This window comes from Saccharothrix longispora, from assembly GCF_030852425.1.
Lineage (GTDB): Bacteria > Actinomycetota > Actinomycetes > Mycobacteriales > Pseudonocardiaceae > Actinosynnema > Actinosynnema longispora.
Map to the genome: position 1 here is coordinate 1 of NZ_NSDM01000006.1, position 394,805 is coordinate 394,805.

At 74.0% G+C, this 394,805-nt stretch carries 369 protein-coding genes, 1 rRNA gene and 4 pseudogenes; 172 read left to right on the forward strand and 202 right to left on the reverse strand.

Annotated features, from left to right (window positions below; genetic code table 11):
* On the forward strand, positions 1-301 hold a 301-nt coding region (locus CKY47_RS15225), incomplete at its 5' end, for a hypothetical protein (RefSeq protein WP_306746452.1).
* 52 nt (positions 302-353) lie between these two features.
* On the opposite strand, the gene CKY47_RS15230 is transcribed toward CKY47_RS15225, so the two are convergent.
* Both CKY47_RS15230 and CKY47_RS15235 read right to left on the reverse strand, forming a co-directional pair.
* On the reverse strand, positions 354-1,067 hold the full coding sequence (locus CKY47_RS15230) for a hypothetical protein (protein ID WP_306746453.1): 714 nt from the start codon (positions 1,065-1,067) through the stop codon (positions 354-356).
* 140 nt (positions 1,068-1,207) lie between these two features.
* The gene (locus CKY47_RS15235) at positions 1,208-1,927 is read right to left on the reverse strand and encodes a GAF and ANTAR domain-containing protein (protein ID WP_306746811.1); all 720 of its coding nucleotides are present in this window, start codon (positions 1,925-1,927) and stop codon (positions 1,208-1,210) included.
* Between the two features lie 62 nt (positions 1,928-1,989).
* Between CKY47_RS15235 and CKY47_RS15240 the strand changes: the two genes are divergently transcribed.
* From CKY47_RS15240 to CKY47_RS15250, 3 genes are read left to right on the forward strand one after another with little or no spacing between them, the layout of a single operon-like run.
* Entirely contained in the window at positions 1,990-2,649 is a 660-nt protein-coding gene (locus CKY47_RS15240; RefSeq protein ID WP_306746454.1) for a response regulator transcription factor, read from the forward strand.
* The gene (locus CKY47_RS15245; protein ID WP_306746455.1) at positions 2,650-4,017 is read left to right on the forward strand and encodes a HAMP domain-containing sensor histidine kinase; all 1,368 of its coding nucleotides are present in this window, start codon (positions 2,650-2,652) and stop codon (positions 4,015-4,017) included.
* A complete protein-coding gene (locus tag CKY47_RS15250) occupies positions 4,014-4,922 on the forward strand; it encodes a TAXI family TRAP transporter solute-binding subunit (protein WP_306746456.1) in 909 nt (302 codons plus the stop codon). The genes CKY47_RS15245 and CKY47_RS15250 overlap by 4 nt, the downstream gene beginning before the upstream one ends.
* A 40-nt stretch (positions 4,923-4,962) precedes the next feature.
* Here the strand turns inward: CKY47_RS15250 and CKY47_RS15255 are convergent, their stop codons facing one another.
* From CKY47_RS15255 to CKY47_RS15280, 6 genes are all read right to left on the reverse strand, one after another.
* Entirely contained in the window at positions 4,963-5,928 is a 966-nt protein-coding gene (locus tag CKY47_RS15255) for a VWA domain-containing protein (protein WP_306746457.1), read from the reverse strand.
* Positions 5,928-6,809, reverse strand: coding sequence for a DUF58 domain-containing protein (locus CKY47_RS15260; RefSeq protein ID WP_306746812.1), 882 nt, complete (start codon positions 6,807-6,809; stop codon positions 5,928-5,930). Before CKY47_RS15260 ends, CKY47_RS15255 begins: the two co-directional genes overlap by 1 nt.
* 71 nt (positions 6,810-6,880) lie before the next feature.
* Positions 6,881-7,912: an AAA family ATPase gene (locus CKY47_RS15265; RefSeq protein WP_306746458.1), complete on the reverse strand. Its 1,032-nt coding sequence runs from the start codon at positions 7,910-7,912 to the stop codon at positions 6,881-6,883.
* Between the two features lie 72 nt (positions 7,913-7,984).
* A complete protein-coding gene (gene mobA / locus CKY47_RS15270) occupies positions 7,985-8,524 on the reverse strand; it encodes a molybdenum cofactor guanylyltransferase (protein WP_306746459.1) in 540 nt (179 codons plus the stop codon).
* A gap of 17 nt (positions 8,525-8,541) precedes the next feature.
* Positions 8,542-9,288, reverse strand: coding sequence for an MHYT domain-containing protein (locus tag CKY47_RS15275; RefSeq protein WP_306746460.1), 747 nt, complete (start codon positions 9,286-9,288; stop codon positions 8,542-8,544).
* 180 nt (positions 9,289-9,468) lie between these two features.
* The gene (locus CKY47_RS15280) at positions 9,469-9,720 is read right to left on the reverse strand and encodes a hypothetical protein (RefSeq protein ID WP_306746461.1); all 252 of its coding nucleotides are present in this window, start codon (positions 9,718-9,720) and stop codon (positions 9,469-9,471) included.
* 109 nt (positions 9,721-9,829) lie between these two features.
* Here CKY47_RS15280 and CKY47_RS15285 point away from each other — a divergent pair, with 109 nt between their 5' ends.
* From CKY47_RS15285 to CKY47_RS15295, 3 genes are read left to right on the forward strand one after another with little or no spacing between them, the layout of a single operon-like run.
* Entirely contained in the window at positions 9,830-10,765 is a 936-nt protein-coding gene (locus tag CKY47_RS15285) for an ion transporter (protein WP_306746462.1), read from the forward strand.
* A 48-nt stretch (positions 10,766-10,813) separates the two neighbouring features.
* On the forward strand, positions 10,814-11,650 hold the full coding sequence (locus tag CKY47_RS15290) for an alpha/beta fold hydrolase (RefSeq protein ID WP_306746463.1): 837 nt from the start codon (positions 10,814-10,816) through the stop codon (positions 11,648-11,650).
* Entirely contained in the window at positions 11,643-12,206 is a 564-nt protein-coding gene (locus CKY47_RS15295) for a TetR/AcrR family transcriptional regulator (protein WP_306746464.1), read from the forward strand. The genes CKY47_RS15290 and CKY47_RS15295 overlap by 8 nt, the downstream gene beginning before the upstream one ends.
* A 22-nt stretch (positions 12,207-12,228) precedes the next feature.
* Here CKY47_RS15295 and CKY47_RS15300 read toward each other — a convergent pair whose 3' ends face one another.
* Both CKY47_RS15300 and CKY47_RS15305 read right to left on the reverse strand, forming a co-directional pair.
* Positions 12,229-13,536 (reverse strand): NlpC/P60 family protein, encoded by a 1,308-nt coding sequence (locus tag CKY47_RS15300; protein WP_306746465.1) that lies wholly within the window; start codon positions 13,534-13,536, stop codon positions 12,229-12,231.
* 401 nt (positions 13,537-13,937) lie between these two features.
* Positions 13,938-14,675 carry an SIR2 family NAD-dependent protein deacylase gene (locus tag CKY47_RS15305; RefSeq protein ID WP_306746466.1) on the reverse strand — a complete coding sequence of 246 codons (738 nt, stop codon included), beginning with the start codon at positions 14,673-14,675 and terminating at the stop codon, positions 13,938-13,940.
* A 36-nt stretch (positions 14,676-14,711) separates the two neighbouring features.
* On the opposite strand from CKY47_RS15305, the gene CKY47_RS15310 reads away from it, so the two are divergent.
* Together CKY47_RS15310 and CKY47_RS15315 are read left to right on the forward strand one after the other, a co-directional pair.
* Positions 14,712-15,167: a hypothetical protein gene (locus CKY47_RS15310; RefSeq protein ID WP_306746467.1), complete on the forward strand. Its 456-nt coding sequence runs from the start codon at positions 14,712-14,714 to the stop codon at positions 15,165-15,167.
* On the forward strand, positions 15,164-16,636 hold the full coding sequence (locus CKY47_RS15315) for a proline-rich domain-containing protein (protein ID WP_306746468.1): 1,473 nt from the start codon (positions 15,164-15,166) through the stop codon (positions 16,634-16,636). The genes CKY47_RS15310 and CKY47_RS15315 overlap by 4 nt, the downstream gene beginning before the upstream one ends.
* Before the next feature lie 31 nt (positions 16,637-16,667).
* Here the strand turns inward: CKY47_RS15315 and CKY47_RS15320 are convergent, their stop codons facing one another.
* Together CKY47_RS15320 and CKY47_RS15325 are read right to left on the reverse strand one after the other, a co-directional pair.
* Positions 16,668-17,315, reverse strand: a complete 648-nt coding sequence (locus CKY47_RS15320) for a hypothetical protein (RefSeq protein WP_306746469.1) — start codon at positions 17,313-17,315, stop codon at positions 16,668-16,670.
* Positions 17,312-18,055, reverse strand: coding sequence for an ATP-binding cassette domain-containing protein (locus tag CKY47_RS15325; protein ID WP_306746470.1), 744 nt, complete (start codon positions 18,053-18,055; stop codon positions 17,312-17,314). The genes CKY47_RS15320 and CKY47_RS15325 overlap by 4 nt, the downstream gene beginning before the upstream one ends.
* Positions 18,056-18,233: 178 nt before the next feature.
* Between CKY47_RS15325 and CKY47_RS15330 the strand changes: the two genes are divergently transcribed.
* Complete coding sequence (locus CKY47_RS15330; RefSeq protein WP_306746472.1) at positions 18,234-21,065, forward strand: aconitate hydratase; 2,832 nt, start codon at positions 18,234-18,236, stop codon at positions 21,063-21,065.
* 350 nt (positions 21,066-21,415) lie between these two features.
* Positions 21,416-23,602, forward strand: a complete 2,187-nt coding sequence (locus CKY47_RS15335; RefSeq protein WP_306746473.1) for a pectate lyase family protein — start codon at positions 21,416-21,418, stop codon at positions 23,600-23,602.
* 227 nt (positions 23,603-23,829) lie between these two features.
* Here the strand turns inward: CKY47_RS15335 and CKY47_RS15340 are convergent, their stop codons facing one another.
* Positions 23,830-25,437: an alpha/beta hydrolase gene (locus tag CKY47_RS15340; protein ID WP_306746474.1), complete on the reverse strand. Its 1,608-nt coding sequence runs from the start codon at positions 25,435-25,437 to the stop codon at positions 23,830-23,832.
* A gap of 652 nt (positions 25,438-26,089) precedes the next feature.
* Between CKY47_RS15340 and CKY47_RS15345 the strand changes: the two genes are divergently transcribed.
* Positions 26,090-26,476 carry a DUF4037 domain-containing protein gene (locus CKY47_RS15345; protein ID WP_306746475.1) on the forward strand — a complete coding sequence of 129 codons (387 nt, stop codon included), beginning with the start codon at positions 26,090-26,092 and terminating at the stop codon, positions 26,474-26,476.
* Positions 26,477-26,557: 81 nt separating this feature from the next.
* Here CKY47_RS15345 and egtD read toward each other — a convergent pair whose 3' ends face one another.
* The 5 genes from egtD to CKY47_RS15370 all read right to left on the reverse strand — a co-directional run bounded on the left by egtD (position 26,558) and on the right by CKY47_RS15370 (position 31,745).
* The gene (egtD, locus tag CKY47_RS15350; RefSeq protein ID WP_306746476.1) at positions 26,558-27,532 is read right to left on the reverse strand and encodes an L-histidine N(alpha)-methyltransferase; all 975 of its coding nucleotides are present in this window, start codon (positions 27,530-27,532) and stop codon (positions 26,558-26,560) included.
* Positions 27,529-28,278 carry an ergothioneine biosynthesis protein EgtC gene (egtC, locus tag CKY47_RS15355; protein ID WP_306746477.1) on the reverse strand — a complete coding sequence of 250 codons (750 nt, stop codon included), beginning with the start codon at positions 28,276-28,278 and terminating at the stop codon, positions 27,529-27,531. The genes egtD and egtC overlap by 4 nt, the downstream gene beginning before the upstream one ends.
* 2 nt (positions 28,279-28,280) lie before the next feature.
* Positions 28,281-29,624: an ergothioneine biosynthesis protein EgtB gene (egtB, locus tag CKY47_RS15360; RefSeq protein ID WP_306746478.1), complete on the reverse strand. Its 1,344-nt coding sequence runs from the start codon at positions 29,622-29,624 to the stop codon at positions 28,281-28,283.
* Positions 29,621-30,874: a glutamate-cysteine ligase family protein gene (locus CKY47_RS15365; RefSeq protein WP_306746479.1), complete on the reverse strand. Its 1,254-nt coding sequence runs from the start codon at positions 30,872-30,874 to the stop codon at positions 29,621-29,623. Before CKY47_RS15365 ends, egtB begins: the two co-directional genes overlap by 4 nt.
* Before the next feature lie 283 nt (positions 30,875-31,157).
* Positions 31,158-31,745: a Scr1 family TA system antitoxin-like transcriptional regulator gene (locus tag CKY47_RS15370; RefSeq protein ID WP_306746480.1), complete on the reverse strand. Its 588-nt coding sequence runs from the start codon at positions 31,743-31,745 to the stop codon at positions 31,158-31,160.
* A 128-nt stretch (positions 31,746-31,873) separates the two neighbouring features.
* Between CKY47_RS15370 and CKY47_RS15375 the strand changes: the two genes are divergently transcribed.
* Both CKY47_RS15375 and CKY47_RS15380 read left to right on the forward strand, forming a co-directional pair.
* The gene (locus tag CKY47_RS15375; RefSeq protein WP_306746481.1) at positions 31,874-32,467 is read left to right on the forward strand and encodes a TetR/AcrR family transcriptional regulator; all 594 of its coding nucleotides are present in this window, start codon (positions 31,874-31,876) and stop codon (positions 32,465-32,467) included.
* Positions 32,468-32,540: 73 nt separating this feature from the next.
* The gene (locus CKY47_RS15380; RefSeq protein ID WP_306746482.1) at positions 32,541-33,005 is read left to right on the forward strand and encodes an acyl-CoA thioesterase; all 465 of its coding nucleotides are present in this window, start codon (positions 32,541-32,543) and stop codon (positions 33,003-33,005) included.
* Here the strand turns inward: CKY47_RS15380 and CKY47_RS15385 are convergent.
* Entirely contained in the window at positions 33,002-34,066 is a 1,065-nt protein-coding gene (locus CKY47_RS15385) for a TetR/AcrR family transcriptional regulator (RefSeq protein WP_306746483.1), read from the reverse strand. The genes CKY47_RS15380 and CKY47_RS15385 overlap by 4 nt on opposite strands.
* Positions 34,067-34,159: 93 nt before the next feature.
* Here CKY47_RS15385 and CKY47_RS15390 point away from each other — a divergent pair, with 93 nt between their 5' ends.
* Complete coding sequence (locus CKY47_RS15390) at positions 34,160-35,335, forward strand: cytochrome P450 family protein (RefSeq protein ID WP_306746484.1); 1,176 nt, start codon at positions 34,160-34,162, stop codon at positions 35,333-35,335.
* A gap of 69 nt (positions 35,336-35,404) precedes the next feature.
* A complete protein-coding gene (locus CKY47_RS15395; RefSeq protein ID WP_306746485.1) occupies positions 35,405-36,715 on the forward strand; it encodes a cytochrome P450 in 1,311 nt (436 codons plus the stop codon).
* A 92-nt stretch (positions 36,716-36,807) separates the two neighbouring features.
* Here the strand turns inward: CKY47_RS15395 and CKY47_RS15400 are convergent, their stop codons facing one another.
* From CKY47_RS15400 to CKY47_RS15420, 5 genes are all read right to left on the reverse strand, one after another.
* Positions 36,808-38,283: a peptide MFS transporter gene (locus CKY47_RS15400; protein WP_306746486.1), complete on the reverse strand. Its 1,476-nt coding sequence runs from the start codon at positions 38,281-38,283 to the stop codon at positions 36,808-36,810.
* Positions 38,284-38,422: 139 nt separating this feature from the next.
* Positions 38,423-38,929 carry a DUF4262 domain-containing protein gene (locus CKY47_RS15405; protein WP_306746487.1) on the reverse strand — a complete coding sequence of 169 codons (507 nt, stop codon included), beginning with the start codon at positions 38,927-38,929 and terminating at the stop codon, positions 38,423-38,425.
* A gap of 89 nt (positions 38,930-39,018) precedes the next feature.
* Positions 39,019-39,768 (reverse strand): YebC/PmpR family DNA-binding transcriptional regulator, encoded by a 750-nt coding sequence (locus CKY47_RS15410; protein WP_306746488.1) that lies wholly within the window; start codon positions 39,766-39,768, stop codon positions 39,019-39,021.
* 19 nt (positions 39,769-39,787) lie between these two features.
* Complete coding sequence (gene pdxT, locus CKY47_RS15415) at positions 39,788-40,393, reverse strand: pyridoxal 5'-phosphate synthase glutaminase subunit PdxT (protein WP_306746489.1); 606 nt, start codon at positions 40,391-40,393, stop codon at positions 39,788-39,790.
* A 79-nt stretch (positions 40,394-40,472) separates the two neighbouring features.
* Complete coding sequence (locus CKY47_RS15420; protein ID WP_306746490.1) at positions 40,473-41,693, reverse strand: trans-sulfuration enzyme family protein; 1,221 nt, start codon at positions 41,691-41,693, stop codon at positions 40,473-40,475.
* Positions 41,694-41,767: 74 nt separating this feature from the next.
* Between CKY47_RS15420 and CKY47_RS15425 the strand changes: the two genes are divergently transcribed.
* From CKY47_RS15425 to CKY47_RS15435, 3 genes are all read left to right on the forward strand, one after another.
* A complete protein-coding gene (locus CKY47_RS15425; RefSeq protein ID WP_306746491.1) occupies positions 41,768-42,226 on the forward strand; it encodes an Lrp/AsnC family transcriptional regulator in 459 nt (152 codons plus the stop codon).
* 70 nt (positions 42,227-42,296) lie between these two features.
* On the forward strand, positions 42,297-44,168 hold the full coding sequence (locus tag CKY47_RS15430; RefSeq protein WP_371320674.1) for an acyl-CoA dehydrogenase family protein: 1,872 nt from the start codon (positions 42,297-42,299) through the stop codon (positions 44,166-44,168).
* An 18-nt stretch (positions 44,169-44,186) separates the two neighbouring features.
* Entirely contained in the window at positions 44,187-44,579 is a 393-nt protein-coding gene (locus CKY47_RS15435; protein WP_306746492.1) for a DUF6292 family protein, read from the forward strand.
* Here the strand turns inward: CKY47_RS15435 and CKY47_RS15440 are convergent.
* Positions 44,576-44,884 carry an AzlD domain-containing protein gene (locus CKY47_RS15440; RefSeq protein WP_306746493.1) on the reverse strand — a complete coding sequence of 103 codons (309 nt, stop codon included), beginning with the start codon at positions 44,882-44,884 and terminating at the stop codon, positions 44,576-44,578. The two genes, CKY47_RS15435 and CKY47_RS15440, sit on opposite strands and share 4 nt — an antisense overlap.
* Complete coding sequence (locus CKY47_RS15445) at positions 44,881-45,558, reverse strand: AzlC family ABC transporter permease (RefSeq protein WP_306746494.1); 678 nt, start codon at positions 45,556-45,558, stop codon at positions 44,881-44,883. The genes CKY47_RS15440 and CKY47_RS15445 overlap by 4 nt, the downstream gene beginning before the upstream one ends.
* A gap of 57 nt (positions 45,559-45,615) precedes the next feature.
* Between CKY47_RS15445 and CKY47_RS15450 the strand changes: the two genes are divergently transcribed.
* From CKY47_RS15450 to CKY47_RS15465, 4 genes are all read left to right on the forward strand, one after another.
* Complete coding sequence (locus tag CKY47_RS15450) at positions 45,616-46,173, forward strand: helix-turn-helix domain-containing protein (RefSeq protein ID WP_306746495.1); 558 nt, start codon at positions 45,616-45,618, stop codon at positions 46,171-46,173.
* Positions 46,174-46,323: 150 nt separating this feature from the next.
* On the forward strand, positions 46,324-46,539 hold the full coding sequence (locus CKY47_RS15455) for a hypothetical protein (protein WP_306746496.1): 216 nt from the start codon (positions 46,324-46,326) through the stop codon (positions 46,537-46,539).
* The gene (locus CKY47_RS15460; RefSeq protein ID WP_306746497.1) at positions 46,524-46,778 is read left to right on the forward strand and encodes a PIN domain-containing protein; all 255 of its coding nucleotides are present in this window, start codon (positions 46,524-46,526) and stop codon (positions 46,776-46,778) included. Before CKY47_RS15455 ends, CKY47_RS15460 begins: the two co-directional genes overlap by 16 nt.
* Positions 46,775-46,915 (forward strand): hypothetical protein, encoded by a 141-nt coding sequence (locus CKY47_RS15465; protein ID WP_306746498.1) that lies wholly within the window; start codon positions 46,775-46,777, stop codon positions 46,913-46,915. The genes CKY47_RS15460 and CKY47_RS15465 overlap by 4 nt, the downstream gene beginning before the upstream one ends.
* 59 nt (positions 46,916-46,974) lie before the next feature.
* Here the strand turns inward: CKY47_RS15465 and pdxS are convergent, their stop codons facing one another.
* Entirely contained in the window at positions 46,975-47,883 is a 909-nt protein-coding gene (pdxS, locus tag CKY47_RS15470) for a pyridoxal 5'-phosphate synthase lyase subunit PdxS (protein ID WP_371320675.1), read from the reverse strand.
* A gap of 283 nt (positions 47,884-48,166) precedes the next feature.
* Between pdxS and CKY47_RS15475 the strand changes: the two genes are divergently transcribed.
* Positions 48,167-50,260 (forward strand): elongation factor G-like protein EF-G2, encoded by a 2,094-nt coding sequence (locus CKY47_RS15475; RefSeq protein WP_306746501.1) that lies wholly within the window; start codon positions 48,167-48,169, stop codon positions 50,258-50,260.
* Positions 50,261-50,275: 15 nt separating this feature from the next.
* Here CKY47_RS15475 and CKY47_RS15480 read toward each other — a convergent pair whose 3' ends face one another.
* Entirely contained in the window at positions 50,276-51,796 is a 1,521-nt protein-coding gene (locus CKY47_RS15480; protein WP_371320681.1) for a CoA-acylating methylmalonate-semialdehyde dehydrogenase, read from the reverse strand.
* A gap of 5 nt (positions 51,797-51,801) precedes the next feature.
* Positions 51,802-53,076: an aspartate aminotransferase family protein gene (locus tag CKY47_RS15485; RefSeq protein ID WP_306746503.1), complete on the reverse strand. Its 1,275-nt coding sequence runs from the start codon at positions 53,074-53,076 to the stop codon at positions 51,802-51,804.
* Between the two features lie 115 nt (positions 53,077-53,191).
* Between CKY47_RS15485 and CKY47_RS15490 the strand changes: the two genes are divergently transcribed.
* The gene (locus CKY47_RS15490; protein WP_306746504.1) at positions 53,192-54,859 is read left to right on the forward strand and encodes a PucR family transcriptional regulator; all 1,668 of its coding nucleotides are present in this window, start codon (positions 53,192-53,194) and stop codon (positions 54,857-54,859) included.
* A gap of 4 nt (positions 54,860-54,863) precedes the next feature.
* Here the strand turns inward: CKY47_RS15490 and CKY47_RS15495 are convergent, their stop codons facing one another.
* Positions 54,864-55,322, reverse strand: a complete 459-nt coding sequence (locus CKY47_RS15495) for a hypothetical protein (RefSeq protein ID WP_306746505.1) — start codon at positions 55,320-55,322, stop codon at positions 54,864-54,866.
* Between the two features lie 225 nt (positions 55,323-55,547).
* Here CKY47_RS15495 and CKY47_RS15500 point away from each other — a divergent pair, with 225 nt between their 5' ends.
* Complete coding sequence (locus CKY47_RS15500; protein ID WP_306746506.1) at positions 55,548-56,294, forward strand: thioesterase II family protein; 747 nt, start codon at positions 55,548-55,550, stop codon at positions 56,292-56,294.
* Positions 56,295-56,312: 18 nt separating this feature from the next.
* On the opposite strand, the gene CKY47_RS15505 is transcribed toward CKY47_RS15500, so the two are convergent.
* Positions 56,313-59,072: an ATP-binding protein gene (locus CKY47_RS15505; protein ID WP_306746507.1), complete on the reverse strand. Its 2,760-nt coding sequence runs from the start codon at positions 59,070-59,072 to the stop codon at positions 56,313-56,315.
* Between the two features lie 219 nt (positions 59,073-59,291).
* The gene (locus tag CKY47_RS15510) at positions 59,292-60,278 is read right to left on the reverse strand and encodes a LysR family transcriptional regulator (protein WP_306746508.1); all 987 of its coding nucleotides are present in this window, start codon (positions 60,276-60,278) and stop codon (positions 59,292-59,294) included.
* A gap of 214 nt (positions 60,279-60,492) precedes the next feature.
* Here CKY47_RS15510 and CKY47_RS15515 point away from each other — a divergent pair, with 214 nt between their 5' ends.
* The 4 genes from CKY47_RS15515 to CKY47_RS15530 are packed head-to-tail and all read left to right on the forward strand — an operon-like array spanning position 60,493 to position 65,214.
* Positions 60,493-61,995 carry an NCS1 family nucleobase:cation symporter-1 gene (locus tag CKY47_RS15515; RefSeq protein ID WP_306746510.1) on the forward strand — a complete coding sequence of 501 codons (1,503 nt, stop codon included), beginning with the start codon at positions 60,493-60,495 and terminating at the stop codon, positions 61,993-61,995.
* 53 nt (positions 61,996-62,048) lie between these two features.
* Positions 62,049-62,831: a nitrilase-related carbon-nitrogen hydrolase gene (locus tag CKY47_RS15520; protein ID WP_306746814.1), complete on the forward strand. Its 783-nt coding sequence runs from the start codon at positions 62,049-62,051 to the stop codon at positions 62,829-62,831.
* The gene (gene hydA / locus CKY47_RS15525; RefSeq protein WP_306746511.1) at positions 62,828-64,213 is read left to right on the forward strand and encodes a dihydropyrimidinase; all 1,386 of its coding nucleotides are present in this window, start codon (positions 62,828-62,830) and stop codon (positions 64,211-64,213) included. The genes CKY47_RS15520 and hydA overlap by 4 nt, the downstream gene beginning before the upstream one ends.
* Before the next feature lie 8 nt (positions 64,214-64,221).
* A complete protein-coding gene (locus CKY47_RS15530) occupies positions 64,222-65,214 on the forward strand; it encodes a TIGR03842 family LLM class F420-dependent oxidoreductase (protein WP_306746512.1) in 993 nt (330 codons plus the stop codon).
* Positions 65,215-65,274: 60 nt separating this feature from the next.
* Here the strand turns inward: CKY47_RS15530 and CKY47_RS15535 are convergent, their stop codons facing one another.
* The 3 genes from CKY47_RS15535 to CKY47_RS15545 form a co-directional block, all read right to left on the reverse strand.
* Positions 65,275-65,388 (reverse strand): DUF397 domain-containing protein, encoded by a 114-nt coding sequence (locus CKY47_RS15535; RefSeq protein ID WP_306746513.1) that lies wholly within the window; start codon positions 65,386-65,388, stop codon positions 65,275-65,277.
* Between the two features lie 40 nt (positions 65,389-65,428).
* The gene (locus CKY47_RS15540) at positions 65,429-66,286 is read right to left on the reverse strand and encodes a DUF5753 domain-containing protein (RefSeq protein WP_306746514.1); all 858 of its coding nucleotides are present in this window, start codon (positions 66,284-66,286) and stop codon (positions 65,429-65,431) included.
* A gap of 143 nt (positions 66,287-66,429) precedes the next feature.
* The gene (locus CKY47_RS15545) at positions 66,430-66,897 is read right to left on the reverse strand and encodes a GyrI-like domain-containing protein (RefSeq protein ID WP_306746515.1); all 468 of its coding nucleotides are present in this window, start codon (positions 66,895-66,897) and stop codon (positions 66,430-66,432) included.
* Positions 66,898-66,986: 89 nt separating this feature from the next.
* Here CKY47_RS15545 and CKY47_RS15550 point away from each other — a divergent pair, with 89 nt between their 5' ends.
* Together CKY47_RS15550 and CKY47_RS15555 are read left to right on the forward strand one after the other, a co-directional pair.
* Positions 66,987-67,505, forward strand: coding sequence for a DUF4240 domain-containing protein (locus CKY47_RS15550; RefSeq protein ID WP_306746516.1), 519 nt, complete (start codon positions 66,987-66,989; stop codon positions 67,503-67,505).
* A 17-nt stretch (positions 67,506-67,522) separates the two neighbouring features.
* On the forward strand, positions 67,523-67,897 hold the full coding sequence (locus tag CKY47_RS15555) for a PH domain-containing protein (RefSeq protein WP_306746517.1): 375 nt from the start codon (positions 67,523-67,525) through the stop codon (positions 67,895-67,897).
* 7 nt (positions 67,898-67,904) lie between these two features.
* Here CKY47_RS15555 and CKY47_RS15560 read toward each other — a convergent pair whose 3' ends face one another.
* The 9 genes from CKY47_RS15560 to CKY47_RS15600 all read right to left on the reverse strand — a co-directional run bounded on the left by CKY47_RS15560 (position 67,905) and on the right by CKY47_RS15600 (position 76,987).
* Positions 67,905-68,885, reverse strand: a complete 981-nt coding sequence (locus CKY47_RS15560; protein ID WP_306746518.1) for an NUDIX hydrolase — start codon at positions 68,883-68,885, stop codon at positions 67,905-67,907.
* Positions 68,882-70,003 carry a glycosyltransferase family 4 protein gene (locus tag CKY47_RS15565; RefSeq protein ID WP_306746519.1) on the reverse strand — a complete coding sequence of 374 codons (1,122 nt, stop codon included), beginning with the start codon at positions 70,001-70,003 and terminating at the stop codon, positions 68,882-68,884. Before CKY47_RS15565 ends, CKY47_RS15560 begins: the two co-directional genes overlap by 4 nt.
* Positions 70,000-70,926: a phosphatidylinositol mannoside acyltransferase gene (locus tag CKY47_RS15570; protein ID WP_306746520.1), complete on the reverse strand. Its 927-nt coding sequence runs from the start codon at positions 70,924-70,926 to the stop codon at positions 70,000-70,002. Before CKY47_RS15570 ends, CKY47_RS15565 begins: the two co-directional genes overlap by 4 nt.
* Complete coding sequence (pgsA, locus tag CKY47_RS15575) at positions 70,923-71,549, reverse strand: phosphatidylinositol phosphate synthase (RefSeq protein ID WP_306746521.1); 627 nt, start codon at positions 71,547-71,549, stop codon at positions 70,923-70,925. Before pgsA ends, CKY47_RS15570 begins: the two co-directional genes overlap by 4 nt.
* Before the next feature lie 60 nt (positions 71,550-71,609).
* A complete protein-coding gene (locus tag CKY47_RS15580; protein ID WP_306746522.1) occupies positions 71,610-72,449 on the reverse strand; it encodes a helix-turn-helix domain-containing protein in 840 nt (279 codons plus the stop codon).
* Between the two features lie 225 nt (positions 72,450-72,674).
* A complete protein-coding gene (locus CKY47_RS15585; protein WP_306746523.1) occupies positions 72,675-73,223 on the reverse strand; it encodes an HIT family protein in 549 nt (182 codons plus the stop codon).
* A complete protein-coding gene (thrS, locus tag CKY47_RS15590; RefSeq protein ID WP_306746524.1) occupies positions 73,220-75,235 on the reverse strand; it encodes a threonine--tRNA ligase in 2,016 nt (671 codons plus the stop codon). The genes CKY47_RS15585 and thrS overlap by 4 nt, the downstream gene beginning before the upstream one ends.
* A gap of 83 nt (positions 75,236-75,318) precedes the next feature.
* Entirely contained in the window at positions 75,319-76,464 is a 1,146-nt protein-coding gene (locus tag CKY47_RS15595) for a serine/threonine protein kinase (RefSeq protein ID WP_306746525.1), read from the reverse strand.
* Positions 76,454-76,987 carry a hypothetical protein gene (locus CKY47_RS15600; RefSeq protein ID WP_306746526.1) on the reverse strand — a complete coding sequence of 178 codons (534 nt, stop codon included), beginning with the start codon at positions 76,985-76,987 and terminating at the stop codon, positions 76,454-76,456. The genes CKY47_RS15595 and CKY47_RS15600 overlap by 11 nt, the downstream gene beginning before the upstream one ends.
* A 97-nt stretch (positions 76,988-77,084) precedes the next feature.
* Between CKY47_RS15600 and CKY47_RS15605 the strand changes: the two genes are divergently transcribed.
* Complete coding sequence (locus CKY47_RS15605) at positions 77,085-77,396, forward strand: hypothetical protein (RefSeq protein WP_306746527.1); 312 nt, start codon at positions 77,085-77,087, stop codon at positions 77,394-77,396.
* Positions 77,397-77,428: 32 nt separating this feature from the next.
* Entirely contained in the window at positions 77,429-77,719 is a 291-nt protein-coding gene (locus tag CKY47_RS15610; protein ID WP_306746528.1) for a hypothetical protein, read from the forward strand.
* Positions 77,720-77,846: 127 nt separating this feature from the next.
* On the opposite strand, the gene CKY47_RS15615 is transcribed toward CKY47_RS15610, so the two are convergent.
* Genes CKY47_RS15615 through CKY47_RS15635 form a run of 5 tightly spaced genes read right to left on the reverse strand, consistent with a single transcriptional unit; the run spans position 77,847 to position 82,731 of the window.
* Entirely contained in the window at positions 77,847-78,548 is a 702-nt protein-coding gene (locus tag CKY47_RS15615; protein WP_306746529.1) for a FadR/GntR family transcriptional regulator, read from the reverse strand.
* Positions 78,545-79,312, reverse strand: a complete 768-nt coding sequence (locus tag CKY47_RS15620) for a 3-oxoacyl-ACP reductase (RefSeq protein ID WP_306746530.1) — start codon at positions 79,310-79,312, stop codon at positions 78,545-78,547. Before CKY47_RS15620 ends, CKY47_RS15615 begins: the two co-directional genes overlap by 4 nt.
* Positions 79,313-79,335: 23 nt before the next feature.
* Entirely contained in the window at positions 79,336-80,694 is a 1,359-nt protein-coding gene (locus CKY47_RS15625; protein WP_306746531.1) for an aldehyde dehydrogenase family protein, read from the reverse strand.
* Positions 80,691-81,410, reverse strand: a complete 720-nt coding sequence (locus CKY47_RS15630; protein WP_306746532.1) for a gamma-glutamyl-gamma-aminobutyrate hydrolase family protein — start codon at positions 81,408-81,410, stop codon at positions 80,691-80,693. The genes CKY47_RS15625 and CKY47_RS15630 overlap by 4 nt, the downstream gene beginning before the upstream one ends.
* Entirely contained in the window at positions 81,391-82,731 is a 1,341-nt protein-coding gene (locus CKY47_RS15635) for a glutamine synthetase family protein (RefSeq protein WP_306746533.1), read from the reverse strand. Before CKY47_RS15635 ends, CKY47_RS15630 begins: the two co-directional genes overlap by 20 nt.
* 123 nt (positions 82,732-82,854) lie before the next feature.
* Here CKY47_RS15635 and eat point away from each other — a divergent pair, with 123 nt between their 5' ends.
* Positions 82,855-84,273: an ethanolamine permease gene (gene eat, locus CKY47_RS15640; protein ID WP_306746534.1), complete on the forward strand. Its 1,419-nt coding sequence runs from the start codon at positions 82,855-82,857 to the stop codon at positions 84,271-84,273.
* A 125-nt stretch (positions 84,274-84,398) separates the two neighbouring features.
* The gene (locus tag CKY47_RS15645) at positions 84,399-84,860 is read left to right on the forward strand and encodes a CAP domain-containing protein (RefSeq protein WP_306746535.1); all 462 of its coding nucleotides are present in this window, start codon (positions 84,399-84,401) and stop codon (positions 84,858-84,860) included.
* A gap of 21 nt (positions 84,861-84,881) precedes the next feature.
* Here CKY47_RS15645 and CKY47_RS15650 read toward each other — a convergent pair whose 3' ends face one another.
* Positions 84,882-85,901 (reverse strand): serine hydrolase domain-containing protein, encoded by a 1,020-nt coding sequence (locus CKY47_RS15650; RefSeq protein WP_306746536.1) that lies wholly within the window; start codon positions 85,899-85,901, stop codon positions 84,882-84,884.
* Positions 85,902-86,032: 131 nt separating this feature from the next.
* Between CKY47_RS15650 and CKY47_RS15655 the strand changes: the two genes are divergently transcribed.
* The 3 genes from CKY47_RS15655 to CKY47_RS15665 all read left to right on the forward strand — a co-directional run bounded on the left by CKY47_RS15655 (position 86,033) and on the right by CKY47_RS15665 (position 89,775).
* Positions 86,033-86,896: a 3-hydroxybutyryl-CoA dehydrogenase gene (locus CKY47_RS15655; RefSeq protein WP_306746537.1), complete on the forward strand. Its 864-nt coding sequence runs from the start codon at positions 86,033-86,035 to the stop codon at positions 86,894-86,896.
* Positions 86,897-87,369: 473 nt separating this feature from the next.
* Positions 87,370-88,398 carry a tryptophan dimethylallyltransferase family protein gene (locus CKY47_RS15660; RefSeq protein ID WP_306746538.1) on the forward strand — a complete coding sequence of 343 codons (1,029 nt, stop codon included), beginning with the start codon at positions 87,370-87,372 and terminating at the stop codon, positions 88,396-88,398.
* 18 nt (positions 88,399-88,416) lie between these two features.
* Positions 88,417-89,775, forward strand: a complete 1,359-nt coding sequence (locus tag CKY47_RS15665) for a tryptophanase (RefSeq protein WP_306746815.1) — start codon at positions 88,417-88,419, stop codon at positions 89,773-89,775.
* Positions 89,776-90,217: 442 nt separating this feature from the next.
* Here the strand turns inward: CKY47_RS15665 and CKY47_RS15670 are convergent, their stop codons facing one another.
* The 6 genes from CKY47_RS15670 to CKY47_RS15695 form a co-directional block, all read right to left on the reverse strand.
* The gene (locus CKY47_RS15670) at positions 90,218-90,811 is read right to left on the reverse strand and encodes a GTP-binding protein (protein ID WP_306746539.1); all 594 of its coding nucleotides are present in this window, start codon (positions 90,809-90,811) and stop codon (positions 90,218-90,220) included.
* Entirely contained in the window at positions 90,792-91,163 is a 372-nt protein-coding gene (locus CKY47_RS15675) for a DUF742 domain-containing protein (protein ID WP_306746540.1), read from the reverse strand. Before CKY47_RS15675 ends, CKY47_RS15670 begins: the two co-directional genes overlap by 20 nt.
* A complete protein-coding gene (locus CKY47_RS15680; protein ID WP_306746541.1) occupies positions 91,163-91,600 on the reverse strand; it encodes a roadblock/LC7 domain-containing protein in 438 nt (145 codons plus the stop codon). Before CKY47_RS15680 ends, CKY47_RS15675 begins: the two co-directional genes overlap by 1 nt.
* A 44-nt stretch (positions 91,601-91,644) precedes the next feature.
* Positions 91,645-94,116, reverse strand: coding sequence for a sensor histidine kinase (locus tag CKY47_RS15685; RefSeq protein ID WP_306746542.1), 2,472 nt, complete (start codon positions 94,114-94,116; stop codon positions 91,645-91,647).
* Between the two features lie 225 nt (positions 94,117-94,341).
* Complete coding sequence (locus CKY47_RS15690; protein WP_306746543.1) at positions 94,342-95,262, reverse strand: SMP-30/gluconolactonase/LRE family protein; 921 nt, start codon at positions 95,260-95,262, stop codon at positions 94,342-94,344.
* A 634-nt stretch (positions 95,263-95,896) separates the two neighbouring features.
* Positions 95,897-97,357, reverse strand: coding sequence for a PucR family transcriptional regulator (locus CKY47_RS15695; RefSeq protein WP_306746544.1), 1,461 nt, complete (start codon positions 97,355-97,357; stop codon positions 95,897-95,899).
* Between the two features lie 202 nt (positions 97,358-97,559).
* Between CKY47_RS15695 and CKY47_RS15700 the strand changes: the two genes are divergently transcribed.
* The 5 genes from CKY47_RS15700 to CKY47_RS15720 all read left to right on the forward strand — a co-directional run bounded on the left by CKY47_RS15700 (position 97,560) and on the right by CKY47_RS15720 (position 103,200).
* Entirely contained in the window at positions 97,560-98,432 is an 873-nt protein-coding gene (locus CKY47_RS15700; protein WP_306746545.1) for an FAD binding domain-containing protein, read from the forward strand.
* 1 nt (position 98,433) lies between these two features.
* Positions 98,434-98,895: a (2Fe-2S)-binding protein gene (locus tag CKY47_RS15705; protein WP_306746546.1), complete on the forward strand. Its 462-nt coding sequence runs from the start codon at positions 98,434-98,436 to the stop codon at positions 98,893-98,895.
* A complete protein-coding gene (locus CKY47_RS15710) occupies positions 98,892-100,247 on the forward strand; it encodes an 8-oxoguanine deaminase (RefSeq protein WP_306746547.1) in 1,356 nt (451 codons plus the stop codon). The genes CKY47_RS15705 and CKY47_RS15710 overlap by 4 nt, the downstream gene beginning before the upstream one ends.
* Before the next feature lie 160 nt (positions 100,248-100,407).
* Positions 100,408-102,642, forward strand: coding sequence for a molybdopterin cofactor-binding domain-containing protein (locus tag CKY47_RS15715; protein ID WP_306746548.1), 2,235 nt, complete (start codon positions 100,408-100,410; stop codon positions 102,640-102,642).
* Between the two features lie 75 nt (positions 102,643-102,717).
* A complete protein-coding gene (locus CKY47_RS15720; protein ID WP_306746549.1) occupies positions 102,718-103,200 on the forward strand; it encodes a nucleoside deaminase in 483 nt (160 codons plus the stop codon).
* Between the two features lie 131 nt (positions 103,201-103,331).
* Here CKY47_RS15720 and CKY47_RS15725 read toward each other — a convergent pair whose 3' ends face one another.
* The 6 genes from CKY47_RS15725 to CKY47_RS15750 all read right to left on the reverse strand — a co-directional run bounded on the left by CKY47_RS15725 (position 103,332) and on the right by CKY47_RS15750 (position 107,868).
* Positions 103,332-103,949, reverse strand: coding sequence for a response regulator (locus tag CKY47_RS15725; RefSeq protein ID WP_306746550.1), 618 nt, complete (start codon positions 103,947-103,949; stop codon positions 103,332-103,334).
* The gene (locus CKY47_RS15730) at positions 103,946-105,145 is read right to left on the reverse strand and encodes a sensor histidine kinase (protein ID WP_306746551.1); all 1,200 of its coding nucleotides are present in this window, start codon (positions 105,143-105,145) and stop codon (positions 103,946-103,948) included. The genes CKY47_RS15725 and CKY47_RS15730 overlap by 4 nt, the downstream gene beginning before the upstream one ends.
* A 2-nt stretch (positions 105,146-105,147) precedes the next feature.
* Complete coding sequence (locus CKY47_RS15735) at positions 105,148-105,873, reverse strand: ABC transporter permease (protein WP_306746552.1); 726 nt, start codon at positions 105,871-105,873, stop codon at positions 105,148-105,150.
* Between the two features lie 7 nt (positions 105,874-105,880).
* Complete coding sequence (locus CKY47_RS15740; protein ID WP_306746553.1) at positions 105,881-106,789, reverse strand: ABC transporter ATP-binding protein; 909 nt, start codon at positions 106,787-106,789, stop codon at positions 105,881-105,883.
* A 135-nt stretch (positions 106,790-106,924) separates the two neighbouring features.
* Positions 106,925-107,287, reverse strand: a complete 363-nt coding sequence (locus tag CKY47_RS15745) for an RNA-binding S4 domain-containing protein (RefSeq protein ID WP_371320676.1) — start codon at positions 107,285-107,287, stop codon at positions 106,925-106,927.
* Positions 107,287-107,868: a TetR/AcrR family transcriptional regulator gene (locus tag CKY47_RS15750; RefSeq protein ID WP_306746554.1), complete on the reverse strand. Its 582-nt coding sequence runs from the start codon at positions 107,866-107,868 to the stop codon at positions 107,287-107,289. Before CKY47_RS15750 ends, CKY47_RS15745 begins: the two co-directional genes overlap by 1 nt.
* Positions 107,869-108,022: 154 nt before the next feature.
* Between CKY47_RS15750 and CKY47_RS15755 the strand changes: the two genes are divergently transcribed.
* Complete coding sequence (locus CKY47_RS15755; protein WP_306746555.1) at positions 108,023-108,265, forward strand: antibiotic biosynthesis monooxygenase family protein; 243 nt, start codon at positions 108,023-108,025, stop codon at positions 108,263-108,265.
* Here CKY47_RS15755 and CKY47_RS15760 read toward each other — a convergent pair.
* Entirely contained in the window at positions 108,252-108,875 is a 624-nt protein-coding gene (locus CKY47_RS15760; protein ID WP_306746556.1) for a DUF305 domain-containing protein, read from the reverse strand. The genes CKY47_RS15755 and CKY47_RS15760 overlap by 14 nt on opposite strands.
* 153 nt (positions 108,876-109,028) lie before the next feature.
* On the opposite strand from CKY47_RS15760, the gene CKY47_RS15765 reads away from it, so the two are divergent.
* Positions 109,029-110,534: an LVIVD repeat-containing protein gene (locus CKY47_RS15765; protein WP_371320677.1), complete on the forward strand. Its 1,506-nt coding sequence runs from the start codon at positions 109,029-109,031 to the stop codon at positions 110,532-110,534.
* A gap of 95 nt (positions 110,535-110,629) precedes the next feature.
* On the opposite strand, the gene CKY47_RS15770 is transcribed toward CKY47_RS15765, so the two are convergent.
* Genes CKY47_RS15770 through CKY47_RS15785 form a run of 4 tightly spaced genes read right to left on the reverse strand, consistent with a single transcriptional unit; the run spans position 110,630 to position 114,535 of the window.
* Positions 110,630-111,688: an ABC transporter ATP-binding protein gene (locus CKY47_RS15770; protein ID WP_306746558.1), complete on the reverse strand. Its 1,059-nt coding sequence runs from the start codon at positions 111,686-111,688 to the stop codon at positions 110,630-110,632.
* 1 nt (position 111,689) lies between these two features.
* The gene (locus CKY47_RS15775) at positions 111,690-112,484 is read right to left on the reverse strand and encodes an ABC transporter permease (RefSeq protein ID WP_306746559.1); all 795 of its coding nucleotides are present in this window, start codon (positions 112,482-112,484) and stop codon (positions 111,690-111,692) included.
* A complete protein-coding gene (locus CKY47_RS15780; protein ID WP_306746560.1) occupies positions 112,475-113,401 on the reverse strand; it encodes an ABC transporter permease in 927 nt (308 codons plus the stop codon). The genes CKY47_RS15775 and CKY47_RS15780 overlap by 10 nt, the downstream gene beginning before the upstream one ends.
* Before the next feature lie 3 nt (positions 113,402-113,404).
* Positions 113,405-114,535 carry an ABC transporter substrate-binding protein gene (locus tag CKY47_RS15785; protein ID WP_306746561.1) on the reverse strand — a complete coding sequence of 377 codons (1,131 nt, stop codon included), beginning with the start codon at positions 114,533-114,535 and terminating at the stop codon, positions 113,405-113,407.
* A 481-nt stretch (positions 114,536-115,016) separates the two neighbouring features.
* Between CKY47_RS15785 and CKY47_RS15790 the strand changes: the two genes are divergently transcribed.
* The 3 genes from CKY47_RS15790 to CKY47_RS15800 are packed head-to-tail and all read left to right on the forward strand — an operon-like array spanning position 115,017 to position 118,513.
* Positions 115,017-117,239, forward strand: a complete 2,223-nt coding sequence (locus CKY47_RS15790; protein ID WP_306746562.1) for an NHL repeat-containing protein — start codon at positions 115,017-115,019, stop codon at positions 117,237-117,239.
* Between the two features lie 60 nt (positions 117,240-117,299).
* Positions 117,300-117,920, forward strand: coding sequence for a hypothetical protein (locus CKY47_RS15795; protein ID WP_306746563.1), 621 nt, complete (start codon positions 117,300-117,302; stop codon positions 117,918-117,920).
* Positions 117,921-117,949: 29 nt separating this feature from the next.
* Entirely contained in the window at positions 117,950-118,513 is a 564-nt protein-coding gene (locus tag CKY47_RS15800; RefSeq protein WP_306746564.1) for a superoxide dismutase, read from the forward strand.
* A 33-nt stretch (positions 118,514-118,546) separates the two neighbouring features.
* Here the strand turns inward: CKY47_RS15800 and CKY47_RS15805 are convergent, their stop codons facing one another.
* The 13 genes from CKY47_RS15805 to CKY47_RS15865 all read right to left on the reverse strand — a co-directional run bounded on the left by CKY47_RS15805 (position 118,547) and on the right by CKY47_RS15865 (position 140,677).
* Positions 118,547-119,560 carry a 3-deoxy-7-phosphoheptulonate synthase gene (locus tag CKY47_RS15805; protein ID WP_306746565.1) on the reverse strand — a complete coding sequence of 338 codons (1,014 nt, stop codon included), beginning with the start codon at positions 119,558-119,560 and terminating at the stop codon, positions 118,547-118,549.
* On the reverse strand, positions 119,553-120,959 hold the full coding sequence (locus CKY47_RS15810; RefSeq protein WP_306746566.1) for an MDR family MFS transporter: 1,407 nt from the start codon (positions 120,957-120,959) through the stop codon (positions 119,553-119,555). The genes CKY47_RS15805 and CKY47_RS15810 overlap by 8 nt, the downstream gene beginning before the upstream one ends.
* Positions 120,956-131,275: a non-ribosomal peptide synthetase gene (locus CKY47_RS15815; RefSeq protein WP_306746567.1), complete on the reverse strand. Its 10,320-nt coding sequence runs from the start codon at positions 131,273-131,275 to the stop codon at positions 120,956-120,958. The genes CKY47_RS15810 and CKY47_RS15815 overlap by 4 nt, the downstream gene beginning before the upstream one ends.
* Positions 131,276-131,307: 32 nt before the next feature.
* Positions 131,308-132,084, reverse strand: a complete 777-nt coding sequence (locus CKY47_RS15820; protein ID WP_306746568.1) for an ABC transporter ATP-binding protein — start codon at positions 132,082-132,084, stop codon at positions 131,308-131,310.
* Positions 132,081-133,103 carry a FecCD family ABC transporter permease gene (locus CKY47_RS15825; protein WP_306746569.1) on the reverse strand — a complete coding sequence of 341 codons (1,023 nt, stop codon included), beginning with the start codon at positions 133,101-133,103 and terminating at the stop codon, positions 132,081-132,083. The genes CKY47_RS15820 and CKY47_RS15825 overlap by 4 nt, the downstream gene beginning before the upstream one ends.
* On the reverse strand, positions 133,100-134,026 hold the full coding sequence (locus CKY47_RS15830) for a FecCD family ABC transporter permease (RefSeq protein WP_306746818.1): 927 nt from the start codon (positions 134,024-134,026) through the stop codon (positions 133,100-133,102). The genes CKY47_RS15825 and CKY47_RS15830 overlap by 4 nt, the downstream gene beginning before the upstream one ends.
* Before the next feature lie 68 nt (positions 134,027-134,094).
* On the reverse strand, positions 134,095-135,102 hold the full coding sequence (locus CKY47_RS15835) for an ABC transporter substrate-binding protein (RefSeq protein WP_306746570.1): 1,008 nt from the start codon (positions 135,100-135,102) through the stop codon (positions 134,095-134,097).
* Between the two features lie 34 nt (positions 135,103-135,136).
* Positions 135,137-136,003: a siderophore-interacting protein gene (locus tag CKY47_RS15840; protein WP_306746571.1), complete on the reverse strand. Its 867-nt coding sequence runs from the start codon at positions 136,001-136,003 to the stop codon at positions 135,137-135,139.
* The gene (locus tag CKY47_RS15845) at positions 136,000-136,242 is read right to left on the reverse strand and encodes a phosphopantetheine-binding protein (RefSeq protein WP_306746572.1); all 243 of its coding nucleotides are present in this window, start codon (positions 136,240-136,242) and stop codon (positions 136,000-136,002) included. Before CKY47_RS15845 ends, CKY47_RS15840 begins: the two co-directional genes overlap by 4 nt.
* Entirely contained in the window at positions 136,239-136,916 is a 678-nt protein-coding gene (locus CKY47_RS15850) for an isochorismatase family protein (protein ID WP_306746819.1), read from the reverse strand. The genes CKY47_RS15845 and CKY47_RS15850 overlap by 4 nt, the downstream gene beginning before the upstream one ends.
* Positions 136,917-136,921: 5 nt before the next feature.
* Entirely contained in the window at positions 136,922-138,565 is a 1,644-nt protein-coding gene (locus CKY47_RS15855; protein WP_306746573.1) for a (2,3-dihydroxybenzoyl)adenylate synthase, read from the reverse strand.
* Entirely contained in the window at positions 138,562-139,761 is a 1,200-nt protein-coding gene (locus CKY47_RS15860) for an isochorismate synthase (RefSeq protein WP_306746574.1), read from the reverse strand. The genes CKY47_RS15855 and CKY47_RS15860 overlap by 4 nt, the downstream gene beginning before the upstream one ends.
* A 142-nt stretch (positions 139,762-139,903) precedes the next feature.
* Complete coding sequence (locus CKY47_RS15865) at positions 139,904-140,677, reverse strand: 2,3-dihydro-2,3-dihydroxybenzoate dehydrogenase (protein WP_306746575.1); 774 nt, start codon at positions 140,675-140,677, stop codon at positions 139,904-139,906.
* A 232-nt stretch (positions 140,678-140,909) separates the two neighbouring features.
* On the opposite strand from CKY47_RS15865, the gene CKY47_RS15870 reads away from it, so the two are divergent.
* Genes CKY47_RS15870 through bla form a run of 4 tightly spaced genes read left to right on the forward strand, consistent with a single transcriptional unit; the run spans position 140,910 to position 144,585 of the window.
* Entirely contained in the window at positions 140,910-141,602 is a 693-nt protein-coding gene (locus CKY47_RS15870) for a helix-turn-helix transcriptional regulator (protein ID WP_306746576.1), read from the forward strand.
* On the forward strand, positions 141,599-142,756 hold the full coding sequence (locus CKY47_RS15875; protein ID WP_306746577.1) for an alanine racemase: 1,158 nt from the start codon (positions 141,599-141,601) through the stop codon (positions 142,754-142,756). Before CKY47_RS15870 ends, CKY47_RS15875 begins: the two co-directional genes overlap by 4 nt.
* A 3-nt stretch (positions 142,757-142,759) precedes the next feature.
* Positions 142,760-143,680 carry an ornithine cyclodeaminase family protein gene (locus CKY47_RS15880; protein WP_306746578.1) on the forward strand — a complete coding sequence of 307 codons (921 nt, stop codon included), beginning with the start codon at positions 142,760-142,762 and terminating at the stop codon, positions 143,678-143,680.
* Positions 143,677-144,585, forward strand: a complete 909-nt coding sequence (gene bla / locus CKY47_RS15885; RefSeq protein WP_306746579.1) for a class A beta-lactamase — start codon at positions 143,677-143,679, stop codon at positions 144,583-144,585. The genes CKY47_RS15880 and bla overlap by 4 nt, the downstream gene beginning before the upstream one ends.
* 6 nt (positions 144,586-144,591) lie before the next feature.
* On the opposite strand, the gene CKY47_RS15890 is transcribed toward bla, so the two are convergent.
* The 3 genes from CKY47_RS15890 to CKY47_RS15900 form a co-directional block, all read right to left on the reverse strand.
* Complete coding sequence (locus CKY47_RS15890) at positions 144,592-145,374, reverse strand: DUF899 family protein (RefSeq protein WP_306746580.1); 783 nt, start codon at positions 145,372-145,374, stop codon at positions 144,592-144,594.
* Positions 145,375-145,463: 89 nt separating this feature from the next.
* Positions 145,464-146,108, reverse strand: a complete 645-nt coding sequence (locus tag CKY47_RS15895) for a response regulator (protein WP_306746581.1) — start codon at positions 146,106-146,108, stop codon at positions 145,464-145,466.
* A complete protein-coding gene (locus CKY47_RS15900) occupies positions 146,096-147,268 on the reverse strand; it encodes a sensor histidine kinase (protein ID WP_306746820.1) in 1,173 nt (390 codons plus the stop codon). The genes CKY47_RS15895 and CKY47_RS15900 overlap by 13 nt, the downstream gene beginning before the upstream one ends.
* Positions 147,269-147,383: 115 nt before the next feature.
* Here CKY47_RS15900 and CKY47_RS15905 point away from each other — a divergent pair, with 115 nt between their 5' ends.
* Positions 147,384-148,100, forward strand: coding sequence for an ABC transporter ATP-binding protein (locus CKY47_RS15905; RefSeq protein ID WP_371320682.1), 717 nt, complete (start codon positions 147,384-147,386; stop codon positions 148,098-148,100).
* A complete protein-coding gene (locus CKY47_RS15910; protein ID WP_306746582.1) occupies positions 148,097-150,601 on the forward strand; it encodes an FtsX-like permease family protein in 2,505 nt (834 codons plus the stop codon). The genes CKY47_RS15905 and CKY47_RS15910 overlap by 4 nt, the downstream gene beginning before the upstream one ends.
* A 398-nt stretch (positions 150,602-150,999) precedes the next feature.
* Here CKY47_RS15910 and CKY47_RS15915 read toward each other — a convergent pair whose 3' ends face one another.
* Entirely contained in the window at positions 151,000-151,395 is a 396-nt protein-coding gene (locus CKY47_RS15915; protein WP_306746583.1) for a bacteriophage spanin2 family protein, read from the reverse strand.
* A 310-nt stretch (positions 151,396-151,705) separates the two neighbouring features.
* A complete protein-coding gene (locus CKY47_RS15920) occupies positions 151,706-153,154 on the reverse strand; it encodes a DHA2 family efflux MFS transporter permease subunit (protein ID WP_306746584.1) in 1,449 nt (482 codons plus the stop codon).
* Between the two features lie 233 nt (positions 153,155-153,387).
* Here CKY47_RS15920 and CKY47_RS15925 point away from each other — a divergent pair, with 233 nt between their 5' ends.
* On the forward strand, positions 153,388-154,500 hold the full coding sequence (locus tag CKY47_RS15925) for a glycosyltransferase family protein (protein WP_306746585.1): 1,113 nt from the start codon (positions 153,388-153,390) through the stop codon (positions 154,498-154,500).
* Complete coding sequence (locus tag CKY47_RS15930) at positions 154,497-155,006, forward strand: GNAT family N-acetyltransferase (protein WP_306746586.1); 510 nt, start codon at positions 154,497-154,499, stop codon at positions 155,004-155,006. Before CKY47_RS15925 ends, CKY47_RS15930 begins: the two co-directional genes overlap by 4 nt.
* A 3-nt stretch (positions 155,007-155,009) precedes the next feature.
* Here CKY47_RS15930 and CKY47_RS15935 read toward each other — a convergent pair whose 3' ends face one another.
* On the reverse strand, positions 155,010-155,822 hold the full coding sequence (locus CKY47_RS15935) for a class I SAM-dependent methyltransferase (RefSeq protein ID WP_306746587.1): 813 nt from the start codon (positions 155,820-155,822) through the stop codon (positions 155,010-155,012).
* A 53-nt stretch (positions 155,823-155,875) separates the two neighbouring features.
* Between CKY47_RS15935 and CKY47_RS15940 the strand changes: the two genes are divergently transcribed.
* Complete coding sequence (locus CKY47_RS15940) at positions 155,876-156,472, forward strand: TetR/AcrR family transcriptional regulator (RefSeq protein WP_306746588.1); 597 nt, start codon at positions 155,876-155,878, stop codon at positions 156,470-156,472.
* Positions 156,473-156,566: 94 nt separating this feature from the next.
* Here the strand turns inward: CKY47_RS15940 and CKY47_RS15945 are convergent, their stop codons facing one another.
* Complete coding sequence (locus tag CKY47_RS15945) at positions 156,567-158,207, reverse strand: glucuronyl esterase domain-containing protein (protein WP_306746589.1); 1,641 nt, start codon at positions 158,205-158,207, stop codon at positions 156,567-156,569.
* Between the two features lie 201 nt (positions 158,208-158,408).
* Positions 158,409-158,702 (reverse strand): hypothetical protein, encoded by a 294-nt coding sequence (locus CKY47_RS15950; protein WP_306746590.1) that lies wholly within the window; start codon positions 158,700-158,702, stop codon positions 158,409-158,411.
* 96 nt (positions 158,703-158,798) lie between these two features.
* Here CKY47_RS15950 and CKY47_RS15955 point away from each other — a divergent pair, with 96 nt between their 5' ends.
* Positions 158,799-159,272, forward strand: a complete 474-nt coding sequence (locus CKY47_RS15955) for an RDD family protein (protein ID WP_306746591.1) — start codon at positions 158,799-158,801, stop codon at positions 159,270-159,272.
* On the opposite strand, the gene CKY47_RS15960 is transcribed toward CKY47_RS15955, so the two are convergent.
* From CKY47_RS15960 to CKY47_RS15970, 3 genes are read right to left on the reverse strand one after another with little or no spacing between them, the layout of a single operon-like run.
* Positions 159,265-159,909, reverse strand: coding sequence for a response regulator (locus CKY47_RS15960; RefSeq protein ID WP_306746592.1), 645 nt, complete (start codon positions 159,907-159,909; stop codon positions 159,265-159,267). The two genes, CKY47_RS15955 and CKY47_RS15960, sit on opposite strands and share 8 nt — an antisense overlap.
* The gene (locus tag CKY47_RS15965) at positions 159,909-161,096 is read right to left on the reverse strand and encodes a sensor histidine kinase (RefSeq protein ID WP_306746593.1); all 1,188 of its coding nucleotides are present in this window, start codon (positions 161,094-161,096) and stop codon (positions 159,909-159,911) included. The genes CKY47_RS15960 and CKY47_RS15965 overlap by 1 nt, the downstream gene beginning before the upstream one ends.
* A 32-nt stretch (positions 161,097-161,128) precedes the next feature.
* The gene (locus CKY47_RS15970; RefSeq protein WP_306746594.1) at positions 161,129-161,575 is read right to left on the reverse strand and encodes a hypothetical protein; all 447 of its coding nucleotides are present in this window, start codon (positions 161,573-161,575) and stop codon (positions 161,129-161,131) included.
* A gap of 207 nt (positions 161,576-161,782) precedes the next feature.
* On the opposite strand from CKY47_RS15970, the gene CKY47_RS15975 reads away from it, so the two are divergent.
* Positions 161,783-163,465, forward strand: a complete 1,683-nt coding sequence (locus tag CKY47_RS15975) for an alpha/beta fold hydrolase (RefSeq protein ID WP_306746595.1) — start codon at positions 161,783-161,785, stop codon at positions 163,463-163,465.
* Positions 163,466-163,563: 98 nt separating this feature from the next.
* Here the strand turns inward: CKY47_RS15975 and CKY47_RS15980 are convergent, their stop codons facing one another.
* Entirely contained in the window at positions 163,564-164,466 is a 903-nt protein-coding gene (locus CKY47_RS15980) for an EamA family transporter (RefSeq protein WP_306746596.1), read from the reverse strand.
* A 67-nt stretch (positions 164,467-164,533) separates the two neighbouring features.
* On the opposite strand from CKY47_RS15980, the gene CKY47_RS15985 reads away from it, so the two are divergent.
* The 4 genes from CKY47_RS15985 to CKY47_RS16000 all read left to right on the forward strand — a co-directional run bounded on the left by CKY47_RS15985 (position 164,534) and on the right by CKY47_RS16000 (position 168,132).
* Positions 164,534-165,031: a MarR family winged helix-turn-helix transcriptional regulator gene (locus CKY47_RS15985; RefSeq protein ID WP_306746597.1), complete on the forward strand. Its 498-nt coding sequence runs from the start codon at positions 164,534-164,536 to the stop codon at positions 165,029-165,031.
* A gap of 166 nt (positions 165,032-165,197) precedes the next feature.
* On the forward strand, positions 165,198-165,428 hold the full coding sequence (locus tag CKY47_RS15990) for an acyl carrier protein (protein WP_306746598.1): 231 nt from the start codon (positions 165,198-165,200) through the stop codon (positions 165,426-165,428).
* A 108-nt stretch (positions 165,429-165,536) separates the two neighbouring features.
* Positions 165,537-166,871 (forward strand): condensation domain-containing protein, encoded by a 1,335-nt coding sequence (locus tag CKY47_RS15995; protein ID WP_306746599.1) that lies wholly within the window; start codon positions 165,537-165,539, stop codon positions 166,869-166,871.
* 283 nt (positions 166,872-167,154) lie between these two features.
* A complete protein-coding gene (locus CKY47_RS16000) occupies positions 167,155-168,132 on the forward strand; it encodes a GlxA family transcriptional regulator (RefSeq protein WP_306746600.1) in 978 nt (325 codons plus the stop codon).
* A 61-nt stretch (positions 168,133-168,193) separates the two neighbouring features.
* On the opposite strand, the gene CKY47_RS16005 is transcribed toward CKY47_RS16000, so the two are convergent.
* The 3 genes from CKY47_RS16005 to CKY47_RS16015 form a co-directional block, all read right to left on the reverse strand.
* Positions 168,194-168,754: an EF-hand domain-containing protein gene (locus CKY47_RS16005; RefSeq protein ID WP_306746602.1), complete on the reverse strand. Its 561-nt coding sequence runs from the start codon at positions 168,752-168,754 to the stop codon at positions 168,194-168,196.
* Positions 168,755-168,846: 92 nt separating this feature from the next.
* Positions 168,847-169,311: a hypothetical protein gene (locus tag CKY47_RS16010; protein ID WP_306746603.1), complete on the reverse strand. Its 465-nt coding sequence runs from the start codon at positions 169,309-169,311 to the stop codon at positions 168,847-168,849.
* Between the two features lie 140 nt (positions 169,312-169,451).
* The gene (locus CKY47_RS16015) at positions 169,452-169,934 is read right to left on the reverse strand and encodes a DinB family protein (RefSeq protein WP_306746604.1); all 483 of its coding nucleotides are present in this window, start codon (positions 169,932-169,934) and stop codon (positions 169,452-169,454) included.
* A 317-nt stretch (positions 169,935-170,251) separates the two neighbouring features.
* Here CKY47_RS16015 and CKY47_RS37245 point away from each other — a divergent pair.
* Positions 170,252-171,051 (forward strand): annotated as a pseudogene (locus tag CKY47_RS37245) (isocitrate lyase/PEP mutase family protein).
* On the opposite strand, the gene CKY47_RS16025 reads toward CKY47_RS37245, so the two are convergent.
* The gene (locus tag CKY47_RS16025; protein WP_306746605.1) at positions 171,035-171,331 is read right to left on the reverse strand and encodes a hypothetical protein; all 297 of its coding nucleotides are present in this window, start codon (positions 171,329-171,331) and stop codon (positions 171,035-171,037) included. The pseudogene CKY47_RS37245 and the gene CKY47_RS16025 overlap by 17 nt on opposite strands.
* Before the next feature lie 289 nt (positions 171,332-171,620).
* Here CKY47_RS16025 and CKY47_RS16030 point away from each other — a divergent pair, with 289 nt between their 5' ends.
* The gene (locus CKY47_RS16030; protein ID WP_306746606.1) at positions 171,621-172,397 is read left to right on the forward strand and encodes a DeoR/GlpR family DNA-binding transcription regulator; all 777 of its coding nucleotides are present in this window, start codon (positions 171,621-171,623) and stop codon (positions 172,395-172,397) included.
* A complete protein-coding gene (locus CKY47_RS16035; RefSeq protein ID WP_306746607.1) occupies positions 172,394-173,575 on the forward strand; it encodes an MFS transporter in 1,182 nt (393 codons plus the stop codon). The genes CKY47_RS16030 and CKY47_RS16035 overlap by 4 nt, the downstream gene beginning before the upstream one ends.
* Positions 173,576-173,605: 30 nt before the next feature.
* Here the strand turns inward: CKY47_RS16035 and CKY47_RS16040 are convergent, their stop codons facing one another.
* Both CKY47_RS16040 and CKY47_RS16045 read right to left on the reverse strand, forming a co-directional pair.
* The gene (locus CKY47_RS16040) at positions 173,606-174,517 is read right to left on the reverse strand and encodes a hypothetical protein (protein ID WP_306746608.1); all 912 of its coding nucleotides are present in this window, start codon (positions 174,515-174,517) and stop codon (positions 173,606-173,608) included.
* Between the two features lie 148 nt (positions 174,518-174,665).
* Positions 174,666-175,592 carry an NAD(P)-dependent alcohol dehydrogenase gene (locus tag CKY47_RS16045; RefSeq protein ID WP_306746609.1) on the reverse strand — a complete coding sequence of 309 codons (927 nt, stop codon included), beginning with the start codon at positions 175,590-175,592 and terminating at the stop codon, positions 174,666-174,668.
* A gap of 92 nt (positions 175,593-175,684) precedes the next feature.
* On the opposite strand from CKY47_RS16045, the gene CKY47_RS16050 reads away from it, so the two are divergent.
* Complete coding sequence (locus CKY47_RS16050) at positions 175,685-176,302, forward strand: TetR/AcrR family transcriptional regulator (protein ID WP_306746610.1); 618 nt, start codon at positions 175,685-175,687, stop codon at positions 176,300-176,302.
* 13 nt (positions 176,303-176,315) lie between these two features.
* Here the strand turns inward: CKY47_RS16050 and CKY47_RS16055 are convergent, their stop codons facing one another.
* Entirely contained in the window at positions 176,316-177,119 is an 804-nt protein-coding gene (locus CKY47_RS16055; protein WP_306746612.1) for a siderophore-interacting protein, read from the reverse strand.
* 66 nt (positions 177,120-177,185) lie between these two features.
* Here CKY47_RS16055 and CKY47_RS16060 point away from each other — a divergent pair, with 66 nt between their 5' ends.
* Positions 177,186-179,762, forward strand: a complete 2,577-nt coding sequence (locus tag CKY47_RS16060; protein ID WP_306746613.1) for an AfsR/SARP family transcriptional regulator — start codon at positions 177,186-177,188, stop codon at positions 179,760-179,762.
* Between the two features lie 19 nt (positions 179,763-179,781).
* Here the strand turns inward: CKY47_RS16060 and CKY47_RS16065 are convergent, their stop codons facing one another.
* Complete coding sequence (locus CKY47_RS16065; protein ID WP_306746614.1) at positions 179,782-180,429, reverse strand: TetR/AcrR family transcriptional regulator C-terminal domain-containing protein; 648 nt, start codon at positions 180,427-180,429, stop codon at positions 179,782-179,784.
* A gap of 95 nt (positions 180,430-180,524) precedes the next feature.
* On the opposite strand from CKY47_RS16065, the gene CKY47_RS16070 reads away from it, so the two are divergent.
* On the forward strand, positions 180,525-181,103 hold the full coding sequence (locus tag CKY47_RS16070; RefSeq protein ID WP_306746615.1) for a DUF4386 domain-containing protein: 579 nt from the start codon (positions 180,525-180,527) through the stop codon (positions 181,101-181,103).
* Positions 181,104-181,626: 523 nt separating this feature from the next.
* Here the strand turns inward: CKY47_RS16070 and CKY47_RS36925 are convergent.
* Positions 181,627-181,911: pseudogene (locus CKY47_RS36925) on the reverse strand (alpha/beta hydrolase family protein); the annotation flags it as partial.
* Here CKY47_RS36925 and CKY47_RS16075 point away from each other — a divergent pair.
* Positions 181,852-182,010, forward strand: coding sequence for a hypothetical protein (locus CKY47_RS16075; protein ID WP_306746616.1), 159 nt, complete (start codon positions 181,852-181,854; stop codon positions 182,008-182,010). The pseudogene CKY47_RS36925 and the gene CKY47_RS16075 sit on opposite strands and share 60 nt — an antisense overlap.
* A 59-nt stretch (positions 182,011-182,069) precedes the next feature.
* Here CKY47_RS16075 and CKY47_RS16080 read toward each other — a convergent pair whose 3' ends face one another.
* The gene (locus tag CKY47_RS16080) at positions 182,070-182,879 is read right to left on the reverse strand and encodes a YVTN family beta-propeller repeat protein (protein ID WP_306746617.1); all 810 of its coding nucleotides are present in this window, start codon (positions 182,877-182,879) and stop codon (positions 182,070-182,072) included.
* A gap of 394 nt (positions 182,880-183,273) precedes the next feature.
* On the opposite strand from CKY47_RS16080, the gene CKY47_RS16085 reads away from it, so the two are divergent.
* The 4 genes from CKY47_RS16085 (at position 183,274) to CKY47_RS16100 (ending at position 186,647) form a co-directional block, all read left to right on the forward strand.
* Complete coding sequence (locus CKY47_RS16085; RefSeq protein WP_306746618.1) at positions 183,274-183,897, forward strand: L-threonylcarbamoyladenylate synthase; 624 nt, start codon at positions 183,274-183,276, stop codon at positions 183,895-183,897.
* Between the two features lie 31 nt (positions 183,898-183,928).
* On the forward strand, positions 183,929-184,750 hold the full coding sequence (locus CKY47_RS16090) for an MEDS domain-containing protein (protein WP_306746619.1): 822 nt from the start codon (positions 183,929-183,931) through the stop codon (positions 184,748-184,750).
* Positions 184,747-185,700 (forward strand): anti-sigma factor RsbA family regulatory protein, encoded by a 954-nt coding sequence (locus tag CKY47_RS16095; protein ID WP_306746620.1) that lies wholly within the window; start codon positions 184,747-184,749, stop codon positions 185,698-185,700. The genes CKY47_RS16090 and CKY47_RS16095 overlap by 4 nt, the downstream gene beginning before the upstream one ends.
* Positions 185,701-185,876: 176 nt before the next feature.
* Positions 185,877-186,647, forward strand: coding sequence for a hypothetical protein (locus CKY47_RS16100; protein WP_306746621.1), 771 nt, complete (start codon positions 185,877-185,879; stop codon positions 186,645-186,647).
* On the opposite strand, the gene CKY47_RS16105 is transcribed toward CKY47_RS16100, so the two are convergent.
* Genes CKY47_RS16105 through CKY47_RS16120 form a run of 4 tightly spaced genes read right to left on the reverse strand, consistent with a single transcriptional unit; the run spans position 186,644 to position 190,145 of the window.
* Positions 186,644-187,477, reverse strand: a complete 834-nt coding sequence (locus CKY47_RS16105) for a class I SAM-dependent methyltransferase (RefSeq protein WP_306746622.1) — start codon at positions 187,475-187,477, stop codon at positions 186,644-186,646. The two genes, CKY47_RS16100 and CKY47_RS16105, sit on opposite strands and share 4 nt — an antisense overlap.
* Before the next feature lie 19 nt (positions 187,478-187,496).
* Positions 187,497-188,141: a 3-oxoacid CoA-transferase subunit B gene (locus CKY47_RS16110; RefSeq protein WP_306746623.1), complete on the reverse strand. Its 645-nt coding sequence runs from the start codon at positions 188,139-188,141 to the stop codon at positions 187,497-187,499.
* Positions 188,125-188,931, reverse strand: a complete 807-nt coding sequence (locus CKY47_RS16115; RefSeq protein ID WP_306746624.1) for a CoA transferase subunit A — start codon at positions 188,929-188,931, stop codon at positions 188,125-188,127. Before CKY47_RS16115 ends, CKY47_RS16110 begins: the two co-directional genes overlap by 17 nt.
* The gene (locus CKY47_RS16120; RefSeq protein ID WP_306746625.1) at positions 188,928-190,145 is read right to left on the reverse strand and encodes an acetyl-CoA C-acetyltransferase; all 1,218 of its coding nucleotides are present in this window, start codon (positions 190,143-190,145) and stop codon (positions 188,928-188,930) included. Before CKY47_RS16120 ends, CKY47_RS16115 begins: the two co-directional genes overlap by 4 nt.
* Before the next feature lie 71 nt (positions 190,146-190,216).
* On the opposite strand from CKY47_RS16120, the gene CKY47_RS16125 reads away from it, so the two are divergent.
* From CKY47_RS16125 to lnt, 5 genes are all read left to right on the forward strand, one after another.
* Positions 190,217-191,101: a LysR substrate-binding domain-containing protein gene (locus CKY47_RS16125; RefSeq protein WP_306746626.1), complete on the forward strand. Its 885-nt coding sequence runs from the start codon at positions 190,217-190,219 to the stop codon at positions 191,099-191,101.
* A gap of 292 nt (positions 191,102-191,393) precedes the next feature.
* Positions 191,394-191,609 (forward strand): hypothetical protein, encoded by a 216-nt coding sequence (locus tag CKY47_RS16130; RefSeq protein WP_306746627.1) that lies wholly within the window; start codon positions 191,394-191,396, stop codon positions 191,607-191,609.
* Positions 191,610-191,634: 25 nt separating this feature from the next.
* Positions 191,635-191,931 (forward strand): hypothetical protein, encoded by a 297-nt coding sequence (locus CKY47_RS16135; RefSeq protein WP_306746628.1) that lies wholly within the window; start codon positions 191,635-191,637, stop codon positions 191,929-191,931.
* 59 nt (positions 191,932-191,990) lie between these two features.
* Entirely contained in the window at positions 191,991-193,421 is a 1,431-nt protein-coding gene (gene mptB, locus CKY47_RS16140; protein ID WP_306746629.1) for a polyprenol phosphomannose-dependent alpha 1,6 mannosyltransferase MptB, read from the forward strand.
* On the forward strand, positions 193,414-194,985 hold the full coding sequence (lnt, locus tag CKY47_RS16145; protein WP_306746630.1) for an apolipoprotein N-acyltransferase: 1,572 nt from the start codon (positions 193,414-193,416) through the stop codon (positions 194,983-194,985). Before mptB ends, lnt begins: the two co-directional genes overlap by 8 nt.
* On the opposite strand, the gene CKY47_RS16150 is transcribed toward lnt, so the two are convergent.
* Entirely contained in the window at positions 194,921-196,429 is a 1,509-nt protein-coding gene (locus CKY47_RS16150; RefSeq protein WP_306746631.1) for a chitinase, read from the reverse strand. The genes lnt and CKY47_RS16150 overlap by 65 nt on opposite strands.
* A 141-nt stretch (positions 196,430-196,570) precedes the next feature.
* Between CKY47_RS16150 and CKY47_RS16155 the strand changes: the two genes are divergently transcribed.
* On the forward strand, positions 196,571-196,759 hold the full coding sequence (locus CKY47_RS16155; protein WP_306746632.1) for a DUF3072 domain-containing protein: 189 nt from the start codon (positions 196,571-196,573) through the stop codon (positions 196,757-196,759).
* Between the two features lie 44 nt (positions 196,760-196,803).
* Here CKY47_RS16155 and CKY47_RS16160 read toward each other — a convergent pair whose 3' ends face one another.
* Positions 196,804-197,520, reverse strand: coding sequence for a polyamine aminopropyltransferase (locus CKY47_RS16160; protein ID WP_306746633.1), 717 nt, complete (start codon positions 197,518-197,520; stop codon positions 196,804-196,806).
* A 202-nt stretch (positions 197,521-197,722) separates the two neighbouring features.
* On the opposite strand from CKY47_RS16160, the gene CKY47_RS16165 reads away from it, so the two are divergent.
* Complete coding sequence (locus CKY47_RS16165) at positions 197,723-198,538, forward strand: phytanoyl-CoA dioxygenase family protein (RefSeq protein ID WP_306746634.1); 816 nt, start codon at positions 197,723-197,725, stop codon at positions 198,536-198,538.
* 39 nt (positions 198,539-198,577) lie between these two features.
* Here CKY47_RS16165 and CKY47_RS16170 read toward each other — a convergent pair whose 3' ends face one another.
* A complete protein-coding gene (locus CKY47_RS16170; RefSeq protein WP_306746635.1) occupies positions 198,578-200,080 on the reverse strand; it encodes a S8 family peptidase in 1,503 nt (500 codons plus the stop codon).
* Positions 200,081-200,289: 209 nt separating this feature from the next.
* Here CKY47_RS16170 and dacB point away from each other — a divergent pair, with 209 nt between their 5' ends.
* Positions 200,290-201,837, forward strand: coding sequence for a D-alanyl-D-alanine carboxypeptidase/D-alanyl-D-alanine endopeptidase (dacB, locus tag CKY47_RS16175; RefSeq protein ID WP_306746636.1), 1,548 nt, complete (start codon positions 200,290-200,292; stop codon positions 201,835-201,837).
* Positions 201,838-201,870: 33 nt separating this feature from the next.
* Here dacB and CKY47_RS16180 read toward each other — a convergent pair whose 3' ends face one another.
* Positions 201,871-202,047: a hypothetical protein gene (locus CKY47_RS16180; protein WP_306746637.1), complete on the reverse strand. Its 177-nt coding sequence runs from the start codon at positions 202,045-202,047 to the stop codon at positions 201,871-201,873.
* Positions 202,048-202,213: 166 nt separating this feature from the next.
* On the opposite strand from CKY47_RS16180, the gene CKY47_RS16185 reads away from it, so the two are divergent.
* The 5 genes from CKY47_RS16185 (at position 202,214) to CKY47_RS16205 (ending at position 208,402) form a co-directional block, all read left to right on the forward strand.
* On the forward strand, positions 202,214-204,673 hold the full coding sequence (locus CKY47_RS16185) for an FtsX-like permease family protein (protein WP_306746638.1): 2,460 nt from the start codon (positions 202,214-202,216) through the stop codon (positions 204,671-204,673).
* 52 nt (positions 204,674-204,725) lie between these two features.
* Complete coding sequence (locus CKY47_RS16190) at positions 204,726-205,379, forward strand: ABC transporter ATP-binding protein (RefSeq protein ID WP_306746639.1); 654 nt, start codon at positions 204,726-204,728, stop codon at positions 205,377-205,379.
* Positions 205,376-206,017 carry an ABC transporter ATP-binding protein gene (locus CKY47_RS16195; RefSeq protein ID WP_306746640.1) on the forward strand — a complete coding sequence of 214 codons (642 nt, stop codon included), beginning with the start codon at positions 205,376-205,378 and terminating at the stop codon, positions 206,015-206,017. Before CKY47_RS16190 ends, CKY47_RS16195 begins: the two co-directional genes overlap by 4 nt.
* Positions 206,018-206,034: 17 nt before the next feature.
* Positions 206,035-207,078 (forward strand): GDSL-type esterase/lipase family protein, encoded by a 1,044-nt coding sequence (locus tag CKY47_RS16200; RefSeq protein WP_306746641.1) that lies wholly within the window; start codon positions 206,035-206,037, stop codon positions 207,076-207,078.
* 88 nt (positions 207,079-207,166) lie between these two features.
* Positions 207,167-208,402 (forward strand): MFS transporter, encoded by a 1,236-nt coding sequence (locus CKY47_RS16205; RefSeq protein WP_306746642.1) that lies wholly within the window; start codon positions 207,167-207,169, stop codon positions 208,400-208,402.
* A 3-nt stretch (positions 208,403-208,405) separates the two neighbouring features.
* Here CKY47_RS16205 and CKY47_RS16210 read toward each other — a convergent pair whose 3' ends face one another.
* Positions 208,406-209,017, reverse strand: a complete 612-nt coding sequence (locus tag CKY47_RS16210; protein ID WP_306746643.1) for a histone deacetylase — start codon at positions 209,015-209,017, stop codon at positions 208,406-208,408.
* A gap of 37 nt (positions 209,018-209,054) precedes the next feature.
* Positions 209,055-209,330, reverse strand: a complete 276-nt coding sequence (locus CKY47_RS16215; RefSeq protein WP_306746644.1) for a hypothetical protein — start codon at positions 209,328-209,330, stop codon at positions 209,055-209,057.
* Between the two features lie 175 nt (positions 209,331-209,505).
* On the opposite strand from CKY47_RS16215, the gene CKY47_RS16220 reads away from it, so the two are divergent.
* The gene (locus tag CKY47_RS16220) at positions 209,506-210,000 is read left to right on the forward strand and encodes a pyridoxamine 5'-phosphate oxidase family protein (RefSeq protein WP_306746645.1); all 495 of its coding nucleotides are present in this window, start codon (positions 209,506-209,508) and stop codon (positions 209,998-210,000) included.
* 70 nt (positions 210,001-210,070) lie between these two features.
* Here the strand turns inward: CKY47_RS16220 and CKY47_RS16225 are convergent, their stop codons facing one another.
* The 4 genes from CKY47_RS16225 to CKY47_RS16240 all read right to left on the reverse strand — a co-directional run bounded on the left by CKY47_RS16225 (position 210,071) and on the right by CKY47_RS16240 (position 214,700).
* Complete coding sequence (locus tag CKY47_RS16225; RefSeq protein WP_306746646.1) at positions 210,071-211,300, reverse strand: effector-associated domain 2-containing protein; 1,230 nt, start codon at positions 211,298-211,300, stop codon at positions 210,071-210,073.
* A gap of 76 nt (positions 211,301-211,376) precedes the next feature.
* The gene (locus CKY47_RS16230) at positions 211,377-212,627 is read right to left on the reverse strand and encodes a dihydrolipoamide acetyltransferase family protein (protein ID WP_306746647.1); all 1,251 of its coding nucleotides are present in this window, start codon (positions 212,625-212,627) and stop codon (positions 211,377-211,379) included.
* Entirely contained in the window at positions 212,620-213,615 is a 996-nt protein-coding gene (locus CKY47_RS16235; protein ID WP_306746822.1) for an alpha-ketoacid dehydrogenase subunit beta, read from the reverse strand. Before CKY47_RS16235 ends, CKY47_RS16230 begins: the two co-directional genes overlap by 8 nt.
* 11 nt (positions 213,616-213,626) lie before the next feature.
* A complete protein-coding gene (locus CKY47_RS16240; protein WP_306746648.1) occupies positions 213,627-214,700 on the reverse strand; it encodes a thiamine pyrophosphate-dependent dehydrogenase E1 component subunit alpha in 1,074 nt (357 codons plus the stop codon).
* Between the two features lie 122 nt (positions 214,701-214,822).
* Between CKY47_RS16240 and CKY47_RS16245 the strand changes: the two genes are divergently transcribed.
* The gene (locus tag CKY47_RS16245) at positions 214,823-215,314 is read left to right on the forward strand and encodes an Lrp/AsnC family transcriptional regulator (protein ID WP_306746649.1); all 492 of its coding nucleotides are present in this window, start codon (positions 214,823-214,825) and stop codon (positions 215,312-215,314) included.
* Here CKY47_RS16245 and CKY47_RS16250 read toward each other — a convergent pair.
* The 4 genes from CKY47_RS16250 to CKY47_RS16265 form a co-directional block, all read right to left on the reverse strand.
* A complete protein-coding gene (locus CKY47_RS16250) occupies positions 215,287-216,030 on the reverse strand; it encodes a CAP domain-containing protein (RefSeq protein ID WP_306746650.1) in 744 nt (247 codons plus the stop codon). The genes CKY47_RS16245 and CKY47_RS16250 overlap by 28 nt on opposite strands.
* Positions 216,031-216,358: 328 nt before the next feature.
* Positions 216,359-217,642 carry a sensor histidine kinase gene (locus CKY47_RS16255; RefSeq protein WP_306746651.1) on the reverse strand — a complete coding sequence of 428 codons (1,284 nt, stop codon included), beginning with the start codon at positions 217,640-217,642 and terminating at the stop codon, positions 216,359-216,361.
* Positions 217,639-218,322, reverse strand: a complete 684-nt coding sequence (locus CKY47_RS16260; RefSeq protein WP_306746652.1) for a response regulator transcription factor — start codon at positions 218,320-218,322, stop codon at positions 217,639-217,641. Before CKY47_RS16260 ends, CKY47_RS16255 begins: the two co-directional genes overlap by 4 nt.
* A gap of 26 nt (positions 218,323-218,348) precedes the next feature.
* Positions 218,349-218,762: a hypothetical protein gene (locus tag CKY47_RS16265; RefSeq protein WP_306746653.1), complete on the reverse strand. Its 414-nt coding sequence runs from the start codon at positions 218,760-218,762 to the stop codon at positions 218,349-218,351.
* A 171-nt stretch (positions 218,763-218,933) separates the two neighbouring features.
* On the opposite strand from CKY47_RS16265, the gene CKY47_RS16270 reads away from it, so the two are divergent.
* The 6 genes from CKY47_RS16270 (at position 218,934) to CKY47_RS16295 (ending at position 227,376) form a co-directional block, all read left to right on the forward strand.
* The gene (locus tag CKY47_RS16270) at positions 218,934-219,296 is read left to right on the forward strand and encodes an ArsR/SmtB family transcription factor (protein WP_306746654.1); all 363 of its coding nucleotides are present in this window, start codon (positions 218,934-218,936) and stop codon (positions 219,294-219,296) included.
* A gap of 2 nt (positions 219,297-219,298) precedes the next feature.
* A complete protein-coding gene (locus CKY47_RS16275) occupies positions 219,299-219,853 on the forward strand; it encodes a hypothetical protein (RefSeq protein ID WP_306746655.1) in 555 nt (184 codons plus the stop codon).
* A gap of 115 nt (positions 219,854-219,968) precedes the next feature.
* Positions 219,969-220,682: a VIT1/CCC1 transporter family protein gene (locus tag CKY47_RS16280; protein WP_306746656.1), complete on the forward strand. Its 714-nt coding sequence runs from the start codon at positions 219,969-219,971 to the stop codon at positions 220,680-220,682.
* A 137-nt stretch (positions 220,683-220,819) separates the two neighbouring features.
* Positions 220,820-221,032, forward strand: coding sequence for a hypothetical protein (locus CKY47_RS16285; RefSeq protein WP_306746657.1), 213 nt, complete (start codon positions 220,820-220,822; stop codon positions 221,030-221,032).
* Between the two features lie 394 nt (positions 221,033-221,426).
* Positions 221,427-225,932 carry a glutamate synthase large subunit gene (gene gltB, locus CKY47_RS16290; RefSeq protein ID WP_306746658.1) on the forward strand — a complete coding sequence of 1,502 codons (4,506 nt, stop codon included), beginning with the start codon at positions 221,427-221,429 and terminating at the stop codon, positions 225,930-225,932.
* Positions 225,925-227,376, forward strand: a complete 1,452-nt coding sequence (locus CKY47_RS16295) for a glutamate synthase subunit beta (protein WP_306746660.1) — start codon at positions 225,925-225,927, stop codon at positions 227,374-227,376. The genes gltB and CKY47_RS16295 overlap by 8 nt, the downstream gene beginning before the upstream one ends.
* Before the next feature lie 351 nt (positions 227,377-227,727).
* Here CKY47_RS16295 and CKY47_RS16300 read toward each other — a convergent pair whose 3' ends face one another.
* Complete coding sequence (locus CKY47_RS16300) at positions 227,728-228,246, reverse strand: MarR family winged helix-turn-helix transcriptional regulator (RefSeq protein WP_306746661.1); 519 nt, start codon at positions 228,244-228,246, stop codon at positions 227,728-227,730.
* A 59-nt stretch (positions 228,247-228,305) separates the two neighbouring features.
* Here CKY47_RS16300 and CKY47_RS16305 point away from each other — a divergent pair, with 59 nt between their 5' ends.
* Entirely contained in the window at positions 228,306-229,817 is a 1,512-nt protein-coding gene (locus CKY47_RS16305; RefSeq protein WP_306746662.1) for a GGDEF domain-containing protein, read from the forward strand.
* Positions 229,818-229,886: 69 nt separating this feature from the next.
* Here the strand turns inward: CKY47_RS16305 and CKY47_RS16310 are convergent, their stop codons facing one another.
* Positions 229,887-230,669: an SGNH/GDSL hydrolase family protein gene (locus CKY47_RS16310; protein WP_306746663.1), complete on the reverse strand. Its 783-nt coding sequence runs from the start codon at positions 230,667-230,669 to the stop codon at positions 229,887-229,889.
* A 137-nt stretch (positions 230,670-230,806) separates the two neighbouring features.
* Here CKY47_RS16310 and CKY47_RS16315 point away from each other — a divergent pair, with 137 nt between their 5' ends.
* Positions 230,807-231,373: a TetR/AcrR family transcriptional regulator gene (locus CKY47_RS16315; RefSeq protein ID WP_306746665.1), complete on the forward strand. Its 567-nt coding sequence runs from the start codon at positions 230,807-230,809 to the stop codon at positions 231,371-231,373.
* A gap of 21 nt (positions 231,374-231,394) precedes the next feature.
* Here the strand turns inward: CKY47_RS16315 and CKY47_RS16320 are convergent, their stop codons facing one another.
* The 5 genes from CKY47_RS16320 to CKY47_RS16340 form a co-directional block, all read right to left on the reverse strand.
* Positions 231,395-231,982: a GrpB family protein gene (locus CKY47_RS16320; RefSeq protein WP_306746666.1), complete on the reverse strand. Its 588-nt coding sequence runs from the start codon at positions 231,980-231,982 to the stop codon at positions 231,395-231,397.
* Between the two features lie 24 nt (positions 231,983-232,006).
* Positions 232,007-232,783: a cyclase family protein gene (locus tag CKY47_RS16325; protein ID WP_306746667.1), complete on the reverse strand. Its 777-nt coding sequence runs from the start codon at positions 232,781-232,783 to the stop codon at positions 232,007-232,009.
* Between the two features lie 86 nt (positions 232,784-232,869).
* Positions 232,870-233,970 carry an alcohol dehydrogenase catalytic domain-containing protein gene (locus CKY47_RS16330; protein ID WP_306746668.1) on the reverse strand — a complete coding sequence of 367 codons (1,101 nt, stop codon included), beginning with the start codon at positions 233,968-233,970 and terminating at the stop codon, positions 232,870-232,872.
* Positions 233,967-234,383 (reverse strand): acyl-CoA thioesterase, encoded by a 417-nt coding sequence (locus CKY47_RS16335; protein ID WP_306746669.1) that lies wholly within the window; start codon positions 234,381-234,383, stop codon positions 233,967-233,969. Before CKY47_RS16335 ends, CKY47_RS16330 begins: the two co-directional genes overlap by 4 nt.
* 13 nt (positions 234,384-234,396) lie before the next feature.
* On the reverse strand, positions 234,397-236,862 hold the full coding sequence (locus CKY47_RS16340) for a LuxR C-terminal-related transcriptional regulator (protein WP_306746670.1): 2,466 nt from the start codon (positions 236,860-236,862) through the stop codon (positions 234,397-234,399).
* 170 nt (positions 236,863-237,032) lie between these two features.
* On the opposite strand from CKY47_RS16340, the gene bdeA reads away from it, so the two are divergent.
* From bdeA to CKY47_RS16375, 7 genes are all read left to right on the forward strand, one after another.
* Positions 237,033-237,896, forward strand: coding sequence for a bis(hydroxyethyl) terephthalate hydrolase (gene bdeA, locus CKY47_RS16345; protein WP_306746671.1), 864 nt, complete (start codon positions 237,033-237,035; stop codon positions 237,894-237,896).
* A gap of 499 nt (positions 237,897-238,395) precedes the next feature.
* Positions 238,396-239,802, forward strand: a complete 1,407-nt coding sequence (locus CKY47_RS16350; protein ID WP_306746672.1) for a family 2B encapsulin nanocompartment shell protein — start codon at positions 238,396-238,398, stop codon at positions 239,800-239,802.
* A gap of 39 nt (positions 239,803-239,841) precedes the next feature.
* Positions 239,842-241,251 carry a family 2B encapsulin nanocompartment shell protein gene (locus CKY47_RS16355; protein WP_306746673.1) on the forward strand — a complete coding sequence of 470 codons (1,410 nt, stop codon included), beginning with the start codon at positions 239,842-239,844 and terminating at the stop codon, positions 241,249-241,251.
* A 91-nt stretch (positions 241,252-241,342) separates the two neighbouring features.
* Positions 241,343-242,380 (forward strand): family 2 encapsulin nanocompartment cargo protein polyprenyl transferase, encoded by a 1,038-nt coding sequence (locus CKY47_RS16360; RefSeq protein ID WP_306746674.1) that lies wholly within the window; start codon positions 241,343-241,345, stop codon positions 242,378-242,380.
* Between the two features lie 173 nt (positions 242,381-242,553).
* Positions 242,554-243,477, forward strand: a complete 924-nt coding sequence (gene ispH, locus CKY47_RS16365) for a 4-hydroxy-3-methylbut-2-enyl diphosphate reductase (protein WP_306746675.1) — start codon at positions 242,554-242,556, stop codon at positions 243,475-243,477.
* Positions 243,474-245,207, forward strand: a complete 1,734-nt coding sequence (locus CKY47_RS16370) for a 1-deoxy-D-xylulose-5-phosphate synthase (RefSeq protein ID WP_306746676.1) — start codon at positions 243,474-243,476, stop codon at positions 245,205-245,207. Before ispH ends, CKY47_RS16370 begins: the two co-directional genes overlap by 4 nt.
* A gap of 605 nt (positions 245,208-245,812) precedes the next feature.
* On the forward strand, positions 245,813-246,157 hold the full coding sequence (locus tag CKY47_RS16375) for a DUF742 domain-containing protein (RefSeq protein WP_306746677.1): 345 nt from the start codon (positions 245,813-245,815) through the stop codon (positions 246,155-246,157).
* On the opposite strand, the gene CKY47_RS16380 is transcribed toward CKY47_RS16375, so the two are convergent.
* Genes CKY47_RS16380 through CKY47_RS16390 form a run of 3 tightly spaced genes read right to left on the reverse strand, consistent with a single transcriptional unit; the run spans position 246,110 to position 248,478 of the window.
* Positions 246,110-247,111: an NAD(P)-dependent oxidoreductase gene (locus CKY47_RS16380; RefSeq protein ID WP_306746678.1), complete on the reverse strand. Its 1,002-nt coding sequence runs from the start codon at positions 247,109-247,111 to the stop codon at positions 246,110-246,112. The two genes, CKY47_RS16375 and CKY47_RS16380, sit on opposite strands and share 48 nt — an antisense overlap.
* Before the next feature lie 57 nt (positions 247,112-247,168).
* Positions 247,169-247,909, reverse strand: coding sequence for an anti-sigma factor family protein (locus CKY47_RS16385; RefSeq protein ID WP_306746679.1), 741 nt, complete (start codon positions 247,907-247,909; stop codon positions 247,169-247,171).
* Positions 247,910-247,914: 5 nt separating this feature from the next.
* Positions 247,915-248,478 carry a sigma-70 family RNA polymerase sigma factor gene (locus CKY47_RS16390; protein WP_306746680.1) on the reverse strand — a complete coding sequence of 188 codons (564 nt, stop codon included), beginning with the start codon at positions 248,476-248,478 and terminating at the stop codon, positions 247,915-247,917.
* 177 nt (positions 248,479-248,655) lie between these two features.
* On the opposite strand from CKY47_RS16390, the gene CKY47_RS16395 reads away from it, so the two are divergent.
* The 8 genes from CKY47_RS16395 (at position 248,656) to CKY47_RS16430 (ending at position 256,187) form a co-directional block, all read left to right on the forward strand.
* Positions 248,656-249,234, forward strand: coding sequence for a hypothetical protein (locus tag CKY47_RS16395; protein ID WP_306746681.1), 579 nt, complete (start codon positions 248,656-248,658; stop codon positions 249,232-249,234).
* A gap of 83 nt (positions 249,235-249,317) precedes the next feature.
* Complete coding sequence (locus CKY47_RS16400; protein WP_306746682.1) at positions 249,318-250,085, forward strand: DUF4142 domain-containing protein; 768 nt, start codon at positions 249,318-249,320, stop codon at positions 250,083-250,085.
* A gap of 166 nt (positions 250,086-250,251) precedes the next feature.
* Positions 250,252-251,091 (forward strand): ferric reductase-like transmembrane domain-containing protein, encoded by an 840-nt coding sequence (locus CKY47_RS16405; protein WP_306746683.1) that lies wholly within the window; start codon positions 250,252-250,254, stop codon positions 251,089-251,091.
* A complete protein-coding gene (locus CKY47_RS16410; RefSeq protein WP_306746684.1) occupies positions 251,088-252,980 on the forward strand; it encodes an NAD(P)/FAD-dependent oxidoreductase in 1,893 nt (630 codons plus the stop codon). Before CKY47_RS16405 ends, CKY47_RS16410 begins: the two co-directional genes overlap by 4 nt.
* A 183-nt stretch (positions 252,981-253,163) precedes the next feature.
* On the forward strand, positions 253,164-254,387 hold the full coding sequence (locus tag CKY47_RS16415; protein WP_306746685.1) for a glycosyltransferase family protein: 1,224 nt from the start codon (positions 253,164-253,166) through the stop codon (positions 254,385-254,387).
* A gap of 90 nt (positions 254,388-254,477) precedes the next feature.
* On the forward strand, positions 254,478-254,657 hold the full coding sequence (locus CKY47_RS16420; protein WP_306746686.1) for a hypothetical protein: 180 nt from the start codon (positions 254,478-254,480) through the stop codon (positions 254,655-254,657).
* A gap of 128 nt (positions 254,658-254,785) precedes the next feature.
* Positions 254,786-255,514, forward strand: a complete 729-nt coding sequence (locus CKY47_RS16425; RefSeq protein ID WP_306746687.1) for a D-Ala-D-Ala carboxypeptidase family metallohydrolase — start codon at positions 254,786-254,788, stop codon at positions 255,512-255,514.
* A gap of 190 nt (positions 255,515-255,704) precedes the next feature.
* Positions 255,705-256,187 (forward strand): YkvA family protein, encoded by a 483-nt coding sequence (locus CKY47_RS16430; RefSeq protein WP_306746688.1) that lies wholly within the window; start codon positions 255,705-255,707, stop codon positions 256,185-256,187.
* Between the two features lie 15 nt (positions 256,188-256,202).
* On the opposite strand, the gene CKY47_RS16435 is transcribed toward CKY47_RS16430, so the two are convergent.
* Complete coding sequence (locus tag CKY47_RS16435) at positions 256,203-256,937, reverse strand: lysophospholipid acyltransferase family protein (protein ID WP_306746689.1); 735 nt, start codon at positions 256,935-256,937, stop codon at positions 256,203-256,205.
* A gap of 107 nt (positions 256,938-257,044) precedes the next feature.
* Here CKY47_RS16435 and CKY47_RS16440 point away from each other — a divergent pair, with 107 nt between their 5' ends.
* The 3 genes from CKY47_RS16440 to CKY47_RS16450 are packed head-to-tail and all read left to right on the forward strand — an operon-like array spanning position 257,045 to position 260,130.
* Complete coding sequence (locus tag CKY47_RS16440) at positions 257,045-258,205, forward strand: PP2C family protein-serine/threonine phosphatase (RefSeq protein WP_306746690.1); 1,161 nt, start codon at positions 257,045-257,047, stop codon at positions 258,203-258,205.
* Positions 258,206-259,696, forward strand: a complete 1,491-nt coding sequence (locus CKY47_RS16445; protein WP_306746691.1) for a sensor histidine kinase — start codon at positions 258,206-258,208, stop codon at positions 259,694-259,696.
* Positions 259,693-260,130, forward strand: a complete 438-nt coding sequence (locus tag CKY47_RS16450) for a response regulator (RefSeq protein WP_306746692.1) — start codon at positions 259,693-259,695, stop codon at positions 260,128-260,130. Before CKY47_RS16445 ends, CKY47_RS16450 begins: the two co-directional genes overlap by 4 nt.
* Positions 260,131-260,257: 127 nt before the next feature.
* Here CKY47_RS16450 and CKY47_RS16455 read toward each other — a convergent pair whose 3' ends face one another.
* A complete protein-coding gene (locus CKY47_RS16455) occupies positions 260,258-261,262 on the reverse strand; it encodes an MBL fold metallo-hydrolase (protein WP_306746693.1) in 1,005 nt (334 codons plus the stop codon).
* A 9-nt stretch (positions 261,263-261,271) separates the two neighbouring features.
* On the reverse strand, positions 261,272-261,550 hold the full coding sequence (locus tag CKY47_RS16460) for a GNAT family N-acetyltransferase (protein ID WP_306746694.1): 279 nt from the start codon (positions 261,548-261,550) through the stop codon (positions 261,272-261,274).
* 185 nt (positions 261,551-261,735) lie between these two features.
* On the opposite strand from CKY47_RS16460, the gene CKY47_RS16465 reads away from it, so the two are divergent.
* Positions 261,736-262,830, forward strand: a complete 1,095-nt coding sequence (locus tag CKY47_RS16465; RefSeq protein ID WP_306746695.1) for a VanZ family protein — start codon at positions 261,736-261,738, stop codon at positions 262,828-262,830.
* Between the two features lie 41 nt (positions 262,831-262,871).
* Here CKY47_RS16465 and CKY47_RS16470 read toward each other — a convergent pair whose 3' ends face one another.
* The 4 genes from CKY47_RS16470 to CKY47_RS16485 all read right to left on the reverse strand — a co-directional run bounded on the left by CKY47_RS16470 (position 262,872) and on the right by CKY47_RS16485 (position 267,592).
* Positions 262,872-263,051: a hypothetical protein gene (locus CKY47_RS16470; RefSeq protein WP_306746696.1), complete on the reverse strand. Its 180-nt coding sequence runs from the start codon at positions 263,049-263,051 to the stop codon at positions 262,872-262,874.
* Between the two features lie 48 nt (positions 263,052-263,099).
* Positions 263,100-264,650 (reverse strand): lipase family protein, encoded by a 1,551-nt coding sequence (locus tag CKY47_RS16475; RefSeq protein ID WP_306746697.1) that lies wholly within the window; start codon positions 264,648-264,650, stop codon positions 263,100-263,102.
* A 376-nt stretch (positions 264,651-265,026) separates the two neighbouring features.
* The gene (crtI, locus tag CKY47_RS16480) at positions 265,027-266,490 is read right to left on the reverse strand and encodes a phytoene desaturase family protein (protein ID WP_306746823.1); all 1,464 of its coding nucleotides are present in this window, start codon (positions 266,488-266,490) and stop codon (positions 265,027-265,029) included.
* A gap of 4 nt (positions 266,491-266,494) precedes the next feature.
* Positions 266,495-267,592, reverse strand: coding sequence for a polyprenyl synthetase family protein (locus tag CKY47_RS16485; protein WP_306746698.1), 1,098 nt, complete (start codon positions 267,590-267,592; stop codon positions 266,495-266,497).
* Positions 267,593-267,754: 162 nt separating this feature from the next.
* Between CKY47_RS16485 and CKY47_RS16490 the strand changes: the two genes are divergently transcribed.
* From CKY47_RS16490 to CKY47_RS16500, 3 genes are all read left to right on the forward strand, one after another.
* On the forward strand, positions 267,755-268,678 hold the full coding sequence (locus CKY47_RS16490) for a phytoene/squalene synthase family protein (protein WP_306746699.1): 924 nt from the start codon (positions 267,755-267,757) through the stop codon (positions 268,676-268,678).
* 13 nt (positions 268,679-268,691) lie between these two features.
* Positions 268,692-269,660 (forward strand): Rieske (2Fe-2S) protein, encoded by a 969-nt coding sequence (locus CKY47_RS16495; protein WP_306746700.1) that lies wholly within the window; start codon positions 268,692-268,694, stop codon positions 269,658-269,660.
* A 122-nt stretch (positions 269,661-269,782) separates the two neighbouring features.
* Entirely contained in the window at positions 269,783-270,115 is a 333-nt protein-coding gene (locus tag CKY47_RS16500) for a hypothetical protein (RefSeq protein ID WP_306746701.1), read from the forward strand.
* Positions 270,116-270,146: 31 nt separating this feature from the next.
* On the opposite strand, the gene CKY47_RS16505 is transcribed toward CKY47_RS16500, so the two are convergent.
* Positions 270,147-270,326, reverse strand: a complete 180-nt coding sequence (locus CKY47_RS16505) for a DUF397 domain-containing protein (RefSeq protein WP_306746702.1) — start codon at positions 270,324-270,326, stop codon at positions 270,147-270,149.
* On the reverse strand, positions 270,323-271,162 hold the full coding sequence (locus CKY47_RS16510) for a helix-turn-helix domain-containing protein (RefSeq protein WP_306746703.1): 840 nt from the start codon (positions 271,160-271,162) through the stop codon (positions 270,323-270,325). The genes CKY47_RS16505 and CKY47_RS16510 overlap by 4 nt, the downstream gene beginning before the upstream one ends.
* Before the next feature lie 237 nt (positions 271,163-271,399).
* Between CKY47_RS16510 and CKY47_RS16515 the strand changes: the two genes are divergently transcribed.
* A complete protein-coding gene (locus CKY47_RS16515) occupies positions 271,400-271,531 on the forward strand; it encodes a hypothetical protein (RefSeq protein ID WP_306746704.1) in 132 nt (43 codons plus the stop codon).
* 72 nt (positions 271,532-271,603) lie between these two features.
* On the opposite strand, the gene CKY47_RS16520 is transcribed toward CKY47_RS16515, so the two are convergent.
* Positions 271,604-271,984 (reverse strand): SH3 domain-containing protein, encoded by a 381-nt coding sequence (locus CKY47_RS16520; protein WP_306746705.1) that lies wholly within the window; start codon positions 271,982-271,984, stop codon positions 271,604-271,606.
* 116 nt (positions 271,985-272,100) lie between these two features.
* Here CKY47_RS16520 and CKY47_RS16525 point away from each other — a divergent pair, with 116 nt between their 5' ends.
* Positions 272,101-272,922: an ArsR/SmtB family transcription factor gene (locus CKY47_RS16525; protein WP_306746706.1), complete on the forward strand. Its 822-nt coding sequence runs from the start codon at positions 272,101-272,103 to the stop codon at positions 272,920-272,922.
* Positions 272,923-272,932: 10 nt separating this feature from the next.
* Here CKY47_RS16525 and CKY47_RS16530 read toward each other — a convergent pair.
* A pseudogene (locus tag CKY47_RS16530) lies at positions 272,933-274,529 on the reverse strand (FAD-dependent oxidoreductase).
* Positions 274,445-275,143 (reverse strand): class I SAM-dependent methyltransferase, encoded by a 699-nt coding sequence (locus tag CKY47_RS16535; RefSeq protein WP_306746707.1) that lies wholly within the window; start codon positions 275,141-275,143, stop codon positions 274,445-274,447. The pseudogene CKY47_RS16530 and the gene CKY47_RS16535 overlap by 85 nt, the downstream one beginning before the upstream one ends.
* A gap of 121 nt (positions 275,144-275,264) precedes the next feature.
* Between CKY47_RS16535 and CKY47_RS16540 the strand changes: the two genes are divergently transcribed.
* Complete coding sequence (locus CKY47_RS16540) at positions 275,265-275,654, forward strand: OsmC family protein (protein WP_306746708.1); 390 nt, start codon at positions 275,265-275,267, stop codon at positions 275,652-275,654.
* 15 nt (positions 275,655-275,669) lie between these two features.
* Here the strand turns inward: CKY47_RS16540 and CKY47_RS16545 are convergent, their stop codons facing one another.
* Positions 275,670-277,679: a UvrD-helicase domain-containing protein gene (locus CKY47_RS16545; protein WP_306746709.1), complete on the reverse strand. Its 2,010-nt coding sequence runs from the start codon at positions 277,677-277,679 to the stop codon at positions 275,670-275,672.
* Positions 277,680-277,783: 104 nt separating this feature from the next.
* Between CKY47_RS16545 and CKY47_RS16550 the strand changes: the two genes are divergently transcribed.
* From CKY47_RS16550 to CKY47_RS16560, 3 genes are all read left to right on the forward strand, one after another.
* On the forward strand, positions 277,784-278,611 hold the full coding sequence (locus tag CKY47_RS16550; RefSeq protein WP_306746710.1) for an SDR family NAD(P)-dependent oxidoreductase: 828 nt from the start codon (positions 277,784-277,786) through the stop codon (positions 278,609-278,611).
* A 106-nt stretch (positions 278,612-278,717) separates the two neighbouring features.
* On the forward strand, positions 278,718-279,260 hold the full coding sequence (locus CKY47_RS16555) for a MarR family winged helix-turn-helix transcriptional regulator (RefSeq protein ID WP_306746711.1): 543 nt from the start codon (positions 278,718-278,720) through the stop codon (positions 279,258-279,260).
* Positions 279,257-280,162 carry an NADP-dependent oxidoreductase gene (locus CKY47_RS16560; RefSeq protein ID WP_306746712.1) on the forward strand — a complete coding sequence of 302 codons (906 nt, stop codon included), beginning with the start codon at positions 279,257-279,259 and terminating at the stop codon, positions 280,160-280,162. The genes CKY47_RS16555 and CKY47_RS16560 overlap by 4 nt, the downstream gene beginning before the upstream one ends.
* Positions 280,163-280,240: 78 nt before the next feature.
* Here CKY47_RS16560 and CKY47_RS16565 read toward each other — a convergent pair whose 3' ends face one another.
* Positions 280,241-280,618, reverse strand: coding sequence for a DUF4267 domain-containing protein (locus tag CKY47_RS16565; RefSeq protein ID WP_306746713.1), 378 nt, complete (start codon positions 280,616-280,618; stop codon positions 280,241-280,243).
* A gap of 101 nt (positions 280,619-280,719) precedes the next feature.
* On the opposite strand from CKY47_RS16565, the gene CKY47_RS16570 reads away from it, so the two are divergent.
* The gene (locus CKY47_RS16570; protein WP_306746714.1) at positions 280,720-281,289 is read left to right on the forward strand and encodes a TetR/AcrR family transcriptional regulator; all 570 of its coding nucleotides are present in this window, start codon (positions 280,720-280,722) and stop codon (positions 281,287-281,289) included.
* 136 nt (positions 281,290-281,425) lie between these two features.
* Complete coding sequence (locus tag CKY47_RS16575) at positions 281,426-282,622, forward strand: amidohydrolase family protein (RefSeq protein ID WP_306746715.1); 1,197 nt, start codon at positions 281,426-281,428, stop codon at positions 282,620-282,622.
* On the opposite strand, the gene CKY47_RS16580 is transcribed toward CKY47_RS16575, so the two are convergent.
* Together CKY47_RS16580 and CKY47_RS16585 are read right to left on the reverse strand one after the other, a co-directional pair.
* The gene (locus tag CKY47_RS16580; protein WP_306746716.1) at positions 282,619-283,218 is read right to left on the reverse strand and encodes a hypothetical protein; all 600 of its coding nucleotides are present in this window, start codon (positions 283,216-283,218) and stop codon (positions 282,619-282,621) included. The two genes, CKY47_RS16575 and CKY47_RS16580, sit on opposite strands and share 4 nt — an antisense overlap.
* A complete protein-coding gene (locus CKY47_RS16585; RefSeq protein ID WP_306746717.1) occupies positions 283,218-284,264 on the reverse strand; it encodes a Gfo/Idh/MocA family protein in 1,047 nt (348 codons plus the stop codon). Before CKY47_RS16585 ends, CKY47_RS16580 begins: the two co-directional genes overlap by 1 nt.
* A 207-nt stretch (positions 284,265-284,471) precedes the next feature.
* Between CKY47_RS16585 and CKY47_RS16590 the strand changes: the two genes are divergently transcribed.
* Positions 284,472-285,344 carry an oxygenase MpaB family protein gene (locus tag CKY47_RS16590; protein ID WP_306746718.1) on the forward strand — a complete coding sequence of 291 codons (873 nt, stop codon included), beginning with the start codon at positions 284,472-284,474 and terminating at the stop codon, positions 285,342-285,344.
* 51 nt (positions 285,345-285,395) lie between these two features.
* Here CKY47_RS16590 and CKY47_RS16595 read toward each other — a convergent pair whose 3' ends face one another.
* On the reverse strand, positions 285,396-287,648 hold the full coding sequence (locus CKY47_RS16595) for an Orn/Lys/Arg family decarboxylase (RefSeq protein WP_306746719.1): 2,253 nt from the start codon (positions 287,646-287,648) through the stop codon (positions 285,396-285,398).
* 101 nt (positions 287,649-287,749) lie between these two features.
* Entirely contained in the window at positions 287,750-288,955 is a 1,206-nt protein-coding gene (locus CKY47_RS16600; protein WP_306746720.1) for an amidohydrolase, read from the reverse strand.
* 246 nt (positions 288,956-289,201) lie between these two features.
* On the opposite strand from CKY47_RS16600, the gene CKY47_RS16605 reads away from it, so the two are divergent.
* The 3 genes from CKY47_RS16605 to CKY47_RS16615 all read left to right on the forward strand — a co-directional run bounded on the left by CKY47_RS16605 (position 289,202) and on the right by CKY47_RS16615 (position 292,770).
* Entirely contained in the window at positions 289,202-291,286 is a 2,085-nt protein-coding gene (locus CKY47_RS16605; protein WP_306746721.1) for a cellulase family glycosylhydrolase, read from the forward strand.
* Between the two features lie 10 nt (positions 291,287-291,296).
* Complete coding sequence (locus CKY47_RS16610; RefSeq protein WP_306746722.1) at positions 291,297-292,136, forward strand: class I SAM-dependent methyltransferase; 840 nt, start codon at positions 291,297-291,299, stop codon at positions 292,134-292,136.
* A gap of 163 nt (positions 292,137-292,299) precedes the next feature.
* A complete protein-coding gene (locus CKY47_RS16615; protein WP_306746723.1) occupies positions 292,300-292,770 on the forward strand; it encodes a hypothetical protein in 471 nt (156 codons plus the stop codon).
* A gap of 4 nt (positions 292,771-292,774) precedes the next feature.
* On the opposite strand, the gene CKY47_RS16620 is transcribed toward CKY47_RS16615, so the two are convergent.
* The 4 genes from CKY47_RS16620 to CKY47_RS16635 all read right to left on the reverse strand — a co-directional run bounded on the left by CKY47_RS16620 (position 292,775) and on the right by CKY47_RS16635 (position 296,686).
* Positions 292,775-293,920, reverse strand: coding sequence for a Cmx/CmrA family chloramphenicol efflux MFS transporter (locus CKY47_RS16620; protein WP_306746724.1), 1,146 nt, complete (start codon positions 293,918-293,920; stop codon positions 292,775-292,777).
* 208 nt (positions 293,921-294,128) lie between these two features.
* Positions 294,129-294,869 (reverse strand): class I SAM-dependent methyltransferase, encoded by a 741-nt coding sequence (locus tag CKY47_RS16625; RefSeq protein WP_306746725.1) that lies wholly within the window; start codon positions 294,867-294,869, stop codon positions 294,129-294,131.
* A gap of 225 nt (positions 294,870-295,094) precedes the next feature.
* Positions 295,095-295,298, reverse strand: a complete 204-nt coding sequence (locus tag CKY47_RS16630) for an MbtH family protein (RefSeq protein WP_306746726.1) — start codon at positions 295,296-295,298, stop codon at positions 295,095-295,097.
* A gap of 44 nt (positions 295,299-295,342) precedes the next feature.
* Complete coding sequence (locus CKY47_RS16635; protein ID WP_306746727.1) at positions 295,343-296,686, reverse strand: lysine N(6)-hydroxylase/L-ornithine N(5)-oxygenase family protein; 1,344 nt, start codon at positions 296,684-296,686, stop codon at positions 295,343-295,345.
* Positions 296,687-296,850: 164 nt separating this feature from the next.
* Here CKY47_RS16635 and CKY47_RS16640 point away from each other — a divergent pair, with 164 nt between their 5' ends.
* Positions 296,851-298,488 (forward strand): ABC transporter ATP-binding protein, encoded by a 1,638-nt coding sequence (locus CKY47_RS16640; RefSeq protein WP_306746728.1) that lies wholly within the window; start codon positions 296,851-296,853, stop codon positions 298,486-298,488.
* Positions 298,485-300,212, forward strand: coding sequence for an ABC transporter ATP-binding protein (locus tag CKY47_RS16645; protein ID WP_306746824.1), 1,728 nt, complete (start codon positions 298,485-298,487; stop codon positions 300,210-300,212). The genes CKY47_RS16640 and CKY47_RS16645 overlap by 4 nt, the downstream gene beginning before the upstream one ends.
* Here the strand turns inward: CKY47_RS16645 and CKY47_RS16650 are convergent.
* A complete protein-coding gene (locus CKY47_RS16650; RefSeq protein ID WP_306746825.1) occupies positions 300,209-300,421 on the reverse strand; it encodes a DUF1622 domain-containing protein in 213 nt (70 codons plus the stop codon). The two genes, CKY47_RS16645 and CKY47_RS16650, sit on opposite strands and share 4 nt — an antisense overlap.
* An 18-nt stretch (positions 300,422-300,439) precedes the next feature.
* Positions 300,440-300,652, reverse strand: coding sequence for a hypothetical protein (locus tag CKY47_RS16655; RefSeq protein ID WP_306746729.1), 213 nt, complete (start codon positions 300,650-300,652; stop codon positions 300,440-300,442).
* A gap of 87 nt (positions 300,653-300,739) precedes the next feature.
* Between CKY47_RS16655 and CKY47_RS16660 the strand changes: the two genes are divergently transcribed.
* Positions 300,740-301,375, forward strand: coding sequence for an MBL fold metallo-hydrolase (locus CKY47_RS16660; RefSeq protein WP_306746730.1), 636 nt, complete (start codon positions 300,740-300,742; stop codon positions 301,373-301,375).
* Positions 301,376-301,461: 86 nt separating this feature from the next.
* Here CKY47_RS16660 and CKY47_RS16665 read toward each other — a convergent pair whose 3' ends face one another.
* Positions 301,462-302,448, reverse strand: coding sequence for a LacI family DNA-binding transcriptional regulator (locus CKY47_RS16665; RefSeq protein WP_306746731.1), 987 nt, complete (start codon positions 302,446-302,448; stop codon positions 301,462-301,464).
* A 115-nt stretch (positions 302,449-302,563) separates the two neighbouring features.
* Between CKY47_RS16665 and CKY47_RS16670 the strand changes: the two genes are divergently transcribed.
* The 6 genes from CKY47_RS16670 to CKY47_RS16695 all read left to right on the forward strand — a co-directional run bounded on the left by CKY47_RS16670 (position 302,564) and on the right by CKY47_RS16695 (position 307,785).
* Positions 302,564-303,103: an MOSC domain-containing protein gene (locus tag CKY47_RS16670; protein WP_306746732.1), complete on the forward strand. Its 540-nt coding sequence runs from the start codon at positions 302,564-302,566 to the stop codon at positions 303,101-303,103.
* A 66-nt stretch (positions 303,104-303,169) separates the two neighbouring features.
* On the forward strand, positions 303,170-304,978 hold the full coding sequence (locus CKY47_RS16675) for a LamG-like jellyroll fold domain-containing protein (protein WP_306746733.1): 1,809 nt from the start codon (positions 303,170-303,172) through the stop codon (positions 304,976-304,978).
* A 35-nt stretch (positions 304,979-305,013) separates the two neighbouring features.
* The gene (locus CKY47_RS16680) at positions 305,014-305,721 is read left to right on the forward strand and encodes an SDR family NAD(P)-dependent oxidoreductase (RefSeq protein WP_306746826.1); all 708 of its coding nucleotides are present in this window, start codon (positions 305,014-305,016) and stop codon (positions 305,719-305,721) included.
* Positions 305,722-305,871: 150 nt separating this feature from the next.
* On the forward strand, positions 305,872-306,669 hold the full coding sequence (locus tag CKY47_RS16685; RefSeq protein WP_306746734.1) for a hypothetical protein: 798 nt from the start codon (positions 305,872-305,874) through the stop codon (positions 306,667-306,669).
* Positions 306,656-307,117, forward strand: coding sequence for a phage holin family protein (locus tag CKY47_RS16690; protein ID WP_306746735.1), 462 nt, complete (start codon positions 306,656-306,658; stop codon positions 307,115-307,117). Before CKY47_RS16685 ends, CKY47_RS16690 begins: the two co-directional genes overlap by 14 nt.
* A complete protein-coding gene (locus CKY47_RS16695; protein ID WP_306746736.1) occupies positions 307,093-307,785 on the forward strand; it encodes a DUF3618 domain-containing protein in 693 nt (230 codons plus the stop codon). The genes CKY47_RS16690 and CKY47_RS16695 overlap by 25 nt, the downstream gene beginning before the upstream one ends.
* A gap of 43 nt (positions 307,786-307,828) precedes the next feature.
* On the opposite strand, the gene pcaC is transcribed toward CKY47_RS16695, so the two are convergent.
* The 6 genes from pcaC to CKY47_RS16725 form a co-directional block, all read right to left on the reverse strand.
* A complete protein-coding gene (gene pcaC / locus CKY47_RS16700; protein ID WP_306746737.1) occupies positions 307,829-308,245 on the reverse strand; it encodes a 4-carboxymuconolactone decarboxylase in 417 nt (138 codons plus the stop codon).
* Positions 308,242-308,991: a 3-oxoadipate enol-lactonase gene (pcaD, locus tag CKY47_RS16705; RefSeq protein WP_306746738.1), complete on the reverse strand. Its 750-nt coding sequence runs from the start codon at positions 308,989-308,991 to the stop codon at positions 308,242-308,244. The genes pcaC and pcaD overlap by 4 nt, the downstream gene beginning before the upstream one ends.
* Positions 308,988-310,349 carry a 3-carboxy-cis,cis-muconate cycloisomerase gene (gene pcaB / locus CKY47_RS16710; RefSeq protein ID WP_306746739.1) on the reverse strand — a complete coding sequence of 454 codons (1,362 nt, stop codon included), beginning with the start codon at positions 310,347-310,349 and terminating at the stop codon, positions 308,988-308,990. Before pcaB ends, pcaD begins: the two co-directional genes overlap by 4 nt.
* Entirely contained in the window at positions 310,324-310,887 is a 564-nt protein-coding gene (pcaG, locus tag CKY47_RS16715) for a protocatechuate 3,4-dioxygenase subunit alpha (protein WP_306746740.1), read from the reverse strand. Before pcaG ends, pcaB begins: the two co-directional genes overlap by 26 nt.
* Positions 310,880-311,608, reverse strand: coding sequence for a protocatechuate 3,4-dioxygenase subunit beta (gene pcaH / locus CKY47_RS16720; RefSeq protein WP_306746741.1), 729 nt, complete (start codon positions 311,606-311,608; stop codon positions 310,880-310,882). The genes pcaG and pcaH overlap by 8 nt, the downstream gene beginning before the upstream one ends.
* 184 nt (positions 311,609-311,792) lie before the next feature.
* A complete protein-coding gene (locus CKY47_RS16725) occupies positions 311,793-313,181 on the reverse strand; it encodes a PP2C family protein-serine/threonine phosphatase (protein WP_306746742.1) in 1,389 nt (462 codons plus the stop codon).
* Between the two features lie 95 nt (positions 313,182-313,276).
* Here CKY47_RS16725 and CKY47_RS16730 point away from each other — a divergent pair, with 95 nt between their 5' ends.
* Positions 313,277-317,734, forward strand: coding sequence for a HAMP domain-containing protein (locus tag CKY47_RS16730; RefSeq protein WP_371320678.1), 4,458 nt, complete (start codon positions 313,277-313,279; stop codon positions 317,732-317,734).
* Between the two features lie 38 nt (positions 317,735-317,772).
* Here CKY47_RS16730 and CKY47_RS16735 read toward each other — a convergent pair whose 3' ends face one another.
* A complete protein-coding gene (locus CKY47_RS16735) occupies positions 317,773-318,084 on the reverse strand; it encodes an STAS domain-containing protein (protein WP_306746743.1) in 312 nt (103 codons plus the stop codon).
* A gap of 149 nt (positions 318,085-318,233) precedes the next feature.
* Here CKY47_RS16735 and CKY47_RS16740 point away from each other — a divergent pair, with 149 nt between their 5' ends.
* Both CKY47_RS16740 and CKY47_RS16745 read left to right on the forward strand, forming a co-directional pair.
* Positions 318,234-318,620, forward strand: coding sequence for an ATP-binding protein (locus tag CKY47_RS16740; RefSeq protein ID WP_306746744.1), 387 nt, complete (start codon positions 318,234-318,236; stop codon positions 318,618-318,620).
* Positions 318,621-318,703: 83 nt separating this feature from the next.
* The gene (locus CKY47_RS16745) at positions 318,704-318,931 is read left to right on the forward strand and encodes a hypothetical protein (RefSeq protein WP_306746745.1); all 228 of its coding nucleotides are present in this window, start codon (positions 318,704-318,706) and stop codon (positions 318,929-318,931) included.
* A 110-nt stretch (positions 318,932-319,041) separates the two neighbouring features.
* Here CKY47_RS16745 and CKY47_RS16750 read toward each other — a convergent pair whose 3' ends face one another.
* Complete coding sequence (locus CKY47_RS16750; protein ID WP_306746746.1) at positions 319,042-319,242, reverse strand: antitoxin; 201 nt, start codon at positions 319,240-319,242, stop codon at positions 319,042-319,044.
* A gap of 308 nt (positions 319,243-319,550) precedes the next feature.
* Between CKY47_RS16750 and CKY47_RS16755 the strand changes: the two genes are divergently transcribed.
* Positions 319,551-322,361, forward strand: a complete 2,811-nt coding sequence (locus tag CKY47_RS16755) for an AfsR/SARP family transcriptional regulator (RefSeq protein ID WP_306746747.1) — start codon at positions 319,551-319,553, stop codon at positions 322,359-322,361.
* Positions 322,362-322,713: 352 nt separating this feature from the next.
* Here CKY47_RS16755 and CKY47_RS16760 read toward each other — a convergent pair whose 3' ends face one another.
* From CKY47_RS16760 to CKY47_RS16780, 5 genes are all read right to left on the reverse strand, one after another.
* The gene (locus tag CKY47_RS16760; protein WP_306746748.1) at positions 322,714-324,333 is read right to left on the reverse strand and encodes a S8 family peptidase; all 1,620 of its coding nucleotides are present in this window, start codon (positions 324,331-324,333) and stop codon (positions 322,714-322,716) included.
* 68 nt (positions 324,334-324,401) lie between these two features.
* A complete protein-coding gene (locus CKY47_RS16765; protein WP_306746749.1) occupies positions 324,402-325,019 on the reverse strand; it encodes a hypothetical protein in 618 nt (205 codons plus the stop codon).
* Positions 325,012-325,452 (reverse strand): DUF4383 domain-containing protein, encoded by a 441-nt coding sequence (locus CKY47_RS16770; protein ID WP_306746750.1) that lies wholly within the window; start codon positions 325,450-325,452, stop codon positions 325,012-325,014. The genes CKY47_RS16765 and CKY47_RS16770 overlap by 8 nt, the downstream gene beginning before the upstream one ends.
* Positions 325,453-325,468: 16 nt before the next feature.
* Positions 325,469-325,879: an STAS domain-containing protein gene (locus CKY47_RS16775; RefSeq protein ID WP_306746751.1), complete on the reverse strand. Its 411-nt coding sequence runs from the start codon at positions 325,877-325,879 to the stop codon at positions 325,469-325,471.
* Positions 325,876-326,802, reverse strand: a complete 927-nt coding sequence (locus CKY47_RS16780) for a Ppx/GppA family phosphatase (RefSeq protein ID WP_306746752.1) — start codon at positions 326,800-326,802, stop codon at positions 325,876-325,878. Before CKY47_RS16780 ends, CKY47_RS16775 begins: the two co-directional genes overlap by 4 nt.
* Before the next feature lie 98 nt (positions 326,803-326,900).
* On the opposite strand from CKY47_RS16780, the gene CKY47_RS16785 reads away from it, so the two are divergent.
* Positions 326,901-327,704, forward strand: a complete 804-nt coding sequence (locus CKY47_RS16785) for an SDR family NAD(P)-dependent oxidoreductase (protein WP_306746753.1) — start codon at positions 326,901-326,903, stop codon at positions 327,702-327,704.
* A 155-nt stretch (positions 327,705-327,859) separates the two neighbouring features.
* Here the strand turns inward: CKY47_RS16785 and CKY47_RS16790 are convergent, their stop codons facing one another.
* Complete coding sequence (locus tag CKY47_RS16790; protein WP_306746754.1) at positions 327,860-327,982, reverse strand: hypothetical protein; 123 nt, start codon at positions 327,980-327,982, stop codon at positions 327,860-327,862.
* Between the two features lie 51 nt (positions 327,983-328,033).
* Between CKY47_RS16790 and CKY47_RS16795 the strand changes: the two genes are divergently transcribed.
* The 6 genes from CKY47_RS16795 to CKY47_RS16820 all read left to right on the forward strand — a co-directional run bounded on the left by CKY47_RS16795 (position 328,034) and on the right by CKY47_RS16820 (position 332,400).
* Positions 328,034-328,417 (forward strand): SRPBCC family protein, encoded by a 384-nt coding sequence (locus CKY47_RS16795; RefSeq protein ID WP_306746755.1) that lies wholly within the window; start codon positions 328,034-328,036, stop codon positions 328,415-328,417.
* Between the two features lie 10 nt (positions 328,418-328,427).
* Positions 328,428-328,928 carry a GNAT family N-acetyltransferase gene (locus CKY47_RS16800; protein WP_306746756.1) on the forward strand — a complete coding sequence of 167 codons (501 nt, stop codon included), beginning with the start codon at positions 328,428-328,430 and terminating at the stop codon, positions 328,926-328,928.
* Positions 328,929-328,967: 39 nt separating this feature from the next.
* Entirely contained in the window at positions 328,968-329,891 is a 924-nt protein-coding gene (locus tag CKY47_RS16805; RefSeq protein WP_306746757.1) for an anti-sigma factor RsbA family regulatory protein, read from the forward strand.
* Between the two features lie 82 nt (positions 329,892-329,973).
* Positions 329,974-330,705, forward strand: a complete 732-nt coding sequence (locus CKY47_RS16810) for an alpha/beta fold hydrolase (protein ID WP_306746758.1) — start codon at positions 329,974-329,976, stop codon at positions 330,703-330,705.
* 82 nt (positions 330,706-330,787) lie between these two features.
* Positions 330,788-331,435, forward strand: coding sequence for an HAD family hydrolase (locus CKY47_RS16815; RefSeq protein ID WP_306746759.1), 648 nt, complete (start codon positions 330,788-330,790; stop codon positions 331,433-331,435).
* 8 nt (positions 331,436-331,443) lie between these two features.
* Positions 331,444-332,400, forward strand: a complete 957-nt coding sequence (locus CKY47_RS16820) for an LLM class F420-dependent oxidoreductase (RefSeq protein WP_306746760.1) — start codon at positions 331,444-331,446, stop codon at positions 332,398-332,400.
* A 16-nt stretch (positions 332,401-332,416) separates the two neighbouring features.
* Here the strand turns inward: CKY47_RS16820 and CKY47_RS16825 are convergent, their stop codons facing one another.
* Both CKY47_RS16825 and CKY47_RS16830 read right to left on the reverse strand, forming a co-directional pair.
* On the reverse strand, positions 332,417-333,799 hold the full coding sequence (locus CKY47_RS16825) for a serine/threonine-protein kinase (protein ID WP_306746761.1): 1,383 nt from the start codon (positions 333,797-333,799) through the stop codon (positions 332,417-332,419).
* Between the two features lie 435 nt (positions 333,800-334,234).
* Entirely contained in the window at positions 334,235-335,479 is a 1,245-nt protein-coding gene (locus CKY47_RS16830; RefSeq protein WP_306746762.1) for a PucR family transcriptional regulator, read from the reverse strand.
* A gap of 71 nt (positions 335,480-335,550) precedes the next feature.
* On the opposite strand from CKY47_RS16830, the gene gabT reads away from it, so the two are divergent.
* The 5 genes from gabT (at position 335,551) to fxsT (ending at position 345,503) form a co-directional block, all read left to right on the forward strand.
* Positions 335,551-336,807 (forward strand): 4-aminobutyrate--2-oxoglutarate transaminase, encoded by a 1,257-nt coding sequence (gabT, locus tag CKY47_RS16835; protein ID WP_306746763.1) that lies wholly within the window; start codon positions 335,551-335,553, stop codon positions 336,805-336,807.
* Positions 336,804-338,240: an aldehyde dehydrogenase family protein gene (locus CKY47_RS16840; protein ID WP_306746765.1), complete on the forward strand. Its 1,437-nt coding sequence runs from the start codon at positions 336,804-336,806 to the stop codon at positions 338,238-338,240. The genes gabT and CKY47_RS16840 overlap by 4 nt, the downstream gene beginning before the upstream one ends.
* A gap of 437 nt (positions 338,241-338,677) precedes the next feature.
* Positions 338,678-340,180 carry a VMAP-C domain-containing protein gene (locus tag CKY47_RS16845; protein WP_306746766.1) on the forward strand — a complete coding sequence of 501 codons (1,503 nt, stop codon included), beginning with the start codon at positions 338,678-338,680 and terminating at the stop codon, positions 340,178-340,180.
* Entirely contained in the window at positions 340,177-341,172 is a 996-nt protein-coding gene (locus CKY47_RS16850; protein ID WP_306746767.1) for an AAA family ATPase, read from the forward strand. The genes CKY47_RS16845 and CKY47_RS16850 overlap by 4 nt, the downstream gene beginning before the upstream one ends.
* The gene (gene fxsT, locus CKY47_RS16855) at positions 341,169-345,503 is read left to right on the forward strand and encodes an FxSxx-COOH system tetratricopeptide repeat protein (protein ID WP_306746768.1); all 4,335 of its coding nucleotides are present in this window, start codon (positions 341,169-341,171) and stop codon (positions 345,501-345,503) included. The genes CKY47_RS16850 and fxsT overlap by 4 nt, the downstream gene beginning before the upstream one ends.
* Before the next feature lie 7 nt (positions 345,504-345,510).
* Here the strand turns inward: fxsT and CKY47_RS16860 are convergent, their stop codons facing one another.
* Both CKY47_RS16860 and CKY47_RS16865 read right to left on the reverse strand, forming a co-directional pair.
* Complete coding sequence (locus CKY47_RS16860; protein ID WP_306746769.1) at positions 345,511-347,121, reverse strand: aKG-HExxH-type peptide beta-hydroxylase; 1,611 nt, start codon at positions 347,119-347,121, stop codon at positions 345,511-345,513.
* Between the two features lie 132 nt (positions 347,122-347,253).
* Positions 347,254-347,433: an FxSxx-COOH-like cyclophane-containing RiPP peptide gene (locus CKY47_RS16865; protein ID WP_306746770.1), complete on the reverse strand. Its 180-nt coding sequence runs from the start codon at positions 347,431-347,433 to the stop codon at positions 347,254-347,256.
* A 219-nt stretch (positions 347,434-347,652) separates the two neighbouring features.
* On the opposite strand from CKY47_RS16865, the gene CKY47_RS16870 reads away from it, so the two are divergent.
* On the forward strand, positions 347,653-348,294 hold the full coding sequence (locus CKY47_RS16870) for a hypothetical protein (protein ID WP_306746771.1): 642 nt from the start codon (positions 347,653-347,655) through the stop codon (positions 348,292-348,294).
* Between the two features lie 13 nt (positions 348,295-348,307).
* Here CKY47_RS16870 and CKY47_RS16875 read toward each other — a convergent pair whose 3' ends face one another.
* A complete protein-coding gene (locus CKY47_RS16875) occupies positions 348,308-349,018 on the reverse strand; it encodes a class I SAM-dependent methyltransferase (protein WP_306746772.1) in 711 nt (236 codons plus the stop codon).
* A gap of 457 nt (positions 349,019-349,475) precedes the next feature.
* On the opposite strand from CKY47_RS16875, the pseudogene CKY47_RS36930 reads away from it, so the two are divergent.
* From CKY47_RS36930 to CKY47_RS16885, 3 genes and pseudogenes are all read left to right on the forward strand, one after another.
* Positions 349,476-349,608, forward strand: a pseudogene (locus CKY47_RS36930) (IS982 family transposase); the annotation flags it as partial.
* Positions 349,609-349,835: 227 nt separating this feature from the next.
* Positions 349,836-350,351 carry a lytic polysaccharide monooxygenase auxiliary activity family 9 protein gene (locus tag CKY47_RS16880; protein WP_306746773.1) on the forward strand — a complete coding sequence of 172 codons (516 nt, stop codon included), beginning with the start codon at positions 349,836-349,838 and terminating at the stop codon, positions 350,349-350,351.
* A 217-nt stretch (positions 350,352-350,568) separates the two neighbouring features.
* The gene (locus CKY47_RS16885) at positions 350,569-351,222 is read left to right on the forward strand and encodes an effector-associated domain 2-containing protein (RefSeq protein ID WP_306746774.1); all 654 of its coding nucleotides are present in this window, start codon (positions 350,569-350,571) and stop codon (positions 351,220-351,222) included.
* A 698-nt stretch (positions 351,223-351,920) separates the two neighbouring features.
* Here CKY47_RS16885 and CKY47_RS16890 read toward each other — a convergent pair.
* Positions 351,921-352,550, reverse strand: coding sequence for a UdgX family uracil-DNA binding protein (locus CKY47_RS16890; protein WP_306746775.1), 630 nt, complete (start codon positions 352,548-352,550; stop codon positions 351,921-351,923).
* Positions 352,551-352,553: 3 nt separating this feature from the next.
* Positions 352,554-352,736: a CsbD family protein gene (locus tag CKY47_RS16895; RefSeq protein ID WP_306746776.1), complete on the reverse strand. Its 183-nt coding sequence runs from the start codon at positions 352,734-352,736 to the stop codon at positions 352,554-352,556.
* Between the two features lie 369 nt (positions 352,737-353,105).
* Between CKY47_RS16895 and CKY47_RS16900 the strand changes: the two genes are divergently transcribed.
* Positions 353,106-353,597, forward strand: coding sequence for an ANTAR domain-containing protein (locus CKY47_RS16900; RefSeq protein ID WP_306746777.1), 492 nt, complete (start codon positions 353,106-353,108; stop codon positions 353,595-353,597).
* Here the strand turns inward: CKY47_RS16900 and treZ are convergent.
* The 6 genes from treZ to CKY47_RS16930 form a co-directional block, all read right to left on the reverse strand.
* Positions 353,566-355,299, reverse strand: coding sequence for a malto-oligosyltrehalose trehalohydrolase (treZ, locus tag CKY47_RS16905; protein WP_306746778.1), 1,734 nt, complete (start codon positions 355,297-355,299; stop codon positions 353,566-353,568). The two genes, CKY47_RS16900 and treZ, sit on opposite strands and share 32 nt — an antisense overlap.
* Positions 355,296-357,491 (reverse strand): malto-oligosyltrehalose synthase, encoded by a 2,196-nt coding sequence (gene treY / locus CKY47_RS16910; protein WP_306746779.1) that lies wholly within the window; start codon positions 357,489-357,491, stop codon positions 355,296-355,298. The genes treZ and treY overlap by 4 nt, the downstream gene beginning before the upstream one ends.
* Positions 357,488-359,611, reverse strand: a complete 2,124-nt coding sequence (gene glgX / locus CKY47_RS16915; protein WP_306746780.1) for a glycogen debranching protein GlgX — start codon at positions 359,609-359,611, stop codon at positions 357,488-357,490. The genes treY and glgX overlap by 4 nt, the downstream gene beginning before the upstream one ends.
* A 51-nt stretch (positions 359,612-359,662) precedes the next feature.
* Positions 359,663-360,007 (reverse strand): hypothetical protein, encoded by a 345-nt coding sequence (locus tag CKY47_RS16920; RefSeq protein WP_306746781.1) that lies wholly within the window; start codon positions 360,005-360,007, stop codon positions 359,663-359,665.
* A gap of 86 nt (positions 360,008-360,093) precedes the next feature.
* Positions 360,094-361,962 carry a 4-alpha-glucanotransferase gene (locus tag CKY47_RS16925; RefSeq protein WP_306746782.1) on the reverse strand — a complete coding sequence of 623 codons (1,869 nt, stop codon included), beginning with the start codon at positions 361,960-361,962 and terminating at the stop codon, positions 360,094-360,096.
* A gap of 176 nt (positions 361,963-362,138) precedes the next feature.
* Positions 362,139-363,080, reverse strand: coding sequence for a LacI family DNA-binding transcriptional regulator (locus CKY47_RS16930; protein ID WP_306746828.1), 942 nt, complete (start codon positions 363,078-363,080; stop codon positions 362,139-362,141).
* Positions 363,081-363,201: 121 nt separating this feature from the next.
* Here CKY47_RS16930 and CKY47_RS16935 point away from each other — a divergent pair, with 121 nt between their 5' ends.
* Positions 363,202-363,660, forward strand: a complete 459-nt coding sequence (locus tag CKY47_RS16935) for a peroxiredoxin (protein ID WP_306746783.1) — start codon at positions 363,202-363,204, stop codon at positions 363,658-363,660.
* Between the two features lie 49 nt (positions 363,661-363,709).
* Here CKY47_RS16935 and CKY47_RS16940 read toward each other — a convergent pair whose 3' ends face one another.
* From CKY47_RS16940 to shbA, 6 genes are all read right to left on the reverse strand, one after another.
* On the reverse strand, positions 363,710-364,291 hold the full coding sequence (locus tag CKY47_RS16940; RefSeq protein ID WP_306746784.1) for a TetR/AcrR family transcriptional regulator: 582 nt from the start codon (positions 364,289-364,291) through the stop codon (positions 363,710-363,712).
* Between the two features lie 4 nt (positions 364,292-364,295).
* On the reverse strand, positions 364,296-365,246 hold the full coding sequence (locus tag CKY47_RS16945) for an LLM class F420-dependent oxidoreductase (protein WP_306746785.1): 951 nt from the start codon (positions 365,244-365,246) through the stop codon (positions 364,296-364,298).
* Positions 365,247-365,350: 104 nt separating this feature from the next.
* A complete protein-coding gene (locus CKY47_RS16950; RefSeq protein ID WP_306746786.1) occupies positions 365,351-366,145 on the reverse strand; it encodes a M23 family metallopeptidase in 795 nt (264 codons plus the stop codon).
* A gap of 544 nt (positions 366,146-366,689) precedes the next feature.
* Positions 366,690-368,753, reverse strand: a complete 2,064-nt coding sequence (locus CKY47_RS16955; protein ID WP_306746787.1) for a transglycosylase domain-containing protein — start codon at positions 368,751-368,753, stop codon at positions 366,690-366,692.
* Between the two features lie 331 nt (positions 368,754-369,084).
* A complete protein-coding gene (locus tag CKY47_RS16960; protein ID WP_306746789.1) occupies positions 369,085-370,140 on the reverse strand; it encodes a PfkB family carbohydrate kinase in 1,056 nt (351 codons plus the stop codon).
* A 22-nt stretch (positions 370,141-370,162) separates the two neighbouring features.
* Entirely contained in the window at positions 370,163-370,840 is a 678-nt protein-coding gene (shbA, locus tag CKY47_RS16965; RefSeq protein ID WP_306746790.1) for an RNA polymerase sigma factor ShbA, read from the reverse strand.
* Between the two features lie 291 nt (positions 370,841-371,131).
* Between shbA and CKY47_RS16970 the strand changes: the two genes are divergently transcribed.
* The 3 genes from CKY47_RS16970 to CKY47_RS16980 are packed head-to-tail and all read left to right on the forward strand — an operon-like array spanning position 371,132 to position 372,848.
* Positions 371,132-371,965, forward strand: a complete 834-nt coding sequence (locus tag CKY47_RS16970) for an alpha/beta fold hydrolase (protein ID WP_306746791.1) — start codon at positions 371,132-371,134, stop codon at positions 371,963-371,965.
* 33 nt (positions 371,966-371,998) lie between these two features.
* The gene (locus CKY47_RS16975; RefSeq protein ID WP_371320679.1) at positions 371,999-372,184 is read left to right on the forward strand and encodes a helix-turn-helix domain-containing protein; all 186 of its coding nucleotides are present in this window, start codon (positions 371,999-372,001) and stop codon (positions 372,182-372,184) included.
* Between the two features lie 4 nt (positions 372,185-372,188).
* Entirely contained in the window at positions 372,189-372,848 is a 660-nt protein-coding gene (locus CKY47_RS16980; RefSeq protein ID WP_306746792.1) for a nucleotidyltransferase family protein, read from the forward strand.
* Here the strand turns inward: CKY47_RS16980 and CKY47_RS16985 are convergent.
* Positions 372,808-373,389, reverse strand: a complete 582-nt coding sequence (locus CKY47_RS16985; RefSeq protein ID WP_306746793.1) for a DivIVA domain-containing protein — start codon at positions 373,387-373,389, stop codon at positions 372,808-372,810. The genes CKY47_RS16980 and CKY47_RS16985 overlap by 41 nt on opposite strands.
* 52 nt (positions 373,390-373,441) lie before the next feature.
* The gene (locus CKY47_RS16990) at positions 373,442-374,299 is read right to left on the reverse strand and encodes a lysozyme (RefSeq protein ID WP_306746794.1); all 858 of its coding nucleotides are present in this window, start codon (positions 374,297-374,299) and stop codon (positions 373,442-373,444) included.
* Positions 374,300-374,562: 263 nt separating this feature from the next.
* Between CKY47_RS16990 and CKY47_RS16995 the strand changes: the two genes are divergently transcribed.
* From CKY47_RS16995 to CKY47_RS17010, 4 genes are all read left to right on the forward strand, one after another.
* Positions 374,563-375,057: a hypothetical protein gene (locus tag CKY47_RS16995; protein ID WP_306746795.1), complete on the forward strand. Its 495-nt coding sequence runs from the start codon at positions 374,563-374,565 to the stop codon at positions 375,055-375,057.
* 105 nt (positions 375,058-375,162) lie between these two features.
* Positions 375,163-377,295, forward strand: a complete 2,133-nt coding sequence (locus CKY47_RS17000; protein ID WP_306746796.1) for a transglycosylase domain-containing protein — start codon at positions 375,163-375,165, stop codon at positions 377,293-377,295.
* Between the two features lie 94 nt (positions 377,296-377,389).
* Positions 377,390-378,130: an SIS domain-containing protein gene (locus tag CKY47_RS17005; protein ID WP_306746797.1), complete on the forward strand. Its 741-nt coding sequence runs from the start codon at positions 377,390-377,392 to the stop codon at positions 378,128-378,130.
* 69 nt (positions 378,131-378,199) lie between these two features.
* Positions 378,200-379,789 (forward strand): penicillin-binding transpeptidase domain-containing protein, encoded by a 1,590-nt coding sequence (locus CKY47_RS17010; protein WP_306746798.1) that lies wholly within the window; start codon positions 378,200-378,202, stop codon positions 379,787-379,789.
* On the opposite strand, the gene CKY47_RS17015 is transcribed toward CKY47_RS17010, so the two are convergent.
* From CKY47_RS17015 to CKY47_RS17030, 4 genes are all read right to left on the reverse strand, one after another.
* Complete coding sequence (locus tag CKY47_RS17015) at positions 379,693-381,660, reverse strand: ABC transporter ATP-binding protein (RefSeq protein WP_371320680.1); 1,968 nt, start codon at positions 381,658-381,660, stop codon at positions 379,693-379,695. The genes CKY47_RS17010 and CKY47_RS17015 overlap by 97 nt on opposite strands.
* A 456-nt stretch (positions 381,661-382,116) precedes the next feature.
* Positions 382,117-382,929, reverse strand: coding sequence for an enoyl-CoA hydratase/isomerase family protein (locus CKY47_RS17020; RefSeq protein WP_306746800.1), 813 nt, complete (start codon positions 382,927-382,929; stop codon positions 382,117-382,119).
* A 66-nt stretch (positions 382,930-382,995) separates the two neighbouring features.
* Positions 382,996-383,205: a helix-turn-helix domain-containing protein gene (locus tag CKY47_RS17025; RefSeq protein WP_015103570.1), complete on the reverse strand. Its 210-nt coding sequence runs from the start codon at positions 383,203-383,205 to the stop codon at positions 382,996-382,998.
* 177 nt (positions 383,206-383,382) lie between these two features.
* Positions 383,383-385,011, reverse strand: a complete 1,629-nt coding sequence (locus CKY47_RS17030) for an ABC-F family ATP-binding cassette domain-containing protein (protein WP_306746829.1) — start codon at positions 385,009-385,011, stop codon at positions 383,383-383,385.
* Positions 385,012-385,155: 144 nt separating this feature from the next.
* On the opposite strand from CKY47_RS17030, the gene CKY47_RS17035 reads away from it, so the two are divergent.
* On the forward strand, positions 385,156-385,929 hold the full coding sequence (locus CKY47_RS17035; protein WP_306746802.1) for an SDR family oxidoreductase: 774 nt from the start codon (positions 385,156-385,158) through the stop codon (positions 385,927-385,929).
* A gap of 110 nt (positions 385,930-386,039) precedes the next feature.
* Here CKY47_RS17035 and CKY47_RS17040 read toward each other — a convergent pair whose 3' ends face one another.
* The 5 genes from CKY47_RS17040 to CKY47_RS17060 all read right to left on the reverse strand — a co-directional run bounded on the left by CKY47_RS17040 (position 386,040) and on the right by CKY47_RS17060 (position 388,794).
* Positions 386,040-386,543, reverse strand: a complete 504-nt coding sequence (locus CKY47_RS17040; protein ID WP_306746803.1) for a hypothetical protein — start codon at positions 386,541-386,543, stop codon at positions 386,040-386,042.
* On the reverse strand, positions 386,536-387,051 hold the full coding sequence (locus CKY47_RS17045) for a SigE family RNA polymerase sigma factor (RefSeq protein WP_306746804.1): 516 nt from the start codon (positions 387,049-387,051) through the stop codon (positions 386,536-386,538). Before CKY47_RS17045 ends, CKY47_RS17040 begins: the two co-directional genes overlap by 8 nt.
* A 4-nt stretch (positions 387,052-387,055) precedes the next feature.
* Entirely contained in the window at positions 387,056-387,460 is a 405-nt protein-coding gene (locus tag CKY47_RS17050; RefSeq protein WP_306746805.1) for a hypothetical protein, read from the reverse strand.
* An 81-nt stretch (positions 387,461-387,541) separates the two neighbouring features.
* The gene (locus tag CKY47_RS17055) at positions 387,542-388,222 is read right to left on the reverse strand and encodes an acVLRF1 family peptidyl-tRNA hydrolase (RefSeq protein WP_306746806.1); all 681 of its coding nucleotides are present in this window, start codon (positions 388,220-388,222) and stop codon (positions 387,542-387,544) included.
* On the reverse strand, positions 388,219-388,794 hold the full coding sequence (locus CKY47_RS17060) for a hypothetical protein (RefSeq protein ID WP_306746807.1): 576 nt from the start codon (positions 388,792-388,794) through the stop codon (positions 388,219-388,221). Before CKY47_RS17060 ends, CKY47_RS17055 begins: the two co-directional genes overlap by 4 nt.
* Positions 388,795-389,105: 311 nt before the next feature.
* Here CKY47_RS17060 and CKY47_RS17065 point away from each other — a divergent pair, with 311 nt between their 5' ends.
* On the forward strand, positions 389,106-390,083 hold the full coding sequence (locus CKY47_RS17065) for a helix-turn-helix domain-containing protein (RefSeq protein ID WP_306746808.1): 978 nt from the start codon (positions 389,106-389,108) through the stop codon (positions 390,081-390,083).
* A gap of 70 nt (positions 390,084-390,153) precedes the next feature.
* Here CKY47_RS17065 and CKY47_RS17070 read toward each other — a convergent pair whose 3' ends face one another.
* The 3 genes from CKY47_RS17070 to rrf all read right to left on the reverse strand — a co-directional run.
* Positions 390,154-392,952, reverse strand: coding sequence for a S8 family serine peptidase (locus CKY47_RS17070; protein WP_306746809.1), 2,799 nt, complete (start codon positions 392,950-392,952; stop codon positions 390,154-390,156).
* A gap of 144 nt (positions 392,953-393,096) precedes the next feature.
* Positions 393,097-394,668, reverse strand: a complete 1,572-nt coding sequence (locus CKY47_RS17075) for a deoxyguanosinetriphosphate triphosphohydrolase family protein (RefSeq protein WP_306746810.1) — start codon at positions 394,666-394,668, stop codon at positions 393,097-393,099.
* A gap of 65 nt (positions 394,669-394,733) precedes the next feature.
* Positions 394,734-394,805, reverse strand: a 5S ribosomal RNA gene (gene rrf / locus CKY47_RS37215); the annotation flags it as partial.

A 394,805-nucleotide genomic window follows, 5' to 3' on the forward strand; every position in this document is an offset into this window, starting at 1 on the left:
GCCGACGACCACCACCACGACCACCACGACGTCGGGCGTCACCACGACGACCACCGGTGGGGCGACGACCACCACGTCGCCGACCACCACCACCGACCCGACGACCACCACCACGTCGCCGACCAGCAGCACCACGACCACGACGACCGAGCCGGTCGCACCCCCGCCCGCGCCGGGCGGCGGCGGCAAGCTCGCCTACACCGGCACGTCGGTCCGCGGACCCCTGGTCCTCGGCGGCGGCCTGCTCGCCCTGGGCGCGGGCGCCCTGCTCCACCTGCGCCACACGCGCCGCCGCACCTGATCCGGACGCGCGGAGGGGCCGGTCCGCGGACCGGCCCCTCCGCGCGGGTCCGCTAACCGGACAGGGACGGCAACTCGCCGATCTGCTCCGGCGTGGGCGGCGTGATGTCGACCGGCGCGCCCCAGTCGCGGTAGTCCGCCACGACGTTCACCGCGTTCCCACCCTCGACCGGCGTGCTCACCTCGGTCCTCACCGGCAGGTCGTGGTCGTCCACCCACAGCGTGAGCACCGAGGCGCGGCCGTCGACGGTCACGTGGGCGGTGTACCGGACGGTCTTCCTGCCGGACACCTCCTCCTCCGCCTTCGCCACGATCTCCGCGCCCTCCGGCAGCGCCTTGCGGATGTCGGCGGTGTCGCGGATGTGCACGGCCACGCCCGCCATCGCCTGCCCCAGCGCGTTGTCCGGGTCGTCCGGGTCGAGCTTGAGCCACGGCTTGTCCGGCTGCGGCGCCCGGCCCTCCGGGATGCGCACGAAGATGCCCTCCGGCACCATCACGTACGCGACCTCCTCGGCGTCCGCGATGGAGATCCGGCAGGAGGCCGCGAAGTCGTCGGTGCGCAGCCCGCAACTGCCCCTGCCGTTGGTGGCGAGGTCCAGGTCGACGGTGACCCAGCCCTTGGCCTCGGCGGCGACCTTGCTGGCCTCGCCCAGCGCCTGCGGCGTGTCGAACGTCCTCATCGTGGGCGTCGGCTCACCGGTGCACGCGGAAAGCGCGGCGGTGGCCACGGCGGCGCAACCCACCAGGGCGACACGGTTCTTGCGCATGCTCCTCCTCGGGCCGGCAATGGGCGAAAACGCCTTTCCGCAGACACTGTAACCAGCACGAGAAGATCATGAAACGCCCGATTCACGGCTGTTGTCGAAAACCGAAAAGCGCATTGTCCTTTTGTCAGCCGCGTGACAAATCAGGGGCGGCGCACGGACGCCAGCAGGTTGCGGGCGACGTCGCGCAGCTTGGTGTTGTGCCGCTGCGACTCGGCGACGAGCCGGGCGAACGCCTCGCTGTCGCCGATGCCGTGCGCGGCCATGAGCACGCCCTTGGCCTGGTCGATCTCGGCGCGCGACCCCAGCGCCGTCTGGAGGTGCCGGATGAGCGCGCGCGACCGGTCGTAGCGGCGGAAGCCGGTGATGGTGGTGGACGCGGCGGTGGTGAACAACCGGAGCAGGGCCTCGTCGAACGGGTCGAAGGCGCTCTCCCTCGAACTGTAGAGGTTGAGCGAGCCGATCACGTCGTCGTCGATGACGAGCGGTGCGGACAGGTAGGCGCACACGTCGGCACGCTCCGCGGCTCGGGCGAACTCCGGCCACCTCCGCCGACCGTCCTCGCGGGTGGCCCGCACGGGTCTGCGGGTGCGCGCGGCCTCCAGGCACGGCCCGTTGCCCGCCGCGTACTGGTCGGTGTCGATCGCGACGACCCTCTCGTCGGTCGCCGCGGCCGTGGACGCGCCCTCGGGGGTCACCACGGTCACCGAGACGTCCTCCGCGTCCGGGATGACGCGGGACACCGACTCGGCCAACTGCCGGAGCGCGTCCTCCATCGACTGGTCGTCGGCCAGCACACCGGCCAACTCCTCCAGCGCCTCGGTCGCCTCGTCCAGTTGGCCGGCCGGGACGTGCTCCTGCATGCTCACGTCCCATTTTTTACACCCGGCGGACCATAATCGCCGCAACCGAAGGAGGTGACGCGGTGCGCGTGCTGCTCGTCGAGGACGACGACGGGGTCGCCGGGGCGCTCGTGGCGGCCTTGGTGGACAACGGGCACCGCCCCAGCCGGGTGGCGCGGGGCGCGGACGCCCTGCTCGCCCACCGGGGTTTCGACCTGCTGCTGCTCGACCTCGGCCTGCCCGACGTGGACGGCCTGGAGGTGCTGCGCAAGGTGCGCCGGATCTCACCGGTGCCCGTGCTGGTGCTCACCGCGCGCGGCGACGAGCGGTCGATCGTGCGCGGCCTGCGCCTGGGCGCGGACGACTACCTGGTCAAGCCGGTGCGCCTGGGCGAGCTGCTGGCCCGGATGGACGCGGTGGCGCGGCGCAGCGCGGCGCGCACCGGTCCCGGGGACCGCGCGGTGCGGGTGGGCGACGTGGAGGTGGACCTGGAGGCCAGGCGGGTGGTGGTCGGCGGCGTCGAGGTCGCGCTGACCACGAAGGAGTTCGACGTGCTGGCCGCACTGGCCGGGCGGGCGGGCACGGCGGTGAGCCGCCAGCAGGTCATGGACGAGGTGTGGGGTGACGCGTACCTGGCCGTGTCGCGGTCGCTGGACGTGCACGTGGCGGGCTTGCGGGCGAAGCTGGCCCGCCCCGGCCTGCTGACCACGATCCGCGGCTTCGGCTACCGGTTGGGCGAGTAGGTGCGCCGCCGCCTGCTGCTGGTGCTGCTGCTGTTCTCGGCCGCCGCCGTAGCCGGGTTCGCGGTGCCCCTGCTGACCACCACGTCCGCCGAGCGCACGCAGCGGTTCGTGCTCAGCCGCACCGCCGACCTGGACCGGTTCGCCGTGCTCGCCCAGCACGCGGCGACGACCGGCGACGACGCGGCGCTGGAGGACGAGGTGCGGGCGTACGTCGCGCTGTACGGCGAGCCCGTGGTGGTGGTCGACGCGGGGCGCCGACCGGTCGCGCAAGCCGGGACGTCGGCCGGGGACCCGCTGTTCGCGCAGGCCCTGGACGCGGCGCTGCGCAACCAGCCCGCGCCGTCCGTGCCGACGCTGACGCCCTGGTCGTCCGGGCACGTGGTGTTCGCGCGCCCCGTCGGCACCGGCACGAGGGTGGCGGGCGCGGTCGTGCTGCGGGCGTCCGTGGACCGCGCGGCGGCGGACGTGACGACGCGGTGGCTGTGGGTGCTCGGCGGCGCGCTGGCCGCGGCGGTCGTGTCGGTCCTGCTGGTGCAGGTGGTGGCGCGGTGGCTGCTCAAGCCGATGGCGGAGTTGGCGGTCGGGGTGCGCGCGGTGGCCGCGGGCGAGCGGCGGGCGCACGTGCCGGGCAGCAGCGGGCCGCCGGAGGTGCGGGAGCTGTCGGAGTCGTTCAACCGGATGTCCGACGCGGTCACCGAGGCCGCCGACCAGCAGCGCAGGCTCGTCGCGGACGCCTCGCACCAACTGCGCAACCCGATGGCGGCGCTGCGGCTGCGGATGGACGCGCTGGGCGGCCAGGTGCGGCCGGGCGGCGTGGACGCCTACACCGCGAGCGTCACCGAGATCGAGCGGCTGGAGTCGCTGCTGGGCGGCCTGCTCGCGCTGGCCGCGGCGGAGAGCACGGCGACGGAGGTGGCGGCGGGCGGGCGCGAGCCGGAACTGGCCGACGTGGGCGCGGTGGCGGTGGACCGGGCCGGGTTCTGGCAGGTGCCGGTGCCCTCGACACCCGCGCTGCCGGTGCTGGTGCGCTGCCCGGAGTCCGACCTGGCGCAGGTGCTGGACGTGCTGCTGGACAACGCGGTGAAGTACGGGGGCGGGGTACGGGTGTCGCTGGGCGCGGACCGCGCCGCCGGGACGGGGTGGGTCGAGGTGCGCGACGACGGGCCGGGGATGACGCCGGAGGAGCTGGTGCTGGCCACCGGGCGGTTCTGGCGCGGCCCGTCCGACCAGCCCGGCACGGGGTTGGGCCTGGCGATCGCCGACCAGCTGGTGCGGGCCCGGGGCGGTGTGCTGGCGCTGTCGTCGGGCGACGGCGGCGCGACCGGCCTCACCGCCCGGGTGACCCTGCCGCTGGAGCCGGCGCTGTGACGGCCGGGGTGGGCCGGCGGGCGTTCCTGCTGGGTCTGCTCGCGGCCGGCGGCGCGGCCGGGTGCACGGGGGGCGCGCCGTCCCCGGAGGTGGTGATCGCCGGCGGCGAGCGCGGCGGCATGTACTTCGACTTCGCCACGCTGCTCGTCGCCCAGCTGACCGGGGTGCGCGGCCGGGTGCTGGAGACCGAGGGCAGCCTGGCGAACCTGGACCTGCTCGCGGACGGCCGGGCGCGGGTGGCGCTGACCCTGGCCGACGCCGCCCACGTCGCCGACCCGGCCCTGGAGCTGCGCGCGCTCGGCCGCGTCTACGAGAACTACCTCCAGCTGGTGGTGCGGGAGGACGACCCGGCGCGGGTCGCCGCGGACCTCGCCGGGCGGACCGTGTCACTGGGCGCGGCGGGCTCCGGCGCGTCGCTGACGGGCTGGCGGATGCTCGACGCCCTGGGCCTGCGCGGGTCGGTGCGGGTGGTGCACCACAGGTTGGGCGACGCGGCGGAGGCGCTGGCCGACGGGCGGATCGACGCGGTGCTGTGGTCGGGCGGCGTGCCCACGCCCCGGCTCCGGGACCTGTCCCGCATCCGGCTGCTGCCGCTGGCCGAACTGGTGCCGGGCCTGCGGGAGGCGCACGGCTCGGTGTACGACCAGGTGCCGGTCCCGGTGGGCGTGTACGGCGCGGCGCGCGAGGTGCCCACGATCGGGGTGGCGAACCTGTTGGTGTGCCGGGCGCCGCTGGACGACGTGGTGGCCGCCGCGATCACCCGCACCCTCGTCTCGCGCGCCGCCGCCCTGGTGCCGGAGCAGACGCTGGGCACCCAGTTCCTCGACGCGCGCAGCCTCATCGGCACGGTCGGCGTGCCCCTGCACCCCGGCGCGGCGGCCGTCTACCGGGACCTGCACGGCTGACGCGGCGCGGGGGCGTGCCGGGCGGCACGCCCCCGCGCGGTCAGGGCAGCCGCTGACCGAAGACCAGGGCGCCCGCCACGGCCAGCAGGCCCAGCACGGTGCCCAGCGCGACCCACGGCCGGGACGCGTCGGTCTGCTTCTTCTCGTAGCCGATCTGCTCGCCGAGCGTCTCGTAGACGCGCCGCAGCTCCTCGGCGCTGGCCGCCTTGAAGAACTCGCCGCCGGAGAGCTTCGCGATCTCCTTCATGGAGTCGTCGTCCACCGGCACGTCCTGGCGCCGCCCCTCGATCTCGACGACGCCCTCCTCGGTGCCGAACGAGATGGTGGAGATGGGGATGCCCACCTTCTTGGCGTCCTCGGCCGCGTCGAACGCCTTGCGCGTGCCGACGGTCTCCTTGCCGTCGGTCATCAGCACGACGCGCGCCGGCGGTGGGCCGTCCGCGCCGCCGACGACCTTGCCGAACGAGTCGATCGCCGCGAGGGCCGCCACGATGGCGTCACCGGTGGCGGTCGACTGGGCGAGCTTGAGCCCGTCGATGCTGGACGTGACCGCGCTCCGGTCGGTGGTCGGCGCGACCAGCACGGTGGCCGACCCGGCGAACGAGATCAGGCCCAGGTTGATGCCGGGGGTGAGGCCGTCGGCGAACGACTTGGCCGCCACCTGCGCGGCCTCCAGGCGGGACGGCTTGACGTCGGTGGCCTTCATCGACAGCGAGGTGTCGATGACCAGCATCACGGTGGCGCGGTTGCGCGGCACCTTCTGCTCGGCGGTCGGCCCGGCCAGCGCCACGGTCAGCAGGATGAACGCGACCAGCAGCAGCGCGGGCGGTACGTGCTTGTACCAGCCCTGCCGCTTCGGGGCGACCTTCTCCAGCATCGGCAGGTTGGCGAAGCGCAGCGTCCGCTTGCGCAGCACGCGCTGGAGCACGACGTACAGCGCGGCGACCGCGGCGACCGCGATCAGCAGCAGGAACCACCACGGCGCGGCGAACCCGGTCAGGCTCATCAGGCCACCCCTCCCGACCAGCGCCGCTTGCGGGCGACCACGAAGCGCACGGTGTCGGCGATCCAGTCGGAGTCGGTGCGCAGCACGAGGTGGCCCGCGCCCGCCTGGCGCAGGGCGGCGGCGACCCCGGCGCGGTGCTCGGCCGCCGCGGCGGCGAACTCGCGGCGCAGCAGCGGCGAGGCGACGACCTCGCGCTGGCGGCCCGACTCGGGGTCGGCCAGCACGACCGTGCCCACCTCGGGCAGGTCGACGTCGCGGGGGTCGACGACCTCGATGGCGACCAGGTCGTGCCGGGCGGACAGCGCCTTGAGGGGACGCTGCCACTCGTGGCCGCCGAGGAAGTCGGAGATCACCACGACCAGGCCGCGGCGGCGGGGCGGGCGGCGCAGCTGCTCGACCACCTCGGCCAGCGAGCCGCGGGTGCCCTCGGGGGCGCGCGGGGTCTCGGCGACCTTGCGGATGAGGCCGCGCGAGTGCGCGAGGCCGCCGCGGGCGGGCACCCGGACCAGCTGTTCGCCGGTGGACACCAGCGCGCCGATCCGGTTGCCGCCGCCGCGCGTGAGGTGCGCCACGGCGGCGGTGGCGGCGACCACCAGGTCGCGCTTCTCGCACACCGCCGTGCCGAAGTCGAGGCTGGGCGAGAGGTCGATCGCGAGCCACGTCTCCAGCTCGCGGTCGGCCACGGTCTCCCGGATGTGCGGCACGGTGGTGCGGGCGGTGACCGCCCAGTCCATCCGCCGCACGTCGTCTCCGGGCTGGTAGGGCCGCGCCTCGCCGGGCTCGGAGCCCGGTCCGGGGACCAGGCCCAGGTGGTTGCCCTGGAGCAGGCCGTCGAGCCTGCGGCGGACCTCCAGTTCGAGCGTGCGCAGCGCCGCCTCCATGCGGCCGCCGTGCAGGACCGGCGGCGCCCAGCTCGGGCGGTCGCCGGCGGTGTCGTCGCCGGTGGTCTCGGTCACGGCCTGCCCGCGGGCTGCGGCGCCGACGGGCGGGCGGAGACCTGCGGCAGCGGCACGGTCTGGAGCACGCGCGTGATGATGTGGTCCAGCGGCACGCCGTCGGCCAGCGCGTCGTAGGACAGCACGAGGCGGTGGCGCAGCACGTCGGGCACGACGTCCACGACGTCCTGCGGCAGCACGTAGTCGCGGCCGCGCACCAGCGCGAGGGCGCGGGCGGCGGCGATGATGCCGAGGCTGGCGCGCGGCGAGGCGCCGTAGGCGACCCACCCGGCCACGTCGGTGAGCTGGTGCTCCTTGGGCGCGCGGGTGGCGATGACGAGCCGCACGACGTAGTCGACCAGCGCGTGGTGCACGAACACGCGGGAGGCCACGCCCTGGAGTCGGACCAGCTCGTCCGGGCCGAGGACCTGGGCGGGCACCGGCGGCTCGACGCCCATCCGGTAGACGATCTCCCGCTCCTCCTCGGCCGTCGGGTACTCGACCTGGATCTTGAAAAGGAACCGGTCGCGCTGGGCCTCGGGCAGCGGGTAGACGCCCTCGTTCTCGATCGGGTTCTGGGTGGCCAGCACGAGGAACGGGGTGGGCATCGGGAACGTCTTGCCGCCGATGGACACGTGCCGCTCGGCCATGACCTCCAGCATCGCGGACTGCACCTTGGCCGGCGCGCGGTTGATCTCGTCGGCGAGCACGAAGTTCGCCACGACCGGACCCAGTTCGACGTCGAAGGTCTCGCTGCCCTGGCGGTAGATGCGGGTGCCGAGGATGTCGGCGGGCACCAGGTCGGGGGTGAACTGGACGCGCGAGAACGAGCCGCCGACGACGTTGGCGAAGGTCTCCACGGCCAGCGTCTTGGCCACGCCGGGCACGCCCTCCAGCAGCAGGTGGCCCTTGGCGAGCAGGCCGACGAGCATCCGCTCGACCAGCCGGTCCTGACCGACGATCACCCTCTTGACCTCGAACACGGTGCGTTCGAGCAACTGGGCGTCACGAGCCGGCGTGTGGGGCGCCTCGGCGGCGGGCTCGGACAAAGGTCCTCCTCGAACAGGGTTGTGCGACTGTTCCCAGTCTCCCCTGCCGGCGGTATGGACCTTGTAAAGGGTCTACAGGTCGGCGGGCGTGTCCACGTCGCGCGCCTCGCCGGGCAGCGCGGGGACGCGGACGGGGTCCAGCCGGTCGAGCGCGGAGCGCATCGAGGCGCCGTGCGGGTCGGTGGGCAGGGCCGCGCGCAGCAGGTCCGCGCGCCACGCGCCGGTGAGCCACTGCGCCCGACCGGCGCCGTCGACGAGGACCGCGCCGGCGCCGGCGTCCACGGCGGACCTGAGCCGGTCCACTGTGGAGCGGGTGAGGCCGGGCTGGTCGACCGCGAGCACGACCACGACGTCCGAGGTGACGCGCGCCAGGCCCGCGGCGAGGCCGGCCAGCGGTCCGCCGCCGGGTGGTTCCTCGCGCGCCCACCGCACGCCCGAGAGGTCCAGGCCGGGGACGTCCCGGGGCGGTCCGACGACCACGGTCTCCGCGGCGCCCGCCACGGCGTCGAGCACGTGGCCGAGCAGCGGGCGGCCGTCGACCACGACCGACGCCTTGTCGACGCCGCCGAGCCTGCTGCCCCGCCCACCCGCGAGCACCACCGCCGACCACACGGGCCCCACGGTACCGGTCAGGCGGGCTCGCCCACGGCCTCCTCGGAGGAGGTGAACAGCATCCACAGCAGCGCGGCCACGATCAGGCCGCTGATCACGAACACCGGGAACACCAGGTCGAACACGGTGGTGCCCTGCGGCGCGGGCAGGGCCGGGTCGCTGGTGACGCTCACCGCGGCCATGCCGGTGTAGTGCATGCCGGTGACCGCGACGCCCATGATCAGGCCGGCCGCGGCGGTGGCCTGCGTGGTCTTGACGACGAGGGTGAACCAGAACGCGGCGGTCGCCGCGACGACGGCGATCGCGCAGGAGGCGGCGACCAGCGCCGGGTCGTAGCCGATCTCGCCCTTGAAGCGGATGGCCGACATGCCGAGGTAGTGCATGCCCGCCACGCCGAGGCCGGCCAGGGCACCCGCGAGGAGCAGCCGCATCCGGGTGAAGCGGACCAGCGTGACCAGTGACAGCCCGAGGCCGACCACGGCGACGGCCACGACGGCGGACAGCGCGGTCAGCGGTGCGGAGTACTTGACGGTGGCGCCGGGCACGTCGAAGCCGAGCATCGCGATGAAGTGCATGAGCCAGATGCCGATGCCGCCGATGGCGAGGGCGCCGAACACCGTCCAGCGGACCTTGGCCGACCGCTGGGTCTCGGCGCGGGCGCGGGCCATGCAGGCCAGGCCGATCAGGGAGCCGATGACGGCGACGACGTAGGCGATGACGAGCGTGGAGACGTCACCGGAGGAGTGCATGAGTTCGTGGTTCACGGGAGCGGCACCGATCCAAGGTCGAGGTACCCCTTACTAACCCGCTGTCACCGCATTCTCCATAGCCTGCCGATCGAGTTCACCGATTCGACACTATTTCACCTCTGTTTTCTACTGTGAGTAGTATTTTCTGTGACATTTGGCCTAACGAGACCTCATGCAGGTGACCCACTTACTCCGTTACGACGCGTGGTCGACCGGGCGCGCCCCGGCGTGGTGCGGGACGGGTGACGCCCACCGGCCCACGACCCGGTTGCACGCGTGCGGCCTCGCCAGGCCGGTCAGCACATCGGCGTCGGGCCTGCCCAGCCCGGTGGCCGTCTCCGCCCAGCCGGTGACGTCGAGCGCGGCCACCACCAGCCCGCCGACGTCCGGGTCGTCGCCGAGGTCGCGGACGACCGGGTCGCCCCGCCGGTGCGCCGAACCCTCCACGGGTACCGCGCAGGCGCGCCGGGACGCCCACCGCGGAGGCTCGTGGACGCCCGGGCCACGCAGTGTCCCGACAGGACTGTCCTCGGTGGACGAATTCAGACCCGACCGGGTGAGCCGACTCAAGCGGGACCACCGGTACGCCGATGTGGCCGACATCCCCTGGTGCGCGAAGGGGTCCGGCATGGTGCTGCGCGACCGCGTCCGCGACGTCGTGGAGGGCAAGCGCTTCCAGCGCTTCGTCATCGGCGTCATCGTGGTGAACGCGATCACCCTCGGCTGCGAGACGTCGTCCGCCGCGGTCGCGGCGTTCGGCGGGTTGCTGTCCGCTGTGGACAACGTCGCGCCGGCGATCTTCGTCGTCGAACTGGCCGCCCGGCTCTACGCGCACCGCCTGGCGTTCTTCCGCGACCCGTGGAACTGCTTCGACCTGGTCGTCGTCGGCGTCTCGCCGCTACCCGCCGCGGGTCCGCTGTCCGTGGTGCGGTCGCTGCGCATCCTGCGCGCCCTGCGGCTGGTCTCGATGGTTCCCAGCATGCGGCGCGTGGTGAGCGCGCTGGTGAGGTCGATCCCGGGCCTGCTGTCGCTGACGGGCCTGCTGCTGCTCGTGCTGTACGCGGGCAGCGTGGTCGCCATCAACCTGTTCCGCTCCAGCGGTGACGCGCGCTTCGCGGACCTGGGCTCGACCGTGCTCACCCTGTTCCAGATCACCACGGGCGACGGCTGGTCGGACATGATGCGCGACCTGATGGTCACCCAACCGCTGGCGTGGTTGTTCTTCGTGGTCTACCTGCTGGTCGGCACGTTCACCATGCTGAACCTGTTCATCGCCGTGGTGTGCAGCGCGATGGAGCCCGAACCCTCCGCACCCGCCCCCCTCCGCACCCGATCCCTCCGCACCCGCCCCCCTCCGTGCCGGACCGCGACGCGGCGCCGGCCGACGAGATCAGGGCGCTGCGCGAGGAGGTCCGCGCCCTGCGCCTGGAGCCCGCCGACCGCTGATCCCCACCCCCGTCCCACCGCGAGCCGGTTTGACACAGTCGGCTAATGCCATTAGCTTTCAGGCTATCAACATTAGCTGACCGAAGGGGTCGACATGACCGAGTTCCTGGAGCTCGACGGAGGACGGCTCGCCTACGACGTGGTCGGCGAGGGGCCGCTGGTCGTGCTGGCCCACGGCATGGGCGACAACCGCGCCGCCTACCGCGAGGTCGCCGCCCGACTGGCCGACAACGGGTACCGCGCGGCCTCGGTGGACCAGCGGGGCCACGGCGAGTCCAGCACCGGCTGGGCCTCCTACACCCGCACCGACTCGGCGACCGACCTGCTCGCCGTCGTCCGGCACCTGGGCGGCCCGGCGGTCCTCGTCGGCCACTCGTTCACCGGCGGCTCGGTCGCCATCGCGGCGGCGGTGGACCCCGGGGCGGTCAGCGCCGTCGTCCAGATCAGCCCGTTCACCCGCGCGCAGGAGGTGGACTTCCGCGGCCTGCTGACCGACGCCCGCTACCGCAAGGGCATGGCGCTGCTCATGGGCGCCGGGGTGTTCCGCAGCGCGGGGCTGTGGAAGCGCTACCTCGACCACGCCTACCCCGGCGCCCGGCCCGCCGGCTTCGCCGAGCACGTCGCCGCGCTGGACGCCGACCTGCGCAGGCCCGGCCGGATGGCGGTGCTCGGCCGCATGGGCATGTCCCCGCCCACCGACGCGGGCGCCCGGCTGGGCGACATCCGCTGCCCCGCGCTGGTCGTCGAGGGCTCGCTCGACCCCGACTGGACCGACCCCCGGGCCGAGGGCGAGGGCGTCGTGGCGGCCATGCCACCGGGGCTGGGCCGGGTCGAGGTGGTCGAGGGGGCGGGGCACTACCCGCACGTGCAGTTCCCGACCGAGGTGACCTCGTTGGTCCTGGCCTTCCTCAAGGCGGGTGCCCGTGGCTAGGGCGGCGCTGTCCGCGGACGCCCTGGTCGACGTCGCGCTGCGCCTGGTCGACGAGGAGGGGCCCGCCGCGGCGACCCTGGCGGCGGTGGCGTCCCGCGCGGGCGTGGCCACGCCGTCGCTCTACAAGCACGTCCGCAACCTGGCCGAGCTGCGCGCGCTCATGTCGGTGCGGATCATGGACGAACTGGCCGAGCGGATCGGCGCGGCGGTGCTCGGCCGGTCCGCCGACGAGGCGGTCCGCGCGCTCATGCTGGCCTGGCGCGAGTACGCCGTGGCGCACCCGCACCGCTACTCGGCGCTCGTCCAGGCCCCCGAACCGGTCGTGGCGCGGGCCGGCGAGCGACTGGTCGCCGTCATGCTGGCCGCCCTGCGCGCGTACGGCATGGAGGATTCCGCGACCGTCCACGCGGTCCGCTGCCTGCGGGCGGCGGTGCACGGTTTCGCCCTGTTGGAGGCGGCGAACGCGTTCCAGCTGCCCGAGGACCTGGACGAGACCTACGAACTGCTGGTGCACATGGTGGTCAGCGGGCTGCGGACGCCCCTCCCCCGCACCTGATCCCGCCGGGCGCGGCGCCGGGTCAGAGCAGGCGCGTGGCGAACGGCATGATGCCGCCGTAGCGGACCGGGGCGACGCGGACGACCGACCCGGAGTACGGGGCCTCGACCATCATGCCGCCGCCGAGGTAGAGCGCCACGTGCGTACCGCCGCCCGGTCCCCAGAACAGCATGTCACCGCGCCGCGCCTGGGACAGCGGCACCTTGCGGCCCGCGTTGTACTGGTATCCGCTGTAGTGCGGCAGGTAGACGCCGACGCCCGCGAACGCGTACATCATCAGGCCGGAGCAGTCGAAGCCGACGCTGTAGTAGTCGCCGTGCGAGTCGCCGACACCCCAGTCCCGGATGCCGACCGTGGGGCCGTCGTAGTTTCCGCCGCCCCACGAGTAGCGCACGCCCAGGTGCCGCATCGCCCGCGCCACGACGGTTTCCACGCCGCCGCCGACGGGCGCGGTCACGACGGGTTGCGGCCGGACCGCCGGGGCCTGCGGCGGCGGCGCGGCGGCCAGCGCCGCCCGGCGGGCGGCCTCCTCGTCCTCGCGGCGCTTGTCGTCGAGCCACCGGTCGTACCGTTCGCGCTGCCCCTCCAGGCCCTCCACGGCGCCGAGCGCCTGGTCCAGCTCGCCCTGGACGCGCGTGCGGTCGTCCTGGATGGCCTGCGCGGCGGCGGCCTGGCCCTGCTGCGCCCGCACGGCGGTGGCGCGGGCGTCGTCGGCGTCGCGCTCGGCCCGGGCGGCGTCGGCCTGCTTCCGGTCGGCCAGGTCGAGCGCGGCGCGGGCGGCGGAGTCCTTGTTGCCCTTCTCGGCGCGGGCGCGCTCGACGTCGTCCAGCGCGTCGAGGCCCGACGCGCCGACGGCCTCCAGCAACTGGGCGCGGGCGAGCAGGTCCTCGGGGCTCGTCGCGCCGAAGTACGCCGAGACGGAGCCGACGGTGCTGCCCTGGAAGTAGCTGGCGGCGGCGAACTCGTCGAGCGCGGCGCGGGCGTCCTCGACCGCCCGGGCGGCGGCGTCGGCCTCGACGCGCGCCGCGTCCGCCTCCCGCCGGGCCTCGTCCGCCTCGGTGCGCGCGGCCTCCAGGTCGACGCGCGCCTTGTTCGCCAGCTCCATGGCGTGCGCGACGTCGTCGTCCAGCTGCCGGAGCCTGGCCTCCGCGTGGGCGAGCCGACCCGTCAGCTCGCCCACGCGGGCCGCTTTGGCGTCGGCGTCGCGGCGGCTCGCGCTGATCTCGGCGTCACTGGGGTTGGGTGGGGGCGGCGGCACGGCCACCGCCGCCCCGGCCAGGCCGACGACGGAGGCCAGCGCGAGCACAACAGGGACCAGCCACCGAGTCACGACACCCGCCTTCCGCCGTCCGACCCATCGCGTTGCGCCGTTCGGCGGTGCGCGATCACGTGACGGAACGATGCCACCACCCGGGCGGTGTCACCACTCGGCCCGGGCGCACCATCAGCCACACGGGTCACACGGGGTTTGACCGGCCGGGGCCCAGTCGACCCCGCGGCTCCGGTCCGCCCGCCAGGGCGCGCGCAGCGCGAACTCCCGCACCTCGCCGGTCGCGGTGCGCGGGACGGCCTCGGTGACCTCCGGTTGCCCTCGACAGCGTGCGGGCGCGCTCCTCCGGGTCGAGGTCGTCATCACCCGGTCGGGTGCGGTTGAACGTGGGCAGGGGCGGCTCCTCGCCGTCCCGGTCCCGGACGGCGTCGAGGACCGCGTTCCACACCGCCGGCGGCACCTCACCAGGTGCTCGGGTCGCCCCACGTGCGCACCGGCCCGCTCGCGGTGACCGGCACGGCCACCAGTTCCGGCAGCGCCTCCTCCGCCGGGGCGCGCACCACGGCCGCCGCCACCCCGTCGTACGGCGTGGGGCCGGGGTTCACCACCACCACGGCCGCACCCGCCCGCACCGCCAGCCCGACGAGGTCCGAGGCGGGCGACACGGTCAGCGACGTCCCGACCGCGAGCAGCGCGTCGCAGTCCAGCACGGCGGTCCGGGCCTCGCGCAGCACCGGCTCGGGCACGGGTTCGCCGAACGCCACCACCGCGGGCCGCCGCACGCCGCCGCAGCCCGCGCACACCGGGTACGGGGCTCCGGCGCGCACCTGCGCCAGGGCGTCGGCCACCGGCGCGGCGGCGCCGCACGACGCGCAGACCACGCGCGCCATCGACCCGTGCAGTTCCACGACCGCGGTCGAGCCGGCCCGCTGGTGCAGCCCGTCGACGTTCTGCGTCAGCAGCGACCGCACCCGCCCGGTGCGCTCCAACTCCGCCAGGGCGGTGTGCGCGGCGTTGGGTTCCGCGCTCCACATCGGATCGTCCAGCCAGGACCGCCACGCCGAGCGCCGCGCCGCCGCGGAGGCGAGGTACGGCGAGGCGGCGAACGCGAACCGCGCCACGCCCGACGGGAACGACACCCCCGCGCCGGTGAGCACGGTGATCCGCCGTGCGACGGCCATCACGTCCCGTGCGCCCATGCCACCACGGTGCCACACGCCTGCGAGCATGTCGCGGTGCGCAGGACGTGGACGGGTGTCGGGCTCGGATCTGTCGGTTTGGTCACAGCCGTGGTGGGGACTTTCCTGCCCTGGCTGCGCTCCGGGACGGTCCGCAGGACCAGTTACGAGGTGCTCGCGCTCCGTGGTTTCGCGGGGTTGGACGGCGTGCCGGGTGAGCTCGTGCGGGGTCTGTGGGTGGGGCTGATCCCCTTGGCGGTGTGCGCGATGGCCCTCTGGGTGATGCGCTTTCCCCGAATCGGTGCCTGCCTCGCGCTGATTTTTGGCACGATCACGGGAACGGTGGCGGCTCTTGCCGCCGTCCAAGGGGGCGACGGGGCGGCACTGATCGGCATCAGCACGACCGGACCGGTGGTGACCCTCGGTGGTGCCGTGCTGGGGGTCGCAGGGGCGATCACCGTGCTCACCGCGAAAACCCGCACAGCGAACAGCAGTCCAGGAGGATCTCCGTGACCCACCCAGGTGGCGGCGGCGAGTGGCCGCCGCAGAACAACCCCTACGGCCAGCCCCAGCAGCCCGGGTACCAGCAGGGCGGCTACCCGCAGCAGCAGCCCGGCTACCAGCAGGCGGGTCCCCAGTTCCAGCAGGGCGGCTACCCGCAGACCGGCCCGCAGGGCTTCCCGCAGCAGGGTTTCCCCCAGCAGGGCTTCCCGCAGCAGGGCTACGGCCAGCCGCCGGTCGGCTACGGCGGCGAGCCGCCGAAGAAGAAGCGCACCGGCCTGGTCGTGACCGCGGTCGTCGCCGTCCTCGTGCTCGCCGCGGGCACGGTCGGCACGGTGTGGGCGCTGCGCAGCTCCGACGACGTCGCGGCGGGCTCGGAGAACCCCTCCACCGCGGCGAACAACCTGCTCAGCGCACTGGGCAGCGGTGACGTGCTGGGCATCATGAACGGCCTGGCGCCCGCCGAGGCGGCGTTGAGCAAGGACTACACCGAGGCCACCGTCAGCGAGGCCAAGCGGCTGGAGATCCTGAAGAAGGACGCCGACCCGAACAAGCTCACCGGCGTCGAGATCAAGAGCGAGGGCATCAAGTTCGACGAGGCCGCCGCGGAGAAGGTCAACGACCACCTGACGATCAACAAGGTGGTCGAGGGCAAGATCACGATCACCTCGGACGTCAAGCAGATCCCGTTGACGGACAAGCTGGTCGACGCGCTGGGCGCGGAGCTGGACCGGGCCGCGCCGCAGACCGAGACGCTGGACTTCGCCAAGGTGAAGGACGAGCGCAAGGGCAAGCCGATCGGCATCGCGACCATCAAGGTCGGCGACGAGTGGTACCCGAGCCTCTTCTACACGATCGCGCACGCCGCGCTGGAGGAAGAGGGCCTGAAGTGGCCCGCCCAGGGCATCGCGCCCGCCGGCGCGGGTTCGGCGGGCGACGCCGCGAAGCAGTTCGTGGAGAAGGCGCTCGACGCCGACGTCGAGGGTGTCATCGCGCTGCTGCCGCCGGACGAGATGGGCGTGCTCCAGGACCTCGGCCCGGTCATCCTCGACCAGGTCGGCAAGACGGCCGCGAGCGGCGCGAAGCTCGTCGAGCTGGAGACGGACACCAGGGACGTCACCGGCGGCGTGCAGGTGACCGTCCGCAGGCTCGTGCTGGAGGTCAAGGGCGAGCGTGGCGAGATCACCCGTGACGGCGACTGCTACACGGCCAAGGCCGAGGGCCAGACGCAGCGGCTGTGCGCGGACGAGATCACGCAGCTGGTGGAGCAGCAGGCCGGGCGCAACGTCCCGGCGGCGGCGATCGACGTCATCGGGCGGGTGGGCGCGCAGGTGCTCAAGGACGGCGTCGGCGTGGTCGCCACCGAGGTGGACGGCAAGTGGTACGTCAGCCCGTTCCGCACCTACAGCGAGATCTTCCTGACGCTGATGCGCGGTCTGGAGCCCAAGGACCTGGACGAGCTGCTGAAGGCGGTCAAGTAGCACCGCACCGCCTCCCGGCCCCCGTCGCGGATCACCCGCGGCGGGGGCCGAGTGCCGTCCCGAGCCGGGTGGCGGCCACCACGAACAGCACGGCGAGCGCGCCGGAGAGCGCGAGCGCGCCGGTGACGCCGTCCTGGTGGGACAGCGACCACAGCACGTTGCCCACGGGCGGGGTGCGCCCGACGAGGAGCACGAGCACGAGGAGGGCGGCGGACGCGAGCACCGACCAGCCGGCCCGGGTGATCACCGGCCGCCCGCACAGCACGCCCACGCCGACCCCGACCAGCGCGCACACCGCGAGCGCGGCGAAGCCCTCCAGGACGGTCGCCGGCGGGTAGGGGCGCGGCTGCGTCAGCACGGGCACCAGCGCGGCCACCGCGGCGAGCGCCACGGCGGCGAGGGACGCCAGCACCGCCACGGCGGCCTGCACGCGACCCCAGCCGCCGGCCGCGACGACGGTGACCGAGCGCCGCACCGGGTCCTCGGCGGTCGCGATGACAGCGGTGAGCCACGCCGACACCGGGTAGACCAGCACGCACGTCCCGGCGTACGCGGGCAGCGGCGGGCCGGCGTCGGAGGCGTAGAGCATCCCGAGCACGGCCGCGAACAGCAGCAGCGGGGGCAGCCAGCGCTGGGTCCGCAGCACGTCGGCGAGCAGGTACCGCACCAGCGCGGTCACGACCGCACGCTCCGCACCGAGCAGCCCAGTCGCAGCGCCTCGGCGAGCACGCCGTCGCTGTAGCCGGACCGCACCTCGACGCGCGCGCCGCCACCGACCGCCCGCGCCTCCGACACCCCCTCCAGGCCGCTGATCAGCGGGAACGATTCGCCGACCCGGTCGAGTTCGATCACCACGCCGCCCGCGCGCACCGAGCCGAGCACCACCTCGCGCATGCCGGGCACGTCGTGCCCGTGGTGGTCGGTGAGCACGACGGCCGCCCCGGAGGCCGCCACCAGCTCCACCAGCACCGCGCCGGCCGCCGCGTCGAGGCCGGACCACGGCTCGTCGAGGACCAGCAGGTCGGTGGCGTGCAGGGCCTGGACCAGCGCGACCTTCTGCGCGTTGCCCTTGGACAGGGTGGCCAGCGGCGCGTCCGGGTCGCCGACGAAACCGAGGTCGTCGAGCAGCTCCCGGCGCACGGGCACGCCGCGCACGGCGGCCAGGTGGCGCAGGTAGTCGTGCGCGGACAGCCCCACCCCGGTCGGGAAGCGCTCGGGCACGTACCCGACCGACGGGCCGCGCTCGACGCGCCCGGACGACGGGGCGGTGACCCCGGCCGCGACGCGCAGCGCGGTGGACTTGCCCGACCCGTTGCCGCCGCGCAGCGCCACCACCTCGCCGGGGCCGACGTCGAGCGTGAAGTCGCGCAGCACCCACGGCCCGCGGCCGTAGCGCTTGCCGATTCGATCAAGGCGCACCACGGGTGTGATGATGCCCGGACGGGGGTGGGGCCGGGTTGAAGCCGCATACAGGACAAGCGTACTGTTTGGGGTAGGAGGGCACCGTGCCGACAGGTGCGGAAGACTCGGCAGCAGATCCGACCAAGAGTTCCCAACCGACTTTGCGCGTCACCAGATGTCACCAGATGGAGTTCCCGTGACTGCACCAGCGAGCAAGGACAGCTTCGGCGCCCGCGGCACGCTCACCGTCGGCGACGCCTCGTACGAGGTGTTCCGGCTGAGCGCGGTCGACGGCGCGGAGCGCCTGCCGTACAGCTTGAAGATCCTGCTGGAGAACCTGCTCCGCACCGAGGACGGCGCGAACATCACCGCCGACCACGTGCGGGCCCTCGCCGGCTGGGACCCGTCGGCCGAGCCGGACACGGAGATCCAGTTCACCCCGGGCCGCGTGGTGATGCAGGACTTCACCGGCGTGCCCTGCGTGGTCGACCTGGCCACCATGCGCGAGGCCGTCACCCAGCTGGGCGGCGACCCGACGAAGGTCAACCCGCTGGCCCCGGCCGAGCTGGTCATCGACCACTCGGTGATCGCCGACATCTTCGGCCGCCCGGACGCGTTCGAGCTGAACGTGGACCTGGAGTACGAGCGCAACAGGGAGCGCTACCAGTTCCTGCGCTGGGGGCAGACCGCGTTCGACGAGTTCAAGGTCGTCCCGCCGGGCACCGGCATCGTGCACCAGGTGAACATCGAGCACCTGGCCCGCGTCGTCATGGTCCGCAACGGCCAGGCGTACCCGGACACCCTGGTGGGCACCGACAGCCACACCACCATGGTCAACGGCATCGGCGTGCTCGGCTGGGGCGTCGGCGGCATCGAGGCCGAGGCCGCGATGCTCGGCCAGCCCGTGTCGATGCTGATCCCGCGCGTCGTCGGCTTCAAGCTGCACGGCGAGCTGCCCGCGGGCGCCACCGCCACCGACCTGGTGCTGACGATCACCGAGATGCTGCGCCGGCACGGCGTCGTCGGCAAGTTCGTCGAGTTCTACGGCTCGGGCGTCGGCGCGGTGCCGCTGGCCAACCGCGCCACCATCGGCAACATGAGCCCCGAGTTCGGCTCGACCTGCGCGATCTTCCCGATCGACGGCGAGACCATCGACTACCTCAAGCTGACCGGCCGCTCGGCCGAGCAGCTGGCGCTGGTCGAGGCGTACGCCAAGGAGCAGGGCCTGTGGCACGACCCGTCGGTCGAGCCGGTGTACTCCGAGTCGCTGGAGCTGGACCTGTCGACGGTCGTCCCGTCGATCGCCGGCCCGAAGCGCCCCCAGGACCGCATCGAGCTGACCGCCGCCAAGTCGGCGTTCCGGCAGGCGCTCGGCGCGTACGTGTCGGACACCGAGGAGACCTCCGAGTCCAGCGTGGACGAGGCCGTCGAGGAGACGTTCCCGGCCAGCGACCCGATCGCGCCCGCCGACGGCGACGCCGGCGGCGCGCCGCGCATCGTCCACACCGCCGCCGAGGGCGCCCAGGGCCGCCCGTCCAACCCGGTGAGGGTGAGCCTGGACGGCGCCGAGTTCGAGCTGGACCACGGCGCGGTCGCGATCGCCGCGATCACCTCGTGCACCAACACCTCGAACCCGTCGGTGATGATCGGCGCGGCGCTGCTCGCGAAGAAGGCCGTGGAGAAGGGCCTGGAGCGCAAGCCGTGGGTGAAGACCACCCTGGCGCCGGGCTCCAAGGTCGTCATGGACTACTACGAGCGCGCCGGCCTCATGCCCTACCTGGAGAAGCTGGGCTTCCACCTGGTCGGCTACGGCTGCACCACGTGCATCGGCAACTCCGGCCCGCTCCAGGACGAGATCTCGGCGGGCATCGCCCACGGCGACCTCGCCGCGGTGTCGGTGCTGTCGGGCAACCGGAACTTCGAGGGCCGGATCAACCCGGACATCAAGATGAACTACCTGGCGTCCCCGCCGCTCGTGGTGGCGTACGCGCTGGCCGGTTCGATGGACAAGGACATCACCACCGAGCCGCTGGGCACCGACCAGAACGGCGAGCCGGTGTACCTGGCCGACATCTGGCCGTCGCCGCAGGAGATCTCCGAGGTCGTCGCCGCGTCGATCTCGCCGGAGGGCTTCACCAAGGGCTACGCCGACGTGTTCGCCGGCGACCAGCGCTGGCAGTCGCTGCCCACGCCGACCGGCAAGACGTTCGAGTGGGCGGAGGACTCCACCTACGTGCGGAAGCCCCCGTACTTCGAGGGCATGGAGATGGAGCCGGCCCCGGTGACCGAGATCGGCGGCGCGCGCGTGCTGGCGCTGCTGGGCGACTCGGTGACCACCGACCACATCTCCCCGGCCGGCGCGATCAAGGTCGACTCGCCCGCGGGCGAGTACCTCACCGAGCACGGCGTCGAGCGCAAGGACTTCAACTCCTACGGCTCGCGACGCGGCAACCACGAGGTCATGATCCGCGGCACGTTCGCCAACATCCGGCTGCGCAACCTGCTGCTCGCCGACGAGAACAACGGGCAGGGCGTGCAGGGCGGCTTCACCCGCAACTTCCTGGAGGAGGGCGCGCCGCAGACCACGATCTACGACGCGTCGGTGGCCTACGCCGAGGCCGGCGTGCCGCTGGTGGTGCTGGCGGGCAAGGAGTACGGCTCCGGCTCGTCGCGCGACTGGGCCGCGAAGGGCACCTCGCTGCTGGGCGTGCGCGCCGTCATCGCCGAGTCGTTCGAGCGCATCCACCGCTCCAACCTGATCGGCATGGGCGTCCTCCCGCTCCAGTTCCCGAACGGCGAGACCGCGTCGTCGCTCGGCCTGGACGGCACCGAGACGTTCGACTTCACCGGCGTCACCGCGCTGAACGACGGCGACACGCCGCGCACGGTGCACGTGACCGCCGCGAAGGGCGACGGCTCGAAGGTGGAGTTCGACGCGGTGGTCCGCATCGACACCCCCGGTGAGGCCGACTACTACCGCAACGGCGGCATCATGCAGTACGTGCTCCGCAAGATGGTCCGCAGCTAGTCGACCGACCGGTCAGGGGCCGTCCACCTCCGGGTGGGCGGCCCCTGCCGCGTGTCAGCGGTCCGGCGGCACGGGCCCATCGGCCCCGCGCCGTGCGCACAAGACGCCGGGTGAATGCCCGTGACCATTCCGCGGTTATTTTCCAGACGACCTGGAATCAATTCCTCACACATACGTGAAACGGTGTCGAATAAACCGTCGAAATCTGTCGAATCTGTCGAACAGGTGCACGGTTGTGAAATTCGTTGACATTCGCGAACCGACCCCTTGAAAGTGGCGACATCGCCGCCAGGTGCTCAATCCGCGTACTGCCGACGACGAGGTCGGCACCGGTCCAATGGAGGACTCTCGTGAGGAGAACAACCGCGTTGGCGATCGCCGCGACGCTCATCGGCGGGGTCACCACGGCCATCACCGCGACCACACCCGCCGCCGCCGCGGAGGCGTCCCCGATCGGCTTCGCGTCGGTGAACGCGCTCGGGCAGAACGGGACCACCGGCGGCGCGGGCGGCGCGACCGTGACGGTCTCCACCGCGTCGGCGTTCATCACCGCCGTGAAGAGCAGCGCGCCGATGACCATCCGCGTCAACGGCACGATCCCGTTGAGCGGCATGCAGGACGTCGCCTCGAACAAGACGATCACCGGGGTCGGCACCGCCGGCCGGATCACCGGTGGCGGACTGGACGTCGACGGCACCAGCAACGTGATCATCCGCAACCTGACCTTCACCGGCGCGGGCGACGACGCCATCAACATCACCGACGGCGCGCACCACGTGTGGGTCGACCACAACGACATCTCGGGCGCCTCGGACGGCGCGCTCGACGTGAAGCGCGGCTCGGACTACGTCACCGTGTCCTGGAACAGGTTCCACGACCAGACGAAGAACTCGCTCGTCGGCCACTCCGACGGCAACGGCGGCCAGGACCGCGGCAAGCTGCGCATCACCTACCACCACAACCTCTTCGACGGCACGGCCGAGCGCAACCCGCGCGTGCGGTTCGCCGACCCGGTGCACGTGTTCAACAACTACTACCGGAACATCCGGGGCACCGACTCCTACGGCGCGGCGACCGCCATGGACGCGGGCGTGCTCGTCGAGGGCAACTACTTCGACAACGTCGCCGCGCCGACGAAGATCCAGATCTTCGAGTCGGACCCCGGCCGCCTGGTGCAGCGCAACAACGTGTTCGTGAACTCCGGCGCACCCGAGTCGGACGGCACGGTCGTCGAGCCGCGCACCTACTACCAGTACTCGGTGGACGACCCGAACACCGTGCCCGCCTCCGTCAGCGCCGGCGCGGGCGTCGGCAAGCTCGGCAACCCGACCCCCGACACCACCGCGCCCAGCGCCCCGAGCGGCCTGCGCGCCACGGCGTCCACGTCGTCCAGCATCACCCTCGGCTGGACCGCCTCCACGGACGACGTCGGCGTCACCGGCTACACGGTGCACCGGCAGGGCGGCGCGCAGGTCGGCACGTCGAGCACGCCGGGCTTCACCGCCACCGGCCTGGCCGCGAACACCGACCACACGTTCTACGTCGTGGCCCGCGACGCGGCCGGCAACACCTCACCCGCGTCCGGCACGGTCACCGCGCGCACGACCGACGGCCCCGTCCCGCCGACCGGCGGACCGGTGGGCTTCGCGTCGGTGGACGCGCTCGGCCAGAACGGCACCACCGGCGGCGCGGGCGGTCCCGAGGTCACCGTCACCAACGCCACCGACTTCATCGCCAACATCAAGGCCGACGGGCCGCGCGTGGTCCGCGTGCAGGGCCTCATCACCCTGCCGGCCGGCATGTACGACGTGTCGTCCGACAAGACGATCATCGGCGTGGGCTCCGCGTCGGGCATCACCGGCGGCGGGCTGAACGTCGGCCTGCCGGTGTCGAACGCGACCTCTCCCCCGGCGGACGCCGTGCACAACGTGATCATCCGCAACATGGTGTTCCGGGGCGCGAACGACGACTCGATCAACGTCCAGATGTTCAGCCACCACATCTGGATCGACCACAACGACCTGTCGGCGGGCAAGGACGGCCTGATCGACATCAAGCGCGGGTCGAGCTACGTGACCGTGTCGTGGAACCACACGCACAACCACACCAAGAACATGCTGCTGGGCCACGACGACGGCAACGGCGCCCAGGACATCGGCTACCTGAAGGTCACCTACCACCACAACTGGTTCGACAAGACCCCGCAGCGCAACCCGCGCGTGCGGTTCGGCAACCCGGTCCACGTGTTCAACAACTACTTCTTCGACAACAGCGACGTCGGCGTGGCGTGCCAGGCGCAGGCGGGCTGCTGGGTGGAGGGCAACCACTTCGACGACGTCGAGGAGCCCATGACCACCAGCTACGCGGGCCCCAAGGGCAACATCGTGCAGAAGGACAACCTGTTCACCGGTGAGTCCGGGAACCCGGTGGTGGGCGGTTCCGTCCAGGACCCGCGCACCTACTACCAGTACACGACCGACCCGGCGGCGAACGTGAAGGCGCTCGTCACCGCGGGCGCGGGCACCGGCAGGATCTGACCGCCGCGCACGACCCGGGGGCCGTCCACGACGAGGTGGGCGGCCCCCGACCCGTTCACAGGTCGTGGTCGCCGTCGTTGACGCCGGCCACCGCCGCCCCCGCGTCCGGCCGCAGGTCACCGGTCTCCAGAGGAGTGCACGGAGTATTCCGGTGCTCGCCTCCCGCCCAACGCCGTGCCCTCCATCGGGTGCGGCCGTCGCGTTCACGACGACCGCACCCGACCGGTTCAGAACGGTTGGGCGTTGGGCTGGAAGACCTGGCCGTCGGCCGGGGCCTTGAGGTTGACCAGGTAGTCGGTCACCAGGGTGTCGACGCCCGCGCTGTCGCCGAGGATGCAGTGCCCGAACGCGTCCACGCTGACGAGCCGCGCGTTGCCGAGCTGCGCGGTCATCCGCTTGGAGAACTCGTACTGCGTGGCCGGGTCGTAGTAGTTGCCCACCACGACGACCGGGTTCGGCGTGCGCTTGTTCCACGGGCCCGCCCAGCGGTCCGGGCGCGGCACCGGCCAGGTCGGGCAGGTCAGCAGGTCCGACGCGGCCTGGTAGCGGCCGAACGTGGGCGACTCGCGCTCCCACTTCGCGGCCAGCACCGGGAACAGCTGCGGCACGCGCAGGAACGGCTTGTCGGTGCAGTTCACGCCGTAGTACGAGTCGTCGTACTCGTACGGGGTGTCGGCGGTGATCCCGGCGCGGATGTCGGCCAGGCCGCGCCTGTTGTTCAGCGGCGGCAGCAGGGCTGCCTGCTCCTGCGCGGAGAACGTCGCCGCACCGGGGTGCAGCACCGCGTAGACGCTCTGGAGCCACGCGGCGAGCGCCTTGAAGCGGGTCGGCGCGTACAGGTCGCTCGCGACGCGGCCGACGTAGCCGGACAGCGTCACGACCTCACCCGAGGGCAGCGCGACCGGTTCGGTGCGCAGGTGGTCGCGGACCTCGTCGAACTTGGCGCGCGGGTCGCCCTCGCTGTAGGCGCACTTGTCGCCCTCGGCGTCGCAGCGGTCGAGGAACGCGTCGAGCGCCAGCTCGAAGCCGCCCTTGGCTCGCTGCCGGTCGTACTCCGGGCCGTTGGTGGTGCGCAGCTTCGGGTCGACGTTGCCGTCCAGCACCAGGGCGCGGGACTTCGACGGGAAGATGTTGGCGTAGGTCGCGCCGAGCAGCGTGCCGTAGGAGAAGCCGACGAAGGTCAGCTGCCGGTCGCCCACGCCCTGCCGGAACAGGTCGAGGTCGCGCGCGACGGCCTCGGTGGACATGTGCTGGAGCAGCGGACCGGCGTTGCGGGCGCACGCGTCGGTGTAGTCGACGGTGGCGGCCATCGTGTCGCGGATCTCGGTGCGGGTGATCGGGATGGCCGACATGCGGCCGAACACCTCGTCGGCCTCTTCCAGGGTCTGGAAGCAGCGCAGCGGCGTGCTGCGGCCGACACCGCGCGGGTCGAAGCCGATGAGGTCGAACCGCTTCATGACCTCGGGCTGGAAGAACGAGCCGCCGTAGGCGGAGTAGATCAGGCCCGCGCCACCCGGACCGCCCGGGTTGATGAACAGCGAGCCGATCCGGTTGGCCTGGTCCTCGGCCGGGCGCTTCATCAGCGCGACCGTGATCTTGGGCCCGCGCGGCCTGGCGTGGTCGAGCGGCACGGGGTGGTTGGCGCAGCTGACCTTGGCGCGCTCGGCCGCGGGGATCTCGGCGAGCACGTCGTCGGCGCAGGTCGACCACTGGATGGGGGTCGCGCCCTGGGCGTGCTGGGCGTCTTGCGCGGTGGCGGAACCGGTTGCGACCAGGCCGGAGAGGGCGGTGCCCGCGGCCACGGTCAGAGCCAGTGCTCTGAATCTGAGTTGCATGGGGTGGTGCTCCCTCGCTTCACTCGGCGTCGCCCCTCAGTGACTCCGCGACGCCACCGCGCGAGGCTTTCACTGGTTCGTGGTGAGCAACACCCGCAGAACGGAGGATTCGTGTCCGGCAAACGGTTCCTCCCCGGCCTCGAACTGTCCCGGCGCTTCTACCGCGAGGCGGTCGAACCGCTGGTCAGGGCGCACTTCGGGGAGGTTCCGCACAGCGCGGCGCTGATCGGTCCCGGGTCGGAGGTGCTGGGCTTCGACACCGAGCGCTCCGCCGACCACGAGTGGGGTCCGCGCCTCCGGCTGTTCCTCGACCCGGACGACCCGCGCGCCGGGGACGTCCGGGCGGCGTTGTCGGAGCACCTGCCGACGGTGTTCCTGGGCTACCCGACGCACTTCGCCGGCGGTGACGGCGAGGGCGCGAGCGCGGTGCCGGCGCACACCGACGGCCCGGTGGCGCACCGCGTGGAGGTGACGGACCTGGGCACCTGGTTCGACCGGCGGCTCGGGTTCGACCCGCGCGCGGGCGTCACCACGGCGGACTGCTGGCCGCGCCGACGCAGCGGCTGGCGGAGACCACCGGGGGCGGGGTGTTCCACGACGGGCTGGGCAGCCGGCGGCGGCGCGCGACGCACTGGCCTGGTACCCGGACGACGTGGGGCGGCACGTGCTGGCCTGCCAGTGGCTGCGCGTGTCGCAGGAGGAGGGCGTTCGTGGGCCGCTGCGCGAGGTGGGCGACGAGTTGGGCTCGGCCGTGGTCGCCGCCCGGCTGGTGCGGGACCTGATGCGGCCGCGGTTGCTGCTGGACCGCCGCTACCCGCCGCACTCGAAGTGGCCGGGCATCGCGTTCGCCCGGTACGCCGACCCCGAGGTGGCGGCGCTGCCGCTCGTCGGTGCCGTCGACCAGCACGTCGACAGCACCGACGTGCTCTCCCACCCGACCCGCCCGGCCGCCCTCCGCCTCCCCCGACCCGCGCGAGTCGTACCCCCAGCCCCCGGGAGTCGTACGTCCAAGCCCCCTGAGTTCTACACTCGCGAGTAAAGAACTCAGAGGTCCGGGCGTACGACTCCCGGGGCGCGAACGTACGACTCGCGCGGGTCGGGGGTACGACTCGCGGGTGGGTCAGGCGGCGGCGCGGGCCAGGGAGAGCGCGAACCGGCCCTCGGCGTCGGTCCACCAGCGGTGGAGCTCGAACCCGGCGGCGCCCAGCTCGCGCTCCACGCCCTCGCGCCGGAACTTCGCCGACACCTCGGTGCGCAGCTCCTCGCCCTCGGCGAACGTCACGTCGAGGTCGAGCGCGGCCACGTGCGCCTCGACGGGCCGCACGGCCCGGAGCCGCATCTCGATCCACTCCTCCTCGGCGTTCCACAGCGCGACGTGCGCGAAGTCGTCCGGGTCGAAGTCGGCGTCCAGCTCGCGGTCGAGGACGCGCAGCACGTTCCGGTTGAACTCCGCCGTCACGCCCCGGGCGTCGTCGTAGGCGCGGACCAGCACGTCCGGGTCCTTGACGAGGTCGGTGCCCAGCAGCAGCCACTCCCCTTCGTCGAGGACGTCGCGCACCGAGGAGAGGAACTTGGCGCGCTCCTCGGGGATCAGGTTGCCGATGGTGCCGCCGAGGAACGCCACCAGGCGCGGCGACGTGCCGGGCAGCAGGTCGAGGTGCTCGGTGAAGTCACCGACCACGCCGTGCACGTGCAGGCCCGGGTAGTCGGCGAGGATCGCCCGCGCCGCCTCGACCAGCGCCGACGACGACACGTCCAGGGGCACGAACTCGCGCAGCGAGCCCTGGTCGCGCAGCGCGCTGAGCAGCAGCCGCGTCTTCTCCGACGAACCGGACCCCAGCTCGACGAGGGCGTGCGCGCCGGTCGTCGCCGCGACCTCCGCCGCCCGCTCCAGCAGGATCTCCCGCTCCGCGCGGGTCGGGTAGTACTCGGGCAGTCGGGTGATCTCCTCGAACAGCCGGCTGCCGACCGCGTCGTAGAACCACTTGGGTGACACCCACTTGGGGTACGCGGTCAGCCCGGCCCTCGCCTCGGCGCGCAGCGCGACCGCGGCGTCCTCGGGCGTCAGGTGCACGTCCAGCACAGGCTCGGTCATCCTCGTCCAATCGGTTGAACGTCCACTGTAGACACATCAGCCGCGACGACGCACCCGTCGGGGACCTCGCGCCAGCGCGGGTCGTCGTCGAGCGGCTCGGAGGCGAGCGTCACCGCGCCGCCACCCGCGCGCACCCACAGGGAGTGGGTCCACGTGGTGCCGACGAGCGCGGTCCCGTCGGTGAGCAGCAGGTTGAGCCGGGAGTCGGGTGCGGCGGCGGCCACGTCGGACACCACGCCGGCCAGCGCGGCGGCGGGGCCCTCGCCCGCCGCCAGCCGGGACCGCACCAGCGCCCACAGCAGCGCCGAGTCGGTCGGCGCGTCCAGCGTCAGCAGCGCGGCCGTGGGCAGCGCCCGCGCGAGGTCCACGACGGACTCCGGCCAGTCGGCGACGCGGCCGTTGTGGCTGAACAGCCACCGGCCGTCGGTGAACGGCGCGCACGCGGTGTCGGCCACCGGCATGCCCACCGTCGCCGACCGCACGGCGGCCAGCACCGCGCCCGACACCGTCACCCGGCACAGCTGCGCCAGGTTCTCGTCCGACCAGATCGTGCCCGCCCGGCGGTAGCGCACCGCCGGACCGCCCGGCGCGGGGTACCAGCCCACGCCGTAGCCGTCCACGTTGACCGTGCCGCCGCCGCGCATGTCCCCCGGCGCGTACGACTGCCGCACCAGCGAGTGCGGCGGGTCGTGCACCAGGGCGGACACGGGCACGGCGGGACCCAGGTAACCCAGGTGGCGGCACACCGTCAGGTCAGCTCGTCCCGCTCCGCGTCCCGCGCGCAGCGGAACCCGGCGAAGATCTGCCGCCGGATCGGGTAGTCCCAGTTGCGGAACGTCGAGCGCACCGCCGACGCGTCGCTCCCGAACGACCCGCCGCGCAGCACCTTGTGATCCGGTCCGAAGAACACCTGCGAGTACTCGGCGTACGGGAACACCTCGAAGCCGGCGTAGCCGCGGAAGTCCGAGCTGGTCCACTCCCACACGTCGCCGATGAGCTGGTGCACGCCCAGCGCCGACGCGCCCGCCGGGTACGCGCCGACCGGCGCCGGCGACAGGTGCCGCTGACCGAGGTTGGCGTGCGCCTCCGTCGGCTCCCCGTCACCCCACGGGTAGCGGCGCGACCGGCCGGTGGCGGGGTCGAAGCGGGCCGCCTTCTCCCACTCGATCTCGGTGGGCAGCCGCTTGCCCGCCCACCTCGCGTACGCCTCGGCCTCGTGGAAGCAGACGTGCACCACCGGCTGGTCGGGGTCGACCGGCGCGGTGACCCCGAACGCCGTGCGGAGCCACCGGTCGCCCTGGCGCTCCCAGAAGCGGGGCGCGTGCAGGGACGCCTGCCGGGCGTGCGCCCAGCCCGCCTCGCTCCACCAGCGCGGGTCCCGGTAGCCGCCGTCGGCGATGAAGTCGGCGTACGCGCCGTTCGTGACGGGCGCGGTGTCGATGAAGAACGGGTCCGTGACGACCCGGTGCGCGGGCCGTTCGTTGTCCAGCGCCCACGCCTCGGTCGAGGTGCCCATCGTGAACGGGCCGCCGGGCACCAGCACCTCGGCCGGTCCGACGGGGCCGCCGCGCGGCGGTGGCGGGGCGTCCAGCACCGGGTCGCCGACGCGCAACTGGTGCGTGGCCAGCATCGTCTCGGCGTGCTGCTGCTCGTGCTGCACGATCATGCCGAACGCGAACCCGCCGTCGAGCAGCCTGCGCCCCTCCAGCGGGCTGCTCTCCAGCACGTCGAACACCTTGTCGCGGACCTCGCCGACGTACCGGCGCGCCTCGGCGGGGCCGAGCAGCGGCAGCTCCGGGCGGGCCGAGCGGGCGTGCTTGAACGCGTCGTACAGCTCGTCGATGTCCTGGCGGACCGGTTCGCGCCCTCCCACGTCGCGCACCAGCCAGAGCTCCTCCTGGTTGCCGATGTGCGCGAGGTCCCACACCAGCGGCGACATCAGCTTCGAGTGCTGGCGCACGAGGTCGTGGTCGTCGACGGCGTCGGTGAGGAGCCTGCTGCGGTCGCGCGCCCTGGTGAGCTGGGCCGCGACGTGGTCGCGCAGGGCCCCGGTGGTCGTGGTGCCCGGTCCGGTCGTCTCCCGTGCGGTCATGAACGGCCCCCTCCGGTCTCGTCCTCGCCGGTCTTGTCGTCGATCGTGCGGTGCAGTTCGGCGGCGATGGCCGCCGTCTGCTCGTCGGTCAGGTCGGTGTGGCACAGCGCGGCGCAGCCCAGGTCGACGACATCGCGCGCGGCACGGGCCAGCACCGGGTCCCGCAGGCCGTAGCGCGCGGCGGCGAGCCAGCGGCCCGCGGCGGTCTCGGTGGCCGCGAGCACGCCGTCCACCGTGTCGGGCGTGCTGAACAGCGCGGCCATCAGCACCACCGGCGGCAACCACCCGCCGTCCGGCGGGGTGTCGAGGTAGCGGACCTCCAGGTAACCGCGCGGCCGGACCGGCGGGAACTGGAGCGTCAGGTGGTAGTCGAGGTCGTCGCGGGTGGCCGGCCGGTCCAGTGCGCCGGCGACCCAGTCGGCGAAGGTCAGCGGGTGCGGCGGTGCCCAGTCCGGCCCGGGTCTGCGGATGGCGATGACGGGCGTGTCGAGGACGCGCCTCGCCCAGGCACGCGCCGGGTCCGCGCACACCGCGGCGGGGCGGGTGCGCACGGGATCCGTGGCGTAGAGCGTGCGCATCCGTGCGCTGGCCCAGTCCGTGCGGCGGCCGTTGACGCCCGGCGAGTTGGCGAACAGGGCGTTGAGGACGGGACCCAGCGCGTGGACGGCGGCCCAGCGCTTGGGGAGGTCCTCGGCGTGGCCGAAGTCCAGGCACACCTGGAGGCCGGCCGTGCTGCACATCATCGTGATGCCCTCGGGCCCGAGGGGGGCGAAGGCGCGTTCCATCGCGGCGTAGCGGGGTACCCGGAGCATGCGACGGGGTGGGCGGAACGGGTCGGCGCCCCGTTGCCCGAGGCGCAGTCCGGCGGGTTCCAGCAGCTCCCGGAGGTGGGTGACGTCCTCGGCGACGACGGTGAGGAGGTCGGTCAACGACTCGCGGGGCGGGGTGGAGATCTCGACCTGTCCGCCGGGCTCCACGGTCAGCGGGGTGCCGGACGGCAACGGTCGCTGGGGGCTGTCGGGGACCAGGGTCGGCGGGGCGTGCTTGCCGAGTGCCGACGCGAGGGTCCTGGCGTCGAGCGGTCGGGCCGGGTCGTCGGCGTGGTGGACGGTGAACTCCAGTTCCACTCCGAGCAGTCTCGGAGGCCCGTGCTTGAAGCAGACCGAGGCGACGTAGGCCTCGGCCTCGGCGCGGTCCCGGAACACCGCGGGCGCGGGACCGGGGGCCGGTGTGTTTCGGACAGCAGTCAACGGCGTCACTCCCCGTGATCTTCGTCGTCCGTTCGACGCTACACGGGGGGACTGACACACGCAGGAGGCCGAAACCCTTGCGGATCAATGACATGTCGGTGCGCGAGGCGCACCCGGTCGGGCGAAACGGAATTGTCGGACTCGGGCGGGAGGACGGACACCGGGGGTTCCCCGGCGCGTCACCCGCCGTCGAGGCCGCAGCCCGCCACCGGCAACCTCGCCGGGCCGGCCGCCGGTGGCCGGCCTGCCGGGCGCACTTCGGCTTCCGCGCGGGCGCGTGCGCTCACGTGCGCCCACGGGCGGCGGTGTCCGCAGGACCTCCCCGTGCCCGGTAGGACCCGGCTCGGACGCGGAAGGCGTCGATCGACGCCGGCACGTCCAGCGCTATCCGCTCCAGCAGCCCACCCCTCGGCCCGCCCCACGGCTCGGTGAACGAGGAGCGCAGCCTCCCCCCGTGCCCCGCCCGGAACGGCACGAGGCGCACCGCCGCCTCCCGCGCCGCCTCGGCCAGGGCCTCGCACTGCCCGGCCATCACGTCCGCGTCGCCGACCTCGGCGTGCAGCGCCGCCTCGTGCACGAAGTACCGGACCGCCGTCCGCTGCCCGTCGCCGGCGTCGCCGTCACCCAGCGCCAGCGCGTACGCGGCCGTGCGCAGTGGTCCCGGCACGCACAGGGTCTCGAACACGACCACCCCGGCACCGGCTTCCCGCACGCCTTCGGCGGTCGGCGCCGGCCCGGCGCCGACCAGCCGGATCAGGTCGATCAGGTCGGGCCCGCGGCGGAAGCGGTCCGCGGTGGACGGTCCGCCCCCCGCCCGGCCGAGGCCCGCCACCAGGCGCAACGACGGTCGGACTTCCTCACCAGCGGTCACGGTGGGTCACCGTAGCGAGGACGACTCCGGTGGTCCGAGCCCGACGCGGCAAATGCACACCAAAGGGGACATGCCCAAGCCGTACGTACTGATTGGATTTCACAGTGCGGTACTGGCAACATCGACCGGTGCCCAGGGTGAGCCAGGACCACCTCGATGCCCGTCGCCGCCAGATCCTCGACGGCGCGCGTGCGTGTTTCGCGCGCTTCGGCTACGAAGGCGCGACCGTCCGCCGCCTGGAGGAGGCTACCGGCCTGTCCAGGGGTGCCATCTTCCACCACTTCCGGGACAAGGAGTCGCTGTTCCTCGCGCTCGCCGAGGACGACGCCCTGCGGATGGCGGAGGTGGTGGCCGAGCAGGGGTTGGTGCAGGTGATGCGCGACCTGCTGTCGGCGCCCGGCCCCAGCGACGCCGAGCACCCGGCCGACTGGTTGGGCACCCGCCTGGAGGTGTCGCGCCGGCTGCGCACGGACCCGGAGTTCCGGGCCCGGTGGGCGGAGCGGTCGCGGCAGTTGACCGACGCGACGCGGCAGCGGCTGGCCCGCCAGCGCGAGGCGGGCAACCTGCGCGACGACGTGGACGTCGACGTGCTGACCTCGTTCCTGGAGCTGGTGCTGGAGGGCCTGGTGTCGCACCTGGCCATGGGCCTGCCGGCGGACGACCTGGAGCCGGTGCTGGACCTGGTCGAGGAGAGCGTCCGCAGGCACCGCCGGACCGGCTGACGGGCGGCGTCACTCGGAGCAGTCACCGTTGGGCCGGGGTCGCACGGGCGCGCGACGCCCTAGTATCGCGCGCATGGCTGACCCGCGTCCTGCCCACGTGCACCGGGTGCGGGTGCGCCCGGTCGACTGCGACCGCCAGGGGATCGTCCACGCCTCCCGCTACGCCGTGTTCTTCGAGGCGGCGATGGTGGAGACGCTGCGGTCGCTGCTCGGCTCCTACCGGGAGCTGGAGCGGCACGGCGTGGACTTCGTGGTGGCCGAGACGTCGATCCGCTACCTGAACCCGGCGCGGTTCGACGACCTGCTGCGGATCGGGGTGCGCGTCCGCACGCTGGGCACGACGACGCTGACCATGGGGTTCGACGCGGACGTGGACGGCACGCCGGTGGCGACGGGCTGGAACCGGTACGTCTCGTTCGGCACGCCGGAGCTGCGCAGCACGCCGATCCCGGAGGACTTCCGCAAGGTCCTGGAACGCCGCCCGGCGGCCGGCCGCACGGCGCGCGCCACCAGGTCCGTGCCCACGCCCCGGGGCTAGGTCCGTGCCCGCACCCCGGGGGTGAGCGCGGCGCGGACCGCGTGTCCCGCGCCCGCGCCCTCGGCACGCGCGACCACCCGCCCCGCCTCGACGCGCACGGCGACCTCGGTCTCGTCGCTCACCGCGGGCACGCCGGCCGCGCGGGCGAGGGCCGAGGTCTCGTCGCAGACCACCGCGACGCGGGGCCAGGCGGCGGCGGGGAACGCCTGCCGCAGGCACGAGGTGAGCTGCGTGACGGTGAAGCGGGCCAACGGCGCCAGCTCCCCCGGCTCGCCGGTCACCACCGCCACGGTGACCGGTCCGCCGCCCCGCGCCGCGTCCTCGGCCGCGGCGAGGCGGTTGAGCCCCAGCACGACGACCACGCCGTCGGGTCCGGGCGTCACGGGCGCGTCGCGCACGAGGTCGACGCCGACCGGCGGGTCCCACGGCGCGTCGAACGTGGTCACCGGCGGTCCGGCGGGGGGCACCCACCAGTCGGTGAGGTCCAGCCCGGCGAGCTGCTCGCACGCGCTGACCACGTCGAACGGTTCGCCGAAGCCGGGGGCGGCGCCGGCGAGCTGGGACGCGCCGTGCAGGGTCGTCAGCACCGCCTGGGCGTCGCGGGACAGGCGGTGGTGCGGCGCGCCCGGCGTGCGGGTGACGGGGTCGAGGGCCTCCATGGCGAGGGCGAGCAGCAGGGCGTCGAGCGCGAGCAGCTGGGCGAACGGTCGTCGCGTGACCTCGTCGGCGGTCACCTCGGGCAGGAAGTCGCGGTGCAGCGGGTCGTGGGCGAGGGAGGTGACCCAGGCCCGGGCCAGCGAGCCGAGTGAGCCGCGCAGGTCCTCGCCCGCGCGGGCGGACGGCGGGGCGGCGGCCCGTGCGGCGAGGTCGGCGAGCACCGCGAAGTAGAGGGCGCGCTTGCCGGGGAAGTTCGAGTACACCGCGCCCCTGGTGAGGTCGGCGCGCTGGGCGATGGTGTCGATCTTGGCGTCGCGGAACCCGCGCTCGGCGAACTCCTCCCGTGCCGCCGCGAGCACCCGTGCCCGGTTGCGCTCCTGCGTCTCGGCCCTGCTCAGCCGCACCGCCGCACCCCCTCGTTGCCCCGCGTCGTCGGCTCACGATACCGTCGACATCCAGATGACAAGAACATCTGATTTGAACATCCGGAGGATGCGTTGACCGTTCCCGAGATCGACCCCGCCGACCCCGGCGTGCTGCTCGACCCGTTCACCGCCTACGGCGCGGCGCGCGAGGACTCCCCCGTGGCGCGGATGCCCGTGCCCGGCCTGGGTTCGCTGTGGATCGTCACCCGGCACGGCGACGCCCGCGCGATGCTCACCGACCCGCGCTTCGCGATGGACGCCAAGAGCTACCTGCGCCCGCCCGGCATCCCCGAGCACTGCCTCCGGTACATGCGCACGATGTCCGAGCTGGACGGCCCCGAGCACACGCGGCTGCGCAGGCTCGCCTCCCCCGCGTTCACCGCCCGGCGCGCCGACGCCTTCCGGCCCCGCTTCGAGCGGATCGTGGACGGGCTGCTCGACGCGCTGCCCGGGGGAGAGGTGGACCTGCACGCCCACCTCTCCCGCCCGCTGCCGATGGAGGCGATCTGCGAGCTCGTCGGCATCCCCGACGCCGACCGCACCCGGTGGCGGGAACTGGGCGCCGCGGTCGCCGCGGGCTACGGCGACGGCACGGCGTTCACGAAGGCCGTCCCGGAGATCGTGGAAGGCGCGCGGGCCGCCGTGGCGCGGTGCCGGGCCGAACCGGGCGACGACCTCCTCTCCGAGCTGCTGCGCACCCGGGCCGAGGACGGTGACCGGTTCACCGACACCGAACTGGTCGCCCTCGTGTGGCACCTGGTGCTGGCCGGGCAGACGCCGACGAACCTCGTCACCAACGCCCTGCACGCGCTGCTCGCGCACCCCGACCAGCTCGCCGCGCTGCGCGCCGACCCCGACCTGCTGCCCGGCGCCGTGGAGGAGCTGACCCGGTGGGTGGGGCCGCAGCTGCTCACCACGCCCCGGTACACGACGGAGGAGGTGGTGATCGGGGACGTCGTGATCGGCGCGGGCGAGGCGGTGACGGCGTCGATCGTGTCGGCCAACCGCGACCCCCGCGTGTTCGACTCGCCCGACGAGCTGGACGTCACGCGCGCGCCGGGCGCCGGTCACCTCGCCTACTCCCACGGCCCGCACTTCTGCCTGGGCGCGGCGTTCGCGCGGGTCCAGACCGAGGTGGCGCTGGGCGCGGTGCTGCGGCGGTTCCCGGACCTGGTCCTGGCCGAGGAGCCCCGACCGATCCCGGACGGCGGCACGTGGCGGCTCGCGTCGCTGGTGGTCACCCGCTGACGGGAACCCGGGCACCCGTTCCCGTCCCGCGTCCTTGATCCTTCGCGGCCTCTGCGACACCGTGGGCGCATGCCGTCCACCGTGAAGAACGCAACGCTGCTGTTACTGGGGCGCGCCGCCGTCCGCGCCCACGCCCTGCTCGGCGACCCGGCCGCCCGGGTCGTCGGGATGGGTTCGGCCCACGACCCGTACGCCGAGTACGAACGGGTGCGCCGCGCCGGCGTGCTGGTCCGGAGCCGGCTGGGCCTCTACCTCACCGCGTCGCACGAGGTGTGCTCGTCGCTGCTGCGCGACCCGGGCTTCGGCGTGCTGCCGCCGAACGCGCTGGCGCCCGTGGACTCCACGGCCCACGCGGGCGGGCGACGGCTGGTGAACCCGGTCGAGGAGTCGTTCCTGGCGCGCAACCCGCCCGACCACACGCGGCTGCGGCGGCTGGTGACGCCGTGGTTCACGCCGCGCGGGCTGCGGGCGCAGGCCGCGACCGTCGAGCGCGTCGTCCACGCCCACCTCGACGAGGTCGCCGCGCGCGGGACCTTCGACCTGGTCGGCGACTTCGCGGCGCGCGTGCCGATCCAGGTGATCACGGAACTGCTCGGCGTGCCGAACGCGGACCACGCGTCGTTCGCCCGGTGGGGCAGCGCGCTGGTCAACGCGATCGACGGCGTGCGGGACATGGGCGAGATGCGCGCCCTGCACACCGCGCTGCGCGAGTTCGACGCGTTCCTGGACGACCTGATCGCCTTCCGCAGGCGCGAACCCGGCGACGACGCCGTCTCGGCGCTGGTGTCCCGCGAGGACCTGAGCCGCGAGGACCTGGTCGCCACCACCGGGCTGCTGCTGGTCGCGGGGTTCGAGACGACGGTCAACCTCATCGGCAACGCGGTGCTGGCCGTGCTCGGCGACCCCGCCGTCCGCGAACGCCTCGTCGCCGACCCGTCGCACGCGGACGCCGTGGTCGAGGAGACCCTGCGCACGGACCCGCCGGTGCAGTACACGGTGCGCGTGCCGGCCGAGTCCACCGTGATCGCCGGGACGAGGGTGCCCTCGGGCACGCCGGTGATGCTGCTGCTCGCGGGGGCCAACCGCGACCCGGCCGTCTTCGCCGACCCGCACCGCTTCGACCCCGACCGCGCGGACGTGCGCGAGCACCTCGCGTTCTCCTCGGGCATCCACTACTGCCTGGGCGCGGGCCTGGCGCGGATGGAGGCCGCCGCGGCGCTGCGCGGGCTGTTCACCCGCTTCCCGGACCTGCGACCCGCGGGCCGCGTGCGCCGCCGTCCGTCCCGCGTCATCCGCGGCGCCGCCCACTTCCCCGTCACGACGGGCACCGTTCCGGCGCACGCGACACATCGCCACCCGATGGTGGAAATCACCGGCTGAACCACGGGTCGTGGTGCAGACTGGGACCGGCGAGCAGACCCGCCGCACCGCCGCCGCGGCGGGTCCTCGCCTCTCCGCTCCGGCGCGGGACCTCAGTCCACGCCCCGCATCAGGCGGTGGATGGACTTGGTCGACGCGACCAGCGCCACGCCCAGCAGGATCGCCACGCCGCCGAGCACGCCGAAGTAGGTCACGGCCGTCTCGTCGCTGTAGAACCGCACCACGATCGCGCCCACGCCCTGGCCGGCCGCCGCCGCGAGGAACCACAGGCCCATGGTCTGCGAGGCGAACGCGCGCGGCGCCAGCTTGGTGGTCACCGAGAGGCCCACCGGGGACAGCAGCAGCTCGCCGCAGGTCATCACCAGGTACATGAGCACCAGCCACAGGAAGCTCACGCGGACCGACGGGTCGCCCTGGCTGACGATCATCATCAGCAGGAACGACAGGCCGACCAGCAGCAGCGCGTAGCCGAACTTGCGCGGCGTCACCGGCTGGCGCTTGCCCAGCTTCACCCACAGCAGCGCGAACAGCGGCGCGATCGCGATGATCATCACCGGGTTGATCGACTGGATGAACGACGGCGGGAACGTCAGGCCCAGGAAGGAGTTGTCCACGCGGGTGTCGGCGAACGCGGCGATCACCGTGGCGCTCTGCTCGAACAGCAGCCAGAACATGGCCGCCGCGATGAACAGCGGGATGTAGGCGATGACGCGCGAGCGCTCGTCCGACGTGGTGCGCGGGCTGCGGATCATCACCACGAAGTAGCCGATCGGCAGCAGCACGGAGAACAGGCTGATCAGGTTGATCACGCCCTCCGCGCCCAGCACGCCGAGCACCACGAGCAGCGCCACCACGGCCACCGCGCCGAGGGTGACGGCGGCGATGCGGCCGATCACGCGGACGCGGTCGCCCTCGGGCAGCGGGTTCGTCGGCGCGGCGGCGGAGTCGCCCAGGCCGCGCCTCCCCAGCCGGTAGACGACCAGGCCGAGCGCCATGCCGACGGCGGCGGCGCCGAAGCCGAGGTGCCAGTCGTAGTTCTCGCCCAGGAAACCGCACACCAGCGGCGCGAGGAAGCCGCCGAGGTTGATGCCCATGTAGAAGATCGTGAAGCCGGCGTCGCGGCGCGGGTCGTCCTTGGCGTACAGGCCGCCGACGACCGTGGAGATGTTCGGCTTGAGCAGGCCGGTGCCCAGCACGATCAGGATCAGGCCGGTGTAGACGCCCGCCAGACCGATCGGCAGCGCCAGCGCGACGTGCCCGAGCATGATCAGCACGCCGCCGTAGAAGACGGCCCGCTGGCCGCCCAGCACGCGGTCGGCGAGCCAGCCGCCCGCGACGCCGGACATGTAGACGGCGGCGCCGTAGATGGCGACGAGCGAGAGCGCGAAGCTCTTGTCGAGCCCGAGAGCGCCTTCGGCCGTGGAGCGGTACAGGTAGTAGGCGAGGATCGCCTTCATCCCGTAGTAGGAGAAGCGCTCCCACAGCTCCGTGAAGAACAGCGTGGACAATCCTCGTGGGTGGCCGAAGAAGCCCCGCTGCGGGGTGGAGACGGCGCTCGTGGCGCTCACTGGGTCCTCCTGATGTCAACGATGTCACCCGCGGCGTTCGGCTCACGTTACGCCGGATGGGCGTACGGTGGAAAACCGACGACCCGCCGAGTGGTCCAGTGCACACGTCCGACGCGCACACCGGACGCACGCGCCGGGGTCACGGGCCGTTGACGCCCGGCTCCCAGCTCTCCGGCCGGCCCGACTCGGTCAGCAGCAGCTGCCAGTCGCCGAACCCCACGGGCGCGTCGTGGTGCCACGGGAACCTGCCCTCCGCGGTGGGCAGGACGATCTGGAGCGCCGCGAAGTCGCCCTTGCCGTAGAGCAGGAACGCGCTGCCGAAGAACTCCGGGTAGAAGCCCTTGAAGACGCGTTCGAACGTGATGGGCACGCCGTCGAAGAAGTCCCGGTACAGCTTGCCGGGCACGAACCGCTCACCCTGCCGGGCGCGGTCGACGTAGGCGCGGATGAGCACCTGCGCGTGCTCCGGCGGCAGGCCCAGGACGACGGCCTCGGCGATGCCGAACCGGCGCCACGCGCCGACGGAGAACGAGTAGCCCGCGCCCTCGGCGTCCTCGGGCACGGTGACGACGGCGTGGCCGTGCAGCTCGGCCTGCTCCAGCAGCCAGTCGCGGAGGTCCAGTTCCTGGGGGGTGGGGGCGGTCACCACCCCATTGTGCCCGGTGTCGCGCGGGCGCGGGACGTGCCGCGACCCCCGAGCCGGTCCGGCACGGGGGTCGCGCGGACGGGGAGCGGTCAGCCGACCTCGGCCATGACCTCGTCCGACACGTCGAAGTTGGCGTAGACGTTCTGCACGTCGTCGCAGTCCTCCAGCGCGTCGATCAGCTTGAAGATCTTCCGCGCGCCCTCGGCCTCCAGCTGCACCGTCACCGACGGCAGGAAGTTGGCCTCGGCCGACTCGTAGTCGTAGCCCGCGTCCTGGAGCGCCTTGCGCACCGCCACCAGGTCACCGGCCTCGGACACGACCTCGTAGCTCTCGCCCAGGTCGTTGACCTCCTCGGCGCCCGCGTCGAGGACCGCCATGAGGACGTCGTCCTCGGCCAGCTCGCCCTTCGGCACGATCACGACGCCCTTGCGGCTGAACATGTACGACACCGAGCCCGGGTCGGCCATCGAGCCGCCGTTGCGGGTCATCGCGACGCGCACCTCGGTGGCCGCCCGGTTGCGGTTGTCGGTGAGGCACTCGACCAGGACCGCCACGCCGTTGGGGCCGTAGCCCTCGTACATGATGGTCTGCCAGTCGGCGCCGCCGGCCTCCTCGCCGCCGCCGCGCTTGCGGGCGCGCTCGATGTTGTCCAGCGGCACGGAGTTCTTCCGCGCCTTCTGGATGGCGTCGTACAGCGTCGGGTTGCCGTCCGGGTCACCGCCGCCGGTGCGGGCCGCCACCTCGATGTTCTTGATCAGCCGCGCGAAGAGCTTGCCGCGCTTGGCATCGATTGCGGCCTTCTTGTGCTTGGTGGTCGCCCACTTTGAGTGGCCGCTCATTTCTCCTCCGTCGAATCACTCAGCCCGCGGCACGGACCATGTCCACGAAAAGGCGGTGCACGCGCCCGTCACCGGTCAGCTCCGGGTGGAACGAGGTGGCGAGCACGTGCCCCTGCCGAACCGCGACGATCCTACCGGCGGCCTCGCCCGCGTCCTCGGATTCGGGCACCCGGGCGAGTACCTCCACGTCGTCGCCCGCGGACTCGACCCACGGCGCGCGGATGAACACGGCGTGCACACCGCCCACGCCGGTGAAGTCGAGGTCGGCCTCGAAGGAGTCCACCTGGCGGCCGAAGGCGTTGCGCCGCACCACGATGTCGAGGCCGCCGAGCTGGTGCTGGTCGGGCCGCCCGTCGAGCACGGTGTCGGCGAGCAGGATCATCCCGGCGCACGAGCCGTAGGCGGGCATGCCCTCCTTGATGCGCGCGCGCAGGGGTTCGAGCAGGTCGAACGTCGCGAGCAGCCGGCTGATGGCGGTCGACTCGCCGCCGGGCAGGACCACGCCGTCGACCTCGGCCAGTTCCTCCGGCCGGCGGATCGGGCGGGCGAGCGCGTCGGCCTCGGCCAGCGCGACCAGGTGCTCACGGACGTCGCCCTGGAGGGCGAGGACACCGACGACGGACACCGGACTTCCTCCTCGTGCAGATCCCCACCAGCCTAGGCGACCCGGTCGACCGCTCGCGCCCGTCCGTGGTGGCCGGACGCTAGTGGATCTCCGCCAACTCCCGGGCACCGCGGGGGGACGGGGTGCGGCGCTTCGCGCGAGGACCGGAAAGGGCCTGGTCGAGGTCGTCCCACAGGTCCTCGACGTCCTCCAGGCCCACGCTGAGGCGCAGCAGGTTCGCCGGGACGCCGGACGCCTCGCGCGCCTCGCCGGGCACGAGCCGGTGGGTGAGCGCGGCGGGGTGCTCGATGAGCGTGTCGACCGATCCGAGGCTCACCGCGGGGGTGACCAGGGCGAGTCGGCGGACGACGGCGACGGGGTCCTCGCGGGTGGCGAGGGCGAGCACCGCGCCGGGGCCGCGCATCTGCGTGCCGACGAGGCCGGCGGGGTCGGCGCCGGGCAGGCTGGGGTGCCGGACGAACTCGACGCCGGGGTGGCCGGCGAGCCTGCGGGCGAGTTCCACGGCGCCGCGCTGGGCTGCCTCGACGCGCAGCGGCAGGGTGGCCAGGCCGCGGTGCATGAGGTAGCCGCCCAGGGGGTGCAGGACGGCGCCGGTGACGATGCGGACCTGGCGCAGCGGTCCGGCGTGCTCCTCGGCGCACGCCACGACGCCGCCGAGCACGTCGCCGTGCCCGCCCAGGTACTTGGTGCCGGAGTGCAGCACGTAGGCGGCGCCGAGCGCGGCCGGGTTCTGGAGCACGGGGGTGGCGAAGGTGTTGTCCACGACGACCGGCACGTCGCCGGCCCGCGCCACGACGGCGGCGACGTCGAGCAGGTCGAGGTTGGGGTTGGCGGGCGTCTCGACGACCACGAGCCCCGTGTCGGGGGTGACGGCGTCGGCGACCCGGTCGGCGGTGGTGTACGTGGTGCGCACGCCGAGCAGGCCGGAGGACAGCAGGTGGTCGGTGCCGCCGTAGAGCGGGCGCACGGCCACCACGTGCGGTTTGCCGGTGAGCACGCAGGCGGCCTGCACGACGGCCGTGACGGCGGCCATGCCGCTGCCGAACGCGACCGCGGCGGAGGTGCCCTCCAGCGCGGCCAGCGCGCGTTCGAACCGGGCGACGGTGGGGTTGTGCAGCCGCGCGTAGACCGGTGAGCCGGCGTGGGCGGCGCCGTCCGCGAAGGCTTGCAGCGCGTGGCCGCCCTCGGCCTGGTCCGGTACCGGGTAGGTGGTGGACAGGTCGATCGGGAGGGCGTGCACGCCGAGGTCGGCGAGGTCGTCGCGCCCGCCGTGCACCGCCGTCGTTCGCAAGCGTGTCATGGCCCGATCGTGGACTTCTCGTCACCGTTCGGGGGAAACTTCCGCAGGCTGTTCGGCGGACAAGGGAGTTCGGCGTGCTGGATTCGGTGGACGTGGCGATCGTCCAGGAGCTCCAGAAGGACGCTCGGTTGCCCAACAAGGACCTGGCGGACCGGGTGAACGTGGCGGCGTCCACCTGCGTGGTGCGGCACCGGGCGCTGCGCGACCGCGGGGTGATCACCGGCTACCACGCGGAGGTGGACCTGACGGCCGTCGGGCGGCCGGTGCAGGCGATGATCGCCGTCCGTGTGCGGCCGCACACGCGGGCGATCGTGGAGCCGTTCATGGAGTACGTGCTGTCCCTGCCCGAGGTGCTGGCGATGTCGCACGTGGCGGGCCCGGAGGACTTCCTGGTGCACGTCGCCGTGGCGGACACCGCGCACCTCCAGCGGCTCGTGCTGGACCGCTTCACGACCCGGCGCGAGGTCAGCGAGGTGCAGACGAACCTGCTGTTCGAGCACGTCCGCAAGCACACCGTTCCGCCGATCGGGTGATGGAGACCACTCGTCAACGAGGTTACCGGCGGGTATACCAGGTGTCCTGAGGCAGAACGGGGGTCACGTCGTGGTGAACCGGACGGAAGCGCTGCGGGAGCTGCTCGACGGCCACTGGGCCGAGCTGCGCCGCGGCTCGCTGGACCTGCTCGGCAAGCTGGAGCCGGTGCACGACCTGCCGCGCGAGGAGCACCGGGCGTGGGTGCTGGAGCAGATGGGCGTGCTGGCGGAGGGCGGGCACCCGCTGACCGGCTTCCCGGTCGCGCAGGGCGGGCACGGCGACGTGGGCGGCTCGGTGGTGTCGTTCGAGGTCCTGGGCTTCGGCGACCTGTCGCTCATGGTCAAGGCGGGCGTGCAGTGGGGCCTGTTCGGCGGGGCCGTGCAGGCGCTGGGCACCGGGGAGCACCACGCCCGCTACCTGCCGGGGATCATGTCGATGGAGCTGCCCGGCTGCTTCGCGATGACCGAGACCGGACACGGGTCGGACGTGCAGCACCTGCGCACCACCGCCACCTACGACCCGGCGTCCGGCGAGTTCGTGGTGCACACACCGGACCGGGACGCGCGCAAGGACTACATCGGCAACGCGGCCCGCGACGGCCGGTTGGCCGTGGTGTTCGCGCAGCTGGTGACCGGCGGCGAGCAGCACGGCGTGCACGCGGTCCTCGTGCCGATCCGGGACGAGGGCGGCAACCCGCTGCCCGGCGTGACCATCGAGGACTGCGGGCCCAAGGCGGGGCTCAACGGCGTGGACAACGGCAGGCTGTCGTTCGACCACGTGCGCGTGCCGCGCGCGAACCTGCTCGACCGGTACGGCGCAGTCGCGCCGGACGGCACGTACTCCAGCCCGGTCGAGGGCGCGAACCGCCGGTTCTTCACCATGCTCGGCACGCTGGTGCGCGGGCGGATCAGCGTCGCGGGCGCGGCGGGCAGCGCCACCAAGAAGGCGCTCGCCCTGGCGATCCGGTACGCGGAGAAGCGGCGGCAGTTCACCCGGCCCGGCACCGGTGACGAGGTCGTGGTGCTGGACTACCTGACGCACCAGCGGCGCCTGCTGCCCGCGCTGGCCCACTCGTACGCCCTGCACTTCGCGCAGGAGGAGCTGGTGCACGCCCTGCACGAGGCGCACGGCGGGGAGCAGGACGACCGGCGGCAGCGGGAGCTGGAGTCGCGGGCGGCGGGCCTGAAGGCGGTGTCCACGTGGCACGCCACGCACACCATCCAGACGTGTCGCGAGGCGTGCGGCGGCGCCGGTTACCTGGGTGAGAACCTGATCGCCGGGCTCAAGGCCGACACCGACGTGTTCACCACGTTCGAGGGCGACAACACCGTCCTGCTGCAACTGGTCGCGAAAGGACTGCTGACGAGCTACCGGGACCACGTGGGCGACCTGGACCCGTGGGGCATGGCGCGGTTCGTGGCCGACCAGGCGGTGGGCGTGGTGATCGAGCGGACGGCGGCGCGGGCGATCATCGACCGGCTCGTGTCGGGCAGCTCCGACGCGCTGCTGGACCGGGGCTGGCAGCTGCGGCAGTTCGAGGACCGCGAGCGGCACGTGCTGGAGGGGCTGGCGCGGCGGTTGCGGCGGGCGTCGGAGGACGACGCGTTCGACGTGTTCAACGCCGCGCAGGACCACGTGCTGCACGCGGCCCGCGCGCACGTGGACAGGGTGGTGCTGGAGGCGTTCGTGGCGGCCGTCGACCGGTGCGCCGACGCGTCGGCGCGCGAGCTGCTGGACCGCGTGTGCGACCTGTACGCGCTGAGCACGATCGAGGCGGACCGGGCGTGGTTCCTGGAGCACGGGCGGCTCACCCCGCAGCGCTCCAAGGCGGTGTCGCAGGCGGTGAACGAGCTGTGCGGCGCCCTGCGGCCCGACGCGCGGGAGCTGGTGGACGCGTTCGGCATCCCGGAGGGCTGGCTCGCCGCGCCGATCACGGCCTAGGCGGGCAGGATGTGGGGCGTGGACGATGCCGAGCTGTTGGCGCTCGGGCTCGCCGGCTACGTGCGGGCGGTCGCCGAGGAGGTGGGCGTGCCGCCGGAGGGCACCGAGTTCGAGGTGGCCGACACCACCACGGCCTACCTGGCGCTCCCCGAGCGGCCGGGACCGGACCTGATGCTGCTGTGGAGCGGTGGGCACGGCTGGTCGGTGGCGGTCGAGACGCGCCCCTCGGAGCCGCCGGTGACGGTGGCGCACCTGGGCACGCCGCTCGTGCCGCCGCCGGAGGTCGTGGCGCGGTTCGTGGCCGACGTGCTGGCGGGCGGGCCGGGGCTGCCCGAGCCGTCCGTGCCCGAGCCGTCCGTGCCCGAAGACCGGCGGGCGCTGGCCCGTGAGCTGGGCGGCTACGCGCCCTAGCCGACCCCGGCCAGCCGCAGCACCGCGGTGGTGGCGGCGGCCAGCACGACGACGACCACGAACGGGGCCCCGCGCCACGCGGCGACACCGCCGACGAGCACGCCGACCGGCAGGGCGAGGCCGGCGAAGTCCTGGCCCTTGGTCAGCGTCGACGTGGCGACCAGGGCGAACAGCAGGACCGTGGCCGAGGTGGACATGAGCGCCTTGACGCGGTCGGACAGCGTGAGCCGGTCGCGCAGCAGCGGTCCCGCGAGGCGGAACGCGTAGGTCCCGGCGGCGAGGACGAGGACGGCGGTCAGCGTCACGGCGCGGGCTCCCGGCGTGCGGTGGCGAGCAGTCCGCCGAGCGCGAGCAGCACCGGCACGCCCGCGGGCAGGAACGGCGTGGTGGCGAGCGCGACGGCCGCGCCGAGCAGGGCGGCGTTCAGCGTGACCCGGTCCTTGAGGGCGGGCAGCAGCAGTGCGACGAGCGCGGCGGGGAAGGCGGCGTCCAGGCCGAACGCGCCGGGGTCGCCGATGTTCCGGCCGACGAGCGCGCCCGCGACCACGGCGACGTTCCACGCGCCGAACAGCGCGACGCCGCACGCCCAGTAAGCGGCCCTGGCCCGTTCCGGGTCGCGCTGGGCGAGGGCGAACGCGGTGCTCTCGTCGATCAGCAGGTGGGCGCCGACGAGCCGCCGGCCCCAGCCCTTGCCGAACACGTCGCCGACCGCCAGCCCGAACGGCAGGTGGCGGGCGTTGAGCACGAGCCCGGCCAGCACGGCCGCCGCCGGGCTGCCGCCCGCCGCCACCACACCCACGGCCATGAACTGCGAGCCGCCGGCGAAGACGAGGACGGACATCGCCACCGGCAGCCACCACGGCAGGCCGGTGGCCGTCGAGATCGCGCCGAAGCTCGCGCCGCTGACCGCGGCGCCGGCCGCCACCGCGGAGACGTCGCGCAGCAGCTTCGGGTCAAGGGTTCGCCATGTCGAACGCATCGTCTTCTACGATGAACAGCGATGGAGGCGTTCGTCAAGCCGAACGATGGGACTGTCATGTCGAACACAGCTGCGCCGTTGGAGGTCATCGCCGCCTCGCTGCGCCGCGAGCGCGAGCGCGTCGGCCTGTCGTTGAGCGAACTGGCCAAGCGGGCGGGCATCGCCAAGTCGACCTTGTCCCAGCTCGAATCGGCCAGTGGGAACCCCAGCGTGGAGACCCTGTGGGCGCTCGGCGTGGCGCTGGACGTCCCGTTCTCGCGGCTCGTGGACCCGCCCGCGCCGAGGGTCAGGGTGATCCGGGCGGGCGAGGGGCCGGCGATCTACTCGGAGAAGGCCCGCTACACGGCGACCCTGCTGGCCTCGTGCCCGCCGGGCGCGCGTCGCGACATCTACACCCTGGGCCTCGAACCGGGCGCGGCACGCGAGTCGGAGCCCCACATGCCGGGCACGGTCGAGCACATGGTCGTCTCCACCGGCCGGGTCCTGGCGGGCCCGCGGTCCGCCCCGGTCGAGCTGGGCCCCGGCGACTACCTGCTCTACCCGGGCGACGTGCCGCACACGGCGCAGGCCCTCGAAGCGGGCTCGGTGGTGGTGCTGGTGATGGAGCACATCTGAGCCGGTCCACCCGGCCGTGAGGGCAGGTACCACTGGTCCGGAGTGGCGGGTAGCACACGCGTTCGAGCGATCGAGCTCGCTGCCGACATCGCCGGTGACCGCACCATGTCCACACCCGACGAACACCTGCCCGGCACTGGCCTGGGCCCCATGGCGAACGGGGTGAACCGGCAGCTCGGGGGTTTCGACCTGCGGGCCGACCTCCACCGCCGGCCGGCCGACCTCACCGCGCGGCACACCATGTCCGAGGTCCTCGGGGATCTGGACGGGTTCCGCGACGAATCCACCCCGAGCACCCTCGCGGCGCTCCACGCGGCCCGCGCCGAAGAGGAAGCGGAGACGGACGCGCGATGGCCACGGTGGTGATCGACGCTTCCGCGCTGCTGGAGGTGCTGATCGGCGCGGAGCCGGACACGCGGTTGCGGCACCGGGTGGGGACCAGCGGACTGGTCGCACCGGAGGTGATCACGACGGAGGTGCTCGGCGTGCTCAGGCGCCGGCTCCGTTCAGGGCACCTGCGTCCCGAGCGGGCCGCGTGGTGGATGTCCTGCGCACCCATCGCGACCGTCGGGCACCGTCTCTGGCGAACCGGGTCCGGGACATGAGGCACAGCGTGACCGTGCCCGACGCTTCCCACCCGCCCCTGGCCGAGCAGCCCGGCGTCCCGGTGATCACCTGCGACGGCAAGCTCGCCGGGTCGAACGGGCACGACGTCGACATCGAGGTCCACCCGGTCTCCTGACGCGCGGAGGGCGACCCGCCGGGGTGCGCACCGGCGAGCCGCTCCACGACGCGGAACCCCTACCAGCCGCGCTCGGCCAGGCGGTGCGGCTGCGGGATCTCGTCGACGTTGATGCCGACCATGGCCTCGCCCAGGCCGCGCGACACCTTGGCCAGCACGTCCGGGTCGTCGTGGAACGTGGTGGCCTTGACGATGGCCTCGGCCCGCTGCGCCGGGTTGCCCGACTTGAAGATGCCGGAACCCACGAAGACGCCCTCGGCGCCGAGCTGCATCATCATCGCCGCGTCCGCCGGGGTGGCGATGCCGCCCGCGGTGAACAGCACGACGGGGAGCTTGCCGGCCTCGGCGACCTCGCGGACCAGCTCGTAGGGGGCCTGGAGCTCCTTGGCCGCGACGTACAGCTCGTCGGCGGGCAGGTTCTGCAACCGCAGGATCTCCGCGCGGATCCTGCGCATGTGGGTGGTGGCGTTGGAGACGTCACCCGTGCCCGCCTCGCCCTTGGAGCGGATCATCGCCGCGCCCTCGGTGATGCGGCGCAGCGCCTCGCCCAGGTTGGTCGCGCCGCACACGAACGGCACGGTGAACTGCCACTTGTCGATGTGGTTGGCGTAGTCGGCGGGGGTCAGCACCTCGGACTCGTCGACGTAGTCCACGCCGAGGGCCTGGAGGACCTGGGCCTCGACGAAGTGGCCGATGCGGGCCTTGGCCATCACCGGGATGGACACCGCCTCGATGATGCCGTCGATCATGTCCGGGTCGCTCATCCGGGACACGCCGCCCTGCGCGCGGATGTCGGCGGGCACGCGCTCCAGCGCCATGACGGCCACGGCGCCCGCGTCCTCGGCGATCTTGGCCTGCTCCGGGGTGACCACGTCCATGATCACGCCGCCCTTGAGCATCTCCGCCATGCCCCGCTTGACGCGGGAAGTACCGGTGACCTGGGTGCCGGCGTCGGGTGAAGTGGTCACGGCCAACCTTTCGGAGTAGTGGGGAGGACGCCACCGATGGTAAGGGCCACGTGGACCGCCGAAACAGGCCAATCCAGCCCTTTCTCGGCAGGCCACTCCACCTTCCCCCGCAGGTAGTGGCGTTCGCCACCTCCGACGACCGCGGAAGGCCTGGGACCGTGCCCGATCACGCCGCGCGACGACCCCCGGATTCCTCCTGCCGGGTCGAACCGGTCCGCTTGGGTTGTCCCCGGCGGCACACGGGTGTGAGATCGGACACCAAAGACTTGTGGAGGGCGGTCCCATGGGCAACAAGAACCCCGACAACGGCCCCTCGGCAGGCGCGGTCGCTGTGGACGACCCGGCCAAGGTCCGCAACGTCGTGCTGGTCGGCCCCTCCGGCTCCGGCAAGACGACGCTCACCGAGGCCCTGCTCGCCGGCACCGGCGTCCTGCCCCGCGCGGGATCGGTCACCGAGGGCAACACCGTGTGCGACCACGACCCGGCCGCGGTGCGCCAGCAGCGGTCGGTCGGCCTCTCCGTCGCCCCCGTCCGGCACGGCGACGTCAAGATCAACCTGATCGACACCCCCGGTTACGCCGACTTCGTGGGCGAGCTGCGCGCCGGGCTGCGCGCCGCCGACGCGGCGCTGTTCGTGGTGAGCGCGGCGGAGGGCGTGGACGCCTCCACCACGGCCCTGTGGGAGGAGTGCGCGGCCGTCGGGATGCCGCGTGCCGTGGTCGTCGCGCGGTGCGACCACCAGCGGGCCGACGTGGTCGACGAGATCGCCTCCTGCCAGGCCGCGTTCGGCGCGGGCGTGGTGCCGCTGTACCTGCCCGGAGCGGACGGGGACGGAGCGGACGGGGACGGAGCGGGTGGGGGCGGTCTGGTCAACCTGCTCACCACCGACGACCCCGCCTACGAGGAGCAGCGCAACGCGCTCATCGAGGGGATCATCGCGGAGAGCGAGGACGAGACCCTGATGGACCGCTACCTCGCCGGCGAGGAGGTCGACCAGGCGACGCTGATCTCCGACCTGGAGACCGCGGTGGCGCGCGGCTCGTTCCACCCGGTGGTGCCGGTGTGCTCGCTGTCGGGCCTGGGGCTGCCCGAGCTGCTCGACGGCATCACCCGTGCCTTCCCCTCGCCGCTGGAGCGCCCGCTGCCCGCCGTGACCGGCGTGGACGGCGTCCCCCACCCCCGCGTCGAGGCCGACCCGGACGGGCCGCTGGTCGCGGAGGTCGTGCGCACCGCCGTCGACCCCTACGTGGGCCGGGTGTCGCTGGTGCGCGTGTTCTCCGGGACGCTGCGCCCCGAACGCCCGGTGCACGTGTCCGGGCACGGCATGGCCGACCGCGGGCACGAGGACCACGACGCGGACGAGCGCGTGGCGCACGTGTACTCGCCGCTGGGGGCGACCCTGCGCGAGGTGCCGTACTGCGTGGCGGGCGACCTGTGCGCGCTGACCAAGATCGGCTCGGCCGAGACCGGGGACACGGTGTCCTCACCGGAGCGGCCGCTGCTGGTGGCGCCGTGGGAGGTGCCGGAACCGCTGCTGCCCGTGGCGATCGTGCCTCGCAGCCGCAGCGACGAGGACAACCTGGCCCGCAACCTGGGCAAGCTGGTGGCGGGCGACCCGACGCTGCGGCTGGAGCGCAACGCGGAGACCCACCAGCTGGTGCTGTGGTGCATGGGCGAGGCGCACGCGGACGTCGTGCTCGCGCGGCTGCGCGCCGGTGGCGCGGAGGTCGACACCGAGCCGGTGCGGGTGGCGCTGCGCGAGACGTTCGCCGCGCGGGCCGAGGGGCACGGGCGGCACGTGAAGCAGTCCGGCGGGCACGGCCAGTACGCGGTGTGCGACATCGTCGTGGAACCGCTGCCGCGCGGGGCGGGCTTCGAGTTCGCGGACCGGACCGTCGGCGGCGCGGTGCCCCACCAGTTCGTCCCGAGCGTGGAGAAGGGCGTGCGGGCGCAGCTGGCGCGCGGGTTGCAGGGCGGGCACCCGGTGGTCGACGTCCGCGTCACGCTGGTGGACGGCAAGGCGCACTCGGTGGACTCCTCCGACGCCGCGTTCCAGACGGCGGGGTCGCTGGCGCTCAAGGACGCCGCCGCGAACGGCGGCACGTGCCTGCTGGAACCGCTGGACGAGGTGGTCGTGCGGCTGCCCGACGAGCACCTGGGCACCGTGCTGGGCGACCTGTCCGGCCGGCGCGGCCGGGTGCTGGGCACCGAGGCGGACAGCGCCGGGTACAGCGTGATCAGGGCGGAGGTGCCGGCGACCGGGCTGCTGCGCTACGCCGTGGAGCTGCGCTCGCTGACCTCCGGCACCGGCACGTACACCCGTCGGTTCAGCCGCTACGACCCGCTGCCGCAGGCGTTGGCGGCCCAGGTGAGGTGACCGGCCCGGTCGGGGTCACGTGTTCTGCGGGAACCCGAGGTTCACCCCACCGTGCGCCGGGTCGGGCCACCGGCCGGTCACGACCTTCGTCCGGGTGAAGAAGTGCACGCCCTCCGGGCCGTAGGCGTGCGAGTCGCCGAACAGCGAGTCCTTCCACCCGCCGAACGAGTAGTACGCCACCGGCACCGGGATCGGCACGTTGACGCCGACCATGCCGACCTCGACCTCGTGCTGGAACCGCCGCGCCGCGCCGCCGTCGTGGGTGAAGATCGCCGTGCCGTTGCCGTAGGGGTTGGCGTTGACCACCTCCAGCGCGTCGTCGTAGGTCGCCACCCGCACCACCGACAGCACCGGCCCGAAGATCTCGTCCCGGTACAGCGCCGTGTCCACGCCCACGTGGTCGAACAGCGTCGGCCCGAGCCAGAACCCGTCCGCCTCGCCGTCGATCGCGTGCGACCGGCCGTCCACGACCAGGGACGCACCCTCCGCCCGCCCGTTGTCCACGTAGGACAGCACGCGGTCGCGGTGCGCGCCGGTGACGAGCGGCCCCATCTCGCAGCCCGGCCGGCGGCCGTCGCCGACGTGGAGGTCCCGCACGCGGTCCACGATCTTCGCGACCAGTTCGTCGCCCACCGGCTCGACGGCGACGACGACCGAGATCGCCATGCACCGCTCCCCCGCCGAGCCGAACCCGGCGGACACCGCCGCGTCCGCCGCCAGGTCGAGGTCGGCGTCGGGCAGCACGACCATGTGGTTCTTGGCCCCGCCCAGCGCCTGCACCCGCTTGCCGTGCCGCGTGCCGGTCTCGTAGACGTACTTCGCGATCGGCGTGGACCCGACGAACGAGATCGCCTTCACGTCGGGGTGCTCCAGCAACCGGTCCACGGCGGGCTTGTCGCCGTGCACCACGTTCAGCACGCCGTCGGGCAGGCCGGCCTCGGCGAACAGCCCCGCGATGAAGTTCGCCGCCGACGGGTCCTTCTCCGACGGCTTGAGCACCACGGTGTTGCCGCACGCGATGGCGTTGGGCACGAACCACAGCGGCACCATGGCCGGGAAGTTGAACGGGGAGACGACGCCCACCACGCCCAGCGGCTGCTGGATCGACCACACGTCCACCTTGGTGGAGGCGTTCTCGCTGAACCCGCCCTTGAGCAGGTGCGGGATGCCGCAGGCGAACTCCACCGCCTCCAGCGCGCGCTGCACCTCGCCCGCCGCGTCGGACAGCACCTTGCCGTGCTCGGCGGTGACGATCGCGGTCAACTCGCCCTTGCGGGCGTTGAGCAGCTCGCGGAACGCGAACATGACGTTCGCCCGCTGCGCCAGCGACGCGCCGCGCCACCGCGTGAACGCCTCACCGGCGCTCGCCACCGCCTCGTCCACGACGGCCGCGTCGGCGAGGTCGACGCGGCCGGCCACCCGCCCGGTCGCCGGGTCGAACACGTCGCCCGACCGCGCGCCCTCGCCCTGCCACGGCTTGCCGCCGATCCAGTGCCCGATCCTCTTGGGCTCGATCCTCTCGGGCTCGATCCGCACGGTGCTCACAGCACGTCCTCCAGGATGCCCAGCGCTTCTTCGACCTCGTCCTCGGTCACCGTCATCGGCGGCGCGAGGCGGATCACGTTGCCGTACAGGCCGCCCTTGCCGACCAGCAGACCGCCCTCCCGCGCGCCCTCCAGCACGGCCGCGGCCTTCGCGGGGTCCGGCTCGCCCGCCGGGCCCACCAGTTCGACGCCCACCATGAGCCCCTTGCCGCGCACGTCGCCGACGGCGGGGCGGTCCTCCGCGATGCGACGCAGCCCGTCGACCAGCCGCTCCCCCAACTTGGCGGCGTTGGCCTGGAGGTCGTGGTCGAGCAGGTAGTCGAGCGTGGCCAGCGCGCCCGCCGTGGAGATCGGGTTGCCGCCGAACGTGGAGATCGAGTTGGCCGTGAAGGAGTCCATCAGGTCGCCGCGCGCGACCACGCCGCCGATCGCCAGACCGTTGCCCAGGCCCTTGGCGAACGTCATCGCGTCCGGCACCACGCCGTGCGCCTGGATGCCCCAGAAGTGCTCGCCGGTGCGGCCCCAACCGGTCTGCACCTCGTCCGAGACCAGCAGGATGCCGTACTCGTCGAGCACCTCCTTGAACGCGGCGAACAACCCGTCCGGGGGCAGCGAGAACCCGCCGACGCCCTGGATCGGCTCGACGACCATGCACGCCACGTCGCCGGCGGTGGACGTCTCCAGCACCTCGCGCAGGTCCGCCACGCACGCCGCGACGTAGTCCGCGTCCGACAGGTCCTTGAAGGGGCTGCGGAACCGGTAGCCGCCGTGCACCCAGCTCACCTTGACGGGGCTGAGCGAGGACGTCGACCAGCCGCGGTTGCCGGTGATCGCGACGGTGCCGAACGCCCGGCCGTGGTAGGAGTTGCGCAGGGCGAGGACCTGGTCGCTGCGCCGGTACCCGGTGGCCAGCATGAGCGCCGTCTCGTTGGCCTCGGTGCCGGAGTTGGTGAAGAAGACCTTGGCGTCCGGGATGCCGGACAGCTCCGCGATCCGCTCGGCCAGCTCCACCTGCGACCGGATCAGGTAGAGCGTGGAGCTGTGCAGCACGCCGGTGTCGAGCTGGGACCGGATGGCGTCGGAGATCTCGGGGACGTCGTAGCCGATCGCGTTGGTCAGGATGCCCGCGAAGAAGTCCAGGTAGGTGCGGCCCTCGCGGTCGGTGACGCGCCGACCGGACGCGCTCGCCAGCTCGATCGGCCGCTCGTAGTAGAGGGCCATCCAGGCGGGCATCACGGCGCGGTGCCGGGCCAGCAGCTCCTCGTGGGCCATCGCGTCCTCCGGTCGTCGGTCACAGCAGTCCCTGCCCGCGAGTCTGCTGGGCGCGTGCGGGGGCCGCCATGCACAACCTGTACCGCTTTGCCGGTGCTGCCATTACGTTGTGTCCATGTACCCCACGGTCGCCGAGGCGCTCGCCCTGCGGGTGGTCCGCCGAGGCCGCCCGGTGGTGGTCGCGGGCGCCGCCGGGGTGGGCCGGCGGGTGCGCTGGGTGCACGCGGCGGAGATCGCCGACATCGCGCACCTGCTGCGCGGCGGCGAGCTGGTGCTGACCACCGGCATCGCGCTGCCCGAGGACGCGGCGGGGCTCACCCGGTACGTGGACGACCTGGCGGCGGTGGGCGTGTCGGGGCTGGTCGTGGAGCTGGTGCGGCGGTGGAGCGACGAGGTGCCGGGCGCGCTGGTCGCCGCTGCCGAGCGGCACGGGCTGCCGCTGGTCACGTTGGCGCGCGAGACGCGGTTCGTGTCCGTGACCGAGGCCGTGGTGTCGCTGATCGTGGACGCCCAGCTCGCGGAGCTCCGGGCCTCCGAGCAGGTGCACGAGACGTTCACCGCGCTCACCGTGGCGGGCGCGGAGCCGGCCGAGGTGCTGCGGGAGGTGGCGCGCACGTCCGGGCTGCCCGTGGTGCTGGAGACCCTGGGGCACGAGGTGCTGGCCTACGACGCGGCCGGGCAGGACCCCGCGGCGCTGCTCGCCGACTGGGGCGACCGGTCGCGGGCGGTCAGCGTGCCCGAGCGGACCGCGTACCACGAGCGGGCGGGGTGGTTGGTGACCGTGGTCGGCGCGCGGGGCGCCGACTGGGGGCGGCTGGTGCTGGTCACGCCCGAACCGCCGCCGCACCGGCAGGTCGTGGTCGCCGAACGGGCCGCGTCGGCGCTGGCCGTGCACCGGCTCGTGGCGCGGGACCGGGAGTCCCTGGAGCGGCAGACGCACCGGACGCTGCTCACCCAGCTGCTCGGGCAGCCGCCGCACGACCTGCCGGCGCGGGCGGCGGCGCTGGGCGTGCCGCTGGACCGGCGGCAGCTCGTGGGGGTGGCGATCAGGCCGGGCGCGGCGCCCGCGCCCGCGCAGGCGCTGGCGACGCAGGAGGTGCTGAGGGACCTCGCCGAGGCGACGGCGTTGGCGGCTCGGCGAGTGACGGTGCCCGCGCTGGTCGGGGTGGTGGACGACACGAGCGTGCGGGCGTTGCTCTCGGTGCCGCCGCAGACGGCGCTGGACGGCGTGCTGCGGCGGCTGGCGTGCGAGGTGCACCGGACGGCGGCGGCGACGCAGCACGCGCTGCCCGTCGTGGTCGCCGTGGGGACGACCGTGACCGGGGCGGCGGACGTGCGGCGTTCGTTGGGCGAGGCCGCGCACGTGGCCGGCGCGGCGCTGCGCTCACCGGGGTCGAAGCTGTACCACCGGCTCGACGACGTGCGGTTGCGCGGGCTGCTGCACCTGCTGCGCGAGGACGAGCGGGTGCGGGCGTTCGCGGACCGCGAGCTGGGGCCGCTGCTGTCGCGCGACGGCAACCAGGGCAGCCGCCTGGTGGAGCTGCTGCGGCGCTTCTGCGAGAACGGCGGCAACAAGTCCGCCGCCGCGGCCGCCGCGCACCTCTCGCGCACCGCGTACTACCAGCAGTTGGCGCGCATCGAGCAGGTGCTGGGCGTGTCGCTGGAGGACCCGGAGTCGGTGCTCTCGCTGTACGTCGCCCTGCTCGTCCACGAGTCGGGCGACGTGCCGGGAGCGGGCGGGCGCGACCCTCAGCCGCCGCACCCGCCCGGGGCGTCCCGCTAGTCCGCTAGGGCAGTCCGGGCGCCTGGACCGGCAGCGCGCCGAGGTCCGGGATGTGCTGCGCGGTGCCGGACTGCACCAGCCGCAGCTCCGGCGCGAGCGGCGCGGCGGGGGCGGGCATGGTGCGGGCGTGCGGCGCGAGGGCGTCGGCGGCGAGCGCCTCCGCGTTGGCCGGGACGTTCGGCGCGGACGGCACCTGGAGGCCGGCGGGCGCGGCGATGTGCGGCGCCTTCACCTCGGGCAGCGCGGCGGGCGCCGAGGCGGGCAGCATCACGGCCCGACCGCTGAGCAGGTCGGTGGCCGGCTTCGCGACGTCGAGGCCGACGGAGGGCGCGTGGCCCGCGGTGTCGTCGACGACGTCGAGGGGGGCTTCGGCGGCGTTCGCGGCGGAGGCGAGCAGCGGCGAGGCGCCGGCGGCGAGCAGGGCTGCGGCACGCAGGAGTCCGCGCGTGCGGTTTCCGGACACGGTGTTCCTAACCTGGTTGGGGACCTGCAACGATGACCTCACCACCATCGGCTGCCGGCAAACCCGCACTGAACCGCTCGATCAGGTGACTGACCCTCCGTACTCGCACTTATCTCGATCGGGTGATCCACTAGTAGCCCGTAGGGGTTGTCGCGCAACCGGCCGCGCCGGCAGCGTCGGGCGGTGGACGCCCGGGGCAACCCGCCCGCCGTCGAAGGGAATGCCGTGAGCAGTACCGCCGCCGACCGGTGGACGCGCCGCTTCCACCCCGTGCCCGACGCACCGCACCGGGTGGTGTGCCTGCCGCACGCGGGTGGTTCCGCCAGCTCCTTCTTCGCCGTCTCCCGGGCGTTGTCCCAGCGCTCGGTGGACGTGGTGGCCGTGCAGTACCCGGGCAGGCAGGACCGCAGGCACGAGCCGTGCGTGGAGTCCCTGGTCGAGCTGGCCGACCTGCTGGTGGACGTGGTGCTGCCGCTGGCGGACCGCCCGCTGGCGCTGTTCGGGCACAGCTACGGCGCGAGCGTGGCGTTCGAGCTGGCGGTCCGCCTGGAGGCGCGCGGCGTGGCCGTGCACGGGCTGTTCGCCTCGGGTCGCCGCGCGCCCGGCGTCCACCGCGACGAGCAGGCTCACCAGCTGCCCGACGACGAGCTGCTGGCCGAGATCCGGAAGCTGAACGGCACCGACAGCGGCGTGCTCCAGGACGACGAGATCCTGCGCATGGTGCTGCCCGCCATCCGCGCCGACTACAAGGCCGCGGAGACCTACCGGTGGGAGTCGGGGCCGAAGGTGCGCGCGCCGCTGCGGGCGTTCATCGGGGACAGCGACCCGAAGGTCACCGAGGCCGAGGCGCGTCGGTGGGCCGAGCACACCGAGGGGGACTTCGACCTGGAGGTCTTCCCCGGCGGGCACTTCTACCTCACCGCGCACGCCGACGCCGTCGTCGAGCGCATCGCGCGCCACTGCGGTCGATGACGGCGCCGGCGTGCGCGGCTACTTCTGCCCGGCCACGAGCCGGCGCGGCAGGCGCACGGGCAGCTCGGTCCGCCTGGTGACGTTGAGCTTGCGGTAGACCTTGGTCAGGTGCTGCTCCACGGTGCTCACCGAGATGTAGAGCTTGACCCCGATCTCCCGGTTGGTGTGGCCGAGCGCGGCGAGCACGGCGACCCGCCGCTCCGCCTCGCTGAGCGACGCCATGCCCGCGTGCTCGACCCGTTCGTCCCACTGCTCGGCCGGGTCGAGGTCGCGGACCGGCCGGAGGCGCAGGGTCAGCGGCTCGGCCTGGCAGCCCTTGGCCATCTGCGCGGCGCGGCGGGCGACCGTGCGGGCGGTCTCGCACTCGCCGACGGCGTTGTGCGCGTTGCTCAGCTCCAGCAGGGCGCGGGCCAGCTCGAACTTGTCGCCGCCCGCCTGGAGCAGCTCCACCGACTCGCGCAGGATCGGCACCTGCCGCTGGGCCGGGACGGTGGCGGCGAGCACCCGCAGCGCGACGCCCCGGCCGCGGTCGCCGCCGAGCGCCGGGTGCTCCAGCTGCTGGCGGGCCAGGGCGTGCGCGGCCTCCCGGTCGTCCAGCGCCAGGTGCGCCTGCGCCGCGCCCACCCGCCACGGCACGGGGGCGGGCAGGTCGACGTGCCACACCTCGGCCAGCTCGCGGCAGCGGTCGAAGTCGGCGAGCGCGGCCAGCGCCCGGTCGGTGGCCAGCAGGTGCTGGCCCCGCGCGTACAGGTAGAGCAGGCCGAGCTGGGTGCGGAACACCGCTTCCGGCACGGGGGTGCGCAGCAGCGCGGCGGCCTCGTCGTGCCGGCCCATGGCGGTGTGCGCGGCGATGCCGACCGCCAGCGGGATGACGATGGCGATGCCCCAGCTCTGCGGCGCGAGCGCCTCGTAGGCGGCGCGGGCCTGGCGGGTGGCCTCGGCCAGGTCGCCCTGCCGGAACAGCGCTTCCGCGCGCAGCGCGCCGACGACCGCGGCCCGGGTGTCGGCCAGGTCGGAGTCGGCCAGCAGCGTCTCGAACCACTGGCCGGCCCGGTCGACGTGGTCGAAGTAGACCAGGGCGGCCAGCGCGGCGGCCTGCGTGCCGAACGTGTAGCCGCCGACCCGTCCGCTCTGCAGGACGCGTTCGGCGGTGGCCGCCAGGTCGGCGGGCCGCAGGCCGACCGTCGTGGGCAGGTCGCGGCCCGCGCCGCCGGGTCCCGCCTGGGCGGGGAGCGCCGTCGGGTGCAGGAACGACAGCGAGCCGACCCGCGCGCCGGCGTGGTCGGCCTCCGCCGCGCCGGTCCCGGCGGGGGCGGGCGCCACGTCGGCGAGCGTCGCGGTCAGCTGGTCGATGTGGCCGTACCAGAAGAGGAACTCCGACAGGTGCAGGAGGTTGCGCCGGGACAGGGCGCCGCGGTCGCGGGCGGCGAGCAGCGGCGCGAGGTGCGCCGCGGCGGCCGACGGGTTGCGGACCCACTCGACGCGCAGCAGCAGCGTGGTGATGTCCGCGCGCTCGGCGTCGTCGGTGGTGCAGCGCAGCGCCAGCTCCAGCCTCCGCACGGCCTGGTCGAGCCGGCCGGTGGCCAGGTCGTCCTGCGCGGCCCTGCGCAGCACGTCGGCGCCCCACCGGTCCACCGTGCCGCCGCCCAGCGCGTCGGCTTCGGTCAGGTGGCCGGCCAGCTCGGCGGGCCCGGCGCCGTCGAGGTGCAGCAGCCCGGCGGCCTTGAGGTGCAGCCCGGCCCGCTCGGCCGGGGCGAGGCTCGCCAGCACGGCGCCGCGCGCCACGGGGTGGCGGAACCGGCCGCCGTCGAGCAGGCCGGCCTGCTCCAGCACCTCGACCACCTGGGCGGCCGCGTCGGCGGTGGTGTCCAGCAGCTTGCCGAGCAGGGCCGGGCTCCGGCCCTCGCCCAGCACGGCCAGGGCGCGCGCCACCTGGAGCACGGGCGGTCCCCAGCGGTGCAGGCAGGCCAGCACGCCCTGGCCGAACTCGCGGCCCGCGGTGACCCCGTCGAGCGGGCGTCCCGCCCGGACGGCCGCGCGGTGGTCCTCGACGAGCGCGGTGACCAGCAGCGGGTTGCCGCCGCTGATGGCGTGGTGGACCGGCGCGAGCGCGGCGGCCGTGCGCGGGTCGAGGTGGGTGGCGAGGAGTTCGGCGACCCCCTCGCGGGACAGCGGGTCGAGCACGAGCCTGGTGGTGTTGGGCTGGCGGGTCAGCTCCGCGTGGAAGGCGGCCCGGCTCGGCCGGGGCACGGCACACTCGGTGAGGACGACCAGGGTCCGGGTGAAGCGCATCCGGCGCTGGAGGTAGAGCAGCGCCTGGAGCGAGGCGTCGTCGACGAACTGGACGTCGTCGACGAGGAGCACCACGGTCCGCTCGGCGGCCGGCGCCAGCAGGACGGTGCACACCTCGTCGAGCAGCCGGGCGTTCGCGGCGCCGATGGTGGACGCGCCGCCGGTGGACGGGTCCGCCGCGGTGTCGTCCTCGCCGGCCGCGCGCAGCAGGTCGAGCAGCCGTCGCGCCGCCGGTCCGGGCAGCGCGGTGCCGTGGGCGAGCTGGCCCAGGACGCCGAACGCCACGTCCCGCTCCGCGCGCGACCCGGTGGCGGACAGCAGCACCGCGCCCCGCTGCACCACCTGTTCGGCGAAGGCGTGCAGCAGTTCGGTCTTCCCGCTCGCCACCCCGCCGCTGATCACGACGGCCTGTGCGCGTCCCCTGGCGCACTCCTCGTGGAGCCGGCCGAGTGCGGCCAGCTCCACCTCCCGCTCGACAAGTGTCATTCGCATCCTCACCCCAGTGACGCGGGACGCACCTGTTGTGTGCGCCCGCAGAACGCACGCTCCGCAACCACGTCGTCGGCTTGCTCGGCGGGCCGAATGTATCCGCGAACCCAGTCGAGTGGAAGCTGTCCGAAGTGCGCCGCGACCGGACCTCACGAGCCTTTCGGGGGCACGCGAGTGGGCCGTTCGCACCACAGGGGGCGTCGTGGTGCCGGTCCGTCACGGGGCGGTCGGGACCGCGGCGCGGTGCGGCACGGCGCCGTACTCGGGGTGGTCGGGCAGCCAGGCGGTGTAGCGCGGGTTGCGCTCGGCGACCTCCCGGTACGCCTCGGCCGCGTGCCGCAGCACGTCGGGCCCGAAGCCGGCGGCCGGGCCCTCCGGGTCCCAGCCGACGAGGTGCCGCCAGCGCAGCGGCACGCCGGCGATCGGCATCGCGGCCAGGCCGGGAGTGCGGCGGAACGTCGGCTGGCACAGCGCCACCGCGTCACCGGCGGAGGCCAGGTCGATGCAGCTGCCGATGTCCACCTCGTACATGGTGCGCGGGGTGAACCCGGCCCGGCTGCACGCCGCCACGAAGCAGTCGCCGAAGCACCCGTCCCCCGGCGTGACGGCCCACTGCACGTCCTTGAGCGCACCCAGCTCGACCTCGTCGCGCGACGTGAGCGGGTGGTCCTCGGGCAGCAGCACGAACACCGGGTCGACCGCGACCACGTTCCAGGTCAGGCCGTGCTCCGACGGGGGCGGCGCGTCGCCGCACACGCCGACCAGCACGTAGTCCAGCCGTCCGGCGGCCACCATCGCGGCCAGCTCGTCACCGGACCACGACACCTGGGTGGACACGTGCGCGCCGGGGCGGGCCTCGGTGAGCCGGTGCACGAGCCCGCCGAGCATCGGCCCGTTGACCGCGCCCACGCGGTACCGCTCGGCGGGCGCGTCGTCGTCGACCAGGCGCAGCGCGTCCTCCTGGAGCCGGGAGAACGCGGGCAGCAGCACGCGGGCCCGTTCGAGCACCAGCTCGCCCAGCGGGGTGGGGCGGGCGCCCCGGTGGTCGCGGTCGAACAGCCTGCCGCCCAGCAGCGCCTCGATCCGGTGCAGCTGCGCGGTCAGGGCGGGTTGGGCGAGGCCCAGCAGCGAGGACGCCTTCGACAGGCTGCCCGCCTCGGCGATGGCGCAGACGACCCTCAGGTGCCGCAGTTCGAGCTTCACCCGATCGACGGTAGGTGACCGCTCGCGGCCCGTCGAGGGTCGGAGTCCTGACCGGAGGTCGCGGTGGCAATGGGCAGAGTGTGCCCTGATCATGGCAAGCGTGGACACTATGACACTGCCGGGGCGCGGGGGCCGACCGGAGGATTCCGGGATGGAAATCGCGCCGAACCGCCCGCGTGGAGGGTGTTCCACGAGCGTAACAGGGGTGTGACGGATGGCCCTCGACCCCGCGACCCAGGTCACGACGGACGCCGACGGCCGGGTCGGGCTGAGCGACCACCGGGCCATCGCGGACAGCCCCCACTACAACCCGGAACTGGCCCCGGTGCCGCTGGAGCGGCGCACCTGGACCACCTACAACTTCTTCGCGCTGTGGATGGGCATGGCGCACAACATCCCCAGCTACACGCTCGCCGCGTCCCTGGTGGCGCTCGGGATGGACTGGGTGCAGGCGTTCCTGACGATCACCCTGGGCAACCTGATCGTGCTGGTCCCGATGCTGCTCAACAGCCACGCGGGCACCAAGTACGGCATCCCGTTCCCGGTGTTCGCCCGCGCGTTCTACGGGGTGCGCGGCGCGAACCTGGTGGCGCTGCTGCGGGCGTTCATCGCGTGCGCGTGGTTCGGCATCCAGACCTGGGTCGGCGGCAAGGCGCTGCACGTCATCGTCGGGCGGCTCGCGGGCGACGGGTGGGTGGACGCCCCCGTCGTGCTCGGCCAGGTGTGGACGCTGTGGCTGTGCTTCCTGGGTTTCTGGGTGGTGCAGATGCTGATCATCTGGCGCGGCATGGAGGCGATCCGCAAGTTCGAGAACTGGACCGCGCCGCTGGTCAGCGTCGGTTTCCTGGTGCTGCTCGGGTACGTGGCGGTCAAGGCGGGCGGGTTCGGCCCGATCCTGTCGGAGCCGTCGAAGCTCGGCTGGGGCGCGGACTTCTGGAAGGTGTTCTTCCCGGCGCTGATGGGCATGATCGCGTTCTGGTCGACGCTGTCGCTGAACATGCCGGACTTCACCCGGTTCGGCGGCAGCCAGCGCAAGCAGGCGGTCGGCCAGGTGCTCGGCCTGCCGACGACGATGTCGTTCATCGCGATCGTGGCCATCCTGACCACGTCCGGCGCGATGGCGCTGTACGGCGAGGCGATCTGGGACCCGGCGGAGCTGGCGAGCCGGTTCGACTCGACGGCCGTGGTGCTGGTCGCCCTGGTGGCGCTCGTGCTCGCGACGATCTCGGCGAACCTCGCGGCGAACGTGGTGAGCCCGTCCTACGACTTCTCCAACGCGTTCCCGAAGAAGATCAGCTTCGCGGTCGGCGGCCTGATCACCGGCGTGATCGGCATCGTGATCCAGCCGTGGCGGCTGATCTCGGACCCGTCCATCTACATCTTCGCCTGGCTCGGGTTCTACGGCGGCCTGCTGGCGTCGGTGGCGGGCGTGTTCGTCGCCGGGTACTGGGTCCTGGCGAAGACCCGGCTGGAGCTGGCCGACCTGTACCTGTCGGGGCGCGGGACGTACTGGTTCACGGCCGGCTGGAACTGGCGAGCCGTCGCGGCGACCCTGGTGGGCTCGGTGCTGGCGGTGGGCGGCGCGTACGGCGGCCCGTTCCCGGCCGACGGCCTGATCCCGTTCCTGAAACCGCTCTACGACTACAACTGGGTCGTCGGCCTGGCCGGCGGTCTGCTCGTCTACCTGGCGCTGGCGCCACGGAGGGAGAACGCGTGAGCACCGTCCGAGCGGGTCTGGTCCAGCAGAGGTGGACCGGCGACAAGGATTCGATGATCGCGAACGCGGTCGAGGCGGTCCGGTCGGCGGCGTCGCGGGGGGCGCAGGTCGTGTGCCTCCAGGAGCTGTTCTACGGGCCGTACTTCTGCCAGGTGCAGGACGCGGACTACTACTCCTACACCGAGGGCATCCCCGACGGGCCGACCACCGAGCTGATGTGCCAGGTGGCCGAGCAGAACGGCGTGGTGCTCGTCGTGCCGATGTACGAGGAGGAGCAGCCGGGCGTCTACTACAACACCGCCGCGGTGATCGACGCCGACGGCACGTACCTGGGCAAGCACCGCAAGAACCACATCCCGCAGGTCAAGGGGTTCTGGGAGAAGTTCTACTTCAAGCCCGGCAACCTCGGCTACCCGGTGTTCGACACGGCCGTGGGCAAGGTGGGCGTCTACATCTGCTACGAGCGGCACTTCCCCGAGGGCTGGCGGATGCTCGGCCTGAACGGCGCGCAGATCGTGTTCAACCCGTCGGCGACGAGCCGGGGCCTGTCCGAGTACCTGTGGCGGCTGGAGCAGACGTCGGCGGCCGTGGCCAACGAGTACTTCGTCGGCACCATCAACCGGGTGGGCGTCGAGCCGTTGGGGGACAACGACTTCTACGGCCAGTCGTACTTCGCCGACCCGCGCGGCCAACTGGTGGGCGACGCGGCGTCCGACACGGAGGAGGAGGTCGTCGTCCGCGACCTGGACATGGACCTGCTGGCCGAGGTGCGCGACCTGTGGGCGTTCTACCGGGACCGGCGCCCCGACACGTACGGGGGGCTGGTGCAGCCGTGAGACTGTTGATCAAGGGCGGGACGGTCGTCAACGCGACCGGCGCCGTGCGCGCCGACGTGCTGGTGGAGGGCGAGACGATCGCGGCGCTGCTCTCCCCCACGTTCACCGTGCACGCGGACGAGGTGGTCGACGCGACCGGCCGGTACGTCATCCCCGGCGGCATCGACGCGCACACGCACATGGAGATGCCGTTCGGCGGCACGTCCTCCGCGGACACCTTCGAGACCGGCACGATCGCGGCGGCGTGGGGCGGCACCACCACGATCATCGACTTCGCCGTGCAGGCCAAGGGCACCTCGCTGCTGTCCACACTGGACAAGTGGCACCGCAGGGCGGACGGGAACTGCGCCGTCGACTACGGGTTCCACATGATCGTCTCCGACGTGGACGACACGTCGTTGAAGGAGATGGAGTCCTGCGTCGACGCGGGCGTGAACACGTTCAAGATGTTCATGGCCTACCCCGGTGTCTTCTACGCCACCGACGGCGAGATCCTGCGCGCCATGCAGAAGGCCCGCGAGACCGGGTCCACGATCATGATGCACGCCGAGAACGGCATCGCGATCGACCAGCTCGTCGCGCAGGCGCTCGCGCAGGGCCGCACGGACCCCGTGGAGCACGGCCTGACCCGGCCGCCCGAGCTGGAGGGCGAGGCCACGTCGCGCGCCATCACGCTGGCCAAGGTCACCGGCGCGCCGCTCTACATCGTGCACCTGTCCGCCGCGCAGGCGCTGGACGCGGTGACGAAGGCGCGCGACACCGGGCAGAACGTGTTCGCCGAGACGTGCCCGCAGTACCTGTACCTGTCGCTGGAGGACCTGGCCAAGCCGGGCTTCGAGGGGTCCAAGTACGTCGCCTCCCCGCCGCTGCGGCCCAAGGAGCACCAGTCGGAGCTGTGGCGCGGGCTGCGCACCAACGACCTGTCGGTGGTGTCGACCGACCACTGCCCGTTCTGCTTCAAGGACCAGAAGGAGCTGGGGCGCGGCGACTTCTCCAAGATCCCCAACGGGATGCCGGGCGTGGAGCACCGGATCGACCTGCTGCACCAGGGCGTGGTGGCCGGCGAGATCAGCCTGGAGCGGTGGGTGGAGATCTGCTCCACCACGCCCGCCAGGATGTTCGGCCTGCACCCGCGCAAGGGTGTCGTGGCGCCCGGCGCGGACGCCGACCTCGTGGTGTACGACCCGGCCGCGCGGCAGGTCATCTCGGCGGAGACGCACCACATGAACGTCGACTACTCGGCGTACGAGGGCATGGAGATCACCGGGAAGGTGGAGACCGTGCTGTCGCGCGGCCGGGTCGTCGTCGACGGCTCCGGGTTCCGCGGCTCCACCGGGCACGGCCGGTTCCTGTCCCGCGAGCTGAACCAGTACCTGGTCTAGGAGGCGCTGTGGACTTCGGTGTGGTGCTCCAGACCGACCCGCCCGCGCGGGACGTCGTGGCCGGCCTGCGGGCGGCGGAGGACAACGGGTTCCGGTACGGCTGGACGTTCGATTCATGCGTGCTGTGGCAGGAGCCGTTCGTCATCTACTCGCAGGTGCTGGCGGCGACGAAGTCGCTGGTGGTCGGCCCGATGGTGACGAACCCGAGCACGCGGGACTGGTCGGTGACCGCGTCGCTGTTCGCCACGCTGAACGACATGTTCGGCAACCGCACGGTGTGCGGCATCGGGCGCGGCGACTCGGCGCGGCGGGTGATCGGGCAGGAGCCGGCGTCGCTGGCCACCCTCGGGCGGGCCATGACGGTGATCAAGGAGCTGGCCGAGGGGCGCGAGGTCGAGCACCACGGCACGCCGGTGCGCATCCCGTGGGTGCGCGACGGCAGGCTGGAGGTGTGGATGGCCGCGTACGGACCGAAGGCGCTCAGGATGGTCGGCGAGCAGGCCGACGGGTTCATCCTCCAGACGGCGGACCCGGACATCGCCCGCTGGACCATCGGGTCGGTGCGCGAGGCGGCGGTGGCGGCGGGGCGCGACCCGTCGGCGATCACGATGTGCGTGGCCGCGCCCGCGTACGTCGGCGACGACCTGCCGCACCAGCGCGAGCAGCTGCGCTGGTTCGGCGGCATGGTCGGCAACCACGTGGCCGACCTGGTCGCCCGCTACGGCGACTCGGGCGCGGTGCCGGCGGCGTTGACCGACTACATCAAGGACCGCGAGGGCTACGACTACGCCCACCACGGCCGCGCGGGCAACCGGTCGACCGACTTCGTGCCGGACCCGATCGTGGACCGGTTCTGCCTCCTCGGGCCGGCGTCGGCGCACGTGGAGCGGTTGCGGGAGCTCAAGGAGATCGGCGTGGACAACTTCGCGCTGTACCTGATGCACGACGAGAAGGACAAGACCCTGGCCGCGTACGGGGAGCAGGTGATCGGCGCGGTGTGAGCCGCGGTGCCGGTCCCCGGGCCACGTCCGGGGACCGGCACGCTTGCTCGGCGCGGCGGGTCAGCGCTCCTTCACCCCTCCGAGGAAGGCGTGCCACGCGGTGGGGCTGAAGGCCAGGCGCGGAGCGGCGTCCTTGGAGTCCCGCACGCCGACGGCCCCCGGTGCGAACGCCACTTCCACGCACTCCGTATTCCCGCCACCGCTGTAACTGCTCCTACGCCACTGCCCCTCCTCCAGCCCCACGCCGTTCCTCCCGCAGTCGGTCGTAGCGGTCCGCCCACGCGGCGAACACCGACCACGATTGTTCCTCACCCAGCGCCACCCGGTCGAGGTCGTCGCACGCCTGCCGGAACCGCTCGGTGGTCTCGGCCTCGTCCGAGAGCAGCGACACCGGACCGGCCTCGACGTACGAGACGGGCGGGTGCTCGGCGAAGGTCATGAAGGTGAAGGCGGAGGTCAGCGACGCGGGCAGTTGATCCGCGAAGGGCACCACCCGCACCCCGCCGCGGAACAGCAGTCGCAGCACCTGCTCGTACATCACCTGCGGACCGCCCACCACGTGGTGCAGCGCCGGTTCGAGGATGAAGAAACGCCCCTCGGGCGGCCGGAGCCGCTCGAAGATCCCCTGCCGGGCCATGCGCTCGGCCACGCCGTGCTCGAAGTTCTCCGGACCTATCATCGCGCGGGCGTAGTCCGCGGTCTGGAGCAGTCCGGGGATGTCGATGACCCGGTACGACCAGATGACCTCGGCGGTCTGCTCGTGCAGGAGGAGCGCGCGCAGGTTGTCGGGCATCGCGATCTCGTGCGACCGGACGACGTGGCCGGTGTTCTGCGCCTGGGCCAGGGACATGATGTGGTCGTAGGTGGGTTGGTCGGCGTGGAGCCGGCCGACGTAGCGGGCGATGTCCGGCAGGCTCGTGCCACGCGTCCCGTGTTCCAGTTTCGATATCTTCGCGACCGACCAGCCCAACTCCTCGACGAGGACCCCGACCTTGACGGCGGACCGGCGGCGGGCTCGGCGAAGGGCGTCACCCAGTTCACGGCTGAGCGCGCTGGACACGCGTGGCTCCATACCGCCACGCTAGGGCCGCCCGGTCGGGCGCTCCAAGCCGAAGCCCGTCCTGTCAGCCCAGGGGGTCACCGGTGTACCGCGGGCAACCGCCGACCCGATCGGGTGCCCGACGGAGGTCGTGACGGGTGGCGGCTCGCGGGCCGTCACCCGTCCCGGAGGCGGATGTCCAGGCGCACCCGCCACTTCGTCTTCATCCGCTCGGTGCGCGGATCGGTCAGGTACATCTCGTACCGGCAGCCGAACGCGTCCCCCTCCGGCGTGTCCGCCCGGTCCGGGACGAGGCCGGTCCCCGCGATCCACTCGACGAGCGCCCGGTTGGCCCGGCGGGCGTGGTCGACATGGGTGAGGCTCGCGTAGCGCCCGGCGGGCAGCGTGCCGGGCCCGACCCGGTCGTCGCCCCCGTGGGCGGTGGGCGTGGTGACGCCGACCTCCACGTCCATCACGCCCGCCATGTCCACGACGTGGAGGCGGAAGAACGCGGCGCCGTGCTCGACACCGCGCCCGGTCAGCCACTCGTGCAGCTCCGCCAGGAGCGCGTCGCGCACGGCCAGCATGCCGCGGAACGGCGTCCTGACGCGGATGCCGAGCGTGTGCCGGGCGTCCCTCTCCACGATCGCGGGTCCTTCGACGACAGCCACGACCCCCCTTCCCCGACCTCCGGGCACCGGGATTGTCGGACCCCGACGCTACCTTTCGCCCCATGATCCTCCCCACCGCCGCCGACGAGGCCCGTTTCTGGACGATGCTGGAGAACGCCTGGGTCGGGCTCGGTCCCGAGGCGAACGACCTGCGTCGTGCCCTGGCGAAGCGCGACACGTCCACCGAGGCGTTCGACGAGGCCGCCCAGCTCGAAGAGCACCTCGACCGGGTGCTGGTCGCCCTGCGCGAGGCCGCCGCCGACCTGTCCTCCGCCGAGCTGACCGCCCTGGACCGCGTGGTCGAGCGCAAGCTGCACGACATCGACCGGCGGGACGTGCACGAGGTCACCGACGGCTCCGACGACGGCTTCCTCTACGCCCGCGGCTTCGTCGTCGCCCTCGGGCAGGAGTTCTACGAGGCCGTGGCGCGCGACCCCCGGATCGCCGTGGAGGACGCGTCGGCCGAGTCGTTCTGCTACCTGTTCGCCCACCTGCACTCGGAGAAGTTCGGGGTCTTCCCGGAGACGGGATCGGGGATCACCCGGGAATCGTTCGCCAACCCGGCGGGGTGGCGCGACTAGCGGGTACCGTCGAACGCGTGATCGACTTCGAGAAGCAGTCCGTCTTCAAGCTCGCGCCGTGCCGGCCGGAGGACATCGCGTCGCAGGTCTCGCCCATCCTGATCCAGGGCGAGCAGATCGTGTCGTGCTTCAAGACCGTCCGCGACTTCGTGGTGTTCACGAACAAGCGGATCGTCGCGGTCAACGTCCAGGGCATGACCGGCCGCAAGAAGGACTTCACGACCCTGCCCTACAGCCGCGTCCAGGTGTTCTCCATCGAGACCGCCGGGACGTTCGACATGGACTCGGAACTGGACCTGTGGTTCTCCGGCCTGGGCAAGGTGCGGCTGGAGTTCAAGGGCCACGCCGACGTGAAGCTGCTGGGGCAGATCATCGCCACGTACGTGCTCTGACACCGGGTCACCGCACCGACCGGGTCGTGCCGTCCCAGCCACCCAGCACGTCGGGCAGCACCTCGGGGAGCTGCACCGGGTACACGGTGGCGTCGACCGAGGCCAGGTCGTCGGCCGACCACCAGCGGTGGCGGCGGATGGTGCGCTGCTCGACGTCGTCGAAGCGGGACGTGTCGACCTCGACGCCGGTGGGCACGCGGGCCACGAAGAACCACTCCACGGCCGCGTACCCCAGGCCGTCGAACGAGAACACGGCGTGCCGCTTCCACACCGGGCCGACCAGGTCGGCCGCGGCCAGCCGCAGGCCGGTCTCCTCGAACAGCTCGCGCACGGCCGCGTCCCGCAGCTCCTCGCCGGGCTCGACGCCGCCGCCGACGGTGAACCAGAACAGCTCGTCCGGCCGCACGGGGTCGAAGCCCTCGAACATCAGCACCCGGTCGGCCGGGTCGAGCAGCACGACGCGCGCCGACACCCGCTGGGTCAGCGTGGACGGCTCGTCGTCGACGCCGGGTTCGGCGATCTCGAAGTACGACGGCGTGGGCGCGGTGCCCGCGAGCCGCAGCCAGCGCACCGACCGGCGCCGGCGCAGCGCGAGGGTGTCGCGCACGGCGTCGTTGTGCACCCGCCGCGCCAGCACGACGCGCTGCTCGGCGTCGGACAGCTCGGCGGCCAGCGCGGGCTCCAACCGGCTCCGGTCCAGGTCCTCCAGCAGCGCGGACAGCCGGTTCTCGGCCGCTTCGCGCTCCGGGCGCGGCGCCCGTTCGGCCTCGTCCGCGGCGGCCCGCACCTCCGGCTGCCCGCACACCACCGCCACCGCCCTGGTCACCACGGCGCGGCGCGCGAGGGCCGCGTCGAGGGCCAGCCACGCCGAGTCGGTGCGCACGTGCAACCGGTCGAGCCGGTTGGCCGTGCCGAGGGTCCACGGCCCGACGAGCACCGCCAGCGCCAACAGGACCAGGAACGCCGTCGCGACACCCGAGCTGGTCACGCCTCCCCCACCCGCCGCGGGTCGGCCGCCGTCGCGCTCTCGTAGACGCGCAGCACCTGGTTGGCCACCACGGACCAGTCGAACGCCATCACCCGCTGCCGCGCCGCGTCCGCGTAGCGGGCACGCCGGTCGGGGTCGGTCAGCAGGTCGCGCAGCGCCGAGGCCAGCGCGGCCGGGTCGCCGACCGGGGTCAGCACCCCCGCCTTGCCGTCGTCGAGCACGCGCCGGAACGCGTCGAGGTCGCTCGCCGCGACCACCGCGCCCGCCGACATCGCCTCGGTGAGGATGATCCCGAAGCTCTCGCCGCCGGTGTTGGGCGCGCAGTAGACGTCGACGCTGCGCAGCGCGCGCGCCTTCGTCTCGTCGTCGACCATGCCGAGGAACACCATCCGCGAGGCCAGCTCCGGGCCGGCCTGCTTGCGCAGCTCGTCCTCCTCGCCGCGCCCCACCACGAGCAGCCGCACGTCCGGCAGGTCGAGCGCGCGGAACGCCTCCAGGAGCACCGGCATGCCCTTGCGCGGCTCGGTGAACCGGCCGACGAACCCGATCGTGCCGCCGGGGCGCGGGTAGCCGTCCAGCGGGGGCGCGTCGGCGAAGAACCCGACGTCCACGCCGTTGGGGATCTCCACCGCGTCACCGCCCAGGTGCTCCACCTGCACGCGCCTGGCCAGCGCGGACACCGCGATCCGGGCGGTGATCTTCTCCAGGAACGGCTGGAGCACCGCCTGGAACGCGGACAGCATCTTCGACCGGGGCGTGGAGGTGTGGAAGGTGGCCACGATCGGCCCCTCGGCGACCATCAGCGCGAGCATCGACAGCGACGGCGCGGTGGGTTCGTGCAGGTGCAGGACGTCGAACTCGTGCTCGGCGATCCACCGCCGGACCCGGCTGAACGACACGGGGCCGAACGACAGCCGCGCCACCGACCCGTTGTAGGGGATGCCGACGGAGCGCCCGGCGGGTGTCACGAACTCCGGCACGGGCGTGTCGTCGTCGGCCGGGGCCAGCACCTCGACCTCGTGGCCGAGGCCGCGCAGGGCACGTGCCAGGTCCACCACGTGCGCCTGCACCCCGCCGGGGACCTCGAACGAGTACGGGCAGACGATGCCGACCCTCACTCCGGGGCCTCCCTGCGCGCGAGCGCCCTGGCCAGCGCCCGCTGCCTGCTCTCGGGCAGGTCGGCGAGCCACAGCGGCTGCATCATGTGCCAGTCCGCGGGGTGCGCGGCGATGTCGGCGGCGAACACGTCCGCCAGCGACTGGGTCGCCGACGCCACGTCGGCGACGCCCTGGACCCGGACGGGCGGGTGGATGCGGAACGTCCAGCCGCTGCCGGTGAACCAGACGCCCACCGGCAGCAGCGCGGCGCCCGTCGTGGCGGCGAGGTGCGCGGGGCCGGCGGGCATCATCGTGCGCTCGCCGAAGAACGTCACCGGCACGCCGCCCGCGGTCAGGTCGCGGTCGGCGAGCAGGCACACCACCCGGTTGGCGCGCAGCCGCTCGGCCAGCACGACCGCCGGGTTGTGCTCGCCGCCGGTCAGCGGTACCACCTCGAAGCCCAGCGTCTCGCGGAAGGCGATGAACCGCCGGTACAGCGACTCGGGCTTGAGCCGCTCGGCGACCGTGGTGAACGTGCCGGAGTGCCCGACGAGCCACACCCCCGCCATGTCCCAGTTGCCGCTGTGCGGGAGCGCGGCCACCGCGCCCCGCCCCTCGGCGAGCGCCGCGTCCAGGTTCTCCACGCCGGTGATCGACCGGTCCAGCTCGGCGAAGACGGCCTCCAGGTCCATCGACGGCAGCCGGAACGCCTCGCGCCAGTACCGCAGGTAGGAGCGCATGGAGGAGCGCACCAGCTCGTCCATCTCGGCTTCGCCGGCCTGCGGCACGACGCGCTTCAGGTTGGCCCGCAACTGCGCCGGGCCCCCCTTGCGGGCGGTCCAGTCGGCGATGCGGTCGAACAGCGCGACCGCCGGTCTCTCCGGCAGCAGCCGCACCAGCCGCCACCCGGCCGCGTAGCCGAGGTCGGCCAGCCGTTCCTTCACGTTGGGATGTCCTCCTCGTCCCGGTCGTCCCTCGCGGCGCGGCTCACGGCCAGCACCCGCTGCACGACGGTGATGGTGACCAGCGCGGCCAGCAGGTACAGCGCGATCGGCAGGACGTGGGGCACCCCGAGGCCGTGCAGGCCGACGCCGAGCAGGGAGATGATGAACCGCTCGGCGCGTTCCGCGAGGCCGCCGTCCGCGGACAGCCCGGACGCCTCGGCGCGCGCCTTCACGTAGGACGTGACCTGCGCGCCGACCAGCGACACCAGGGTCGCCGCGGCGAGGCCCCGCTCCCCCGCGTCGAATGCCCACCACGCGACGGCCGCGAACAGCGCGCCGTCGGCGATGCGGTCGCAGCTCGCGTCGAGCACGGCCCCGAACCTCGTGCCGCCTCCCCGGGCGCGCGCCATCGCCCCGTCGAGGAGGTCGAACAGCACGAACGCGGCGACGACCGCCGCGCCCGCGAACAGCTCCCCGCGCGGGATGAACCACAGGGACGCGGCGACGGAGCCGACGGTGCCCAGCACGGTGACGGCGTTCGGGGTGAGGCCGCGGCGCAGCAGCCACGCCCCGATCGGATCGGTGACGCGCGAGACCGACGCGCGGGCGAAGATGTTCAGCATGGGGTGGTGCGGCACCTACCGACGGGGACGACGTGGTCCCCGGCAGCGTAACGACCCAGCTCAGCCGAGCTTGCGGTGGTCCCTGGAGATGTTCTCCAGCAGGTCCTCCAGCGCCTCCCCGCGCACCGCGAGCCGCTCCAGCCGGCCGAACAGGGCCAGGTACTCGCGCACGTCGTGCGGGTCGGTGATGGTGGCGTTGCCGGTCAGCACGCTCAGCGTCACCACGCGCTCGTCGTAGACCTGGAAGCCGTGCAGCGCGACCATGTTCGCGTCCACGGTCCACGGCACCACGCCGAGCTGCACGTTGGACCTGCGCATGGTCTGCACCAGGTGGTCGATCTGCTCGCACATCAGGTCCGCCGAGCCCATCCGCCAGCGCAGCGCGCTCTCCGCGAGGAGGAACACGAACCGCTTGCCCAGGTCGTCCATGCGCGCCCGGCGGTTGCGCAGGGTGGCGATGGCGGTGTCCTGCTCGTGCGACGGCGTGGTGTTCAGCACCACCCGCAGGTAGTTCTCGCTCTGCAGCAGCGCGGGCACACCCGCGTTCTGGAAGAAGCGGCTGGTGGTGGCCCTGGCCTCGATGCGGGCGACGGTCTGCTGGTGGCGGTGCGCGCCCCGGTGCAGCACCACGCGGCGGGTCTCGGCCTCGGCGTGCAGCTGCCGGGCCAGCTCCACCAGCTCCAGCCTGGTCTCCCTGGTCGCCGACAACTCGGCCACCAGTCTCTCCACGTCGGTCACGGACGGGAGGAGCATGCCGTTCTCGATCTTCGACAGCTTCGACTGGCTCATCCCGGTTGCGCGCGCCGTGGCCGTGCCGGTCATCTTGGCCTCGGTGCGCAGCCGCCGTAACTCGCGCGAGAGCCGTTCTCGGGCCAGCCGCGAACGCTCTGGTGCGGTCATGGAACGCACCGTATCGATGCGCACCCCTCTTGACGATCGGCCAGCAAGGTGTCCGGGGCCCCTTCACACGTCACGCAGCAGTGATCTGCGGCACGCAGTCGGCGTGCAGGGGCCGATGCACGTGCAGCGGGCCGTGCACCTGCGTTTGCACAGGTCGCGGGGTGCGGATCGATGCAGTGGGGCGCTCGGCGCGACACTGCGGCACCCCGGAGCGCGTTCACCCTGTCAGGTCGGGTCCCCCCACGCGTCGGACAGCAACCGGCGGGTCTCCCCCAGCAGCTGCGGCAGCACCTTCGTCTGGCCGATCACGGGCATGAAGTTCGCGTCGCCGCCCCACCGGGGCACGACGTGCTGGTGCAGGTGGGCCGCGATGCCCGCGCCCGCCACCACACCCTGGTTCATCCCGATGTTGAAGCCGTGCGGGCTCGCCACCCGCCGCATCACGCGCATGGCGCGCTGCGTGAACGCGGCGAACTCGGCCGTCTCCGCGACCGTCAGGTCGGTGTAGTCGGGCACGTGCCGGTAGGGCAGCACCATCAGGTGACCCGGGTTGTACGGGTAGAGGTTGAGCACCGCGAAGACCAGTTCGCCGCGGGCCAGGATCAGGCCGTCGGCGTCGTCGAGGTCGGTGACCCGGCAGAACGGGCACCCCTCGGGTTCGTCGCCGACGGCCTTGCCCTCGCCGCGCACGTACGACAGGCGGTGCGGGGTCCACAGGCGCTGCAGCGCGTCGTGGACCCCGACCCCGTCCTGCTCCTCGAAGTCCGTCGTCACTGGACGAGGTCCGCCGTGGGCGAGGCGTTCTCGCGGCGGGCGACCCAGTCGACGACCTTCTCGACCGCCTGGTCGACCGGCACGCCGTTGACCTGCGTCCCGTCGCGGAACCGGAACGACACCGCGCCCTGCTCCACGTCCTTGCCACCCGCGAGCAGCATGAACGGCACCTTCTGCGTGGTGTGGGTGCGGATCTTCTTCTGCATGCGGTCGTCCGAGGTGTCCACCTCGACGCGGACGCCCTTCGCCTTGAGCCGCTTCGCCACCTCGAACAGGTGGTCGGCGTGCTCGTCGGCGATCGGGATGCCCACGACCTGCACCGGCGCCAGCCACGCCGGGAACGCGCCCGCGTAGTGCTCGGTCAGCACGCCGAAGAACCGCTCGATCGAGCCGAACAGGGCGCGGTGGATCATGATCGGCCGCTGCCGCGAGCCGTCCGCCGCGGTGTACTCCAGCTCGAACCGCTTGGGCTGGTTGAAGTCCAGCTGGATGGTGGACATCTGCCACGACCGGCCGATGGCGTCCTTGGCCTGCACCGAGATCTTCGGCCCGTAGTACGCGGCGCCGCCCGGGTCGGGCACCAGTTCCAGGCCGGAGTCGAGCGCCGCCCGGCGCAGCGTCTCGGTCGCCTCTTCCCACTCCTCCGGGTCGCCGATGAACTTGGGCGAGTCGTCCCGGGTGGACAGCTCCAGGTAGAAGTCGCTCAGGCCGTAGTCGGCGAGCAGGTCGAGCACGAACTTGAGCAGCGACCGGAGCTCGCCCGGCATCTGCTCCTTGGTGCAGTAGATGTGGGAGTCGTCCATGGTCAGGCCGCGGACCCGGGTGAGGCCGTGCACGACGCCGGACTTCTCGTACCGGTAGACCGTGCCGAACTCGAACAGCCGCAGCGGCAGCTCCCGGTAGGACCGCCCGCGCGACCTGAAGACCAGGTTGTGCATCGGGCAGTTCATGGCCTTGAGGTAGTAGTCCTCGCCCTCGAACTCGATGGGCGGGAACATCGTGTCCGCGTAGTACGGCAGGTGGCCGGAGGTGTGGAACAGCCCGCTCTTGCTGATGTGCGGGGTGTTGACGAACTCGTACTCCGCCTCCTCGTGCCGGCGGCGCGCGTAGTCCTCCAGCTCGCGGCGGATGATGCCGCCCCTGGGGTGGAACACCGGCAGGCCGGAGCCCAGCTCGTCCGGGAAGCTGAACAGGTCCAGCTCCGCGCCCAGCTTGCGGTGGTCGCGCCGCTCGGCCTCGGCGATGCGCTCCAGGTGGGCGTCGAGGGCCTCCTGCGACTCCCACGCCGTGCCGTAGATGCGCTGGAGCTGCGGGTTCTTCTCGTTGCCGCGCCAGTAGGCGGCGGCGACCCTGGTCAGCTTGAACGCCGGGATGTGCTTGGTCGTCGGCACGTGCGGGCCGCGGCACAGGTCGCCCCAGACGCGGTCGCCGGAGCGCGGGTCGAGGTTGTCGTAGACGGTCAGCTCGCCGCCGCCCACCTCCATGACCTCGGCGGTGTCCACGTCGCTCTTGAGGTCGACCAGTTCGAGCTTGAACGGCTCGTCGGCCAGTTCGGCCTTGGCGGCGTCGACCGACTCGACGACGCGGCGGTCGAACCGCTGCGCGCCCTTGACGATCGCCTTCATGCGCTTCTCCAGCGCCTGGAGGTCCTCGGGGGTGAACGGCTTGTCCACCTGGAAGTCGTAGTAGAAGCCGTCCCGGATCGGCGGGCCGATGCCGAGCTTGGCCTCCGGGAACTGCTGCTGCACGGCCTGCGCCAGCACGTGGGCGGCGGAGTGCCGGATCACGCCGCGGCCGTCCTCGGTGTCGGCGGCGACCGCCTCCACCTCGACCTCCACCCGAGGCGCCCACGACAGGTCGCGCAGGTTGCCCTCGGGGTCGCGGACGACCACGACGGCGTCGGGGCCCTTGCCCGGCAGACCGGCCTCGCGGACCGCGGTGCCCGCCGTGGTCCCCGCCGGCACCACCACGCGAGGTGGGTCGAAAGCGGCCGCGGGACGTGGCTCGGACACGGTGACTCCTAGGGGTGGCACGACGATGCTGACCCACCGATGTTATCGGTGCTCACCTAACGGGTTGCGCGCGGCGGTGGGCGTCAGCAGGTGGTGGCGAGGTAGTCGACCAGGGCCCAGCCGGTGCGACCGCCCGGCAGCGCCACCCGCACCCACGGCCCGTCCCGCTCGCCGTCGAGGTGGACCGGCTCGCCGCGTCGCAGGGTGACCACCACGTCGCGGCTGCGGGGCGCGTCCCGCACCATGACGGTTTCCGCGCAGACGACGCGGTCCTCGGCCCCGCCGTCCCGGTGGGCGAGCGTCCACAGCACCGCCGCGACCGCCGCGACGACCACCGCCACCACCAGCGCGGCGACCCGGGTGGCGCGGCGGGAGGGCCGCCGCGGTGGCCGCCCGGACGCCGCGGCGCGCACCGCCGCGGCGAACGCGCCCGCGTCCGCGTACCGGCGGTCGGGGTCCTTGTCCATCGCGGTCGCGACGACGTGGTCCAGGCCGGGGTGCGCGCCGGTCCGCGGGGGCGGGGCCATCGCGACGGCGAAGGCCAGCTCGGGCAGCGACCGGTGCTCGAAGGGGCGCCTGCCGGTGAGCGCGGCGTGCAGGACGCACCCCAGCGCGTACACGTCGCACCGCCGGTCGCCGGGCTCACCGCGCCACTGCTCGGGCGCCATGTAGGCGTAGGTGCCGGGAGCGGCCTCGGCGCCGGCGCCGGTGGCCGTGCCCGCCCACTCCGACCCCCCGGTGAGGTCCGCGGCCCCGGCGGTCGCGGTGCGGGCGACGCCGAAGTCGGTGACCACAGGCCGGTCGCCGCGCAGCAGGATGTTCGAGGGCTTGAGGTCGCGGTGCACCACGCCCGCCGCGTGCACGGCGGCCACCGCGTCGGCGATGTCGGCGACGAGCCCGGCGGCGCGTGCCGGGGGCAGCGGACCGTCCTCGTCCAGCAGCCGCTGGAGGTCGGGTCCCGGCACCAGGTCCATGACGAGCCACGCGGCCGTGCCGCCGCCGACCTCGTGCACCCGCACCACGCCGGGGTGGTCCACGTCCGCGGCGCGGCGCGCTTCGCGGTGCACCCGGCGCAGGTCGTCGCCGTCCCGGCCGCGCAGCACCTTCACCGCGACCTCGACGCCGTCGGCGATCCGGGTCGCGCGGAAGACCTCGCCGGTCGCCCCCGCGCCGATCCGCTCCGCGAGCCGGTAGCCGGGCACGTCCACGATCCGCACACTAACCGGCACCCGAGGCCACCTCCACGTTCTCGTCGGAAAGCCGAACCACGTCCCGAACCCCGTCCAGCGCGCGCAGGACGCCCTCGCGGAGGTCGTCCACGTCACCGCCCAGCGGGGCCAGCAGCTCCCGCACGGCCCGGCCCAGCGCGTCCTCCTCGGCCGCGGCGACGAGCGGCAGCAGCTCGCGCACCTCGGCGGCCGCCTTGGACAACAACTGCGGCCGGGCCGGCTCCTCCAGCACGAGAGCGGCGAGCCGCAGCACCCGGCGGCACGCCCGCAGCGCGGTGGCCGGCTCCAGCGGGCGGGTCCCGCCGTCCGCGGACCGGCGGCCCACGCGGTCGATCCACGGCTCGACGGTCTCCCCGCGCCAGATGGGCCCCGAGGACAGCTCGGCGTCCGGCTCGGGCATCGCGTGACTGCGCCGGCGACGCCAGACCGTCACCAGCTGCCTGCTCAGGCCGAGCGCGTCGGCGATCTCCGCGATGCCGTAGAAAGCGCGCCTGACCTGCACGGGATGTCGCTGTTCCACCACCGCACCAGTGTAGCCGCAGAGGACACGGCTTGCTATCTGCGATAACGGCATCTACCGTCTGACATGTCATCCAAGATGACAACACAGGAGGTTTGAGATGACACGGCGACAGAGGTTGGTCCTGAGCACGGCGGTGGTGGGAGCCGCGCTGGCGATGACCGCGCCGGCGGCGAGCGCGGACCCGGTGACCCCGGACCACGCGATCATCGTGTGCCAGGACGCCACCTTCTACGACAACGTGCCGTCCTCGGGCGGTCAGCCGGTGCGGGTGCTCGGCTACGGCGACAAGGTCGGCCACACCCGCGGCGCGCACCCCGTCTACAGCGGCTGGGCCGCCACCTTCGACTTCGGCCCCAACGACTGGGGTTACGTCCGCTACGAGTGCCTGGGCGGCTGGGGCTCGTGGTGACCGGGCACGCTCACCGACCGAAGGAGAACGCCATGTCCCCGTTCCGCTCCGCCCGCGCCGCGATCGGCGTCGGCGCGCTCGCCGCGGCGCTGTTCACCGGCGTCGCCGCGCCCGCCCAGGCCGACGACGTGGCGGCACAGGCCCGCGAGACCGTGTGCGCGGCCGACCTGTACGTGCGCACCGACCCGAACGGCGCGTTCCTCGGCACGCTGTACCGCGGGGAGAGCTTCGACGTCCAGCGCACCTCCGGCAACTGGGCGTACGGCTTCGCCTACGGCGCGGTCAACCGGCACGGCTGGGTCCAGCTCGGCTGGTTCTGCTGACGCACCCGCCCTTCGGGGCACCCCGGCGCGCGGGATCGGTCCGGCCGACCCGCGCGCCGGCGCGGCGGGGTTCGGCGGATGGACGGCGGCGGAGCAGTCCGCCGTCACGCGGCAGCCGGCCCTGCCGCTACGCCAGGAACCCGCGCAGCAGCAGGGCCGTCCCGTCCAGGTGCTCGGCCATCGCCCGGCGGGCCGCCTCGGCGTCACCGGCCAGGATCCGGGTCACGATCACCTCGTGCTGCTCGTTGGAGTGCGCGAGGTTGGGCGGCAGCAGCGGGATGCGGTCCAGCAGCTCGTTGACGCGCATCCGGACGTCCGCGACCGCCGCCGTGAGCGACGCCGACCCGGTCGCCTCCGCGATGGCCAGGTGCAGCCGCGAGTCCTTGCGCCGGTACTCGTCCACCTCGGCGTCCCCGCACTCGGCCAGCCGCGCCAGCAGGTCGCGCCGGTCCACGGCGCCCAGCGCGCGCCCCGCCGCGCACTCCGCCGCACCGGTCTCCAGCACCGACCGCAGCGTCACGACGTCCAGCAGCTCACCCGCGGGCACGTGCCCCCCGGCCGGCGAGACCGGCACGGACGCGGTGACGAACGTGCCGCCGTACCGCCCGCGCCGCGACTCGACGAACCCCTCGTCCTGCAACGACCGGATCGCCTCGCGCAACGTCACCCGGCTCACGCCGAGCCGCCGCGCCAACTCCCGCTCGGCGGGCAGGCGCTCCCCCGGCCCCACCGCGCCGAGCCGGATCGCCCGCATGAGCCGTTCCACGGTCTCCTCGAACGCGTTGCCCACCCGCACGGGGCGGAACAACGCGTCCGCCAGCGGGGTCACAGCGGGGTCACGTAGGCACCGGCGATACCGCCGTCCACGAGGAAGTTCGACGCGGTGATGAACGACGAGTCGTCACTGGCCAGGAACGCCACCGCGGCGGCGATCTCCTCGGGTTCGGCGAACCGCCCGAGCGGCACGTGCACCAGCCGCCGCGCGGCCCGCTCCGGGTCCTTGGCGAACAGCTCGCGCAGCAGCGGGGTGTTCACCGGTCCCGGCGAGAGGGCGTTGACGCGCACCCCCTGCCGGGCGAACTGCACGCCCAGCTCCCGGCTCATCGCGAGCACGCCGCCCTTGGAGGCGGTGTAGGAGATCTGCGACGTCGCCGCGCCCATCGTGGCCACGAACGACGCGGTGTTGATCACCGACCCCCGGCCCCGCTCGAGCATGTGCGGGATGGCGTGCTTGCAGCACAGGTACACCGAGGTCAGGTTGACCTTCTGCACCCGGTCCCACGCCTCGATGCCGGTGGTGAGGATGGAGTCGTCGTCGGGCGGCGAGATGCCCGCGTTGTTGAACGCGATGTCGAGCGACCCGTAGGTGTCCACGGCGGTCCGGAACAGACCGCGCACCTGCTCCTCATCGGTCACGTCGACCTGCGCGAACAAGCCGGACACCTCGTCCGCGGCGGCCTTGCCCGCGTCGCCGTCGACGTCGGCGACGACCACCCGCGCGCCCTCCGACGCGAGCCGCCGGACCGAGGCCAGCCCGATCCCGCTGCCGCCGCCGGTGACGACCGCGACCCGGCCCTCAAGTCGCTGAACCATGTGCTCTCCAGGGTTTCCGAAGCTCAGTGCGCGATGAAGACGTTCTTGGTCTCGGTGAACGAGTCGAGGGCGTCCGGCCCCAGCTCACGGCCCAGCCCGGACTGCTTGAACCCGCCGAACGGGGTCCAGTACCGCACGGACGAGTGGGAGTTCACCGAGAGGTTGCCGGCCTCGACGGCGCGCGAGACGCGCAGCGCGCGGCCCACGTCGCGGGTCCAGATCGAGCCGGACAGGCCGAAGTCGCTGTCGTTGGCCAGCCGCACGGCGTCCTCCTCGTCGGTGAACGGCAGCACGGCCACCACGGGGCCGAACACCTCCTCGCGGGCCACCGGGTCGGTGGGCGCGACCGGCGCGAGGACGGTGGGGGGGAACCAGAAGCCCGGTCCGGACGGCGCCGTGCCCCGGAACGCCACGGGCGCGTCGGACGGCACGTAGGAGGCGACCTTGTCGCGGTGCGCGGCGGAGATCAGGGGCCCCATCTCGGTGGCCTCGTCACGGGGGTCGCCGACCACGACGCCCTTGACGGCGGGTTCGAGCAGCTCCATGAACCGGTCGTGGACCGACGCCTGCACGAGGATGCGGGACCGGGCGCAGCAGTCCTGGCCCGCGTTGTCGAACACCCCGTGCGGCGCGGTCGCGGCGGCCCGTTCCAGGTCGGCGTCGTCGAACACGATGTTCGCGGACTTGCCGCCCAGCTCCAGCGTCACCCGCTTGACCTGCGCGGCGCACCCGGCCATGACCTGCTTGCCGACCCGGGTGGAGCCGGTGAACACGACCTTGCGCACGGCCGGGTGCGTGACGAACCGCTGCCCCACCACCGCTCCCGAGCCCGGCAGCACCTGGAACACGTCCTCGGGGATGCCCGCGTCGCGGGCCAGCTCGGCCAGCCGCAGCGCGGTGAGCGGGGTCAGCTCGGCCGGCTTGAGCACGACGGTGTTGCCGGCGGCGAGGGCGGGCGCGAAGCCCCACCCGGCGATGGGCATGGGGAAGTTCCACGGCACGATCACGCCGACGACGCCCAGCGGCTCGTGGAAGGTCACGTCCAGGCCGCCGGGCACCGGGATCTGCTTGCCGAACAGGCGTTCCGGCGCGGCCGAGTAGTAGTGCAGGACGTCGCGGACGTTGCCCGCCTCCCACCGCGCGTTGCCGATGGTGTGCCCGGAGTTGAGCACCTCCAGCGCGGCCAGCTCCTCGACCGCGCCGTCGACCGCCTCGGCGAAGCGGCGCAGCAGCCGGGCCCGGTCGCCCGGCGCGACGGCGCGCCACGCGGGCAGCGCCCTCGCCGCCCGGTCGATCGCCGCGTCGGTCTCCTCCGGTGACGTCGGCGGCACCTGGCGGACCAGTTCCCCGGTGGCCGGGTTGATCACGTCGAACGCGGTCATCTCACTCCTCCGTCACGGGCGTGCGCGGGCCGGCGGGCCGCCACCAGGGCGGCGAACAGCCGGTCGTCCTCGCGGTCGGCCTCCGGGTGCGACTGCACGCCGAGCGCGAACCGGGCGCCGGGCAGCTCGACGGCCTCCGGGGTGCCGTCGGGCGCGGTCGCGGTGACGAGCAGCCCGTCGCCGAGGACGTCCAGCGCCTGGTGGTGGTGGCAGTGCACGGTCGTGGCCCGGCCGACGACGGAGGAGAGCACCGAGCCGGCCGCGACGGTGATGCCGGTGTGCTCGAACACGCCGGGCGCGGCGCAGTGGCCGTCGACGTGCTGCACCAGCGTGCCGCCGAGCGCGACGTTGAGCACCTGCATGCCCCGGCACACGGCCAGCAGCGGCAGGTCCAGCTCGAGCGCGGCACGGGCCAGGTCCAGTTCGGCGGCGTCGCGCTCGGGGCGCGGCGGTCCGGTGCGCGGGTCGCGCGGTCGGCCGTACCGCGCCGGGTCGACGTCCGCGCCGCCGGCGAGCACCAGGCCGTCGAGGAAGCCGATGGAGTCGGCGTCCCAGTGCCCGACGGGCGGCAGCAGCACGGGGTTGCCGCCCGCGCGCACCACCGAGTCGAGGTAGTCGCGGTGCAGGACGGCCGCCTCCGCGTCCCAGATGCCGAACGCCGCGCGTTCGAGGTACGTGCTGACGCCGATCAGCGGCCTAGAGCCGTTCGAAGCCACGGATGCGCTCCCAGTCGGTCACGGCGGAGTCGAACGCGGCCAGCTCCACCCTGGCCGCGTTGAGGTAGTGGTCCACCACGTCCTGCCCGAACGCCTCGCGCGCGATCTCGCTGCGGCGCAGCAGGGACGCGGCGTCGCGCAGCGTGGACGGCACCGTGGGGCGGTCGGAGGCGTAGGCGTTGCCGGTGAACTCCGCCTCCAGCGGCAGTTCGTTGTCCACGCCGTGCAGGCCGGCCGCGATCAGCGCGGCCACCGCGAGGTACGGGTTGACGTCGGCGCCCGGCACCCGGTTCTCGAACCGCAGCCCGTGGCCGTGCCCGACCACGCGCAGCGAGCACGTCCGGTTGTCCCTGCCCCACGCCACGGCGGTCGGCGCGAAGCTGCCGCGCGCGAACCGCTTGTAGGAGTTGATGTTCGGGGCCAGGAAGCAGGTCAGCTCGCGCAGGCCGGCGAGCTGGCCCGCCATGAAGTGCTCCATGAGCCGCGACATGCCGCGCCCCTCGGCGAACACCGGCCGGCCGTCGGCGTCGCGCAGGCTGAGGTGGATGTGGCACGAGCTGCCCTCGCGCTCGTTGTACTTGGCCATGAACGTGAGCGACTTGCCGTGCTGCGCCGCGATCTCCTTGGCGCCGGTCTTGTAGATGCCGTGGTTGTCACAGGTCGCCAGGGCCTCGGCGTAGCGGAACGCGATCTCGTGCTGGCCGGGGTTGCACTCGCCCTTGGCGGACTCCACGACCATGCCCGCGCCCGCCATGTGGTTGCGGATGGCGCGCAGCAGCGGCTCGATGCGCCCGGTGCCCAGCAGCGAGTAGTCCACGTTGTACTGGTTGGCCGGGACCAGGTCGCGGTAGCCGCTGTTCCAGGCGTCCTCGTAGGTGGTGTCGAAGACGATGAACTCCAGCTCGGTGCCCACGAACGCGGTCCAGCCGCGCTCGGCGAGCCGGTCGAGCTGCTTCCGGAGGATCTGCCGGGGCGAGACCGCGACGGGGTCGCCGTCCTCCGTCACGATGTCGCACATGACCAGGGCGGTGCCCTCGTGCCACGGCACGCGGCGCAGCGTGGACAGGTCGGGGCGCATGACGAGGTCGCCGTAGCCGCTGTCCCAGGAGGACGAGGCGTAGCCCTCGACGGTGTTCATCTCGACGTCCACGGCGAGCAGGTAGTCGCAGCCCTCGGCGGTGCGCTCCATCACCTCGTCGACGAAGTAGCGCGCCGCGCAGCGCTTGCCCTGGAGGCGGCCCTGCATGTCGACGACGGCGACCAGCACCGTGTCGACCTCTCCGCTGTCCACGAGCACGCGCAACTCCTCGACGGAGAGCATCGGCAGTACCTCCAAAGGTATGGCAGCGAACCATTGGACGCGCCAATCTTGACACCATCGAGTGGCCCACGCCACCCTCGATTCCCCTTCAAAGGAACGCGACTGACCCATTAGGGAGCGTCGATGGCCAAGCACGTCGAATACGAGAAGGTGGGCAGCGACTACCTGGAGCAACGCCAGTTGAAGCGGGGCGCGGCGGGCTGGGTGCTGCTCGCGGGCCTGGGTGTCTCCTACGTCATCTCCGGCGACTTCGCCGGCTGGAACTTCGGTCTCGCCCAGGGCGGTTGGGGCGGGCTGCTCATCGCGACGGCCCTGATGGGCCTCATGTACACGTGCATGGTGTTCGGCCTGGCGGAGATGGCGTCGGCGCTGCCCGTGGCGGGCGGCGGGTACGGCTTCGCGCGCCGCGCCCTCGGACCGCTCGGCGGGTTCGCCACCGGCGTCGCCATCCTCATCGAGTACGCCATGGCGCCGGCGGCCATCGCGGTGTTCATCGGCGGGTACGTGGAGACGCTCGGGCTGTTCGGGCTCACCAACTCGTGGCCGGTGTACCTGGTGTGCTTCCTGGTGTTCATCGGCGTGCACCTGTACGGCGTGGGCGAGGCGCTGCGGCTGATGTTCGCGATCACCGCCGTCGCGGTGGTGGCGCTCGTGGTGTTCGTGGTCGGCATGGTGCCGAAGTTCGACCCGGCGAAGCTGTTCGACCTGGCCGAGGGCGACTCGTTCCTGCCGTTCGGCGTCACCGGCGTGCTGGCCGCGCTGGTGTTCGGCATCTGGTTCTTCCTCGGCGTGGAGGGCGTGCCGGTGGCCGCGGAGGAGGCGCGCGACCCGCGGCGGGACATGCCGCGCGGCATCATCGCGGCGATGGTCGTGCTGCTGGTGTTCGCCGCGGCCATCCTGGTGTTCGCGGCGGGCGGGGCCGGGTCGGAGGCGCTGAAGGCGTCGGACAACCCGCTGCCGGCGGCGGTGCGCGCGGCCTACGGCGGGGACAACGCGCTCGCCCAGGTCGTGAACTACGTGGGCCTGGCCGGCCTGGTGGCGAGCTTCTTCTCGCTGATCTTCGCCTACTCGCGGCAGCTGTTCGCGCTGTCGCGGGCCGGGTACCTGCCGCGCTGGCTGTCGCGCACCGGCCGGCGCAAGACGCCGTACCTGGCGCTGGTCGTGCCGGGTGCGATCGGGTTCGCGCTGGCGGCGATCACGCGGAACGGCGCGGTGCTCATCAACATCGCGGTGTTCGGCGCGGCGCTGTCCTACGTGCTGATGACGTTGTCGCACATCGTGCTGCGGGTGCGCGAGCCGGACCTGGAGCGGCCCTACCGGACGCCGGGCGGCGCGGTCACCACCGGCGTGGCGCTGGTGCTGGCGGTGGCGGCGGTCGTGGCCACGTTCTTCGTCGACGAGGTGGCCGCCGGGATCACCGCGGGCATCGTCGTGGTGGCGCTGGCCTACTTCTGGTTCTACAGCCGCCACCACCTGGTCGCGTCCGCGCCGGAGGAGGAGTTCGCGGCCATCGCGCAGGCCGAGGGGGAGTTGAAGGACTGACCGGGCCGTCGGGTGGCGGTTCCCCTCGTACCGCCACCCGACTCCACTCGAAGGTGGACTTTCGCTCACCCACCGCGATGGGAACCCCGTGTCCAACGGGTGCCACCGGGTGAGGAGGTAGGGCCATGACCGCCAGGACGTTCGCCACCGGGATCGCCGTCGCGGCACTGCTCGTGACCACGGGCACGGCGACCGCGGCGCCGAGTTCCGAGGAGCGGGTGCTGTCGCTGACCAACGGGGAGCGGGCCGCGGCCGGCTGTCCGGCGCTGACCGCCGACGCGCGGCTCGACTCGGCCGCCAAGCGGCACAACGACGAGATGGCGCGCACCGGGAACTTCAGCCACACGGGTGTCGACGGCAGCACGCCGGCGCAGCGCGTGGCCGAGGCAGGCTACACCTACCGCGTCACGGCGGAGAACATCGCGATGGGCCAGGGCACGGCCGAGGAGGTCGTGAGCTCGTGGATGGCCAGCGAGGGCCACCGCGCCAACATCCTGAACTGCGACCTGCGCGACCTGGGCGTCGCGTTCGCCACCGACGCCGGCGGGCGCACGTACTGGACGCAGGAGTTCGGCCTGCACCAGTGACCCGGTGCGCGGTCACCGAGGTCAGCAGTAGACCTCCGCGAACAGCCCGATGACGGCTTCGGCGGGCACCCCGGCGGGCAGCGGGTTGTAGGACAGGGTCGCCCGCCTGCCGTCGTCCGAGCGGACGGCGTAGGTGAGGTAGCCGACCAGCTCGCCGCCGTGCCCCCAGACGGAGCGGCCGCACGGCAGGTCGTACCGCTGCAAGCCCAGGCCGTAGGCGAAGATCGTGCCGGTGGCCGTGGTCTCCCGCATGGCCGCGAGGGAGGCCGCGCTGGTGAGCCGGCCGCCGAGCAGGGCGTCGAGGAACCGGTTGGGGTCGTCGGCGGTGGAGATCATCTCCCCGGCCGCCCAGTCCAGCGACGGGTTCATCAGGGTCGCGTCGACCGGCCGCCCGTCGACCTCGGTCCAGCCGCGGGCGTGCGGGTGCGGCAGTCCGGGCCGGTGGCCGGGCACGCTCGTGCGCGTGAGGCCGAGCGGCCGGAGGACGCGGCCGCGGACCTCCGCGCCGTAGGGCCGACCGGTCACCCGCTCGACGAGCACCCCGGCGACGACGTAGTTGGTGTTCGAGTAGCGCCAGCCCGTGCCGGGCTCGAAGTTCGACGGGTGGCGGAACGCCTCGTCCAGCAGCTCCTGCGGCCGGTAGCCCCGGAACCGGTCGGCACCGCGCCACCGGTTGGTCGACCAGCCCTCGCCGTGCGCGTAGTCGTAGAGCCCGCTGGTGTGGTTGAGCACCTGGCGCACGGTGATCAGGTCGCCCTTCGGCACGCCGGCGACGTACCGGCCCACGGGGTCGTCCAGCCGCACCCTGCCCTCGTCCACGAGCTGCAGGACGACCGTGGCGGCGAAGGTCTCGGTGACGCTGCCGATGCGGAGGTACCCGTCGGTCCGCGCCTCGCCGGCGGCGTCCGCGCGCGGGCCGGCGGTGTCCTCGACGGCGAGCAGGGCACTCGCCGCCCACCCCTGCTCGACCCACTCGTCCAGAGCGGGGAAGGTGCTGGTCAGCGCCGGCACGGCACCGACGGCCGCGGTTCTGATCATCATGTCGGCGACGCCGGGGAAGGCCGCGACGGCCGACCATGGTGAGCGCCGCATGATCGGCTGCGGAAAACCCCGCCCCCGCGTCCCGGCATCGCGCCCATGCCCCTCCGCGGACGCCCTGGCAGGATCGGGGCGTGAGTGACATTCAACGTGTTGGAGTGGTGGGCTCGGGCCTGATGGGTTCCGGCATCGCCGAGGTCTGCGCCCGCGCCGGCCTCGACGTGCTGGTGGCCGAGGTCAGCCCGGACGCCACGGAGGCCGCGCGCGGGCGGATCGCCTCGTCGCTGGGCCGAGGGGTGCGCAGCGGGAAGCTGTCCACCGAGGACCGGGACGCCGCACTGGAGCGCCTGCGGTTCACCACCGACCTCGCCGACTTCGCCGACCGGAACCTGGTCGTGGAGGCCGTCGCGGAGAACGAGCAGGTCAAGACCGAGGTCTTCGCGGCGGTGGACGAGGTCGTCACCGACCGGGACGCGATCTTCGCGTCGAACACCTCGTCGATCCCGATCATGAAGCTGGGCATGGCCACCAGCCGGCCCGAGCAGGTCATCGGCGTGCACTTCTTCAACCCGGTGCCGGTGCTGAAGCTGGTGGAACTGGTGCCGTCGCTGCTGACGGGCGAGCAGACCAAGGCCCGCGCGGAGGCGTTCGTCACCGACGTCCTGCACAAGGAGGTCATCCGCTCGCAGGACCGGGCCGGGTTCGTGGTGAACGCGCTGCTCATCCCGTACCTGTTGTCGTCGATCCGGATGCTGGAGTCCGGGTTCGCCAGCGCGGAGGACATCGACAACGGCATGGTGCTGGGCTGCGCGCACCCGATGGGCCCGCTGCGCCTGACCGACCTGATCGGCCTGGACACGACCAAGGCCATCGCCGAGTCGATGTACGAGGAGTTCAAGGAGCCGCTCTACTCGCCGCCGCCGCTGCTGCTGCGCATGGTGGACGCGGGCCTGCTGGGCAAGAAGAGCGGGCGCGGGTTCCACAACTACGCGTCCTGACCCGCCCGACCCCGACGGGGCCGTCGATCCACGCGGATCGGCGGCCCCGTTCGCGCGCCGGGGTCGCGGCGCGGCGGGCGGGCGCCGCCGGAACAATTAACAGAAGTGTCTCGAATGGGTCGGACAATCCGGCCGGACGCTCGACCGTACCCCACGCCGAAGTGGGCACAAAATACCACGATGCGTCATCGGCGATCGTCCGCACATTGGTGCGAAAGTATGACAGTGGTCTAGTCAATAGGCCGTTCGGAGCAGTCTTGATTACCGTTCCCTGCGGACGGCACCCTGATCGACAGCGGCCCTGACGTGCCTTTAGAGTGCCCTACGTCACGCTAGGGCCGACCGGTGGACAAGATTGGTTCGCCTAGCGTAACTTTCGGTTCGCACCCCACGAGGAGAACCCCGCCTTGGACCCTCACAACGTTTCCGTACGCGATTTCACAGGCCGCCAGCTGAGCGCGATCCTGCATTCTGTGGGCATTACCGGAAACACCGTCAAGTCCGTCGGCCTGCTCGCGGAGACCCTGGGTCCCGGGGGTCTGCACCCGATTTCCGAGAACCCCGCCTGGCCCTCCGGCGTGGCCGACGACCACTCCCCCGTCGAGTTCTCCGCGGCCTTCGAGGCGGACCGGCCGCCGACCGTCCGCGCGATCGTGGAGACCAGCGCCACCAGGCCGTCCAGGTCGGCCAACGTCTCGGCCGCGCTCGCCGCGCTCGACCGGCTCCGACGCCGGGAGTCCCTCGACACGACGCGCTTCGACGCCGTCCGCGACCTGTTCCTCCCGGCACGCCTGGAACACGATTTCGCGTTCTGGTACTCGCTGGTCTTCCGGGCCGGCGCGGCACCCGCCGTGAAGGTGTACTTCAACCCCGAAGTGCGCGGTCCGGAAGCGGCCGGCGGATTGGTCCGGGAAGCGCTCGGCCGAACCGGTTTCGCCGCCGGTTTCCCGGTCCTGCGCGACCACGCGGTGACCCGTCCCGGGCTCGACACGTATTCCTTCTTCGCGCTCGACCTGCTCGACCCGCGGCAGGCCCGGGTCAAGGTGTACGTCTCGCACCAGAGCGCCGGGGTAACCGAAGTCACGCGCGCGGCCAAAGCCGCCCACGGCGTCGACGTGGACAGGGTGCCCGACTTCTGCCTGCTCACCGGCGGCCGCACGGAGGCGTTCGACGGGCGCCCGCTGATTTCCAGCTACACGTTCCTGGACGGCGACGTCGCCGCCCCCAGCGGGTATTCCCTGTACGTGCCCATCAGGGACTACGTCGCGGACGACGAGGAAGCCCGCAGGCGCGTGCTCCAGGTCATGGCGAAGTACGGCCTCGACCCCGCCCAGTTCGACAACGCCCTGCGCGCCGTCGCCAGGCGCCCGCTCGACGAGGGCGTCGGCCTGATCGCGCACGTGTCGCTGCGCATGGGCAGGCCGCGCCCCGGCATCACCGTGTACCTGTCGTCCGAGGCGTACGACGTGGCGTCCCCGCGCCCGGTCAGCCTGGTTGTCTAGGAGTTCGCAGTGCCCATCATGGAGCCGTACCGCATCAAGGTCGTGGAGCCGATCCCGATCACCACGCGAGAGCACCGCGAACGGGCGCTCGCCGCCGCCGGGTACAACCCGTTCAACCTCGCCGCCGCCGACGTGACGATCGACCTGCTCAGCGACTCGGGCACCGGCGCCCTGTCGGCGGAGCAGCAGTCCGCCGGGCTGCGCGGTGACGAGACCTACGCGGGCGCGCGCTCCTACTACCGGTTCCGCGACGTGGTGGAGGACCTGACCGGCTACCCGCACCTGTGGCCCGTGCACCAGGGTCGCGCGGCCGAGCGCATCCTGTTCACCGCGTTGCTCGAGCCCGGCCAGGTCTGCGTCAGCAACACCCACTTCGACACCACGCGCGCGAACGTCGAGATCCTCGGCGGCCAGGCCGTCGACCTGCCGTGCCAGGCCGCCAAGGACCTCGACAGCGACGCGCCGTTCAAGGGCGACATCGACCTGGACGCGCTGGAGGCCGTGCTCTCCGGTCCCCAGGACGTCGCCCTGGTGCTCATGACCATCACCAACAACGGCGGCGGCGGCCAGCCGGTGTCGATGGGGAACCTCAAGGCCGCGGCGGCCATCGCCCGGCGGCACGGCGTGCCGTTCTTCCTCGACGCCGCGCGCTTCGCCGAGAACGCCTGGCTCGTCACCCAGCGGGAGCCCGGCTACACCGACCGCACGCCGCGCGAGGTGGCCGAGGAGGCGTTCCGGATCTCCGACGGCTGCGTGGCGAGCCTGAAGAAGGACGCGATCGTCCACATCGGAGGGTTGCTGGCGGTCAAGGACCCCGAGCTGGCGCAGAAGTGCGAGCTGCTGCTCATCGCCACCGAGGGGTTCCGCACCTACGGCGGGCTCGCCGGGCGCGACCTGGAGATGCTGGCCCAGGGCCTGCTGGAGGTCACCGAGCCGTCGTACCTGCGGGCCCGCGCGGAAGCGACGGCGTACGTGGCGGACCTCGCCGCCGCCGCCGGCGTGGACAGCGTCCGGCCGACCGGCGTGCACGCCGTGTACCTCAACGCCGGCCGGCTGCTGCCGCACCTCCCGCCGGCGCGGTTCCCGGGGTTCGCCCTGGCGACCGAGCTGTACCTGGCGGGCGGCATCCGGTGCGCCGAACTGGGCTCGCTCTACCTGGGCGAGCTGGACGACGGGGGGAACCTGCTCAAGGCCGCGCCGTACGAGCTGGTCCGCCTGGCCATCCCGCGCCGCGTCTACACCCAGAGCCACCTGGAGTACGTCGGCGAGGTCCTGGCCGGGATCGCGCAGGACCCGGAGCGGGTCCCCGGCTACCGGCTGACCCACGCCCCGCCCCTGCTGCGCCACTTCAACTGCCGCCTGGAACCCGTGTCCTGAGCGGACGGGGCCTCCGCGCCCCCGCCACGCGGGAACGTCAGGCGGGCCGGTCGCCGATCGTGCCGCGGTCCGGTCGGACGCCGCCGTCCGACCGGACCAGCACGGCGGCGTCGGGCACGGCCGACCGGGTCCCGACGAGCGGCGCGAGGGTGGACGAGGTCGGCCTGGGGACCGCGGGCGACCGCGCTTCCCAGGAGTCGGCCTGCTCCAGGACCGGCAGCGCCGGCGCGCCACCGCGTGTCGGGGCGAGGTCGTCGAGCCGCGCCGGCAGGGCGTCCCGGACGTACCGCTCGGCGCATTCCGGGGCCGGGAATCGTCGGACCCCGTCGGTAGGATCGAGAACAGGGGTCCCCTGGGCGGGGACCCCTGCGGAGCGTTCACCCGACCGGCGCGTTCCTGGGCGGTAGTGTCCCGGGTCGGCGTCCCGTCAGGCCGGCACGGCTCAGGCCATCGCGTCGAGCCGGTCCATCGTGTGCTGGATCAGGCTGATCAGCACCGACTTCGCCGACTCGCGATCCCGCGCGTCGCACAGCACGAGCGGGATCGCGGCGTCCACGTCGAGGGCCCGGCGGACCTCCTCGACCTCGTAGTTGTGGGCTCCCTCGAAGCAGTTCACGGCGATGATGAACGGGATGCCGCGACGCTCGAAGAAGTCGATCGACGGGAAGCTGCTGTCCAGCCGCCGGGTGTCGACGAGGATGACCGCGCCGATCGCCCCGAAGGCGAGCTCGTCCCACATGAACCAGAAGCGGTTCTGGCCGGGGGTGCCGAACAGGTACAGCACCACCTCCGGGTTGATGGTGATGCGACCGAAGTCCAGGGCGACCGTGGTGGTCTCCTTGTTCTCCAGCCCGACCACGTCATCGACGCCGACACCGGCCTCGGTGAGCAGCTCCTCGGTGTGCAGCGGGGGGATCTCGCTGACCGAGTTGACCATCGTCGTCTTGCCGGTGCCGAACCCCCCGGCGATGACGATCTTGACTGGGGTGGGGACCAGCAGTTCCCCACCCGGCCGCTCAGATTCCACGGACACCATCCAGCACAGCCTGCAGCAGGTTCCGGTCCGGCACTTGCGGGACTCGGGCGGGATCTCGGATCACGACGTCACCTCGCTGGATGAGGTCGCTCAACAGGACCTTGACGACCACCAGGGGGACGTCGAGGTAGGCGGCGACCTCGGCCACGGACAACGGGCGCCGGCAGAGCTCCATGATCTCCAGGTGCTCGACCGACAGCGCGTCGGGGTCCGACGGCGAGGGCATCGCGCGCACCTGGGTGACCAGGTGCAGTTCGGGGCGCAGCGGACGGGTCCGGCCGCGCACCATGGCGTAGGGCCGGACGAGGGGGCCCGCCGCCTCGTCGTACCACCAGTCCTCGCGGGGCGGCATCAGGAAGACCTTCGGGCGGTCGGCAGGCTCGCGGCGGCTGTCCCGCGCGGCGCCGACGACAGGTAGGTCCCGACCCGCTTGACCAGCATGTTCATCTCGTAGGCGATCATGCCCATGTCCGAGTCCTCTTCGCCCAGCACGGCCAGGCACGCGCCGTGGCCTGCCGCGGTGACGAAGAGGTAGGCGTGCTCCATCTCCACGATGGTCTGCCGCACGGCGCCACCGCCGAAGTGCCGGCCGGTGCCGCGGGCCAGGCTCTGGAACGCGGAGGCCATCGCCGACAGGTGGTCCGAGTCGTCCTTCGACAGTCCTGGTGAACGGCCCAGCAGCAGACCGTCCGCGGAGAGGACCACGGCGTGGCGCGCTCCGACCACCCGGCCGACCAGGTCCTCCAACAACCAGTTCAGCTCGTTGTGCTGGCTGCTCATGTCGTTCATCGGGTTGCCTTTCCGGTTTCCAGTCGTCCGGCCACTGCTGCTGGTCAGGGTTCGAGGTCGTCGCCGGAGGTCCGGCGGGCGTCGCGGGTGCCCCGTTGGAACGCCGACAGCCCCTTGCGGACCTTCTCGGCGGACTGCTCGGGATCGACCTCGGTGAGCGGTTCGGGCGAAGGGTGGAAATCGTTGCGCACCAGTTGGGGCGCCAGGTTCTGCTGGCGGCGCCTGCGTGGCAGTTCGGGTCGACCGCCGGGGCCGGTGCCACCGGCGGCCGGTTCGCCGTTGTTCGCGGGCCGCTCCTCGGGGGCCCGCTTGCGCTGCGGCAGTTCCAGCTCGCCGCTGCGCTGCGACAGGTCCAGGGTGCCGCTGCGCTTCGGCAGGTCGAGCCCGCCGCTCAGTCGCTCGACCTCTGGAAGGGGATTCGGGTCGGCTTCGGCGTTGGCTGCCGCCTCGGCCTGGGCCCAGAAGCCCTCCAGGTCGCGGGAGTTGTCGGGAAACCTGGCGTCTCGCACTGAGTCGTCGCCCTGCTCCGGGATCTCGTGGTAGGTGCGGCGCGGCAGCTGCCGCGTCTCGGCGGGTTCCGTCGCCGTGGTGGGGCCCGCGACGATCGAGGACGGGATCAGCACGAGGGCCAGCGTGCCGCCGTAGGGCGACTCGCGCAGCTCGACGTGGATGCCCCGGCGGGCGGCCAGACGTGCGACGACGAACAGGCCGAGGCGTGATTCGCCGCGCAGGCGCATCGCGTCGAACTCCGGCGGGTCGGCGAGCATGGCGTTGTGCTGCTCGCGGTCCTCCGGGTTGATGCCGAGGCCGTGGTCCTCGATCTCCACCACGATGCCCTGGGGGACCTCGCTCGCGTGGACCTGCACCTGGGAGCGCGGCGAGGAGAACGCGGTGGCGTTGTCGACCAGTTCGGCGACGAGGTGGATGGTGTCGGCGACGGCCGCGCCGACCAGCGCGGTGTCGGGGATCGGGTTGACCTTCACCCGCACGTACTGCTCGGTCTCGGCGACGGCGGCGCGCAGCACGTCCTGGAGCCGGACGGGCTTGCGCCACTGCCGCCCGGGCTGCTCGCCGGCCAGGATGATCAGGTTCTCGGCGTTGCGGCGGGCGCGGGTGGCGAGGTGGTCGAGCTGGAACAGCGCGTCGAGCTGCTCGGGGTTCTCCTCCTCGCGCTCCAGCTTGTCGAGGATCTTGAGCTGGCGGTGCACGAGCCCCTGGTTGCGGTGGGCGATGTCGAGGAAGACCCGGTTGACGCCTTCGCGGGCCTGGCTCTCCTTCACGGCCGCGGCGACGGCGGTGTACTGGGCGGCGTTGAACGCGTCGGCCACCTGGCCGATCTCGTCGCTGCCGTAGTCCAGCGGCGGGACCTCGACCTCGACGTCGACGTGCTTGCCCTCGCGCAGCCGGTCGACGATGTCGGGCAGGCGCTCGTGGGCCAGGGCGAGCGAGTCCTTCTTCAGCGCCGCGAGGCGGGTGATCAGGGCGCGGTTGACCAGGCGGTTCGACGTGCGCACCGCGATCAGGATGCCGATGATCACGGCGAGCAGGGCGATGAGGGAGCCGATGAGCACGGTGCGGAACTTGCTCTCGCCGCGGGCCATGGTGACCTCGACGGCGTCGGACGCCTGCTCGTCCACCAGGGCGGTCAGCTCGGCCGAGATGGGTCCGCTGAGGTTCTGCCAGTCCTGGAGCGTGCCGGCCCGGGCCGGGTCGTCGCCGTTCTGGACCAGCCTGTTCTCGAACTCGATCAGCCGCTTCCACGGGTCGCCGTCGACCATGAACTGGTAGTGCTCGCGCGTCCGCTGGAGGGCGTAGGGGGCGATCGAGTCGTAGGACGAGTGGTAGGCGCCGACCAGGCTCGCGAACTCGACGTGCTCCTCGGGGGTGAACTCGCCCGCGGCCAGCGCGCCCGAGGCCAGCGAGGTGGCGCGGGACATCCAGTCGGAGGCCTTGAAGTAGTCGGCCGCGGTGATGGCGTTCTGCACCGACTGGTGGTCGGGCACGATGCGGGCCTGCACGTTGAACAGCGCGTTGCCCGCGTCGAGGACGCTGTTGTAGTACGTGTAGATCTCGGTCTTGGAGGCGCGGCCGGACTCCAGCGCGGACCGGCGCTGCGGCAGTTGGTCGAGCAGCGCGTTCAGCGCGTTGATCCGGTCGACGATCTCCTGCGGCGCGGAGGACGCCAGTTCCTCGAACGCGGCGCGCATCTCGGTGACCGAGCGGTCGGTGGCCTGCTGCTGGGCCTCCAGGTCGCTGGTGCCGCGGTCCGGCTGGCTCAGCGCCGTCATGCTCAGCTCGCGCTCCTTCTGGATCGCGGCGAAGGACTGGACGGCCGGGATGGAGGCGTCCTTGACGCCGGAGGCGACGGCGCGCAGGTAGAAGCCGTCGAAGACGGTGTAGGAGGAGAACAGGGCCCACATGATGAGCAGGACGATGCTGGGGACGACGACGACGACACCCGTGAGCCGTGAACGGATGGTCTTGTAGTTCGTCTCCGTGGTGCTCTTCTGCTTCACAGCGCTCCGCAGCCTCGTCCTCGTTGGCAGGTCAGACGCAGCGCTAGGACCACTGCCTCTTCTTCACCCGATCGGCCACGGAACGGTAACACCAGAAGATCATTATTACGAAGAGACAGCGATCACTTGCGCGACGCGACGATGAGGTTACCCAGTCGAGTGATGCCACGAACAGGGGGCCGATGTGAACTTCTGAACACCGACCCCCCGACTTTCCCGTTCGGTTCACGCCCGGGGAACGGAAACCGCGTCGTACGTCGTCGTGGGCGTGGGCGGGGTGGTGAAGCGCGCGTTCGGCAGGTACAGCCGGTGACCGAACGAGGCGACCGTCGTGGGCACGTCGAACCGCGGGTCGGTGATCCTGGTCACCGACCTCCCGCCGCTCCCGTCCCTGGTGAGGCCGAACACCGCCACGGTGTTCAGCCTGTTCTGCACCACGTGGAGGGTCCGCCCCTCGACGAGGAGGCCGTCACCGTTCGTCAGCACCTCGCCGCCCAGGTCGACGAGATCGGTCACGCCGGTCCTCTTGTCCACCCGGTGCAGTTGGCCGGTGTTGCTCTGGACGATCAGCAGCGCTTTGCCGTCCGGGGTCTCCGCGATCCCGTTCGCGTTGTTCACGCCGGGGGTGAGCACGAAGTCGCCGGTGAGCGGAATCGGGGTGTGCGACTCGGGCAGGGCGCCGAACCGGCCGAAAGGGATCTTGTACAGCACGGACTTGCGCGAGTCGGTGAAGTAGGCGGCCTCGTCGGTGATCACCACGTCGTTGACGAACGTGTCGCTCCCGGCGAAGTGGTAACTCCTGAGGATCTCTCCTGTTCTCGCGTCGACCACCCGGCCGTCGCCCCCGGCGCCACCCGCCACGAACAGCCGCTCGCGCCGATCGACCTTCAAACCGACCGACGCCGTGCCGGGCCCCTGGCTGAACACCTCGCCCCGCCCGGTGCGGAGGTCGACCCGGAACAGGTCGCCGTCGGCCCGCGACCCGAAGTACGCGGTGGGCGCGTCCCCGATCGCGATGCCCTCCGGCAGGAACCCGTCGGGGAGGGGGAACCCGGAGGGGAACGCGTGCGCTGCGGTGGCGGGCGCGGCGGTGACGAGGGAGACCCCCAGCACCACGGCGGCCAGCGCACCGAGTGTGCGAGACATGACCACTCCTTCACGGTTGAGTCCGCCGCGAGTCTTCCGCGACGGGCGGCGCGGGGAGAAGGCCCTACAGGAAAGCGACAGGAAGGACGGCCGCCGCGACCGCCTTCGTCCAGGGTCGACGCACCACGTGCGCGTACCCGCGCCGCGCGGGGCGACGTGCGGGTGGCCGGCCGGCGATGTCCGAGGAGGCCGCGGACCGCCTGGTGGGGTGCGTGGGCACCGGCCGCCGGTGCGGGGAGTGGGCGCCGTGCTCCCACGAGCGGCCAGGGCTGGTCGCGGAACACCTGGTCGCGGTAGGGCTGGAACCCGTGCCAGGCGGCGGGTCCCCTCCCGAGGCCGAGGATCGCGGCGAGCGCGCCGTCACCGCCGCCGCGCACGTGCGGCGCGATCGCCTCGACCGGGTCGTGGTGGCCGATGTCCACCTCGATGCCCCGGCCCTCGCCGGTCGGCACGCCCCGGACGGGATCGTTCAGGTCGATGCCCCGCTCGGCCGCGCGCAGGCCGTCGTGCACGGTGGTGAGCGGTCCGATCGGGGGGCAGGTCGTCGACGGGCAGGTCGTCGACGGACCGCAGGTCCTCGGACAACGGGTACGGCATGACGTCCCGGCTCGGCCGCGCGGTGTGCCGGCCTGCGTCAGCCCGCCTGGAGTGCCAGGTAGAGGTCGACGCGTTCGGCGAAGTTCGACAGGTCCGCGCCGAGCAGGTCCTCCACCCGGCCGATGCGGTAGCGCAGGGTGTTCACGTGGACGTGCAGGCGACCGGCGGCGGTGGTCCACGAGCCCGAGCAGTCGAGGAAGACACGCAGGCTGCCCAGCAGGTCCGAGCCGTGCTCGGCGTCGTAGTCGATGACCGGACCCAGCAGGCGGCGGCGCAGGGAGCCCCTCAGCTCCTCCGGGACGCCGGCCAGCAGCAGCTGGTGGAACGCGATCTCCTCGCCCGCCACGACCTGGGTCCGGCCGGCTCGCCGCTCCCCCAGCCTGCGCGCGTGCGACGCCTCCTCCGCCGCGCCGCGCAGACCGGTGTGGCCCACCGGGGACGAGATGCCGACCAGGAAGCGGGTGGCGCCCAGGCCCGGTTCCAGGACGCGCAGCGCCGACCGCACGTCGTCCACCCACGGGCCGGCGGGGGCCAGCGCGTAGACCTCGTCGCCGATCCCGGCCACCAGGGACCGGGGCGCGACCGCCGCCAGCACCTCTTCGAGCAGGGCGGCGGCGCCGGCGGTGGTCGCGGCCCTGCCGCCGGACAACGAGGCCGCCACGACGCGCAGCGGGGCGTCGGGGTCCCAGCCGACGGCGGCCACGCGGGCGGACAGGTCACCGCCCGCCAGCACCTGGCGCAGCAGGGGGCCCGCAGCGCGGTTCTCGATCTCCCGCCCCTGCACGACGCGCGCCCGTTCGACCCCCACCAGGCTGGCCAGTTCGGCGGCGACCTCGTCGCGGGTGCGGTCGCCGGAGACGACGAGGACCCACGACGTCAGCCTCGGCCCGCCGCGCGCGGCCACCGGCAGCAGCGTCACCCCGCGCACCACTCGCGGGAGCCGGTCGGCCAGCAGGAACTCGCGGACCAGGAAGGCCGGGTCGTCCGGCTCCGGTCCCGCCACGACGTGACCGGTGCACGCGAGCACCAGGCAGGGCGCGCCCAGCTCGGCCGCGCCCGCGGCGATCAGCTCCGCCAGGTCGCCGCCGTCGGCGACCACGGTCAGCAACCGCCGGTGCCGGTCCAGCTGGGCGCCCGCCGCGCCGACCCGTTCGGCGGCCAGCTCCAGCACGACGTGCTCGGTGATCGTCGCGAACGACAGGTCCACCGGCACCTCCAGCAGCGGCACGCCGTGTCGTTCGCACGCCTCCACCAGGGCCGGGGGCAACGCGCCCGCCTCGGGTGGGCCGGCCGCCAGCGCCGCCACGCCGGAGGCGGCCAGCGACGCCACGAACGTGTCGCAGTCGGCGTCCGTGCGGTGCCACAGCAGGCCGGACAGCACCAGCTCGCCGCCCGACAGGTAGCGCGCGGGGTCGGGCAGCTCGGTGCCGTAGAGCCCGGTCACCGGGCGGTCGAGCAGGTCCGCGCCGACGACCGGTCGGAGTCGGAGCTCGGGCATCCCCACCAGGCTGCGAACCAGCAACACGCACGTCCCCTCCGCGTCACCCGGCGCGTCTAGCCTCGTCCGATCGTGTTCGTAGGAAAGCACGAATCCACTCCCGGTAGCAGGCTGGGATTCATGCGCCACCGCCGTAGCCGACCACCCCCGCCACTCTGTGTACTGGCCCACACACCGCAGCACCCACCCTCCGAGGTAGCCGATGGACTTCCTTCGCCCCGACAGCCTCGCCGAAGCACTGGCCCTGAAGGCGCAGCGGCCGGACGCCGTGCCGATCGCGGGCGGCACGGACGTGATGGTCGAGCTGAACTTCGACCACCGCAGGCCGGCCGCGCTGCTCGACCTGACCCGCGTCGAGGACCTGCGCACCTGGGACGTCGACGGCGGCTCGGTGCGCGTCGGGGCGGGCGTGACGTACACCCGGATCATCGAGGAGCTGGGCGACCGCCTGCCGGGGCTGGCGATGGCGTCGCGCACCGTCGGCTCGCCGCAGATCCGCAACCGGGGCACGGTCGGCGGCAACCTCGGCGCGGCCTCCCCCGCGGGCGACGCGCACCCGGTGCTGCTGGTCGCGGACGCCGTCGTCGAGGTCGCGTCGACCCGCGGCACGCGCCGCATCGCCGCCGCCGACTTCTACCTGGGCGTGAAGCGCAACGCGCTGGAGCCCGACGAGCTGATCACCTCCGTGCGCCTGCCCGCCGCCCGGGCGCCCCAGCAGTTCGCCAAGGTCGGCACCCGCAACGCCATGGTCATCGCGGTGTGCTCGTTCGCCGTGGCCCTGCACCCCGAGCAGCGGCGGGTCGGCGCGGCCGTCGGGTCGGCCGCGCCCACGCCCCGGCGCGCGTCGGCGGCCGAGGAGTTCCTGTCCGCCGAACTGACCGCCACCGGGCAGTGGGAGTCGCCGAGACCCCTGCCCGACTCGGTGAAGCGCCGGTTCGGCGAGCTGGTCGCCGAGGCCGCGAGCCCCATCGACGACGTGCGCGGCAGCGCCGCGTACCGCAAGCACGCCCTCTCCGTGCTCGCCCGCCGCACGCTCGGCTGGGCGTGGCAGGACTACCCCGGGAAGGTCGCCTGACATGCGCGTGGACGTGACGGTGAACGGCGAGCGGCGGGTCGCCGACGACGTGTGGGAGGGCGAGAGCCTGCTGTTCCTGCTGCGCGAGCGGCTGGGCCTGCCCGGCTCCAAGAACGCCTGCGAGCAGGGCGAGTGCGGCTCCTGCACGGTGTACCTGGACGGGGTGCCGGTCTGCTCGTGCCTCGTCGCCGCGGGCCAGGCCCACGACCGCGAGGTGCGCACGGTGGAGGGGCTCGCCGACGGGGAGCGGCTCGACCCGGTGCAGGAGGCGTTCATCGAGGCGGGCGCCGTGCAGTGCGGGTTCTGCACCCCCGGCCTCGTGGTCGCCGCGCACGACCTGCTCGCCCGCGTGCCGCACCCCGGTGACCCGGAGATCCGCGAGGCGCTGGCGGGCAACCTGTGCCGCTGCACCGGGTACGAGAAGATCCTCGACGCGGTGCGGCTGGCGGCGTCGAAGCGATGACGTCCACCATCGTCGACGGCGCGTCCATCGCGACGGTGGACGCCGCCGGCACCGAGATCGCCTCCGGCCACGTCGTGGTCGAGGACGGCCGCGTCACCGCGGTCGGCCCCGGACAGGCCCCGAGGCCCGCGGGCCCGCACACCTGGGTCGACGGCACCGGCTGCCTCGTCACGCCCGGTCTGGTCAACACGCACCACCACCTCTACCAGTGGGCCACGCGCGGCATCGCCCAGGACGCCACCCTGTTCGAGTGGCTGACCACGCTCTACCCGGTGTGGGGCGGCCTCGACGCGGGGATCACCCACGCCGCCGCCTCGGCGGGCCTCGCCCGGCTCGCCACCACCGGCTGCACCACGGCCGCCGACCACCACTACGTCTTCCCGCGCGAGGGCGGCGACCAGTTCGAGGCCCTGGTGGGTGCGGGCAGGCGCGTCGGCATCCGCCTGCACGCCGTGCGCGGCTCGATGGACCGGGGCCGGTCCCGGGGCGGGCTGCCGCCGGACAACCTCGTCGAGGAGACCGAGGCCGCGCTCATCGCCACCGAGCAGGCCGTCAACGACCACCACGACCCGGCCGCGGACGCCCTCGTGCGCGTCGCCGTCGGCCCGTGCTCGCCCTTCTCGGTGAGCCGGGAGCTGATGACCGGCGCCGCCGAACTGGCCCGCGCCAAGGGCGTGCGGCTGCACACCCACCTCGCCGAGACCGTCGACGAGGAGGAGCAGTGCCGGGCCGAGTACGGCTGCACGCCCACCGAGTACGCCGAGCGGGTCGGCTGGCTCGGCGAGGACGTGTGGCTCGCCCACACCGTGCACCTCGCCCCGGACGCGGTGACGCGGCTCGGCGCCACCGGCACCGGCTCGGCGCACTGCCCCACGTCCAACGGCCGGCTCGGCACGGGCATCGCCCCGGTCCGCGACCTGCTCGACGCGGGCGCGCCGGTCGGCCTCGGCGTGGACGGCGCGGCGTCCAACGAGTCGTGCGGCATGGTCGAGGAACTGCACCAGGCCGTGCTCCAGGCCCGCCAGCGCGGCGGCCCCAAGGCGCTCGACGTGCGCCAGGCGCTGTGGCTGGGCACCATGGGCGGCGCGCGCTGCCTCGGCCGGGACGCCGAACTCGGCTCGATCGAGCCCGGCAAGCTGGCCGACCTCGCCGTGTGGCGGCTCGACGGCCTCGACCACGCGGGCATCGACGACCCGGTCGCCGCGCTCGTCCTCGGTCCGCTGCCGACGTTGAAGCTGCTGCTGGTCGGCGGCCGGACCGTCGTGGTCGACGGGGAGCTGCGCACCGCCTCGGAGACCGATCTCGCGCGCGAGCTGCGCGCCGCCGCCACCCGGCTGAAGGGGTCCGCATGACCACGCCACGCCGCGACGCCGGCGGGGCGGTGAGCAGGGCGGGGTCGGCGGGCAGGGCCACGACCAGCCACCTCCCGCCGTCCCGCGCGTCCGGGGCGCCACCGCGGACGACACCGACCTCGACGACACCCGCCTCGACGACACCGACCTTGGGGACGCGATGAGCCTGACCCCCGCTGGACTGACCTCTTCGGTGTCGGGCGGGATCGGCTCCAGCCCGCAGCGACCCGACGGCAACCTCAAGGTGCGCGGCGAGTTCGCCTACGCCTCGGACCTGTGGCACGAGGACATGATCTGGGGCGCGACCCTGCGCAGCCCGCACCCGTACGCGCGGATCGTGTCGGTGGACCTCACCGAGGCGCTGAAGGTGCCCGGTGTGCACGCCGTGCTCACGCACCGGGACGTCACCGGGCTCAACCGCTACGGCCTGGAGCACAAGGACCAGCCGGTGCTCGCCGAGGACGTCGTGCGCTACCAGGGCGAGCCCGTCGCCCTCGTCGGCGCCGACCACCCCGAGACGGCCACGCGCGCCATGAAGCGCGTCAGGGTCGAGTACGAGGTGCTCACCCCGGTCGTGGACATGGAGACCGCGGCCGACGACACGCCGCTGCACCCCGGTGGCAACCTCGTGCGGCACGTGCCGATCCGGCGCGGCGACCAGGACGCCACCGCCGAGGTGGTCGTCACCGGCCGGTACGAGGTCGGCATGCAGGACCAGGCGTTCCTCGGACCCGAGTCGGGGCTCGCGGTGCCCGCCGAGGACGGTGGCGTCGACCTCTACGTCGCCACGCAGTGGCTGCACGTCGACCAGGCGCAGGTGGCGGCGGCGCTCGGACTGCCGCTGGAGAAGGTGCGGCTGACGCTCTCCGGGGTCGGCGGCGCGTTCGGCGGGCGCGAGGACCTGTCGATGCAGGTGCACGCCTGCCTGCTCGCGCTGCACACCGGCAAGCCCACGAAGATGGTCTACAACCGCGAGGAGTCGTTCTACGGGCACGTGCACCGCCACCCCGCGGTGCTGCACTACGAGCACGGCGCGGACCGCACGGGCAGGCTCGTCTACGTCAGGGCGCGGATCTTCCTCGACGGCGGCGCGTACGCCTCCAGCACGGGCGCCGTGGTGGCGAACGCGGCCACGCTCGGCATCGGCCCCTACGACGTGCCCAACGCGACCGTCGACTGCTGGGGCGTCTACACCAACAACCCGCCGTGCGGCGCGATGCGCGGGTTCGGCGCCGTGCAGGCCGGTTTCGCCTACGAGTCCCAGATGGACAAGCTGGCGCACGCGCTGGGCATGGACCCGGTGGACGTGCGGATCGCCAACGCCATGGCGGAGGGCTCGGTCATGCCGACCGGCCAGGTCGTCGACTCCGCCGCGCCCGTCGCGCGGTTGCTGGAACTGGTCCGCGACAAGCCCATGCCGCCGGTCCCGGCCGAGGTGGACCTGAGGGACATGCCCGGTGGCGTCTCCAACACCACCCACGGCGAGGGGGTCGTGCGCGGGGTCGGCTACGCGGTCGGCATCAAGAACATCTGCTTCTCCGAGGGCTACGACGACTACTCCACCGCCCGCGTGCGGGTGCAGGTCATCAACGGCGAGGCGGTCGCGCTGGCGCACACCGCCGCGGCGGAGGTCGGGCAGGGCCTGGTGACGATCGTGCAGCAGATCGTGCGCACCGAGCTGGGCGTGCAACGGGTGACCATCCTGCCGATGGACACCACCATCGGCAACGGCGGCTCCACCTCGGCCTCCCGGCAGACCTACGTCACCGGCGGGGCGGTCAAGGCGGCGTGCGCGGCGGTGCGGGCGGAGCTGGCGAAGCTCGCGGGTGGCCGGGACCCCGCCGACCTCGACCCCGCCGACCTCGCCGACCTGCTCGGTGACGGGGTCGTCGACGAGACCGTCGAGTGGCGACACCGGGCCACCGAGCCGCTCGACCCGGTGACCGGGCAGGGCAACGCCCACGTGCAGTACGGTTTCGCCGCGCACCGCGCCGTGGTCGACGTGGACACCGAGCTGGGCCTGGTGAAGGTCGTGGAGCTGGGCTGCGCGCAGGACGTCGGCAAGGCGCTCAACCCCCAGGCGGTGATCGGCCAGATCCAGGGCGGCTCGGCGCAGGGCCTGGGCCTCGCGGTGATGGAGGAGATCCAGACCGCGGGCGGGGTCGTGCGCAACCCGTCCTTCACCGACTACCTGATCCCGACCGTGCTGGACATGCCGCCGATGAGCATCGACGTGCTGGAGCTGGCCGATCCGAACGCGCCCTACGGCGTGCGGGGCGTGGGCGAGCCACCTACGATTTCCGCCACCCCGGCCATCGTCGCGGCCATCCGCGACGCCACCGGCCGCGCGCTGACCCGCGTGCCGGTGCGGCCGGAGCACATCACCGGCACCTGACCAGGACCACCGCGCCGCACACCGGAGCCGGGCGAACAGCCGCGGCACGGACCGGCACGCCCCGAGGAGCACCCCATGACCACCTCCCTCTCCCCCGACCACGCCTGGCTGCGCGAGTCGGTCGACCTGGCGACGCGCAACGTCGCCGAGGGCGGCGGCCCGTTCGGCGCGGTGGTCGTGCGCGACGGGGTCGTCGTCGCCACCGGCACCAACCAGGTCACCTCGGCGCTCGACCCGACGGCGCACGCCGAGGTGGTGGCGATCCGCGCGGCCTGCCGGGCGCTGGGGGACTTCCGGCTCACCGGTTGCGCGCTGGTCTCCTCCTGCGAGCCGTGCCCGCTGTGCCTCTCGGCGGCGCTGTGGGCGCGGGTGGACCGGGTCCTCTACGCCGCCGACCGGGACGACGCCGCCGCGGCCGGGTTCGACGACCGCGAGTTCCACGAGCTGTTCGGGAGGCCGCGCGAGACGTGGAGCATGCCGGTCGAGCGGATCTCGACCGGTCGGGACGCCGCGCCGTTCACGGCGTGGCTCGCCCGGGAGGACCGGGTCGACTACTGAGGCGGCGGGACGCGGGCGGGCCGCCGCGGCGCGGGAGGGGGAGTCGCTGCTCATGGGACCAGGCTGCGCCGGTCCGCCGAGGACGGCGACACATTACCCGTCGGTTGTGGACAACTCCCGAACGGGTGACCTCAGGTCCCCAGGAGTCCCCGGTCGTAGGCGACGGCGACCGCGGCGGCGCGGTCCTTCACACCCAGCTTGGCGTAGACGTGCACCAGGTGCGTCTTCACGGTCGCCTCGCTGATGAACAGCCTCGCCGCAGCCTCGCGGTTCGTGCAGCCGCGGGCGATGAGGCCCAGCACCTCCACCTCGCGGTCGCTCAACGGCTCGGCCGCGGGCCGGCGGACCTGGCCCACCAGGCGCGTGGCCACCGAGGGCGACAGCACCGCCTCCCCCCGGGCCGCCGAGCGCACCGCGCGGAACAGCTCGTCGCGCGGCGTGTCCTTGAGCAGGTAGCCGGTGGCGCCCGCCTTGATCGCGGGCAGGACGTCGCTGTCGGTGTCGTAGGTGGTCAGCACCAGAACGCGGGTCGGGAAGCCGCGCAGCCGCCCGATGGCGGTGACGCCGTCGACGCCGGGCATCCGCAGGTCCATGAGCACCACGTCCGGGGACACCGCGCGCACCACGGCCACCGCCTCGGCGCCGTCGGCCGCCTCGCCCACGACCTCCACGTCCCCGGCGGAGGCGAGCATGCCGCGCAGGCCGTCGCGCACCACCGGGTGGTCGTCCACGATCACCACGCGGATCACCGCGCCACCTCCGCCGGGATGGCGGGCACCGACGCGGACACGGCCGTGCCGCCGCCCGGCTCGGACTCCACCACCAGGGCGCCCGCCAGGCGCGACACCCGCTGGCGCATCCCGACCAGGCCGAACCCGTCGGTCGCCGTGCCCGGGTCGAACCCCGCGCCGTCGTCGCGCACGTCCAGCGTCACCACGTCCTCCATGTACGACAGGGTCAGGCCGACGCGGGACGCCGCCGCGTGCTTGGCCACGTTGGACAGCGCCTCCTGCGCGGCCCGCAGCAGCGCCACCTCCACCTCGGGGTGCAGGGGCCGCGCCGCGCCGGTGGTGGCGACCGACGCGGGCACGCCCGTCTGGTCGGTCCACCCGGCGGCGACCTCGGACAGCGCGTCCGGCAGGTTCGAGTCCTCCAGCGCCGGCGGCCGCAGGGCGTGCACCGAACGGCGTGCCTCGGCCAGGTTCTCCCGGGCCAGCCGCAGGGCCGTCTCGACGTGGCGCGGCGGGTGGTCGTCGACCTGGAGCTGGGTGATGATGCCGGTGAACCCCTGGGCGAGGGTGTCGTGGATCTCCCGCGCCAGCCGCTGGCGCTCGTCCAGCACGCCCGCCTCGCGGGCCTGGATGAGCAGCTGGGCGTGCAGGCCCGCGTTCTCCTCGATCATCGCGGCCATGTCCGCCACCATCTCCTTGCGGCGCAACGACTGCTCGTGGGTGTAGTGGCCGAACAGGGTGAACGTGCACGCCACCGCCACGACGATGAGCACCATGACCGCGTACAGGCCGATCGCCGCCGGTTCGGGCACGGGCAGGCCCCCGTGCATCGAGGTGGCGGCGAGGACCGCGGTGGCCGTCACCCCGGCGAGCTTCCAGCGCCCCGGCAGGAACTCGGTCGCGTAGATGTACCCGGCGAACGAGTAGAACCCGAACATGGGGTGCCGCAGCCCGAGCACGCCGTAGAACACCAGGACACCGAGGAAGAACACGACCATCGGTCCGGTCCGGTCGTGCCACCGCGGGTGCAGCTCCACCCACCAGAGCATCCACAGCACCGCGGCGACCGCGATGCCGAGGTTGGTCCACCGGACCGGCCACGGCTCCGCGGAGACCATCAGGTACGAGGCGGTGGACAGGACCAGCACGAAGTACGGGATCGCCTGTCCCGCCACGTGCAACCGGCGCTCCCAGACGTCGAGCCTGTCCGTCATGCCTACTCCCAGCGGAAGGATTTCGCCGCGACGGTACCCGCCACCAGCGTGACCAGGGCGAGGACGCCCAGGTGGACCGGGTCGGGCGCGGCGCCGAGCCACGACGCCTGGAGGGCGCCGACGCCGGGCGGCAGGTGGTCGCCGATGGTGTTGAGGAGATCCGGCAGCAGCATCCTCGGCAGGTAGGCCCCGCCGAAGAACATGATCAGCATGAACACCACGGTCGCCCAGCCGCCGGCGGCGCGCGCGTTCGGCGCCCACGCCGCCACCAGCAGCCCCAGCGCGGACAGCGACAGCATGCCGAGCAGGCAGGTCACCAGGAACCCGAGGGGGTGGTGGGGCAGGTCGATGCCGAACACGAGCTTGCACACGGCCATGAGCAGCACGACGGAGACCGCGCCCGCGGCCACGTTGACCACGACCTGGGCGACGAGCAGCTTCGCCGGGTGCACCGGGGTGGTGGAGAACCGGCGCAGCACGCCCTTCTCCCGGTAGGTGGCGACGGTCTGGGGCAGCTTGTTCAGCCCCAGGAACGCGAACGAGATGACGACCAGCGTGCCCACGTAGTGGTCGATGAACCGCAGGTCGCCGAACTCGGGGTCGGGGGTGCGCAGGGCGGGGATCGCGCCGAGCACCAGCAGCAGGACGGTCGGGAACGCGATGGCGAACGCCACCATGACCGGCTCCCGCAGGAACAGCTTCCACTCGATCCCGACGATCTTCAGCATGATCGGGTCACTCCGTGAGCGCGCGGCCGGTGAGGTGGATGAAGGCGTCGTCCAGGCCGGCCCGCTCGATGCGCAGGTCGGCGGCGACCACGTGGTTGCGGGCGAGGCAGGACGTGACGGCGTGCAGCAGGTTGCCCTTGCCGGTCACGACGACCTGCGGCCCGTGCCGCTCGACGGATCCGACCTCCGGGAGGTCCGCCAGCAGGGCGAGGTCGAGCGGCGCGGTCGGCCGGAACCGGACGCGCTGCTCGCCGTCCAGCCGGGAGACCAGGCCCGCCGGGCTGTCGACGGCGACCAGCTTGCCGGCGTCGATCAGGGCGAGCCGGTCGCACAGCCGCTCGGCCTCCTCCATGAAGTGGGTGACCAGCACGACCGTGACGCCGGAGTCGCGGACCTGCTCGACCAGCGCCCACGTGTCGCGGCGCGCCTGCGGGTCCAGGCCGGTGGTCAGCTCGTCGAGCACGGCGATCCGGGGCTTGCCGATCAGGGCGAGCGCGATGGACACGCGCTGCTTCTGGCCGCCGGACAGCTTGCGGTACGGGGTCTTCGCGCGGTCGCCGAGGCCGAGCCGGTCGAGCAGCTCGCGCCAGTCGGCCGGGTCCCGGTGGAACGACGCGTACAGGTCGAGCGCCTCGCCGACCCGGATGTGGTCGGGCAGTTCGCTCTGCTGGAGCTGCACGCCCAGCCGGGAGCGCAGTCCGGCTCGGTCGCGGCGCGGGTCGAGCCCGTCCACCCGGATGGTGCCGCCGTCCGGCGAGCGCAACCCCTCGACGCACTCGACGGTCGTGGTCTTCCCGGCCCCGTTGGGACCGAGGATGCCGAAGATCTCCCCCTCGTCGACGGTGAACGAGACCCCGTCCACCGCGACCTTCCGGTCGTACCTCTTCACGAGGTCGACCACTTCGATGATCGCCATGCCCCCAGACTCGTCGGCGGGGCGGTGGAAGTGATCACCTGCGCGGTCGTACCCGAGGTCAACCGATCGGTTGACCTCCCCTGGACCGCCTCCGGGTGATCCCCGAGCGCGGTCGGGGATCACCCGGAGGCGGGGTCAGGGCTGCCCGGTGCGGAACCTGTCGAGCACGCGGCGCTCGCGCTTGGTGGGACGGCCCGCGCCGCGTTCGCGCCGCGCCACGGGCACCGCCTCCAGCGGGGGCGGCGGCGGGGTGCGGTCGATGAAGCAGGTGGCGGCGTCGGCCGCGCCCACCCTCTTCCGGATCACGCGGACCACCTCGACGACCTTGACCACGTCGCCCACGCGGGCGCGCACCTCGTCGCCGGGGACGACGACGGACGAGGGCTTGGCCGGTTGGTCGTTGATGCGCACGTGGCCCCCGCGGCACGCCGCCGCGGCGTCGGGCCTGGTCCTGGTCAGCCGCACGGCCCACAGCCAGCTGTCGATCCGGTCGGCCATCAGCGGACCACCCCGTGCAGGACCTGGGCGACCAGGGCCGCGACCACGGTCTCGTTGTGCCCGGCGTCGCCGGGGCGCAGGGTGCGCGCGGCGGCCTCGACGGCGCCGTGGACGAGCAGCGCGCGCAGTCCGGGATCGGGCACGCGGGCCTCGGCCAGCACGTCCACCAGCGGGGCGAGCAGCTTCTCGTGCTCGGCGCGGATCCGGGTGCGGGCGGCCTCGGGCAGGGCGTGGGCGGACAGCGCGACGACGGCGCCGTGGCTGCCGTCGGCGATGATCTCCAGCTCGGTGCGCAGGTACGCCTCGACCTTCGCGGGCACGCCCTCCACCGCCCGGACCGCGTCGGCGAGCCTGCGCGCCCGGTCCGGCAGCTCGTCGGACACGATCGCGGCGACCAGCTCCTCGCGCGACCGGAAGTACTCGTACAGGCTCGGGCGCGACAGCCCGACGCGCCGGGCCAGGGACGCGAGGGTCAGCGCGTCGGCGCCCTCCTCGGCGACGATGTCGCGGCCCGCGTCGAGCAGGGCGCGCAGCCGGTTCGCACGGTGCTGCGCGAGGGTGTCGGCGCTGATCCGGGGCACCCGCCAGATCCTAGCCCTTGCTTTCCCGACGCGCCGTTGGAACAGTTCCCCACACCCCGTCGGGAACCCCGGAGGTGCACGTGTTCGTCGCGACCAACCGCCTGCTCGTGCCCGCGGACCGCGCCGAGGAGTTCGAGCCCGCTTCCGGGACGGCATGCGCACCCACCTGCCCGGCGTCCGGGGCCTGCGCCGGAGCACGCTGCTGCGCCCCACGCGCCCGGATCAGCCGTACGTGTCGGTGAACGAGTTCGACACCGAGGACGACTTCCGCGCGTGGGTCGCCTCCGACTCGTTCAAGGAGGCGCACCGGCGCGACCCCGGCATCGCCCGCCACGTGACGGGCAACGCGGTGGAGACCTTCCACTCCTCGGAGGACCTGCTGCTCACGGGATCGTGATCGCCCTCATCCGGGCGATCTCGTCGCTCTGCGAGGCGACCACGTCGTTGGCCATCTCCTCGACCCGCACGTCGGACCCGTTCGACAGCAGGTCGACGGCCATCCGCAGGGCGCCCTCGTGGTGGGCGATCATCAACTGGAGGAAGAGGCGGTCGAACTCGGCGCCGGTGGCGGCCTCCAACGCCGCCATCTGCGCGTCGGTGGCCATGCCGGGCATCGAGGCGTGGTCCACCTCGGGCAACGAGCCGCTGTGGCCGTGCGCGGGCGCGTTCTCGGCGTACTGGCGCCGCCACTGCTCCATCGCGCCGATCTCGGGGCCCTGGGTGTCGTGGATGCGCGAGGCCAGGCCCTTGACGGTCTCGTGCTGCGCGCGCTCCGGCGCGAGCGCCGCCATGTCCAGCGCCTGCCGGTGGTGCAGGATCATCTTCGCCACGTAGGTCACGTCCGCCTCGCTGGGCGCGACCCAGCGGTCGGTGCCCACCTCATCGGGCGACACGGTCTCGGCCTGCTCGCCGGGGCCCTTCGGCGCGAGGATCGGCGCCTCGTCCACCGGCTGCGACGTGCAGCCCGCCAGCACGGCCAGCAGCACCGCGACGAACACGACTCGCATCCCGAACCCCCTCCTGCACCCGGACGGCGTCAACGTACCCGCCGTTCCGGTAACCGGAAAGTCATCGGCAACCGACGATCGGGTCTGGTACTTAGCCTTGCGAACGGGCGATACTGCGGTTCCTGCACTGTAGGGTTGGAAGGGGAACCTGAAGTGGAAGCACGCGTTTCTACCCGAGGTCGGCGCAGAGCGCCGATCGCGGTCCTGGGGGCGTTCGCGCTCGTCCTGTCGGCGGTCGCCATGGCCCCGCAGGCGATCGCGGCTCCGGACGACGCCGACCTGGCCGGCCTGTCCGAGACCCAGCTGTCCAGCCAGGAGCAGCCGGCCACCGGCATCCCGGGCGTGGACGAGATCCGCAACTCGCGCAACGTCAAGCACCTGGCGAACCTGCCCAAGCCGGCCCCGTTCACCTCGTCGTCGACCTGGTCCGACCTGGCCTTCCAGGGCAACTACGCGTTCAACGGCAACTACGACGGCTTCGTGATCTACGACGTGCGCAACCCGCGCGCCCCGAAGGTCGTGAGCTCCGTGCTGTGCCCGGGCTCGCAGAACGACATCTCGGTCAAGGACAACCTGCTGTTCCTGTCGACCGACTCGTCGCGCAGCGACGACTCGTGCGCCAGCACCCCGCTCCCCGCGACCAACAAGGACGCGTGGGAGGGCATCAAGATCTTCGACATCAGCGACAAGAAGAACCCGAAGTACATCAAGTCGGTCGAGACCAAGTGCGGCTCGCACACGCACACCCTCGTCCCGGACAAGCGCGGCAAGGACGTCTACGTCTACGTCTCGTCGTACAGCCCGAACGCGGCGTTCCCGGACTGCCAGCCCCCGCACGACCTGATCTCCATCGTCAAGGTCCCGCTGAAGGACCCGACCTCGGCGTCGCTGCTGTCCGAGACCGTCCTGTTCCCGGACGGCGGCAACACCGGCCGACCGGGCACCGTCCCGACCGGTTACGTGACGGCCACCTCCGGCTGCCACGACATCACCGTGTACCCGTCGAAGGACCTCGCGGCCGGCGCCTGCATGGGTGACGGCGTGCTGTGGGACATCTCCGACCGGACGAAGCCCCGCGAGATCAGCCGCGTGCAGGACGACGTGAACTTCGCGTTCTGGCACTCGGCCACCTTCAACAACGCCGGCACCAAGGTGGTCTTCACCGACGAGCTCGGCGGCGGCGGCGCGGCGACGTGCAACGAGACCATCGGCAAGACCCGCGGCGCGGACGGCATCTACGACATCACCGGGCGCGGCGACGCCCGCAAGCTGGAGTTCCGCTCGTACTACAAGATCTCCCGCACCCAGGCCGACACCGAGAACTGCGTGGCCCACAACGGCTCGCTGATCCCGGTGCAGGGTCGGGACATCATGGTGCAGTCCTGGTACCAGGGCGGCATCTCGATCTGGGACTTCACCGACTCCCGCAACCCCAAGGAGATCGGCTGGTTCGAGCGCGGCCCGCTGCCCAACGGCTCCGGCGGCGGCACGTGGTCGGCGTACTACTACAACGGCTACATCTACTCGTCCGACATGGCCAAGGGCTTGGACGTGCTGGACATCCGCGACCCGCGGACCGTCACCGGCAAGCTCGTGCGCGTGGACGAGCTGAACGTGCAGTCGCAGGGCTCCTACCGGGACCTGTTCCCGCGTCGGTGACCTCGTGAGGACCTAGCACGGCACAGCGCACCGGAGGGGCCCGCCGCACCGGCGGCGGGCCCCTCCGCCGTGCCGGCCCGCGGACCGGCGGGGCGTCACGCCTCGACCACCATCAGCCTCCCGGCGTCGAGGGCGAGCGCGACGGTCGTGCCGGGCGGGAAGTCGGTCGCGCGGCCGGAGGGCTGGTCGACGCGCACCACCTGGCCACCGCCGCCGAGCCGCACCGACAGCCTGGTCACGGGGCCCAGGAAGCTCTGCGCCAGCACGTCGCCCACCAGCACGTCCCCCGTCGGGGCGTCGTCGTCCCCGCCGCCGTGCCGGGTGATCGCGATGTCCTCCGGCCGGACGATCACCTTCACGTCGCCGTGCAGCCCGTCGGCCGCGTCGGTGGCCAACCGGAACGCGCCCAGCCGCACCCCGCCCGGCTCGGCGGTGCCGAACACCGCGTTCGTGACGCCGACGAACTCCGCCACGAACGCCGACGCGGGCTCCCGGTACACGCGGGCCGGGGTGTCCAGCTGCTCCAGCCGACCGTGCGACATCACGCCCACCCGGTCGGAGACGGCCAGCGCCTCCTCCTGGTCGTGCGTGACGAACAGCGTCGTCGTGCCCGACTCGGTCTGGATGCGCCGGACCTCGTCGCGCAGTCCCACCCGCACCTTGGCGTCCAGGGCGGACAGCGGTTCGTCGAGCAGCAGCACGCGCGGCCGGATCGCCAGCGCCCGCGCCAGGGCCACCCGCTGCTGCTGGCCGCCGGACATCTGGTGCGGGTAGCGCTTGCCCAGGTGCGCCAGGCCGACCAGCTCCAGCAGCTCGCCGACCCGGGCGCCGCGGTCGGGCGCCCGGCGCAGCCGCAGGCCGAACGCGATGTTCTCCGCCGCGGTCATGTTCGGGAACAGGCTGTAGGCCTGGAACACCATGCCCATGTCCCGCTTGTTGGCGGGCACCCCGGTGACGTCCTCGCCGGCCACGGTGACGCGACCCGCGTCGGCGGTCTCGAACCCGGCCACGATCCGCAGCGCGGTGGTCTTGCCGCAACCGCTGGGCCCGAGCAGGCTGACCAGCTCGCCCTCGGCCAGCTCCAGGTCGAGCCCGGCGAGTGCCGTCTGGCCGCCGAACGACTTGCGCAGCCCGTCGAGTCGCAGGTAACCCATCTCAGCCTTCCTCCGGAGAACCGTTCGCGGGGGAGGCGTCCCGCCGCCTGCCGACGAACGAGAGCAGGAACAGCAGCGCGAACGCGAACAGCAGGCTCAGCAGCGACACCGCGATGGACACGCCCGCGGCGCGCTTGCCGAGCAGGTTGACCCGCACCTGCACCGTGTCGAAGTTCAGCAGCGAGGCGATGGTGAACTCGCCGAGCACCAGCGCCACCGACAGCAGGGACGCGCCGATCAGGGCGCTGCGGATGTTCGGCACCACGACCCGCAGCAGCACCGTCCCCCAGGACGCGCCGAGACCGCGCGCCGCCTCCGCGAGCGTCCTCAGGTCGATCGCGGACAGGCCGGCGTCGATCGCCCGGTAGGCGAACGGCAGCACCAGCACCGCGTAGGCGAAGGTCAGCGTCAGCGGCGAGTCGCCGAGGAAGTGGTCGACCCACGCGTACAGCGGGGCCAGGCCGACGACGAGCACGATCGCCGGGATCGCCACCGGCAGCAGGCACAGGAACTCCACGAGCCGGCGCAGCCCCGGCAGCCGGAGCCTGATCCACGCCATGGTCGGCACGAGCAGCACCAGCACCAGCACCGAGCTGGTCACGGCCAGCTGCACCGACACCAGGATCGCGTCGACCAGGTCGGGGTCGTCGACGATGCCCGACCACGACTCCAGGCTGCGCGTGCCGTTCGCACCCCGGGTGGAGAACTCGGCCATGGCGACCAGCGGCAGCAGGAAGTACGCGCCGAGCACCAGCAGGACCGCGGACCGCGTGATCCCCCTCTTGGTCACTGCCACCGGGTGAACCTCCGCTGGAGCAGGGCGTACAGGCCCATCGCGACGGCGACGACCACGATCATGCCGAAGCCGAGCGCCTTGCCCAGGTTCTCCTGCCCGAGCAGCACCTCACCGGTCAGCGCGCCCCGGATCCGGAGCGGCACGATCGGGCTGCCCTGGGACACCAGCGCGGCGGCCGTGGCGTAGGCGGAGAACGCGTTGGCGAACAGCAGCAGCAGCGAGCCGAGGAACGCGGGCAGCAGGATCGGGCCGCCGACGTGCCGCCAGTAGGTCCACGACGAGCCGCCGAGGCTGTCCACCGCCTCCCGCCACTGGGGGCGCAGGCCGTCCAGGGCGGGCAGGAACACGATGACCATCAGCGGGATCTGGAAGAACGTGTAGACCAGGGTCAGGCCGGGCAGCTCGAACAGCCAGGCGCCCGTGGCGAACAGGTCCACGCCGAACGCGTCGCGCAGGAACGTCGTGACGAAGCCCTGGAAGCCGACGGTGGCGAGGAACGCGAACGCCAGCGGCACGCCGCCGAACTGGGCCAGCACCCCCGCCCCGGCGATCACGACGCGGCGCAGCGCCCCCTCGCGGCGGCCGGTGGCGACGGCCCAGGACAGCAGCGCGCCGAACACCGCGCCGAGCAGCGCGGTGAGCGCGGACAGCTCGATGCTGCGCAGGAACGCCTGGAGGTGGACGCCCCGGGTCAGCTCGGCGAGGTTGGCCAGGGTGAACGCACCGTCCCCGTCCTGGAACGCCCCGGCCAGCACGAGTGCCGTCGGGTAGAGCAGGAACGTGCCCGCGTAGGCCAGGAACGGCACGACGACCAGCCACGCCGCCCAGGGCGCGCGGGACGGACCGCTGTCGGTCCTCCTCCGGCGGGGCCCGGGCGAAGGGCCCTTCCCGGCCGCCGTCGTGACGGGTGCGACCACCGGTCAGCCCACCGCCCGCGCCCACGACGCGGACAGCACCTGCTTGGCCTTGTCCGACTGCTCCTGGGTCAGGAACACCTGTTCGCCGCCGGTGTCGGGCAGCTTGGCCGCGGCGGCGGCGTCGAGCGTGCCCGCCTTCGCCATCGCGTCCATGCGCACCGGCCGCGAGAGCCCTCCGAGGTACAGGTTCTGCCCCTCGTCGGAGTACAGGAACTCCTGCCACAGGCGGGCGGCGGCCGGGTGCGGAGCGTCCTTGTTGACCGCCTGGTTGTAGTACGCGCCGACCTGGGCGTCCCGCGGGACGACGACCTTCCAGTCGACCTTGCCCGCGAGCTTCGCGGTCTGCGCGGCGTTGGTGTAGTCCCAGTCGATCACGACCGGCGTCTGGCCTGACTCGATGGTCGCGGGCGACGGGTCGACCGGCAGGAAGTTGCCCGCGGCCTTGAGCCGGGCGAAGAACTCGACGCCGGGCGCGATGTCGTCGGCCGAACCGCCGTTGCCGAGCGAGGCCATCACGACGCCGGAGAACGCGGCGCCGGCCTGCGTCGGGTCGCCGTTGAGCGCGACCTTGCCCTGGTACTCGGGCTTGAGCAGGTCCTTCACCGAGGTCGGCGCGGGCACCTTCGAGGCGTCGTAGCCGATCGACATGAAGCCGCCGTAGTCGCCGTAGTGGAGGCCCGAGGGCTCCTTCAGCTCGTCGGGGATGTCCGCCCAGGTCTCCACCTGGTAGGGCGCGAACACGTCGGTGTTGGCGAGGGCGACGTTGAGGCCCAGGTCGAACACGTCGGGGGCGCGGTCGCCGCCCTTGAGCTGCTTGGCCGCGTTGATCTCGTCCTGGCTGGAGGCGTCGGGCTGCGCGGAGTCGACCTCGATGCCGTACTTCGCCTCGAACGCGGAGATGATCGCGCCGTAGTTGGCCCAGTCCGGGGGCAGCGCGATGACGTTGAGCCTGCCCTCCGCCTTCGCGGCCTCGACGAGCTCCTCCAGGCCGCCGAACTCGGCGGCGGACTTCGCGGTGGCCGCGGGCGTGCCGCTCGCGGCGCCCTCCTTGGGCGGAGGCGTGCCGCAGGCCGCGACGAGCGCCAGCGCCGCGGCGCCGGCGCCGACCAACCGCAGGACTCGGGTGTGGGTCACGGGTCGAACCTTCCTGGAGGTGGCACAGGGCTTGGCAGCGTGATCGCGTCCGGGACGTGCGGAGGATTCGCGAATTGCGCTCGCCTTGTCAAGCGGCGCGTTGTGCCAAGTCTCGATTCAGCGCACCGGACGAATTCCCCGGGCTGTTCCGGTGGACGGCGGGTTAACCGAGCGTCGTCCGGTCACACAGCCGTGACCAGCGCGAAATCCCCGGATCGGCCCAGTGCGCTGGGCCGGTCGTCGGCCGCGAAAGGCCTCCGCCGTCACCCGCCGGAATGCGCGTTGGGCCACCTGAACGGTCCACCGCCGGCAAAGGGGTGACCGGTGCACCCCATTTCTGCCGAAAGCCCACCGGTGTTTCCCGACCGCGGTAACGCGCCTCGCGGGGAGCCCGACTCCGTGGTGTCACGTGACGGGAATGCCCAGTTCTCCCCACCCCCAGAAGGGCAGATCCATGCGTCATCCACGAAGATCAGTCGCCGTGGCGGCCGTCGGGGCGCTGCTGCTCCCGGTCGGCCTCCCCGCGACGGCGTCGGCGGCCCCGGTCGCCGGCGAGGACGTGCTCTACACGCTCGACGCCGACTTCGACCAGGGCGTGCTCCAGGACGTGAACCACGACGCGCCGAACGGCGACCAGCTCCAGCTCGACCGGCGCACCACCTTCTTCCCCTACGTCAACGTCGCCGCCTCCGCGCGCGGCACGATGGTGCGCATCGACGTGGACACCGGCGAGATCCTCGGTGAATGGCTGTCCGCGCCGGACGGCCAGGGCCGCAACCCCTCCCGCACCACCGTCGACAAGCTCGGCAACACCTGGCTGTCCAACCGGAACGAGGCGGGCGGCGGGCAGGGTTCGGTGACCCGCGTCGGCGTCATCCGGGGCGGCACGCGCGTGAACGGCGACGGCACGCCGAACCCGACCGGCGACCACCTGGTCGGCCCGTTCTCGTACAACACCTGCGAGGACCGCGACCAGGACGGCCTGTTCGCCACCTCGCGGGGACTGGGCGACATCCGGCCGTGGACCAACGCGGGCGGGGTCGACACCGACGGCGGGGTCGAGACCGCCGCCGACGAGTGCCTGATCACCTACAGCAGGGTCGCGGGCACGAACACCCGCACGGTCGCCGTGGACGCCGACAACAACCTGTGGACCGGCGGGTCCAACACGCGGCACCAGCTGATCTCCGGGGCGGACGGCAGCCCGCTGACGGCGCCGGTCGACCTCGGCTGCGGCGGGTACGGCGGCCTGGTGGACCAGGCGGGCACGCTCTGGTCGGCCCGGTACGGGGCCAACCTGCTGCGCTACGAGCCGGGCACCGGCACGGGCGCGTGCCTCGACACCTCCCACGGCGACTACGGCCTGGGCATGGACCCGAACACCGGCGAGATCTGGCACACCGGTGTCGCCACCGGCCGCACGGTGAAGATGGACGCGGCGGGCAACGTGCTCGGCTCGTTCCCGCACGGCCACCCGCGCGCCCAGGGCGTGGCGGTCGACGTGGACGGCAACGTGTGGGTCGCCCACGCGCTGGACAACGGCACGAACACGGTCGGGCACCTGCGCACCGACGGCACGTTCGTCGGCAACGTGGTGCTGCCCGGCGGCAACGGGCCCACCGGTGTCGCGGTGGACAGCAACGGCAAGGTGTGGGTCACCAACATCAACTCGAACAACGCGCAGCGCATCGACCCGGACGCCGGCCCGGTGGGCGGCGGCGGGTTCCCGGTGGGCGCGGTCGACCTGACCGTGGACCTCGGCGCGGGCGCCGGGCCGTACAACTACAGCGACATGACCGGTTCGGTGCTGGGCGAGATCACCGCGCCGATCGGCACGTGGTCGGTGGTGCAGGACGGCGGTGTCGCGGGCCAGACGTGGGGCACGGTCACCTGGAACACCGAGGCGCAGGGCAGCGTGCCGCCGGGCACCTCGATCACGGTGGAGGCGCGCGCGTCCGACACCGAGGCCGGGTTGGCGGGCGAGGCGTTCGCGCCGGTGTCCAACGGGGTGGAGTTCGCCCTGGTCGGGCGGTACGTCGAGGTGCGCGCGACGTTGACCGCGTCGCCGTCGGGCGTGAGCCCGGTGCTGTCGGACCTGCGGATCACCACATCCGAGCGGACCGGCGTGTTCTCCTGCCAGGCCACCGCGCTGAACCTCGCCGGGGTGGTCGTGGCGCGGGCGAACCCGCCGGACGTGCCGTGCGTGGACGACGCCGTGACCGTGGCGGACGTGAACCTGCCCGCGGGCATCCTGAACGTCAGGGCGACCGCGTTGACCGCGCGCACCGACCAGACGCCGGACGACCTGCTCGCGCTGCCGCCGGCACCCGGCGACGGCGCGGTGTCCACGGCGCGCGTGGAGACCACCCGGATCACGACCCTGCTGGTGACGATCGAGGTGGGCGTGATCCGGGCGACCGCCTCGGTGACGTGCGACGCGGGGCTGAACCCGGTGTTCGCCGGCTCCTCGCAGATTGCGAGCCTGCGGATCAACGGGGTGGACATCGCGGTGGGCAGCGCGCCCCTGACGATCCCCCTGGTCATCGGCTCGCTGCGGCTCAACGGCACGACGACGACCTCGTCCAGCCTGGTGCAGCAGGCGTTCGCGCTCGACACCGCGCTGACCGACGTGGTGCTCGGCGAGGCGCGGGTGAACCTGGAGGCGTTGCCGGGTGAGCCCGGCGGCAGCCCCTGCCGGGTCTGAGCCACCCACCCCACCAGTAGCCGTACTATATGTAGTACGGCTACTAGTGGGGGTTCGCCGATGAGTCGGAAACTGCTGGTCTGGGCGCACGTCGTGTCGTCCACCGGGTGGATGTTCATGGCGCTGGCGTTGTTCGTGGTGGTCGACTACGCGCTGTCCGCGCCCGGTCGGCTCGCCGCGTTCGACGCGGCGCTGCTGCTCGACGTCGAGGTGCTCCAGTTCATGGCCACCACGTCGGCGTTCAGCGGGCTGATGCTGTCCGGCCTCACGCCGTGGGGCTACTTCCGGCACTGGTGGGTACTGCTGAAGACGGTCGTCACGTTCACCCAGCTCTACGTCGGGATCTTCGTGCTCAGCCCCAACCTGCACCCCGGCGGGTCGCCGCTGATGATGCGGGTCGGGTCGCTGCTGATGGCCTCGGCGCTGGCGTGCCAGGTGTGGCTGTCGGTGGCGAAGCCGCTCCGGCGCACGCCGTGGGCCGGGGCGGCCAAGCCGAGGACGGCGCCCGGCTGGGCGTTCGCGCTGTGCCTGGCCGTGCCGGCGGCGGACTACGCGCTGGGCGAGCTCGTGCTGGGGCGGTCGACGCCGGTGCTCGCCCTGGCGATCGTGGTGATCTTCCCGGTCGTGCGCGCCGTTCGACGACCGGCGCGTAGTCGGGTGGTAACTTCCGGTGACCGATGACGGCCGCCGAGACCCGGAAGGCACGAGACGTGAAACGCCCTGTCGCCCTGTTCGCCGGTGCCCTGCTGGCATCCCTGGTGACCGCTCCGCCGGCCGAGGCCGCACCCGTCACCGGCGGTGTGGCCGTGACCGTGGCCCGCTTCGCCGCACCGGGTGCCGCGACCCGCGCCTACACCTACGACACCGCCCTGATCGCGCCCGGCGCGGTCGTCGTGGTCGTCGCCACGCCGACGCGCGGCGGCACCAGGGCGCTGCTGAGCGTCCGCGGCCTGCTGCCGGACCGCACGTACGGCGCGCACGCCCACCAGCACCCGTGCGGGGCGCTGCCCACCGACGCCGGGGCCCACCACCAGCACGAGGTGGACCCGGCCCAGCCGTCGGTCGACCCGGCGTACGCCAACCCCGCCAACGAGATCTGGCTGGACTTCACCACCGACCACCGGGGCCGCGCCACCGTCGCCACGACCGTCGGCTGGCGCTTCGCCGACCGCCGCGCGGGCTCGGTCGTGGTGCACGCCCAGCGCACCGCCACGGAACCGGGCAAGGCGGGCACCGCGGGTCCGCGCCTGGGGTGCGCGACGGTGGACTTCTAGCCCCGGCGGACTTCCGGACGCGGGCCCGGCTCCCTACCGCCGTGCCCGCGTCCGCGCGGCGGCGGCCAGGGTGCGGAGCAGGGGCAGGGTGTTGTCCCAGCCCAGGCAGGCGTCCGTCACGCTCAGGTCCGGGCGCAGCCGGCCCGCCGCCAGGTCCTGCCTGCCGTCCGCCAGGTAGGACTCGACCATGACGCCGACCAGGGCGCGGTTGCCGTCCTCGACCTGCGCCGCCAGGTCGGCGACCACGCCCGGTTGCCTGCGGTGGTCCTTGCCGCTGTTGCCGTGCGAGGCGTCGACCACCACGCGGGGCGGGAGGCCGGCCCCGGCCAGGGTGGCGAGGGCGTCCGCCACGTGCGCGGCGCCGTAGTTGGGGGTCGGGCCGCCCCGCAGGACCAGGTGGGCGTCCGCGTTGCCGGTGCTGCGCAGGGTGGTGAGCCTCCCGTCGGCGGCCACCCCCGGGAAGGCGTGGGGCAGGCCGGCGGCGCGGATGGCGTCCACCGCCGTGTCCAGACGGCCGGAGACGCAGTTCTTCATGCCGATCGGCATGGGCAGCCACGACGCCAGGTGCCGGTGCGGTTGGCTGGCCACGGTGCGCGCGCCCACCGCGCCCCACGTCACGACGTCGGCCACGTAGTGCGCCAGCATCGGGTCGACGAACTCGTAGGCCAGGGGCAGGCCGGTCGCCGCGGCCTCGGCCAGGAACGACCGGCCCTGCCGGACGCCGGTCGCGATGTCGCCCTTGCCGTCGAGCGTCGGGTCGGGGAGCAGGCCGGTCCACCCCGCGACGGTGCGCGGCTTCTCCAGGTAGGCGCGCATGACCACGACCAGGTCGTCGGCGAACCGGTCGGCGGCGTCCTTGAGCAGGCCCGCGTAGTCCAGCGTCGCCGCCGGGTCGTGCACGGAGCAGGGGCCGACCACGACGAGCAGCCTCGGGTCGCGCCCGCCGAGGACGTCGGCGACGGTCCCCCGGTGCCGGGCCACCGCCTCCGCCACCGAGCGGTCCGCGCCCACCTCGGCCGGTGTGGGGAGGGTGTCCTGGTCAGGCATCTGCGTGGCCCTTCTCGTGAACGGGACGGGGCAACCTGGTCGCACCCAGCGCGGCCACCAGCGCGAAGCCGAGCACCCACCAGAAGGTGTCGGCGAACGCGGCGGGCGTGTCGGGTCCGCGAGCCGTCAACCTGGTGCTCAGCACGACCGCGAGGACGGCGGTGCCGACGGAGCCGCCGACCGTGTTGAGCAGGTTGAGCGCGCCGGCGGCCCCGGGCAGCCGCGCGGGTTCGATCCGGCTGTAGACGATGTTCATCACCGGTGCGCCGATCATGGCCGCGCCCGCGCCGCGCACGAGCAGCGACAGCGCGATGACGACGTCCGGCAGGTCGTGGTGGAGCTGCGTGAACGGGGCCGTGCCGACGGCCACCAGCGCGATGCCGGTCAGCACCAGCGTGCGCGGCGCGACGGTGTCCACCGCGCGGGTGACCAGGACGGACCCGATCGCCGCGCCCACCCCCTGCGGCGCGAGCAGCAGGCCGGTCTCCCAGGCCGAGAGCCCGCCGCCGGTCTGGAGGAACAGCGGCAGCAGGAACATCGTGCCGAACACGGAGGCGCCGAGGACGACCAGCGCCAGCGCGGCCACGCCGAACGGGGGCCGGGCGAACAGGCGCGGGTCGATCAGCGGGGTGCCGCGGGTGCGCAGGCCGTGCACGACGAACCCGGCCAGCATCGCCAGGCCCGCGGCGATCGACGCGGCGACCACCGCCGGCGGGACGGCCTGGTCCACGGCGGTGAGGCCGAAGACGAGCACGGCGAGACCCGGCGACAGCAGCAGCGCGCCGCGCACGTCGAACGGCGTGCGCCCACCGGCGGCCGGCACGGCGGGCACGGTGCGGCGGGCGAGCAGGATGGCCACCGCGCCGACCGGCAGGTTGACGTAGAACAGCCACGGCCAGTCCGCCACGGCCAGGATCGACCCGCCGGCCAGCGGGCCGAGCACCGGCGACAGCAGGGGCACCACCGAGACGACGCCCAGCACGCGGCCGATCCGCTCCCGCCCGGCGGCCCGCGCGAGCAGGGCCTGGCCGGTCGCCGGCAGCAGCCCGCCGGCCAGGCCCTGGAGCACCCGGAACGCCACCAGGGCCGGCAGCGACCAGGCCAGCGCGCACAGCACCGAGGCCAGCAGGAACACCGCCACGGCGGTGATCCACACGCGCCGGCCGCCGAAGCGGTCCGCGAGCCAGCCCGACGCGGGCACGGCGGTGACCACCGCGAGCAGGTAGGCCGTGGTGACCCACTGGATGTCGGTGACCCGCGCGTCGAACCGGTCGGCCAGGGCGTCGATGCCGACGAGGACGATCGTGCTGTCCAACGTCGCCATGAACGTGCCGAGCACCAGCGTGAACGCCGTGCGCCACAGCGCCGCGTCCACCTTCACCCCCGTCGCCCCGCTCACGGCCGCGCCCCGATCAGGGCGGTGACGTCGCCGTCCAGGTGCGCGGGCAGGTCCCGCAGCACGCGCAGCAGGTCGGCGGCCAGCGCCTCGACCTCGTCCCGCTCGAACACCCCGGCCTGGTGGCCGAGGACGCCCGTCCAGCCGTCGTCCCCCGGCACGACGGTCAGCGTCACCGGGTGGTGCGTCCGCTCGCGGAACCGGGTGCCGGTGACGGTGAGGCCGGGGGCCGGTTCGCGCAGCCGCGCCGGGTCCACCGGGTAGTTCTCGAACACCACGAGGCTGTCGAACAGCCGGTCGCGGCCGGTCAGCCGCTCCAGCTCGGGCAGGCCGACGTGGTCGTGCTCCGCCATCGCCTGCCGGCGGGCCTGCGCGTCGACCAGCGACGCCGCCACCGTCCCGGTGAACCGGACGCGCACCGGCACCGTGCCGGCCAGCAGCCCGATGATCTCCTCGACGCCGTCCACGTCGGCGGCCCGGTTGGCGACCATCGCGCCGAAGCACACGTCCCGCCGTCCCGAGCGGGCCGCGAGCACCACCGCCCACGCGCCCTGGAGGACCGCGTTCGGCGTCAGGCCGCGCCGCGCCGCCTCCCGCGTCAGCGCCGCCACCAGCGGGGCGTCCACCCGGAACAGCACCGGCTCCGCCGCGCCGACGACGAGGTCCCGGCCCCGGGTCAGGTAGTCGCCCTCGGGCAGGTCCGCCAGTTCCGCGCCCCACGCCCGCAGGTGCCCCTCGCGGTCCGCGGTGGACAGGTGGCGCAGGTAGCGGCTGAACGGGACGGGTTCGGGCAGCGCGCGGCCGGCGTAGAGCGCGAACAGCTCGGTGAGGATGCGCGGGGCGGACCACCCGTCCGACAGCACGTGGTGGCTGGTCAGGACGAGCACGTGCCGCCCGGGCGCGGACCGCAGCACGGTCAACCGCAGCGGCGGCCCGACGGCCAGGTCGAACGGCTCCGCCAGGTCCTCGTCGAGCGCGCGTTCCGCGTCGTCCACGTCGCGGAGCCGGAACCCGGGGCGCGGGTCGCGCGGGATCACCTGCACGGCGGGCGACTCCGGGAACAGCGCGCCGAGGTTGGGGTGCCGCCGCAGCAGGGCCTCGCCCGCCGCGCGCAGGGCCCCGACGTCGAGCGGGCCGGACAGCGAGAACGCCGCCTGCACGGTGTACGGGTCGGTCGCGTGCGCCCGCGCGTGCCGCAGCATCACCTGCTGCAACGGGGTCGGCGGCAGCACGTCGGCCACCGGCCCCCTCGCCTCCAGGGCGTCGATCTGCCGCTGGTCGAGCCGGACCAGCGGCAGGTCGGAGGGGGTGAGCCCGGCCCCCGCCGACACGTCGGGGTCGCCCGCGAGGCGGGTCAGGGCGTCCACCAGGCGCCGCGCGAGGTCACCGATCTCCACGTCGTCGAACAGGGCGGCGGGCCAGGTGAACCGGATGCCGAGCGCCTCGCCGTCACCGTCGTCGCGCGCCAGGGCGTTGATCATCAGCGCGTGCGGCAGCGGCAGGTCGTCACCGCCGCCCGAACCGAGCGGGTCGGCGTCCGCCGGGGCCTGCCACGGGGTGTCCGCGCCGGTCCGGGCGGGGAAGCGGCCGAGGTAGTTCCAGCTGATCTCCGGCGCGCACGGCGGCGCCTCGTCGCCGAGGATGCCGTAGCCGAGGCCGTCACCCGCGGCGTTCAACTGCTCCTTGACCGCCTTCAGCGCCCCGGCCGCTCCGGTGTCCGGCACCCGCACGCGCGCCGGGTGCACGGCGGTGAGCCAGCCGACGGTCTGGGACAGCTCGACCGGCCCCGAGTGGTCGGGGGCGTGCGGCGGGCGGCCGTGGCCCTCCAGGGCCACCAGCAGGTCCGGCTCGGTGCCGCGCCACTCCCCCACGGCTCGGGCGAGGGCGGTGAGCAGGACGGTGTCCGGGGTGGTGCGGTACGCGGCGGGCAGGGTGGTGAGGACGGTCCGCGTCGTGGCGGGGTCGAGGTGGACGACGTGGTGGACGGCGGTGGCCGCGGTGTCCCGGACGGGGTCCGGCGTGACGCGGGCCGGTGGCGCGGCGGCCACGTGCCGCCAGTGCGGGAGTTCCGCGCGGCGGTGCGGCACGGCGTCGCGCAGCGCCTTCGCCCAGCCGAGGAACGACTGGCCGTGCCGGGCCGGCGGGCGGCCGGTGTCGTGGACGTGGGCGATGTCGTCGAGCAGCACGCGCCAGGACACGGCGTCCACGACGGCGTGGTGCGCGACCAGGGCGAGCCGGCCGGGACGCGTCGGCCCGGCGTCGACCCACACGGCGCGCAGCAGCGGTCCCGCGCGCAGGTCCATGCGGTCGCGGGCGTCGGCGACGTGCCGGTCGACGAGCGCGCGCGGGTCGTCGGTCCGGGGAACGCGGGTCAGCACGTCCGCACCGGTCACCGCGCCGACGGCGGGGATGCGCAGGACGTCGCCGGCCAGGTGGGCGCGCAGCACGTCGTGCCTGGCCAGCACGGCGTCGAACACGGCGTGCCAGGTCGCGAGGTCGCCGCCCGCGGGGACGACCACCTCGACCCACTGGCAGAACCCGTCGGCCGCCGGGCCGGAGCGCCGCACCAGGTCCCGCATGACCGGGAGCAGCGGGGCGTCACCGGTCGCGGGGGCCTCCTCGGAACGCCCGACGGCACCGCAGCGCGCGGCGATCCCGGCCACGGTGCGCCCCTCGAAGACGTCCCGCGCGGTCAGGGACAGTCCCTCGCGGCGCGCCCGGGAGACGACCCGCAGCGACACGATGCTGTCGCCGCCGACGTCGAGGAACGCGTCGTCCGGGCCGACCTCGTCGGTGCCCAGCACCTCGCGGAACACGGCCAGCAGCACGGCTTCCGCGTGCGTGGCCGGTTCCCGGGCCGGCGCGGTGGCGCCCGAGCCCGGCGCGGGCAGCGCGGCCCGGTCGAGCTTGCCGCTGGGGCCGAGCGGCAGCCGGTCGAGCAGCACGAACGCGCCCGGCACCATGTGGTCGGGCAGCTCCGCGGACAGGTGCCCGCGCAGCGCCTCGACGTCGGGGGCGGCGTCGTCGGCGGGGATCACGTAGCCGACGAGCCTGCGGTCGCCGGGCCGGTCCTCGCGGACGACCACGGCGCACGCCCGCACGTCGGGGTGCCGGGTCAGCACGGTCTCGATCTCGGACAGCTCGATGCGGAAGCCGCGCACCTTGACCTGGTGGTCGGCGCGGCCCAGGAACACCAGCTGCCCGTCCGGTCGCCACCGCACCAGGTCGCCGGTGCGGTACATGCGCTCACCCGGCCGGGCGCCGAGGGAACCGGCGAACGGGTCCGCCACGAACCGCTCGGCGGTCAGGGCGGGTCGGTTGAGGTAGCCGCGGGCCAGCTTCGGCCCGGCCAGGTACAGCTCGCCGGTCACGCCGACGCCGACCGGCTGGAGGCCGCCGTCGAGCACGTAGGCGCGCACCTCGGGGTCCGGGCGGCCGATCGGCAGCGGTCCGTCGTCGTCGGGCTCGTACTTCCAGGTCACCGAGTTGATCGTGACCTCGGTGGGGCCGTAGGCGTTGAACAGCGCGCGCCGCCCGGTGCCCCAGCGGCGGGCCAGTTCGGGGTCGAGGCGCTCCGCGCCGACGACGAAGAACACGTCCGGGTCGACCTCGCGGTCGTCGGGCACGGCGGCCAGGAACGACGGCAGCAGGTTCACGCCGGTGCACCGGTGCTCGGCGATGTAGTCCAGGAGCTCGTCACCGGGCACCCGCACCTCCTCCGGCGCGATGACCGACGTGCCGCCGGACAGCAGCGGCAGCATGAACTGCCAGAACGCCACGTCGAAGCTGGTCGAGGCGAAGTGCAGGTACCGCTCGCCGCGCCCGATGCCGACGACGTCCTCCTGGAGCGCGACCAGGCTGGGCACGCCGCGGTGCGGCACGGCGACGCCCTTGGGCCTGCCGGTCGTGCCGGAGGTGTAGATGACGTAGGCCAGCGAGTCCTCGGTGAGGTCGCGGCGCGCGTCGACGGGATCGGCGTCCCAGCCGTCCGGGCCGTCCGAAGTGGATGGGTCGGCGAGGTCCAGCACGGGCAGGCCGGACAGCACGACCGGCGTGCCGCCGGACGTCACGGCGGCGGCGGGCGCGGCGTCGCGGAGCATGTGCGCCAGCCGCTCCGCCGGGTAGTCCGGGTCCATGGGCACGTACACCGCGCCCGCCTTGAGCACGCCGAACAGCGCCACGACCATCTCCACGTCGCGGCCGAGCAGCACGGCGACGGTGTCCTGCGGGCGCACGCCGCGGGCCAGCAGGGCGTGCGCGAGCCGGTTGGCCCGCCGGTCCAGCTCCGCGTAGCCCAGCGACCGGTCGCGGCACACCACGGCCTCCGCGTCCGGCGTGCGGTCGACCCACGCGCCGAACTCCGCCAGGCAGCCGCCGCGCTCGCGGACGGGTTCCGCGCCGAGGCCCAGGCGCAGCAGGCGGTCGCGCTCCCCGTCGTCCACGGCGCGCAGCCGCTCCACCGGCCGGTCCGGGTCGTCGACGATCTCGTGCAGCAGGGTGCGCAGCCGCCGGCCGCAGTCGCGGACGGTCTCCTCGTCGAAGGCGTGCGGCTGGTAGCCGAGGCCGACGACGATCTCGTCCTCCGGGATGACGATCACGGTCAGCGGGTAGTGCGTGGCGTCGGTGATGTCCACGCCCACCAGCTCCAGGCCGGGTGCGAGCGGGGCGCGACGCCGGCTGGAGAGCGGGAAGTTCTCCATCACCAGCATCGTGTCGAACAGCTCGCCGACGCCGACGGCCCGCTGCACGTCCGACAGCCCGACGTGGTGGTGCTCGGCGAGCGCGACGCTCTCCTCGTGCACGCGGTCCAGCAGCGCCGCGGCGGTCTCGCCGGACGCGTGCCGCACCCGCACCGGGACGGTGCCGCCGAGCTGGCCGATCATGGCCTCGACACCGTCGACCTCGGCGGGCCGGCCGGACACGGGGCAGCCGAAGACGACGTCGCGACGCCCGGTGAGCCTGCCCAGCAGCACGCCCCACGCGGTCTGGAACACGGTGGTCGGCGTGACGCCGCGATCGCGGGCGAACGCGCGCAGCCGGTCGCTGAACTCCACGCCCAGGCCGATCGCCACCCGCTCCGGGCGGTCCACGGTGGACGCCGCGCCGGCGGGGGCGAGGCGTGTGCCCCCGTCGACGCCGGCCAGCGCCTCGCGCCACGCGTCCAGCGCGGCGTCGTGGTCGCGCCCGGCCAGCCAGCGGTGGTACTCGGCGAGCGACGGCGCGACGGGCGCGGCCGGGCCGCCGCCGAGCTCGGCGTAGATCGCCGGCAGCGTGCGGCCGACCAGCGGCATGGACCAGCCGTCGAGCAGGGCGTGGTGGTTGGTGATGACCAGCCGGTGCTCGGCCGGGCCCAGCGTGCACAGCAGGAAGCGGATCAGCGGCGGCGCGGTCGGGGTGAAGGGGCGCTCCAGCTCGGCGCGGCAGTGCTCGGCGAGCAGGGCGTCGCGCCCGGCGTGGTCCGACGGGTCCGCGTGGTCCGACAGGTCCACGTGCCGCCAGTCCAGGGTGACGTCGGCGGGCACGACCTGGACGACGTCGCCGGCGGCCGTGGTGTGCAGGTGCACGCGCAGCGCGGGGTGGCGGCGCAGCAGCTCCGCGGCCGCCGCCCGCATCCGGTCCGCGTCCAGTTCGCCGCGCAGCAGCGTCATCGCCTGCACGACGTACACGTCGGCGTCGCCGTCGCCGCGCACCAGGCTGTGGAAGGACAGCCCGACCTGCAACGGGGTGGCGGGCAGCACGTCGGCGACCCGGCCGCCGGCCTCGATGGCGTCGACGGCGGCCTGGTCGAGGACAACCAGCGGCAGGTCGGACGGGGTGAGGCCGCCGCCGTCGGGTCCGATGCGGTCGGCGTGCGCGGCCAGCGCGCCCAGCGCGGTCGCCCACGCCTCCTGGAGGCCGGCGACGGCGGCGGGCGGCAGCACCAGCCCGGCCGCGGTCCACTCGACCGCGATGCGCGGCCCCCCGTCCCCGTCCTCGTGCACGAAGCAGTTGAGCGCCAGCACCTGTTCGAGGGCCTTGCCCGCGGGCTCGACCACGGCGAACGGGTCGTGCTCGGGCAGCCGCCACCCGGTGCCGGGCAGCGGGGCGAACCGCCCCAGGTAGTTCAGCAGCAGGTCGGGTGGCCCGGCGGCGGCGAACTCGTCGCGCGTCACCGGGTCCAGGTGCCGCAGCACGCCGTGGCCGATGCCGCCGTCGGGCGCGGCGCGCCGGGCCTCCTTGGCCGCCTTCAGCAGCCGCCCGGCCGCGTCGCCGCCCGCCAGCGCGTCGGCCAGGTCCGCCTCGGCGCGCACGGCGTCGGCCGGCACCCGCACCGGGTGCTCGGAGGTGAACCAGCCGACCGTGCGGGACAGGTCCGTGCCGGGCGCCAGTTCCTCCCGGCCGTGCCCCTCCACGGTCACCGCCACCGCGTCGCGGGCCTCGCGCCGCCACACCCGCACGGCCAGCACCAGCGCGGCCAGCAGCACCTCGTCCACGCCGGCGCGGTAGGCCGCGGGCAGGGCGTCCAGCAGCGCGGCGGTCACCCCCGGGGACGCGGTCGTGGTGGTCCGGTCCGCGGTGGCCACCACGTCCACGGCCTGGTCCAGCGCGCGGGAGCCCAGGCGCGCGTGGTCGACCGCGCCGCGCCAGTGCGCCAGCTCGCCGCGCCGCGCGCCGGTCTCCCCCTGCTCCGCGAGCAGTGCCGCGTGCCTGCGCCACGACGTGCCGACGGGCTGGAGCGCGCCGCCGGTGGACGCGGTGCGCAGGTCGGGCAGCAGCACGCGCCAGGACACGCCGTCCACGACGAGGTGGTGCACCACCACGACGACCCGGTCCGGCACGTCCGACGGGGTGCGCACCAGGGCCACCTTCACCAGGTCGCCCGTCCTCGGGTCCAGGGACGCGGCCAGCCTCCCGGCCAGCCGGACGACCTCGTCCTCCCCCGCGAGGACCTCCTCCGCGGACGCGGGCACGGCGCCGCGCGGGCGCACGACCAGGCCGTCGTCGGTCACCAGCAGGCGCAGGGCGTCGTGCGCGTCCAGCACCGCGGCCAGGCCCGCCGCCAGGTCGTCCAGGGCGAGGGGTTCGTCGACCCGCACCGCGGTCCACTGCGCGTACCCGGCCACGGCGGCCGGGTCGGGGTTCGCGTCGAGCAGGGCGCGCACGATCGGCGGCGCGGGCACGGGACCCGTCGGGTCGTCGGTCACCGGGGCGGGTCCGCCGCCGACCTCGCGGCCCGCCGCGGCGAGCGACGCGAGGGAGCGGCGGGCCAGCAGGTCCCGCGGCCGCAGTTCCAGGCCGTGCGCGCGCAGCCGGCTGCTGACGCCGATCGCGGTGATGCTGTCGCCGCCCAGGGCGAAGAAGTCGTCGTCCACGCCGACGTGCTCGGCGCCCATCACCTCGGCGACGGTCGCGCACAGCAGCCGTTCGCGCTCGGTGGTGGGCGCGCGGCCGCCGCCGGTGGCGCGGGGCGCGGGCAGCGCGGCGCGGTCCAGCTTGCCGTTGACCGTGACCGGCAGCTCGTCCAGCACCACGACCGCGGCGGGCACGAGGTGGTCGGGCACCCGGTCGGCGAGGTGGTGCCGCACGGACTCGGGCGTGACGGCCGCGCCGGCCTCGGGCACGACGTAGCCGACCAGCCGGGCCGGCCCGGAGTCGGTGCGGACCGCGGCGGCCGCCGCGCTCACACCGGGCACCGCGCCCAACGCGGCCTCGACCTCGCCGACCTCCACCCGGTGACCGCGGATCTTGACCTGGCCGTCGTGCCTGCCCACGTACTCCAGCCCCCGGCCCGGCACCCAGCGGGCCTGGTCGCCGGTGCGGTACATCCGGTCGCCCGGCCCGCCGAACGGGTCGGCGACGAACCGCTCGGCGGTGAGCCCGGGCCGCCCCAGGTAGCCGCGGGCCAGGTGCGGCCCGGCCAGGTACAGCTCGCCGCGCTCGCCGTGCGGCACGGGGTGCAGGGCGTTGTCCAGCAGGTAGGCGCGGGTGCCGGGGAGCGGCACGCCGATGGTGGGCACGTCGCCGTCGAGGCGGGCGCTGGTGCTGTCCACCGCGGCCTCGGTGGGGCCGTACATGTTGCGCGCGGGGACGCCGGACGCGACGACGCGCTTCCACAGCCCCGGCGGAGTGGCCTCGCCGCCCAGCACGAGCAGCGCGGGCCGGTGGTCGCCGTGCAGCAGGCCTCCGTCGACCAGTGGCGCGGCCATCGACGGGGTGGTGTCCACGACGTCGATCCGGTCGCGTCGGTAGGCGGCCAGCAGCGCGTCCGCGTCCCGGGTCAGGTCGGCGTCGTAGAGGTGCAGCTCGTGCCCGCACAGCAGCCACGACAGCTGGTCCAGCGCCGAGTCGAAGGCGAACGAGTAGGTGTGCGCGACGCGCAGCCGCCTGCCCGCGGCGCGCTCCGCCTCGGCGACGGTGGTGGACCGGTGGTGGTGCAGCAGCCCCAGCAGCCCGCCGAGCCGGCCGAGCACGCCCTTGGGGCGGCCCGTCGACCCGGAGGTGTGGATGACGTACGCCAGGCGCTCCGGGTCGCGGTCCGCGGTGGACGCTTCGTCGACGGTCGGTCCGGCGGTGTCCGGGGAGAGCCGCGCGACGCCGTCCGGGACGACGTCGGCCGTCCCGGGGGCGCACAGCACGAGCACCGCGCCGGTGTCGGTGATCAGCTCGCGGAGCCGCTCGGCCGGGTGCTCGACGTCGAGCGGCTGGAAGGCCGCGCCGGCGTCCAGCACCGCGAGCAGGGACACCACGAGGTCCACCGAACGCGGCAGGGCGAGGGCCACCACGTCGTCCGGCCCGACCCCCGCGGCGCGCAACGCGCCCGACAGGCGGCGCACCCGTGCCACGAGTTCGTCCCCGGTGAGCCGTTCGTCGCCGTGGACCAGCGCGGTCGTCCCCGAGGCGAGGTCGTCCAGCAGGGCAGGCACGTCGCGCGGGACGCCCGGCAGCGCGGGCGTCGCCCACTCCGCCAGCAGCGCGGCCCGCTCCTCCGCGCCCACCAGCGCGACCGCGCCGATCGAGGGCGCGTCGGCACGGGCGAGCAGGGTGCGGAAGGCGGTGAGCTTGCGCTCCACGGCCGCCTGGTCGTGCGTGCGGGCGTCGACCTCGAAGCCCAGCAGCAGGCCGCCGTCACGGGTGGGCAGCACGCTGAGCCCCATGTCCTCCGGCGGGCCGCCCGCGACGTTGCGCATGACGCCGGTGGCGCCCGCGAAGTCCAGCGCCAGGTCGAACGCCTTGAGGTTGACGCCCCGGCCGTGCAGCAGCGCGCCCGCGCCGGGCGCCGCCAGGTCGCGCGGCAGGTCCTCGCCCCGGTAGCGCTGGTGGGCGCGCATCTCGCGCATCACGCCCGCGACCCGCCGGCCCAGCACGCCCAGGTCGTCGTCGCCGCGCACCTCGACCCGCAGCGGCAGCACGTTGACCGCCATCGCGGGGGTGCGCAGCCCGACGCCGGAGCGGCACATCAGCGGCAGGGCGAACACGACGTCCGTGCGGCCCAGCACCCGGTGCAGGAACGCGGCGTAGCAGGCGATCAGCGCCTCGCCCCAGGTGATGCCCGCACCGTCGGCGAACTCCCGCAGCCGGGTCACCTCGTCGGCGGGCACCACCGCGCGGGCGGTGACCGTGCGGTCGGGCGGACCGGACGCCGCGGCGTCGTCCTGGTCGAACTCGGGCAGCGGCGTGAGCCGGTCGAGCCAGTAGGCCCGGTCGCGCTCGAACTGCTCGCCCTCCCGGTAGGCGCGGTCGGCGGCGACGAGGTCGGCGAACCGGCCGAACGTCGACTTCGGCGCGGGCGCCCCGGCGACCAGCGCCGTGTGGTGCGCGGCGGTGCGGCGGGCGAGCATGGCCGCGGTGTAGCCGTCGAACACGAGGTGGTGGCCCAGCTGGGTGTACCAGACCTCGTGGTCGGACAACCGGATCACGGTGCAGGAGAACAGCTCCCGGTCCACCATGCCCCGGCACGCCTCGGCGACGCGGGCCCGTTCGGCCTCGACGAACGCCTGGGCCGCGGCCCTCGGGTCGGCCTCACCGCCCAGGTCGACGACCTCCGGGAGCGCGACGGGCTCGTCGGACACGACCTGGCGCGGCCCCGACGGCGTGTCGAACACGCGCAGCCGCAGGCTCTCCGCCTCCTCGAACGCGGCCCGCACGGCGCGCGCGACCAGTCCCGCGTCGACCGGGTGCTCCCCCGAGACCTCGACGACGTCGCCGACGACGTAGTAGGGCGAGTCCGGTTCCAGCCGCTGCGCGTGCCAGATGCCCAGTTGGGCGCCGGTCAGGTCGAGGACCCCGTCGGCCGGTGTCACGTCCGCGGTCGTCGGGCGCTGGGCGTGGGCAGTGCTCAACTCGTGCTCCTGGGATCGTGGGTGTGCCGCGCTCAGAGCGACGGCACGACCATGGGCGTGCCGGTCACCGGGTCGGGCACGACGATGCTGGGCAGGTCGAAGACCTCCTTGACCAGCGCGGCGTCGACGATGTCGGCGGCGGCGCCCTGGGCGACGACGCGGCCTTCCTTCATGGCGACCAGGTGGTCGGCGTACCGGCACGCCTGGTTGATGTCGTGCAGCACCGCGATGACGGTGCGGCCCTCGTCGCGCAGTCGGGCCAGCAGGGCCAGCAGCTGGTACTGGTGGGCGATGTCGAGGAACGACGTGGGCTCGTCGAGCAGCAGGTACGGCGTCCGCTGGGCCAGCACGACGGCCACCCACACGCGTTGCCGCTGCCCGCCGGACAGCTCCTGCACGGGCCGGTCGGCGAGCCCCGTGACGCCCGCGGCGTCCATCGCCCCGGCGACGGCGGCCTCGTCCTGCTCCGACCACGTGGACAGCAGCGACTGGTGCGGGAAGCGGCCCCGCGCGACCAGCTGCCGCACCCGGATGTCGTCGGGCGCGACCGGGTCCTGCGGCAGGAAGCCGAGTTCCCGGGCCAGCGCCTTGCCCGGGTACGAGCCGACCTCGCGCCCGTCGAACAGCACGTGCCCGTCGGACGGGCGCAGCAGCCGCACGAAGGCGCGCAGCAGGGTGGACTTGCCGCAGGCGTTGGGGCCGACGATGGCGGTGAAGGCGCCGTCGGGGACGTCCAGCTCCAGTCGCGTGGACACCACCCGATCGCCGTAGCGCAGCGTCAGGTCCCTGGCGGTCAGGCGCGTGGTCACGCTCGCCGCACCTCCTTGGTGAGCAGCCAGATCAGGTAGCAGCCGCCGATGGCCGTGCTGACCACGCCGACGGGCAGGGCGACGGGCGCCAACAGCATCTGCGCGACCAGGTCGGCGCCCTGGAGCAGCACCGCGCCGGTCAGGGCGGCGGGCAGCAGCGGCACGCCGGGGGCGCGGGCCAGCCGCCTGCCGATCTGCGGCGCGGCCAGCGCGATGAACGCGATGGGGCCGGCGACGGCGGTGACGGTGGCCGTGCAGCCGACGCCGATGAGCACGAGGTGCAGGCGCAGCCGGTCCACGCGGACGCCGGTGGTGACGGCGAGGGCCGTGCCCAGCGCGTCCTGGTGCAGCGCCGGGGACCGGAGGACCAGCAGGACCAGCAGCACGCCGATGACGGCGAACGGGATGCGCACGTCCTCCCAGTCGACGCCGTTGAGGGAGCCCGCGCTCCACCCCACGGCAGCGATGGCGACCTCCAGCTCCGCCCGCAGCACGATCCACGAGTTCACCGCGGTCAGCACCGCGTTGACCGCGATGCCGATGACGACCAGCCGCAGCCCGGACAGCCCGCCGCCGGACGAGAGCAGGTAGACGGCCGCGGCGGCGAGCACGCCGCCCACCAGCGAGCCGGCGGTCAGCTGCGCGGGCGTGCCGGACAGCACGGTGATCGCGACCAGCGCGCCGGTGTAGGCGCCCGCGTCGAGGCCGATGACGTCGGGGCTGCCCATGGGGTTGCGGGTGACGTTCTGGAAGACCGCCCCGGCCACGCCGAGCGCCGCGCCGAACACCAGGCAGGAGAGCACGCGCGGCAGCCGCCACTCGCGGATCACCACGCCCGACCCGCCGCCCGACCCGGTGAGCGCGGCGAACACCTTCGCCGGGTCCGCCCACGTCGCGCCGTAGGACAGGCCGAGGAAGCCGAGGCCGAGGACGACCAGGGTCATCGCCGCGACCAGGACCAGCGTCCGCCGCTCGACCCGGAGCGAGACCGGGCCGCGGCGCAGCACGACCGCGCTCACAGCGCCCCCGCCCCGTACCGCCGGACCGCCCAGATCAGCACCGGGCCGCCGAGGAACGCGGTCACGATCGCGACCGGCACCTCGCCGGTCGGCAGCAGGACGCGCGAGCCGATGTCGGACAGCAGCAGCAGGACCGGGCCGAGCACGGCGGCGTAGCCCACGAGCCAGGGCACCGAGCTGCCCGCCATCCGCCGCGCCAGGTGCGGCACGATCAGGCCGACGAACAGGACGGGCCCGGCCACCGCGGTCGCCGCGCCGGCCAGCACGGTGGTCAGCACCAGCGTGGCGACCCGGACGCGGGCGACGTCGGCGCCCAGCACGTGCGCGACGGTGTCGCCGAGCGCGACCGCGTTGAGCTGCCTGCTCAGCAGCAGCGCCCCGACCACCGCGGCGGCGATCACCAGCAGCGGCAGCGTCGTCGGGGACTGCTCGCGACCGGCCAGCGACCCGACGGACCAGAAGCGGTAGCGGTCGAACACGTCCGGCAGCACCAGCCTCAACCCCAGGGACACGCCCGCCAGCACGGAGCTGAGGGCGACGCCGGTGAGCACGAGCCGCAGCGGCGACCGGCGGCCCACCGAGTACACGAGCACGGCGGCGACCACCGCGCCGACGACGGCGAGGGCCAGTTCCCCCGCCGCCGAGACGGCGACGCCCAGCGCCGAGCCGACGGTGATCGCGAACCCGGCGCCCGCGGTGACGCCGAGGACGCCGGGCTCCGCCAGCGGGTTCCTCGACAGCACCTGGATCAGCACGCCCGCCACGGCGAGCGCGGCGCCCGCGCCGACGGCCAGGACGGCGCGGGGCACCCGGATCTCCCGGACCACGATGTGGTCGCTCGACCCGTCGTAGTCCACCAGTGCCCGCACGACCTCGGCCGGGGCGACGGCGTGGGCGCCGATCCCGACGCTGATCACCGCCATCCCGACCAGCAGGGCCAGTGCGGCCAGCAGCAGCACGACCCGCGCACCCGGCAGCCGGCGCGTGGCGGTCACTTGGTCAGCAGCGGCGCGAACGCCTCGTCGACCGCGTCCAGCGTCTTCATCGCGGAGCGGTAGGTGGCCGCCTCGGTGTAGCGGAGCGGGAAGGTCCTGCCGGCCTTGACGGCGGGCAGCTCCTTCCACAGCGGCGAGTCCATGACGTACTGGACGGCGGCCGGGACCTTGCCGTCCGCGGCGACCGAGTAGGTGATGGCGTCGGCGTCGGCGAACGCCGCGGTCAGCTCCTCGATGGACGGGTACTCGCTGACGTCCTTGGAGCCGCCGCCCTTCACCTTGACCTGGCCGTAGTAGGTCGCGCCCACGTCCTGGGCGACGTTGGTGCCCCAGGAGCCGTTGAACTCGCGCTGGAAGTTGCCCTTGGCGACCTCGCCGTACGCGCCCACGTGGCCGAGCTCGAGCGTCGGCAGCACGGAGGCGTACTTGTCCTTGAGCCCCTTGGCCTTCTGGTCGTACTCGGACTTCACGGCGTCGAACGCGGACAGCGCGCCCGCCGCGTCGGCCTGCTTGCGGGACAGGTCGCGCCACGCCGAGGGCAGCGACGGGCCGATGGCCACGACCGGCGCGATGGCCTCCAGGCGCTTGAGGTCGATGTCGGCCAGCACCGGCTTGGGCACGCCGATGACGATCAGGTCCGGCTCGGCCTGCGCGATGGCCTCGTAGTTGGTCTCGGCGGCCGACTCGCCCGCGACCTTGGTCAGCTCCCGGTACTTCTTCAGGTCCTCCTCGGTCATCAGCGGCTCGCCCCGCTTCCACGAGGAGATCCCGACGAGGGGCGCGTCCGCCTCCAGCAGGGCGGGCACGGCGTACCCGGTGGCCACCACCCGCTTGGGCGAGACAGGGATCGTGATGTCGCCGTTGTCGGCGGTGAAGACCCTGGTCGTGGGTTCGGCGGCGCCCGTCTCGCCGGTGGCGGTGTTCTCGGCCGAGCCGCAGCCCGCGGCGGCGACGAGGGTGAGCGCCAGCGCGGCGGCGAGGCGGGGGGTTCTGGCGATGGACATCGGGTTTTCCTCGGGGGATTCGGTATTGCGGGGGTCAGTGGTCGTGGTCGTCGTCGAAGTCGGCGACGCCGCGCTTCCAGTAGCCGGTGATGTCGTGGTCGGCCTTGGCCAGGCCGAGCTCGTCGCGGACCCAGCGGCGCAGCGGTTTGATCGAGCCCGCCTCGCCCGCGACCCAGGCGTAGAGGCGTTCGCCCTCGGGCACCCGGATCGCGCGCACGGCGTCCGCCAGCAGCGTGCCGGTGCCCGCCGGGGCGTCGCCGCGGTGCAGCCAGCGCACCTCGACGTCCTCGGGCGCGGACAGCGCGATCTCCTCGTCGGCGTTCGCGACCTCGATGAACGCCCAGCCCGCGGCGGTGCGGGGCAGCTCCTCCAGCCACCGGGCGATGGCGGGCAGGGCGGTGAGGTCGCCGGCGAGCAGGTAGCGGTCGTAGTCGTGCGGCACGATCAGGCCGCCGGGCGGGCCGGCGACGTGCACGACCGCGCCGGGTTCGACCGAGCGCGCCCAGTCCGAGCCGAGGCCGCCGCCGTGCAGCGCCACGTCGAGGTCCAGCTCGCCGGTCACCGGGTCGTAGCGGCGCACGGTGTACTCGCGCGACGTCGGCGAGGGACGGGGCCAGCGCAGCATGTTCCCGTTCGGCTCGGGCAGCCGCAGCGTGCCGTCCTCCTCGGGGAAGAGCAGCTTCACGTGCTCGTCCGGCGAGTGCGCCTCGAAGCCCTCGGTGCCCGGCCCGCCCAGCGTCACGCGCAGCAGGCCGGCGCCGACCATCGTGGTCCGCACGACCTCGGCCGCGCGGACGCGGATGGGGTAGCCGACCTTCTCCGCGCCGCGTCCCTCGCCACCGCCGGCGCGCACCTCGGCGATGCGCTCCAGGTGCCGGTCGCGGTGGTCGACGCGGCTCACGCGGACGCCCCGGCGACCAGCTCGGTCCAGCGCGCCAGCCGGGGGTCCTCGGCGAGGTCGGCGAACTCCAGGCCGGTGGCGCCGGCGGCGCGCCAGCGCTCGACGAGGCTCATGATCCGCATCGAGTCCAGTCCGAGGTCGAGCAGGTCGGCGTCCGCGCCCACCTCGGCGGGCTCGACGCCGAGCAGGTCGGCGACGTCGGCGCGGACGCGGTCGGCGGTCGGGGTTTCGGTGGTCATCGCGGTGCTCCAGCGGGGATCTGTTCCGTGGTGGTGGTCAGCGCGGCCAGCGCGTCGGCGGTGGTGGTGACGACCCCGCAGCGCTGGGCGACGTACTCGCACGCCTGGTCGTGCCGCTCCCGGGAGAAGTCGGCGACGGCGTCGTTGACGAGGAACGGCCGGACGTCGCGCATGAACGCCTCCACGGCCGTGGCCTGGCAGCCGATGTGCGCGTACACGCCGGTGATCAGCAGCTGGTCGCGGCCGGCCTCGGCGAGCCGGTCGGCGAACGCGCTGCGCTGGAACGCGCTGTAGCGCCACTTGGTCAGCACGGTGTCGCCCGGCTCGGGCGCCAGCTCGGGGATGATGTCGGCGGCGCGCGGGTCGTCGTCGATGACCCCGCCGATGCCCGCTCCCCAGAACTCGGTGAGCAGGCCGCGGTCTGCGGCGTCCTGTCGGCCGGGCTGCGCGGTGTAGAACACCGGCACGCCCCGCTCGCGCGCCACCGCGACCAGCGCGGCGATGTTCGCCGTCATCTCCGGGACCGGCGCCCCCGCGTACGGCGCCAGGAAGTAGCGCTGCACGTCGTGCACCAGCAGCGCCGCGCGGAACGCGTCGGGCCGCCAGGACACCCGGCCGATCGGTACCTCGTCCGCCGTGGGCAGCGGGTAGGGCTGGATCTTCGGCAGGGACACGGGGGTCACCCCTTCTTCTCGGCCAGGGCGGCCAGTGCCGCCCGCAGCTCGCGCTTGCTGGTCTTGCCGACCCCGGTCACCGGGAACTCCCCGACGACCTGGACCAGGTCGGGCACCTTGAACGCCGCGACGCCGCGTTCGCGCACGAACCGGCGCAGCTCGGCCCCGGTCGGGGCGGCGCCGGCGGCGGGCACGACGTAGGCGCACGTCCGCTCGCCCAGGTAGGCGTCGGGCACCGCGACCACCGCGGCGTCGAGCACGTCGGGGTGGGCCATCAGGTGGTTCTCCACCTCTTCGGCGGCCACCTTCTCCCCGCCCCGGTTGATCTGCTCCTTGGCCCGGCCGACGACCTCCAGGTGCCCGGTCGGGGTGCGCCGCACGAGGTCCCCGGTCCGGTAGAAGCCGTCCGGGGTGAACGCGGTCGCGTTGTGCGCCGCGGCCCGGAAGTAGCCGCGGATCGTGTACGGGCCGCGGGTGAGCAGCGCACCGGTCGCGCCGTCGGGCACGACGGCGTCCGAGGGCGCGGCGGGGTCGTCCGGGTCGACGACGCGGATCTCGTCGTCGAGCGAGATCGGGCGGCCCTGCGTGCCCAGCACGACCTCGTCCGGGTCGTCGAGCCGGGTGTAGCAGACCAGGCCCTCGGCCATGCCGAACACCTGCTGCAACCGGCAGCCCAGGGCGGGGCCGATCCGCTCGGCGAGTTCGCGCCCGCACTTGGCGCCGCCGACCAGCAGGACCTCCAGCGAGGACAGGTCGTGCCCGGTGCGCGCGGCGGCCTGCACCCAGGCGGCGGCGAGCGGCGGCACCACCCCGCTGATGGTCACGCGCTCGGCCTCGATCAGCCGGAACGCGGTGTCCGCGTCGGGGCGCGGCGCCAGCACGGTCGCCGCGCCCGCGTGCAGCGCGCCGAGGACGCCCGGCGAGCTGAGCGGGTAGTTGTGCGCGACCGGCAGCGCGGCCAGGTAGACGCTGTCCGGGCGCAGCGCGCAGATGCGGGCGCTCTCCCGGACGCTGTAGAGGTAGTCGTCGTGGGTCCGCGGGATCAGCTTCGGCAACCCGGTGCTGCCGCCGGAGAGCTGGAGGAACGCCACGCCGGACGGGTCGGGGTCCGGGAGGTCGCGCGGCGCGGTGGCGGCGAGGTCGGCGAACTCCGCCGAGCCGACCACGAGCACGTCGCGCACCGACGGCACGTCGGCCGCCACCTGCCGCGCGGTGCCCGCGTGGTCGTGCCGCTCGTGCCGGTCCACGGTGATGACCGCGACGGCCTCGGCCTGCTCGGCGAAGTGCCGCAGCTCGCTGTGCCGGTGGGCGGGCAGCGCGAACACCGGCCACGCGCCGGCGCGCCACAGCCCGAAGACGACCGGCAGGAACTCGGGCACGTTCGGCAGTTGCACCACGACCCGGTCGCCGGGCCGGACGCCGGAGTCGACCAGCCCGGCGGCGATCCGGTGCGCCCGCTCGTCGAGTCCGGCGAACGTCCAGCGCGACGTCACGCCGTCCCGCTCCCCCACCACGGCGGTCCGCCCGGAGTGGGCGGCGGCCAGCGCGGTGAGCCACGCGCCGAACGTCTGCCCGCGCCAGTGCCCGGACGCCCGGTAGCGGGCCGCGACGTCGGCGGGCCAGGCGACGTGGTCCACGCCCGCGCTCACGCCGCGCCCTCCAGGCCCAGCGCGCGCAGCAGCGTGCGGAACTTGGCGCTGGTCTCGGCCAGCTCGGCGGCCGGGTCGGAGCCCGCGACGACGCCGGCGCCGGCGAACAGCCGCACCGTCCGGTCGCACACCTCCGCGCTGCGGATGGTGACGACCCACTCGCCGTCGCCCTCCAGGCCGGTCCAGCCGACCAGGCCCGAGTAGTAGCCGCGGTCCTCCGGCTCCAGCCCGGCGATCGCGTCGCGGGCGCGCCCGACCGGCACGCCGCACACGGCGGGGGTCGGGTGCAGCGCCTCGGCCAGCGCGAGGGACGAGGAGCCGGGGTCGGTCGGGTCGGCGAGCCGCCCGGTGATCCGGGTGGACAGGTGCCACATCGTGGGCGTGCCGATCACCACCGGTTCGGCGGGCACGTCGAGGTCGGCGCAGAACCCGCCCAGCACCTCGGCGACCTGCGCGGCGACGTGCGCGTGCTCGTGCCGGTCCTTCTCGGAGGCCAGCAGCTCGGCGACGCGCCTGCGGTTCTCCGCCTCGTCGGCGACGCGCGGGCGCGACCCGGCCAGCGGGTTGGACGTGACCACCGCACCGCGGCGCGACAGCAGCAGCTCCGGGCTCGCGCCGACCAGGGTGCGCGGCGCGGGGTCGCCCGGCGCGCTGACGTCGACGGCGAAGGCGTGCGCGGCCGGGTCGGCGCGCACCAGCCGGGCCAGCAGCGACGGCACGGACACCGGGTCGCCGGCGACGAGTTCGAGGCAGCGGGCCAGCACGACCTTGGCCAGCCGGCCGCCGCCGATCAGCTCCAGCGCCTCGCGCACGCCGTCGGCGTAGACCTCCGGCTCGGGCCGGGGCGTGATGGACCACCTGGTGGAGCCGAACGGCGTGGCCGGCACGTCGACGGCCGTGTTGGCGCCCGCCCGGCGCACCAGGGCGGGCACGACCAGGCTCGCCTCGGCGTCGGGCCGGAACCCGATCGCGCCGACCACCAGCGGTTCGTCGACCCCGCCCACCGCCGCCGCGTCGAGCACCTCGGCCGCCGCGCGCGCCCGCGCGCCGTGCCCGGCCCGGACGGTCGTGTGCACGCCGTCGGCGAGCAGCGACCCGCGTGCCGAGGCGAAGTAGAACGACCCCGGCAGGTAGGCGGCCAGCAGGTCGGCTGCCCGGTGCACGGGCCGGGGGCGGACCAGAGCGGGTGGGGGCACGTCGTGTTTCCCTTTCGGTGACAGCGCGACAGCGCTGACCGGTCAGTGTCGGCCGAGCACGCGGAAGGTCGCGGTCCCGGCGACACCGGGAGCGCAACTTTGGTTAGCCTAACCTAAGTTTTGTTGTGACGAAAGGCCCTCGTCACGCGCGCAGCGTCGCCCCGCCGTCCACGAACAGGTTCTGCATCGTGATGTGACGGGCCCGGTCGGAGGCCAGGAAGAGGACCGCGTCGGCGATGTCCGCCGGGTCCGCGATGCGCCCCAGCGGGATGCCCACCCGGAACTGGTCCGGAGCCCCCGAGATCACCGCCTCCGCGCCGTTCCCGTCCGTCCACAGCAGACGTTGCATGTCGGTGTCCGTCGAGCCGGGCGACACCACGTTGCACCGGATGCCCGACCCGGCCAGCTCCAGGCCGAGGCAGCGGGTCAGCATCGTGGCCGCCGCCTTGGACGCGGCGTAGGCGCCCATGCCGGTGCGGGGCACGCCGGAGGCGTTCGACCCGACGGTCACCAGCACCCCGGCGCCGCGCGGCACCATCCTGCGCGCCACCGCCCGCAGCACGTGGAACACGCCGGTCGCGTTGACGGTGAACGTGGCCGACCAGTCCTCGTCGGTGGTGTCGCACACCGCGGCGGGCCGCAGCACGCCCGCCACGGACACCCCGATGCCGATCGGGCCGAGGGTCCGCTCCACGTCGTCCACGACGCGCGCGACCGCCGCGGGGTCGCCGACGTCGGCGGTGAAGGGCGTGACCCGCTCGACCGAGCGGAGGTGGACGTCGGGGTCGACGTCGACCGCGGCGACCGTCGCGCCGGCGCGGACCAGACCGTCCACCACCGCCGCCCCGATGCCGCGGGCCGCGCCGGTCACCAGCGCGACCCTGCCCTCGATGCCCGCACCCCAGCGCTCAGACACAACACCCTCCACGACGAGAACTTCGCTTAGGCTTGCCTAAGCTCGTCGCCGTGTCCAGCCCCCCGAACGGCCCATCGGCGTGATCTGGATCTCCAGCCGCCCTTCCAGTCCACTGTGGACAACCGTGGCCGCGCTCCGTCCGCCGCCCGTCGCCACTCCACCACCTCCTGGACTATCCATCCAGACACTGGACGTATAGTCTCGAGTCAACCGCCGGAAGGAGGAGGTGTCCGTGCCGAACGGATCAGGGGACGCGCTGCTGGCCGCGCTGCGGCCGGTCGTCGAGGGGTTGGCCGCGACGTTCGGCCCGGCGTGCGAGGTCGTCCTGCACGACTACCGCCGGGGCGAGAACTCCGTGGTCGCGGTCGCCGGGAACGTGACCGGCCGGCGGGTCGGCGGCGCGCTCAGCGAGATCGGCCTGTCCGTGCTGGCCCGGGGCGACGACGCGGCCAACGACCTGAACTACGTCACGCACGCGCCGAACGGGCGGGTCGTCAAGTCCTCGACCATGCCGCTGCGGGATGCCGACGGCGCGCTGATCGGCGCGCTGTGCGTGAACCTGGACGTGACCGCGCTGCGCCAAGCGGGCGACCTCCTCGCCGCGATGACCGGCGCAGCGCCCCCGGCGCTGCCGACCACCACCTTCACCAACGACTTCGACGAGGTCGTCGACGCCGTGGTGCGCGCCGGGGAACTGGCGTGCGGCAAGCCGGTCGACGGCCTGAACCGCGCCGAGCGGCTCGTCCTGCTGCGCGCACTCGACGACCGGGGCGTCTTCGCCGTGCGCAACGCGGTCACCCGCGTCGCGGCGCGGCTGGGCGTGTCCCGCTCCGGCCTGTACGCCGACCTCGCCGACAGCCGCAGGACCGACAGCCGCAGGACCGACAGCCGCGAGTCCGACAGCCGCGAGGACACGCGCCGATGAGAGGGGCGAGCATGGGGCACGAGGCCCTGGACCGGGTGGCGACACCGTTCCTGGCACTGGACCGGCCGGTGGTGGAGGCCAACGCAGCCCGCCTCCGCGCACACCTGGACGGCCTGGGCGCGGTGCTGCGCCCGCACGTCAAGACGGCGAAGTCCGTCGAGGTCGCGCGACTGCTGTTCGACGGCGGGGTCGGCCCGATCACCGTCTCCACGCTCGCCGAGGCCGAGGCGTTCGCCGACGCCGGGTTCACCGACGTCGTCTACGCGGTCGGCATCGCGCCGGACAAGCTCGACCGGGTGATCGCCCTGCGCCGGCGCGGCGTGGACCTCGTCGTGCTGCTGGACAGCACGGCCCAGGCCGTCGAGGTGGCCCGTGCGGCGCGGGAGCACGGCGTGCCGGTCCCGGCGCTGGTCGAGGTGGACTGCGACGGCCACCGCGGCGGCGTGCTCCCCGGCGACCCGGCCGTGCTCGCCATCGCCGAGGCCCTCGTGTCGGGCGGCGCGGAACTGCGCGGCGTGCTGACCCACGCGGGCGAGTCGTACTTCGCGTACACGCCGGAGGCGCTGGCCGCCGCCGCGGAGGCCGAGCGCCTCGCCGCGGTGCGCGTCGCGGAGGACCTGCGCGCGGCGGGCCACGAGGTGCCCGTGGTGAGCGTCGGGTCCACGCCGACCGCCCACGCCGTCACCGACCTGACCGGCGTCACCGAGGTCCGGGCGGGCAACTACGTGTTCTTCGACCTGGTGATGGCCGGCATCGGCGTGTGCCGGGTGGACGACCTGGCCCTGTCGGTGGTGACCACCGTCATCGGGCACCGCCCGGACAAGGGCTGGATCATGACCGACGGCGGGTGGATGGCGACCTCGCGCGACCGGGGCACCGCCCGCCAGCCGGTGGACCAGGGCTACGGCCTCGTCGCCGACCTGGACGGCACGCCGTACCCGGACCTGCTGATGACCGACGCCAGCCAGGAGCACGGCACGCTGTCCGTGCGGCCGGGCAGCGCCGCCGCGCTGCCGGACCTGCCCGTGGGGACACGGGTGCGCGTCCTGCCGAACCACGCGTGCGCGACCGCCGCGCAGCACGACCGGTACCACGTGACCTCCCCCGGTTCCCGGGCCGTCGAGGCCGTGTGGCCGCGCGTGCGGGGCTGGTGAGCCGTGCGCTTCCTCTCCGAGGCCGAGTCCGCGGCCCTGATCGACGAACAGCTCGCCTACGACGCCGTCCGCGCCGCGTTCCTCGCCGCCGCCGGCTCCGCGTCCTTCCCCACCGTGCACGGGCACGGGTCCGACCCGGCCAACCGCTTCACGGTCAAGTCCGCCTCGTCCGCCGACCTGGCGGGCGTCAAGGTCGGCAGCTACTGGCCCGGCAACGACGCCGCGGGCCTGCCGCGCCACAACTCGACCGTGCTGCTGGTCGACCAGGGGACGGGCCGGATCGGTGCGGTGGTCGAGGCCGGGAAGGTCAACGCCTACCGCACCGCCGCGGCGGACGCGGTGGCGGCCGACGCCCTGGCCCGGCCCGACGCGACCACGCTGGCGGTCTTCGGCACCGGGCACCAGGCGCTGTACGAGTGCGCCGCGCTGGCCCGCGTCCGTCCACTGGAGACGGTCCACGTGGTCGCCCGGTCGGTGGAGCGCGGCGAGCGCTTCACCGCCGCGCTGGCCGCCCGCGGCCTGCCCGCCCGGCTCACGCCCGCCCGCGAGGCGTGCCGCGCCGACCTCGTCGTCACCGCGACCACGGCCACCGCCCCGCTGTTCGACGCGGACTGGATCGCACCCGGCACCCACGTGGCGAGCATGGGTTCCGACGCGCGGGGCAAGCAGGAGCTGCCGCCGGACCTCCTCGCGCGGGCGCGGCTGTTCTGCGACCTGCCGGCGCAGGCGGTCGCCATCGGCGAGTTCCAGCACGTGGCCGACCGGGTCGCGGACGGCTCGCTGCGCGTGACCGCCGTGGGCGACGTGCTGGCCGGGCGCGCCGAGGGGCGGCTCTCCCCCGACGACATCACGGTCTTCGACAGCTCCGGCCTGGCGCTCCAGGACCTGCACGTGGCCGCGGCGCTGCTGGCGGTGGCGCCGTGAAGCGGACCGCCGGCGCCGTCCTCGCGCTCGCCGTGCTCACCGGGTGCGCGAGCGGGCCGGCCCAGGTCCCGCCGCCGCCCGCGGCGACCACCACGGCAGCGACCGCGAGCACCGCCACCGCGGTCCCGGACGGCGCGTTCGCCCGGCTGGAGGAGGAGTTCGGCGCCACGCTCGGCGTGTACGCCCTGGACACCGGCACGGGCCACGAGATCGCCTACCGCGCCGACCACCGGTTCGCCCACGCCTCGACGATCAAGGCCCTCGCCGTGGGGGCCCTGCTGCGGCGCGAGCCGGTCGAGGCGCTCGACGAGGTGGTCACCTACTCGCGGGCCGACGTGGTCCCCCACTCACCGGTCACCGGGGAGCGGGTGGACACCGGCGTCACGCTGCGCGAGGCGGCCGACGCGGCCGTCCGCCTGAGCGACAACACGGCGGCGAACCTCCTGTTCCGCGCGCTGGGCGGCCCGGAGGGCCTGGGTGCGGTGCTGCGCGGGATCGGCGACACCACCACGCACGTGGACCGCGTGGAGACCGGGCTGAACGAGGCGACGCCGGGCGACGTCCGCGACACCAGCACGCCCCGCGCACTGGCGACCGGCCTGCGCGCCTTCGCGCTCGACGACGCCCTGCCGCCGGACCGGCGGGAGTTGCTCGTGGACCTGCTGCGCCGCAACACCACCGGTGACGACCTGATCCGCGCCGGCCTGCCCGCCGACTGGGTCGTCGGGGACAAGACGGGGGCAGGCGGCTACGGGACGCGCAACGACATCGCCGTCGCCTGGCCGCCCGGTGGCGCGGCCCCCGTCGTGCTCGCGGTCATGTCGACCCGCGGCACGCCGGACGCCGAGCACGACGACGCGCTGATCGCCCGCGCGGCCGGGGTGGTGGCCGACCACCTCCGGTGAGCGCGGTCAGTGGCAGCGGTCGTCGCGGACCAGCGTCTCCACGGGGGTCGCGCCGGGGCGGGTCCACTGCGGCACGGGGCGGCTGGTCGGACCCCAGGTGGCGTTCCCGTCGGCGTCGGTGCGCCAGTACCAGCACGAGCGCTGTCCCTCGGGCCACCCCTCCGGCTTGTCCTCCCACGCCTCACCGCGGCCGTACGGCGTCATGTCGAGCAGGGCGAAGGAGCCGCTGAACGCCTCGTTGCCGCGCGACGTCGTGGAGTAGGTGAGGAACGTGCGGTCGCCGTCGCGCAGGAAGCAGGTGAGGTACCCCATCTCACCGCCGACCGGCTCCGGCACGTCGCGCACCGAGTACCAGGGCGTGGTGTAGCCCATGAACTCGACGTAGGGGGCCACCTCGTCCCACCGGCCCGTGGTCAGGACGGCCGACGCGATGCCCCGGGCGTCGAGGTAGACGGCGTCCTTCAGGTGCCAGGCGGCGTTGGTGCAGCCCTCGCACTGCCCCTGGTGCGGCGCGCCGTCGTGCCACATGTGCTTGTACACCACGAGTTCCTCCCGGCCGCGGAACAGGTCCAGGAACGGGACCGGGCCGTCGGCCCCGACGACCTCGACCGTCCCGTCGAACTCCACCATCGGCAGCCGGCGGCGGGCCGCGGCGATGGCGTCGCCCTCGCGGGTGTGGGCCTTCTCGCGCACCAGCAGCTCGTCGCGGGCGGCCTGCCAGGTGGCGAGGTCCGCGACGGGCGGTCGGCCGGGCAGCGCGGTGGTCGGTTCGCCGGGCGTGGTCGTCATGGTGTCTCCGGTGTCTCGTGCCGGGCAGTGTCGCACGAGGTCCTACCAGAGGGGTCCGACACGAACCGGCCGGCGCGGGGCCGCCGTCGTCACGAGCGCAGGTACGCGAGCACCGCCAGCACGCGCCGGTGGCCGACGTCGTCCGGCGGCAGGTCGAGCTTGGCGAAGATGTTGCGGATGTGCTTGCTCACCGCCGTCTCGGTGACCACGAGCAGCTCGGCGATGGTCTGGTTGGCGCGGCCCTCGGCCATCAGCCCCAGCACCTCGCGCTCGCGCGGGGTCAGCGAGCCGATCGGGTCGCCGGTGCGGCGGCGCACCATCAGCTGCGACACCACCTCCGGGTCCAGCACGGTGCCGCCCGCGACCACCCGGTCCAGCGCGTCCAGGAACGCCGACACCTTGCCCACCCGTTCCTTGAGCAGGTACCCGACGCCCTCGGCGCCGCGGGCCAGCAGGTCGCCCGCGTAGCTGTCCTCCACGTACGCCGACAGCACCAGGATCGGCAGGCCCGGCACGCGGCGACGTGCCTCCACGGCGGCGCGCAACCCCTCGTCGGTGAACGTCGGCGGCAGCCGCACGTCGAGCACGGCGACGTCCGGCCGGTGCTCGTCGACCGCCGCGAGCAGGTCGTCCGGGTTGTCCACGGCGGCCACCACGTCGATGCCCTCGCTGCCCAGCAGCAGGACCAGGCCCTCGCGCAGCAGCGCGTCGTCCTCGGCGATCACGACCCGCACGGCAGCTCCACGCGCAGCAGCGTAGGGCCACCGGGTGGGCTGGTGAGCAGCGCGGTCCCGTCGAACGCCTCGACGCGGCGGCGGATGCCCGCGAGCCCGCTGCCCGCGCCCTCGTCGGCGCCGCCCCTGCCGTCGTCGCGGACCTCGACCACGAGCGTCGAGTCGCATGCCAGGTGCACCGAGGCGTGCGACGCGCCGCTGTGCTTGGCCACGTTGGTCAGCGCCTCGGCGATCACGAAGTAGGCCGCCGACTCGACGGCGGTGGGCGCGCGCCGCAGGGCGCTCGCGGTCAGCGTGCACGGCACCGGGCAGGCGGCGACGAGGCCGGCCACCGCGCCGTCGAGACCGCGTTCGGCGAGCACCGGCGGGTAGATGGCGCGCACCACCTCGCGCAGGCCGGCGAGCGCGTCGGTGGCGGCGTCCTGGGCGCGCAGCACGAGCGGCAGGGCGGACGCGGGGTCGCGGCGCAGCGCGCGTTCCACGATGCCCAGGTGCATCGCCACCGCGACGAGCCGGTTCTGCGTGCCGTCGTGCAGGTCGCGTTCGATGCGGCGCAGTTCCGCGCCGTGCGCCTCCAGCGCGGCGGCCCGGCTGGCGGTCAGCTCGGCGACCCGCTGCTCCAGGCCGGTGGCGCCCGGCGGGGTCAGCAGGCGGCGGCCGGTCGCGGCCTGCCACCGCGCCGCCGGCGGCACGAGCAGCAGCGCGAGCAGCAGGTAGCCGACGGCCAGCAGCGGCGACGTCAGCGCGAGGGCCCACGACGTGATCGGGTACAGCGTCACCACCGGCTCGTCGCCGGGCACCGCCCACCAGTAGAGCGGCACGACGGCCGCGCTGAGCGCGGCGAGCGGCAGCAGGACCGCGACGACGCCGAGCACGAACCCGGTGCCCGCGTGCCGCGCCAGCCAGCGCCACTCGCCGGGGGTCGTGTCGTCCTTCGGCTCCGTCACCGGGTGGAGGACCTCCTCCCCGGTGAACCGGGTGATCCGCCGCCGCTCCCGGTCGGCCCAGCGGCGCAGCACCCGCGCGGCCCGGTCGGGGCCGGCGACCGAGGCGACGACCGGGCCCAGGGCCGCCACGGCGCCCACCGCGCCCGCCCCGGTGAACGCGGCGTCCCGCAGGAGCCGCCGGAGCGCCGCCGCGGCCGCGGGGAAGGGGTCCATCACGGTGGGCAGGGTATAGCGGGCTCCACCACGAACCGTGGTCCCCGGGGGATCGTGCGCGGACGTGGCCGGACCTAGCGTCGGTGCCGTGATCGAAACGACAACAGCGCCGGCCATCAGGCTGTCCTCGGTGTCCAAGGTGCACGGGACGGGCGACGGGGCGGTGACCGCGCTGGACCGGGTCACCGTCGACCTGCCGCGCGGCACGTTCACCGCCGTGATGGGGCCCTCCGGGTCGGGCAAGAGCACGTTCCTGCACTGCGCGGCGGGGCTGGAGAAGCCGACGTCCGGCTCCGTGCTGCTGGGCGGCACGGAATTGTCCACCATGGACGAGAACGCGCTGACGGCCGTGCGGCGCGAGCGCATCGGCTTCGTCTTCCAGTCCTACAACCTGGTGCCCGCGCTGACCGTGGAGCAGAACATCGCCCTGCCGCTGCTGCTCGGCGCGGCGGAGGCCGACCCGGAGTGGCTGCGGCACGTCGTGGAGCGCGTCGGCCTCGCCGACCGGCTGCACCACCGCCCGCACCAGCTCTCCGGCGGCCAGCAGCAGCGGGTGGCCATCGCCCGCGCGCTGGTCACCCGGCCGGACGCGGTGCTCGCCGACGAGCCGACCGGCGCGCTGGACAGCCGGACCGGCCGGCAGGTGCTCGACCTGCTGCGCGGCGTCGTCGACGGCTTCGGGCAGACCGTGCTGATGGTGACGCACGACCCGGTGGCCGCGTCCTGCGCCGACCAGGTCCTGTTCCTCACCGACGGCAGGCTCGCCGGTTCGCTGCACCGCCCCTCCCCCGAGGCCATCGCGGAGCGCATGACGCAGTTGGGCGAGTGGTGACGGTGCGGCTGTTGGCGATGGCGTCGATCCGGTACCGGCGGGGCGGGTTCGCCGGGGTGTTCGTCGCGGTGCTGTGCGCCTCGGCGCTGCTCACCGCGCTCGGCGTGCTGTTCGAGTCCGGCCTGCGCGCGGGCGTGGAGCCGCAGCGGTACGCGGGCGCGACGGTGGTGGTGGCGGCGCGGCAGGCGCTGCCGGTGGCGGGCGACCTGGACGTGCCGCTGGCCGAGCGGGTGCCGCTGCCCGCCGACGCGGTGGCGCGCGTGGCGGCCGTGCCCGGCGTGGACCGGGCCGTGGGCGAGGTGTCCGCGCCGGTCGTGCTGCCGGGTGAGCCGGCCGCGCGGGCGTACGGCTGGGGCTCGGCCGCGCTGGCGCCGCTGGAGGTCCGCGAGGGCGTCGCACCGGCCCGCCCGCGTGACGCCGTGCTCGACGCCGCCCTGGCCGACCGGCTCGGCGTGCGCGTCGGCGACCGGCTCCCGGTGGCCCTGGGCGGCGAGCCGCGCGAGTACACGGTGACGGGCGTCGCGGCGGGCCCGGGCGACACCGGTCGGCAGGCCGCGCTGTACGTCACCGACGAGGAGGCGCGGGCGCTGTCCGGTCGCCCGGACCAGGTGGACGTGATCGGCGTGCTCGCCGGCGGCGGCGTCGACGGGCTGGCCGCGCGGATCGGGGCGGCGCTGCCCGACCTCGACGTGGAGGTCCACACCGGGGACCGGCGCGCCGACGCGGAGTTCCTGGACGTGGGCCGGGTCCGCGCGGAGCTGGTGGTGCTGTCGCTGTCGTTCGCGGGCACCACGTTGATGATCTCGGTGCTGGTGGTGGCGGGCACGCTGGGCCTGTCGGTCCAGCAGCGCCGCCGGGAGCTGGCGCTGCTGCGCGCGATCGTCGCGACGCCGAGGCAGGTGCACCGCCTGGTCGGGGCGGAGGTCCTGCTGGTGGCCGGCACGGCGGCGGTCCTGGGCGCGCTGCCGGGCATCGGCGTGGCGCACCTGATGCGCGACGCGTTCGCGTCGGCGGGCATGCTGCCGCCGGACTTCGGGCTCGTGACCGGCCCGGTGCCGCCGGTCGCCGCGGTGCTGCTGGTGCTGGTCACGGCACGGGTCGCCGCGTGGGTCGCGGTCCGCCGGGCCGCCTCGGCTCCCCCGGTCGAGGCGTTGCGCGACGCGGCCGTCGAACCGCCCCGGCTGGGTGCGGTCCGCGCGGTGTCCGGGTGGGTGTTCGCCGCGCTGGGCGCGGGCGCGGCCCTGGTGCCGCTGTTCCTGCCCGGCGAGCAGGCGCTGGCGGGCGCGGGCGCGTCGGTGATCTGCCTGGTGGTGGCCGCCGGGCTGCTCGGGCCGCGCCTGGTGACCGGGGCGACCCGGCTGGTGGCCGGTCCGCTGCGGCGGCTGTCCCCGGTCGGCGGCCACCTCGCGGTGGAGGGCGTGCTGTCGAACGCCCGCCGGCTGGCGGCGGTCGTGACGCCGATGGTGCTGGCCGTGGCGATGGCGTCGGTGCAGCTGTTCACGCAGACCACGGTGCGCGCGGCGGCGGAGGAGCAGGCGTCGGGCGGTGTGGTCGCTGACGTGGTGGTGACCGGCCCGGCCGGGTTGGCCCCGGGCGTCACCGAGGCGATCCGGCGGGTGCCCGGCGTCGAGGCGGTGACGCCGGTCGTGCGCGGGCAGGCGTTCGTGCGGCACCTGGCGCTGGGCGAGGAGCAGGTGTCCGCGTACGCCGTGCAGGGCCTGGTCGCCGACGGCCTGGACCGCACGCTGGACCTGCGCACGACGGCGGGTGATCTCGCGCGGTTGACCGGGGACGCGGTGGCCCTGAGCGAGCAGGCGGCCGGGGCGCTCGGGCTGGGTGTCGGCGACCGGGTGGACCTGGTGCTCGGCGACGGCGCGGCCGCGCGGCCGGAGGTCGTCGCGATCTACGGCCGCGGCCTGGGCTTCGGCGACGTGGCGCTGCCGCGCGACGTGCTGGCCGCGCACACCCCGACCGGTTTCGACCACTCGGTGCTCGTGCGCACGGACGGCTCGGGCGCACTGGCCGCCGCGGTGGCCGAGCGCTTCCCCGGCGTCGTCGTGCAGGACCGCGCGGCCCTCGACGCCGCCGGGCAGGAGCAGCGCGACACCCAGTCGTGGATCAGCCTGATCGCCCTGCTGGTGGTGCTCGGCTACCTGGCCATCTCGGTGGTCAACACGCTGGTCATGGCCACCGCCGAGCGGTCGCGCGAGTTCGCGCTGCTGCGCCTGGTCGGCACGAGGCGCCGCCAGGTGGTCCGGATGACCCGCGTGGAGGCCCTGCTGGTGGTCGGCATCGCGATCGTCGTGGGCACCGCCGCGGCCCTGCCGGCGCTGGTCGGGGTGAGCATCGGCCTGACCGGTTCCCCGGTGCCCTCCGCCCCGCCGCTGCTGTACCTGGCGATCACCGGCACCGTGGCGGTCCTGGGCCTGGCGGCGATCGGCGTGCCGACCCGGGTGGCCCTGCGCGCCCGCCCGGTGGACGCGATCGGCGCGCGGGACTGAGCCGCGCGGCGGGTGGCGGCGCGCACGGGCCCAGGACGGTCGCGGGGCGAAGTCGTGCCGGACCTCCGGCCGCGGCGGGCCGCCCCGGCTCGCCGTCCGGCCCGTCCACGCGGTCAGGTGCGTCCAGTGTGAACGCGCCGAGCCCGGCCACGGCCTCCACCACGTACTGGTCGCCGGTCGCGGTCAGCCCGTCGGTCACCGGCTCCGTGCCGCCCGCGACGCCGACCACCGCCGGTTCGGCCCGCTCCCGCAGGACCGGGTCGATGGCGACCACCGGACCCGTCCGACGAGGAGCACCCGGTCGCCACCACCAGGGCCACCAGGACCGGTGCGGAACCGCGCTCGAACGTCACGCGGCCGCGGTTTCCGCTCGTGCGGACCGGCGAACCAGCCCGAGGTCAGGGGGTGCAGGCGGTCGTCAGCGCGGCGACCTGCTGGGCCTTGGTCTCCAGCCACACGGCGGGCCGCACGACCAGGTCGTCCAACGTCACGCCGCTCAACGTGCCGGCGAGCGCGGTGATGGCCTGGTTGACCGTGGTGTCTGCGGCCCGCGACGCCAGGTCGCCGAGCGACGCGGCGGTCTCGTGCGCCTGGTCCACGGCCCGCTCGGGCGACGAGGTGTCGAACGAGGTCGTGGCCCGGGACAGCGCGTCGGCGCAGACCTGGACGGTGTTCGCGGTGTTCGCGACGGCGTTGGCGGTGTCGGCGGCCTCCTGCACCGCGCCGCAGGCGGTGAGCGCGGCGACGGCGACGAGACCGGTGACGGCGGTGACGAGGCGGGTGGAGGTGCGCATGATCCGTCCTTCCAGGACGTGAGGAGGGGGTTGTCGCTGCGGTGACACCGGCGAACAGGCGGGTCTGGCCGAGAACGACCATGCGCGCACCTCCGGTTCTCGAACGAACCAGAGGTCTCCCCGACCACCGCGGGCGGTGGCGCCGTGACCGAACCGCCATCGGGCGGTCGTAATGACGATCACGGGCTGGGCGGGTACTCCCCTCCGCACCTCCAGGATGGCGAAACCCCACCCCCGCTGTCAAAGAGCGCCCCGTCACACGACGGGGCGCTCCTGACAGCGGGGGTGGGGTCCGGCGACCGGCGCGACGTCAGACGTGCGTCTCGGGCTTGCCGCCCTTGATCACCAGGGAACCGGCCACCGCCACCAGCGACAGGACCGCCGCGAGCAGGAACGCGCTGTGCATGCCGCCCATCTGGGCGGCGACCTCCCCCTCGCCGGACGCGGCCAGCTCGGCGGCGCCCGCGCTCATCACGCTCACCAGCAGCGCCACGCCGGCCGCGGCGGCCAACTGCTGGGTGGTGCTGAAGACGGCGCTGCCGTGCGAGTAGAGCCGGGACGGCAGCGCGCCCAGGCCCGCGGAGAACAGCGGCGTGAAGGAGAACGCCAGGCCGAAGCTCAGCGCGAGGTGGAACACCAGGACCATGGCGGGGGCCGTGGCGGCGTCGAACCCGGTCGCGAACCACAGGGACCCGCTGGTCGCGATCGTGCCGACGACGAGCAGGACGCGCGCCCCCACCCGGTCGTAGAGCCGGCCGACGAACGGCGACAGCAGGCCCATCAGCAGACCGCCGGGCAGCAGCAGGAGGCCCGTGGTCAGCGGGCTCAGCAGCAGCACGTTCTGCATGTAGATCGGCAGCACCGTGACGACGCCCAGCAGCAGGCCCATCATCACCATCATCAGGGCGCTGCTCACGGTGAACGTGCGGAACGTGAACGTCCGCAGGTCCAGCAGGGCGCGTTCGCGGCGCTGGAGCGAGACCTGGCGCAGCACGAACGCCGTGACGCCGAGCACGCCCACCGCGAGCGAACCCCACAGCACGGTGGAGGAGCCCTCGCCGGAGTGGCCGATGCTGGACAGGCCGTAGACCAGGCCGCCGAACCCGAACACGGACAGCACGACCGACAGCACGTCCATCGGCGCGTCGCTCGACTCGCCGATCGGCGTCACCCGGCGCAGGCCCAGGACCAGCGTCGCCACCGCGATCGGCAGCACCACCCAGAACATCGCGCGCCAGCCGGAGAGGTTCAGCACCACGCCGCCCACGGTGGGGCCGATCGCGGGCGCCACGGAGATGACGATCGAGATGTTGCCCATCACGGCGCCGCGGCGGGCCGGCGGCACGAGCGTCATGACGGTCGTCATCAGCAGCGGCAGCATGATCGCGGTGCCGAACGCCTGCACGACGCGCGCCGCCATCAGCACCTCGAAGCCGGGGGCGAGGGCGGCGATCAGCGTGCCCGCGCTGAACAGGCTCATCGCCACGCCGAACAGCACGCGCGTGGGCACCCGCTGGATCAGGTAGCCCGTGATCGGGATGACCACGGCCATGGTGAGCAGGAACCCCGCGGTGAGCCACTGGCCCACCGCGGCGGTCACGTCCAGCTCGACCAGCAGCACGGGCAGCGCCACGCCCATGATCGTCTCGTTGAGGATGACGACGAACGTGGCGACGAGCAGCACGGCGATCACGACGCGGTCGCCGCGGCTGAGCGCGGGCGGTGACGCCACGACGTCGGACACACCTGCTGAAGTCATGCGAGATCCCCCAGAACGGATTGCGGGCGCGGAGAAGGGCTGCGGCGCCCCGAACATGGGCAACCCTACCGCCGCGCGTCCTATTCCAGGCCGCCATTTCCGGCACCGGCCGAACGACCCCGGCACGGGCGACCCCGGCACGGGCGACCCCGGCACGGGCGACCGGGGTGATCCCGCTGCCGGGCGCGGGAAATCCGGGTGACCGCCCGCGTCGATCGCGGCATCATCGCCGCGTGCCCGCCTCGATCCTCGTGAACTTCGTCTACTGCCACCCCGTGGGGCACGCCGTGGAGGCGCTGCACCGCGTCCACGGGTACCGCGCGGCCAACCCCGACGCCCGCCTCGGCGTGGTGCTCAACGCGCACACGCCGGTGGAGCTGACCCGGCTCGCCCCGTTCGTGGACGAGGTGCACTCCGTCCCGGTCGACGTGTTCGACGCCACCGCCGACCACTCGGCCGCGCTGGCCGCCATCCCCGCGGACTGGGACCACGTGCAGGACGACCTGCGGTCGAAGCTGCCCGACCAGATGGCCCTCTTCCCCGGCCTGAACGCCTACTACGAGGCGTCGCGGGCGCACTTCGCAAGCAGCGCGCCCGGCGTGGCCGGGTACGGGCCGGTGCCCTACGCGCGCGGCACGCACTGGACGTTCACCGTGCCCGACGTGCCGCGCCCGGCCGTCCCCCGCATCGCGCTGCTGCCCGGCGGGAGCGCGCCGCGCGCCCTGTACCCGTCGGTGCGGTCGTGGCGCCTGGTCGTGGCGGCGCTGCTGGAACGACATCCCGACGCCGAGTTCGTGCTGTTCGGGAAGGTGCGGGCGGACGACCGCACGGCGACCACGTTCACCCGCGCCGAGCTGGACGCGATCGCCTCCGCCGCGCCGCGCGTCGTCGACGCGGTGGACCTGCCGCTGCTGGAGCAGCTCGCCGCGATCCGGGCCTGCGACGTGCTGGTGTCGCCGCACTCCGGGTTCGGCATGGCGGCGCTGGCGGCCGGCACGCCGTGGCTGGTGATCGGCGGCAACCGGTGGCCGGAGTACTTCTTCAACGGGGTGCCGTTCCACAGCGTGCTGCCCGACGTGGCCCGCTTCCCGGCGTACGCGCTGTCGGGGCCGGACCCCGACCCGGTGGAGGACGAGGGGCCGCGGTCGCCGAGCATGTCGTACGAGCGGCTCACCGCGGACCTCGACGAGATCGTGGAGTTCACCTCGAAGCTGATCGCGGGCGAGGTGGCGTTCGAGGACGCGCTGCGCCGCCAGGTGCGGGGGATGCTGCGGCTGCGCGGCGGCGACCCGACGTCGCTGTGGTCGCTGGACGACGTGCACCTGGACGTCCTGGCGGCGCCGTGACCCCGACCGAGCGGACGACGTCCCGGCTGCGCCTGCGGCGCGTGGTGGCGGACGACCTGGCGGCGTTCGTCGCGCTGGAAACGGCCCTGCGCGCCCGGGAGACCCCGCCGCGCGACCCGCCGGACCCGGCGGAGTCCGCCCGCTACCTCACCGCGTTCACGTCGGTGTGGGACCGCGGGGAGCTGGGCTACTGGGCGATCGGGTTCCGGGACGCCCGGTCCGGGGACGGCGTCGTCGGGTTCGGCGGCGTGCAGCCGAAGTCCTGGCGGGGCCTGCGCTGCTGGAACCTGTACTACCGCGTCCACCCCGACCTGTGGGGCCTGGGCGTGGCGACCGAGACCGCGCGCGAGGCCGTCGCCGCCGCGCGGGAGGCGCACCCGTCGTGGCCGGTCGTGGTGGAGACCCGCCCGGGCAACGCCGCCGCCGTCGCGGTGGCCGAACGGGTCGGGCTCACCCCGCGCGAACCCGACGGCGGCTGGGCCGTGCTCGTCCTCGACCCGGCCTGACGGTCAGGCGGTCCGCGTCGCCGTGACCACGACGGCGGCGTAGCCCATCGTGAAGGTGCCGCCCAGCGCGTCGAGTGCCTCACCGGTCCCCGCCACCAGTGCGGCGAACGCGTCCGGCGGGACCAGGCCGGCGACGCCCGCGGTGGGCATCTGGTCGAGCCACTCGTCGCGCCGGTAGTGCCTCTCCCAGTCGAACCGCCACCGCTCCGGCTCGTCGAACGCGCCCGTGCCCCGCACCCCGTCCGCCGCCTTGTCGAACAGCAGCGAGTAGCCGGGCAGGGCGGGCGCGGCCCACGGGTTGTGCGGCGAGTCGGGCAGGACCCGGCGGTGCACCTCGTCGAAGGCCGCCGCGACCTCGGGCGGCGGCTGGAAGACGTTCCAGAACAGGGCCAGCCGGCCGCCGGGGCGCAGCACCGCCGCCGCCTTGGCCGCGCCGGCGGCCGGGTCCACCCAGTGCCAGGTCTGACCGGCGACGACGGCGTCGAACGAGCGCCCGGCGGGGTCCCAGTCCTCGAAGGCCGCCACCTCGACGGCCGATCCGTCCCGGCGGGCGAACGCGGCCATCCGCGGGTCGACGTCGACCCCGAGCACCCGGCAGCCGGCCGCCCGGAACTGCCGCGACGCGATGCCGGTGCCGCAGCCGACGTCGAGCACGTCGGGACCGGGGCTCGCGGCGACGACGGCCTCCACCAGCGCGTCGGGGTACCCGGGCCGGGTCCGGTCGTAGCGCTCGGCGTCCGCGCCGAAGGACTCGGCGGCCTCCCGGGCCCGGTGCGGTTCGAGGGCGGGCGACTGCACGAACGGCGAAGTGGGCATGTGCCCACCAATAGTGGGCACATGCCCATTCGTCAACCTGTGAGGATGGTGGGGTGCCTACCGGAGTGGCCCTGCGCGACGTGCGGGAGCAACTGTTCGACGCGGCCGAGCGCATCCTGCTCGACGGCGGCCCCAGCGCGCTGACCAGCCGCGCGGTCACCGCCGAGGCGGGGGTCGCGAAGGGCGTGCTGCACCGGCACTTCGCCGACTTCGACGACTTCCTCGCGGACTTCGTGCTCGACCGCGTCGACCGGTTCGCGCCCCGGGCCGCCGCCCTGCGCGACTCCGCCGGGACCGGTGACGTCGCCGACAACGTCACCGCCGCCCTGACCGACCTGTTCGGGTCGGTCGCGGTCGCCGTGGTCGCGCTCGTGACCTTCCGCGACGGCCTGCGCGAGCGGTTGCGGCGGGCCTGGCCGGCCGGCGTCCCGGTGCTGACCGAGGCGGCGACGACGATCGGCGCCTACCTCGCCGCCGAACGGGATCTGGGGCGCCTCGCACCCGAGTCCGATGTGGACGTGCTCGCGGCCGTGCTCATCGGCACCGCGCACCTGCTGCACGCCGACCGGGGCAGCGCCCCGCCGACCACCGAGGCCGTGCACCGGGTCGTGGCGACCGTGCTGGCGGGCCGCACCCGCCGCCCGGGGTGACCTCCGCCGTGCACTGTGGACGGTCACGCGGTCGCGGTCGCGACGCGGTCCCGGCGCGGGACTTGCCGACCCCCGCACCGGGACCGCGCGCCGGTCACCTCGCGGTGCAGGTGGGCGACATGCCCGCGCCGGAACCGGTGGCCTGGTAGCCGAACTCGGTCGACTGCCCCGCGGCGATGGAGCCGTTGAAGCTCACGTTGGTGAAGTCGACCGCACCGCTGTTGCCGCTGCGGTTGGCGTTCCACGCGTTGGTGATGGTGGCGCCCGAGGGCAGCGTCATCGCGACCGTCCACCCGTTGACCGGCGAAGCGCCGGCCGTGACCCGCACCGTGGCGACGAAACCGCCCGTCCACTGGTTGAGCGACACCGACGCCGTGCACCCGGCGCCACCCGGCGGCGTGGTCGTGGTCGTCGTGGTCGTCGTGGTCGTGGTGGTCGTGGTGGTGGTGTCGGTGGTGGTGGTTGTGGGGTTGTCGGTGAGGGTGGGGGTGGTCCAGTCACGCCATTGGGTGAGGTTGGCGGTGGCTTTGGGGTGCATGGTGATGCCGCCGGTGAAGGTGCCGGTGTTGTGGAGGAATGTGGCGATGGCGTGTTGGAGGGGGGTGCGCCATTCGGTGCGGTTGGCGCAGTGGGTGCCGTCGGTGATGTTGGAGTGGTAGAGGAGGTTGTCGGGGGCGCCGAGGGCTTTGTAGACCTCGGCGCCGGCGAGGGCGGCGACGGCGGCGGAGCGGGGGCCGAGGTTGGTGATGTGGGGGTTGTCCATGACGAGCAGGCCGCGGGGGGCGATCATGGCGACGAGGGAGTGGGTGTCGATGGGCAGTGTGTCGGGTTTGGTGGTGTAGGGGGCGAAGGCGTCGCCGAACCAGGGTTGTTCGCCGTAGGCGCTGGAGAGGGTCTGGCCGCCTTCGGCGTTGACGCCGCGGTAGACGGGCAGGCCGGCGGTGCCGGATTCGATGGGCATGGTGAGGTCGACGCGTTGGTCGAGGACGCCGATGGAGAAGGCGGCTTTGCCGTAGCGGGAGCAGCCGGTGACGCCGAAGGCGTCGCGGCGCAGGACGGTGCCGGTGGATTGTTCGACGACGTCGATGATGCGGCTGGCGCCCCAGGCCCAGGCGGCGAGCAGGCCGGTGGTGCTGGTGTTGCCGTGCAGGGTGTAGAAGGCGCCTTGTTTGTTGGCGCGTCCGGTGCCTTCGCGGCCCACGGTGGTGGGGTCGTAGGTGATGACGGCGGCGCCGGCGGCGCGGATGGTGGCGGTGTCGGCGCCGAAGCCGCCCACGACGAGCACGGCGGGGAAGGGGCCGGTGCCGGTGGGGAGTTGGACGCCGGCGGTGAAGCTCGCGGTGCGGCCGTTGTGGGTGGCGTTGACGGTGACGGCGGTGGTGGTGACGGTGCCGGTGACGGTGGCGGGTCTGGCGGGTTTGTCGCCGTGGACGTGGCGTTCGGTGGCTTCGCGGATCTCGGCGCGGCGGCAGCGCCAGTCGGCCTTGGTGGTGATGCGTTGGCCGTTGAAGCGGGTGAAGGGGTCGGGCAGGCGTGGGGTGGGGGGGAAGGTGGCGGGGAGGGTGACGGGGCAGTCGGCGCCGTCGTCCTCCACCGCGGTGGTGCCGATGTCGTGGGCGGCGCGGGCGGTGGTGGTGGCGGTGGTGAGGGTGGCCGTGCCGAGGACGGTGAGGGCGGCTATCGCGAGCATGGCGATCGCCGGGCGTGTCTTCGCGCGGCCGGTATCGATGATCACCGGTGATCTCCTCCGGGGCGTGGGTGGGGAAGGGGGTCGGCGGTCGGCGGCCCGCGCATCGACGGCCTAAAGTTTCGTGGAGCGTTCCGAAACATGTCAATGCCGCCATTCCCTGCCCGATCTCACATGGCCCTCACCCCAGGTGGGCAGGTGTGGGCCACCCGTCTCAGGTGGCCGGGAACGATCTTCGACAGGCGAGTCCTACGGGCGCGGACGCACGCGCGTCCACCGGCGCCCGCCCCGCTCGGCCCTCGGCGTGGTGGCGGCGACGCAGCGCGGGCACAGCGCCACGACCTGCTCGGCGGTCTGCGACAACCACACGGCGTCCGCCCACGGGACGTGCCGGAAGCGGCCGAGCCGGCTGCGGCTGAGCGCCAGCCCGCACAGGGTCTGGTTGGTGCCCGGCGTCCAGGCGTGCACGTCGCCCGACGGCTGCCGGACACCGTCCTCGTCCACCCACTGGCTGGACGCGGCGACACACGGCTGGGAACTCACCCCGGCGGTGTACCCGCCAGGACGCGGACGACACCGCGTGGAGCCTGGTCCCGGCCCCCGTCCCGTCGCGGAACGGCCGCGCGGCACACTACCGGGGTGACGAAGCCCGCGGTCGACGTCGCCGACACCCGGTCGACCGTCCTGCGCCGCTACTGGCAGCACGTCGTCGAGTTCGCCCTGCTGACGCTCGCCGTGCTGCTGGCGGTGGTGCTGGGCGCGCTCGCGGCGGTCCCGCTGATCAAGCTCGGCGTGCCGCCGGAGGCGTTCACCGTGCTGCCCATGTCGGCGGCGGTGGCGGTGGCGTTCCTGGGGACGCTGTGGGTCGAGATCTGGTACCCGCACCGGCACGGCGGCTCGACGCCGGCGATGCGGTGGCTGGGCCTGCGGATCGTCACCCTGCGCGGCGGCACGCCGTCAGTCCGGGACTACTTCGTGCGCTGGCTGCTGATGGCGGTGGACGGGATGCTGCTGGGGCTGGTCGGCGCGGTGCTGATCGCGGTGACGCCCCGGCACCAGCGGCTCGGGGACGTGGTGGCGCGCACCGTCGTGGTGCGGCGCGCGGTCACCTGACGAGCTGGTTGCGCCAGGCCCAGACGGCGATCTCGGTGCGGTTGCGGGCGTCGATCTTGCCCTGCACGTTGGCCAGGTGCGACTTCACCGTGGACAGCGAGATCCGCAGCCCGCGCGCGATCTCCGCGTTCGTCCTGCCGCGCGCCACCGCGAGCACCACGTCCAGCTCCCGCGCGGTCAGCGGCACGTCCGGCGCGGCGCGGGACGTGCCGGCGGTGAAGTGCTCCAGCAGCCGCACCGTCACCGAGGGCGAGACCATCGCCTCGCCCTTGGCGGCGGCGTGCACCGCCTCCACCAGCAGCCTCGGCCGCACGTCCTTGAGCAGGAACCCGCAGGCGCCGGCCAGCAGTGCGGCGTAGACGTTCTCGTCCACGTCGTAGGTCGTCACCACGACCACGCGCAGCGGGTCCTCGACCCCCGGCCCGGCCAGCAGCCCGGTGGCGCGCAACCCGTCGAGCTTGGGCATGCGGATGTCCATCAGCGTGACGTCGGGGCGCAGCCGCCGCGCCAGCCGCACGGCCGCCTCGCCGTCGGCGGCCTCGCTGATCACCTCGATGCCCGGGTCCGCGTCGAGGATCAACCGGAAGCCGGTGCGGACGAGCGCCTGGTCGTCGGCGACGAGCACGCGGATCGCCATCAGATCCCCCTCGGCAGGCGGTCGAACGGGTCGTCGGCCGGCCCCAGCGGCACCCTGGCGGTGACCAGCCACCGGCCCCCGGGTCGGGGACCGGCCTCCAGCGCGCCGCCCAACGCCGCCACGCGCTCCGCCATCCCGGTGAGGCCGTAGCCGCCGCCGCGCGGACCGGCGGGCACACCGTCGTTGGCCACCTCCACGACCAGGTCGCCGTCCTCGGCGCGGGCGGCGACCCGCACGTCGGCGGCGCGCGGCGCGTGCCGCCGCACGTTGGTCAACGCCTCCAGCACCACGCGGTGCAGGGCGCCGGCCACCGACGGTGGCAGCGGCAGGCCCTCCACGTCGTCCGCGACGTGCGCGGACGCCCGGTCGCCCGCCGCCGTGCGCAGCACGTCCCCCAGCGCGCCGCCGGGCGCGGGCGACGGGTCGTCGCTGCGCAGCACGCCGACGAGTCGGCGCGTCGCGGTCAACGCCTCCGCCGCCGCCTCCTCGATCTCGCCGTAGACCTCCAGCGGGTCCTGCGCGGGCGCGGGCGGGTCGCCGGCCAACGCCCGCGCCGCCCGGGTCCGCACCACGATGCCGGTCACGTGGTGCGCCACCAGGTCGTGCAGCTCGCGGGCCAGCCGCAGCCGGTCGTCCGCGCGGGTCCGCTCCAGCTCGCGGCGGTGGCGGGCGTCGGCGTCGCGCAGGATCAGGCCGAGCGCCAGGGCCGCGCCCCACGTCAACGCGGCGGCCACGGCGAACAGCGCCGCCGGGCCGTCCGGGCCGTGGCGCACGACCGGCGCGAGCACCACGGCCGCGCCGGCGGCGACCGCGAGCACCGCCGCCCGCACCGGGGGCAGCCGGCGGCACCCGGCGGCGACCAGCAGCACGGCGGCCACGACCTCGGTCACCACCGGGTGCGCCGACGCCCGCTCGGTGACCGCGCTGCCCGCCGTGCTGAGCAGGGAGAACCCGACGACCGCGCCGGCCAGCGACTCGATCCGGCGCGGGAACCTGCGGCGCAGCACCGCCAGGACGGCCACCGCACCGCCCACGGACGGCAGGACCGTCTCCAGCACGGGGGTGAGCGGCCCGCGCGGAGCGTCGCCGCGGAGCGCCTGCACCGCGTCCGCGGCCATCGCCACGAGCAGCACGACGACCTCGGCCACGAACACACCGCGCCGCGCCGGCGGTCCGACCGGGGTCATGCGGCCATTCTCCGGGTCGCCGACCGCGCCGCTCAGCCGGCCCGCTCGACCGAGGCCACGTAGGCGTTGGAGGCGGGCAGGTAGGCCAGCACCACGGCCACCGCGGCGGCGGCGACGCTGACGTAGCCGACGACGTTGCCCTGACCGGTGATCAGGGAGGCCGCCTGGACGAGGGTGAACAGGGTCAGCACGACGCGCGCCCGGTTGCGGCCCGCCTTGAGCTTGAACGACAGCCACAGGTGGACGAGGGCGACGAGCAGCGCGATGCCCACCGCCACGCCCAGCGTGACCGTGGTGGCGAACTCGGCTTCCTCCCGGCTCATCGACGGCGACCCGGACCGCACGGCGTCGAGCGCCTCCTGGCGCGCGCCGAGCAGGAGCAGGCCGGTGGCCAACGCGGTGGCGCCGGAGACGAGGAAGCCGAAGAACGCGGCGACGATGGTGGGCGGCGGGGTGCTCTTGCCCGTTGCGGTGGTCATGATCCGCAGCGTAGGGCGGCCCGGAAACGCTTGCAGCGCAACGGGAAGCGGTCTAGTACTTTCGGCCGGGGCGGGCGCGGCGGGCGGGGCGGCGCCTCGGCCGGAAGTACCAGGCGCGGGTGTCGACTCCCGTCGTGCGGCGGTGGTGGCGGTCGGCGCGGCGGCGCGAGCATGGCCCCGTCCCCCACCACTCCCGGAAGGAGCGCCGTGCGCCGTTCCACCGCAAGCGCCGTCCCCGCCCTGGTCGTCGCCCTCGTGCTCGGCGGCGTGCCCGCGGTCGCCGGGGCGGACGACCCGTTCACCGACCACGAGCGGCAGCAGGTGGCCTGGGGCCCGTGCCCGTTCCCGCTCGCGGAGGGCGCGCGGCCTGCCGAGTGCGCGCTCGTCACCGTCCCCCGGGACTGGGCCGCGCCACGAGAGGGGGTGGACCTGCGCGTCTCCGTCAGCCGGGTCGCGGCCACCGGCGCGCGGACCGGCGCGATCCTGGTCAACCCCGGCGGTCCCGGCGGGCAGGGGACGTCGCTGGCCGGCGTGCTCGCCGGGCTGCACCCCGCCCTCGGCGAGCGCTACGACGTGATCGGCATGGACCCGCGCGGCACAGGTCGGGAGGGTGGCGTCGAACCCGCGCTGGTGTGCGAGGTCCCGACCGGGCGGCTGTCGGCGCGGACCGACCTGGACGCCCGGGACCGCTCGGCGGACAGCGTCGCCGAGCACCTGAAGGCGCCCCGCGCGATCGCCGAGGCGTGCCAGGGCGACGCGCTCACCCCGTACACCACCACGTGGCAGACCGCGCACGACATGGAACTGGTGCGGCGGTTGCTCGGCGAGCCCAGGCTGAACTACCTCGGCTACTCCTACGGCACGTGGCTCGGCGCGAAGTACGCCTCGCTGTTCCCGGACGGCGCGGGCAAGCTGGTGCTGGACTCCAGCGTCGACTGGCAGGGCAGGTTGCAGGCCGCGTTCGAGGCGTTCCCGCCGATCAACCAGCGCCACTTCGACCGGGTGTTCCTGCCGTGGGTGAGCCGGCAGTTCCCCGAACTGGGCGCCTCCGCCGCCGAGGTGCGGGCGACCTGGGAACGGGTCCGCGACTTCTACGCCGCCGAGGGGCTGCTCGCGCCGGACGCCTACGACGGGGTGTTCGTCGGCATGGGCAGCGAGATCCGGTGGGTGTTCGCCGTGCTGCTCCTCTCGCTCGGGGCCGCCGAGCTGGACGGCGCGGAACCGGCGGGACGGCCGTGGCTGGACGACGCGGCCCGCGCCCGGTTCGGCGTGCCGGTGGCCGGGCTGACCCCGGCCGCGGTCCTCTCGGCCCTGCGCGCCGACGACTACACCCGCGTGGCGGGCACGAGGTACGCCGTGGCGTGCGGCGACCAGCCGACGAGGTCGGCGGCGTGGTACCGGCGGCTGAGCGACCGGCAGGGGCCGCAGAACCCGCTGTTCGGCTGGGCGTACGGGCTGTCCGAGCCGTGCGGCCACTGGTCCGACGCCCCGCGCCAGGTGCTGCCGGCGCTGCCCGCCGGGGTCGCCGGGCGGGTCCTGGTCGTGCAGGCCGAGTTCGACCCGCAGACCGGCCACGAGCAGGCGCGGGCGGCCGTGCGCGGAGCGCCGGGCGTCTCGCTGGTCGAGGTCGACGACTCGCCGTTCCACGGGCAGTACGCGGTGGGCGGCAACCCGTGCGTGGACGGCCTGGTCGACGTGTTCCTGCTGGCGAACTCCCGGCCGGGACACGTGGTGTGCCCCGGCGTGCCGCTGCCCGGCGAGGACGAGGTGCACCCGGTCGCCGGTCCGGTGGACCGCGCGCCGACCGCGGTGGCGGCGCAGTCCGCCCCGGCCCCGTCGGCGGCGCGTGACGGGGCACGGGACCGGATCGCGACGCTGAACGCGCCGTAGGTCCTCGGTGGACGGTGGTGCCGCTGTGGACGGTGGTGCCGCTGTCCTCCGGCGAGGTGGCCGGCGCCCCGGGGCGTCCACGACGAGGTCGTCCGGGGCTACCCGGTGGCGGCCGGCGCGCTCCCGCGCCGGCCGTCCCGGACGCGGTGGTCCGCACCGCCGCCCCTTCCCCCGGTCTGCGCCGCGACGAGCGCGGCGAGCACGACCGCGGCGCCGACGAGCTGGGCCGCCGTCAGCTCCTGGTCCAGCGCGAGCCACCCCACCGCCGCGGCCACCACGGGGCTGAGCAGCGTCAGGAACGTGACCTCGGTGGCGGGCAGCAGGCGGATGCCGCGGAACCACAGGGCGTAGGCCAGTACCGCGCCGACGAGGGCGAGGTAGGCGTAGCCCGCGACGTTCTCCCCCGTCACGCGCGGGGGCACCCCCTCGACGGCGAGCGTCACCGGCAGCAGCAGCACGCCACCCGCCGCCAGCTGCCACCCGGTGGTCGCGAGCACCGGCGCGGGCGGGGTCCAGCGCTTGCCCAGGACGGTGCCGAGCGCCATCACCACCGCGCCGCCCAGCGCCGCCGCGACGCCGAGCCAGTCGAGCGCGGCGTTCGCCCGCAGCACGAGCAGGCTCACCCCCGCCACGCCCGCGACCCCGGCCAGGGCGACGCGCGCGGTCGAGCGCTGCCCGAGGAACAGCGCCGCGAACCCGGCCACCACCAGCGGTTGGACCGCGCCCACGGTGGCCGCCACGCCGCCCGGCAGCCGGTAGGCGGCCACGTACAGCAGCGGCAGGAACGCGGCCATGTTCAACGCGCCGAGCAGCAGCGACCGCCACCACCAGATGCCGACCGGCAGCCGCCGCGTGACGGCGAGCAGCAGCAGGCCGGCGGGCAGCGACCGCAGCAGGGCGGCCAGCAGCGGCCGGTCCGGGGGCAGGTGCTCGGTGGTGACGAAGTAGGTCGTGCCCCAGATCGCCGGCCCCAGCGCCGTCACCACTCGGTTGCTTAGCACTAAGACAAAGTAACTCACCGCTAAGGTATCGACTCGGTGATCTACCTCACCGCTAAGGTAAGCAGGCGTGGCGGATCACGTGGACCTCGTGCTGGACCAGTGGCGCGCGCAGCGCCCCGACCTCGACGTGTCCCCGATGGCGGTGATCGGGCGGTTGTCGCGGCTGGCCCGACTGGTCGACGGCCGACTGGGCGCCACGTTCGCCGCGCACGGCCTGGACCGCGCGTCGTTCGACGTGCTGGCCACCCTGCGGCGCAGCGGACCGCCGCACCGCCTCACCCCCACCGGGTTGATGCGCGCGTCCATGGTCACCTCGGGGGCGATCACCCAGCGCCTGGACCGCCTGGAGGCGCGCGGCCTGGTCGCCCGGGGGCCCAGCGAGGTCGACGGCCGGGGCGTCGTCGTGGAACTGACCCCGGAGGGGCTGCGCCTGGTGGACGACACCCTGCCCGACCACCTCGCGACGGAGCACGACCTGCTCGGCGCCCTGTCCGCGCGGGAGCGGGAGGAGTTGGCGGCGGCGCTGCGGACGGTCCTGGAGTCGCTGGGCGACCTGCGGCCGTGAGCCGCTTGTCGGAAATGCCGTTCCACTCCTCAATACAGCACGATAGAGCGCAATAAACCACTCGTTCGTGTCTATTTTTCACCCTTTCAATACACTCCATCACGATCAATGACCTCGGTGGTACCGTTCCGCGCTCGAACAGCGTCCCCTCCCCGAGGAGAATCCCTTGCTCGACGAATTGATCGTCATCCTCACCGACACCGTCGGCGTTCCCGCCGAGGACATCGGTCCCGACACGACACCGGAACAGGTCGAACTGGACTCGCTGGCGCTGGTGGAGCTGTCCGTGGCGCTGGAGGAAAAACTGGGCGTCGCCATCACGGAGCGGGAATTGAAGGACCTGCCGACCGTGGGGGCCATCGCCGAACTCGTCGCGGACCGGACCGGTCGGGCCTGACCTCCTCCCCGACCCCCTCCGACCCCACCCCGGTGAACCCACGTGAAAACGACGGAACTGTCCGATTACCCCATTCCCGCCGGCCGACTGCGGGAATGGCGGCCACACGTGCCCGACCTGCCGACCGCGTCGGCACTGGCCCACGACCCGACTCCGCCGTCCTACAACCAGGAGCGGCACCTCCGGGTCGTCACCGCGCTGCGGCGCGGGGACACCGGTTTCCCGACCTGGATAGGCATCGCCTTCGACGTGGCGGGCGCGCTGGACGTCGAGGCGTTCCGCAGCGCCCTCCGGACGTGGATAGGGCGGCACGAGACGCTCCGGAGCGGCTTCCACGCGTGGGGCGGCGATTTCCGCCGGTTCACGCTCGACCGCGACACCGTGTCCGTCGTCGACACCGTGCTGGGCGACTTCGCCCCGACCGACGACGTGGCGGCGTACCTCGTGGACCGGCTCACGCCCGCCACCGACGCCACCCGCTGGCCCAGCTACGTCGTGGAGACCGTCGAGCGGGCGGCCTCGACCACGGTCATCGCCGCGTTCGACCACTCCAACGTGGACGGCTACTCGATCTTCGCGGTCATCCGGGAGCTGCACGACCTCTACGACGCGGCCGTGCACGGGCGGGCGGACGTCCCGGCCGACACCGGCAGCTACGTGGACTTCAGCCGCGTGGAGCGGATCGCCGCGCACCGGGTCGACCGGCACCACCCGGCCGCGGTGCGGTGGGCGGCGTTCCTCGACGCCTGCGGCGGCGGGCTGCCGACGTTCCCCCTCGACCTGGGGGTCGAGGACGGGGTGTGCGTGCCGCAGGGGCTGACGACCGAGCACCTCCTGGACGCGTCGGAGTCCGCCGCGTTCGAGGCGGCGTGCCGGGCCGGGCGCAGCAGCGTCCTCGCGGGCGTGCTCGCCGCGACCGCCATCTCGTGCCACGCGCTCCGGCGGCAGCCGGTCCACCGGTTCATCACCCCGCTGCACACGCGGGTCGCGCCGGAGTGGTCGAGGTCCATGGGTTGGTACGTCGGCGCCGGGCCGGTGGAGATCGCGCTGGACGGGGCGGCGGACTTCCGCGACCTCCTGCCCCGCGCGCAGAAGGCCGCCAGGACCGCCAACCGGGTGGCCCAGACGCCGCTGGTGAAGGTGCTCGAAGTCCTCGACGTGCGGCTGCGCCACTCCCACGACATGTTCTCGTTCGTCTCGTTCCTCGACCTGCGCGACGTCCCCGGCGCCGAGCGGTGGGTCGAGTGGAACGCCCGGTCCCTGGTCGGGAAGTCCCACAACGGCAAGGCGAGCTTCTGGGTGAACCGCACCCGCGAGGACCTGCACGTCACCGCCCGCTACCCCGACACGGCGACCGCCCGCGAGAGCGTCGGCCACTTCCTCTGCCGGCTCAAGGCCGTCGTGCGCTCGGTGGCCGAGACCGGCAACCACTCCCTGCCCTGAGGGCGCCGGCGCCCCGTCCCGAGTGGACGGTTCGTGGAACGGCCCGGTCCGACCCCGGCCCGAGCGGACCGGCGACCCCGGCCCACCCGCGGGGGCCTCGGACCGCGGACGCGGCGCGCGGCCCGTTCCACCGTCGACCGCGCGCCGCGTCCGTCCCCCACCGGCCCCCCGGAGGACATCCTGGCCACGATCCGAGCCCGGCGGACCGCGCGCGGCGCACCCCGTCCGGTTTCCGGGGATTCCTGTCCGTCCCGGCGGTGTCGGCCGGTCGTACAGTGGCGGGGTGGACGATCGCCTCGTCATCGTGGTCGGGTACGACGGGATCGAGCTGATCGACCTCGCGTGCGTGACGAGCGGGTTCGAGCACGCGAACCGGCAGGGCGCCCGACCCCCGTACCGCGTGGTGTTCACGACGCCGGCGGGCAGGCCGGTGCGCAGCGACACCGGGTTGGAGGTGCGCGGCCAGGCCGGGCTCGACCGGGTGGACGGCCGCGTCGACACGCTCGTCGTCTCCGGCGGGCTGGGCCACGAGGCCGCCTCCCGCGACCCGCGCCTGGTCGGCCAGGTCCGGCGCGTCGCCGCCGTGTCGCGGCGCGTCGCCTCGGTGTGCACGGGCGCGACGGTCCTCGCCGCCGCGGGCCTGCTCGACGGTCGCCGCGCCACCACGCACTGGCACTACGCCGACGCCCTCGCCGACCGCTTCCCCCGGGTCCACGTCGACCCCGCGCCGGTCTACGTGCGCGACGGCGTCGTGTCGACCTCCGGCGGCGTCACCGCGGCGCTCGACCTCACCCTGGCGTTCGTGGAGGAGGACCACGGCGCCGAGACCGCGCGCCGCGTGGCGATGGGCATGGTGACCTACCTGCAGCGCCCCGGCGACCAGGCGCAGGTGAGCCAGTTCACCGGTGTCCCGCGGCCGGAGCAGCTGCTGCTCCGGCGGGTGGTGGACCACGTGGTCGGTCACCTCGACGACGACCTGGGCGCCGCCCGGCTGGCCGCGCTGGTCGACGTGAGCGAACGGCACCTGAGCCGGCTGTTCGCGCGGCACGTGGGCCGATCGCCCGCGCGGTACGTGCGCGACGCGCGCCTGGAGGCGGCCTCGCGGATGCTGGTCGCGACGTCCGAGCCGCTGACCGCCGTCGCCCGCCGGTGCGGGTTCGCCTCGGCCGAGTCGCTGCGCCAGGCGTTCGTGGCGCGGTTCGGCCTCACCCCGTCCCGGTTCCGCGCCGAGCACACGCCCGGCCGCGCGGCCGGGCGGTGAACGAGGCGGTGCGCGGCGGGACCGCTGCTCCCGGTGCGGCGGCTCCCGGTGCGGCGGGCGGTCAGGCCGGGTGTCGGCCCGCCCACCAGTTGCCGGGCGCGTCCGGGTCGTTGCTCGACCAGAAGGCGACGCTCGCGCCGACGAACTCCTCGGTCGTGAGGTACCCGTCGCCGTCCGCGTCGAGGTGCCGGAAGGCCTCCGCCGCCTCGTCCTCGGACAGGCCGGGGAAGTGCCCGCGCTGGAACACGAGGAATTCGGCGGGGCTCACCCGGCCGTCCTCGTCGGTGTCGGCGACGGTCAGGAACGCCTCGGCCACCGCGCCCACGGTGGCCCGCGCGGCGTCCGGGTCGTCGGCGAGCGAGCCGGTGGAGGCGAGGAACTGCTCGCGCGAGATGGTCGTGCCCCCGCCGGGGACGTGCGGCAGGTGCAGGTCGTGCCAGATCCGCAGGTAGGCGTCGACGACGCGCTGCTCCTGGGACGAGCCGGACGCGTGCCCGAGGGACTCGGCGACCCTCCGGCCCATGAGGACGTGGTCGTGCTCGGTGAGCAACCCGTCCCCGTCGACGTCGAGGTGGTCGAAACCGTGGTTGATCTTGGCCTTGAGCAGGTCGCTGACGGGCACGGTGCTCCTCCGGACGCGGGCGGTCGACGCGGGCGGCACCCAGCATCGAGCCGTTCGCAGCAACCGGGCAAGGCCCGAACGGGGGTGGGTGATCACCCGGTCGGCTGATGTCGGACCGGACGTGCCCCGCACGCCGGCCGGGGCACGCGGTGCACGGCGCGGGCGGCGGCGGCGAGCCTCGCCGAGACCTCCTGCTCCTGCCACACCACCACGTCGAACGTGCCCAGGTCGCGCAGCGCGGTGAACCCGTGGTCGGCCGAGGCCACCACGAACGAGCGGCAGCCTCGGTCGTGGGCGTAGCGGGCGTGGGCTAACAGCACCTTCTCGGCCGCGTCGGTGCCGGGCGGCACGACCCACGTGCACACGCCCATCTCGGCGAGCACGCTCACCACGCGGTCCCCTGCGGGGTCCTGGCGGCTGTAGCCCGCCATGGCGTGGTGCACCGGCCCCGCGGCGGCCAGGAGGGCGCCGATGCGCGAGCGCACCAGGCCGGGGCTCGGGTTCACCGGCCCGACCACGTTCTCCACGTCGATCAGCAGCACCTTCGTCTCGCTCACCTCCCGATCTTCGACCTGGGACGGCGTGCGCGGTGGGACCACAACCCCATCAGGTGACCGGATGCGCGCCGCACCCACGCGGTCGGGGAACCGGGCGCGCGGCCCGGCCGGCGTCGGGGCCGACGACGGGGTCCGGGGACTCACCGCACGGCGGCCCGGAGGAGGCGCAGCTGGCCGATCTCGGTCACGTTCTTCATCAGCTCGGCGTTCACCCACGCCACCACGTGCCCGACCGTCCGGTCCGGCCACGGGAACGTGGACGGCGCGGTCAGGTCGAGCGTCGGCAGCAGCGTCGACCACTCGTCGCGCATGGCGCGCAACCAGTCCACCACCCGCTCGGGACCGGGCCACACCACCTCCGCGCGGTCGCGGGGTCGACGACCCGCCGCGTGGTCGATCGCGACGGACCACCACCACCCGATGTGCCAGGACACCCACGCGATGGTGGGCACCGGCACGGGGTCGGGTTCCGACTCCGCCCAGTCCGGCACGCCGTCCCGGATCGTCCACACCAGGTCCGCCGGCTCCCACAGGTGGTCCCCGGGCACCAGCCGTTCCAGGTGGTACTCGAACAACCCCCAGGTGAGGTCGAACTGCCAGTGCAGGAGCTCGCGATCGGCCACCCCCCAATCCTGCCGGCGGCCGGCGGTCGCCGGCTCGACGACCGCCGTGAACCACACCGCACCGACAGGAGCCCGGCGACCGGACGGCCCGGGGCGGCACGACGCCGGCCGCCGCTTCACGGGACCGGACCACCCGCCTGTGGTACACCGACCACGACGAGGTGATCAGCTCGTCCGCGCCGCGTCGACGCGAGGACGTCCGGACGGGGCCGGGAGCGGTCCCTGCCGGACCTGCCGCGCGGGGAGGCGTGCCGGGGGTGGAGGGGGAGCACGTGGACGTGGACCGGTGGACGTCGACGGCAGCCGACAGGGCGGCGCTGAGGGCCCGCGCGGACCGGCTCCGCGCACTGCACCGCGGTGAGGTGCTGGTGCTGCCCAACGTCTGGGACGCGGCCAGTGCGGCGATCGTGGCCGGCGCGGGTTTCCCCGCCGTGGCCACCGCCGGCGCCGCGGTCTCGGCGGCGCTCGGCCACCCCGACGGCGAGGGCGCGTCGTGGCAGGAGATGTTCGCCGCCGCCGGACGGGTCGTCCGGGCGGTGCGGGTCCCGGTCACGGTGGACGCCGAGGCGGGGTACGGCCTGTCGCCGCGCGAGCTGGTGCACCGGCTGCTGGAGATCGGCGCGGTCGGCTGCAACCTGGAGGACACCGACCACCGGCGGGCGGTCTGGCGGACGCCGGCGCGCACGCCCGGTGGCTGGCGGAGGTGCGCGAGGCGGCGGACGACGCCGGGGTCCCGATCGTGGTCAACGCCCGCGTGGACGTGTTCCTGCCCGACGCGGGGGTGCCCGGACCGGACCGGCTCGCGGAGGCCGTGCGGCGGGGGCGGCTGTACCTGGAGGCCGGCGCCGACTGCGTCTACCCGATCGGCGTGCGGCGCGAGGCCGACATCGCCGCGCTGGTCGCCGAGCTGCCCGGCCCGGTCAACGGCAACACCGGCGACGAGCTGGACCTGGGGACGCTGCGGGCGGTGGGTGTGGCGCGGGTGTCGTACGGCCCGCGCTTCCACCGCGCCGCCATGGCCGGTCTGAAGGCCGCGGTGGAGGAGCTGCGCCAGGTCGGCCCCGTGGTCGCCCCGCCGGACGGCGACGGCGGCCGGGGTGTCAGGCCGGACCGGTGAGCCGCAGGCGGAACCGGGTGCGGGTCTCCTCGACCCGGTGCCCCTCGCCGCACGTCAGGGGCGCGTCCTCGGCGGCGTCGGCGAAGCGGTAGACGGACGCCGGGCACGGGGGTTCCGGGCAGCGCCCGAGGTAGGTGCTGTGGCCCGCGGTGGCCCGCGAGTTGCCGGGCGCCCCCACGCCCCAGTCCGCCACGCCGGCCGCCGTGCCCAGCGGCACCGGACTGATCACCGGCGTGGTCGCCGTCGTCGTGCCGGACCCGGTCGTCGGTTCAGCGCCCATGCACTCCCCCTAAACGATCCAACTGAGTTCGAACACCCTAAGGCAAGCGACGTCACAACGGTAACCGAAAGCGATCAGTGCAGGTGGAAACGTCGCACCCCTTGACTCAAGGTAATCAGAGGATGCCTCACTCCCGCTTCCGGTCGTGAAAGAACCGATCCAAGTCCTGTCGACAGACATCCTGATCCGATCACCCCGGATCGAGCCCCACCTCGTTGGTGCCGGTACCGGGATGACCGGAACAACATTTTTCTTGTTCGAACGCACATCTTTTGCGACGATCGCTCACGTGAAGCTCCCGGACCGGCACCGCGTGATCGTCGGCCGGCTCCGCTCCGACACCCGGGTGTCGGTCGCGGAGCTGGCGGCGGCCACCGGGGCCTCGGAGATGACGATCCGCCGCGACCTCGACCTGCTCGCGGCGGCCGGCGTGCTGCGGCGCGTGCACGGCGGGGCGGTCCTGACCAGCCCGGCGGGCGTCGAGCCGCCGTTCACCGCGCGCACGGCGACCGCCGCCGACGCCAAGCGCGCCATCGCGGCCGCCGCCGTCGACCTCGTCCGCGACGGCGAGACGATCGTGCTGGACAGCGGCACGACCGCGCTGGAGGTCGCGAAGCTGCTGCGGGACCGGAAGGTCACCGTGATGCCGCTGTCCCTGCACGCGGTGCGCGAACTGCTCGACGCGCCCGACGTGCGGCTGCTGCTGCCCGGCGGCGAACCCCGACCGGGCGAGCTGGCGCTGGTCGGCCCGCTGGCGCTGGCGTCGCTGCGGGCGCTGCGCTTCGACGTGGCCGTGCTGTCGCCGTGCGCGCTCGGCCTGGACAGCGGCCTGACCGCGCACACCCTGGCCGACGCGGAGGTCAAGCAGCAGGCCATGGCGGTGTCCTCGCGCACCGTCGTGCTGGCCGACGGCTCGAAGTTCGACCGCACCGCGCTCGCCCACGTCTGCACCGTCGACCGCCCCGACGTGCTGGTCACCGATTCCGGAGCCCCCGAGGAGGTGCGGCGCGAACTGGCCGCGCGCGGGGTGCTCGTGCACGTAGCCGAACCACTGGAGACCCCGTGACGACCCCCCTGCCGCGCGCCGCCCGCGTCGCGACCTGGATCTACTTCACCCTCAACGGGTTCGCCATGGGCCTGTGGGTGGTGCACATCCCCGTCGTGGAGGACGCCGCCGACATCTCGCACAGCACCCTGGGCGGGCTGCTGCTCGTGCTCGGCGCGGCGGCGTTCGCCGGCATGCAGGTCGCCGGTCCGCTGGCCGACCGGGTCGGGCAGCGGAAGCTCCTGCCCGCGGCGGGCGTGCTGCTCGGCGTCGCGCTGTTCTTCCCGGGCCTGGCGGACTCGTGGTGGACGTTGGGGTTGGCGCTGGTGTGCTTCGGCTTCGGCAACGGCACCATCGACGTGGCGATGAACTCGCACGCCGTGGTCGTCGAACGCGCCTACCCTCGGCCGATCATGGCCTCGTTCCACGCGATGTGGTCGATCGGCGGCGCGTTCGCGGCGCTGGTCGGCGCGGTCACCCTCGGCGCGGACGTGCCCACCGCGGTGACGCTGAGCGCGTGCGGCGCGTTCACGATCGTGGTGTCGCTGCTGACCGGCCGGTTCCTGGTGGACGGGCGCCCCGAGCCCGGGGAGGCCGCGTCGGCGGCGACCCCGACGGCCAAGCCGACGACGAAGCTGGTCTGGCTGCTGGGCGCGATCGCGTTCGCGATGATGCTCGCCGAGGGCGTGGCCAACGACTGGGCCGCCCTGCACGCCGAGGACGTCCTGGGCACGTCGACCAGCACGGCGGCGTTCGCGTACGGCTCGTTCGCGGTGGCCATGACCGTGGGCCGCTTCGCCACCGACCGGGTGTCCGCGCTGGTCGGGCCGGTCGCGATCGTGCGCCACGGCGCGGCGCTGGCGACATTCGGCCTGGCGCTGGTGGTGGTCGTCCCGTGGTTGCCGGTGGCGCTGCTGGGCTGGGCCCTGTTCGGCCTGGGCCTGTCCGGCAGCGTGCCGCAGCTCTTCAGCGCCGCGGGCAACCTGGACCAGCGCTCGTCCGGCGCGCTGATGGCCCGCGTGGTGGGCCTCGGCTACGTGGGCCTGCTGGCCGGTCCGGCGCTGATCGGCGGCCTGGCGCACTGGATTCCGCTGAACGTGGCGTTCATCGTGCCGGTGGCGCTGTGCCTGGTGGCGGTGGTGTTCGCGGGTGTCCTCGCGCCGCGGGCGGTCGAGGCGGAGGTGCCCGTCGGCCGGTAGCCGCGGCCGCTTCCGCTTCTCGCGGCCGACCTACTTCTCGCAGCCGACGCCGTCCCCGTCCGAGTCCAGGCCGTACACGTCGGGGCCGATGACGGTGATCGGGCCGGTCACGTACGCCGGGCCGTTGCCGCTGCCGGGCTTGCAGTCGACGTCGCTCGCGATGGGCACGCACGGCGTGTAGCCGGCGTGGCAGCCCTGGACGGGCGCCGGAGCGGGGGCGGGCGGCGCCGGCTGCGGGTTCGGCCGCGGCTGGGGCTGCGGGTTCGGCTGGGGTTCGGGCTGGGCGGGCGGCGGCGGGGCGGTCGTCGTGGTCGTCGTGCTGGTGGTGGTCGTGGGCGTGCTGGTGGTGGTCGTGGGCGTGGTGGTCGTCGTGCGGGCGGCGGTGGTGATGTCGGCGGCGGTGTTGGCGGTGGACGGCGACTCCTTGTCCGCCAGCGCCCCGATGAGGACGAACACGAACACCACGGCCGCCGCCGCGATCCACACGGGCCGGCGCGACGGCCGTGCCGCCGGGGCGGGTGCCGGCAGGGGCGGCGGCGCGAACACGGCGGTCGGCTCCTGCCGCAACGGCACGACGCCGCTCGTGTCGCGCGGCAGGCGGAGCACGACCTCCAGCCCACGCACACCGGCCCGCACCGCGGCCTCGCACCCCGGCCGCGCGCCCCGCCCGGTCACCTGCGCGACCAGTCCCGCGTAGCGCTGCGACATCAGGTGCGTCAGCTCGCCGACCCGCCGGCCGTCCAGCCGCACCTCGACGGCCCGCTCCCCCTGGTGCCTGCCGGACGCGATGGTGCACCAGGCCAGTTCGACGGCCACCCGCCGCTCCCGCCCCGGCGCGACGGCGTAGGGGGCCAACGCGTCCTGGTGGTGCTCCTCGCGGGTCACCGTCACGGTCACCTCGGCCTGGAGCACGACCAGGCCGGCCGACGAGTTCTCGATCACTGTGCGCTCCAGGGTGGACTGAACGGGTGTTAGGCCGTTCATCGCAATGCGCGACACCGCGTTACGGTCGGACACACAGCGCAGTGGATCACTCACCTAAGGGCGATCTGCATCACTCACCTATAGGTGACCGGTCCGGCGAGGGAGGTCAACGCACCCGGAGCACGTGCTTGCCGCGCCCGCCGCCGGTCTCCAGCGCCCGGTGCGCGGTCGCGGCGCCGGAGAGCGGGTGGACGGTGTCCACGAGCGGCTCGACCGAGCCGTCCTCCACCAGCGCGGTCAGGTCGGCGAACAGGTCGGTCCTCGGGTTGCCGCTGAAGAACCGCGCGCGGCGGGGGCCGAGGGCGGTCGAGGCGAGCAGGTAGCCGACGTCGGCCGCCGAGCGGAACGCGATGGCGACCATGCGGCCTCCCGGCCGGAGCAGGCGGCGGTAGGCGCGGAGGTCGCTGCCGTGCGTGTCCAGGACCACGTCGAACGTGCCCAGGTCCGCCGGGTCGGTGCGGTAGTCGACGGCCTCGTCGGCGCCCAGCGAGCGGGCGAGGTCCAGGTTGGCCGCGGACGCCAGGGCGGTGACGTGCGCGCCGTACGCGCGCCCCAACTGGACGGCGACGTGGCCCACGCCGCCGGTGGCGCCGCGCACGAGGAGGCGTTCCCCGGGGCGCAGTCGGGCCTTGTCGCGCAACGCCGTGACGGCCGTGGTGCCGACGCCGGGCAGGGCGGCGGCCCGCACGAGGTCCAGGCCGGCGGGGGCGGTCGCCACCTGGCGGGGGTGGACGGCGACGTACTCGGCCGCGCTGCCGAACGTGCCCCTGGGCAGCGCTCCCCAGACGGGCGTGCCGGGCGCGAAGCCCGGACCGGACACGACCTCGCCGGCGAAGTCCACGCCCGTGCGCTTGGGGAAGCGCGGCCCCAGCACGAGCTTCAACCCGCCGGCGCGGGCGGTCGGCTCGCCGCCGTTGACGCTGGCCGCGTGCACCCGCACCAGCAGGTGACCGGGTTTCACCACCGGGTCGGGCACGGTGCCCTCGTACAGGACCTCCGGCGGTCCGTACCGGTCGAACAGCACTGCCCTCATCACGGCCCTCCGGGCGAAGTGGAACGCACCTTCCACTTCGACGCTAACACGGTAACCGGAGAGCCCACTCCACTTGCCGTAAAGTGAGGGACATGGCTGGTGGGACCACCCGGTTGCGCGCGGACGCGCAGCACAACCGCGACCGCGTCGTGGCCGCCGCGCGGGAGGCGTTCGCGGAGCACGGCCTGACCGCGTCCATGTCCGGCATCGCCCGCCGCGCCGGCGTGGGCGTGGCGACGCTCTACCGGCGCTTCCCCACCAGGCAGGCCCTGGTCACGGAGGTGTTCACCGACCAGCTGCACCACTGCACGTCCGTGGTGCACGAGGCGCTGGACGACCCCGACCCGTGGCACGGGTTCTGCCGGGTGGTCACCGTGCTGTGCGAGATGCAGGCGCGGGACCGGGGGTTCAGCGCGGCGTTCCTCAGCGCGTTCCCCGACGCCGTGCCGGTGGACGAGCGGCGCGCGCGTGCCGTGGAGGCGTTCACCGCGCTGGCGGCCAGGGCCAAGGAGGCGGGCAGGTTGCGCCCCGACTTCGCGCTCGACGACCTCACCCTCGTGCTGATGGCCAACAACGGCCTGGTCACCGACTCGGTGGAGGCGGCGGTGGCGGCGTCGCGCCGCCTGGTCGCCTTCTTCCTCCAGGCGTTCCAGGCGAACGACCCGCTCCCGCCGCCGACCCCGCTGGGCCTGCTCGACGTGCTGGGCTGACCCGCCCCCCCGATCAGCCCTGCTCCTGCTCGACCTGCCGGTTCCACTCGCCCTTGGACGACTGCCAGCCGTCCTCGTCCGCGCCGAGCCGCCAGTACCCGGAGATCGACATCCGCTCCCGGGCCACGCCGCGCTCCAGCTTCAGGTGCCCGCGCAGCTCCTTGACCATGGTCGCCTCGCCGTGCACGAAGACCTGCACCCCGTCGGCCGGGAAATCCAGCCCGCGCACCGCGTCCACGACCAGCCGCCCGCGCGTCCCGCCGGCGCGGTGCAGCCACCGCAGGTCCACCTCGCCCGCGCTGCGCACGACCTGCTCGTCGGCCGGCCCCTCGACCTCGACGAGCACCGTCGCGCGCGCACCCGCCGGCAACGCCTCCACGGCCGCCGCGATGGCCGGCCACGCGCTCTCGTCCCCCGCGAGCAGGTGCCAGGACGCCTCGGCGGACGGCGCGTACCCGCCGCCCGGACCGGCGAAGTGCAGCACGTCCCCGGGCTGCGCCTTGGCGGCCCACGGACCGGCGATCCCGTCGTCGCCGTGCACGACGAAGTCGATGGTCAGCTCCCGGGCCGCCGGGTCCCACGACCGCACGGTGTACGTGCGGGTCCTCGGCCACCGCTCGCGCGGGAACGACGCGCGCACCTCGCGCAGGTCGAACGGCTCGGGGTAGACCACGTCGGGCAGCGGGAAGACGAGCTTCACGTAGCTGTCGGTGAACGGACCGGTCTCGAACCCGGCCAACCCCTCGCCGCCGAGGACCACGCGGACCATCTCCCGCGTGAGCCGTTCGGTCCGCGCGACCCGTCCGTACAACGCCATGACCCGTGCTCCGCTCGTCCATTCGGTCGGTCGTCCCCCACCGTACGCGTGACTAGGATCAATTCGATGGCTACGGAATTCCGCGTGCTCGGCCCGCTGGAGGTGCGGCGCGGCGGCGAGCCGGTCGTGGTGCCCGCCGGGAAGGCCCGGGTGCTGCTGGCGACGCTGCTGCTGCGCGCCGGCCGGGTGGTCGCGGTCGACGAGCTGGTGGACCGGCTGTGGGACGACGCGCCGGCCAACCCGCGCGCGGCGCTGCACATGGTGGTCACCAGGCTGCGGCAGTCGCTCGGACCGGTGGACGCGGTGCGCACCGCTCCCGGCGGGTACGTCGCCGAGGTCGACGAACTGGACCTGCACCGCTTCCGCTCCCTGGTCGGGGAGGGCCACCACGCCGCGGCGCTGGAGCTGTGGCGCGGCGAGCCGCTGTCGGACGTGCGCTCGGACGTGCTGCACCGCGAGGACGTCGCGCCGCTGGTGGAGGAGCGGCTGACCGCGGTCGAACGGCGCGTCGAGGCCGACCTGGCGGCCGGGCGCGCGGACTCGGTCGTCGCCGAACTGCGGGCGCTGACCCGCGAGCACCCGTTCGACGAGCGGTTCTGGGGCCTGCTGGTGCGGGCGCTGCACGCCTCCGGGCGGCAGGCGGAGGCGTTGGCGGCCTACCGGTCGGTGCGCGCGCTGCTGGCCGACGAACTGGGCGTCGACCCCGGGCCGCGACTCCAGGAGCTGCACCGGGGAATCCTGGCCGATACCGGCGACGCCTCGCCCCCGCCGCGCCAGGTGCCGGTGCACGCGCCGCTGTTCGTGGGGCGCGACGAGGAGCTGCACGGGCTCGCGAAGGGGCTGGACGACGGGGAGTTCACCACCGCCGCGATCACCGGTCCGGCAGGCGTCGGCAAGACGGCGCTGGCCGTCAGGTGGGCGCAGCAGGTGGCCGAGCGGTTCCCGGACGGGCAGCTGTACGTCAACCTGCGCGGGTTCGACCCGACCGGGGTGCCGCTGGAGCCGGACGAGGCGGTGCTGGGGTTCCTGCACGCGCTGGGCGTGCCGCCGGAACGGGTGCCGGCCACGCCCGCCGCGCGCGTCGCCCTGTACCGGGGCGTGCTGGCGGGGCGGAAGGTGCTGGTGCTGCTGGACAACGCGCGCGACAGCGAGCAGGTCCGCCCGCTGCTGCCGGGCGTGCCGGGGTGCCTGGCGGTGGTGACCAGCCGGGACGCGCTGACCGGCCTGGTGGCCCGCGAGGGCGCGGTGCCGCTGGTGCTGGGCGTGCTGGAGGAGGACGCCGCCGGGGAGCTGCTGCGCCGTCGGATCGGCGCGGACCGGGTGGCCGCCGAACCGGGGGCGGTGCGGGACCTGGTCGCGCACTGCGCCGGGCTGCCGCTGGCGCTGGCCGTGGTCGCCGCGCGGGCCGCCGTGCAGCCGTCGTTCCCGCTGCGAGCGCTGGCCGGCGAGCTCGCCGAGGCCCGCCTGGAGGCCCTGGACAGCGGCGACGCGTCGACCAGCGTGCGGACCGTGTTCTCCTGGTCGCACGAGCGGCTGGGCGCGGAGGCCGCCCGCATGTTCGACCTGCTGGGCGCGCACCCCGGTCCGGAGGTGTCGGTGCGGGCGGCGGCGAGCCTGGCGGCCGTGCCACCGCGCGCCGCGCGCGCCGCCCTGGCCGAGCTGGGCCGGGTGAACCTGCTCGTGGAGCACGCCCCGAGCCGGTACTCGTTCCACGACCTGGTGCACGAGTACGCGGGCGACCGGGCCGGGCTGCTGGACGCGGCCGAGGCGCAGGCCGCCGTGCACCGCCTGCTGGACCACTACCTGCACGGCGCGCTGGCGGGCAACCGGGCCGTCTTCCCGCACCGCCCCACCGACACCACCGCTCCCCTGCCCGGCGTCGTCACACCCCCGATCGCCACCCGCGAGGACGCCCTGGCGTGGTTCGACGCCGAACGCGCGACGCTGTTCGCGACGATCCCCCGGGCGGCGCTCCACGGCTTCGACCACGCGTGGCGGATACCGCAGGCGATCATGGTGTTCTGCCGCTCCGCCGGGTACTGGGAGGAGGTGCGCGGAGCGCCGGCCGTGGCGGGCGACCTCGCGCGCGTCGAGTCCTACCTGCACCGCGCCCTGGACCTGGTGGACGACCCGCGCGGCCGGGCCGCGGTGCACCGCAACCTGGCCGCGGTCGCCGAAGCGGCGTCCCGCTACCCGGAAGCGTTGGCGCGCATGCGTTCCGCGCTGTCCGAACTGGACCAACTCGGGCCTTCCACGGACCTGGCGTCGGCCCTGAACGCGGTCGGCTGGTTCCACCTGGCGCTCGGCGAGGCCGGTCCGGCGCTGGAGCCGTGCGGGCGCGCGCTGGCGATGTTCACCGACCTGGGCGACGTCCTGGGCCGGGCGGTCACCTCGGACAGCCTCGGCCTGGCCCATCACCGCCTCGGCGACCACGACCGCGCGGTGCGGCACTTCCGCGAGGCGCTGCCGCTGTACCGGTCGCTCGGCGAGCGCTACGAGGAGGCCGCCACCCTGGACCGCCTGGGCGACGCGCACCGCGCGGCGGGCGACCCGGACGCGGCGCGCGCGGCGTGGCACGAGTCCCTGGCCGTCCTCGGCGACCTCGGGCACCCCGAGGCGGCGCGGGTGCGGGCCAAGCTCTGACCGGTCGGGCGCCGACGGGTCACCGGAGCCACCCGGCGATGGCGTCGAGGACCGCGTCGAGCCCGAACCCGAACTCGTCGCCGAAGTCGTAGCCCGGCAGCAGCACGTGCCCGGTCGCCATCTCCACGAGGTGCGGGTAGTCGCCGGGCGAGAACCCCTCCATGATCCGCCCGGTCACGTCGGCCGCGCCGTCGTCGCCCCGGAAGGGCAGCGCGGCCTCCTGGACGACGAACCCGTACACGTAGCTGTCGAGCAGCGCGAACGCGTGGGCGGTCAGGTCCACCGGGAAACCGGCCCGGCGCAGGGTGCCGACGACCGCGTCGTGGTGCCGCAGCGTGGCGGGGCCGGGGGCGGTGCGCGACACCAGCAGCCCCACCGCCCACGGGTGGCGCCCGAGGACCCGACGGGCGGAGGTGGACCGGCGGTGCAGCTCGTGCCGCCAGTCGCCGTCGGGTGAGGGCAGGTCGATCAGGCCGAAGACGAGGTCGACGATCCCGTCCAGGATCTCGTCCTTGTTCGCGACGTGGTGGTAGAGCGACATGGGCTTGACGTCGAGCTCCCGGGCGAGGGAGCGCATCGTCAACGTCCCGAGGCCGCCCGCGTCGGCGATGGCGACGGCGGCGCGCAGCACCCGTTCCCGGCTGAGCGGGGCGCGGTTCCCCGGCATGTGACCTCCCCGACTGCGCGGTGACAACGACTTACTTAGTACGTTACCGTCCACCTTACTAAGTAAGGTCAGTGACCTGCTGGAAGGCGGGAGCCATGTCACCGAGAACCACCGGACGGGCCGTCGGGGCCCTGTTCCTGCTGGCGTTCTTCGCGTACGGCGGGGGCACCGCCCTGGTCGGGGCCGGATCGGTCCCGGCGGGCGCGCTGCTGATGCTCGTCAACTCCGCCGTGGTCGTCGGCATCGGCGTGCTGGCGCTGCCCGTGCTCAGGCCGCACGACGAACTCACCGCGCACGCCTACCTGACCGGCCGCGCGGTCGAGGCGGTGCTGCTGGCCGTCGGGATCGTCTTCCTGCTCGGGACGTCCGCGAACGAGGGCGACCACTACGCGTACCAACTCGCGATGATCTTCGCGGGCGCCGTCGGCGTGCTGTTCTGCCGCACCCTGCTCCGCGCCCGGCTCGTGCCGCGCGCCCTGGCGGTGTGGGGCGCGGTCGGCTACGCGGTGTTCCTGCTCGGGGCCGTGCTGGAGGTGCTCGGGCACCGGGTCGGCGTGGCGCTGTCCGTGCCGGGCGGCCTGTTCGAGGTGGCGCTGGGCGTGCTGCTGCTCGTGAAGGGCTTCCCCGCGGTCCCGGTCCACGACCCCGTCGTGCGGCGGACCGTTCAGGCGTGACCGGTGATCCAGTCGACCAGCGCCTCCCGGTAGCCGGGGCCGGACCGCCGTCGACCCGCACGCGGTGGTCGGCGCCCGGGAAGACGCGCACGGTCAGGGTCGCGCCGGGCAACCGGTCGGGGTGGGTCGCGGCGGCGGCGAGGAGGTGCGCGCTGCCGGCGACCGGCACCACCGCGTCCGCGCCGCCGAACACCGCCAGGAGCGGGCAGCGCAGGGCCACCACGTCGGGCGCGGGGTCGTGGTCCTGCTTGCGGCACAGGAAGCCCCAGAGGCGTTCGTCCACGCCCTCCGTGTAGGCGGTGACGGCCGGCGGCAGCCGCGAGGAGCGGACCAGGCGGTCGCCTCGGCGAAGTCCGCGCCGTGCCTGCCCGCCTCGACGAGGCGGTCGTGGAGGTCCAGCGCGGCCGTCACGTCGTCCGGGGACAGGTCGCGGCGCAGCTCGTTCTCCAGGCCGTAGCGGTCCTGGAGGGCGGGCGTCATGGGGGCACCCGTTCACCACGACCCACGGCACGTCGTCCCGCGCGGTCGCGGCGCGCAGCACGACCCAGCCACCCTCGCTGTGGCCGAACAGCCCGGCGCTCGCGACACCGGGCCGCGCGCGCAGGAAGTCCAGCGCGGCGGCGGCGTCGGCCGCCAGGTCGTCCAGCGTCCCGTCCAGCCAGTTCCCCGAAGACCCGCCCACGCCGCGCTTGTCGTAGGACAGCACCGCGATCCCGGCGTCCACCAGGTGCCGGCGGATCGGCGGGAAGTGGACGTCGTTGTGGCGGTCGGACGGCCCGGAGCCTCCGACCAGGACCACGCCGGGCACCGGCCCGCCACGTTCCGGCACGTCCAGCGCACCGGCCAGCTCGACGCCCGGACCGGCGAACACCACGTCACCCACGCGCACCACCTCCACGAACAGTGAACCGGTCGGCGCGGGCGGGCGTGGCGCTTCCGCGACATCGCCGCCGCGCCCGTCGGGGATCACGACGTGACGGCGAGGCCCTCCGGCTGCTCGCCCACGGGCACGGTGGCCACGACGCTCCCCGACACGGGGTCCAGCAGGGACATCAGGCCCGCCCCGGTGTTGGTCAGGTACACGCGGCTGCCGTCGGGGTCGGCCGACGCGCCCTCGGGCAGGTGGGCCACGGGGACCGCCGGGCCGACCGGGTCGCCTGCCGGGGTCAGGACGGACACGGTGTCGGCGCCCGTGTTGGCCACGTGCACCTGGCCGCGCGGGGTGACCGCGACGCCCAGCGGGGCCTTCCCGACCGGGGTGGTCCTGGCCGGGCGGTCGTCGTCGGCGTCGATGACGGTCACCGAGTTCGACCCGGTGTTGGCCACGTGCACCCGTGCGCCGTCCGGGCTGACGGCGACGCCCGCCGGGTACAGGCCGACGGGGATCGTGGCCACCGGCTTGTGGCTGCCGGCGTCCAGGACGGTGACGGTGCGGTCGCCGTTGTTGGTCACGTAGACGCGCCTGCCGTCCGGGCTCACGGCGGCGGAGTGGGGGAAGCGACCCACCGGGACGTCGAGGACCGGCTTGTCGGTGGCCACGTCCACGACGGTGACCGTGTCCGAGCCGAAGTTGGCCACGTAGGCGTGGGTCGGGGTGACGGCCACGCCGTACGGGTTGCGGCCGACCGGCACCGTGGCCACCACCTCGGCCAGGCGCGTGTCGTAGACCGTCACCGAGTCGGAGCCGCTGTTGGCGACGAAGACCTTCACCCGGGAGGGGTAGAAGTCGGCCGACGCCGGCGAGAGTGTCAACAGCGCGGCGACGACGACGAGCACTACCCCCGATCGGGCGGACAGGAATGGACGAACGACCAACCGCGAATAGGAATCGATCTCGGACGACACCCTGGTCATGACTTTCCTCATCCTGGGGACGTGTGGCGATCAGCGCCGCGACGTAGCGCGAAGAACCTCCGCGAGCCGGGCTTGCGGCCCTCGCTCGCGAACGTCGGCGTCCGCGCCCTTCCAGGGGCCGCACCACTGCCGACCGGACACCTGACATCAATGGCCCGGTGGTCGGTTCCGCAGGGTGAGGACCACCTGATTCGCCTCGTCGGGTGGCAAACCCCGCTAACAGGTCGAGCGGAGGGAATCGCCGATCACAGGTGTGGACCGGCCCGCGGCGGGGGTGTCCGCGCGCGCCGCGGGGCGACGCGCATAGGCTCCCCGCATGGCGAGGTACTTCGACGTGCACCCGGTGAACCCTCAGCGCAGGGCCATCGACCAGGCGGTCGCGCTGATCAAGGCGGACGGGCTGATCGCCTACCCGACGGACTCCTGCTACGCGCTGGGGTGCCGCCTGGGCAACAAGGACGCCCTGGACCGCATCCGCCGGATCCGCCACCTCGACGACCGCCACCACTTCACGCTGATGTGCCGCGACTTCGCCCAGCTGGGCCAGTTCGTGCACGTGGACAACTCGGTGTTCCGGGCGATCAAGGCGGCCACGCCGGGCAGCTACACGTTCATCCTCCCGGCCACCACCGAGGTGCCGCGCCGGCTGATGCACCCGAAGAAGAAGACCGTGGGCGCCCGCATCCCCGACCACCCCGTGGCGCAGGCCCTGCTGGCCGAACTGGGCGAGCCGCTGCTGTCGAGCACGCTGCTGCTGCCCGACCAGGAGGAGCCGCTGGTGCAGGGCTGGGAGATCAAGGAGCGCCTGGACCACCTCGTGGACGCGGTGCTGGACTCCGGCGACTGCGGCACCGAACCCACCACGGTGGTCGACTTCTCGCAGGGCGAGCCCGAGGTGGTCCGCGTGGGCGCGGGCGACCCGTCGCGCTTCGACGCCTGACCCCGGCGACCCGGTGGCATAGGATCGTCCGATGCAGTCGCCCGCGCCGCCGGACCCGCTCCACCGGTGCCACCGCTTCGAGGACCGGGCCCAGTTCGAGGTCCACGCCGCGGAGTTCCTGGCCGAGGGCCTCGCCAAGGGGGAACGCGTCCAGTACGTGGCCCCCGGCGACCCGGGCGGCGTCACCCGGCGGCTGCGCGCCACCGGCGTCCTCGACGAGGACCTGCGGCGCGGCGCCGTGCGGGTCGCCCCGCCCGAGGCCGCCTACCCCTCCGGCGCGGTGATCGACCCGCGGGAGCAGGTGCGCGCCTACGCGGCGGCCACCGAGGAGGCGCTGGGGGACGGGTTCACCGGCCTCCGCGTCGCCGCCGACGCCACGTCGCTGGTGCGCACCCCCGACCGACTCGACGCGTTCGCGCGCTACGAACACCTGGCGGACCGCTACATGGCCACCCACCCGATGTCCGCGATGTGCGCCTACGACCGGACCGAACTGGGGGACGACGCCATCGCGCAGCTCGCCTGCCTGCACCCGCCGGCCGACGACGCCACCGCGCCGTTCCACCTGCACGCGCGCGACGGCGCGTCCGCCGCGCTGGCCGGGCGGCTGGACGCGGAGGCGCGCGAGCTGTGGCCACTCGCGCTGGAACGCGCGGAACTGCCGGCCACCGACGGCGAGGTGGTCGTCGACGCGGCCGGGCTGGAGTTCGTCGACCACCGCAACCTGCTCGCCCTGGCCGGGCACGCCGAGCGGCGCGGGACGACGGTGGTGCTGCGGACGCCGCTGTCGCACCCCGGGCACCTCCTCCGCCTGCTGGGCGTGGCCCGGGTCCGCGTGGAGCAGGTGCGATGAGGACCGACGCCCACGGCCGGGGTTACGACCACTCCGCCGCCTACTACGCCTCCGACGAGGACCTGCTGTCCGTCGTGGTGCCGTTCCTGCTCGACGGGCTGGAGGCGGGCGAGCCGACGGTGGTGTCGCTGACGCCGGAGCGGTCGGAACTGGTGCGCTCGGCGCTCCCCCGGTCGGCCGGGGTGGTGTTCACCGCCAACGACGACGTCTACGCACGCCCCGCCTCCGCGATCCGGTCCTACCGGGAGATGATGGCCGGGTTCGTGGCCGACGGCGCGCGCGGCATCCGCATCGCCGGCGAGGTCCCGAAGGCGGCGCTGACCACCTCGTGGGACTGGTGGGCCCGCTACGAGTCCGCGGTCAACCACGCCTACGACGACTTCCCGCTGCGGAGCATGTGCCTCTACGACACCCGCGACACCCCGCGGCACGTGCTCGACGACGTGGCCCGCACGCACCCGTTCGCCCTCACCGCCGGCGGCGGGCGCCGGACCGTCGGCGACTACGTGCCGCCGCCCGCGTTCCTCGCCGAACCGCGACCGGCGGCGCCCCTCCCCATCGAGTCCACGCCACCGCTGGCCGACGTGGTCGTCCGCACGTCCGCCGAGGCCCGCCGGGCGGTCGCGGACGCGAACCGGGCCCGGTTGCCCGCGGCGGAGTTCGAGGACCTGCTGCTGTCGGTCAGCGAGGTGGCGACCAACGCGGTGCGGCACGGTTCGCCGCCGGTCCGGCTCAGGGTGTGGGCCGACCGCGACCGGGTGGTCGTCGAGGTCCACGACACCGGCGCCGGGCCCACCGACCCGTTCGCCGGCCTGCTGCCCGCCCCGGACCGCGACCTCGGCGGCCTGGGCCTGTGGCTGGTGCACCAGCTGTGCGCGCACGTCGCGCTGCGCCGCGACGAGAGCGGCTTCGCCGTCCGCCTGGTCGCGGGCGACCTCCCCCGGGCCTGATCCCCGGGCCTGATCCCCCAGGCCTGATCCCCCGGGCCCGACCCCACCGGGCCCGACCCCACCGGACCCGACCCGACGCGTCGGAGATCAACCCCGATGCCGCCGGTCAGGGGTATGGGAGCGTTCCCAGAGCGGCTAGCTTGCCTTCTGCCCCCTCAGCGCAGAAGGAGCCCCCCGTGCGGAAGCGGTTGTCGTCGGCGGTTCTCGCCGCCCTGTTCTCGGTCGTCGCCCTCCCGGTCGCCGCGGCCGGCCCCGCCGACCACCGGCCCGGCACGTGCGACCGGCCCGGCCTGCTGTTCTGCGAGGACTTCCAGCGCGTCCCCACCGGCGCGGGCACCAGCCTGCGGTGGGGCGTGGACACGAAGAACGGCTCGCTGGAGGTCGAGCGCGACCGGCGCGGGCAGAAGGTGCTGCACGTGCGGGCCGAGGGCAACGGCCGCGCGTTCCTCAAGGTCGACGACTTCAGCGCGCCCGGCAACAGCTTCTGGGGCCGGGTGCGGGTCAAGGTCGCCGGGTTCCCGGCGCAGCCCGACTGGGCGCACTACACGCTGGTCGAGGCCACCGGCGACGGGCCGGAGGTCGTGCGCCCGCTCGGCGGCCAGTACGTGCCCACGCTCGACCGGGCGCTGTGGGGCGTGGGCGCGGACGGCGGCCCGACCGGCGACTGGACGAACTGGCGCGAGTCGGCGCCCTCCGAGGCCGGTCGCTGGCAGTGCGTCGAGTGGCGCATGGACGCGACCGACAACCGGATCGAGCTGTGGTTCGACGGCGAGCCGCGCCCCGACCTCACCGTCTCCACCCGCGAGCACGGCGGCAACCAGGTCGACTTCCTGTTCCCGCGCTTCGACACGGTGAAGATCGGCTGGCAGCTGTACCAGCCGAACGAGGGCGCCTACGACCTCTGGTACGACGACATCGCGCTGGGTTCCCGCCGGATCGGCTGCTAGCCGGGCCTGCGCCAGGTCATGACCTCGGTGGGCGGCACGTGCTCGGCGAAGCCGTCCGCCGAGGTCCGGCGCAGCAGCGCGCGCAGGTCGCGCTCGAAGTCGCCCAGCCGGTCGCCGAACAGGTGCGGGGCGGAGGAGGAGCGGGAGAACACCCACGACACGACGTCGTCCTCGGTCCGCTCGACCACCTGCCCGGCCGGCACGACGAGCCGCCCGAAGCCCTCGAACCCCGCGCGGGCCAGGACGAGGTCCTCACGGCCCGGAGTGCCGTGCGGGAGCGTGCCCTGCCCGGCGCGGCGCACCGGGCCGAGGTGACGGCGCACCAGCTCGCCGATCGCCTCGTACGGCGGGACGGGCAGCGGCAGCGGGTTCGCTCCTGCGAGCGGCTCCTCGAGGTCGCCGACGTGGACGAACGCGCCTCCCGGCGCGAGCATCCCGAACACGGCGGCGGCGACGCGGTCGCGGTCCGTCCAGTGGAAGGACTGGGCGAACACCACCGCCCGGAACTCCCCCAGACCGGCCGGCAGGTCCTCGGCGCGGCCGGTCACCCAGCGCACGCCGGAGACCCCGAGGCGGTCGGCCCGCCGCCCGGCCTCGGCCAGCATGTCCTCGTCCGGGTCGAGGCCGATCGCCTCGGTGAAGAACGGGGTCAGGTCGAGCGTCACCGTGCCCGGCCCGCAGCCGACGTCGAGGACCCGGCCCCGGCCGTCCCACCCGAGCGCCCGGGCCACCGCGCCGGCGAAGCCCGGCGCGTAGGGCAGCCGGCCGCGCTCGTAGTGCGCCGCGCTCCCCCGGAACAGCGTGCCGTCCCACTGCCACCCCTCGGGCACGTTCCACCACCCCCGGCGGTCATCCTGCCGCAGTGGCGTCCTCCACGGGCGCGTCGGTCCGGTCGGCGACCTCGTCGAGGGTCACGCCGGGCGCCAGCGCCACCACCCGGAAGGCGCCGCCGGCGACGTCCAGCACGGCCAGGTCGGTGATCACCCGCGAGACCACGCCGCGGCCGGTCAGGGGCAGCGTGCACGAGCCCAGCAGCCTCGGTTCGCCGCGCCGCGTGGTGTGCTCCATCAGCACGATCACCCGGCCGGCGCCGGAGACGAGGTCCATGGCGCCGCCCATGCCCTTGACCATCGAGCCGGGCACCACCCAGTTGGCCAGGTCGCCGGCGGCGGAGACCTGCATGCCGCCCAGGACGGCGGTGTCGACGTGCCCGCCGCGGATCATCGCGAAGCTGGTGGAGGAGTCGAAGTAGGACGCGCCGGGCAGCACGGTGACGGTCTGCTTGCCCGCGTTGACCAGGTCGGGGTCGACCTCGTCCTCGTAGGGGAAGGGGCCGACGCCGAGGATGCCGTTCTCCGCGTGCAGGGTGACCGCCGACCCGGCGGGCAGGTGGTCGGGGATCAGCGTGGGCAGGCCGATGCCGAGGTTGACGTACTCGGCGTCGGCCAGCTCGCCGGCGGCGCGGGCCGCCATCTCGTCACGCGTCCAGGGCACGTCGGACCTCCTCGCCCGCGTCGGGGCGCTCGCCCCGCGTGGTCCGCTGCTCGATGCCCTTGCGCGCCGCCTGCTCCGGGGTGAGCGGCACGACGCGCTGGACGAACACGCCGGGCAGGTGCACCTCGTCCGGGCCGATCCCCCCGACCTCCACGACGCGCTCGGCCTCCACGACGGTGAGCCGGCCGGCCATCGCCGCCGCCGGGTTGAAGTTGCGGGCCGCCGCGTGGAACACGCAGTTGCCCGCCCGGTCGGCGACCGCGGCGCGCACCAGCGCGACGTCGGTGACGATCGACTCCTCCAGCACCATCTCCCGGCCGTGGAAGGAGCGCACCTCCTTCGGCGGCGAGGCGACGGCGACCGTGCCGTCCGGGTGGTGGCGCCACGGCAGGCCGCCCTCCGCGACGAGCGTGCCGACCCCGGTGGGGGTGTAGAACGCGCCGATGCCCGCGCCGCCCGCCCGCAGCCGCTCGGCGAGCGTGCCCTGCGGGGTCAGCTCCACGGTCAGCTCGCCGGAGAGGTACTGCCGGGCGAACTCCTTGTTCTCCCCCACGTAGGAGGCGACGACCCGGCTGATCCGCCGCCGCTCCAGCAGCAGGCCGAGCCCGGCGCCGTCCACGCCGCAGTTGTTCGACACGACGGTGAGGTCGCCCGCGCCCTGCTCCAGCAGCGCCTCGATGAGGAACCACGGGATGCCCGCGAGGCCGAAGCCGCCGACCGCCACGCTCGACCCGGCGGCGACGTCGGCGACCGCCTCGGCCGCGGTGGCGACCACCTTGTCGCGGCTCACGGGGCGACCCGCTCGAAGACCGCGGCGAGCCCCTGGCCGCCACCGATGCACATCGTCTCCAGGGCGTAGCGGGCCTCGCGCCGCCGCACCTCGTGCGCCATCGTGGCCAGGACGCGCGCGCCGGTCGCGCCCAGCGGGTGCCCGAGCGAGATGCCGGACCCGTTGGGGTTGAGCCGGTCGTCCTCCGGGTCGAGCCCCCACTCGCGCAGGCAGGCCAGCACCTGCGCGGCGAACGCCTCGTTCAGCTCGATCACGTCGACGTCGGCGAGGGTGATCCCGGCGCGGGCGAGCGCGGCCTCCGTCGCGGGCACCGGGCCGAGGCCCATCACCTCCGGTCCGACGCCCGCCACCGCCCACGACCGCAGCGCGAGCAGCGGGCGCAGCCCTCGCCGCCCGGCCTCGTCCCGGGTGGTGACGACGCACGCGGCGGCGCCGTCGTTCTGCCCGCTCGCGTTGCCCGCGGTGACGGTGGCTTCCGGGTCGAGCGCGAGCCGCACCGGCGTGAGCGCGGCCAGCCCTTCCGCCGTGGTCCCGGGGCGCGGGTGCTCGTCGCGGTCCACCACCGCGCCGGGCGCGCCGCGCCGGCCGGGGACGGTGACCGGCACCAGCTCGTCGGCGAACCGGCCGGCCTCGTGGGCGGCGACGGCCCGCCGGTGGGAGCGGGCGGCCAGCTCGTCCTGCTCCTCGCGCGCGATGCCGTACTCGCGCCGCAGGTTCTCGGCGGTCTCCACCATCCCGCCGGGCACCGGGTGGCTCCGACCGCCGGCCGTCACCCGTGCGCGGTCGAGGCGGTCCACGAGCTGCACGCCGCCCTGCTTCACGCCGGTGCGCAGGTCCAGCGCGTAGTGCTCCACCCGGGACATCGACTCCACTCCCCCGGCGACGACCAGCCGGGCCGCGCCGGTCGCGACCTGCCCCGCGGCGTACAGGACGGCCTGGAGGCCGGAGCCGCAGCGACGGTCGACCTGGAGGCCGGGCACCGCCGTGCCGAGGCCCGCGTCGAGCGCGGCGACCCGGCCGACGGCGGGCGACTCGCCGTTCGGGTGGCACTGGCCGAGCACGACGTCGTCCACGTCGCCCTCGCCGAGCCCCGTGCGGCGCACCAGTTCCGCCAGCACGGTCGTGGCCAGGTCGGTGGCGTCGAGCGCGGCGAGCGCCCCGCCGAACCGGCCGACCGGGGTGCGGATCGGCTCGCAGATCACGACATCGCTCATGCCACCGACCGTAGGCGACGAGCACTGATACGCGGAAATACTCGTCTCGTCGCTTCTGAGACGCTGTGGGTATGACCGAGCTGCGCCACCTGCGCTACTTCCTCGCCGTCGCCGAGGAGCGCCACTTCACCCGCGCCGCCGCCCGGCTGCACATGGCCCAACCGCCGCTGTCCCAGCAGATCCGGCGGCTGGAGGAGGAGCTGGGCGTGCGGCTGTTCGACCGGAGCAGGCGGCGGGTCGAGCTGACCGACGCCGGCGCCGCCTACCTGCGGCGGGTGCGGGCGATCCTGGCGGAGGTGGACGACGCGGCGGACGAGGCGCGCCGCGTGGCGTCCGGCGTGCAGGGGCGGCTCGTGGTCGGCTGCGTCGGGTCGGCGACCTACAGCCTGCTGCCCGCCTTCGCCCGCGCGCTGCGCGAGGACTTCCCCGGCATCGACGTCGCGTTCCGCGGCGAGATGCTCGTGCCCGCCCAGGTGGCGGCGCTGCTCGGGCACGAGATCGACCTGGCGCTGCTGCGCCCGCCGGTGGACGAGCCGGCCCTGCGGCTGGAGACCCTGCGCACCGACCGGTTGATCGTGGTGCTGCCCGATCGGCACCCCCTGGCCGCGCGCAAGCGGTTGCGGGTGGCGGACCTGCGCGGCGAGGACCTGGTCGTGCACGCGTCCGGCGGGTCGGTGATGCACGGGACCGTGCTCGCGCTGTGCCGGGACGAGGGCTTCGCGCCGCGCGTGCGCCACGAGGTCGCCGAGACCTCCACCCTGGTCACGTTCGTCGCCGCCGGCCTGGGGATCGCCGTGGTGCCCGAACCGGTGGCCCGGCTGGGGGTGCCGGGCGTCGCCCACCGGCCCTTGTCCGGCGGCGCGGCGCGCATCGACCTCGTGGCCGCCGTCCGGGCCGACGACCAGGCCCCCGCGCCGGCCCACGCCGTCGCGGTGCTCCGGGGCCTGGTCCGCTGACGGCTGCCGCTGTGCGGCAGGTCTGCCACGACGTCCCCGGCGGCGTCGAACGCCACCACTCGCTCGGTGACCGGTCCCGCTCGCGCAGGTCCGGCGACGCGATCACCAGGGTGCCGCCGGCGAGCACGGCCGGCAGGTCGGGCGCGTCCCGCCGACGCAGCACGACCGAGGCGACCGCGTCCCGGTCCACCAGGCCGACCAGGGCCACCCGGTCGCCGCGGTCGTCGACGAAGTCGCGCACCGGGCCGTGCCGCGGCCCGAAGTCGTGCACGTACGGCTCACCGCCGGTCAGGTGGCAGAGCAGCAGGTCCCCGTAGCGGCCCGGTTGGACGGACTCGCCGCCGGTCGGCGCGGCGTGCGCGCCGGGTTCCCGGCAGGACGGGTCCACGGCCGGCCGCACGTCGACCCGCGCCAGGGCGAGCGCCAGGCGGCGGCCGGCCTCGGACTCGCGGTCGCCCGCCGGGAGGGGCCGGTCGACCACGCCCTCGGCGCGCGGCGGCCGGCGTGACGCCGTCGGCGGGGAGGTCCGGGGCGTGCTCGGCGACGAGCGCCGGCGCACGCGGTTCGGCGGCGCGGACGCGGCGCAGCAGGTCCTCGGCGAGCGTGCGGAGCTGCTCGGCGTCGGGGCGCTCGGGCAGGGGGACGACGGGCATTCCGACCCCCTGGGCACCTGCGGTCCGCTGCTCAGGGCACCGGGAGGCGGCTTCGTGGTGGTGCGCGTGCGGAAGCCGGGGGTGGACTCCGCCCTTCCCGCGGGCCCGGAGGCGCTCCCCGCGCCGGTCCCCACCGCACACGAGCGCGGGCGGCCCGGGGTCGTCCTGCGGTCGTAGGCGGTGTGCGACCGCAGTGCGATCCGTGATGATCCACCCACCCAGCACGATCGTCCGCGATGGACCCGCACACACCTCTCGTGCCACCGGACCGGCTGCGCTGGACCGGGTTCGGCGGCGTCGCGCTGCTGACCGCGGCCGCCTGGGTCGGCGTGGTCGCCTCGTCGTCCGGCGTGGTCGCGTCGGCGTTGGCGGCCGGCGCCGCCGGGATCGGCCTGCTGGTGCTGTCGTGGGCGTTGCTCGGCCGCGCCCCCCTGCCGTCCCCGTCGTGGCTGCTGCGGACGCTCGCCCTGTGGTGCGGGCCGCTGCTGGTCGCGCCACCCCTGTTCAGCGGGGACGTGTTCAGCTACCTGGCGCAGGGCGAGATCGCCGCGCGCGGCCTGGACCCGAACGCCGTCGGCCCCGCGACGGGGCTGGGCGCGGCGTCGGAGGTCGTCGGGCGGGTGGGGTCGTACTGGCGCGACACGCCGTCGCCCTACGGCCCGCTGTTCGGCGCGGTCGAACGGGTGGTCGCCGAGGTCTCGGCCGGCGACCCGGTGGCGGGCGTGCTGCTGCACCGCCTGGTCTGCCTGCTGGGGCTGGTGCTGATCGGGTGGGCGGTCCCCCGGCTCGCCGCGGTCGCCGGCGCGTCGCGGCGCACCGCCCTGTGGCTGGGCGTGCTGAACCCGCTGGTGCTCTGGCACCTCGTGGGCGGCGCGCACAACGACTCGGTGATGCTGGGCCTGATGCTCGCCGGCACGGCGGTGGCGCTGGAGGGGCTGCGGGAGCGCGTCGAGTGGTGGCCGGTGGGCGCCGGTGTCGTGCTCATCTGCTCGGCCGCGCTGGTGAAGCTGCCCGCGCTGGCCGCGCTGGCGGTGGTCGGGACGGCGCTCGCCCGCCGCCGCGGCGGCTCCCTCTGCGACTTCCTGCTCGCCGGGCTGGGCATGGTGCTGGCGTTCGCGGTGGTGTCCGCCTCGGTCTCAATGTCGACCGGGCTCGGGTTCGGCTGGGTGCGTGCGCTGGGCACGCCCGGCCGGGTGAACAGCTGGCTGGCGCCGACGAACTGGTTCGGCTTCCTGACCGGCGGGCTGTTCGGGGCGCGGGCCACGCAGGCGATGATCGGCGTCGGCAAGGCGATCGGGTTCGCGATGACGCTGTGCGGGGTGGGGGCCGTGCTGGTCGGGCAGTTGCGCGGGCGGGTCGGCGCGGTGGCGTCCACGGGGGCGGTGCTGGGCCTCGTCGTGGTCCTCGGGCCGGTGGTGCAGCCCTGGTACGCGCTGTGGGCGGTGGTCCCCCTGGCCGCGAGCCGGTTGCCGGGGCGCGCGGTGCCGTGGTCGGTGGCGTCGGTCGCCGTCTTCGCCGTGGTCGTGCCCCCCTCGGCGGGGGACTTCACCGGACGGGTCGGGTCGCTCGTCGCGGGCTACGCGATCGGGGCGGTCGTGGTCTGGGCGGCGTTCCTGCTGCTGACGAGGCCGGCGGCGGTCCGCGTGGCGGTGCCGGCGCGTGCCTGACCTGCTGTGGCGCGGTGCCGCGGCCGCGGCGGCCGGGGTGCTGCTGCACGTCGCGTTCCCGCCCCGCGTGCTGTGGTGGGCGGCGGTGGTCGCGTTCGCCGTGCTGTGGTCCGCGCTGCGCGCGGCGGGCGCCCGCCGGTCGGCGGCACCGGGCTTCGTGTTCGGCCTGGCGTTCTTCCTGTGCCACCTGAGGTGGATCGACGACTTCCTGGGGCGCGACTTCGGTCCCGCGCCGTGGCTCGGCCTGTCGGCGCTGATGGCCCTGTTCACCGCCGGGGCGTGCGCGCTGGTGCCGCTCGTGGCGCGGTTGCCCGGCGCGCCGGTGTGGGCGGCGCTGCTGTTCGTGCTCCAGGAGGCGGTGCGCGGCCGGGTGCCGTTCGGTGGTTTCCCGTGGGGGCGCGTGGCGTTCGGCCAGGTCGAGGGCCCGTACCTGCCGCTGGCGGCGGTCGGTGGCGCGCCGCTGGTGTCGTTCGCGGTGGTGGCGACGGGGTTCGGCGCGGCGGCCTGGCTCGTCCGGCCGCGCGACCCCCGTCGGGCGTGGCCGGTGCTGCCGCTGGTCGCGACACTGGCCGTGACGCCGCTGGTCGGCGTGGACGCGCAGGACGGCGAGCGCGTGGTGGCCCTCGTGCAGGGCAACGCGCCGGACGTCGGCCTGGGGCTGCTCGACGAGCGCAGGACGCTGCGCCGCAACCACCTGGACGCCACGGCGGACCTCGCGGAGGCGGTCCGCGCGGGCGAGGTGCCCGCGCCCGACCTCGTGGTGTGGCCGGAGAGCGCGACCGCCACCGGGGACCGCGACCCGGTGCTGGACCGGGCCGTGGCGGACCTCGGCGTGCCCGCCCTGATCGGCGTGCTGCGGCGCGTCGACGGGGTGGAGGAGAACGCGGTCGTCGCGTGGGACCCGCGGACCGGCGCGGGCGCGTCGTACGCGAAGCGGGAGCTGGTGCCGTTCGCCGAACGCGTCCCGCTGCGCCCCCTGGCGAGCCTGGTCACCCCGTTCGCCGACGCGCCCGACCTGCGCGCGGGGACCGCGCCGGGCGTCCTGGACGTCGCGGGGACCAGGGTGGGCGTGGGGATCTGCTACGAGGTGGCCCACGACGCGGTGCTGCGCGACGGCGCCGCCCGGGGGGCGCGGCTGTTCGTGGTGCCGACGAACAACGCCTGGTACGGGCGCGGCGAGATGAGCCACCAGCAGTTGGCCATGGCCAGGCTGCGCGCGGTGGAGCACGGCCGCGCCGTGGTCGTGGCGGCGGTCAGCGGGGTGAGCGCGGTCGTGCGGCCGGACGGGGGTGTGGCGCGGTCCACCGGCCTGTTCGCCGCCGGGACGCTGGTCGACGCGGTGCCGCTGCGGTCGGGCACCACTCCCGCGACCCGGTGGGGCGGTCTCCTGGAACTCCTGTTCGTGCTCGGCGCGCTCGCCGCGTGCGCGGGCGGGAGGTGCGCGGGCGGTCCCGGTGGACGGCCCCACCGCGCGGGGGCCGTCCACCGGGCCGTCCGCCCTAGCGGGGCAGGTACGCCCGGTGCGAGCGCGAGAACTCGAAACCGTTGTGCCGGTCCCAGTTGATCGACCACGTCATCAGGCCGCGCAGGCCCGGGTAGACCGCCTTCGGCTTGTACGTGCCGCAGTCCGTCCCCTTCGTCAGGCAGTCGAACGACTTCCGCACCTCGGCGACGGAGGTGAACCCGTTGCCCGCGTTGATGCTCGCGGGCAGCCCGATCGCCACCTGGTCCTGCCGCAGGCCGGGGAACACCTTCGTCGCGTCACCGCGCACGGGGAACCCCGCCAGGACCATGTCGGCCATGCTGACGTGGAAGTCGTGGCCGCCCATGAAGTGGTACTGGTTGTCCAGGCCCATGATCGGGCCGGAGTTGTAGTGCTGGACGTGCAGCAGCGTCAGGTCGTCGCGCAGGGCGTGGATGACGGGCAGGTACGCCCCGGCCCGCGGGTCCGCGCCGCCCGCGCCGCCGTAGAACTGGTAGCCGACCTGCACGAAGAACGTCTCCGGCGCCATCGTGAGCACGAACCGGGCCCCGTAGCGGGCTTTCAGCGCCTTGAGCGCGGAGATCAGGTTGACGACGACCGGCGTGGTCGGCGACCGGAAGTCGGTGTCGTTCGCGGCGAGCGACAGCGAGTGCCCCTCGAAGTCGACGTCGAGCCCGTCCAGGCCGTACCGGTCGATGATGGCGGAGGCGCTGCGGACGAACGCGTCCCGCGCCGCCGTCGTGGACAGCTGCACCTGGCCGTTCGCGCCGCCGATGGAGATCAGCACCTTCTTGCCCTTGGCCTGCTTCTCGCGGATGCCCGCGATGAACTCGGCCTCGGACTCGACGTTCGGGCACTCGGCCACGGGGCACTGCGCGAACCGCAGGTCGCCGGACGTGGCGGAGGTGGGTTCGGCGAAGGAGAGGTTGATGACGTCCCACTCGTCGGGGACGTCCTTCATCCGGATGTAGCCGGAGCCGTTGGCGAAGCCGGCGTGCAGGTAGCCGACCAGCACCTTCTTCGGCAACCCGGTGACCGGCGGCGGCGGCGTCGTTGTGGTGGTGGTCGTCGTGGTGGTGGTGGTGGTGGTCGTCGTCGTGGTGGTCGTGGTGGTGGTGGTCGTGGGCGCCCCGGCGCACGGCGCGCCGTTGATCCGGCAGGCGGCCGGGCTCGCGGTCCCGGAGGCGTTGAACCCGAACGTCACCGTGGCGCCGGGCGCGACGGTCCCGTTGTACTCGCGGTGGGTGAACGAGTAGCGCCCGCCCGAGTTGGTCTGGAGGGCGTCCCAGTAGGCGCCGACCGACGTCCCGGCGGGCAGGTCGAACTCGACCTTCCACCCGGAGATCGCCGCGCTGGTGTCGTTGCGGATGGAGAACTGGGCCGTGTACCCGCTCTCCCAGCTCGACGTCTTGGCGAACGTGGCCGTCACCGACGCGGCGTAGGCGGGGGTCAACCCGACCGCCGCGGCGCCGGCCACGAGGGCCACCACCGCCGCCACCCGGGCGAACAGGACTCTGCGCGACATCGGACCTCCCAGTGGTGGCGGCCTCCAGGTGGAAAGAATTGGACTAGACCACAGCGTCACTGTCAAGACCACCCGGCGGGGTGGTTGACCCGCCGCCCCGGCGGGTACCTCGCACGCGCGTTCGAGGAAGAGGAGAAGCACGTGGACCGCAACCCCGAGAAGGACCCCGCCGACTGGACCACCGGTGACGAGCCGATGACCGGACCGCAGGAGTCCTACCTGAACACGCTGGCCCAGGAGGCCGGCGAAGAGGTGCCGGACGGGCTGACCAAGGTCGAGGCGTCGCAGCTGATCGACCGACTCCAGGAGGAGACCGGACGCGGCAAGTAGCCGGACGAGGCGCGCGGGCGGGGCCGACCGGCCCCGCCCGTCACTCAGCCGGCCTTCGTCGCCAGGTAGACGGTGCTGGTCGCGTCCCGCTGCTGGAGGGGGTTGTGGAAGCGGACCACCTCGGGCCTGACCTCGACGAAGACGTCCGCCAGCGCCGCCGCGTAGTCGTCGTCCGGCGGCTCGTTCGACCACAGCGCGAACACCCCGCCGGGGTGCAGCCGCCCGGCCACGCGCGCGATGCCGGCGGGCTCGTAGAAGTCGGCGTTGCCGGGGTGCAGCAGGTGGCGCGGCGAGTGGTCGATGTCGACCACGATCGCGTGGAACAGCCGGTCGGGCGCCGCCGGGTCGAACCCGCCGCCGGCGCGCGACATCGCGAAGAAGTCGCCGTGGAGCAGGGTGCAGCGGGGGTCGGCGGCCAGTTCCCGACCTCCCGGCAGGAGCCCCTGGCGGTGCCAGTCGATGACCTCGCCCAGGGCGTCGACGACCAGCAGCGAGCGGACGGCCCGGTTCTCCAGCACGGTGCGCGCGGTGTAGCCGAGGCCGAGGCCGCCGACCACCACGTCCAGGGGCGCGGACCCGCCCTCCAGCGCCAGGCGCGCCAACTCGACCTCGGACACGGTGAACAGGCTCGACATCAGGAACTCGTCGTTGAGCTTGATCTCGTGGACCTCGCGGTCGAACACCGGGTCCCAGCGGCGGCGCAGGACCAGTTCGCCGAGGGGCGTCCGCCGCCAGTCGAGTTCTCGGAAACGCGCGCTCATGGGGATTGCCTCCGGATCGGTTCACGCCCCGGCCGCGGTCGGCTGCCACAGCGGCATCGGCGCACGTCGGACGATCCCCGATGATCGCAGCAGGCTTGAGCACCGGCCGAAGAGGCACCACCGGATGCTTTTACAACGTTGAAATAGCGGCCGGCCGCGATTACGTTCGGGCTGAGGCCGACCGTCACCGGAAGGGGTCGTCATGACCGGCACCGACGTGGACACCGCCGTCCGCGGACTGCACACCGACGGGATCGCCGCATTGCGCGGCGCCTTCGAGCCCGAGTGGGCCGACCGCCTGCGCGAGGACGTCGAGGCGCTGTTCCGGGAGGCGATGGCCCGCCCCGACGGCGCGATCGGCCGCGGGCCGAACCGGTACTACGTCGAGGTCCACCCCGAGCGGATCGGCGGGTTCCTCGACCTGGTGACCCACCCGTGGGTGGACGCCGTCGCCCGGGCGGTGCTGGGACCGGACTACCGGGTCGTCGAGATCGGCTTCGACGTGCCGCTGCCGGGGGCGGTCGCGCAGCCGTGGCACCGCGACTTCCCGGCGCCGCGCGAGACCGTCGAGGAGCGCCGCCTCACCTCGCTGGCGTTCAACGTGACGACGGTGGACACGGTCCCCGAGATGGGCCCGTTCGAGATCGCCCACGGCACCCAGTGGGACGACGGGGCGGACTTCGACCACGGGATGTTCCCGCCGAAGTCCGCCTACCCGCGCTACGAGGGCCTCGCCCGGCGCAAGTTGCCCCGGCGCGGCGACGTCTCCGTGCGCTCGGCGCTGACGATCCACCGCGGCACGGCCAACCGGTCCGACTCCTCGCGCCCCGTGCTGGTGCTCGGCCTGGTCGCCGCGGGCGTGGAGAACGACCGCAACGACCTGGTGGTCAGCCGCGCCTACCACGAGCGGCTGCCCGCCGAGGTCCGCGCGCACCTCGGGTGCCGGGTCGTCGACGAGCTGGAACCGCTGGTGCAGAAGCACACCATCGAGGGCCTGGTGATGGGCGCGACCGACTAGCGCCCCGCCGGGGGCCGACCCCGGCGGGGCGTGCGGGGGTCAGCCGAGGAAGTAGCCGAGGCCGCCCTCGGTGATCTGGCCCTCGCAGTTCGGGTCGGGGGACTCCATGTGGTCGCCGGTGCCGCGCACGAGGCAGCGGTAGATCGCGTGCGCGCCCGCGGTCGGGGCGTCGTGGGCGTAGCCGAGCAGGCCGACGCGGGCCTGGCCCTCGCAGTTCGGGTCGTACGAGGTGAAGTTGTCCCAGCCGCCCACCAGGCAGCGGTACAGCGGGTGGGTGCCGGGGGCCTGGGCGGTGAGCAGCCTGCCCAGCGCGCCCTCCGTCGCGTACCCGGGCGCGCCCGTGGTCGAGGTCAGGTGGTCGGCCCCGCGCAGGTAGCGCACCGCGACCACGGTGGACGGGCCGCCGGTGGTCGTGCCGGTGTGGAGCAGGCGGTTCGGCGAACCCGCGCCCGGGTCGGTGACCTTGCCCGGCGTGGCGGCGTCCACCAGCGCCGCCTGGACGGCCGCGGGCGCGTCGCCGGGGCGTGCCGCCAGGTGCAGGGCGGCGGCACCGGCCACGTGCGGAGTGGCCATCGACGTGCCGCTGATGGTGTTCGCGGCCGCGTCGCCGGTGTGCCAGGAGGAGGTGATGCTCTGGCCGGGGGCGTACAGGTCGGTGCACCTGCCGTGGTTGGAGAACGAGGCGCGCGCGTCGCCGCTGGTGGAGGCGTTGACCGTGATCGCCTCGCCGACCAGCGCGGGGCTGTAGCCGCAGGCGTCGGCGTTGGAGTTGCCCGACGCCACGGCGTAGGTGACGCCCGAGGCGATGGAGTTGCGGATGGCGGCTTCCAGCGGTGCGGTGGCGGCGGACGCCGCCGCACCGAGGCTCATGTTGGCCACGGCCGGCTTGACGGCGTTCGCCGTCACCCAGTCGACGCCGCTGATGACCTGGGCGAACGTGCCGGAACCGGCGCAGTTGAGCACGCGCACGGCGACCAGCCGCACGCCCTTGGCGACGCCGTACTGGCTGCCGCCGATCGTGCCCGCGACGTGCGTGCCGTGGCCGTTGCAGTCGGTGTTGGTGCCGTCGACGGCGTCGTGGCCCCACGTCGCGCGACCGCCGAACGTGGTGTGCGTGGTGCGGATGCCCGTGTCGAGGACGTACGCGCGCACGTTCTCGGCGGTCGTGCCGTAGGTGTACGAGGAGTCCAGCGGCAGGTCGCGCTGGTCGATCCGGTCGAGCCCCCACGACGGCGGGTTGGGCTGCACGTCGACGGCGCGCACCAGGCCGTCCTCGCTCACCGACGCCACGGCGGGGTCGGCGGCGAGGCGCCTGGCCTCGGACGCGCTCGCGTCGACCGCGAACCCGCGCAGCGCGTGCCGCCACGTGGCGGTGACCGTGCCGCCGTGCTTCGAGGTCAGGTCGGACGCCCGCACGACCACGTCGTCCTTGAGCACCACCACGTACCGACCGGGCACGGCGGTGCCGGCGGCGGCGACGGCGATGTCCGCCTCGGCCGCGCCCGCCTGCGGCGCGGTCACCACCAGGCCGACCGCGAGCACGGCGGCACCCGTTAAGCCCTTCGCACCAACGACTCTGCGCTTCACCAAACCTCCAGCGTCGGGTTCCGGCCACCGAGCGTGGCAGTGCCCGGCACGGGGTGTGCTGCGGCAGCCCGAACCCGGTCGACCGGGTTCGTCAAATCTTCACAGGCCCTCCGGATGCGTGGAGAATCCCTGCCGTCCGCTCCCCGCGCCCGTCAGGAGTCCCGATGCGCAGACCACGGTCGTTCGCCCTCGCGCTGACCGCCGCGCTGCTGGCCGCGGTCCCGGCCGCCGACCTCGCCACGACCGCCGCCGCGCGGGAGGACCCGCTGGCCCGGGACCTCGGCGCGATCCTCGCCGACCCGGGGTTCAGGGGCGCGGACGTGGGGTTGGTCGTCCGCCGGGCCGACACCGGCGAGCCGGTGTTCGGCAGCGGCGGCGCGCGGCGCGGGCAGCCCGCGTCCAACGGGAAGCTGCTCAGCTCCGCCGCGGTGCTCGACGTGCTCGGCCCGGACCACCGATTCAGCACGACCGTGTCGGCGAGCGGCGCCCTGCGCGGCGGGGTGCTGGCGGGCGACCTGCACCTGCGCGGCACCGGCGACCCGACCGTGCTCGCCGCCGACTACGACGCGCTGGCCGCGAAGGTGGCGGGCAGCGGGGTCAGGCTGGTGCTCGGCCGGCTCGTGGGCGACGACACCTGGTTCGACTCCGTGCGCCTGGGCACGGGGTGGGCCTGGGACGACGAGCCGTACTACTACAACGCCCAGATCTCGGCGCTGACCGTCTCCCCCGACACGGACTACGACGCCGGGACGGTCGTCGTGCGGGTCGCGCCCGGCGCGGCCGGCGCGCCGGCGACCGTGACCACCGAACCCCCGACGGACCACGTCACGATCGACAGCACCGCCGTGACCGGTCCGGCCGGGTCGGCGTCGAACGTGTCCGTCGAGCGGCGGCGCGGCACCAACGTGATCAGCGTGCGCGGCAGCGTGCCGGCGGGCGGCGGCGCCGAGAGCGAGTGGAGCACCGTCGAGGACCCCGCGGGCCTGGTCACGTCCCTGTTCCGCGACGCGCTGTCCCGGCACGGGGTGCGGGTCCTCGGCGGCACGTCGACCGGCGCGACCCCGGCGGGCGCCCGGCCGCTCGGCGAGCACCTGTCGATGCCGCTGTCGCGGCTGCTGGTGCCGTTCATGAAGCTGAGCAACAACATGCACGCCGAGATCCTGGTGAAGTCCGCCGGGCGGGCCGCGTTCGGCGAGGGCAGCTGGGACGCGGGGCTGCGCGCGGTCTCGGCGAAGCTGGGCGGGCTCGGGGTCGACGCGGCGGCGCTGTCGCTGTGGGACGGCTCGGGGTTGTCGCGGATGAACCAGGTATCACCCGACCAGGTGGCCTCGCTGCTGCTCGCGGCGCGGGGCAGGCCGTGGTTCCCGGTCTGGTACGACTCGCTGCCGGTGGCCGGGGCGAGCGACCGGATGGTCGGCGGCACGCTGCGCAACCGGATGCGCGGCACGCCGGCCGAGGGCAACGCGCACGCCAAGACGGGCAGCCTGACCGGGGTCAGCGCGCTGTCCGGCTACGTGACCACGGCGGCGGGCACCCCGCTGGTGTTCTCGATGATCAGCAACAACACCCTCACGTCGGCGAGGCCGCTGGAGGACGCCGTCGTGGTGCGGCTGGCGGGCGACCGCGACGGCCAGGCCCCGCCGCCCACCACCGCGACCGCGCGGACCGAGGAACCGGTCGACGTGGAGTGCAGCTGGGTCAAGGCCTGCTGAACCCCGCGGGGGTCCCCCGACCGCCGTCGGGCCTCAGTTGTCGCCCTCCTGGTCGTCGCCGTCCTGCTCGTCACCCTGGTCGCCGTCGTTCTGCTCGACGCCCGGGTTGCCGTCGTCGCCGCCACCGCCCCCGTTCTCGCACCCGGCCCCGAGGGACAGGAACAGGGCGGCGGCGGCGATCAGCGCGGCGAAGGGCTTCTTCACGGTCATGCCCGTCCGGTACCCGCCCGACCACCGGACAAAACGGACCGCCCGTTGTCCGGATCACCGCGGGTGCCCCGGACAACACGACGCGTTGTCAGGTTGTTGTCCGGAACTGCGAAGGGGGTGGACCGAAGTCCTCCGCCGGGGCCGGTCACCGGGTTACCGTCCGCTGGTGCAGATCCCGTGGAGAGCCGCCCCCCGCGCTGCGCTGTCGAGCCCGCTGACCCTGCTGGTCAGCGTGGTCACGGCGCTGCTGCTCGGTTTCGTCGTCGCCGCCGCCGTCCTGCACTCGGCCGCGTCCGGCAGCGCCGCGATCGCCCACCAGGAGGAGCACCTGTGCCGGGACGCGCTGCACCCGTCACTGGAGACGAAGCTCCCGCACGAGCTGGTCGCGCCGTTCGCCGAGCACGTCGGCACGACCGTCCAGGGGCAGCCGCAGCTGCTCGCCGCCTACACCACGGAGAAGCGCGCGGACTTCGGCGGACCGCAGACCTACGCGAAGTTCGGCTACCGGCCGGGCGCGACCGAGCACCTCACGGTGCTGGAGGGCGGCGCGAAGGACGGGCTGTGGGTGCCCAGGAGCGTCGCCGACACCACCGGCGTCCGGGTCGGCGGGCGCGGCATGGGCGGTCGGCTGCCCCCGGTGACCGCGATCTACGAGGACCTCCGCGACCCGCTGCCGGACTGGTGGTGCTCGGAGCGGCACCACGTCGTGCCCAACGCGCTCGACCGCGACGAACTGGCCTCGGCCGTGGTGTGGATGCCCACGTTCGAGTCGTTCACCGCGCTCCCCCGGGAGCTGGCCACGGCGACCGACGTGACGGTGCGCTTCCCCGCCGACGTGCCGGCGACGGTGGCCGAGGCCGAGGCCCTGCTGACCGCCGGCGCGGAACGCCTGCGGCCGTTCGCCGACGTGGAGCAGGTGCGGACCGAGTCGCCGCTCGTGCTGCCGGTGGAGAACGCCCGGCAGACCGCGGTGAACGTGCGCTCGGCGATCCTCCCGCTCACCCTGATCAGCCTGCTCATCGGACTGGCGGGCGTCGCCACGGTGACCGCGCAGTGGGCGCAGCGCCGGCACGGCGAGCTGCGGCTGCTGTGGGTGCGCGGCGCCGGGCCGTTCGCGCTCGGCGGGCGCGCCGCGCTGGAACTGGGGCTGCCGCTGGTGGTCGGCGGCGCGGCCGGGCTGGGCGTGGCGCACCTGCTGCTGCCCCTCTACTCCCCCTCGGACGCGCTGCCGCCGGGTACCGGCACGACGGCGGCGTGGGCCGTGCTCGTCGCGGTGGCGCTGAGCCTGGTGGTCGCGTTCGCCACGGCGGCGCTGCGGGCGCACCGGGCGTTCCAGGTGGCCCTGCGCGGCAACCGGCTGCGCCGGGTGCTGACCGCGCTGCCCTGGGAGCTGGCCACCGCGGGCCTCGCGGTGTTCGCCTGGACCCGGGTCAGCGACAGCGGCCTGGCGACCACGGAGAAGATCGGCGGGCTGCCCCGCATCGACGCGACCGCGCTGGCGTTCCCGCTGCTCGTCGTGCTGACCGCGGCGCTGCTCGCGGCGCGGGTCGCACGCTGGGGGCTGGCCGCCTCGCACCGGGCCCGGTTCTGGTCGCGGCCCGCCGCGCAGCTGGCCGTGCGCAGGCTGGCCGCCGCGGCCGGCCCGGTCACCGGGGTGCTGCTGGTCGGCGTGCTGGCCATCGGCACCATCGCGGTGGGCACCGCCATCTCCGGCTCGCAGCGGACCGCCCTGGACACCAAGTCCGGCATGTACGCGGGCGCGAACAGCACCGCGCAGGTCAAGTCGGACCTGACCGAGCTGCCGGCGGCGCTGCGCGGCAACTCCACCATCGTCGGGTTCGTCAAGCTGAACGACCGCAGCGCGCTGGTGGTGGACCCCGCGACGTTCCGCGACGGCGCGCACCCGGTGGACGTCGACCCGGCGCTGCTGTCCGCGCCGCTGCGGGTGGGCGACGCGCCGCGCCGCGAGGTGGCGCTGCCGGGGCTGCCGCCGCTCAACCCGTCGGCGTGGGTGCCGTCGTTCCCCAAGCTGGGCACGTCGGGCTGGGTCGTGCCGGTGGACGCCGTCGCCGACCGCGGCGACGTCGGCTCCTGGTACGTGTGGTCGTCCAAGCCGCTGGGCGAGCTGACGGCGGCGCTGGCCGAGGCGGGCGTGAAGCCCCGCAACCTCGGCGAGAAGGCCAAGGCTGTGCAGGGCCTGCCGTTCCTGACGATCCAGTGGACGTTCGGGTTCGTCACGGCGCTCGGCGCGGTGCTCGCCGTGGTCGCCGCCATCGCGCTGCTGCTGGCGGTCGAGGTCCGGCGGCGGCAGAACGCGCTGTCCGGCGCGTTCAGCACCCGGATGGGACTGCGGCCCGCCGAGCTGCTGGGCAGCCACCTGCTCGAACTGGGCGCGGTGGCCGCGGCGGCGCTGGCGGCCGGGTTGACGGCGAGCGCGGTGAGCAGCGGGTTCACCGTGCCGAGGCTGGACCCCGCGCCCCGGCTCACGCCGGTGCCGGAGGTCCCGGACGTGCTGCCGGTGCTCGTGACGACCGTCGCGGGCAGCGTGCTGGTGGTGGCGGTGGCGGCGTGGGTCGCGGTGCGCTCGGTGCGCTCGGCGAAGGTGGGGGAGCTGATCCGTGGCTGAACGCGATGGGGTTGGACGCGATGGGACCGGGAGTGGCGGGACCGGGCAGGTCGTGCTCCGGTTGACCGGGGTGGGCGTGGAGTACCGCACGCCCGGCGGCTCGGTGACGGCGGTGTCGGACGTGTCGCTGGAGGTGCCCGCGACGGGCATCACGGTGCTGGCCGGGCCGTCCGGATCGGGCAAGTCGACGCTGCTGCGGGTGCTGAGCCTGGTGGAGCGGCCCACGTCCGGCGGCGTGGAGCTGCGCGGCCGGGGCACCGCCCGGCTGTCGAACCGGGCGCGGCGGGCGTTGCGGCGGCGCGAGGTGGCGCTGGTGTTCCAGCACCCGGGCGACAACCTGGTCGGCCACCTCGACGTGGGCGACAACCTGCGCGCGGCGGCCCAGGCGTCCGGGCACGACGTGGACGTCGACGGGCTGCTGGAGCAGCTGGGCCTGCCCGGCACCGCGCGCTGGAAGGTGCCCGCGCTGTCCGGCGGGCAGCAGCAGCGGCTGGCGTTCGGGTGCGCGCTGGCGCGGCGGGCGGGCGTGGTGCTGGCCGACGAGCCGACCTCGCAGCTGGACGCCGCGTCCGCGGACCTGGTGCTGGAGACGCTGGCCGACCTGGCGCGGCGCGGGGTGCCGGTCGTGGTGGCCTCGCACGACCCGCGGCTGATCGCGCTCGCCGACGTGCGCTACGAGCTGCGGAACGGGGTGCTGGCGGCATGACGGCGTTGCGCGCGACGGGGGTGGAGCGGACGTTCCCGCACCAGGGCGGAGCGGTGCACGTGCTGCGCGGCGTGGACCTGGAAGTGGCGGCCGGTGAGCTGGTGACGCTGTCCGGGCCGTCCGGGTCGGGCAAGAGCGCGCTGCTGGCCGTGCTCGGCGGGTTCGACCGGGCCGACGCGGGAACCGTGGAGCTGGCGGGCGAGGTGCTGACGGGGACGCCGCCGTGGGAGGTGTGCGCGGTGCTGCCGCAGGCGCTGGGCCTGGCGACCGAGCTGACGCTGGCCGAGAACGTCGCCCTGCCGATCAGGCTGGGGCGCACCGGCCGGTCGCTCGACCGGGTGACCGAGCTGCTGGAGGAACTGGGCGTCGGGGCGCTGGCCGACCGCTACCCCGACGAGGTGTCGTTCGGGCAGCAGCAGCGGGCCGCGCTGGCCCGCGCGGTGATCGGCTCGCCCGCGGTGCTGCTGGCCGACGAGCCCACCGCGCACCTGGACAAGGTCAGCGCGCCGGTCGCGGTGGGCGTGCTGCGCCGGGCCGCCGACGCGGGCGCCGCCGTGCTCGTCGCCACGCACCACGACGAGGTGCACCGGGCCGCGGACCGCACGATCGTCCTCGCCGGTGGCCGCGTGTCCGGTTGACCGTAGGATGGGTGCCGATGTCGCGCCGAGCCGTTGCCGTTGTCCTGGTGTTCCCGCTGCTCGCCCTGCTGCTGGTGGTCAGCGACTCCCCGTACCCGTCGCGGCCCGGGCCGCCGCGCGACGCCCCGCGCGCGCTCGTGGCGATGGGCGACAGCACCATGTCCGGCGAGGGCGCGGGCAACTACGAGCCGGGCACGAACGGCGAGAACGACAACTGGTGCCACCGCTCGCGGGACGCGTCGGTGTGGAAGACGCGCGTCGCGGGCGTCGGCATGGCGTTCAACCTGGCGTGCTCGGGCGCGAACTCGGAACAGGTCGGCATCACCGACCAGGTCCGCAACACCGAGGGCTCGCAGGCCCGGCAGCTGGCCGAGATCGCCCGGCGGTACCGCGTGTCGGTGGTCGTGGTGGCGGTCGGCGCGAACGACGACCCGCGGTTCGCCGACGTGCTGGGCACGTGCCTGCGGGCGTGGATCGAGCGCCGCGCCGACTGCTCGAAGAGCATGGCCGACGAGTGGCGGGCCCGCGTCGACCGCATGGTGCCCAAGGTGGAGCGGGCGCTGCGCGACGTCCGCCGGGTCCTGCAGGACGTGGGCTACACGCCCCGCTCCTACACGCTGGTGCTCCAGTCCTACGCCGCCCCGGTCAGCCCGGACCTGCCGCTCGACCTCCAGAACCTTGCCGGCTGCCCGTTGCGCACCGGCGACCTGAGCTGGGTGGGCGAGCGGGCGGTGCCCGAGCTGTCGGCGGGCCTGCGCGAGGCTGCCTCGGCCGCGGGCGCGCGCTTCCTGGACCTGGCGGACGCGGGTCGCGGGCGTGAGGCGTGCGCGGGCGGGAAGAAGCCCGAGGAGGAGTGGTTCACCCGCCTGACGGTGGACTTCGACGGCCTGCGCGACGAGGCCCGGGCCCGCCACGCGCTCCAGGAGTCGTTCCACCCGAACGCCCGGGGCCACGAGCAGTTCGCCCGCTGCATGACGGACTTCCTCGCCACGACCGCCCGTTCGGCGGCCTGCCGGGCCGACGGCGAGGGCAACCTGCGCGCCGTCACCGACCGCGACTAGGGACGAGCCGCCGGCCGGGCCGGGCCGGATGGGTGGTCGCGGGTAAAGGGGAGGACGCCGGGACCGCGCCACCACCAGGATCGTGCGCATGGGGAGAGCACCGCTGGCGCCGCTGCGCGAGAAACCGTTCAGGATCTACTTCGCCGGTCGGCTGGTCTCGACGCTGGGCGGCACGGTCGCGCCGATCGCACTGGCGTTCGCGGTGCTGGACCTGTCCGGCTCGGCCACCGACCTCGGGCTCGTGCTGGCCGCCGGCGTCGTGCCGCAACTGCTGTTCCTGCTGGTCGGCGGGGTGGTGGCGGACCGCCTGCCGCGCGGCCGGGTGCTGGTGCTCGGCAACGCGGTGTCCGGGCTCGTCCAGGCCGGGACGGCGGCGGCCCTGCTGACCGGGCACGCGCCGCTGTGGCTGCTGATCGCGCTGCACGCGGTGCTCGGCACGGCGGGCGCGTTCCTGCACCCGGCCGCGCAGGGCATCGTGCCGCAGCTGGTGGGCGTGGCGCAGCTGCACCAGGCGAACGCGCTGCTGCGCGTCTCGTCGAACGCCCTGCGCGTGCTCGGCCCGGCGGTCGGCGGCGTCGCGGTCGCCCTGGTCGGCCCGGCGTGGGCCATCGCGTGGGACGCCGCCACCTACCTCGCCGCCGCGGTCGTGCTCGGCCGGCTGCGCGTGCCGCTGCCGCCGAAGCGGTCGGCGGACTTCCTCGCCGACCTGCGCGAGGGGTGGTCGGAGTTCTGGTCGCGCACCTGGCTGTGGGCGATCGTGCTCCAGTTCTCGGTCGTCAACGCCGTGTGGGTGGGCGGGTTCAGCCTGCTCGGGCCGGTCGTCGCCGACCGGGAGCTGGGCGGCGCGGCGAGCTGGGGCGTGATCGGCGCGGGGCTCGCGGTGGGGCTGGTGGCGGGCGGTGTGCTCGTGGTGTGGTGGCGGCCCCGCCGTCCGCTGCTGGTCGGGACGCTGGGCGTGCTGCTCGACGTCGTGCCGCTGCTGGCGCTGGCGTGGTCGGACTCGGTCGTGCTGCTCACCGCGGCGGCGGCGGTCGCGGGGGTGGGGGTCGAGGTGTTCTCGGTCTGCTGGAGCACCGCGTTGCAGGAGCGGGTGCCGGGTGACCGGCTCAGCCGCGTGTCGTCCTACGACATGCTGTTCAGCTTCATGTTCATGCCGCTCGGCTACCTGCTGGCGGGCCCGGTCGCCGAACGGGTGGGCACCGCGCCGACGCTGGTGGCGTGCTCGGCGGTGGTGGTGGTCGCCACGCTCGCGGTGCTGCTGTCGCGGGACGTGCGCACGATGCGGGGCGCCACCGACGTGGCACCGGAGACCGCCGTCACCTGAGGGCTACCCGTCGCACAGCCGCGCGATCTCGCGGGCGTCCCAGAAGGGCGTGGCGGCGGCCAGGTAGGCCACGACCCGGTCGGCCGACCAGCCGTGGGTCTCGCGCAGGCCGTCGGCCAGCACGGCCAGGTAGGCCGCCGACGGCGCGGTGTGCGCCACCTCGTGCGCGCCCCACGGCGCGGTGAACGTGAGCGCCGGGTGGCCGTCGTGCTCGCCGAGGTGCACGAGCGTCTCGTAGCGCCCCTCCCCCAGCACGTGCCGCCGCGCGGACAGCACCCCGCCCAGGTCGAGGTCGACGCCCGGGTCGCGGTACATCTCCTGCGCCGCGACGTCCGAGAACTGGCCGGTGGTGATCAGGTGCGCGCGCACCGCGGCCGTGCCGGGCAGGTCGGGGTCGTAGAACGCCCGGCCGCCCAGCCACACCGGGGACCACGTGGCGAAGTAGATCCCGCCCGGCACCTCCAGTCCGCGCGACCGCGCGGCCGGGCTCGCGTCGCGGCACCCCGGGTGGTCGCGCGCGGCCCCGGCCGGTCTCCCGCCGCGCAGGTAGCAGGCGAACCGGTCGGCGTGCATGTTCGAGCCGTAGCTGACGTACCAGACCAGGCGCGGCGACATCCGCCGATCATGCCCGGCCGGGGGCGGCGGTGTCGGCCTACGAGCCGTCCCCGCCGTCGGGGTGGAGGCAGAGCCGGCAGGGGCGGGCCGTCGCGTGCTCGGCTTCCAGCTCGGCGCGGGTGCCGACGACCTTGACGTAGCTGCCCACCCAGGTGGCGCCGCGCGCGGGCGTGCCGTTGATGGTGCGGCAGCCGGCCCGGTGCAGCACAAGGTTTGCCGGGTTCAGGCTCCGCTCCGCGTTGATGACGTACTGGTCCTGGTTGTCCGCCAACCAGTGCTCGTAGGCGCCGCTGTCCACCACGTACGTGTGCATCGCGCCATCATCCGCCGGTCGGGCCCGGGTGGTGTTCCACCATCCGGTGCCACTCCTCCGGCACGGGCGGGCGGCGCGCGGGGCGACCCGCGAGCCGTGACGGGGTGTGCGGGGTGTGCGAGGTGCGACGCCGGGTACACGACACCCGTCCCCTCGTCGTCCCCCCGGAGGAACCATGACGGAGCAGCCGAGCCACGCCGACCAGGTCCGCAGGGTCGCCGACCTGGCCAAGGACGTCCGGGTGGGCATGTTGACCACCCGTGACGCGGACGGTCGCCTGGTGGCGAGGCCGATGGCGCAGCAGGAGGTCGGGTTCGACGGCGACCTGTGGTTCTTCGCCGAGCGCGACTCGCGCAAGGTCGCCCACCTGCGGGCCGACCCGGCGGTGGGCGTCACGCTGACCTCGTCCGACAGCTGGGTGTCGATCCACGGCACGGCCGAGGTGGTGGAGGACCGGGCGAAGGCGCGCGAGCTGTGGAACCCGTGGGTCGAGGCGTGGCTGCCGCAGGGGCCCGAGGACCCGTCGGTGGTGCTGGTCAAGGTCACCGCGCGCGGCGCCGAGTACTGGGACACGCCGGGCGGTCGGATCGCGTCGGTGGTCAGCTTCGTGAAGGCCAAGGTGACCGGTGAGCGCTACGACGGCGGCGAGCACGGCACCACCGACATGTGAGGCCCGGGTGGCCCGGGCGCGGTGGTCCGGCGTACCGCGGGGTCACGCGGGAGTCCTCCGAGGAGCGCGGTCAGGCGGGCGGCGTGCCGTTCTCGTGGACGCGCAGCCAGACGATGCGGTCGTCGTCGTCCAGGCGGCGGTAGTCGGCGTGGTGGGGCACGTAGCCGTGCCGGATCACATCGCGGTAGACGACATCGGACACGACCACCACGGCGTGCGCGTGCTCGGCTTCCCTGAGGGCGATCTTGACGCGACCGCTGTTGACGATGCGGAACGCGGTCGTCAGGGCGTCACCGACCCAACCGTGCTCGTCGACGTGCACGAAGCCGTGGTGGACTCCGATGCGCAATCGCACCCGGTGCTCCGGCGCGGCCTGCGCGTTGTGGCGGAGCAGCTCCAGCAGCAGGTCGTCGGTGAACGGGTCGAACAGGTCGAACACCTGGGCGTCCACGACGAGCATCGCCCCGTCACCCCGGTCCTCGACGACGCACTGCTCGTCGGACCAGCCGGAGGCGGCTATCGCCGTGTAGAGCATGCGGTAGAACTCCTGGCGGAGCTCCAACTGCTCGAGGTTCGTGCGCCTGCTGGAATCCTCGACGTCCACGACGAGGAACGACCGGCTCACCGGTCGGCGTGCCCGGCTCGCGGTCCGCCGCAACCGCACGGCTTCCGCGTGCAGCGTGACGCGGAGGGCGGAGAGCTCTTCCGAGAAGCCCATCTCGGCTGCCTGCGCGTCGTTCCACTCGCGCAGGCCGCTCGCCACCTCGGTACCCACGCGCATCGCGATGTGCTCGACGAAGACCAGTGGCCGCGGTACACCGTCCGGGCCGGCGTTCAGCGTTTCCAGAACCCGGAAGACCTCGTAATAGGTCGCCGGTCCGAACAGGCCGGGCGCGGTGGGGCCGGCGACGGCGCGGTAGATGTCCGCCATGTCGGGCACCACGACACCGGCCAGCAGTGTGAACAGTCGTGCCCGCTCGGTCGTCGGGAACAAGTCCAAGGGGGTGAGCTCGGCGACCAGGTGGCGCAATTCCACCAACGCACGTGAGTCGGACTCGAACTTGGCCACGACCCGCACGAGCGCGGCCAGCCGTTCGGGGGTCCGATGGCACACCTCGGCCAGGCTGAACAGGCGCCCGATCGCCGTCGGGTGGTCCTCCACCGACAGCGCTTCCCGCAACTCCGCGGACATCATGCGGACGACCAGGTCGAGCCCGGCGCGGTCGGCCAGCACGGGCACGCGGCTCAACGCGTCGACCAGGGAAATGAGCAGGCCCCGGCCGGATTCGTCATCGCTCATCGGTCTCCCGCCACCACGTCGCGCCCGTGTGGGGGCCCACTCTATTGCCGGCGCGACGTGGTGCCGCGACCACCTCCTACAGGTCTGCCAACGCGGTGATCGGGGACTCCACGCAGTCGGCCACGAACCTCAGGAAACCGCCCGCCGTGCCGCCGTCGCACACCCGGTGGTCGAAGGCGAGGGTCAACTGGGTCACCTTGCGCACCGCCAGTTCCCCGTTCACCGCCCACGGCCGGTCGATGATGCGGCCGATGCCGAGGATCGCCGCCTCCGGGTGGTTGATGATGGCGGCCGAGCCGTCCACGCCGAACACGCCGTAGTTGTTGACCGTGAAGGTGCCGCCGGTCATCGCCGCCGGGCCCAGCCTGCCCTCGCGGGCCGCCGTGGCGTGCCCGGTGATCGCGGTGGCCAGTTCCGCCGTGGTGAGGGTGTGGGCGCCGTGCACGACCGGCACGACGAGGCCCCGGTCGGTCTGGGCGGCGAAGCCCAGGTTGACCTCGTCCAGCACGACGACCTCGTCGCCCTCCACGCGTGAGTTCAGCTCGGGGAACTTCTTCAGGCCCAGTACCGCGAAGCGGGACAGCAGCGCGAGCAGCGAGACGGACGGCAGCGCGGCGCGGGCGGCCAGGAAGTCGGTCGCGTCCACGTCCACCCACACGGTGGCCTCGGGGATCTCCCGCCGCGAGGTGGCCAGCTTCCGCGCCACGGCCCCGCGCAGGCCCTTGAGCGGAATCCGACGGCCGGTGGAACCGGTGGAGCCGGACGGGCCGGAGGACGAGGCGCGGGCGGCCAGGGCCCGTTCCACGTCGGCCCGCCGGATGACGCCGTTCGGGCCGGTGGCCTCGACCCGGTGCAGCGGCAGGCCGTTCTCGCGCGCCAACTGCCGCACGATCGGCGAGATCACCGCGGGAGCGGTCGGGGTGGCCGGGGCGGCCACCGCCGGCCCGGGAGCGGTGCGCGCCGCCGGGATGCTCGCCGTGCGGGGCGTGCGACGGCGTCGGCGCGGCGAGTCGGACGTGCCGTAGCCGATCAGCACGTTGCCCGAGTACTCGGACGACCCGGGCTCCTCCGACGGGGTGGGCGGGGACGCCGACGGCGTGCCCACGGACAGCAGCACGGAGCCGACGGCCAGCTTCTCCCCCGGCTCGCCGAACCGGGCGCTGACCACGCCCTCGAACGGGCACGGCACCTCGACGACGGCTTTCGCGGTCTCGACCTCCACCACGGGCTGGTCCACCGCCACGTGGTCGCCCACGGACACCAGCCAGGTGACGATCTCGCCCTCGGTCAGCCCCTCGCCGAGGTCGGGCAGGCGGAAGTCAGGCACGGGCGCTCCCCACGACCTCGTCGTCCCACTGCAACCGGGCGATCGCGTCCAGGACGCGGTCGACCGACGGCAGGTGGTGCTCCTCCAGCTTCGGCGGCGGGTAGGGGGTGTCGAACCCGGTCACCCGCAGCACGGGCGCGTGCAGGTGGTGGAAGCAGCGCTCGGTGACCCGCGCGACGACCTCCGCGCCGTACCCGCCGAACCCGGACGCCTCGTGCACCACCACGGCCCGGCCGGTCCGCCGCACCGACGCGCACACCGTCTCGTCGTCGAACGGCGCCAGCGACCTCAGGTCGACGACCTCGACGTCCCAGCCCTCCTCCGCGGCGGCCTCGGCGGTCTCCAGCGCGGTGGCGACCATCGGCCCGTAGGCGATCAGCGTGACGTCGCGGCCCGCCCGCCGCACGAGCGCCCGGTCGAACCCCGGTCCGGGGGAAGCGGAACCGGACGACGTCACCTCGCCCTTGGCCCAGTAGCGCCGCTTGGGCTCCAGGAAGATCACCGGGTCGGGGCAGTCGATCGCGTCGCGCAGCAGCCGGTAGGCGTCGTCGGGCGTGCCGGGCGTGACGACCCGCAGGCCGGGCGTGTGCGTGTAGTACGCCTCGGACGAGTCGCAGTGGTGCTCGACCCCGCCGATGCCGCCGCCGTAGGGCACGCGGATCACGACGGGCAGCCCCACCCGGCCCCGGGTGCGGTTGCGCATCTTCGCCAGGTGGCTGGTGATCTGCTCGAACGCCGGGTAGGCGAACGCGTCGAACTGCATCTCCACCACGGGCCGCAGCCCGTTCATGGCCATGCCGATGGCGGTGCCGACGATGCCGGACTCGGCCAGCGGGGTGTCGAACACGCGCGCGTCGCCGAACCGCGCGGCCAGCCCGTCGGTCACCCGGAACACGCCGCCGAGCGCGCCGACGTCCTCGCCGAACACCAGCACACCGGGGTCGGCCTCCAGGGCGTCGGCGAGCGCCTTGTTCAACGCGCCGGCCATCGAGAGCGTGCTCACGCCAGTTCCTCCCGCAGCGCGGCGGCCTGCTCGCGCAGGTGCGCGGGCGTGGTCGCGTAGACGTGCTCGAACAGCTCCGCCGGGTCGGGTTCGACGTCGGCGTTCATCACCGCGCGGGTGTGCGCGGCGAACTCCTCGGCCTCGGCGGCGACGGCCTCGCGGCGCGCGGCGTCGAGCAGGCCCCGCGAGGTCAGGTACGCCTCGATCCGGTCGACCGGGTCGCGGGCGAGCCATGCGGCGACCTCGGCGGAGTCGCGGTAGCGGGACGCGTCGTCGGCGTTGGTGTGCGCCTCGATCCGGTAGGTCAGGGCCTCGATCAGCACGGGCCCGCCGGACGCGACGGCGTCGCGCACCACGGCGTGCACGGCGGCCACGTCGTTGCCGTCGACCAGCACGGACGGCACGCCGTACCCGATGCCCTTGTGCGCCAGCGACGGGGCCGCGTTCTGCTTGGACATCGGCACGCTGATCGCGTAGCCGTTGTTCTGCACCAGGAAGACCACGGGCGCGCGCCACACGCCGGCGAAGTTCAGCGCCTCGTGCGTGTCGCCCTCGCTGGTGGCGCCGTCGCCGAGCAGCACCAGCGCGGCGGTGTCCTCGCCCTTCACCCGGGCGGCGTGCGCGAAGCCCACGGCGTGCAGCGTGTTGGTGGCCAGCGGCGTGCACTGGGGACCCACGCGGTGCTCGTACGGGTCGTAGCCGAGGTGCCAGCCGCCCTGGAGCAGGGTGAGCGTGCCCAGCGGGCTGACACCCCGGGTGACCAGCGCGACCGAGTCGCGGTAGGTGGGGAACAGCCAGTCCTGCTCGCGCAGGGCCAGCACGGCGCCGACCTCGCACGCCTCCTGCCCGCGCGACGACGGGTACACGGCCAACCGGCCCTGCCTGGTCAGCGCGGTGGCCTGGGTGTCGAAGCGGCGGCCGATCACCATCCGCCGGTGCAGTTCCACGAGCACGTCGTCGTCGGGCATCGCCAGCGGCGAGTCCTCGACCGGCGAGCCGTCCTCGCGCAGCAGCGACAGCGGTTCCTCGCTGGGCAGCAACGTCAGCTCGGGCGCGCGGGTGCGGGCCATGGGCTCCTCCGGTGTCTCGTGTGGCGAGATGGAGGGCATGGTCCGCGTCACAGCGGCCAATGATCCAGGTCCGGTCGGTTTTCCTGGACGAACGGCCGCGCGGCCGGGTTATCGTCGACCGCATGACGGCCAGGGCTGGACATTCGGCACCGCTCGACGCGCTCGACCGGCGCATCGTGGAGGTGCTGCGCGCGGACGGGCGGATCTCGATGCGGGCGCTGGCCGAGAAGCTGCACATCTCGCGGGCCAGCGCGTACTCGCGGGTGGAGCGGCTGCACCGCGACGGCGTCGTGACCGGGTACGCGGCGGTGGTCGACCCGGAGCGCTACGGCTTCGGCATCTCGGCCTACGTCTACCTCAAGATCAGCCAGCACTCGTGGAAGGCCGTGCGGCAGCGGGTGATGGAGATCCCCGAGGTGTGGCACGGCGCGCTGGTGTCGGGCGACTACGACCTGGTGCTGCTGGTGCGCGCCCCGGACGCGCACAGCCTGCGCGACCTGGTGCTGTCACGCCTCCAGACGATGCCGGACGTGACGTCGAGCCACACCGTGCTGGTGCTGGACGAGCTGCCCGCCGGGGGAGACGGTCACCAGCCGAAGTTCTGGGTCCAGTAGATGCCGTAGGAGCCGCCGCGCGCCATGCCCGCGCCGAGGGTCTTGAGCTTGCAGTTGAGGATGTTCGCGCGGTGGCCCGGCGACTCCATCCAGCCCTTGACGACGGCCTCGGCGGTGCGCTGGCCGGCGGCGATGTTCTCCGCGCCGGGGCTCGGGTGGCCGGCGGCCTTGACCCGGTCGACGAACGAGCGGCCGTCGAGCGAGGTGTGCGAGAAGTAGTTCCGGGCGGCCATGTCGGCGCTGTGCGCGCGGGCGGCCCTGCCCAGCCGTTCGTCGGCGGCCAGGGCGGGGCAGCCGTTGGCGGCGCGCTCGGCGTTGGTCAACTCGACGACCTTCGCCTCGGCCGCGTCGACCTCGCTCGCGGCGGGCGCGGGCACGGGGGCCTGCGGCTGCTGGGGCTGCGGCTCGGGCTTGGGGGCCTGCGGCTCGGGCTGCGGCTCGGGCTGCGGGGACCGCTCGGGTGCCGACTGCCCGGCCGTGGTGGTGCTGGTGGTCTCGGCGGTGGTGCCGGTGGTCGTCGTCGCGGGTGCCTCCGACGACGCGGAGGACGTCGGCGCGGAGGGCGGGGCGAAGCCGTCGGTCGGCGTGGCGGTGGTGCGCACGCCGGTGGTGGCGCTCGCCGCGACCAATGCCAGCCCGTCCGGGTGCTCGCACCCGGTCAGGCTCAACCCGACGACGACGGCGAGCAGGGGCAGCACACGGCTCTTGTGCGACACGAGAGACCTCGATCTGCATTCGACGGCATTTCGGGCGCGACGACCGCATGAACGCTTTTCGCAGGGTAGCGCCCTGCGGTCGTCGCACCGAACGGGGAATCGAGTGGAACCAGGCAGGTTGGGAGCGCTGCGGTCGACCTCAATTCCAAAATAACCCTATCGAGTTCTCAGGAATTGTCAACGAATGATTTTTTAAGGAACATTTAAACCTCGCACAAGGTGCGCACAAGCCGGGGTGGCGCACACTGCGGTGTCCGGCGCACCGGTCGGGGCGTCGCGGACCGGTCCCGGGCGGGGGCGGTGCGGGGATCGCACCCTCCGGACCCGGTCAGCCCTCGTCGACCCGCCCCAGGCGCAGTTGGACGCGGGTGCCGCCGAGCGGACCCCGGTCCACGACCAAGGAGCCCCCGGTGGACTCGGCGGCCCGGCGGGCGATGTCCAGGCCCAGGCCGGTGGAGCCCGCGCCGCTGCTGCCGCGCCGCAGGGCCGACTCCAGGTCCTCGATGCCGGGTCCGGCGTCCTCGATGACGATCACCACGCGGTCGGTCCGGTGGAACAGGGCGACGACGAACCCGGCGCCCTCGGGGGTGTGCCGGAAGACGTTGCCCAGCACGGCGTCCATGGCCGCGGCGAGGTCGCTGCGGGTGAGCGGGACCAGGGCGCTGCGCTCGGTGCCGCGCAGGTTCCACAGCCGCTGCTGGTCGTCGGCCAGCGCCGACCAGAACACCAGGCGGTCGTGCACGACCTGCGCGGCGTCGCAGTGGCTCCCGCCGGGGTCGTCCAGTTCCCGCCGGGCGGCCCGGATGAGTTCGTTGACCTCGCGTTCGAGGGCGTGCACGGCCTGGCGCACGCGGTTGGCGTTGCTGTCCGCGCCGAGGGTCTCGGAGTCCAGCCGCAGCGCGGTGAGGGGAGTGCGCAGCCGGTGCGACAGGTCGGCGAGGACCTCGCGCTCCCCCGCGACGAGCTGGCCGATGCGGTCGGCCATGCGGTTGAACGCGGCGCCCGCGTCGTGCAGCTCGGGCGGCCCGCTGGGCGTGACGCGGGTGGCGAGGTCGCCCTGCCCCATGGAGCGGGCGCCCTCGGCGAGCGCCGTGGCCGCCTTGACGACCCGCGCGCCCAGGCGGTCGGCCACCAGCACGGACGCCAGCACGAGGCACACGGCCACGCCGCTGAGCGCGAGCAGCGCCTGGTCGACGCCGCGGGACAGCTCGGCCCGGGGCACGAACGCCTCGACGACGGCGACGCGGTCGTCGTCCAGCAGCACCGGTTGCAGGTGCACGAGCCCCGACGGGATGGCCTCCGTGGACGCCCGGCCCTGCCCCCGCGCGGAGGTGAGCTGCTCGTCGCCGGCCACCGGCACGCCGACCACCTCGCCGGACGGCAGGTGCACCGCGACCCGGCCGCCGGTGCCGGTGCTGGCCAGCGCCTGCCCCACCGCCACCGGGTCGACCGTGATCACCAGCACGGGGGTCAGCGCGCCGGCCTGCCGCTCGGCCTCGGCCATCGCCCGGTCCTCGGCCAGCTGCCGCACGACCAGGGCCAGCGGGATGAGGAAGGCCAGCGCCACCATCGACGTGACCGCCAACGAGACCAGCGCGAGGGACTTCCTCATCCGGCCGCCGCCGTGAGCTTGAACCCGACGCCGCGCACCGTGTGCAGGTAGCGCGGCTGCGCGGCGCGCTCCCCGAGCTTGCGGCGCAACCACGACAGGTGCACGTCGAGCGTCTGGTCGTCGTGCCGGCCGGGGAGGTTCCACAGGTTCGCGAGCAGCTCGGCGCGCGGCACCACCTTGCCCTCGCGGGCGGCGAGGTAGGCGAGCAGGTCGAACTCCTTGCGGGTCAGGTTCAACTCCCGCCCGCCCAGCCGCGCCTCGCGCCGGTCGAGGTCGACGCTGAGGTCGCCGATGCGCAGCGGTTCGGGCGCGACGTCCTTGCGGGTGCGGCGCAGCACGGCGGCCAGCCGCGCGGCGAGGTGCTCGCTGGAGAACGGCTTGACGAGGTAGTCGTCCGCGCCCGCGTTGAGCAGCCGCACGATCTCGCCCTCGTCGTCGCGCGCGGTGGCCACGATGACCGGCACGTCGCACACGCCGCGCATCATCCTCAGCACGTCCGCGCCGTCCATGTCGGGCAGGCCGAGGTCGAGCACGACGAGGTCGAACGACGAGCCGGTGATCTCGCGCAACGCCCCCAGGGCCGTGCCCACCGGGAGCACCGCGTGCCCGAGCCCGGTCAGGGCACGGCTCACCGCCGACCGCACGACCGGGTCGTCCTCGACGAGCAGCACCGAGACCATGGCGCGCACGGTATAACGCGCCGGGTTCAGCCGACCGACCGCAGCCAGGCGCCCGGGACGGCGAAGTCGGCGTCGGCCAGGCCCCGGCGCGGGTCGACGCGGTGCGGCAGCGCGGGTCCGGTGTGGTGGGTGGCCGCCCACGCCCGGTCGGCGTCGGTGATCCCGTCGTCGATCCAGGCGAACGCCCGCCCTGCCGCGCGGGCGACGAGGGCGCGGGTCTTCCGGTGCGTGCCCGGCGGATCGTCGGTGTCGGTGTCGGTGTCGGTGTCGGTGTCGGTGTCGGTGTCGGTGTCGGTGTCGGTGTCGGTGTCGGTGTCGGTGTCGGGGAAGTCGACCACCGGCAGCGGGTGGGCGTGGTCGTCGGGCGGGAAGGTCGGGTGGTCGGTCCCGCCGAACGGGACGAGCGGTCCGTCGACGTCGGGGAAGAGCGGTGGCGCCACCCGCCCGGTGTCGCCGAGCCGGTGGCACGCGCTCGGTCCCGGCGCGGGCCGCCGCGCCGGGAACCCTCGGCGACGGCCGGGGTCGAGCGCTGTCGTCCGGTTCCACGACCGCGGACAACCCATCCGCGCAGAAACGACGTTCGCAAACGATCGAACAACTAGACTGCGGTGGTGCGCCACACCGACTTCAACCCCGACGTCGACCGGTTGTGCCTGACCGACGTCCTCGCGGCGCTCAGCGATCCCCTCCGAGTGGGCCTCGTGCGCCTGCTGGCCGACGGCGAGGAGCGCAACTTCGGCGAGTTCGCCGTCCCCGTCGCCAAGTCCACGCTCAGCCACCACCTCAAGGTGCTCAACACCGCCGGCCTCACCTGGCGTCGGGAGGAGGGCACCCGCTGCTACGTGCGGCTGCGCCGCGACGACGTCGACGCCCGCTTCCCGCACCTGCTCGACACGGTCCTCGCCGCCGCCGACCGGGACGACGTCGGCCACCACGTCACCGGTGGCGCGCGGTCGATCGCAGGCGGGGGCTGATCGTGCGCCGGGGCCTCCAGTACCTCGCCGCGTGGTCGGCCTCGACCGCCGTCGCGGTGGCGCTGTCCTGGCTCGGCATCCGCTTCGTGCTCGACGCCGGCGTGCCCGAGCGGCCGCGCGTCGTCGCGGGCCCCGTCCAGCAGTCGACGCAGCTCACCACCACGACGACGACCGCGGTCGCCGCCACCACCACGACCGCGACGACCACCGAGGCCGCGCCCGTCGTCACCGCGCGGCCCACCACCACGACCACCGCGCAGACGACCACCACCACGGCGCAGCAACCACAACTGCCCTCCGAGGAGGGCACGTGGACCGAGCAGGACGGCCACCCCGTGTACCTGCGCAGCTTCCCGCTCCAGGGCGGTGTCGCGGCCGTCCGCTTCTCCGCGCGCGACATCGACCCACTCTCCGCCACCCCGCGCCAGGGCTTCTCCGCCACCGTCGAGCAGCCCGCCGACGCCGTGGTCGTCGAGTTCGCCGGCAACGGCCACCGCTCCCGCCTGGAGGCCACCTGGGTCGGCGGACCCCAGTGGCGCATCATCGAATCCGGCTGACCGCCCCGACCGCGCGACACCCACATTCGTCAGGGCGGAACGGCCCGCGCCGCCGCGCCGCCGCCGCGGTCCACCCCTTCACCCGTTCGCGGACCGCACACCACCCGGTGGTTCGATGGCAGCCATGACGCACGCGGACGAACCGCACCACGACTCGCTCGCCGGCCGCCTCAACTGGCTGCGCGCCGGCGTGCTCGGCGCCAACGACGGGATCGTGTCCACCGCGGGCCTGGTGGTCGGCGTCGCCGGCGCCGGCGCCGGCCGCACCGCACTCCTCGCCGCGGGCGTCGCGGGCCTGGTCGCCGGTTCGCTGTCGATGGCGGGCGGCGAGTACGTGTCCGTCAGCACCCAGCGCGACACCGAGCGCGCCGCGCTGCGCCTGGAGGCCCGCGAGCTGCGCGAGATGCCCGAGGAGGAGGAGCGCGAGCTCGCCGACATCTACCGGGACAAGGGGCTGTCCGAGGAGCTGGCCGCGAAGGTCGCCCACGAGCTGACCGAGCGGGACGCCCTGCGCGCGCACGCCGAGGCCGAACTCCGGATCGACCCGGACGAGCTGACCAACCCGTGGCACGCGGCGTGGGCCTCGTTCGCGGCGTTCGCGGTGGGCGCCCTGCTCCCGCTGGTGGCGGTCGTGCTGCCGCCCACGGCGTGGCGCGTGTGGACGTGCGCCGCCGCCGTGCTGGTCGGCCTGGCGCTGACGGGTGTCCTCAGCGCCCGGCTGGGCGCGAGCCGAGTGGGTCCGGCGGTGCGCCGCAACGTCATCGTGGGGTCACTGACGATGATCGTCACCTACTACGTGGGTGTCCTGTTCGGAGTAACCGTCGGCTGACGCCGTCACGCTGCGCAACCACGCCGCCGAGTCGTCCACAAAGTCTCCACACCATGGTGTGAAGTACGCAAAGTGCGGGTACACGACCGCGACTTGCCGCGACCCGGTGCGGCAGGACCCGACTGGAGGTGCTCGCCGTGACCCACCCGCCCACTCCCCTCCTGGTGCCGCGCGGCGAGAGGTCCGAGCGCAGGCTGTGGACCCTGCTGGCCGCCCTGTTCACACTGGTCGCCGGGGTGAACGTGCTCCTCGCCGTCGACGAGGCCGCCTGGTGGCAGGCCGGCGTCGGGGGCCTGCTCCTGCTCGGCGCCGGCGCGTGCCTGAGGGCCGCCCGCCGCACCCGGGTGTGATCTCGCACCGCACTGAAGCGACGAACACGAAGGATTTCCTGGTCCGACCGGGTGTACCCCGCTGGTAGGAATGGCGTCAAGTGGGGGTGGGATTCACCACGACGCCCTGTCGGACTAGCGCCATAACCGCGAATTCACACTATCGTCACAAGACCCCGGCAACCCCGGTGCACCGCCCAGCGCGACCCCAGCGGCCACATCCGGCCACTGGACGCGCGCACAAGGAAGTGCAGTCTTCCGCACAACGGAGTGCGGTCCCACGCCGACGATCTCCCGGTGTGGTCCCCCAGCCAGTACATGCAGGCCGAACTGTCCGCGTAAAGCCGCGCGCGGGTGATCGGCCGTCTCCGTCTGCCCGAAATCAGGGCCGACTGACGCCACGGGAGGGCCCGTTGTGACCCACCACCACCAGCAGCCGCGAAGCGGCCTCTACGACCCGCAGCACGAGCACGACGCCTGTGGCGTCGCCTTCGTCGCAGACCTGGCCGGGCGCAGGAACCACGCCATCGTGCGCCAGGCCCTCGTGGCGCTGCGCAACCTCGAACACCGGGGTGCCCGCGGCGCCGAGCCCGAAACCGGTGACGGCGCGGGAATCCTGATCCAGGTGCCCGACGCCTTCTACCGCGAGGTCGTCGGCTTCGCGCTGCCCGAGCCGGGGACCTACGCCGTCGGCACCGCGTTCCTCCCGCACGAGGGCCGGGACGACGTCCGCGCCGAGGTCGAGCGCATCGCCGCCGAGGAGGGCGCCACCGTCCTCGGCTGGCGCGACCTGCCGGTGGACACCGACCACGTCGGGCCGACCGCCAGGACCACCATGCCCGCGTTCAGCCAACTCTTCCTCGCCGGTCCGGGCGGGGTCGGCGGGCTGGAGCTGGAGCGGCTGGCCTTCGTGGTGCGCAAGCGCGCGGAGCACGCCACCGACGTGTACTTCCCCAGCCTGTCGGGCCGCACCGTCGTGTACAAGGGCATGCTCACCGAGCCCCAGGTCGAGCGGTTCTTCCCCGACCTGACCGACGAGCGGGTCACCAGCTCCATCGGCCTGGTGCACTCCCGGTTCTCCACCAACACGTTCCCGTCGTGGCCGCTGGCCCACCCGTACCGGTACGTGGCGCACAACGGCGAGATCAACACCCTGCGCGGCAACCGCAACTGGATGGACGCCCGCGAGTCCGTCCTCGCCACCGACCTGATCCCCGGCGACCTGTCCCGGGTCTTCCCGGTGATCACCCGCGGCGCGAGCGACTCGGCGACCTTCGACGAGGTGCTGGAGCTGCTGCACCTGGGCGGGCGCAGCCTGCCGCACGCGGTGCTCATGATGATCCCCGAGGCGTGGGAGAACCACACCGAGATGGACGCCGCGCGGCGCGCGTTCTACGAGTTCCACTCCACGCTCATGGAGCCGTGGGACGGCCCGGCGCTCGTGTCGTTCACCGACGGCACCCTCATCGGCGTCGTGCTCGACCGCAACGGCCTGCGCCCCGCCCGGTACTGGGTCACCGAGGACGGCCTGGTCGTGCTCGGCAGCGAGGCGGGCGTGCTGGAGTTCGACCCCGCCACCATCGTGCGCAAGGGCCGGCTGGAGCCCGGGCGCATGTTCCTCGTCGACACCGCCCAGGGACGGATCATCGACGACGAGGAGATCAAGGGGCAGCTCGCCGCCGAGCACCCGTACGAGCAGTGGGTCGCCGACGGCGTCCTGCACCTGTCGGACCTGCCCGCCCGGGAGCGCGAGGTGCCCACGCACTCCTCGCTCGTGCGGCGGCAGCAGGCGTTCGGCTACACCGAGGAAGAGCTGGCGCTCCTGCTGGAGCCCATGGCCCGCTCCGGCGCCGAACCGATCGGCTCGATGGGCAACGACGCCCCGTTCGCGCCGCTGTCGGACAGGCCGCGCCTGCTGTTCGACTACTTCACGCAGCTGTTCGCGCAGGTCACCAACCCGCCGCTGGACGCGATCCGCGAGGAGCTGGTGACCTCGCTGCACGCCACCCTCGGCGCGGAGCCGAACCTGCTGGCCGCCGACGCCGCGTCGTGCCGCCGCATCTCGCTGCCGTTCCCGGTGCTGGACGACGACGAGCTGGCCAAGCTCGTGCACGTCGACGACGACGGCACCCTGCCCGAGTTCCGCACGGTCACCGTGCGCGGCCTCTTCGAGGTCGCGGGCGGCGGCGCGGCGCTCGTGCGGCGGCTCGACGAGATCAAGGACGAGGTGTCCCGGGCCATCGAGGACGGCGCGCGGCTCGTCGTGCTGTCCGACCGGGGTGTCGACGCCGACCACGCGCCCATCCCGTCGCTGCTGCTCACCGGCGCGGTGCACCACCACCTGGTGCGCGGGAAGACCCGCACCCAGGTGGACCTGATCGTGGAGGCGGGCGACGCCCGCGAGGTGCACCACATCGCGCTGCTCATCGGTTACGGCGCCAAGGCCGTCAACCCGTACCTGGCGATGGCGTCGGTCGAGGAGCTGCCCGCCCTCGACCCGAGGGTCGCCACCCGCAACCTGATCAAGGCGCTGGGCAAGGGCGTGCGCAAGACGATGTCCAAGATGGGCGTCTCCACCGTCGCCTCCTACACCGGCGCGCAGATCTTCGAGGCCATCGGCCTCGGCCCCGAGGTGGTCGACTCGTGCTTCACCGGCACCACCTCGCGGCTGGGCGGCGTCGGCTTCGACGTGCTCGCCGAGGAGGCGGCCCGGCGGCACCGCACCGCGTTCCCCGCCGACGGCGTCCGGGCGCACCACCGCGAGCTGCCCACCGGCGGCGACTACCAGTGGCGCCGCGAGGGCGAGGCGCACCTGTTCAACCCCACCACGGTGTTCAAGCTCCAGCACTCCACACGTTCCGGCCGTTACGACATCTTCAAGGAGTACACGCGGGCGGTCGACGAGCAGGCCAAGCGGCTGATGACGCTGCGCGGGCTCTTCGCGTTCAAGGAGGGCGTGCGCGAACCCGTGCCGCTCGACGAGGTCGAGCCGGTCTCGTCCATCGTGAAGCGGTTCGCCACCGGCGCCATCTCCTACGGGTCGATCTCGCAGGAGATGCACGAGGTGCTCGCCGTCGCCATGAACCGGCTGGGCGCCAAGTCCAACACCGGCGAGGGCGGCGAGGACCCGGAGCGGTTCGTGGCGGACCCGAACGGCGACTCGCGGCGCTCGGCGATCAAGCAGGTCGCGTCCGGCCGGTTCGGCGTCACCTCCGAGTACCTGGTCAACGCCGACGACATCCAGATCAAGATGGCGCAGGGCGCGAAGCCCGGCGAGGGCGGCCAGCTGCCCGGCGCCAAGGTGTACCCGTGGATCGCCAAGACCCGGCACTCCACGCCCGGCGTGGGCCTCATCTCGCCGCCGCCGCACCACGACATCTACTCGATCGAGGACCTCGCCCAGCTCATCCACGACCTGAAGAACGCCAACCCGGCGGCGCGCATCCACGTGAAGCTCGTCTCCGAGGTCGGCGTCGGCACGGTCGCGGCGGGCGTGTCCAAGGCGCACGCCGACGTCGTGCTCATCTCCGGCCACGACGGCGGCACCGGCGCGTCGCCCCTGTCGTCCATCAAGCACGCGGGCGGCCCGTGGGAGCTGGGGCTCGCCGAGACGCAGCAGACGCTGCTGCTCAACCGGTTGCGCGACCGGATCGTCGTGCAGACCGACGGCCAGCTCAAGACCGGCCGGGACGTGGTGATCGCCGCACTGCTCGGCGCCGAGGAGTTCGGCTTCGCCACCGCGCCCCTCGTCGTGTCCGGCTGCGTCATGATGCGCGTCTGCCACCTCGACACCTGCCCGGTGGGCGTCGCGACGCAGAACCCCGTGCTGCGGGCCAAGTTCGCGGGCAAGGCCGAGCACGTGGTGAACTTCTTCGAGTTCGTCGCGCAGGAGGTGCGCGAACTGCTGGCGTCACTGGGTTTCCGGACCCTGGCCGAGGCCGTCGGCCACGCCGACCTGCTCGACACGCGCGCCGCCGTGGACCACTGGAAGGCGGCCGGGCTCGACCTGTCTCCGATCTTCCACGTGCCGACGCTGGCGGAGGGCGCGGCGCGGCACCGGGTCGTGGCCCAGGACCACGGGCTGGAGAAGGCGCTGGACAACACGCTCATCCAGCTCGCCGAGGGCGCCATCGCCTCCGGTGACCGGGTGCGGCTGGAACTGCCGGTGCGCAACGTCAACCGCACCGTCGGCACCATGCTCGGCTCCGAGGTGACGCGGAAGTGGGGCGGGGCCGGTCTGCCCGACGACACGATCGACGTCACGTTCACCGGCACCGCCGGGCAGTCGTTCGGCGCGTTCCTGCCACGCGGCATCACCCTGCGGCTCGTCGGCGACGGCAACGACTACGTCGCCAAGGGCCTGTCCGGCGGGCGCATCACCATCCGACCGGTGCCCGACGCGCAGTTCGCCGCCGAGCAGCAGGTGATCGCGGGCAACGTCATCGCCTACGGCGCGACCGGCGGCGAGGTGTTCATCCGCGGCCGGGTCGGCGAGCGGTTCTGCGTGCGCAACTCCGGCGCGCTGGCCGTCGTCGAGGGCGTCGGCGACCACGGGTGCGAGTACATGACCGGCGGCCGGGTGGTGGTCCTCGGGCCCACCGGGCGCAACTTCGCGGCCGGCATGTCCGGCGGCATCGCCTACGTGCTCGACGCCGCCCTCGGGCGGGTCAACGGGGAGATGGTCGACCTCGACCCGCTGGACGACGCCGACCGGGCGTTCCTGCGGACCGCCGTGGAGAAGCACTACGCGGAGACCGAGTCGGCGGTGGCGCACGCGCTGCTCGCCGACTGGGACCTCGCCGTCGAGCGGTTCACCAAGGTCATGCCCAAGGACTACAAGCGGGTGCTGGCGGCACAGGCCCGCGCCGAGCTGGAGGGCCGCGACGTCGACGCGGCGATCATGGAGGCGTCTCATGGCTGACCCACGCGGGTTCCTCACCACGGAGCGCGAGACGCCGCGCAGCCGTCCGGTGTTCCTGCGCCTGCGCGACTGGCGCGAGGTGTACGAGGAGTTCGAGCGGCCCAGGCTGGAGAAGCAGGCCGGGCGCTGCATGGACTGCGGCATCCCGTTCTGCCACCAGGGTTGTCCCCTGGGGAACCTGATCCCCGAGTGGAACAACCTGGTGTGGAAGGAGGACTGGCGCGCGGCGGCCGAGCGGCTGCACGCCACGAACAACTTCCCCGAGTTCACCGGGACGCTGTGCCCGGCGCCGTGCGAGGCGGCGTGCGTGGTCGGGATCAACGGCGATCCCGTCACCATCAAGCGCGTGGAGATCTCCATCGTCGACCGGGCGTGGGACGAGGGCTGGGTGACGCCCCGGCCGCCGGCCACGCGGACCGGTCGCACGGTGGCGGTGGTCGGTTCGGGCCCGGCGGGCCTGGCCGCGGCGCAGCAGCTGACCCGGGCCGGGCACTCGGTGACCGTGCTGGAGCGGGCCGACGCCATCGGCGGGCTGCTGCGGTACGGCATCCCCGAGTTCAAGATGGAGAAGTGGCGGCTGGACCGGCGGCTGGAGCAGATGCGGGCCGAGGGCACCGAGTTCCGGACGAACGTGGACGTGGGCGTCGACGTCACCGTTTCCGAGCTCCGCTCGTCCTACGACGCGGTGGTGCTGGCGGGCGGCGCGACGGCGTGGCGCGACCTGCCGGTGCCGGGGCGCTCGCTGGCGGGCGTGCACCAGGCGATGGAGTACCTGCCGGGCGCGAACCGCGTGGCGGCGGGTGCCCGGGCCGAGCCGCCCATCACGGCCGAGGGCAAGCACGTCGTCGTGATCGGCGGCGGTGACACGGGCGCGGACTGCGTGGGCACCGCCCACCGCCAGGGCGCGCTGTCGGTCACCCAGCTGGAGATCATGCCGAGGCCGCCGGAGCAGCGGGCCGAGGCCCACCCGTGGCCGACCTACCCGATGCTGTACCGGGTGACGTCGGCCCACGAGGAGGGCGGCGAGCGCCTGTACTCGGTGTCCACCGTGGAGTTCACGGGCGACGCCGACGGCGCGGTGCGGTCGCTGCGCCTGGTGGAGGTCGAGGCGTCGGGCGGCAGGTTCGAGCCGGTGCCGGGCACGGAGCGCGAGATCCCGGCCCAGCTGGTGACCCTGGCCATGGGTTTCGTGGGCCCGGAGAAGGACGGCCTGCTGACCGACCTGGGCGTGGCCCTCGACCCGCGCGGCAACGTGGCGCGCGACGACTCGTACGCCACCTCGGTGGACGGCGTGTTCGTGGCGGGCGACATGGGCCGGGGCCAGTCGCTCATCGTATGGGCCATCGCCGAAGGCCGCTCCGCCGCGGCGGGCGTGGACGCCTACCTGACCGGCCGCGCCGTCCTGCCGCGCCCGATCGACCCGACGGACCGCCCGCTCACCTGAGCCCCGCCGGACCCGTCCCCGGCGCCGGACAACGCGGTCCGGCACCGGGGACCCCCGTTCAGCGCACCGGACGGCGTGGTCCGGTGCGCCCCCTTCCCGCGTGCCCGGACAGCGTGGTCCGGGCACGCGGGTTCCACCGGCCCGCTGTCCACCGCACGGGTGGTGGACGACGGCGGCGATCTCGGTGGCGTCCGTCGCCTGCCAGTCGTCGCTGATCGACCCGGTGCTCCGGGCCGGTGGCCCCGCGCTCCGGGTGGGCGAACCCGCGGTCGGCGCGGGTGGACGCGCGGGGGCGCCGCGCGAGCGGGTGCGCGGGCGCGGGAGGACGCGGGACGAGGGGCGGCCGGGTGGTCAGTCCGGGCGGGCGGCCACCACCCTGCGGATCAGCTCGACCATCTGCGCGCGCTCCGCCGGGGTCAGCGCCTCGAACCAGCGGGCCTCGCGGGCGTTCTGCACCGGGAACGTGGACGACACCGCGTCGCGCCCCTCGTCGGTGAGCGCGACGAACACCACCCGGCGGTCCTGCCCGTCCCTGGTCCGCTCGACCAGCCCGGCCCGCTCCAGCGTGTTGATGAGGTTCGACATCGCCGACCGGGTCGTGCCGGACAGCTCGGCCAGCCGCGCGGGCTGGGTGGGGCCGAGTATCCAGAGCTTGAACATCAGCCGGAAGCCCGGCATGGTCCAGCCCTGCTCGCGGTGCACGAGGGCCTCGTAGTCGGTGATCATCACGTACGCCAGGTGGAGCACGTTGTAGGAGAGGCCGAACGCGTCGGCGTCGCCGCCCGACTCGGCGATCCGGTGCCGTGCGAAGCGCTCGTAGTCCTGCTCCGTCACCACGTCTTCGGCGACGGGAACCTGCTGCTCTGCCACACGCCGATCCTTCCAGGGCCACCCGGTCGGTGGAACGGGAATGCGGCACACTGGGTCGCGTGCTCGGGACGAGGCGGTTCGGCGCCACCGCGGCCGTGGTGCTGGCGCTGGCCGCCGCCGCGTCCGCGGCCGCGAGCGTGGGACTGGTGCACGGTGACGCGGCGGTGGCCGTGGACGACCTCGCCCAGCTCGCCGCGGGTCTGTTCGCGACGGGCTGCTGCTGGTGGACGGCGCGGCGCACGAGCGGGCCGGACCGGAGCTGGCGGGTGGCCGCGGGGCTCGGCGCGTTGTCGTGGTCGGTGGGCATGGCGCTGTGGACGTGGTTCCAGCTCGTGGAGCGGCGGGCCGTGCCGTCGCCGTCCGCGGCGGACGCCGGGTACCTGGGGATCGTGCCGTTCGCGTTCGTCGCGCTGCTGGTGATCGGGAACTTCCGCCGCTCGGGGACGCCCGACGCGCTGCTGGACCGGCGCACGGCGTCGGCGCGGCTGGTGCTGCTGCTCGACGGGGTGATCGTGGTGGGTTCGCTGTTCGTGCTCACGTGGGCGATCGCGCTGGGCAGGCTGGTGGAGGCGGGCAACCCGGGCGCGCCCGCGTTCCTGGTGGCCGTGGCCTACCCGATCACGGACCTGGTGCTGCTGGTGATCGTGGTGGTGCTGAGCGCGGACCGGACGGTGGTGCTGCGGCCGCAGTTGCGGTTGCTCGGGCTCGGGTTGACCGGCCTGGCGGTGTCGGACCTCGCGTTCGCCTACCTGGTGAGCGTGCGGGCGCCGGAGGTGCCGCCGCTGGCGAACGCCGGGTTCGTGGTGGGGCCGGCGCTGATCGGCCTCGCCGCGCTGGCGCCGGTGCCGCCGGCGACCGCGGGGCGCGGTCGCGCCCGGCGGTCGTGGCAGTGGGGTTACCTGCTGATGCCGTACCTGCCGCTGCTGATCACCTCGGCGCTGGTGCTGTGCGGCACGATGGCGGGCGGACTGGGCACGGTGGACGCGGTGGAGGTCGCGTGCGCGTTCACGGTGTTCGTGGCGGTGATCCTGCGGCAGCTGGTGACCTTGGTGGACAACACGGAACTGGTGCTGCTGCTGCGGGAGTCCGAGCGCACGCTGTCGCACCAGGCGCACCACGACCCGTTGACGGGGCTGGCGAACCGGGCGCTGTTCGAGCGCAGGCTGGACGAGGCGATGGCCGCGCACCAGCGGGACGGCTCGCCGTTCGGGCTGCTGTTCGTGGACCTGGACGACTTCAAAGCGGTCAACGACGTGTCGGGGCACGCGCACGGGGACGCGTTGCTGGAGCGGGTGGCCCAGCGGTTGCTGCGGTGCGTGCGGGACACGGACGTGGTCGCCCGGTTGGGTGGTGACGAGTTCGGCGTGCTGGTGGAGGGCGTGGAGGAGCCGGAGAAGGTGGCGTTCCGGGTCCTCGACTCGCTGGGCGGGGAGATCAGCGCCTCGGTGGGCGTGGTGATCTGCGCGGATCAGGACCCCGAGGCGACGGCGCAGTCGGTGCTGCGGCGCGCGGACAAGGCGATGTACGAGGCGAAGCGCGAGGGCGGCCACGGGCTGGTCATCCACCCGTGAGGTCGCGCCCGACCCCCACCGGGGTCGGGCGCGGCAGGGGTCGGGCGCGGCGAGCGGTGTCGGAGGGCGTCAGCCGACCGCGGAGTCGAGCAGCGGCAGGTAGCCCTGGGCGTAGCCGGCGGCGTTGGGGTGGAAGGACTCCACGAGCCGCAGCAGGGAGAAGGAGTTGATCCACGGCGATCGGCCGCAGGCGCCGTGGCCCGCGAAGTGCGCCCGGGCGTCGACGTAGCGGACGCCGGCCGCGGCGGCGCGGGCGGCGATGACCTCGTGCAGGACGTCGGCGCCGTTGTTGAGGGCGGTGCGCTTGGTGGCGTTCAGGCAGGTGCCGGCGGGTTCGACGAGGCGCGGGTAGCCGAGGACGACGACGGTGGCGCCGGGGGCGCGGGAGCGGATGGTGGCGTAGGTGCGGTCGAGCTTGGCGGGCAGCGCGGTCCGGGCCTGCTGGACGCCCTTGTCCACCGCGTTGAGGCAGGAGCTGTCGCTGCCGGTGACGCAGGTGATCATGGTGGAGGCGAACCCGATGTCGTTGCCGCCGATGGTGATGGACACCAGGTCGGTGCCCGCGTCGAGGGAGTCGAACTGGCCGGTCATGCTGTCGGTGGTGGCGCCACCGCAGGCGGCGTACTTGAACGACGACACCTCGTGGGTGTCCGCCCACAGCTGGGCGTAGCCGCGCGGGCTGCGGAAGCACGTGCCGCCGGTGTAGGGCGGCGCGCCGGTGCCGGAGGAGTACGAGTCGCCGAGGGCGACGTAGTCGACGGGGGCCGCGGCGTGGGCCGCGGGGGTGGTGAGCACGACCGCCAGGGCGGCGGGCAGCACCGCACACACGACCCTGAGAAGACGTTTGCGCACGTCCAGTCCTTCCTCGAAGACGCCAGCCGTGAAGGCGCGTGATCACCGACGTTACGAAGGCGTTCCGAGGCATCACAGACGGTGCTATTCTCATTACTTCCGGGTAACATCTCCTGCTCGCCCGCCGGGATGCCGACGTGCCCCTGCCCCGCTCACCGCTCCGCGCGCCGCACCGCAGCGACGCCCGCCGCAACCGGGCGGCGATCATGCGCGCGGCCGGGGAGCAGGTGGCGCTGGGCAGGCCGATGCCGTCGCTGCGGCAGCTGGCGGACGCGACCGGGTTGGGCCAGGCCACGGTGTACCGGCACTTCTCGGACCGCCGGGCGCTGCTGCTGGCGGTGACGCGGGAGCAGGTGGCGGTGCTGCGCCGGGTGGCGGAGCGGGACGCGGACGACCCGGCGGCGTTCCGGGCGCTGCTGCGCGGGGTGCTCGTCCACCAGGTGTCGATGCGGCCGCTGGTCGACGAGCTGCGCAGGCTGCCGCGCCCCGACCAGCTCGGCCAGGTCCGGGGCCTGCTGGACGCGCTGCGGGCCCCGTTCGCCCGGTCGCAGGCGGCGGGCCACCTCAAGGGCGACGTCGTGCTGGACGACCTGCCGATCGTGTTCACGATGCTCCAGGCGGCGGTCGACTCGGCGCCGGACCCGGGCACGGCCCGGCGCGCGATCCCCGTGCTGCTCGACGGCCTGTTCCACGCCCGCCCCTGAACCGGCCCCCTGGGCCGGCGGCTACAGCATCCCGGCCGCCCGGAACAGCCGGTCGTAGATCTCGCGGATCACGTCCTGCTTGCGCGCGTTGTAGTCCATGACGTGACCGCCGCCGGGCACCGCCGCCCGCTTGGCCGCCTCGTAGCGCTCGCGGTCCTCGGGGTGTCCGCGCAGCCAGTCGCGGAACATGCGCAGCCGGATCGGCTCCGGGCAGTCCGGGCCGTACACGTGCAGGTTGACCCGGGGGTCGGCCAGCCGCAGCATGCGGTGCTCGTGGAACGACGGCTCGCGGATGGTGAGGACGTAGCCGATGCCCTCCAGGGCGGGCACGTAGGCGTCCTCGTCGCGCGGGTCGGCGACGGTGAGGGAGATGTCGACGACGTCCTTGGCGGCCAGGCCGGGCACGGACGTGGAGCCGACGTGCTCGACGTCGAGCACCGCGTCGCCGAGGGCGGCGCGGATGGCGGCGGCGAGGCGTTCGTAGCGCGCGGGCCAGCCCGGGTCGTACGGGGCGATGCGGATCGCCTCGGGCACGGGGGGCCCCAGCACCCAGGGGTCCTCGTCGGGGTCGGGGTCGTGGTGGCGGGTGATCTCCTCGGTAGTGGGCACCCACCGGAAGCTAACAGCCCCGGCTCACCTCTTCGGCACGAACGCGTAGACGCTCGCCGGCGAACCGGAGCCGCGCCGGTTGACCACGCCGCCGACCAGGACGTGCCCGCCCTGCTCGGGCAGCTCGGCCAGGTTCGCCAGGACCTCCAGGCTGATCCGGTGCTCCCGGTAGAGCAGCTTGGAGACCGCGTACTCGACGTCCACGGCCGGTTCCGGGCTGAACGTGTCGGTGCCCAGGGCGCCCCGGCGGCCGAGCCGGCCGGTCTTCACCAGCCACTGCACGGCGGCCAGCGAGAAGCCGGGCTGGTGCATCTGCCCGGCGTCGTCGAAGTTGTAGAACGCGTCGGTGCCCCAGCGGTCCTCCCAGCCGGTCCACAGCACCACGGCCGCCTCCCGCGGGATGCGGCCGTGGCGCTTCTCCCAGCGCTGGAGGTCGGCGACGGTCACCTCGTAGTCGGCGTCGCGCCGCGCCTGCTCCCGCACGTCGACCTTCACGGCGGGCAGGAACAGGTCCTCGGCGTCGAGCTCGTCGGCGTGCGGCTGGTCGGCGTTGAAGTGCGCGGGCGCGCCCCAGTGCGTGCCGGTGTGCTCGCCCTGCTGCACGTACTGGAGGTAGAAGCCGTGCTCCGGCACCGTGGCGACGGTGGAGAGGGTGAACGCCGGGTCGCCCGGGTAGACCTTCGTCCGGTCCGGGTCGTTGACGTGCGCGAGGTTCACCAGCCGGTAGTCCCGCAACCCGAGGGGGCCGGCCGCGTTCGCCGACCCGCCGCCGGCGATCACGCCGCCCACCGCCGAAGCCACACCCGCGAGCATCGACCGTCTGCGCACCGCGGACCACTCCCCTGCCTAGCCGTCACCCGATCCGGGCAACCGTACAGGTCCGCGGATCACGGTACGACGACCTGCCGGACGGCTTCCCCTGACGCCAAACGGGCGAACCCGGCGTTCACGTCGTCGAGCGCGAGGGTCCCCGACAGCAGTTCGTGCACGGGGAGTCGGCCGGCGCGGTACAGGTCGACGAACCGGGGCACGTCGCGGCGGGGCACGCAGGAGCCGAGGTAGCTGCCCTTGAGGGTGCGCTCCTCGGCGACCAGGCTCAGCGCGGGCAGCGTCACCGTCCGCTCGGGGTGCGGCAGGCCGACCGTGACGGTGGTGCCGCCCGCGGAGGTGGCCAGGTAGGCCTGCTCCAGGACGGCCGCGACGCCGGTGGTGTCGATGACCTTGTCCGCGCCGCCGCCGGTCAGGTCGCGCACGGCGGCCACCGCGTCCGCGCCGCCCGCCACGTCGTGGGTGGCGCCGAGCCTGCGGGCCAGGGCGCGCTTGTGCGCGACGACGTCCACGGCGACGATCTGCGACGCGCCGGCCGCGCGGGCGGCGAGCAGGGCGGCCAGGCCGACGCCCCCGAGCCCGAACACCGCGACCCGGTCGCCGGGCCGCACGGCGGCGCTGTGGAACGCGGCGCCCGCGCCGGTGAGCACGGCGCACCCGAACAGGGCGGCCACCTCGGGCGCGAGGTCGTCGGGCACGCGGGTCGCGGACTTCTCGGAGACCACGGCGTACTCGGCGAACCCGGACACGCCCAGGTGGTGGTGCGGGCGGGTGCCGTCGGGCAGCCGCAGCCGCCTGCCGCCGCCGAGCAGGCTGCCCTCGCGGTTGGCGGCCGCACCCGGTTCGCACAGCGCCTGCCGCCCGGACGCGCACCGCCGGCACGAGCCGCAGGCGGGCACGAACGACAGCACGACCCGGTCGCCGACGGCGAAGTCGGACGCGCCGGGCCCGGTCTCCACGACCTCGCCCGCGGCCTCGTGGCCGAGCACCATCGGCAGCGGCCTGACGCGGGAGCCGTCGATGACGGACAGGTCGGAGTGGCACAGCCCGGTGGCGCCCACCTTCACCAGCACCTCGCCGGGACCGGGCGGGTCCAGTTCCAGGTCGAGCACCTCCAGCGGTCCGCCCACGGCGGTCAGCACCGCGCCCCGGGTCCTCACGCGACCACCAGCCCCTCCATCGCGGCGCGCAGCCCGGCGGGGACCTCCACCGGCTTGCGCGTGTCCCGGTCGGTGAACACGTGCACGAAGTGCCCCTCGGCGACGACGTCGTCACGACCCTCCGGGTAGAAGCCGACCTCCCAGCGCACGCTGGAGCGGCCGAGGTGGCCGACGCGCAGGCCCGCGTCGACCGCCTCGGGGAAGGCGACGGAGGCCCGGTAGTTGCAGTGGGACTCCACGCACAGCCCGATCGCCGGGCCGCGGTGGATGTCCAGCCCGCCCTCGGTGATCAGCCACGTGTTGATGAGCGTGTCCATCCACGCGTAGTGCACGACGTTGTTGACGTGGCCGTACACGTCGTTGTCGTGCCACCGGGTCGGTATCCGCTGCCAGTGCCGGTAGTCCTGTCGCAAGCGACCCTCCTCGTCAGTCGAGCACCCTGGTCAGCTCGACCCTGGACCGCACCTCGAGCCTGGCGAAGATGTTGCGCAGGTGGTGCTCGACGGTGCGGTGGCTCAGGAACAGCCGGGCGGCGACCTCCCGGTTGGTCGCGCCCTCGGCGACCAGGCGGGCGATCTGCGCCTGCTGCGGGGTGAGCGAGGCGACCCGGTCGCCGGTGGGCGGCGCGTCGGCGGGCCCGGTGACGGTCTCGCCGGCGGCGCGCAGCTCGGCCCGGGCGCGGGCGACCCAGCGGTCGGCCTCGTAGCGCTGGAAGATCTTGACGGCGTCGCGCAGCACGTCGCGCGCCGCCCGGGGTTTGCGGCCGCGGCGCAGCCGGTGCCCGTAGAACAGCTCGGTCTTGGCCAGCTCCATGGCGGTGCCGCTGGCCCGGTGCAGCCGGATGGCCTCGCGGAAGTGCTCGTCGCCGGCCGCGCCGTCGTCCAGCATGGCCCGGCAGCGGTGGGACAGGGCCAGCCGGGCGGGGCTGTTGGTGGCGCCCACCCACTTCTCGTAGCGGCCCAGCGCGCGGTCGGCGGTGGAGCGGCGGCCGCAGCCGACGGCGGCCTCCACGACGTGCGGGGCGGCCATGACCTTGATGCCGGCGTGCACGCCGCCGGCACCGGCGGTCATCAGGCGCAGCCGGTCGAGGGCGTCGGCCGGGCGGTCGAGGGCGAGGTCGACGCACGCCGACGCCCACGCGCCGAACGTGCCCGAGCGGCCGAGGCCGCGCTGGGCGATCTGCTCGGCGGCGGTCTCGACGCGGTGCACGGCGGTGTCGGTGTCCCCGCGCAGCGCGGCGAGCAGGGCGAGGATCGTGAGGTGGTCGACGACGGCGTTGTGCTGGCTGATCGCGGTGGCCGCGTGCACGCCCTCGAACGCCGCCGACAGCGCCACCGAGTGCTGGTCGAGCAGCAGCGCGGACAGCGCCCGGTACACCAGGGCCCACGGCACGAGGGAGGTCAGGCCCTGCTCGTGGGCGGCGGTGACCGCGCTGGTGGCCAGCTCGTGCGCCCTGGTCGCGTCGCCCAGGGTGTAGGCGGCCTGGCCGCCCCAGATCTTGGCCTGCGGGTGCGGGACGCGTTCGGCCAGCTCCACGACGGAGCGCAGCGCGGGCAGCGCCTCGGTGTGCCGCCCGGCGAACGTGGCGGCCATGCCGGCGAGGTGGTCGAGGGTGATGCGGGTGCGGTCGGGTTCGTCGGGGCGGCGCAGCCGGGCGGCGAACGCGGCGGTCTCGGCGTACCGGGCGTGGTCGCCCGCGATGCTGGCCGCCTCGCCCGCGAAGCCGAGGGCGGTGATGGCGAGCGCGCGGTGGGTGTGGACGAGTTCGCCGGCGGCGTGCAGGAGGCGGCGCACGGCGACGTCGGGCATGCCGTGGCCCAGGTCGATGCCGCCCTTGACCAGTTCGGCGCGGGCGCGCAGCTCGTCGCTGTCGGTGAGCCGGGCGGCGGTGCGCAGGGCGACGCGGGCGCGGCGGGGCGCGCCGTGGGCCCAGTGGTCGGTGGCGGCGGCGATGAGGTGGCGGGCGCGGGCGTCCGGTCCGGACGCCAGGGTGGCGGCGCGGTCGTGGTCGCGGGCGGCGGCCGGGTAGTCGCCGCAGCGGCGGGCGCGGCCGGCGGAGTCCGCGAGCCGGTCGGCGAACGCGTCGCGGTTGCCGGGCGCGCGGGCGGCCTCGTGCCAGGTGCGGCGGGGTCCCGGGGGCAGCGCCCCGGCCAGCGCGGCGTGCGCGGCGAAGCGCAGCGGGAGCGGCAGGGCGTCGCGGAGCGCGGAGCGCACCAGGGGACCGCCGTCGAGCAGGGCGCGGGCGTCCTCGACGGCGTCCAGGTCCAGGTCGGGCATGCGGGCGAGGGTGTCGTCGTCGACCTCGTCGTCCACGACGCGCAGCGCGGCGGCGAACCGGGCCTGCGCGGGCAGGGCGTGGAAGCGGGCGGTGAAGCGGGCGCGCAGCGAGCTGTCGGCGGGCAGGCCGTCCGGCGGGGGCGCGGTGCCGCCGATCTGCTCGGAGGTGAGCGCGCGGGTCAGTTCGACCAGGGCGAGCGGGTTGCCGCGGGCGAGGTCGGCGACCTCGTCGGCGAGGCCGGGTGGCAGGCCGGGGCGCAGGTCGCGCAGCACGCGCAGGCTGTCGGCGTGGTCGAGCGGGTCGAGTCGCACCCACGGCAGGCCGCGCGCGTCTCCCTCGGTGGCGATGAGCAGGGCGACCGGTTCGTCGGCGAGGTCGGCGACCAGGTCGTCGAGCCAGGCGGTGTCGTCGAGCAGGTGGGCGTCGTCCACGCACAGCAGGACCTCGCGCCCCCCGGTCGCGCGCTCGGCGGCGGCGCGGCGGGCGGCGTCGAGCAGTGCCGACTTGCCCGACCCGGGTCCGCCGCGCAGGACCAGGACCCCGCCCCGCCCGGCTCGGGCACGGTCGAGCAACGCGTCGACGGCGACGCGCTGCCGGTGGCGTCCGCGCAGCATGGGGCCAGTCTCGCGGTCACCCGACCGCCGGCGGAAGGGGTCGCGGAGAAATTTTCTACCAGTGTTAGTTTTCGGGTGGGACCGGTGGTTGCACCGATGCGGGACGGTTACCGAGTGGCGCAGGGTCATCGCTGTCCGCAGTTTCCCTGCCAAGCGAGGTGTACACCGACGTGCAACTCCGCAAACTGATCCCCGCGCTCGTCCCGGCGCTGGCCCTGGCGCTGGTCGCCCCCTCGGCCGAGGCGGCCGAGACCGAGTACCGCCGCGGTCCCGCGCCCAGCAACTCCAGCATCGAGGCCGTGCGCGGCCCGTTCGCAACCTCCCAGACCACGGTCTCCTCCCTGTCGGTGAGCGGCTTCGGCGGCGGCACCATCTACTACCCCACCAGCACGGCCGAGGGCACGTTCGGCGCCATCGCCATCTCCCCGGGCTTCACCGGCACGCAGTCGACCATCTCCTGGCTCGGCCCGCGCATCGCCTCCCAGGGCTTCGTGGTGTTCACCATCGACACCAACACCACGCTCGACCAGCCCGACAGCCGGGCGTCGCAGCTGCTGTCGGCGCTGGACTACCTGACCCAGCGCAGCTCGGTGCGCACGCGCATCGACGCCTCCCGGCTGGGGCTGATGGGCCACTCGATGGGCGGCGGCGGCACCCTGCGCGCCGCCGAGCAGCGGCCGGCCCTCCAGGCCGCGATCCCGCTGACCGGCTGGCACACCGACAAGTCCTGGGGCGGCGTCCGGGTGCCGACCCTGGTCGTCGGCGCCGAGAACGACTCGGTGGCGGCGGTGTCGTCGCACTCCATCCCGTTCTACAACTCGCTGCCGTCCACCCTGGACAAGGCGTACCTGGAGCTGAACGGCGCGAGCCACTTCGCGCCCAACACCTCCAACACGACGATCGCGAAGTACAGCATCGCGTGGCTCAAGCGGTTCATCGACAACGACACCCGCTACGAGCAGTTCCTGTGCCCGGCCCCCGGCCGCAGCACGCAGATCTCCGACTACCGCGACACCTGCCCGCACAGCACCTGATCGACGTGCGGGGCCGGGCGCGCTCCGCCGGCCCCGCACCCGTTTCACCCATTCGGACACCGCGATCCCGGACCACCGGGGTCGCGGTGTCCGTCGTATGAGGACTTCTCGTCTTCGATCGGGCGAACACTGAGACGATCTTCCTGCCGAAATACGGACTCCACCGCCCGAACGAGCTACCCACGCAAGACTGAACTTTCGGGCGCACTCGTGCAAAATGACCTCACAGCCGACCATCCCTGCCCAGGTCAACACCACGTTCGAAGGAAGAATGCTACGACGATCGAGTTAAACATTCCCCGCCAGGGCGAATAGAGTCCTACATGCCGGACAAATTCACTCGTTATTACCCGTCGCGGGAAAAACGCGCACTGACCGTGCGCGGACACCGCCGAACGACCCCGCAGGGGGTCCCCACATCAGCCGCTTCCCGTACTGCATTCGTGCTCACTACCGTCGGTCCGGCCCAATGAAGGAATTCCGATTGGCGGTGTACGTGGTGACTGTGACCGATTCGGACTCGGACGTCGAGCGCCCCAGGTCGAGCCTCGGCACGGCGGCGGCGCGCAACCTCGCGACGACGACCAAGTCCGTGCCCCAGATGCAGGGCATCACCTCGCGGTGGCTGCTGAAGATCCTGCCCTGGGTGGAGGCGAAGGGTGGCGCCTTCCGGGTCAACCGCAGGCTCAGCTACGCCGTCGGGGACGGCAGGCTGACCTTCACCAACGCCGGCGCCGACGTCCGGGTCGTCCCGCAGGAGCTGACCGAGCTGCCGCTGCTGCGCGACTTCGACGACGTCGCCGCGCTCACCGCCCTCGCCGACCGGTTCGAGCAGCACGAGTACCAGCCCGGCGACGTCATCGTCGAGGAGGGTCGCCCGCAGGACGCGGTGATCCTCATCGCGCACGGCAAGGTCAACAAGATCGGCCGCGGCGAGTACGGCGACCAGACCGTGCTCGGCGTGCACGCCGGCGGCGAGCACTTCGGCGACCAGGTCCTCGCCGGTCCGCAGGGCGAGTGGGGCTTCACCGTCAAGGCCGTCACGCCGGTCATCGCGCTCGCGCTGCCGTGGGACGTCTTCGAGCGTCTCAACGGCGAGGCGGGCGGGCTGCGCGCGCACATCCAGCGCGCCTTCGCCGCCGGCAGCGGCCGGCAGAACGCGCACGGCGAGGCCGAGATCGACATCGCCTCGGGCCACGAGGGCGAGCCCGACCTGCCCGGCACGTACGTCGACTACGAGCTGGCGCCGCGCGAGCTGGAGCTGAGCGTCGCGCAGACCGTGCTGCGGGTGCACAGCCGCGTCGCCGACCTCTACAACCACCCGATGGACCAGGTCGAGCAGCAGCTGCGGCTGACCATCGAGGCGCTGCGCGAGCGCCAGGAGCACGAGATGGTCAACAACCGCGACTTCGGCCTGCTGCACAGCGCCGACCTCAAGCAGCGCATCCACACCCGCACCGGCCCGCCCACCCCCGACGACATGGACGAGCTGCTGGGCACGGTGTGGAAGGAGCCCACGGCGTTCCTGGCCCACCCCCGGGTCATCGCCGCGTTCGGCCGCGAGTGCAGCAAGCGCGGCATCTACCCGGCCACCGCCGACCTCAACGGCCACCACGTGCCCGCCTGGCGCGGCGTGCCGGTCCTGCCGTGCAGCAAGATCGCGGTCTCCAAGACCCGCACCAGCTCGATCGTGCTGCTGCGCGCCGGCGAGGAGAACCAGGGCGTCATCGGCCTGCACCAGACGGGCCTGCCCGACGAGTACCAGCCGGGCCTCAACGTGCGGTTCATGGGCATCGACGAGAAGGCGATCATCTCCTACCTCGTCAGCGCCTACTACTCCACCGCGATCCTCGTGCCGGACGCCGTCGGCGTGCTGGAGCACGTCGAGATCGGCCGCGAGGACTAGTCCTCCCCTGCCAGCCCCCGACGAGATCGGACTTCCCACGTGACCGCGACCGACCCCGGCCTCGCCCCCGAGGAGGCCGAGCACCGGCGGCAGAGCCTGGGCACCGCCGCCGCCCGGAACCTCGCCAGCACCACCAAGTCCACCCCGCAGATGCAGGGCATCTCGCCCCGCTGGCTGCTGCGGAAGCTGCCCTGGGTGAGCACCCAGGCCGGTACCTACCGGGTCAACCGCCGCCTCAGCTACGCCCTCGGCGACGGGCGGGTGACGTTCACCAGCACCGGCGCCGACGTCCGCGTCATCCCGCAGGAGCTGCGCGAGCTGCCGCTGCTGCGCGACTTCGACGACGAGTCGGTGCTGGCCGCGCTGGCCGACCGGTTCGAGCAGCGCGAGTACCGGCCCGGCGACGTCGTCGTCGAGTCCGGCGGCCGGGCCGACGAGGTGTTCCTCATCGCGCACGGCAAGGTCAACCGGATCGGCCGGGGCGAGTACGGCGACCAGACCGTGCTCGACACGATGGCCGACGGCGACCACTTCGGCGACGAGGCGCTCACCGGCGCCGAGGCCCGGTGGGAGTTCACCGTCAAGGCCGTCACGCCGGTGATCGCCCTGGTGCTGACGCAGAGCCGGTTGCGGCAGCTCGACGGGCGTGCCGACGCGCTGCGCGAGCACGTCGAGCAGGTCGCGCGGCGGGGCGGCAGGCCGCAGAACAAGCACGGCGAGGCGGAGATCGACATCGCCTCGGGCCACGAGGGCGAACCGGAACTGCCGGCGACGTTCGTGGACTACGAGCCGGCGCCCCGGGAGTACGAGCTGGAGGTGGCCCAGACCGTGCTGCGCGTGCACAGCCGCGTCGCCGACCTCTACAACCACCCGATGAACCAGACCGAGCAGCAGCTGCGGCTCACCATCGAGGCCCTGCGCGAGCGCCAGGAGCACGAGATGGTCAACAACCGGCGCATCGGGCTGCTGCACAACGTGGACCTCGGGCAGCGCATCCACACCCGCACCGGCCCGCCCACCCCGGACGACCTGGACGAGCTGCTGTCGCGGCGGCGCAAGACCGCGTTCATGCTGGCCCACCCGCGCACCATCGCGGCGTTCGGCCGGGAGCTGAACAAGCGCGGCCTCTACCCCGGCTCGGCCGACGTGGACGGCACGCGGGTCACGACGTGGCGCGGCGTCCCCATCCTGCCGTCGGACAAGATCCCGATCTCCGAGCGCCAGACCAGCTCGATCATCGCGATGCGGGTGGGCGAGCAGGACAACGGCGTGATCGGCCTGCACCAGCCCGGCATCCCGGACGAGGTGCAGCCGAGCCTCAACGCCCGGTTCATGGGCGTCAACGAGAAGGCGATCGTGTCGTACCTGGTCAGCGCCTACTTCTCGGTGGCGGTGCTGGTGCCGGACGCGCTGGGCGTGCTGGAGCACGTGGAACTCGGCCGCTCGTAGCACGCGGGGGTGCCGCCGGCCGGGACCGCCCGGCGGCGCCCGACCTCCCCCGCCCGCGCCGCGGGCGTTCCCCCGAACAGGAGTTGTGCCCATGACCGACCTGGACGTGAGCCCCGCGCGGACCGCGCGCGAGGTGTTGAGCTGGAGCCGCGGCGAGGTGGACCCGGCGCTGCGGGCCGCGGTGGACCGGTTGCCCGAGTCGATGCGGGTGATCGCGGGCTACCACTTCGGCTGGCGGGACGAGCACGGCGGACCCGCCTCGGCGGACCCCGGCAAGGCGATCCGGCCCGCGTTGGCGCTGCTGGCCGCGCAGGCCGTGGGCGGTTCGGCGGAGGGCGCGGTGCCCGCCGCGGTGGCCGCGGAGCTGGTGCACAACTTCTCGCTGCTGCACGACGACGTGATGGACGGCGACGTGACCCGGCGGCACCGGCCCACCGCGTGGAGCGTGTTCGGGATCAACGCGGCGATCCTCGCGGGCGACTCGCTGCTGACGCTGGCGCTCGACGTGCTGGCGGCCGGCGGGCACCCGGCGGCTACGCGGGCGATCCGGGAGCTGTCGGTCGCCGTGCAGGAGCTGCTGGCGGGGCAGAGCGCCGACCTGGCGTTCGAGGAGCGCGCGGACGTGGGGCTCGCCGAGTGCGTGCGGATGGCCGAGGGCAAGACCGGCGCGCTGCTGGGCGCGTCGTGCGCGGTGGGCGCCATGTTCGGCGGCGGCACGGCCGAGCAGGTCGAGCACCTGCGGGCGTTCGGCGCGAAGCTGGGGCTGGCGTTCCAGTTCGTCGACGACCTGCTCGGCATCTGGGGCGACCCGGCGGTGACCGGTAAACCGGTGTACTCCGACCTCCAGAACCGCAAGAAGTCGCTGCCCGTGGTGGCCGCCCTGACCTCCGACACCCCCGCCGCCCGCGAGCTGGACGCGCTGTACCGCGCGGACCGGCAGCTGACCGGAGTCGACCTGGCCCGGGCCGCCCACCTGGTGGAGGTGTGCGGCGCGCGGGCGTGGAGCCAGGGGCGTGCCGACGACCTGCTGGCCCGTGCCCGCGTGCACCTGCGCGCGGCGCGGCCCGCCGACCGGGCGTCGCGCGAACTGGACGCCGTGGCCCGCCTGGCCACCCACCGAACCCACTAGCCCGACCCGAACGCAGAACTCACCCGACCCGAACGCACGACTCGCCGGTGTGCCGACCGTTCACCCGCGAGTCGTACGTCCGGGCCGCGCGAGTCGTACGTCCGGGACCGGCGAGTTCTCCGTTCGGGACCTGGTGGTCCGCCGGTAGTCGCCCTACACGAGGAGTCGTGCGCATGGCCGTTCCCGTTGTGCTGCTCGCGTCGCCGCGGTCGTTCTGCGCCGGGGTCGAGCGGGCCATCGACATCGTCGACCGCCTCCTCGACCTGCACCGCGGTCCGGTCCACGTGCGCAAGCAGATCGTGCACAACACGCACGTGGTGGCCGAGTTGGAGGCGCGCGGCGCGGTGTTCGTCGACGAGCTCGACGCCGTGCCGGACGGCGCCACGGTGGTGTTCTCCGCGCACGGGGTGTCGCCCGCGGTGCGGGAGGAGGCCGAGCGCCGCGGCCTCGACGTGGTGGACGCGACGTGCCCCCTGGTGACGAAGGTGCACGCCGAGGCCAGGCGGTACGCCGCGCGCGGTGACACGGTGGTGCTCGTCGGGCACGCCGGGCACGAGGAGGTCGAGGGCACGCTCGGCGAGGCACCGGACCGGATGGTGCTGGTGGGGACCGTCGCCGACGTGGCGGCGCTGGAAGTGCCCGACCCGGCCCGGGTGTCGTACCTGACGCAGACCACGCTCGCCGCGGACGAGACGGCCGAGGTGCTCGACGCGCTGCGGGCCAGGTTCCCGGCGCTGAGGGGACCGTCGTCGGCCGACATCTGCTACGCCACGACGAACCGGCAGGACGCGGTGCGCGAGGTGGCGCGGGACGCGGACCTGGTGCTGGTGGTCGGGTCGGCGAACTCGTCCAACTCGGTGCGGCTGGTCGAGCTGGCCCGTCGCGGCGGCGTCCCCGCGCACCTGGTCGACGACGTGTCCGACATCGACCCGGCGTGGCTGGAGGGCGTGCGGGTGGTGGGCCTGAGCGCGGGCGCCTCGGCACCGCCCCGCCTGGTGGACGAGGTGGTCGAGGCGCTGGGCGCGCGGGACGTCGAGGTGCGCGAGACCACGGCCGAGACGATCCGGTTCACGCTGCCGGCGGCGGTGCGGCGGTGACGGCGCTGCTGGAGGGCATCACCGGCCCGGCGGACGTCCGGGCGCTGCCCGCCGACGCCCTGCCCGACCTGGCGGAGGAGATCCGCGTCCACCTCGTCCGGCACGTGACGCGCGCGGGCGGCCACCTGGGACCGAACCTGGGCGCGGTGGAGCTGACCATCGCCCTGCACCGCGTGTTCGACTCGCCGCACGACGTGCTGCTGTTCGACACCGGCCACCAGGCGTACGTGCACAAGGTGCTGACCGGGCGGGCGGGCGACTTCGGGACGCTGCGCCGCGCGGGCGGTCTGTCCGGCTACCCGTCGGCGGCCGAGTCGCCGCACGACGTCATCGAGAACTCGCACGCCTCCACCGCGCTGTCCTACGCGGACGGCGTGGCGAAGGCGATGCGGCTCAAGGGCTCCGCGCGCCGGGTGGTGGCGGTCGTCGGCGACGGCGCGCTGACCGGCGGCATGGCGTGGGAGGCGCTGAACAACCTCGCGGGCACGCGGCACCCGGTCGTGGTGCTGCTCAACGACAACGGCCGCTCCTACGCGCCGACGACCGGCGGCCTGGCCGCGCACCTCGCGGAGCTGCGCCGGGGACGGCGGCCGACGCTGTTCGAGGACCTGGGCCTGGCCTACGTCGGGCCGGTCGACGGGCACGACGTGCTCGCCGTGGAACGCGCGCTGCGCCAGGGCGCGCGGCTGGGCCGCCCGGTCGTGGTGCACTGCCTGACCCGCAAGGGCGAGGGCCACCGGCCCGCCGAGCAGGACCTGGCCGACCACCTCCACACCGTGTCGCCCGGCGGGTCGGGGACGGTCCCGACGTGGACGGACGTGTTCGGCGCGGAGATCACCCGCATCGGCGAGGACCGCGCGGACGTGGTGTGCCTGACCGCCGCGATGCGCGGCCCGACGGGGCTGGACGGGTTCGCCCACCGGTTCCCGGAGCGGACCTTCGACGTGGGCATCGCCGAGCAGCACGCGGTGACCTCGGCGGCCGGGCTGGCGCTGGGCGGGATGCACCCGGTGGTCGCGGTGTACGCGACGTTCCTGTCCCGCGCGTTCGACCAGGTGCTGCTGGACGTGGCGCTGCACCGGCTGCCGGTGACGTTCGTGCTCGACCGGGCGGGGGTGACCGGGCCGGACGGGCCGAGCCACCACGGCATGTGGGACGCGTCCGTGCTGCCGGTCGTGCCGGGCCTGCGGCTGGCGGCTCCCCGGGACCCGGCGCGGCTGCGCGAGGCGCTGCGGGAGGCGGTGGACGTCCACGACGGCCCGACCGCGGTCCGCTACCCGAAGGCGAAGGTGGCGGGCGACATCCCGGCGGTGCGCCGCACGGGCCGCTACGACGTGCTGCGCGAGGAGCCCGGCGCGGCCGGGCTGCTGGTCGCGGTCGGCCCCATGGCGGGCCCGTGCCTGGAGGCGGCCGAGGAGCTGGCCGCGCACGGCGTGCGGGTCGCCGTGGTCGACCCGCGCTGGATCGCGCCGCTGGACCCGGAGCTGGTCAAGCTCGTCGCCGCGCACCGGCTGGTGATGGCCGTGGAGGACACCACGACCACCGGCGCGCTGGGTGGTCGGCTGGCGCAGGCGATGGCCGTGCTCGGCGCGCCCACCCGCGTCGGCACGTTCGCGCTGCCCGCGAACTTCCTCCCGCACGGCTCGCGCGAGGAGGTCCTGCGGGCGCACGGCCTGGACGCGGCGGGCATCGCCACGACCGTCCTGAAACGCCTGGAGGAGTGCGGTTGACCGCTGATCCCGTCGCCGACACCCACTGCCGGCCGGGGTGCGCGCCCGCCGCCGTCGACGCCCGGTGCGCGGCGCGGTGGTCCGGGCGGTGCCCGGGTCCGGGATCGTGGAGGCCCTGCCGGAGGAGGCGCTGGAGCCGGGGACGAGCGGGTCGGGCAGCGGGCCGCCGAACCTCAAACCTTGGTCAACAACCGTTGTGAGAGCGCTCCACCCGTCACTAGCGTCGATTCCGGCCACAAGCCGCTCGGTGGTGGGCTCATCACCAGGACACATCCCCCACGTGTTCTGCGAGGTCAAGTGTGATCGCGAATCCGACACCAATCGGGTAACCCCCGACGGACGCCTGGGGCGCACCCCGTCCCAGGCGGGCCGCGGGTGGCCGCCGGGCGGTCGAGCCGGGGCGACCGGGCCGATCATCCGATGCGTGCGGATGGGTTCAGAAACGGCCGGCGCACAGCCCGGCACGCACCGTCGCAGCGGTCCGCGATTCCTCCCACATGCCGGGAAAACCGAGACAGGAGGCGTGACGCGCCCTAGGGTCTAGCGTCGTCAGCGACCCTGACCGCGCGCGACCGTGATCAACGAACGACCGTCGAGGAGCTGGTGTGTCGACCCTCCGGGTGCGCCCCTACACCAGGACCGGCGGCCGTACGCGGTCCGCGACGACGCTGGCCATCGAGACCATCGTGACGACGAACGAGCGGGCCGGCCGGGACGCCCTGACGTCGACCGCGGAGCACCGGATCATCAGCGACCTGTGCCGCCTGCCGCACTCCGTGGCGGAGGTGGCGGCGACGCTGCGGTTGCCGCTCGGCGTGGTGCGCGTGCTGCTGGCGGACATGTCCGACATGAGCCTGATCAACGTGCACGCCGAGGAGGCGGTCGACGACAAGGGCCGGCCGTCACTCGACCTGATGGAGCGCGTCCTCGCGGGCCTGCGCCAGATGTGAGCGCCCCGGGCGCGGCGGCGCCTGGTCGGGGGCTCCCGAGCGCTCGCCGATCGCGTGCACGACCGCGGCCATGTCGTCGGCGCCGTGCCCCAGCTCGACGGTCCGGGTGAACAGCGCCAGGCACACGTCCAGCAGCGGCGAGGCGATCCCGGCGGACCGGGCGGCGGCGGCGATCAGCTCGTTGTTCATCAGCACGTCCCGCGCGGCGGCCTGGGCGGTGAAGTCGGCGGTGAGGAGCTTCGCCGTCTTGGCGCGCGACACCGTGCTCGCCATCGGCCCGGAGTCCAGCACCGAGGTGAACACGTCGAGGTCCAGGCCGCGGCGCTCGGCGAAGTGGAAGGCCTCGGCCAGCCCGGTGGTCATGGTGATCAGGAACAGGTTGACGGCCAGCTTCATCACCAGCGCCCGCGGCGCCGCGCCGCACTCGACGACCTGCGCGCACATCGGCGCGACGACCTCCCGCACCCGCGCGACCGCGTCGGGCTCCCCCGCGAGCATGGCGATCAGCTCGCCGGCCTCCGCGGGTCCGCGCGACCCGGACACCGGGGCCTCGACGTACCGCCCGCCCGCGGCCCGGACGTCCCGCTCCAGGGCGTGCGAGTACTCGGGCGAGGTGGTGCCCATGTGCACGACGGTGCGCCCCGCGACGAGCCCGGCCCACCCGGCGCCGTCCCGCCCGAGCGCGGCGTCGATCGCGGCCTCGCCGGCGAGCATGAGGACGACCACCTCGGACCGCTCGAACACCTCCGCCACCGAGCCCGCGACCTCCGCCCCGGCCTCGCGCAGCGGCTCGCAGCGGTGCGGCGAGCGGTTCCACACCACGAGCGGCGTCCCGGCGCGGGCCAGGTTGAGGGCCATCGGCTGCCCCATGATCCCGAGCCCGACGAATCCGACCTGCACCACGACCTCCTCGCACGCGCGGCGGCACGGCGCCGCCTCCCGCTCGGGAGTCAACGCCGCGACGGTGCGCCGGGTCTAGAACGGTGGTGCGGCCACCGCTTCGCGGACGGGTCAGGAGGTCGGGAGGCGGACCAGGGTCGCACCCTCCCGGGTGTCGCGCACCGAGAACTCGGTGATCTCGTGCCACCGCAGGCCGACGGCGGCCTGGAGCCGCACGGGCTGGGTCTCCGGGCTCGTCGCGCCGACCGCCCAGGAGCCGAGGACCAGGGTCTCGCCGGTCCGGGACTTGGCGACCAGTTCGCACCGGGTCGGGCCCTTCGCGCCCTTCACCTCCAGTTCGAGGGAGGTGCCCCACTGCTCGGGGACCGCGGTGATCTTCGCGGCGACGCCGGTGGCCGCGTCGGTGCGGGCGAGGGTGCCGGCGGGGTCCGGGGCGGGGACGTCCTTCGCCGCGTTGGACGGCGCAGGCGCCCGGGAGGACGTGGAGGAGCCGGCCACCGAGTCGGACGGCGAGGCGACGTTCACCGACACGACGGCGGTCAGCACCACGAGCAACACGGCAGCGGCGGCGGCCATCAGTGCCACGTTGCGGCGCTTGCGCGCCCGTTGTTCCGAGACCTCGTCGATCATCGCGCGCACCGAGCGGCCGTCGGGCCGCTCCCCCGTGTTGGAGCGCAGCATGCCGTTGGCGTCGGCCTCGTCGATCAGGTCGGGCAGCTCGGCGAAATCGCGCAGGTCGAGCGCACATCGACGGCACTGGGCGAGGTGGTTCTCGAAGGCGTCGACCTCGTCCTCGTCGAGGATGCCGAGGACGTACGCCGCCACGTCGATGTGGTCCGTAGGCGAGTTCACCCGCGTCAGCCCCGATCCTGCAACGCACGCCGCAGGGCGCGGAGCGCGTAGTACACCCTGGACTTCACCGTGCCGGGCGGTACCCCGAGCACCGCTGCGGCTTCCCCGACAGTGCGATCCCTCAAGTACGTTTCGAGAATAGCCTCCCGGTGCTCCTCCGTCAGTCCGTTCATCGCTTCGGCTACGACTATCGCCGCCAGGGTGCGGTCCGCCTCGTCCCGCACCGGGGCCTCATCGGACGGCGTCAACTCGGACTCCTGCGGTCGGACGCTCCGCTTTCGACGGTCGTCGATGACCAGTCGCCGGGCGACGGTGAACAGCCAGGAGCGGAGCAGGACGGGGTCCCGCTCCAGCTTCTCGGCGTTGCGCCACGCCCGCACGAGCGTCTCCTGGACGATGTCCTCTGCCCACTGCCGGTCGCTGCCGGTCAGCCTCATGGCGTGTCCGAGCAGCGCACTGCCGAACTCCTGGTAGAGCCTGCGGATCAACTCGTCTTCCAGGCTCAGTTCGGCCCAGGGCTGATCTCTTTGGGGGGAAGTGCTGCGTCTGTGCCGCGCCACGCCGTGCATCCAAGCGCGCCGGGTGGCGCCGCGTCGAGGGTTTGACGGCAAAAAAAGTGGTCGATCTGTTCGTGAACCGTGTCCGCATCGTGTCCGTACTTCTCGGTATCCGCTCCGACGGCCAGGACCCGCACACCCGGTCCCTAGTCCTTCCGGCGGACCCGCCAGCAGGAGAAAGGACCAACGATGCGCAGTCGACGTACCCGAAAGGCGTTGCTGCCGATCCCGGCCGCGGCGGCGTTGCTGCTGGTCAGCGCTTGTGGCGCGACCGGTTTCGGCGCTTCCGGCGGCCAGGGCGGCGCGACTGGCGCCAACTCCGGCACGACGACTCTCCAGCAGACGCCGGACTTCGGCAAGGAGCCGCACCAGATGCTGTCGGCCACCGAGTCGCGGCAGGTCGGCTGGTTCGTCGCGGACGCGGCGGGTTTCGCGCTGTACCGCTTCGACAAGGACACCGCGAAGCCGTCGAAGTCCAATTGCGACGCGGCGTGCCTGGAGATGTGGCCCCCCGTGCTGGTCGGCGAGCACACCATGACCTCCGGTGTGGACCCGACGCTGGTGGGTTCCGTGGAGCGCGCCAACGGCAGGAAGCAGGTGACCCTCGCGGGCTGGCCCCTCTACCGGTACGCGGGTGACAAGAAGGCGGGCGACCTGACCGGTCAGGGCAAGGGCGGCACGTGGTTCGCGGTGACCCCCGAGGGCAGGAAGGCGCAGGCCGACGACGGCGCCGCCCCCGCGCAGCCGGGCACCGGCGACGGCTACTGAGTCCACTCCACAGCGACCACTCCACAGCGACCACTCCACAGCGACCACCCGACGGCGACCACCCACCCCAGGACGAGAAACCCATGTCAGCCAAGCGAATCGCGGCGGTCGTGCTGGCCCTGCACCTGCTGTTCCTCCCGGCGTTCACCGGGGTGTCGCTCGCCGACGACCCGGCGGACCCCGGCCCTGTGGAGCAGACCCCGCTCGGCCCGATCACCGCGCTGGACAAGGACCTGCTGGTCAAGGTGCGGCTCGCCGGCCTGTGGGAGATGCCCATGGGCGAGGAGGCGCAGGAGCGCGCCGGCAGCACCCGGGTCAAGGAGGTGGGCGCCCAGTTGATGAGCGACCACGAGTTCCTCGACGAGCGCGTGGTGCGCCTGGCGTCCCAGATGGGCGTCGAACTGCCGGACGAGGCCAACGCCGACCAGCAGTCGTGGATGGCGGAGATGCGCTCGCGCACCGGCCCGGCGTTCGACGACTCGTTCGCCAACCGGTTGCGGGCCGCGCACGGTTCGATCTTCCCGGTGATCGGCACGGTGCGCGCGAACACCCGCAACGAGGCGATCCGGCAGTTCGCCCAGGTGTGCAACCAGATCGTGCTCAAGCACATGACCCTGTTGGAGAGCACCAACATGGTCACCGACGCGGGTCTGTCCAAACCGGTCGCCGCCGGCGCGCGCAACGCCCAGAACCCGAACGGGGCGGCCGTGGACGCCGACCCGGTGCGCGCCGCGCAGGTGACCGCCCGGACCGGGCCGGACGCGCTGACCGTGCTCCTCATCTGCCTGGTGGGCGTGGCGGTGACCATCGCGATCCTGCGCCTGCTGCGGCCCCGCGGCAACGTCACGTGAGAGGAGGTGGTGGCCCGACCCCGGACACCGCTGACGCGAACCACCCGCGGAGCACTTCCACGACCTCGCCCCCGCCCGGCGGACGCGACCGCTCCCGCACGGCCGCCCGGCGGGGCCGACCCCACCACCTGCGAGTTCTTTCCCGCCATCTCGGAGGTAACGTCCCGTGTTCTCCCAGGTTCCGCTGCTGATCGCCCAGGCGACCGGCGGCGACCACGACGCCGGGGTGCGCCACGTCGCGCAGATCTCGGCGCGCCTGGCCTACGCGTTCATGTGCGCCACCCTGTGCTGGGGCGTGCTGATCGCGACGGGCTGGGCCAACAAGATCACCGGCAGACAGGGGCTGCGCAACAGCCACATGGTGCTGGCGACGCTGGCCCTGGCGTTCGGCTCCCTGCACGCCTTCGCGTTCACGCTGCTCCAGCTGGGTGCGTTCTCCTTCGTCACGATCGCGCTGCCGTTCGTCGACGGCGGCCTGCTCCGGCACGCCCTGGGCATCGTCGGCCTGGAGCTGATGCTGGCCATCGCGTTCACCGCGGGCCTGCGCAAGAAGGTCTACTACCGCAAGTGGTTGCGGCTGCACCAGGTCGCCTACGCCGCGGTCACGATCACCGTGGTCCACTCCTGGTTCGGCGCCATCGCGAACGGCAACCTCGCCGTGCTGTGGCTGGCCGGCCTCACGATCCTCATCCCCACGGCGACCATCGCCACCGCCCGCTTCCTCCCGCCGGACCTGCTGGTGAAGCTGGGCATGCTGGAACCCGAGCCGGGCTTCGAACCCGAACCCGACGGCGCGGGCGGCAGCGCGCTCGACATCAGCGTCGACAACGAGCGCTGCCACCGCTACGGCATCTGCCAGGCCGAGGCGCCCGGCCTGTTCCAACTCCTCGACGACGAGCGCCTGCGCTACGAGCGCAGGCCCCCGCCCGAGCTGTTCGCCAAGGCGCGGGCCGCCGCGCGGGCCTGCCCCATGCGCGCGATCGAGCTGCGGGAGCGTGTCCGGTGAAGAACGAGGAACGCGTGGTCGTCGCGGGCGGCGGCCTGGCCGGCCTGCGGGCGGGCGAGCGGCTGCGGGAGCTGGGCTTCCGCGGCGAGATCGTCATCGTGAGCGCCGAGCGGCACCTCCCCTACCACCGGCCGGCGCTGTCCAAGGAGGCCGTCAACGGCGAGCTGAACGCCACCGACCTGCGGTTGACGATCAGCCGCGAGCTGAACGCCGTGTGGCGGCTGAACACGGCGGCGACCCACCTGGAGCCGGACCGGCACGTGGTGGGCCTGCCCGGCGGCGAGGAGTTGAAGTACGACGGGCTGGTCATCGCGACCGGCGTCGAGCCGCGCCACCTCGCGGGCGCGCCGCGCCAGGACGCGCGCATCCACGTGCTGCGCACGGTGGACGACGCGATCGCGATCAAGCAGGCGATCAACTCCACGCAGGGGCTGGTCGTGGTCGTCGGCGGCGGCCTCATCGGCTGCGAGATGGCCGCCTCGGTGAAGACGATGGGCCGTGACGTGGCCATCGTCAGCAGGTCGTCCACGCTGCTGGGCAGCGCGGTCGGGAAGAACATCGCCGACACCGTCACCGAGGCGCACCGCGTCCGGGGCGTGCGGATGGCGATGGGCGTGAAGATCCGGCACTGGGTGCGCCAGGCGGGCGGGGTGGCGATCCACCTCTCCGACGGGCAGGTGTTCTTCGCCGCGGTCGTGGTGATCGCGGTGGGGGCGTCCCCGTCGATCCACTGGCTGCGCGGGTCGGGTCTGGTGCTGGAGGACGGGGTGCTGTGCGACCCCACGTGCCACGTGGTCGGCGCGGCCGACATCGTGGCCGCGGGTGACGTCGCGCGGTGGCCCAACCTCCGGTTCGGAGGCCAACCGCGTCGGGTCGAGCACTGGCTCAACGCGGTGGAGATGGGGCGGGCGGCCGCGGAGAACCTGTTGGCGGGCAGGCAGAACTCGCGGCCGTTCACCCCCGTCCCCCGTTTCTGGACCGAGCAGTACGGCATGCGCATCCAGGGGTCCGGGCTGCCCTCGATGGGCAAGGACACCACGACGCTGGCCGGGTCCCAGAAGGACCACCGGACGATCACCGGGTTCGTCGACGACGGGCGCCTGGTCGGCATGGTCGGGTTGGACGCGCCCACGGCGATGATCAAGCTGTCGACCGAGCTGTGGCGGCAGAACCGGGTCGCGGCGCCGGGTCCGCAGCGCCGGTCGCCGCAGCACCTCGTGCCGCCGGGGCAGCTGACCGAGCCCGGCCGGGAGCCGCCGCCGGGCCGGTACGAGGAGCGGCCGACGCGGTTCGAGGAACCCGCGCGGGCCGCGGTGCCCGCCCCTCCCCCGCCACCCGGTCCCCCACAGGCCGGTCCGGCTCCCGCGCACCCGGCTCCGGCGCAGGTGGAGTGGCTGCGGTACGAGTCGGACCGGGTCGGCGCGGGGCCGGCGGGCACCGCGCCCCCGCCACCGTCCTACGAGGACGTGGCGACGGCCTACGAGACGGCCCGGTGGGAGGCCGCCCGGATGGAGGGCGCGCTGCTGGAGGTGGCCCGGCGGGAAGGCGCCCGGGTGGACGGGACGCGGTTCGCCGGGGCCGCCGGGTACGACACCCGCGCGCACGAGGAGGCCGGGTACGAGCGCGGCTCCTACGAGCGGTCGCGGCACGAGGCCGAGCCCACCCGGTTCGAGCGGCCGGCGGGGCTGCTGGAGCCCGACCCGAGGTTCGGCCGGGACCCGCGCTCCGAACCGGACCCCCGGCCGGAGCCGCCGGAGCACGGGGCGGGCGTGCCCCGCCGGCAGCAGGAGTCCCAGCCGCTCCCGGTGCCCCCGCACGCGCCGGTCGTGCGCACCAGGTCGAACGTGCGCCCGCTGGTCCGCACCGGACGGCGGGCCAGACCGCGTTGACCCCAGCACCGGGTGTCACCCGTCCCGGTGGACCCGCTGGTGGCACCCGGCCGGGGCACGCGCCTTGTCCACGCGTGTCCCGGCCCCGTCGTGCCCGCCGACGCCGTTTCCACGGCAAACCCCGGGTGATCTGTTACGCCGTCGCCGTGTTCCCGTAACCCTGGCCGCCAAGCATTCGGTCCCATGGCGAACCGGAGTCAAGTCACCGTCGTCGGGCTCCCCGCCCGCGACGAGGCGCGCACCGTCGGCGCGGTGGCGCAGGCCGCCGACGCGGGTCTGCACGCGGCGTTCCCGGAGGGGACCAACGTCGTGGTGCTCGCCGAGAACGGCAGCACCGACGGCACCGTGCAGCGCTTCGCGGAGACGCCCCTCAGAGCGCGCAAGGTCGTCGCCAGCTCCGGCGGCGAGGGCACGGGCAAGGGCACCAACGTGTTCGCGATCGTGGACCGGGCGCTGGAGCTGGACGCCGACCGGTTGCTGCTGCTCGACACCGACGTGCGGTCCACGGAGCCCCGGTGGATCGCCGCGCTGGCCGACGCGGTCGAGGGCGACGAACCGGTGCTGGCCGTGCCCGCGTACCGGCGCAACCGGTTCGAGGCGAACACCACCAACCACCTGGCCAGCCCGCTGCTGGCCGCCGTGTTCGGCGTGCACGTGCAGCAGCCCATCGGCGGCGAGTTCGCGTTCAACCGGGCGTTCCTGGAGCGGACCGGGGCGTGGCCGCGCCCGGACAGCGCCTACCTGTACGGCATCGACGTGTGGCTGACCGCGAACGCGCTGCGCGAGCGCGTTCGGGTGGTGGAGGTGCCGCTGGGGCGCAAGCTGCACAACTCGCCGTTCCCGAAGATCCTGCGGCTGCCGCAGCAGGTGCTGGACTCGCTGTTCCACGTCGTGCTGCGCACCGACGGCGTGCGGGAGCCCGCGCCCGCGCCGGCCTCGGCGCGGGCCGCGGTGGACGGCGCGGCGGTGCCCCAGGACCCGGCCGTGGTGTCGCGGGTGTCCGAGTCGGTCGCCCGCTACCTGGACGCGCACCGGGGCGACGTGCGGTCGCTGTTCCCGTCGGCGGGGTCGGCGCCGGCCGCGCCGTGGGGGCTGCGGGTCACCACGGAGGACTGGCCGCACGTGCTGGCCGACGCCCTGGCCGCGGTGGCGGGCGGGCGGTTCGAGGCGGCGCGCGACCACCTGGTCGCGCTCTACGTCAACCGGGTGATGACGTTCTGGGACGAGATCGAGGGTCTGGGCGACGACGAGGTCGACGACCTGCTCGACCGGCAGGCGGCGTGGACCGTCGAGGCGGTGCGGGACAGGCGCATCGCGCTGGGCGGGCGCACCGGGCCGGCCGGGTTCGACGTGCGGCACTGGGCCGGGTTCAACGAGGTGTCGCCCGCCTGGAGCGTGCCCGCCTGACCGTCGTCGCGGGGTAACGCCTGGCCGGGTGGGGTGTGCGCGCGGATACCCGCACGTAACATCCGGTCGGGCGTGGACGCTGTTGGGGTCATGAGGACGCGGGGCGCACGGGCGCTGGTGGTGTTGGCGACCGTCTTCCTGGCCGTGGCGCTGTGGAACGGCGTGCTGGCCCTGGAGGACCAGGTGGCCTGGCGGAGCGCCGCGGCCGGGGTGTGCGCCGCGGCGTCCGCCGGGCTGCTGCGGGCGGCGGTCTGCGGACCGCGGCGGTGACCCGCCGTTCACAAACTATTCGTCTTGTGTGAAATATTCAGACATCGGAGACAGATTGACGTAAGTTTTCCACTACCGGCAGGCTTCCGGACCTCCGCTCGATTTGTCGATCCTGCCTGGAGGTCCCTGTGCTCCGACGTGTCCTGTCCTGCCTGGCGGCGCTGTCACTGGTCGCCGTCGTACTCGTGGTCGGCGGTGGTGGCTCGGCGCAGGCCGACGGCTGCTACACCTGGAACCGGACCCTGTCCCAGGGCGCGTCCGGCGAGGACGTGCGGCAGTTGCAGATCCGCCTGTCGGGCTACCCCGGCAGCGGCGCCGTCCTCGGGTTGGACGGCCAGTTCGGCCCCGCCACCAGGTCCGCCCTGATCCGCTTCCAGCAGGCGTACGGGCTGGGCGCGGACGGCGTGGCCGGCAACGCCACGTACTCGAAGATCTACGCGTTGCAGGACGACGACTGCACGCCGGTGAACTTCACGTACGCCGAGCTCAACAACTGCAACTCCACCTGGGCCGGGGGCAACGTCTCGGCCGCGCAGGCGAAGGCCAACGCCCTCGTGTCGATGTGGAAGCTCCAGGCCCTGCGGCACGCGCTGGGCGACCAGCCGATCCGCGTGACCAGCGGCTTCCGCAGCGTGGCGTGCAACAACGCCGTGGGCGGGGCGTCGAACTCGCGCCACCTCTACGGTGACGCCGTCGACCTGGGCGCCGGCCCGCACAGCCTGTGCCGCCTGGCGCAGCAGGCCCGCAACCACGGCTTCAACGGCATCCTCGGCCCGGGCTACGCGGGCCACAACGACCACACCCACGTGGACCACCGGCCCAGCCGCTTCTGGTCCGCGCCGTCCTGCGGCATCTGACCCACCCGCTCCACCCCGGGACCCCGCGACCGCCCCGCGCGTCGCGGGGTCCCGTCGCTTCGCCAACCCGAACCCGCGGACCGGGCCGTCCACATCGGACGCTGCCCTGCCGGGGGCGCGTTCGGCCGAACGGCCCCGGGGTGTTCTCCGGGCATTCGCCGGACCACGCGCGAGGCGTGCCGCCACTAGCATGGGGACCGTGATCGCCCTCGCCGTGGTGCTGACCCTGATCGGCCTCGGGACGCTGTTCTGGCGCGACGCCGACGTCCTCGGCCTGCCGCCGGTGGCGGCCGGGGTCGGGGCGCTGGTGCTCGGCGTCGCCGCCGGTGCCGCCTGGGTGCTGCGCAGGCGACGCCGGTGGGAGCGCGACGGCGAGCGGCGGCCGGTCGGGAACGTCGTGCAGCGCGCCAAGGCGCTGCCGAGGCTGCTGCGGGAGCGCAAGGCGTACGGGCTGCCGACCACCACCCTGGCCACGTGGGCGTTCGGCGTGCTCTACCTGGTGTCGCCGGTCGACCTGCTGCCGGAGCTGCTGCCGCTGATCGGTGTGACCGACGACGCGGGCGTGGCGGTGTGGCTGCTCACCAGCGTGTCGACCGTGGCCGGGCAGTTCATCAACTGGGAGCGCTCGGGACGGCGTCCCCTGCCGTCGGACGAGGGGCGCCGCGAGCCCTAGCGCGACGCCGGCGCGTCACGCCCTCCCGGGGGGCGGGAGTTCCCGGATGCCGACGAGCAGGGTCGTGATCGCGCCCATGATCCGCGCCGTGGCCTCGTCCAGCACCGCCTTGGTCGGCTCCAGCCCGTACAGGTCGGACAGGTCCACCTCGGCGCCCGCCGCCACCGTCACCCTCCGCCACGGCCTGGGCACGAACGCTCCGGGCGGCAGCAGCTCGCGGACGCCCCACTGCGCCACCGGCAGCACGGGCGTGCGGGTGGCCAGCGCGAGCCGCGCCACGCCGTTCTTGCCGCGCATCGGCCAGCCGTCGGGGTCGTCGGTGAACCCGCCCTCCGGGTAGACGATGACGCACTCCCCCGCCTCCAGGGCCACCCTGGCACCGTCGAGGGCCAGTCCCGCGCGCGCCGTGCCGCGGTCCACCGGGATGTGCCGCCCGGACGACATCACCCACCCGATGACGGGCGCCTTCCACAGGCTCGCCTTCGCCAGGTAGCGGGGCACCCGGCCGGCGGCGAGCGCGAACGCCGTCAGCGTCACCGGGTCCGCGTTGGACAGGTGGTTCGAGGCGAGCAACACGCCACCCCGTCGGGGGACGTTCGACCGGCCCGCCATGCTCATCCGGACGAACAGGACGACCAGCGGCCACAGCAGGTCGATGGCCACGGAGTACCAGAAACCCCTGCCGCGGCGGGGCAGGCGGGCGGTCAGCGCCACCATCCGGGAGAACGTCACACCGGGATCTTCGGTCATGAGCCGCGCACCGCTCACCGCGCCCCACCGCACCGCCGTCGCCCGGTGCTGATCGCGTTCGACTAATCTCCTCCCCCGTGGCAGGGCTATCCACACCGCGGACCGCGGTGGACCGCATCAGCGTGCTGCTCGTCGAGGACGACGAGGGCGACGCCGTGCTGGTCGAAGCACTGCTGGACGAGGTCGAGGCGGACGTCTCGCTGCACCGGGCGCGCACCCTGCGCGAGGCCGAGCGGCTGCTGCCCAACGCCGACTGCGTGCTGCTGGACCTGGGCCTGCCCGACACCACGGGCCTGGACGGCCTGACCCGCCTGCTCGGCCACCCGGCACCGGTGGCCATCATCGTGCTGACCGGTCTGAACGACGAGCACCAGGGCACCAGGGCGGTCGCCGCGGGCGCGGAGGACTACCTGGTCAAGGGCCAGGTGGACGGCGTGGGCCTGGCGCGCAGCATCCGCTACGCCGTCGGCCGCAAGCGGGCCGAGGAGACGCACCGGCAACTGCGCGAGGAGCAGTTGCTGGCGGCCGAGAAGACCCGCCTGGAACGCGGCCTGCTGCCGTCCCCGATCCTGCACGGCGAGGACCTGGAGGTGAAGTTCCGCTACCGGCCCGGCGGCAGCCGGATGCTCCTCGGCGGTGACTTCTTCGACGCGGTGCGCGCCTCCGACGGCACGCTCCAGGTGATCATCGGCGACGTGTGCGGGCACGGCCCGGACGAGGCGGCGCTGGGCGTGTTCCTGCGCATCGCGTGGCGGGCGCTGGTGCTGGCCGGTCAGGAGCCGTCGCGGGTGCTGCGCACGCTGCACGAGATCCTGGAGCACGAGCGGCACCAGCCGGGCCTGTTCACCACGGCGTGCATGGTGACGATCTCCCCCGACCGCCGCTGGGCGCGGGTGTACCTGGCCGGGCACCCCGAGCCGATGCTGCTCGTCGGCGACCGCGTGGTGGAACTGCCGCGCGACCGCGCGGGCCTGCCCCTGGGTGTGCTGCCGGACAGCACGTGGAGCGGCCTGGACGTGCCGCTGCCGCCCGGCTGGTCGATGCTGCTCTACACCGACGGCCTGGTCGAGGGCAGGGTGCTGGGCGACGTGGAGCGGTTGGGCTCCGAGCGCCTCATCGAGCTGATCGGCGACATCACCGGGGAGCGACCCGACTGGGCGCGGGAGCCGTCTGCGCTGCTGGACGACCTCATCTCCAGGGTTAAGGAGCTCAACGGCGGGGAACTGGACGACGACATGGCCGTACTGCTCATCACGGACCGGGACTGAATGGACTACCGCACCCGCTGGCCCGCCGCCCGGCTCCTCGTGGCGTCCGTCACGATCCTCGTCATCGTGTGCGCCGGCGCGATCGGCGGCCTGGCCATCGGCCTGCTCAAGCTGACCGAGGCGCGCGCCCAGCTGATCGACCGCATCCAACCCGCCCGCTCCCTGGTCCAGCAGGCCGACACGGCGGTGATCAACCAGGAGACCGGCGTGCGCGGGTACGTGCTCACCGCGAACCTGGACTTCCTGGCCCCCTACAACGACGGGCAGGACCACGAGGCCGAGTCCCTGGACGAGGCGAGGCGGCTGCTGGAGCCCTTGCGCCCCGACCTGGCGGCCCGGATCGACGAGGTCCGCGTGCTGTCGGCCGACTGGAGGCAGAGCTACGCCGAACCGCTGATCATCAGCGTGGGCTCGGCCAACCGGCCGCCGTCGGAGCTGGCCGACGCCGAGCGCGGCAAGGGACTGTTCGACCGGCTGCGCGGCGCGATCGACTCGCTCGGCGACGAGCTGACCCGCGAGTCCGACGTCGCCCGCCGGAACCTCGACGAGGCCGCCCAGGAGGTGCTGTACCTGCTCATCGGCCTGGGTGTGCTGCTGGTGCTGGTCATCGCCGGGATCGCGGTGGTGCTGTACCGCATCCTGATCGCGCCGCTGCGGGACCTGGCCGACGACGTGCGGCACGTGTCGTCGGGAGACTTCACGCACAAGGTCGAGGTGGGCGGCCCGCGCGAGACGGTGATGCTCGGCGAGGACGTCGAGGCGATGCGGTCGCGCATCCTGGCCGACCTGGCGGAGCTGAAGCGGTCGAACGCCGAGCTGGAGCAGTTCGCCTACGTCGCCTCGCACGACCTCCAGGAGCCGCTGCGCAAGGTCGCCTCGTTCTGCCAGCTGCTGGAGCGCCGCTACTCCGGGGAGCTGGACGAGCGCGGTGAGCAGTACCTGCGGTTCGCGGTGGACGGCGCCAAGCGGATGCAGGTGCTGATCAACGACCTGCTGGCGTTCTCCCGGGTCGGGCGCATCAGCCGCGAGCAGGTGCTGGTGGACTGCGACGAGCTGGTCGTGCAGGTGCTGGACAACTACTCCGAGGTCATCGAGCGCACCGGCGCCACGATCGAGGTGGCCGAGCTGCCGACGGTGCGCGGCGAGGCGTCGCTGCTCGGCGGCGTGTTCGGCAACCTGGTCAGCAACGCCCTGAAGTTCCACGGCGAGGACCCACCTCACGTGAGGGTCGACGTGGAGCGGACGGGCGAGTTCTGGGAGTTCACCATCAGCGACAACGGCATCGGCATCGACACCGAGTACGCTGAGCGCATCTTCGTCATCTTCCAACGTCTGCACCACAAGGACGACTACCCGGGGACGGGGATCGGCTTGGCGATGTGCCGGAAGATCATCGAGTACCACGGTGGCACCATTTGGTTGGACACCACCCGCGAGACCGGCACGGCCTTCAGGTTCACCATCCCGGCAGTAGAGGACGACGAGCAATGAGCAGCCCGCTGAACGTGATCGACGTCCTGTTGGTCGAGGACGACCCGGGCGACGCGCTGATGACGCAGGAGGCGTTCGAGCACCACAAGATCCGCAACCAGCTGCACGTGGTGCGCGACGGCGTGGAGGCACTGGAGTTCCTGCGCCGCGAGGGCCAGTACGAGGACGCGCCCCGGCCGGGCCTGATCCTGCTGGACCTGAACCTGCCGAAGATGGACGGCCGCGAGGTGCTCGGCGAGATCAAGGCCGACGCGTCGCTGCGGACGATCCCGGTGGTCGTGCTGACCACGTCGGAGGCGGAGGAGGACATCCTGCGCAGCTACAACCTGCACGCCAACGCCTACGTGACGAAGCCGGTGGACTTCGACCGCTTCATCGAGGTCGTCCGCCAGATCGACGACTTCTTCGTCACCGTGGTCAAGCTCCCCCGCTGACCGCGAGTCGTAACCCCAGCCCGCGCGAGTCGTAACCCCAGCCCGCGCGAGTCGTAGGTTCGGGCTGGGGTTACGACTCGCGCGGGCTGGGGTTACGACTCGCGGGGGCTGGGGTTACGACTCGCGGTCAGGCGGGGGTGTAGAGGCGGGGGTGGGGCGCGGGGGCGGTGGCCGTCAGCAGGCCCCGGTGGACCAGGACGTCCAGGTGGGCGGCGGTCTCGCCGATGGCCAGGACCTGGTTGAAGAGGTCCAGGTCGGCGAAGCGGCGGGCACGCCGGGTCCAGCCGAGCTTCGCGGCCGTCTCGAACGCGGTGCCCGTGCCGGTGCCCACGGCGGCCAGGGTGGCCTCCAGCCGATCCTCGTGGTGGGCGATCAACTCGTCCACGCGGGCGTGGGCGGAGTCGGTCACCGGGCCGTGCGCCGGGAGCAGGCGCAGGTCGGGGTAAGTGCGGACCAGGCGGAGCGAGTCGAGGTAGTCACCCAGCGGCAGGGCGGGCCTGGCCGGTTCGAACCCGATCGACGGCGTGATGTGCGGCAGCACGTGGTCGCCCGCGAACAGCAGTGACGACTCGACGTCCACGAACACCACGTGCCCCCGCGTGTGACCGGGCGTCGGCACGACCCGCAGCACGCGCTTGGCCAGGCCCACCTCCACCTCGCCGAGCCACTCGTCGGGTTCCTCGTAGTCGCGCAGCGCGCCCTCGCCGGTGGCCTCCATGACGGCGCGCCACTTCTCGGCCAGGTGCGGCGCGCCCCACTCGCGCAGGCTCGTCGCCTGCCCGTCGCGCGCACGGGCGAGGATGCGCGCCATCGACGGCTGCTCCCCCGCGCCGAGCGCGACGCGCGTGCCGAACCGGCGGCGCAGGTTCACCGCCATCGTGTAGTGGTCGCGGTGCAGGTGGGTGACGAGGAACCGGTGGACGTCCTCGACGCCGTACCCGAGCGTCCCCAGGGCCTCGACGAGGGCGCGTTCCCCCTCGTCGAGCGACCAGCCGGAATCGATCAGCACCAGGCCGTCGCCGTCCTCGACCGCGTACACGTTGACCGTGTGCAGCCCGTCGTTCGGCAGGGGCAGGGGGATGCGGTGCACGCCTGGCGCGACCTCGAAGACCCCGGGTTCGGTCCACTCCATCCCCGGATACTACTCGCCGGTAACCTCGGCCAGTTCGGGGTGCTTCTCCAGGTACCCGCGCACGAACGAGCACTGCGGCACCACGCGGAGCCCGCGCTCCCGGACGTCGAGCAGCGCGTGCTTCACCAGCGCGCCGCCCAGGCCCTTGCCCTCGACGGCGACCTCGGTGTGGGTGAACGTGACGACGTCGCCGTCCAGCACGTACTCGGCGAACCCGCCCAGCTCGCCGTCCAGGCGCACCTCGAAGCGGGACTGCTCGGCGTTGTCGGACACGGACACTGCGGTCACGGTCGCTCCCTGCGGTCGGTCACGGGCGTTCGGTCGTCTGCCACGGTAGTGCCGCGCGGACGACGGCGGACGACGGCACGCGCGCGTCCGAACGGCGGTGCCGGGTTTGAGTTCCGCGCCGATCGGCTAAGGAGTGGTCACCACGTCGCGGACCCCCTGCGCTGACCCTGCCCGGAGCGGTGGACATGTTGAGTTCGTACCTGGAGCCCGCGCGCGCGGGGTTCCTGACCTTCATCGGCGTCGGCGCGCTGATCCTGGTGCCGCTCGTGGCGCTGCACTACTGGCGGTTCGGGCGGGTCGAGCCGCGACGCGCGTTCGTCCTGTACGGCCTGCTGGCCTACGGGCTGGTGGCGCTGGCGCTGATCTTCCTGCCGTTCCCGGACCCGGGGGCGGTGTGCCGGGGCGAGACGATGCTGTCGACGAGGCCGTTCCAGTGGGTCACGGACATGCGCAACAACATGGCCGCCAACGGCCGTTCGGGCCTCCAGGCGATGGCGACGTCGCAGGCGTTCGTCCAGCAGGCGTTCAACGTCGCCCTGTTCGTGCCGCTGGGCATCGTACTGCGCCGCGCCTACCGCCGCGGGCCGCTCGCGGCGGTCGCCATCGGGCTCGGCGTGTCCCTGGCCGTGGAGGTCGTGCAGTACACCGGGAACCTGGGCATCTTCCCGTGCCCGTACCGGATCGCGGACGTCGACGACCTCATCTCCAACACCGCCGGATCGCTGGTCGGTTGGATGGTCGCGCCGGTCGCGCTCGTCGTGCCGGCCGTGCCCGCCGCGGAGGACTCGGCGGCGCTGCCCGGCGCGGTGGGCGTGCCGCGCCGGGTCGCCGGGCTGGCGGTGGACCTGCTCGCGGTGGTGCTGGTGGCGAAGTTCCTGCTGCCGCCGGACCTGGTGTGGTCCCTGGCGTTCACCGCGGTGCTGCGGGTGGTGCTGCCGGCGGTGACCGGCGGCTGGACGCCCGGCGGGTGGCTGATGCGCTACCGGTTGCGCCGCGCCGACGGCTCGTGGGGCAACCCGCTGCGCCTGGCGGGGCGCGAACTGCTCGGCGTGACGGGCCTGTTCGCCTACGCGGTGTTCCTCTCGCCGCGCTGGGACACGTGGTGGCAGTTCGGCCTGGACGTTCTCGTGATCGCGGTGGTGCTCGTCGGCACGTTCGTGGTGCCGGTGTTCCGCCGCGACCAGCTGGGTTGGCACGACTGGATCGCGGGCACCCGCCCGGTGGCCGTCCTGCGCTCCCCCGCGCGCGGTCCCGAGGACCGCGCGTCGGTGGGCGTCTGAGGGCCACCCGGCGCTCTGGGGGCTACCGGCACCCCGAGTGCTCACCCGGCGCGGCGGGCGTTCCGCACGCTCCTCACCGCGAGCACGACCGCGCCGACGACCAGCAGGACGCCGATGAGCTGGAGGCCGGGCGAGTCGTCGGCCCCGCCGAGGACGACGGTGGTGACGCCGAGCGCCGCCAGGAGGACCGTGCCCGCGATGGCGGGCATGAGCTGCTTCATGCGATCGAGTATCGCTTATATCCTATCGATATTCAATAGGGTCGAAGGTCAGAGCCGGCCGAACAGCCAGTGGCCGGGTTTGCCGGGCGCGGGATCGAGGCAGAAGTCCCGGACCACGGCGACCACCTCGGCGGTCGAGACGGTGCCGCCACCGTCGTGGTCGAACACCGCCGGCACGTCGGCCGCACGGTCCGGGGGCAGTCCGCACGCGGTGAGCAGGCGGGTGAACTCGGCGGTCGTGGTGGTGCCGTCGCCGTCGTCCGCCAGGGCGAGCACGGCCTCGGCGAGCGGGCGCACGGCGTGCTCGAAACCGCTGCGGCTCCCCTCGTCGAGCCAGCGCAGGAACTCCTCCCGGCCGACCTGCCCGTCGAGGTCGGTGTCGGAGCGCTCGGCGACGCCGCGCCACAGCGCCCGGTAGCCGCGCCGGACGGCCAGCGCCCTCGGCGAGCCCGGCGGTTCGCCGAACGCCTGCACCAGGCGCAGCGCGAACACCTCGTAGTCGTCCGCGGTGAGCCGGCCGTCCCCGTCCGCGTCGAACAGGGTGAAGCGGGGCGGCACGGGATCGGGCACGCGGGTCGGCAGGGCGTCGGCCCACGCCACGAGGTCGGCGTGACCGGCCGCCAGCACGTCGGCGTGCGTCGCGCCCTCGTGGCGGTCGAAGCGCAGGTCGGTGCCCGCGCGGGCGAGGTCGGCGGCGAACCGCTCGACCACCGCCGGCGGCACGACCTCGTCGGCCGTGCCCGCGGTGAGGTAGACGGGCCGGTCCATCCGCGACACGGGCACGCGGCACGCGCGCAGCACCGGGGCCACGCCGGACCGGGCGGGCAGGCCGGTGGTGCCGCCGTCGTCGTTGGTCAGCCGGGCGACCGCGCGGAACATGTCGACGAGCGTGGCCGACGTGGCCACGTCCAGCAGCCGGGCGCCGGCGGCGGTGAGCAGCGGGCGGGCGTCGAAGTCGGGGTGCGAGGCACGCACGCCCGCCAGCAGGAACGGCAGCAGCACCGGCAGCGGGCGCGCGCCGTCGGCGGTGACCAGGTCGACCAGCATCGGCAGGTGCACCGGCGGGGCGAGGGCGATCGTGCCGCGGAAGTCCAGCTCCGGGGCGTACCCGGTGGCCACGAGACCCGTGAACAGGGCCGCGTGCCCGCCCTGCGAGAAGCCCACGACGACCCACGTCCGGCCGACCCGGGGGTCGACGCGACGGGCGGCGCGCACGGCGTCCACCACGTCGTCGGCGACCGCCTCGCCGTTGAAGTACGGGTGCGGGCCGGGCGTGGCCAGGCCCTCGTAGTCGGTGGCGGTCACCGCGTACCCGGCGGCCAGCCAGCGGCCGACGTGCTCGCGCTCCAGCCTGCTCAGGCCCACCAGGGACGGCGCGCAGTGGTCGGACAGGCCGGTGGTGCCGTGGGCGTAGGCGACGACCGGCCAGCCGCCGGGCGGCGCGTCGACCGACGGCAGGAACACCGTGCCGCTGACCTCGCGCCCCGACCCGTCGTAGCCCAGCCCCTGGTAGACGATCCGCAGGGCGGCCGACGCGGCGTCGGGCCACAGGTGCGCGGGCAGCGGACTGCGGTCGAGCACGGCACCCGGCACGCGCATGTGCCCCTCCCCCCGGTCGCGGCGGGTGCGACGGTATCCGCCACCGGGCCGACCGCGGTCCCCCGTTCACCCGGTGGTGACGCCGTGATCACCCGCCTGCCGCAGTGCCGGCGCGGCGCCGTCACCCGGGTGTCTGAACGCCGCGGTGATCGGGTAGCCCACCACCCAGGAGGTAGACATGGTGCAGCCAGAACCCCCGGACCGCCCGTTGCCGCCGACCCCGGGCCCGGTCCCCCTGCCACCGAAACCGCCCCACCGGCACCCGGACCCCGACCCCGCGCCCGGCACCGAGCCGCCGATCCCCCCGACGCCGGAGCCCCCCACGCCCAGTTGACGCGGTCGGGCCGACCCGACCCGGTCGGGTCGGCCCGCTCGCTCACGCGCGGAGGCGTTCGGCGGCCAACCGGCCCGAGATGAGCACCGGCGGGATGCCCACACCCGGCGTGGTGCCACTGCCCGCCAACACCACGTTGCCGCGCCGCGAGGGCAGGTTCCCCGCCCTGAACGGGCCGGTCTGGGCGAACGTGTGCGCCGCCGAGAACGGCGTCCCCGCCGCCTGCCCGGACCGCGCCCAGTCGTCCGGCGTGGTCAGCGACAACCTGGTGACGTCGTCGGCGAGGAGCTTCCGGTCGACCAGCTCCGCCACGACCCGGTCGGCGTACTCGTCCCCGAACCGGTCCCAGTCGAACGGCCCGGCGTCGAGGTTCGGGCACGGCGCCAGCACGTAGTGCAGGTGCCGGTCGGCGGGCGCCAGCGCCGCATCGGTCGCCGACGGCGTGGTGAGCAGCAGCGACGGGTCGCTCATCAGCTCGCCGCGGTCCACGATCTCGTCGAACGTCCCCTCCCACGCGTCCCCGAACGAGATGGTGTGGTGCGCGACGTCCCGCTCGCGCGGCCCGCTCAGGTGCACCACCACCGCCGACGGGGACCACCGGGTCGGCACCGGGCGGCGGCGGGCCCGCGCGCCCAGCAGCCGGGCCGTCTGCGCGGGGCCGGCCGCCAGCACGACCGCGTCGCACGGCAACCGCTCGTCCGGCGTGACCACCGCCCGCGCCCGGTCCCCGGCGAACTCCAGCCGCGTGACCTCGGTCCCGTAGCGGAACCGCACGCCCGCGTCGGCCGCCGCGTCCGCCAGGGCCCGCGGCACGGCGCGCATGCCCCCTCGCGGGAACCACACGCCCGCCACGGTGTCCATGTAGGCGATCACCGCGTACGCCGCGAGCGCGCTCCCCGGCGCGACCCCCGCGTACAGCGCCTGGAACGTGAACACCCGGCGCAGCCTCGGGTCGCGCAGGAACCGACCCACCGCCCGGTCCAGGGTGCCGAACCCGCCCAGCGCCGCCAACGACGCCAGGTCGCGGCCCAGCAGGTCCAGCGGGCTGTCGAAGTTCGCCCCGATGAACCGGTCGCGCTGCACCTCGTGCAGCCTCGTCAGCCACGCCCGCAGGTCGCGGTACCCGGCGGCCTCGCGGTCGCCGGCGAACTCGCGCACGGCGGCCTCCATCGCCTCGGCGCCGGTGTGCACGTCGAGCGCGCTCCCGTCGGCGAAGCACGCCCGGTAGGCCGGGTGCAGCGGCAGCAGCTCGACCCGGTCTGCCAGCCGTTGGCCGACCGCGCCCAGCGCCTCGTCCAGCAGCTCCGGCATGGTGAGGACGGTCGGCCCGGTGTCGATCGAGTGCCCGGCGACGTCCAGCCGCCCGGCCAGCCCGCCGGGGTGGGCGAGCCGTTCCACGACGGTCACCTCGTGCCCCGCCCCGCGCAGGTGCAGGGCCGCCGACAGCCCGGCCAGCCCCGCGCCCACCACGACCACCGAATCGGTGCGACCACGCACGACGCGCACCACGTCACCTCCTCCGATCGGTCGCGGTGGCGGCCAGGGCGCCCAGCGCGGCGCTCACCGGCTCGTCCAGCTCGACCTGGTCGAGGGCCTGGAGCGCGAGGCCGGTGAGCGAGCCGATCCGCTCCTCCACCGCGTCGACCGCGCCCAGCTCCCACAGCAGCGCGCGCACCTCCAGCACGGTCCCGTCGGTCACCTCGTGCCCCTCCAGGCAGTCCCGCAGCACGCGGGCCGCGTCCGGGCGGCCGGCGCTGCGGGCCAGGCCCAGCGCGAGCGCCATCAACGCGGTCCGCTTGCCGTCGCGCAGGTCGTCGCCGGCGGGCTTGCCGGTGACGGCCGGGTCGCCGAACACGCCGAGCAGGTCGTCGCGCAGCTGGAACGCCACGCCGACGTCCCGGCCGTACGAGCGCAGCGCGTCCACCAGGTGCGCGGGCGCGCCGGCCATCGCCGCGCCCAGGTGCAGCGGCCGTTCGACGGTGTAGGCGGCGGTCTTGAGCCTGGCCACGGTGAGCGCCTTCTCCAGCGACTCCTCGCGCCGCGCGCCCGCGAGCAGGTCGAGGTGCTGACCGGCGATCATCTCGGTGCGCATCGCCTGCCACGGCACCCACGCCCGCGCCAGCGCCGCGCCGTCCAGCCCGGCGGTGACGAGCGCGTCGTCGGCCCACGCCAGCGCCAGGTCGCCGACCAGGACTGCGGCGCTGTCGCCGTAGTGCCGGGAGTCGCCCGCCCACCGGCCCCGGTGGTGGCGCGCGGCGAACGCGACGTGCGCGGTCGGCCGGCCGCGCCGGGTCGCCGACCGGTCCATCACGTCGTCGTGCACCAGCGCGCAGCCCTGGAGCAGCTCCAGCGCGATCAGCGCGCGCACCGCCACGTCGGCCCGCGATCCGTCGACCGGGCCGCCCGCGGCGCGCCACCCCCACCACGCGAACGTCGGGCGCACCCGCTTGCCGCCGGAGAGCAGCAGCCGGGCGAGCGCGTCGGTCAGGTCGGGCGCCAGGTCGGGCGCGCGCGCGAGAAAAGCTTCCAGCTCCCCGTGCAGCCGGGGCAGGAGACCGTCGTCGAACGCCGGCCTCGTGCCGGGACGTGCCCTGGAAACCAACGTCATCGTGCCCCTCCCGACGCCTGCGATCACCGATCGAGCTAATCAGCACGCTGAACGTTCTGCACGATGGAACGGCGGCCGGTGATCGACCCGGCCCGGCGCCACCCGTTGTGCGGAGCGCGCCGGGTGGTCCTAGCGTGGTCGCGAACCCTGCGGAAGGACGCCATGTCGGTCGATCGGGAACTCGACGCCGCCGCCATAACGGACCCCGGGCTGCGGCTGGCCTACCAGCGCTGCCGCGCGCTCAACGCCGAGCACGGCCGCACCTACTACCTGGCCACCCGGCTGCTGCCCCGCGAGCGCCGGCCGGCGATCCACGCGCTGTACGGCTTCGCCCGGTGGGCGGACGACGTCGTGGACGAGGTGCACGACGGCCGCACGCCCGCCGAGCGCGCCGCCCAACTGTCCACTGTGGAGGAGAAGCTGGCGGTCGGCCTGGCCGAGGGCCGCAGCGACGACCCGGTGGTCGCCGCCGTGGTGGACACCGCCCGCCGCTACGACATCGACCCCTCCCTGTTCGAGGACTTCATGACCTCGATGCGGATGGACCTCACGGTCACCTCCTACGGGACGTACGCCGACCTGGCGCGGTACGTGCACGGGTCGGCGGCGGTGATCGGGTTGCAGGTGCTGCCGGTGCTGGGCACGTCCGTGCCGCGCGCGGAGGCCGAGCCGGCGGCGGCGGCGCTGGGCGTGGCGTTCCAGCTGACGAACTTCCTGCGCGACGTGGGCGAGGACCTCGACCGGGGCCGGGTGTACCTGCCGACCGAGGAGCTGGCGTCGTTCGACGTGGACCGGGAGCTGCTGCTGTGGGCGCGCCGCACCGGGCGCACCGACCCGAGGATCAAGCGGGCACTGGCGTTCCAGGTCGAGCGGACGCGGTCGATCTACCGCGACGCCGCACCGGGCATCCCGATGCTCTCCCCCGCGTCCCGGCCGTGCGTGGCCACCGCGTACCGGCTGTACGGGCGCATCCTGGACCTCGTCGAGCGCGCCGACTACGACGTGCTGTCCCGCCGGGTCACCGTGTCCAACGGCAGGCGGCTGGCGATCGCCCTGCCCGCCCTGGCCCGCGCCGTCCTCGCCTGATCTGGAGAACCGCATGTCCATGCCGCTGCGCCGCTTCGCCGCCAAGCCGTGGCCGGAGCAGGAACCCACCTGGCGGGACGCGAAGCCCGCGCTGATCGAGGCCGCGCTGAAGCGCGCCACGGCCAGGCCGTCGGGCAACTGGTTCGTGCTGGCGGCCAGCCGCGAGGTCACCGCGGACGAGCCGTTCGGCCGCACGATCGCCGGCGTCGAGGTGGTGGCGTGGCGGTCGGGCCCGTCGGTGCTGGCCGGACCGGGCTCGTGCCCGCACCTGGGCGCGCCGCTGTGCGACGGGGCCGTGCACCGGGGCGAGCTGGTGTGCCGGTGGCACGGGTTGGCGCTGGGGTCGCGCAAGTTCGGCGCGTGGAGCCCGTACCCGGCGCACGACGACGGCGTGCTGGTGTGGGTGCGGCTGGACGACGTGGGCGGCGAGGAGCCGTTGCCGCTGCCCGTGCTGCCGGAGCGCCCGCCCGCCGGGTCGCTGGACGCGGTGGCCACCGTGATCGGCCGGTGCGAGCCGGAGGACGTCGTGGCCAACCGGCTCGACCCGTGGCACGGCGCCTGGTTCCACCCCTACTCGTTCGCCGACCTCACCGTGCTGGAGACGCCGACCGAGGAGGACGACCGCTTCCTCGTCGAGGTGACGTTCAAGCTCGTCGGGAAGATCGGCGTACCCGTGGTGGCCGCCTTCACCTGCCCCGAGCCGCGCACGATCGTCATGCACATCGTGCAGGGCGAGGGCGCGGGCAGCGTCGTGGAGACGCACGCGACGCCACTGGCCCCGGCCGCGGACGGTTCCGCGCGGACGGCGGTCGTCGAGGCCACCATCGCCTACTCGGACCGGCCCGGCTTCACCAAGGCCCTCCCGGTCGCCCCGGCCATCCGCCCGTTGATGAAGTGGGCGGCGGCGCGCCTGTGGAAGGACGACCTGGCCTACGCCGAACGCCGGTACCGGTTGCGCACGACGGGCCGCTTCCCCGGCTGACGCGTTCCGGCGCCCCATTCCCCGCGCCCATTCCCCGCGACGTGGACCGCACTGTTCCGAACGGGTTGCGGGTCGCGGTCGGGGATTCTGCCCGGCCGGTCCATCTGGCACGGTCGTTCGTCATGGCACAGCAGACCGTCTCGGCCGAGCTCGCGGCGGACCACGCGCTGCCCGGCCTCCTGGGCATCACCAAGGACCGCGGGCGCGTCGTGGTCCGGCTGGACCTGCCGCGGAGCATCGACCACCTGCCCAAGAGCCTGCTGCCGGGCGTGGAGGCGCTCGTCGTGGGCTACCTGGTGCGGCTGCACCGGAGGTCGCGGCCGAAGGAGCGCGAGCAGGTCACCGTCACCGCCGACCACCTGACCGCCCGGCTGCACAAGGACGACCTGCCCCACTTCCTGGTCGGGCTGTCGGCGCTGCTGGAGGGGGCGGTGTACTGGTCGCGGGTGCGCTGAGGACGAGGCGCTGAGGACGAGGCGCCGAGGGTCAGGACCCGGGGGCCACGGCGGCGCGGAACGCGGCCCAGGACCGGTCCGGGACGGTGACGACGCCGACGGCCGGCTGCTTGCTGTCCCGCAGGAGCACGCCGCCGGTCGTGCGGGCGACCTCCACGCAGTTGCCGGTGGCCGTGCTGTGGCTGCTCCTGCGCCAGGACCCGGTGTTCATCGCAGCTCCTCGATCAGGTCGTCGATGAGGTCCAGTGACGCGCGCGGCGGCAGGGCGCGGCTCTGCACCGAGGCGATCGCGTGCAGGTAGCTGCGAATGACACCGCTGCGCTCGTGCACCGTCCAGGATGTCACGCCGTCGACGTACACGGCTTGCGGATCGGCCTCGTCGGGCCACTGGATGATCACGAACGACTCGCCGAGCGCGGCGTGGGCACCGGCGCTGAACGGCACGACCTGCACCGTCACATCCCGCCCGCGGATCACCTCGACGATGTGGCGCAGTTGGTCGCGCAGCACGTCAGGACCGCCGACCTGCTGCCGGATGGCGGCCTCGCCGATGATGGCGGTCAGCCTCGGCCCCTGGCCGAGCCGCTCCCGCCGCCGCATGCGCAGTTCCAGGTAGCGGTCGATGTCGGCGGCCCTCATGTGCGGCGCACCGGCCGCGATGACCTGCTCGGCGTAGTCGCGGGTCTGCAACAGGCCGGGGATGACCTCTCCCTCGTACGTGCGAATCCAGGAGGCGTCGGCCTCCAGCTCGATGAGCATCTGCACGGCCTCGGAGAGGATGTCGCCGTAGTCCTGCCACCAGCCCGCCTCGTCGGCCTTGCGGCGCAGTTCGGTCAGCTGGGCGGCGACGTCGCCGGGGATGCCCAGTTCCTCCACCGCCCTGGCGAGGACGGCCGGCGACGCCTTGGCCTTGCCCGACTCCACCTTCGACCAGGTGGCCTGGTGGATGCCGAGCCGCGCGGCCAGCTCGGTGCCCGACAGGCCGCTGCCCCTCCGGTAGGTCCCCAGCTTGCCGCCCAGCCTCCGGCTGCGCACGGTCGGTCGCACCGACGGTCCTCCGCTCCTCGCCCTGCCTTCGACATCGTCCCGGCGGGCGAACTTCACGATCACCCGATCGTGCAGCGTCCGGCTACGCGGAAATGCGCGGCATTATGCCTAGCATCCGGCGGCATGGATTCTTACGACGAGTTCGTGGCGGAGCCGGTCTCCGACGACGTGCCCCGGCTGTTCGCCGTGGTGCGCTAGTACGGCGACCGCGAGGACGCCGACGTCGCCGCGTGGGGCATGGCGTTCCCCGACCGGGCCGAGGTCGTCGGCGTGGAGCGGCGGGTGCGGATGAGCCTGCGCGACCCGGAGCGCGCCGCGAGGTTGTTCGCGCGCGGTGACGGGGCACGGGCCCGGCTGGTGTGGTGCTGAGCCGGCAGTGGTGCCGAGCCGGCGGGGCACCCCTCGTGACCGGTCCGAGGGGCGCCCCGCCGACGTGGTGGGTCAGAAGCCGCAGTGCACGGTGCTGCCGCCGTCCGACAGCAGGTCGTCCCGCGTCCAGCCGACCACGCCGGTCCTGGTGTTGCGCAGGAACGTCCAGGTCATGCCGTCGTTGCCCACGGTGTAGCAGTAGTAGTCGAGGCCGTCCGACGGCTGGCTCGACCCCCGGCTCGTACAGCCCGTGTCCGAGCCGGTGCGGAGGCGCGCGCCCGACGTGGCTCCCGAGCTGTTCCTGGAGTCCAGGTTCGGGCCGTTGGTGCCGCAGGACGCGTGCCGCTCGGTCGACGCGCCGTCGACGGGCGCGGCCTGCGCCGGCGCCGCCAGGAGTGCGACGGGCATCGCCGCCGCGGCCGCGGTCAGCGCCAGTGTCGTGATCGCCTTCATGTCTCCCCCTCTGTGGTGCGGTGTTCGAACGGGACAGAGCATGCCTCGAACGGCCCAACCTCGGCACCCTTTTGCGGTACAGCGGAAACGTGCGTTCGGCCCCTGCCGATAACAAGGTGGAGACCGAGGTTCGGGGGGACGTCGTGCTGCGGATCTTCTTCGACAAGGACGACCTCGCGCGCGTGTCGGTGGCATCGGCCGCCGACCCGCTGTGGGAGGTGGCGCTGGCCGGTCGGCGGCTGCGGGACCGACCGCCGCCGTTCCGGCGGTGGGAGCGGGTGGTGCGCGGCGACCTGGCCCGCCTCGGCGGGCCCGCCGCCGCCCTGGTGCGCCTGCTGGCGGACGGCCCGTGCCCGGTGGCCCCGTCCGTGCCAGCCGAGGTGGTGACCACCCTGCACGGCGTGCTCGTCGCGCCGTGGGCGGCGGCGGTGCGGGAGAGCGTGGACGCCGACCGGGCGCGCCGCGCCCACGACCTGCTCGACGGCGGCGTGCACGGCCTGCTGTCCGGGTTCCTCCCGCACGCCCGCTGGGAGCCGCCGGTGCTGGTGGTGGACTGCGCGCCGGGCGGCGAGCTGCACCTGCGCGGGCGCGGGCTGCGGCTGCTGCCGTCCTACTTCTGCCACGGCCGGGCCGTGGTGCGGGACGACCCGGCGCCGGTGCTGGTGTACCCGGTCGAGCGGCTGAACGCCGTGACCGCGGTCCGCGGCGACTGCCTGGACGCGCTGCTGGGGCCGACGCGCGGGGCCGTGCTGCGCGGCGTGCGCAGCGGCGCGGGCACCACCGAGCTGGCCCGCCGGCTCGGCACGTCGGCCGCGTCGGTCAGCAGGCACACCGGGGTGCTGCGCGCGGCGGGGCTGGTGCGCACGGCCCGCCTCGGCCGCAAGACCGTGCACTCGCTGACGGCGCTGGGCGAGTCGCTGGTGGGCCGGCGGGCGTGACGGCCCCGCCTCAGGCGACCGGGGCCCGGCCGAACCGGCGGGCGAGGGTGCGCAGGACCGGGCCCCGCCCCGCGGTCGGCACGGTCCGCAGGTCGGTGCCCGCCACGCCCCAGTCCGACAGCAGGTGGTTGGCGGCGGCGAACCCGGTGGTCGCCGCGCGTTCCATCAGGGCGACCGGGAGGTCCACGCGGACCAGGTCGCCCGCCGGCACCAGGCCCGGTTCCGGGGTGCGCACGGCCGGCCGGGTCGGCCGGCCGCCCGGCGGGAACAGGGGGCAGTCGGCGCGCAGCTCGTGGCGCTCGTCGACGACGCGCGCCGCCCGGGTCTCCGGGTAGACCTCGTGCAGCTGGGCCAGGAGGCGGGCGCGGGCCTCCTGCCCGGTGACGCCGTCGGGCAGCGAGTAGCCGTGCAGCTCGACCACGGCGCCGCCGGTGCGGGCCGCCCAGGCGCGGGCCTCGTGCTCGTAGGCGTCCAGCACGGTGAGGTTGTCCAGCAGGTCGTAGCCGCTGGTGCCGAGGAACCCCGGCCGGTCGCGCCGCACCGGGCGGTCGAGCCAGTAGCGGGAGACCAGGAACGGCGGGGCGGTGTCCAGGGCCTTGACGTCCGCCCGCCACTCCGGCGTGGCCAGGTCCGAGTCCTCCACGAGGTCGCGCAGGCCGTTCACGTCGGCGGCCAGCACCACGGCGTCGGCGGTCAGCGCGTCGTCGTCCAGCTCGACGGTGAAGCCGCGGGAGACGCGCCGCACGGGCGTGCCGGTGCGCACGGTGACGCCGCGCCCGGTCAGGTAGCGGGCCAGCGGGTCCCACAGGGAGTGCGGGAACGGGTCGGCCGCCGCGTCGAACAGCAGGCCCTCGTTGGAGCCCAGGAAGTAGATGTGGAACATGGTCGCCAGCTCGGCGGCCGACATGCGGCTCGGGTGGGCGAAGAAGCTGCGCGAGAAGACCTCGAAGGCCAGCGCGTGGGCGGCCTCGGGGAAGCGGATGCGGCGCAGGTCGCCGGCGGCGTCGAGGGCGTCCAGCTCGTCGTAGGCGCGGGGCACGGAGACGTCGAGCAGCGGCAGGGCGGCGCGGGCGTCCACCGAGGCCAGGTCGCGCGGCCGGAACGTCGGGCTGCGCAGCAGGAAGCCCAGGACGTTCCAGGGCGCGGTGCGCGGCAGGCCGGCGAAGCCCTCGCGGTGCCCCCCCGGCGTGCCACAGCGGGTAGTCGGGCATGGCCGTCAGGGCGTCACCCGTCGGGTCGACGCGGCGCAGCAGTGACCGCAGGTTGTAGTACTGCCGGAAGAACGCGTGGAACCCCCGCGTCATCGTGACGCGACTGCCGTCGGCCAGGACCGTCTCCCAGCCGCCCACCCGCCCGCCCGGGTGGTCCTCCCGTTCGCACAGCACCACGTGCGCGCCGCGCTCGGCCAGGACCGTCGCCGCGGCCAGCCCCGCGATGCCGCCGCCGACGACCACGGCCCGCTTCCCGTCGCACGACGCCCGCCCGGTCGGCCCCGGAACGCGGACGGCCTTCCGGTCGCGTATCAAGCCTTGCCCACGAACGTGTGAACGATGCCGCGCTGCCACCCGGCCGCGGGCAGCGCGCGGACGCCGGTGAACCCGACGCACCGCAGGCGGTCGCGCAGGGCGGACGCGCCGTCGAAGTCCACCACGCTGCGCCACAGGTACGTGTAGAGCTTCGGCGACCGGGTGACCAGCGCCCCGCTCGGGATGATCACCGCCCAGCAGACGAACGTCCACAGCGCCGTCGCCGCCCACGAGTCGCGCACCGAGTACTCGTGCGCCACGAACCGGCCGCCGGGCTTGAGCAGGCCGCGCACCGCGTCGAGCACCGGGTCCGGCTGCTCCAGGTTGCGCACCAGGTAGGCGGCGAACACCCCGTCGAACGGCCCGCGCACGGCCAGGTCCTCGGCGCGGGCGTGCACGAACGTCACCGTGTCCGGCCACGGCTTGCGCCGCGCCCGGTCGAGCATCCCGGCGGACGCGTCGACCGCGACCACCTCCGCGTGCGGGGCCGCCGCCAGCAGGGCCGCCGTGGACGCGCCCGTGCCGCAGCCCAGGTCCAGGAACCGCTGCCCGCGCCCGCCGTCGCGCACGCCCAGCGCGGTCGCGGAGCGCCGCAGCTCCCGGTGGTAGTCCGGGTTCGCGCCGACCAGCAGGTCGTAGCCCGACGCCGCCTCGTCGAACGCCCCGGGCACCGCGCCGACCGCCAACCTCGCCATCCCGCCACCTTCCGCTCGTCCCGCCGGCCCCCAGGTCCGTGATCACGGTAGGACCGGCGTCATCCGTTCGCATGACGGCGGTCCGGGTGCAATCCCCGTGGAGCGGGGTACTCACCCGCCCGTGACGACTGCGACGAACCTGTACTCCACCACCGCCGTGTCCGGACCGGGCGCGGTGCGGGTCGACGACTCCGAACTGCCCGTGGCCGCCCCGCCGGAGCTGGGCGGCCCGGGCGGCGGCTGGAACTCCGAACAGCTCTACGCCGCCGCGCTGGCCACGTGCCTGCACCAGAGCATCGTGCTGATCGCGTCCTCCGGCGGCGACGACACCTCCGGCTGCACCGTGTCGGCCGGCGTGACCCTGCGCCACGAGGGCGCGGAGAAGTACGACGTGGAGGCGCGGCTGAAGGTGGAGCTGCCCAACGTGCCGGAGGCGAGGCGCCAGGACCTGGTGGACCTGGCCGTCTCGCACGCGCCCCTGATCGGCGGCTGGCCGGTGGGCGTGGCATGAGCGGCTCGGTGCGCATCACCGCCTGACGACGGGGTCGCGGACCACCACCAGGCGTCGGGTCGCCCTGGTCAGGGCGACGTAGCGCTCCGCCGGCGCCATGCGCTCCGGGTCGAGCACGACGACCACGTCGAACTCCAGGCCCTTGGCCGCGCGCGGGGTCAGGGGACCGTCCACGCCGATCACCGCGAACGTGCCCGTCGACGGCCGGAACGTCCCCGGGTCCGCGCCGGCGACCTCCAGCGGCGGTTCGCCGGAGCGGATGGAGGTCGGGGCGGTCGCCGCGGGGTCGGCCTCGGCCAGGGCCCGCGCGGCGAAGTCCATGATCTCCGCCGGGGTGCGGTAGTTGACCGTGAGGCGGCGGTAGCGCCAGCGGTTCGGCACGTAGCGGTCCAGGACCCGGCCCCACGCCCGGACGCCCGCCTCGGCCTGGCGCTGCGCCAGGTCGCCGACGATCGTCATGGAGCGGTTCGGGCTGCGGCGGGCCAGCACGCGCCAGTCCATCTCGGACAGCTCCTGCGCCTCGTCGACCACCACGTGGCCGTAGGTCCACTCCCGGTCGGCGGCGGCGCGGTCGGCGAGCACGCGGTGGTCCACCTCGGTGTGCCGGTCGGCCAGCCACTCGGCGTCGACCAGGTCCACGGCGCGCAGCTCGTCCTCGTGCATCGCCGCGTCGGTGTCCACGACCTCCAGCACGCCCCGCGCGTACTCCACCTCGGCGCGGCGGGCGCGTTCGGCGGCCCGCTCGGCGCGGCCGTCGTCGCCCAGCTGCTCGGCCGCCTCGTCCAGCAGCGGCACGTCCGACACCGTCCACGCCGCCGGGTCGGCGCGCAGCAGTCCCGGGTGGCCCAGCGCGGCGCACCGGCCCGCGTACAGGTCGGCCAGCAGCTCCTGCGGCGTGAGCACCGGCCACAGGGCCGAAGCCGCGCGGCGCAGGTCGGGATGCCGTGCCAGCTCGCGCCGCACGTCGTCCGCCAGTTCCGGCCAGTCCTCGCCGATCAGCGAGAGCGCGGGCGCGACCAGGCCGTCCACCAGGGCGCGGTGGAACACCGGCCCCGCCTCGTTGTGCTTGAGCCCGGACGCGCGGGCGACGTCGCGGGCTGCGGCGGCGATCGGCGCGGTCAGCTCCACCACCACGTCCTCGAGTTCCACCGGCACCGGTTCGGCGGGCAGCTCCTCGCGGTCGGCGATGGCCTCCCGCACCAGGTCGACGGCCCCGAGACCGCCCTTGAGCGCCTGGAGGGCCGGGGTGTCCTCGCGGTCGGTCCGCACGCCGGGGAACAGCTCGCCGGGCGTCGCGAACACCACGTCCGTCTCGCCCAGCGACGGCAGCACCCGCGAGATGTGGCGCAGGAAGCCCGCGTTCGGGCCGACCACCAGCACGCCCTGCCGGGACAGCCGCTCGCGCCGGGTGTAGAGCAGGTAGGCGACGCGGTGCAGGGCCACGGCCGTCTTGCCGGTGCCCGGCCCGCCCTCGATGACCAGCACGCCCTCGTGCGGCAGGCGGATCACCTCGTCCTGCTCGGCCTGGATGGTGGCCGCGATGTCGCGCATCACCTCCGCGCGGGGTGCGTTCACGGCGGCCAGCAGCGCCGCCGACGTCATGTCCAGCTCGTCGTCGTGGAAACTCTCCAGGAATCGCCCCTTCGTGTGGAAGTGGCGGCGCAGGACCACGCCTTCGGGGCGGGCGGCGGTCGCCGTGTAGAACGGCCGGGCGGCGGGTGCGCGCCAATCCGTGAGCAGCGGCGCCCAGTCCTCCTCCTCGTCGAACAAACCGACCCGGCCGACGTAGGTGCGCTCGCCGTCCGCGGTGTCGATGCGGCCGAAGCACAGCCCCTCGTCCGCCACCTTCAACCGGCTGACCTGCTCGGACAGCGTCCGCACGGTCACCTCGCGGTGCCAGCGCTGCTCGTGCGGGTCGCGCAGCGCCGCGTCCAGCCCGGCCTGTGCGGCGGCGCGCTCCCGGTCGAGCCGGTCGTGCAGGAAAGCGATGCGGCGTCGTTCCGCGGACAATTCCCCTGTTGTCACGCTTGCTCCCCGTGTTATACTGAGGTGTCTGCATTCCGCTCTTTCGAGCGAATACAACCTTTATTCCTACCACGCCTCACCCCTGTGCGCGCGAGAATCACCTCATGGGGATTCTCGACGGCAAGGCCGTGGTGGTGACCGGCGCGGGCCGGGGTCTGGGCGAGGCGTACGCGCGGCACGCGGCGGCCGAGGGCGCGCGGGTCGTGGTCAACGACGTTGCGGGCGCCGAGGAGGTCGCGGGGGCGATCCGGGCGGCGGGCGGCGAGGCCGTCGCCCACGAGGGGTCGGTGGCCGACCCGGAGCGGGCCGCCTCGCTCGTGCGGCTCTGCGCGGACACCTACGGCGGGCTCGACGGCCTGGTGAACAACGCGGGCGTCACGCACTTCGCGCACCCCTGGGACGACGACCCCGCGGTGCTGCGGCGGGTCGTCGAGGTCAACGTGCTGGGCACGCTGTACTGCGGCACCGAGGCCGCGCGGGTCATGCGCGGCGGGTCGATCGTGAACGTGGTGTCCGGCGCGATGCTGGGCCGGGCGGACGCGGCGGCCTACTCGGCGTCCAAGGGCGCGGTGGCGTCGCTGACGCTGTCCTGGGCGGGCGCGCTCGCCGAGCGGGAGGTCCGGGTGAACGGCGTCGCGCCGCTGGCGTGGACGCCGATGATGGAGCTCGACCCGCGCCGCGACGGCATCAGCTCGCCCGGGCAGACGCCGGACCTGATGGCACCGCTCGTCACCTACCTGCTCAGCGACCTCTCCCGGGCCGTCACCGGCCACCTCGTGCGGTTCCTGCCGGACAAGCTGCACCTCATCGCCCAGTACGCGGTCAAGCAGCCCGTGCTGGAGCGGGGGGTGTGGGACGTGCCGGCGATCGCGGAGGCGTTCGCGGGCGCGCTGGAGGCCGAGCCGCCCGGCGCGACCAGGTGGCGGGTGTGATCACGCGTCGGCATCCTGTTCCGCGGGTCCGAGCGGGTGACGCCGCCACCATGTGGCCGGCCACATTTCGGCGTACGGTGGGTTCCGGGACCACCGAGGGGGCCGGATGACCGAGCAACCGGGCGACGCGCGGCCAAGCGGCGCACAGCCAGGCGACCCGCAGTCGGGCGATGCGCAGCCGGGCGACGCGTGCCCTGGTGCCGCCGCGAACGGCAGGTTGAGCTACGCGATCGTCACCCTCGCCAGGGCGCACCGCGGCTTCGCCGCCGCGCTGCTGCGCGACCTGGGCCTGCACCCCGGTCAGGAACTGCTGCTCATGCGGCTGTTCGACCGGGACGGCCAGACCCAGTCGGAACTGCTGGACGCCGTCGGCCTGGACCACTCGACGGTGTCGAAGTCGTTGCGGCGCATGCAGGACGCCGGGTTGCTGACCCGGACGCCCGACGAGCGCGACCGGCGCGTGCAGCACGTGCACCTGACCGACGCGGGGCAGGCGCTGCGCACCCCCCTGGCGGCCCTGTGGTCCGAACTCGACCGCGTCACCGCCCACACCCTGGGCGCGGACCAGGTCGAGTCGTTCATCACCACCGCGTCGGCCATCGAACGGGCCGTCGCGCACCACCGCACCACGCAGGAGGAACCACGATGAAAGCCGTTGTGCTGGAGGAGTTCGGCGGGCCCGAGGTGCTGCGGGTGGCCGAGGTCGACGCCCCCGAGCCCGGTCCCGGTCAGGTCCGGGTGCGGGCGCGCGCGATCGGCGTGAACCCGCTCGACGGCAAGATCCGGTCCGGTGCGATGCGGGACGTGTTCCCGGTGTCGCTGCCCGCCGTGCTGGGCGCGGAGGTGGCGGGCGAGGTCGACGCGGTCGGCCCGGACGTGACCGGGGTGTCGGTGGGCGACGCCGTGTTCGGGTTCAGCGACGGCGGCGCGTACGCCGAGCAGGCGCTCACCTCGTCGTTCGCGCACAAGCCCGCGGAGCTGTCGTGGGAGCGGGCGGTGGCGCTGCCGGTGGCCGTGGAGACCAGCGACCGGGTGCTGCGGCTGCTCGGCGTGAAGTCGGGCGAGACGTTGCTGGTGCACGGCGCGGCGGGTGCGGTCGGCGCCCTGGCCGTGCAGATCGCGCTGGCGTCGGGCATCCGCGTGATCGGCACGGCGGGTGCCGGCAACCAGGAGCGCCTGGCCGCGTTGGGCGCGGTGCCGACGACCTACGGCGACGGGCTCGTGGACCGGGTGCGGGCGCTGGCGCCGGACGGCGTGGACGCGGTGTTCGACGTGGCGGGCCGGGGCGCGCTGGCCGATTCGGTCGAGCTGCGGGGTGGCGCCACCGACCGGATCGTGACGATCGCCGACCCCGGTGCGGCCGAGCACGGCGTGGTGTTCAGCGGCGCGTCCGAACGCGACCCGGCCCGACTGGCCGAGGTGGCCGAACTGGTGGCGCGCGACTCGTTCACCGTGGACATCGGCGCGACCTTCCCCCTGGCCGACGCCCCCGAGGCGCATCGCACGACCGAGTCCGGCCACAGCCAGGGCAAGATCGTCCTCCTCCCCTGACCCCACCCGGGAGTCCAACCCCCAAGCGCGGTGAGTTCTACGTCCAGGTCGCGCGACCTGGGGGTTGGACTCCCGGGGTCAGGAGAGCAGGAGGAGTGCGCCGACGGCCAGCATCACGGCGGCGGTGGCGCCGTGGATGCCGTAGGCGGCCGCCTTGGGACCGTTGCCGCGCAGCACGATCAGCGCGTCGCCGACGGGGATGCCGGCGGCGGCCAGCATGAACCAGCCCAGCACCCGGGGCGTCGCCGCGACCACCAGGACGAAGACGAAAACCCCGGACGCGATGTCCCGCACGCCCTTGACGGACAGCCAGGCCTGGAAGACGCGGTCCTCGGTCGGCGTGTCGGGGATGCCGAAACCGACCGCGGCGCGCGGTGCCCAGAAGACGCGCGCGCCGATGACGATGATGCCCGCGCCGATCAGCCCGGCGAGCACGGTGGCGATGGTGGTGAGCACGGATTCCCCCTTGGCGGAGCGCTGACGAGCTAGCGCCGCTAGCAGTTATAGTGACGCTAGCTTGTCGACGACAGGATGTCTAGCGTTGCTAACATGACGCCATGTCCGCCACCAGCGAGCGCCGCGAGCGCGAACGCGCCCACCGCCACCAGCTGATCGTCGCGGCCGCGCGCGAACTCGCGGAGACCGAGGGCTGGGAGGCGGTGACGACCCGGCGGCTGGCCGAACGCGTCGAGTACAGCCAGCCGGTGCTCTACAGCCACTTCGAGGGCAAGGACGCCATCGTGACCGCCGTCGCCCTGGACGGGTTCGGCGAGCTCGCCGCCCACCTGCGCCGCGCGCGCCCGGCCGCGCCCGGACCCGACCGGGCCCTGCACGCCGTCGGCCGCGCCTACCTGGGGTTCGCGGCCGAACGCCCCGCCCTGTACCAGGCGATGTTCACCCTGCCCACCGGCCTGAGGTTCGCGAGCGCCGGGACACCACCGCCGCTGCGGGCCTGCTTCGACGAGTTCGTCGGCTGCTTCCCCCCGTCCGACGAGCGGCGCGAGCTGTTCGCCGAGGTCACCTGGAGCGCGTTGCACGGCATGGCCGTCCTGTCCGACAGCGGCCGCATCCCCCCGGAGGGCCAGGAGGAACGGCTCGACTTCCTCGTCACCCGGATGACCCGGTGACGGGACGGGACCACGCCACACCGAGCGGGCGACGGGGCTCCGACGTGCGGCCGACCACCGGCGCCAGGACGATGACCGCAGGCGCCGGCACGGACGGGTGGGCTCGCGGGGCCGGCGGACGACGTGGAGGCGGAACGTGACCCGGATCGACGGCGACGTGGTGCTGCTGGAGGGCGCGGCGCTGGCCGACGGACGCTCGGACTCGCTGCGGCGCGGGGTGTCGCTGCTGGTGGAGCACGGCGTGGTCACCGGACTGTGGGAGGGCGACCGGCCGGCGGCACCGGCGGGCGCGCGGGTGGTCGACGCGTCCGGGGCGACGCTCGTGCCCGGCATGGTCGACTCCCACGCCCACCTCAGCATGCCCGGCGGCGCGCAGTGGGTGCAGCGCGGTTTCGACCCGAGCGAGGAGCTGCTCGCCGTCGCCGAGGAGAACGGCGAGCTGATGGTGCGCGCGGGCATCCGGTGGGCGCGCGACGTCGGCGCGCCCCGCAGGCCGGACCCCGCCACGGGCGGTGAGCGGGCGCTGAGCCTGCGGCTGCGCGACGCGTGGGCGGGCCGCGCGGACCGGCCGTACCTGCGGGCCGCCGGCACGTGGATCGCGCGCACCGGGGCGCTGCCGCACGGCCTGGCGGTCGAGGTGGCGCACGGCGCGGACCTGCTCGACGCGGCGCGGGTGCAGCTCGACGACGGCGCGGACCTGGTCAAGCTCTACCTCGACGGCCCGGACCGCGACACGCCGCCGTTCAGCGCGGACGAGGTGTCGGCGCTGGTGCGCGAGGCGCACGCGCGCGGTGCGAAGGTGGCGGCGCACGCGGGCGCGCTGCACGGTGCGCGGGTGGGGGCGGCGGCGGGGGTGGACAGCATCGAGCACGGGTTCGAGCTGGACCGCGACGCGGCCGGGGCGATGGCCGCCGCCGGCACGACCCTGGTGTCCACGCTGGGGGTGCTGCACTCGTGGTTGACGTTCACCTCGACGTCCGCGGTGGACCGGTTCACCGCACCGGACTCGCGGGCAGGCATCGGCGCGCGGCTGGAGGCCGCCGAAGAGGGCGTGCGGCTGGCGCACGCCGCCGGGGTCGCCGTCGCGGGCGGCTCGGACTTCGGCGGCGGGTCGCTGCGCGCGAACCAGCTGGCGTGGGAGGCGGAGTCGCTCGTCCGGGCCGGCCTGCCGCCGCACGAGGCGCTGGCGGCGCTCACCTGGCGCGGCGGCGACCTGCTCGGCGACCCGGCGGCGGGCCGGCTGGTCGTCGGCGGACCCGCGCACTTCAGCCTGGTGCACGGCGACCCGCTGTCCGACCCGGCGTGCCTGTGGCGGGTCTGGTTGACGCGCTAGGCCGGCGTGGGGTCGCCGCACAGGAACGCGTAGAGGGCGTCCCCGGCGGGCACGGGCGCGTCCTGCGGGTGCCGGACCAGCCACAGCTTCAGGTCGTCGGCCACGCCGTAGGAGTCGAAGTCCTCGCCCTGCGCGACGACCAGCAGGCAGTCCCCCGCGCGCCACACCGCGTGGTGCCACGCCTCGTCGTGCGTGCCGGTGGCGACCGGTTCGCCCAGCCGCGCGGCCACCCGCTCGACCCCGGCGCGGAACAGCGCGTCGAACGCGTCGCGCCCGGCGTCCGCGTCGATGGCCCACTGCGGGCCGAAGTGGTCGAAGAAGTCCTCCTCGCCCACGACGTCCTCCAGGAACACCGCGAACGCGACGGCGAAGGCGGTCACCCGGTCGGGGTCGAACCCCATGCCGACGACGAACGCCCGGTCGCCCGCGTCGAGCCGGTAGTCCATCTCCTCGTGGACCTGCCACGCCACGGGCGTCGCCGGCAGTCCGGCCGCCACCCAGGAGGCGTCCAGGTCGTCGCGCTCCCACGACGCGCCGGCCAGGGAGAGCAGCGCGTCCGCGGTGGCGTCGTCGAGCGGGTGCGAGGCAAGGGGCATCAGGACCAGGGCTCCTCGGTGACGGTGGTGGTGCGGTCGTGGTCGGCGGCTTCCTCGACGGCCAGCGCGACGCGGTGGTCGTGGACGCCGTCGGCCAGCGGGTACGGGGGCTCGCCGGCGTCCTCGACCCAGCGCGCGGTGTCCCGCAGCAGGGTGGCGATGGCGATCTCCTCGTCGTTCCACCGCTGTCCCTGGAAGGGGTTGCGGTACAGGACGGTCGGGCCGTGGCTGATGTGGTCGGTGTCGTAGCCGTCCAGGTCGAGGTCGTAGCCGGTCTGGCGGCGCACGAGCGGGGTGCGCGTGATGGTGCGGTCGCCGGCGAGGTGCACGACCTCCTGGTCGCGGACCTCGCCGAGCGTGCCCCGCACCAGCAGGCGGCGCGTCAGCAGCTGGTTGTGCCACTGGTTGTCGGTGAAGTCGTAGACGCCGAGGCCACCGCCCTCGAAGGAGAGCGTCGCGATGGTCGTGGTGGCGGGTGCGACGCGTGGCTCGGCGATCCAGCCGGACCGGTCGATCGGGTCGAGCAGGGGCGCGGTGGACCGGGTGGCGCGCACGGTGACGGGTCCGCGCCCGACGCCGAGGTAGGCCCGGATCAGCGACACGGCGTGGTACTGGTGCGTGGAGGACACGTCCGCCCGCGTGGGGTCGCCGATCGTGCCGGACCGCACCAGGGCGAGCCGGGCGGCGTGCGCGGGCATGCGGGTGTACTGCTCGGCGACCTGCACCAGCCCGCTCGCCCCGACCGCCGCCCACAGCCGCCGCAGCCCGTCGAGGTCGGGCGCGGGCGGCGTCTCGGCCAGCACCGGCACGCCGCGCTCCGCGAGTTCGACGACGAGGCCCGGTGTGACCCGCCACGGCGTGGCGGTGACGACGAAGTCGGGCTTCGCGCGGGCCAGGCACTCGTCCAGCGAGGTGAACACGGGCACCGGCAGGTCCTTGGGGCCGCGGGACACGACCCCGGCGCAGACCGGGTCCCCGAGGGCGGTGGCGAGGCGCCAGAAGTACTCGGCCCGCCAGCCGGAGCCGACGATCGCGAAGCTCGTCACCTCCCCATCCAACAACAGCGCGCCCGGGGGACTCCCACAACCCCGGCAGCGCGACCCCGGCAGCGCGACCCCGGCGGCGCGAGCACCGCGCCGGGCACGGCGCCGGCCGGTCCGCGGACCCGTTCCCGCCCGGACCGGGCAGCCACCGCCGCCGAACTGACCCATACTCGGTGGTAGTCACTCGTTCGTGAACTACCGGAGGTCGCCGTGGACACCACCGTGGACACCGCCGTCGACGCCTTGCGCGCACGCCTGGGCGCCGCCGTGTTCAGCCGCGTGGCGGGCCCGGACGGCCCGGCGACGCGCGACCGCATCCACCTCGGCCCGGGACCGCGCTGGTTCGCCCCCGACCGCCCGATCCGGCGGGTGCACGGTGACGCGGCCATGTTCATCGGCGGCCTGCGCGCCCTGCTGCTCCAGTCGCTGCACCCGGTCGCGATGGCGGCGGTGGCGGGCCACTCCGACTACCGCGAGGACCCGTGGGGCCGCCTCCAGCGCACCAGCCGGTTCCTCGCGGTGACCACGTTCGGCACCGAGGCGGACGCCGAGGCGGCCGTGGCCAGGGTGCGCGGCATCCACCGCCGCGTGCGCGGCACCGCGCCCGACGGCACGCCGTACCGGGCGGACGACCCGCACCTGCTCGACTGGGTGCACGTCGCCGAGGTCGACAGCTTCCTGCGCTGCCACCAGCGCTACGGCTCGGACCGCCTGACGCCCGCCGAGCAGGACGGCTACGTGGCCGACACGGCGCGCGTGGCCCGTGCGCTGGGCGTCCTCGACCCGCCGACCACGGTGGCCGCGCTGGACGCCCGCCTGGCCTCGTTCCGGCCGGAGCTGCGCGGCACGCCGCAGGCCCGCGAGGCAGCCCGATTCCTGCTGCTCACGCCGCCGCTGCCGGTCCCGGCGCGGGTCCCGTACGCGGCCATCGCCGCCGCCGCGGCGGCCTCCCTGCCGCTGTGGACGCGCCTGCCCCTGCGCCTGCCGTTCCTGCCGCTGACCGAGGCCACCGCGGTCCGCCTGGCGGGCCACGGCATCACCGGGGCGATCCGCTGGCTCCTCCCCCCGCCGGCCTCTGCCTGATCCGGCGGGTCACCCCCGCGGACTGACCTCCGGCGCGGCGGCGACCGCGCCTCACCGCTCGACGACGCAGCAGATCCAGTACCGACCGCCCTCGTGGCGCACCCCGTGCGTCTCGCTCGCGAAACCCGGGAACCGGCGGTCGAAGTCCTCCAGCACGCGCAGGTAGCGGACCAGCGCGCTGTCCGACGCCCCGACCCGCTCCCCCGGCACCAGCACCGGGATGCCCGGCGGTGTGGTGGTGACCTGCGTGGCCACCACCCGACCGGCGAGGGCGTCCAGCGGCACCAGTTCGGTCTCGCCGCGCACGAACCGCTGGTACGCCTCCGCCGGCGTCATCGCGGCGGTCGGCGGCTCGGCGCCGGTGAACGCCTCGTTGAGCAGCGCGACGACCTCGCCGTCCACGAGCCGCTCGTGCACCTCGCGGCACAGCTGCGGCAGCGTCGTGCCCGCGTACCGGGCGGGGTGGGCGCGCACCAGGTCCGGCAGCACCTCGGTGAGCGGCGCGTCGTGGTCGTGCAGGTGCTTGAAGTCGGTGAGGGCGTCGAGCAGCGTGCCCCACTTGCCCTTGGTGATGCCCATGGAGAACAGCACGAGGAACGTGTAGACGTCGGTCTTCTCCACGACGATGCGCCGCGTCTCCAGGTAGGCGGTGACCACGCGGGCGGGCACGCCGGACGCGGCCACGTTCCCGCGCGCGTCCACACCGGGGCAGGTGACGGTGACCTTCACCGGGTCCAGCAGGCAGAACCCCCCGTCGAGGTCGGGGAAGCCGTGCCAGTCGGCGCCGGGGTCGAGGGTCCAGCACGCGGGGTCGGACAGCAGCAGGTCGAGCGGCGCGTCGGCGACCTCCGGCGGCTGCCAGACGCCGAAGAACCACGGCGGCCGGTCGCCCGCGTCGGCCAGCCGCCGCCCCAGCCGGACGACCGCCTGCCGGAACCGCACCGCCTCGGTGATCGCCTCGGTGTTGAGCCACCGCCCGGCGGGGCCGTCCATCATGCCCGCCGCCACGTCGCAGCTCGCGATCATCGGGTACAGCGGCGAGGTGGTGCCGTGCATCATGTACGTCTCGTCGAACCGGGACCGGTCGAACGGCGCCCTGCCGCCGGACTTCACGTGGATCATCGCCGCCTGGGACAGCGCCGCCAGCAGCTTGTGCGAGGAGTGGGTGGCGAACACGGTCGGCAGCCGGGACTCCGGGTCCTCCACCGCCATGCCGTAGCGCCGGGCGTAGAGCGGGTGGAACCGGGCGTGGGCGAACCACGCCTCGTCGAAGTGCAGCACGCGGGTGGACTCGCCGAGCAGGTCCGCGACGCGGACCGCGTCGTAGCACAGGCCGTCGTAGGTGGAGTTCGTGATCACCGCGTACACCGGTTCCCCGCCGGCCGCGATCGGGGTCCGGTCGACCCGGGCGCGCACCGCGTCGGCGGTGAGCCTGCCCGGCGGGACCGGCCCGGTGATGCCGTAGCCGTTGCGGGTGGGCACGAGGTAGACCGGTCGCGCGCCGGCCAGCACCACGCCGTGGTTGATCGCCTTGTGGCAGTTGCGGTCCAGCAGCACGACCTCGTCGCGGGCGACGGTGCCGTGGACGATCATGCGGTTGGACGTCGACGTGCCGTGCAGCACGAAGTACGTCACGTCGGCGCCGAACACGCGGGCGGCGTTGCGCTCCGCGTCGCCGACCGGCCCGGTGTGCTCGAACAGCGAGCCCAGCTCGCCGACGGACACCGACACGTCCGTGCGGAACAGGCGCTCGCCGTAGTACTCGTAGAACGCCCGCCCCACCGGCGACTTGAGGAACGCGATGCCGCCCGCGTGCGCGGGGGTGTGCCACGAGTAAGGGTGGGTGTCGTCGAACCGGCGCAGTTCCCGGAAGAACGGCGGCAGCACGTGGTCGAGGTACTGGCGGGCGGCGAAGTCGATGCGGCCCGCGATGAAGTCGGGGGTGTCCTCCAGCAGCCAGATCCACCCGTTGACGACCTCGGAGATCCACAGCGGCGCGTCGGCGTCGTAGTCGCCGGAGGTCAGCAGGAACACCGGCAGGCGCGTGGAGAACCGGTCGAGCAGCACCCGCAGCACGCCGCCGGTGGACCGGCACTCGTCGCCGACCAGTTCCCAGCTGATGACGGCGGCGGCGATGTCGGCCTCGGCGGTGACCACCGACACCGCGTCGGACGCCGAGTGGACGAGCACCACCTCGTGCCCGGCCTCGTGCAGCCAGGCGCGGACCTGCTCGACCTTCGCCGCCGGGACGGCGCTGTCGCCACCCGGCCGCTCGGTGGCGATGAGGACCGTGGACCTTGCCATGGGGGCTCCTTCCCGCGGCGGCGAGCGTGGCACGCCGGCACGGGAACGACCGCGAGAAACGCCTGACCGAGGACCGTCTTCACCCGGTCGTGGCGGGTCGGTCAGCCGCGCGGGGGCAGCCAGGCGCGGGTGGCGGCGGTGAGGGCGGCGACGCCCAGGTCGAGGGTGGGATCGACCACGGGCGCGAACAGGGGCGAGTGGTTGGCGGGCTGGGCGGCCACCCTGGCGCGGATGTCGTCGAGCGACGTGGCGCCCTCGAACGCCGCCGGGTCGGCGCCGCCGAGCAGCCAGTAGACCAGGGGCGCGCCGGCGGCGGTGGCGAGGACGCCGACGTCCTCGCTGCCGGTGACCGGTCCCGGGTCCACCACGACCGGCACGGCCGAGGCGAGGGCGGCGCGGGTCCGCTCGACCGCGTCCGGGTCGTTGACCACGGCCGGGAAGCCCGTCTCGACCACCACCCCGGGCGGTGTCGGGGCGCCCGAGGCGGCGGCCTCCGCCCGCACGATGCGCTCCACGGCGGCGAGCGCGCGGGCCCGGACGTCCGGGTCGTAGGTGCGGATGCTCAGCAGCAGCTCGGCGTCGTCGGGGATGATGTTGGCGACCGTGCCCGCGTGGATCGCGCCGACGGTGACCACGACCGTGTCGGTGGCGGCGGTCTCGCGGGACGCGATGGTCTGCAACCGCAGGACGACCGAGGCGGCCATCACGACCGGGTCCACGGCGGCCTCCGGGCGCGAGCCGTGCCCGCCCCGGCCGTGCAGGGTCACCCGGACGCTGTCGGCGGCGGCGAACGCCGGGCCCGGCCGCACGCCCAGCACGCCCGCCGGGATGGGCGCCACGTGCTGCCCCAGCACCACGTCCGGCGTGCCGAAGCGCTCGAACAGGCCGTCGGCGACCATCGCCTCGGCCCCGCCGCCGACCTCCTCGGCGGGCTGGAACACCGCCAGCACCGTGCCCGACCAGGAGGCGCGGTCGGCCGACAGCTCCCGCGCCGCCCCGACCAGGCACGTCACGTGCACGTCGTGCCCGCACGCGTGGGCCACCGGCGTCCCGTCGACCACGACCCCGCTGGCGTAGGGCAGGCCGGTCTTCTCCTCGACCGGCAGCGCGTCCATGTCGGCCCGCAGCAGCGCGGTGGGCCCGTCGCCGTTGCGCAGCACGCCGACCACGCCGGTGCCGCCGACGCCCTCGGTCACCTCGAACCCGGCGGCCCGCAGCTCCCGGGCCGCGACGCCGGCGGTGCGCGTCTCGGCGAACCCCAGCTCGGGGTTCCGGTGCAGGTCGCGGTACAGGTCGGCGAGGTCCATGGTGATCACTATCGCACCGGCGCGGCCCGGAGCAACCCGACCTCGGCGCGGCGGCCGGACCCGCCCTCGCGGCGGACCGCGCGTCGAATGGTGTCGAACAATTGTCGAACGGGCCGTTCATATCTTCGAACGACACTTTCACCCAAGGCCGTGAGCTGCTGTTTTCATTTCCCGCTGTCGAAACTGTTGCGCCGCCGACGGGTCACCGGGAAGCATCGTGCCGGGCGATTTGTGCAAAGGAGCGAAATGGCCGGTCCGCGAGGCAACTCAAGAATGGCTCGGTGGTGGGTCGGACTGCTGGCGAGCGCCGTCGCCACCGTCCTGGCCGGTTTCGGCGTCGTCGCCGCGACCAACGCCCAGGCGGCGTCCGGCTGCCGCGTGGCGTACGCGGTGCCGAGCCAGTGGCAGGGCGGTTTCTCCGCCAACGTCGAGATCACCAACCTCGGCGACCCGATCTCCGGGTGGCGGCTGACGTGGGCGTTCCCGTCGGGGCAGGCGGTCACGCAGGCGTGGGGCGCCTCGGTCACCGCGTCGGGCGGGCAGGTCACGGCGGCGAACGCGGGCTGGAACGGCTCGATCCCCACCAACGGCAAGGTGTCGTTCGGCTTCAACGGCACGTGGACGGGCAGCAACACCGCGCCGACGTCGTTCGCGCTCAACGGCGTCGCGTGCACCGGGAGCACCGACCCGACGACCACGACCACCACCACGACGACGACCACGACGAACCCGCCCGCGGGTGACGCGATGGCGGCCGTCGCGGCGATGCAGCCCGGCTGGAACCTCGGCAACTCGCTCGACGCCACCGGCGCGGACGAGACCTCGTGGGGCAACCCGCGGATCACCGAGGCGCTGCTGGACAACGTGCGCGCGCAGGGCTTCAAGAGCATCCGCATCCCGGTCACGTGGGGTCAGCACCAGGGCGCCGCGCCGTCCTACACGATCGAGCCGGCCTACCTGGCGCGGGTGAAGGAGGTCGTCGGCTGGGCGCTGGCGGACGGCTTCTACGTGATGGTGAACATCCACCACGACTCGTGGCAGTGGATCTCGAACATGCCCGGCGACCGCGCGAACGTGCTGGCCCGCTACAACGCGACGTGGACGCAGCTGGCGAGCGCGTTCCGCGACTCGTCGAACAAGCTCGTCCTGGAGAGCGTGAACGAGCCGCAGTTCACCGGCAGCTCCGGTGACGCGCAGAACGCGCAGCTGCTCAACGAGCTGAACACCTCGTTCCACCGGATCGTGCGCGCCTCGGGCGGCGGCAACGCCACCCGCCTGCTGGTCCTGCCGTCCCTGCACACCTCGGCCGACCAGGCGCACCTGGACAACCTGAACGCCACGTTCACCGCGTTGGACGACCGCAACCTGATCGCGACGATCCACTACTACGGCTACTGGCCGTTCAGCGTGAACATCGCGGGCGGGTACCGGTTCGACGCGACCGCGCAGAAGGACCTGACGGACGCGTTCGACCGCGTCCACAACACGTTCATCGCGCGCGGCATCCCGGTGATCCTCGGCGAGTACGGCCTGCTGGGCTTCGACCGCCACACCGGCACCATCCAGCAGGGCGAGAAGCTGAAGTTCTTCGAGTTCTTCGGCCACCACGCGAAGACCCGCAAGATCACCACGATGCTGTGGGACAACGGCCAGCACTTCGGCCGCACCTCGTTCCAGTGGAGCGACCCTGAGCTGATCGCGCAGATCAAGTCGAGCTGGACGACCCGGTCCGGCACGGCGTCCACCGACCAGGTGTTCAACCCGAAGTCGACGGCGGTGAGCGCGAAGACGATCACGCTGAACCTCAACGGGACGACGTTCTCGGGCCTGCGGCACGGCGGCACCGACCTGGTGCGCGGCACGGACTACACCGTGTCGGGCGACCAGCTCACGCTGTCCGCGCCGCTGCTGACCCGGTTGCTCGGGTCGCGGGCGTACGGCGTGAACGCGACGCTGTCGGCGCGCTTCTCGGCCGGCGTGCCGTGGCGGATCGACCTGGTCACCTACGACCCGCCGGTGCTCCAGGCGGCGGCCGGCACGACCGCGTCGTTCGCGATCCCGACCGCGTTCCGCGGCGACAAGCTGGCCACCATGGAGGCGAAGTACGCCGACGGCTCCAACGCCGGGCCGCAGAACTGGACGTCGTTCAAGGAGTACGACTACACCTTCGCGCCGGACTACGCGGCGGGCACGACGCTGCTCAAGCCGGAGTTCTTCGCGGAGGTGAACGACGGGGCCAGGGTCACGCTGACGTTCCACTACTGGAGCGGCACGACGGTCACCTACCACGTCACGAGGTCCGGCTCGTCCGTGACGGGCGCGGTGGCGTGATACTGGTCGGGTGACGATCAGGGAGGCGCTGGACGCGCTGGCCGCGGGTGACCTGGCACGGGCGCGGGAGGCGGTGCGCGAGCCCGCTTCCCCGCTCGCCGCGGCGCTGGCGACGCACCTCGACGGCGCGGCGGGCGGGTCGGTGTACGACCGGCCCGCCGCGTTCGAGGCGTTCGTCCGCGGCGGCGGCAACGTGGCGTTGTACGAGGCGGTCGTGGACGCGCTGGGGGCGCTGTACGAGCGCGTGCGGCCGGTGACGCTGCTCGACGTCGGCTGCGGTGACGGTCGGGCGCTGCGGCCCGCGCTCGACCGTCCGCACGCGCCGACCGGGGTGACGGTGGTGGAACCGTCGCGGGCGCTGCTCGACGCGCTGCGGCTGCCCGGCGCGACCGCGTTCCCGGGGCGGGTGCAGGACTTCCTGGCCACCACGGCCACGGCGTACGACGTGGTGCAGTCGACGTTCGCCCTGCACACCGTCCCGCACGGCGAGCGGGACGGCGTGCTGGCCGACCTGGTGGCGCGCGCCGGGGTGCTGGCGCTCGTCGAGTTCGACGTGCCGGACGTGCCGCACGCGGGTCCCGGGCACCGCGCGTTCCTGGCCGAGACCTACGAGCGCGGTCTGGCCGAGTACGGCGAGGACCGCGACCTCGTCGCGCAGGGCTTCCTGATGCCGGTGCTGACCGGGCAGCTGGTGCCGGGCGCGGTGCGGTCGACGTGGGAGCAGCCGGCGGCGCGGTGGGCGGAGCAGGTGGCGCGGGCCGGCTTCGACGACGTCGTCGTCACGCCGCTGCACGACTACTGGTCGTCCCCCGCGTTCCTGCTGACCGCCACCGGGTCGACGGGCGCGTGACCGGGGCGGACGGCTGGGTGCGCGACCCGGTCCACCCGGACGACGGCGTGCGGTGGGCGGCCCTCGACCGGCACCGGACCGCGGTCCGGCGAGCGCGGCGGGCGTTGGTGCGGGCGCACACCAGGATCGACCCGGCCGTCACGAGGAGCTTCGACCCGGCCCTGTGGGCTGCCTACGAGGTCGAGCCGGCCGGCAGCGCGTTCGGCGCGTCGACCTGGACGACCCGGGGCTGGACACCCTGTTCCTGGAGTGGGAGAGCGCGTACCAGGAGGAGTGGCGCTCCCCCGACTCGTACATCACCTCCCAGTACACCCGCAAGTGCGGCATCCTCCACCGGTTCACCCGGCGGGGCTTCCCGGCCGGGCTGCGGCACCGCGTGCTGGAGCTGCTGCTGACCGCCGTCCAGCGCCCCTACCGCTGCCACGACTGGTACTACCCGGGCCTCGTGCGCCACCTGGGCGACACCCCGCTGCGCGCGCGGGCCGCCGACCTGCTCGACGCCGACGACCCGCTGACCCGCCTGCGCGCCGCCTTCCTGCTGCACCTCGCCGACCACCCGCCACGGCGGATCACCCGGCGGACGTGGCGGCAGTGGCTGACCGACCCGGACCTCGCGCCGCTGCCGGTGCGGTGACCGGTCAGGGGGCCTCGCGCACCTCCTCCCCGGCGGTGACGGCGAGGGCGACGACCGCCGCGGCGGCCAGGGCGGCGCTGGTCCACGCGGCGTCGCGGTAGTCGTGCGTGGCACCGGTCACGGCGGCGGCCAGGAGGGGACCGGCGAACGCGCCGACGTTCAGGGCGGCGGTGGCGAACGCGCCGCCCAGGGTGGGCGCCCGGTCGGCGACGTGCAGGACGCGGGCCACGAGGGTCGACCCGACGCCGAACGACAGGCCGCCCTGCACGACCGACAGGACGATCAGCGGGACGGGGGCGGCGGCGGTCAGGGCCAGTGCCGCCCATCCCGCCGGGAGGGCGCACAGCACCGGCACCAGGCCCGGTCGGAGTCGTCCGTCGGCCAGGCGGCCGGCGGCGGTCACGCCGGCGAAGGCTCCCGCGCCGAACCCGGCGAGCAGGGCGGGGACCGCGGTGGTGGGCAGGTGCGCCACCTCGGTGGCGAGGACGGCGAGGTAGGCGAAGGTCGCGAAGGTCGCGCCGTTGACGAGGGAGGCGAGGAGCAGCGCCGAGCGCACGCGGCGGCCGCGCAGCACGCGTGCCTCCCGCCCGACCGAGACCGCGGGGGCGTCGGCGGGCGTGGTGGGCGCGTCGCGGAACACCAGGGTCAGGGCGGGCAGGCACAGCGCCGCGACCGCCCAGAACGCCGACCGCCACCCGGCCCACTCGCCCAGCAGCGCGCCCGCCGGCACGCCGACGACGCAGGACAGCGTCACCCCCGACACCAGGGTGGCGGCGGCCCGCGCCGGGGGAGCCAGGCTCGTCGCGACGGACATCGCCACCGCGAGGAACCCCGCGTTGACGACCGCGGCGACGACGCGGGTCGTGAACAGCACGGCGAAGTCCGCCGTGAGCGCGCCCACGACGTGCACCGCGACGAACGCGGCGAGGAAGCCGGCCAGCGCCACGCGGCGGGGCCGGTGGGCGGCCGCCACAGCCATGAGCGGTGCGCCCAGCACCATGCCCGCGGCGTAGGCGGACGTCAGGCTCGCGGCGGCGCCCACCGACACGGACAGGTCGCCGGCGATGCCCGGCACCAGGCCGGACAGCATGAACTCGGACGTGCCCTGCGCGAACACGGCAAGGCCGAGGACGTAGACGAAGAAGGGCAACGGATCACTCCGGATCGACGTGCGGACGGGGGAATCCGCGCGTCGGTCGTCGGGGTCACCACCTCGGGGAGGTGCGAGCCGACACGCGGAACGTCGTCCGGTCGCCGGGAACGGGGTCGGGAAGCCGGCCGGTGGCCGTCAGCCGATGCGCCGCCGGGCGACCGGCGGCTCCGCTCTGTCCGATTCGGGGCTCGTCACACCCGACACCCTACCCACGCCCGCGGTGGGCCAGGACGAGGAACTCGCCGTCCGGCGCGCCGATCGGCTCACGACCCCAGCCGCCGTGGATGGCGTCCACGGTGAACCCCGCGTCGGCGAGGGTCGTGCGGAGTTCGCCCTCCTCGCGGAAGCGCATGGTGGCGGAGCCGAGCAGGTGGTCGCCGTCGGGGAACTCGTAGTGGTGCGTGAAGGAGACCAGGCCGCCCACGACCGCGGTGACCTCGGTCCACTCCACCACCTCGACCTCGCCCAGCCGCACGGTGCGGCGCGTGTCGGCCGGGTTCCACGCCTCCCACGCCCGGGCGGCCGGGTCACGGGTGTCGAACACGAGCCTCCCACCGGGCACCAGGGCGCGGTGGAGGTCGGCGAGGAGGCGGGCCCAGGCGTCGTCCCCGACGACGAACTGCGCGACGTGCGCGGTCATCAGGGCCGCGTCGAACGCCCCCGACGGCGCCACCTCCGCGCCGCCCTCCAGCCACGTCACGCGGTCCGCGCCCGGCTTGGCGCGGGCCACGTCCAGCGACGCGCGGGCCGGGTCGACGCCGGTGACGCGGTGGCCCGCGGCGGCCAGGCCGAGGGTCACGCGGCCGGTGCCGCAGCCCACGTCCAGGACCCGGGCCGCGGGCGTCCCGCCGATCACCGACACGAAGAAGTCGTCGTCGCGGCCCCACCCGTACTTGGCGTCGTAGAGCGGCACGAGGCGGGGGTCGCGGAACTCGCCGTGGTCCATGCCCCGGCACGCAACCACGGCGCGCCGGGGCCGTCCACCGGTTTACGCGGCGTCGAGGGGGATCGCGTTCTCGGCCTCCTCCACCGGCTCCTCCGACGCCGGACCGCCCGGGTTCTCCGCGCGGTGGCCCGCGTCGGCGACATCAGCGCCTTCCGCGCGCCGACGTCCCGGTGGTCGACGAGCTGTTCGAGCCGGGCAGGGCGTCCCCGCTCGACGACCTCGCGCTCAGGTCCGGTCGCGCAGGCTGAGCGGGCGCAGGTCGGTCCAGTTGTCCTCCACGTACGCGCCGCACGCCTCGCGGGTGTCCGGGCCGAACACCGCGTCCCAGCCCGCCGGGACGTCGGCGAACGACGGCCACAGCGAGTGCTGGCCCTCGTCGTTCACCAGCACGCGGAAGCGGCCTTCGGGGTCGTCGAACGGGTTGGTCACGGGAAGGTCCTCCGGTCGGGTCGGTGGTGGCGCGTCGGGGGAGGTCAGCTGACGGGTGAGGCGGTCACGGCGTACCGGGGCTGCGCGGGAACGGCGGCCGTGCCGCCGACGAGCCCCTTGCGGTCGAGCACGGACCGGAGGATCTCGCCCACCCGCACGGAGGTGTTGGACAGCAGCGAGGACGAGATGCCGTGCGTGTGCTCGGTCCCGCCCTGGAGGTACAGGCCCGCGAGCACGTCGTCGTCGGTGTCCAGCCGGTAGTCGCGGCCGACGACGAGCCGGCCGCGCGCGTCCCGGGCGCAGCGGGCGGCGAGGTCGCCGAGCAGCGCGGTCGGGTCGGCCTCGAGGTAGCCGGTGGCGTAGACGACCGCGTCCGCGTCGAGCACCTCGCGCTCGCCGGTGGCCAGCGACTCGACGGTGACGCGCAGCCCGTCCACGCCGTCGTCCAGCCCGGCGACGCGGGACAGGTTGAGCAGGCGCAGGCGTCGCGCGCCCAGCACCTTCTCCCGGTAGACGCGGCGGTACAGCTCGGCGATCAGGTCGTTGTCGACCACCGCGTAGTTGGTGTTGGCGTGGTAGTCCATGAGCTGCCGCTTGACCTGCTCGGGCGCGCCGAAGTAGTCGTCGACCGCGTCGGGGTCGAAGATCCGGTTGGCGAACGGGCTGTCGTCGGCGGGGCTGTAGCCGTAGCGCGCGAACACCGCGCACACCTCGGCGGCCGGGAAGTGCTCGTGCAGGAACGCGGTGACCTCGGCGCCGCTCTGCCCGGCGCCGACCACGACCAGCCGCTTCGGGTCGTGCAGCGAGCGCACGCGGTGCAGGAAGTCGCGGTTGTGCCAGACCCGCTCGGACTGCGGCACGCCGTCGGGCAGGCTCGCCCGGAGACCGGTGGCCAGCACCAGGTTGCGGGCGCGCAGCACCTCGACGCCGCCCGCCGCGGTGCGGGAGGTGACGTCGAAGTGCGTGGTCACGCCGTCCTCGACGACGGGTCGCACGTCCACCACGTCGTGGCCGTAGGACACCAGGTCGTCGACGCGGCCGGCGGCCCACTCGAAGTAGTCGTGGAACTCGACCCGCAGCGGGAACAGGCTCTTGTGGTTGATGAAGTCGACCAGCCTGCCCTGGGCGTGCAGGTAGCTGAGGAAGGTGAAGGTGCTGTTGGGGTTGCGCAGCGTCACCAGGTCCTTGAGGAACGACACCTGCATGGTGGCGTCGTCGATCAGCATGCCCCGGTGCCACCCGAACGTCGCCTGGCGCTCCACGAAGTGGGCGGTCACCACGTCTTCGGCCGCCGCGGCGGCGTTGTGCTCCGTGACGGCGATGGCGAGGGCCAGGTTCGAGGGCCCGAAGCCGACGCCGAGGACGTCGAAGACCGGTGGCTGTGGCATGGGTGTCCCATCGGTGCGACAACAGGGAAGATCGAACTTTGGTTACCCTAACCTAAGTTGGCACGCAACGGGAGTGATCCAGCCCTCCTCATATCCTTAGGGTAGCCTCACCTGACAGCTCGTGGAAGGCGGACATCGGGGTGAAAGCGGTTCTCCGGGAAGCCGTGACCGGGCAGTGGAAACCCGTCACCCTGGCATCACTGCTCGGTGCGGCCCACCAGGCGGGCGAAGCCGCCGTGCCGCTGCTGATCGGCGTGGTCGTCGACGAGGCCGTGCGCACCGGCGCGGGCGGGCGGCTGGCGTTCTGGATCGGCGTGCTCGCGGTCGTGTTCCTCGTGCTGTCGGTGAGCTTCCGGTTCTCCCTGCGGTGCGCCGAACGCGCCGCCAACCTCGCCGCGCACGAGGTGCGCACCCGCCTGGCGGCCCGCGTGCTGTCGCCCGACGGCGGGGGCGGGCACGGCCGGCTGTCCGGCGAACTGGCCGACATCGCCACCAGCGACGCCCAGCGCGTGGGCCAGGTCAACCTGGCGCTGCCCACCGCGTTCGCCGCCGTCGCGGGCCTGCTGGTGGGCGCCGTGGCGCTGCTGCGGGTCTCCGTCGCGCTCGGCCTGCTGGTCCTGGTGGCCGCGCCCGTGCTGCTGCTGGCCGCGCACCTGCTGGGCAAACCGCTCGAACGGCGCAGCGACGCCGAGCAGGACCGGGCCGCGCTGGCCTCCGGCGTCGCCGCCGACCTGGTCGCCGGGCTGCGGGCGCTCAAGGGCATCGGCGCGGAGGCGACGGCGGCGCGGCGGTACCGGGCGACCAGCAGGTCGTCCATGGAGGCGGCGGTCCGGGCCGCCCGGTCCCGCGCCTGGCTCGACGGCTGGATGATCGCCCTGACCGGGGTGTTCCTGGCGGTCGTGGCCCTGGTCGGCGGACGCCTGGCGTCGTCCGGCGCGATCACGGTCGGCGAACTCGTCGCCGCGGTCGGCCTGGCGCAGTTCCTGCTGTGGCCGCTGTCCGTCTTCTCCTGGGTGAACGGCCTGCTCGCGCAGGGCCGCGCGTCGGCCGCGCGGGTGGCCGAGGTGCTCGCCGCGCCCCCGGCCGTGCCGCCGGGGTCCGCTCCCCTGCCGTCCGTCGCGGGCCGGGTCGAGCTGACCGACGTGGTGTCGGGGACGCTGCGCGGCGTCACGCTGTCCGCCGCGCCGGGCGAACTGCTCGGCGTGGTGGCGCGGGACGCCGCGGATGCGGTGTCGCTGCTGGCCGTGCTGGCGCGGGACGTGGACCCGGTGTCGGGCTCGGTGGCGCTCGACGGCGTCGCGCTGTCCTCCGTGGAGGGTTCGGCGCTGCGGTCGGCGCTGCTGGTGGCCGCCCACGACGCGGAGCTGTTCGAGGGGACGGTGCGGGAGAACGTCACCGCCGCGTCCGGCGGGCGTGCCGACGAGGCGATGGCGGCGGCGGGCGTGGACGACGTCGCCCGCGCCCTGCCCGACGGGCTGGACACTCCGGTGTCCGCGCGCGGCCGGTCGTTGTCCGGCGGGCAGCGGCAGCGGGTCGCGCTGGCCCGGGCGCTGGCCGCCGACCCGCCCGTGCTGGTGGTGCACGACCCGACGACCGCCGTGGACGCGGTGACCGAGGTGGCGCTGGCGGACGGGATCAGGCGGGTCCGGGCGGGCCGCACGACGATCGTGGTGGCCACCAGCCCCGCCCTGCTGGCCGCGGCCGACCGGGTGGTGTTCCTGGCCGGCGGCGAGGTCGCCGCCTCCGGCGCGCACGCCGACCTGGTCGCCGCCGAGGACTACCGACTGGTGGTGCTGAGCTGATGCGGGAACTGCTGGCGACGGCGTCCGCCGCCCGCACGTGGGCCGCCGTCGGCGAACTCGTCCGGCCCCGGCGCGGGCTCGCGTGGGCCGCGTTCCTGGTGCTGTTCGCGGGCACCGCGGTCGGCCTGCTCACCGCGCCCGTGCTCGGCCGGGTCGTGGACGTCGTGGCCACCGGGTCCGCCGACATCACCTGGCTCGTCGTCGTGCTCGCGCTGGTGGCCGCGGCGCAGGGCACGTCCACCGCGTTCGGCACGTCGCTCGTCGCGCGTCTGGGCGAGGGCGCGCTGGCCGACCTGCGGGAGAGGTTCGTCGAACGCGCCCTGCACCTGCCGCTGGAGCGGGTCGAGGAGGCGGGCGCGGGCGACCTGACCTCGCGGGTCACCCGGGACGTGCAGGTGATCGCCGACGCCGTGCGCACCGCGCTGCCGGTGATGGCGCGCTCGGCGCTGACCATCGGGCTGACCGTCGTCGGCATCGCCGTCCTCGACTGGCGGTTCCTGGTCCCCGTGCTGCTCGCGCTGCCGGTCCACGTGCACACCGTGCGCTGGTACGGCGGGCGGGCCGTGCGGCTGTACGCGGCGCAGCGGGTCGCGGTGGGCGTGCAGCAGCAGCAACTGCTGGACTCGATCGGCGGCGCGACGACCGTGCGGGCGTTCGGGCTGGCCGACGAGCACGTGGCCCGCGTCGGGGCCCGGTCGCGCGCGGCGGTGGACCTGGCGCTGCGCGGCATCCGGCTGCTGACCTCGTTCTACGGGCGGCTCAACCTGGCCGAGTTCATCGGCCTCGCCGGCGTGCTGGTGACCGGTTTCCTGCTGGTGGGCGACGGTTCCGCGTCGATCGGCACGGCCACCGCCGCCGCCCTGTACTTCCACGGCCTGTTCAACCCGGTCAACGCTGCGCTGGCGCTGGCCGACGACGCTCAGGCCGCCACCGCGTCGCTGTCCCGCCTGGTGGGCGTGGCGGACGAGCCCCTGCCGCCGACCGGGGACCGGGTGCGGCCGGCGGACAGCGCGGTGAAGCTGGCGGGCGTCGGCCACGCCTACGCGCCCGGGCACCCGGTGCTGCGGGACGTGGACCTGGAGCTGTCCGCCGGGGAGCGGGTGGCGCTGGTCGGCGCGTCCGGTGCGGGCAAGACGACGCTGGCGAAGCTCGTCGCGGGCGTGCACGAACCCACCTCCGGCGGCATCAGCGTGGGCGGCGTCGACCTGGGCTCGGTGGTCCGCTCGGTCGCGCTGATCACCCAGGAGGTGCACGTGTTCGCCGGTCCGCTGGCCGACGACCTGCGCCTGGCCCGGCCGTCTGCCACCGACGAGCAGCTGGCCGACGCCCTCGACCGGGTGGGCGCGCTGGGCTGGGCCACCGCGCTGCCCCGCGGCCTGGGCACCGTCGTCGGCGAGGGCGGGCACCGGCTCACCGTGGCGCAGGCGCAGCAGCTCGCGCTGGCCAGGCTCGTCCTGGCCGACCCGCCGGTGGCGATCCTCGACGAGGCCACCGCGGACGCGGGCAGCGCGGGCGCGCGCGAACTGGAGGCCGCCGCGGCACGTGCCCTGGACGGCCGCACGGGCCTGCTCGTCGCCCACCGGCTCACGCAGGCGGCGACGGCGGACCGGGTGGTCGTGCTGGAGGCGGGGCGGGTCGTGGAGACCGGCACGCACGACGAGCTGCTCGCGGCGGGCGGGCGCTACGCCGAGCTGTGGGCGGCGTGGTCGGGCATGAGGTCCTAGCCGGCCGCCGGGCGGAGGTCGGCCCCGTCAGGGGGGCGGCGGCGGGGCGTCCCGTGCCACGGGCTCGTCGTCACGGGTCCGGCGGCCCCGACCCGGGCCTGCTCCTCGGCGATCTCCTTGTCGAGGAAGTAGTTCAGCGCGGTGCGGGCGGCGGCGATCGCGGCGAGCCGGCCGATGTCCTCGAAGCTGGGCGACACCGCCGTGCGCAGGACGTCACCCGCAGGACGTCACCCGCCGACTGGAACTCCGACCCCCGGCACGAGGAACCTGCCCGGGGACAACCCGATCGGCGTGGACACCGACGTGTTCCGGTGCCGCGCGCCCTCCACCACCATCCGGACCAGCGCCCGCAGGGCGTCCGCGACGACGATCCCCGCGCCCGCCGCCTCGACCACGCGGACCAGCACGCCGATGACCTCGCGGAGCGTTCCCTCGTCCACGGCCGCACCTCCTCGGGGTCTCCCACCCGGCGTCAGCCCACGGCGAAACCACCCCGGCGGACCGCCCGGGGTGCCTAGCGTGGCGCCGTGGAGATCACCGAGGTGGTGCCGGGCCTGCGGATGCTCACGTTCCCGGTCGGTCAGGCGTACGCGTGGCAGGACGGCGACGGGCTGACCGTCGTCGACACCGGCACGGCGGGGCACGCCGAGCGGATCGCCGCGCTGGGGCGGGTGGACCGGATCGTCCTCACCCACTTCCACGCCGACCACACCGGCTCGGCCGCCGCGCTGCGCGGGCTCACCGGCGCGCCCGTGGTCGCGCACCGCGCGGAGGCGCCCGTGGTCCGGGGCGACGTGCCCGGCCCGCCGCCCGTGGTCCCGCCGGAGGAGCGCGAGCTGTTCGACCGCGTCACGCCCGGTGTCCCGCCCGCGCCGCCCTGCCCGGTCGACGTCGAGGTGGACGAGGGCGACGTGCTGGACTTCGGCGGCGGGGCGCGCGTGCTGTCCGTCCCCGGCCACACGGACGGCAGCATCGCCATCCACCTGCCCGCGCACGGCGTGCTGTTCACCGGGGACACCGTCGCCACCCTGGAGGGTCGGGCCATCCCGGGCGTGTTCAACCTCGACCGGCCTCGGCTGCTGCGCTCGGTGGACCGGTTGCTGGGCCTGGCACCGCGCGTGCTGTGCGTCGGCCACGGCTCCCCGCTGGTGTCGCGGCGCTGACGCACGCCGCCGCCCGGGCGAGACCGGCGCGCGCGGCGCGCTGCTCCTGCTGTTCGCGCTGATGCCCCTGTGCGCCCGCCTGCCGCTCAGCCGGAACGGCGGACGACCAGCTCCGTGGGCAGCACCACGGGCTCCACGGCCGGCGCGGCGCCCTCCAGGCGGGCCAGCAGCAGGCGCGCGGCGGCCTCGCCCATCGCCCGCATCGGCTGGCGCACGGTGGTCAGCTCGGCGTGGCCCGCGATGGGTATGTCGTCGAAGCCCACGACGGCCACGTCGCCCGGCGCGGTGCGGCCCGCGGCGCCCAGGGCGCGGATCACGCCGAGGGCCGACAGGTCGTTGTGCGCGAACACGGCGTCGAACGGCAGGCCCGTGGCCATCAGCTTCTCCGCCGCCCCGGCGCCCCGGTCGGTGGAGAAGTCGCCCTCCACCACCAACCTGGGGTCCACGTGGTGGCCCGCCTCGCCCAGGGCGTCGAGGAAGCCGTCGAGGCGTTCCCGCACGCAGCCGAAGTTCGCGGGACCGGTCACGACGGCGCAGTGCCGCCGCCCGGCCGCCACCAGGTGCTGCGCCGCCGCACGCGCGCCCTCGCGGTTGGTGGTGGTCACCGACGGGAACCCGGGGCGGCTGCCGCGGTCGTCGATCATCACCACGGGGAGGCCCTGGTCGTGCAGGGTCTCGATGTAGCTCAGCGTGTCCGGCGGCTCGATCACCAGCAGCCCGTCGAACGCCTTGGCCGATACGTGGCTCGCGAACTGCGCCAGCGACTCCGCGCCCCGGTTGACGGTGTAGAGCAGCAGGCCGTAGCCCTCCGCCTCCAGCTCGTCCACCGCGCCCTGAACGACCTCACCGGTCCACGGCCAGGTCAACGACGGCACGAGCATGCCGACGGTGCGGGCCCGGCCGCGCGCCAGCCCGACCGCCCGCGCGCTGGGCACGTACCCGACGTCGGCGATCACCTGCCGGACGCGGGCCGCCGTGGCCGCGTCCACGTCCGGTTTGCCGTTGAGCACCCGGGACACCGTCGCCTTGCTCACCTGGGCGCGCTGCGCGACTTCGGCGATCGTGACCCGCACGGTGCCCCTCCTCGTCGAGGTGATCGGAACCGGTACCGAAACCGGTTACGGTCACGCAGTCAACCGCTGTGCGCACGCAGCGTCAAGGGTGGGTTCGTGGGCTAGGGTCGGGCGCATGGGGATCGTCACCGCCGTGAGCCGCAGCGTGGAGTACACCTTCACCAAGCCCGTCCGCGACGCCGTGACGCTGGTCGCCGGGCTCGGCGTGGAGGGGGACGTGCACAGCGGCGTGACGGTCAAGCACCGCTCGCGCGTGCGGCGCGACCCGACGCGGCCGAACCTGCGCCAGGTGCACCTGATGCACGCCGAGCTGCACGACGAGCTGGCCGGGCTGGGCTTCGAGGTCGCCGCCGGGCAGCTCGGCGAGAACGTGACCACGCGCGGCGTCGACCTGCTCGGCCTGCCGACCGGCACGCGCCTGCGCCTCGGGCCTGACGCGGTGGTCGAGGTGACCGGGCTGCGCAACCCGTGCCCGCAGATCGAGGCGTTCCGGACCGGGCTGCTCAAGCGGGTCGTGGGACGCGACGAGAACGGCGACGTGGTGCGCCGGGCGGGCGTGATGTCGATCGTGCTGGTCGGCGGCGTCGTCCGCCCCGGTGACGCGATCCTGGTCGAGCTGCCCGCGGAGCCGCACACCGCGCTCCAGCCCGTCTGACGCGGTTCAGCCGCCGTTCGCCCGCGGTTCGGCCCCCCGGAAGGCCCGGCCAGCAGGCTGCTCGCCATGACCCGAGTCGGACGCCGCGCCCTCCTGCACGCCGCCGTGGCCGTACCCGCCGCCGCCGCGCTCACGCCCGCGCTCGCCCCGGCGGTCGCGGGCGCGACCCCCGCGGTGGACCACGACGCCGACCGCTTCACGATCGCGGTGCTGCCCGACACCCAGTACCTGCTCGACGAGGGCGGTTCGGACCCGGAGCCGGTGCGCGCGGCCCTGCGCGCGGTCGCCCGCGACCGCGACGCGAACGTGGTGTTCCTGGCGCACCTGGGCGACGTCACCGAGCACGGCACCGAGGCGGAGATGCGGCTGGCCGACTCGGTGTTCACCGGCGGCGTGCCCTACAGCGTCCTGGCCGGCAACCACGACGTGCCCTCGGGCACCGACGACCGGCGCGGCCCCACCCCGCACTCGCGCACGTTCGGCCCGGAGCGCTTCCGGCGCATGCCGACCTTCGGCGGTTTCGCGCCCGACGGCTACAACAGCTACCACGTGCTGCGCGCCGGCGGTCGCGAGTGGCTGGTGCTGGCCCTGGACTGGCGGGTGTCCGAGCAGGGCGCGCGCTGGGCGCAGGGCGTGCTGGACGAGCACCGGTCGCTGCCCGCGATCCTCACCACGCACGACCTGGTGGCGGGCAGCCCGCGCGCCGAGCTGTCCGCGCACGGCAGGTTCCTGTGGGACACCCTGATCCGCCGCAACGACCAGGTCTTCCTGACCCTCAACGGCCACTACTGGCCGTCCGGCCGCACGACGCTGGTCAACGACCACGGCCACGACGTGCACCTGCACCTGACCAACTACCAGGACCGCTACTACGGCGGCGCGGGCATGGTCCGCTTCTACACCTTCGACCTGGCGCGCGGCGTGATCGACGTGGAGACGTTCTCGCCGTGGCTGCTGTCGCGCGACCCGGACACCCCGCCGGAGGCGGAGACCGCGCGGCTGAGCGGTGACGCGGACCGGTTCACCGTGGAGATCGACTTCCGGGAGCGGTTCGCCGGGTTCGCGCCGCCCGCGGTGCCGCCGTCGCGCCCGGCCGGCGCGGTGGTCACCCGGGACACGGTGGCGTACTGGCGCTTCGACGCCGCCGGCTTCCCCGCGGCGGCGGGCCCGGTGGCCGCGGGCGCGGTGGCCCGCGACCTGACCGGGCGCGGCAACGACCTGACCGCGCAGCGCCTGCACGCGAGCGGCCCGGACGTGCTGACGTGGTCCGACGAGCACCACGACGGCCAGCCGGGCCACGCGAGCCTGCGGTTCGACGGGGGCAGGAACCCGGACCGGGGCGCGGTGCTGCGCACCTCCGACACCGCGCCGCTCAACGGGATGCGCTTCGAGTCCGGCTACACCATCGAGACGTTCTTCAAGCTGCCCGACCCGTTCGTCGGCGACCACGCGTGGATGGGCCTGCTCAGCTGGGAGGGCCGCGCGGGCGACGCCGGCAAGTCCGCGGGCTGGTCGGACGACGAGCCGACGTGCAGCCTGAACCTGTCCGGCGAGCGGTTCCTCCAGTTCGTGGTCTACCCGGTGCCGGGGGACGCCGACCCCACGTCGTGGAGCCACGCCGTCCCGGTCGGGCGGTGGACGCACGTCGCCGTGGTCAACGACGGCCGTCGCACCACGATGTACGTGGACGGCGCGAGGATCGCCCGCAACGCCGCCGAGGAGTCGCGCGGCATCTCCACGCTGGGGAGGCCGTTCGCGCTGGGCGGCACCCAGTTCGCGCTGCGCTACGGCCAGGGCTTCCACGGCTGGATCGGCGACACCCGGATCACCGCCCGCGCCCTGCGGCCCGCGCAGTTCCTCACCGGCACGAGGTAGGGCGGGCCACGCTACCGTCCGTCCCCACGGGACTCCTGGACGGGACGGTCGCCCTGGTCACCGGCGGCAGCGGGCACATCGGGCGCGGCGTGGTGCGGCGGTTCGCGGCGGCCGGGGCGTCGGTGGTGGTGCACGGGTTCACCGGAGACGTGGCCGGCGGGGTGCTCGGGGTCCGGGGCGACCTGCGGGACGAGGAGGCGTGCCGGCGGGTGGTGCGCGCGGCGTCCGGGTGGGGCGGGCGGTTGGACGCCGTGGTCGACTGCGCGGGGACGCAACCGGTCCGCGAGCCGGCCGGGATGTCCGCCGACGAGTGGCGCTCCGTCGTGGACGCGAACCTCACCGTCGCGTTCTCCTGCACCCAGGCGGCGGTGGAGGTGCTGGGGCGCGGCGGGTCGATCACGCACATCGCCTCCGTCGAGGGAACGCGCCCTGCCCGCGGTCACGCCCACTACAGCGCGGCCAAGGCGGCGCTGATCATGCACGCCCGGTCGGCCGCACTGGAGTACGGGGAGCGCGGGATCAGGGTCAACACGGTCTCGCCCGGCCTGGTCGGCCGGCCGGGGATCGGGGACGAGTGGCCGGAGGGCGTCGCGCGGTGGACGGCGGCGGCGCCGCTGACCCGCCTGGGCACGCCCGAGGACGTCGGTGACGCGTGCGTGTTCCCGGCCTCGTCGATGGCCTCGTGGGTCACCGGGCACGACCTCGTGGTGGACGGCGGGGTCGGCGCGCGGCCCACCTGGTGACCACGGATTGTGACATAAATTCGGTTTGAGGGACAAAACACGACAGCAGGACACCCGAACGGCGGTGTCGGTCACGAAGAAGGTGATTGGGCTCGGCTCAGGCGGGTAGCTCCCATGTCGAGAGAGCACGCCGACCGTGAGGAGTCAGTCGTGGCCGAGAACCAGGCGGGTGCGGTCCGCGAGACCGCCCGCGAGGAAGGCACCGCCGTGGCGCAGCACGCCGGGCAGGCCGCCGGCGAGGTGGCCTCCACCGCGCGTGAGCAGGCGGGTCACGTCGTCGGAGAGGCCAAGACCCAGGCCAAGCACGTGGTGACCGACGTGCGCCAGCGCATCGCCGGAGAGGCCGAGCAGCAGGCGCAGCGGGTGTCCCAGCAGATCAACCGCATCGCCGACGAGCTGACCTCGATGGCCGACGGCTCGGGCCCGGACACCATGTCCGCCGGCGCGCTGCGCCAGGTCGCGGACACCGGCCGCCAAGCGGCCAGGTTCCTCGACGAGCGGGGCGCGCGCGGGCTGCTCGACGGCGCCCAGGACTTCGCCCGGCGCAAGCCGGGGACGTTCCTCATCGGCGCCGCCGTGGCCGGTTTCCTGGTCGCGCGGGTCGCCAAGAGCGCGAGCGCAGCGTCGAGCCAGCCGCAGGGCGGCCTGGGTCAGGGCGGCCAGGGTCAGGTCGGTCAGTACCCCGGTGGCCGGCACGTGAGCGGCGAGCTGCCGCGCGACGTCCCGGCCCACCAGTACCCGCAGCAGCGGCAGCAGTCGCCCCAGTGGACCGCCCAGCAGCCGCCCGCGGTGCCCGGCACGTCCACGCCGCCCACCACCCCGCTGGCGCCGACGACGCCGGAGTTCGGCGCGCCCGAGCCGGAGCACGGCTCGCTGGCCCCGCAGATCCCGGGCGGCTACCAGCCGCAGCCCGGTCAGCCGGGGGGTGCGCCGTATGTCCAGCGCTGAGACCGGCCTCCCCTACCCCCGGGTGGACGTCACGCCGGAGCCCCACGCCCAGGCGCAGGCGCAGGGCCAGGAGGAGGCGTCCCTCGGGCAGCTGGTGGGTGAGCTGACCGAGGACCTGTCGCGCCTGATGCGCCAGGAGCTGGAGCTGGCCAAGGCCGAGATCCGGCAGGAGGCGTCCAAGGCGGGCAAGGCCGCCGGGATGCTGGGCGCCGCCGGGTTCGCCGGCTACATGGCCGTGATCCTGCTGAGCTTCGCCCTCGTCTTCGCCCTGGGCGCCGTCATGCCCCTGGGCTGGGCCGCGCTGATCGTCGGCGCGCTGTGGGGCATCGGCGGGTTCGCCCTGTACTCGACCGGCCGCAAGCAGCTCAAGACCGTGTCGCCCAAGCCGGAGCGCACCATCGAAACCCTCAAGGAGGACGCGGAATGGGCCCGTCACCCGACCAAATAAGGCAGGACATCGACCGGACGCGCGCCGAGCTCGTCGCGGACGCCAACCGGATCGTCGACCACACGAGGCCCGCCAACATCGCGCAGCGCCGGGTGACCAAGGTCCGGCGCGGCATCACCACCTTGAGGGAGAGGGTCATGGGCACCATGCCGGACACCACGACGGTGCAGCAGCACGCCTCGCACGTGGGCGACCGGGCCTCCGAGACCGCCTCGACCGTCGCCTCGACGGTGGGCGACAAGGCGCAGCAGGTCGCGCACGGCGTGGCCGACACGGCGCAGCACGCCGCCCAGGCGGTGCAGAACGCGCCGCAGCAGGCGCGTCAACAGGCGCGCGGCAACCCGCTGGCGGCGGGCCTGATCGCGTTCGGCGCGGGTGCCCTGGTGGCCGCGCTGATCCCGGCGACCCGGGCCGAGCAGGACGCCGTGCGGCAGCTCGGCGACCGCGCCGGTGACGTCATGGAGCCGGTGAAGGAAGCGCTCGCCGAGTCCGCGCAGACCCTCAAGGAGGGCGCCACCTCCGCCGTGAGCGACGCCGCGGCCGAGGTGAAGCAGACGGCCCAGGAGGCCGCGCAGACCACCGCGGAACAGGCCAAGGGCTCGGCCCAGGACGTCGGGCAGCACGCCCGCGAGTCGGGGCAGCAGGTCAAGCACGAGGCACGCGGCTAGCACGAGGACCGGGTCGGGGCGGCGCCGAGCGCCGCCCCGCCGGTCAGCCCGCGGTTCCCGCGCCGTCGTCCCCGATCTCCGCGATGATCGGCTGGGCGACGGCGAACGCCCGGTTGGCGGCGGGCACGCCCGCGTACACGCCGACCTGCAACAGCACTTCCTTGATCTCGTCCGGCGCCAGCCCGTTGCGCAGCGCCGCCCGCACGTGCATCGCCAGCTCCCGCTCGTGCCCGAGCGCGGCGAGCACCGCCAGCGTGACGCACGACCTCGCCCGCCGCTCCAGGCCCGGCCTGGTCCACACCTCGCCCCACGCGTACCGCGTGATGAAGTCCTGGAAGTCGGCGGTGAACGCGTCGGCACCGGCCGCGGCGCGGTCCACGTGGTCGTCGCCCAGCACCTCCCGCCGCACCCGCGCCCCCGCTTCGCGACGCGACTCGCGCTCCGCCGGACCGCCGCTCACAGGTGCTCCCCCAGGATCGCCGACACCGCGTCCGCCGCCTCCACGTTCGCCAGGTGCGCGCCCTCCACGAGGTGGAAGGAGGCACCGGGGACCGCGTCGGCGATCGCCCGTCCCCACGACGGCGGCGTGGCCTCGTCGTGGACGCCCGCGACGACCGCGGTGGGCGCCTCGATCGCGGGCAGCACGGACCGCAGGTCCAGTGACGCCAGGGCCTCGCAGCAGGCCGCGTAGCCCTCGTCGTCCACGGCGGCCAGGCCTGCCTCGAACGCGGGTGCCACGTCCGGGTGCGCCTCGCGGAACGCGGGGGTGAACCAGCGGCCCACCACGGAGGGCGCGATGGAGCCGGTGCCGGCGGCCCGCACGGCCGCCGCCCGGTCCAGCCACGACCCCGGGGCGGTGAACGACGCCGTCGTGCAGCACAGCACCAGCCGCTCGACCCGCTCGGGCGCGTGCCCGGCCAGCCACATGCCGACCATGCCGCCGAGCGACACGCCGCAGTAGGACACGCGGGGCAGGTCGAGCACGTCGAGCAGGTCGAGCACGTCGCCGGCGAGGTCGTCGATCCGGCGCGGTCCCGGCGCGGAGGGGCTTCCGCCGTGGCCGCGGTGGTCGTAGCGCAGCACCCGGAACCGGGACTCCAGCGCGGCCAGCTGCGGCTCCCACAGCGCGGTGGTGGTGCCCAGCGACGGGCCGAGCACGACCACCGGCGCGTCCGGCGGTCCGCTCAGCACGTGGTGGAGCGTCACGGCCTCCCCCTCTCCCGGTGCGCCGCGAGGGCGCGGTCGACGAACTCGCCCGCGCAGCCCAGGTACCCGGCGGGGTCGAGCGCGTCGTCGACCTCCTTCTCCGACAGGCCGATCCGCAGGTCGGCCAGCAGCGCCTCGCGCAGCGGCAGGCCGGCCGCGGCGGCGGTGCGGCACACCTCGGCCACCAGGTCCTGCGCCTCGGACCGGCCGACCCGGGCGGCCAGCCGCACGGCCACGTTCTCCGCCATCAGCAGGCCGCCGGTCAGCTCCAGGTTGCGGCGCATCCGCTCCGGGTCGACGCGCAGCCCGGACAGCAGCTCGCGGGTGCCGCGCACCGCGCCGCCGACGAGGCTCAGCAGCTCGGAGACGGTGTGCCACTCGCTGTGCCACGCGCCCGCGGCCCGCTCGTGCTCCTGCGGCATCGCGGACAGCGCGGAGGCCACCAGGCCGGGCACCCGCCGCGCGCACGCGGTCACCAGCACCGAGCGCACGGGGTTGTGCTTGTGCGGCATGGCGGACGACGTGCCGCCGGCGCCCTCGGTCACCTCGCCGACCTCGGTCTGCGCCAGCAGCACGACGTCCTGCGCGATCTTGCCCAGCACGCCGGACACCTCCCCCAGCGCGCACGCCAACTCGGCCACCCGCGTCCGGTCCGTGTGCCAGGGGACGATCGGCGCGACCAGGCCCAGCTCGGCGGCCAGCTGGTCGACGAGGGCGCCGCGCGGGTCCGCCACGGCGGCCAGGGTGCCCGCCGCGCCGCCGAACTGCACGGCCAGCCTCGTGCCGCGCACCCGGTCCAGCGCGTCACCCGCCTCGTCGACCGCGACGAGCCACCCGGCGCACTTGAGCCCGAACGTGGTCGGGAGGGCGTGCTGGGCGAGGGTGCGGCCGGCGATCAGGGTGTCCCGGTGCCGGGCCGCGAGCCGCGCGCACTCGTCGGCGACGCCCCGCAGCCCGGACAGCAGCGGCCCGAGGGCGCGGTGCGCCACCAGCGACATCGCGGTGTCCAGCACGTCCTGGCTGGTCGCGCCGTTGTGCACGGCGGCCCGCCCCTCGGCGGTGACGTGCGCGCCGATCGCGCGGACGAGCGGCACCACGGGCGTGCCGGAGGTCAGGGCGCCTTCGCCGATGGCGACCGGGTCGTAGCGGCCGACGTCGATGGCGGTCACCACCATCCGGGCCGCCTCCTCGGACACCAGGCCGGCCCTGGCCTGCACGATGGCCAGGGCGCGCTCGAAGTCCAGCATGGCGCGCAGCCACGCCCGGTCGCAGACCTCCGCCTCGACGTCGGGGTCGGTGAACAGGTTCCCCCACAGCGAGCGGGTGGCGTGGTCAGAGGTCGAAGAAGACGGTTTCATGCTCCCCTTGCAGGTGGATGTCGAAGCGGTAGCCGCCGGGGACGCCCGCGGCGACGAGCGTGGCCCGCGCGGCGGGGTCGTCGATCGAGGTGAGCACCGGGTCGGCGGCGTTGGCCTCCTCGTCGGGGAAGTAGGCGCGGGTGACCAGCCGCACCAGCATGCCCCGGCAGAACACCGACACGTCGAGGTGGGGTGCCTCCGTCGCGCCGTCGCCGGTCGGGAGCGGCCCCGGCTTCACGGTGAAGACCCGGAAGCGGCCCTCGGGGTCGGTGGCGCTGCGGGCGAAGCCGCGGAAGCCCGGCCGGGCCACCGCGCCGCGCGGGTCGTCGGGGTGGTCGAACCGGCCGTCCGGGTCGGCCTGCCAGGTCTCCACGACCGCGTCCGGCACCGGGGCTCCCGCGCCGTCGAACACCGCGCCGGTCACCCAGAACCCGCCGGGCGTGCCCTCCGGCACCGCGTACGGGCCGTCCTCCCACAGCAGGCCGTGGCGGAAGAACGGGCCGACGGTCTGCGACGGCGTCGTCCACGACTCACTCATCGTCGTCCTCATCCTCCAGCGGAGTGGGGTTCTTGCCGCGCAGCACGATGTCCCACCGGTAGCCCAGCGCCCACTCGGGCACGGTCGTGCCGAGGTCGAAGCGGGCCACCATGGCCTCGCGGGCCCTCGGGTCGCGCACCGAGTTGTAGATGGGGTCCTGCGCGAACAGCGGGTCGCCCGGGAAGTACATCTGGGTGATCAGCCGCTGCGTGAACGCGGTGCCGAACAGCGAGAAGTGGATGTGCGCGGGCCGCCAGGCGTTGTCGTGGTTGCGCCACGGGTAGGCGCCGGGCTGGATCGTGGTGAACGAGTAGCGGCCCCCGGCGTCGGTGACCGTGCGGCCGACGCCGGTGAAGTTCGGGTCCAGCGGCGCGGGGTGGCGGTCGCCGTCGTGCCGGTACCGGCCGCCCGCGTTGGCCTGCCACACCTCCAGCAGGGTGCCCGCGACGGGTCGGCCGTCGCCGTCGAGGACGCGCCCGGACACGATGATCCGCTGGCCCTGCGGCTCGTCGGCGTGCCCGGCGGTGAGGTCGTCGTCGTGCGCGCCGACCCGCTCCTCGCCGAGCAGCGGGCCGGTGATCTCGGTCAGCCGCTGCGGCAGCAGCACGAGCGGCCGGTGCGGGACGCGCAGCACGTTCGACCGGTACCCGGGGAAGTCCAGCGGCGGGTGGGACGGCGCGTCCCGGCGGTAGGTGTGCGGCAGGCGGGTGGGGTTCGGCACCGCGCTCTCCTTCGTCGTCGCGCCGGGGGTGTCCGACCGCGGGTCGGCTCGCGGCGGAACGCTATTCAGCGGGTTCGACGGGGGTCAACGGGACCTTCCACTGACCGGAAGCCCGGGCCCCGTGCCCGGGACCGCCCGCGCGGAAGTCCGGAGTGGACCGGGCGCGGCGCGGGCGATCGGGTCCCTAGTCCTCGGCCTGGAGCACCAGCAGGGTCAGGTCGTCGTGCTCCGCCTCGCCCAGCCACCCGAACACCACGCGGCGCAGGCGCTCGGCCACCGCCTCGGCCGGCAGGCCCGCGCAGTCGGCCAGCGCGTCCTTCAACCGGGCGTCGCCGAACAGCTCCTGCCGGTCCCCGGCCTTGCGCGCCTCGGTCACGCCGTCGCTGAACAGCAGCAGCGTCTCCCCCGGCGCGAGCAGCACGGTCGTCTGCTGGAACCGCACCTCGGGCAGCACGCCGACGATCCCGCCGTGCACGGCGATCTCCTCGACCCGCCCGTTCCCGCGCAGCACGAGGGGCGCCGGGTGGCCGCCCGCCGCGAGGTTCAACCGCAGCCCGCCCGCCTGCACGGGCAGCATGGTGCCGACCACGACGGTCGTGAACAGCCGGCTGCCGGCCGCGCGCAGGGCGGCGTTGAGCAGGTGCAGCAGCCGCGCGGGCCGCTGCTCGACGAGCAGCAGCGTGTGCAGGCTCTGCCGCACCCGGCCGCTGTGCACGGCGGCCTCCAGGCCGTTGCCCGCCACGTCGCCGAGCGCGAACGCCGCGCTGCCGTCCTCGCGCGGGTGCACGTCGTAGAAGTCGCCGCCGATCATCGCGGTCCGGTGGGCGGGCTCGAACACCCGCGCCAGCCGCACGCCCGGCACGTCCGGCAGCGGCGCGGGCAGCAGGTTCGCCCGCAGCACCTCCACGGTCCGCTCCCGGTCGGCGAACCGCGTGCTCACCTCCACGGCCGACGACGCGCGGTCGGCGAACCGCCGGAGCAGCTCCAGGTCCCGCCCGCCGAAGCACACGAGCGCGCCGCCGTCGGTCAGCCGCACGGCCACGCCCTCACCCGACCCGCCCCACGGGCCGTCATCCGAACAGGTGATGTCGGCGTGCTCGACCAGTCCGTCCAGGACCGCGTCCAGCCCCGCCGCGCCGGCGACGACCTGCCGCGTGGTGCGGACCACGACGACGTCGCCGGCGGGAGTCCGCCGCCACCACTCCAGCCTGCCCCGCCGGCCCGGCAGCACGACCGCGGTGTGCTCGGCGGGCGCCATCTCGACGACGGCGCGCAGCGCGTCGGCCCGGTCGGTGAGCACGGAGAACCGGCGCACGGCCCGTTCCAGGTAGTCCTCGGACCTCTCGTACCAGGCGGTCCAGCCCCCGCCGAGGTCCTGGCCGCGGCCGCGGGGCGCGGGCAGCACCGACCCCGGCCGCGCCTCGGGGAAGAGCACGGCCGCGAGGGGGTTGACCAGCCGGACGACGCCGTCGGGGTCGAGCACGACCACGGCTTCGCGGAAGCCGTCGACGAGACGGCGCCACGCGTCGAGGTCGAGGCCCGTGTCGGCGCCTTGCCGGTAGCCCTGGGCCATCACGGCTCCTGTGTGTCGGGTCGACCCAACCTATCGGACAAGCCGCCACCAACAGTGGCAGGCTTGGCGCAGTTCCGCTGACATCGGAGGCACGAGTGACGACCGCCCAGGACGACACCGACGTGACCCTGGCCCGCCTGCTCACCGCGATGCGGGAGATGAGGGACGGCAACTTCCGCCGTCGCCTCGTCGTGCCCGCGGCGGACGGGCACCGCAACGGCGTGGGAGCCGAGCTGGCCGAGGTCTTCAACGAGATCGCGGAGCGCAACCAGTGGCTGGTCGGCGAGCTGGTGCGGGTGCGCCAGTCCGTCGGCCAGGAGGGCAGGCTGAGCGAGCGGCTCGCGCCGAGCACCGGCACGGTCGGCTGGGAGATGGCCGCCGACGCGGTGAACGGCCTGATCGACGACCTGACCCGGCCGACCGCCGAGCTGAGCCGCGTGCTCGCCGCGGTCGCCGAGGGCGACCTGTCGCAGGAGATCGTGGTCGACGCGCGCGGCGACGTGGCCACGCTGGTGGAGAGCTTCAACTCGATGACCGACACGCTGCGCACGTTCGCGGGCGAGGTGACGCGCGTGGCGCGCGAGGTCGGCACCGACGGCCGGCTCGGCGGCCAGGCCCAGGTGCCGGGCGTGGGCGGCACCTGGCGCGACCTCACCGACTCGGTCAACTTCATGGCCGACAACCTGACCAAGCAGGTGCGGTCGATCGCACAGGTCACCACGGCCGTCGCCCAGGGCGACCTGACCCAGAAGATCACCGTGACGGCCGCGGGCGAGATGCTGGAGCTGAAGGAGACCGTCAACACGATGGTCGACCAGCTGTCGTCGTTCGCCGACGAGGTCACCCGCGTCGCCCGCGAGGTCGGCACCGACGGCCGGCTCGGCGGCCAGGCCCAGGTCACCGGCGTCGCCGGCACCTGGCGCGACCTCACCGACAACGTGAACTCGATGGCGAACAACCTGACCAACCAGGTCCGCAACATCGCCCAGGTGGCGACCGCCGTGGCGCAGGGCGACCTGACCCAGAAGATCACCGTGGACGCGCGCGGCGAGATCCTCCAGCTGAAGTCGACCATCAACACCATGGTCGACCAGCTCTCCTCGTTCGCCGACGAGGTCACCCGCGTCGCCCGCGAGGTCGGCACCGACGGCCGGCTCGGCGGCCAGGCCCAGGTGCCGGGCGTGGGCGGCACCTGGCGCGACCTCACCGACTCCGTCAACTTCATGGCGGGCAACCTCACCGACCAGGTCCGCAACATCGCCCAGGTCACCACCGCCGTGGCGCAGGGCGACCTGTCGCAGAAGATCGACGTGGACGCGCGCGGCGAGATCCTCCAGCTCAAGACGACGATCAACACCATGGTCGACCAGCTGTCGTCGTTCGCGGCCGAGGTGACGCGCGTGGCGCGCGAGGTGGGCAGCGACGGGCGGCTGGGCGGTCAGGCGCAGGTGCCGGGCGTGGCGGGCACGTGGCGCGACCTCACCGACTCGGTCAACTTCATGGCGGGCAACCTCACCGACCAGGTCCGCAACATCGCCCAGGTGGCCACGGCGGTGGCGCGGGGCGACCTGACCCAGAAGATCACGGTCAACGCGCGGGGCGAGATCCTGGAGCTGAAGTCGACCATCAACACGATGGTCGACCAGCTCTCCTCGTTCGCCGACGAGGTCACCCGCGTCGCCCGCGAGGTCGGCACCGACGGGCGGCTCGGCGGCCAGGCCCAGGTCACCGGCGTCGCCGGCACCTGGCGCGACCTCACCGACTCCGTCAACTTCATGGCGAACAACCTGACCGCGCAGGTCCGGTCGATCGCCCAGGTCACCACCGCCGTGGCCCGCGGCGACCTGTCGCAGAAGATCACCGTGGACGCGCGGGGCGAGATCCTCGAGCTGAAGTCGACCATCAACACGATGGTCGACCAGCTCTCCTCGTTCGCCGACGAGGTCACCCGCGTCGCCCGCGAGGTCGGCACCGACGGCCGGCTCGGCGGCCAGGCGCGGGTGCCGGGCGTGGCGGGCACCTGGAAGGGCCTGACCGACAACGTCAACGTCATGGCGGACAACCTGTCCACGCAGGTGCGGTCGATCGCCGACGTGGCCACGGCGGTGGCGCGCGGCGACCTGTCGCAGAAGATCACCGTCGAGGCCAAGGGCGAGGTCGCCGCGCTCGCGGACACCCTCAACGGCATGGTCGACACGCTGCGCGCGTTCGCCGACGAGGTCACCCGCGTGGCCCGCGAGGTCGGCACCGAGGGCATCCTCGGCGGCCAGGCGCGCGTGCCGAACGTGGCCGGCACGTGGAAGGACCTGACCGACAACGTCAACTCGATGGCGAACAACCTGACCAACCAGGTGCGCAACATCGCCCAGGTCACCACCGCCGTCGCGCTCGGCGACCTGTCCAAGAAGATCGACGTCGACGCCCGCGGCGAGATCCTGGAGCTCAAGACCACCATCAACACCATGGTCAACCAGCTGTCGTCGTTCGCCGACGAGGTCACCCGCGTCGCCCGCGAGGTCGGCACCGAGGGCAAGCTCGGCGGCCAGGCCGAGGTCGAGGGCGTCTCCGGCACCTGGAAGCGGTTGACGGAGAACGTCAACGAACTGGCCGGCAACCTGACCCGGCAGGTGCGCGCCATCGCCGTCGTCGCCACCGCGGTCACGGCGGGCGACCTGACCCGCCAGATCACCGTGGACGCGTCCGGCGAGGTCGCCGACCTCAAGGACAACATCAACCGGATGATCGGCAACCTGAAGGCGTCCACCCGCGCCAACCAGGAGCAGGATTGGCTCAAGACCAACCTGGCCCGGCTGTCCGGCCAGATGCAGGGCCACCGCGACCTCAAGGCGATGGCGTCGCTGGTGATGAGCGAGCTGACGCCGCTGGTGTCCGCGCAGCACGGCGCGTTCTTCCTGGTGGACGGCGAGTCCGAGGTGCTGGAGCTGACCGCCGCCTACGGCTGGTCACCGCGGGGAGGGCGGCCCGCGCGGTTCGCCCGCGGCGAGTCGCTGGTCGGCCAGGTCGCCGTGGAGAAGAAGACGGTGCTGGTCACCGACGTGCCACCGGGGTACCTGGAGGTGAGGTCGGGCCTGGGGTCCGCGCCGCCGTCGAACCTGGTGATCCTGCCGATCGTGTTCCAGGGCGAGACGCTGGGCGTGATCGAACTGGGGTCGTTCGGCGAGTTCACCGAGGTCCACCTGGACCTGCTGGACCAGCTGAAGGAGAGCATCGGCGTCAACCTCAACACGATGCTCGCCAACGCCCGCACCGACAGCCTGCTGGCCGAGTCGCAGCGCCTGACCGAGGAGCTGCGGGCGGGCTCGGTGGAGTTGGAGGCGCGGGCGCGGCAGCTGTCGTCGGCGTCGAAGTACAAGTCGGAGTTCATGGCGAACATGTCGCACGAGCTGCGCACGCCGTTGAACAGCCTGCTGATCCTGGCCAAGCTGCTCGCCGACAACCTCGACGGCAACCTCAACCCCAAGCAGGTCGAGTTCGCCCGCACCATCCACTCCTCCGGCACGGACCTGCTCCAGCTGATCGACGACATCCTGGACCTGACCAAGGTCGAGGCCGGGCACATGCAGGTGCAGACCGACCCGATGCGGGTGTCCGACATCGTGTCCTACGTGGAGGCGCTGACCTCACCGCTGGCGGTGGAGAAGGGCCTGGACTTCGAGATCGTGGTCGACCCCGACGTGCCGACCACGCTCCACACCGACGAGCACCGGCTCCAGCAGATCCTGCGCAACCTGCTGTCCAACGCGGTGAAGTTCACCCACACCGGCGAGATCAAGCTGCGCATCCGCCTGTTCGAGGGCTCGGTGGCGTTCGACGTGCAGGACACCGGCATCGGCATCCCGGCGGAGAAGCTGTCGGTGATCTTCGAGGCGTTCCAGCAGGCCGACGGCACGACGTCGCGCAAGTACGGCGGCACGGGCCTGGGCCTGTCGATCAGCCGCGAACTGGCGACCCTGCTGGACGGTCGGCTGGACGTCCGCTCCGAACCCGGCGTGGGCTCGACGTTCACCCTCTACCTGCCGCTGGGCGAGCAGGGCTCGGTGCCGCCGGTGGTCGTCGAGCCGGAGTCCCTGCCCGAGCTGCTGAGCCCGGTCGAGCCGACGCCGGAGTCGCTGGTCGCCCCGACCGAGCTGCCCCCGCCGCCGATGCGCTTCCACGGCGAGAAGGTGCTGATCGTCGACGACGACCTGCGCAACGTCTTCGCCCTCACCAGCGTGCTGGAGCTGCACGGGCTCCAGGTCATCTACGCCGACAACGGCATCACCGGCGTGCGCGCCCTGGAGCAGTACGACGACGTCACGTTGGTGCTGATGGACATCATGATGCCGGAGCTGGACGGCAACGCGACGATGGCCGCGATCCGCGCCATGTCCCGCTACGCCGACCTGCCGGTCATCGCGGTGACCGCGAAGGCCATGAAGGGCGACCGCGAGAAGTCGTTGGCCTCGGGCGCGACGGACTACGTGACCAAGCCCGTGGACACCGAGCACCTGCTGCGGCTGATCGCGTTCTACCTCGGCGTCGAGCAGGACTGACGCCGCTCCGGGCGGGCGCGGGCGGGAACACCCCGGGGTCAGGCGGTCGCGGACTCCACGGTGTCGTGGATGTGCATGACCTCGGTCAGCTCGGTGAGGCGGAACAGCTTGTGCACCGCCGGCTGCAACGCCGCCATCCGGAACTCCCCGCCCGTGCCGTCCAGGCGCCGGTGCCAGTCGAGCATCAGCGACAGGCCGGTGGTGTCCATGAACGGCACGCCGCTCAGGTCGACCACCACCTGGTCGGCCGTGCTCTCCTCCAGGAGGTCGGACAGGGTCGGGACGCTGTCCGCGTCGAGCTCGCCCGACACCGCGACGACCGTCCAGCCATCGCGTACCTCACTGCGCACCTGCAACTCCATGGGGCCCGAGCCTAGGCCACCCGACCGCGCCGGCGGTGCGGCCGATGGTGCGGCGCGTCGTCACTCCTCCCGACCAGTGGGTGATCCGGGCGGTAGGTGTGCGACGATGCGGTGACGGCCGATCAACGGGAGCGGATGTGCGCAACGAGCCAACGGCGCCGGTGGCCGTGACGCTGCCCGCCTCCGCGGCGTCGTCGGCGCACGCCCGGCAGGTGGTGGCCGACGCCGCGAAGGCGTGGGAGCTGTCCGAGGACGTGGCGGAGGACGCCGCGCTGGTGGTGACCGAGCTGGTCTCGAACTCGGTGGACCACGCGATCGGTCCGGTGGACCTGACCGTCTCGCGCACGGCGACCGGCCTGCGCGTCGAGGTGGGCGACCGGTCCCCGGCTCAGCCCCGACCGCAGCCGGTCCGGGTCGACTCCTCCCGGGGACGGGGCCTGATCATCGTGGCCGCCCTGAGCACGGCGTGGGGCACCGAGCCGACGCCGACCGGCAAGGTCGTCTGGGCCGAGCTGTCCGACTGACCCACCGCGCCGCTTCGGGCCGAAGGCGTTCCGCGTCCGGTCGGCGGGTTACCCGACAAGGTGACACCGAGCGAGGAGGTCACGTGTCCACCAGCGAAGCCGGTCAAGTGACCGGCACCCAGGACAAGGACTACAACATCATCTGGTTCGTCGAGGCGTGCCTGAGCGACGCGCTGCGCCTGGAGGGCTGCATCGCCGACGCCGAGCGCACGGGCGACAGCGAGTTGGCCGACTTCTTCCGCCGCGCGCAGACCGAGAGCCGCAAGGACGCCGAGCAGGGCAAGCAGCTGCTGGCCTCGCGCCTGTCGTAGGGACGCGCGGGGATCACGTGGAGGAGGGCCGTCCCGTGCGGGGCGGCCCTCCTCCACGTCACCCGGACCTCGTGGGTCACCGGACCTCGTGGCTCACCGGGCGGCGCGGCTCACCGGTCCTCGGCGAAGCGGTCGAGGCCCTCCTTGGCCTTGTCCGTGCCCTGCTGGACGTGCTCCGAGTGCCGGCCACCGGTCTTCTCGTCGATGAACTGCCCGGCCTTGTCGACGCCCTGGTCCGCCTTGTCGCCGTGCTGGCCCAGCGCGTCCTTGGCCTTGTCCTTCAGCTCGTCGAACCTGTCCCCGATACCCATGTCCGCTCGAACCTCCTCGCCGGCGCGTCCCGGGTGGACACCCCGCACCGGGGTACCCGCGTCGACGCCGCGGACCTCCGACTCACCCGAACGAGTGAGGCCGGAGGTCGGGCGTTCCCCGGTCGGCGGCCCGTCGGCCGCGAGCGCGTCTGTGGAAGGCTGGGGTGAGGCGACCCGCTCCCCCACGCTGACGGGTCGCCTCGACGTGAACTGTGCACGAGCGATCGTGTGAACCGCTTGCACCTTCCTGCAACGCGCAGATGGGGGGCGGGCGCAGGTGGGCTGGGGTCCGGAGCGCAGGGGGTGTTGTGGCGGTCGAGATCGGCCTGCTCGGCGAGGTGGCGGCACGCGTGGACGGCCGTGCGGTGGACCTCGGACCGGCGCGGCAGCGGTGCGTGCTGGCCGCGCTGGCCGTCGACGTCGACCAGGTGGTGTCCGCGGACCGCCTGGTGGAGCGGGTGTGGGGCGCCGACCCGCCGAGGCGGGCGCAGGCGACGCTGTCGAGCTACGTGTCGCGGCTGCGGCAGGTGCTGGGCGGGACCGTGAGCCTGGTGCGCCGGTCCGGCGGCTACGCGCTGGTCGCCGAGCGGACCGCCGTGGACCTGCACCGGTTCCGGGACCTGAGGTCCCGGGCGATGACCGCCGCCGGTGACGACGCGCGGGCGCACGAGCTGCTGGCCGCCGCCGCGGGCGTGTGGCGGGGCGAGGCGCTGACCGGGCTGGGCAGCGCGTGGGCCGCCGCCGAGCGCGACCGGCTGCACCAGGAGCGGTTCGTCGTGGAGTGCGACCTGACCGACGTGCGGCTGCGGCTGGGGCAGGGCGAGCAGCTGGTGGCGGAGCTGTCGCTGCGGGCCGCCGAGCACCCCCTGGACGAGCGGGTCGCCGGGCAGTACCTGCTCGCCCTGTACCGGGGGCGTCGCGCGGCCGACGCGCTGGAGCACTACCAGCGGTTCCGCGTGCGCCTGGTCTCCGAGCTGGGCGCGGACCCCGGCCCGGCGCTGCGGGAGCTGCACCGGCGCATCCTCAACGCCGACCCCGCGCTGCTGCCCGCCCCGCCCCGCCCCGCGCCGACCGCCGCGCCCCCCGCGCCCGTCCTGCCCGTCGTGACGCCGCGCCAGCTGCCGGCCGCGCCGACGTCGTTCGTGGGCAGGCACGACGAGCTGGCCGCGCTGGACGAGAACCTGGACCGGTCGTCGCGGACGGTGGTCATCTCGGCCATCGCCGGGTCGGGCGGCATCGGCAAGACGTGGCTCGCGCTGCACTGGGCCCACCGCTACGCCTCACGCTTCCCGGACGGCCAGCTGTTCGTGGACCTGCGCGGGTTCGGCCCGGACCGGCAGCCGATGGACCCGTCCGTCGCGATCAGGGGCTTCCTGGACGCGCTGGGCGTGGAACCCGGCCGCGTCCCGGTGGCTCCGCACGCGCAGGGCGCGCTGTTCCGGTCGCTGGTGGCGGACCGGCGGCTGCTGATCGTGCTGGACAACGCCGTGGACACCGCGCAGGTCGCCCCCCTGCTGCCGGGCACCGACTCGTGCCTGGTGCTGGTGACGAGCCGCAACCAGCTCAGCGGCCTGATCTCCGGGCACGGCGCGGAGCACGTGGCGCTCGACGTGCTCGGCGACGACGAGGCGCGGCGGCTGCTGGCCACCCGGCTGGGCCCGGCCCGGACGGCGGCCGAGGCGAGCGCGGTGGACGAGCTGGTCCGGCTGTGCGGCGGCCTGCCGCTGGCGCTGAGCGTCATCGCGGCGCGGGCGCGGATGAAGCCGGACGTCCCGCTGGGCGCGCTCGCCGCCGAACTGCGCGACCTGGGCCTCCGGGCGCTGGACGACGACCCGGCGGCCGGCATCACCACCGTGCTGTCCTGGTCGCACCGCGCGCTGACCGCCGAGCAGGCGACCGCGTTCGGGCTGCTGGGCCTCGCCCCCGGGCCGGACATCGACCAGCACGCCGCGGCGAACCTCACCGGCCTGGAGCCGTGCCGCGCGCTGGCCGTGCTTCGCGACCTGGAGCAGGCGTCGCTGGTGGCCCGTGACGCGCGCGGCCGGTACCGGATGCACGACCTGGTGCGCCGCTACGCCGCCGAAACGGCGCGGCGCGACCTCGACCCGGCCGACCTCGACGCCGCGCTGCACCGGGTCGTGGACTTCTACCTGCACACCGCGCACACCGGGCACCGGGCGCTCGACCCCGCCGCGACACCGGTGGACGTGGCACCGCCCGCGCCGGGCTGCCACCCGCTGCCGCTGGCGGACGACCTGGCCGCGGTGGCCTGGTTCGACGCCGAGCACGGCTGCCTGCTGGCCGTGCAGGACACGGCCGCCGCGCTCGGCCGGTGGACGGTGGTGTGGCAGCTGGCGATGGTGATGACGTCGTTCCACGTGCGCCGCGGCCACCTGCACGACAACCTGCGGCTGTGGCGGGGCGCGCTGGCCGCGGCCGACCGGGACCCCGACCCGGCGACCCGCGTCCTGGTGCACCGCAACGTCGGCTTCGCCCACGCCAAGGTGCACCGGCACGAGGAGGCGATGCGCCACCTGGACCGGGCCGTCGCGCTGGCCGGGGCCACCGGTGACGGGTTCCTGCTGGCGCACACGCACATCGCGCTGGCGTGGGCGTGGGAGCTGCACGACGACGTGCCGCGGGCACTGGAGCACAGCCTCAAGGCGCTCGACGTGCTGCGGGCAGGCGACAACCGGGCGCGGGAGGCGGTCGCGCTGAACATGGTGGGCTGGTACTACGCGCTGCTCGACGTGCCGGACCGGGCGTCCGAGCACTGCCGGGCGGCGCTGGCCCTGCACCGGGCGCACGGCGACCGCAACGGCGTCGCGGCCACGCTGGACAGCCTCGGCTACATCGCCCGGAGCGCCGGTCGGCACGAGCAGGCCCTGGAGTGCTACCAGGAGGCGCTCGGCCTGTTCCGCGAACTGGACCACACCTACGGCGCGGCCGAGGCCCTGGAGGGCATCGGCCACCCGCTGGCCGCCCTGGGCAGGCCCGACGAGGCGCGCGCTGCCTGGGTGGAGGCGGCGGGGCTGTTCCGCTCCCAGCGGCGCGACGTCCTGGCGGCCCGGGTGGAAAGCCGACTCGCCCGACTCGACCACCTGCCCCAGCAGGTCTGACCCCCCTCCCGCGAGTCGTACGTCCAGACCGCGCGAGTCGTACGTTCAGGTCGCGCGAGTCGTACGTTCAGGACTGCCGAGTCGTACGTTCAGGACTGCCGAGTTCTACGTTCAGGCTCGTTGCCTACTCGCGGGTGAAGAACTCAGGCGTCCTGAGCGTAGGACTCATCGGACCTGGACGTACGACTCGCGCGACCTGGACGTACGACTCGCGCGGTCCGGACGTACGACTCGCGGCGGGTGTTGAGCAGTTGCTCGGTGAGCCCGGGCCCGGGTCCCGCACGACGTCGGTGGTGGACAGGTGGAGGACCACCGGTCGGCGCGACATCGGTTCCTCCGCGGGGGCGGGCACTCAGAAGCTGATCGACCAGCCCTCGATGACGCCGGTGTCGTAGGTGTGGACGTCCTTCACCCGCAGCTTCCACGTGCCATTGCGCTCCTCCGCCGAGGTGTCCGCGGTGAACGTCTCGTGGATGCCGTCGGACGAGTTGGGCCCGCCCGCCCCCCGCAGGGGGAACACCGCGCCGCTCGGCCCCACCAGGTCGACGGCCAGGTCCGCCGTGTACGGGTGCGCGATGTCGACCTCGACCGGCGTCGACGCCGTGCCGCGCCCGGCGCAGGCCGAGATCGTGATCGACGACGTCACCGCCTCGCCCGCGTCCGGGATCGCCACGTCCTCGGTGTTGGCACCGCCCTCGCACGCGGGGTCGTCGCCACCGCCGATGAACGCGGTGTTGAGCAGCTTGTTCGGCGACCCCGAGCCGGGGCCCCGCACGACACCGGCGCTGGCGTTGTCGGTCAGCGCCTTGACGACCGCGGCGGGCGTCGCCGAGGCGGCCGAGGGGTTGGCCGACAGGTACAGCGCCGCCGCGCCCGCCACGTGCGGCGTGGCCATCGAGGTGCCGCTGATCGCCCGGGTGCCGCCGTTGTTCCACGTCGAGGTGACGCCCGTGCCCGGCGCGAAGATGTCCGTGCACGAGCCGTAGTTGGAGAACTCGGAGCGGTCGTCCGAGCTGTCCGTCGCGTTGACGGTGATCGCCTCGGGCGTGCGCGCCGGGGACGAGGAGCAGGCGTCGCGGTTGTCGTTGCCCGACGCCACGACGGTGGTCACGCCCGCGGCGACGAGGCGCTTGACCGCGCTGTCCACAGTGGAGTCGGCGGCGCCGCCGAGGCTCAGGTTGGCCACCACGGGCCCGGACGCGTCGCGCGCCACCCAGTCCACGCCGGCGATGATCTGCGACCACTGCCCGGAACCCTGGCAGTCGAGCACCCGCACACCGACCAGCTTCACGCCCTTGGCCACGCCGTAGGTGGCCGATCCGATGGTGCCCGCGACGTGCGTGCCGTGGCCGTTGCAGTCCTGGGCGGTGGAGTCGTCGTCGATGAAGTCGTAGCCGTCGACGGCCCGGCCGCCGAAGTCGGCGTGCGCCTTGTGGACGCCGGTGTCGATGACGTACGCGGTCACGTCCGGCGCGGTGTTCGGGTAGGTGTACTTCGAGTCCAGCGGCAGCTTCTCCTGGTCGACGCGGTCGAGGCCCCACGTCGGGTCGTCCTGCGTGCCGGTGGCGCGCGCGACGGCGTCCTGCTCGACGTACTCGACCGCCGGGTCGGCGGCCAGGAGGCGGGCCCGCTCCTCGGGCATGGTGACGGAGAAGCCGCGGACGGTCGCGGTGTACGTGTACCGGACCTCGCCGTCGTAGCGGACGCCGAGCTGCCCGGACAGGAACTGGGTCTGCTGCGCGGTGGCCGCGTCGTCGCGCAGCACGACGATGTAGCTGTCCTTCACCGCGCCGGGCTTGCCGATGCCCAGCACGGTGCCCTCGGGTTGCCCGGTGCCCTCGGACTGCCCGGTGCCGCGGCCCGCGCCCGCGAGGAGCAGGGCTCCCGCCGCGAGGCAGGCGGTGAGGACCCGGGTCGAGCGGGCCCGTGCCCGGCGGGGTCCGGGGCGTGGTTCGCGACGGGTCCTCGTCATGCACCACGTCTACCCGGGCATGGGGCCCGCCACGCTCCTGGAAGGGTCGCCTGATCAGGGTAAACAGCTCACTCGATCAGGGCACCGCGCCCGCTCCTGCTCCCCCGGTACGCCCAGTCGCGCAGACGCGCGAGCGCGGCCGGCGCGAGCTCGACGCCCGCGGGCAGGTTGTGCACCGGGTCGAACGCCGGGGGGCCGACGGCCTCGGTGCAGGGGCGCACGACCAGCGTGCCGACCGGCCGCCACGGGCCGCTCACCTCCAGCCCGAACCGCAGCGCGTCGGGCATCGCGTCGAGGTCGGCCGCCCCGGTCTGCCCCGGCTCGGGAACGGCCGCGAGCCACACGACCCGGCCGTTCGAGCGGAACGGCGTGACGCTGCCGTAGCGGGCACTCGACCAGGTGCGGGCGGGCCTGGGCACGACGCGGGCGGACGACGTGGACAGCAGCACGTCCCACGGGCCGGGCAGCTGGAACGCCATCCCGAGCACGTCGGGCAGCCCACCGGGGGTGCCCGCGCCCTTGGAGAGTCGCACGGCCACCTCGGTGGCCCCCTCGGGCAGTGGCAGGGCCGGGTCGAACGTGGCGGTCAGGGTGCCCGCGCACCACCGCCCACGCGGGTGGAAGGCGCGTGCGCCGCCGCGGGCCCGGGCCACCGCGCGGAACGCCGACGCGAACCGCTCACGCACTGCGGGCCACCGGACTGCTCTTGAGGCCGAGGCCGAGCGCGACCATGCCCACGCCGAGCCCGAGGTGCAACCAGTCGTCGGCGGCGTTGAGCGGGACGAAGTCGGCGGCGCTGCCCTTGTCCACGACCAGCCCGTAGAACCACAGCACCAGGTACACCGCGCCGCCGCCGATCAGGAAGCCGCGCGCGCCGGGCACGGTGCGCGCCGCCAGCAGGCCGACCGCGCCGAACAGCAGGTGCACCAGGTTGTGCAGCACGGACACGTGGAACACGCCCAGCAGGTGCGCCCCCGAGTCCGGTCCGGCGAACGCGATCCGGTCCAGGTGGGCGGTGATCCCCGGGACGAACCCGAGCACCCCCACGAGCAGGAACACGACCGACACCGCGATCGCCGCCGCGCGCACCGGGTGCGGCACGTGCGTGGTGGTGCTCATGCGCAAGCCTCCTGGGTCACCTCGCCTGGGACGGTGGTCCCGGCTCGGCTACCCGCGCCGGCGGCGGCGAAACGGCACGACCGGTGGCCGCCGACCCCACGTCCGGGTAGCGCGGGAACAGCCGGTCGAGGTCGGTGCGCTCGAACACGCGCCGCACGTGCGGCGGCACGGCGGCCAGCCGCAGCCAGCCGCCGGCGCGCTGCGCCCTGGCCCGCGTGCGCACCAGCGCGCTCATCGCCTGGGCGCCGCAGAACGCGACACCGGACATGTCGAGCACGATCCGGTCCCGCCCCTCGGTGACCAGGCGGTCCAGCTTGTCGAGCACCCGGCGCGCTCCGGCCAGGTCCAGCTCCCCGGTCGCCACCACCACCGCGCACCCCGTCCGATGGGCCTCGACCGACAGCGCCAGCATCGCCGTTCCCCTCATGCCACCCGGCTGTACTCGTCATCGGCCTGCGCGCCCAGTTCGAGCAGCAGCCCCTCCCTGGTGGACCAGGGGCAGATCTCCACCACGTCGTGGTCGGTGGCCACCATCAGCGCCTCGGCCACCAGCGCCCCGGCCAGCGACTGCTCGGCGCGGTGCCGCGAGATGCCCGGCAGCCGGGCGCGCTTCGGCGCGGGCACCCGGGCCAGCCTCGGCACCCAGTGGCGCAGGTCGTCCAGGCGCAGCGAGCGCGGCACGTACGGCCCCTCGTGCTGGGGGCGCGCGCCGGTGAGGCGGGCCAACTGCTGGAACACCTTCGAGCAGGCCACCGCCCGGTGGTCCGCCGGGGACACGTCGACGACCACGTCGTCCAGGGCGGCGCGAACCCGCTCCAGGACCTCGTCGCGGTCGACGACGAGCCGGCGGGTCAGCGTGCGGGCGCCCAGCGGCAGCGACCGGGTCAACGTCGGCGTGCCGCCATCGCCCGCGGCGACCTCGACCGTGCCGCCGCCGACGTCGAGCACCAGCAGCGGGCCGGCGCCCCAGCCGAACCAGTGGCGCGCGGCCACGTACGCCAGGCGGGCCTCCTCGTGGCCGGGCAGCACGCGCAGCACCGTGCCGGTGCGGCGGGCGACCTCGGCGATCACCTCGTCGGCGTTGGGGGCGTCGCGGATCACGGAGGTCGCGAACGGCACCACGTCGGTGACGCCCTCGCGCTCGGCGATGACGCGGACCGCGCGCACGGCGGCCACCACCTTGTCCACGCCTTCGGGGACCACCCGGTTGTGCCGGTCGAGGAGCCGGTCGAGCCTGAGTCGGGTCTTGTGCGAGAGGACCGGCCGCGAGGGCGAACCGTCCACCACCACGAGATGAGCGCTGAAACACCCGACGTCGAGCACACCCACCTGGGCTCGTCTTCCGGGCATCCGTCACCGCCTATCGCTTCTGAGTGGCAGTGGGGGGTGCCCACTGTGAGTACGAGTGAAACCGGATTGGGTGACTTGACTCAGGGTAATCGTGCTTCATGGGTACCACGGAGAACCGACCGCTGGCAGTGGTGACGGGCGCGTCGAGCGGCATCGGGCTGGAGTTGGCGAGGGTGTTCGCGGCCGAGGGCTTCGACCTCGTCGTGGCGGCGGAGAACCCGGCCGTCGAAGAGGTGGCGCGGAAGCTGTCGACCGACGGGGCGCGGGTGGAGGCGGTGCGCGCCGACCTGGCCTCGTACGACGGCAACGAGGACCTGGTGGCGGTGGTCGAGCACCTCGGGCGGCCGGTGGACGCGCTCGCCGTGAACGCGGGTGTCGGCGTCGGGGGCGACTTCGTCGACGACAGCGACCTGCGCGCGCACCTGCGGGTGGTGGACCTGAACATCGCCTCGGCCGTGCACCTGGCCAAGCGGCTCGTGCCGCCGATGGTGGAGCGCGGTACCGGACGGGTGCTGTTCACCTCATCGGTGGCGGCGACCGGGCCCGGTCCGTTCCACTCCGTGTACGCGGCGTCGAAGGCGTTCGTGGCGTCGTTCGCGCAGTCGCTGCGCGAGGAGCTGCGCGACAGCGGCGTCACGGTGACCGCGCTGATGCCGGGTCCGACGGACACGGACTTCTTCCGCCGCGCGGGGATGGAGGACACCAAGATCGCGACCGGTCCGAAGGACGACCCGGCGGACGTGGCGCGCGAGGGCTTCGACGCGCTGATGGCGGGCAAGGACCACGTGGTGGCCGGCTCCCTGCGCAACAAGGTCCAGGCCGCGACGAGCCGCGCCCTCCCCGACCCGCTCAAGGCCCGCGCGATGCGCACCCTGACCGAACCGGGCAGCGCCACTCCCTGACCCGAGTGTCCGACGTCCGGTCCCGAGAGTCCAACGTCCAGGACATCCGGGTTCTACGTCCAGGAACATCGCGTCACCGCCGATCCGACCTGGGTGTGGAACTCCCTGAGCCCGGACGTCGGACTCTCGGGGCCCGGGGGGTTTGGACTCTCGGGTCAGGAGGGGGCCGGGTCGTCGCCGATCGCCTCCCGGTACTCGTCCACCTCCTGGGGCGTGGGGTCGATGGGCGCCTCTTCGGCCAGTTCGTCCGGGTCCACCGGCTCCTCGGCTGTCGTCATGGCGCCCGGTTACCCGGTGTGCGGCGCGCCGAACGGGGTAACCGACAGGTCGTGACCATCCACGCCCGACGAGACGTCCCCGCCCTGCCCGACCTGGTCTTCAACGCCGCCGCCGACCCCTCGCGGCTGGCGTCGTGGCTGCCCGGCCCCCACGAGGTGGTCGGGCGCTCCGACGACGTGCTGATCCTGCGCGGGGGCGGGAGCGTGGACGAGGGGCAGCGCCAGGTGCAGTTGGCCGCCGACTACGACCGGCTGCTGCTGACCTGGGAACCGCTGGCCGACGAGGGCTGCCGGGGCGAGCTGCGGGTGTCGCTGGCGGGTGCGGCGGGCAGCGTGGCCGAGCTGACCGTGGACGGCTGCCCCGACGAGCAGTTCGCCGCCCGCTTCCTGGAAGCCCTCGCGAACGAGGTTGAGCAGAACCTGACCGCCGGCTGATCATCCCGGGGTGGACATCCGCCCCGCCCGCCCGGACGAACTGCCGCTGCTGCCCGAGGTCGAACGCGCCTCCGGCGAACCCTTCCGCGACCACGGCATGCCGGAGGTCGCCGACGACGACCCGATGCCGCTGAGCACCCTGGAGCACCTGCGCGTGTGGGTCGCGGTCGACCCGCACCCGGTCGCCTGGGTCGCCGTGGCGGAAGTCGAGGGCGCCGCGCACGTGGAGCAGGTCAGCGTCTACCCGGGCCACGCCCGGCGCGGCATCGGCGCGGCCCTGCTCGACGAGGTCGGGCGGTGGGCCGCCGAACGAGGCCTCACCGCGCTCACCCTCACCACCTTCCGGGACATCCCGTGGAACGCGCCCTACTACCGGCGGCTCGGGTTCCGCGAGGTCACCGACCCGTCTCCCGGTCTGCGCGCGGTCGTGGCGGCGGAAGCGGCACGCGGGCTCGACCCGGACACGCGGGTCTGCCTGCACCGTCCGCTCGGCCGGGATCACCGGGGGTGATACTGGACGGGTTGACCCACACCGTCCGGAGGTTGCCCGGTGGTCGATTTCGCGCACGAGGCGCTGCTGTACCGCGACGACGAGCAGTACCTCGCGGGAGCGGTGCCGTTCGTGCGCGACGGCCTGAACGCGGGCGAGCCCGTGCTGGTCGCCGTGCCGAAGCGGGGCATCGCGCTGCTGCGGGGCGCGCTGGGCGCGGAGGCCGACCGCGTCGAGTTCCTCGACATGAAGCAGGCGGGGCGCAACCCCGGCCGCATCCTGCCCGGCGTGCTGGCGGCGTTCGCCGACAACTCGTCGGCCGCGCGGGTGCGGATCGTCGGCGAGGCGGTCTGGCCGGAGCGCACGGAGCTGGAGTACCCGGCGTGCGTGCAGCACGAGGCCATGGTCAACACGGCGTTCGAGGACCGCCCGGCCTGGATGCTGTGCCCCTACGACGCGACCGCCCTGGCCCCGCACGTCGTGCGCGAGGTCGAGACCACCCACCTGACGGTGGTGGAGGACGGGCGGCGCAGGTCGAGCACCGGGTACCGGGAGCCGTTCCTCACCGCCGAGGAGTTCAACCGGCCGCTGCCCGAGCCGCCCGCGGACGCCACCGCGCGCCGGTTCGACCTGGACTCGCTGGCCGACGCGCGGCGGCTGGTCGCCGGGTTCGCCAACGCGACCGGGCTGTCCGCCGACCAGGTCGAGGACCTGGTGCTCGCGGTGAACGAGCTGACCACGAACAGCGTGGTCCACGCGGGCGGCTCGGGCACGTTGCTGGTGTGGCGGGAGGGCGGCGTGGTGGTGTGCGAGGTCCGCGACGCGGGCAGGTTGACCGACCCGATGGTCGGCCGGAACAACCCGGGCGCCCACACGCCCGGCGGTTACGGCGTGATGCTGGTCAACCTGCTGTGCGACCTCGTCCGGGTGCACACGGGCGGCAGCGGCACGGCCATCCGCGTGTACGTCGGCCCACCGGCCTGAGGCCGCGGCCGGACCGGCCGCGGAGCGCGCTCCGCGCGCGGGTGTGGGCGCTACGTCATCGGCGCCCGGCACAATCGACCGGGTGACTCCCGCACTCCTCCTCGCCCACGGTGCCGGCGGTACCGTCCGGGCCAACTTCAGCCCGCTCATCCCGATGCTGTCCCGCAAGCGCAAGGTCCACGCGGTGGACTTCCCCGGTTCCGGGACGACCCCGCGCGCGACCGGCCCGCTGCGGCTCGACGACCTGGCCGACCGGCTCGTCGTCGCGGCCGACGGCGAGGAGCGGTTCGCGGTGGTCGGGTTCTCGATGGGCTGCGCGGTGGCGGTGAACCTCGCCCTGCGGTACCCCGAACGGGTGAGCGCCCTGGTGCTCACAGCGGGGTTCGCGCGCATCGACGACGAGACCCGGGTCCGGATGCGGGAGTGGCGGCGCCTGCTGGCCGGCGACCGGGCCGACCTCGCCCGCTTCCTCGTGCCGGCCGCCGTGGGCGAGCCCACGCGGCGGCGGATGACCGCCGAGCAGCTCGACGGGTTCCTGGAGCTGGTCGCGCTGACCGTCCCGCCCGGTTCGGCCGAGCAGGTGGACCTGGTGGAGCGGATCGACCTGACCGGCGAGCTGCCGGCGCTGGACGTGCCGACGCTGGTCATCGGCACCAAGCACGACCGGATGATCACGCCCGCCACCACGCGCCGGCTGGCCGACCTCGTCCCGGGCGCCCGGTGGGCCGAGCTGGACAGCGGCCACGCCCCGGCCGTGGAGGCGCCCGCCGCCTGGGCCCGGTTGATCGAGGACTTCCTGGACGACGTCGGCTGACCCGGGGAGACCGACCCGAGGCCGATCCGGGGAGGCCGACCGGGGCGGTTTGCCCGTGCTCCGGTCGGGTTAACCCGGGTCAATGACCAACACGCTGGTCCTCGACGTCGACGGGACGTTGGTGGACACCAACTTCCACCACGCGGTCGCCTGGTTCCGCGCCTTCCGCCGCTTCGACATCACGATCCCCACGTGGCGGCTGCACCGCGCCATCGGGATGGGCGGGGACAAGCTGGTCGCCGCCGTCGCCGGCGAGCACGTGGAGCGCGAGCGCGGCGACGACCTGCGGGCGGCGTGGGAGGCCGAGTTCGAGCCGATGCTGGACGAGGTCCGCCCGCTGGAGGGCGCGCACCGCCTGGTCTCCGCCGCCCTGGAGCAGGACTTCGCCGTGGTGCTGGCCAGCTCGGGCAAGCGCGGGCACGTCGACCGCTACGTGAAGCTGATCGACGCGCCCGACGTGGTGTCCACGTCCTCCGACGACGTCGAGGCGAGCAAGCCCGCGCCCGACCTGATCGAGGTGGCCCTCGGCCGGGTCGGTGGCGACGGGCGGGCCGTGGTGATCGGCGACTCGGTGTGGGACTGCGAGGCCGCCCGGCGGGCCGGGTTGCCCGTGGTGTGCGTGCGCACGGGTGGTTTCGGCGAGGCCGAGTTGCGGGAGGCCGGCGCGTCGGCAGTCTACGAGGAACTCGACCGGTTGCGGGCGGACCTCACCGACCTGCCCATGGCGTAGGAGGAACCGTGCGGATCGGCTACACCCTCATGACCGAGCAGGCCGGGCCCCGTGACCTGGTCCGGCACGCCGCGCTGGCCGAGCAGGCCGGCTTCGACTTCGAGGTGATGAGCGACCACTACTCGCCCTGGCTGGACGAGCAGGGGCACGCGCCGTACGCGTGGAGCGTGCTGGGCGCGGTCACCCAGGCCACCCGGCGGGTCGAGCTGATGACGTACGTGACGTGCCCGACGATGCGCTACCACCCGGCCGTGGTGGCGCAGAAGGCCGCGACCGTGCAACTGCTGTCGGACAACCGGTTCACCCTCGGCCTGGGCGCGGGCGAGAACCTCAACGAGCACGTCGTGAGCCGCGGCTGGCCTCCGGTGAACGTGCGGCACGAGCTGCTGCGCGAGGCCGTGGAGATCATCTCGATGCTGTTCGACGGCGGGTACGTCAACTACTCGGGTGACCACTTCCGGGTGGACTCGGCGAAGCTGTGGGACCTGCCCGACCAGCGCGTGCCCATCGCGGTGGCGGTGTCGGGCTCGCAGTCGGTGCGCACGTTCGCACCGATTGCGGACGCGATGGTGTCCACCGAGCCGAACCCCGAGCTGGGCAAGGAGTGGGACGTCTTCCAGAGCAGGGGGTCGCGCAAGATCGGGCAGCTGCCGATCTGCTGGGACCCCGACCGGGACCGGGCGGTGGCGCGGGCGCACGACCAGTTCCGCTGGTTCGCGGGCGGCTGGAAGGTCAACGCCGAGCTGCCGGGCCCGGCCGGGTTCGCGGGCGCGACGCAGTTCGTGCGACCGGAGGACGTGGCGGGGCAGATCCCGTGCGGGCCGGACGTCGAGCCGATCGTCGAGGCGGTGGCGGAGTTCCGCGAGGCCGGGTTCACCGACCTGGCGCTGGTGCAGATCGGCGGCGACCACCAGCAGGAGTTCCTGGACTTCGCCAAGGGCGAACTGCTGCCCGCCCTGCGCTGATCCGGCCGGCGCCGGTTCACCCCTGGCTGTTCTCGTTGCCCCTGCTCCTGCCCGGCGGGACCACCGGGGAGCTCGGGTTGGCCGTCCGCTCCGCCCTGCCCGTGGGCGGCGCCCCGGTCTGCGGGGCCCCCTGCGCGGCCGGCGTGGTGGGCACCGCTCCCACGACCGTCGTGGGAGGCGACCCGGGCGCGGGCGCCGACGGGGTGGCGCCGGTACCGGCCGGGTCGTCGGCGCCCGCGGGGTCGTCGGCGCCCGCGGGGTCGTCGGCACCGGTCGGGTCCTGGGCGCGGGCCGGGTCCTGGGCGCGGGCCGGGTCGCCGTCGTCGGGCGTGGTGCCGTCGGTGGCGGGCGGGACCACGGCGACCTCGCGCACGCTCGTGGGGGCCACTCCCCCGCCGGGGTGGCCGACCTCCCCCTCGGGTCCGGTCGTGCCCAGCAGGTTCACCGCGGTCAGCGCCACCAGGGCCGCCGCGGCCGCCGCCGCACCGCCCAGCAGCACCCGGTTGGCCGGTCGGCGCAGGCGGTGCGCGGCGGGGCCGGACTTGGGCCGCGCGCCCCCGGCGCCGGGGGCGGTCAGCGGCGGGACGCCGTCGCTGCCGCGCTCGGCCAGGGTGAGCAGGCGTTCGCACTCGGCGGCGGTGGGCCGGTCGGCCGGTTCGGGCGCGGTCATGGCGGTGAGCACCGCCGGCCACGGGTCGGGCAGGTCCGCCGGGACGCGCGGCGAGCGGTGCAGCCGGGCCAACGCGGCCTCGGTGTCGCCGCCGGGGTACTCGGGGCGGCCGGTCAGGCACTCCAGCAGCACGAGGCCGAGCGCGTAGACGTCGGAGGCGGGCGACACGTCGGCACCGCGCACCTGCTCGGGCGCGAGGTAGCCGGCGGTGCCGACCAGGACCCCGGAGCGGGTCACCCGGGTCACCTGCGCCTGGAGCGCGAGGCCGAAGTCCGCGAGGTACGCGCGCCGCCCGGTCGGGTCGAGCAGGATGTTCGACGGCTTCACGTCGCGGTGCACGACACCGTGGTCGTGCACGTGGGCCAGCACTCCCGCGACCTGCGCGCCGACGTGGGCCACGACCGCGGGCGCGAGGGGTTCGCGCATCCGGCGGCGCAGCGTGCCGCCCTCGACCGGCTGCATGACGAAGTACGGCCGGTCGCGGTGCACGCCCGTGTCGTAGACCTCGACCAGGCCGGGGCAGCTCAGCTCGCCCAGCACCCGCGCCTCGCGGTCGAGGCGGATGCGGTCCTCGTCGGCCGCCTGGCCCAGGAAGAACTTGACCGCGACCTTGCGGTCGAGTTCCACGTCCCTCGCCCGGTACACCTCGGCCATGCCGCCGGAGCCGTACAGGGTGCCCAGGGCGTACCTGCCGCCGATCACCTCGCCGGTCAGGTCACCGTCCCACATCCGGTCGATCCTCCACCGCGTCGACGCCGACCCTCGGAACGGCGGAAGTTACCGCGCCCCGCCCGGACCGGCCACCACATTCACCGCTTCGAGACCGCGTACCCGTCTCGAAGCGCTTCCAAATCACCCGTTGGTTCGGCAAACCGATCGGGAAGAACCTTACGTAAACACCCGTCCGGGTGACATCGAGTCGGTCGGACCCATACCGGAAACCACACGTTCGAGTGGTTCGGCACAGATCGTCCTTCAGGGTGCCGGGGGCGAGCGGGGACTGGTCGGCGGTGTGGTGGTGCCGGTCGGCGGCAGGGTGGCGGTGGGCACGTCCACGCGGCGGCGAACAGGGCGGCGGAGGCGGTCAGGACGGCGGCGACGAAGGTCGCGGGACGCGGGCGCGCCGAGGTGATCCCCCGGGTAGGACGGTCGCGGGGCCGGGGCCTACTGCGCGGCGTGCAGTGCCAGCCAGAGCTCGGCCCGGGTACCGGCCGCGTCCAGCGGGCGCCCGAGCAGCCGCTCGGCGCGGCGCACGCGGTTGCGCACGGTGTGCCGGTGCACGCCCAGCCGGGCGGCGGCGGGATCGGCCTGGCCGTGGCAGGACAGCCACACCCGCAGCGTCTCGCGCAGCACGTCGTCCAGCGGCGCGAGCAGCGCCTCCGCGTGGGCCGCCGCGCCGGGCGCCAGCAGCCCGGCCGCGGCCACGTCCTCGAACCGGTCCACGCCCTCCTCCAGCGCGCGCAGCGCCTCCCGGTAGCCGCGGGCCACCTCGGTGGGCCCGACCGGGCGCGACGCGGCGGCCGGCACGTCCACCTCGTGCGCCAGCACGACCGTGCGCCCGTCCACCTCGGCCCGGAACCCCGGGGGCTCGGCGGGCGCGCCGCGCAGCACGAACACGCGGAACGGCGGCTCGGGCAGCCCGTCCACCACGACACCGGCCAGCAGCAGCCGGAACCCCAACTCCCGGCGCACCGCCTCGACCTCGGCCGCCCGCGCGAGCACCGGCGCGAGCAACGACGCGGCGACGTTGACCACGCCCGCGTCCAGGACCGGGGCCGCCACCGCCAGGTGCCCGCGCCCGGCCAGCGCCTGCACGCCGACCTGCCGCTCCCCCTCCCACCAGGTCGCGCTCGCCGGACCGCCCGCCCCGCGCACCACCCCGCCCAGGTCCGGCGGGTCGCCCACCACGTGCACGCGCTCGCCGACCGCGTCGAGCAGCACGACCGCGCCGCCGACGAGCCGGGCCAGCGCCTCGACCACCCCGGCGGCCCCCGTCTCGACGGCAGCCCTGGTCAGCACCCGCTGCGCCCGGTCGACCCGGGCGACCGCCGCGTACGCCGACCTCGCCACGGCCTTGCCGATCGCGATGAACGGCGTGGCGCGCGGCACCTCCAGCAGCGCCAGCCCGGCCCCGGCAGCGGCGCGCACCAGGCCGGCGGGCACCTCCTCGTGGCTCAGCCCGGTGCCGAAGCCCAGGCCCGACACCCCCGCCGCGACGAGCCGGCGCACGTACTCGTCGTGCGGTCCCGGCGCGAGCCCCGTGGTGAGCAGCAGCTCGCCGCCCTCCAGGAACGGCGCCGGGTCGGCCAGTTCTGTGCTGTGCACCCAGGTGACCTCGCGGTCCAGCCCCGCGTCCACCAGCACGGTCAACCCGACCTCGCGGGCCAGCGCGCCCACCGTCAACGACATCGACACTGTGTACACCCCACTGTCCCGGGTGGCCAGTGGCCAGGGAGTCCCGGCGGGGCGATGCTGGTGGCGTGGCACGACTGCGCACCGAGATCCCCGGCCCCCGCTCCCGCGAGCTGGGCGAGCGCCGCAAGGGCGCCGTGGCGGCGGGCGTGGGCTCGACGCTGCCGGTGTTCGTGGACCACGCCGAGCCGGGGCTGCTGGTCGACGTGGACGGCAACCGGCTGATCGACCTGGCGTCCGGCATCGCGGTGACCGGGGTCGGCAACCCCGCCCCGCGCGTCGCGGCGGCCGTGCACGAGCAGGTGGACCGGTTCACCCACACCTGCTTCACGGTCACGCCCTACGAGGGCTACGTGGAGGTGTGCGAGCGGCTGGCGGAGCTGACGCCGGGCGCGCACGAGAAGCGGTCCGTGCTGCTCAACTCGGGCGCGGAGGCCGTGGAGAACGCGGTGAAGATCGCCCGGCACGCGACCGGGCGGCCGGGTGTGGTGGTGTTCGACCACGCCTACCACGGCCGCACGAACCTCGCGATGGCGCTGACCGCCAAGGAGGTGCCCTACAAGCAGGGGTTCGGGCCGTTCGCGCCGGGCGTGCGGCGGGTGCCCGGCTCCTACCCGCTGCACGACGGCCTGCCGGGTCCGGGGGCGGCGCGCCGGGCGGTGGCGGCGGTGGAGCGTCCCGACGAGGTGGCGTGCGTGGTGGTCGAGCCGATCCAGGGCGAGGGCGGGTTCGTGGTGCCCGCGCCGGGGTTCCTGGGCGAGCTGGCCGCGTGGTGCCGCGAGCACGGCGCGCTGCTGGTCGCCGACGAGGTCCAGACGGGGTTCTGCCGCACCGGGTCGTGGTTCGCGTGCGACCACGAGGACGTGGTGCCGGACCTGGTGGCCACGGCGAAGGGCATCGCGGGCGGCCTGCCGCTGGCCGCCGTGACCGGCCGCGCCGAGGTGCTGGACGCGGTGCACGCCGGCGGGCTCGGCGGCACCTACGGCGGCAACCCGATCGCGTGCGCCGCCGCCCTGGGCGCGATCGACACCATGCGCGAACTGGACCTGAACGCCGCCGCCCGGCGGATCGAGGCGACCGTCCTGCCCCGCCTGCGCACCCTGCCGGGCGTCGTCGAGGCGCGCGGCCGGGGCGCGATGCTGGCGGTGGAGCTGGTCTCCGCCGAGGCCGCCGCCCGGGTCGCGGCGCGCTGCCACGCGGCGGGCGTCGTCGTGCTGACCTGCGGCACGCGCGGCGACGTGGTGCGCCTGCTGCCCCCGTTGACCATCCCGGACGAGGTGCTGGCCGAGGGCCTCGACGTGCTCGAAGGAGCGATGCAGCCGTGACGACGCCGTACTGGGTGGCCGGTTCCCCCTCGACGGGCGAGGACCGGGTCGAGGTCCGCACGCCGCACGACGGCGCCCTCGCGGGCGTCACGTCGAACGCGACGGCGGCGGACGTGGAGCGGGCGGTCGCCGCCGCGCACGCCGCGGCGGCCGGGTTCGCCGCGCTGCCCGCGCACGCGCGCGCCGCCGCGCTGGACCACGTGTCCCGGCGGTTGGCGGAGCGGGCGGACGAGGTGGCGTCGCTGATCACCGCCGAGTCCGGCAAGCCGGTGAAGTGGTCGCGCGTCGAGGTGACGCGGGCGGTGTCCACGTTCCGGTGGGCGGCGGAGGAGGCGCGGCGGTTCTCCGGCGAGCTCCAGCGCCTCGACACCGATCCGGCGGCGAACGGCAGGCTGGCGCTGGTCCGGCGGGTGCCGCGCGGCCCCGTCCTGGGCATCGCGCCGTTCAACTTCCCGCTGAACCTGGTGGCCCACAAGGTCGCCCCGGCGCTCGCGGTCGGCGCGCCGATCGTCGTCAAGCCCGCCCCGACCACTCCGCTGGTGGCCCTGCTGCTGGGCTCGCTGCTGGCGGAGACCGACCTGCCCGCCGGGTCGTGGTCGGTGCTGCCGCTGCCGAACGAGGCCGCCGGCCGGCTGACCGAGGACCCGCGCCTGCCGGTGGTGTCGTTCACCGGATCGGGCCCGGTCGGCTACTCGATCCTGGACCGCGTGCCGCGCAAGCACGTCGTGCTGGAGCTGGGCGGCAACGCGGCGGCCGTGGTGTGCCCGGACTGGGCGGACGCCGCGGACCTCGACTTCGCCGCGTCGCGGATCGCCACGTTCGCCATGTACCAGGGCGGGCAGTCGTGCATCTCCGTGCAGCGGGTGTACGCCCACGCCGACGTGTACGAGGCGCTGGAGGGTGCCGTGGTGGCGCGCGTGCGGGGACTGGGCACGGGCGTGCCCACCGACCCGGCCACCGACGTCGGTCCGCTGATCGACGAGGCCGCCGCCGCGCGGGTCGGGTCCTGGGTGGCCGAGGCGGTGGCGGCGGGCGCGCGCGTCCTCACCGGCGGCACCCGCGCCGGGGCCCACCACGCGCCCACCGTGCTGGCGGACGTCCCCCGGGGCTGCCGGGTGGTGGACGAGGAGGTCTTCGGCCCGGTGGTCGTGCTGGAGCGGGTGCGCGACGTCGACGAGGCGTTCGACCGGGTGAACGACTCCCGCTTCGGCCTCCAGGCGGGCGTGTTCACCCACGACGTCCGCCTGGCGTTCCGCGCCTCGGCCCGCCTGGCGGTCGGCGGGGTGGTCGTGGGCGACGTCCCGTCGTTCCGGGCGGACCAGATGCCCTACGGCGGCGTGAAGGAGTCGGGCACCGGGCGCGAGGGCGTGCGGGCGGCGATGGACGACCTGACCGAGCAGCGGGTCCTGGTGCTCACCGGGCTGGAGCTGTAGGCACTCACCCGACCGGTGGAGCGCGGTCACCACCCCACAACACAGGACTGTGATTTAGATCACTGCAATTATCGCGTCAACCCACGCAATCCCGTAACGGAACGTCGCGCGGTCGAGGCCGTCGCCGACGCCGTCTGACCCATCCGTGTCGAATAGCCGTCTCATCGGGGCGACACTGAGACACCATCACCCGGTTGATGCGACACGAACGGGAATCCGTAGTGCCGGCGCCCGACGGTTCCCGCCCTCCACTACGTTATTCCCCGTCCACGGGACACGGGATCGCATGTCGAAGTCGCACTCGACCACTCCTACGCTAGAAGCACGACAACATGGAGCGAACCGCGAACCGCGAACCGCAACGAGAAGAGCGCGAGCACCGACCACCCGGACAGGAGGCCGACCTGCGCACGGAACGCTCGACCGGGGGACCTTCCATGGTCCACGCTGACGACAACGGCGGCCGGGGCCTGCTCATCCCCCTGGTCGACGCGTTGAGCCGCGTGCCCACCCTGGCCGACCGCGCCGGTCGCAACCTGGTCGTCCGCATGATGTCCGCAGAATTGCGGGAAACATTGTCGGTGGAGGAGCACCCGACGGCCACAGGGCACCTGTTCAGCCTGGCCGAGGTGTGCCAGCAGAGCCCCGAGCGGCTCGCCGCGCTCGTGCGGGTCGTGGCCAAGTTCGAGTCCGACTCGCACGCGATGGTGGAATTGCGCCACCTGGTCGCCGAACTCACCCCCTTGGACTTGTTCCCGACCACCGAGCGGGCACGACTGTTCACACTGCTGGCCGGTGTCGTGGTGCCCGACATAGCGGACATCTACCGCGCCGTCGCCGGCCCCACCGCGCCCGGCCTGTTCGGACCGACGACCTATTACGAGGTCTTCCGAGTTCTGGAAACATTGAATGCCAGGCCGGATGGAATACCGCGGCCGTTGGTATTCGTGGAGCACATCGCGGCGAAGGTCCGGACCGAACTCGCGATCGAACTGCACCGCTGGAACGAGGCGCGGGCACGCGCCATGGACCTGCTCGACGAGCTGCTGCTGATCCGCGAAGGGCTGCGCCCGGACACCGCCGAACCGCTCACCCCGCCCGTCGGCGCACCCGCGTACCTGGTGGTGCGGATCAGCCGCGAGGGCCCGACCGGCGACCACTACCGGGTGTCCCACTGGCGGCAGCTCGACGGCGACCAGCGCACGTGGTCCCCGCTGCACGGCGAGGACGTCGTCGGGCCGCTGGAGGCGGTCAAGCGCGCGGTGGCGGCGCTGGTCGAGAAGGTCGAGGACGACTGGGCGCAGTACAGCCCGGACATCCGGATCGAGTTCGTGCTGGACTACGAGAACCTCAACCTCGACGTGGACCAGTGGCCGTGGGAGAACGACCCGTTCCTGGCCCAGCCGATGGGGTGCCGCTACCCGGTGGTGGTGCGGAGCCTGGAGCGGATGACGACGAGGCGGTACCACCGTGAGTGGCGGCAGCGGTGGGACGAGCTGGTCCACCGGCTGACCCGGTCCGGGAGCCTGCCGCCCGGCGCGACGTGCCGCGGGCTGTCGTGCACCCCGGACGGCCTGCGCGAGTTGCAGTCGAGGTTCAACCGGGAGCGCGGTCTGGTGTCGCTGGTGCTGTCGGAACCACCGCGGCGGGGGGCGATCGGGCGGGACGAGGTCGCCGTCGGGGTGAAGGCGGGGGTGCCGCTGATCCTGTGGCACCGCGACGACTGCGGCTCGACCGACTTCACCGGGTTGGTCGAGTCGCTGCTCCACGACCAGGACGAGCACCACCTGCTCGAACGGGTCCGGTTGGCCCGGACCACGGCGTTCGCGGAAGGCCCCGCGCGGCGCCACGTCGGCCAGGCGCTGACGGTCCTCTACGACGACCCCACCCGGCTCGTCGTGCCCAGTCAACCGGGGCCCCCGGAGGGGGTTGCGGGATGAACGACGGACTCGTCTACCAGGGCACGGGCGGGGTCGCGCGGACCTCGATCACCGACCTGCCCCCGCCCCCGCCGTGGCGCGCGTTCACGGGCACCGGCACCACCTCGCGGCCCACCGACGACGGCGGCGAGGGCGACCGCCGCGTCGGCGCCGTGCGCAGCGTCCCCCGCACCCCGCAGCCCGACGAGGTCGCGATGGTCAACGCCGCCATCCGCCTGCGCAGGCCCCTGCTCGTGACCGGCGCGCCGGGCACCGGCAAGTCGTCCCTGGCCTACCTGGTCGCCCGGGAGCTGGGCCTGGGCCCGGTGCTGCGCTGGCCGGTGACCAGCAAGACCACCCTCAAGGAGGGGCTGTACCTCTACGACGCGATCGGGCGCGTGCAGGCCGTCGGCGCGGGGGACCCCGACTCGGGCATCGGCGACTACATCCACCTCGGGCCGCTGGGCACCGCCCTGCTCCCCCACGACCTGCCGCGCGTGCTGCTGATCGACGAACTCGACAAGGGCGACATCGACCTGCCCAACGACCTCCTCAACGTCTTCGAGGAGGGCGAGTACGAGATCCCGGAGCTCGTCCGCCACGCCAAGCACCGCGCCGAGGTCGACGTGCTCACCGCCGACCGGGGCCACGCCGCGACGGTGCGGCACGGCCTGGTGCGCTGCCGCGAGTTCCCGATCGTGATCATCACCAGCAACGGCGAGCGCGAGTTCCCGCCCGCCTTCCTCCGCCGCTGCCTCAGGTTGCACGTCGCGCAGCCCGGCCGCGAGCAACTCGGCCAGATGGTCGCCGTGCACTTCGGCGACGCCCACGGCGTGGACCTCGGCCGCCTGATCGGCGACTTCCTGCACCACCGCGAGGACGTCGGCACCGTCTCCGCCGACCAGTTGCTCAACGCCGTGCACCTCGCGACCTCGGGCGCCTACCAGCAGGACGAGGACTGGACCGACCTGCTCAAGGCGATCTGGCACCCGCTGTCCGCGGAGGCCGGATGAGCGAACCGCACGGCGAGCCACCGGTCCGCGAGGTGCTGCTCCAGCACCTCGACGCCACCGACAGCCGCGTCGAGAAGCTGCGCACCGCCGACCTCACCCTGCGCGAGGTCCGCGACTCGTTGTGGCTCGTCCGCACCACCCCGACCCTGCCGCGGCTGCCGGCTGCGGGCGCACGACCGACCGCGCCGCCCCGCGGGCGACCCGCCGAGGACCCGGCACCGCCCGAGCCCCCCGCACCGGCCGACGGACCGCCGGACGAGCCGCTCACCAGCGAACCGACCGGTGCCGAGCCCGGGCCGGACCCCGACCGCACCGGTCTGCAGCGCTGGACGCCCACGCCCACCACGATGGCCCGTGCCGACCCGGTGATCACCCTCAACGGCGCGGTCAGCGCCGTCTCGGCGTGGCCGACCGTGCCCGCGCTGCCCGAGCGCCGCCAGATCAGCCGCGCCCTGCGCCCGCTGGGGCGCCGCCACCTCTCGTCCCGCGTGCAGGTGCTCGACGAGGAGGCCACCGCCGTACGCGCCGCCCGGGACCGCCTCTGGCTGCCCGAGTGGCGCGACGCGCCGTGGCGGCGCTTCGAGGTCGCCCTGGTCGTGGACACCACGGTGGCCGCCGAGATCTGGCGGCAGACCGTGCGCGAGTTCCGCGTCCTGCTCGAACGCCAGGGCGCGTTCCGCGACGTCCGCACCTACGAACTCGACTCCACCGGCTCCGACCCCGAGCAGGTCGCCCTGCGCTCCGAGGGCGGCGCCACGCACGACTGGCAGTACCTCGCCGACCCGGCGGGGAACCGCATCGTGCTCGTGCTGACCGACACCATCGGCCGCGCCTGGCACAGCGGCGCGGTCGGCCACGTCCTGCACCACTGGGGTCGCCACGTCCCGGTGGCCGTGGTGCAGACCCTCGCGCAACGGCTGTGGTCCTGGGGCGGCCTGCCGACCCGGCGCATGAAGCTCTCCGCGCCCGCCCCCGGCGTGCCCAACCACCGGCTGCGCGTCGCGGGCGCGGACACCCCCGCCACCGCCGTGCCGGTCCTGGGCCTGTCCGCCGAGTGGATGACCCAGTGGGCCAGGCTCCTCACCTCCGGCACGGAGTGGGTCGAGACCACCGCGGCCCTCGTCGTCCCCCGGACCGAACCCGCGCCCGTGCCCCTGGCCGAGGAGCAGCTGTCCGCCGCCGAGAGCGTGCTGCGCTTCCGCACCTACGCCTCCGTGGACGGCTTCCACCTGGCCGGTCTGCTCGCCGCCACCCCGCTCAGCCCGCAGCTCATGGGCCTGGTCCAGCGGGTCCTGCTGCCCGGCTCCGACCTGTCCGCGTTGGCCGAGGTGATGCTCGGCGGCCTCATGACGCGGCTGCCCGGCACCGACGGCGACACCGACGCCGTCGCCTACGACTTCAACACCGGGGTGCGCGAGGAACTCCTCGCCACCTCGCGCCGATCCGACACCGCCCGCGTCGCCCGCGTGCTCGACCAGTACGCCGGCGACGGCAACGAGGCGCTGCGCAACTACCGCCTGGCGCTCGACGAACCCGACCAGACCGAGGCCCTCGCACCCTCGGCGGAGAACCTCCCCTACCTGAAGGTCCAGGAAGCGGTCTTCAGGGCGCTGTCCGGACCGTACGCGCGGAGATCCCAGCGCATCGGTGCCTCGATCCGCCCTCCGCGCCACCGGCCGGAGGCCGGTGGCGCGGACGGGGAGAACAGTTCAACCAGTGCGGAGCACCACTTGACGAGTACGGATGTCCAGCCGATCGCGCGCACGGCCGGCCCCCAGCCGTCCGAAGGAGAAGACATGACCTCTCCCGGAACGCCACTGTTCACCGGCGAACGGCTGCCCGGCGCCACACAGCCGCAGGTGTGGGGTCACGTCCCGCTGCGCAACCCCGACTTCGTCGGGCGCGGCGAACTGCTCGAACAACTGCGGCTGCGACTGAGCGAGGCGGGCCCCACCGCGGTGCTGCCGGAGGCGCTGCACGGCATGGGCGGCGTCGGCAAGTCCCAGACCGTGGTGGAGTACATCCACCGGCACGCGAGCGAGTACGAGGTCGTGTGGTGGATCTCCGCGGAGCGGGACGCGCAGATCAAGGCCAGCTTCGTGGAACTGGCCAACAAACTGGGCGTGGCGGCCGCGAGCGCCGCCGACACGGCGGTCCCGGCAGTGCTGGAGGCGCTGCGCCTCGGCACGCCGTTCGGCAAGTGGATGCTCGTCTTCGACAACGCCGACCGCCCGCAGGACGTCCGGCGCTACTTCCCCGCCGGCACCGGACACATCGTCGTCACCTCCCGCAACAGCGAGTGGGGCGGTTTCGCGCGCGCGGTCGAGGTCGACCTGTTCACCCGCGAGGAGAGCGTCGAACTCCTGCACCGCCGCGGCGGCGACCTGGACGACGCCGAGGCCGACGCCCTGGCCGACGCCCTGGGCGACCTCCCGCTGGCCGTGGAGCAGGCCGCCGCGTGGCGCGCCCAAACCGGCATGCAGGTGTCCGAATACCTGGAGCTGCTGGCCCAGAACCGCACGGAACTCCTGGAGTCGGGCACCTCCAGCGAGGACCAGCTCCCGGTCGCGGCGGCGTGGAACGTCCCGCTCAACCGCCTCAAGCACGACCACCGCGCCGCCCTGGAACTGCTCCAGGTGTGCGCCTTCTTCGGCCCGGAACCCATCTCCCAACAGCTGTTCCGCGGCGTGCGCGACGCACCCGTGCCCGACTCGCTGGGCGACGCGCTGCGCGACCCCATCAAGCTCAGCCGCGCCGTGCGCGAGATCAGCCGCTACAGCCTCGCCAAGATCGACCACCGCGCCAACGCCCTGCAACTGCACCGCTTGGTGCAGACGGTCCTCAAGAACCAGCTCGACGAGAGCGAGCAGAACGCGATGCGGCACGCCGTGCACGTGCTGCTGGTCAACGGCGACCCGCTGGACCCGGAGTCGGCCGACAACTGGCCCCGCTACGCCGAACTCCTGCCGCACGCGCTGGTGTCGCGCGCGGTCGACTGCCCGGACCGCTGGGTGCGCGGACTCGTCATCAACCTCGTGCGCTACCTGCTCAGCGCGGGCGACTTCGACGGGGCCCGGGAGCTGGCCGCCCAGGCCATGGAGTCCTGGCGCACCTCGTTGGGGGAGCGCGAGTTCGACACGCTGGAGATCACCCGCCGCTACGGCATCTCGCTGCGCCGGCTGGGTCGCCTCGCGGAGGCCCAGCAGCTCAACGAGCGCACGCACCAACTGTTCCGCGAGGTCGTCGGCGACAACCACGAGAGCATGCTGCTCATGCTCGACACCATCGCCCTCGACCGGCGGGCGCAGGGCCAGTTCGCCGAGGAGCTGGACATGCGCCAACAGGTCTACGACCGCGCCGTGCAGATCCTCGGCGTCGACGACCCCATGACGTTGACCTACGCCAACAACCTGGCCAGCTCGTTCCGCCTCATGGGCGACTACCGGCAGGCGTTGACGATCGACGAGCTGAACCTGCTCCGCCGGACCGCCGCCCTGGGGCCGACCCACCACTCCACCCTGGCCAGCGGCAACAGCATCTACATGGACATGCGCGAGCTGGGCGAGTACGTCGAGGCGGCGAGGCTCCAGGACGAGGCGCTGGTGGTTCAGCGCGAGCTGTTCGGGGACGACCACCCGCGGGTCATCGGCGCGACCCGCAGCCTGTCTGTCGCCCTGCGGAAGGCCGGTGAGCACGAGCGGGCGAAGGGGCTGTCCGAGGACTGCCTGATCCGGTACCGGCGCCGGCACGGCGAGCAGCACACCGACACGATCACGGCGCGGATGAACCTGGCCACGGACCTGCGGCACCTGGGCGACCTCGACGGCTCGCTCCTCGAGGCACGGCGCAGCTACGAGGCGTTCCAGCGCTTCCAGGGCGGCTCCCACCCCTACACGCTGATCGCGGGGTTGAACCTGGCGGTGACGCTGCGCCTGCGCGGCGAGGTCGCCGAGGCGCTGGCGGTCGACCGGGAGATGCACACCAAGCTGATCGGGGTGTTCGACGCCGATCACCCGTTCGCCCTCGTGGCCGCCACCAACCTGGCGAGCGACCTGGCCGCGACCGGTGACCACACCGCCGCCAGGGAGATGGACGAGGACACGCTGGAGCGGTCGACCCGCGTGCTGGGCGCCGAGCACCCGTCGACCCTCGCGGTGGCGCTGAACCTCGCGATCGACCTCGACGCGCTCGGCGAGGAGAACGAGTCGGCGGTGCTGCACGCCCGCACGGTCGCGTCGTTCCGCAAGGTGCTCGGCGACGAGCACCCGGCGACGGTCGCGGCGACCCAGTACGTGCGGGCGAACTGCGACACGGACACGATGCAGTTCTGATCACCGGTCACCTGGTGGCCCGGTCGAACCAGGCCACCAGGGCCACCGGGTCGGGTGCGGCCGCGGCGCGCGCGGCGACGCCGCGATGGACGGCGCACACGACCTCGGGCATCACGCGCACGGTCGGCGAACGGAGCGCCAAGCCCAGCCCGGCCCAGGAGGCGCTGTCGTGCGGCGCGCCGAGCAGCCGCGCGGCGAAGCCCCGCACGGCCCCGACCCGGTCGTCCCGGAGGTAGTCGTGCTCGGGGGTGCGGCGGTACGACAGCCGGGCGAACTCGTCGGGGTCGAGGGCGCGCAGCCTGAGCAGCGCGGTGAGCGCGGAGTCCCCTGCCGCGGCGGACGGGACGACACGACCACCGCGCGGGTCGACGACCGGGGCGGGGCGCCGGTCGAGCCACGCGGTGACCGCCGCGTCGACCGCACCGGGGTCCGGGCGGACGTGCCGCAGTCGCCAGGTCGTCGCGTGCAGCGCCGTGATCTCGTCCACGGCGGTCGCGACGTCCGGCCACAGGTCGTCGGGCGCGCACGCGGCGAGGCGCACCGCCACCCCCGCCACGAACCGGCGGCCGAGGTCGGTGAGCTCCACCAGGCCGCGCATGCCGTCGACCGCCGCCCCCACCTGGCGGGCGCGGTGCCCCAGGTTGAACTGCGCGCGGCGGGCCAGGGACGCGGGCACGTGCCCGCGCTGCGCGTGCCAGTACTCCGCCACGCTGACGAAGGCGTAGACGCCGTGCAGCAGCCCTTCGAGCGACCGGGGGTCGTCGCGCCACGGTGCGTAGTGCACGGGCTCGTCGTCGCCGGTGTGCAGGTCGACCAGGTCGAGCAGTGCGTTGACCTTGGAGTGCTGGATCTCGTGCACGAGCGCTTCGCCGAACTCGACCGCGGAGCGCTTGGGCGACAGGGCGATGGCCCCGAACGCGGCCGACGAGGACGCGGCGAACACGTCGCGCCGGGTGTCGAGCGGGACGACCGCCGCCAGTCCCGCCGCGAGCTCCTCGGCCTGCGGCCGGTGGTGCTCGGCGAGCAGTTCCCAGGTCTCGCCCAGCAGCTTGCGCCACTCGTCCCACGTCGCGTCGTCGAGAGGGCCGGGCGGCACCGGTCCGGTGAACTCGCGGTAGGGCTCCAGGTCGTCGACCAGCACGTCGAAGCCGTACCCGCGAGCGGAGCCGCGCAGCCTCTTGGCCTTCGCCCAGCCGACGGACGTGTCGACGCCCGGCACCTCGACCGACAGGCCGGCGGCGGAGTTGACCACCCTGGCCTGTCCCACCGGGAAGCGCCGTGAGAGCCGGAAGGCGCCCACCGAGGGGATCGTCACGGTGCCGTGCACCACGGGCACGGTCACGTCGCACGGCAGGTCGGCCCGCACCGCCGCGGCGGCGGCGACGGCGTGGAACCAACCGACCTCCGACCACAGCGGCGTCGCGTCCGCCGCCGTGCCGAGCACCTGCCGCAGCGCGCGGCCGAGCCACACGCCGACGGAGTGGTGCATCAGCACGCTCTCCACGACTTCCGGCGCGGTCCGCTCGGCGGACGCCAACAATGCCCAGGCTCCGTCCAGGTCGGCGAACGGCCCCAACCTCTCACCGATCGGGCGCGCTGCTTCCAGGAATGCGCGCAAGCGGAGCCTGCGAACGCTGTGCTGCGTTCTCCGCAAAATTGCCATTCCATCGACCGACACGGCTCCCGAGCAGATCTCGTCGAACACGAACCGCGGTAAGCGGTGGGTGTCGAGCTCCCGGAAGTCCACGCCCTACCCGTTGATCTGGGCCTGCTCCTGGACCGAATCGCCGAAGTCACCGGACCGGAACCGGTCCAGCGTGCGGCGAACGGCCCGGTCCAGCGCGGGGTCGCGCAGGGATCTCATCTCGGACAACGACGTCGAAGTCAGGTCCAACAACTCCGAGGACAGTTCCGGTGTTTCCACCGTCACGTCGACCACCTCCCCGATGCCCGCCCGATTCCATCATGCACGACCACGCACGCGCGCGGCAGCGTCCAGCCGGATATTCCACCGAGGCCGACAGGCGCATTCCACGCGCGAGACCACCGCCCACCTGGCGAACTCGGCAATCCGGTGCCGGTCCACGTGGACGGCGGCGAACCCGCCCCGAAGCCGTTCGCGACCGCCGCGCGGGTACGGTCGCCGATCATGGAGGCGGTGCGGGTCGTGTCGGGGGCGGAACTGGGCGGTGCGGGGCTGCCGTCCGGGCGGCCGGTTCTGGTGCTGGTCGGTGGCGCCGACGGCGTGCCGGCCGACGACGTGGACCGGCTGGAGCGGGTGCTGCGCGACCTGGTCCCGCTGCTGGAGCGGCACCGCGCGGTGGTGGTCGACGGTGGCACGGACGTGGGCGTGATGCGGGCCGTCGGTCGGGCTCGGGCGGCGGCCGGGGGCCGGTTCCCGCTGGTCGGGGTGATCGTGGAGGCGCTCGCCGGGCAGGCCGGGACCGAGCCGAACCACACGCACCTGGTGCTCGTGCCCGGTTCCGCCTGGGGGGACGAGGTGGCGTGGCTGGCGGAGGTGGCCGCGGTGGTGGCGGGGCCGCGGCCGTCGTTGACGGTGCTCGCCAACGGCGGGCCCGTCGCGTTCGACGACGCCGAGCAGAGCCTGCGGCTGGACCGGCCGCTGGTGGTGCTGCGCGGCACCGGGCGCACGGCGGACGCCATCGCGGGCGGCGCGGACGAGCGCTCGGCCACCCTCGCCGGGTCGCCGCTGACCGCGGTGCTGGACGCGGAGGAGTTGCGCGCGCACGTCGAAGGGGTGTTCTCGGCTCGACCGGGAAGGTCGGGGTGACCTGCTCGCGGGGTCAGCGGCACACGGACGCGAGCAGACCGACCGCGGGGAGCGTGCCGGCGGCGGTGCGGCGTTCCTCGGCCCGGCGGACGGCGTCGAGGGCGTCGGGAACGCGGGTGGCCGGTTCGGCCCAGGCACCGCCCCGGCCGTCGAGCAGGCGCCACAGCACGGCCGTGGGCACCGCGACCGGGTCGGAACCGACGCGGCCCAGCGCGTCGAGCATGGCGGAGCCCCGGTGGAGGGACTCGTGGCCGGTGACCCAGGCGTCGAGCAGGTCGTCGGACGGGGTCTCACCGGTGAGCAGCCCGGCGGCGGTCGGCAGCGCGCGGTTGTCGTAGGGGAAGTCGGCGGCCGCGTGGTCCACCCGCTCCCAGGCGAACTCCTCGACGACGACCCGCCCACCTGGGGCGAGCAGCGCGGCGGCGTGGGCGAGGACGCCGTCCAGGTCCTCGGCGTGGTGCAGGGAACGGGTGAACAGCACGACGTCGTACTCACCGGAGACGGTGAGGACGTCGGCGTGGACGACGCGCACGCCGCGTTCGCGGGCCGCGGCGGCCATCCCGGCATCGCGGTCCACCCCGGTGACCTCGTAGCCCAGGCGGGCGAGGGCGGCGGCCAGGGCGCCACGGCCGCAGCCGACCTCCAGGACGCGAGCCGGGGGTGCCGGCAGCAGCGGCTTCAGGTGGGTGAGGGTGTGGGGCACGGCGACGGTGCTCAGGTCCATCCGGGCAACCCTAGGACCGGGGTCGCGGAGCGGGCGACGGGTTTCCGGTGGTTTCCCGACCGCCGGCGGTCGGTCGTGGTCCCGTCCGCTCCGGTCCGGCGGATGGGCGAGCGGTGCGCCTGCGGTCCGCTACTCGGCTCCGAACAGCGGGCGGATCGAGTTGGTCGGCCCCTGGTGGCGGATCTCGGGTCCTCCGTGCGGCACGGGTGGCCCCGGCTGTCGACTGGAGCGGCCCAGTCGGCTCGCAGTGCTCGGACGAAGAGGAAGACCGGTCTGGTGTTGAGCACGTCGGACGACCCTGGCGTGACGTCCGGGGCCGCTTCTGGTCGCGGCTCGTCGACGACGTCGACCACGAACCCCGCCCGCCGCAGTTCCCCGAAGATCGCAGACAGTGGTCGACGGAACAGCTCGGCGGTCACCACCCGTCCGCCCAGGGCCCAGGTCCCGCTGACCTGGACAGCACGGCGGGCGCACCGTCGAGGGCGTCGGAGTCCGCATCGCACGACGACTCCTGGCCCTGACCGCCGCCACCCGGCACAACCGCGCCGCCGGTCAACCCGTCACCCGGTCCCCTGACCGCCTACGACCACCGACCGACTTGCGCGTTACCCGTCCGGGTCCGGACACCGACGACCCCAGCGGGACACGGCAGTCGTGACTGGTCTGGACCCTTCAGCTGTTGTCACGACTCAATCACACAGAGTATGGTCTAGACCTGCCGCCGCGTTTGGGTGAACGTCGTCTCCAGCCACCCAGCGCACCTCGGGTCGGCGTTCGCCCAAGCGTCTTCGCCCATCCGACAAGAGGAGTTCCACACATGTCACTCCGTCGAAGGATCGCCGCCGTGGCGGCGGGCGTGCTGGCCGCACCGCTCGTGACCGTCGTGCTGCCGAGCGCGCCCGCGTTCGCGCACGGCTACATCTCGTCCCCCGCCAGCCGCCAGGCCCAGTGCGCCCGCAACCTCGTCCCGTGCGGCGACATCAAGTGGGAGCCGCAGAGCGTGGAGGGCCCCAAGGGCCTGCGCAGCTGCAACGGCGGCGTCGCCCGGTTCGCCGAGCTGAACGACAACAACAAGGGCTGGCGGGTCGCCTCGACCGGCCGGACGGTCACGTTCAACTGGACCTTCACCGCCCGGCACGCCACGGCCAACTACGAGTACTACGTGAACGGCCAGCGGGTGGGCAACTTCAGCGGCAACAACCAGCAGCCGCCGGCCACCGTGTCGCACACGGTGACCCTGCCCTCCTCCGGTCGCCAGACGGTGCTCGCCATCTGGAACATCAGCGACACCGCGAACGCGTTCTACTCCTGCGTCGACGTGAACGCGGGCTGATCCCGGGTCGGGGCGTGCCGTTTCGGCGGCACGCCCCGACTCCCGCGCACAATGGAATTCCGGCCCAACCGGAATCGCACTCCCGTATCCCACCAACGAATTCCCTCACGACGAACGACCGGAACCGGTCTTCGACCACGGAGGGGCACAGGTGGTATGGGCACCACGTGGCGCGGAATCGGTCCCGGCGGACCGCGATGAGGAACACGTCCCGTTGATGCCGCTGGTCGAGGCCTTGCGGCGGATACCGGCGGTGGCCGACCACAGCGGTCGCGCACTGGTCGTGCGGATGCCGGCCGAGGAACTGCGCGGACACCTGCCGGTCGAGGACCACGAGTACCCGGTGGGCCACCTGTTCAGCATCGCCGGGGTGTGCAGCAGAAGACCGGAAAGGCTGACCGCACTGTTACGGGTCGTCGAATCCGTGGAACGGGGTTCGCGCCCCACGGCCGCCCGGCGCGACCTCGTGCGCGGCATGACGACGCTGGAGCTGTGGTCCCCGGAAACGCGCGCCGAGCTGTTCGCGCTCCTGTCGGGCGTCGTGGTCCCCGACATCGAGCACGTCCACCTCGTGGTGGGCGGCTCCCCCGCGGCGCGCGTGCGTACCGAACTGGCCGTGCGGCTGCACCGGCGGGCGGACCGGCAGGCGGCGGCGCCGGGCTGTCGGCCGAGCTGCACGAGGCGCACCGGGAGATCCGGTCGGGCGCCGCGCCCACCGCGCACCGGTCGATCGCCTGCGCGGTGTTCCAGCTCAGGCGCGAGGGGTTGGCGGGTGACGCGTACCGGTTGTGGCACTGGCGCCGGCTCGACCAGTCGAGCGGTTGGCACCCGGTGCGCGGCGCGGACGTCGTCGGCGACCTGGACGCGGTGAAGCGGCACGTGGCCGAACGGGTCGAGGACTTCGGGGTCGACCGGGGCAGCTCCACACCCGACGTGCACGTCCGGTCGTGCTGCCCGCCGAGATCCTCGACGTCGCCCCAGTGGCCCTGGGAGACCGACGCGGCGCCCCGCGCCACACCGGCGATGGTCCGCCCGATCGCCTCGACCAGCGCGGGTGTTCGCGACACGCCGAGTTCGGCGAGGGGGACACCGGTCAAGTCGAGCAGCGCCGACGTGGGACCGGGGACTCGCCGTCGACTTCGCCTGCCTCCCGCGCTCACGACGCCCGTCCGCGATCACCCCGGCAGCGCCTCCGTGAGGGCGACCGGTCGACTTCAACAGGAACCACGCGGGCGACCGCTCAGTGAACACAGGTGCGGTGTGACGCGGCTCCGGTCGGAGCGCAAATCACGTTGCACGGTCCCGCGGACCTCGCATAGGTTCGTGGTACACGAGGAAGGAGGTGGTCCGAAGTTGTATAGCTGCAGGACTCGACGTGAGGTGGCTGTCCGCTAGGACCGGCCTTTCCCAAGGTGGTCTGGGCGAATCCCAGGCAGCCACCCGGCCCCCGTGACCCCGAGCCCAGTCCAGCTCGGCCCGCACCCCGGTGCGGGAAGCGGTCAGGGGGCCGTTTCACGTTCCGCGGTCGTCACGGAACGCGGAACGCACGAGCGAACACACGAACGAGTGTCACGTAGACGCGTACAGGTGGTCGTGCACGACGCGGAGGTCGGCCACGAAACCCCGGTACGCCTCGTCGCGGTCGGGTGCCCGCAGGATCGCGGACGGGTGGACGGTCGCGATGACCGCCTGCTCGCCGACGTGCTGGAGCCGCCCGCGCTGCTCGGTGACCTTGGACGACGTCCCCAGGACCGCCTTCGCGGCCGTCGCGCCCAGGCAGACGACCAGGTCCGGCTCCACCTGCGCCAGTTCGGCCTCCAGCCACGGCAGGCAGGCGACGACCTCGCCCCTCGCGGGTGACTTGTGGATGCGGCGCTTGCCGCGCTCCTCGAACTTGAAGTGCTTGACCGCGTTGGTCAGGTACACGCCCGCGCGGTCCAGGCCGGTCTCGGCCAGCGCCTTGTCGAGCAGGCGGCCCGCCGGGCCCACGAACGGCTCGCCCTCGCGGTCCTCGACGTCGCCGGGCTGCTCGCCCACCAGCACCAGCCGCGCGTCGGGCGGTCCGGCGCCGAACACCGTCTGCGTCGCGGGGGCGTGGAGGTGGCAGCCCTCGCAGGAGGCGGCCGCGCGGCGCAGCGCCGCCAGGTCCGCGCCCTCCGGCACGAACGAGGCGGCGCTGCCGGCCTTCTTGCCCGTCATGGCCTACTTGTCACCGGCGCGGAAGGCGTCCTTGACCTTCTCGGCCGCCTGCTTGAGGGAGCCCTTGGCCTGCTCGGCGCGGCCCTCGGCCTGCCACTGCTCGTTGTCGGTGGCGTCACCGACCGCCGCCTTGGCCTTGCCCTTGAGCTCCTCGGCCTTGTTGTCGAACTTCTCGCCGGCGCCCATGCCGCATCCCTTCGCTCGACTCCCCTGCTGCGCCGGGGATACCCGCCACCCCGGCGGGGAAACCCCGGGCGCGCTGGCCACACCACCGGGGGCCGGGACGTAACCACAGGTCAGGGCCTTGCCGTACGGCGCACGCGGGGGCTCGACCGCGACGGAGAGGGCAGTCCAGTTGCACCCGGCCGGCCCCCCTCTACTACGGTGATCGTCTACGCGGTTGAAAAGCCAGCCGCAAGCCACCCCCGGGGGCCCGCGAGGGCACGAGGGTCAGCGAGAGCTGTGGGCTTGCCGGTGCTGGCACCCGCGTGTCCGCAGTTCTCGCACCGCTGGCCTGGCTACCGGTTTGCCGACGTGCGAGAGAGGAGCCCGACCGTGGTCGGGGACAACGGCCGAGACGATTCGCTGACCGCGCGGATCGCCAGCCTCGAGGCCGAGGTGGTGGGGCTGCGCAAGGCCGTGCAGACGCGCACGGTCATCGGTCAGGCCACCGGCCTGATCTCCGCCGTCCAGGGGTGCACGCCCCAGGAGGGCTTCCAGCTGCTCGTGCGCATGTCGCAGCACCACAACGTGAAACTGCACACGATCGCCCTGAAGCTGCTCGACCTGTCCGTCGAGCTCGGGCCGCGCCAGGCCGTGCGCGCGGTGCACCACTCGGGCGAGCCCAACGGCCGGGTCGCCGCGTCCGAGTGGCCGGGCGTGGACGTGGTGCACGCGGCGCGGCAGCTCGTCGCCGCGTACGACGCCGCGCGACAGTCCGGCGACGAACGGCCCGAGGTGCGAAGACAGCTGGCCGACCAGGTCACGCTGGCCGGCCAGCTGCTCGCGGAGAAGCTCACCGAGGTCGGCTGGCTGCCCGAGGCGTGACGACGGCGAAGGAGTCGGCGGGCAGGCGCACGGCCCGCCCGACCAGCTCCACCCCGTCGGAGGCCAGCAGCAGCTCCCCCGGTTCGACGTCGAGGTCGACCACGGCCTCCTGCCCCGGGTTGGCCACGACCCGCAGGTCGCCCCGGTGCAGGACCAGCGCCGAGCCCTCCTCGCGCACCTCGAACCGGTCGAGCCCCGGGTCGGCCAGCTCGGGCCGCGACCGCCGCAGGCGGATCAGCTCCCGGTACACGCGGTGCAGCTCCCGGTGGCCGGCCTCGGCCAGCTCGTCCCACTCCAGGGTGGACCGGCGCACGGTCTCCGGGTCCATCGGGTCGGGCACCTCGGACTCGCCCCACCCGTGCCGGCCGAACTCGCGCCGCCGCCCGGTGCGCACCGCCTCGGCCAGCTCCGGGTCGGGGAACGAGGCGAAGAACTGCCACGGCGTGCTCGCCGCCCACTCCTCGCCCATGAAGATCATCGGCGTGTACGGCGAGCACAGCACGATCGCCGCGCCCACCGCGAGCCGCTGCCACGGCACGGTCGCCGACAGCCGGTCGCCGGTGGCCCGGTTGCCGACCTGGTCGTGGTTCTGGAGGTAGGCCAGGAACCGGTAGCCGGGCAGCCGGGGGTCGACCGGGCGGCCGTGCCGGCGGCCCCGGAACGAGGACCACGTTCCCGCGTGCAGGAACGTCCCGCGCAGCGTCCGGCCCAGCTGCCCCTCGAAGTCGGGGTAGTAGCCGGCGGTCTCGCCGCTCAGCGCCACGTGCAGCGCGTGGTGCAGGTCGTCGGCCCACTGGGCGTGCAGCCCGTACCCGCCGGCCTCGCGCGCGGTGACCAGGCGGGGGTCGTTGAGGTCGGACTCGGCGATCAGGGTCAGCGGCCTGGCCAGGCCCGCCGACAGCGCGTCCACCTCGACGGCCAGCTGTTCGAGCAGGTGCACCGCGCTGCGGTCCACGAGCGCGTGCACGGCGTCCAGCCGCAGCCCGTCGACGTGGAAGTCGCGCAGCCAGCCCAGCGCGTTGTCGACCACGTACCGGCGCACCTCGTCGGCGCCCTCGCCGTCGAGGTTGAGGCCGGGCCCCCAGTCGTTGCTGCCCGCGAAGTACGGCCCGAACCGGTCCAGGTAGGCACCGGACGGCCCGAGGTGGTTGTAGACCACGTCGAGCAGCACGGCGAGACCGCGCGCGTGGCAGGCGTCGACGAACCGCTTGAACCCGTCGGGCCCGCCGTAGGGTTCGTGCACCGCGCCCCACAGCACGCCGTCGTAGCCCCAGCCGGCGGTGCCGTCGAACGAGTTCACCGGCATGACCTCGACGTGGGTGACGCCGAGGTCCACGAGGTGGTCGAGCCGCTCGACGGCCGCGTCGAACGTGCCGCCGGGCGTGAACGTGCCGATGTGCAGCTCGTAGACGATTGCGCCGGGCAGGGCGCGCCCGGTCCACGCCGCGTCGGTCCACGCGAACGCCGAGTGGTCGTAGACGCGGGACGGGCCGTGGACGCCGTCGGGCTGCCACGCCGAGCGCGGGTCGGGCAGGGCCTCGTCGGAGCCGTCCAGCACGAACGCGTAGTCCGTGCCGCGCGCCTCCCCGCCGGGGACGTCGGCGTGCCACCACCCTCCCGCGCCGGCGGTCATCTCGTGGTCACGGCCGTCGACGCGGACCTGGACGCGGTCGCGCGACGGCGCCCACACCGAGAAAGTCACTGGTCTCCTCGCACGAGCAGGGCCACCGGGTAGCGGTCCAGCAGGTCGGCCAGCGGGGGCGCGCCCGCGAGCCCGGAGCGGGAGGTGAGCACGTCGGTCCACTCCCCCGGCGGCAGCGGCAGCACGGTCCCGCCCCAGCCGCCCGCCGCGGCCAGGCCCACGGGCAGCCGGGTGGCGACGGCGACCAGGCCCGTCCTCTCGAACGCGACCGCGTGCGGCGCGGCCGGTCCGGCGGCGGGCAGCGGCCGGTAGCCGCGGAACAGCTCCGGCCGTTCGCGCCGCAGCCGCAGCGCGTGGCGCACGACGTGCAGCTTGGCCGCGCCGGAGTCGTCCACGTCGGGCAGCCAGCCCTCGTCGAGCCGGGCCAGCAACCGCCGCCGCACCTCGTAGTCGACCGGCCGCCGGTTGTCCGGGTCGACCAGCGACAGGTCCCACAGCTCGGTGCCCTGGTAGACGTCGGGCACGCCCGGTGCGGTGAGCTGCACGAGCTTCTGCCCGAGCGCGTTGGACCAGCCCGCCTCCACGACGCGGTCGACGAACGAGGCGACCTCGGCGGCCACCGGCCCGTCCAGCACCTCGTCGGGCCACGCCGCGACGGCCGCCTCGAACTCCTCGTCGTGGTCGGTCCAGGTGGTGCGGACCTTGGCCTCCTTGGCGGCCTTGTCCAGGTAGGCGCGCATCCGGTCGGCGGTGATGGGCCACGCGCCGACCAGGGACTGCCAGGCCAGCGCGTTCAGCGACGGCTCGTCGATCGGGTGCGCGGCGGTCCACCGGCGCACGTGCTCGGCGAACTCGTCGGGGATCTCGGAGAGCACCGCGAGCCGGGCCCGCACATCCTCGGACCGCTTGGTGTCGTGCGTCGACAGCGCGGTCATGGCGTGCGGGTGGGCGGCCTCGCGGGCCGCGGCCCGCCGGTGGAACTCCTCGACGGGCACGCCGAACCGGTCGGGGGCGCCGCCGACCTCGTTGAGCGCCACGAACCGGGTGAACCGGTAGAACGCGGTGTCCTCGGTGCCCTTGGCGACGACCATGCCGGACGTCTGCTGGATGCGGGTGGACAGCTCGCCGCCCGGGTCGGCGCGGACCTGCTCGTCCAGCGCGCGGGCCGCGGGCGACGTGGCCGAGGCGACCGCCGCCTGCCACGCGTCGAGCCCTTCGGGCAGGTAGGAGCGGTAGACGGGGAAGCCGGCCATGACCTCGGCGACGGCGCGCTCGGCGGCGTCGCGGTCGGGGTGGTCGACCAGCGCCGCGATGCGCCGCACCTCGGCGCGCAGGATCGTGCGGGTCACCAGGTCCCGGCACTCCCGCTCGACGGCGTGGAAGTCCGTCGGCACGCCCAGCTCCTCGGCCAGGGCGGTGAACCCGGCCTCGCCGGCCGGGTCGACGAACAGCCCGCACACCTCGCGCAGCGCGTCGTAGCCCGTCGTGCCCTCCGCGGGCCAGCCGACGGGCAGCGGCTCGTCGGCGCCGAGGATCTTCTCCACGACCACCCACGCGCCGGAGCGCTCCTTGAGCCGCCGCACGTACCCGCCGGGGTCGGCCAGGCCGTCGGGGTGGTCGACGCGCAGGCCGGTGACCTCGCCCGCCGCCACCCAGCGCAGCACCTCGTCGTGGGTGGCGTCGAACACCTCGGGGTCCTCGACGCGGACCGCGGCGAGCGTGGTGATGTCGAAGAACCTGCGGTAGTTCAGCTCGGTGTTGCCGCGCCGCCAGAACACCAGGTCGTAGTGCTCGTGGTGCTCCTCGGAGGCCTCGTCGCCGGCGAACGGCAGCTTCAGCGGCCCGGAGTCCCAGTCGACGTCGAAGTACTTCGCGTACCGCGACGACCGCCCGTGCTGGAGGACGTCCCACCACCACGGGTTGACCTGCCCGTTCTCCACGGCCATGTGGTTGGGCACGACGTCCACCACGAACCCGAGGCCGGCCCGCTTGACGGCCTTGCTCAGCGCGACCCGCCCGGCCTCGCCGCCGAAGTCCTCGCGGGCCTTCGTCGGGTCGGTCACGTCGTAGCCGTGCGTGGAGCCGGGCACGGCCTCCAGCAGCGGTGACGCGTACAGCGCGCCCGCGCCCAGCGCGTCGAGGTAGTCGACGACCGCCTCCGCGTCGGCGAAGGTGAAGTCGGGCGTGAACTGGAGGCGGTACGTGGAGGCCGGTGCCCCGGGACCGGGCGGCGTCATCCCCTGCCCGCTCATTCCTGCCCCGTCCGCTGGAGCACGACCAGGGACCGCGCGGTGAGCGTGACCGTGCCGCCGGCGGGCACCGGTTCGCCCAGCTCGGGGCTGGTCACGGTGCCGGTGGCGGTGTCCACCACGGGCGTCCACTGCGCGCCGTAGCCCTCCTCGGGCAGCGTCACCTCGATGTCCTCGTGGTGGGCGTTGAACGCGAGCAGGAACGAGTCGTCGAGCACCCGCATGCCGCGCTGGTCGAGGTCCGGGATGCCCTCGCCGTTGAGGAACACGACGATGCACTTGCCGAAGCCGTCGTCCCAGTTCTGCTCCTGCATTTCTTCACCCGATGGTGTGAACCAGGCGATGTCGCGCAGTTCGTCGCCCTTGCGGATGGGCTTGCCGGCGAAGAACCGGCGGCGCCGCAGCACGGGGTGCTGCTTGCGGAATTCGGTGAGCGCCGCGGTGAAGTCGACCAGCTCGCGGTTCTTCTCGACCAGCGTCCAGTCCACCCACGACAGTTCCGTGTCCTGGCAGTAGGCGTTGTTGTTGCCCTGCTGGGTGCGGCCCAGCTCGTCGCCGTGCAGCAGCATGGGCACGCCCTGCGACAGCAGCAGCGTGGCCAGCATGTTCCGCTGCTGGCGGACCCGCAGCCCGTTGACCTCGGGGTCGTCGGTGGGGCCCTCGACGCCGCAGTTCCACGACCGGTTGTCGTCGGCGCCGTCGCGGCCGTCCTCGCCGTTGGCCTCGTTGTGCTTGTCGTTGTAGGACACGAGGTCGTTGAGGGTGAAGCCGTCGTGCGCGGTGACGAAGTTGACCGACGCGTACGGTCGCCGGCCGTCGTCCTTGTAGAGGTCCGACGAACCGGTGATGCGGGAGGCGAACTCACCGAGCGTGGCCGGCTCGCCGCGCCAGAAGTCGCGCACCGTGTCGCGGTACTTGCCGTTCCACTCGGTCCACAGCGGCGGGAAGTTGCCGACCTGGTAGCCGCCGGGGCCGACGTCCCACGGCTCCGCGATGAGCTTGACCTGGCTGACCACCGGGTCCTGCTGCACGAGGTCGAAGAACGTGGACAGCCGGTCCACGTCGTAGAACTCGCGGGCCAGGGTGGCGGCGAGGTCGAAGCGGAACCCGTCGACCCGCATCTCCGTCACCCAGTAGCGCAGCGAGTCCATGATCAGCTGGAGCGTGTGCGGGCTGCGCACGTTCAGCGAGTTCCCGGTGCCGGTGTAGTCCATGTAGAACTTCTGGTCGTCCTCGACCAGCCGGTAGTACGCCTGGTTGTCGATGCCGCGCATGGACAGCGTCGGCCCCAGGTGGTTGCCCTCGGCGGTGTGGTTGTAGACCACGTCGAGGATGACCTCGATGCCCGCCTCGTGCAGGGCGCGGACCATGCCCTTGAACTCCTGCACCTGGCCCGCGTTGTCCCTCAGCGCCGAGTAGTCCTCGTGCGGCGCGAAGAAGCCGATGGTGTTGTAGCCCCAGTAGTTGCGCAGCCCCTTCTCCTGGAGGCCGTGGTCGGTGACGAACTGGTGCACGGGCATCAGCTCGATCGCCGTCACGCCGAGGCTCTTGAGGTGGTCGACGATGACCGGGTGCGCCAGTCCCGCGTAGGTGCCGCGCAGGCTCTGCGGGATCTCCGGGTGCTGCATGGTCAGGCCCTTGACGTGGGCCTCGTAGATCACCGTCTCGTTGTACGGGGTGTTCGGCGGGCGGTCGTTCGCCCAGTCGAAGAACGGGTTGACCACGACCGACAGGGGCACGTGGCCCGCCGAGTCCTGGTCGTTGCGCTCGTCCGGCGACCCGAACGGGTAGCCGAACAGCGACTCGTGCCACTCCAGCTCGCCCGTGATCGCCTTGGCGTACGGGTCGATGAGCAGCTTGTTCGGGTTGCACCGCAGACCCCGTTCCGGGGCGTACGGGCCGTGCACCCGGTAGCCGTAGCGCTGACCGGGGGCGACGCCGAGCAGGTAGCCGTGGTGGACGAAGCCGTCCACCTCGGGCAGCCGCACGCGCGTCTCGGTCCCGTCGTCGTCGAACAGGCACAGTTCGACGTAGTCCGCGACCTCCGAGAAGAGGGTGAAGTTCGTGCCGACGCCGTCGTAGGTCGCGCCGAGCGGGTAGGGAGTACCGGGCCAGGGCCGCACAGGGTTTTTCCTCCGGACGAGCTGAGACTTACCGACCCCTACCGTTTTCGGTCACGGTCGGGCGGCGTGGGACCTGGTGAGCTGCCCGCGTGCCGCGACCAGCAGCAGGCGGGCTTCCTGGAGCTCCAGGTAGCGCAGGTGCTCGGCGGCCGCCTCGGCGCAGGCCACCGCCTGGCGGAGGGCCGCGTCGGCGCCGGCGTCGGTGCGGCGCAGGGCGTCCCGCAGGGACTCCTCCGCGTGGTGGGCGCCCGACCGGGCATCCGCGGGGTCGGACGGCCGCACCGCCGCGAGGACCCTCTCGACGGCGACTTCGAGCGCGTCGCCGGGGGCCGACGGGATCATCTGCTCGGGCAACTCGGGCAACAGCCCGGTGCGGGACACCAGCTCGGTGTTCACGGGTGAACGCCACCTCCAACCATGACGGGTGACTGCCAGACCATACTCCGCAGGTGGGCGACCCGCGGTGACGCGCTCGTCGCGGATCACCGGCCACGCCCCGCCGCGAGCGCCGCCGCTACCCGACGCACACCAGGGTCCTCGAACAACCCGTCGAGCGCGACCGGGAGCGGGATGCGCCAGTTGGGGTACTGGTCCGTGGTCCCCGGCAGGTTCGGCTGCCGGGTCTCCCCCAGCGCATCCTGGGGTGACGTCAGCACCAGCACCGAACGGGCCTTCGCGAGGAGGGCGTGGAAAGCGGCAACCAGGTCATCGGCGGGCACACCCTCTTGTCCGAGCAGTTCGACCAACTCCGCGCGCTCGCGCGCGGCTGCCTCGTATTCCCCGTCCACGGACCCTTCAAACTGCCCCAGTTCGGCCCGCACCCGAACGTGTTCCGCGGTCAGGAAACCGGCGGCCGTGGGCAGGTCGTGCGTGGAGATGCTCGCCATGGTCGAGGCGGTCCACTTCCCCGGCGGGATGAGCGGGTGGCCGGGCAGCTCCCACTCGCGCTGGAACCACAGCACCGCGGAGCTGAGCATGCCGTTGCGGTGCAGCGCCTCGGTGACCTTCGGCTCGACCGTGCCCAGGTCCTCCCCCACCACGACCGCGTTCGCCCGGCTCGCCTCGACCTTGAGCACGGCGAGCATCGCGTCCGCGTCGTAGTGCACGTACGTTCCGCGCGTGGGCGGCTCGCCCGGCGGGATCCACCACAGGCGCCACAGGCCGGCCACGTGGTCGATGCGGATGCCGTCGGCGTGCCGCAGCACGCTGCGCACCACCTGGCGGAACGGCTCGTAGCCCTGCTCGGCGAGCCGGTCGGGCCGCCACGGCGGCAGGTTCCAGTCCTGGCCGAGCTGGCTGAACGCGTCGGGCGGCGCGCCCACCGTGACGTCGGCGGCGAACGCGTCGCGCACCGCCCACGTGTCCGCGCCGCCGGGGTGCACGCCCACCGGCAGGTCGTGCACGACGCCGACCGCCATGCCCGCGTCGCGGGCGGCCCGGCGCGCGTCGTCGAGCTGCCGCTCGCACAGCTCCTGGAGCCACGCGTGGAACGCCACCCGCTCCGGGTCGGGGGTCGCGGTGGCGGGGTCGCGCTGCTCCTCGGGCCACTCGCGCCAGTCCGGGCCGTGCACCTCGGCCAGCGCGCAGAACCGGGCGAAACCCTCCAGCTCGCCCTCGGGCGCCCGGTGCTCGACCCGCTGCCAGAGCAGCTCCAGCGCGCGGGCCTTGGCGGTCCACACGGCGTCGTAGTCGATCAGCTCGGTGTCGTTGCCGGGGTTGAGGGCGTCGATCTCGGCGCGCAGCTCCGGCGGGGCGTCGCGGTAGGCCGGGACGTCCGCCACCCGCAGGTAGAGGGGGTTGGCGTAGCGGCGGCTGGCCGGTGAGTACGGCGAGCGCTCGACCGGCGTGGTCGGGCTGACCGCCTGCACCGGGTTGACCAGCAGCACGCCCGCGCCCAACTCCTCGGCGCTGCGCCGGGCCAGGGTGGCGAGGTCGGCGAAGTCGCCCATGCCCCACGACCCGGTCGAGCGGGCCGCGTACAGCTGGAGCATCCAGCCCCACGCGCGCGGCACCGGGTCGAGGCGTGCGGGGGCGACGATGACGGTGCGGTCGCCCGCCCGGTGGTAGCCCACGGGCAGCGCGGCGGGCAGCTCGCGCGTGCCGCCGTCCTCCAACCGGACCGTCCCGGGCCCGTCCAGGACCTCGCCCTCGGTGAGCACCACGGTGCGCGGCGGCCGCTTCGGCGCGTCGAGGGCGCGCCGGACCGCCTCGGGTGTGGAGGCGTCCACGTCGAGTTGGGCGAGGACGGCCACCACGACGTCGGCGTCGACGTCCGCGCGGCGCTGCCCGGCGTCCTCGTAGTGGGTGGCCACGCCGTGGGCCTCGGCCAGTGCCGCGAGCTCGTCGTCCACGCTGGACAGCTTCGTCTCCTCTGCCGGTGCGCGGCCAGGCCGGTAGGGCCTGGTCACCCGATGGTTGCAGGAAGTTCCCCGTGGTTAATGGCCCGGTTGCGCCACCGTCAAACCAGCTCCGCCGAACCAGCCCTGTCGGACCGGCCCTGTCGGACCGGATCGGCGCCCCGGCGGCTTCACCCGGCGGGGTCGTGGGACAGGGGGCCGGTGGAGTCCCGCTCGACCAGCCGCGGCCCCGGTCCGCGCTGCTCCGCGTCCTCCTCGCCGCGCAGGGCGGCGAGGAGGACGCGGACGGCGTGCTCACCGCGCTCCCGCCAGGCGCCCTCGACGGCGGTGATGCCCATCGCCCGGGTCAGGTCGGCGCCCTCCAGGCTGAGGACCGACACGTCGCCCGGCACGGCCCGGCCGTCGCGGCGCAACCGCAGCAGGGCACCCAGCGCCACCTCGCCGCTGGCGCTGATCACCGCTGTCGGCAGGCGTTCACCGTCCAGCAGCACCTCGGCCACCTGCTCGCCGCCGGGGACCGTCGGCGACGACCACAGCGTCCACTCGGGACGCACCCGCAGCCCCTCGGCGACCAGGGCGGCCTCGTGCGCCTCGTCGACGTCCTCGCCGAGCACCAGGGCCACGTCGTGGTGCCCGAGGCCGGCCAGGTGGCGGGCGGCCAGGCCCAGCGCCTCGCGCAGGTCGTCGGGGCCGACCGCGACCACCGGCACGGCGAGCGCGGCGAGCGCGGCGTCCTCGGTGGCGGTGAGGCCCACGCTCAGGGCGAGCACGCCGTCCACGCGCCTGCCGAGCGGGAGCAGCTCGTCCTCGAAGAACCTGGTCCGCGCCGCGTCGTCGCGCAGCCCGTAGAGCAGCACGTCGTAGCCGGCCTGCCGCAGCGCGCCCTCCGCGCCGGCGAGCAGGTCGCCGCGCGCCACGTCGGCGGTCAGCACGGCCACCGCGTACCGCCTGCCGCCCGCGAGGCTCGACGCGTCCCGGGCGATCGCGTACCGCATGCGCTTGGCGACCTCGGTCACGTACCGGCGGGTGGCCTCGGACACCCCGGGCTCGCCGCGCAGCGCCCGCGACACCGTGGCGGCGGACACCCCCGCGGCGCGCGCGACGTCGGACATGCTCGTCAATTCGACACCTCCCGACCTGGTACGAGCCTAGCGAGAACCGTACGGTTGACCCCGCGCGACGTGATCGACACCCGTTCGACCCCTCCCGACCGACCTGTGGAAGGACGCCGCGATGAAGCCCGGCGACGTGGTCCCCGATTTCACCCTCCCCGACCAGGACGGCACGCCGCGTTCCCTGTCGTCGCTGCTGGCGGACGGCCCGGTGGTGCTGTTCTTCTACCCGGCTGCGATGACGGCCGGCTGCACGGCGGAGAGCTGCCACTTCCGCGACCTGGCGGCCGAGTTCGCCGAGGTCGGCGCGCAGCGGGTGGGGATCAGCACGGACGCGGTGGAGCGGCAGAAGGAGTTCGCCACCCGGCACGCCTTCGACTACCCGCTGCTGTCCGACGCGGACGGCGGCGTCGCGGCGGGGTTCGGCGTCAAGCGCCGCTTCGGCCCGCTGCCGGTGAAGCGGCACACGTTCGTGATCGACACCGACCGGACCCTGGTCGAGGTGATCAGGTCGGAGTTCGCCATGAACGCCCACGCGGACAAGGCCTTGGCCGTCCTGCGCGACCGCGACCGGCGCTGACCGCCCGCCCCCGGGCGGCCGGGGGCCGGGTGGTCGAGGGCCCGGCCGGTCAGGGGCGCAGGCCGGCCAGGACGAAGTCCGCGATCTCGGTCCCCAGCCCGGCGGGCGACTTGGGGCCGTCCGGCCGGTACCAGGTCGGCAGCTGGTTGACCACGCCCAGCGCGATGAGCACGACGGTGTCGGCGGGGACGCGGTCGCCGAACACGCCGCCGCGCTGCCCGCGCTCCACCACCTCGCGGAACGTCTCGTGGTAGCGCCGCCGCTCCGCCCGGAACTCGGCCATCCGCTCCGCGTCGAGGCGGTGCATCTCGCGCACGAACACGGCGGTCTCGTCGACGCTCTCCGCGGTGGTCTCCACCAGGCTGACCAGGATGCGCCGGACCGCCGCCCCCGCGTCCAGCCCCTGGGCGACGATCGCGTCCAGCTCCGCCATCTGGCGGCCGATCAGGGACCGGTAGATCTCCAGGAGCAGGTCGTCCTTCGACCCGAAGTAGTGGTAGAGCGCGCCCTTGGTGACCGACGCCGCCTCCACCACCTCCTGCACGGTCGTCGCGTCGAACCCCTTCGCCGCGAACAGCCGCACGGCCGCGCCGACGATGCGCTCCGGCGTGGCCCTGGTCCCGCGTGCCACCGCGTCAGACCCCCGGTGCCAGGGCACGCACCAGGTCGCGCTGGTCGGCGCCCGTGGGCAGCAGGGCGATGACCGGCGTGTCGACCCCGTTGGCGGCGTACCGCGCGACGTGCGCGCGGCACTCGTCGACGCTGCCGTGCACGACCAGCTGGTCGACCACCTCGTCGGGCACGAGCGCGCCGGCGCCGCGCCGGTCGCCCGACGCCCACGCCTCGTTCATGGGGCGCAGCGCCTCGCCCCGGCCCAGCCACTCGTGGAAGGCCGCGTAGGCGGGCACGGTGAGGTACGTGCTGATCAGCATGCGCCCCAGCGCGCGCGCCGCGTCCGCGTCCTCGGTCGGGCAGACGAAGATCCGCGCGGCCAGCTCGCCCCGGCCCAGCTCCTCGCGGACCCTGGGCACGTCGTCCGCGCCGAGCCAGTTGGTGATGGCGCCGTCGGCCTCGCGCCCGGCCAGCCGCAGCATGCCCGGCCGCAGCGCCGCCAGCATGATCGGCACGGGTCGCTCGGGCGCGCGCTCCAGCTTGAAGCCGCGCACGGCGAACGTGTCGTACTCCCGCGTCACCTTCTCACCGGCCAGCGCGGCCTTGAGGAAGCGCAGCGTGTCCCGGGTCCGCTTGAACGGCTCGGCGAACTCCACGCCGTTCCACCGCTGCACGATGGCGGGCGACGACGACCCGATGCCCAGCACGAACCGCCCGCCGGACACCTCGGCGAGGGTGGCGGCCGTCATGGCGAGCGTCGCGGGCCCGCGCGTGTAGACGGGGGCGATCGCGGTGCCGAGCCGGAGCGTCGGCGCCCACTGCGCGGCCAGGGCCAGCGGTGTGAACGCGTCCGTGCCGGCGGTCTCGGCCGACCACACGTCGGTGTAGCCCAGGTCGGCCAGTTCGGCGACCGACTCCCGGTGGTCGAGCACGGGCACCCCGGTCAACGGCAGCGTGATTCCCCAACGGCCCACTGTTCGCCTCCTCAGCTCCCGGCCACCGTACCGCAGGTACCGACCAGTCGGTATGCCGGAGCGGACTCGACGGGGGTCGCCGAGCCCGCTCCGGTGCGGAGGTGTCAGAGGGCGATGCCGCGCTCGCCGAGCCACCCGATCGGGTCGATCTTCTGCGAGCCGCCGATCCACACCTCGAAGTGCAGGTGGGGGCCGGTGGACTGGCCGCGGTTGCCCATGGTGGCGATCTGGTCGCCGGCGGCGACCCGCCGGCCCTGCGGCACGAGGATCTCGTTCACGTGGCCGTAGATCGTGATGGTGCCGTCGTCGTGCTGGACGCGCACCCACAGGCCGAAGCCGGAGGCGGCTCCCGCCTCGACCACCACGCCGTCCTGGACGGAGAGGATCGGGGTGCCGATGGCGTTGGCGATGTCCACCCCGTAGTGGGTGGTGCCCCACCGCGCGCCGAAGCCGGACGTGAACGCGCCCTGGGCCGGCTTGACGGCCTTCGGGCGCGCCGCGACGGCGGCAGCGGCCTGCTCGGTGGCGATCCGCGCGTTCTCGGCGTCCTGCGCGTCCTTCACGGCCTGCGCGTCCGCCGCCGCCTGGGCGTCCTTCGCGGCCTGCTCGTCCTGCTGCCGCTTCAGCTCGGCCTGGCGGGCGGTGTAGCCGTCGGACGCCTGCTTGATCGCCCGGTCCACGTGCTGCCGCGCGTAGAGCGCCTCGGACCGCATGAGCTTCGCGGCCTCCAGTCCGGGCTCGATGGTGTGAACCGTCGCGACCGGGGTAGCCCGGGGTGCGGAGCCGTGGACGAGGGCGGCGGCCAGTTCGGGGCCGGCGCCGAGGGGGATGAACCGGGTGTCGCCGGAGTCGGAGCCGAAACCGCCGGCCGCGCCGACACCGGTGGTCAACGTGCCCACCGCGACGACCGCGGCCGCGACGCGACCGGTGACGGGGAGCCTGTCGCAATCCGCGCGGTGAGCGCCGGATCGGCCGGTGGTCCTCGGGGGAGCCGCGAACGCGCGGCGACCACTGGCCTTCGAATGCCGAGCCAAGGTTGTGCCTTCCTGCATCGGGGAGCCCGGTCCGGGGACGCCTGGCGGGGGAACCAGGGGGAGCCGCTTTCGGGGAGCGGCTCCGTGTCCCTTTGGTGACCGAACCGTGACATGCGGCAGGGAACGTAACCGGAGGTAACCGGGAGAGGCAAGCTTCGGCGCAACTCCTGGGCATTGTTCGTGAGATACCCCACTTATGACTACTCTTCGTGTTCAGATACGCGCAGGTTCCGCAACGTGCCGTTATGGAACGCGGTGATCGGGTCGGGAGAAGTGCAGGTCGGGGGCCGCGTAGCACGGGTTCCTGTGAGACGGCGGGCGCGAACGCGACAGGACCCGCGCCACGAGCGGCGCGGGTCCTGTCGACGATCTCGGTCCCGGCGTGGTGGACAGCCGGTGACCAGCGGTTCTAGCGGTAGCGGGGGTCCACCGGCGGGAGCTGCTCGACGGGCTTGCCGTCGTGGATCACCCGCATCGCGTTGAACCAGGTCGGCGCCGCCACCTGGCCGCCGAAGACGCCGCCCGCGTCGTTGGTGCCGCACAGGCGGGGCGGACTGCCGCTGCAGATGACCTGCGGCGCGACGCCGTCGGTGAAGGTCATGACCGCGCCGGCGTACTGCGGGGTCGCGCCCATGAACGCCACCGACCAGTGGTTCTCGGTCGTGCCGGTCTTGCCGATCATCGGGCGGTCCCAGCCGGCCGCTGCGGCGGCGGCCGTGCCACCGGGCTTCGTGTCCGCGCTCATGCCGTTGGCCAGGGCATTCGCCACCTCGGGCGCCACGGCCTGGTCGCACGCGGCTTCCTTGAGCTGCACGGGCTTGCCGTTGCGGTCCGTGACCTGCTCGACCGGCGTCGGCGGGCACCACTTGCCGCCGCTCATGATCGTCGCGGCCACGTTCGACAGCTCCAGGATGCTGGTCGGACCGGCGCCCAGGGTGAACGAGCCGCTGTTGTCGCGCTTGTAGACGTCGCCCTGCGACGGGCCGTTGGAGCCGTCCGCCTTGAGCGGGTCGCCGGCGTTGTTCACGCCCTGCATCGACTCGCGCAGGCCGAGCCGGTGGGCCATGTCCACGACGTTGTTCAGGCCGGCCTTCTCCTCCAGGATGATGAACCCGGTGTTCGGCGACTGCGCGAGCGCCTGGGTCAGGCTCATCTTCTCCGGGTACTTGCCGGAGTTCTTGACCGTGTAACCCTTGTTGCCGTCCTTGTAGACCCGGGACGTGTAGGTCTCCGGCACGTCGATCTGCCGGTCGATGCCGGTCACGCCCCGCTCCAGCGCGGCGGCCGCGGTGAACACCTTGTAGATCGAGCCCGCGCCGAACTTCGTCACCTCGGCGGGGATGGAGTAGGCGCTCTGCCCGGCCTCGGCGTTGTTGCCGAAGTCGCGGTTGGCCGCCAGCGCCCGCACCCGGTGCTTGTCCGCGCCCGGCTGCACGACGGCCATCGCGTTGGCCACGCCCGGCTGGGTCTTGGGCACCTGGGACTCGGCGGCTTCCTTCGCGGCGCGCGTCGCGATCGGGTCCATGGTGCTGTGGATGGTGTAGCCGCCGCGCAGGATCTCGTCCACGGGCAGGCCCGACCGGTCGAGGTAGTCCACCAGGTAGCGGCAGAAGAAGCCGTAGACCGGGCCGTCGCCCGCGCCGACGCAGCCGTTGGGCAGCAGCCTCAGGTTGGGCACGACGCCGATGTCGGCGGCCTTGGCCTCGTCGGCCTTCTCCTTGGCGGCCTTCTCGTCCGAGCCGAACGCGCCGTTCTCCAGCATCTTGTCGATCACGGTGTTGCGCCGCTTGATCGCCGGGTCGGGGTCGGCGCCCGGGTTGAGCCGGCTCGGCTCGTTGACCAGTCCGGCCAGCATCGCGGCCTGCGGCACGGTCAGCTTGTCGGGCGTGGTGTCGAAGTACGTGCGGGCCGCCGCGCCGACGCCGTAGGTGCCGTTGCCGAACGGGACGACGTTGAGGTACGCGGTGAGGATCTCGTCCTTCGTCATCTTCTGCTCGAGCTGCGTGGCGATGCGCGCCTCGCTGATCTTGCGGCCGATCGTCGCCTCGGTGGCCTTCTCGTAGGCCTCCTCGGAGCCCTTGCCGACGACGAACGCCAGGTAGTTCTTCACGTACTGCTGGGTCAGCGTCGAGGCGCCCTGGGACGTCTCGCCGTCCACGCCCGCCTTGGCGGCGGCGCGGGCGATGCCCTGCCAGTCGACGCCCGCGTGGTCGAAGAACCGCTTGTCCTCGATCGCGATGATCGCGGCCTTCATCGTGTCGGCGATGCCCTCGGACGGCACGGGGATGCGGTACTGGTCGTACAGGTACGCGATGGGCTGGCCGTTCATGTCCAGCACGGTGGACACGAGCGGCAGCTCCGCCTCGGTCAGCTCGGCAGAGGTCTGGTCGACGGTGTCGGCCGCCCGGTTGGAGGCCAGCCCGAGGCCGCCCACCACGGGGAAGAGCAGCGCCGCGAGGAGCACCCCCGCCATGAGGCACAACCCCGCCAACTTGACCAGACCTGTCGCGCGCGCGGCGAACACTGAACCAGCAACCCCTTCCACAACCCCGCGGGATACCCCCGTTGACTAAGTCGCACGACGACCACCGCAGGTTGCTCGCGGGCGAGGAGGAAAATCACGGGGTCGATCTTCGACGACAGTCGTCGAAGTTACTCCTGCCCGATCCGGGCCGGTCCGAAACCCCGCCGTGCCCGGACGGACGAGCCGCCCGGGCACGGCGGGTGACCGACCTCACCTCGCGCGGCGGCACCGGACACCGCCCCCGGTGTCGAACACGCGTTCGAGGGACGCGGGGTGGCGATCAGGTGGAGCGGAGCCGTATCGTCGCGCTCGCCCGCCGCACCTCGGCGCCCGCGCCGTGCGGCAGCACGTCCTCCAGGAACCCGTACGGGCGCAGCTCCGGCTCGCCGCGCCGCGACACGGTCCGCCACCAGGCGGCGATGTCGCCCCACCCCGGCGCCGACAGCGAGCCGCCGAAGTGCTGGACCGACAGCGCGGCGCACAGGTTCGCGAACCGCACCCGGTGCTCCAGCGGCCACCCGGCGAGCGTGCCGAGCACGAACCCGGCGCCGAACACGTCGCCGGCACCGGTGGAGTCCAGCGCGGCCACGTTGAGCCCCGGCACGTCCACCTGCTCGCCGGTGGACGAGTCGACCGCGACGGCTCCCCCGCCGCCGCGCGTCACCACCACGACGGGCACCTGCTCGGCCAGCGCGGCGGCGGCCCGCTCCGGCGTGTCGCTCCTGGTGTAGTGCTGCGCCTCCACGTCGTTGGGCAGGAACACGTCGTAGCCGTCGAGCCGCCGCAGCAGTTCGGGCGCCCACACCCCGGTGCGGTCCCAGCCGATGTCGGCGAACAGCAGCGCCCCCCGCTCCTTGGCCGCCCACACCCACCGCTCGTCGTCCGCGCCGACGTGCACGAACGCGGCGCGGGTGCACGGCGGCGGGTCGAGCATCTCGTCGGCGGACACGGGCGGCCGGTGGCCGTGGGTGACCATGGACCGGTCGCGGTCCATCGCCATGGACACGGTGACCGGCGAGTGCCAGCCGTAGAACCGGCGGCAGTGGCCCAGGTCGACACCCTCCTGATCGGCGAGGACCTCCCAGCAGAAGTCGCCGTAGGCGTCCTCGCCGAACGCGGCGGACAGCGCGGTGCGCAGCTGGAGCCGGCTCAGCGCAACGGCGAGGTTGGCGATGCCCCCGGGGCACGAGCCCAACCCTTCGGCCCACACCTCCGTGCCCGGTGCGGGCGGCCGGGGCAGGCCGGTGAAGATGATGTCCAGGAACACCGTCCCGGACAGCAGCACGTCGAACTCGGGCTCGGGCAGGGGCGGGTGCGGTGGCGACGGCGGTGCCATGCCCACACGATGCCAGGCGCGTTCAGCCGTCGACAGCCGCGAACATCTCGCGCATTCGGGCCAGGGCCCGGTGCTGGGCGACCCGCACGGCGCCGGGCGTGGAGCCGACGGCGGCGGCGGTCTCCTCGGCGGACAGGCCCACGGCGACCCGCAGCACGAGGATCTCCCGCTGTCTATCGGGCAGCTTCCGCAGCAGCTGCGTGATGTGGCCGATCATCTCGCCGTTCACGGCCCGCTGCTCGGGGCCGTCCTCCGGCGCGGGGGTGTCGGGCAGTTCGGGCACGACCTCGGAGCGGCTGCGCACCGCACGTCTTCGGGCGTCGGCGACCTTGTGCGCGGCGATGCCGTAGACGAACGCCAGGAACGAGCCGGGCTCGTACTTGTACTTGCCCAGCGCCGACACCACGGCCAGGCACACCTCCTGGGCGATGTCCTCGGCGGACACGAGCGTGCGCTCGCGGGAGCCCACGCGGGCGCGGCAGTAGCGCAGCACGAGCGGCTGGATGCGCGCCAGCAGCTGCCCCGTGGCGCGCGGGTCGCCCGAGAGGGCCTCGTCCACCAGTTCGGCCAGCTCGGCCTCGGCCAACCACTGGGCCGTCACCCGGTCGGTCCCCCCTCCGGCCACCAACCTCACCCCGGGACGGCCGGGGGCCCCGACACCGACCTCGACGTCAGCTCGCACGGATGCGTGTTGCACCATCCGGCGACCTCCTCCACGTTCGCATGCCTTCCGGCCCACCCCGGCTCACTGATGAGGAGCACGAACGGGCACTCCTGATACGAAATCCGCCAAAGCTGACCACGATCGTGGTCCGCATGGTGGGAACAGCACCCGACCGAGGGAGGATATGAGCCGTTCGGCTCAATGCCGAGGACCGTTGCCTCACCCTGCCGAACCGCGTGCCGCCCGGGTGGCCCAGGCGTGACCCCGCTGCGGAGCACGGGAGGATGTCCGGACGAGCGACCGGCCGACGGAGGGGACTGGACCACGGTGATCGAGCAGCTGGGTGTGGAGACCGACGAGGGCGTGTTCGACGCGATCGCCGCGGGCCCGGAGGACGGCCGCCCGGTGCTGTTCCTGCACGGCTTCCCGGAGGCGGCGGTCGAGTGGGAGCACCAGGTGGCGGCGCTGGGCCGCGAGGGGTTCCGGGCGGTGGCGTTCGACCAGCGCGGCTACTCGCCGGGCGTGCGGCCGGAGCGGCCCGCCGACTACGGGATCGAGGCGCTGGTCGGGGACGTGCTCGCGGTGGCCGACTCGCTCGGCTGGTCGACCTTCGACCTGGTGGGGCACGACTGGGGCGGCGCGGTGGCGTGGTGGGTCGCGGAGGGGCACCCGGAGCGGCTGCGCACGCTGGCCGTGGTGTCGACGCCGCACCCCGGCGCGCTGGCCGAGGCGCTGCGCACCGACGAGGACCAGCACCTGCGGTCCGGCTACATGACCGAGTGGCGCAACTCGAACACCGAGCGGCGGATGCTCGCCGACGACGCCGCCGCGCTGCGGCAGATGTTCGAGTGGCGGGTGCCACCGAGCCGCGTCGACGAGTACGTGCGGCGGCTGTCCGAGCCGGGCGCGCTGACCGCGGCCCTCAACTGGTACCGGGCCGGGCGGCCCGGCGGGAGGGCCGGGAAGGTCCCGGTGCCGACGCTGTACGCGTGGAGCACGGAGGACGTGGCGTTCGGCTCGACGGCGGCGCTGGCGACCGGCGACTGGGTGACCGGGCCGTACCGGTTCGAGATGCTGGAGGACGTGTCGCACTGGGTGCCGGAGCAGGTCCCGGAGCTGCTCGCGTCACTCCTCCGGGAGCATCTCTCCTCGTGGATTTGAACCGCTGACGGTGCGCTGCCCGTGTTCCCGGGTATGACGGAGTTGACCTACTCGGAGCGCAGGGTCGCGACCCTCGCCGCGTGTGGCCACAGCAACCGGGCGATCGCCATGCGGTTGCACATCACCGTGAGCACGGTGGAGCAGCACCTCACCAGGGTCTACCGGAAGCTGGCCGTGGCCAGCCGCAACGAGCTGAAGGGGCACCAGGCCCTAGTGTGACCCCGTGCGGGTCGTGGGGTTGCTGCTCGCCGCGGGCGCCGGGCGGCGCTTCGGCGCGCCCAAGGCGCTGGTGTCGTCGGACGGCGTGCCGTGGGTCGACCGGACCTGCGCCGTGCTCGACGCCGCGGGCTGCGCCCCCGTCGTCGTGGTGCTCGGCGCGTCCGCGCCCGAGGTGCGGGAACGGGCGTCGCTGGCGCGCCGCGTCGTCGTGGACAACCCCGACTGGGCCACCGGCATGGGCTCGTCGCTGCGGGCGGGCCTGGCCGTGCTGCCCGGGCTGGGCGCGGACGCCGTCGTCGTGCTGCCGGTGGACACGCCCGGGGTCACCGCGGCGGCCGTCGCGCGGCTCGTGGCCCTCGCGTCACGGACCGCGCTGGCGCGCGCCTCCTACGGCGGCGCGCCGGGCCACCCCGTGCTGATCGGCGCCGACCACTGGGCGGGTGCGGCGGCGTCGGCGACCGGCGACGCGGGCGCGCGCGACTACCTGCGCGCGCACCGCGCCCTCGACGTGCCGTGCGGTGACGTGGCGGACGGCGCGGACGTGGACCGGCCCGAGGACCTGCCCACCGCTCCCGACCTCCCGCAATCCGACCTCCTGCGGCCAGGTCCCCGCGGCCCGGGGTTCAGTCCTCGGGCCGCACCACCGGCAGCGGACCCGAGGTGACGCGGGGTCCCGGCAGGTCGAGCGGCCGGTCGATGGCGGTGGGCGCGGTGTCGGCGGTCCACCGGTCGGGCACGTCGGGGCGCCCGGCGCCGGCCAGCAGGGCCTGCGCCTCGGCCGTGGCGGCCCGCACGATCTCCCGCGCCCGCTCCTCGGCCTCGGCGAGGCGGCGCTGCGTTTCCTGCTCGGTCTGGTCGAGCAGCACCACCTGCCGCCGGGCGACCTCCTCGGCGCGCTTGAGCATCTGCTCGCTGCGCTCGCGGGCGTCGGTCTCGAACGCGTCGGCCTTCTGCCGTGCCACGTGCATCAGGTAGCGGATGCACCCGGACACCGCGTTGTCCTTGGCGTAGCCGGCGTGCAGCACGCGGTACTCGCCCAGCTCGCTGCGGGCCTCCTCCAGCTCGCGGGTCAGGTCGTCGACGGTGGCGCAGGCCGCGTCCCGGTCGATCCGCAGCACCTCCAGCTCCTGGCGCAACCGCTCCAGCTCGGCGTTCACCTCGCCCCGGTCGTAGCCGCGCCACCGGGTGGGGAAGGACGTGCTCACGGGGAACTCGTCGATGTGCATGGCGTGCCGCCGTTCCGGCCGAGGCCGCGGGTCAACCCCTGGCCAGTGCCAGGAGGTCGTCCGGCGTGCCGTTGAACAGGTTCTGGTCGATCGGGGTGGACGAGTGCTGCCAGATGGCGTGCGCCGCCCACGGGTGCGGCAGCGGGCCGACGCTGTCCGCGTACCGCGCCACCCACACCGGGCTGGCGCTGAAGTCGCCGGCCCGACCGGTGCACCGGTCCCACCACAGCGTGGACGTGTAGATCATCGGGGCGCGGCCGGTCCGCGCCCGGTAGGTGTCGGTGAACTGCCTGATCCAGGTCACCATGGCATCCGGCGCGAGGCCGTAGCAGGTGTCGTCGCCGTAGGGGTCGTACTCGATGTCCAGCGCGCCGGGCAGCGTCGCCCCGTCGGCGGTCCAGCCGCCGCCGTGGTCGACGAAGTAGTTCGCCTGGGTGACGCCGTCGGACCGGTCGGGCAGCGCGAAGTGGTAGGCGCCGCGGCGCATGCCGACCCGGTGGGAACCGTGGAACTGCTGGTCGTAGTACGGGTTGCGGTACCCGGTGCCCTCGGTGGCCTTGACGTAGGCGAACCGCTTGCCCTGGGCCCACCAGTGGTCCCAGTCCACGTCGCCCTGGTGGCTGCTGACGTCCATGCCGGCGACGGTCGGGCCGGTGGTCGTCAACGCCGTCACGCCGGCCATGACGCCCTCGTGCAGGGCGATCTGCGAGCCGGCCGCGTGGTCCTCGCCCTCCTCGGCCTGCCGTGCGGCAGGCCGGGGGACCTGCTGCCGGTCCACCACCCCGGCGCGGTCGGCCCCCGCGTGGCCGGCCCCGGCGGGCTGTCCAGTGAGACCGACCGCCGTGAGGCAGAGCAGGACGAGCGCGGTCACCCATCTGTGCCTTTGCATCGGACGTTCCTCCCTGGGACGCGGACTTCTCCCCCGCGGCACGCCTGCTCGCCGTGCCGTGGTGCTCGGTCCCGGCTACCACCGGCCGACTCGGCTGCAACGCGAAAACAGTTTTGCCACCCGTCCGAATGACACCTTCAGCATTTCCGGCGCACCGGTGGTCACCACTCGCGTCGGTCAATTCCACGTGGCGGTGAACATCGGTGTGCGGAACTCTGTTTGTGGGCACTCACCGGATGCGCAACGCACGAGAGGTGAGTGCCATGAGCCGAGTCGACTGGGAGCCGTTCATCGAGTCGCTGCACGAGGCCGCCGGGGTGTGGGACCGGACGCTGGCGTGCCGGGCCGACTTCGGCGTCGCGCTGGGCGACGAGGACCCGCCGCGCGTCGTGCCGATCACCGAGGAGCAGGCGGAACGCCTGATGAGGGCGGTGGCGTTCCTGGCGCGGCGGCTCGGCGCGGCCGCCGAGAGCGTGGTCTACGCGACGGCCGAGCGCCGGTTGGCGGGCGACGACCGCGACCCCGGTGTCGAGGCGGACGCGCTGTCGCTGACCGCCCTGCACGCCGCCGCGATGCGCCACGCGGCCGACCTGGCGAGCGCCGCGTCCACCCGCGCGGAACCGCGCCGCGACGCGCCGGAGGTCATTCCGGACGCGCCCGCGAGCGTTTCCGGGATCGTGCCGGAGATCATTCCGGAGATCGTTCCCGAGGTCGTTCCGGCGGACGCTCCCGCCGGCACCCGGTCCGACGCAGCGTGACGTTCCGCGCCCGCGCTGACGATTTCCACCCGGGGGTGTCGCTGATTGCGGTGAACCCGTTCCGACCGGGGTTTTCCCTCCCGGGACGCGGCCGACCCCCGGGCCATGCGCACCGCGGACAGCATCGCCAAGCTCGCCGGTCTCTGCCTCGTGGCGGGCCTGTTGGTCGCCGGGATGGCGCTGCCGGTCGTGGGCGGCGCGGGCCTCGCGTCCAACCGCGTCAGCGACCAGGTCGCCGCCACCTCGGTCCGGCTGCTCGACCAGCCGCCGCCGCTGATGACGACGGTGACCGACGAGGACGGCGTGCCGTTCGCCTACCTCTACGACCAGTACCGGGTGCTCACCCCGTCCGACCGGGTGGCGCAGGTGATGAAGGACGCGCTGATCTCGGCCGAGGACCGCCGGTTCTACGAGCACGCCGGGGTCGACTGGCTGGCCACGGTCCGGGCGGCGATGCGCAACCAGTCGGAGGGCCAGGTCACCCAGGGCGCGTCCTCGATCACCCAGCAGTACGTGAAGAACTACCTGGTGCACGTGCTGGAGCGGGAGGACAAGGGCGGGCAGGCCGAGGCGCAGGAGCAGACGATCACGCGCAAGCTGCGCGAGGCGCGGATCGCGATGCACGTGGAAGCGGAGCTGACCAAGGACGAGATCCTCACCCGCTACCTGGACGTGGTGCCGTTCGGCGGCACGATCTACGGCATCGCGGCGGCGTCGCAGGCGTACTTCGAGACGACGCCCGACAGGCTGACCGTGCCGCAGGCGGCGCTGCTCGCGGGCCTGGTCAACAGCCCGACGTTCCTCGACCCGGAGGCCCGCCCGGACAAGGCGGTCGAGCGGCGCAACACGATCATCGACCTGATGGCGGACAACGCGAAGCTGTCGCGCGAGCAGGCCGAGGTCGCCAAGCGCGCGCCGCTGGGCCTGGCCGACCCGGTGCGCCCGCTGCCCACCGGCTGCGTCGGCTCGGGGCCCGAGGTCGGGTTCTTCTGCTCGTACGTGGTGAACTACCTGACCACCAACGGGTTCGACCTGGAGCAGCTGAAGGTCGGCGGCTACACGGTGCGCACGACGCTGGACCGGTCGTTGACGCAGCAGGCGAAGCAGGCCGCCGAGGCGCAGGTGCCGAAGACGACGCCGGGCATCGCGAACACCGCGGCGATCGTGCGCCCCGGGCGCGACCGGCACGAGGTCGTGGCGCTGGTCGCGAACCGCGACTACGGGCTGAAGAAGGAGGAGTTCCAGACCCAGTTCGACCTGCCGAGCGCGGTGGAGAACAAGTTCGGGGCCGGGTCGGTCTACAAGGTGTTCACCGCGGCGGCGGCGCTCGACAAGGGCATGGGCATCGAGACCGTGATCGAGACGCCCAACAGCCACGTGTCGCGGGTGTTCCGGGGCGGCGCGCCGTCCTGCCCGTCGACCGGCGAGCAGGCCACCTACTGGTACTGCCTGTCCAACCACGACAGCTCCTACCCGCCGCGGATGACGCTGAAGCAGGCGCTCGCGACCTCGCCCAACACGGGGTTCGTGATCCTGGAGGAGAAGGTCGGCCTGGCCGCGGTGATCGACATGGCGCGGCGGCTGGGGATGCGCGAGACGCTGTCGACGAACATCGCGGGCGTGCCGCCGAACCCGGAGGCGGAGCGGCAGGACCTGCGCGTCTCGCAGGCGGAGTTCTACGAGTCGGCGGGCAACGCCTCGTTCACGCTGGGCCCCGCGCCGACGAACACCCTGGAGCTGGCGAACGTCGCCGCCACCATCGCCTCCGGCGGCCGGTGGTGCCGGCCGACGCCGATCCTGCGGGTGACCGACCGGTACGGCCGGGAGGTGCCGGTGACCGAGCCGCCGTGCGAGCAGGCCGTCCCGGAGGCGCTGGCGAACGCCCTGGCCGTGGGCCTGTCGGAGGACGACCAGGAGCGCGGCACGGCCGCCGCGGCGGCGAAGCAGTACAACTGGACCAGGCCGGCGCTGGGCAAGACCGGCACGACCGAGGAGTACAAGTCGGCGGCGTTCATCGGGGCGACCCCGGACTTCGCGGGCGCCGTGCAGGTCTTCAACGACGGCGTCACGCCGCGCGGCATCTGCGTCGAGGGCGGCCCGCCCCGGCTGTGCGCGGAGGGCGACATCTACGGCGGCACGCTGCCCGCGCGGACCTGGTTCGACTTCATGACCAAGGCGCACGAGGGCCTGCCGGAGAAGCCCCTGCCGCAGGTGGAGCCCCGTTACCTGCGGCCCTGAGCCGCCGCGTCGGCCGCACCCCCTGGCGGGGGCGTGGGACGATCCGGTAGGACTGCGACCGACACAGTTGGTACAGACCACCGGAGGCGACCGCATGACGACCGAGACGGTGACCGGGTCGGACTACGGGGACGTCGTGCGCACCCACCTGACCAGGGTGGAGCAGCAGAACGCGGCGGCCCTGGACGACGTGGCCGAGCTGGTGCTGGCCAGCGTGCGGGCGGACGGCATGGTGCTGGCGGCGGGCGCGGGCCACTCGCTGGCCGCGGTGGCCGAGACGTTCTACCGGGCGGGCGGGCTGGCGTGCGTGCGCCCCGTCTACCACCCGGAGCTGCTGCCGATGCACGGCGCGGTGAGCAGCACGTCCGCCGAGCGCCGCTCGGGCCTGGCCGCCGAGGTGCTGCGCGAGACGCGGCCGGCCGCGCACGACGTGCTGTTCGTGTTCTCCACCTCCGGCGTGAACCCCTACCCGGTGGAGCTGGCCGGGCTGGCCGCGGACGCCGGGTGCCCGGTGGTGGCGGTGACGTCGGTCGCGGCGAGCGCGCTGGCGCCCCGCCGGGCGGGCACGACGCTGGCCGAGAACGCGACCGTCGTGCTGGACAACATGGTGCCGCCCGGCGACGCGACCTACCCGCCCGCGAACCCGGTGACGGCGGCGGTGTCGACGCTGGCCACCACGTTCCTGTGGAACCTGGTCATGGTGCGGCTGTTCGACAAGGCCGGCGAGGCCGGCGTGAGCCTGCCGCTGTGGCGCAGCGCCAACGTCGAGGGCGGCGACCAGGCCAACGCCGACCTGCTGCGCAAGTACCAGACCAGGGTGCCGCAGCTGGGGTGAACGTCCGCCGGATCTTCGCGAATTCCCCACACGAACCGGTTAATCTCCGGCGGGACAGGGGGGTTCGACATGAAGACGGGGACGAAGCGCTGGGTGCTGGCAGGCGGGGGCACGGCCGCGGTCGCGGCGGTCGTGGTGGGCGCGCTGCTGGTGTGGTCGGGCGGCGAACCCGCGGCCGGACCCGCGCGGGGGACGGCGGAACGACCGGAACGGGTGAGCCCGGCAGAGGTCGCGCGGCAGTTCATGACCGCCGTGGCCACCGGCCAGGCGGCACAGGCGGCGGCGCTCACCGACGCGGCCGACGCGGCGGGCGCGGCCATCACGAGGACGACGCAGGGCATGCCGGGCATCGGGTTCCACGCCCGCCTCGCCCCGGGGCCCGCCGTGCCCGCCGGCGGGACCGGCACCTCGATCGACGCCGACGTGACGTGGACGCTGCCCGGCGGCGCCCCGCTCGCCTACCGCACGACGGTGGACCTGCGGCTGGTCGACGACACGTGGCGCGTCGCGTGGTCGCCGACCCTGCTGCACCCGCGGCTGACCGAGGGGCAGAGCCTCGCCTACGGCGCGCTCCCCGGTGACGGGGCGCTGCTCGACCGCACCGGCGCACCGGTCGCCGAGGGCTTCGCGCCGGTCGTCATGGGGTCGGTGCGCCGGGCCGTCGGCCCGCTGACCGGCACACCCGGCTGGCGGGTCACCGCCGTCGACGCCGCGGGCGCCCCCGCCGCCGTGCTGCACGAGCAGCAACCGCAGGTCGCCCCGTCGGTGACGGTGACGCTCGACCCGGCCACGCAGGCCGCCGCGCAGGCCGCCGTCGACGGCGTCGGGCAGGCGGCCGTGCTGGTCGCGGTCCAGCCGTCGACCGGCGAACTGCTGGCCGTGGCGCAGAACGCGGTCGCCGACGGTCAGGGGCCCATCGCGCTGCAGAACTTCTTCGAGCCGGGGTCGACGTTCAAGGTGGTCACCGCGACCGCCGCGCTGACCGCCGGCACCGCGAACGCCGACACGCCGCTGGACTGCCCCGGCGCGGCGACCATCGGCACCCGGCGCATCACCAACGAGGACTCGTTCGAGCTGGGCACCGTGCCGATGCGCCGGGCGTTCGCCGCGTCGTGCAACACCAGCTTCGGCAAGCTCGCCGCCGACCTGCCCGCCGACGCGCTGCCCACCGCCGCCGCCTACTTCGGGCTGATGTCGGACTTCACCGTCGCGGGCATCACCACGAACACCGGCAAGGTCCCCGCCGCCGGGTCGACGGCCGCGCGGGTCGAGGCGGGCATCGGCCAGGGCGAGGTGCTCACCACGCCGTTCGGCATGGCGCTGGCCGCGGCGACCGTCGCGCAGGGCCGCACGCCGGTGCCGCTGCTGCTGCGCGGCACCCCCACCGAGGGGCGGCAGCCGCCCGCCCTGCCCGGCGGGGTGGTCACCGCGCTGCGGTCGATGATGGCCGAGGTCGTCACCGGCGGCACCGCGCGGGAGCTGGCCGGGTTCGCCGGGGTGCGCGGCAAGACCGGCACCGCCCAGTTCGGCGACGGCACGAGGTCGCACGGCTGGTTCATGGGCTACCGCGGCGACCTGGCGTTCTCCGTGCTGGTGGTGGACGGCGGGTCGTCGAAGGTGGCGGTCGGCGCGACGGCGGCCTTCCTGGGCGGGCTCTGAGCCGGCCCGGGAACCGGCTCCGGAACCGGTTCCCGGGCATCGGGGTCGTCGAACTGGGTGCGGTACAGCTCGGCGTAGCGGCCGTCGGCGGCGAGCAGCCCGGCGTGCGTGCCGCGTTCGACGACCCGGCCGGCTTCGACGACGAGGATCTGGTCGGCGGCGCGGACCGTGGACAGGCGGTGCGCGATCACCAGGGCGGTCCGGCCGCGCAGCGCCTCGGTGAGCGCGGCCTGGACGGCGGCCTCGGACTCCGAGTCGAGGTGCGCGGTCGCCTCGTCCAGGATCACCACGCGGGGGCGGGCCAGCAGGAGGCGGGCGATCGTGAGGCGCTGGCGCTCGCCACCGGACAGGCGGTAGCCGCGTTCGCCGACGACCGTGTCGAGGCCGTCGGGCAGCGAGTCGACGAGGGTGTCGAGGCGGGCCCGGCGCAGCGCGTCGCGCAGCTCGTCGTCGGTGGCGTCGGGGCGCGGGTAGCGGAGGTTGGCGCGGATCGTGTCGTGGAAGAGGTGCCCGTCCTGGGTGACGACGCCGACCGCGCCCCGGACGCTGTCCGACGCGAGTTCCCGCACGTCGACACCGGACAGCCGGATCGCGCCGGAGTCGACGTCGTAGAGGCGCGGGACGAGGGAGGCGATCGTGGACTTGCCCGCGCCCGACGAGCCGACGAGCGCGACGAGCTGCCCGGGTTCGACGGTGAAGCTGATGCCGTGCAGCACCTCCTCGCCACCACGCGCGTCCAATGTGGACACGTCTTCGAGGGAGGCGAGGGACACCTTGTCGGCCGACGGGTAGGCGAAGCGCACGTCGTCGAACTCCACCCGCACCGGCCCGTCCGGCAGGTCCGCCGCACCCGGCCGGTCCTTGATCATCGGGTCGAGGTCGAGGACCTCGAAGACGCGCTCGAACGACACCAGCGCGGTCATGACGTCCACGCGCGCGTTGGCGAGGGCGGTGAGCGGCGTGTAGAGGCGGGTCAGCAGCAGCGCGAGCGACACGACCGTGCCCGCCGCCAGGTGGCCGGTGAGGGCGAGGTAGCCGCCGAGGCCGTAGACCAGGGCCTGGGCGAGGGCCGAGACGAGGGTCAGTCCGGTGAGGAACCAGCGGGTGGCCATCGCGGTGCGCACGCCGATGTCCCGGACGCGCTCCGCGCGGTCGGCGAACTCGCGCAGCTCGGCGCCCGGTCGGCCGAACAGCTTGACCAGCGTCGCGCCCGGCGCGGAGAAGCGCTCCGTCATCTGCGTGGTCATGCCCGCGTTCAGGGTCGCCGCCTCCCGCTGGAGGTCGGCCATCCGCGCACCCATCCGCCGGGCCGGGAGGACGAAGACCGGCAGGAGGAGCAGCGCCAGCGCCGTGACTTGCCACGAAAGGGTGAACATCACGCCCAGTGACAGCCCCAGTTGGATGACGTTGGTGACGACACCCGACAGCGTCGACGTGAACGCCCGCTGAGCGCCGATCACGTCGTTGTTCAACCGGCTGACCAGCGCCCCGGTGCGCGTGCGGGTGAAGAAGGCGACCGGCATCCGCTGCACGTGCTCGAACACGGCCCGCCGCAGGTCGAAGATCAGCCCCTCCCCGATGCGCGCCGACTGCCACCGCTCGACCAGCCCGAGCCCCGCGTCGACCACCGCGATGAGCGCGATCGCCACCGCCAGCCACACGACCACGGACACGTCACGGCCACCGACGACGGCGTCCACCACCCGCCCCGCCAGGACCGGGGTGCTCACCGCCAGCACCGCGGACACGACCGTGAGCAGCAGGAACAGCGTCAACCGCCGCCGGTGGGGCCGGGCGAACCCCCACACCCGCCACACCGTGGCCCGCCGCACGCCGCGAGGTGCTTCCGACGCCCGCATGGCGCTGCGCATCAATCCCCAGGAACCGTCCACGTCAGACAGGAACGCCCGCAGACCCCCACCGCTTCCCGCCGGCCCACTTCCCGGCCGCGTCCCGGCACCCGCGTTCCGGCACCCGCGCCCGGGCCACCTCACCCCGGCGTCCTCCCCCGGGCACCGGGGGGTGTCGCGCACCGACCGGCACCCGGCGCCGCCCGGACAGTGCCGGGCACCCGGGCACTGCCGGGCACCCGGACGGCGCCGGCGGACGCGCCCGGTCGGCGGTGCCGCCGGCCAGGGCGGTGGTCAGGCTCCCGGGACGGCGGTGGGCCCGGCGGCAGGCGGGCGGCGTGGCGGGCGGCGTAGGTGGTGATGGGGCCGTGGTCGTTTCGGCGTCGATTCTCTCAACCGATGATCGGGACCCCTGTTACGTACATGTCCGGGCCGATGATCACCCGATCGTGCCGAGCGGTCGGCCGTGACCTGCCGTTATCGGCGGCCGGTCAGGGCGGCCAGTTCGGCCAGGCGGCGGAGTTGGGCCGTGCGCTCGGCGGCCAGCTGCTCCTCGTCCGTGGCGCCGTCGGCGGCCGACGCCAGGAGGGCCAGGGTTTCGGTGACGGCTCCCGGCAGGGGGCGGAGGACGGCGGCGGCCAGGGTGTTCACCGCTTCGTCCAGGTCCTCGCGCGGGACCACGGTGTTCGCCAGGCCGATGCGGTGGGCTTCCTCGGCGCCGACCCGGCGTCCGGTCAGGCAGATGTCCGCCGCGCGAGAGTAGCCGACCAGGCGGACCAGGGGCTGGGTGCCGCCGAGGTCCGGGACCAGGCCCAGGCCGGTTTCGGCCATGCAGAACTGAACGTCGTCCGCGGCCACGCGGAAGTCGCACGCCAGGGCGAGCTGGAAGCCCGCGCCGATGGCGTGCCCGTGCACCGCGGCGATCGTCACCCTCGACGGGTCGCGCAGCCAGGAGAAGCCGCGCTGGAACTCGGCGATCAGGGCAGCGCCTTCTTCCGGACCCCTGCGGGTGATCTCCGCGAGGCCCGGTTCGTCGTCGACCGGCTCACCGGTGAACATGCGCCGGTCCAGACCCGCGGAGAAGGCGCGACCGGAACCCCGGACGACCACGAGGCGGACGTCCGGGCCCAGCTGCTCCCCGATCGTCCGCAACGCCACCCACGTGGACGGCGTCTGTGCGTTGAGCACGTCGGGACGGTCGAGCGTGATCGTCGCGCGCGCCCCGTCCACGACGAGCCGCACGCCTCCGCGTTCCAGCAGGCCGGCGTCGATGGCGGTCGGTGCCGACATGGGTGGACCTCCGGGTTTCGTCAGGCGCCGTCTCTCCTCGACGCCGTGGGGTTACCGGAGGGTAGCTTACTTCTTCTTCGTGCGGGTGGCGCCACCGCGACCGCGCAGCTGCACACCGGATTCGCTGAGCACCCGGTGCACGAAGCCGTAGGAGCGCCCGGTGGACTCGGCCAACGCCCGGATGCTCGCGCCCTTTTCGTACTTCTTCTTCAGGTCAGCGGCCAGCTTGTCCCGCGTGGCGCCGGTGATCCGGGCGCCCTTCTTCAGGTCAGCCACCTTGTCCCGCCTTCCGTAGACAGCAGGTCGGGCCTTCGTAAGCCCCTGTCGTCGCAATGATCGAACACGACGAGCAAGAACGCCAGGTGATCAAGCGAAATGATCGGCGAGCGGTCGTGGGGTGACACACAGCCGATCAATGCTCACTTCGAGGTGTAAAACGCGAAAACCCTTGGCTCAAGCCAATTGCACGAGCTCCAGGTACTCCGCGGACCAGTGATCCTCCGTGCCGTCGGGGAGAAGGATCACCCGCTCGGGCTCAAGCGCTTCGACGGCCCCCGGGTCGTGGGTGACGAGCACGACGGCGCCCTCGTAGCGGCGCAGCGCGTCGAGCACCTGCTCGCGGCTGGCCGGGTCGAGGTTGTTCGTCGGCTCGTCGAGCAGCAGCACGTTCGCCGCGCCGGAGACCAGGCCGGCGAGCGCCAACCGGGTCTTCTCACCGCCGGACAGGGTGCCCGCGGGCTGGTCCAGCTGCTCGCCGCTGAACAGGAACGTGCCCAGCAGCGACCGCAGCTGCTGCTCCTGCACGTCGGGCGCGGCGTGCCGGATGTTCTCCCACACCGACGCCTCGTGGTCGAGCGTCTCGTGCTCCTGGGCGAAGTAGCCGAGCTTGAGGCCGTGACCGGCCACGACCTCGCCCGCGTCGGGCGTCTCCATGGACCCGATCAGCCGCAGCAGGGTCGTCTTGCCCGCGCCGTTGAGGCCGAGGATCACCACGCGCGACCCCCGGTCGATGGCCAGGTCGACGCCGGTGAACACCTCCAGCGAGCCGTAGGACTTGCTCAGCCCCTCGGCGGTCAGCGGGGTGCGGCCGCACGGGGCGGGCTGCGGGAAGCGGATCTTGGCGACCTTGTCGGCCTGGCGGGTCTCCTCCAGGCCGGAGAGCAGCTTCTCGGCGCGGCGGGCCATGTTCTGCGCGGCGACGGCCTTGGTGGCCTTCGCGCGCATCTTGTCGGCCTGCGCCATCAGGGCGCCGGCCTTCTTCTCGGCGTTGGCGCGCTCGCGGCGGCGGCGCTTCTCGTCGGCGGCGCGGGCTTCGAGGTACTTCTTCCAGCCCATGTTGTAGATGTCGACCTCGCCGCGCGTGGCGTCGAGGAACCACACCTTGTTGACCACGTCGTCGAGCAGTTCGACGTCGTGGCTGATCACGACCAGGCCGCCGTCGTGGCTCTTGAGGAACCCGCGCAGCCACGCGATCGAGTCGGCGTCGAGGTGGTTGGTGGGCTCGTCGATCAGCAGGATCGTGCTGGACTTCGCACCGACGCCCGCCTCGGAGGCGGCGAACAGGATGCGCGCCAGCTCGACGCGGCGGCGCTGACCACCGGACAGGGTGCGCAGCGGCTGGGCGAGGACCCGGTCGGCGAGGCCGAGGTTGGAGCAGATGCGGGCGGCTTCGCTCTCGGCCGCGTACCCGCCGAGGGCGGCGAACCGCTCCTCCAGCCGCCCGTACTTGCGGACCGCGGCCTGGAGCTCGCCGTCGTCCACCAGCTCCGCCATGGCGGACTGCATCTTCTCCATGTCGCGGAGCAGCTGGTCCAGGCCGCGGGCGGAGAGGACGCGGTCCTTGGCGATGACGGACAGGTCGCCCTCGCGCGGGTCCTGCGGCAGGTAGCCCAGCTCACCGGTGCGGCGCACCTCACCCGCGTAGGGCTGGCCCTCGCCGGCCAGGACGCGCAACGACGTGGTCTTGCCCGCGCCGTTGCGGCCGACGAGGCCGATGCGGTCGCCGGGCTGCACGCGCAGCGTGGCGTCGGACAGCAGGATGCGCGAACCCGCGCGCAACTCGAGATCGGTCGCGGTGATCAAGGTCATACTCCGGGGTGTGGTGGTCAGGCGGGGTCGACGGCGCAGCTCGCGCGGGACCTACTCGATCAAGACGACCACATGACCAGTCTACGGGGTGACCGCCACCTCGTTAACGACGTGTGGCCATCGGCATAGATTGCGCCCATGACTACGGACTTCACGGGCAGGGCGGCCCTGGTCACGGGCGCCAGCCGGGGCATCGGGCACGGGATCGCGGCGGAGCTGCTGGCGGGCGGCGCGTCGGTCGCGATCACCGGGCGCAAGGCGGAGGCGCTGGCCGCGGCGGCCGAGGCGCTGGTGACCACGACGGGGGTGTCGCCGGACCGGGTGCTGGCGGTGCCGGGCAACGCGGGCAGCGCCGAGGACCGGGCGCGGGCCGTGGACGCGGTCATGACGCGCTTCGGCCGGCTGGACGTGCTCGTCAACAACACCGGCATCAACCCCGTGTTCGGGGCGTTGGTGGATGCCGACCTGGACGCGGTGCGCAAGATCTTCGACGTCAACGTGATCGCGGCGCTCGGGTTCGTGCAGCTCGCGTGGAAGGCGTGGATGCAGGAGCACGGCGGGGCGGTCGTGAACATCGCGTCGGTGGGCGGGCTGCGGTCGACGGGCGTGATCGCGGCGTACGGGGCGAGCAAGGCCGCGCTGATCCGGCTGACCGAGGAACTGGCGTGGCAGCTGGGCCCGAAGGTGCGGGTGAACGCGGTGGCGCCGGCGGTGGTCAAGACGCGGTTCGCCGAGGCGCTCTACACCGGGCGCGAGGAGGAGGCGGCGGCCGGTTACCCGATGAAGCGGCTCGGGACGCCGGAGGACGTGGCGCGGCTGGTCGCGTTCCTGGCCTCGGACGCGGCGGAGTGGATCACCGGCGAAACGGTTCGGGTCGACGGCGGGCTGCTCGCCACCGGCACCCTCGGCTGACACCGCGGCACCCTCGGCCGACACCGCGGCACCGGTTGGTGGCCGAGGCCGGCGGCGGGCTTGCGACTTCGGTCGCGGGCTCCGCCGTTCGCTTGCGGAGGTGCCGGCGGTCAGCCGCCGTTCACGGTGGTCAGGGGCGGATTGGCGGTGGTCGTCGGCCCCGCGGCGTGGGGACCTGTGGCGTGGGTGGTCGTGGTGGCGCCGGAGGCGGGTCGGGCGGGGGTGGTGGCGTTCGGGTTCGGCGTCTCGGGGATGTTGCCGGAGGTGTCGGTGGTCTCGGGCGGGACGGTCGTCCACGGCGTCGATGGCGGGGTGCCGCCGGGGGTGGGGACGATGCTCGTGGGGTCGGGCCGGGTGGTACTCGTGGTCGAGAGGGTGGGGTGGGGTGGGTTGGCCGGGGTGTTCTCGGGTGGCCCTGGGGTCTGGTTGAGCGCGAACGTGACCGCCACCACCACGAGTGCGGCGGTGCCGGCGCCGGCCGCGGCCACGGCGTAGCCGCGGCGGCGGCGCTTCACCCGTTGCCCGTGGAACACGATGTCCACGGCTCCGAACGTGCGCGGCCTGGGTTGGACGTTCAGCTCCTCGAACGTCTTCCTCAGTTCGTCCTCAAGCATTGCGCGACACCTCCTCCCACAACCCGCCGAACTCCCGCCCCAGCCTCTGCCGCAGCGCCTTCAGGCCGCGGTTGGTGTTGCTCTTGACCGTGCCGACCGTGCACCCGAGGGCGGCGGCCGTCTCCTCGACGCCCAGGTCGTGCCAGTAGCGCAGCACGAGCGTGGCGCGCTGCTTGGCGGGCACGGCGGCGAGCGCCTGCCACACCACGAGCTTGTCCTCGCTCAACGACCCCGCCGCCGGCACCTCCGGCAGCTCACCGGTGAGCTTCTCCCGTTTCCACCGCACGCGTCGACGTTCGGCGAGGAAGGTGCGCACCACGATCTGCCGGAGGTAGGCGTCGAGCCCTTCCCGGTGCGCCATCCCGGGCCCCGCCAGGTAGAGCTTGAGGAACGCGGACTGCACCAGGTCTTCGGCCTCGTGGTGGTTGCCGCACAACAAGAACGCGGTGAAGCGCATCGAGTCGGCGCACCGGTCGAAGTGGTGGGTGAACTCCGCGTCCCAGCTCACGCGATCAGCGCCCCGCGGACGCCGCGGGGGTGGGTTGGACGGCTGTCGTGGTCCACGCGGGCGCGGGCTGCGCGGTGGTCGGCGGCAGGTGCCCGGGGGTGGTCCACGTCGGCGCCGGGGTCACCTCGATCGACGTCGGCCCGGGGGTCACCTCGACGGACGTGGGCCTCGGCGTCACCTCGGGCGTCGGCAGCGGCGACGTGGCCGTCGGCGTGGTGGAGGGAGGGGTCGTGGCGGGCGGCGTCGTGGCGGGAGGGGACGTGGCAGGAGGCGTGGTGGCGGGCGGGGTGGCGGGCGTCGAGACGGCGGGCGCCTCGTCACCACCTCCGGAGGCCAGCGCGGGCACCGCGACGGCCAGGCCGCCCAGCACGACGGCCCCGGCCGCCAGCACGAGTCGTTTGCGCAGCACAACTGCTCCTCGAGATGTGCGGGGCACCGCTGGTCGGCACCCCCTCACCCTTATGAATGCGGTCGGGTGGGGCGGGGGTTGTCACGAGTCCCGAGGAGTTTCGCGGACCACGACCTCGACCGCGCGGGCGCGCGCCGCCGCCTCCTCCAGCACGGCCCGCCGGGGCTCGGGCACGTCCAGCACCCGCGGCGACGCCTTCGCGAACACCGGGGCCAGCCGCCGGTCGGCCCGCAGCACGTCCAGCGCCTGCCGGTCGCCGCCGAGCACGACGGCGTCCACCTCGTCCACGCGCGGCAGCAGCACGCGCGCGACGTCGGCCGCGGCGGCCTGCAACGCCACCCGCGCCTGCCCCTCGCGCCGGCGCGCGAACCGCTGCTGCGACCACCCGCCCGCCTTGTTGCGGCCGTGCACCTGGCGGCTGTCCGTGGCCGACACCAGCACCACGCCGTCCCGGGCGACGCCGACGCTGTGCCCGCCGAGCCGCACCAGCAGCAGGCCGACCAGCCGGGACGCGAGGGCCGACGCGAGCAGGGCGTCCGGCGCCAACCCCTCGAACTCACCTGTCGGGGCGAAGTCGCCGAACGCGGCGACGACCGCGGCACTGGTGCCGTCCACCGCGGTCACGACGACCTCCGACGGGGTCACCGAGGTCGTGGAGACACCGCCGTGACGTGCGGCGAAGCGCGCGAACCAGCCGTCGAGCCGCTCGGGTTCGACCTCGACCGCACGCCCACCGCCCGCGACCGGGCGGACCCTGCTCACCCCGGTGCGACCGCCACCCAGACGGGTAGCGGGTGCCCGCACTCGGCGGGCGAGAGCCGCTGCACGGCCCCGAAGCCCGCCTCCACGAGCGAGGCGGAGATCTGCTCGGGCGAGAGCACGCGGTGCCGGGTCGCGACGCTGCTCGCCACCTCCCACTCCCCCTCGCCGCGCACGAGCCGCACGACCTCCAGGGAGTAGGACTCGCCGTCGGGCGACCAGTCCCACAGCTGCACGGTGACCTGCCGGTCCGCGCCCCGCCCGCTCACCCTGGGCGGCGGCGCGGTGGGCCGCATCCGGCTGAGCCGGTCCAGCTCGGGGACGGCGGCGACGAACAGCCCGCCCGGCCGCAGCGCCTGCCGGGCCAGCAGCAGCGCCTGGTCCAGGGCGTTCTCGTGGGCCAGGCGGGGCAGCAGGTCGTCACCGGCGCGCACGACGTCCACCGGGTCGCCGCCGAGGTGCCGGACCACGTCGAGCAGGTCGAGCACCGAGTGCCGACCGGCCCCGAGCACCGCGGCGGCCACCTCTGCCAGAGGGTCCTCCGGCAGCGGCACGAGGTCCTGGGCGGCGGTCACCGGGCACACAGTAGGCCCACCGGATCACCCGCCGCCAACGACCCGCGACCGCGCCGCGACCCGCCCGTGATCAACCGCCCGTACCAGGTCCGCAGCGATGTCCGCCACACCCCGCAGCAGGCGTTGCACAAAGTTACCGACGGGTTTACAAAGGATGGAGCACAAGGGTTCACCACTTGACAGAACGATGTCCACCCCAGTGAACTCGTAACCCGTACGGCCCAATCAATGACTCCACCTGGAAGGCACCAGCGCCCTGCGTTGGCGGGTAGGGTCACTGGGGCGTGATCTCATGACAGCGGGGAGTCACAATGACCAACGCTGCCGGTCGACCGAACCTGTCCGTCGACGAACTGGACTCGACGGGCCACGGCAGTCTTGCGCAGCTTCTCACCACGGGGCCTTTCCCCGAGGCGTTGAGGGCCGCCATCAAGGCGAGCAGGTTGAGCCTCGACCGCATCCAGCACCGGCTCGCCCTGCGAGGGGTCACCATCAGCGTCGCGACGCTGAGCTACTGGCAGTCCGGCCGCCGCCGACCAGAGCGACCGGAATCCCTGGAGGCGCTCCGGCACCTGGAAACGGTCCTGGGCGTGCCCCAGGCGGGCCTGTCCGCGCTGCTGGGGCCACCGCGTCCGCGTGGCCGCCGGTCCCGGCCCACGACGATGATGCCGATCGACGCCCTGTGGGCGCGACGCGAGCGGGTGGCCAACCTGCTCGCCCAGGTCGACACCACGTCCGACGTCAAGCTGGGCCGGATCAGCCAGCACGACCGCATCGAGATCGCCGCCGACGGCGGCCAGCGGTCGGTGTGGGTGCGCCAGATCCTGCGCGCCGAGCAGGACGGCCCGGACCGCTGGGCGCTGGTGTTCGAAACCGAGCAGGCCAACGTGCTGCCGGAGGTCGTGAACCTCCGCAACTGCCACCTGGGCCGGGTCGCCGAGGACGCCGACGCCAACATCATGGTCGCCGAGATGATGTTCGACCGACCCCTGACCAGGGGCGAGACCATCATCATGGAGTACGAACTGCTGTTCGCCGAGGGCCACTACCCGGCGGGCAACAACACGTTCGCGCGCAAGTTCCGGCTGCCGGTGCGCGAGTACGTCATCGAGGTCCGGTTCGACCCGTCGAACCTGCCCGCCCGCTGCCAGCAGTTCAGCGTGCCGGCCGGTGACGACACCCCGTCGCGGCGCCGCAACCTCGCCCTCGACAACGCGGGCGGCGTGCACGCCGTGGCGCTCGGCTTCGGGCCCGGCGTGTTCGGCATCCGCTGGGAGTGGCCCAAGTAACAGAAGTAACAGCACGTGCGACGAGGCCCCCGGGAACGCGTTCCCGGGGGCCTCGTCGTTCACCTCGTCATCACACGTAGCCGTTGAGCTTCAACGAGACCGCGCGGATCGAGCCGCGGTCGGCACCCGCCGTGTCCACCGCCTTGAACACCCACGTGCCGTCGACCGGGTCGGCGAGCAGGGAGTTCAACGGGGTGGTGGGCCGCCACGTCCCGGTGAACGGCGCGTTCGCGCTGGTCACCGACGAGAAGGCCCGCTCGGCGGAGTCGTCGAACACCACCTGGCACAGGTTCGACCCCGTGCCGCCGTTGCGCTGGAACAGCGTCGCGGTCTTGCCGGACGGCGAGGTCAGCGTGCCGACCAGGTCACCCGTGAACGTGTGGTCGATGCCCACGGTCGTGGAGCCGTCGGTGTTCGGCGTGCACGTCGCGCCGTCGACCGAGAACGCGATCTTCGCGCCACGCCCGACACCGCTGACCGGGATCTCCACCGACGCGCCGAGGGCGTCGTTGTCCGGGATGGCCACCACCGGGCCGCCGTAGGCGAACGTCTTCGTCTCGCGCGACGGCTCGCCCACGTTGAGCGTGAAGCTCGCCGAGGTCGGCGAGGTCGAACCCGCGTACGTCACCCTGGCGTCCAGCTTGATCGCCGTGCCCACCGCCTGCGAGGCCGGGACGGTCACCTTGAACGTGTTCGTCACGGTCTGGCCGACCTCGACGTTGCCGTAGTGCTTCGACCGCGGCGCGATCGTCACGCCCGCCGTGGGCGTGGTCAGCACGAGGCTGGTCGACGCGGCCGTGCCGTCACCGACGTTGGTCACCGGCACGGTCACCGTGGAGGTGGTGCCCGGCTTCAGGTACTGGCTCCCGTCGGCGTCGTTCACCACGGACGGCTTCTGGGCCCTCGCCAGCGGCTGCGGCGAGGCGCCCGTGTAGGCCAGCGCCAGGTCGGCGCGGACGACACCGGCACCCGTGCGGTTGTCCACACCGGCTTCCACCAGGTCGATCGCGGTCGCGGTGAGCGCCTGGCGCACCTCGGCCGCCGCCAGCCCGGGGTTGCCGGACAGGATCAGGCCCGCGATGCCCGCGGCGTTCGGCGCCGCCGCCGACGTGCCGAAGAACGGGTCGAAGCCCGGCGCGGTGGTCGAGACGCCGTCCGCCGCGGTCAGGTCGGGCTTCTGCCGGACCTCCTCGGCCGGGCTGCCGTCGGGCGCGAAGAACACGCGACGGGGACCGTCCGAGGTGAACCGCTCCGGCTTCTGCGTGCCGTCGAACGCGCCCGGGTACGGGCCGCGCGGGTTGGCCGGGTCGCCCGGCTCCAGGTCGAACGGCAGCGGGTCGGCCGCCGGGGCCGCCGCCACGCTGATCGCGCCCTTGGCCGCCGAGTGGCCGCGGGTCACACCGGGCGTCGCGAACTTCTTCAGCCCGTCCGACGAGTCCTTGAAGCGACCGCCGAGCGCGGACAGCGACAGGTACTTGTCCTCACCGCGGAACTTCACCACGGCCAGCCGCAGACCGGCCGCCGACGCGGGCGTGTTCAGCCGCTCGTACGGGTCCTGCGTGCCGTCCTGCACGCCCTGGCTGAACGCCACCACGTTGCCCTGCGAGTTCGCCAGGTACAGGTCGTAGTCGTTGAACGACGACGCCAGCGGGTCCGACCAGAACAGCGTCACCGGCACGTTGCCGGAGCTCTCCGACAGCGGGTTGAACACCTGCTTGGCGGACGGGGCCGGGTTGAAGTCGTGCGCGGTGCCGGCGAACTTGCCCACGCCCACGCCCGAGTCGGTGAACTGGCCCTCCCAGTGGCCCGAGGTGCCGTCCGCGACGTTGCCCTCGTTGCCGGCGGAGGAGAAGAACAGCGCGCCGTCCGCGGCGACCGCGTCCACCGCGCGCGCGATGACGCCGTCCTGGAACGGGGACTCGTTGAAGTACAGCACGTCGTCGACGATCACGTCGCAGCCCAGCGTGAAGCGCAGGGCGCGGATGTTGTCGGCGAAGCTCGCGTCACCGTTGAACGCGGTGGCGAAGCCGAGGCTGGCGTTCGGCGCGATGTCGTGCAGGATCTCCAGCATCGCGGTGCCCTCGTCGCCGGAGCCCTCCTGGCCCGGCAGCACCTCGACGTTCGCCGGCAGCTCGCCCGCGGCCTGCGACAGGGCCAGCGTGTCGATGCCGTCGGACAAGGCGCACAGCTTCACACCCGTGCCGGTGACGCGGAACTCGTCACGCGCCGTGTCCGCCGCGTGCGCCCGGTCACCCTCGCTGATGGTGGCGGCGATCCGCGGCGACGCCAGCGCCTCCCGGGTCTTGGTCTCGATGTCCTTGGCCTTGTCCTCCTTCGAGGGGGCCTTCGCGACCGACTTCGGGTCCTTCACGTGGAACGTCTTGGCCTCGACCGCGGCCTCGACCCGGCGGACGTCGCCGCGGGCGGAGATCCTGGTGAGGGAGTTGAGGGGCAACTGGGCCCGGACCGTCCTGCCCTCGGTCGACACCGACCGGATGCCGCCACCCGCGGAGCGGACGGCGGTGACGAGGTCATCGGTGACCTTCTCGGCCCTGATGTCCACCAGGACCTGGTTGCCGCTCTGGACCTTCACCCCAGTTTGAAGGGCCGGGAGCTTGGCGAGCGCGCCTGCACCGGCACGGCGGCGCTGCTCGACGACGAGCGCGCTGTCCACCTTGGACTCCGAGGCGGACAGGGACTTCTTGATGTCCTGCAGCGCGGCGATCTGCGCGGCCGTCCTGTCCTCGACACCCTTGGACGCCTTCGGCGGGTCGGCCGAGGCGGGCGACACGACGCCCAAGGTCAACAGGACGGCGGCGCCTGCCGCGATCAGGGCGTTTCTTCGAGACCGGCGTATTGGTGAGCGCACAGGCGTCTCCCCCACTTGAGCGTGCCCCCGACGCACGCGGCCACCGATCGGATGACTCCGATCGAGGGGTCAACGTATTGCGCACGGCCAAGTACCGTCTGCCACCGTTCGGCCTACTTCTCAGGTGGTAGGACCCATCACATTTCACAGTACAAAAGCATCTGTCCACAGCTGACCGGTTCGTCCGGACAGTGCGTCGAGCAGCGCCGCCGCCTGGTTGTCGGTCAAGGAGGCGATGAAGTCGACCACCGCGCGCCCCCGGGCGAGTGCGCGCACCGCGTCCGGACCGGACGGAGCGTCACCGGTCGCGCCGACCAACGCCGACGGGTCCGTCCGGGCCAGGGCGGCGTACTCGTCACCCGCCAGCTCCACCAGGTCGTGCAACCGGCGCGGCAGACGGTTCGCCTCGTACCGGTCGGTCACCCACTGCTCCAGGGCCTCGACCAGCGCCGTGAGCAGCCGCGCCTGACCGCGCTGGTGCAGCGCCAGGTCGGGGCGGAGCAGCACGAACCGGCGGTGCACGAACTTCAGGACCTGCACCTCGTGCCACTGCGGCACCGCCAGGACCACGTGCCCGGACCGCGTCGTCGGCTCCTCCACCACTCCGACCGAGTCCACCAGCCGCCGCGTCCACCGCGCGGAGAACCCGGCCACCGCCTGCTCGGCCTCCACGGACCCGTCGAACGGCACCGCGAGCAAACCGTCCACCAGCTCCGCCCGGACCTTCGACACCGCCCGCGCGAACACGCCGTCGTCCACCGCCCACGAGTCCTTCGCGTGCAGGCGGCGGCGCAACGCCTCCAGCGACCGGCCGGGACGGCGCTCCTGCACGGCCAGCTCCGCCGCACTCAGACCGGCCAGCTCCACCGCCTGGTCGAGCCACGTGCCCAGCTCGGCCGCCACCGTCGCGTGCTGGAGCACGCCGACGCGGTAGAAGTCCTCCAGGTCGTGGATCGCGTAGGCGATGTCGTCGGCGGTGTCCATCACCGACGCCTCGACCGTCTGCTGCCACGACTCCAACCGGCCCGAGTAGAACGCGCGCGACTGCCGCACGTCCTCCAGTTCGGTCACGTACGCGGAGAACTTGGCCGAGCCCGTGCCCGGCGCGTCGGTCGGCACTGCGGCGCCCCGCGGCGGCTCGGGCAGGTCCTTCGGGTGCGGGCGCGGGTGCGAGAGGCGGGTCCACGGATACTTGAGCATCGCCGCGCGCACCGCCACCGTGAGGTCGAGCCCCACCGCGGCCGGGCCGCGCACGTCCGTCGTCGTGACGATGCGGAACGACTGGGCGTTGCCCTCGAACCCGTCGGACAGCCCGAACCGGTGCCGGGCGAGGCGGTCCAGCACCTGCTCACCGAGGTGCCCGAACGGCGGGTGCCCCAGGTCGTGCGCCAACGACGCCGCCTCCACCACGTCCGGGTCGCACCCGCCGAGCTTGTCGAGGAGGTTCGTCACATCCGGGCGCGCGTTCAGGCGTTCGGCGATGGCCCGTGCCGCCTGGGCCACCTTGAGGCTGTGCGTGAGCCGGTTGTGCACCAGCAGGCCCGAGCCGGTCGAGCTGACGACCTGCGTCACACCGCCCAGGCGCGCGAAGAACGGGGAACTCGCCACCCGGTCCCGGTCCACGCGGAACGGACTCGTCGCCAGATCGGCCTGGACGGCGGTGTCCCCACCGGAACGGCGTTGGGCACGGGGGTCGACGTGGTCGTGGTCGCGCATGGGAGAAAAATAACGCACAAAGCCCCGAGGGGCGCTTCGACTGAAGCGCCCCTCGGGGAAAGAATGTTCGGCGGCGTCCTACTCTCCCACACCCTCACGAGTGCAGTACCATCGGCGCTGGAAGGCTTAACTACCGG

What these genes read in the sequence shown, in the direction of transcription:
- CKY47_RS16165 (WP_306746634.1), top strand. Translation starts at nt 197,723, where the DNA reads ATGACCGGCACCGACGTGGACACCGCCGTCCGCGGACTGCACACCGAC.
- CKY47_RS16485 (WP_306746698.1), bottom strand. Translation starts at nt 267,592, where the DNA reads ATGACGTTGGTTTCCAGGGCACGTCCCGGCACGAGGCCGGCGTTCGAC.
- CKY47_RS16180 (WP_306746637.1), bottom strand. Translation starts at nt 202,047, where the DNA reads ATGACCGTGAAGAAGCCCTTCGCCGCGCTGATCGCCGCCGCCGCCCTG.
- CKY47_RS15730 (WP_306746551.1), bottom strand. Translation starts at nt 105,145, where the DNA reads ATGACGGACAGGCTCGACGTCTGGGAGCGCCGGTTGCACGTGGCGGGA.
- CKY47_RS16695 (WP_306746736.1), top strand. Translation starts at nt 307,093, where the DNA reads ATGGGCCCGTCACCCGACCAAATAAGGCAGGACATCGACCGGACGCGC.
- CKY47_RS15710 (WP_306746547.1), top strand. Translation starts at nt 98,892, where the DNA reads ATGACGTCCACCATCGTCGACGGCGCGTCCATCGCGACGGTGGACGCC.
- CKY47_RS16560 (WP_306746712.1), top strand. Translation starts at nt 279,257, where the DNA reads ATGAAAGCCGTTGTGCTGGAGGAGTTCGGCGGGCCCGAGGTGCTGCGG.
- CKY47_RS15505 (WP_306746507.1), bottom strand. Translation starts at nt 59,072, where the DNA reads ATGACACTTGTCGAGCGGGAGGTGGAGCTGGCCGCACTCGGCCGGCTC.
- CKY47_RS16515 (WP_306746704.1), top strand. Translation starts at nt 271,400, where the DNA reads ATGGCGTTCCCCGACCGGGCCGAGGTCGTCGGCGTGGAGCGGCGGGTG.
- CKY47_RS16025 (WP_306746605.1), bottom strand. Translation starts at nt 171,331, where the DNA reads ATGGGCGCTGAACCGACGACCGGGTCCGGCACGACGACGGCGACCACG.
- CKY47_RS16295 (WP_306746660.1), top strand. Translation starts at nt 225,925, where the DNA reads ATGGCTGACCCACGCGGGTTCCTCACCACGGAGCGCGAGACGCCGCGC.
- CKY47_RS16090 (WP_306746619.1), top strand. Translation starts at nt 183,929, where the DNA reads ATGCAGTCGCCCGCGCCGCCGGACCCGCTCCACCGGTGCCACCGCTTC.
- CKY47_RS15610 (WP_306746528.1), top strand. Translation starts at nt 77,429, where the DNA reads ATGTCCCCGTTCCGCTCCGCCCGCGCCGCGATCGGCGTCGGCGCGCTC.
- CKY47_RS16955 (WP_306746787.1), bottom strand. Translation starts at nt 368,753, where the DNA reads ATGGCGGGGGTGCTCCTCGCGGCGCTGCTCTTCCCCGTGGTGGGCGGC.
- CKY47_RS15645 (WP_306746535.1), top strand. Translation starts at nt 84,399, where the DNA reads ATGACCGCCAGGACGTTCGCCACCGGGATCGCCGTCGCGGCACTGCTC.
- CKY47_RS15705 (WP_306746546.1), top strand. Translation starts at nt 98,434, where the DNA reads ATGCGCGTGGACGTGACGGTGAACGGCGAGCGGCGGGTCGCCGACGAC.
- CKY47_RS16340 (WP_306746670.1), bottom strand. Translation starts at nt 236,862, where the DNA reads ATGCTGCGCGGACGCCACCGGCAGCGCGTCGCCGTCGACGCGTTGCTC.
- CKY47_RS16160 (WP_306746633.1), bottom strand. Translation starts at nt 197,520, where the DNA reads ATGAGCGCGCGTTTCCGAGAACTCGACTGGCGGCGGACGCCCCTCGGC.
- CKY47_RS15420 (WP_306746490.1), bottom strand. Translation starts at nt 41,693, where the DNA reads ATGACACGCTTGCGAACGACGGCGGTGCACGGCGGGCGCGACGACCTC.
- CKY47_RS16670 (WP_306746732.1), top strand. Translation starts at nt 302,564, where the DNA reads ATGGGGATCGTCACCGCCGTGAGCCGCAGCGTGGAGTACACCTTCACC.
- CKY47_RS16240 (WP_306746648.1), bottom strand. Translation starts at nt 214,700, where the DNA reads ATGGCCCGCACCCGCGCGCCCGAGCTGACGTTGCTGCCCAGCGAGGAA.
- CKY47_RS15635 (WP_306746533.1), bottom strand. Translation starts at nt 82,731, where the DNA reads ATGCTCTCCGTCGAGGAGTTGCGCGTGCTCGTGGACAGCGGAGAGGTC.
- CKY47_RS16580 (WP_306746716.1), bottom strand. Translation starts at nt 283,218, where the DNA reads ATGCCCCTTGCCTCGCACCCGCTCGACGACGCCACCGCGGACGCGCTG.
- CKY47_RS16990 (WP_306746794.1), bottom strand. Translation starts at nt 374,299, where the DNA reads ATGCAAAGGCACAGATGGGTGACCGCGCTCGTCCTGCTCTGCCTCACG.
- treY (WP_306746779.1), bottom strand. Translation starts at nt 357,491, where the DNA reads ATGAGCGGGCAGGGGATGACGCCGCCCGGTCCCGGGGCACCGGCCTCC.
- CKY47_RS16635 (WP_306746727.1), bottom strand. Translation starts at nt 296,686, where the DNA reads ATGCCACAGCCACCGGTCTTCGACGTCCTCGGCGTCGGCTTCGGGCCC.
- CKY47_RS15465 (WP_306746498.1), top strand. Translation starts at nt 46,775, where the DNA reads ATGAGGCACAGCGTGACCGTGCCCGACGCTTCCCACCCGCCCCTGGCC.
- CKY47_RS15620 (WP_306746530.1), bottom strand. Translation starts at nt 79,312, where the DNA reads ATGGTTCAGCGACTTGAGGGCCGGGTCGCGGTCGTCACCGGCGGCGGC.
- CKY47_RS15520 (WP_306746814.1), top strand. Translation starts at nt 62,049, where the DNA reads ATGATCGCGAACGCGGTCGAGGCGGTCCGGTCGGCGGCGTCGCGGGGG.
- CKY47_RS16520 (WP_306746705.1), bottom strand. Translation starts at nt 271,984, where the DNA reads ATGAAGGCGATCACGACACTGGCGCTGACCGCGGCCGCGGCGGCGATG.
- CKY47_RS16975 (WP_371320679.1), top strand. Translation starts at nt 371,999, where the DNA reads ATGACGGAGTTGACCTACTCGGAGCGCAGGGTCGCGACCCTCGCCGCG.
- CKY47_RS15260 (WP_306746812.1), bottom strand. Translation starts at nt 6,809, where the DNA reads ATGGAGGCGGCGCTGCGCACGCTCGAACTGGAGGTCCGCCGCAGGCTC.
- CKY47_RS16260 (WP_306746652.1), bottom strand. Translation starts at nt 218,322, where the DNA reads ATGGTCTCGGTGCTGCTCGTCGAGGACGACCCGGTCGTGCGGTCGGCG.
- CKY47_RS15235 (WP_306746811.1), bottom strand. Translation starts at nt 1,927, where the DNA reads ATGCAGGAGCACGTCCCGGCCGGCCAACTGGACGAGGCGACCGAGGCG.
- CKY47_RS16490 (WP_306746699.1), top strand. Translation starts at nt 267,755, where the DNA reads ATGTCGGTCGATCGGGAACTCGACGCCGCCGCCATAACGGACCCCGGG.
- CKY47_RS16505 (WP_306746702.1), bottom strand. Translation starts at nt 270,326, where the DNA reads ATGAACACCGGGTCCTGGCGCAGGAGCAGCCACAGCACGGCCACCGGC.
- CKY47_RS16845 (WP_306746766.1), top strand. Translation starts at nt 338,678, where the DNA reads ATGGTCCACGCTGACGACAACGGCGGCCGGGGCCTGCTCATCCCCCTG.
- CKY47_RS15805 (WP_306746565.1), bottom strand. Translation starts at nt 119,560, where the DNA reads ATGCCTGACCAGGACACCCTCCCCACACCGGCCGAGGTGGGCGCGGAC.
- CKY47_RS16205 (WP_306746642.1), top strand. Translation starts at nt 207,167, where the DNA reads ATGGGGAGAGCACCGCTGGCGCCGCTGCGCGAGAAACCGTTCAGGATC.
- CKY47_RS16200 (WP_306746641.1), top strand. Translation starts at nt 206,035, where the DNA reads ATGTCGCGCCGAGCCGTTGCCGTTGTCCTGGTGTTCCCGCTGCTCGCC.
- CKY47_RS15755 (WP_306746555.1), top strand. Translation starts at nt 108,023, where the DNA reads ATGCGCACCCACCTGCCCGGCGTCCGGGGCCTGCGCCGGAGCACGCTG.
- CKY47_RS16060 (WP_306746613.1), top strand. Translation starts at nt 177,186, where the DNA reads ATGGCTACGGAATTCCGCGTGCTCGGCCCGCTGGAGGTGCGGCGCGGC.
- egtD (WP_306746476.1), bottom strand. Translation starts at nt 27,532, where the DNA reads ATGACCGAGCCTGTGCTGGACGTGCACCTGACGCCCGAGGACGCCGCG.
- CKY47_RS16790 (WP_306746754.1), bottom strand. Translation starts at nt 327,982, where the DNA reads ATGACGACAGCCGAGGAGCCGGTGGACCCGGACGAACTGGCCGAAGAG.
- CKY47_RS16360 (WP_306746674.1), top strand. Translation starts at nt 241,343, where the DNA reads ATGACCGACCTGGACGTGAGCCCCGCGCGGACCGCGCGCGAGGTGTTG.
- CKY47_RS16825 (WP_306746761.1), bottom strand. Translation starts at nt 333,799, where the DNA reads ATGTGGGACGGTGACCTGACCGGCGAGGTGATCGGCGGCAGGTACGCC.
- CKY47_RS16450 (WP_306746692.1), top strand. Translation starts at nt 259,693, where the DNA reads ATGAGCAGCCCGCTGAACGTGATCGACGTCCTGTTGGTCGAGGACGAC.
- CKY47_RS17015 (WP_371320680.1), bottom strand. Translation starts at nt 381,660, where the DNA reads ATGCGCAGCGCCATGCGGGCGTCGGAAGCACCTCGCGGCGTGCGGCGG.
- CKY47_RS17035 (WP_306746802.1), top strand. Translation starts at nt 385,156, where the DNA reads ATGACTACGGACTTCACGGGCAGGGCGGCCCTGGTCACGGGCGCCAGC.
- CKY47_RS15515 (WP_306746510.1), top strand. Translation starts at nt 60,493, where the DNA reads ATGGCCCTCGACCCCGCGACCCAGGTCACGACGGACGCCGACGGCCGG.
- CKY47_RS15795 (WP_306746563.1), top strand. Translation starts at nt 117,300, where the DNA reads ATGAGTCGGAAACTGCTGGTCTGGGCGCACGTCGTGTCGTCCACCGGG.
- egtB (WP_306746478.1), bottom strand. Translation starts at nt 29,624, where the DNA reads ATGACCGCACGGGAGACGACCGGACCGGGCACCACGACCACCGGGGCC.
- CKY47_RS16500 (WP_306746701.1), top strand. Translation starts at nt 269,783, where the DNA reads ATGGCACAGCAGACCGTCTCGGCCGAGCTCGCGGCGGACCACGCGCTG.
- CKY47_RS16415 (WP_306746685.1), top strand. Translation starts at nt 253,164, where the DNA reads ATGGCGAACCGGAGTCAAGTCACCGTCGTCGGGCTCCCCGCCCGCGAC.
- CKY47_RS16225 (WP_306746646.1), bottom strand. Translation starts at nt 211,300, where the DNA reads ATGAGCGATGACGAATCCGGCCGGGGCCTGCTCATTTCCCTGGTCGAC.
- CKY47_RS16435 (WP_306746689.1), bottom strand. Translation starts at nt 256,937, where the DNA reads ATGACCGAAGATCCCGGTGTGACGTTCTCCCGGATGGTGGCGCTGACC.
- CKY47_RS15380 (WP_306746482.1), top strand. Translation starts at nt 32,541, where the DNA reads ATGGCTGACCCGCGTCCTGCCCACGTGCACCGGGTGCGGGTGCGCCCG.
- CKY47_RS15410 (WP_306746488.1), bottom strand. Translation starts at nt 39,768, where the DNA reads ATGAGCGGCCACTCAAAGTGGGCGACCACCAAGCACAAGAAGGCCGCA.
- eat (WP_306746534.1), top strand. Translation starts at nt 82,855, where the DNA reads ATGGCCAAGCACGTCGAATACGAGAAGGTGGGCAGCGACTACCTGGAG.
- CKY47_RS15920 (WP_306746584.1), bottom strand. Translation starts at nt 153,154, where the DNA reads ATGACTTCAGCAGGTGTGTCCGACGTCGTGGCGTCACCGCCCGCGCTC.
- CKY47_RS16780 (WP_306746752.1), bottom strand. Translation starts at nt 326,802, where the DNA reads ATGCCCGGAAGACGAGCCCAGGTGGGTGTGCTCGACGTCGGGTGTTTC.
- CKY47_RS16690 (WP_306746735.1), top strand. Translation starts at nt 306,656, where the DNA reads ATGTCCAGCGCTGAGACCGGCCTCCCCTACCCCCGGGTGGACGTCACG.
- CKY47_RS15665 (WP_306746815.1), top strand. Translation starts at nt 88,417, where the DNA reads ATGGAGCCGTACCGCATCAAGGTCGTGGAGCCGATCCCGATCACCACG.
- CKY47_RS16390 (WP_306746680.1), bottom strand. Translation starts at nt 248,478, where the DNA reads ATGCACGGCGTGGCGCGGCACAGACGCAGCACTTCCCCCCAAAGAGAT.
- CKY47_RS16470 (WP_306746696.1), bottom strand. Translation starts at nt 263,051, where the DNA reads ATGAAGCAGCTCATGCCCGCCATCGCGGGCACGGTCCTCCTGGCGGCG.
- CKY47_RS16675 (WP_306746733.1), top strand. Translation starts at nt 303,170, where the DNA reads ATGACCCGAGTCGGACGCCGCGCCCTCCTGCACGCCGCCGTGGCCGTA.
- pcaB (WP_306746739.1), bottom strand. Translation starts at nt 310,349, where the DNA reads ATGAAACCGTCTTCTTCGACCTCTGACCACGCCACCCGCTCGCTGTGG.
- CKY47_RS15900 (WP_306746820.1), bottom strand. Translation starts at nt 147,268, where the DNA reads ATGGACCCCTTCCCCGCGGCCGCGGCGGCGCTCCGGCGGCTCCTGCGG.
- CKY47_RS16830 (WP_306746762.1), bottom strand. Translation starts at nt 335,479, where the DNA reads ATGTCGTTGACGGTGGGCGCGCTGGCCCGCGAGGTCGGGTTGACCGTG.
- CKY47_RS15835 (WP_306746570.1), bottom strand. Translation starts at nt 135,102, where the DNA reads ATGTCCATCGCCAGAACCCCCCGCCTCGCCGCCGCGCTGGCGCTCACC.
- CKY47_RS15255 (WP_306746457.1), bottom strand. Translation starts at nt 5,928, where the DNA reads ATGAGCCTGACCGGGTTCGCCGCGCCGTGGTGGTTCCTGCTGCTGATC.
- CKY47_RS16875 (WP_306746772.1), bottom strand. Translation starts at nt 349,018, where the DNA reads ATGGACCTGAGCACCGTCGCCGTGCCCCACACCCTCACCCACCTGAAG.
- CKY47_RS15830 (WP_306746818.1), bottom strand. Translation starts at nt 134,026, where the DNA reads ATGGCGGTGATCAGCGTCGGGATCGGCGCCCACGCCGTCGCCCCGGCC.
- CKY47_RS16455 (WP_306746693.1), bottom strand. Translation starts at nt 261,262, where the DNA reads ATGGAGTGGACCGAACCCGGGGTCTTCGAGGTCGCGCCAGGCGTGCAC.
- CKY47_RS16420 (WP_306746686.1), top strand. Translation starts at nt 254,478, where the DNA reads ATGAGGACGCGGGGCGCACGGGCGCTGGTGGTGTTGGCGACCGTCTTC.
- CKY47_RS16625 (WP_306746725.1), bottom strand. Translation starts at nt 294,869, where the DNA reads ATGGACCACGGCGAGTTCCGCGACCCCCGCCTCGTGCCGCTCTACGAC.
- fxsT (WP_306746768.1), top strand. Translation starts at nt 341,169, where the DNA reads ATGAGCGAACCGCACGGCGAGCCACCGGTCCGCGAGGTGCTGCTCCAG.
- CKY47_RS15540 (WP_306746514.1), bottom strand. Translation starts at nt 66,286, where the DNA reads ATGGAGCCACGCGTGTCCAGCGCGCTCAGCCGTGAACTGGGTGACGCC.
- CKY47_RS15760 (WP_306746556.1), bottom strand. Translation starts at nt 108,875, where the DNA reads ATGCGAGTCGTGTTCGTCGCGGTGCTGCTGGCCGTGCTGGCGGGCTGC.
- CKY47_RS16770 (WP_306746750.1), bottom strand. Translation starts at nt 325,452, where the DNA reads ATGAGCACCACCACGCACGTGCCGCACCCGGTGCGCGCGGCGGCGATC.
- CKY47_RS16125 (WP_306746626.1), top strand. Translation starts at nt 190,217, where the DNA reads ATGACCGAGCTGCGCCACCTGCGCTACTTCCTCGCCGTCGCCGAGGAG.
- CKY47_RS16550 (WP_306746710.1), top strand. Translation starts at nt 277,784, where the DNA reads ATGGGGATTCTCGACGGCAAGGCCGTGGTGGTGACCGGCGCGGGCCGG.
- CKY47_RS15450 (WP_306746495.1), top strand. Translation starts at nt 45,616, where the DNA reads ATGTCGAACACAGCTGCGCCGTTGGAGGTCATCGCCGCCTCGCTGCGC.
- CKY47_RS15455 (WP_306746496.1), top strand. Translation starts at nt 46,324, where the DNA reads ATGGCGAACGGGGTGAACCGGCAGCTCGGGGGTTTCGACCTGCGGGCC.
- dacB (WP_306746636.1), top strand. Translation starts at nt 200,290, where the DNA reads ATGCGCAGACCACGGTCGTTCGCCCTCGCGCTGACCGCCGCGCTGCTG.
- CKY47_RS15890 (WP_306746580.1), bottom strand. Translation starts at nt 145,374, where the DNA reads ATGACGACCACGCCCGGCGAACCGACCACCGCGCTGCCCGGCCGACCG.
- CKY47_RS15445 (WP_306746494.1), bottom strand. Translation starts at nt 45,558, where the DNA reads ATGCGTTCGACATGGCGAACCCTTGACCCGAAGCTGCTGCGCGACGTC.
- CKY47_RS16255 (WP_306746651.1), bottom strand. Translation starts at nt 217,642, where the DNA reads ATGAGGAAGTCCCTCGCGCTGGTCTCGTTGGCGGTCACGTCGATGGTG.
- CKY47_RS15960 (WP_306746592.1), bottom strand. Translation starts at nt 159,909, where the DNA reads ATGGCGATCCGCGTGCTCGTCGCCGACGACCAGGCGCTCGTCCGCACC.
- CKY47_RS16085 (WP_306746618.1), top strand. Translation starts at nt 183,274, where the DNA reads ATGGCGAGGTACTTCGACGTGCACCCGGTGAACCCTCAGCGCAGGGCC.
- pgsA (WP_306746521.1), bottom strand. Translation starts at nt 71,549, where the DNA reads ATGCTGAACATCTTCGCCCGCGCGTCGGTCTCGCGCGTCACCGATCCG.
- CKY47_RS16430 (WP_306746688.1), top strand. Translation starts at nt 255,705, where the DNA reads ATGGGGACCGTGATCGCCCTCGCCGTGGTGCTGACCCTGATCGGCCTC.
- CKY47_RS15230 (WP_306746453.1), bottom strand. Translation starts at nt 1,067, where the DNA reads ATGCGCAAGAACCGTGTCGCCCTGGTGGGTTGCGCCGCCGTGGCCACC.
- CKY47_RS15550 (WP_306746516.1), top strand. Translation starts at nt 66,987, where the DNA reads ATGATCCTCCCCACCGCCGCCGACGAGGCCCGTTTCTGGACGATGCTG.
- CKY47_RS16150 (WP_306746631.1), bottom strand. Translation starts at nt 196,429, where the DNA reads ATGTCGCGCAGAGTCCTGTTCGCCCGGGTGGCGGCGGTGGTGGCCCTC.
- CKY47_RS16750 (WP_306746746.1), bottom strand. Translation starts at nt 319,242, where the DNA reads ATGGGTATCGGGGACAGGTTCGACGAGCTGAAGGACAAGGCCAAGGAC.
- CKY47_RS16930 (WP_306746828.1), bottom strand. Translation starts at nt 363,080, where the DNA reads ATGTCCGACGTCGCGCGCGCCGCGGGGGTGTCCGCCGCCACGGTGTCG.
- CKY47_RS16280 (WP_306746656.1), top strand. Translation starts at nt 219,969, where the DNA reads ATGGCAGCCATGACGCACGCGGACGAACCGCACCACGACTCGCTCGCC.
- CKY47_RS15735 (WP_306746552.1), bottom strand. Translation starts at nt 105,873, where the DNA reads ATGCTGAAGATCGTCGGGATCGAGTGGAAGCTGTTCCTGCGGGAGCCG.
- CKY47_RS17000 (WP_306746796.1), top strand. Translation starts at nt 375,163, where the DNA reads ATGCGCACCGCGGACAGCATCGCCAAGCTCGCCGGTCTCTGCCTCGTG.
- CKY47_RS16850 (WP_306746767.1), top strand. Translation starts at nt 340,177, where the DNA reads ATGAACGACGGACTCGTCTACCAGGGCACGGGCGGGGTCGCGCGGACC.
- CKY47_RS16880 (WP_306746773.1), top strand. Translation starts at nt 349,836, where the DNA reads ATGTCACTCCGTCGAAGGATCGCCGCCGTGGCGGCGGGCGTGCTGGCC.
- CKY47_RS15720 (WP_306746549.1), top strand. Translation starts at nt 102,718, where the DNA reads ATGACCACCTCCCTCTCCCCCGACCACGCCTGGCTGCGCGAGTCGGTC.
- CKY47_RS15770 (WP_306746558.1), bottom strand. Translation starts at nt 111,688, where the DNA reads ATGGGTTACCTGCGACTCGACGGGCTGCGCAAGTCGTTCGGCGGCCAG.
- CKY47_RS15700 (WP_306746545.1), top strand. Translation starts at nt 97,560, where the DNA reads ATGGACTTCCTTCGCCCCGACAGCCTCGCCGAAGCACTGGCCCTGAAG.
- CKY47_RS15680 (WP_306746541.1), bottom strand. Translation starts at nt 91,600, where the DNA reads ATGAACGACATGAGCAGCCAGCACAACGAGCTGAACTGGTTGTTGGAG.
- CKY47_RS15625 (WP_306746531.1), bottom strand. Translation starts at nt 80,694, where the DNA reads ATGACCGCGTTCGACGTGATCAACCCGGCCACCGGGGAACTGGTCCGC.
- CKY47_RS15580 (WP_306746522.1), bottom strand. Translation starts at nt 72,449, where the DNA reads ATGACCGCACCAGAGCGTTCGCGGCTGGCCCGAGAACGGCTCTCGCGC.
- CKY47_RS16775 (WP_306746751.1), bottom strand. Translation starts at nt 325,879, where the DNA reads ATGAGGGGAACGGCGATGCTGGCGCTGTCGGTCGAGGCCCATCGGACG.
- CKY47_RS15460 (WP_306746497.1), top strand. Translation starts at nt 46,524, where the DNA reads ATGGCCACGGTGGTGATCGACGCTTCCGCGCTGCTGGAGGTGCTGATC.
- CKY47_RS16070 (WP_306746615.1), top strand. Translation starts at nt 180,525, where the DNA reads ATGTCACCGAGAACCACCGGACGGGCCGTCGGGGCCCTGTTCCTGCTG.
- CKY47_RS15675 (WP_306746540.1), bottom strand. Translation starts at nt 91,163, where the DNA reads ATGCCGCCCCGCGAGGACTGGTGGTACGACGAGGCGGCGGGCCCCCTC.
- CKY47_RS16815 (WP_306746759.1), top strand. Translation starts at nt 330,788, where the DNA reads ATGACCAACACGCTGGTCCTCGACGTCGACGGGACGTTGGTGGACACC.
- CKY47_RS16535 (WP_306746707.1), bottom strand. Translation starts at nt 275,143, where the DNA reads ATGGCGAGGTTGGCGGTCGGCGCGGTGCCCGGGGCGTTCGACGAGGCG.
- CKY47_RS15490 (WP_306746504.1), top strand. Translation starts at nt 53,192, where the DNA reads ATGTACCCCACGGTCGCCGAGGCGCTCGCCCTGCGGGTGGTCCGCCGA.
- CKY47_RS16215 (WP_306746644.1), bottom strand. Translation starts at nt 209,330, where the DNA reads ATGCACACGTACGTGGTGGACAGCGGCGCCTACGAGCACTGGTTGGCG.
- CKY47_RS16935 (WP_306746783.1), top strand. Translation starts at nt 363,202, where the DNA reads ATGAAGCCCGGCGACGTGGTCCCCGATTTCACCCTCCCCGACCAGGAC.
- CKY47_RS16465 (WP_306746695.1), top strand. Translation starts at nt 261,736, where the DNA reads ATGTTGAGTTCGTACCTGGAGCCCGCGCGCGCGGGGTTCCTGACCTTC.
- CKY47_RS16445 (WP_306746691.1), top strand. Translation starts at nt 258,206, where the DNA reads ATGGACTACCGCACCCGCTGGCCCGCCGCCCGGCTCCTCGTGGCGTCC.
- shbA (WP_306746790.1), bottom strand. Translation starts at nt 370,840, where the DNA reads ATGGTGCAACACGCATCCGTGCGAGCTGACGTCGAGGTCGGTGTCGGG.
- CKY47_RS15715 (WP_306746548.1), top strand. Translation starts at nt 100,408, where the DNA reads ATGAGCCTGACCCCCGCTGGACTGACCTCTTCGGTGTCGGGCGGGATC.
- CKY47_RS15305 (WP_306746466.1), bottom strand. Translation starts at nt 14,675, where the DNA reads ATGGGCGCACGGGACGTGATGGCCGTCGCACGGCGGATCACCGTGCTC.
- CKY47_RS17075 (WP_306746810.1), bottom strand. Translation starts at nt 394,668, where the DNA reads ATGCGCGACCACGACCACGTCGACCCCCGTGCCCAACGCCGTTCCGGT.
- CKY47_RS16245 (WP_306746649.1), top strand. Translation starts at nt 214,823, where the DNA reads ATGACGGCCAGGGCTGGACATTCGGCACCGCTCGACGCGCTCGACCGG.
- CKY47_RS15690 (WP_306746543.1), bottom strand. Translation starts at nt 95,262, where the DNA reads ATGTCTCGCACACTCGGTGCGCTGGCCGCCGTGGTGCTGGGGGTCTCC.
- CKY47_RS16050 (WP_306746610.1), top strand. Translation starts at nt 175,685, where the DNA reads ATGGCTGGTGGGACCACCCGGTTGCGCGCGGACGCGCAGCACAACCGC.
- CKY47_RS16725 (WP_306746742.1), bottom strand. Translation starts at nt 313,181, where the DNA reads ATGGCCCAGGGCTACCGGCAAGGCGCCGACACGGGCCTCGACCTCGAC.
- CKY47_RS16210 (WP_306746643.1), bottom strand. Translation starts at nt 209,017, where the DNA reads ATGTCGCCGCGCCTGGTCTGGTACGTCAGCTACGGCTCGAACATGCAC.
- CKY47_RS16960 (WP_306746789.1), bottom strand. Translation starts at nt 370,140, where the DNA reads ATGGCACCGCCGTCGCCACCGCACCCGCCCCTGCCCGAGCCCGAGTTC.
- mptB (WP_306746629.1), top strand. Translation starts at nt 191,991, where the DNA reads ATGGACCCGCACACACCTCTCGTGCCACCGGACCGGCTGCGCTGGACC.
- CKY47_RS15845 (WP_306746572.1), bottom strand. Translation starts at nt 136,242, where the DNA reads ATGACCACCGAAACCCCGACCGCCGACCGCGTCCGCGCCGACGTCGCC.
- CKY47_RS15875 (WP_306746577.1), top strand. Translation starts at nt 141,599, where the DNA reads ATGAGAGGGGCGAGCATGGGGCACGAGGCCCTGGACCGGGTGGCGACA.
- CKY47_RS15970 (WP_306746594.1), bottom strand. Translation starts at nt 161,575, where the DNA reads ATGACCACCGCAACGGGCAAGAGCACCCCGCCGCCCACCATCGTCGCC.
- CKY47_RS15695 (WP_306746544.1), bottom strand. Translation starts at nt 97,357, where the DNA reads ATGCCCGAGCTCCGACTCCGACCGGTCGTCGGCGCGGACCTGCTCGAC.
- CKY47_RS15340 (WP_306746474.1), bottom strand. Translation starts at nt 25,437, where the DNA reads ATGCAACTCAGATTCAGAGCACTGGCTCTGACCGTGGCCGCGGGCACC.
- CKY47_RS16395 (WP_306746681.1), top strand. Translation starts at nt 248,656, where the DNA reads ATGCGCAGTCGACGTACCCGAAAGGCGTTGCTGCCGATCCCGGCCGCG.
- CKY47_RS15935 (WP_306746587.1), bottom strand. Translation starts at nt 155,822, where the DNA reads ATGCCCACTTCGCCGTTCGTGCAGTCGCCCGCCCTCGAACCGCACCGG.
- pcaG (WP_306746740.1), bottom strand. Translation starts at nt 310,887, where the DNA reads ATGAGTGAGTCGTGGACGACGCCGTCGCAGACCGTCGGCCCGTTCTTC.
- CKY47_RS17005 (WP_306746797.1), top strand. Translation starts at nt 377,390, where the DNA reads ATGACGACCGAGACGGTGACCGGGTCGGACTACGGGGACGTCGTGCGC.
- CKY47_RS15475 (WP_306746501.1), top strand. Translation starts at nt 48,167, where the DNA reads ATGGGCAACAAGAACCCCGACAACGGCCCCTCGGCAGGCGCGGTCGCT.
- CKY47_RS16235 (WP_306746822.1), bottom strand. Translation starts at nt 213,615, where the DNA reads ATGGCCGGCGCGTTGAACAAGGCGCTCGCCGACGCCCTGGAGGCCGAC.
- CKY47_RS15965 (WP_306746593.1), bottom strand. Translation starts at nt 161,096, where the DNA reads ATGACCCCGGTCGGACCGCCGGCGCGGCGCGGTGTGTTCGTGGCCGAG.
- CKY47_RS16785 (WP_306746753.1), top strand. Translation starts at nt 326,901, where the DNA reads ATGGGTACCACGGAGAACCGACCGCTGGCAGTGGTGACGGGCGCGTCG.
- CKY47_RS16570 (WP_306746714.1), top strand. Translation starts at nt 280,720, where the DNA reads ATGTCCGCCACCAGCGAGCGCCGCGAGCGCGAACGCGCCCACCGCCAC.
- CKY47_RS16400 (WP_306746682.1), top strand. Translation starts at nt 249,318, where the DNA reads ATGTCAGCCAAGCGAATCGCGGCGGTCGTGCTGGCCCTGCACCTGCTG.
- CKY47_RS17020 (WP_306746800.1), bottom strand. Translation starts at nt 382,929, where the DNA reads ATGTCGGCACCGACCGCCATCGACGCCGGCCTGCTGGAACGCGGAGGC.
- CKY47_RS15395 (WP_306746485.1), top strand. Translation starts at nt 35,405, where the DNA reads ATGCCGTCCACCGTGAAGAACGCAACGCTGCTGTTACTGGGGCGCGCC.
- CKY47_RS17040 (WP_306746803.1), bottom strand. Translation starts at nt 386,543, where the DNA reads ATGCTTGAGGACGAACTGAGGAAGACGTTCGAGGAGCTGAACGTCCAA.
- CKY47_RS16995 (WP_306746795.1), top strand. Translation starts at nt 374,563, where the DNA reads ATGAGCCGAGTCGACTGGGAGCCGTTCATCGAGTCGCTGCACGAGGCC.
- CKY47_RS15740 (WP_306746553.1), bottom strand. Translation starts at nt 106,789, where the DNA reads ATGGCGATCATCGAAGTGGTCGACCTCGTGAAGAGGTACGACCGGAAG.
- CKY47_RS16055 (WP_306746612.1), bottom strand. Translation starts at nt 177,119, where the DNA reads ATGGCGTTGTACGGACGGGTCGCGCGGACCGAACGGCTCACGCGGGAG.
- CKY47_RS17065 (WP_306746808.1), top strand. Translation starts at nt 389,106, where the DNA reads ATGACCAACGCTGCCGGTCGACCGAACCTGTCCGTCGACGAACTGGAC.
- CKY47_RS16595 (WP_306746719.1), bottom strand. Translation starts at nt 287,648, where the DNA reads ATGGCAAGGTCCACGGTCCTCATCGCCACCGAGCGGCCGGGTGGCGAC.
- CKY47_RS16475 (WP_306746697.1), bottom strand. Translation starts at nt 264,650, where the DNA reads ATGCGCGTGCCGGGTGCCGTGCTCGACCGCAGTCCGCTGCCCGCGCAC.
- CKY47_RS16895 (WP_306746776.1), bottom strand. Translation starts at nt 352,736, where the DNA reads ATGGGCGCCGGCGAGAAGTTCGACAACAAGGCCGAGGAGCTCAAGGGC.
- ispH (WP_306746675.1), top strand. Translation starts at nt 242,554, where the DNA reads ATGGCCGTTCCCGTTGTGCTGCTCGCGTCGCCGCGGTCGTTCTGCGCC.
- CKY47_RS16045 (WP_306746609.1), bottom strand. Translation starts at nt 175,592, where the DNA reads ATGAGGGCAGTGCTGTTCGACCGGTACGGACCGCCGGAGGTCCTGTAC.
- CKY47_RS17010 (WP_306746798.1), top strand. Translation starts at nt 378,200, where the DNA reads ATGAAGACGGGGACGAAGCGCTGGGTGCTGGCAGGCGGGGGCACGGCC.
- CKY47_RS16870 (WP_306746771.1), top strand. Translation starts at nt 347,653, where the DNA reads ATGGAGGCGGTGCGGGTCGTGTCGGGGGCGGAACTGGGCGGTGCGGGG.
- CKY47_RS16065 (WP_306746614.1), bottom strand. Translation starts at nt 180,429, where the DNA reads ATGCCGGGGAACCGCGCCCCGCTCAGCCGGGAACGGGTGCTGCGCGCC.
- CKY47_RS15650 (WP_306746536.1), bottom strand. Translation starts at nt 85,901, where the DNA reads ATGATGATCAGAACCGCGGCCGTCGGTGCCGTGCCGGCGCTGACCAGC.
- CKY47_RS15745 (WP_371320676.1), bottom strand. Translation starts at nt 107,287, where the DNA reads ATGGCCGACCGGATCGACAGCTGGCTGTGGGCCGTGCGGCTGACCAGG.
- CKY47_RS16495 (WP_306746700.1), top strand. Translation starts at nt 268,692, where the DNA reads ATGTCCATGCCGCTGCGCCGCTTCGCCGCCAAGCCGTGGCCGGAGCAG.
- CKY47_RS15485 (WP_306746503.1), bottom strand. Translation starts at nt 53,076, where the DNA reads ATGGCCCACGAGGAGCTGCTGGCCCGGCACCGCGCCGTGATGCCCGCC.
- CKY47_RS16890 (WP_306746775.1), bottom strand. Translation starts at nt 352,550, where the DNA reads ATGACGGGCAAGAAGGCCGGCAGCGCCGCCTCGTTCGTGCCGGAGGGC.
- CKY47_RS16600 (WP_306746720.1), bottom strand. Translation starts at nt 288,955, where the DNA reads ATGGACCTCGCCGACCTGTACCGCGACCTGCACCGGAACCCCGAGCTG.
- CKY47_RS16555 (WP_306746711.1), top strand. Translation starts at nt 278,718, where the DNA reads ATGACCGAGCAACCGGGCGACGCGCGGCCAAGCGGCGCACAGCCAGGC.
- CKY47_RS16760 (WP_306746748.1), bottom strand. Translation starts at nt 324,333, where the DNA reads ATGACGAGGACCCGTCGCGAACCACGCCCCGGACCCCGCCGGGCACGG.
- CKY47_RS15290 (WP_306746463.1), top strand. Translation starts at nt 10,814, where the DNA reads ATGACCGAGTTCCTGGAGCTCGACGGAGGACGGCTCGCCTACGACGTG.
- CKY47_RS16605 (WP_306746721.1), top strand. Translation starts at nt 289,202, where the DNA reads ATGGCCGGTCCGCGAGGCAACTCAAGAATGGCTCGGTGGTGGGTCGGA.
- CKY47_RS16885 (WP_306746774.1), top strand. Translation starts at nt 350,569, where the DNA reads ATGCCGCTGGTCGAGGCCTTGCGGCGGATACCGGCGGTGGCCGACCAC.
- CKY47_RS16095 (WP_306746620.1), top strand. Translation starts at nt 184,747, where the DNA reads ATGAGGACCGACGCCCACGGCCGGGGTTACGACCACTCCGCCGCCTAC.
- CKY47_RS15605 (WP_306746527.1), top strand. Translation starts at nt 77,085, where the DNA reads ATGACACGGCGACAGAGGTTGGTCCTGAGCACGGCGGTGGTGGGAGCC.
- CKY47_RS16195 (WP_306746640.1), top strand. Translation starts at nt 205,376, where the DNA reads ATGACGGCGTTGCGCGCGACGGGGGTGGAGCGGACGTTCCCGCACCAG.
- CKY47_RS16120 (WP_306746625.1), bottom strand. Translation starts at nt 190,145, where the DNA reads ATGAGCGATGTCGTGATCTGCGAGCCGATCCGCACCCCGGTCGGCCGG.
- CKY47_RS16220 (WP_306746645.1), top strand. Translation starts at nt 209,506, where the DNA reads ATGACGGAGCAGCCGAGCCACGCCGACCAGGTCCGCAGGGTCGCCGAC.
- CKY47_RS15670 (WP_306746539.1), bottom strand. Translation starts at nt 90,811, where the DNA reads ATGGTGTCCGTGGAATCTGAGCGGCCGGGTGGGGAACTGCTGGTCCCC.
- CKY47_RS15915 (WP_306746583.1), bottom strand. Translation starts at nt 151,395, where the DNA reads ATGCGCACCTCCACCCGCCTCGTCACCGCCGTCACCGGTCTCGTCGCC.